Origin of the sequence: Enterobacter cloacae complex sp. CDL013 (assembly GCF_049238805.1) — a bacterium.
Lineage (GTDB): Bacteria > Pseudomonadota > Gammaproteobacteria > Enterobacterales > Enterobacteriaceae > Enterobacter > Enterobacter hormaechei_C.
Genome location: NZ_JBMKGT010000004.1, coordinates 57,672 through 472,227 on the forward strand (window position 1 = coordinate 57,672; position 414,556 = coordinate 472,227).

The window sequence follows — 414,556 nt, forward strand, 5'->3', positions numbered from 1 at the left end:
GCTCAGCCCTTTTTCCCGAATGCCATTCAGCATCGCCTGGTGTAACTCTTCCTCCGACGGCTTCGCCAGCGGTTTCGTCCCGAGCGTCAGTTTGCCAATCTGGCTACGACGGAACGCCTTCAGCGTGCCCTGGGTATCATCCCATTCCACGATGTCAGATTGCTGAAGCAGCTGCGGGCAGGCACGCGTCAGGAGGTCAATATCCACGGCAACCGCCTGTAAAATACGCGCGTCCGGGGAGTGGCTGCCCTGGAGTAAGAGCGGCGCGATCAGCCATTCATGACGCGTCTGGGCGTCATCGCTGTCCAGCATCGCGCCCATCCCATTTGCCAGCTGATAGCGACCATCCAGCCCGCGACGGCGCGCGATTCTGTCCGGGAAGGCCTGGGCCAGCAGAGGGATAACTTTATCGCTGTCAGGCGAACCGCCCCGGCAATTCAGGCGTTTACACAGCTGCTGCGCCCGCTGTTGCCAGTTTCCCTGATGGCGTGAAAAGGCCTGTCCCAGATCGCTGCCGCCACCGCGCGGCGGCTCCTCAAGAATAGCCGCCAGTTTTGCCGCCGTGGCAATTTCATCGTCGCCCTGTGCTGCTACCAGCATTGCCGCCAGACGTGGATCGTTGCCCAGCGCCGCCATTTTCTGGCCGCGCGCCGTCAGTCGCTCGCCTTCCAGCGCGCCAAGCTGGGTCAGCAGACTGCACGCGGCGGAAAGGTTGACGACAGGCGGAGGATTAAGCCAGGTGAGCTGGTCAGGGTCCGGACAGCCCCACTGCATCAGATCCATCACCAGTCCGGAGAGATCGCTTTGTAAAATCTCAGGCGTGCTCTGGAAAGCCGCACGCTCCGCCTGCTCGGCGCTGGTTAAATGCAGGCAAATACCCGGCTCAAGACGCCCTGCTCGCCCTGCGCGCTGCACCATTGAGGCCTGGCTGATGCGCTGCGTCAGCAGCCTGGTCAGCCCGGTACGCGGATCAAAACTGGCCACCCTCTCCAGCGTACTGTCCACCACCAGGCGAATGCCTTCGATGGTCAAACTGGTTTCCGCGATATTCGTTGCCAGCACCACTTTGCGCTGCCCCGCCGGTGCGGGAAGGATCGCCTTGCGCTGGTCAGCCAACGGCAGCGCGCCGTAGAGCGGGCACAGCATAACGTCACTGTTCACCCGGGATGCCAGCTGCTCCTGTACGCGCTGGATTTCGCCTACGCCGGGTAAAAACAGCAGCAGCGAGCCGGGCTCCTGGCGGAGCAATTCGGCGGTGGCGATGGCAACCGCTTCGTCAAAACGCTGATGGGCAGGCAGCGGCTGATAGCGGCGCTCGACCGGGAACGCACGCCCTTCAGAGGAGATCATCGGCGCGTCAGGGAGCGTCTGCCGGAGCCGCTCGTTATCCAGCGTCGCCGACATAATCAGCAGCCGAAGGTCGTCGCGCAGCCCCTGCTGAACGTCGAGCAGCAGCGCAAGGGCCAGATCGGCCTGGAGGCTGCGCTCGTGAAATTCATCAAGGATCACCAGCCCGACGCCGGTCAGCTCCGGATCGTTTTGCAACATACGGGTAAGAATACCTTCGGTGACCACTTCCAGCCGCGTGGATGGTCCAACGCAGGTTTCGGCGCGCATCCGGTACCCTACCGTCTCACCCGGTTTTTCATTCAGCAGTTCCGCCAGGCGCTGCGCCACATTGCGCGCCGCCAGCCTGCGCGGCTCCAGCAGGATAATTTTCCCGCTGATGTTCCCATCGCGCAGAATTTGCAGGGGCAGCCAGGTGGATTTACCCGCTCCGGTGGGCGCGCTGAGCAAAACCTGTGGCGCATGTTCTAAGGCTGCGAGAAGCTCAGGAAGGACGACGGCGACGGGCAAAGAGGACACTTACGGCTCCAGAGGGTTAACATTAATCGGCGTACATTGTAGCATCGGCGCATATCATTACCGAGTCTTGCGCATGTCTGAGTCTAAACGGCTATTCTTCGCCATTGAATTACCCACCACGCTTCAACGGCAGATTGTTCGCTGGCGCGCCAGCCACTTCCCCGCGGAAGCGGGCCGCCCCGTCGTCGCCGCCAATATGCACCTGACGTTAGCCTTTCTTGGTGAAGTAAGCGCTGAAAAGCAGCGCGCGTTAAGCGCAATGGCCGGACGCATTTCGCAGCCGGGGTTTACGCTGCATCTTGACGATGCCGGGCAATGGCTGCGCTCTCGGGTGGTCTGGCTGGGGACGCGGCAGCCCCCTCGCGGACTGCTACAGCTCGCCAACATGCTGCGGGCGCAGGCCGCGCGCAGCGGCTGTTATCAGAGCCCGCAGCCGTTTCATCCCCACATTACCCTGCTGCGCGATGCGGGTCAGGCCGTTGCCATCCCGCCACCGGGCTTTCACTGGTCCTTTCAGGTGAATGAATTTGCGCTGTACGAATCTGCCTTTGTACAAGGACGCACCCGCTATACTCCGCTCCAGCGCTGGACGCTGGGCGACACGTTAAGGAATCCTGATGAAGTTTAGTCCTGCACTCCAGCCCGCCACGCTGATCCAGCGTTACAAACGCTTTCTCGCTGATGTGATCACCCCTGCGGGCGAAACGCTCACGCTGCACTGCCCTAACACCGGCGCCATGACCGGTTGCGCCACGCCGGGTGACACGGTCTGGTATTCCACATCAGAAAATACTAAACGCAAATATCCCCATACCTGGGAAATGACCGAGACGCAAAGCGGGGCATTTATTTGCGTTAATACCCTGCGCGCAAATCAGCTGGTTAAGGAAGCTCTGACAAATGGAATGCTTCCTGAACTGGTGGGTTACGGCACGCAAAAAAGCGAAGTGAAATATGGCGATGAAGGCAGCAGAATTGATTTTATGTTACAGGCGGAAGACCGCCCTGAGTGCTATATTGAAGTGAAATCAGTGACGTTAGCGGAACAGGAAAACGGCTTCTTTCCGGATGCGGTAACGCTACGTGGCCAGAAGCATCTGCGAGAGCTAATGAGTGTAGCGGCGGCGGGCAAGCGCGCCGTGTTGCTGTTTGCGGTTCTGCATTCAGCCATTGAACGGTTTTCCCCGGCCCGTCATATTGATCCTAAATACGCGCAATTGTTGAATGAGGCACAAAAGCAGGGGGTAGAGATTTTCGCTTATAAAGCGGAACTTTCTGCCGATAATATGACTCTGAGATCCTCTCTTCCCATTGTCTTATAAGGGATTAGACGATTGACTAATAAGTGTTCTGGCCGCGTGCGCAAATACGCTTTTCCTCACAGGGTTGTCAAGTGTTACGTTTAGATAATTGCCATACGGAAAAGCATCTGCTATTTATAGCGACCTGATTTTTCCCCCAACACGGGGATCGATAGTGCGTGTTAAGGAGAAGCAACATGCAAGAAGGGCAAAACCGTAAAACATCGTCCCTGAGTATTCTCGCCATCGCTGGGGTGGAGCCGTATCAAGAGAAGCCGGGCGAAGAGTATATGAACGAAGCCCAGCTGTCGCACTTCAAGCGTATTCTTGAAGCATGGCGTAATCAACTCAGGGATGAAGTCGATCGCACCGTTACACATATGCAGGACGAAGCTGCTAACTTCCCGGACCCGGTCGACCGTGCCGCTCAGGAAGAAGAGTTCAGCCTCGAACTGCGTAACCGTGACCGCGAGCGCAAACTGATCAAAAAGATCGAAAAAACGCTGAAGAAGGTCGAGGACGAAGATTTTGGCTACTGCGAATCCTGCGGTGTTGAAATCGGTATTCGTCGCCTGGAAGCGCGTCCAACAGCCGATCTGTGCATCGACTGTAAAACGCTGGCAGAAATCCGCGAAAAACAGATGGCTGGCTAACGCCTGCCCTCTCACTACTCTGCTAAGGCGGGAGTCTCTCCCGCCTTGTTACCGTTGATATGTCTGAATCTCACTATATCGGGCGCTTTGCGCCATCTCCCTCCGGTGAATTACACTTCGGCTCATTAATTGCCGCGCTTGGCAGCTACCTACAGGCTCGCGCCCGTCAGGGTCAATGGCTGGTCCGCATTGAAGATATCGATCCTCCGCGTGAAGTTCCCGGTGCAGCAGAAACTATTCTGCGTCAGCTGGAACATTACGGTCTTCACTGGGACGGCGACGTACTCTGGCAGTCTCAACGCCATGATGCCTACCGTGAACGTCTGGCGTGGCTTGCTGAACAGGGCCTTTCCTATAACTGCACCTGCACGCGGGCGCGAATTCAAAGCGTGGGTGGCGTTTACGATGGCCACTGTCGTACGCGGCACAACGGTCCTGAGAATGCTGCCGTACGGCTGATACAGCGTTCTCCGGTGACGCAGTTTACCGACGTTCTCTCAGGAACCATTCAGGCGGATGAACGCCTGGCGCGTGAAGATTTTATTATTCACCGTCGTGATGGTTTGTTTGCCTATAACCTGGCGGTGGTTGTCGATGACCATTTCCAGGGCGTCACGGAAATCGTGCGCGGGGCGGATCTGGTTGAGCCTACCGTGCGGCAAATATCGCTTTACCAGCAGTTTGGCTGGACGGTGCCGGATTACATCCATCTGCCGCTGGCGGTCAATGAACAGGGAAATAAGCTGTCGAAACAGAATCATGCCCCGGCGCTGCCTGACTGCGATCCGCGCCCGGTTTTGATCGACGCGCTGCGATTTCTCAACCAGAATGTAACGCAGGAATGGCAGGATCTGAGTCTGGATGAATTGCTGAAAACGGCCATTGCTGACTGGGCGCTTATCGCCGTGCCAAAAATCCAGCATTCTCAAATGCGTTGCGCTGAGCTATGATTAGCCGCTTTTTTGATAACAAAACACACTACGAGGTGTACTATTTTTACCCGAGTCGCTAATTTTTGCCGTAAAGTGCTGAGCCGCGAAGAGAGCATGGCGAACGACGCTATTGCACAGCCACACATGTCGGTCATTCCGCGTGAGCAGCACAATATTTCCCGCAAAGATATCAGTGAAAATGCCCTCAAGGTGCTCTATCGTCTGAATAAAGCAGGCTACGAGGCCTATCTCGTCGGCGGCGGGGTGCGCGATTTACTGCTGGGCAAAAAACCAAAAGATTTCGACGTGACGACCAGCGCCACGCCTGAGCAGGTGCGTAAATTATTCCGCAACTGCCGTCTGGTTGGCCGCCGTTTCCGTCTGGCGCACGTGATGTTTGGACCAGAAATCATTGAAGTGGCGACCTTCCGCGGTCACCACGAAGCGGGCGTCAACGATCGCACGACTTCCCAGCGCGGCCAAAATGGCATGCTGCTGCGCGACAACATCTTCGGCTCTATTGAAGAAGATGCTCAGCGTCGCGATTTCACCATCAACAGCCTTTACTACAGCGTGGCGGATTTTACCGTGCGCGATTACGTCGGCGGTATGCAGGATCTGAAAGACGGCCTGATTCGCCTGATCGGCACGCCGGAAACGCGCTATCGCGAAGATCCGGTCCGAATGCTGCGCGCCGTGCGTTTCGCCGCCAAGCTGAACATGCGTATCAGTCCGGAAACCGCAGAGCCGATCCCGCGCCTGGCGACGCTGATTAACGACGTCCCCCCTGCCCGTCTGTTTGAGGAGTCGTTAAAGCTGCTCCAGGCAGGCTACGGGTTTGAAACCTACAATTTGCTGCGTGAATACAACCTGTTCCAGCCGCTGTTCCCGACCATTACCCGCTACTTCACCGAAAACGGTGACAGCGCAATGGAGCGGATGATTGCACAGGTGCTGAAGAACACGGATACCCGTATTCATAACGATATGCGCGTGAATCCGGCGTTCCTGTTCGCGGCCATGTTCTGGTATCCGCTGCTGGAAACGGCGCAGCGCATCACTCAGGAGAGTGGTCTCGCCTATTATGATGCGTTCGCGCTGGCGGCAAACGACGTGCTGGACGAAGGCTGTCGCACGCTGGCGATCCCGAAACGTATTACCACGCTGGTGCGTGATATCTGGCAGCTTCAGCTGCGTATGTCCCGCCGTCAGGGTAAACGCGCCTGGAAGCTGATGGAGCATCCTAAGTTCCGCGCCGCGTTCGATTTGCTCTCTCTGCGTGCTGAAGTCGAAAGAAACCAGGAGCTACAGCGTCTGGCGCAGTGGTGGGGAGAATTTCAGGTCTCTGCACCACCAGAGCAGAAAGATATGCTTACGGATCTGGATGACGAGCCGGCACCGCGCCGTCGTCACCGTCGCCCGCGCAAACGCGCACCGCGTCGTGAAGGCACGGCATGACCCTTGCGTATATCGCCATCGGCAGCAATCTGGCCTCTCCGCTGGAGCAGGTTAACGCTGCCGTGCAGGCGCTGGGGGAGATCCCGCAAAGCCGCATCGTCGCGCTGTCCTCATTTTACCGTACGCCGCCGCTCGGCCCGCAGGATCAGCCTGATTATCTGAACGCCGCCGTGGTGCTGGAAACGACCCTTGACGCAGAAACGCTGCTGGATAATACCCAGCGTATTGAGCTACAGCAGGGTCGCGTCCGCAAAGCCGAACGCTGGGGACCGCGCACCCTCGATCTCGATATTATGCTTTTCGGCCACGAGGTGATTAACACCGAACGCCTCACCGTTCCGCATTACGACATGAAAAACCGCGGGTTTATGCTCTGGCCGCTGTTTGAAGTCGCGCCCGATCTCACCTTCCCTGACGGCGCCTCGCTGCAAGCCGTTCTGCAAAATCTCAACGCGGATAAACCGGCCCGCTGGTAATCCCGCCTCTGAATCGATTAACCATTCCTTATTTGCGGTTAATCGATTGCCTAAAATCATTGTTCCCTCGAATGTTACTGTTAGAATGCGCAAAGATTCGCTATTGGGCCATCAGGAAACAGTATGAAACCAACCACCATCTCCTTATTGCAGAAATGCAAACAGGAAAAAAAACGCTTCGCCACTATCACCGCGTATGATTACAGCTTCGCAAAACTGTTTGCCGAAGAAGGGATCAACGTCATGCTGGTCGGGGACTCGTTAGGGATGACGGTACAAGGACATGATTCCACGCTGCCGGTCACGGTCGAGGATATTGCTTACCATACCCGCGCCGTGCGCCGGGGTGCGCCCGCCTGCCTGCTGCTTTCCGATCTGCCGTTTATGGCGTATGCCACCCCGGAACAGGCCTTTGAAAATGCGGCGACAGTGATGCGTGCTGGCGCCAATATGGTCAAAATCGAAGGCGGCGCCTGGCTGGTCGATACGGTAAAAATGCTTACCGAACGCGCCGTGCCGGTTTGTGGTCATTTGGGGCTAACGCCGCAGTCTGTCAACATCTTTGGCGGATATAAGGTGCAGGGCCGAGGCGATGCGGCGCAGACGCTGTTTGATGATGCCGTGGCGCTGGAAGCCGCGGGCGCACAGCTGCTGGTGCTGGAGTGTGTGCCGGTTGAGCTGGCTAAGCGTATCACTGAGGCGCTGTCGATTCCGGTGATCGGCATCGGCGCGGGCAACGTCACCGATGGCCAGATTCTGGTCATGCACGACGCCTTCGGGATCACCGGCGGCCACATTCCAAAATTTGCTAAAAATTTCCTGACAGAAGCAGGCGACATGCGTGCTGCTGTGCGGCAGTATATTGCCGAGGTTGAGTCCGGCGTTTATCCGGGCGAAGAACACAGTTTCCATTAAGGAGTCCAGGTGTGCTAATCATAGAAACTCTGCCGCTGCTGCGCCAGCATATCCGCCGTGCACGTCAGGAAGGTAAACGTATCGCCCTTGTTCCAACCATGGGCAACCTGCACGACGGCCATATGAAGCTGGTCGATGAAGCGAGAGCCCGTGCAGATATTGTGGTAGTCAGTATCTTCGTTAACCCGATGCAGTTCGATCGCGAAGACGATCTGGCGCGCTACCCACGTACCTTGCAGGAAGATTGCGAGAAGCTCAAAAAACGTCATGCGGATATCGTCTTCGCTCCGGCCCCCGCAGATGTATATCCCCAGGGCACCACTGAATCGACCTACGTCGATGTGCCGGGTATTTCGACCATGCTGGAGGGCGCCAGCCGCCCGGGCCATTTCCGTGGCGTTTCTACCATCGTCAGCAAGCTGTTTAACCTGGTGCAGCCGGACATCGCCTGTTTTGGCGAGAAAGATTTCCAGCAGCTGGCGCTGATCCGCAAAATGGTTGCCGATATGGGCTACGACATTGAGATAGTCGGCGTACCGATTGTGCGTGCGAAAGATGGCCTGGCGCTCAGCTCCCGTAACGGCTATCTGACCGCCGAACAGCGTAAAATTGCGCCGGGTTTAAGCAAAGTCATGAATACCATGGCAGAGCAACTGCTGGCAAAAGAGTTAACCGCAGAAGAAATTATCGCTCTGGCTGAACAGGCGCTGAACGAGAAAGGTCTTCGTGCTGACGACGTTCAAATTCGGGATGCCGATACGCTTCTGGCGCTTACAGAGACCAGCAAACGTGCGGTAATTCTGGTGGCGGCATGGCTCGGCCAGGCCCGCCTTATCGATAACAAAGTGGTTGAACTGGCGTAGTTTTACTACCCGGAAGTGAAAGGTAAACGTAATGATTCGCAAAATGCTACAAGGTAAGCTTCACCGTGTGAAAGTCACCCAGGCCGACCTGCACTATGAAGGCTCCTGCGCGATTGACCAGGATTTTCTCGACGCGGCGGGTATTCTCGAAAACGAAGCTATTGATATCTGGAACGTTAATAACGGCAAACGCTTTTCAACGTACGCGATTGCCGCTGAACGCGGATCTAAAATCATCTCCGTTAATGGGGCAGCAGCGCACTGCGCGGACGTAGGCGATATCGTCATTATTGCCAGCTTTGTGATGATGTCTGACGAAGAAGCACGTCGCTGGCAGCCTAAAGTGGCCTACTTTGAAGGCGATAATGAGATGAAACGTACCGCGAAGGCGATTCCGGTGCAGGTTGCCTAAGCCAATAGTACTGTTATAAATTACCCGGCAAAATAGGTTGGGTAATTTATACATAATTAAAATGAATAGCGTTCTTTTAATATATTTTTATTAATATATTAAAGTCACCCTGCCGAACACCTGATCATCAAAATGATGAACAATTATTATCACTCACTATTAAATAATCTCATTGGCTTAAAGATCGTTTAAGTATTTCTAACATCTAACGGCTTCTCACAACCATTACTCATCACTTAGAATCCTTTTCCCGAAGCATCTGTTCGGAACGAACATAAGCCTTGCTTATGTGCACTTTTCTAGCATTTAAATATGGATATAAAAAATGTCTTTTAATAAATTAGGTCTGGCAACTGTAGTAGCAATGGTTCTGAGTGCGGGTTCTGCAATGGCAGCTGATATTCCTTCAGATACAGGCACTATTACTTTCCACGGTATGGTTTCTAATAACACCTGTAAAGTATCCCTGGATCAGAAGATTGACCAGGATGGTAATGATTTTGACGTTAACCTGGATACCGTGTTTGTAAAAGACTTCGCTAATGCGCTGGGTACCACCAGCACCCTGGGAGAAAAGAAATTCTCCCTCACCCTGGCAGGTTGTGATTCTGCTACCGTCAAACAGGCATCCGCTCAGTTTGATTCCTGGGCGGGTTCTTCTTCAACTTCCGGCGGTCTGCTGGTTCCACCATCAAACACTCAAGGCGCCGCTAAAAACGTCAATCTGGTACTGTCAAACGATGGCAACTCCGCTACCGATCAGATCAAACTGGATCAGACCAACAATACCCAGAAAGCAACGATTGATACCACAGGCGCAGGCGCACTTTACTACCGTGTAGCGTATACCCAAGGTCAGAACTGGGATGCGGCCAACAACCCAGTGTCAGCTGGTGTGGTTCAGGCACAAGCTGCATTCACCATGATCTACGAGTAATTTTAAAAGCATAGATAAAATGCTCATATTATCCCCTGACGTACGTCAGGGGACTATTGATATCATTCCAACAGGAAGTGGAAAAATGTTAAGCACATCATTTTATAAAGGATTTAAAGCTGCCTGCTTTACAGTTGCTGCTGTCGCGTCATTCCAGGCAAGCGCAGATATCGTTATTTCGGGAACACGTATTGTTTATCAGCAGTCGCAAAAAGATGTCATCGTTTCTTTAGACAACCGTGGCAAAAAGCCACTATTAGTTCAATCATGGATCGATGACGGTCGCGATGACACCAATCCACAGGAATTAAAACTTCCTTTTATTATTACTCCACCAGTATCCCGAATTGATCCCCAAAAAGGTCAATCCGTTCGGATCTCGTACCTGGGTGGTTCATTGCCGCAAGATCGCGAATCCCTATTCTGGTTCAATGTGCTCGAGATTCCACCGAAGTCAAAAGTGAAAGACGGTGAAAATCCTAACCAGCTCCAGCTGGCATTCCGCACACGTATTAAACTCTTTTTCCGACCTGACGGCCTGAAAGGTACGCCAGGAAATGCAGCAGCCAGGGTAACGTGGTCGCAACAAAAACAAGGTAATACGCTAAACCTGATTGCACACAATGATTCCCCTTACAACGTTTCTATTTCAAATGTAAAGCTGAAATCAGCAAATAAAGAGTACCAGGTTGAGCATAAATCTATTTTACCGTTTAGTACTCAAATAATGCAGGTAAAAGGTTTAGGTAGTACTGCCACCGGCACTGTTGCTTACGAAACCATTAATGACAATGGCGGCTCTGATACTTTTGAAAGCAAAGTAAACTAATAACCGCATCACTGCCACATTATAAATATAATACGTATGAATGATTCATAGCATTCATACGACGACTTGTCTGGATGAAGCATGCTATTTCAACGATCAATTTTATGTCTCGCAATCTGTGCAGCATTTCCTCTGCATGCCAGCGAGACTGAAAAAAAAGCTGTAGACACCTCATCCGAAACAGAATCGGCCATTGAATTTAATGACCAGTTCCTTATCGATAATGGTGGAGGTATCAATGTCGATCGTTATGCTTATGGCAACCCAGTTCTGCCAGGTACTTACCGTGTAAAAGTGAATTTGAATGGCAATTCAAAATCCACGGTCGAGATGGCATTCATTGATAACAAAACGCCACGTGCCTCAGCATGTCTGACTAAACTCACGCTGACACAGGCAGGCGTTGATACCAGCATATTAGGCGATGATGTCAAAGACGACGAAACGTCTTGCGTAGATATCAAAAAATATTATCCCGGTGCTTCTGAAAATTTTGATAGTAGCAAGCAGGAAATGGATCTTAATTTCCCGCAAATCTACGTGCTTAAGCTTCCAGCAGGGTATGTCGATCCTTCATTATGGGATAATGGTGTTCCGGCCGGATTACTTTCATACGATCTTAATACCTGGCACAGCGAGTCAAACGGCACCAATTCAGATACCGCTTATGCGGGCTTGCATTATGGCCTGAACGTGGGGCCGTGGCGTTTACGTTCTCGCGGCAGTCTGAACTGGGACAGTGATAATGGCACACATTATTCCAGCCAGGATATATACCTCCAGCGAGACATCACACCACTTAACGCACAGATGGTAATGGGTGATTCCTACACACGCGGTGATGTCTTTGACTCGGTGAGCCTGCGTGGTGCGCGTATGTATAACGATGACCGCATGCTCCCGCAAGGCACCTCTGGCTACGCGCCAGTAATTCGTGGTGTGGCAAACAGTAACGCCAAAGTTAGCGTTATGCAAAGCGGCAATAAAATCTATGAAACCACCGTTCCACCCGGTGCTTTCGAGATCAATGACCTCAGTACAACAGGCTATGGTAATGATTTGATTGTCACTGTAGAGGAAGCCGATGGAAGTAAACGGACGTTTACCGTTCCGTTCTCCTCAGTTACACAAATGCTCCGCCCTGGCTCCAGCCGCTGGGATGTGGGTATAGGTGAGCTGAATGATGATTCATTGCATGATAAGCCAAACGTTGGCTACGCAACTTACGCGTATGGTCTGAATAATACCTTTACCGGTTACGTGGGTGCGCAATATACGGATATGGATTTCTACGCCGGCCTGCTTGGTCTGGCTATGAATACCCGTATTGGTGCATTCGCTTTAGATGTTACCGGGTCCTATGCCGATATCGACGGGCTGGACACGCTTAAAGGGCAGAGTTATCGGCTGACCTACAGCAAAATGCTTGAAGCCACTAACACATCTCTTAACGTGGCAGCTTATCGCTTCTCAACAGAAGATTATCTCAGCCTTAACGATGCCGCCTCATTGCAGGACAGTATTCACCACGAGGAATATGGCAATCGATCTTATGACAGCAATGCCGAGCTTTATGCTGATTATCAGCGTACCAAAAACCAGATACAGGTCAGCCTGAACCAGCCATTGAATGTTAACGGTGATGAATACGGCTCACTCTATATTAGCGGTACCTGGCAGGATTACTGGAATGATTCCAGCTCCACTTCCGACTACAGCGTGGGTTACAACAATAGTTTTGCTTACGGTAGCTATAGCGTTTCTGTGCAACGCACGTACAACGAAACAGGGGAAAAGGATGACAGCGTTTATTTAAACGTCAGTATTCCATTCAGCATATTCAATAAGGATAACGCGCAGTCAGGCGGATTTAATAACGTCAACATGAGCCTGCGCACTGATTTAAAAGGCGGTACCAGTTTTAACTCTACGGCAAGCGGCAACTCCAAAAACAGCGAAGTGAGCTATTCCGTTAGCGCCTCATCAAGCGGGGGAAACTACGGCAACCTGAACCAGGTCAGTGGCTATAGCTCATGGAACAGTCCTTACGGGCCGCTCGGTGTCTCGGCGTCCTTTGGCGATGACAATAGTAAACAGTATTCCGCGAGTTATAACGGCGGAATGGTTGTTCACTCGGGTGGCGTTGTATTTACATCAGGCAGTATCGGCGAAACGGATTCACTTGCGCTGGTAAAAGCAAGTGGCGCAACGGGTGCTCGGCTGGGTTACGGCCAAAGCCGCATTAACAGTTCCGGGTACGGGATTATGCCGTATATGTCAGCCTACAGAGAAAACCGAGTATCGCTCGATATCAGCACTCTCGAAGCAGACGTTGAAATCAAAAATACAAGCGCAGTTGCCGTACCTCGCAATGGCTCCGTTGTATTTGTGAATTTTGAAACGGATGAAGGCCGTTCGCTTGTTCTGGAATTACAACGTTCTGATAACGGCTTTATTCCGCTAGGTGCTGACGTTCTGAATGAGAAAAACGAATCTATCGGAACGGTAGGCCAGGCAGGACAAGCTTATGTACGCGGTGTGGAAAACAAAGGCGCTCTCCGGGTGTTATGGGGAAGCGATGGTTCCAGCTCCTGCACGGTGCATTATCAGATTCCTGAAAATGCGAAGAAAGCAGGCTTAACCACGATTCTGAGTAATCAACAGTGCCAAATGTAATGATGTTAAAACAGGGAATCACACCCATGGGAAATAATATGAAGAAAAATCATTGCGGTTATTCATTAATCGCATTAGCAATGTTAGCGATGTCAGGTTCTGCTGCGGCAGCCGATCTCAATGTTAACTTTACTGCCAATATCCGCGAAACCACCTGCGATATGAAACTGGTCGGCGATACGGGTTCAGATACGCAGCAAACGCTGACTATCGGTAATAACGGACAGGTACGTTTAGATGATGTCAAAGCCGGAACGGCAAATGCCAATTTCAAAATTGTGCTCGTTGAATGCCCGGCATCACTGACCTCATTGAAAACCAAAGTATCGGGAACAAGATCTGGATATTTGTACTCAGGCCTTATTAACCAAATACAAAAAATCGACGGAGGTGCAGACTACTCTGCTGTTGAGATTGCCAGAGCCAGCGCACCGGATGCCCCGTTTATCATTAACTCTGAGGACGATAACGAGCGCCTGGTCTGGAGTCCGACAGAAATCCAGAATAAGGAAGTTGCTCTGGTGGCCACCTTACGTGAAACACAGGAAAACAGGATGACCATAGGTGATTTTCAGGCCGTGGCGACCTTTGAATTTATCTACGAGTGATTAGTGCAGGAAAACGGAGCAACATTATGAAATTCAATTCTACTTTTATCGCCCTGTCCGTTTCTGCCCTTCTGTTCTCGGGAATGGCAAGCGCAGCTATTACAGGCACCCCTAGTGTCGAATTAACGATTAAATCAAAAATTGTATCAGGCACATGTACCGCAAAAGTACTTAACGATGCAGGCACAGCTTCCACTGAAATTGCGTTCGGCGACGTATACAAATCCGATCTGGTGAACAAAACCCGTGTCGAGCCGCTCAAGATTAGTTTCACCAACTGTTCTGGAGTAACCAGGGCAACGGTGTCCGCTGCGAAAGGCGCTGGTGGTGAATGCAGTGGCGTCAACAAGACGGGTGATTCTTACTCCGGCGGCTTAGCAACGGGCTTTGAGATCTGGTCGGGTGTTGTCGATACTGGCGAGCTTATGAGCTGCAACACGCCTCCGGCTGCTAAGGATGTCACCATTACTGATGGTACCGGTGAATTCCCGATGAATTCCCGTATCGTTATCGGACAAGGCCAAACCATTGCTGAAGTAGGCGCGGGGGCGGTTAATGCGCCAGTCACGTTTACTATCACTTATCCATAATACCAGGAACCAGCATGCAACAATCACCGTTTACTTTATACCAGCCCGGTCTTGTGTTGCTTATGGGCTTGGCTGGTGGCATCTTGCCTGGCGTAGGCCAGGCAAGCTCAGGATTAGACGTAAATATTACCGCTAACATTGTTAATAGCACTTGTAAGATGACCGTGGAAAATGACGGCGAAATTTATCTCCCCAATGTAATGCGCAGCTGGTTTTATAACCCGGATGGTAGCGATCGTTTTACTGCAACCGATGATGCAGGCGGTACGCCTTTTAAGATCCATGTAGATGATTGCTATGGAGACAGCAGTACGGCTAAAAAGCTGAGTTTTAGCTTTTCGCCGCAGTCGGGTTTCTGGCCAGGACAAAATCAGGTTTTCAAAAGTGATGATACCGCCGCAGGCGCGGCAAAAAATGTCGGCGTCGTCGTTTTCTCTGAAAAATATAAAAAGAATGTTTTAAACAACGACGGCACGTCAAAAATCACTTATGACGTAAGCGGTCAGGATACTGCATTTTTAACGGATTATCAGTTCTATGCCCGATATCAAAATATTGGCGTAGTGGCTGGTGGTGTCGTTACCAGTAAAGTATTAGTTGACGTCACTTACGAATAATAATCAGAACAGGAAAAAGGATGAGAATGTTCAACTTTATAAGACAGGGTTTCACCGTGAAAGGCACAATGGCGTTTGCCATGGCGAGCGTGTTATTGACCCTCAGCCACTCCTGCTGGGCAGCTGAGTGTCGCATGAATAATGGAAAAGGCGGCACAACCACGCTGATCAATTCCGAATACTCAGGTGGCACCGTACGTCTTCCCCCTCCGGGTAATTATGCCAGTACTCTTTTTAACGTTAACCTGACACCGGGCATTCAGGCCGAATGTGGTCCAGGGAACGATGGTTTTAACTTCGTCTCACAAACAAACTCGACCTTGCTAAAGGGGGGCAGTTATGGCAGGGCTATGTTTGAAACAAATATTCCGGGGATTTATTATTCCGTAAGGGTCCACACCGCAGAAAGCGATGGAGGCATGGGTGGCTATTTCGCTATGAATACTACTGACTGGACTACCGTTGCATCCTCCGGAAATTCTGATCCCTGGGATAATAAATGGATTAACACCTCAGTTCAAATTTATATTGATGAAGGTTATAGAGGCAACCCGAACAAAGAAACCTCAATCAGACCCAAACCCGGCACTCTGGGTAAAATGGCTATTGGTAATCCAAATGATTCTAACAACCAACCATGAACATTTGTGGTCAACGAAGACTCATTCCAGATCCCGATCGTTCTTCCAACCTGCGACATGGCCATGCTTTCAGATGGCACTAATGATGTTAACCTGGGAGAATATTATGTTTCAGACATTAAAAACAATCGGGTTAAGGATATCCCTTTTTCAATTAGCTTAAGCAATTGTACCAGTGTGGCAAATATCACAACCAAACTCACCACCTCAAAGCTAACCGGAAAAAATAATGATCTTCTTGGAAATACGCTTTCGTCCGGAGCTGAGGGCGCAGGCGTGAAAATTATGTATAACGGAACCTCTCAACTCCTGCCGAATAATCCTGACTCATCCTATGTCATAACGGATTACCAAACCCCGGAATCCAAGCAAATTAATTATGTTGCTCAACTGGTAGCAAACGGAAGCACAGTGAAACCGGGGGCGTTTAAAGCCACCGGCGTATTCACCCTTTCATACGACTAACCGCTATCCCTGCGGCTGATTACTGATCAGCCGCGACATCGTCTCCAGTGAGTCCGTTCTTAATATATACAAACGCTTCAGCAGGAACGGATTATCCCCCGGCTTCACCTTCCCTTTCACCGTGGTCACCGCCAGATGAAACCCCGCATCGTTCGCCGCTTTAATCGCTTTATTGTCATAGCCGCCAAACGGATACGACACATACAACACGCGCGGGTTGAACTGCGCCAGTGCACGACGTGATCGTTCAAAATCAAACAGGATCACGTGATAGCTACGGCTCAACAGGATGGGGTGTTTATAGCCATCCACGCGATGCAGGAAATGGGTGTGAGACTGAATGTCGAACACATCCTGGATGCCCTTGATTTCCTGAACGCTCATAAACTGTAGCGATTTTGGATCCCACTTCTGCGGATGGCCTTTGATACGTGATGAAATTATAAACGCCGTCGCGTTGAAGCCATATTCTTTCAGAACAGGGTACGCGTAGCGGCTCACCGATTTGAGACCATCATCAAAGGTGATCACCACTGCTTTCGCGGGTAGGTTCATCTTGTTACGCACGTACCCTTCAAGCTGGTACATCGTCAGCGTGGTATAGCCTTGATCGCGTAACCAGGCCATCTGATTATTAAACGCACGTACGCTGGTCGTCGTGGAGGTATGTCGAAAACGGGTGTTCTCTTCATCACGCAAAATATGATGGTAAGTCAGAACCGGTAGCCCGTTATCTTCCTGTGCATCGAGGCTGCTGATCCACGCCAGACGATTACCGATACGGATCTGAAACCATGTCTGGTTCAGGCGGTCTTTCAGCTTATTCAGAATCGGATAGCGAAGATTGGCGCTTAAGGTGCCAAAAGGCGCGCTTCCGCTGCTGGGGGCGTTATACACCGGCGTGTCTTTCCAGGTGATGAGGTTTTGATTACTGAGCGGCTTGTTCAAGTCACCCAGGCTATCCTCAACACGTTGTTTGCCCTGCACTTTTTCAAGGTGGTCTTTATCAATAAACCCCGTACCGAATCCGAAACGAAATTCATAGTAATCCGCCGCGGCCGGAAAGACAGCGAGGATCTGCCCGGCGCGAACATTCCCTACATTCACGACGGCATTTCCCACCTGCGCCCAGATGGCCGCATCTTCGGTGGTTTGCATATATTGGGCAGGAAGGCCTTGCTGACTGGTCAGGCTGGCAGACGCACCACCGGAAACCAGCAGCAGAAGGATAAAGATAACGCGCATGAGCATGGGATATAAATCGATACGGAAAATCAGTCGCCATTGTAGCAAAAGCGACATCAATACCAATGTTTAATGCTTATACAGATCGTGAAGCAGAACGAAAGGCGGGTTCTTCTGCTGCTGGTGCCACAGGCTGCTCACGCCCGGGGAGCCCTGCGCCACAATGGCGTGGCGAAACTCAGCGCTGCTCAACGTTGCGCGCAGCGGATACATCGCTTCGAGTAAAGGCAGGCTGATACCGGAGATCACTTCACAATTATCATGCTTATGGCTCATTAACGCCGCTGAACGGTAAGGCGCCGCGCCCGATTTGTCGGTGAGAAAAATCACGCCATCACCGGTGTCGGTTTCATGCAGCGCGTCGCACATCATCCGGCTGAGCATATTGGTGCTCAGCCCTCGCCAGTAATTTACCGCACGACATTGCGCCAGGGGACCAAACCGGGCCTCCAGCTTCAGCAGCATTTCCTGCGCCACTTCATCGTGGCAGGTGATCACCCATCCCAGCATAACGTCTCTCCTTAGCAGGCGAGTAGTTTACCGAAGTGAAGGTTAGTTTACGGTGATAACTGTCAAAGAAAGCGCCCGGCAGACGGTACGTCGCCGGGCAGAAGGCAGAGGATTAGCTGCGCAGCCCACGTCCACGCTGAATCAGATACCAGCACAGCAGGTAGAAGGCGATAATGAACACCACCAGCACCACCACCGTGGTAAACAGCGGGACATCGGTAATGCCGAGGAAACCAAAGCGGAAGCCGCTGATCATATAGACAATCGGGTTCAGGTGCGACAGCGCCTGCCAGAACGGCGGCAGCAGCGTCAGGGAGTAGAACACCCCGCCCAGATAGGTCAGCGGCGTCAGCACAAAGGTCGGGATCAGGCTGATGTCGTCAAAGGTTTTAGCGAACACCGCATTCAGCAAGCCGGCCAGTGAGAACAGAATCGCGGTGAGCAGCAGCGTCAGCGCCACGAAAAGCCAGGAGTGAACCTGAAACGGCACGAAGAACAGCGAAATGGCCGTTACCAGGATACCCACGCACAGCCCGCGCGCCACGCCGCCACCCACGTAACCGGCGATGATGACGTGCGTTGGCACCGGCGCCACCAGCAGCTCTTCAATGTTGCGCTGGAACTTGGCGCTGAAGAATGAGGATGCCACGTTCGCGTAGGCGTTGGTGATCACCGCCATCATGATCAGGCCCGGCACGATAAACTGCATATAGGTGAAGCCGTGCATCTCACCAATGCGGGAGCCAATAAGGTTGCCGAAAATGATGAAGTAGAGCGTCATGGTGATCACCGGCGGCACCAGGGTTTGCACCCAGATACGCATAAAGCGGTTAATCTCTTTCGCCCAGATGCTTTTCAGCGCGACCCAGTAAAGATGCGTCATGCCTTGTCTCCTTGTTTGTCGTGCACCAGAGAGACAAACAGCTCTTCCAGTCGGTTTGCTTTGTTACGCATGCTTAATACCTGAATGCCCTGCGCACTCAACTGTGAGAACACGCTGTTAATACCCTGCTCGCGCAGCACTTCTACCTCCAGCGTCGAGGTATCGACCAAGCGATAGTTGTAGCCCTCCAGTTTCGGCAGCGCGCTTTTCGCCGCCAGATCGAGGATAAAGGTCTCTGATTTGAGCTTGGAGAGCAGATTCTTCATTGAGGTGTTTTCCACCAGCTCACCGTGCTGAATGATGCCGATATTGCGGCACAGCATTTCCGCCTCTTCCAGGTAGTGCGTGGTCAGAATGATGGTGGTGCCTTTGTCGTTCAGATCTTTCAGGAAACCCCACATGGAGCGACGCAGCTCAATATCCACGCCAGCGGTCGGCTCATCAAGGATAAGCAGCTTTGGCTCGTGCATCAGCGCGCGGGCAATCATCAGGCGGCGCTTCATCCCTCCGGACAACATCCGCGCGCGCTCGTTACGTTTCTCCCACAGATCAAGCTGTTTCAGGTACTTTTCGCTGCGCTCAAGCGCCTCTTTGCGCTCCACGCCATAGTAACCCGCCTGGTTAACAACAATCTGCTGTACCGTCTCAAACGGGTTAAAGTTGAACTCCTGCGGCACCAGCCCCAACTGGCGCTTGGCGTTGACCACATCTTTTTGCAGATCGTAGCCAAACACGCTGACGCGGCCCGAGGTTTTATTGACCAGTGAACTGATGATCCCGATGGTGGTGGATTTCCCTGCCCCGTTCGGCCCCAGAAGCGCGTAGAAATCTCCCGCTTCGACTTTAAGATCTATCCCGCGCAGCGCCTGGACGCCCCCCGGGTAGGTTTTTTTGAGCTGTTCAAGCTCCAGTGCAATCGCCATGAATTCAACTTACCTTAAGTTCTGACACACGTTGTGTGGTTTCATTAAAAGTCGGGTTACCCTATAGTAGCGCAACGCAATCACTTGGTTACAGGTCGCTAACCTCCATGAACGACATAGATACACTCATCAGCAACAATGCACTATGGTCAAAAATGCTGGTGGAGGAAGACCCCGGATTTTTTGGAAAACTCGCGCAAGCGCAGAACCCGCGCTTTCTCTGGATTGGATGTTCTGACAGCCGCGTCCCCGCCGAACGTCTGACTGGTCTTGAACCTGGCGAACTGTTTGTTCACCGCAATGTGGCTAACCTGGTTATTCATACCGATCTCAACTGCCTTTCGGTTGTTCAGTATGCCGTCGACGTTCTTGAGGTTGAGCACATCATTATTTGTGGTCACTACGGCTGCGGCGGCGTGCAGGCGGCGGTCGAAAATACAGAGCTGGGGTTAATCGATAACTGGCTGCTGCACATTCGTGATATCTGGTTCAAACATAGCTCACTGCTGGGCGAAATGCCGCAGGAGCGCCGTCTCGACACGCTGTGTGAGCTGAACGTGATGGAGCAGGTGTATAACCTGGGCCATTCGACGATTATGCAGTCTGCCTGGAAACGCGGGCAGAAGGTCTCCATCCACGGCTGGGCGTACGGTATTCACGACGGCCTGCTGCGCAATCTGGAAGTGACCGCCACCAACCGCGAAACGCTGGAACAGCGTTACCGCTCGGGAATTGCCAACCTCAAGCTTAAGCACGTTAACCATAAATAACAAAGCCGGGGGTTTTCACCCTCTCCCTGTGGGAGAGGGCTGGGGTGAGGGCATCAGCCCGAAATTATTCGTCAAGAATCACCACTTTCCCAACATACGGCAGATGGCGATAACGCTGTGCGTAATCAATGCCGTAACCCACCACGAATTCGTCCGGGATGGAGAAACCAACGAACTCCACCGGCACCTGCACTTCACGGCGCTCAGGCTTATCCAGCAGGGTACAAATCGCCAGTGATTTTGGTTCGCGCAGGCTCAGGATCTCACGCACTTTAGAGAGCGTGTTGCCGGAGTCGATGATGTCCTCAACAATCAACACATCTTTGCCACGAATATCTTCATCCAGATCTTTCAGGATTTTCACATCACGGGTTGTGGACATGCCGCTGCCGTAACTGGAGGCGGTCATAAAATCGACCTCGTGCGGCACCTGCACTTCACGACACAGGTCTGCCATGAACATGAAAGAGCCACGCAACAAACCGACCAGCACCATTTCGCTGCCGCTGTCCTTGTAATGTTCGGTGATTTGACGACCCAGTTCGGCGATACGCGCTTTGATCTCGGCTTCCGGGATCATCACTTCAACAGTATGTTTCATATTACTAACCAAATGATTTTAGTGAAAATCTCTCAATGCGGATGACTCTCGCTCCGGCATCGATACGCAAGCCAGCCATTATACCAGTAAATGGATAAGCCTGGCGTATGAGTTATAAAAAGCAATATTTGTGATTCCGATCACAGTTGTTAATACCTATAATTAATTGCTAGCAAATAATTAACAAAACTGACGAGTACTTTTCTATGGCTGAAACAAAAACTAAACAGCCGCGTCTACTGGTGACATTAACAGCCGCGTTTGCCGCATTCTGCGCGCTGTATTTGTTAATCGGTGGCGTATGGCTGGTCGCGATTGGCGGCTCCTGGTACTACCCGATTGCGGGTCTGGTTATGGTTGGCGTAACCGTCCTGCTTTTACGCAGAAAACAATCTGCTCTGTGGTTGTACGCAGCGTTACTGCTCGCAACCATGATCTGGGGCGTCTGGGAAGTCGGGTTCGACTTCTGGGCGCTGACGCCGCGCAGCGACATTCTGGTCTTCTTCGGTATCTGGCTGATCCTGCCGTTTGTCTGGCGTCGTCTGATTGTCCCTTCCAGTGGCGCCGTGGCCGGTCTGGTCGTTGCTCTGCTGATTAGTGGCGGCATCCTGACCTGGGCCGGTTTTAACGACCCGCAGGAGATCAATGGCACGCTGAACGCGGAATCCACGCCGGCTGCGGCTATTTCGCAGGTGGCGGACGGTGACTGGCCTGCTTATGGTCGTAACCAGGAAGGTCAACGCTACTCCCCGCTGAAGCAGATCAACGCGGACAACGTGAAAAACCTGAAGGAAGCCTGGGTATTCCGTACCGGCGACCTGAAGATGCCAAACGATCCGGGTGAGCTGACCAACGAAGTGACCCCGATTAAAGTGGGCAACATGCTCTACCTGTGTACGGCGCACCAGCGCCTGTTCGCGCTCGACGCGGCCACCGGTAAAGAGAAATGGCACTTTGATCCACAGCTGAACTCCAACCCGTCGTTCCAGCACATCACCTGCCGCGGCGTCTCTTACCACGAAGCGCGCGCAGATAATGCCAGCCCGGAAGTCATTGCCGACTGTCCTCGCCGCATTATGCTGCCGGTGAACGATGGCCGCCTGTTTGCCATCAACGCTGAGACCGGTAAGCTGTGCGAAACTTTCGCTAACAAAGGCATTCTGAATCTTCAGACCAACATGCCGGACACTACGCCGGGTCTGTATGAGCCGACCTCCCCGCCAATCATCACTGATAAAACCATCGTGATTGCCGGTTCGGTAACGGATAACTTCTCTACCCGCGAAACCTCCGGCGTTATCCGTGGTTTCGACGTGAACACCGGTAAACTGCTGTGGGCCTTCGACCCGGGCGCGAAAGATCCTAACGCGATCCCATCCGATGAACACACCTTTACCTTTAACTCACCGAACTCCTGGGCACCGGCAGCGTATGACGCGAAGCTGGACCTGGTTTACCTGCCGATGGGCGTGACCACGCCGGATATCTGGGGCGGTAACCGCACGCCGGAGCAGGAACGTTACGCCAGCTCCATCGTGGCGCTGAACGCAACGACCGGTAAACTGGCATGGAGCTACCAGACCGTTCACCACGATCTGTGGGATATGGATATGCCGTCCCAGCCGACGCTGGCGGACATTACCGTTAACGGTAAAACCGTTCCGGTGATTTACGCCCCGGCCAAAACCGGCAACATCTTCGTGCTGGATCGCAGCAACGGTAAGCTGGTTGTTCCTGCGCCAGAAAAACCGGTTCCGCAGGGCGCGGCCAAAGGCGACTACGTCACCAAAACGCAGCCGTTCTCTGACCTGAGCTTCCGTCCGAAGAAAGATCTCAGCGGTGCAGACATGTGGGGTGCCACCATGTTTGACCAGCTGGTGTGCCGCGTGATGTTCCATCAACTGCGCTATGAAGGCATCTTCACGCCGCCTTCAGAGCAGGGCACGCTGGTCTTCCCGGGTAACCTGGGGATGTTCGAGTGGGGTGGGATCTCCGTTGACCCTAACCGTCAGGTCGCCATCGCTAACCCAATGGCGCTGCCGTTCGTTTCCCGTCTGATCCCACGCGGTCCGGGTAACCCAATGGAGCAGCCGAAAGATGCGAAAGGCAGCGGTACCGAAGCCGGTATCCAGCCGCAGTATGGCGTTCCTTATGGTGTGACTCTGAATCCGTTCCTTTCTCCGTTCGGTCTGCCGTGTAAACAGCCTGCCTGGGGTTATATCTCCGGTCTGGATCTGAAGACCAATAAGATCGTCTGGAAAAAACGTATTGGTACGCCACAGGACAGCATGCCGTTCCCGATGCCTGTTCCAGTGCCGTTCAATATGGGTATGCCAATGCTGGGTGGCCCAATCTCCACCGCCGGTAACGTGCTGTTTATCGCGGCAACCGCAGATAACTACCTGCGCGCGTACAACATGACCAACGGTGAAAAACTGTGGCAAGGCCGTCTGCCAGCCGGTGGACAGGCAACGCCGATGACCTATGAAGTGAATGGCAAACAGTATGTTGTCATCTCCGCGGGTGGTCACGGTTCGTTTGGCACGAAGATGGGCGACTATATTGTCGCGTATGCACTGCCTGACGACGCTAAGTAACGAAAAAGCCCGGTGGCGCTAACGCATACCGGGCCTACGGGTGCCCTATGTAGGCCGGGTAAGGCGAAGCCGCCACCCGGCTTTTTTTTATACGGTAAAACCGAGCATCATCCCCGTATCTTCATGCTCCAGCAGATGACAGTGGGCCATATAGGCAAACTCTTTCGGCGCCTCGTGGTCGAACTTCACCAGCACCTCGCTGACGCCGCCTTCCACCCTCACCGTATCTTTCCAGCCCGCGCGATGCGCCTCCGGTGCTTTACCATTTTCAGACAGAATACGGAACTGCGTGCCGTGGATATGGAACGGGTGCAGCATCATGTCGCCTTCGCCTGAAATCACCCAGCGTTCAAACTGCCTTTTGGTGGCGGCGAACATGGGCGTGTTCATATCGAACGCTTTGCCGTTGATGCGGTTGGCATTGTGGAAATCGAAACCATGGCCGCCGTGATTCATGCCGCCCATATTGCCGTGGTCCATATTCATATGGCCCATCATCTGGCCGTGATGCATTCCCGCCATGGCCTGATTGCCGTACTTCTTCATCAGCGCCTGCATGCCCATCATGTCGAGCATCGGGTCCATGGAGAGCTGAAGTTTACGCTGCGTAAGCCCGTCCAGCGACGGGAGTGCTGGCAGCGTGGTGAGGGTCTCCGGCAGCGTACCGGAGGCGGTGATCTGTAGCGGCTGAATGCGCAGGACCGGATGCGGCTTATCAAACGGCGCGACGGCCATCCCCATCTGGCTGACCGGCAGGGTCACCAGGTCAAACGCTTTGCCATCGCTGATATCCACCAACACCTCGAAGCGCTCGCCCATCAGCATCGGCAGCTCGCTCACCTTCACCGGCTCCGGCAGCAGGCCGCCGTCGCTTGCCACTACGTAAAGCGGGCGTTTATCGCTGGTGGCGAAGTTCAGCGAGCGGGCGTTACAGCCGTTAAGCAGACGTAAGCGCAGCCAGCCTTTTGGCGCGGCATGCTGCGGGTAGATCGCGCCGTTGGTCAGCAGCGTATCGCCAAACCAGCCTACCGCCGCGCTGATTACGTCCAGCTGATAGTCAATTTGCCCGTCAGCGCAGAATTTTTTATCCTGCACAATCACCGGGACATCGTCGATACCCCACTGTTTCGGCAGGCGCAGCAGGCGGCTTTCATCGTCTTCAATCAGCACCAGCCCGGCCAGCCCCATCGCCACCTGATGGCCCGTTTTGCCATGCTGATGCGGGTGGAACCAGCAGGTCGCCGCGCGTTGTTCCGAGGTAAAGGTTACGCTGCGTTTACCACCAGGCCTGATGACGCCCTGAGGCCCCCCATCCACTTCGCCCGGGACTTCCAGCCCGTGCCAGTGCAGCGTGGTCTCTTCCGCAAGCGTGTTATGAATGTCTACCGTCACCGCCTTCCCTTTGCGTAACTGCAACGCCGGGCCGAGCAGATTGCCGTTATAGCCCCACGTCGTGGCGGCGTGCTGACCGAACGTGGTTTTACCGGCCTGCACCACAAGCTGAATGCGGCTGCGGGCATCTGGGGCGAGTAATTCAGGAATGGGTAAAGCCGGTCTGTCGGCGGCAAAAACGGCGCGGCTCCAGAGAGGTATCGCGCTGGCAACCCCCAGCGCGGCAGAAAATTTTAAAAAATCACGACGTTGCATGTGCATTTCCTTATTTCCAGCAGGCGATCTTTTGAGCATAAACCCTCCCCTTACCGGAAGGTCAAGCACGGCGGCAATAATAAAGATCGTCGGCCTGGCATCAAGTATGCTAACGTTAATTTTCCGTGATGCAGTGGTAAAGGCAATGAAGACGTTTTTCAGAACAATTTTGTTCGCCAGCCTGATGGCGATGTGTGCGAACAGTTACGCGCTAAGTGAAAACGAAGCGGAAGATATGGCCGATCTGACGGCAGTTTTTGTTTTTCTGAAAAACGATTGTGGTTACCAGAATTTACCCAATGGGCAAATTCGCCGCGCACTGGTCTTTTTTGCCCAGCAGAATCAATGGGACCTCAGCAACTACGACAGCTTCGACATGAAGGCGCTCGGTGAAGACAGCTACCGTGATTTAAGCGGTATTGGCATTCCCACTGCTAAAAAATGCAAAGCGCTGGCTCGCGATTCACTCAGCCTGCTCGCCTACGTGAAGTAACCTTCCCGACGCCCCTTGTTGACCCGCTAACCGCCTCTCGGCGGTGTTGTGTTGCGCCCATCTGCCGGATGTAATGGATGTTAACGAAGGAGGTGCTCCCCATGACCGAAAAAACGGTATGGCAAGAAACGCTGCACGACCAGTTTGGTCAGTATTTTGCCGTGGATAACGTGCTCTATCATGAGAAAACCGATCATCAGGATTTGATAATATTCGAAAACGCCGCTTTTGGCCGCGTGATGGCGCTGGACGGCGTGGTGCAAACCACCGAGCGCGACGAGTTTATCTATCACGAAATGATGACCCACGTCCCGCTGCTGGCCCACGGCCACGCGAAGGACGTGCTGATTATCGGCGGCGGCGACGGCGCGATGCTGCGTGAAGTCTCTCGCCATCAGAATGTCGAAACCATCACCATGGTGGAAATCGACGCCGGGGTCGTGTCGTTCTGCCGCCAGTATCTGCCCAACCATAATGCCGGCAGCTATGACGATCCGCGGTTTAATCTGGTTATCGACGATGGCGTCAATTTTGTTAACCAGACCACGCAAACGTTTGATGTCATTATCTCTGACTGTACCGACCCTATCGGTCCGGGCGCGTCGCTGTTTACCTCGTCGTTTTACGAAGGCTGCAAGCGCTGCCTGAAGCCTGGCGGAATTTTTGTGGCGCAAAACGGCGTTTGCTTCCTGCAACAGGATGAAGCGCTTGATAGCCACCGTAAGCTGAGCACCTATTTTGCTGACGTCAGCTTCTACCAGGCGGCGATCCCCACTTACTACGGCGGGATCATGACCTTTGCCTGGGCGACGGATAACGACGTCCTGCGCCATCTCTCCACCGAAATTATCCAGGCCCGCTTCCATCAGGCCGGGCTCCAGTGCCGCTACTACAACCCGGCGATCCACACCGCAGCCTTTGCGTTGCCTCAATATCTGCAAGACGCGCTGTCCTCAAAGGAGGTGAACTAATTGAAAAAGCTTAAACTGCATGGCTTTAACAATCTGACCAAAAGCCTGAGTTTTTGTATTTACGATATCTGCTACGCCAAAACAGCAGAAGAGCGCGATGGTTACATCGCCTATATCGATGAACTCTACAACGCCAACCGTCTGACCGAGATCCTGACAGAGACCTGCTCGATTATCGGCGCGAACATCCTCAATATCGCGCGCCAGGATTATGAGCCTCAGGGAGCGAGCGTCACCATTCTGGTGAGTGAAGAGCCGGTTGACCCACAGCTTATCGACAAAACCGAACACCCCGGCCCGCTGCCGGAAGTGGTGGTTGCTCACCTGGATAAAAGCCACATCTGCGTGCACACCTACCCGGAAAGCCACCCGGAAGGCGGGCTGTGTACCTTCCGCGCGGATATTGAAGTGTCCACCTGCGGCGTGATTTCACCGCTGAATGCGTTGAATTATTTAATCCACCAGCTGGAATCGGACATCGTCACCATTGATTATCGCGTACGCGGTTTTACCCGTGATATCAACGGCATGAAGCACTTCATTGATCATGAGATCAACTCCATTCAGAACTTCATGTCCGAGGACATGAAGTCGCTGTACGACATGATGGATGTGAACGTCTATCAGGAGAATATCTTCCACACCAAAATGTTACTTAAGGAATTCGACCTTAAGCACTACATGTTCCACACGAAGCCGGAAGATTTAAGTGAAGAAGAGCGAAAGGTCATTACCGACCTGCTCTGGAAAGAGATGCGCGAAATTTACTACGGCCGTAACATTCCGACCGTGTAAACGTGACCCGGAGCAGGGACGCTTCGGGGAGTTACTTCTGTTTCATAAAGTCGCGGTAGGCGTTCACCACGCTCAGGAAATCTTCCACGCCGCACAGCGACAGGCTCTCTTCGTCGTAGTAGCTCATCCCCTCTTCAATTTCATCACCCGAGAACTCAAGCTGGTTGGCGCGCACCATCACCTCTTCGCCATCCATCCACAGCGTGTATTCGTGCCCGGCGCGTTGCCAGGAGCGTTCACTGCCTTTCACCGTTTCCGCCGCCTGTTCGACTTCATCCAGCAGCGCGAGGTTCTCTTTCACCTCTTCGTTAAACCAGTGTCCAACGGCTTCGTGCCCCATCGACATTCGCACTTTCACCACGCCGGTGATGTCGCGCAAAAATTCGTAATCCATAGCGTTTTCCTCTGCAAAGCCATTAGGGTAATTATCGCAGCAGAGAGGAAGAAAAAAAGCGGGAGAGGTGGGAGGAATGAAAATAAAAAGGTGAGAGCAAGACCCTGCGGCCTGATGCCCTCACTCCGTCCCTCTCCCACGGGAGAGGGTGCAAACACTAAAAACCGTCTCGTAGAGACGGTTTTGCTGTTTATACGGCCGTCTGGAAGATCACCCCGTCTGCCTTCTCGGTGTACTGAGAGAGCTGGTCGAAGTTCAGGTAGCGATAGGTATCCACCGCCGTCTTATCCACCTGAGCCACAAAGGTCTGGTACTCTTCCGGCGTTGGCAGTTTGCCAATCAGCGCCGCAACCGCCGCCAGCTCCGCAGAGGCCAGGAAGACGTTCGCACCGGTACCTAAACGGTTCGGGAAGTTACGGGTCGAGGTGGAGACCACCGTCGCGCCGTCGGCTACGCGCGCCTGGTTGCCCATACACAGGGAACAGCCAGGAATTTCGATACGCGCGCCGCTCTTACCAAACACGCTGTAGTAGCCCTCTTCGGTCAGCTGAGCCGCGTCCATACGGGTTGGCGGCGCCACCCACAGACGGGTTGGCAGCTGGCCTTTGTGGGTATCCAGCAGCTTGCCGGCTGCACGGAAGTGGCCGATGTTGGTCATGCACGAACCGATGAACACTTCGTCGATCTTCTCGCCCTGAACTTCGGACAGCGGACGCGCGTCGTCCGGATCGTTCGGTGCACACAGGATTGGCTCTTTGATATCCGCCAGATCGATGTCGATCACTGCCGCGTACTCTGCGTCAGCATCAGCTTCCAGCAGCTGCGGATCGGCCAGCCATTTTTCCATGCCCTGGATACGACGCTCCAGCGTACGACGGTCGCCGTAGCCTTCTGCAATCATCCACTTCAGCAGCACGATGTTAGAGTTCAGATACTCAATAATCGGCTCTTTGTTCAGCTTGATGGTACAGCCCGCAGCCGAACGCTCGGCGGAGGCATCGGTCAGCTCGAACGCCTGCTCAACTTTCAGATCCGGCAGACCTTCAATTTCCAGAATGCGGCCAGAGAAGATGTTTTTCTTCCCTTTTTTCTCAACGGTCAGCAGACCCTGTTTGATGGCATACAGCGGGATCGCGTGAACCAGGTCGCGCAGGGTAATACCCGGCTGCATTTTACCTTTGAAGCGCACCAGCACCGATTCCGGCATATCCAGCGGCATCACGCCGGTCGCGGCAGCAAACGCCACCAGACCGGAGCCCGCCGGGAAGGAGATACCGATTGGGAAACGGGTATGGGAGTCACCGCCGGTACCGACGGTATCCGGCAGCAGCATGCGGTTCAGCCAGGAGTGGATAACGCCGTCGCCCGGACGCAGAGACACGCCACCGCGGTTCATGATGAAATCTGGCAGCGTGTGGTGCGTGGTCACGTCAACCGGCTTCGGATACGCCGCAGTGTGGCAGAAGGACTGCATCACCAGATCGGAAGAGAAGCCCAGGCACGCCAGGTCTTTCAGCTCATCACGGGTCATTGGACCGGTGGTGTCCTGAGAGCCGACGGAGGTCATCTTCGGCTCGCAGTACGCGCCAGGACGAATACCAGCGACGCCGCAGGCGCGACCGACCATTTTTTGTGCCAGCGAGAAGCCGCGGTTGCTTTCCGCCACGTCTTTCGCCTGACGGAACACGTCGCTGTGCGGCAGACCCAGCGCTTCACGCGCTTTGGTGGTCAGGCCACGGCCGATGATCAGCGGAATGCGGCCACCAGCACGTACTTCGTCGATCAGCACGTCGGTTTTCAGCTCAAAGCTTGCCAGCAGCTCATTAGTTTCGTGATTACGCACTTCGCCTTTATACGGGTAAACGTCAATCACGTCGCCCATGTTCAGGTTAGAGACATCCACTTCGATCGGCAGCGCGCCAGCATCCTCCATGGTGTTGAAGAAGATTGGCGCAATTTTGCCGCCGAGGCACAGGCCGCCGCCGCGCTTGTTTGGCACGTGCGGAATGTCGTCGCCCATGAACCACAGGACGGAGTTGGTTGCGGACTTACGGGAAGAGCCGGTACCCACAACGTCACCGACGTAAGCCAGCGGGAAACCTTTTTGTTGCAGGGCTTCGATCTGTTTGATCGGGCCAACGCTGCCCGGCTGGTCCGGCTCAATGCCTTCACGGGCGTTTTTCAGCATCGCCAGGGCGTGCAGAGGGATATCAGGACGAGACCACGCGTCCGGTGCCGGGGAGAGGTCATCGGTGTTGGTTTCACCGGTCACTTTGAAGACGGTAACGGTAATTTTTTCAGCAAGCTGAGGGCGGTTCAGGAACCATTCGGCATCGGCCCAGGACTGCATCACCTGCTTCGCATAGACGTTGCCTGCTTTGGCTTTTTCTTCCACATCGTAGAAGTTATCGAACATCAGCAGCGTTGAAGAGAGCGCTTTAGCGGCAATCGGTGCCAGCTTGTCGTTATCCAGCGCGTCAATCAGCGGATGAATGTTATAGCCACCCTGCATGGTGCCGAGCAGTTCAATCGCTTTTTCAGGAGTAACCAGTGGGGAGGTGGCTTCGCCTTTGGCAACGGCGGCAAGGAATCCGGCTTTTACGTAGGCAGCTTCATCTACGCCAGGCGGTACACGGTTGATCAGCAGATCTAACAGGAATTCTTCTTCGCCCTCAGGCGGGTTCTTCAGCAGCTCGACGAGCGCGGCCATTTGGGTTGCATCTAACGGTTTGGGTACAATTCCCTCGGCGGCACGTTCTGCTACGTGCTTACGGTATTCTTCTAGCACGACGGTTCTCCTCGCTCTCATTGTCATATGCGGCGGGCGTTCTCTTCACGCTCCTGTGAGACAGCAGTTTGTAGGGTAAATGCCCGATACCGCGTCGGGCAGCATAGCAGGATTTCTGCACAGTGTTAATCTGTTTACAAAAAAGCAACATTAAAAAATTTGCTGAATCGTTAAGCATGATATAGCACCCCGTCACCGGGCCCGGAAGCAGTTCCGTAAGTCTGTCGTCCCCCCTCCGGCAACGCGCTGCTGGTCGCTCGCAAGAGCGGCCTTCTGAATTTCCGTCGCCTGCTCAGCCATCCGATATAATTGTGTAATAAATACTCACACTCTTTATCCGGATGCTTCAGAGTTTTTCCCAACAAAAGTCAAAACTGTAAAACACGGGTGAATGATACTCGCGGCAACAGCAACGCCTCACGGCACTGCACTCGTCTCGTTGGAGTCAATCTATGAAGTTGCCTTTTAAACCACATCTTCTTGTTCTGCTTTGCAGTGCGGGGCTGTTTGCCGCCTCGGGCGTCATGTTCGTTAAAAGCCGCGCAACGGAACCCGCTCCCGCACCTGCGCCGGTAGCCCCGCAGCTCCCCGACCCGGCAGCACAGCCTGCCCCGGTGGCCACCCCTGCCTATACCGCCGCGCAGATCGATCAGTGGACCGCGCCCATTGCGCTCTACCCCGACGCGCTGCTGTCGCAAATTCTGATGGCCTCAACCTATCCGGCGAGCGTGATTCAGGCCGCCCAGTGGTCAAAGGACAACCCTAAAATGCAGGGCGATGCCGCCATTCAGGCGGTCAGCGGGCAGCCATGGGATGCCAGCGTGAAATCGCTGGTCGCCTTTCCGCAGTTAATGTCGCTGATGGGGGAAAACCCGTCGTGGGTACAAAGCCTCGGCGACGCCTTTCTGGCCCAGCCAAAGGATGTGATGGATTCCGTGCAGCGTCTGCGCCTGCTGGCGAAGCAGACAGGCACATTGCAATCCACCCCGCAGCAGACCGTCACCACCGTGAAAAAATCTGCGCCAGCCTCCGCCAGTACAGCCGCGACGTCAACGTCGGCTAGTCCGACGGTGATTAAAATTGAGCCAGCCGATCCACAGGTGGTTTATGTCCCTACCTACAACCCTTCCACCGTTTACGGCACGTGGCCAAATGCCAGCTATCCGCCGGTGTATCTGCCTCCGTCTCCCGGCCAGCAGTTTACCAATAGTTTTGTCAGAGGCTTTGGCTATAGCCTCGGCGTAGCCACCACCTATGCGCTGTTCAGTAACATCGACTGGGACGATGACGACGATCATCATCACGATCATGATGACGATCACCACGGCGGTTATTCGCATAACGGCGATAACATTAATATTAATGTTAATAACTTCAATAAGATCACCGGCGAGCACCGTACCGATAATCACCAGGTCTGGCAGCATAATCCGGCCTACCGCAACGGCGTGCCCTACGCCAATAGCCAGCTTGCCAGCCGCTATCATCAGACTTCAGTGCCGGGCGGGTTGAGCGCTACCCGGCAGCAGCCGGTCAACCGCGATAGCCAGCGGCAGGCCGCGATGGCGCAGGTACAGCAGTCGACGGGCAAAACTCTCACACAGCTACAGCATGGCGACGCGCATTTCCCGCAACATTCAGCGTCCGCGCAGCAACTATCGCGGCTACGACAGCGCGCGGCCCCACGCACAACAGATGAATAATACTCTTGCGCAAACCAGACGCCCGACGCAGGTTCAGCATCAGCCGCTGCGGGCAAACGCCCTGAGCGGCAACGACAGCCGTTCGGCCAGCTGGCAGGCCCAGCACCAGCGCGGGCTGCAAAGCCGCCAGCACGCGTCGCTGAACAGTGAGCAGCGTGCCAGCTTCCGCCAGCAGCTGTCCGAACACCATACCGAACACCATGAATTCCACCGTCGTTAAGGGAGCCGCTATGAACATGAAACCGATCGGTGGAATGCTGTTGTTGATGGTATCCACCTTCGCCTTCGCCCAGCAATCTTTCTCCACACCTGAGCAGGCGGCCAATGCCCTGACGAAGGCCATCAGCGAGCAGAATGAGAGCGCGATGGCCGACCTGCTGGGGGATAACTGGCGCGACTATCTGCCACCTGAAGGGGTTGATCCGGAGGCGGTGGCTCGATTCCTGCGTGACTGGAAGATAAACCATCGTACCGAAATCAGCGGCGATATTGCCCATCTGTCAGTTGGCGATAACGGCTGGCAACTCCCCATACCGGTAGTGAAGAAAAAAGAGGGCTGGCAATTTGATATGCAGAAAGCGGCTGATGAGATCCTGACCCGCGAAATCGGCCGCAACGAACTCGCGGCTATCGAAGCGCTGCACGCCTACGTCGACGCACAGCGGAGCTACTACGCCATGAACCACCGCTATGCGCAGAAGATTGTCAGCACGCCAGGGCTAAAAGACGGCCTGTACTGGCCCATCTCGCCGGGCGAAGCGCCAAGCCCGCTGGGTCCCGCCTTTAGCCCGCCGGAGCCTGGTATGGGCTATCACGGCTATCGGTTCCGCATTCTGTCGGATAAAAATGGCTTTGCGATGGTTGCCTGGCCCGTAGGCTATGGTCAGACGGGGGTAATGAGCTTTGTCGTTAACCAGGAAGACAAGGTTTATCAGGCAAATCTCGGCAACGATTCGGCGCAGAAAGCGCAGGCGCTCGCTGCATACCACCCGGATAAAACCTGGCAGCCTGTCACCCCCTGAACGCAGTGCATAAAAAAAGCGGCCTGAGGCCGCTTTTTTCATCTGAAGAAACTTATTTCTTCTTCGCTTTCGCGTTTGGCAGGTCGGTGATGCTACCTTCAAACACTTCTGCCGCCAGGCCCACGGACTCGTGCAGAGTCGGGTGAGCGTGGATGGTCAGCGCGATGTCTTCCGCGTCACAGCCCATTTCGATAGCCAGACCGATTTCACCCAGCAGCTCGCCGCCGTTGGTACCGACAATCGCACCACCGATTACACGGTGAGTTTCTTTGTCGAAGATCAGTTTGGTCATACCGTCTGCGCAGTCGGACGCGATAGCACGGCCAGAAGCAGCCCACGGGAAGGTGGCGGTTTCGTAGCTGATGCCTTTCTCTTTCGCTTCTTTCTCAGTCAGACCAACCCATGCAACTTCTGGCTCGGTGTAGGCGATAGATGGGATCACTTTCGGATCGAAGTAGTGCTTCATGCCGGCGATAACTTCAGCGGCAACGTGACCTTCGTGAACACCTTTGTGCGCCAGCATTGGCTGACCGACGATATCGCCGATAGCAAAGATGTGCGGCACGTTGGTACGCAGCTGTTTGTCAACGCGGATGAAGCCACGGTCGTCCACTTCCACGCCAGCTTTGCCCGCGTCGAGGTTTTTACCGTTCGGCACACGGCCGATAGCCACCAGCACGGCGTCGTAACGCTGTGGTTCGGATGGGGCTTTTTTGCCTTCCATGGAAACGTAAATACCGTCTTCTTTCGCTTCAACGGCAGTCACTTTGGTTTCCAGCATCAGGTTGAATTTCTTACTGATGCGTTTGGTGAAGACTTTAACGATGTCTTTGTCGGCAGCCGGGATAACCTGGTCGAACATTTCAACCACGTCGATCTCTGAACCCAGCGCATGGTACACGGTACCCATTTCCAGACCGATGATACCGCCGCCCATAACCAGCAGACGCTTAGGAACGGTTTTCAGCTCCAGCGCATCGGTGGAATCCCACACGCGTGGATCTTCATGTGGAATGAATGGCAGTTCGATTGGGCGAGAGCCTGCCGCGATGATCGCGTTGTCGAAGTTAATCACGGTTTTACCGTTTTCACCTTCCACTTCCAGGGTGTTCGCACCGGTGAATTTACCCAGACCGTTTACCACTTTCACTTTACGGCCTTTGGCCATACCCGCCAGACCGCCGGTCAGCTGAGTGATAACTTTCTCTTTCCAGGTACGAATTTTGTCGATGTCGGTCTTCGGCTCGCCGAAGACGATACCGTGTTCAGCCAGCGCTTTGGCTTCTTCGATAACTTTCGCTACGTGCAGCAGCGCTTTAGAAGGGATACAGCCGACGTTCAGACAAACACCGCCGAGGGTGCTGTAACGTTCTACGATGACGGTTTCCAGACCTAAATCCGCGGCGCGAAATGCTGCGGAGTAACCTGCCGGGCCTGCCCCAAGTACTACGACCTGAGTTTTGATTTCTGTGCTCATCATGACCTCTTAATGTATACCCGTCGTCCACCGGGTCGTTCTATCCGCCCGTATTTTACAAAATTGTTAACAATTTTGAAACAACAAACGGCTCACGAATTATCGCTTTCACCAATAACCTCAAAAACCCCATGAGATTATCAGAAAAAAGCCGGCCGATTGGCCGGCTTTTCGATTACATCACCAGGCGGCGAATGTCGCTCAGCATGTTGTTAATGATGGTGATGAAACGCGCACCATCAGCCCCGTCGATCACGCGGTGGTCGAAGGACAGAGAGATTGGCATCATCAGACGCGGTACGAACTCTTTGCCATTCCACACCGGCTCCATCGCGGACTTGGACACACCGAGGATAGCCACTTCCGGCGCGTTCACAATCGGCGCGAAGTGGGTGGTACCCAGGCCGCCGATGCTGGAGATGGTGAAGCAGCCGCCCTGCATTTCGCCGGCAGTCAGCTTACCATCACGCGCTTTCTTGGAGATGGTGGTCAGTTCACGGGACAGCTCTGTGACGCTCTTCTTGTTCACGTCTTTGAAGACCGGAACAACCAGACCATTTGGCGTATCAACCGCAACACCGATGTTGATGTATTTCTTCAGCGTCAGCTTCTGGCCGTCTTCGGACAGGGAGCTGTTGAAGCGTGGCATCTGTTCCAGCGCCGCCGCAACCGCTTTCATGATGAAGACCACTGGGGTGAACTTCACGTCCAGCTTACGCTTCTCAGCTTCGGCGTTCTGCTGTTTACGGAACGCTTCCAGATCGGTGATATCGGTCTTATCGAAGTGGGTAACGTGCGGGATCATCACCCAGTTACGGCTCAGGTTAGCACCGGAGATTTTCTGGATACGGCCCAGTTCCACTTCTTCGATTTCGCCGAACTTGCTGAAGTCCACTTTCGGCCATGGCAGCATACCCGGGATACCGCCGCCAGCGGCTGCCGCAGGTGCAGCTTCGGCGCGTTTCACCGCGTCTTTCACGTAAGCCTGAACGTCTTCGCGCAGGATACGACCTTTACGGCCGGTGCCCTTCACTTTCGCCAGGTTCACGCCGAATTCGCGCGCCAGGCGACGGATCAGCGGAGTCGCGTGGACATAAGCGTCGTTTTCAGCGAACTCAGATTTTTCTGCTTTAGCAGCAGGGGCAGCAGCCGGTTTAGCAGCCTGAGCCGGTGCAGCAGCCGGTGCCGGAGCAGCCGCAGCAGCAGGAGCGGCGGCAGGTGCAGCGCCTTCCACTTCGAAGACCATGATCAGAGAGCCGGTAGAGACTTTGTCGCCGGTGCTGATTTTGATCTCTTTAACGGTACCCGCGAACGGCGCAGGCACTTCCATGGAAGCTTTGTCGCCTTCAACGGTGATCAGTGACTGTTCAGCGGCAACTTTGTCGCCCACTTTCACCATCACTTCGGTCACTTCAACTTCGTCACCGCCGATGTCTGGTACGTTAACGTCTTTCACGCCGCCAGCAGCCGCTGGTGCAGCAGCCGGAGCCGGAGCAGCTTCCGCTTTCGCTGGAGCCGCAGCGCCTTCAGAGCCCGCCACTTCGAAAATCATGATCAGGGAACCCGTAGACACTTTGTCACCGGTGTTGATCTTGATCTCTTTAACGGTACCGGCGAATGGCGCTGGTACTTCCATAGAGGCTTTATCGCCTTCTACGGTGATCAGTGACTGCTCAGCCGCAACGGTATCGCCCACTTTCACCAGGATTTCAGTGACTTCAACTTCGTCACCGCCGATGTCAGGCACGTTCACTTCTTTCGCTGCCGCGGCCGCCGCTGGAGCAGCAGCAGGAGCGGCTTCTTTCTTCTCTTCCTGCGCAGGTGCAGCAGCTGCTGCACCGTCGGCGGAATCGAAAATCATGATCAGTTTGCCAGTCTCGGTTTTATCGCCAACAGAGACTTTGATCTCTTTAACGATGCCAGCCTGAGGAGACGGGACTTCCATAGAAGCTTTGTCGCCTTCTACGGTGATCAGCGACTGTTCAGCTTCAACTTTGTCGCCCACTTTGACCAGGATCTCGGTGATTTCAACTTCATCAGCCCCGATGTCCGGTACATTGATTTCGATAGCCATTATTCTTTTACCTCTTACGCCAGACGCGGGTTAACTTTATCTGCATCGATGTTGAATTTAGTAATTGCGTCTGCAACCACTTTCTTATCGATTTCGCCACGTTTAGCCAGTTCGCCCAGTGCTGCTACAACCACGTAGGAAGCATCAACTTCGAAGTGGTGACGCAGGTTTTCGCGGCTGTCAGAACGACCGAAGCCGTCAGTACCCAGTACGCGATAATCATCAGCTGGAACGTAAGTACGAACCTGCTCAGCGAACAGTTTCATATAGTCAGTAGACGCCACCGCTGGCGCGTCGTTCATCACCTGAGCGATGTACGGAACGCGTGGGGTTTCCATTGGGTGCAGCATGTTCCAGCGCTCACAATCCTGGCCATCACGCGCCAGTTCAGTGAAGGAGGTAACAGAGTACACATCGGAACCCACACCGTAGTCTTTCGCCAGGATCTGCGCTGCTTCACGAACGTGACGCAGGATAGAACCGGAGCCCAGCAGCTGAACTTTACCTTTGCTACCTTCGATGGTTTCGAGTTTGTAGATACCTTTACGGATACCTTCCTCGGCGCCTGCTGGCATTGCCGGCATGTGGTAGTTTTCGTTCAGGGTGGTGATGTAGTAGTAAATATTCTCTTGCGCTTCACCGTACATGCGCTGCAAGCCGTCATGCATGATGACTGCCACTTCGTACGCGTAAGACGGATCGTAAGAGATACAGTTAGGGATAGTCAGTGACTGAATGTGGCTGTGACCATCTTCGTGCTGTAGACCTTCACCGTTCAGGGTCGTACGACCAGAAGTACCCCCGATCAGGAAGCCGCGAGCCTGCTGATCGCCTGCCTGCCAGCACAGGTCACCGATACGCTGGAACCCGAACATGGAGTAGTAGATGTAGAACGGGATCATCGGCAGGTTGTTGGTGCTGTAAGAGGTCGCAGCAGCCAGCCAGGATGCGCCTGCACCCAGTTCGTTGATACCTTCCTGAAGGATCTGGCCTTTCTCGTCTTCTTTGTAGTATGCAACCTGCTCACGGTCCTGCGGGGTGTACTGCTGGCCGTTCGGACTGTAGATACCGATCTGACGGAACAGACCTTCCATACCGAAAGTACGCGCTTCGTCGGCGATGATTGGAACCAGACGATCTTTGATCGACTTGTTCTTCAGCATCACGTTCAGGGCACGAACGAAAGCGATAGTGGTAGAGATCTCTTTGTTCTGCTCTTCCAGCAGCTGAGAGAAATCTTCCAGCGCTGGCAGTTCCAGCTTCTCGGTGAAGTTAGGCTGACGAGCAGGCAGGTAGCCTTTCAGCGCCTGACGACGTTCGTGCAGGTACTTGTGTTCTTCAGACCCTTCCGGGAAGGTGATGTAAGACAGTTTTTCTACCTGCTCATCGGTCACTGGAACGTTGAAACGGTCGCGGATATAACGCACGCCGTCCATGTTCATTTTCTTAACCTGGTGAGCGATGTTCTTACCTTCTGCGGTATCACCCATGCCGTAACCTTTGATGGTGTGGGCCAGGATCACAGTCGCTTTACCTTTGGTTTCACGCGCTTTTTTCAGTGCAGCGTAAACTTTCTTCGGATCGTGACCACCGCGGTTCAGCGCCCAGATCTGCTCGTCAGTCCAGTCTGCAACCAGGGCTGCGGTTTCAGGATATTTGCCGAAGAAGTGCTCACGAACGTAGGCACCGTCTTTGGATTTGAAGGTCTGGTAGTCGCCGTCAACGGTTTCGTTCATCAGCTGGATCAGTTTACCGCTGGTGTCTTTACGCAGCAGTTCATCCCAACGACCGCCCCACATCACTTTGATCACGTTCCAGCCAGCACCTGCGAAGATGCCTTCCAGTTCGTTGATGATCTTGCCGTTACCGGTTACCGGACCATCCAGACGTTGCAGGTTACAGTTGATGATGAAGCACAGGTTGTCCAGCTTCTCACGGGTCGCGATGGTGATCGCGCCTTTAGATTCTGGCTCATCCATTTCACCGTCGCCCAGGAAGGCGTAAACGGTCTGCTCAGAGGTGTCTTTCAGACCACGGTGTTCCAGGTACTTCAGGAATTTAGCCTGATAGATCGCACCGATTGGACCCAGACCCATAGATACGGTCGGGAACTGCCAGAACTCAGGCATCAGTTTAGGGTGCGGGTAAGAAGACAGACCCTTACCGTGAACTTCCTGACGGAAGTTGTTCATCTGCTCTTCAGTCAGACGACCTTCCAGGAAGGCACGTGCATAGATGCCCGGAGAGATGTGGCCCTGGAAGTACACCAGATCGCCGCCGTCTTTCTCGTTAGCTGCACGGAAGAAGTGGTTGAAGCACACTTCGTAAATGGTCGCAGAAGACTGGAAGGACGCCATGTGGCCACCCAGTTCCAGGTCTTTCTTGGATGCGCGCAGAACGGTCATGATGGCGTTCCAGCGGATAGCAGAACGGATACGGCGTTCCAGATCCAGATTGCCCGGGTATTCCGGTTCGTCTTCGACGGCAATCGTGTTTACGTAGTTGCTAGCCCCTGCACCTGAAGCCACTTTCACGCCGCCTTTGCGTGCTTCAGAAAGCAGCTGATCAATCAGATACTGAGCGCGCTCAACACCTTCTTCACGGATGACCGATTCGATCGCCTGTAGCCAGTCGCGAGTTTCGATCGGATCCACGTCATTTTGGAGACGTTCTGACATGGGGGTATTCCTTATCTATCTAATACGTTGATTTGTCTGGAACCTGTCCCATTGTATTTTCGCCAGAAAACACAATAAGACAGGTTCTGCGTTTAGTTGCCGCGCTCTAAAAGTACCTGGCGCTTAATCCTTTCGTTGCTGTATGCGGCGTAATGAACGTTCGCGACGCGATTGTTCACGGCTGCGGTCCAGCAAGATTTCCTCAATGAAAGCCAGATGGCGGTGCGACGCTTCGCGCGCCTGCTCCGGTTCCCCGGCCATTATCGCCTCGAATACTCGGGTGCGATGGTTGCTTACCAGCGGGAGCATCTCCCGACGGGCATACAACAATTCAAAATTCTGACGAACGTTCTGGGCCAGCATCGGCTCCATGCAGCGTAGCAGATGGAGGAGCACCACGTTGTGCGCCGCTTCGGTGACGGCAATTTGATACTGGACGACGGCGCTGGACTCGGCGTCTAAATCGCCGGACTGCTGTGCCCGTTCAATGGCCTGATGCAGCTCGCGAATACGTACGCGGTCTTCATCAGTGCTGCGAAGGGCGGCGTAATAGGCCGCGATACCTTCCAGCGCGTGACGGGTCTCAAGCAGATCAAACTGGGATTCTGGGTGGTCAGAGAGAAGTTCTACCAGCGGGTCGCTGAAGCTCTGCCACAGGCTGTTTTGCACAAAGGTTCCGCCACCCTGGCGACGGAGCAACAGGCCCTTTGCTTCGAGACGTTGAATCGCCTCACGCAGAGAGGGACGTGAAACGTCGAACTGTTTTGCCAGCTCGCGTTCTGGCGGGAGCTTCTCGCCCGGGCGCAGTGTCCCTTCGAGAATTAAAAACTCCAGCTGCTGCTCAATCACATCGGAAAGTTTTGGTTGGCGAATTTTGCTGTAGGCCATATTCCCTGTCTTACGCCTTTTTGCCCGGAGTCAATTGGTCTTACCAATTTCATGTTCGTATCGCTAAAGTAACAAAGTATTCACCTTCTGTCCATATTGGTTTTGATTGAAATCAGTAAACCCGGCACATTTTAACAACCTTACAGAACTAACGTTTCAGGAATGTAACTTTGCACAAATGAAATGGTTACTACCAAAGAGGCAGTTTTAACCATAATGAAACGAGGGTTTTTGCAATCTGAAGCGATTCAACAAGGCAAAAAATGAAAATTCGCCCTCTTATGATGAATTTCTATTCTATAGGTTGGGGTATGAGGGGTTAACGTACCGATTTACAATTGGTTTCTTTTTATTCAAGTCGTCATCGCCCCTTCATAAAGCAGGTGCATTCGCTGGCGCTTACCACTATTCTGGCGCTAACGGAAGCCATCTCCGCTTTTTTCGGTATCGTTAACCGTAAAGAAATAAATACAGAATATGGACTTTCATAATTACACACGCACAGCGTGAACATAACAACCACACACGAGGTTTCAAATGGAAGCTCAACAGCATGGCGATCAGCTAAAGCGCGGCCTTAAAAACCGCCATATACAGCTCATCGCCCTGGGCGGTGCTATTGGTACTGGCCTGTTTCTGGGCAGTGCATCGGTTATCCAGTCGGCCGGTCCGGGCATTATTTTGGGGTACGCGATAGCGGGTTTCATTGCATTTCTGATTATGCGTCAGTTAGGGGAAATGGTTGTTGAGGAGCCGGTCGCAGGCTCATTCAGCCACTTCGCCTATAAATACTGGGGCAGCTTCGCAGGTTTCGCCTCGGGCTGGAACTACTGGGTTCTGTACGTTCTGGTTGCCATGGCCGAGCTGACCGCCGTCGGGAAATACATTCAGTTCTGGTACCCGGAGATCCCTACCTGGGCGTCTGCGGCGGCCTTCTTCGTCCTGATTAACGCCATTAACCTCACCAACGTAAAAGTGTTCGGTGAGATGGAGTTCTGGTTTGCCATCATCAAAGTGATTGCCGTTGTAGCGATGATCATCTTCGGCGGCTGGCTGCTGTTCAGCGGCAACGGCGGCCCGCAGGCCACCGTGCGCAACCTTTGGGAGCAAGGCGGGTTCTTGCCTCACGGCATGACCGGCCTGGTGATGATGATGGCGATCATTATGTTCTCCTTCGGCGGTCTGGAGCTGGTGGGCATCACCGCCGCGGAAGCCGACAACCCGGAACAGAGCATCCCGAAAGCCACAAATCAGGTTATCTACCGCATCCTGATCTTCTATGTGGGCTCACTGGCGGTGCTGCTCTCGCTGCTGCCATGGACGCGCGTCACGGCGGATACCAGCCCGTTTGTGCTCATCTTCCACGAGCTGGGCGATACCTTCGTGGCGAACGCGCTCAACGTCGTGGTGCTGACCGCTGCGCTCTCCGTTTATAACAGCTGCGTTTACTGCAACAGCCGTATGCTGTTCGGCCTGGCGCAACAGGGCAACGCACCGAAAGCGCTGCTCACCGTTGATAAGCGTGGCGTACCGGTTAATACCATCATCGTGTCGGCGGTCGTGACGGCGCTGTGCGTGCTGATTAACTACCTGGCCCCGGAATCAGCCTTCGGTCTGCTGATGGCGCTGGTGGTTTCCGCCCTGGTGATTAACTGGGCAATGATTAGCCTCGCGCACATCAAGTTCCGCCGCGCCAAGCAGCAGCAGGGCGTAACCACGCGCTTCCCTGCCCTGCTCTATCCGCTGGGGAACTGGGTTTGCCTGCTGTTCATGGCAGCTGTACTGGTCATCATGCTCATCACCCCAGGCATGGCGATTTCCGTCTACCTGATCCCGGTCTGGATTGCGATCCTCGGCGTGGGTTATATGGTGAAACAGAAAAATGCCAAAACGGTGAAAGCGCACTAAATGTTTTCTCGCTGTACTCGCGGTTGCGGGTACAGCGTCTTGTTACCTTCCTCACAAATTCGCGCCAACAGCAAAATCCTCCATATCACCGCCTTTATATTGCAACGCATATATTCGTTTGCCAGCAAATAATTCTCTCCATACCGAAACCCGGAGAGCTGTCGATGAATAACAACAAACTGTCAGTAAAAGAAAAGATCGGCTATGGCATGGGTGACGCCGGATGCAACATTATCTTTGGCGCCATCATGTTATTTGTTAACTATTTTTATACGGATATTTTTGGTCTGGCTCCTGCACTGGTTGGCGTTTTACTCCTGTCCGTGCGCGTCATTGATGCCGTAACGGACCCGATCATGGGCGCGATTGCTGACCGTACCCGCAGCAAATATGGCCGGTTTCGTCCATGGCTGCTGTGGATTGCCTTCCCCTATGCGCTGTTCAGCATTCTGATGTTCACCACGCCAGAGTGGAGCTATAACAGCAAAGTTATCTATGCCTTTGTCACCTACTTCCTGCTGTCGCTGACCTATACCGCCATCAACATTCCGTACTGCTCGCTCGGCGGCGTGATCACCAACGACCCGAAAGAGCGCGTTGCCTGCCAGTCCTACCGTTTTGTTATGGTTGGTATCGCCACGCTGCTGCTGTCGCTAACGCTCCTGCCAATGGCCGACTGGTTCGGTGGGGATAACAAAGCCAAAGGCTACCAGATGGCGATGACCGTGCTGGCGCTGATTGGTACCTGCATGTTCCTGTTCTGCTTCGCCACGGTGCGCGAGCGCGTGCGTCCGGCGGTGCAAACCCATGACGAACTTAAAAACGACCTGAAAGACGTGTGGAAGAACGACCAGTGGGTGCGGATCCTGCTGTTAACCCTGTGCAACGTCTGCCCTGGCTTTATCCGCATGGCGGCCACCATGTATTACGTTACCTGGGTCATGGGGCAAAGCACCCATTTCGCCACGCTGTTTATCAGCCTGGGCGTGATCGGCATGATGTTCGGCAGTATGCTGGCGAAAGTGCTGACCGACCGCTGGTGCAAGCTGAAGGTCTTCTTCTGGACCAACATCGCGCTGGCGATTTTCTCCTGCGCCTTCTACTTCTTCGACCCGAAAGCGACGACAACCATTGTTGTGCTTTACGTCCTGCTGAACATCCTGCACCAGATCCCATCCCCGCTGCACTGGTCCCTGATGGCCGACGTGGACGACTACGGTGAATGGAAAACCGGGAAACGTATCACCGGGATCAGCTTCTCCGGCAACATCTTCTTCCTGAAACTGGGTCTGGCGATTGCCGGGGCAATGGTCGGTTTCCTGCTCTCCTGGTACGGCTACGATGCGGGCGCAAAAGCGCAGAGCGCGGATGCCATCAACGGGATCGTGCTGCTCTTTACCGTCATTCCTGGCATTGGATACTTAATTACCGCGGGCGTAGTACGTCTGCTGAAAGTGGACCGTGAGACCATGAAGCAGATCCAGTCCGATCTGGAAAAGCGTCGCACCAACTATCGCGAGCTGAACGATTATCAGGAACTCAAAGCCGCTGAGACTAAATAAGGAAAGCCGAATGCAAACCTGGCCAAACCCGTTTATTGAACAACGCGCCGACCCGTATATCCTGCGTCACGATGGGCAATATTACTTTATCGCCTCCGTACCGGAGTACGATCGGCTGGCGATCCGCCGCGCGGACTCGCTGGAAGGTTTACGCGATGCCGAAGAGGTGGTTGTCTGGCGCAAGCCCGACACCGGCCCGATGAGCCAGCTGATCTGGGCACCGGAACTGCATCATATCGACGGCAGTTGGTACATCTATTTTGCCGCCACGCATACCCAGGCGCTCGATCAGCTCGGGATGTTCCAGCATCGCATGTTTGCCATTGAATGCGCAGATCGCGATCCGCTCACCGGTACGTGGGTGGAAAAAGGGCAAATCAAAACCCCGTTTGACACCTTCGCGCTGGATGCCACCACCTTTGTTCATCAGGGTAAACGCTGGTATTTGTGGGCGCAAAAAGCCCCGGATATTTCCGGTAACTCGAATCTTTACCTGTGTGAAATGGAAAATCCGTGGACGCTGAAAGGCGAGCCGGTGATGCTCAGTAAACCGGAATATGACTGGGAGTGCCGCGGGTTCTGGGTCAATGAAGGCCCGGCGGTGCTGTTCCATGGCGATAAGCTGTTTATCAGCTATTCCGCCAGCGCCACCGACGAGAACTACTGCATGGGATTACTGTGGGCAGACCTGAATGCCGATCCGCAAAACCCGGCTAACTGGCATAAATCCCCGCGCCCGGTGTTCGTCACCAGCTACGAAAACCGTCAGTATGGGCCAGGCCATAACAGCTTTACGCAGACGCCGGAGGGCGAAGATGTGCTGGTCTACCACGCGCGAAACTACACTGAAATTGAAGGCGATCCGCTTTACGATCCCAATCGCCATACTCGCCTGAAACTCATCCGCTGGAACGAAAACGGGATGCCTGAATTCGGCATCCCGCCCGCAGATACACCGTAACGGCTTCGGCGCGCTGGCTTAAACCAGCGTGCCGTAAATCGTCAGCAGCGCCACAATCACCACCACCACAAACGACGTTTTCTTCGCCATCGAGACGGCAGCCTTTGGCGTTGCGACTTTGTCCGTGTGCGGCTCACGCGCCAGCGAGAACTGTGCCAGTCGGGTTAAAACCTGATACTGCGAGGTATGACGGTCAGCAAGGGAGACAAACCACGCGGGCAGCGCCTTTTCACCGTGACCGATGAGGGCATAGACCACGCCTACCAGACGCACCGGAAGCCAGTCGAGCACGTGCAGGATGGCATCAATGCCGGACTGTAGACGTTCATGCGGCGTAAGATAGCGGGCAAGCCAGGTCTGCCAGGCGCGCAGGAACGCGTAACCCATCAGCAGTACCGGCCCCCAGGGTCCGCCCACCACGAACCAGAACAGCGGCGCCAGGTAGTAACGGAAGTTAATCCACAGCAGCGCGTTTTGCAGCTCCCGCAGAAACTCGCGTTCATCGCAGTCCGGCGGTACGCCGTGGATCATCGTCAACTCGCTCGCCATCGCGCCGCGCGCGTGGGCATCATCCCGGGAAGCGGCTTTCAGATACGCGTGATAGTGCAAACGCACCTTGCCCGCGCCAATACACAACACACCGAGCAGGATCCACACCACCAGCAGCGGCACGTTGAAAAAGAGGCCGTAAAGCGAGCGCAGCAACAGGAACGTAATGGCCATCACGCCTGCCGCCATCAGCAGCGTGCGCAGCATGGAAAAATGCCTGATGCGGCGGAATAACACCTCCAGCCGATGATCCAGATGCCAGTGCTCGCCGAGCTTAAACAGGCGTTCAGCGATCATAACCAGCAGCATGGTAAACAACGTCATGTTATCTCCTTATCTGACGACGTGGTAAGCATGGCGTGAAACCGGGACCAGTCAAACGCCGGGCCGGGGTCGGTTTTTCTTTCGGGGGCGATGTCGCTGTGCCCTGTAATATTGTCTGCAATGGCGGGATAGCGCCCGATTAACGTTTGCGTTACAGCAACCAGTTTCTCATATTGCGCATCGGTGTAAGGCGTGGTGTCCGTTCCTTCCAGTTCAATTCCAATGGAGAAATCATTGCACCGCTCGCGCCCCTGATACTTCGACACGCCGGCATGCCAGGCACGCTTATCAAAAGGAACATACTGAACCACTTCGCCATCACGACGGATCAGACAGTGCGCCGATACGCGCAGATGCGCAATCTCAGCAAAGAAGGGGTGGGCATCGGGATCTATCGTTCCAGTGAATAACGCATCGATCCACGGACCGCCAAACTCACCCGGCGGGAGACTAATATTGTGAACCACCAGCAGTGTGGGCTTTTCATCCTCCGGGCGGCAGTCGTGGTGCGGCGACGGTACATGCCGCGCGTCCACCAGCCATCCGTTTTCTAACAACATGCTGGAACTTCTTATCTATGGTGCTGTTACTCGGTTCAGAGTAGCATGTTTCAATATTATGATTCGTTACCAATTTGGAGTTTTATCATGCCGCCTCGCCGCTATAACCCCGACCACCGACGTGACGCGCTTCTGGAACGTATTAATAGTGATATCCCGGCAAGCGTTGCCCATGCCCTGAGAGAAGACCTCGGCGGTGACGTCAGCGCCGATAACGATATTACCGCCCAATTGTTGCCAAAAGAGACACGCTCGCATGCGGTGATTATCACCCGTGAAGCAGGGGTTTTCTGCGGCAAACGCTGGGTTGAGGAGGTCTTTACCCAGCTGGCGGGCGACGAGGTGCAGGTAACATGGCACGTTGAGGACGGCGATGCGGTCACGGCGAATCAGCCACTGTTCGAACTGGACGGCCCGTCCCGCGTCTTGCTGACTGGTGAACGCACCGCGCTCAATTTTGTGCAAACGCTCTCTGGCGTTGCCAGTGAAGTACGCCGCTACGTTGACCTGCTGGCAGGCACCCGCACGCAGCTGCTGGATACCCGTAAAACCCTGCCGGGCCTGCGCACCGCGCTGAAATACGCGGTACTCTGCGGTGGCGGCGCCAACCATCGTCTGGGGCTATCCGATGCCTTCCTGATCAAAGAGAACCACATTATTGCCTCTGGCTCGGTGCGTCAGGCCGTGGAAAAAGCCTTCTGGCTGCATCCGGATGTGCCCGTCGAAGTGGAAGTGGAAACGCTGGAGGAGCTGGACGAGGCCATTAAAGCGGGGGCTGACATCATCATGCTCGATAACTTCGACACGGAGCAGATGCGTGAAGCGGTCAAACGCACAAACGGCCAGGCGCAGCTTGAGGTGTCCGGCAACGTGACGTTCGACACCATCCGCGAATTTGCTGAAACCGGCGTCGATTACATCTCCGTAGGCGCCCTGACCAAGCACGTCCGCGCCCTCGACCTCTCGATGCGCTTCAAATAAATTATCCCCCCTCTCCGCCCGGAGAGGGGAAATACGAAACCGCTCGCAATTACGCTGTCCTTCTCTGCAACACTGAATCATTTCCCTGAAAGCCCCTTCACGTTCACGCTTTTGCCCCTCGTTTCTGCGCGCAGTCACTGCCACAGTAGCGCCACTTAACATAAGGAGCAGACATGAACAGACAACAAGGTTTTACCCTGATTGAGCTAATGGTGGTCATTGGCATTATTGCCATCCTGAGCGCGATTGGCGTCCCGGCCTATCAGAACTACCTGCGAAAAGCGGCGCTCACCGATATGCTGCAAACGTTCATCCCCTACCGCACCGCCATTGAGCTTTGCGCCCTGGATCGTGGTGGTGTGGATCGCTGCGACGCAGGCACCAATGGCATCCCCTCCCCGACAACCACACGTTACGTTTCAGCGATGAGCGTGGCGAAGGGGATCGTATCGTTAACAGGGCAGGAAAGCCTTAACGGACTTGAAGTGCTCATGACACCGATCTGGAGCGACGGTAACGGTATGACGGGCTGGACGCGTGACTGCAAAATTGCGTCCGACACGGCGCTCAGACAAGCCTGTGAAGATGTTTTCCGCTTCGACAACAACTGACAGGAGTGGACAATGAATACCGAGCAGCTTATGACGCTCTGTCAGCGCCATCACGCACTGCTACTCGCAAGCGACACCGAGATGATCAGCATTGCGGTGGTGGGTAATCCTGCCTCTGAGCTGATGGAAGCGTTACGCTTCGCCACGCAGAAACGTATTGATATTGAGTGCTGGACGGCTGAACGGATGGAAAAACGGCTTCAGTCCCTCTCATCATCACACCTGCCGGGCATCGCGCCAAACTCAGCCGCTGACGTGCTCAGTACAACCTTGCAGCAGGCAGTAAACCAGCGGGCTTCTGACATCCATATTGAACCGACGGAGCACGGTTACCAGATCCGTTTGCGAATCGACGGTGTTCTCTACCCGCAACCGTCGATCTCTGCCGCCCTCGGGACGACGCTTGCCGCACGCCTGAAGGTGCTGGGTCAACTGGATATTGCGGAGCGCCGCCTGCCGCAGGACGGTCAGTTTACGGTGGAGCTGGCAAGCGTCCCCGTCTCTTTTCGTATCGCAACCCTTCCCTGTAGCGGTGGAGAAAAAATCGTGCTTCGTCTGCTTCACCAGGTACAGCAGGCTCTGGAGCTTGAACAGCTGGGGATGAGCGCAGACCAGCAGGCCCGTTTTGCCGGGGCGCTTAACAGCCCTCAGGGGTTGATTCTGGTCACCGGCCCGACCGGTAGCGGGAAAACGGTGACGCTGTACAGCGCGTTACAGGCGCGAAATACCCCTGACGTTAATATTTGCAGCGTGGAAGATCCCGTTGAAATCCCGCTTGCAGGCTTAAACCAGACGCAGATTAATCCGCGTGCGGGGCTGACCTTCCAGAGCGTGCTGCGCGCCCTGCTCAGGCAGGATCCTGACATCATTATTGTAGGTGAAATTCGTGACGGCGAAACGGCAGAAATTGCCATTAAGGCGGCACAAACCGGGCATCTGGTGCTGTCCACCCTCCATACTAATTCGACGACTGAAACGCTGGTACGGCTGCAACAGATGGGCGTCGCGCGCTGGATGATCTCTTCGGCGCTCTCGATGGTGATTGCCCAGCGGCTGGTGCGCCGTTTATGCCCGTACTGCCGACAGGAAGCCAGCCGCCACACCGAATTACCCCGCACGCTGTGGCCCCGACCGCTTCCTCGCTGGCAACCCACCAGCTGCGATCGCTGCTACCACGGTTTTTATGGTCGCGTAGCCATTTTTGAAGTGCTCGTCATCGACGACACGCTGCGGCAGGCCATCGCCAGCGGAGCAAGCACGGAGGTGATTGGGTCCAGCGCTCGTCAGGCGGGAATGACCTCTTTGTTTGAGCATGGCTGCATGGCCGTAGAGCAAGGGCTGACTACGCTCGAAGAGTTGTTGCGCGTCCTGGGAATGCCCGATGGCTGCTAATTCGCTCTGGCGCTGGCGTGCCCTGACCACCGAGGGGGAGGTGCAAACCGGCACCCTCTGGGCCATCGACCGTAACGCAGCTTACACGGCTCTGGTGCTTAAACAGCTGCACCCGCTGGCGCTAAAACGCTGCCAGCAGCGCCACCGATGGCAGGTGCAGCACTGCTACGATATTTTTCGCCAGCTCGCCACGCTGCTACAGGCCGGACTCACGCTGTCCCAAAGCCTGCACATGCTGGCGGAACAGCATCCTTTGCAGCACTGGCAGGCGCTGCTGCACAGTCTTGCTGATGACCTGAGCGAAGGTTTCGCTCTGTCAGAGGCCATGAAGAAATGGCCAGAGGTGTTTAGCCCCCTTTATGTCTCGATGGTGAAGACGGGTGAACTGACGGGTAAGCTCGAAGCCTGCTGCCGTCAGCTTGCGCAGCAACAAAAATCCCAGCAGCAGCTCAGTGCAAAGGTGAAGAAAGCGCTGCGCTATCCGCTGATCATCCTGACGCTGGCCGTTTTCGTGGTGCTGGCGATGGTCACGCTGGTTTTGCCTGAGTTTGCTGCAATCTACAAAACGTTCAACACCCCGCTCCCTTTGCTCACGCAGGCAGTCATGGGGCTGGCGGCCTTGGTTCAGGCGCATATCCTCACCCTTTTGGCCCTGCTCGTGGCAATGGTTGTCATCGCCTGTAAGCTGCGGCGGCATCCGCGCTGGCAGTATGTCTTGTTACATGTACCGGTGATGGGCACGCTGACGCGCGGGCAAAAACTGGGGCAAATTTTTACCGTGCTGTCATTAACCCAGCAGGCCGGAATTGCCTTTTTACAAGGACTGGAGAGTGTGGAGGAGACCGTTGAGTGTGGCTACTGGCAGGAGAAACTCCGTGAGATACGCAGCGATATCGAACAGGGGATGCCCGTGTGGTCCTCCTTCCAGAAGGCCTCTGTTTTTACGCCACTGTGTATTCAGCTCATTCGCACCGGAGAAGTGTCGGGTTCACTGGATGTCATGCTGATGAATCTGGCCCGCCATCATACGGAACAGACATTTCAGCAGGCAGACAATCTGGCGGCGCTTCTTGAGCCTTTGCTACTGGTCGTGACAGGTCTGATTATTGGCACGCTGGTGGTGGCAATGTATCTGCAGATTTTCCATCTGGGGGATGCAATGAGCGCGGGGTAACGCTGGCGCACGGACGCGCGCCAGCCGTAGCCGTCAGAGGCTATTGAAAACGCGGTTTTCCTGCTCCTGAACGCGGATAAACGTCGTGCGTTTAGTCAGCTCTTTCAGGCGGGAAGCCCCAACGTAGGTGCAGGCAGAACGCAGTCCGCCGAGGATATCGCGCGCCGTGTTTTCGACCGGACCACGCAGTGGTAGCTTAACGGTTTTGCCTTCCGCCGCACGGTATTTCGCGACACCACCCACGTGACGGGTCATCGCGGATTCAGAGCTCATTCCGTAGAATAGCATGAATTTCTCGCCGTTCTCTTCCACCACGGTACCGCCGCTCTCTTCGTGGCCTGCCAGCATGCCGCCGAGCATCACGAAATCCGCGCCGCCGCCGAAGGCTTTCGCGACATCGCCTGGCATGGTGCAGCCACCGTCGCTGATGATCTGGCCGCCCAGACCGTGCGCAGCGTCAGCGCATTCAATTACCGCAGACAGCTGCGGATAACCCACACCGGTTTTCACGCGCGTGGTGCAAACGGAGCCCGGGCCAATGCCCACTTTCACAATGTCGGCTCCGGAGAGGATCAGCTCTTCACACATTTCACCGGTCACCACGTTGCCCGCGATGATGGTTTTGGTTGGCCAGGCTTCACGCGCCTTGCTGACGAACTGGACGAAATGTTCGGAATAACCATTTGCCACGTCAATGCAGACAAAATTCAGCGCCGGATTGGCGTTCAGGATCTGTTTGGTTTTCTCGAAATCTGCATCAGACGTACCGGTCGAGACCATCACATGCTTCACCACGTCAGCCGAGGCGGAGGCGACAAACGCATCCCACTCTTCAGCGCTGTAGTGTTTGTGTACCGCAGTAAGGATGTCGAATTGCGCCAGTGCGGTCGCCATCTCGAAGGTCCCGACGGTGTCCATGTTGGCCGCGATAATCGGCACGCCAGACCACGTCTGACCGGAATGCTTAAAGGTGAATTGACGTTCGAGTTCAACGTCTGAGCGACTTTTCAGTGTAGAGCGTTTAGGGCGGATAAGAACGTCTTTGAAACCTAACTTCAGATCTTCTTCGATACGCATGTGCGGATTCCTGGGGTTAGAGGCAAATATATTAAAAGCACAACTCCAGTGACGCTATCATACGCACTAATACCTGCTCCGCAAGACTGCGAAATTCTCTTTTTTTACGCTACAATCCTATAAATTTACCTGGTAAAAAGCGGGTAAAGAGAGCTAAACATTGGCTGTTGTAAGTTTGAATTTTAAGCAACTGATTTTAAAACTGAATAATTCCCAGGATCTGATTTAATGGGGTATATCGTCGCATTAACCGGCGGCATCGGTAGTGGTAAAAGCACCGTTGCGCACGCGTTTGCTCGTCTCGGCATCACGATTATCGACGCCGATATCATTGCCCGTCATGTGGTAGAACCCAATACACCCGCCTTAAACGCCATCGAAGCGCATTTTGGTCGCCGTGTGATACAGGCTGACGGCACCCTGAATCGTCGGCAGCTGCGTGAGTACATATTTTCCGATCCAGCGGAAAAAGCCTGGCTTAATGCCCTGCTCCACCCCATTATCCACCAGGAAACTCAGCGTCAAATTGCCGCAGCCCGTTCGCCCTATGTGTTGTGGGTCGTCCCGTTACTAGTGGAAAATCAGCTTCAGAATAAAGCAGACAGAACGCTGGTGATTGACGTTTCCCGCGAAACGCAAATCCAGAGAACCATGGCGCGTGACCATGTTTCACGCGAACATGCTGAACAAATTCTTGCCGCACAGGCCACGCGCGAAGCGCGCCTCGCCGTTGCGGATGATGTTATTGATAATAACGGCGCACCAGATGCCATTGCATCGGATGTTGCTCGTCTGCACGCGCAGTATCTGACCTTCGCCGCGCAGGCCGTTGCACAGGAAAAACCATAATGTCGACTCATATCCTTTTTGAGCACCCGCTTAACGAAAAAATGCGTACCTGGCTACGCATAGAATTTCTTATTCAACAGCTTTCACAACATCTGCCTGTCAACGATCACGCCACCGCGCTGCATTTTTTCCGCAACGTGGGCGATCTGCTGGATGTGATTGAACGCGGTGACGTCCGCACTGAGCTGTTGAAAGAGCTGGAGCGCCAGCAGCGTAAATTACAGGCCTGGGCCGAAGTACCGGGCGTGGATCAAAGTCGAATTGACGCTTTACGCCAGCAGCTGAAAAACAGCAGCACGACGCTGATGGCCGCGCCGCGCGTTGGCCAGTTTTTACGAGAGGATCGTCTGATTGCGCTGGTGCGCCAGCGCCTGAGCATACCGGGCGGTTGCTGTAGCTTTGACCTGCCAACGCTGCATATGTGGTTGCACATGCCGCAGGAACAGCGCGATCGCCAGGTGAACAGCTGGCTGGGCAGCCTGGAGCCGATGAATCAGACGTTATCCTTGATCCTCGATCTTGTGCGTAACTCTGCCCCGTTCCGCAAACAAACCAGTCTCAACGGTTTCTATCAGGATAACGGCGACGACGCCGATCTTCTGCGCCTGAATCTGTCTCTTAACGAGCAGCTTTACCCGCAAATTTCCGGACATAAAAGCCGTTTCGCGATCCGCTTTATGCCGCTGGACAGTGAACATGGCACCGTGCCGGAACGCCTCGATTTTGAACTGGCCTGTTGTTAAGGAGTGCCGATGTCTGACGTAACCACCGTAAACTGCCCAACCTGTGGGAAAACTGTCGTCTGGGGAGAAGTGAGTCCATTTCGCCCATTCTGCTGCAAGCGCTGTCAGCTTATAGACCTGGGCGAATGGGCGGCGGAAGAGAAACGCATTCCGAGCGAAGGCGATCTCTCGGATAGCGATGACTGGAGCGAAAACCAGCAGTAACGTTCAAAGCCTGCTGGCGCTTCGCGTAGCAGGCCTACGGTTGTGCAACCAGCCGAAGGATCACAGGCTCATTGGCGGGCGGAAATTTTTCCGCATCGCTGGCCTGAAGCTCAATCCAGTTACCCGGCTGCCCCTCTTTACCCCACGGTTCACCTTCCCAGCTTTCCACCAGCCAGAACCACAGCGTGATGTGACGATCCGGAAACTGGTACTCCAGCTTATCGAACAGCGTTGCGCCATGCGGGGTGATCCCCACCTCTTCCTGAAGCTCACGCACCAGCGCCTGCTCCGGCGTTTCACCTGATTCGATTTTCCCGCCGGGGAATTCCCATTTGTTGGCCATGTGCGCATCGGCGGCACGTTGGGTAATGAAGATCTGGTTTTGCGGGTTGCGAATGATCCCGACAGCAATTTGCAGTGTTTTCATCATGTCACTTCCATAAAAAAGGCGCAGATATCTGCGCCTTTTCAGTTTGTTATGTTCTTAGCTCAGACGGCCGTGGCACGCCTTGTATTTTTTGCCGGAACCGCATGGGCACGGATCGTTACGACCAACTTTACGATCGCCCGTCTGCGCTGCGATTGCTGCTGCGGCTTCGCTCTCATCGGTCTGATGGCTCAACTGCTGCATCTGTGCCAGACGCTCAGCTTCTTCACGACGCTGCTGCTCCATCGCTTCCACTTCTTCCGGCATACGCACCTGAACTTTGCTCAGAGTGCTGATGACTTCATACTTCAGCGACTCCAGCATGGCGGCAAACATGGAGAAGGATTCACGCTTGTACTCCTGCTTCGGATCTTTCTGCGCATAACCTCGCAGGTGGATACCCTGACGCAGGTAGTCCATTGCCGCCAGGTGCTCTTTCCACAGGGAGTCCAGGGTCTGCAACATTACGCCTTTCTCGAAGTGACGCATCATCTCTGCGCCAACCACTTCTTCCTTACGCTTGTAGACGTCCAGCGCGGTTTCGTAGATACGCTCGCGCAGGGTCTCTTCGTGCAGCTCAGGCTCTTTGTCCAGCCACTCTTTGATTGGCAGTTCGAGATCGAAGTCGTTTTTCAGACGTTCCTGCAAGCCTTCGATATCCCACATTTCTTCCAGAGACTGCGGTGGAATATGAGCGTCGATAGTGGCTTTGAACACATCTTCGCGAATGCTGTTGATGGTTTCGCTCACGTCGGACACGTCCAGCAGTTCGTTACGCTGGGTGTAGATCGCACGACGCTGGTCGTTGGCAACGTCATCATATTCCAGCAGCTGCTTACGAATATCGAAGTTGCGGCTTTCCACTTTACGCTGGGCGTTGGCAATCGCTTTGGTAACCCACGGGTGCTCGATCGCTTCGCCAGGTTTCATGCCCAGTTTACGCATCATGCCGGACACACGGTCAGAGGCGAAAATACGCATCAGCGCATCTTCCATAGACAGATAGAAGCGGGAAGAACCGGCATCACCCTGACGACCCGCACGACCGCGCAGCTGGTTATCGATACGACGAGATTCGTGACGCTCGGTACCAATGATGTGCAGACCACCGGATGCCAGCACCGCGTCGTGACGCACTTGCCAGTCGGCTTTGATCTGCGCGATTTGCTCTGGGGTTGGGTTTTCCAGCTCCGCCACTTCGGCCTGCCAGCTACCGCCGAGCATAATATCGGTACCACGACCCGCCATGTTGGTGGCGATGGTTACGGCTGCCGGGTAACCCGCCTGCGCAACGATATCTGCTTCTTTAGCGTGGAACTTGGCGTTCAGAACGTTGTGTTTGATGCCTGCTTTAGTCAGCTCGTTAGACACCACTTCGGACTTCTCGATGGAGATGGTCCCCACCAGTACCGGCTGGCCCTTCGCGGTACGTTCGCGAATATCTTCGATGATCGCCTGAATTTTTTCCGCTTCAGTCATGTATACCAGGTCCGGCATATCCTTACGGATCATCGGACGGTTGGTAGGTACTACCACGGTATCCAGCTTATAGATGGAGCTAAACTCAAACGCTTCGGTATCTGCGGTACCGGTCATCCCCGCCAGCTTCTCGTACAGACGGAAGTAGTTCTGGAAGGTGATGGATGCCAGCGTCTGGTTTTCGTTCTGAATATCCACGCCTTCTTTGGCTTCCACGGCCTGGTGCAGGCCATCGGACCAGCGACGTCCCTGCATAGTACGGCCGGTGTGTTCATCGACGATGATGACTTCCCCGTCTTTAACGATGTAGTCAACGTCGCGGGTGAACAGCGCGTGCGCGCGCAGTGCAGCCGTTACGTGGTGCATCAGCATGATGTTGCTCGGGGAGTACAGAGACTCGCCCTCTTCCATAATGCCTTCAGCAACCAGCAGCTCTTCGATTTTCACCAGGCCGCGTTCGGTCAGGTTGACCTGACGCGCTTTTTCATCAACGGAGAAGTGACCTTCCCCCTGGAAGGTATCGGAGTCTTCTTTCTCCTGACGCAGCAGGTGAGGAATGATTTTGTCGACTTTACGGTACATCTCGGAGCTGTCTTCGGCAGGGCCGGAGATGATCAGCGGGGTACGCGCTTCATCGATCAGAATGGAGTCAACCTCATCCACCAGCGCATAGTGCAGTTTACGCTGGACGCGCTCTTCCGGGCTGAACGCCATGTTGTCACGCAGGTAGTCGAAGCCGTATTCGTTGTTGGTGCCGTAAGTGATGTCCGCGTTGTAGGCTTCACGCTTGGCAGGTGCCGGCAGGCCGGACATGTTAATGCCCACGGTCATGCCGAGGAATTCGAACAGTGGACGGTTGTTTTCGGCGTCGCGCTGCGCCAGATAGTCGTTGACGGTAACAACGTGAACACCCTTACCCGTCAGCGCATTCAGGTAAGCCGGCAGCGTTGCAGTCAGGGTTTTACCTTCACCGGTACGCATTTCCGCGATGCAGCGCTCGTTGAGCACCATCCCGCCCAGCAGCTGCACGTCGAAGTGACGCATGCCGAACACGCGTTTACTGGCCTCACGTACTACGGCAAAGGCTTCCGGGATCAGGCTTTCTAAGGTTTCGCCTTTCTCCAGACGCGCACGGAACTCCGCGGTTTTTGCTTTCAGTTCATCATCAGAGAGCTTCTCCATCGCCGGTTCCATACCGTTGATGACGTTTACCGCTTTGCGCATGCGGCGCAGGGTACGATCGTTACGACTACCAAAAACTTTGGTTAACAATTTGATTAGCATAATAAATTCTCAAACGCCCCAGTCGGGCAGATAAATTAAGGTATTGAAAAAGGTTAATTTAGCTGAGGAGTTGAGGCCCGGCACGGATGCCGTGAACCTGGCTAATCCATGTCGAAACAGAGAAGGATGCAGGGGAAACAAAATCCGTTTTCGCCGTCTGATTCACGGTCACTGGCGGCTGGTTGTCCTGCGTCAGAAGCGCATTAAGCGTATCGAGCAGGGCAAGATGCTGAGCCTGGACCGGCAGCGTTTCTTCCGCAACAGGCATCGTCTGCGGCGCCATCGCGAACGACAGATGGCGGATAACCGTGCGAATCGCGTGCTGCTGCCAGTAATCAACGGAGAAATTGGGACGACGGCTGGCTTCAAGCCATGCGAGATTAGTGAAGTTAACCCGTGTGGTGAGATCGTGTTTGGTCGTCGTGGAACGTGCTGGCGTTGCCGCGTCTGCGCTGTTGCTGAGCACAGGCAAGCCGAGACTCGCCGCGACCATCCCCAATAAGAGATGCGGCCAGAAGTAACGTCTGCCAAATTGTCGCCAGCGCGTCAGTATTCCGCTCACTTGCTCCACCACGTTCGCCCGCCAGTGCAGGCTGAGTTTAGTTATTCTTTTTTAGCGCCCAGATATTACCACTAAAGCCAATACACGGCAGCAGGAATGACACCTTGCAGCAGGTAAAAACGGTCAATAATGCAGCGAACACACCGTTATTCGGCACCCGACACAGGCCAGGGGTGAAAGGGACAAATTAAAGAAGGGCAGAAATAAAAACGACTGGCTTCCCTGGTCGGAGAGAGTACCAGGTGAACCAGTCGCTTTTCTTACGAAACGGGTTTAACCGTTACGCCAGGACCATAGTCGGTGCTTTGAACGCCAGCGGCAGTTCAGCTTCGTCTTCGAAGGTCACATATTCCCAGGCTTCCTGTTTTGCCAGGACTGCCTGCAACAGTTTGTTGTTCAGTGCATGACCGGATTTAAACGCGGTAAATGCACCAATGATGTTGTGACCACACATGAAGAGGTCGCCGATCGCGTCCAGCATTTTGTGACGAACAAATTCATCTTCAAAACGCAGGCCGTCTTCGTTCAGTACGCGATAATCGTCAACAACGATGGCACAATCGAAGCTGCCGCCCAGGCACAGGCCGCGGGATTGCAGATATTCGATATCACGCATAAAGCCGAAGGTACGTGCTCGGCTGATCTGGCGCATGAACGCATCCGCAGAGAAGTTCATCGCATAGCGCTGGGTGCTGGAGTCAATCGCCGGATGGTTAAAATCGATGGTGAAGTCCAACGAAAAACCATTGTACGGTTTGAATTCAGCCCATTTGTCGCCATCTTCGACGCGAACGGTCTCTTTAATGCGAACAAATTTCTTCGCGCAGTTCAGTTCTTCGATGCCGGCATCCAGCAACAAATAAACGAACGGAGCAGCACTCCCGTCCATGATCGGGATTTCTGGCGCATCGACTTCAACCATAATGTTGTCGATACCCAGACCCGCCAGGGCGGCGTTCAGGTGCTCTACGGTAGAAATCCGCACGTCATGCTCGTTCACCAGACAAGTACAGAGCATAGTATCACGCACAGATTTGGCATCGGCCGGAAAATCTACCGGTGGATTCAAGTCGGTGCGACGATAGATGACCCCGGTATTGGCCGGCGCAGGGCGTAACGTCAGTGTGACTTTCTTGCCGGTATGTAAACCGACACCCGTCGCCTGAACGATACGTTTAAGTGTCCTTTGTTTGATCATCGTATAATCTCGCCAAATTAACTATCCAACCGAGAGTGTATATCACTAACGGTGGGCCAGTTTAGCACAAAGAGCGCAAATCCCCAAATTCCAGCCAATTCTTAGTCAGCTTGCTTACGCAGGAACGCCGGGATATCCAGATAATCTGGCTCTTTTGCCGTTTGTGGAGTCGGGTCGTTCACCACTTTCGCAGCGGGTTTTTGCTCCTGAGTCAGAGGCGCCATACCGTGCTGCTGGTAACGATCCATAACCGGCTGCTGAGTCTGTTTGTTAGTCACCAGGGTGATCTCAGGACGCTTGTCCATACCGATACCGGTGGCCACAACGGTCACACGCAGTTCGTCGTTCATTTCCGGATCAAGGGAGGTACCGATAACGACGGTCGCGTTGTCAGAGGCGAATGCACGGATGGTGTTACCCACGGTTTCGAACTCATCCAGACGCAGGTCAAAGCCAGCGGTAATGTTGACCAGCACGCCGCGCGCGCCAGACAGATCGATATCTTCCAGCAGTGGAGAGGAGATCGCCATTTCAGCAGCTTCTTCCGCACGGTCTTCGCCGCTCGCCACGCCAGAGCCCATCATCGCGTAGCCCATCTCGGACATCACGGTACGAACGTCTGCAAAGTCGACGTTCATCAGGCCAGGACGGGTAATCAGTTCAGCAATACCCTGAACCGCGCCTTTCAGCACGTCGTTTGCCGCGCCAAAGGCGTCCAGCAGAGAGATACCGCGACCCAGCACTTTCAGCAGCTTGTCGTTCGGAATGGTAATCAGAGAGTCCACGTGCTTGGACAGCTCGGTGATACCCTGCTCCGCGAAAGCCATACGCTTCTTACCTTCAAAGTTGAAAGGCTTGGTCACGACAGCAACGGTCAGAATACCTAAATCTTTAGCGACTTCCGCCACAACGGGTGCTGCACCGGTACCTGTACCGCCGCCCATACCCGCTGCGATGAAGACCATGTCTGCACCGTCAAGTGCAGCGCGCAGCGCTTCACGATCTTCTTCAGCCGCGTTGCGGCCCACTTCCGGGTTAGCCCCTGCTCCCAGACCTTTGGTGATGCCACCACCGATCTGAATCGTCTGGCCAACAGCCGTTTTACGCAGCGCCTGCGCATCGGTGTTCACCGCGAAGAATTCAACACCTTCGATGCGCTCGCGCACCATGTGCTCTACGGCGTTACCGCCGCCGCCACCGACGCCGATGACTTTAATCACCGCGTCGTTGGTTAATTCCATAGGTTCAAACATAATCTCTCTCTCCGTTGTGCCTGTCGCCCGAGACCGCTAATTCTCTCCGGTCTCTTAAAAAAATTAAAATTCTTTTCGCAGCCAGGTGTTAAGTCGTTTGACCCACGACCCCACCGAGACGCGTTTTTCCACCTCTGCCTCACCACTTAAATGGGACTCTTTCCCGTAGTGCAGCAGGCCCACCGCCGTTGAATAGTACGGCTCCTGAGCATAATCCGTTAAACCGGTGATATTCAGCGGCGCACCAATACGCACCTGCGTATGGAACACGCGCTGAGCGCAGGCCGCAAGACCTTCAATTTGCGCTGCCCCGCCGGTTAATACAATCCCCGCCGCGAGATGATGTTTCACACCCTGCTGGCGAAGCTGTTCCTGTAACTGCAAAATCTCTTCGTTGACCAGGTTGAGCAGCTCGGTATAACGCGGCTCAATTACCTCTGCCAGCGTCTGGCGTTGCAGGCTGCGCGGCGGTCGACCGCCTACGCTCGGCACTTCAACGCTCTCGTCTTTGCCGACGATAGAGCCCAGCGCGCAACCATGGCGCACTTTAATCGCCTCTGCATCGCTCGGTGGCGTACCAAAGGCGTAAGCGATATCGCTGGTAACCACATTCCCGGCGTACGGGATCACTTTAGTGTGGCGTAACGCACCGCCGGTATAGACAGCCATGTCCATTGTACCACCACCAATATCGACCACACAGACGCCCAGTTCACGTTCGTCTTCGGTCAGCACGGAATAGCTCGCGGCAAGTCCGGCGAAAATGAGTTGGTCAACTTTCAGGCCACAACGTTCAACGGCTTTTACAATGTTCTTCGCCATATCGTTGTGACATGTGATCAGGTGCACTTTTGCCTGCATACGCACGCCCGACAGACCGACCGGATTCTTGATGCCTTCCTGGTAGTCGATCGCGTATTCCTGCGGGATCACATGCAGCACACGGTGCTCGTCGCGAACACGCACGGATTTCGCCGTGTGGACAACGTTCTCAACGTCTTCCTGCGTCACTTCTTCTTCGGAAATCGGCACCATACCGATTTCATTCTGGCAGCTGATATGCTTACCAGAAAGGGCCAGATAGACAGAGGAAATTTGGCAATCTGCCATCAATTCAGCCTGGTCGATGGCGCGCTGAACGCATTTCACCACCGACTCAAGGTCGTTTACCCCACCTTTATCCATACCACGGGAGGGGCAGCTGCCCACGCCAATGATATTGACCATACCGTCGGGCAGAACTTCCCCTACCAAAGCGGCAACCTTCGCGGTGCCAATCTCCAGTCCTACTACCAATTTTCTGTCCGTCGACTTGATCATTGTTGTTCTGCCTGTACCTGTGCCTGATTTTGTTGCTGATTAGGTTCCTCGACCGGAGCCGGCTCCCAACCGACTGCTGCGCCTGAGTCATAGCGCAAATCAACGTAGCTTATCCGTTTGCCATCCGTCTGCGCCTGCTGCTGTAAAACCGGGTAAAGTTCGACAAAACGCGCCAGACGTTTCATTGTATCGCCGCGGCCAAGGTTGAGCTTGATGCCATTCGTTAAGGTCAACTGCCAGGAACGGCGCGCCGTCATCGCAGCATCTTTTAACGTAAAGCGATCCTTAGCCAGCACCTGCCCCATCTCACGAAAACCCTGCAATACTTCGTTTTCGCTGCCTTCCGGCCCATACAACATCGGTAAATTCTGCTTGTTGACACGATCGCTCGGGACGCTGAACGAATTTCCGTCTACATCAACCATATGCTGATCATTCCAACGCGCAATCGGCACATATTCAACCAGATGAATCTTCAATTCATCAGGCCATTGCTTTCTGACACTTGCCTGTTTTATCCACGGCAGACGTTCAATCTGACTCTGAATAATGTTGACGTCCTGCGTCATAAAGGTGCCAGGCGACCCAAGCGCCAGAATCGACTGGCGAATATCATCGTTACGCGTGTAGTGTCGCTCCCCGGTCACCACCAGCTTTGAAAGCGGCAACCGCTGCGCATCTTCCATCCAGCCCAGCACCATCCAGCCGCTGATAAACACGGTGCACAGCACCCCGAGCAGGAAGATGATCCCTGCAAGACGCGTTCCATTACTCCGGCGCGAAGAGGAATATTCTTCTTCGTCATCGCGGTTGCGCGTGTTCAATGCAGCCTGAGACATATCAGCCCGCCTGGTCCAAAATACGTACAACTAATTGCGAGAAGCTCATTCCCGCCTGACGCGCCGCCATCGGCACAAGGCTATGGCTGGTCATACCCGGAGACGTGTTTGCTTCCAGCAGATAAAATTGCCCGTCACCGTCAAGCATTACGTCAATGCGTCCCCAGCCACGACATCCCAGAACATTCCACGCTTTAAGCACCAGAGACTGTAATTCGGCTTCACGCTCTGCTTCAAGACCCGCTGGGCAGAAATATTGCGTCTCATCAGAGAGATACTTCGCCTCATAATCATAGAAGACTCCGGCGGGTTGGATGCGAATTGACGGTAAAATTTCTTCGCCAAGCATCGCGACGGTAAATTCCGGCCCGCTAAGCCATTTTTCAATCAGAACTTCTTCATCATGTTGAAATGCCAGTGCTAAAGCGTCAGCCAAATCTACAGCTTTATCAACTTTGGACATTCCCACGCTCGACCCTTCACGGCTCGGCTTAACAATAACCGGTAAGCCCAGTGCCCCAATGCGTGTATTAACGCTGTCCGACAGACCCAATTCATATTCACGACGCGTCAGTGCAACCCATGGCGCAACGGGCAGGCCCGCGCCCTGCCACAGCAGTTTGCTGCGCAGTTTATCCATGGAGATGGCGGATGCCATCACGCCGCTGCCGGTGTACGGTATACCGATCAGCTCCAGCAGCCCCTGCAACGTGCCGTCTTCACCACCGCGGCCGTGCAACGCGATGAAGGCTTTATCGAAGCCCATCGCTTTCAGCTGCGTGACGTCCACCTCTTTCGGATCAACCGGATGCGCGTCCACGCCACCTTCACGCAGGCCCGCCAGCACGGCAGCGCCCGAATTCAGAGAAACCTCGCGTTCGGCGGAAGTGCCGCCAAACAGGACAGCAATCTTATCAGCCATGACGCTCGTCCTCCTGAGTTTGCGGCTTCAGTTTGATTTCAGCTAAGGTACGGGCGATTTTGCCGATATTTCCCGCGCCCTGAATCAGGATCAGATCGTTACCCGTCAGGACCGGGGCAAGCATTTCAGCCACCTGCGCCGGGTCGGGAACCAGAATAGGATCCACTTTACCGCGTCCACGGATGGTACGACATAAAGAACGACTGTCCGCACCCGGAATCGGCGTTTCACCCGCAGCATAAACATCCAGCATCAGCAGGGTATCAACCTGAGAAAGGACGTTGGCAAAATCGTCATACAGATCGCGGGTACGCGTGTAACGGTGCGGCTGGAAGATCATGACCAGATTCTTTTCCGGCCAACCCGCACGTGCCGCTTTGATGGTTGCGTCCACTTCCGTCGGATGGTGACCGTAGTCATCCACCAGCATCGCAGACCCTGGCTTACCGTTTACCGGCTCCAGTGGGAATTCACCGAGGAAGTCGAAACGACGGCCCGTCCCCTGGAAGCTCTCCAGTGCACGCAGGATCGCTTCATCGTCAATGCCTTCTTCTGTCGCAACAGCCACCGCCGCCGCCGCATTCAGGGCGTTGTGACGTCCCGGCGCGTTCAGGGTGACATGCAGCAGGTCTTTATCCTGACGCGCGAGGGTGAAATGCCCCTGCGCACCGATCTGCTTGTAATCTTCTACGCGTACATCCGCGTCTTCGCTGAAGCCGTAGGTCGTAATTTGACGCCCGACGCGCGGCAGCAGTTCGCGAATAACCGGATCGTCCACGCACATCACCGCACGGCCATAGAACGGCAGGTTGTGCAGGAAGTTAATAAAGGTCTGCTTTAAGTTCTCGAAGTCACCCTGGTAAGTGTCCATATGGTCAGCTTCGATGTTGGTGACGATCGCCACCATCGGCTGTAGATGCAGGAACGACGCGTCGCTCTCATCCGCTTCCGCAATCAGATAACGGCTATGGCCCAGACGCGCATGCACGCCAGCGGCTTTCACCAGACCACCGTTAACGAACGTCGGGTCGAGACCCGCTTCCGCATAAATGCTGGAGACCATCGCTGTTGTGGTGGTTTTACCGTGCGTGCCGGCCACCGCAATGCCGTGACGGAAACGCATCAGTTCCGCCAGCATTTCCGCGCGACGGATCACCGGAATGCGCGCCTCATGCGCCGCAACGATTTCCGGGTTATCCGCGGAGATAGCGCTGGACACCACAACCACGCTCGCATCGCTCACGTTTTCCGGGCGATGATTGAAATAGATAGTCGCCCCCAGCGACGCCAGCTGCTGCGTAACAGGGTTTGGCGCCAGGTCAGACCCGCTGATCTGATAGCCTTCGTTAGCTAACACTTCGGCAATACCGCCCATGCCAGCACCACCGATGCCGACAAAGTGAATGTGCCGGACGCGACGCATCTCGGGCACGATAGAACGCAGTTTTGCCAGTTGTTGTGTATTCATTCTCTAAACGCCATCGACTACTTCAAAAAAATCGTGCAGCGCAACACGCGCTGCGAGAATTATGCCTGGGCTGCCAGGCTCACTTCTTTTGCCACCCGTTCCGTTGCATCCGGGATAGCGGTCGCGCGTGCGCGTTGCGCCATCTCCAGTAATACATCCCGGTTCCAGCCCGCCAGGGTAGTGGCGACCGCATCAGCGGTAAATTGTGGCTGCTCAAAAATCTTCGCGGCACCCGCTTTTTCAAGCGGCAGTGCATTCCAGTACTGCTGTCGGTCTTTGTGCTGGAACGGCACAAACAGCGCCGGTAAACCGGCGGCGGCGATTTCGCTCACCGTCAGCGCGCCCGAGCGACAGACCACGACATCGGCCCATGCATAGGCTGCGGCCATATCATCAATAAATTCAGTTACTTTATGCTGCGGCTGACCTTCCTGCGCGTAGGCCTGCTCAACGGTCTGCTGAGCGCCCTTCCCGCTCTGGTGCCAGATGGTCACTGCATCACCCAGTTTTGCCGCAACCTGCGGCATCGTCTGGTTTAAAATACGCGCGCCCTGGGAACCGCCGACGACCAGCACCCGCACCGGCCCTTCACGACCCGCCAGACGCGTATCTGGCAGCGGCAGCGCCAGCACGTCCACACGTACCGGATTCCCTACGACATCCGCTTTCGGGAATGCCCCGGGGAAGGCCTGCATAACTTTGGTGGCGATTTTTGCCAGCCATTTGTTGGTCAAACCGGCAATACCGTTCTGCTCATGTAGAACAACGGGGATCCCTAATGACCACGCCGCCAGTCCGCCAGGGCCGGAAACGTAACCGCCCATGCCCAGAACGACGTCAGGCTTAAAGCGCTTCATGATGGCGCGCGCCTGACGCCAGGCATTGAAAATGCGCACCGGCGCCAGCAGCAGCGCCTTGATCCCTTTGCCACGAAGGCCGGAAATACGAATAAAGTCGATCTCGATACCGTGCTTAGGTACCAGGTCGGCTTCCATGCGGTCTGCGGTTCCCAGCCAGCGTACCTGCCAGCCCTGTTCCATTAAATGGTGCGCAACCGCCAGCCCCGGGAACACGTGTCCACCGGTACCGCCTGCCATCACCATTAACCGCTTAGGTTGATTCATCGTGAACCTCGTGTAAACGCCTGAGCTTTCTCCAGACGCGTTTCATAATCTATGCGTAACAAAAACATGATGGCCGTCGACATGATCAACAGACTCGAACCACCATAACTGATCAACGGTAACGTCAGACCTTTAGTCGGCAACATACCCGCTGCCGCCCCAACGTTTACCAGTGCCTGGAAGCTGAACCAGATACCAATTGAGCAGGCCAGGAAACCGGAGAAGCGGTGATCGATCTCCAGCGCTTTCCGGCCAATCGACATGGCGCGGAAAGCGACGAAGAATACCATTAATAGCGCCAATACCACACCGATATAACCCAGTTCTTCCCCAATAATGGAGAAGATGAAGTCGGTGTGCGCCTCCGGTAAATACTCCAGTTTTTGCACCGAGTTGCCCAGGCCTTGGCCCCAGACTTCGCCGCGGCCAAACGCCATCAGCGACTGCGTCAGCTGGTAACCGCTGCCGAACGGATCTTCCCATGGGTTCCAGAACGAGGTCACACGGCGGATACGGTAGGGTTCGGCGAGGATCAGCAGCACCACCGCCGAAATCCCCATCCCGATGATGGCAATGAACTGCCACAGTTTTGCGCCCGCCAGGAACAGCATCGCCAGCGTAGTGACAAACAGTACGACTACCGTACCGAGGTCGGGCTGCGCCAGCAGCAGGATCGCGAGGACCAGAATCACGCCCATCGGTTTTAAGAAGCCGCGAAGGTTGTTACGAACTTCGTCAACTTTACGCACCAGGTAGTTAGCCAGGTAGCAGAACAACGACAGTTTGGTGAACTCCGCCGGCTGAATACGCAGTGGGCCAAAGGCAATCCAGCGTGATGCCCCGTTAACGGAGCTCCCGACAACCAGCACGATCAACAGCATAATGATTGAGGCGATGAGCATGGCCGTACTGTGCCGCTGCCAGAACGACATCGGCAGGCGTAAGGTGATCATTGCCAGGCAGAACGCGAGAATGATGTACAGCCCGTCACGCTTGGCAAACAGGAAGGGGTCGTTTGCCAGACGCTGTCCGACAGGCATTGACGCCGAGGTGACCATAATAAAGCCGATCGCCGCCAGCCCCAGCGTGAGCCAGAACAGCGTGCGGTCGTACATGATCAGGCTGTCGGAATCTTTATCCCGTGAAGCCATCACCCAGCCTTTCAGCGCCGTAAACAGCCATACCAGGATACCAAATCCTGGCAGGCGCGGCATTTTCAGGCGAGGGAGAGATAAACGCATCAGCCTAACTCCTTCGCCAGGCGGGTAAAGACATCACCCCGCTGTTCGAAATTCTTGAATTGATCGAGGCTGGCACAGGCTGGTGAGAGCAGCACCATATCGCCGGGCTTCACGCGTGGGGCGATAAGACGCATCGCCTGCTCCATGGTCTCGGTTTGCTCGGCGACCTCAGGACGCAACGCCGCCAGCTCGCTACCATCGCGGCCAAAGCAATACAGGCGCACGTTATCACCGTTGAGGTACTGCTTCAGCGAGGAGAAGTCAGCCGATTTACCGTCGCCGCCCAGCAGCAGGTGCAGCGTGCCATCAACGTGCAGGCCGTTCAGTGCCGCCTCGGTGCTACCCACGTTGGTCGCTTTGGAATCGTTAATCCAGCGTACGCCGTTGTGCTCCAGCGCAAGCTGGAACCGGTGCGCCAGGCCGGTAAAGGTGGTCAGCGCCTTCAGGCTTGAAGATCGCGGCAGGCCAACGGCATCCGCCAGCGCCAGCGCCGCCAGGGCATTGGTGTAGTTATGCTGGCCGGAGAGCATCATCTCTTTCACGTTCAGCACCTTCTCACCTTTCACCCGCAGCCAGGTTTCGCCCTGCTGACGGTTAAGGTGATAGTCACCCATATTAATACCAAAGCTAATGCAGCGATCGTCTGCGCCGCGCACCGGCATGGTGAGTGCATCATCGGCATTCACCACGCAAACTTTGGCATTTTCATAAACGCGCAGTTTGGCCGCACGGTATTGCTGCAAGCCGAACGGGTATCTGTCCATATGATCTTCGGTGACGTTTAGGATCGTCGCCGCCGCCGCATGCAGGCTTGAAGTGGTTTCCAGCTGGAAGCTGGAAAGCTCAAGGACGAACAGCTCGCACCCTTTATCAAGCAGCATCAGAGCGGGCAGACCAATGTTACCGCCCACGCCGACATTTTTGCCCGCCGCCTTCGCCATTTCCCCCACCAGCGTGGTGACGGTGCTTTTACCGTTTGAACCGGTAATGGCGACGATCGGCGCCTGCGCCTCCCGGCAGAACAGTTCGATATCGCCGACAATCTCAACGCCTGCATCCGCGGCGGCGCTCAGGGAAGGATGCGCCAGCGCCATACCGGGGCTGGCAACAATCAGATCGGCGGCCAGCAGCCACTCATCATTCAGACCACCCAGGTGGCGTTCAACCTGCTCCGGCAGCTTGTCCAGACCCGGCGGAGAGACGCGCGTATCCATCACGCGCGGCGTCACGCCACGCGCAAGGAAAAAGTCCACGCAGGAGAGGCCGGTGAGGCCCAACCCGATGATAACGACTTTTTTGCCCTGGTAATCTGCCATGATTAACGTACCTTCAGCGTTGCCAGGCCAATCAGCACCAGCATCAGCGAAATAATCCAGAAGCGCACAATGACGCGCGGCTCCGGCCAGCCTTTCAGTTCATAGTGGTGGTGAATCGGTGCCATACGGAAGATGCGCTGACCGCGCAGCTTGAAGGAACCGACCTGCAAAATCACCGACAGCGTCTCAACCACAAACACACCGCCCATGATTACCAGCAGGAACTCCTGACGCAGCAGCACGGCGATAATCCCCAGTGCGCCGCCCAGCGCCAGTGAACCGACGTCGCCCATAAAGACCTGCGCCGGATAGGTGTTGAACCACAGGAAGCCCAGCCCCGCCCCGACAATCGCCGTACAGACGATCACCAGTTCCCCCGCGTGTCGCAGGTACGGAATGTGCAGGTAATTTGCAAAGTTCATGTTACCGGTCGCCCAGGCTACCAGCGCAAAACCGCCCGCGACAAACACGGTTGGCATGATGGCCAGGCCATCCAGACCATCGGTCAGGTTGACGGCGTTGCCGGTACCGACGATCACAAAGTAAGCCAGCAAAATGTAGAACAGCCCCAGCTGCGGCATCACGTCTTTGAAGAACGGCACCACCAGCTCGGTAGCCGGGGTGTCTTTTCCTGCCAGGTAAAGGGCAAAGGCCACGCCCAGCGCAATCACCGACATCCAGAAATACTTCCAGCGGGCGATCAAACCTTTGGTGTCTTTGCGTACGACTTTGCGGTAGTCATCAACAAAACCGATGATCCCGTAGCCAACCAGAACGGTCAGCACGCACCAGACGTAGGGGTTAGACGGATACGCCCACAGCAGCACGGACACCACAATCGCGGTCAGGATCATGATCCCGCCCATGGTCGGCGTACCCCGCTTGCTGAAGTGCGATTCCGGACCGTCGTTGCGCACAACCTGGCCGAAAGAGAGTTTTTGCAGACGGGCAATCATGCGCGGGCCCATCCACAGCGAGATGAACAGCGCAGTCAGCAGGCTGACGATGGCACGAAACGTCAGATAGGAAAAGACGTTAAAGCCTGAGTAATATTTGACCAAATGTTCGGCCAGCCAAACTAACATGTCCCGTTCTCCTGTAATGCGTGCACAACCTCTTCCATGGCGGCACTACGTGAACCTTTAACTAAAACAGTCACAATCTGTTTTTCTGTAATCAATGCCTTCAGGCGTTCGATCAGTGCAGATTTATCGGCAAAATGTTCGCCAACTTCACTGGCATCGGAAATGGCCTTGCTCAGCGGGCCTGCGCTCAATACGCGGTCAAGCCCGGCGGCTTTCGCCGCTTCACCCACCTGAACATGGCAGGCTTCGCTTTCATCACCCAGCTCGGCCATATCGCCCACAACCATCACGCGATAGCCCGGCATTTCAGACAAGACCTGCACGGCCGCCGTCATTGAGCCAACGTTAGCGTTGTAGGAGTCATCCAGCAGGAGTTTGTTTTCAGCCAGCTGGATCGGGAACAGACGCCCCGGCACGGCTTTTAAATTTGCCAGACCTGCTTTGATCGCCGCGTGTGAGGCACCTACCGCCATTGAGAGCGCTGCCGCAGCAAGCGCATTGGCGATGTTATGACGACCCGGCAGGGGCAGCAGCACGTCGATGTCGCCCGTTGGGGTTGTGAGGGTGAACTCGGTGCCGTGTGACGTCACATGAATGTTGGTCGCCGAAAAATCACTGTTTGCCGCATTCGGTGAGAAGCGCCAGGTTTTACGTGAACCAATGATGCTCTGCCAGTTCAGCCAGTCGTTGTTATCGGCGTTCATAATGGCGATGCCGTCATCCGGCAGGCCGGTATAAATTTCACCTTTCGCTTTCGCCACACCGGCCAGAGAACCAAAACCTTCAAGATGTGCCGCCGCCAGGTTATTCACCAGCGCCGCTTCCGGACGGGTCAGGCTCACGGTCCAGGCGATTTCGCCCTGATGGTTAGCCCCTAACTCAATCACCGCATATTCATGCTCGTGGGTCAGGCGCAGCAGCGTCATCGGCACACCGATGTCATTATTAAGGTTGCCCGCCGTATAAAGCGTGTTACCGCACTGGCTAAGGATCGCCGCGGTCATCTCTTTAACGGAGGTTTTGCCCGACGAGCCCGTCAGTGCCACGACGCGTGTTGGCACCTGCTGGCGAACCCATGCCGCCAGCTCGCCAAACGCCAGGCGCGTATCTTTCACCACAATCTGCGGCAAATCGATATCGAGCTTACGACTGACCAGCAGCGCGCCCGCGCCGTTATCTTTAGCCTGTTGCGCAAAATCGTGGGCGTCAAAACGTTCACCCTTCAGCGCCACAAACAGGCAGCCCGCCGTCACCTTACGGGTGTCGGTGGTTACAGCCTCGATGGTCAGATCCTGACCATGCAGCACCCCCTGCAATACCGCAGCAGCTTGGCTTAACGTAATGCTAATCATGCCACCACTCCCAGCAGACGCGCTGCCGTCACGCGGTCGGAGTAATCCAGACGACGATTGCCGACAATCTGATAATCTTCATGACCTTTACCGGCCAGCAGAACCACATCGTTCTCCTGCGCCTGCATAATGGCGTTAGTCACGGCCTCCGCACGGCCTTCGACCACGCGCGCACGTCCCGCATCCAGCATGCCCGCCAGAATGTCGTTGATAATGGCCCGCGGCTCTTCGGTACGCGGGTTGTCATCGGTTACCACGGGAATATCCGCGAACTGCTCAGCGATGGCGCCCATCAGCGGACGTTTGCCCTTGTCGCGATCGCCACCGCAGCCAAACACGCACCAGAGCTTGCCAGCGCAGTGCAGACGCGCCGCTTCCAGCGCTTTTTCCAGCGCATCCGGCGTGTGGGCGTAATCCACAACCACCGTCGGCTTGCCCGGCGCGCTAAACACTTCCATGCGGCCACAGACCGGTTGCAAACGCTCAGCCGTTTTCAGCAGATCCGCCATCGGGTAACCCAGCGCCAGCAGCGTCGCCAGCGCCAGCAGCAGGTTACTGACGTTAAAGGCCCCCATCAGGCGGCTTTCAATTTCACCCTCGCCCCAGATGGAAGCGAAGCGGATCGTCGCCCCACTATCGTGGTAGTTCACCTCGACCGCCTTCAGCCAGCGGCCGCGGCAGTTCGGATTAATGCGATCTTCCATCGACACCGCCACCGCATCTGGCAGTTTTTCCAGCCAGCGGCGACCGACTTCGTCGTCGGCGTTAATGATCGCCTGCCCGTGGTGGTGAGTGGAATAAAGCAGCCATTTCGCCGCTTCGTAGTGCTCCATATCACCATGATAATCAAGGTGATCGCGGCTCAGGTTAGTAAAGACAGAGGCAGCAAATTTCAGGGCCGCCACGCGATGTTGTACCAGACCATGGGAAGAGACTTCCATCGCAGCGAAGGTCGCCCCCTGCTCAGCGAGGCCCGCCAGCACACGCTGCACGTCAACCGCCGAGCCTGTAGTGTTTTCCGTCGGGCTTACTTTGCCCAGAAGACCGTTCCCCACCGTGCCCATGACGGCACCGGTTTCGCCCAGCAGCTGCGCCCACTGCGCCATCAGCTGAGTGGTGGTGGTTTTTCCGTTGGTTCCTGTCACGCCAACCAGCTTTAACTGGTCGGAAGGTTCGTTGTAAAAACGTCCTGCCAGCGCGGAGAGACGCTCATTCAGCTGGCTGAGATAGATGACCGGCACGCCGTGCATTTCACGGATCTCACCGTCTGTTGCCTCATCTTTGGCCTCAGCAATAATGGCAGCAACACCTTGCGCAATCGCCTGCGGGATATAACGACGCCCGTCCGCCTGATGACCCACCACTGCCACAAAAAGATCGCCAGAAGCCGCTACGCGGCTGTCCAGTACCATCTCTCGCAGTGCTCGCGCAGGTAGCATAGGCACCCACGGAGCAAGAAGGTCGCGCAAATTACGATCTGCCACCTGTTCCCTCGCCTTGATTAATTACAAATTCACTTTTTTCGCCCGTCGCCAGCGCATCCGGTTCAATGTTCATGGTGCGCAACACGCCGCCCATAATAGCCCCGAACACAGGAGCGGAGACGGCGCCGCCGTAGTATTTACCCGCCTGCGGATCGTTGATGACGACCACCAGTGCAAAACGCGGATTGCTTGCAGGCGCTACGCCTGCGGTATAGGCAATGTATTTGTTGATATAGCGGCCGTCCGGCCCCACTTTTTTCGCTGTACCGGTTTTAATGGCGATACGATAGCCCTTAATTGCGGCCTTCACGCCGCCACCGCCAGGTAACGCGACGCTTTCCATCATATGCACGACGGTACGAACGATAGATTCCGGGAAAACACGTTCCCCCGGAACCGGTGGATCAACTTTGGTGATCGACAGCGGACGATAAATGCCATAGCTGCCAATCGTTGCGTAGACTCGCGCTAACTGTAAGGGAGTTACCATTAGCCCGTAGCCGAAAGAGAAGGTGGCCCTCTCTATGTCAGACCACCGTTGTTTTTGAGGATATAAGCCACTGCGTTCTCCGACCAACCCCAAATTGGTCGCCTTTCCCAGCCCAAAACGTGAGTAAGTATCTACTAACGCTGAGGACGGCATCGCTAACGCCAGTTTTGACACACCGACGTTACTCGACTTCTGTAAGACCCCGGTCAGGGTCAGTTCGCTGTAACGTGCCACGTCTTTGATTTCGTGACCGTTAATTCGATAAGGGATCGTATTCAGAACGGTATTTTCGTTGACGATGCCTCGCTGTAGAGCCGTCATCACCACCATGGGTTTTACGGTCGAACCGGGTTCAAACACATCGGTGATGGAGCGGTTACGCATTGCATCTTTTGCTGTACCGGCAAAATTATTCGGGTTGTATGAGGGGCTACTGGCCATCGCCAGCACTTCGCCTGTTGCCACATCCACCAATACGGCGCTGCCCGATTCCGCCTTGTTAAACGCGACGGCGTTGTTCAGCTCACGATAGACCAGCGCCTGCAAGCGTTCATCAATACTCAGGGCCAGGTTGTGCGCGGCCTGGCTGTCTGTCGAGGAAATGTCTTCAATGACGCGACCATAGCGGTCTTTACGCACGATTCGCTCGCCAGGCTGGCCGGTAAGCCACTTGTCGAAGCTTTTTTCAACGCCCTCAATCCCCTGGCTATCCACGTTGGTAAAGCCAATCAGGTGCGCGGTGACTTCGCCGGAAGGATAGTAACGGCGGGATTCTTCCCGCAGATGAATGCCCGGCAGCTTCAGTTTCTTAATGTAGTCAGCCATGTCAGGGTTCACCTGACGAGCAAGATAGATGAAGCGCCCTTTCGGGTTGGCGTTAACGCGTGACGCCAGCTGATCCAGCGGCATTTTCAACGCGTCTGAGAGCGCCTTCCAGCGGTTATCAAGGGTGATCCCGCCTGCGTCGTGCAGCTCTTTCGGATCGGCCCAGATCGCCTTCACCGGCACGCTCACCGCCAGCGGGCGGCCGGAGCGGTCGGTGATCATCCCACGAGAGGTAGAAACTTCCTGCACGCGCAGAGAACGCATATCCCCCTGACGCACCAGCATGTCAGGCGCGATGATTTGTAGCCACGCCACGCGTCCCAGCAGGAAACCCAGCGCCAGTAAAATGCAGCCGCAAAGCAACGCAAAACGCCAACTGACAAAGTTGGCCTGTTCTTCCTGGCGTTTTGGTTTTAGCGTTTTTGCCGCTGCTTTCATGCGTCGCGTTTTCCCTTATTTTTGTACTACGATATTTTCCTGCGAAGGATCAACATGCTGTAATTGCAGTTTTTCCGTTGCGATCCGTTCAACCCGGCTGTGATCGCCGAGCGCGTTTTCTTCAAGGATCAGATTTCGCCATTCAATATCCAGCGCATCGCGTTCCAGTACCATCTGTTCGCGCTGCGCAGTTAATAAACGGGTATGGTGAGCGGTGGTGACCACCATGACTGCCGTCACAATGATGCAAATGAACAAGCAGAGTGGCAGCTTCCCAAACCGCAAAAGATCGTCGCCGATCACGCCAGGCAAGGCATGGCGCTCGTTGCTTCCTAACGATCCCTTAACTTTGCTTAGGGTCTCTGTCACTCTGCTGATCATGCGTTCGTCCTCTCTGCAATACGCAGCACTGAACTACGGGCACGTGGATTCTCTGCCACCTCTTCTTCGCCCGGCATCAACTTGCCTAATGCTCGCAACTGACGGCCGCCCAGCTTTCTGAGTTGTTCTTCCGTCATCGGCAGCCCAGCTGGAACCTGCGGACCGCGGCTCTGTTCACGCATAAAGCGTTTTACGATGCGATCTTCCAGCGAATGGAAACTGATGATGGATAACCGCCCACCCGGGGCCAGCACGTCGAGCGAGCTTTTTAGCGCCAGCTCTATTTCCTCCAGTTCACTGTTTACCCAGATACGAACCGCCTGGAAGGTACGGGTCGCAGGATGTTTGTGCTTGTCCTTCACCGGCGTTGCCGCCGCGATGACTTCTGCCAGTTCTTTGGTACGGGTCATTGGCTCAACGCGGTTGCGCTCCACGATGGCGCGGGCAATACGTTTGCCAAAGCGTTCTTCGCCGAAGGTTTTGATTACCCAGGCAATATCCGCTTCGTCAGCAGTTTGTAACCATTCAGCGGCAGATTGGCCGCGAGTAGGGTCCATACGCATATCCAGCGGTCCATCACGCATAAAGGAAAAACCGCGTTCTGCATCATCAAGCTGTGGTGAAGAGACGCCAAGATCGAGGAGAATCCCGTCGATCTTGCCGGTCAGGCCGCGCTCAGCGACATAATCCGCAAGCGCAGAGAAAGGTCCATGCACGATGGAAAAGCGAGGATCATCGATGGTTTGCGCAACGGCAATCGCCTGCGGATCGCGGTCAATTGCCAGCAGGCGTCCTTCCGCTCCAAGCTGAGAGAGGATCAAACGCGAGTGACCACCGCGACCAAAAGTGCCATCAATATAGATGCCGTCTGGACGAATATTCAGGCCGTTAACGGCCTCATCCAGCAGCACCGTTGTATGTTTATAATTTTCCATCATATTTATAGAGACAAGTCCCGCAGCCGTTCCGATAATGTTTCGGAATCAGACTGCTCAGCGTCGATATCTTCCTTGACCTGTTGATACCAGGTCGTTTCGTCCCACAGTTCAAACTTGTTGAACTGTCCGACCAGCATCACTTCTTTAGTCAGACCGGCATGTTGCCGCAACACAGGCGCAATCAATAATCGCCCGGCGCTATCCATCTGACATTCACTGGCATGTCCCAATAACAGCCGCTGTACGCGGCGTTCCTGCGGGTTCATGCTCGACAGTCGCGACAGCTTTTGCTCAATGATTTCCCATTCAGGCAAAGGGTAAAGCAGCAGGCAGGGGGAGTTGATGTCAATGGTGCAAACCAGTTGACCCGAAGCGTTCTCAATCAGCTGGTCGCGGTATCGGGTTGGTACCGATAAACGCCCTTTGCTGTCGAGATTGACTAACGTTGCTCCACGGAACATGCCAGTCTCACCCCTCCTCACCACTTTAACCCACAAATTCCCACCTGAAGGAGTTTACGGAGCGAGGGAAAAGCTTGTCAAGCCAGGACTCTCTCTATACCGGCGCGAAAGCACCGTATTTACAGAGCAAGCGTGACCTGGCTAATTACTACACAACTGGCGAGGCAAAATTAACGTTATGAATATTTGTAAGAAAAAAACAGAATATGCACACGAGCGTTAAGACTCACTCAATATCATCGCAGGGAAATATAAAGTGTCAGTTTGCGACGCGGGCAGCATTTTAAGGCATATCGCCGGGGGATAACAGCGCCAGATTAACCTCAAAGCCAGATGGATTCGTTCGTGTGCGTTGAGGTCTGAAGGGGGGAGTAAAAAATGGCTGAATATTCATCGGCTGGCACCTGTTTGTAACAAAACAATACAAAGAAATGCCCGTTAAAAATTATAATTGCACTTTTTAACGTCAAAATGGATTCAGAATAATAGCAGGCTATGAATCTTAGAGATAAATCCTAATTTTTATCCGGGAATTATTTCCCGCAATAAATGCGCTTCAAAAGGGGCAGTTTTACCGCCCCTGTGGAAATATTAATGGCGGCTCAAAATTCCGCGCCGATAGAGATTACGTTTGATACGCGTAAGCCCGGGTTTCGGTTTGCGGGGTTCATCCAGGCTTGCCAGAACAATCTCAAGCACGCGCTCGGCGACGTCGCGGTGACGCTGGGCCACGGCCAGCACCGGACATTGCAGGAAGTCGAGCAGTTCGTTATCGCCGAAGGTCGCAATCGCCAGATCGGATGGCAGTTTGCCATCGCGACGTAACGTCACATCCATCACCCCCTGCAACAGGGCAAACGAGGTGGTAAACAACGCCTGCGGCATCGGGTGCGTTTCCAGCCATTTCTCGAACAGCTGGGCAGCCGCTTCACGCTCATAGCTGTTGGCATACAGATAATGAACGTCACGCGGATCGTCTTTCCATGCCGTACGGAACCCTTGTTCACGCAGGAAGCTTACGGAAAGTTCAGGCAAAGCGCCAAGATACAGCACCGTTTCAGCTGGGAAGGTACGCAGCTCGGCAGCCAGCATTTCTGCATCGTCCTGATCGGCACCTACGACACTGGTGAAATGTTCACGATCCAGCGCACGATCCAGCGCCACAATCGGGAACGGATCGTTTGCCCAGCGCTGATAGAAAGGATGCTCTGGTGGTAAAGAGGTCGACACGATGATGGCGTCAACCTGACGTTGCAGCAGATGCTCAATGCAGCGCATCTCGTTGTCAGGCTGATCCTCGGAGCAGGCAATCAACAGCTGATAGCCCCGCTGACGAGCCTGACGTTCCAGATAGTTGGCGATGCGGGTATAGCTGGTATTTTCCAGGTCCGGGATAACCAGGCCAATCGAGCGGGTGCGCCCGGCACGTAAACCTGCGGCGACAGCATTCGGATGGTAATTATGCTCACGAACGACTGCCATCACTTTCTCAACGGTCTTATCGCTGACACGATACTGCTTTGCTTTACCGTTAATCACATAGCTGGCCGTGGTTCTCGACACGCCGGCGAGCCGGGCGATTTCATCCAGTTTCACAATTGCCCCTCAAAAAAAGAAAAAAGTCCATGGCCCTGTCAAGGTTATGGTTAAATATTTTAACATCTAAACGCAGAATAGCTTTCACGGCAACCGCTTTTGTCCGCGTTGTCGGTGGATTACGCAAAAAAAGCCCGGCTTTGGCTACCGGGCTGAAAGAGGCGAACCTTTTGCGCAACTAACGCATGATTTTATCGCCGCGCGAGAGGCCAACAACGCCAGAGCGCGCAACTTCAACAATTTTTGCTACATCCCTGACGGAGGCCAGGAACGCATCCAGCTTATCGCTCGTTCCGGCAAGCTGCACAGTATATATAGAAGGCGTGACGTCGATGATCTGCCCACGGAAGATATCCGTGTTGCGCTTGACCTCTTCACGACCGTAACCGCTGGCCTGAATTTTCACCAGCATCACTTCACGTTCGACGTAAGCCCCCTGCCCCAGCTCGCTGACGCGCAACACGTCCACCAGTTTGTGCAACTGTTTTTCGATCTGCTCAAGCACTTTCGCATCGCCGACAGTCTGGATCGTCATGCGGGAGAGCGTCGGGTCATCGGTCGGCGCAACGGTCAGGCTTTCAATGTTATAGCCGCGCTGCGCAAAAAGCCCAATGACGCGTGACAGTGCGCCCGACTCATTTTCCAGTAATACAGATAATATCCGGCGCATATCAGGTTCTCTCCGTTTTGCTTAACCACATTTCATCCATACCGCCGCCACGGATATGCATCGGATAAACATGCTCTGTGCCGTCGACGATGACGTCCATGAAGACGAGGCGATTGTTTTTAACGTGCTCAAGCGCTTCGCCGAGCTTCGCTTCCAGCTCTGACGGATCGGTTACCCGCATGCCAATATGACCATAGGCTTCAGCCAGGCGGACAAAGTCCGGAAGTGACTTCATATAAGACTGAGAGTGACGGCCAGAATAAATCATATCCTGCCACTGCTTTACCATACCGAGGTAACCGTTATTCAGGTTCAGCACCAGCACTGGCAACTCATATTGCAGCGCAGTAGAAAGCTCCTGAATATTCATCTGTATGCTGCCATCACCCGTCACGCAGATCACCGTTTCGTTTGGCAACGCCAGCTTCACCCCCAGCGCGGCGGGCAGACCAAAGCCCATCGTGCCGAGCCCGCCAGAGTTGATCCAGCGACGCGGTTTATCAAACGGGTAATACAGCGCAGCGAACATCTGATGTTGGCCCACGTCAGATGTGACATACGCATCGCCATTGGTCAGACGCCAGATCGTCTCGATCACCGCCTGCGGCTTGATGTTCTCACTTTGTGTGTCGTACTTAAGGCACTGACGGCCACGCCACTGTTCGATTTGCTGCCACCAGTCGCGGATCTCGTCCAGCGGTTGAGACGCGGTCTCCTGCGCCAGCAGATCCAACATTTGATCCAGCACCTGTCGTGCGTCCCCCACGATCGGCACATCCGCCGGCACCGTTTTAGAGATTGAAGTCGGATCGATATCAATGTGCAGCACCGTCGCATGCGGACAGTATTTCGCCAGATTATTGGTGGTGCGATCGTCAAAACGCACGCCGACGGCAAAAATCACATCAGAATGGTGCATCGTCATATTGGCTTCATAGGTGCCGTGCATACCCAGCATGCCCAGCGCCTGACGGTGGGTAGCCGGGAATGCCCCCAGCCCCATCAGCGATGACGCGACAGGAAGATTCAGCTTCTCAATCAGTTCGCGTAGTTGCGTTTCACAGGCTGCATTGACGGCGCCGCCCCCCACATAGACTACGGGCTTTTTCGCAGCCAGCAGCGTTTGCAGCGCACGCTTAATCTGGCCTTTGTGCCCCTGCGTCGTCGGATTATATGAACGCATGCTCACCGACTCAGGCCACAGATAAGGCAGTTTATTCGCGGGATTGAGAATATCTTTTGGCAGATCGACAACCACTGGCCCAGGACGACCGCTGGCGGCCAGCCAGAAGGCTTTTTTCAGTACGCCCGGGATGTCTTCCGTTTGTTTAACCAGAAAGCTGTGCTTCACCACGGGGCGTGAGATCCCCACCATGTCGCATTCCTGAAACGCATCATAGCCAATCAGTGACGTCGCCACCTGTCCGGAGAGAATGACCAGGGGAATGGAGTCCATATACGCAGTCGCAATGCCGGTAATGGCATTGGTCGCCCCCGGTCCGGAAGTGACGAGCACAACACCCACCTCGCCCGTGGCGCGGGCCAGGCCGTCAGCCATATGCACAGCAGCCTGTTCATGACGAATCAGAACATGATCAATACCGCCTACCGTGTGCAGCGCGTCATAAATATCAAGAACCGCACCTCCAGGATAGCCGAACACTTGCTTCACGCCCTGATCGATAAGCGATCGGACGACCATTTCCGCGCCAGACAACATCTCCATGCTTTGCCTCCAGGCTTTTGTTATAGACGGTCAACAGAATTCATTTCCGCGCCGTCTTCTGACAGGGTAAACCCATCTTATAATGTGCAGAGTGATGGATACCTTAACCGCTCGTTATGAGCCAGGCAATTAGCAAACGGAATGCGGGAATGGGCAATAAAAGCAGAAAAAACAGCTGTCAGACACGAATATGGTGAATTCATCTGCTATGAGGGGAGACGCTAATAATTCATCTCTTAAAAAGAGGATGGATCAGGAAATCATCTATTTTTAAGCCTCCCTGAGTGTCTGAAAAAATGCGCACAGAACAAAATATTGCTTGCATAAAAAACCACAGAATAAACCGCATGGCACCATGCGGTTTATTCATCCTGTCTTATCGACGACAAATATTGACCAGCAGCTCTTCCATCCATTGATGCCCTTTATCCCGCCCCGCCGCTTCATGCCAGGAAAGATAACAGGTACGGCTATTCAGTTTGAGCGGCAGAGGTAAAATTTGCAGGCTCAGCGAATCGGAGAACTCTTCAGCAAGCCAGCGCGGTGCAATAGCGACTAGCTGCGTCTGAGAAACGACATTCAATACGCTGACCATCGCCATTCCCTGATAGGCCACGCTGGCTTGTTTATCGGCAGTGTCATACCACGGCAGACTAAATGAGGCATATCTGTCCAGAGCAACCACGGCATGCTGCTCGCTGTAAACATCGCTTTCACGCAGCGGAGAATTCATACGGGGATGTTTTTTGCTGGCGACTAACACCATTTCATCTTTAAACAATGGAACACAGGCAAACTCTGGACGGCGAAACTCTTCATAGCCCAGAACGAACTCCGTTTCCTGATAACGAAGCTGGTGCTCAGTATTTTGATTTAATGATGATTTAAAAACGAGATGAATATTAGGAGCAATCTGTTCAACTTTATTATATATAACAGACGTCAAATAATTGTCTAACGGACTGCAAACACAGAGATGGAAAACCCGTTCACTGCTTAAGGGTTCAAAACCCGAGCCGGGAAGCTCATTTTGTACCAGCTGTAGCGCCTGACGAATCGAACCGAATAGCTGGAATGCACGCGCCGTGGGCTGGATACCTCTTCCATAGCGGACGAATAACTCGTCGTTAAACATCACCTTAAGTCTGGCTACGGCATTACTCACGGCAGGTTGAGACATTCCCAGAGATTGCGCTGCTCGCGTAATATTCTGCTCCTGCATAACTGCATCAAATACAGTTAACAGATTGAGATCCACTGTGCGCAACTGAGGCTTAACCCCATCATAAGTCTGTGGTTGGTTAATATTATTTTCTGGCATTTCTGACTCCACCGTCACGCTAAATTCCCTTTGCCAAGGTACAGTAATAACTTCGAAAAATATGATTTACCATGCATATACAACAAGCGAAAGGAAATTATTTAAAATTCGGAATATATAAAGAAACCCCATTCAACGAGCGACTTTACGCATCCCATAAATGAAGAGCTAAAAATCGTTCAAAAGATATCTCAAACTTTAATGTGGGCATGAAACCATAAATCAGACAAATGCACAATCAACGCACTCATTAATAATGACTTAAGTGTTATTAAACTATTAATGGCATACATCGCATTTTCATTAACAAAATGATATCAATTTTGATAACTTACTCACCCGCAAATCATTCATGTAATTTATAAATCAATGATATGAAACAGATTCCATTTCACAGCACATTGGTAAAAATAGTATGTTCAATTGCTACCAATTATATTCAAATTATTCCAGAGATGAATCGCCAGTCCAATAATAGACAATAAAATCGGTTAGACATGCAAAAACCAGCACAATTAGCTAATGTGTTTATCCTGTACTGAGTGGCCGTTTTGCCTGAGAGGGGTTGACATGAGTTGGCGTATCCAGTACCACTAAAAGCATATCGCATTCACCTGGAGCACGATTCATGATTCGCACCCTTCGTTTCACCGGTCTACTACTACTAAACGCATCCACTGTGCGCGGTAGACTGGCGGGCGAAATTCAGCGTTGAATCGTCTTCAGTAAAACTAAAAACCCGCGCCACTGCGCGGGTTTTTTTATGCTCGTAGCAAGGCGCCCTAAGACTGACAAGGACCTAACCCATGAGCCAGCAAGTCGTTATTTTCGATACTACTTTACGTGACGGTGAACAGGCATTACAGGCGAGCCTGAGTGTTAAAGAAAAACTGCAAATTGCTCTGGCCCTCGAACGCATGGGTGTAGACGTAATGGAAGTCGGCTTTCCCGTCTCCTCGCCAGGTGATTTCGAGTCAGTGCAGACCATCGCCCGCACCATCAAAAACAGCCGCGTGTGCGGTCTGGCTCGCTGCGTAGAGAAAGATATTGATGTGGCCGCGGAATCCCTGAAAGTTGCAGAAGCCTTCCGTATCCATACATTCATTGCCACCTCCCCCATGCACATTGCGACCAAGCTGCGCAGTACGCTGGATGAAGTGATTGAACGTGCGGTGTATATGGTCAAACGCGCGCGTAACTACACTGATGACGTCGAATTCTCCTGTGAAGATGCAGGCCGCACGCCGATTGACGATTTGGCCCGGGTAGTGGAAGCCGCGATTAATGCCGGAGCCAGAACTATCAACATCCCGGATACCGTCGGCTACACCATGCCGTTTGAGTTCTCCAACATCATCACCGGCCTGTACGATCGCGTGCCAAATATTGATAAAGCCATCATCTCCGTGCACACCCATGACGATTTGGGCCTGGCTGTGGGCAATGCCATCGCCGCCGTTCACGCCGGCGCGCGTCAGGTAGAAGGGGCAATGAACGGCATTGGTGAACGTGCCGGCAACTGCTCGCTGGAAGAAGTGATCATGGCGATCAAGGTGCGCAAAGACATTATGAACGTGCACACTCGCATCAATCACAACGAAATCTGGCGCACCAGCCAGACCGTGAGCCAGATTTGCAACATGCCGATCCCGGCGAACAAGGCGATTGTTGGGGCTGGCGCGTTCGCCCACTCCTCCGGTATTCACCAGGATGGCGTGCTGAAGAACCGTGAAAACTACGAAATCATGACTCCGGAATCCATCGGTCTGAACCAGGTTCAGCTGAACCTGACCTCGCGCTCTGGCCGCGCGGCGGTAAAACACCGTATGGAAGAGATGGGTTATAAGGACAGCGATTACAACATGAATCAGCTGTACGACGCATTCCTGAAGCTGGCTGACAAGAAAGGCCAGGTCTTCGATTACGACCTGGAAGCACTGGCATTCATCAATAAACAGCAGGAAGAGCCAGAACACTTCCGTCTGGACTACTTCACCGTTCAGTCAGGCTCAAGCGATATCGCTACCGCCTCCGTCAAGCTGGCCTGCGGCGATGAAATTAAAGCGGAAGCCGCCAACGGTAACGGCCCTGTGGATGCCATTTACCAGGCGATTAACCGCGTCACTGAGTACGACGTAGAGCTGGTGAAATACGACCTGACGGCAAAAGGGCACGGTAAAGACGCCCTGGGCCAGGTTGATATCGTCGTCAACTACAACGGTCGCCGCTTCCACGGTGTGGGTCTGGCGACAGATATCGTCGAATCCTCCGCGAAAGCGATGGTGCATGTCCTGAACAACATCTGGCGCGCCGCCGAAGTCGAAAAAGAGTTGCAACGCAAAGCTCAGAATAAAGAGAACAACAAGGAAACCGTGTGATGTCGAAGAATTACCATATTGCTGTGTTGCCGGGTGACGGTATTGGCCCGGAAGTGATGGCACAGGCGCTGAAAGTACTGGAAGCTGTTCGTTCGCGTTTTGCGATGAAAATTACCACCAGCCACTACGACGTGGGCGGTATTGCGATTGATAATCACGGTACTCCCCTGCCGAAAGGGACTGTAGAAGGCTGCGAAAATGCCGATGCCGTTCTTTTTGGCTCCGTGGGCGGCCCAAAATGGGAACACCTGCCGCCAGCAGAGCAGCCAGAGCGCGGTGCGCTGCTGCCGTTGCGCAAGCACTTCAAACTGTTCAGCAACCTGCGTCCGGCGAAACTGTATCCGGGGCTGGAAGAGTTTTGCCCGCTGCGCGCGGATATCGCGGCCAACGGTTTCGACATCCTGTGCGTGCGTGAGTTGACCGGCGGCATCTACTTCGGTCAGCCAAAAGGTCGCGAAGGCAGCGGTCAGCATGAGAAAGCGTTTGATACCGAGGTCTATCACCGTTTTGAAATCGAACGTATCGCCCATATCGCGTTTGAGTCAGCGCGCAAACGCCGCCGTAAAGTGACCTCTATTGATAAAGCAAACGTGCTCCAGTCGTCTATTTTGTGGCGCGAAATCGTCAGTGAAGTCGCTAAGCAGTACCCGGACGTTGCGCTGTCGCATATGTATATCGACAACGCAACGATGCAGCTGATCAAAGATCCGTCTCAGTTTGACGTGCTGCTGTGCTCCAACCTGTTCGGCGATATTCTCTCGGATGAATGCGCCATGATCACCGGCTCCATGGGTATGCTGCCCTCGGCCAGCCTGAACGAAGAAGGCTTTGGCCTGTACGAACCGGCGGGCGGCTCCGCGCCGGATATCGCAGGCAAAAACATCGCCAACCCGATTGCGCAGATCCTCTCCCTGGCTCTGCTGCTGCGCTATAGCCTGGATGCAGGCGATGCAGCAACCGCAATTGAAAACGCCATTAACCGGGCGTTAGAAGAAGGCGTTCGTACCGGTGATTTATCACGCGGCGCGGCGGCAGTCAGTACCGATGAAATGGGCGACATTATTGCCCGCTATGTCGCTGAAGGGGTGTAATCATGGCCAAAACGTTATACGAAAAATTGTTTGATGCGCACGTTGTCTACGAGGCACCAAACGAAACCCCACTGTTGTACATCGACCGTCATCTGGTACATGAAGTGACCTCTCCTCAGGCATTTGACGGCCTGCGCGCGCACAAGCGCCCGGTGCGTCAGCCGGGTAAAACCTTTGCCACGATGGATCACAACGTTTCCACCCAGACCAAAGACATCAATGCATCTGGCGAGATGGCGCGTATCCAGATGCAGGAGCTGATTAAGAACTGTAACGAGTTTGGCGTGGAGCTGTACGATCTGAACCACCCCTATCAGGGTATCGTCCACGTAATGGGGCCTGAGCAGGGGATTACCCTGCCAGGCATGACCATCGTCTGCGGCGACTCCCATACCGCAACCCACGGCGCATTTGGCGCGCTGGCGTTCGGGATTGGGACCTCTGAAGTTGAACACGTTCTGGCGACGCAGACCCTGAAGCAGGGCCGCGCCAAAACCATGAAGATTGAAGTGAAGGGGAAAGCCGCGCCGGGTATCACCGCGAAAGATATCGTGCTGGCGATTATCGGCAAAACCGGCAGTGCAGGCGGCACCGGTCACGTCGTTGAGTTCTGCGGAGATGCTATCCAGGCGCTGAGCATGGAAGGTCGTATGACCCTGTGCAACATGGCCATTGAGATGGGCGCCAAAGCAGGACTGGTGGCCCCAGACGAAACCACCTTCAACTATGTGAAGGGGCGTCTGCATGCGCCGAAAGGTCAGAATTTTGACGACGCGGTAGCGTACTGGAAAACCCTGAAAACGGACGAGGGGGCAATTTTTGATACCGTTGTGACGTTACAGGCGGAAGAGATCGCCCCGCAGGTCACCTGGGGCACCAACCCGGGCCAGGTGATTTCTGTCAACGACAGCATTCCTGACCCGGCTTCCTTCGCCGATCCGGTCGAGCGCGCCAGTGCGGAAAAGGCGCTGGCCTATATGGGGCTGAAACCCGGCGTACCGCTGACCGACGTGAGCATTGATAAAGTGTTCATCGGCTCCTGTACCAACTCCCGTATTGAAGATTTACGCGCTGCGGCAGAAATTGCTAAAGGCCGCAAAGTGGCGCCGGGCGTGCAGGCGCTGGTTGTGCCGGGCTCCGGTCCGGTGAAAGCCCAGGCGGAAGCGGAGGGTCTGGATAAGATCTTTATCGAAGCAGGCTTCGAATGGCGCCTGCCCGGCTGCTCCATGTGTCTGGCGATGAACAACGACCGCCTGAATCCGGGCGAGCGATGTGCCTCCACCAGCAACCGTAACTTTGAAGGCCGTCAGGGCCGCGGTGGCCGCACCCACCTGGTCAGCCCGGCAATGGCCGCCGCTGCGGCAGTCACCGGTCATTTCGCCGATATTCGCAGCCTGAAATAAGGAGACAATCATGGCAGAGAAATTTACCCAACATACGGGCCGTGTTGTCCCGCTGGATGCCGCTAACGTCGATACTGACGCTATCATTCCTAAGCAGTTTTTGCAGAAAGTGACGCGCACGGGTTTTGGTACGCATCTGTTCAACGACTGGCGCTTCCTCGACGATAAAGGCGAAGTGCCAAACCCGGAATTCGTCCTGAACTTTCCGGAATACAAAGGCGCCTCCATTTTGCTGGCGCGGGAAAACTTTGGCTGTGGATCGTCGCGTGAACATGCGCCATGGGCATTGACCGATTACGGCTTTAAGGTGGTTATTGCCCCCAGCTTCGCGGATATCTTTTACGGCAACAGCTTCAACAACCAGTTGCTGCCGGTGACGCTGAGCGACGAACAGGTCGATGAATTGTTCGCGCTGGTTAAGGCAAATCCGGGCATGTCGTTTGAAGTGGATCTGGAAGGGGAAGTGGTGAAAGCCGGGGATAAAACCTACAGCTTCAGCATTGATGCCTTCCGTCGCCACTGCATGCTGAACGGTCTGGACAGCATTGGTTTAACTCTCCAGCACGAAGACGCCATCTCAGCGTATGAGAAAAAACAGCCTGCGTTTATGGGCTAAAGACAATGGCCCGCAAAAAGCGGGCCATTGATTTGTTTCGTAAAGCCGCCTTCCAGAATCAGACATCCTTAACCCGGCAAGTCAGCCCAAGCGTAACCACCGAAATCGCGGCAATCACCCAGTAAACTGAGCCATGCCCGTAACTTTGCGCCAGCGCCCCCTGAATCACCCCCGCCAGGATCACTCCGGTCGAAATGCTGTTGGTAAAAAGCGTGGTCGCAGAGCCTGCGCGTCCGGGCATAAGATCCTGGAACCAGAGCATGCCGATCCCGGCAATGATGCCAATAAACACAGCATTAAACAGCTGAAGCGCCAGCAGCGCTTCGCGCGAATGGAATAAGATCAGCCCAAGATAAAACAACACCCCGGCTGCAACCGCAACCACCATCATTTTCCGTTTACCGAAACGTTTTACATAGTAACCCGCCAGAATCATCGCCGGAATTTCCAGCCCGGCAGCGGTGCCCATTAAGATCCCCGCGAGCTTGTCCGGTAAGCCCAGATCGCTGCTGATCCACAGCGGCATGTCGATGATGTACATGGTGTTGCAGGTCCACATCAGCGTCGAGGCAATAAACAGCATGCGGACGTTTTTGTCCTGCCAGCCGCTCACCTGGGTGAGCGGTTTATCCGCTGTCTGTTCGACGCGCGCCACGGACGGCAGTGCGAAGGCTATCAGCGCCAGGCTGATGACAAAAATCCCGGCTGCGATGGAAAACATCGCGGTAAAGCCGTAGTTCAGCGCCAGCATAAAGGCCAGCGGCGGACCAATGACCCACGCCAGCGAGAGCTGGGCGCGCATCACCGAGCTGAACATCACCACTTCCCGCGCCGAGCTATCCGCATATTCCCGGGCCAGCGCAAACAGCTGCGGCATGGCGGTGTTCGCAAGAGAGGCGAGCAGCACGCCGCAGGTAATGAGCGTCAGGTAATGACGATTGAAAGCAAAGAGCAGCGCGTTGCCCACGGCCATGGCGCAACAAAAGAGGATCAGCTTGCGGCGATCGCCCTGGCTGTCGGATCGTTTCGCCAGCCACAGGCTGACGAGGATCCCGGCAATGGCGTTGACGGTGTAGAACAGGCCCACCCAAAACGGCTGCGCCCCCACCTCGCGGCTGAGAAACAGGCTCAGCGTCGGCGCCTGTAGCGCGCCGGCTACGCCCATCATGAAGGCCACCAGCATAAAAGCGGCGTACACGCCATTCAGGCGTCGCCCCATCGTCATCAACCAGAGCATGCGCAAGTCCTTATGAAAGCGAATCGAAATTGGGTGAAATAGTAAACGAAAAAAGCCAGCAAAAAACATTTTGCTGGCGGGTGATTAGCACCAATACTCAGTCACACATGATCGAGGCGAGTTAGCGAGAAGAGGTCGGTTTCGTAACGTCCCACTGCATCAGATCTTCCAGTATTCTCAGCCGCTGCTCTGCGCACTGGCGGGCCAGCCAGGACACTCCCTTTGTCGCTGAAAAATAGTGCTGATAAAACTGACGTGCGGTAGACCTCTTCATAATTTACCTCCTCGCTTCATCGATAAGGATTATTGGCTTAATATAGGGATTAATAAATTGCTGATTTTTTGTCAGGAGTTCCCCTTTTATGCCTTCTGGTCGTCTGCAACAACAATTTATCCGCCTCTGGCAGTGCTGCGAGGGGCAATCGCAGGAGACCACGCTGAACGAGCTGGCTGAACTCCTCAACTGCTCCCGGCGTCATATGCGTACCCTCCTCAACACCATGCAGCAGCAGGGCTGGCTAAACTGGGAGGCTGAAGCCGGACGCGGCAAGCGCTCGCGCCTGACTTTCCTTTATACCGGCCTGGCGCTACAGCAACAGCGGGCGGAGGATCTGCTGGAGCAGGACCGCATCGATCAGCTGGTCCAGCTGGTGGGCGACAAAGCCGCCGTGCGCCAGATGCTGGTCTCGCATCTGGGACGCAGCTTTCGTCAGGGACGTCACATTCTGCGGGTGCTTTACTACCGCCCAATGAAAAATCTGTTGCCCGGTACGGCGTTACGTCGCTCTGAAACCCACATGGCCCGGCAGATATTCAGCGGCCTGACGCGGATAAATGAGGAAAACGGGGAACTGGAAGCGGATATTGCCCATCACTGGCAACAGGTGTCCCCGCTGCACTGGCGCTTCTTTCTACGCCCCGGCATTCATTTCCACCATGGACGCGAGCTGGAGATGCGCGACGTTATCGATTCCTTAGAGCGCGCCCGCACGCTGCCGCTCTATTCGCATATCTCGCGGATCCACTCCCCAACGGCCTGGACGCTGGATATTGAGCTATCGCAGCCGGACAAATGGCTTCCGTGGCTTCTGGGCTACGTCCCCTCAATGATCCTGCCTGCCGAGTGGCGCTCCCTGAACAATTTTTCCAGCCAGCCGATTGGTACGGGCCCCTACTCCGTTACACGAAACAACAGTAATCAGCTGAAGATCCGCGCCTTTGATGATTACTTTGGCTACAGGGCGTTGATCGACGAAGTGAACGTCTGGGTGTTACCGGATCTCAACGAAGAGCTGAGCGCAGGCCTGACCCTGGAAGGGCCAACAGCCGGTGAAAAGGCGTTCGAAAGCCGCCTGGAGGAGGGCTGCTACTACCTGCTCTTTGATAGCCGCAGCCATCGCGGGGCAAACCACGACGTACGCAGGTGGATCAGCCATATTCTTGCCCCTGCTAACCTGATTTATCACGCAGAGGAGCAATACCAGACCTGGTGGTTTCCGGCCTATGGCCTGCTTCCGCGCTGGCACCATGCGCAGCCAGTGCGCAGTGAAAAACCTGCCGGACTGGAGACCATCACCCTCAGCTACTATCGCGATCACATTGAGCACAGGTTTATCGCAAGGATCATGAGCACGCTGCTGGCAGCCGAAGGCGTGACTCTGGCGATACAGGAAGTCGATTATGATGAATGGCATCGCGGAGACGTTATCAGCGATATCTGGCTCAACAGCGCAAACTTTACGCTGCCGCTTGATTTCTCGCTCTTTTCTCACCTGTACGAAGTGCCCCTGATTCAGCACTGTATCAACCGGGACTGGCAGCAGGACGCCGCACGGTGGCGGGCAGGAGAAATGGATCTGGCCGCCTGGTGTCAGGAATTACTGGCCGGGCAGACGATCGTACCGTTGATTCACCACTGGCTGCTGATCCAGGGCCAGCGCAGCATGCGCGGCCTGCGGATGAACACCCTGGGCTGGTTTGATTTTAAATCCGCCTGGTTTGCGCCGCCGGAGCCATAACGCTTTCGTAATATTCACCAAATCATTACAATAGCGCCGTTCTCAACGGGGTGCTGCATCACTGATGTGCGCTGAGATAATACCCGTCGAACCTGATCCGGATAACGCCGGCGAAGGGATTTGAGGCTGTCTCTCAAAATCCTTTGCCACTCAACCCTGAGGTGCAAAGTGTTAAAAAACGTTCTTCCTCTGCTGGCGCTGTTTGCGCTGCCTGTTTTTGCTAAGCCTGTTCTGACGGTCTACACCTACGACTCCTTCTCCGCCGACTGGGGCCCTGGCCCGGTGGTAAAAAAAGCCTTTGAAGCGGACTGCAACTGCGAGCTGAAATTCGTGGCGCTGGAAGATGGCGTCTCGCTGCTTAACCGGCTGCGCATGGAAGGCAAAAACAGCAAAGCCGACGTGGTGCTCGGGCTGGATAACAACCTGCTGGAAGCCGCCACCCAAACCAGACTGTTCGCCAAAAGCGGCGTGGCGGCAGATGCCGTTAACGTACCGGGCGGCTGGAAAAACGACACCTTCGTTCCCTTTGATTACGGTTACTTTGCGTTTGTCTACGATAAAAACAAGCTGAAGAATCCGCCCAAAAGCCTGAAAGAGCTGGTCGAAAGTGACCAGAAATGGCGCGTGATTTACGAAGATCCGCGTACCAGCACGCCGGGTCTGGGGCTGCTGCTGTGGATGCAAAAAGTTTACGGGGATAAAACGCCGGAAGCGTGGCAGAAGCTGGCCGCGAAAACCGTTACCGTCACCAAAGGCTGGAGCGAAGCCTATGGCCTGTTCCTGAAAGGCGAAAGCGACCTGGTGCTGAGCTACACTACCTCTCCGGCCTACCACATTATCGCCGAGAAGAAAGACAACTACGCCGCCGCGAACTTTGCTGAAGGGCATTATTTGCAGGTGGAAGTGGCCGCCCGCACCGCCGCGAGCAAACAGCCGGAGCTTGCCGAAAAATTCCTGAAATTTATGATCTCCCCGGCATTTCAGAACGCTATTCCGACCGGCAACTGGATGTACCCGGTCACTGACGTTGCGCTGCCGGCAGGCTTTGAGCAGCTAAACAAGCCGCAAACCTCACTGGAATTTACGCCGCAGCAGGTTGCCGCCCAGCGCGCCGCATGGATTAGTGAATGGCAACGCGCCGTCAGCCGCTGATCCCCGGCTGGTTAGTTCCCGGGCTGCTCGCCGCCGTACTGATGGTCGTCGTCAGCCTGGGTGCATTCCTTGCGCTGTGGTTTAACGCGCCAGAGAGCGATCTGCTCGCCCTCTGGCACGACAGCTATCTCTGGCACGTCATCCGCTTCTCCTTCTGGCAGGCGTTTCTCTCCGCGCTGCTGTCGGCGATCCCGGCCATTTTCCTTGCACGCGCCCTCTATCGCAGACGTTTCCCCGGCAGGCTTGCCCTGCTGCGGCTGTGCGCGATGACGCTGATCCTGCCCGTGCTGGTGGCGGTGTTCGGCATTCTGAGCGTCTACGGTCGGCAGGGCTGGCTGGCATCCCTCTTCAACCTGCTTGGTCTGGAATGGACCTTCTCCCCTTACGGCCTGAAAGGCATTCTGCTGGCGCATATTTTTTTCAATATGCCGATGGCGACGCGCCTCTTTTTACAGGCGCTGGAAAACATTCCCGGTGAGCAGCGTCAGATTGCCGCCCAGCTTGGCATGCGCGGCTGGTCGTTCTTCCGCTTTGTCGAATGGCCGTGGCTGCGACGCCAGATTGCTCCGGTTGCCGCGCTAATCTTTATGCTCTGCTTCGCCAGCTTCGCGACCGTACTTTCTCTCGGCGGCGGGCCGCAGGCCACCACCATTGAGCTGGCGATCTATCAGGCCTTAAGTTACGACTACGATCCGGGCCGCGCCGCGCTGCTGGCGATCGTGCAGATGGTCTGCTGCCTGGCGCTGGTGTTACTCAGCCAGCGGCTAAGTAAAGCGATCCCCACAGGTAGCAATAACCTGACAGGCTGGCGCGATCCGCAGGACAGCCTGCACAGCCGCGTCGCGGATTTTATGCTAATCGCATTGGCACTCCTGCTTCTGCTGCCCCCGCTGCTGGCCGTTATTGTTGATGGCCTGAATCGCAATGTGTTGTCGGTACTGCAACAGCCTGTCCTGTGGCAAGCAACGTGGACCTCATTGCGCATCGCGCTGGCTGCCGGGCTACTGTGCGTGATCCTGACCATGATGCTGCTCTGGAGCAGCCGCGAACTGCACGCGCGTCATGCCCGTAAAGCCGGACACGCGCTGGAACTGACGGGTATGCTGATCCTGGCGATGCCGGGCATTGTGCTGGCGACCGGATTCTTTTTACTGTTTAACAGCACCATCGGCCTGCCGGAAAGCGCCGACGGCATCGTCATTTTTACCAACGCACTGATGGCCATCCCTTACGCGCTCAAGGTGCTGGAAAACCCGATGCGCGACGTCAATAGCCGCTACAGTTTGCTGTGTCAGTCGCTGGGCATGCAGGGCTGGCAGCGTCTGAAGGTGGTCGAACTGCGCGCGCTAAAGCGTCCGCTGGCCCAGGCGCTGGCGTTTGCCTGCGTGCTGTCGATTGGCGATTTTGGCGTTGTGGCCCTCTTCGGCAACGAGGATTTCCGCACGCTGCCGTTCTGGCTTTATCAGCAAATTGGCTCCTATCGTAGCCAGGACGGCGCCGTCACGGCGCTACTCCTGTTGCTGCTGTGCTTTGCGTTATTTACCGTTATCGAAAAACTTCCGGGGCGTGATGTTAAAACTGACTGATGTAACCTGGCTTTATGAGCACCTGCCAATGCGTTTTACCCTCTCCGTTCGTCAGGGAGAGCGAATCGCAGTGCTTGGCCCCAGCGGGGCCGGAAAAAGTACCCTGCTCAATCTGATTGCCGGTTTTTTACAGCCTGCCAGCGGGTCGATCGTCATTGATAATGGCGAGTATACCTACGCTCCGCCAGCTAAGCGCCCGGTGTCGATGCTGTTCCAGGAAAACAATCTGTTCAATCATCTTACGGTGTGGCAGAACATCGCGCTGGGTATGGATCCGGGGTTGAAGCTCAATGTTGCGCAGCGTCAGACGCTGGAGGCGATCGCCGAACAAATGGGCCTGGCTGCGTTTATCAACAGACTACCGGGTGAGCTTTCCGGCGGCCAGCGCCAGCGCGTGGCGCTGGCGCGCTGCCTGGTGCGCAAGCAGCCGCTGCTGCTGCTCGATGAACCCTTTTCGGCGCTCGACCCCGCTCTGCGTCAGGAAATGCTCTCGCTGGTTGAGGAGGTTTGCGAGCGCGAACAACTGACGATGCTGATGGTTTCGCATAGCATCGAAGATGCCGCACGCATCGCGCCGCGATCGGTGGTGATCGCGGAGGGACGTATTTTGTGGGATGGGGAAACAGAAGAACTTCTGAGTGGTAAGGCGGGGGCATCTTCACTTTTAGGTATTCGTGAGGTCTGATGCCCTCACCCTTGCCCTCTCCCACAGGGGAGAGGGATCACCAGTAATTTGAAAGCAAAAGCGATAACGTTGCCTTCAGAATAACTGAGGGCTTTCAGCGATGCCCTGGTCCGGCTGTAAATCGCTGAGGCGTTTCCTGTAGGCCGGGGCGAGGCGCAGGGATGCGCCGAGAGGGCGTGGCCTGCATGGATGCAGGCTCATGCCCGACCCGATAGCCTGAAGGAATAAGCCGAAGGTACCGCGAAGCGGCGATTTTCCGCCGGGAGCTCGGGTCGCCAAGGGTGGTGGCGACTGAGCCACCCTGGCACGTTCACCGGCCATGTCGTGACAGAGTAGCAAGGAACATATAGTGAACGGAATGACCACCAGAGCCGTATGTTCCCCCTCACCCCAGCCCTCTCCCTCAAGGGAGAGGGGGCCGTCTGTGCAGGCATTATTTTGTGGGGAACCCTCAGCCCACAGGGAGAGGGAAAACACCTTAACGGCTCACCACCTTTAACAGGATCTCGCCGTACACCGGCATCAGCGGGTGGCGGATCAGCGCGATCAGCGCCACCACGGCCACCCCCAACGTCAGCGGGGCCAGCCAGAGCAGGCGAGTGCGCGGAAGATAGCGCGTCAGACGATCAACACTGGCTTTCGCGCTGCGCCACAGGCGCCAGCAGAGCCAGACCGCCAGCCACAGCAGCACCGCCGTGCCCAGCAGCAGCCATTTAAACTCACCGCTTTGCATACCGTCAGGAATATCAATCGCCGCGCCCGCCAGGATACCCGGCAGGAAGTAGAACGGCGGCCAGAAGACGCAGCCGATGATATTCGGCACCACAAACTTCGCGACGGGCAGATCCAGCATCCCGGCCACCATCGGCACCAGCGGACGCGTTGGGCCAACGAAGCGCCCCACGAGGATGGTGAACATGCTGTGCTGGTGCAGCGCATGCTCGGTTTTATCCAGCAGCGCTTTGTTTTTTTTCATGAACGACCAGCGGTGCAGCGGCTTCTTAAAGCGCCAGCCCAGCCAGAAGGAGATCCAGTCCCCCAGCAAACAGCCGATAATACCGGCCATCCACGCCTGCCAGAAATTGACCTCGCCGCTGCCGATAAGCGCCCCAAGCCCCGCCATCATCACGGTGCCGGGCAGGATCAGCCCGACCAGCGCCAGCGACTCCAGAAATGCCACCAGCGCCACGGCGATGAGCGAATACATAACGGACTGGGTAATAAAATGTTCCAGCAATGCCTGCATAACTATTCCGGTCAGAAAACGAATCAGCGATTCTGCTTAGCGCCCTGCACCGCGTCAAGGCATCAATTGTCTGAATAGTTTACAAGATGCGCCTGAAGTTCACCTGAATGTTTACCGATTATTCACATCCCGCACGGAATTCGCTCGGGCTGGCACCGGTGCACTTCTTAAACACGCGAGAGAAATAGAGCTGATCTTCAAAGCCGACGTTACGCCCGACGGTGGCGATAGGCATTCGGGTGGTGCTGAGCAGCAGTTTCGCCTGGCTGATGCGCTGATCCTCGCGCCAGCTGAGTACGCTCACGCCAAGCTGCTGGCGGAACAGATGCGACAGCCGTGACGGCGACAGGCACACATGCTGGGCGACGCTGGCAATATCAAACTGGCTGTCGGCAAGGTGGTCGCTGATGTACTGGCAGGCGTCGCGGACGCGGTTGTCCAGCGGCGGATTAAGCGACTCGTTGATGGCCTCCATGCGGCGCAGCAGCACCTGTTCAAGCAGGTTGATGGCCAGCAGTTCGGCGTAGCGCCCGCCCGCCTGCCCTGCCTCAATAATCTGTGCGAACAGCTCACGGAACTGCGCCAGATGCGCCTCATCCGGGCGATATAAACCGGTATGGGCGAAAATGGCCGGCCACGAGAGCCACTCCTGCCAGTAGGCGCGCGGACGGAAATAGACCCACTGGTGATACCACTCTTTGGCATCCGGGTGGCGCCCGTAGTGATGGATCTCCCCCGGCGGGAACAGCAGCATATCACCGGGGCGGCAGATAAACTGTTGATCCCCATTTTTGACGACGCCTTCTCCGCGTACGGTCAGGTTCAGGATATATCCCTTCATGCCAAGAGGGCGATCGACGTAAAAATCGAGATATCCCTCGGCCTCAATTGGCGTCAGTCCCGCCACCAGATGGGCGTTAAATGAGTAGCCCGGCAGTAAGGGATCGTTTTGCGGTTCGGCCATAGATTCAGTTCTCCCAAGGGTCCTGAAGGAAACCAATTGTCCATATCGATAAAAGCAGTATAAAAATGGCCCGCGAAAAGATCCAAAAAGCATCACGCCTCTTTTACGTCCGCCATGTTTCAGCCTTTCCCGCTGATTTCTCCGCCAGCACGGGCGGATAAGCAGTAACAAAAGTGTCTATAAGTGCGGCAGAAATGTCCACATAGAATATTTGCACGGCGTCACACTTTGCGTGGCTACAGCAATTTAGTCCATAAGATTAGCGGATCCTGCCTGACGATTTTTGTCCCTAGTCTCTAATGTTCTTCCATACCTGTTTTTTGGATGGAGCAACACCATGGCAATTGCAATTGGCCTCGATTTTGGCAGCGACTCAGTTCGCGCGCTGGCAGTGGACTGTACGACTGGCCAGGAGATAGCAACCAGCGTTGAGTGGTATCCGCGCTGGCAAGAGGGGCGCTACTGCGATGCGCCAAACAACCAGTTCCGTCACCACCCGCGGGACTACATCGAGTCGATGGAAGCGGCGATCAAAACCGTTCTGGCGGAGTTGACCGACGCCCAGCGGGCCGATGTCGTGGGGATTGGCGTCGACAGCACCGGCTCAACGCCTGCCCCTGTCGATGCCGAAGGCCGCGTACTGGCGCTGCGACCGGAGTTTGCCGACAACCCGAACGCCATGTTTGTGCTGTGGAAAGACCATACCGCCGTGGAAGAGGCGGAAGCCATCACCCGCTTATGCCATCAGCCGGGCAAAACTGACTACTCCCGCTACATCGGCGGGATTTACTCCAGCGAGTGGTTCTGGGCCAAGATCCTGCACGTTACCCGCGCGGACGCGTCGGTCGCACAGGCAGCGGCGTCATGGATTGAGCTGTGCGACTGGGTTCCCGCCCTCCTCTCCGGCACCACGCGTCCGCAGGATATTCGCCGCGGCCGTTGCAGCGCCGGGCATAAATCGCTGTGGCATGAAAGCTGGGGTGGTCTGCCTCCGGCAGCGTTCTTCGATGAACTCGACCCGATCATCAACAAAAACCTGACATACCCGCTGTTCACCGACACCTTCACCGCCGATATCCCGGTCGGCACGCTCTGCGAAGAGTGGGCGAAACGCCTCGGTCTGCCGCAAAACGTGACCATTTCCGGCGGCGCGTTCGACTGCCATATGGGGGCCGTGGGCGCGGGTGCGCAGCCCAACACGCTGGTGAAAGTTATCGGCACCTCCACCTGTGACATTCTGACGGCAGATAAAGCCAGCGTCGGCGACCGCGCGGTGAAAGGCATCTGCGGCCAGGTTGACGGCAGCGTGGTGCCTGATTTTATCGGCCTTGAAGCGGGCCAGTCCGCCTTCGGTGATATCTATGCCTGGTTTGGCCGCGTGCTCGGCTGGCCGCTGGATCAGCTGGCTGCCGCGCATCCTGAACTGAAAACGCAGATTACGGCGAGCAAAAAACAGCTCCTGCCGCAGCTCACCGACGCCTGGGCAAAAAATCCGTCTCTCGACCACCTGCCGGTGGTGCTGGACTGGTTCAACGGCCGTCGTACGCCGTTTGCCAACCAGCGTCTGAAAGGAGTGATTACCGATCTCAACCTCGCGACCGACGCGCCCGCGCTGTTTGGCGGCCTGATCGCCGCCACCGCGTTCGGCGCGCGCGCCATCATGGAGTGCTTCATCGACCAGGGCATTGACGTGAACAACGTGATGGCGCTGGGCGGGATCGCCCGTAAAAATCCGGTGATTATGCAGGCCTGCTGCGACGTGCTGAACCGGCCGCTGCAAATTGTGGCCTCCGATCAGTGCTGTGCGCTGGGTGCCGCGATTTTCGCTGCCGTGGCCGCAGGCGTCCATGCGGATATCCCGACCGCGCAACAGCATATGGCGAGCGCCGTCGAAAATACGCTCCATCCGCAGACTCAGCAGGCACAACGCTTTGAACAGCTTTATCAGCGCTACCAGCAATGGGCAAAAAGCGCCGAACTTCACTATCTCCCTGTCGCCGCCCCGGCCAAAAGCACCGCGGACACTACGGCAACCCTGACACATTAAGGACACGATAATGACCATTTTTAATAATTATGAAGTGTGGTTTGTGATTGGCAGCCAGCATTTGTACGGACCGGAAGCGTTGCAGCAGGTGACGAAACACGCGGAGCACGTTGTGAATGCGCTGAACGCGGAAGCCAAACTGCCGTGCAAACTGGTGCTGAAGCCGCTGGGGACTACCCCGGACGAAATCACCAACATTTGCCGCGATGCCAATTACGATGACAAATGCGCTGGCCTGGTGGTGTGGCTGCACACCTTCTCACCAGCCAAAATGTGGATCAACGGCCTGGCTATCCTCAACAAACCGCTGTTGCAATTCCACACGCAGTTCAACGCCTCCCTGCCGTGGGACAGCATCGACATGGACTTCATGAACCTGAACCAGACCGCGCACGGCGGCCGCGAGTTCGGCTTCATCGGCGCGCGCATGCGTCAACAGCATGCCGTGGTGACCGGCCACTGGCAGGATGGCCAGGCACAAAAACGCATTGGCTCCTGGATGCGTCAGGCGGTATCTAAGCAGGATACCCGTCACCTGAAAGTGGTGCGTTTCGGCGACAACATGCGCGAAGTGGCGGTCACCGACGGTGATAAAGTGGCCGCGCAGATTAAATTTGGCTTTTCCGTCAACACCTGGGCGGTGGGCGACCTGGTGCAGGTGGTGAATGACATCAGCGATGGCGACGTTAACGCGCTGGTGGACGAGTACGAAAGCAGCTACCGTCTGACGCCTGCGGCACAAATCAACGGCGACAAGCGCCAGAATGTGCTGGACGCGGCGCGCATTGAGCTGGGCATGAAGCGCTTCCTGGAACAGGGCGGCTTCCACGCTTTTACCACCACCTTTGAAGATCTCCACGGCCTGAAACAGCTCCCGGGTCTGGCGGTACAACGTCTGATGCAGCAGGGCTACGGCTTTGCGGGCGAAGGCGACTGGAAAACTGCCGCTCTGCTTCGCATCATGAAGGTGATGTCAACCGGTCTACAGGGCGGCACCTCTTTTATGGAGGACTACACCTACCACTTCGAGAACGGCAACGATCTGGTGCTCGGCTCGCACATGCTGGAAGTGTGTCCATCCATCGCGGTTGAAGAGAAACCGATCCTCGACGTGCAGTACCTCGGCATTGGCGGCAAAGCGGATCCGGCCCGTCTGATCTTCAACACCCGTACCGGCCCGGCCATTAACGCCAGCCTGATCGACCTCGGCGACCGTTTCCGCCTGCTGGTGAACTGCGTCGATGCGGTGGAAACTCCGCATTCTCTGCCGAAACTGCCGGTCGCCAACGCCTTGTGGAAAGCGCAGCCTGACCTGCCAACCGCGTCGGAAGCCTGGATCCTGGCCGGCGGCGCGCACCACACCGTATTCAGCCACGCGCTTGACCTGAACGATATGCGTCAGTTTGCCGAGCTGCACGACATCGAACTGACCGTGATTGATAACGATACCCGTCTGCCAGCCTTTAAAGACGCGCTGCGCTGGAACGAAGTCTATTACGGTTCAAAACGCTAAGCCCTGAATGCCCGGTGGCACTTCGTTTACCGGGCCTACGCTCCTGTAGGCCGGATAAGCGCAGCGCCATCCGGCAGGAGACGACAATGTTAGAAGATCTCAAACGTCAGGTACTCGAAGCCAACCTGGCGCTGCCAAAACATAACCTCGTAACCCTGACCTGGGGCAACGTCAGCGCCGTTGACCGGGAAAAAGGGGTGTTCGTGATCAAGCCTTCCGGCGTGGATTACACGGTAATGACCGCAGAAGATATGGTGGTGGTCAGCATCGAAACGGGTGAAGTGGTTGAAGGCAATAAAAAGCCCTCCTCCGATACGCCAACCCATCGCCTGCTCTACCGCTCATTCCCAACCATCGGCGGGATTGTGCATACCCATTCGCGTCACGCGACCATCTGGGCGCAGGCGGGCCAGCCTATTCCGGCCACCGGCACCACCCACGCGGACTACTTCTACGGCACCATTCCCTGCACACGTCTGATGACCGATGCGGAGATCAACGGTGAGTACGAATGGGAAACAGGGAACGTGATTGTCGAAACCTTCGAAAAACAGGGAATCGACGCGGCGCAAATGCCCGGCGTGCTGGTGCACTCCCACGGCCCGTTTGCCTGGGGTAAAAACGCAGAGGACGCGGTGCACAACGCGATCGTGCTGGAGGAAGTCGCCTACATGGGGATCTTCTGCCGCCAGCTTGCGCCGCAGCTGCCGGATATGCAGCAAACCCTGCTGGATAAGCATTACCTGCGTAAGCACGGCGCGAAGGCGTATTACGGGCAATAGATTGTAGGCCGGATAAGCGCAGCGCCATCCGGCTAAACAGACACTGTATAAAACCCCAGCAAACACCCATCAACCAGGCTATAATCAGGCCTGGTTTTGTTTTATGGGATATCGGCGTGACGCAGGCGCAAGAAGGCTTTTTACTGACCAGACACTGGCGGGATACCCCTCAGGGTACTGAGGTTGAATTCTGGCTGGCAACGGACAACGGCCCGCTAAACGTTACGCTCCCGCCGCAGGAGTCCGTGGCCTTTATTCCTGAAGCTCACGTCGAGAAAGTGAAGCAACTGCTGCACGGCGAAAACAACTGGCGCCTTACGCCGCTTCAGCTGAAAGATTTCCACCGCCAGCCGGTTTACGGCCTCTATTGCCGCGCCCATCGCCAGTTAATGCGCTATGAAAAACTGCTCCGTGAAGCGGGCGTGACGCTTTACGAGGCCGACATTCGCCCGCCTGAACGCTTTCTGATGGAGCGGTTTATCACCGCCCCCGTCTGGGTAGATGGCACCGCGCAAAATGGCAGGATCGTTAACGCGCGTCTCAAGCCTAGCCCGAATTATCGCCCCCCGCTCAAGTGGGTCTCGCTGGATATCGAAACCACCCGCCACGGCGAACTGTACTGCATTGGTCTGGAAGGCTGTGGGCAGCGGGTTGTCTATATGCTCGGGCCGCCAAACGGCGATGCGTCCGCGCTGGATTTTAATCTGGAGTACGTCAACAGCCGCCCGCAGCTGCTGGAGAAGCTTAACAAGTGGTTTGCCGAGCACGATCCGGATGTTCTGATCGGCTGGAACGTAGTGCAGTTTGACCTGCGCGTGCTGCAAAAACATGCCGAGCGTTACCGTATCCCGCTGATGCTGGGGCGCGGCAACAGCGAGCTGGAGTGGCGTGAGCATGGTTTTAAGAACGGTGTTTTCTTCGCGCAGGCTAACGGTCGCCTGATTATCGACGGCATCGAGGCGCTGAAATCCGCCTTCTGGAACTTCTCTTCCTTCTCGCTGGAAGCGGTCGCCCAGGAACTGCTCGGCGAAGGTAAATCCATCGACAATCCCTGGGACCGAATGGACGAGATCGACCGGCGCTTTAATGAAGATAAACCCGCGCTCGCCACCTATAACCTGAAAGATTGCGAGCTGGTGACGCAGATCTTCCACAAAACCGAGATCATGCCCTTCCTGCTGGAGCGGGCGACGGTGAACGGCCTTGCGGTCGACAGGCACGGCGGCTCGGTAGCGGCCTTCAGCCACCTCTATTTCCCGCGGATGCACCGGGCGGGCTATGTCGCCCCTAACCTCGGCGACGTGCCGCCGCAGGCCAGCCCCGGCGGTTACGTGATGGATTCACGGCCCGGGCTGTATGACTCGGTGCTGGTGCTGGATTATAAAAGCCTGTATCCGTCCATTATCCGCACGTTTCTGATTGATCCGGTGGGGCTGGTGGAGGGGATGGCGCAGCCAGACGATGCGCACAGCACCGAAGGTTTTCTTGGAGCACGCTTCTCGCGGGAAAAACACTGCCTGCCCGAAATTGTGGGAAACATCTGGCACGGCCGCGATGAGGCCAAGCGCCACGGCAACAAGCCGCTCTCACAGGCGCTGAAAATCATTATGAACGCCTTTTACGGCGTGCTGGGTACCAGTGCCTGCCGCTTCTTTGATCCCCGTCTGGCGTCGTCCATCACCATGCGCGGGCACGAGATTATGCGCCAGACCAAAGCGCTGATTGAATCCCGGGGCTATGATGTGATTTATGGCGATACAGACTCCACCTTTGTCTGGCTGAAAGCCGCCCATTCGGAAGACGACGCCGCACAAATCGGCAAAGATCTGGTCGCCTTTGTGAACGACTGGTGGCGCGAAAGTTTGCAAAAAGAGCGGTTAACCAGCGCGTTAGAGCTGGAGTTTGAAACCCATTTTGCCCGCTTTTTAATGCCGACCATTCGCGGAACCGACCAGGGCAGCAAGAAGCGCTACGCCGGGCTGATTCAGGAAGGTGACACGCAGCGGATGGTGTTTAAAGGGCTGGAGACAGTGCGCACCGACTGGACGCCGCTGGCACAGCAGTTCCAGCAGACGCTCTACCTGCGGGTGTTCCGCAATGAGCCTTATCAGGATTATGTGCGCGACACCATCGCCAGCCTGATGGCGGGTGAACTGGATGACCAACTGGTGTATCGCAAGCGCCTGCGCCGCCCCCTGGCCGAATATCAACGTAACGTTCCTCCCCACGTACGCGCCGCGCGGCTGGCGGATGAAGAGAACGTTCGCCGGGGCCGTGCGCCGCAGTATCAGAACCGGGGAACGATCAAATACGTCTGGACCACTAACGGCCCGGAACCCGTTGATTACCAGCAGTCTCCGCTTGATTACGATCACTACCTGACCCGCCAGCTTCAGCCGGTTGCGGAGGGAATTTTACCGTTCATCAATGACGACTTTGCTACACTAGTGACAGGACAACTTGGGCTATTTTGACGCGTGACGAAACCGTTGCCATCCAGTACCATAGCGCCCTTTCCATTCCCGGACCCATTTTTCGATGACCGTCTTTTTTGACGGGGTCGAACTATTGCCTGCAATTAAAGATTAGAGCCGAACAACTATGCCTTTTACACTTGGTCAACGCTGGATCAGCGATACAGAAAGCGAACTTGGATTAGGAACCGTCGTTGCCGTCGATGCGCGCATGGTTACCCTCCTTTTCCCTGCTACCGGTGAAAACCGCCTGTACGCTCGCAATGACTCCCCTGTTACCCGCGTAATGTTCAATCCGGGCGACACCGTGACCAGCCACGAAGGCTGGCAGCTGAAGGTTGAAGACGTAAAAGAAGAGAATGGACTGCTCGCCTACATCGGTACGCGTCTTGATACCGACGAGACGAATGTTATCCTGCGTGAAGTGCTGCTCGACAGCAAACTGGTTTTCAGCAAGCCGCAGGACCGTCTGTTTGCCGGGCAAATCGACCGAATGGATCGCTTCTCTCTGCGCTACCGCGCGCGTAAGTTCCAGAGTGAACAGTACCGCATGCCGTGGAGCGGCCTGCGCGGTCAGCGTACCAGCCTTATTCCCCATCAGCTGAATATCGCCCATGACGTGGGCCGTCGCCATGCGCCTCGCGTGCTGCTGGCTGACGAAGTGGGCCTGGGTAAAACCATCGAAGCAGGCATGATCCTGCACCAGCAGCTGCTCTCTGGCGCTGCCGAGCGCGTGCTGATTGTGGTGCCGGAAACGCTGCAACATCAGTGGCTGGTCGAGATGCTGCGCCGCTTTAACCTGCGCTTCTCCCTGTTCGACGACGAGCGCTATGCTGAAGCCCAGCACGACGCGGAGAACCCGTTTGAAACCGAACAGTTGGTCATTTGTTCCCTGGACTTCGTGCGCCGCAGCAAGCAACGCCTGGAGCATCTGTGCGACGCTGAATGGGATCTGATGGTCGTCGACGAAGCACACCACCTCGTCTGGAGCGAGGACGCGCCAAGCCGCGAATACATGGCGATTGAGCAGCTTGCCGAGCGCGTACCGGGTGTTCTGCTTCTGACCGCCACCCCGGAGCAGCTGGGTCTTGAGAGCCACTTCGCCCGTCTGCGCCTGCTCGATCCGAACCGTTTCCACGATTTTGAGCAGTTTGTGGAAGAGCAGAAAAACTATCGTCCGGTGGCGGACGCCGTCGCGCTGCTGCTGGCCGGTAATCGTCTCTCTAATGATGAACTTAACACCCTCAGCGATCTTATCGGCGAGCAGGATATTGAGCCGCTGCTTCAGGCCGCGAACAGCGACAGCGATAATGCGGGATCTGCGCGTAAAGAGCTGATCGACATGCTGATGGACCGCCACGGCACCAGCCGCGTGCTGTTCCGTAACACCCGTAACGGTGTAAAAGGCTTCCCGAAACGCGAACTGCACACCATCAAACTGCCGCTGCCGACCCAGTACCAGACGGCGATCAAAGTCTCCGGCATTATGGGCACCCGTAAATCTGCGGAAGATCGCGCGCGCGACATGCTCTATCCGGAGCAGATTTATCAGGAATTTGAAGGCGACACTGGCACCTGGTGGAACTTCGATCCGCGCGTGGAGTGGTTGATGGGTTATCTGACCGCGCACCGTTCCCGGAAGGTGCTGGTGATCTGCGCCAAGGCAGCCACCGCCCTGCAACTTGAACAAGTGCTGCGCGAGCGCGAAGGTATTCGCGCCGCCGTGTTCCATGAAGGCATGTCTATTATCGAGCGCGACCGCGCTGCGGCGTGGTTTAGTGAAGAGGACAGCGGCGCGCAGGTTCTGCTGTGCTCCGAAATCGGTTCTGAAGGCCGTAACTTCCAGTTCGCCAGCAATCTGGTGATGTTCGATCTGCCGTTTAATCCGGATCTGCTTGAGCAGCGTATCGGCCGTCTGGATCGTATCGGTCAGGCGCACGATATTCAGATCCACGTTCCGTATCTGGAGAAAACCGCCCAGTCCGTTCTGGTTCGCTGGTACCACGAAGGCCTGGATGCGTTTGAACATACCTGCCCGACCGGCCGCACCATTTACGATCAGGTGCATGCAGACCTGATCGGTTACCTTGCGGCGCCGGAAAACACCGAGGGCTTTGATGAGCTGATCAAATCCTGTCGAGAGAAGCACGACGCGCTGAAAGCCCAGCTGGAGCAGGGGCGCGATCGCCTGCTGGAGATCCACTCCAACGGCGGTGAAAAAGCGCAGCAGCTGGCCGAAAGTATTGAAGAACAGGACGATGACACCAGCCTGATTAGCTTCTCCATGAACCTGTTCGACATCGTCGGCATTAACCAGGACGATCGCGGCGAGAACATGATCGTGCTGACCCCGTCCGATCATATGCTGGTGCCGGATTTCCCGGGCCTGCCGGAAGACGGCTGCACCATCACCTTTGAGCGTGATGTGGCGCTGTCCCGCGAAGACGCACAGTTCATCACCTGGGAGCACCCGCTCATCCGCAATGGCCTGGATCTGATCCTCTCAGGCGATACCGGCAGCAGCACCATCTCCCTGTTGAAGAACAAAGCCTTACCTGTGGGCACGCTGCTGGTGGAGCTGATCTACGTTGTGGAAGCGCAGGCGCCGAAACAGCTTCAGCTTAACCGCTTCCTGCCGCCAACCCCGGTGCGTCTGCTGCTGGATAAAAACGGTACGAACCTGGCCGGTCAGGTGGAGTTTGAAAGCTTCAACCGTCAGCTGAGCGCGGTGAACCGCCATACCGGCAGCAAGCTGGTGAATGCGGTGCAGCAGGACGTGCATGCCATTCTGCAACTGGGTGAAGCCCAGGCCGAAAAAGCGGCCAGAGAACTGATCGATGCGGCGCGTAGCGAAGCCGATGAGAAGCTTTCTGCCGAGCTGTCGCGCCTGGAAGCGTTGAAAGCGGTGAACCCGAACATTCGTGACGATGAGCTGGCCGCTATTGAGAGCAATCGCCAGCAGGTGCTGGAAAGCCTGAATCAGGCGGGGTGGCGTCTCGACGCCCTGCGTCTTATCGTTGTGACGCATCAGTAAGCGGAGCGCAAGATGGTAATGGAGCCCTACAATCCCCCGATGGATCCGTGGCTGGTCATTCTGTATCAGGATGAGCACATTATGGTGGTTAACAAGCCGAGCGGCTTGTTATCCGTGCCGGGGCGTCTGGAAGAGCATAAAGACAGCGTGATGACGCGTATCCAGCGTGATTATCCCCAGGCCGAGTCTGTCCATCGTCTGGATATGGCGACCAGCGGCGTGATTGTGGTGGCTCTGAATAAAGCGGCAGAACGCGAGCTGAAGCGTCAGTTCCGCGAGCGCGAGCCGAAGAAGCAGTATGTCGCGCGCGTCTGGGGTCATCCGGCGCAGGCGGAAGGGCTGGTGGATTTACCGCTGATTTGCGACTGGCCGAACCGGCCAAAGCAGAAGGTGTGTTATGAAACCGGCAAGGCCGCGCAAACCGAGTATGAAGTGCTGGAGTACGCGCCTGATAACACCGCGCGCGTCCTGCTAAAGCCGATTACCGGGCGCTCCCACCAGCTGCGTGTGCATATGCTTGCGATGGGTCACCCGATTCTGGGGGACAGATTCTATGCGCCGCCAGAAGCGCTGGCCTTAGCGCCGCGCCTGCAACTGCATGCGCAGACGCTCACCATTACCCACCCTGCTTTCGGCAACGCCATGACGTTCAAAGCCCCGGTGGACTTCTGAAAAAATGGCCCGACACTGTCGGGCCATTTTTTATTTAAAACCTTTCTGCTCTTTAATCAGCTCGTAGGCTTTCTGAATTTCCTGCGCTTTTTGCTTCGCCATCTCCATCATCTCTGGCGGCAGGCCTTTCGCCACCAGCTTATCCGGATGGTGCTCGCTCATCAGCTTACGATAGGCGCGTTTGATGGTCGTGACATCGTCAGACGGCTTCACGCCGAGGACGTTGCAGGCATCTTCAAGCGTAGGGCCACGCTGCGCCTGCTGCCAGCCGCCAGAGGAGTGCTGTTGCTGATAACCACCGCCAAACTGCGCGCCGCCCTGCATCATACGCAGGAACTGGTCGAACTGCGTGCGGGAAATGCCCAGCTCTTCGGCAATCACATATAAAACGTCCCGTTCATTCGGATGCAGAGAACCATCCGCGAAGGCGGCCTGGATTTGAATTTCCAGAAACATCCGAATTAAATCAAAACGCCCGAAACAGATGCTACGGAACTGCCGCATTTTTTCACGCAGCGGGTAGTTATCTGATTTACCAATCCGGAACGCATTCTGCGCTGCGATGCGGGATTCGCCGTGCAGATTCATGCGATCCATAAAGACGCTGGCCACCTGAATATCGGCCTCCGTTACGCGCCCTTTTGATTTGGTTAAGTGCCCCATCACCTCGAAGGTGGTGGAGAAAAAGAGTGACTGGCGCTCGCGCTGGTTGGCAAACCAGGCCATTTTGCGGCTGCGTGCTTTATCAAACATATGGCCGATAATGAGGCCAAGAACGACACCCCAGAATCCGGCACCCATAATAATTGCGAACGCAACGCCGATTATTTTACCCCAATACTGCATATACTCCCCGAATGGTCATGTTCCTGGCCGACGCAACGCCATCATTACAGTGGTCGCGCCACGGTCAATTGAGGGACATCGCCTATAATTTGCATTATCATACTCGTCATTCGATAGCGAGCCTAACACTCTGGCGCGCAAACGGGCAGGATTAACGCTGGTACTGCGCTGATGAGTAAGATAGTCTCTGAGCGTTTGTAAGCCGTAGCCACTGATGACGGAACAATAAAATACAACGTATGAAAAAACGTATCCCCACCCTTCTGGCCACAATGATTGGCACCGCCCTGTATAGCCAACAGGGGCTCGCAGCCGATCTCGCCTCGCAGTGTATGCTTGGCGTCCCAAGTTACAATCGCCCACTGGTGAAAGGCGATACGAATGACTTACCCGTCACCATTAATGCCGACAGCGCAAAAGGTAATTATCCTGACAATGCAACCTTTACGGGCAATGTCGATATTAACCAGGGCAACAGTCGCCTGCTTGCTGACGAAGTGCAATTGCACCAGAAGCAACCGGAAGGTGCTCAGGCGCCTGTCCGTACGGTGGATGCGCTGGGTAATGTGCACTATGACGACAATCAGGTCATCCTGAAAGGTCCGAAAGCCTGGTCGAATCTGAATACCAAAGACACCAACGTCTGGGAAGGTGATTACCAGATGGTCGGTCGTCAGGGGCGCGGTACCGCGGACCTGATGAAGCAGCGCGGCGAAAACCGCTACACCATTCTCGAAAACGGCACGTTTACCTCCTGTTTGCCAGGGTCAAATACCTGGAGCGTTGTGGGCAGTGAAGTGATCCACGACCGTGAAGAACAGGTTGCAGAGATCTGGAACGCTCGTTTTAAACTCGGCCCGGTGCCCATTTTCTATAGTCCTTACCTGCAACTGCCCGTGGGTGACAAACGTCGTTCAGGTTTCCTGATCCCGAACGCCAAGTACAGCACATCGAACTACTTTGAGTTCTACCTGCCGTACTACTGGAACATTGCGCCTAACATGGACGCCACGATCACGCCGCACTATATCCATAAGCGCGGCAACATCATGTGGGAGAACGAATTCCGCTATCTGACCAAGGCGGGCGCGGGTCTGATGGAATTTGATTATCTGCCATCAGATAAGGTCTTCCAGGACGAGCATCCGAGCGAAGGTGATAAGCACCGCTGGATGTACTACTGGAAGCACGCCGGGGTATTGGATCAGGTGTGGCGCTTCAACATCGACTACACCAAAGTCAGCGATCCGTATTACTTCAACGACTTTGATTCTAAATACGGCTCCAGTACCGACGGTTACGCCACGCAGAAATTCAGCGTGGGCTACGCCATTGAGAACTTTGACGCGACGGTGTCGACCAAACAGTTCCAGGTGTTTGATACGCAATCGCGTAGTACCTATGGTGCCGAGCCGCAGCTGGACGTGAACTGGTATCAGAACGATGTGGGTCCTTTCGACACGCGCGTTTACGCTCAGGCGGTCCATTTCGTCAACACCAACTCGGATATGCCGGAATCAACGCGTCTGCATATCGAGCCGACGATCAACCTGCCGTGGTCAAACGACTGGGCGAGTCTGAATACCGAAGCCAAAGTGATGGCCACCCACTACCAACAGAAGAATCTGGACTGGTATAACAAACGTTATGGCACCGATCTTGAAGAATCGGTAAACCGTACGCTTCCGCAATTCAAAATGGACGGGAAGCTGATTTTCGAACGTGATATGGCTCTTCTCGCGGATGGATACACCCAGACGCTTGAGCCACGTATGCAGTATCTTTATGTGCCTTATCGCGATCAGAGCAAAATTCAAAACTATGACTCGTCCTTCCTGCAATCAGACTACAGCGGCCTGTTCCGTGACCGTACCTACGGCGGCCTTGACCGTATTGCGTCTGCTAACCAGTTAACGACCGGCGTCACAACGCGCGTATATGATGATGCTGCCGTTGAACGTTTTAACGTTTCTGTTGGTCAAATCTACTATTTCACCGAGTCTCGCACCGGTGATGACGACATTAACTGGGAGAAAGACAACAAAACGGGCTCACTGGTATGGGCAGGCGACACCTACTGGCGCATGACGGATCGTTGGGGTCTGCGCGGTGGTGTTCAATACGATACACGACTGGACAATATCGCGACGGGCAGCGCTGCCATCGAATATCGTCGTGATGAAGACCGCATGTTGCAGTTAACGTACCGTTACGCCAGCCCGGAGTATATCCAGGCGACACTGCCAAACTATGCGAATACAGACCAATACAAAGACGGTATTTCACAGGTGGGTACCGCCGCGAGCTGGCCGATTGCCGATCGTTGGTCAGTCGTCGGGGCCTACTACTATGACACGAATGCACAAAAACCTGCTGACCAGATGCTGGGTCTGCAATATAACTCCTGCTGTTACGCAATACGTGTCGGTTACGAACGCAAACTTAACGGTTGGGATACGCAAAACAGTCAGGGTAAATACGATAACGTGATTGGCTTTAATATCGAGTTGCGCGGCCTGAGTTCTAACTACGGTCTGGGCACGCAGCAGATGCTGCGCTCGAACATTCTGCCGTATCGTAGTTCATTGTAATATGCTTGATTTACAACGTAATCCGCTTTGCGGTTAATTGAAATGGAAAAAGTATGAAGAACTGGAAAACGCTGCTACTCGGTGTCGCTATGGTTGCGAATACCAGCTTCGCGGCCCCACAGGTTGTCGATAAAGTCGCGGCTGTGGTTAACAACGGCGTCGTGCTTGAAAGTGACGTTGACGGTTTGATGAAATCTGTAAAGCTCAACTCGGGCCAGGCAGGTCAACAACTTCCGGATGACGCTACGCTGCGCCACCAGATCCTGGAACGTTTGATCATGGATCAGATTGTCCTGCAAATGGGCCAGAAAATGGGTGTGAAGATCTCTGACGAGCAGCTCGATCAGGCGATCGCCAACATTGCAAAGCAGAACAACATTACCCCGGACCAGATGCGTAGCCGCCTCGCCTATGACGGCATCAGCTACGCCACCTACCGCAATCAGATCCGTAAAGAGATGCTGATTTCAGAAGTGCGTAATAATGAAGTCCGTCGCCGCGTCACCATCCTGCCGCAGGAAGTGGATGCCCTGGCAAAACAGGTGGGGAATCAGAATGATGCCAGTACAGAGCTTAACCTGAGCCACATCCTGATCCCACTGCCGGAAAACCCAACCTCCGATCAGGCGGCAGAGGCGGAAAGCCAGGCGCGCGCTATCGTTGAGCAGGCGCGTAATGGCGATGACTTCGGCAAGCTGGCGATCACCTATTCCGCTGACCAGCAGGCGCTGAAAGGCGGCCAGATGGGCTGGGGGCGTATTCAGGAGCTGCCATCCCTGTTTGCCCAGGCGCTGAGCACCGCGAAGAAAGGCGATATCGTCGGTCCAATCCGTTCCGGTGTGGGCTTCCACATTCTGAAAGTGAACGACCTGCGCGGCCAGAGCCAGAACATTTCGGTTACTGAAGTTCACGCGCGTCATATCCTGCTTAAGCCGTCTCCGATCATGACTGACGATCAGGCCCGTGCGAAGCTGGAACAGATCGCCGCAGACATCAAGAGCGGTAAAACCACCTTCGATAAAGCAGCAAAAGAGTTCTCTCAGGATCCTGGCTCTGCAAACCAGGGCGGTGACCTGGGTTGGGCGGCCGCTGATATTTACGATCCGGCTTTCCGCGATGCGTTAATGAAGCTGAATAAAGGCCAGATGAGCGCGCCGGTACACTCCTCCTTCGGCTGGCATCTGATCCAGCTGATGGACACGCGCAACGTGGATAAAACCGACGCGGCGCAGAAAGACCGCGCGTATCGCATGCTGTTTAACCGTAAGTTCTCTGAAGAAGCCGCAACCTGGATGCAGGAACAACGCGCCAGCGCTTACGTGAAAGTGTTGAGCAACTGATGAAACCGCATCGTGTTGTGATCACCCCCGGCGAACCCGCCGGGATTGGGCCTGACCTGGTGGTTCAGCTCGCCCAGCGCAGCTGGCCGGTAGAGTTGGTTGTCTGTGCAGATGCAACACTGTTACAAGACCGGGCAGCTTTGCTCGGTCTGCCTTTAACGCTCCTCCCTTACGTTGAAGGCCAACAGCCCGCACCGCAGCAGTCTGGTACTCTCACCCTGCTTTCTGTTCCGCTCCGTGCGCCTGTTGTCCCCGGCGAGTTACACAACGAAAACGGCCACTACGTTGTCGAGACGCTGGCGCGCGCCTGTGACGGTTGCCTTCAGGGCGAATTTGCCGCCCTGATCACCGGTCCGGTGCATAAAGGCGTGATCAATGACGCGGGCATTCCGTTTACCGGGCATACCGAATTTTTCGAAGAGCGTTCGAACAGCCCGAAAGTGGTGATGATGCTGGCAACCGAAGCAATGCGCGTTGCGCTGGTAACAACGCACCTGCCGATCAAAGCCATTCCGGATGCCATTACGCCTGAACTCCTGCGTGAGATCATTGGCATTTTGCATCACGATCTGCAAACCAAATTCGGCATTCCGCAGCCGCATGTGCTGGTTTGCGGCCTGAATCCGCACGCGGGTGAAGGCGGACATATGGGCACTGAAGAGATCGACACCATCATTCCGGCGCTTGAGGAGATGCGGGCGAAGGGGATGAACCTCAGCGGGCCTCTGCCTGCCGACACCCTTTTCCAGCCCAAATACCTGGATAAAGCCGATGCCGTACTCGCGATGTACCACGATCAGGGTCTGCCCGTGCTAAAATACCAGGGCTTTGGCCGCGGGGTGAATATCACCCTCGGTTTACCCTTTATTCGAACGTCCGTTGACCACGGTACTGCGCTGGATCTGGCAGGCCAGGGAAAAGCGGATGTCGGCAGTTTTATTACGGCGCTTAATCTCGCCATCAAAATGATTGTTAATACTCAATGACTAATCGAGTCCATCAGGGCCACTTAGCCCGTAAACGCTTCGGGCAAAACTTCCTCAACGATCAATTTGTGATCGACAGTATCGTTTCTGCCATTAATCCGCAGAAAGGTCAGGCCATGGTCGAAATCGGCCCGGGTCTTGCCGCGCTGACCGAGCCGGTAGGCGAACGCCTCGACGAACTGACCGTTATCGAACTCGACCGCGATCTGGCCGCGCGTCTGCAAACGCACCCGTTCCTCGGGCCGAAGCTGACGATTTATCAGCAGGATGCGATGACCATGAACTTTGGCGAACTGTCAGAAAAAATGGGACAGCCGCTGCGCGTGTTCGGTAACCTGCCGTACAACATCTCCACCCCGCTGATGTTCCATCTGTTTAGCTATACTGATGCCATTGCCGACATGCACTTCATGTTGCAAAAAGAGGTCGTTAACCGTCTGGTTGCAGGGCCGAACAGTAAAGCGTATGGTCGTTTAAGCGTGATGGCGCAATATTACTGCAACGTGATCCCGGTATTAGAAGTACCGCCTTCCGCATTCACGCCACCGCCAAAGGTAGATTCTGCGGTTGTGCGCCTGGTGCCACATAAAACGATGCCGTACCCGGTCAAAGACCTGCGCGTGCTGAGCCGTATCACGACAGAAGCCTTTAACCAGCGCCGTAAAACGATTCGTAACAGCCTTGGCAATCTGTTTACCGTTGACGTATTAGCTGAGTTGGGCATCGACCCGGCAATGCGTGCGGAAAATATTTCCGTAGAGCAGTACTGCAAGCTGGCTAATTACATCAGCGACAATGCGCCGCCGAAGGAGAGCTAAGCCATGATTGATTCGCCCCGCGTCTGTGTTCAGGTTCAAAGCGTCTACATTGAGTCCCAATCCACACCGGATGAAGAACGTTTTGTCTTTGCTTATACCGTAACCATTCGCAATCTGGGGCGGATGCCTGTGCAACTGCTCGGGCGCTACTGGCTTATCACCAACGGCAATGGCCGTGAAATTGAAGTCCAGGGCGAAGGTGTGGTCGGTGAACAACCCCATATCGCCCCTGGCGAAGAGTATCAGTACACCAGCGGCGCGGTAATTGAAACGCCGCTGGGTACCATGCAGGGCCATTACGAAATGGTCGATGCCGACGGTAATGCTTTCCGCATTGCTATTCCCGTATTCCGTCTCGCCGTACCTACACTTATTCATTAATCTAATGTCTACATATCTGATTGGCGACGTTCACGGTTGCTACGATGAACTGATCGCATTATTAAAACAGGTCGACTTCACCCCCGGGCAGGATACGCTCTGGCTGACGGGCGACTTAGTGGCGCGCGGTCCCGGTTCTCTGGACGTCCTCCGCTATGTCAAATCGCTGGGCGACAGCGTGCGCATGGTGCTGGGCAACCACGATCTGCATCTGCTGGCCGTATACGCCGGGATCAGCCGTAATAAGCCGAAAGATCGCATTACCCCCCTGCTGGAAGCGCCGGATGCCGATGAGTTGCTCAACTGGCTGCGTCGCCAGCCACTGCTACAGATTGACGAAGAGAAAAAACTGGTGATGGCGCATGCCGGCATCACGCCTCAGTGGGATCTTGAGACGGCAAAAACCTGCGCGCGCGACACCGAAGCGGTGCTGGCGAGCGACTCCTACCCGTTCTTCCTTGATGCGATGTACGGCGACATGCCAAATAACTGGAGTGATGATCTCAGCGGCCTGGCGCGACTGCGTTTTATCACCAATGCCTTTACGCGCATGCGCTACTGCTTCCCGAACGGACAGCTGGATATGTATTGCAAAGATACGCCGGAAAATGCGCCTGCGCCGCTTAAGCCGTGGTTTGCCATTCCGGGCCCCGTGACAAACGAATATAGCGTGGTATTTGGGCACTGGGCATCGCTGGAAGGAAAAGGCACCCCGGAAAATATCTACGCGCTGGATACCGGATGCTGCTGGGGCGGGGATTTAACCTGCTTACGCTGGGAAGATAAGACCTACTTTGTGCAGCCATCCAACCGACAGCTGGACTTAGGCGAAGGTGAGGCGGTCGCCTCCTGAAGATGTTTATCCTCTCCCTTCGAGGAGAGGATAAAACCGTTAACGACGTTCCAGAATTTCGAAGCAGTAGCTGTGCGAGTTTTGCGCATCCGCATCGTGAAACTCACTGAATACAGACTCCCACTCGTCCGGATCGTAATCCGGGAAATGGGTATCCCCTTCCACTTCCGCATCAATGTGCGTCAGATACAGTTTCTGCGCTTTTGGCAGGAACTGCTCATACACACGCCCGCCGCCGATCACCATGATCTCTTCGGCATCGCCGCAGGCGGCAATGGCTTCATCAACGGACTTAACCCACTGCACGCGATCGTCAGTGCCCGGCTGGCTACTGATCACAATATTCTTACGACCCGGCAATGGACGACCAATCGACTCCCAGGTCAGGCGGCCCATCACTACCGGCTTGTTTAACGTAGTACGTTTAAACCATGCGAGATCGGCAGGCAGGTTCCACGGCATGGCGTTTTCCATGCCGATAACGCGGTCTACCGCCAGCGCTGCAATCAGACTGATCATTGAAAATTTCCCGGATGCAAAAAATTGCCGCCACTATACGGAAAGCTTAATCTTTCGTCGACTGGCGGCAGGGTAAAGAATTAGAAATTTTTTAATATTGCTGGCAACTCCACTTCACGCAGAGGGTTTACTCTCCGGTTCATCCTCAGGATCACCGGTATGCTTGCCCTCTTCCGTTCCTTGCCAGCCGTGGCGCTGAACCAGCGACAGGTGATTACGATCCTCGTTGATGATCTCCGTCAGCATGGTGCTGGTGCGTTTAAACACCGCAGCGCGTTCGGTTGCCGTACTGCTCGCCATCGCCACCATCTCTTCCACCATCTCATGGTTAAAACGGCGGAATAAATCGGCACGCTCACGCGCTTCATACGCGCCAAGTCCCAGGCTTTCCAGCGCCATGCGGCCAGATTTGAGCGCCCCTTCGAAGGTTTCACGTTCAGGGGCTGCCACACCCGCCTGACGCAGCTGGATGTAATGATCCACATCGCGCGCACGAGAGATAATGGTCAGATGCGGAAAATGCTCTTTGACCAGCTCAACCATCTGCATACTGGTCTCTGGATCGTCGATGGCGTTAATCAGTACCTCGGCCTTCGCCGCGCCGGCGGATTCCAGCAGATCAACCCGGGTCGCATCACCGTAAAATACTTTCATATCGAATTTACGCAGCGTATCCACATGGTCAGGATCGTGATCGAGGATAACCATTTTGACTCCGCTGGAGAGCAGTAAACGGCCGGTAATCTGCCCGAAGCGACCAAATCCGGCGATGATCACCCGCGGCTGCTCCTCGTCGATCTCATCGGCTTCTCGTTCCTGTTCGCTTCCCGTTTTTTCCAGACGCGTCAGCAACACCAGCAGGATCGGCGTTGCGGCCATCGACAGCGCAACCGCCAGCGTCAGCGCTTTTGCCCATTCCGGATCGAGTACATTTGCCATCTGCGCTGCGCCAAAGACCACGAAAGCAAACTCACTCCCCTGCCCCAGCAGCACGGCAAACCAGCGGCGCTGCGGTTTTGGCACGTTTAACGGGCGGGCGATCAGCCACAGCATCGCCATTTTAATGACCAGGAAACCCACCAGCAGAATGATGATGCGCAGCGGATGGGTCACCAGCGTCCCGAAGTCGATAGACATCCCGACGCCGATGAAAAATAGCCCCAGCAGCAATCCTTTAAACGGCTCGATATCGCTTTCCAGCGCGTGACGGTATTCGGAGCTAGCCAGTAAGACCCCCGCGAGGAAGGCGCCCATTGCCATCGACAGCCCGGCCTCTTCAAGCAGCAATCCAAAACCAAACACCAGGAATAACGCAACGGCGCTGAATACTTCGCGCAGGCCAGAGCGAGCAACAAAGCGCAGCAGCGGACGCGTTACGTAGCGACCAAGCAGAACAACCAGCGCCAGCGCACCAACAACCTTCAGCGCTGATAAGGCAAATGCCCCCAGCGTCGTTGATGCGCCGCTGGTTGCCAGCAGCGGGATCATCGCCACCAGCGGGATGGCAGCAATATCCTGGAACAACAGTACGGAGAAGGTGCTGCGCCCCATTTGCGACACCGTCAGGTTACGCTCGTTCATAGCCTGCATGGCAATAGCCGTCGAGGAGAGCGCCAGCGTCATGCCGATCAACTCCGCGACTTTCCACTCCATCCCGAGCAGAATGCAGAACCCGCCCAACAGCAGACCGCAGGCCAGCATTTGCAGAGCACCTCCGCCAAACACCGAGGCGCGCAGTTTCCACAGCCGCTGCGGATCCAACTCCAGGCCAATCACGAACAGCATAAGCACCACGCCGATCTCCGCAAAATGCAGGATCGACTCGGCATCCGTCACCAGCCGAAAACCCCAGGGGCCAATTACACACCCGGCAATCAGATAGCCGAGCACCGAGCCCAGCCCCAGACGAACCGCCACGGGCACAATTAATGCCGCCGCGCCGAGGTAAATCAGCGCCTGTATCAGCGTATGGCTATCCATTGTGCGTCTCCTGCCACTCAAGTAAGCGTTGTTTGTAGTGACGAGCCTGCGCCTGCAAGGTTTCATCGTCGCAGACAAAGGTACAGTGCATCGCAAAAGGCGGAAGCCAGTTCAGACCGCAGTAAAGGGCAGTAGCCTGGAGCGGCTGCGCCAGCACGTCAAATCCAGGGAAGGCGCCAATCTCAAAATGGCTTTCCCCCCCGCCGGTGGTAACAGCCCACATCAGGCTTTTGCCATGAAGCGCGTTGCCGTTGTGTCCGTATGCCCAACCGTGGGAGAAAACTTTGTCGATCCACAATTTCAGCAGCGGAGGGGTGCTGTACCACTGCATCGGATGCTGCCAGACGATCAGATCGGCACGAGAGAGCGCCTCCTGTTCGGCGGCGACATCGATATTAAAATCAGGATAGAGTTGATAGAGGGAACGTATCTCTACGTTTTCGAGCGTCCTTGCCTGCTCAAGCATCCGCTTATTCGCATGCGAATGCTGCGGATAGGGGTGCGCATAAATTATCAGAACCATGAATATGCCTGTCTTCTGCTTTTCTTGTAGCAATGAGTGTAGACAGTTCCCCCCCCAACTGAAAGAGGCTAACGACCGCTTCAAAGCAAATCGCAAGGATTGGCAACCTTTGTCGCCATACAAACGCGACTGACGCGAAAGAAGGAGCACCACGCTAGCGACGAATTAACCCTGCAAAATGATTATGCAGACTCATATTTTTAACGAATATTTTTAGATTATCTTAAGTCATATTTTAATAAATCAACCTGTACATAACTCATTGAAAAAATAATAATTTTATGCTTTTTTGTTTTGAGCTCAACCTTAAAGATAGTCAATATACGTTTTACACACGTTATCTGATGTTCCTTCTCACTCAAATGGATGTGTACATGAGCAAAAAATTCTTCAAATTAAATAATACAACCAAAACTCTAGGGAAGATATTTCCTGCTTTGTTGATATGCACCCCCGCGGTTGCATTTTCTGCAATCATTGATCAATCAACCTCAGTCCCTCAAGATTTTTCAGCCGATGCTGAATATGTTATTAATAAAGACGTGACGATATCCTCCGCGGGTAGTGAAGCGGCGGTGTCTGTCACTGGGTTTACTACCACTACTACCACTAATTATGGCAATATTTCTGGCACGGGAAATGGCCTGGATATTAATACAGGTGAACAGCGCATTTTAATTAATAACGACATCGGTGCAACCATTTCCTCCACCACCGCGAATGCTGTTAATATTCAGTCAATGCTCGGTGATTTTAATAACAGTGGAAATATTATCGGTGCGGAAAATGGCATGTTTGTCGGCGAAAACTCTTCCGCAGTAAACATTATCAATACCAGCACCGGAATGATAAAAGGAAAAACGGGTCTAAGTACTCGGTATGGTATTGGCATTAATAACAGTGGCGCAATTATCGGTACAAATGGTGATGCTATTACGGCAACTAATGGCAACACCAAGCTTACTAACAGTGCCCTTGTGCAGGGAACCGAGAACGGTATCAATGTAAAAGATACTGCAAAATTGGATATCAAGAATAGCGGAACGATTAGTGGTAATACAGCCGCTATAATGTTTGCCAGCAATAAAAATAACACGCTGGTGCTTGATACGGGTTCCGTCCTTGTCGGTGACGTTATTTCCACCAATTCCACGGGAAACACCCTCACTCTGATCGGCACCGGTACAGAAGACAGCAATTTTGTGGGTCTGAATGAAGGGGACGGTTTTGCCAGCGTCACAATGAACGGCGAAAACTGGGCGCTGTCGGGCGATATTGACATTATTGGCTCTGGCGACTCCTTGATGATAGACAAGGGCGCGTTAACCCTGGCGGGCGAAGTATCCAACACCGGTAATACGCGGGTGGCCAAACACGCCTCGCTGCAACTGGGCGATGGCGAAAAAACTGCGATGCTCAGCGGTGGGATCACCAACAACGGTACCGTCATTTTCAATCAGGGTAGCGATTTCACTTTCGCCACCGACATGACCGGTAGCGGTAACGTCGAAAAAGTAGACTCCAACACCCTGACCCTGACGGGCAAAAATAGCTACACAGGGGATACGGTTCTGCACGGCGGCACCACGCTGGTCTCCACCGGCGCAACGCTCGGCGTCAAGGGCAGTAACGCCACTGTTACCGTTGAAAATGGCGCGACCTTTGCCACCGCAGGCGAAGTGAACAACAACATCGCGGTTCTTAGCGGCGGTACGCTGGCGGCATGGAATGCCGTCCAGGGTAACTCCACGCTCAGCGCTTCCGGCGTCGATACCATCAACGGCAACGTGACTAATGGTGGTACGCTGTTACTCAGTGCGGCTGATAATAGCGTTGGCAATAATTTTACGATTAATGGCGACTACACCGGCTCTGACGGTAGCCAGATTGTGATGAACAGCACCCTGGGTGAAGATAATTCACCAACTGACCACCTCACTATTACGGGCAGCAGCTTCGGTCAGTCCGGCGTCAGCATTACCAACATTGGCGGCGCAGGCGCGCAAACCATTAACGGTATGGAAATTGTCAGCATCGGCGGCAGTTCCGAAGCCCAACTGACGCTGGCAAAACCGGTCGTCGCAGGCGCCTGGGAATATAACCTCTACCAGCACAGTGACGGCAACTGGTATCTGGAATCAAAGGCGACGCCTTCTGATGATCCTTCTGACGACACCGATGACGGTGGCAATACCGATGATGGCGGCAACACCGATAACGGCGGCAACACCGATAACGGCGGTAACACCGATAACGGCGGTAACACCGATAACGGCGGTAACACTGACAACGGCGGCAACACCGACAACGGCGGTAACACCGACAACGGCGGTAACACCGATAACGGCGGTAACACTGACAACGGCGGCAACACCGACAACGGCGGTAACACCGACAACGGCGGTAACACTGACAACGGCGGCAACACCGACAACGGTGGTAGCACTGACAACGGCGGTAACAATGCGCCGGAAGTCATGGCGCCTGAAGTGGGTGCGTACTTAGGCAACTACCTTGCCGCACAGGGCATGTTCCTGCATAAACGTGACGATCGCGACCAGATCACCTTCCGCAATGAAGACGACCTGAACACCTGGATGTACGTTAAGGGTCGCTATCACGAGAAGGATGCGGGTGGCGATAAAGTCAGCTATGACACCACCACGACCGTACTGCAAGTCGGCAGCGATTTCATGAGCAAGCCAATGGATAACGGTATCCTGCGTGCTGGCGGGATGTTCGGTGCAGGCCAGGCGAAGACCCACTCTGATGCGAAGCACAACGTGCGTGACGCTCAGGGTAAGGTTGATGGTTTCAATGTTGGGCTTTACGCCACCTGGCAGGAAGATCAGAAATTACGTCTGGGCAGCTACGTTGATACCTGGGCCGCATACAGCTGGTACAACAACAAAGTCACCAGCAACCGCAACGACGAAGACTACGATAGCGAAGGTTTCGCCGCGTCTGTTGAAGTCGGCCACGCGTGGGTTATCCAGTCAGAAAATGAACGTACCTGGAAGATCGAGCCGCAGGCGCAGGTGATCTACAGCTATCTCGATCAGGAAAATCATACCGATCGCGACGGCGTACGCGTCACTACCCTGGACAACGACAGCGTCTTTGGTCGTCTCGGCGTTAAAGCAAGCTACTTCCAGCAGAAGGACGTCAAGGCCTGGCAGCCGTACGTCGCGGTTAACTGGTTGAAAGGTGCTGGTCAAAACGATCTGGCATTCAACGACGAGACCGTCAGCAACGATACGCCGGAAGATCGTGGTCAGTTAGAGCTGGGCGTAACCGGCAACCTGAACGAAACCACGACAATCTCCCTGCGAGCCAGCGGCGAATGGGGTGAAAACAGCTATGCCGCATACGGCGGTCATATTTTGCTAAACCATCGGTGGTAATCGATCATTCTGAAGCAAAAAAGCAGTGGCATGTGCCACTGCTTTTTTTAGTTATCCAGCTCACCCATTGATTTAACCTGGTCGCGGTTAATCTGTTCAGTTTGACCGGTTTCGGCGTTTTTGTACGATACCAGACCGGTATCGTCATCCACCTGCGGTTTCCCGTCAGTAACAATCGTTTTGCCATCGGTGGTTTTTACGGCCTGATTGGACGAACAGCCCGCCACGGTGAACATTGCGGTGGCAGCCAGAACGGAAGCGATCAGTAATTTATTTTGCATGGTGTATTCCCCTGCTCTCAGTTGAATTTTCGTTATCGACCTAACTATTTTAGGCTAACTGACTGAAAGCGGATGAAAAACCAGAAGGTTCTTAAGATGGGAAAATTGCCCGGTAACCGAACGGTACCGGGCAATGGGGGTTACTTGCTAATCTGCGCGTGCATTTCCTGCACCGAAATCACCTTCTCGGTGGCATCCGCATTCAGCGCCATCGCTGTTGCGAAACCGCCGTTCAGGGTGGTGTCGTAGTGCACTTTGTATTGCAGCGCGCTGCGGCGAATCAGCTTGGAGTCTTCAATCGCCTGGCGTCCTGCGGTGGTGTTGATGATGTAGGTATATTCGCCATTCTTGATACGATCCTGAATGTGCGGACGACCTTCATGCACTTTGTTCACCAGACGCGGGTTGATACCCGCTTCACCCAACACAATCGCCGTACCGTGAGTGGCGTCCAGCTCGAAGCCCTGTTTCAGCAGCTTGGCGGCCAGGTCAACCACGCGCTCTTTATCGCCTTCGCGAACGGAGAGCAGCGCACGGCCAGATTTTCTCATGGTGGAGCTACTGCCCAGCTGCGCTTTCGCAAACGCTTCTGCGAAGGTGCGGCCCACGCCCATTACTTCCCCGGTAGAGCGCATCTCTGGCCCTAACAGCGGGTCAACGCCCGGGAATTTGTTGAACGGCAGCACCACCTCTTTCACCGAGTAGTACGGCGGGATGATTTCTTTCGTGACGCCCTGCTGAGCCAGCGTCTGGCCAGCCATCACGCGCGCCGCCACTTTCGCCAGCGGAATACCGGTCGCTTTAGAGACAAACGGTACGGTACGCGCCGCACGCGGGTTGACTTCAATCAGATAGACTTCGTTGTCTTTTACCGCGAACTGAACGTTCATCAGGCCGCGAACCTGAAGCTCGAAGGCCAGCTTCTGCACCTGCTGGCGCATCACGTCCTGAATCTCCTGGCTCAGGGTGTACGCTGGCAGAGAACAGGCGGAGTCACCCGAGTGCACGCCCGCCTGCTCGATGTGCTCCATGATGCCGCCAATCAGCACCATTTCGCCGTCGCAGATGGCATCCACGTCGACTTCAACCGCGTCGTCGAGGAAGCGGTCGAGCAGCACTGGCGCATCGTTGGAAACGCTCACCGCCGTCTGGAAGTAGCGACGCAGGTCCGCTTCGTCGTAGACGATTTCCATCGCGCGGCCGCCCAGTACGTAGGATGGACGCACCACCAGCGGGTAGCCGATCTCTTTCGCTTTCTCAACGGCCATTTCAATCGCGGTCACGGTGGCGTTCGCCGGCTGTTTCAGCTTGAGACGGTCAACCGCCTGCTGGAAACGCTCGCGGTCTTCCGCACGGTCAATCGCATCCGGGCTGGTGCCGATAACCGGTACACCTGCTGCTTCCAGCGCGCGCGCCAGCTTCAGCGGAGTCTGGCCGCCGTACTGCACGATCACGCCTTTTGGCTTCTCGATGCGCACGATTTCCAGCACGTCCTCCAGGGTAACCGGCTCGAAGTAGAGGCGGTCAGAGGTATCGTAGTCGGTCGAGACGGTTTCCGGGTTACAGTTGACCATGATGGTCTCGTAACCGTCTTCGCGCAGCGCCAGAGAGGCGTGTACGCAGCAGTAGTCAAACTCGATGCCCTGGCCGATACGGTTTGGACCGCCGCCCAGCACCATAATCTTGTCGCGGTCGACGGACGGGTTCGCTTCGCACTCGTCTTCATAGGTGGAGTACATGTACGCGGTATCGGTCGAGAACTCTGCCGCACAGGTGTCCACGCGCTTGTAAACCGGATGCAGGTCATACTGGTCGCGCAGCTTGCGGATCTCCGCTTCGCGCACGCCCGCCAGTTTAGCCAGACGCGCATCGGCGAAGCCTTTACGCTTCAGCATACGCAGGAAGTCAGCGTCCAGGCCGTTGATGCCCAGCTCCGCCACTTTCTCTTCCAGACGCACCAGCTCTTCAATCTGCACCAGGAACCAGCGGTCAATGTTAGTCAGGTTAAATACACCGTCGACGGACAGGCCCGCGCGGAAGGCATCGGCGATGTACCAGATACGCTCTGCGCCCGCGTCTTTCAGCTCACGGCGGATTTTGGTCAGCGCTTCCGGGTCGTCCAGGCTGACTTTCGGGTCAAAGCCGGTCGCGCCCACTTCCAGGCCACGCAGCGCTTTTTGCAGGGATTCCTGCTGCGTGCGGCCAATCGCCATGACTTCACCAACAGATTTCATCTGGGTGGTCAGACGGTCGTTGGCGCCGGCGAATTTCTCGAAGTTAAAGCGAGGAATTTTAGTCACAACGTAGTCGATGGACGGCTCGAAGGACGCAGGGGTGCGGCCACCGGTGATGTCGTTCATCAGCTCGTCAAGGGTGTAACCCACCGCCAGTTTCGCCGCCACCTTCGCAATCGGGAAGCCGGTGGCTTTGGAGGCCAGCGCGGAGGAACGGGACACGCGCGGGTTCATTTCGATAACAATCAGACGGCCGGTTTTCGGGTTCACCGAGAACTGCACGTTAGAGCCGCCGGTTTCCACGCCGATTTCACGCAGTACCGCCATCGAGGCGTTACGCATGATTTGGTACTCTTTGTCGGTCAGCGTCTGAGCTGGCGCAACGGTGATAGAGTCGCCGGTGTGGATCCCCATCGCGTCAAAGTTTTCGATGGAGCAGACGATGATGCAGTTGTCGTTTTTATCACGCACCACTTCCATCTCGTACTCTTTCCAGCCAATCAGCGATTCATCAATCAGCAGCTCTTTGGTTGGGGAGAGATCCAGGCCGCGCTCACAAATCTCTTCAAACTCTTCGCGGTTGTAGGCAATGCCGCCGCCGGTGCCGCCCATGGTGAACGATGGACGGATGATGCACGGATAGCCCACTTCAGCCGCAACGGCCAGCGCTTCTTCCATATTGTGCGCGATACCGGAACGCGCGGTATCAAGGCCAATTTTTTTCATTGCCACGTCGAAGCGGCGACGGTCTTCTGCTTTATCAATCGCGTCGGCGGTCGCACCGATCATGGTCACGCCGAACTCTTCCAGCACGCCCTGACGCTCCAGCTCCAGCGCACAGTTCAGCGCCGTCTGGCCGCCCATGGTCGGCAGCACCGCGTCCGGACGCTCTTTCTCGATAATTTTGCGTACCACTTCCCAGTGAATTGGCTCGATGTAGGTCGCATCCGCCATTTCCGGGTCGGTCATGATGGTGGCCGGGTTAGAGTTCACCAGAATGACGCGGTAACCCTCTTCACGCAGGGCTTTACACGCCTGCGCGCCAGAGTAGTCAAATTCACAGGCCTGGCCGATGACAATCGGGCCAGCGCCAAGGATCAGGATGCTTTTTATGTCTGTACGTTTTGGCATGGTCTTCTCAGCTCCTGATTATTTAGCGATCTTACGGTATTGCTCAATAAGTTCGATGAAGTGATCGAACAGCGGTGCGGCATCGTGTGGGCCCGGGCTGGCTTCAGGGTGGCCCTGGAAGCTGAACGCAGGCTTATCGGTACGATGGATACCCTGCAAGGTACCATCGAACAGTGATTTGTGCGTCACGCGCAGGTTAGCCGGCATCGTCGCTTCATCCACAGCGAAGCCGTGGTTCTGCGCGGTGATCATCACCGTGTTGTTGTCGATATCTTTCACCGGGTGGTTACCACCGTGGTGGCCGAACTTCATCTTGACGGTGTTCGCTCCGCTCGCCAGCGCCAGCAGCTGATGGCCGAGACAGATGCCGAATACCGGGATATCGGTTTCAAGGAAGGACTTGATGGCGTCGATAGCGTAGTCGCACGGCGCCGGGTCGCCAGGACCGTTAGAGAGGAAGATGCCGTCCGGGTTCATCTTCAGAACATCTTCCGCAGACGTTTGTGCCGGGACGACCGTCAGGCGGCAGCCACGGTCAACCAGCATACGCAGGATGTTGCGCTTGGCGCCAAAATCGTAGGCCACCACGTGGAACGGCAGCTCGCTTTCCGGTTTCGCTTCCGGCAGGTCGCCTTCCAGCGTCCAGCTACCCTGCGTCCAGCTGTAGGCTTCCGCCGTGGTCACTTCTTTCGCCAGGTCCATACCGTTCAGACCCGGGAAGGCTTTCGCTTTTTCCAGCGCCAGCGTCGCATCGAGGTTATCCCCTGCGATGATACAACCGTTTTGTGCGCCCTTCTCGCGCAGCAGACGCGTCAGCTTACGGGTATCGATATCGGCAATCGCCACAATGTTATGGCGCTTCAGGTAAGAAGAGAGGTCTTCGGTGTTGCGGAAGTTGCTGGCAATCAGCGGCAGGTCGCGAATGACCAGGCCTTGCGCATGTACCTGAGAGGATTCTTCGTCAGCCGCATTGGTGCCGACATTGCCGATATGAGGATAAGTAAGAGTAACGATTTGGCGAGAATAGGAAGGATCAGTGAGGATTTCTTGATAACCGGTCATTGAAGTATTGAAAACGACTTCCCCAACCGCCGAACCCGTTGCCCCTATGGCCCGACCGATAAACTGGGTTCCGTCTTCCAGAACCAATAGCGCTGACTTAATCAAAACACCCTCCAGAGAATATTCACTCACTTTATTTGCATATTAATTCATAACCATATCATGGATCAATGCAAATGTGTTGCCAGCGGATTTTTGGCAAACGGCGGCATTCTGGGGATTTGCCATGTAAAAGTCAACTTAAAACGGGAGTTTTGTTTATTCTTTTGCAAGCCTGGCATCTGGAATGGGATTTAATGGGCAAAAAGATCAGGTAAATCATCCCGGAAAACGCTTGCGCGGCAGGTTTGTTAGAATTTTAGGGAGGCGGGTGACAAAAAGTGGACCAGATGGTCAAAATTTACATATATTTCACAGAAAAATGGCACATCAATAAGCTTTATACCGCCTAAGCATTATTTTTTATCTAAAACTGATAAAATAAGAGGGCAATAAATTATTGCCCCATGCAATCAAGTAATTACGACTGCAATAACCACATCACGATGGGTAATATCGCTTACAAATTATTGAGATCAAGCACATCTCGCATATCAAAAAGACCCTTTTCCTTCGCGTTAAGCCACAAAGCGGCGCGAACTGCACCATTCGCAAACGTCATGCGGCTTGACGCTTTGTGGGTAATCTCAACACGTTCGCCAATATCGGCGAACATCGCCGTATGTTCACCGACGATATCGCCTGCACGAACGGTTGCGAAACCAATTGTCCCGGGCACGCGTTCGCCGGTATGTCCTTCACGGGTATAGACCGCGCACTCTTTTAAATCCCTATCAAGTGCATGAGCAATCGCTTCGCCCATCGCCAGCGCCGTGCCTGATGGAGCATCAACTTTATAGCGGTGGTGTGCTTCAACAATCTCAATGTCGGTATAATTGCCCATCACCTTCGCTGCCTTTTCCAGCAGTTTCAGCATGACGTTAACGCCGACGCTAAAGTTCGCAGCGAAGACAATCGCAATGTCGGTGGCTGCGTCCTGAATGGCCTGTTTACCGGCATCATCGAAACCAGTGGTACCAATCACCATCCCTTTACCGTGCTGACGGCAAAACGCCAGATGAGCCAGCGTGCCTTCCGGACGGGTAAAGTCGATGAACACATCAAAGTCTTCTTTCACTGCCTCAAGGCTGCTCTGTACGGTTACGCCTGTCTTGCCCGCGCCCGCCAGTTCGCCTGCATCGGCTCCCAGCAGGGATGAACCCTCACGCTCCAGCGCCGCGCCGAGTGCCACGCCATCCATCTGTAGTGCCGCCTGAATCAGCTGGCGACCCATACGTCCACCCGCGCCCGCAATAGCAACGCGGATCTGTGCATCATGCATAGTTATTCTCTTACGTTAAAATGATGTAAACCGTTTTCAGATTAACCAGCCTTGGCAAAGCCTGCCAACTGAAAACACCGATAATTAGAATTTAACGTGAAACCGACTTAAATATCAGTAAAAGACATGATTTTGTCGTCACGATAAAGTTTGGGGCAAAAAAAAAGCCAGCACAGGAGGTGCTGGCCTTTCATCAGATAAAGAACTATTCCACTTCTCGCGCGTCAATACGCAACTCTTTCGGCACTTCAAAGACAATGTTCTCTTCGCGGCCTTCCAGCGGCACCGCTTCGCCACCGCCCAGCTCTTGCAAGCGGGCAATGACGTTCTGCACCAGAATATCCGGCGCTGAAGCGCCTGCGGTAACACCGACGCAGACCGCGTTTTTCACCCACGCTTCCTGAATGTCCGTTGCGTCGTCGATTAAAAACGCCGCTTTCCCCATACGCTGCGCCAGTTCGGCCAGACGGTTAGAGTTAGAGGAGTTTTTCGAGCCGACCACCAGCACCACGTCCGCCTGTTCAGCCAGCGCGCGCACGGCTTCCTGACGGTTGGTGGTTGCGTAGCAGATATCATCTTTGCGCGGCCCGACGATTTTCGGGAAGCGCTGGCGCAGGGCGTCAATCACGTCTGAGGTGTCGTCCACGGAAAGCGTCGTCTGGGTCATAAACGACAGTCGGGCTTCGTTTTTCACATTCAGCGTAAAGACGTCTTCCGGTGACTCAACCAGATACATGCCCCCTTCCGGGTTGCTGTACTGGCCCATGGTGCCTTCCACTTCCGGGTGACCGGCGTGACCAATCAGAATTGACTCTTCACCGCGACGGCTGGCGCGCGCCACTTCCATATGCACTTTGGTCACCAGCGGACAGGTGGCATCGAAAACGGTCAGATCGCGGTTTTTCGCCTCGTTGCGTACCGCCTGCGAGACGCCGTGCGCGGAGAAGATGAGAATTGCGCCGTCCGGCACTTCGCTGATCTGCTCGATAAAAATCGCACCGCGCTCGCGCAGGCTGTCGACCACGTAGCGGTTGTGCACCACTTCGTGACGCACGTAAATCGGCGCGCCGTAAATCTCCAGCGCGTTTTCAACAATGCTGATAGCGCGGTCTACACCGGCGCAAAAACCGCGCGGGTTAGCCAACAGGATCTGCATTTCAGGCCTCCAGTGCCGGATCGATCTCCAGCACTTCTACATCAAAATGGACAGTGCGCCCGGCAAGCGGATGGTTGAAGTCAACGGTAATCGAGTCGCCGTTGATTTCGCGGATCACGCCAGGCATTTCGCTGCCGTCCATAGCGGTAAAGAGCATAATTGCCCCGATCTCCGGTTCACCCGCGTCCATAAACTCACGACGGGAGAAGTACTGGATCAGATCCGGGCTTGGCACGCCAAACGCGGCATCCGGCTCCAGCGAAAAGGCTTTTTTCTCACCCTCTTTCAGACCGAGAAGCTGCTGCTCAAGACCTTCAGACAGGGAGGTATCGCCAAGACGAAACAGGGCTGGTTTGCCGTTGTTGCGGGTGGATTCGGCCGTAGAGCCGTCATCCAGCTTCAGCGTAAAGTGAACGAGAACCGCGCTGTTGCTCTGTACGGATTTAGACATGCAAATTGCTCGCTTGTTTTGGGTCACCTGTTGCCCGGTGGCGCTACGCTTACCGGGCCTACGGGGGCCACAAATTCTGTAGGCCGGGATCGCTACGCGTCACCCGGCTGGTTTTGTTACGCCTGCTCTTTCGCTGCCGGTTTAGGCAAGAAGCCTTCCAGCACGATTAACGCCGCACCAACGCATATTGCGCTATCGGCGAGGTTAAAGGTCGCGAAGTGCCAGTCGCCGACGTAGAAGTCGATCATATCGACCACAAAGCCGTGCCACAGGCGGTCAAACAGGTTACCCAGCGCGCCGCCAATGATCAGCGCGTAGGCGATGTTATTCAGCTTTTGCGTGGCCTTCGAGCGGTACATCAGCACCGCCAGCACGACGCAGATACCGATAGCGATACCCGCGAAGAACCAGCGCTGCCAGCCACCGCTGTCGGCAAGGAAACTAAACGCCGCACCGTAGTTGCGGGCGTAGTGCAGGTTAAGCGACGGGAACAGCGGGACCGTATCCCCCAGAGCGAAATTCTGGAGGATCAGGAACTTGCTGCCCAAATCAATAATCAGCACCACTACCACCAGCCACAGCCAGCGCAGTCCTGTTGAACAGAGAGTTTTACTCATCAGGCAAACTTACGTTTTTCGCCGTCACCGGCGACGTTGCTTACACAGCGTCCGCAGATGTCTGCGTGTTCCGCCACCTGACCGACATCGGTAGTGTAATGCCAGCAACGCGGGCATTTCTCACCGTCGGCTTTGCTCAGTGCGACCTTCAGTCCTTTGAGCAGTTCGCTCTGCTGAGCATCAGCAGACGCCTCGGCATAATCCGCAACTTTCGCACCGGAGGTCAACAGGACAAATCGTAATTCATCGCCCAGCGCGGTCAGCTTCGCGGCCAGCTCAGGCTCCGCGTACAGGGTCACCGTCGCTTCCAGAGAGCCACCGACTTTCTTGTCAGCGCGCGCCTGCTCGATAACCTTGTTGACTTCGCCACGCACTTTCAGCAGCTCGTCCCAATAGGCATCGTTCATCGCTTCGGTGCTGGAGAGATCGAACAGACCTTCATACCACTCGCCGGTGAAGACATACTTCTCACGGTCGCCCGGCAGGTAACCCCAGATTTCATCCGCGGTGAAGGACATGATCGGCGCCATCCAGCGCACCAGCGCTTCTGCGATGTGGTACAGCGCAGACTGACAGCTGCGGCGCGCCACGCTGTCCGCTTTCGCGGTGTACTGACGGTCTTTAATGATGTCGAGGTAGAACGAGCCCATCTCGATGGAGCAAAAGCGCATCAGGCGCTGCACCACTTCGTGGAAATCGTAAGACTCATACGCTTTCAGGATATCTTCCTGCGCCGCTTTCGCGCAGCCTACCGCCCAGCGATCGAGCACGACCATCTCTTCCGGCTTCACCATATCTTTTACCGGATCGAACCCGTTCAGGTTCGCCAGCAGGAAGCGCGCGGTGTTACGGATACGACGATAGCTGTCGGCAGCACGCTTCAGGATCTCGTCAGACACCGCCATTTCGCCGGTGTAGTCGGTAGAGGCTACCCACAGACGCAGGATGTCCGCGCCCAGCTTGTTCATTACGTCCTGCGGCGAAACGGTGTTACCGATGGACTTGGACATCTTACGGCCCTGACCATCCACGGTGAAGCCGTGAGTCAGTACCTGACGGTAAGGTGCTTTGCCCTTCATGGCGGTGGAGATCATCAGGGATGACATGAACCAGCCGCGGTGTTGGTCGGAGCCTTCGAGATACATGTCGGCAGCGTGACCGGCGAACTCAGGGCGCACGTCAACCACAGAGGCATGGGTTGAACCGGAGTCGAACCACACGTCCAGGGTATCCGGCACTTTCTCGTAGTTGTCCGCGTCCGCGCCCAGGATGTCGCGGGCGTCGAGATCCCACCACGCCTGAATGCCGTCAACTTCAACGCGTTTCGCCACTTCTTCCATCAGTTCCAGGGTGTTCGGATGCAGTTCCTGCGTCTCTTTGTGCACGAACAGCGACATCGGCACGCCCCAGGTGCGCTGACGGGAGATACACCAGTCAGGACGGTTAGCCACCATGGATTCGATACGCGCCTGGCCCCAGTCCGGGATCCACTGCACGCCTTTGATCTCTTTCAGAGACTGCTCGCGCAGGCCCTTCTGATCCATGCTGACGAACCACTGCGGGGTCGCACGGAAGATGATTGGCGTCTTGTGACGCCAGCAGCACGGATAGCTGTGCTGCATTTTTTCAACGTGCAGCAGCGCGCCGCTGGTGCGCAGCATGTCGACAATAATGTCGTTCGCTTTGAAGACGTTGATGCCGTCCAGCGCCGGGTAGGTGCCAGGCAGGTAAGAGCCGTCCGGCCCAACCGGGTTGGCGATTTCCAGACCGTACTTCAGGCTGATGTTGTAGTCGTCAGGGCCGTGGCCACCGGCGGTATGTACCGCACCGGTACCCGCGTCCAGCGTTACGTGGTCGCCCAGAATCGCCGGAACGTCGAAGTCCAGGAACGGGTGTTTGAAGCGCATCAGTTCCAGCGCGTCGCCTTTTACGGTGCCCAGCACGGTGTAATCGGTGATGTTCGCGCGTTTCAGTACACTTTCGACCAGGTCTTTCGCCAGGATAACCGCACGGCCATCAATCTGCACCAGCGCATACTCAAACTCGCCAGAGAGGGAGATCGCGCGGTTAGCAGGCAGCGTCCACGGGGTGGTTGTCCAGATAACCAGCGAGACTGGACCGCTTACCCCAGGCAGACCAAATTTAGCTTTGATCGCATCCTGATCGACCGCTTCGAACGCCACGTCGATAGAAGGCGAGGTTTTGTCGTAATACTCTACTTCCGCTTCTGCCAGCGCAGAACGGCAGTCCACGCACCAGTGCACCGGCTTCGCGCCTTTGTGCAGGTGGCCGTTACCGATGATTTTGCCCAGCGCACGGATGATGTTGGCTTCGGTTTTGAAATCCATGGTCAGGTACGGATGCGACCAGTCGCCCAGCACGCCCAGACGGATAAAGTCAGCGCGCTGACCGTCAACCTGGGTGGCAGCGTATTCGCGGCACTTCGCGCGGAATTCTGCGGCGGTGAACTTCTCACCCGGCTTACCGTACTCTTGCTCCACTTTCAGCTCGATTGGCAGACCATGGCAGTCCCAGCCCGGAACGTAAGGCGAGTCATATCCCGCGAGTCCTTTGGACTTCACGATAATGTCTTTCAGAATCTTGTTTACAGAGTGACCAATATGAATGCTGCCATTCGCATATGGAGGGCCATCATGCAGAATGAAGGTTTTTTTGCCTTTTTTGGCTGCACGAATGATGCCGTACAGGTCATCATCGGTCCAACGCGCCAGCATTCCCGGTTCACGCTTGGCGAGATCGCCGCGCATCGGGAACCCTGTTTCCGGCAAATTCAGGGTTGATTTATAGTCACTCATCAGATTCTCGGTTCCGTATTTATCACGTAGGCAGTTAAGCCGGTTCTAAAGCCCAAAAAACTCGCGGGCCGTTAATTCATCTCGCGCGATTTGCGCCTTAAGTTCATCCAGCGAAGCGAATCGCTGTTCATTGCGTATTTTTTTACGCAGTATCACATCTATATGGCGACCATACAGGTCCATTACAACGTCCAGCAGGTGTACTTCTAACTGTTGACGCACACCGGCAACCGTTGGACGTGTGCCAATGTTGGCGACGCCGTAGAAAGGCTTCTCGCCCAGTCCTGCCACTTCCACCGCATAGACCCCTTTAACCGGGGAGACCTGACGACGCAGCGGTATATTCGCCGTCGGGAAACCTATCGTGCGGCCCAGCGCATCGCCATGGACCACGCGACCTGAAATCGTGAACGGGTGACCCAGCAGCGTTTCTGCCGTGTCCAGTTCATCGTTCGCCAGCGCCTGACGTACCGCCGTGCTGCTGACGCGCACGCCGCCCTCGCAGAAGGTCATTGTACTGGTGACGTCAAACCCGTACTCCAGGCCAGCCTTCTGTAATAACAAGAAATCGCCCTGACGACCAGCGCCAAAGCGGAAATCATCGCCCACGGCGAGAAACTGCACGCCAAGCTGCCTGACCAACAGGTCGCTGACAAAATTTTGTGCGGTCAGCGCGGCAAAACGACGGTCGAACCGTACACACAGGACGTAGTCCACCCCTGACTCCGCCAGGTAGCGTAACTTCTCACGCAGACGCGTCAGCCGCGCGGGGGATTTCTCGCCTGCAAACAGCTCCAGCGGCTGAGGCTCGAAAATCATCACCACGACGGGCAGGCCTCGCGCCTCGCCTTCTTTACGCAATCCCTGCAACAGCGCCTGATGCCCACGATGCACGCCGTCGAAATTACCAATGGTCAGCACGCACCCGTGCGGGGCTTGACTGAGATTATGTATGCCGCGTATCAGCTTCATGACTGGCTCAAAACAGTGAAAATCGCCAAAGTATACCTTGTACAGCGGTTAAGGTTAACCGGCGATTGTTCACGCTAAACAGAAAGCCGTATGATTTCATCACGCTGACCTTTCACAGCAAAAAAATCTGCCCGCCAACTGCGATTTTTACGCCGAAAAGCTGTATTCACGAACGACAAGCTGGTAGAATCCTGCGCCATCACTACGTAACGTAGCGTCGCCACATTAACGGCGCTTATTTGCACAAATCCATTGACAAAAGAAGGTATAGAGGGCATATTCCTCGGCCTTTGAATTGTCCACATAGATCATATTTGGGAGTTGGACCTTGGCTAATATCAAATCAGCTAAGAAACGTGCCGTTCAGTCTGAAAAGGCTCGTAAGCACAATGCAAGCCGTCGCTCTATGATGCGTACTTTCATCAAGAAAGTATACGCAGCAATCGAAGCTGGCGACAAAGCTGCAGCGCAGAACGCATTTAACGAAATGCAACCAATCGTGGATCGTCAGGCTGCTAAAGGTCTGATCCACAAAAACAAAGCAGCGCGTCATAAAGCAAACCTGACCGCGCAGATCAACAAACTGGCTTAATCGCCACTTGTTGTTGCTTGTTTGAAAGAACCCGCTTAACGCGGGTTTTTTTATGCCTTCAGATTGCCGGCGGCGTAAACAGCGCCGAGTAGTCCCGGTTGCAGATTCGCTGCACCGCCGGATGCTGAATCATCCTTTCGGCGAATATGGCGTGATACTCTTCCATCACGTTATCCACCCTGCCAATCTCGGTAATCTTGTCGTCTGAATAGAGATCGTGCGCATACAGCGTCGGGGCAACGAAGATAGCGTTGTGCGCCTCGCCAAAGGCTTTCATCAGCGCCGCATCGTCGAACTCACCGAGAATTTCTACGTTTAGCCCCTGCGAGTTAAACCAGTTCAGCAGCTTACGTCCGAGCATGGACCGCCTCCCCGGAACCAGCAAGCGGCGCTCTTCCAGGCAAGCCGGAAACGGTTTTTCCGGCGGTGGATTGATGCACCAGAAACTGACACCGCATTCGCCAATTTTCACCGAGAACAAGCCTTCCTGCTGCGTGGAATCGATAGGACAATCCGAAATAATCATATCCAGCTTATGCTGGCTCAGCTGTTCCAGCAGCATCTCGTGAGTGGACTCAAAGCAGCGTAAATGTATCTGTTCATCTTCCACCACCGCCGCATCCAGCACACCGCTTACCAGCCGTTTGGACAACGCATCCGCCACGCCCACGTCAAAGAGCAGGTTCGACTCTTTGCGATAGTTAACGATATCCAGCATCTCCTGGCTCAGGGTGAACATCTTGTCCGCATAGCGGAATACCAGTTCACCCAGCTCGCTCGGCTCAATGCCACGCCCTTTCCGCTTAAAAAGCTTTCCCTGCAAGCGCTCTTCCAGGGCTTTGATTTGCCCGGTGATAGTCTGTGGCGTCAGGTAGAGCGCCTCTGCGGCACCCACGACCGAGCCCTGCTTGTAGACATGCCAGAAGTAATAGAGATGGTTATAGTTCAAATGAGACATCACGTTTTCACTCCCTGATAGTTTATCGGGAGAAGGCTTCCCTTCTCCCGGTTTCCTGTTATGTCTGGACAGCCTGTCCGGACAACTTCACCTTCAACAAGGTGTAACCCATAACCGCGGCCAGGAACGACCCGATAAGAATGCCGAGTTTCGCCCAGACGATAAGCTCAGGCGCGCTTGCGCCAAACGCCAGCGTCGAGATAAAGATCGACATGGTGAATCCAATACCGCACAGCACGCCAACGGCCATAATCTGGCTAAAGGTGGTTCCGTTTGGCAATGACGCCAGCTTCAGCTTCAGCGCCAGCCAGCAGAACAGGCTGATGCCCAGCGGCTTACCAATAAACAGACCGGCGATGATACCCAGCGGCAGCACAGAGGTGAGTCCGTCCAGGGTAACCCCGGCCAGGGAAACACCCGCGTTGGCAAACGCAAACAGCGGCAGGATCATAAAACCCACCCACGGATGAAGCACATGCTCCAGCTGTCTGGCAGGCGATTTGCCGTCCTGTTCCTTCAGCGGAATAAAGAAGCCAACGATGACGCCCGCCAGCGTGGCATGCACGCCAGACTTCAGCACCGCCGTCCACAGCACCATCCCCACCAGAATATAAATCCCCGTGCGTCGGACGTTGAAGACGTTCAGCAACGCCAGCACCGCAATAGCCACGGCCGCCACGCTCAGCGACAGAACGGACAGATCGCTGGTGTAGAACAGCGCGATAATCACGATAGCGCCCAGATCATCGATAATCGCCAGCGCCATCAGGAAAATTTTCAGTGCTACCGGGACGCGGCTACCGAGCAAGGCTAAGACCCCGAGCGCAAACGCGATATCCGTTGCGGCCGGGATCGCCCAGCCGTCACGAACAACCGGATCCTGCCACGCAAATGCGAGAAAGAGCAACGCCGGAACGATCATCCCGCCAATCGCCGCGATCACCGGAAACGCCGCACGCTGACGGCTGGCAAGCGAACCGCTCACCAGCTCACGTTTAACCTCCAGGCCCACCAGCAGGAAGAACACCGCCATCAGCGCATCGTTGATCCACAGCAGCATGTTCTTGTTAATTTCCAGCGCCCCGACCTTCAGCTCGACGGGCGTTTCCAGAAATGCGTGATAGAGATCGCGTGTCATGCCCATATTGGCGAGCAGCATGGCGGCCGCAGCAGCAATAATCAGGATGACGCCGCCGGATGCCTCACTGCTAAAGAAACGGTGTAGTAATTTCACGTTTAAACTCTCTTTTACAACAATACCTCGGTAAAACCATAATATCAGCGCAAACAGATCGGTAAAAACAGATTAATATTGGTTATAGATTCAGTTTAACCGAGGTATAACGCTATAAAGCAAAAAGCCCGGAATCGCTTCCGGGCTTTAAATGATAGTAACCAGCTGGCGGGTTAGCGGGTTAAATCGTCGAAGAATTTTTTGACGCCATCGAAGAAGCTTTTGGAGCGCGGGCTGTTTTTCTCACCTGTCGGGCCACCAAAGCTTTCCTGAAGCTCTTTCAGCAGCTGTTTCTGCTTATCGTTCAGGCCGACCGGCGTTTCCACGACCACGCGGCATAACAGGTCACCCTGCGCGCCACCGCGAACGGATTTAACGCCTTTGCCGCGCATGCGGAACAGTTTCCCGGTCTGGGTTTCGCCAGGGATTTTCAGGTTAACGCGACCGTCCAGCGTCGGCACTTCGATTTCGCCGCCCAGCGCCGCCATCGCAAAGTTGATCGGCACTTCACAGTACAGGTTGTTACCTTCACGCTCGAAGATGGCGTGCTGCTTCACCTGAACCTGAACGTACAGATCGCCTGCCGGTGCGCCGTGCTCGCCGGCTTCACCCTCACCTGCCAGACGGATGCGGTCGCCCGTATCGACGCCTGCCGGGATCTTAACGGACAGCGTTTTGGTTTTCTCCACGCGACCGTGACCATGACATTTGGTGCACGGATCTTTAATCAGCGTACCGCGACCATGACAGTGCGGACAGGCCTGCTGCACCGCGAAGAAGCCCTGGCGCATCTGCACCTGACCGGAACCGTGACAGGTTGGGCAGGTCTGTGGCTGAGTCCCCGCTTTCGCACCGCTGCCGTGGCAAACGTCACACTCTTCCAGCGTCGGAATACGGATCTCTTTGGTGACGCCGCGAACCGCTTCTTCCAGCGTCAGGTCCATGTTGTAGCGCAGGTCTGCGCCGCGCGCCGCGCGCTGACGGCCACGCCCGCCACCGAAGATATCGCCAAATACATCACCAAAGATATCGCTGAAATCAGCGCCGCCGCCGAAGCCGCCGCCACCAAATCCACCGCCGCCCATGCCGCCCTGTTCAAAGGCCGCGTGACCATATTGATCATAGGCCGCACGTTTTTGTGCATCGGTCAGGACTTCGTAGGCTTCTTTAATCTCTTTAAATTTGGCTTCAGCCTCTTTGTCACCCTGATTACGGTCAGGGTGGAATTTCATGGCCAGGCGCTTATACGCCTTTTTGATTTCACGCTCTTCCGCAGTTTTCGGAACGCCTAAAATCTCGTAATAGTCTTGCTTTGCCATTGGTTTTTTTAAGCCCCTTAACATGCGAGCACGGGCGTGGAGAATTCTCCTACGCCCGTGCCGATTACTTACCCTGCATCAGGGCGATTATTTTTTGTCTTTCACTTCTTCGAACTCAGCGTCGACAACATCGTCGTCTTTCGCGTTGTTCGCCGAAGCATCAGCGCCCGCCTGCTGCTGTGCGTGCTGCTGCTGAGCGATTTCCATCAGCTTCTGAGAAACCTGTGCCAGCTCCTGCATCTTCGCTTCGATGTCCGCTTTGTCTTCGCCTTTCAGAGACGTTTCCAGCGCGCTCAGTGCAGTTTCGATTGCAGTTTTGTCTTCCGCTGGCAGTTTATCGCCCGCTTCTTCAACCTGCTTACGGGTGCTGTGCAGCAGATGGTCACCCTGGTTACGGGTCTGAACCAGCTCTTCAAACTTACGGTCGGATTCCGCGTTAGCTTCGGCATCACGAACCATTTTTTCGATTTCCGCTTCGTTCAGGCCAGAAGATGCCTTGATGGTAATCTTCTGCTCTTTACCGCTGTTTTTGTCTTTCGCAGACACGTGCAGGATACCGTCAGCATCGATGTCGAAGGTGACTTCGATCTGTGGCATGCCGCGTGGTGCCGGGTTAATACCGTCCAGGTTGAACTGACCCAGAGATTTGTTATCCGCCGCGCGCTTACGCTCACCCTGAATCACATGGATGGTTACCGCAGACTGGTTGTCTTCAGCGGTAGAGAACACCTGGCTGTGTTTCGTCGGGATAGTGGTGTTTTTGTTGATGAGCGGGGTCATCACGCCACCCATGGTTTCGATACCCAGAGACAGCGGGGTAACGTCCAGCAGCAGTACATCTTTCACTTCACCGGTCAGTACACCACCCTGAACCGCAGCACCGATAGCAACCGCTTCGTCCGGGTTCACGTCTTTACGTGGCTCTTTACCAAAGAATTCAGCAACTTTCTTCTGAACCATTGGCATACGAGTCTGACCACCTACCAGGATAACGTCCTGAATGTCAGACACGGACAGGCCAGCGTCCTGCAATGCAACTTTCAGTGGCTCGATAGAACGGTTCACCAGGTCTTCTACCAGGCTTTCCAGTTTCGCACGGGTCACTTTGATGTTCATGTGTTTTGGACCGGTCGCGTCTGCGGTGATGTACGGCAGGTTCACGTCGGTCTGCTGAGCGGAAGACAGCTCGATCTTCGCTTTCTCAGCGGCTTCTTTCAGGCGCTGCATAGCCAGCGGGTCGTTACGCAGGTCAATGCCCTGATCTTTCTTGAACTCGTCAACGAGGTAGTTGATCAGACGGGTATCGAAGTCTTCACCACCCAGGTGGGTATCACCGTTGGTTGCCAGAACTTCGAAGGTTTTTTCGCCGTCAACATCGTCGATTTCGATAATAGAAATATCGAAGGTACCACCACCCAGGTCGTAAACCGCGATAGTACGGTTGCCAACTTCTTTATCCAGACCGTAAGCCAGTGCTGCTGCGGTTGGTTCGTTGATGATACGTTTTACTTCCAGGCCTGCGATACGGCCAGCATCTTTGGTTGCCTGACGCTGAGCATCGTTGAAGTAAGCAGGTACGGTGATAACAGCTTCAGTTACCGGTTCACCCAGGTAATCTTCCGCAGTTTTCTTCATTTTCTTCAGCACTTCAGCAGAGATCTGCGGAGGTGCAGTTTTGGTGCCTTTCACATCAAGCCATGCATCGCCGTTATCGGCTGCGATGATTTTGTAAGGCATGATGGAAACGTCACGCTGAACTTCTTCGTCCTGGAAGCGGCGGCCAATCAGGCGTTTGATCGCAAACAGGGTGTTTTGCGGGTTTGTCACTGCCTGACGTTTAGCCGGCTGACCAACCAGAGTTTCACCATCCTGGGTATAAGCAATGATAGAAGGCGTGGTGCGATCGCCCTCGGCGTTCTCCAGCACACGTGCAGTAGTGCCATCCATAATCGCTACACAAGAGTTGGTAGTACCCAGGTCGATACCAATAATTTTACCCATCTAAACGTCTCCACTAAAAATTCAGTCAACATGTGGTTGTGTACCTGTAATAAGGGCAGAACGTGCTTTTTCAACTGCCCAGATTTGATTTTTTTCAGGTCCACACACTGCGGTTGCTTACAAGATGGGGTCACAACGGCATCCATCAAGGGGGAAGGATAAAAAATTTTTTAATTTCACCCCGATGAGATCATAGACGGCGTCGATGCCGCCCATTATGATGCCGCGCCCCGTCAGGGAGAACTGGCGCGGGTTTAACCATTTCACCATATTAATGATGATTTTTTGAGGACTTATGGGCAACACTAAGTTGGCTAATCCGGCTCCGCTGGGCCTGATGGGTTTTGGCATGACCACCATTCTGCTGAACCTGCACAATATCGGGATGTTCCCGATGGACGGCATTATCCTGGCGATGGGCATTTTTTACGGCGGTATCGCACAAATCTTTGCGGGCCTGCTGGAATATAAGAAAGGCAACACCTTCGGCTTAACCGCCTTTACCTCTTACGGTTCTTTCTGGCTGACTCTGGTCGCGATTCTGCTGATGCCTAAAATGGGCCTGGCGGAGGCGGCAAACGCCCATTTCCTGGGCGTGTACCTGGGACTGTGGGGCGTGTTCACCCTGTTCATGTTCTTTGGCACCCTCAAGGCGAACCGCGCGCTGCAATTCGTCTTCCTGAGCCTGACCGTCCTGTTCGCCCTGCTGGCCATCGGTCACCTGGCGGATAACGAAGGCATCGTTCACGTTGCCGGCTGGGTCGGTCTGGTTTGCGGCGCAAGCGCAATCTACCTGGCCATGGGTGAAGTGCTGAACGAGCAGTTCGACCGCACCATTCTACCGATTGGTGAAAAACACTGATCCCTCTGTCGTGCCCGCGTCGCGGGCACGACGTCCCTCTGACTGGCGAAGCCACATCCCCAATACCAGCCCCATCAGCGATAACGCCAGCACGTACCACGCAGGTGCAAGGGGCGACAGCCCCATCAACACCGTCACCACAATCGGGGTCAGCCCGCCGAAAATGGCATACGAGACGTTATAAGAGAAAGAGATTCCGGTGAAGCGAACCTCCGGCGGAAAGGCGCGGACCATCACGTACGGTACGGCGCCAACGACGCCCACACACAGCCCGACGACACCGTACAGCAGGAACAGCTGTTCAGGATGGGTGCCCGCAAGATGATAGAATGCCCAGCTCGACGCGGCCAGCAGCAGGCTGCCGACAATAAAGGTCACGCTGGCGCCGAAACGATCCGCCGCCAGCCCGGCGGCCAGACAGCCAAAGCAGAGCATAATTGTCGCGATACTGTTCGCCTGTAACGTCACGGCAGGCGCAAAACCGTACTGTTTTTGCAGCCAGACCGGCGACATCAAAATGACCACCACGATACCCGCAGACAGCAGCCAGGTCAGAAGCATCGACACGACTACCGCTTTTTTATGCCGCACTACTACGGTTTTCACCGGCAGTTCTTGCGCCAGCGCCTTCCGCTGCTGCATTTCCAGAAATATTGGCGTCTCCTGCAACCAGCGTCGCAGGCACATTGCCACCAGCCCAAACGCCCCGCCCAGCAGGAACGGTATACGCCAGCCCCAGTCGTGAACGGCCTGTTGCGTCATGCTGGTATTGATGATGGTTGCAACTACGGAGCCAAGCAGGATCCCGATCGTCAGCCCTGCGGTCAACGTTCCGCACGCAATGCCGATGCGGCGCACCGGGACGTGCTCAGCGACAAACACCCACGCGCCAGGCACTTCCCCGCCGATGGCCGCGCCCTGGAGAATACGCATCAGCAGCAGCAATAACGGGGCGATAATGCCCATCGACTCATAGGTAGGCAAAAGGCCAATCGCCAGCGTCGGCACGGCCATAAGCAGGATGCTGAGGGTAAACATCTTCTTGCGCCCAACCAGATCGCCAAAGTGCGCCATGACAATGCCGCCCAGCGGACGCGCCAGATAGCCGGCAGCGAAAATGCCGAAAGTTTGTACCTGACGCAGCCATTCAGGAATATCCGCCGGGAAAAACAGCGCCCCCACAACGGCGGCGAAGAAGACAAAGATGATGAAATCGTAAAACTCCAGCGCGCCGCCCAGGGCAGCGAGCGTGAGGGTTTTGTAGTCCTGTCGATTCAGAGGTCGGGTATTATGTGACATAGCGAACCATTGTGCATGTGTTGTGGATTATTTTTTACAGCAATCGTAAAGAAAAAATTACTATATCGTAAATCCATTTACACGCTACTGCGGCTGGCGCTTATGTCACATTTTAATCATTTTCAGGAGATTGTTTCGCGGCGAGCGCTTTTAGGGCGAAATGCTGCTACCACGTTGCCGTCAGTTTCCACGTACGGACCGTCAAGCAGTTGTATACAATACGGTACACTTGCAAAGATACCGTGAACGATAACGCTTCCGTCCTCGGCTTTTACCCCTTCCAGCGTCTCTTTTATCGACTTCGGCTGCCCCGGCAGGTTCAGGATCAGCGCCTGTTTGCGGATCACCCCGACCTGACGGGAAAGAATGGCCGTCGGGACAAAGTGTAGACTGATCTGGCGCATCTGTTCACCGAAGCCCGGCATTTCACGATCGGCGATAGCCAGCGTCGCGTCCGGCGTTACATCGCGGCGCGCGGGGCCGGTGCCGCCCGTCGTCAGCACAAGGTGGCAGCTCATTTCATCCACCAGCTCACACAGGGTTTGCTCAATGATCGGCTGCTCGTCCGGGATCAGGCGAGTCTGGATCTCAAACGGGGTAGTGAGCGCGCTGCCCAGCCACGCTTCCAGAGCAGGGATGCCTTTATCCTGATAAACACCGCTGGAGGCGCGGTCAGAAATCGACACTAAGCCGATGCGTAAGGTATTCATATCCATTCCATTCAAAAAGTACTGATTAAAGGGAATGATACACGCAGAGAGAAAATTCAGACAGAGGCGGGGGAAAGACGCGTGACCGGGAACCCGGTCACGCAGAATGATTACAGCAGGTCGCCGATCATTTTTTCCAGTTTTTCCTGGTCGATAGCAAACTTACGGATACCGTCCGCCAGTTTATCTACGGCCATTGGATCCTGGTTGTGCTGCCACAGGAACTCGGACTCGGTGATGCGCTCAGGACGCGCTTTCACTTCGCCAGTGTAAGACAGTTTACGCTCGATAGCACCTTCGCTTTCTGCCAGCTCTTTCAGCAGCGCAGGGGCGATGGTCAGGCGGTCACAGCCAGCCAGCTCGATGATTTCGCCGACGTTACGGAAGCTTGCGCCCATAACAACGGTCTCATAGCCGTGCTGTTTGTAGTATTCGTAGATTTCAGTCACAGAAATCACGCCTGGATCTTCAGACGCCGCGTACTCTTTCTTGTCGGTGTTGGCTTTGTACCAGTCCAGAATACGGCCCACGAACGGAGAAATCAGGTATACGCCAGCTTCGGCACATGCACGCGCCTGCGCGAAGGAGAACAGCAGAGTCAGGTTACAGTTGATCCCTTCTTTTTCCAGCTGCTCAGCAGCGCGGATGCCCTGCCAGGTAGAGGCCAGTTTGATCAGGATACGGTCGTTGCTGATGCCCGCATCGTTGTACAGTTTGATCAGGCGTTTTGCTTTGGCGATAGAGGCTTCGGTGTCGTAGGACAGGCGAGCATCAACTTCGGTAGAGATACGGCCAGGAACGAGCTTCAGGATTTCCAGACCGATGTTCACTGCCAGTTTGTCAGTGGCATCCACAACCTGCTGCGCGCGGTCATTGCTCTGTGCTTTTGCCCAGGTCACCGCCTCGTCGATCAGTTTGCGATACTCAGGGATCTGCGCGGCGTTAAGGATCAGAGAAGGGTTGGTTGTGGCATCCTGCGGCTGGTACAGCTTCATTGCCGCAATATCTCCGGTGTCAGCGACGACAGTGGTGAACTGACGAAGGGAGGTCAATTTATCCGTCATGATAGTGTTTCTCTTTTAACGTGCCCTGGATAATTCACACTACCGACAGCTTGCCAGCAGCGGAAAAATGACAGGTTTACTTGTTAGGGGGATGTAACCGGTCTGCCCTGATGATAACACGAGTGAGAGGCAGCGCAACCGCAGACAGTGCGCTTAGGCAGAGTATGATAAACTCAGAATATTAACAGGCTGCTAAGTAACAGCATGCACAATCAGTGGTAGCGCTTACATATTCACTTTGGCATCAACAAGAGGGACGTTAGTGCCTGATTTCTTTTTCTTTATTAACGAAGTCCTCTGGGGTTCGATCATGATATACCTGCTTTCAGGAGCAGGTATCTGGTTTACGTGGCGCAGCGGTCTGATTCAGTTTCGCTATATCCGCAAATTTGGCAGAAGTCTGAAAAACAGCGTCACCCCACAGCCGGGCGGCCTGACCTCGTTTCAGGCGCTCTGTACTAGCCTTGCCGCGCGCGTCGGCAGCGGTAACCTGGCCGGTGTCGCGCTGGCGATCGGCGCGGGCGGTCCGGGCGCGGTATTCTGGATGTGGGTGACGGCGATTATCGGTATGGCCACCTCCTTTGCTGAATGCTCGCTTGCGCAACTCTACAAAGAAAAAGACGGCAAAGGTCAGTTTCGCGGCGGTCCCGCCTGGTATATGGCTCGCGGGTTGGGAATGCGCTGGATGGGCGTTCTGTTCTCGATCTTTTTGCTGATTGCCTATGGCCTTATTTTCAATACCGTTCAGGCAAATTCCGTCGCCCACGCGCTGCGCTTTGCCTTTAATTGTCCGGAGTGGCTGACGGGCGGCGCGCTTGCCCTTCTCACCCTGCTGACCATTGTGACCGGGCTAAAAGGGGTTGCCCGCCTGATGCAGTGGCTGGTTCCGCTGATGGCGCTGCTGTGGGTGTCCACCAGCGTGATGGTATGCGCGATACATATTGACGAGGTGCCGAACGTCATCGTCACCATTTTCCAAAGCGCGTTCGGCTGGCGCGAAGCGGCTTCAGGCGCGTTGGGTTACACCCTTAGCCAGGCTCTCACTGCGGGTTTTCAGCGAGGTATGTTCTCCAACGAAGCGGGAATGGGCTCCACGCCGAATGCCGCCGCAGCGGCCGCATCCTGGCCCCCGCATCCCGCCGCGCAGGGCATTGTACAGATGATTGGCGTCTTCACAGACACCATTGTTATCTGCTCCGCCAGCGCGATGATCATGCTGCTGGCCGGTGCCGCTGAGCAACCGTCCGGTAGTACGGCAGGCATTCATTGGGTACAACAGGCGCTGGTCTCCCTCGTCGGCGGCTGGGGCGCGGGCCTTGTCGCACTTGTCGTGGGACTTTTTGCCTTTAGTTCCATTGCGGTGAACTATATCTATGCCGAAAACAACCTTATCTTCCTGAAAGTCAATTCGCGTCTGACCCGCAACGTCCTTCGCGCGGGTGTGCTGGGAATGGTTTTCGTCGGCTCCCTGCTCAGTATGCCGTTGGTCTGGCAAATAGCGGACGTCATTATGGCGCTGATGGCCATCACTAACCTGACGGCCATTTTGCTGCTTTCACCGGTTGTGGCGCTGATCGCGCGCGATTATCTGCGTCAACGCAAGCTCGGCGTACAGCCCGTCTTTGACGCCTCACGCTATCCCGAAATCGAGTCACAAATTGCCCCTGGCACCTGGGATGATTTGCCGCGGCAATAACAGCTATCGATCAATTCAGGGCGATTTTTTGTTAAAGTCGCTCTAAATTTCCTGCAAGGACTGGATATGCTGATTCTGATTTCACCTGCCAAAACGCTCGACTACCAGAGCCCGCTCGCCACTGAGCGTTATACCCAGCCGGAATTGCTGGACTACTCGCAACAGTTGATCCACGAGGCGCGTAAGCTTTCGGCTCCGCAAATCGCTTCGCTGATGAGCATCAGCGATAAACTCGCCGACCTGAACGCCACCCGTTTTCATGAGTGGCAGCCTGACTTCACGCCCGCCAACGCCCGCCAGGCGCTGTTGGCCTTCAAAGGTGACGTCTACACTGGCCTGCAAGCAGAAACGTTTAGCGAAGCCGATTTCGATTTTGCCCAGCAGCATCTGCGCATGTTATCCGGCCTGTACGGGGTGCTGCGCCCGCTGGATCTGATGCAGCCGTATCGTCTGGAGATGGGTATCCGCCTGGAAAACGCTAAAGGTAAAGATCTGTACCAGTTCTGGGGCGATGTCATTACCGACAAGCTTAACGCGGCGCTGCAAGCCCAGGGGGACAACGTGGTGATCAACCTGGCCTCCGATGAGTACTTCAAATCGGTGAAACCGAAAAAGCTGGATGCGGACATTATCAAGCCGGTATTCCTCGACGAGAAAAACGGCAAATTTAAAGTAATCAGCTTCTACGCCAAAAAAGCGCGCGGTCTGATGAGCCGCTTCATCATTCAAAACCGCCTGACGAAGCCAGAGCAGCTCACCGGCTTTAACAGTGAAGGGTATTTCTTCGACGAGGCATCGTCAGGAAAAAACGAGCTGGTGTTTAAGCGTCACGAGCAATAAAAGACAACCCCGCCAGCTGGCGGGGTTTATGTTAATGGTGCTTCCGGTCCGGGCCCGGGCGGCGCTCGTCATGACGGTGGTGATCGTCACGATCGCGATGTTCATCGTGCGGACGCCAGTGGTTATCGCGCCAGTCATAGTGTGCTTTCCACCAGTCATGGTCGCGCCAGCGGCCGCCATCCCAGTAGTGCCCGTTATTATCCCGATCGCCAATTTGCAGTTTTACCGCGGGCACGAGGGTGATCTCAGCTGCCTGCACCGCCATGGGAGCGACCAGCATCAGTGAAAGCGCGATAAGTGCAGGTTTCAGGGTAGACATAGGTGACTCCTTATTCTTCTTGCCCAACGTGGGCCGATGTAAGGAGAGTACGTGATGGGAACGGGGGATGTTATTCTCTGCAATCCTAAACGCTAAGTGACCGCATTTATTGGGAATTTCTGCTTTTTTCCTGCTGTTTTTCTCCTTAATTTCTCCATAAAAAAGCCGGGTGGCGCTGCGCTTACCCGGCCTACGTTCTGAGCCGTTGTAGGCCCGGTAAGGCGTAGCCGCCACCGGGCAACAAACTTACGCTCGGGTCATCATCAGCTTACGCAGCGCGGCAAAGTCTGCGGGCAGCTCATGAGACAGCAGCGGCAGGTCGGCACGCTCGGCCAGCTCTTTTGGCAGCGGCAGCGTTTCCCCCAGGATCGCTTCCACGCTCTCTTTGAACTTGGCCGGATGGGCGGTGCCGAGGAACAGGCCATACTCACCCGGTTGAAGCTGATCGCGCAGGGCACGATAGGCAATCGCCGCGTGCGGCTCAGAGGTATAGCCCACCGCTTTCAGCTCGCGCATGGTGGCTTTCGTGGTTTCGTCCGTCACCGCTGCGTAACCCAGATCGCCCAGACGCCAGACCTTACGGCGGAACAGCTCTTCCACACGCGGCCAGTTGTTAGGCTGTGACACATCCATCGCATTGGAGAGCGTGGCCTGAGTCGCGTTCGGCGCCCATTTTCCGTCCTTCAGGAAACGCGGCACGGTGTCGTTGGCGTTGGTGGCGGCGATAAAGCGCTTCACCGGCAGGCCGAGTGATTTCGCCAGCAGGCCTGCCGTCAGGTCGCCGAAGTTCCCGCTTGGCACGGAAACCACCAGCTGATTGCGCGCGTCCTGCGGCAACTGCGCCACCGCTTCGAAGTAGTAGCAGATCTGCGCCAGCAGACGGCTGATGTTGATGGAGTTGGCAGAGTTCAGCCCCAGCGCCGCCTTCAGCTCTTCGTCATCGAAGGCTTGCTTCACCAGCGCCTGACAGGCATCGAAATCGCCGTCGATCGCCACGGTTTCAATGTTGCCCCCAAGGGTGCAGAACAGTTTTTCCTGAAGCGGGCTGATTTTGCCTTTCGGATAGAGGATCACCACGCGGACGTTTTTCAGGCCGTAGAACGCATGGGCCACCGCCGCACCGGTATCGCCTGAAGTCGCGGTCAGAATGGTCACCGGTTTGTCGCCGCTGATGTGGGTCAGCATCTGCGCCATAAAACGACCGCCGAAATCTTTGAACGCCAGCGTCGGGCCGTGGAACAGCTCCAGACAGCCAACGTCAGGCTCCACCTGCTTCACCGGCGCCGGGAAAGCAAACGCCGCACGCACGCGCTCTTCCAGCAGCTCCTGTGGGATTTCGTCGCCGATAAACGCAGACAGAATTTTGGTACTGCGGGTGACAAAGTCCTGCTTCAGCAGTTCATCGATTTCGGTCAGCTGAAATTCCGGCAGGTCGTGGGGGAAGAACAGCCCCTGATTTTTGCCCAGCCCCTGCGTTACCGCCTGCGCAAAGCTGACCTGCTCGTTATGATCTTTAAGGTTGTAGAGTTTCATTCGTTATCCCAGTACTCGTGCGCCAGCCGTGTCCAGACGGCAAATATGAACAAAGCCTTCCTGATTTTGCAGGTAGTGTTTAGAGAGCCAGTCCGCCACGCGCTGCGCGGTGTCTGGCTTGTCGCATAAGGCGAACAGCGTCGGGCCGGAGCCGGAGATGCCGCACGCCTGTGCGCCGATATCCATGGATGCCTGTCGCGCTTCGTTAAAGCCCGGCAGCAGCTTCGTGCGATACGGCTCGGCAATAACGTCTTTCATCAGTTTCGCCGCCAGCTGCGGCTGGCGGGTGTAGCAGGCATGAATAAAGCCCGCCAGATGACGCCCGTGGGCGATACAGTCCTGACGACGATACTGCGCCGGCAGGATCGCACGCGCTTCGGCGGTAGACACTTTAATGCCTGGATAGGCCAGCACCCACAGCCACTCATCAAACCCTGGCACCTGCTGACTGATGATGCCATTTTCTTCAATCATCAGCTGCATGCCGCCAAGGAAGCACGGCGCCACGTTATCATAATGAATGCTGCCGGAGATGCGCCCTTCCAGCTCGCCCATCAGCGCCAGCAGACGGCTGTTGTTCAGCGGCTTGCCGCAGTGCTCATTCATCGCCACCAGCGCGGCGACCACCGAGCAGGCGCTCGAGCCCAGCCCCGAACCAATCGGCATGCTCTTTTCCAGCGTCATGGCGACCGGCACGTTTTTGCCAATCTCCTGACAGAAGCGTTCCCAGCACTGATAAACGATATTCTCGCGCGGTTCAGACGGCAGCTTACTGGCGAAACGGCCGATGTTATTCAGGCTGAAGCGCTCTGCCGCCTCAACCGTAACCGTATCGCCCAGCAGCGAACCGTCCACCGGCGTTACCGCCGCGCCCAGCACGTCAAATCCGACGCTCATATTGGCGCTGGAAGCCGGGGCATATACTTTAACCATCTTAAACTCCTAACTTCCATGACAGGGTACGCAGCAGATCGGCAAACACGCCTGCCGCCGTCACATCATTCCCTGCGCCATAGCCGCGAAGCACCAGCGGCAGTGGCTGATAATAATGGCTGTAGAACGCCAGAGCGTTCTCGCCGTTTTTCACCTTGTACAGCGGATCGTTGCCATCCACTTCGGCAATCTTCACCCGGCAGACGCCGTCTTCTTCAATGTTGCCAACATAGCGCAATACCTTACCTTCATCACGGGCTTTCGCAACGCGTGCGGCAAAGGCATCGTCAAGCTGAGGTAAATTCGCCATAAAGGCGCTGACGTCACCGCTGTCATCAAATTCTGCTGGCAGCACTGGCTCAATCACGATATCCGAAAGCTCCAGCTCGCGGCCGGTCTCGCGCACCAGGATCAGCAGCTTACGCGCCACGTCCATACCGGAGAGGTCGTCCCGCGGATCCGGCTCGGTGTAACCCAGCTCGCGCGCGGCGCGGGTGGCTTCCGACAGGCTCATCCCTTCGTCCAGCTTGCCGAAGATAAACGACAGGGAGCCGGAGAGGATGCCGGAGAAACGCTGTAGTTCGTCGCCCGCGTTCAGCAGGTTTTGCAGGTTCTCGATGACCGGCAGGCCCGCGCCCACGTTGGTGTCATACAGAAACTTGCGGCGCGACTTACTCGCCGCCAGACGCAGCTGGTGATAGTAATCCATTGACGAGGTGTTGGCCTTTTTGTTCGGCGTCACCACGTGGAAACCTTCGCGCAGGAAATCCGCGTACTGATCGGCCACCGCCTGGCTGGAGGTACAGTCAACGATCACCGGGTTAAGCAGGTGATATTCTTTCACCAGGCGGATCAGGCGGCCCAGGTTAAACGGCTCTTTCGCCTCTTCCAGCTCCGCCTGCCAGTTTTCCAGGTTCAGACCGTGGACGTTAGTCAGCAACGCTTTCGAGTTCGCAATGCCGCAGACGCGCAGATCGATATGTTTCTTCTTAAGCCACTCCTGCTGACGCTTTACCTGCTCCAGCAGCGCGCCGCCGACGCCGCCGACGCCCACCAGGAACAGCTCAATCACCTGGTCGGTGTTGAACAGCATCTGATGCACCACGCGCACGCCGGTAGTGGCGTCATCGTTATCCACGACAACGGAAATGGAACGCTCGGATGAGCCCTGGGCAATCGCCACGATATTGATATTGGCCCGCGCCAGCGCGGCAAAGAATTTGGCGGAGATACCGCGCAGGGTGCGCATACCGTCGCCGACCACCGAGATAATCGCCAGACGCTCCTGAATCGAGAGCGGCTCCAGCAGCTCTTCTTTCAGCTCCAGATAGAACTCTTCTTCCAGCGCGCGACGGGCGCGCAGGCAATCGCCCTGCGGAACGCAGAAGCTGATGCTGTATTCGGAAGAAGACTGTGTGATCAGCACCACGGAGATCCCGTTGCGGGACATAGCGGCAAAGACGCGTGCCGCCATGCCGACCATGCCCTTCATCCCCGGGCCGGAGACGCTGAACATCGCCATGTTATTGAGGTTAGAAATGCCTTTCACCGGCAGGTCATCTTCATCCGCGCTGGCGCCAATCAGCGTACCCGGCGCCTGCGGATTACCGGTATTCTTAATCAGGCAAGGGATCTGGAACTGGGCAATCGGGGAGATGGTACGCGGGTGAAGAACTTTAGCGCCGAAGTAGGAAAGCTCCATCGCTTCCTGGTACGACATCGACTTCAGCAGCCTGGCGTCCGGCACCTGGCGCGGATCGCAGGTATAAACGCCGTCGACATCAGTCCAGATCTCACAGCAGTCTGCGCGTAAACAGGCGGCCAGCACGGCGGCAGAGTAATCGGATCCGTTACGCCCCAGCACCACCAGTTCGCCCTTCTCGTTACCGGCGGTAAAGCCTGCCATCAGGATCATATGGTCAGACGGGATTTTGCTCGCCGCAATACGGCGTGTCGACTCGGCAATGTCGACGGTGGATTCGAGGTAGTGGCCCACAGCCAGCAGTTTTTCAACCGGATCGATGACCGTCACGTGGTGACCGCGCGCTTCCAGCACGCCTGCCATGATGGCGATAGAGAGTTTTTCACCCCGGCAAATCAGCGCCGCGTTGATGCTGTCCGGGCACTGGCCAAGCAGGCTGATACCGTGAAGAACGTGTTTAATCTGGGCAAATTCAAGTTCAACGGTGCTTTTCAGCTGCGCCAGCGGGAAACCAGGCTGGGCGTCGGCCAGCCCCTGAAGCAGATCGGCGAAGATACGCTCGGCGTCGCTGATGTTCGGCAGTGCATCCTGACCACCGATGGTTTTTTCAATCATCGCCACCAGGTGGTTAGTGATTTTGGCCGGGGCAGAGAGCACGGTGGCAACCTGCCCCTGCCTGGCGTTGCTTTCCAGGATATCGGCAACACGCAGAAAACGTTCTGCATTTGCCACTGACGTACCGCCGAACTTCAACACTCGCATGGTTCTACCTCATTTCCTTTAGCCGAAAAAAAAGCCCGCACTGTTCAGGTGCGGGCTTTTTTCTGTTTTTCCTGTACGCGTCAGCCCGCATCGTTACCTGTGGTAATGATGATGGTTGTAGTAATGGTGGTGATGCTGATGCGTTTCATGGATGTTGTGTACTCTATCATTATTATCTGTCTGTGCTCTATTCTTTTAGGGTTAAAGGATCGAGCCCCTTAAGTCAATGAATTTTTAATTCGATCACAATTCGGGACATTCTCACGTCCCGCTGCGGGCAGATTTATTTTCATCGGAATACCCCAGTTGCAACCCCAGACATCAGCAGGATCGGCCATAATAAAAACCTATGGCACTATTTTACTCCGCTAATTTTTTTTCAATATCATGAAGCAATCGGTGCAGCATTGCCGTGTCGCGCTGTTCAAGACGCCCCAGGCGCTGCTGTAACCAGTCCACCATTTTTTGATCGTCAGCGACGCCCAACTGCGCAAGAAGCTTATCTGCACGAACACGCAGTGCCGCCAGCTGGTTTTCATCCGAAACTGTCACCGGTGGCTGAGAAATTTGTATTAAGGATGCTAATTGATAGCAATAGACCATCACCGCCTGCCCCAGATTGAGTGACGGATAATCCGCCACCATCGGCGCGCCCGTCAGCACGTCAGCCAGCGCCAGCTCTTCGTTAGTCAGCCCGGAATCTTCTCGCCCAAACACCAGCGCGGCTTTCTCCAGCCACTGGCTTTTCTCTTCCAGCATCGGCACCAGTTCAGCAGGCGTGGCGTAATAGTGAAACTTCGCCCGGCTGCGCGCGGTCGTCGCGACGGTAAATGAAATATCGTGGAGTGCGTCGGCAAGCGTAGCGTAAGTGGTTATATTATCGAGAATATCACCCGAACCGTGCGCCACCCAGCGCGCAGCAGGCTCCAGATGCGCCGTGCTGTCCACAATACGCAAATCGGTAAAACCCATAGTCTTCATGGCACGCGCCGCAGCGCCAATATTTTCAGCTCTTGCTGGTGCCACCAGCACAATCGACAGATGCATTTACGCTCTCTTTTTAATCAGTTAGCAGGTAAAAATGTGATTCAGTTCAACATATTACGCAGCACGAATTTACATTTTTGCAACACAAATCACCGAAATAGCGTTTCATAACAATTAAAAAAAGCTAAACTATTTTGTGGCTGAACAATCAGTTAGAATGTTAACAGAAGACCATTATCCTTATGTTTTGTAATGATAATGACCATATGAATACTCTTTTCTGATTGGATTCGTACCGTTTATCAATCAATGTCCGCAACTAGTTGGTTTATTGAAAAATTGTGACAAAGGCTAGCATTCAGCTACGATGATTTCATCAAACTGTTAACGTGCTACAATTGAACTTGATATATGTCAACGAAGCGTAGTTTTATTGGGTGTCCGGTGTCACTTAGCCTGTTATGTTGCTGTTAAAATGGTTAGGATGACAGCCGTTTTTGACACTGTCGGGTCCAAAGGGAAAGTACCCACGACCAAGCTAATGATGTTGTTGACGTTGATGGAAAGTGCATCAAGAACGCAATTACGTACTTTAGTCACGTTAAGCCGATCATGTTAATTTGCGACATGCATCAGGCAGGTCAGGGACTTTTGTACTTCCTGTTTCGATTTAGTTGGCAATTTAGGTAGCAAACATGCAGACCCCGCACATTCTTATCGTTGAAGACGAGTTGGTAACACGCAACACGTTAAAGAGCATTTTCGAAGCAGAAGGCTACGATGTCTTTGAAGCGACCGATGGCGCAGAGATGCATCAGATCCTTTCTGAAAATGATATCAACCTGGTGATTATGGATATCAACCTGCCGGGCAAAAACGGGCTTCTTCTGGCGCGCGAACTGCGTGAACAGGCGAACGTCGCGTTGATGTTCCTGACAGGCCGTGACAACGAGGTTGATAAAATTCTTGGTCTGGAAATCGGCGCGGATGACTACATCACCAAGCCGTTCAACCCTCGCGAGTTAACCATTCGTGCACGCAACCTGCTGTCCCGCACCATGAATCTGGGTACGGTCAGTGAAGAGCGTCGTAGCGTCGACAGCTACAAATTCAACGGCTGGGAACTTGATATCAACAGCCGTTCGCTGATTAGCCCGAACGGTGAGCAGTACAAACTGCCGCGCAGTGAATTCCGCGCGATGCTGCACTTCTGCGAGAACCCGGGCAAGATTCAGTCTCGTGCAGAACTGCTTAAGAAAATGACCGGTCGTGAGTTGAAGCCACACGATCGTACCGTTGACGTAACCATCCGTCGTATTCGTAAACATTTCGAATCTACGCCTGATACGCCGGAAATCATCGCCACGATCCATGGTGAAGGCTATCGTTTCTGCGGTGACCTCCAGGAGTAATCCTCACGTCACGCAGTAAAAAACGGCGCATTTGCGCCGTTTTTTTTATCAATGCCACGGCATAATCGGCACCGCGCTAATCGCGTTTTTCGGTGAGCCTTCCACGACTTTGTCCGAGTAGGCCAGATAAGCCAGGGTGTTACGCTTCGCATCATAAAAACGGACCACCTGTAGCTTTTTGAACACCAGCGAGGTCCGTTTCTGGAATACAACGTCGCCCTGCGCTTTGCCGTTTTTAATTTTGTCACTCAATTCCACCGGTCCAACCTGCTGGCAGGAGATGGCCGCGTCAGACGTGTCTTCAGCCAGCCCCAGGCCGCCTTTAATCCCGCCGGTCTTCGCCCGGCTGACATAGCAGGTGACGTTTTTAACGTCCGGATCGTCAAACGCCTCCACCACAATTTTGTGGTCCGGCCCAAACATTTTAAACACGGTATCCACGGAGCCAATTTGCTCCGCCTGCGCCACGCGCCCTGCCATCAGCGCCAGTGCTGCAAAGACTAAAACCTTGTATTTCATATTGTTACCATTCATAAAAAATTACGCTGAGCGATTATTCAACAGGTTAGATAAAAATGTAGCAAGATCACAGGATTAGAATATATCCGCACATAAATCACCATAAAAAGCATTTATGCGCAAAAAAAACACTGAATGCTAAAACGTCAAAAAATGCTATTATCCGCTAACCTGTAAACAGGCACCTGCGGCAGTTTTAAGGATGAGGATAGTATATGGATCAGGCTGGAATTATTCGCGACCTGCTCACCTGGCTGGAAGGTCATCTCGACCAGCCATTGTCACTGGATAATGTGGCGGCAAAAGCAGGCTATTCCAAGTGGCATCTGCAAAGGATGTTCAAGGATGTCACCGGTCATGCTATCGGTGCCTATATTCGCGCACGTCGTTTATCAAAGTCTGCTGTTGCGTTGCGCCTGACCGCGCGACCAATCCTTGATATTGCCCTGCAATATCGTTTCGATTCACAGCAAACTTTCACCCGCGCCTTTAAAAAGCAGTTCTCGTTAACGCCAGCGCTTTATCGCCGCTCGCCGGACTGGAGCTCCTTTGGTATGCGTCCGCCGCTGCGTCTGGGCGAGTTTGCGATGCCAAAATATGAAATCATCACCCTGCCAGAAACGCACCTGGTCGGCACCACACAGAGCTACTCCTGTTCCCTTGAGCAGATCTCCGAGTTCCGCCATCAGATGCGCGTTCAGTTCTGGCGCGAATTTTTAAGCCATGCTCCGGCGATCCCGCCGATTCTGTATGGTTTGAACGAAACGCATCCAAGCCAGGAAAAAGATGACGAGCAGGAGGTGTTCTATACCACGGCGCTGACGCCTGATATGGCGAACGGTTACATTCATGGCTCGAAGCCTGTCGTGCTGGAAGGCGGCGAGTATGTGATGTTCTCATACGAAGGTTTAGGAACGGGCGTTCAGGAGTTCATCCTGACCGTTTACGGGACCTGCATGCCGATGCTGAATCTGAATCGCCGTAAAGGTCAGGACATTGAGCGCTACTATCCGGCGCAAGATGCTAAACCGGAAGAAGGCCCTATCAATCTGCGTATGGAATTCCTGATTCCGGTACGTCGTTAACGCTGCAATTCGTCCAGTGCAGGGGCATCAAGATGCGAAATGTCCCCTGCCATCTCAACCACCCACCCCGATGCCAGCCAGGCACTTTCCTGATAGTCGATACGGGAAATGGAACAGTTGCGCAGACGCAAACGGCGTTCGGCGTAAGCCGGCAGTCCCAGAATGGTGCTCACCAGACAACCCAGCGCGATACCGTGGCTCACCAGCAGCGGTCGGCTACCTGCCGGGAGTTTCAGGCACTCGGCCAGCGCGGCATGCATGCGCACGCTCAGCTCCTGCATGGATTCACCCTCAGGGATGCGACCATCTTCAGTGCCGTTCACCAGCGTGCGGCGCCAGCCTTCTTCGGTTTCCGTCAGCGTATCGATAGGACGTTTTTCCAGCACGCCCATATCCAGCTCGCGCAGACGCGGTTCGAGGGTCACGTCGCAGCCACAGGCATCGGCGATGATGCGTGCCGTCTGCTGTGTGCGGCCTAAATCACTGGAGATGACGTGAGTGATGCCCAGCGTTCTGGCGCGCTCCGCCACCTGCCACGCTTGCTGCACACCTTTGTCGGTGAGAGGACTGTCTGACTGGCCTTGAATACGTCGCTCGGCGTTCCACTGCGTTTCACCGTGGCGAACAAGGTATACCTGTAACATGCTTTTTTTCCGTTATACTGCGATGAATTTTTTAAATCGAGCTTAATTATGCACCATGTTGTCTCTGCTACCACCAATCCTGCCAAAATTCAGGCAATTCTAAGGGCATTTGACGAGATCTTCGGCGCAGGATCCTGCCATATTGAGGCCATCGGCGTCGAGAGTGGCGTTCCTGAACAGCCGTTTGGCAGCGAGGAAACGCGCGCTGGCGCACGAAATCGCGTGGCAAATGCCAGAGCTGCGGCCCCGGATGCGGACTTTTGGGTGGCGATTGAAGCCGGTATCGACGAAGGCGCAACCTTTAGCTGGGTGGTGATCGAAAGCCGCGAGCAGCGCGGCGAAGCGCGTTCTGCCACGCTGCCGCTGCCGGAGGTCATACTGGAGAAAGTCCGCGCGGGTGAAGCGCTTGGGCCGGTGATGTCGCAGTACACCGGCATTGATGAGATTGGCCGTAAAGAAGGGGCGATTGGCGTCTTTACCGCAGGCGCGCTGACGCGTTCAGGCGTTTATCATCAGGCAGTGATCCTGGCGTTAAGCCCGTTCCATAACGCGATCTATCGTTAGGCGTTTTTCAACAACACCGCTTCCAGCCACTGGCGCAGCTCAACGGGCGCCGACTTCAGGCTGTTCGATCCGCGGGTAATCGTCGCAATGCCCGCGCCGAGCTCATTTTTCAGCTCGCGCTGGCTCATCTCGCCGCGCAGCAGCTCTTCAATGATCCGCACGCGCGTGCCCAGCGCCTCACGCTCGTCTGGCGTGAGCATTAGCTGCATCAGGGGTAAATGCAAATCCTGCTCATAAGACTGGCGAAGCAGCTCCACAAAACGAAGCCACTCCTGATGACGTTGTTCGGCCATTGCCGAGGAATACGGGGAATGCTGGGTCATGTTATGCTGCCTCTTGTACTCTTTAGCGAGTACAGCATAACACAACCCACGCCGATCAGTAACGTCTCTGCCACTCGGCATCGCTCATCAGGATATCTTTCTGCCCCATGAAGTAGCGATAGTAGGCGTCATAGGCCAGCACGTTCTTCACATAGCCGCGCGTTTCCGAGAACGGAATGCTCTCGACAAACGCCACGGCGTCGATACGCCCTGCGCTGTTACCAAGCCATGTCCGCACGCGGCCTGGCCCGGCGTTGTACGCCGCTGACGCGAAGATACGGTTATTACCGAACTGCTGATAGACGTACTGCAAGTAGCTGGTACCGATGTTGATGTTGGTCTCCGGATCCAGCAGCTGGGACGGGCTGCTGTAGCCTGGAATATTAAACATCTTCACCGTGTGCGTCGCGGTGCCCGGCATAATCTGCATCAGGCCGCTGGCACCCACTGGTGAACGCACTTTCGGGTTCCAGGCGCTCTCCTGACGGGCAATGGCCATCGCGTAGCTTTGCGGAATATCTTTGCCGCTGGTGTAGCGATCGAACAGATCCTTATAAGCCAGCGGGAAACGCTCTTCGAGATGATCCCACAGTTTGCCGGCGATCGTCGCCTGCACGCTCAGATCCCACCAGCGATTATCAAACGCATAGCGGGCAAGCTGCGCTTTCTCTTCAGTGGTACGGCTGGTGACCAGATTCGCCCATTCGCTGCGCGCGGTATTATCCAGATTCCAGTACATCAGCTCGCGCACGCGCGCCATTTCCGGCCCCTGCGTCAGCGCCGGGTTCGCGTTGGCTGGCGCTTTGTCGATCTTCAGGGTGTACTCCTCGCCCAGACGCTGCGCCGCCGCCATCGGGTAGAATCCGCGCTGCTGCATCAGGGAGTGGAGGATCTCTTTGGCTTCATCGTCACGACCACGTTCCAGCAGCAGGTCTGCCTGCCAGTAACGCCATTCATCTTTCTCTTTGGCATCCATCGGCAGACGCGCCAGCCAGGTATTGAGGCCACGACGATCGCCCGTTCCCAGCGCCATGCGCACGCGACGCTCCACCAGCGAGACAGAGTTTGAACGCATCACCGCATCATCACGCCAGCGCGCCTGTTCGTCGGTGACATCTGTTCCCATCAGTCGCCATGCCACGATATCGCGCAGCTCCTGAGTTTGATCGTCATTAAGCTGCTGGGCCTGCACCAGCTGCGGGATCATCAGCCTGGCGTTTTCCACATCATCACGCGCCACGCTGGCAAAGGCCACCGCCGCCATCTGGCGGGTAAAATCGGTCGCGCCGGTGGTACGCGCAAACGTCAGGACAGTGTTCGGATCGTTTGCCAGGCCGATAACGGCAGAAGCAATGGTCTGATAATCCGCCGGCATTTGCCCCGCCAGCACGGTGACCAGCCGGGTGTTTCCGGCCTTCATCGCCAGGCGAATACGCTCCAGGTAAGAGAGCGGATCCTGCTTGCCCGAGGCGCGCCAGGCGCTGAACAGCGGGTCACAGGCGTTTGGCTGGCTTTTGCCCGTCAACCACAGCTCTTTCGCACCGACCCAGGCTTCCTCCTGCTGACCGGTCGCCCATTTCGCATAATAGTAATTACACTGCGCTTCCGTCGCGCCCGGCTTGTCCGGGCTGAAGGCCAGCAGGCCGCGCCAGTCTTCGCGACGGGCCAGCTCGTTCACAAACCGGGACTTCAGGGTGCGCGCAGGCGGCAGGGTCGGGTTCGCCTGAATGAAGTTGTTCACGGTGACGGTTGGTTGATTCATCAGATCGTCAGTAATCTGGCGATACTCCAGATACGGATACAGCGGATAATCCTTCAGCGTCGGCATCAGCGCCTGCACGGTATCCATCTGCCTGTTGTCCCATGCCTGCTTAATCTGGGCATAGCGGCTACGTTGTTCGTCCAGTGAATCGGCATGCACCGCCTGGCTTACCGCCATTACGCATACGCTGGCAGCCAGCAGACGCCAGACCACCCGTTTGGCTTTTTCCACAAGCTCTTCCTCATTGTTTTTCGTCAGTTGCAGCGTCTTGCCACGTCAAAGTTACATCAACTTATGCTAACCAGGCATCCCACAACGCGCCACGTCATGGACACTTTTTTACCTTTCTTGCGCGTTTTAACACTCCCGACGTTCCTGGCTGGGATTAGGGCGTGAAAAAGGCTACACTTCGAGGCTGAAATTCATTCTCATCACGATAAAAGAGGCGAAGTCCAACGTGGCTCAATTCGTTTATACCATGCATCGTGTCGGCAAAGTTGTCCCGCCGAAACGTCATATTCTTAAAAATATCTCGCTGAGCTTCTTCCCGGGCGCAAAAATCGGTGTTCTGGGTCTCAACGGTGCCGGTAAGTCCACCCTGCTGCGCATCATGGCCGGCATCGATACAGACATCGAAGGTGAAGCCCGTCCGCAGCCTGGCATTAAGATCGGCTACCTGCCGCAGGAACCTCAGCTGAACCCGGAGCACACCGTGCGTGAATCCGTTGAAGAAGCGGTATCCGAGGTGGTTAACGCCCTGAAAGGTCTGGATGAAGTGTATGCCAAATACGCCGAGCCGGATGCGGACTTCGACAAACTGGCCGCTCAGCAGGGCAAATATGAGGAAATTATCCAGGCGCACGATGGTCACAACCTGAACGTGCAGCTGGAGCGCGCGGCTGATGCCCTGCGTCTGCCAGACTGGGATGCGAAAATCGCTAACCTGTCCGGTGGTGAACGCCGCCGCGTGGCGCTGTGCCGCCTGCTGCTGGAAAAACCAGACATGCTGCTGCTCGACGAACCGACCAACCACCTGGATGCCGAATCCGTGGCGTGGCTGGAGCGCTTCCTGCATGACTTCGAAGGCACCGTGGTAGCGATTACCCACGACCGTTACTTCCTCGACAACGTTGCGGGCTGGATCCTGGAGCTGGACCGCGGCGAAGGTATTCCGTGGGAAGGCAACTACTCCTCCTGGCTGGAGCAGAAAGACCAGCGTCTGGCGCAGGAAGCGTCTCAGGAAGCCGCCCGCCGTAAGTCTATTGAGAAAGAGCTGGAGTGGGTGCGTCAGGGCGCGAAAGGCCGTCAGTCTAAGGGCAAAGCCCGTCTGGCACGCTTCGAAGAGCTGAACAACACCGAATACCAGAAACGTAACGAAACCAACGAACTGTTTATTCCACCTGGAGCTCGTCTGGGGGATAAAGTGGTTGAAGTGACTAACCTGCGTAAGTCCTACGGCGACCGCGTGCTGATCGACGATCTGACCTTCTCCGTTCCGAAAGGCGCTATCGTCGGCATCATCGGTCCGAACGGCGCGGGTAAATCCACCCTGTTCCGCATGATGTCTGGTCAGGAACAGCCTGACAGCGGCTCTATCACCCTGGGTGAGACCGTGAAGCTGGCCTCCGTTGACCAGTTCCGCGACGCGATGGACAACAGCAAAACCGTGTGGGAAGAAGTCTCCGGCGGTCTGGATATCATGCGTATCGGCAACACCGAGATGCCAAGCCGCGCCTATGTTGGCCGCTTTAACTTCAAGGGCACCGACCAGGGCAAACGCGTGGGCGAGCTGTCCGGCGGTGAGCGCGGTCGTCTGCACCTGGCAAAACTGCTCCAGGTTGGCGGCAACGTTCTGCTGCTCGATGAACCCACCAACGACCTGGACATCGAAACCCTGCGCGCACTGGAAAACGCCCTGCTGGAGTTCCCGGGCTGCGCGATGGTTATCTCGCACGACCGCTGGTTCCTGGACCGTATCGCGACCCACATCCTGGACTACCAGGACGAAGGTAAGGTGGAGTTCTTCGAAGGTAACTTCACCGAATACGAAGAGTACAAGAAACGCACGCTGGGCGCAGACGCGCTGGAGCCGAAGCGTATTAAGTACAAGCGTATTGCGAAATAAAAGCAAAACGGCAACTTCGGTTGCCGTTTTTTATGTTTGTTCCCTCTCCCCGTGGGAGAGGGCCAGGGTGAGGGCATCAGGCCGCACAAAATCACCCGCCCACGTAATACCGCTTCACCTCATCAAACTGCATCGCAAAGTCGATATAGCTCATCAGCGCAGGCGAATTGAGCTTACGACTCGGGTAGGCCAGCCAGAGATCGTTTCCCTCAACGCTCCACGCCGACAGCACCTTCACCAGCGCGCCCTTTTCGATCTTATCTTCCAGCAGGAATGCGGGTAACAGCGTGATCCCCGCCCCGGCAATGGCGCATTCCCTGGCGTACACCAGATTATCCGTCATATGAGCGTTATCCGGCAGGTAGCGGTAATCCTCATTCTCGCTTCGCAGAAGCCACTCCGACCATGCCCGGTGCGTAATGCAGCGATGCTCCACCAGCTGTCGGGGATGAATTAACGGCTCCCGGCGTGCCAGGTAGTCGGGCGAGGCCAGCATGTAGCGCGGACAGTGCCCAATCATGCGGCCAATCAGGGAAGAATCCTGCGGTTTGCCGGTGCGCAGCGCCACGTCAAAGCCAGACTCGACCAGATCCACCACGTCGTCTGAGATCGACACATCCAGTGACACGTCCGGATAGCGAAGCTGGAACTCGGCATTCATATGCGCCAGCAGCGTCGCGCCAATTCCTGCCGGACAGGTGATCCGCAGCCGCCCGCTGGGGTTTTCTCGCAGCCGCTGAATGGCATACTCCGCGCGCTCGCTGGCCGCCAGCATCTCGCGACAGTGCACCAGATAGTGCTCGCCCGCAAACGTCAGGCTTATTCTGCGCGTCGTGCGATTCAACAGACGGATCCCCACCTGCTGCTCCAGCTGGCTAATACGCTGGCTGACGCTGGATTTTGGCAGTTCCGCCTTCTGCGCCGCCGCGGTAAAGCTGCCCATCTCGGCCACCAGCGCAAACAGTGCCATATCCTGAAGCTGTTTAAACATGATTGTTCACTCTGTACGAACGCTGAGTTCTGGATTGTCCATCTTATCATGCGGCTGACCACTTAATAGACTAGCCTCAACAAAACGAATGCCATTGAGGAGCACACCATGTCAGTGAAAGCCATTGCCGTTAACCCAGAAAATCCCTCCACCTTCGTTGAAATCACCCCGCCGATGCCGCAGCCCGGCGAACACGATCTGCTGGTGGAGGTGAAAGCCGTCTCCGTAAACCCGGTGGACACCAAGGTACATGCAGGCATTGCTAAAAGCGGGCTGAAGGAGCCGCGCATTCTCGGGTGGGATGCCAGCGGGATCGTAAAAGCCGTTGGGGCTGGCGTCACCGGATTCAAACCGGGTGACGAAGTGTGGTACGCGGGGGATATCACCCGACCGGGCAGCAATACCACACATCAGCTGATCGATGCGCGCATTGTCGGGCACAAGCCTGCAAGCCTTGACTGGGCCGCCGCGGCTGCACTGCCGCTGACGGCGCTCACCGCGTGGGAAGGCCTGTTTGAACGGCTGAAGATTCAGGATGCCGACGCAGATAAAACGCTGCTGATTATTGGCGGCGCGGGCGGGGTGGGATCGCTGGCGATCCCGTTTGCGAAGCACAACAGCAAGGTAAAGGTGATCGCAACGGCGTCCCGTGAAGATTCCGCCCGGTGGTGCCGCGATCGCGGTGCAGATGTGGTGGTGAACTACCGCGATCTGAAAGGCGAACTGGCGAAGCACGGGCTGACCTTTGTGGATTACATTTTCATCCTCAACGACACCGACGGGCACTGGGATGCGGTCAGCGACCTGATTGCACCGCAGGGGCATATCTGTTCCATCGTTGAGAATGAACATCCGCTGAACCAGGACAAGCTGAAGTCCAAATCCGCCGCGCTGCACTGGGAATTTATGTACACCCGCAGCATGTATCAGACGGCGGATATGGCGCGTCAGGGAGAGATCCTGGACGAAGTCGCGAAGCTGGTGGATAACGGCGTAGTGGAAAGTTCGCTCAGCGAAACGCTGCACGGGCTAAGCGTGGAAAGCATTACCGAAGCGCACCGCAAGGTGCTGGAGGGGCATATGCGTGGGAAGGTGGTGGTTGAGTATTGATTGGACTGATTCCCTTACCCTGGCCCTCTCCTAAAGGGAGAGGGTGATTAAAGTCCCCTCTCCCTTTGGGAGAGGGTTAGGGTGAGGGGTAAATCTTTTACCCCTGCTCCCCCATCATCTCCTTCACCAGCTCGACGCAGCGCAGGAAACGGGTGTCGTAGTCCGACTCTTCCACATGGACAAACTCAACGTTGTTCTCGTTAAGCATCTCTACCAGCATGGTCTGGAACTCACGCCTGTCCACGGAGCTGCCCAGGCTGCGCATGCCGTCGGCCACCCATGGGGTGTTGTTTTCCAGCAGGATCACCAGGTCAAAGCGGTATTCGTCAATCAGCGCCTGCACAAACGGGTGCTCGCGCCCCTCGTACTTTTTGCAGAACGCCTGCGTGGTGACGAAATCGGTATCAATAAAGGCGACTTTATTGGCGTATTTCACCGCGAAATCAATGTACTGGGCATGACCGAGCGCGATTTTATCGTAGTCGGAATACTGCAACGCCATCTCGTCGCCGCCAAGGTGTGAAAAGACATAATCGCGGCCATACTCCCACGCGCTGGTGGTGTTGAAGATGTTCGCCAGCTTATTGACCAGCGTCGATTTCCCGCTCGACTCGCCGCCGAGGATCGCCACCGTACGCACGAAGAACGGCTTCACCTCGGTCGGGATGTAGTCCCAGTAACGGAACGGGTTCTCGCGAATCTGCGCCCCGCTGATGTTCATGAAGGTGCGTTTAGGATCGATCAGCACCGTCTCGATACCCAGATGCTCGCGGAACTGCGGCGCGTCGGACTCTTCAGAGGTGTAGATCCAGTTAGGCGCAATGCCCTTCTCTTCCATAAACGCTTTGATGCCGTTGCTCCACACGTCCCAGCCGTGCGGATACGGCTCCATGCCCTCTTCGTTAAAGGCATGAATACGAATATTTTTCTGATATTTAAAGGTCTGAAGCAGCCAGCGCAGGCGGTCCGGCACGGTGGGCTGCTGCGACATGGCGCTGTCTTCAAACAGCTGGCGATCGCGGGTTTCATCATAACCCATGATGATATGCAGCTCGTCGACCTGGCTACAGGCGCGCTGGATCAGATAGATATGCCCGGTATGCAGCGGGTAGAACTTACCGAACACCACGCCAATGTTCTTTTGCATCCGCGGAAATTCAAGCCCCAGAAAACGGTGCAGCGCTTCCAGCTTCTGCGCGCTGGGGCTTTTGATTTTGGCGTTCAGCAGTTGGCTCAGGTAGCCCTTGGTCATGCCGCTGGCGTCCGCCACCTGCTGCAACGTGCAGCCCTTCTGGCGGATAGCGGTCTTGATGTAGTCAAATGATGACATAAATTACGGTGCCTCCTGCAAAATCGAATACGTAATTATAAGTCGTCAAAGACATTTAACGCATCTGCGAGTTTTTTAACGCCGAAAACCTGCATCCCTTCCGGAATTTTTTTCGGCACGTTGGCGGCCGGAACAATCGCGCGGCGGAAGCCATGTTTTGCCGCTTCGGAGATACGCTCCTGACCGCTCGGCACCGGGCGGATCTCGCCGGCCAGCCCTACCTCACCAAATACCACCAGATCCTGCGGCAACGGTCTGTCGCGCAGGCTGGAGACCATTGCCAGCAGCAGCGCCAGGTCCGCGCTGGTTTCCGTAACCTTCACCCCACCAACCACGTTGACGAACACATCCTGATCCGCCATTTGCAGACCGCCGTGACGGTGCAGCACCGCCAGCAGGATCGCCAGGCGGTTCTGTTCCAGACCGACCGCCACGCGCCGCGGATTGCCCATCATCGAGTGATCCACCAGCGCCTGAATTTCAACCAGCAGCGGACGCGTTCCTTCCCACAGCACCATCACCGAACTCCCGGACGTGATCTCGTCGCCACGGCTCAGGAAGATGGCCGACGGGTTGCTGACTTCGCGAAGCCCCTGCTCGGTCATGGCAAACACGCCCAGCTCATTCACCGCGCCAAAGCGGTTTTTATGGCTGCGCAGGGTACGAAAACGGGAATCCGCATCGCCATCGAGCATCACCGAGCAGTCGATACAGTGTTCAAGCACTTTCGGTCCCGCCAGCGAGCCGTCTTTGGTCACATGACCAACCATCACAATCGCCACGCCGCGCGTTTTGGCAAAGCGCGTCAGGTAGGCCGCGGTTTCACGCACCTGCGCCACGCTTCCCGGTGACGACTGAATGTCAGCCATATGCATCACCTGAATGGAGTCGATCACCATCAGCTTCGGCTGCTCTTCTTCGGCGATCATGCAGATCTGCTCGATGCTGGTTTCCGACAGCATATTCAGATTGCCGGTCGGCAGGCCGAGGCGGTGCGCGCGCATCGCCACCTGCTGGAGTGATTCTTCCCCCGTGACGTACAGGGTTTTCATCTGTTCGGCGAGCTTGCAGAGCGTTTGCAGCAGCAGGGTCGATTTACCCGCGCCCGGGTTACCGCCGATCAGAATGGCGCTGCCCGGCACTACGCCACCGCCGAGCACGCGGTCAAATTCTTTGAATCCGGTTGAGAAGCGCGGCAGCGCCTCAAGGCTGATATCCGAAAGTTTTTGTACCTTCGACACGCCTGCATTGCCCGCATAGCCGCTCAGCCGTTCATTGCGGGCCACGCTCGGCGAAGCCGCCACACCACGCACTTCGGTGATGGTGTTCCAGGCATGACAGGCGCTGCATTGCCCCTGCCAGCGCGGATAATCCGCACCACATTCATTACAGACAAATGCGCGTTTTGGAGCTTTCGCCACGGTTTACCTCGTTATTTTTGATTAATGCTGCCGGAGAGAATACAGAACACCCCCATCAGATCAGCATGACGGATAGTGACTTCCGTCTTTTCATTCACTTTCGGTTTGGCATGGTAGGCAATACCCAGCCCGGCAACTTTGATCATCGGCAGATCGTTCGCGCCATCGCCGATGGCGACGGTCTGCTCGACCGGGATGGCATATTTCTCTGCCAGACGCGTCAGCGTATTGGCTTTGTACTGCGCATCCACGATGTCGCCGATGACCTGTCCGGTGAGTTTGCCGTCCATGATCTCCAGCTCGTTTGCCACCACGGTGGTCAGACGCAGCTTGTCACGCAGGTAGTCGGCAAAGAAGGTGAACCCGCCGGAGGCAATCGCCACTTTCCAGCCGAGCGTCTCCAGCTTGAGTACCAGCTGCGTAAGCCCAGGCATCAGGGGCAGTTCATCGCGCACCTGACGCAAAATGTTAGCATCGGCCCCCTTCAGGGTCGCTACGCGCTGTCTCAGGCTGGCGGTGAAATCCAGCTCGCCGCGCATCGCGCGCTCGGTGACTTCCGCCACCAGCTCTCCGCTGCCCGCCAGTTTAGCAATCTCGTCAATACACTCGATCTGAATGGCGGTGGAGTCCATGTCCATTACCAGCAGGCCGGGCGTTTTCAGGTGCGGAATTTTGCCGAGGGGAGCAACGTCCAGCCCGGCGTCGTGCGCCAGACGCGTGGCGCGCTGCGTCAGGGAACCCGCCAGGCGAATGACCTGATAATCTTCCACACACCAGGCCGCAACGATGACCATCGCTGCGCCCAGTTTGGTTTGATACTGGGTGAGGCGTTGCTTATCCAGGCCGCGTCCGTACAGCAGCCAGCCGCTACGGCCAGCGTGGTAATCGAGAGGCATCACCTCATCGCCACTTAAAGAGAGCGGCAATCCTGGCCATAAAGAGACATCCGTTGGCAGGTCGCACCAGGTAATGTTCGGCATTGAAGCTCCTGTAATTTCGTTCGCGCCGGAAGGTTCCAGAGGGAAAATAACGCATGAGGCTACCCTGTAACCATCACTTCTGGCAACATTAAGCCGTAAATTTTAAGCAGGTGGAATATGGCTCGCGCAAAACTGAAATTCCGGCTTCATCGCGCCGTGATTGTCCTGATCTGTCTCGCACTATTAGTGGCGCTGATGCAGGGGGCATCCTGGTTTAGCCAGAATCACCAACGACAGCGTAACCCGCAGTTTGAGGAGCTGGCCCGGACGCTGGCGCGCCAGGTGACGCTCAACGTTGCGCCGTCTATGCGCACCGAAACGCCGGATGATAAGCGAATAGCCCTGGTATTGCGCCAGCTTACGGAAAACAGCCGCATTCTGGATGCGGGCGTGTACGATGAACAGGGCGACCTGATTGCCCGCGCGGGTGAGCATGTCGACGTGCGCGACAGGCTGGCGCTGGATGGCAAAAAAGCCGGTGGTTATTTCAACCAACAAATCGTCGAACCCATTCAGGGCAAAAATGGTCCGCTCGGCTATTTACGTCTGACACTCGACACCCACACCCTGCCAACCGAAGCCAAACAGGTAGATAACACCACCAATATTTTGCGCCTGATGCTGCTGCTCTCACTGGCGATTGGCGTGGTACTGGCACGTACGTTGCTCCAGGGCAAGCGCACCCGCTGGCAGCAGTCGCCGTTCCTGTTAACCGCCAGCAAGTCGGTTCCCGAAGAGGAAGAGAGCGAGAAGAAAGAATAGTGATAAAGTAGGCGGATGATTCGGAAAAGGAACTCTGCCATGTCGACGTTACGCCTGCTAATCTCTGACTCTTACGATCCCTGGTTTAACCTGGCGGTAGAAGAGTGCATCTTCCGCCAGATGCCTGCCACCCAGCGCGTCCTGTTTCTCTGGCGCAACGCTGATACGGTCGTTATTGGCCGCGCGCAAAATCCGTGGAAAGAGTGTAACACCCGCCGTATGGAAGAGGACAACGTCCGCCTGGCGCGCCGCAGCAGCGGCGGCGGTGCGGTATTCCACGATCTGGGCAATACCTGCTTTACCTTTATGGCGGGCAAGCCGGAATACGACAAAACCATCTCGACCTCCATTGTGCTTAATGCGCTCAATTCGCTCGGCGTGACGGCTGAAGCCTCGGGACGTAACGATCTGGTGGTCAAAACGCCCGATGGCGACCGCAAGGTATCCGGCTCTGCCTATCGCGAAACGATGGATCGGGGATTCCACCACGGCACATTATTGCTGAATGCCGATCTGAGCCGTCTGGCTAACTACCTTAATCCAGATAAGAAAAAGTTACAGGCTAAGGGTATTACCTCCGTGCGCGGGCGCGTGGCGAATCTGGTGGAACTGCTGCCCGGGATTACTCATGAGCAGATTTGCGATGCGATCCGTGAAGCCTTCTTCGAACATTACGGTGAGCGGGTAGAAGCTGAAGTGATCTCCCCTGACAAAACACCGGACCTGCCCAACTTCGCGGAAACCTTTGCGCGCCAGAGCAGCTGGGAGTGGAACTTCGGCCAGGCACCGGCCTTTTCACACCTGCTGGACGAACGGTTTACCTGGGGCGGCGTGGAACTGCACTTTGACGTGGAGAAGGGCCATATTACCCGCACGCAGGTCTTTACGGATAGTCTCAATCCTGCACCGCTGGAGGCGCTGGCCGCACGTTTACAGGGCTGTCTGTACCATGCAGACAGTCTGCAACAGGCGTGCGAAGCGCTGTGGGTGGATTTCCCGGACCACGAGCGGGAGCTACGGGATCTCTCCCAATGGATCGCTGGCGCGGTGCGTTAATAAAAACAAATAAGGGAAGTGAATACGCTTCCCTTATTCCTGAAAATTAACACACGTATATAAATAAACAGGGAACATACACAAAATATATATTTATAGCTTATATATTAAGGGGAATTACATTCAAAAATTAACACTCCTTAATGTAAAGTTAACTTTTCCTCTAGAATAATAGACAGCAAGAAATAGTTTTTCTATTTCTTCTCCACACGTCTGTTTCGAACGTTAAGGATTAACGATGAAAAAAATCATTATTGCAACCGCTGTTGCAATGACCCTCTCTGCGACTGCACATGCCGACTCTACTGCGGTATTAAAATTAAAAGGCGTATTAACCAACAACGCCTGTACCCCAACGCTGAGCGATGGCGCTGTCGTTGATTTCGGCACTAAATATATCAGCTCGCTCTCCGCAACGGCAGATAACCAGCTGGGTTATAAAGATATTTCTCTGACTATCAACTGCTCTGCCGCAACGAAAGTAGCGTGGTCCATTACCGATGATCACGCAGATTCAATGAAGAAAATGACCATCGATAACGCCACTTTCGCGGGCGATCAGGCATGGAGTTCAACTAACCAGTACGGCGTAGGTAAAACGGCTGGCGGCGTCAATATCGGCGCTTACTCCGTGGGTATGAATTCGAATGTAACCGTAGATGGAAACGTCAAAGCATTAGGTTATTCTGCGATAGCAGATGATCCAATGTGGTTACTTGCGAATACGGGTTCGCAGCTCGTCACTCATAGTGACGGTTCTATCCAGTATAGCGCACTAAATAGCAGTGATCGGACGTTGGTTCCCTTTATGAATGCCGTATTCCCGCTGCGCGTTGCGCTGGCGGTGCAGAAAACTGACACCCTGGCAATTACCGACGATACCCCGATCGACGGCCAGGCCACCATCACTTTGCATTATCTGTAACTGGCTCATTTCGCTTGTGAACTGAGCGTGATGGCCTGCATTTGTTAAGGAACAACAATGAAAAAGATTTTAGTTGCCACTGCCGTTGCGCTGGCCCTCTCCGCGACTGCCGCTAACGCCGCCTCTACCGCCGTACTGAAAGTGACCGGTTTACTCTCCGTTGCCGCCTGCACCCCGCAGTTAAGCGGCGGCGGCGAGGTGGATTATGGTCTTATCCACCTGGCGGATCTCTCCGCGACCAGCGTTAACCAGTTGGGTCAGAAAGATATCTCCCTGACCATCACCTGCCCGGTAGCCACTAAAGCTGGCTGGACCATCAGCGATGACCGCGCAGACACCCATCCGGGTGCTTCTGTGATCACCATTAACACCGCAGACGCGGCGGGCGGCAACGTTTCCGACACCACCCAGTCCTACGGCGTGGGCAAAACCGCGGGCGGCGTGAAAATTGGCGCTTACTCCATCTTTGCTGATGTGGCGAACGTCACCGCCGACGGCGTGAAATCAGACGTTATCTCCGGTACCGTGGACAGCCCGTCCTGGCAGAAAACCGCTACCGGTATCATCAAAAACGCCAACATGGAAATGATGACCGTGGCCGCTTCCGGCACCACTGCGCCGCTGCCTTTCACGACCGCAGTATTTCCGCTGAAAACCTCCCTGGCGATTCAGAATACCGCGGCCCTCGCGATTACCGATGATACCAACCTGGATGGTCAGGCCACGATTACCGTTAAATATCTCTGATTATCAACCCGATAAAGTGTGAACTATGCCTCCTCTTAACAGAGGAGGTATTTTGTCAGGTTAAAGGATTAATCTTGATGTCAGTTGAATCCACGATCGCTCAGTGCGCCATTGCCGCACCGTTATTATTCTCTGCTCTCTTTGCTCAGGCGTATGCCGCCGGAATGGTGCCAGAAACCACGCTGCTGGTTATTGAAGAGTCGACTCACAGCGGCACCATGAACGTAAAAAATACCGACACCTTCCCGGCCCTGATCTATACCATCATTGTCGATCTTCCTGACGATACAGGCGTGACGTTAAACGCGTGACCCTTGAGGGTATCCCGCCGAAAAACACCGATAAACATATATCGGCTTTAACCTGAGTCAGGATCTGCCCAACGGCATCAAGAACATTTCTGTCGCCCATACAGCCTTCAGGGAGCTGGATTTCAAAGTACTGAATACCCGTCGCGTAATGCTCGAAGTGAAACGTGCAGACGGCTCGTGACTGTCAAAAGGGACCAGTATCGTGGATGAGAAAAACAACTACCTGGTCAGCGCGGTGGACAGCGGGCGCGTTTTTGTCACTGATATGTCCAATAGCCCGGCACTTTATGCCGTTGACAATAATATGCAGCGCATCTGCCGCATCGATTAATCCCTGAGTGAGACTCAGGACAAAGAATCGTTTTATGAAACTGCTAAAGGAGTCTGTAAATGAAACACTGGGTAAACATTTACTGATGACTTTTTCGCTAATGGCTACGCTTTTTACGCCTGCCTCGTGGTCCGCCGATGAGTGCCTGCTCACCCTCACACCGGTGCTGAGTGACCGCCAGTTTAATCACGTAGGTGATACGGTGACGCTGGAAAGCAATTTGATGTGGGAAGTGTTGACGAAGTAAGCACCATAGGGGGCAAACCTGCCCCCCTGAAGAAAACGAAATTACTCTTTATCGCCCAGCAGAACGGATTCCAGCGCGATTTTGATCATGTCGTTGAAGGTGGTCTGACGCTCGGCAGCGGTGGTCTGCTCGTGGGTACGGATGTGGTCAGACACGGTGCAGATGGTCAGCGCTTTCGCACCAAACTCAGCCGCCACGCCGTAGATACCGGCCGCTTCCATTTCCACACCCAGAATGCCGTATTTTTCCATCACGTCGAACATGTCGCCTTCTGGCGAGTAGAACAGATCGGCAGAGAACAGGTTGCCCACGCGCGCGTCAACGCCCAGCGCTTTTGCCGCGTCAACCGCGTTACGCACCATGTCGAAGTCGGCGATTGCCGCAAAATCGTGATCCTTAAAGCGGATGCGGTTAACTTTAGAGTCGGTGCACGCGCCCATGCCGATCACCACGTCACGCAGCTTAACGTCCATGCGAACCGCGCCGCAGGAGCCGACACGGATGATTTTCTTCACGCCGAAATCGGTGATCAGCTCTTTGGTGTAGATGGAGCAGGATGGGATACCCATGCCGTGACCCATCACGGAGATTTTGCGGCCTTTATAGGTACCGGTGAAGCCCAGCATGCCGCGCACGTTGTTCACTTCACGCACGTCTTCGAGGAAGGTTTCTGCAATGTGCTTCGCGCGCAGCGGGTCGCCCGGCATCAATACGACGTCAGCGAAATCACCCATTTCTGCATTAATGTGAGGAGTTGCCATCTTCAGTTCCTTTTACATTGTTGTTTTTTCCGGGTGGCGGCTGCGCCTTACCCGGCCTACATTCTGTTTTCCCTCTCCCTGTGGGAGAGGGTCGGGGTGAGGGCATCAGGCCTCACCCAATCCGTTTAGAACATAGCCTTGCCATATTCCATGTCAGACGTACCAAAGTATTTCGCAATCGTCTGGCCGATGTCCGCGAAGGTTTCACGGTGACCCAGCGAGCCCGGTTTGACTTTCGGGCCGTACACCAGCACCGGAATGTGCTCACGGGTGTGGTCGGTACCGGTCCAGGTCGGGTCACAGCCATGGTCAGCGGTCAGGATCAGAATGTCATCTTCTCCCACCAGCTCCATCAGCTCTGGCAGACGGCGGTCAAACAGCTCCAGACCCGCAGCATAACCGGCGACGTCGCGACGGTGGCCCCAGGAGGAGTCGAAGTCCACGAAGTTGGTGAAGACAATGGTCTTATCGCCCGCTTCTTTCATCTCTTTGATGGTGGCGTCGAACAGCGCATCCAGACCGGTCGCTTTGACCTTTTTGGTAATGCCGCAGTTGGCGTAAATGTCCGCGATTTTACCCACGGAAACCACGTGACCGTCTTTCTCGTCGACGAGTTTTTGCAGCACGGTCGGCGCCGGTGGCTCCACAGCCAGATCGTGACGGTTGCCGGTACGCTGGAAGTTACCCGCTTTGTCGCCGATAAACGGACGCGCGATAACGCGGCCAATGTTGTAGCCGCCTTCGGTCAGCTCTTCACGGGCGATTTCGCACAACTCGTACAGTTTATCCAGGCCAAACGTCTCTTCATGGCAGGCGATCTGGAACACGGAGTCAGCAGAGGTATAGAAAATCGGCTTGCCGGTTTTCATGTGCTCTTCGCCGAGCTGGTCCAGAATCACGGTACCGGAAGAGTGGCAGTTACCGAGGTAGCCCGGCAGGTTGGCGCGCTTCACCAGCTTATCAAGCAGCTCTTGCGGGAAGCTGTTCTCGTGATCGGAGAAGTAACCCCAGTCGAACAGCACCGGCACGCCGGCGATTTCCCAGTGGCCGGACGGAGTATCTTTACCGGAAGAGAGCTCGTGCGCCCACGCGTAGGCGCCCACCACTTCCGCGTTACCGTCCATACCGGCTGCGATCTTACCGGTAGAGCCTTCATGCGCTTTTACCAGCCCCAGACGGGTCAGGTTTGGCAGGTTCAGAGGGCCTTTACGACCGTTGTCCGCTTCGCCTTTTGCACAGGCTTCCGCGATGTGACCCAGGGTATCGGAACCCACGTCACCAAATCGTTCTGCATCTTCGGTTGCGCCGATGCCGAATGAGTCCAGCACCATAATAAATGCACGTTTCATAATTGTTCTCCGTACTTAGTGCTTCATAAAAATGCGATCAGATCAGTATACCGCTATTCAGTGATACGACGATAGACCGTCGGTGTGGTTTCCGGTGCTTTATCGTCAAGAGATATTGCCGCCTTCACCGCTTTCGCCGCGTCCTGCCAGCTGGCTTCATCTTTCGCGTGGATCACCGCCAGCGGACGTTGGCCGTCAACGCAGTCACCCAGACGGGCCATATCGGTAAAGCCGACGCTGTAATCAATGGTGTCCGATGCCTGACGACGACCGCCGCCCATAGACACGACAGCCATGCCGAGCGCGCGGGTATCCATAGCCGAGACAAAGCCTTCGCTATCCGCATAGACCGCTTTGCTGAGCATCGCGGTGGGCAGGTATTTCGCGTAGTTTTCCACGAAGTCGGTCGGGCCTTTCTGCGCCGCCACCATCCGACCAAAGATCTCCGCCGCTTTGCCGTTGTCCAGCACCGCCTGAAGCTTCGCGCGCGCGTCAGCGTCGTCTTTGGCCAGCTTGCCGGAGATTAACATCTCAACGCACAGCGCCATGGTGACATCGAACAGGCGCGGGTTACGGTATTCGCCTGTGAGGAACTGCACAGCCTCGCGGACTTCAACCGCGTTCCCGGCGCTGGAGGCCAGCACCTGGTTCATGTCCGTCAGCAGTGCGGTGGTGCGCACGCCCGCGCCGTTGGAAACGCCAACGATCGCTTCGGCCAGCGCCTCAGAGAGTTCATAGGTTGGCATAAACGCGCCGCTGCCCACTTTCACATCCATCACCAGCGCATCCAGACCTTCCGCCAGTTTTTTGGCAAGGATAGAGGCGGTGATCAGCGGGATGGAGTCTACAGTCGCGGTAATGTCACGCGTCGCGTAGAAACGCTTGTCAGCCGGAGCAAGAGAGCTGGTCTGGCCGATAATCGCCACGCCAACGTCTTTAATAATGTCGCGGAAGCGGTTGTCATCCGGGAAGATATCGAAGCCCGGAATGGCTTCCAGTTTGTCGAGCGTACCGCCGGTGTGGCCCAGGCCGCGCCCGGAAATCATCGGGATGTAACCGCCGCAGGCTGCCACCATCGGGCCAAGCATCAGGGAGGTCACGTCGCCCACGCCGCCGGTGGAGTGTTTGTCCACAATCGGGCCGTTGAGGTTGAGGCTTTTCCAGTCCAGAACGGTTCCTGAATCTCGCATCGCCATGGTCAGCGACACGCGCTCAGGCATCGACATATCGTGGAAGAAAATGGTCATCGCCAGAGCCGCAATCTGCCCTTCAGAGATGGTGTTATCACGAATGCCATTGATAAAGAAGCGGATTTCTTCGTCGCTTAATGCATGACCATCACGTTTTTTACGAATAATTTCTTGTGCGAGAAACACGGTAACCTCCATGCGGAATCGGGTGAATGGCGGCGGGTATGTTGACCCGCCCCACGATCCTGTAGGCCGGGTTAGCGTAGCGCCACCCGGCAATTCAAACTTAGTAGCTGCTTGCGCTCTTACCGTCACCGTGACCCAGCGCTTTCAGCAGGCTGGCCAGCAGGCTGGACGCGCCGAAGCGGTAGTGGCGGGAGTCCGCCCAGTCGGCGCCGAACAGCTCGTCGGCAATCGCCAGGAACTGCTGCGCATCTTCTGCGGTACGCACGCCGCCTGCCGGTTTGAAGCCAACGGTTTTGGACACGCCCATATCACGGATGACTTCCATCATGATGCGTGCGCTTTCCGGGGTAGCGTTGACCGGCACTTTACCGGTAGAGGTTTTAATGAAATCCGCGCCCGCTTTGATGGAGATTTCAGACGCCTTACGAATCAGCGCCTCTTCTTTCAGCTCGCCGGTTTCAATGATCACTTTAAGCAGCACGTTTGCCGCCGCACACGCGTCTTTACAGGCTTTCACCAGGTCAAAACCGACCTGCTCGTTGCCGGCGATCAGCGCGCGGTACGGGAATACCACGTCAACTTCGTCTGCGCCGTACGCAATCGCTGCGCGGGTTTCTGCCAGAGCGATCTCGATATCGTCATTGCCGTGCGGGAAGTTAGTTACGGTGGCAATGCGCACTTCCGGCGTGCCCTGCTCTTTCAGCGTTTTGCGGGCAATCGGGATGAAGCGCGGATAGATACAGACGGCGGCGGTGTTACCCACTGGCGTTTTCGCCTGATGGCACAGGGCGATGACTTTTTCATTGGTGTCGTCATCGTTCAGGGTGGTCAGGTCCATCAGTTTCAACGCGCGCAGGCTGCTTGCAGTTAAATCGGTCATAACATTCTCCAACGGCAGTGCCGTATAAATTTTACCTTGCGGGTCTGTGAGTATTCTAACATTCACCCGCATCCACACTTCGACATTCATCACAGTTAATGAAAACTGTGTGCAAATTTGCATTACTGTAATGAGATCTGCTTCAAATTTTAGTGCGTTAATTGCTGACTAAATCGGCGATATCCCCTTTCTGATCAAAAGCGCCACCAGGCTGGCTTCCTACAATTCGTTCACTATCCGCAGAACAACCAAGGAAGTGAACATGCCCGACGCCCTGCAACAACGTTGCCAGCACATTGTGACCAGCCCGGTGTTAACCCCAGAACAAAAACGTCATTTTCTGGCGCTGGAAGCGGAGAACAATCTGCCCTATCCCGCTCTGCCAGAGGCGGCCCGCGCCGCACTGGACGAGGGATTCATCTGCGACATGTTCGAAGGCCATGCGCCTTACAAACCGCGCTACGTGCTGCCGGACTACGCTAAATTTCTGGCTAACGGCTCAGAATGGCTGGAGCTGGAAGGGGCGAAAGATCTGGATGATGCCCTCTCGCTGCTCACTATCCTTTATCACCATGTTCCGTCCGTCACATCGATGCCGGTCTATCTGGGCCAGCTCGATGAAATACTCAGCCCCTATGTTAAAATTCTAACACAGGATGAAATCGATAGCCGAATAAAACGTTTCTGGCGTTACCTGGACAGAACGCTGCCCGATGCGTTTATGCATGCCAATATCGGCCCGGCGGATACGCCTGTCACCCGAGCCATCCTTCGCGCGGATGCAGAACTAAAGCAGGTTGCGCCGAACCTGACCTTTATCTACGACCCGGATGTAACCCCCAGCGATCTGCTGCTGAGCGTGGCGAAAAACATTTGTGAATGTAGTAAGCCGCATATTTCTAATGGCCCGGTGAATGATAAAATTTTCACAAAAGGTCGCTATGGCGTGGTGAGCTGTTACAACTCCCTGCCGCTGGCGGGCGGCGGCAGCACGCTGGTGCGCCTAAACCTGAAAGCGATTGCGGAACACAGCCGCTCACCGGAAGACTTTTTCACCCGTACCCTTCCCCACTACTGCCAGCAACAAATCGCGATCATTAATGCGCGCTGCGATTTTTTATATGAACAATCCGGCTTCTTTGAGAATAGCTTCCTGGTAAAAGAGGGGCTGATTGATGCCGATCGCTTTGTGCCGATGTTTGGCATGTACGGTCTGGCCGAAGCGGTGAACGTGCTGTGCCAGAAAGCAGGCATTACGGGACGTTACGGTAAGAACGAACAGGCCAATGCGCTGGGCTACCGCATCAGTGAACAGCTTGCGGCGTTTGTCGAAAACACGCCGGTGAAACACGGCTGGAAGCAGCGCGCGATGCTTCATGCGCAGTCGGGGATCAGCTCTGACTCGGGCACCACGCCGGGCGCGCGCCTGCCCTACGGCGACGAGCCGGATCCCATCAGCCACCTGCTGGCCGTTGCGCCGCACCACAAGCACTACGCTTCCGGGATCAGCGACATTCTGACGCTGGATGAAACGGTAAAACGTAACCCGCAGGCAGTGGTCCAGCTCTGTCTCGGCGCGTTCAGGGCGGGGATGCGCGAGTTTACCGCCAACGTTGCGGGTAACGATCTCGTGCGCGTTACCGGCTATATGGTGCGGCTCTCCGATCTGGAGAAATACCGGGAGGCCGGCTCGCGCACCAACACCACCTGGCTCGGCGAGGAGGCCGCGCGCAATACCCGTATTCTGGAACGTCAGCCGCGCGTGATAAGTCATGAACAGCAGATGCGCTTTAGTTAGTCAGGTCATACCCTTCTCCTGCGTGGACGGGCCGGGCAGCCGCCTGGCGTTGTTCCTCCAGGGCTGTAACCTGCGCTGCAAAACCTGCCACAACCCGTGGACGATAGGGCGCTGCAACGACTGCGGCGACTGTGTACCCCACTGTCCGCATGATGCGCTGACGATTCAGGCCGGGCGCATCTGGTGGCAGGAGAGTCACTGTCAGCAGTGCGACACCTGCCTGCACCTGTGTCAGAAGCAGGCGACGCCGATGGCGCAGCGATATAGCGTCGAGGAGATCCTCTCCCGGGTTCTCACGTGCGCGCCGTTTATTGAGGGCGTGACCGTCAGCGGGGGTGAGGCCACCACGCAGCTGCCGTTTTTGGTTGCGCTTTTCACCGCAATCAAAACCGATCCGTCCCTGCGCCATCTGACGTGCCTGGTGGACAGCAACGGCCTGTTAAGCGAAACCGGCTGGCAAAAGCTGTTTCCGGTGTTTGACGGCGCGATGGTGGATCTGAAAGCCTGGGGCAATGAACATCACCGTTTTCTGACCGGGCGCGAAAACACGCTGATCAAGCAGAGCATCCGCTGGCTGGCCGATCGTCATCGCCTGACGGAGCTGCGCCTGCTGGTGATCCCCGATCGGTGTGATTATCTGCAACATCTGCCATCGCTGACCGCTTTTATCCACACGTTGGGGAACGTTCCGGTGCGGATCAACGCGTTTCATGCCCATGGGGTTTACGGGGAGGCGGCGAGATGGCGGAGCGCCACGCCGGAGGACATCGAGCCGCTGGCGCAGGCCCTGGAACGGCAGCAGATCACGGTGATCCGCCCGGCCCTTTATCTATAGCGTGATGCCGAAGACCGCTCGGGTATTTTCCAGCAGTGCGCTGGCAATCACATCTTCAGGCTCCTGACGCAACTCACACAGCACATCAAAAACGCGCGCCGCCTGCTCCGGGCGGTTAGGCTGGCCCTGAAAACCATTCAGCGGCATGTCAGGCGCATCCGTTTCCAGCAGGAGCGAGGTCAGCGGGAGCTGTGCCATCACATCACGGGTTTTGCTGGCACGCGGATAGGTAATGGTGCCACCGACGCCAATTTTATAGCCCAGCTCGATAAAACGCTGCGCCTGCTGAAGGCTTCCAGCGAAACCATGGACCACGCCCCTGCGCGGCACGTCGATGCGCTTCAGGTGCATCGCCAGTTTGTCATGGGTACGTCTGGAGTGGAGGATCACCGGCAGATCGTGGCGCTTTGCCAACCGGAGCTGCGCGTCCAGAATCGTCTGCTGGCGTTCAAACTGCGGATCTTCACGATAGAGATCGAGGCCGATCTCACCGATGGCAACCAGCTTCGTATCCGCGTTTTGCAGCGTGGCATCCAGCCTGTCGAGATGGTCATCAAGATGGTGCTCAATAACGATCGGATGCAGACCCAACGCGGCATACAGCGCATCGTGCCCCCGGGCAAGCGCCAGAACTTTCTCGAATCTCGCCGCTTCAATAGCGGGCACAATAATGGCTCTCACACCGGCCTCAGCCGCACGCGCAAGACTGGATGTTTCCTCCCCGCTAAACGGCGGGAAATCAAAGTGGCAATGGGTATCGATAAAGCAGTGCGTCACGCCAGATCCTCGTTATCGAGTAAGCCATCGTTGGCCTGCGGCGCGTCCACCAGCGGCATCGCCACCGCGTCATTGGCCACAACGGCAGGCGGCAAAATAATGCTTTTATGCCGATGAAGAGGCGGTTGCTCGGCCAGCATTTTCCCGACGGTCGCCAGGAAGTAACGCCCGCACAGCCGCCCCGTTTTGTAATCCATACGCAACGCAGGCAACCGACTGCCCAGCGCCATGCTCAACAGCGGCTTCGGCGGATAAATTTCAAAGATGCGCAGCTTGCCCGGTGGTTTTTCAATAAAACGCTGCATCGCGCCGTAGGTGGTTTCATGCTGCTTCGCAATATTCACCAGCGGTTGCAGGCTGCTGTCGCCCAGCCAGCGTTCCATCCGCTTAAACCACTGTGGGGTGTAATACATCTGCGAAGGCACCGTACGGATCACCACAATGGTTTTTGCCCCGCGCCGCGCCGCCTCCTGTACCGGCACCGCGTCGCTGATACCACCGTCAAGATAGCTTATCCCCTCCAGCAACGCGCCGGTGCGGTAGAATCCCGGGATCGCGCTGGACGCGCGGATGATATCCAGCCAGTTCTCTTTCTGCGGCGAAAAGTAACCCGGCGAATAGTCATCGCCACGGCTGGCGCACATCCAGAACTCTTTGCCGGTATCGAACAGTCGTGACGCGGTATCCATGGCCAGCGGCATCTGGCTGGAGGTGGCATCCAGTAACCAGTCGAGATCGATCAGGTTCCCGCCGCGCACGAAGCGTACCGGATTGAAGAATTCTTTCGAGGTGGTATAGCGCATAATCACTTTGCGCGCATAGCCGGGCTGGTTGCAGACATAGGCGGAGAGGTTCTGCGCCCCGGCAGAGGTGCCGAAATAGAGATCGAACGGGTTGAATTGCGCGCGCATAAATTCGTCGAGCACGCCGGCGGTAAAAATACCGCGCTGCCCGCCCCCTTCACAGACCAGCGCAAGCTGGCCTGCATGAAACGGTTTTAACGTCAGCGGCGCAATATTGCCGAGCGTAACGGGAATTCGTTGCCCCACCTCTGCCTTCCTGTTTTCATTATTGTGATGAGACACAGTAACGCACTTCCCCGATGGTTCTCAAACGAGAAAAAGCCAGTCACGAGGACTGGCTTGAGTTTGTTTAGTAAATATTGCGTTTGCTACGGGCGACGTCGACCCGTAAACAGGCTGACCAGGAACAGAATAATACCGACGACGAAGACAATTTTCGCTGCCCATGCCGCGGTACCCGCCAGTCCACCAAAGCCCAATGCGGCGGCAATTAACGCGATAACCAGAAATATAATGCCCCAACGAAACATAAGCCTCTCCTTTACCATAGTTAATGTCGGCCGCTAAACGTGAGCGCTCAGGTCACTCACCGGCTTTTCCAGAATCGTTTTTATTTCGCCCGCGGTTTTCAGCCTGACGGGCGAATGGTACTGCTTTACTTCGTTTTCAGATCGTTTTTGACGCTTTTCACACCATCAATCGCTTTCGCAATTGACTCGGCACGATCGCTTTGTGCCTGATTCTCAACCGTACCGGACAGCTGGACCACACCATCGGTGGTTTCAACTTTCACCATACGGGATGGCACGATGTCGTCAGCTAACAGTTTAGCTTTGATTTCGCTGGTAGTTGCTGCATCTCCGGCATAGCCCTTCACGGACGATTCTTTGCTGTCACGTACGTGCAGTTTGTCGCTGACGGAGCTTACGCCCTCAACGCCTTTCGCCACTTTAACGGCTTCTTCGGCCTGGGTCTGGCTTTCAACGAAACCGCTCAGGGTAACAACCTTGTTGTCGGTTTTTACAGAAATATCGGTGCTCTTAATGGAGTCGTGATCCACCAATGCGGCTTTCACTTTTGCTGTGATTGAGCTGTCATCCATGAAATTACCGACTTTATTCATAGAGCTATCGATTTTTTCCCCTGCAGTATTGGCGGAACTTTGCGCTTTATCCATAGTGCTGGATTCCGCCAGAGCAGAACCGCTTACCAGGACACTACCCAACGTTACAGCCAGCAGAGTTTTAGAAATCTTCAGTCTTGTCATATTCATCGATTTATTCCTGTGTTTTGCCCGTTATTTGGGCGACATACTTCCCTAAATCTTGGTTTTATATATTGCGAATTAACACCGGGGCAAAATGGAGAACCAATGGACATGCATTGAACAGTTAATTCATCCACGCCCGGTGCTAAACACTGAGTTAAATATAGATCACAATCAGAGGGGTGCATTCAGAATTGGGGAAAAAACGAACGAATAGCGAAAAATTGCGGTGAATTAAGAACATTCCGCAAGGGTTTAATAACACAGGAATTAAAGAAGAGCACGGCGGCTGCCGTGCTCTGAGAGGGAATTAATGCTCGCGCGTTTTGCGGAACTGAACATCAGGATAACGTTCCTGCGTCAGGTTCAGGTTAACCATGGTCGGGGCGATATAGGTCAGGTTATCGCCACCGTCCAGCGCCAGCTGAACTTCGTTCTTACGTTTAAATTCTTCGAATTTCTTCACGTCTGAACATTCAACCCAGCGGGCGGTCGCCACGTTCACCGATTCGTAAATCGCTTCCACGTTGTACTCGCTCTTAAGACGGGCAACCACCACGTCAAACTGGAGCACACCCACCGCGCCCACGATCAGATCGTTGTTAGCAATAGGGCGGAACACCTGTACAGCCCCCTCTTCGGAAAGCTGGACCAGGCCTTTCAGCAGTTGCTTCTGCTTCAGCGGATCGCGCAGGCGAATGCGGCGGAACAGTTCTGGCGCGAAGTTCGGGATACCGGTGAACTTCATCATCTCGCCCTGCGTGAAGGTATCGCCAATCTGAATGGTACCGTGGTTGTGTAAACCAATGATGTCACCCGGATAGGCTTCTTCTACATGCGAACGGTCGCCCGCCATGAAGGTCAGCGCGTCGGAGATCACCACGTCTTTACCGATACGGACCTGACGCAGCTTCATGCCCTTCTCGTACTTACCGGAGACCACGCGCATAAAGGCAACGCGGTCGCGGTGTTTCGGGTCCATGTTGGCCTGAATTTTAAAGACGAAGCCGGAGAACTTCTCTTCCTTTGCTTCTACTTCGCGGGTGTCGGTTTTACGCGGCATTGGCTGCGGGGCCCACTCCACCAGACCGTCGAGCATATGGTCAACGCCGAAGTTGCCGAGGGCGGTACCGAAGAAGACCGGGGTAATTTCACCGCTCAGGAACAGCTCTCGGTCGAACTCGTGCGACGCGCCTTTAACCAGCTCCAGCTCATCGCGCAGCTGCGCGGCCAGCTCTTCACCAACCGCTGCGTCCAGATCCGGGTTGTCCAGACCTTTAACGATGCGCACTTCCTGAATGGTGTGACCCTTACCGGTCTGGTACAGGTAGGTTTCGTCTTTATAGAGGTGGTAAACCCCTTTGAACAGCTTGCCGCAGCCAATCGGCCAGGTGATTGGCGCGCAGGCAATCTTCAGCTCGTTTTCCACTTCATCCATCAGCTCCATCGGATCACGGATGTCACGGTCGAGTTTGTTCATAAAGGTGAGGATCGGCGTATCGCGCAGACGGGTGACTTCCATCAGCTTGCGGGTACGATCTTCAACACCTTTCGCGGCGTCGATCACCATCAGGCAGCAGTCCACCGCCGTCAGGGTACGGTAGGTATCTTCGGAGAAGTCTTCGTGCCCCGGGGTGTCCAGCAGGTTCACCAGACAGTCGTGATACGGGAACTGCATCACGGAGGTGGTAATCGAAATACCACGCTGCTTTTCCATCTCCATCCAGTCGGATTTAGCATGCTGGCTGGAGCCACGGCCTTTAACGGTACCCGCGGTCTGGATCGCCTGTCCGAACAGCAACACCTTCTCGGTGATGGTCGTTTTACCGGCATCCGGGTGCGAGATAATGGCAAAAGTGCGGCGTTTGGCCACCTCTTGCAGATAAGGAGACAACGTCATAATCAATTCTTCTTAGGTAAGCGCGGCAGCAGGCCGCGCATCATGGAATACGAAAAATGCGGCTATTTTACCCATCAACAGGGGGCAGGCAATCATTGTTTACACAGGAGCTGCTCCAGTTCGTTCAATGACGTAACGGTCCAGGTCGGCTCGATGCCTTCCGGCAGCATGCGGTCATGCGCATTCAGCCAGACGGTCGACAGGCCCGATCTCATACCTCCCAGAATATCAGATTCTGCCGTATCCCCCACCATCAGCACGCGATCGCGGTCAGGATTGCCCGCTTGCGCCAGCGCATAATCGAAAATACGCGGATCCGGCTTCGGTACGCCCACCTCTTCGGAAATCACCAGCGCGTCGAAATGATCGCGCAGGCCGGTGCGTTCAAGGCGAATCTGCTGAAGCGCGGTAAAGCCGTTGGTAATGATCCCAAGCTTCACCTTCCCTTTCAGCGAATCCAGCAAAGAAACGGCGCCGGGCAGCGGCGCGCAGATATCCGCCATCGCATTCAGGAAGGCCTCGTTCAGCACCCCAGGACTCACGTTTAACCGTTCAGCCCACACGTCAAAACGCTGATGCTGAAGCTGTAACGCGGTGATGGCTCCGTTCTGGTAATCCACCCACAGCGGTTTGTTCACCGCCTGATAGTCCTGAAAATCTTCCGCGGTGAACGTCACGCTATAGTCGAGAAACATCCGCTGTAGGCCGCCGAACGAGTCAAACGTAAACAGCGTTTCGTCGGCATCAAAGAAAATCCAGTCCCATTTCATCGTTACAACCTTATTTTCGTTATCCAATCGGCAGAGCCATGATAATGGCGTCTTCACGTCCCTCTGCGGTGGGGTAGTAGTTACGGCGGATAGTCGCCTCGTTGAAGCCTAAGCTTTCATAGAGCGCGATGGCGGCGACATTGGACGCGCGCACCTCCAGCCACAGGGTGAAAACGTCACGGGTTTCCAGCTCACGAATGAGGTGCTCAAGCAGTTCCCTGCCCAGCCCGCGGCGCTGGTATGCGGGATCGACCGCGATATTAAACAGCGTCGCCTCGTCCAGAACGACCTGCGTGATGGCGAACGCAGCCATCGCACCGTCAACGTCCAGGCGGAGATTTAAATAGCGTTCGCCCTGATTGCTGGCAAACGTCTTTTCGCTCCACGGAAAGGCATGGGCGCGGGTTTCAATCGCGAACGCGGGGGTCAGGTCAGCCGTCGTGAGGGAAGAAATCGTGTTCATATTCGCAAATTTGTTGCCATAGCGCGCTACGCGCTTTTGGGTTGGCTTTCAGTTCGTCCAGCGCTGGCGAGCTGATCTGGCTTCCTTCAAGGGGTAGCTCATCCACCGCCCCGATTCGCCAGCTGTTACAGCGGCTGTCAGGGGGAAGCATCGCGACGCTTTCGGGCGCCAGCTGTAATACCTGATCGTGGGTCACCTTCAGGCTGCGAAGGACATCCTCAATCAGGGGCTCGTTCAGGGCAGGCGGCGCTTCTGCCACCATCACCAGGCGGACATGCGCAGGGATGGAGATGGCTATTTCGCCCCGCAACGCCGTCGGGCGACGCAAAGCCCACTGGGTGATACCCAGTTGCTGCAACTGCCAGTCTCGTCGGGATGTCATAGCGAAAACTCCTGTCTCTCAGGCGCGCAAATATAGCAAATGTGTCGAAACTGCGCCATCTACCTACTATAATCCCCGCCTGAGTTTATTGAGGAACAATTCATGTCTGCATTTACCCCGGCAAGTGAAGTCTTGCTGCGTCACAGTGATGATTTCGAAGAAAGCCGTATTCTGTTTGCCGGAGATATGCAGGATGACCTGCCCGCACGTTTCGACTGTGCTGAAAGCCGTGCCCACACCCAGTACTATCACCACTGGCAAGTGCTGAGCCGTCAGATGGGCGAGCGCGCGCGCTTTAGCCTGGCGGCGGAGCAGAGCGATATTGCTGACTGCGATACGCTCATTTACTACTGGCCGAAAAACAAGCCGGAAGCCCAGTTCCAGCTGATGAACCTGCTTTCTCTGCTGCCGGTCGGCTGCGATATTTTTGTTGTCGGTGAAAACCGCAGCGGGGTGCGTAGCGCAGAGCAGATGCTCGAAGCCTGGGCGCCGCTGACGAAAATCGACAGCGCCCGTCGCTGCGGCCTGTACCATGGTCGTCTGGAAAAACAGACCACCTTCGATGCCGACGCCTTCTGGGACGAGTACCAGCTTGAAGGCCTGACCATTAAAACCCTGCCGGGCGTGTTCAGCCGTGATGCGCTCGATACGGGCAGTAAGCTGCTGCTGTCCACCCTGACGCCTCATACCAAGGGCAAAGTGCTGGACGTCGGCTGTGGCGCGGGCGTGCTGTCAACGGTTCTCGCCAGTCACTCACCAAAAGTGCGTTTAACCCTGTGTGACGTGAGCGCTCCGGCGGTAGAAGCCAGCCGCGCCACGCTTGCTGCGAATGGCATTGAAGGCGACGTGATTGCCAGCAACGTCTTCTCCGACGTGACCGGTCGCTTTGACATGATCATCTCTAACCCGCCGTTCCACGACGGAATGGAGACCAGCCTTGAAGCGGCGCAAACGCTGATCCGTGGCGCAACCCGTCACCTCAACAGCGGCGGTGAGCTGCGTATCGTAGCGAACGCCTTCCTCGCGTACCCGAAAGTGCTGGATGAAACCTTTGGCTTCCACGAAGTGATCGCCCAGACGGGCCGCTTTAAGGTCTATCGCACCGTGATGACGCGCCAGGCGAAAAAGTAACCCCCCGGTCCGGCGATGGCTGACGCTGCCATCGCCCAATTTTGCAGCAATCAAAACAACGTGCGCAATTTTCTGTTGACGTAAAGCTGAAAACATCTAGAATGCGCCTCCGTGGTTACGATACTTTTACAGTGTCGATGGTATGCGAAGGTGGCGGAATTGGTAGACGCGCTAGCTTCAGGTGTTAGTGTCCTTACGGACGTGGGGGTTCAAGTCCCCCCCCTCGCACCATAAATCACGTTGATATTGCTCGCACTGGGCGAAGGTGGCGGAATTGGTAGACGCGCTAGCTTCAGGTGTTAGTGTCCTTAGGATGTGGGGGTTCGAGTCCCCCCCCTCGCACCAACGAGGCGATATCAAACCAGTAAGATGACTGTGCGAAGGTGGCGGAATTGGTAGACGCGCTAGCTTCAGGTGTTAGTGTCCTTACGGACGTGGGGGTTCAAGTCCCCCCCCTCGCACCAATTATCTTACATCCTCTCAGCAGTGCCTCTTCTTTTTCCCTTTTATTTCAAACTCATCAGAATCACCAGCAGTCCACTGATTAGCGCCACGCATGAAGGCAGCAGGACATAATGCCGTAACTGTTTGTGCCAGATCATCGCGGATGTCACCAGCAAGCCTGAAACAATCATTGCTTTCCAGACATCAATGGGGAGATCGGTAAACATCAGCCCACCGATAATGGAACCAGGCAGTAATATTCCCCACCCACTTCCCAGCGCTTTGCTCAACATGGTTTCACCTCTCGCACTGATAATGATAACCAGTATCATATGATAGTAATTATCACTTGTCAGCAGGCGACGTAAGAAATTGCGCCAGCAATTGCTTTCCCATAATGACAGAGAATGTGTAAGGTGATAAATTGCCCACCTGTTAAATTCCGATAAAGTTTTTCTGATAATAAAAATTCAATTTTGTAGCGACCAATATTACACAACAACACCTTGCTCATTGTTTTAATTGAGTTTTAATAAAAACGCACGCATATGACATCACAATCCTGGCTGTCTTTAGTCAACAAGAAATATCAGCTATCTTTACGTTTGTTTTTATTTCTGAACGCCGCATCAGCATTGTTCTCGGTAACAAATCCTCTCTATTCCGTACGTGTGTTATCAGTCCCGCTCTTTGCCGTACTGACTATCAGCACAGGCTTACTTATCTGGCACTGGAAAAACAGCACGCGAAAAATAAATATCCCTGTTGTTTCAGCTATTTTTGGTCTTTTATGGGCCTGGCAGATCGTCTCTAAATTTCTGTTAATCACGTACGATCACGCGACCTATTTAATGATGGCGCTATTAACAGTGCTTTTTATAGGGTCTCTGGCGTTCGCGAGTAATATTAAAGCCTTTACGTTACATTCATTTCCCGCATTTATATCCTGCCTGTGGCTTAGCCCGTCCGAAAACTGGCTGAGAATGGCCTATTTTTTCGCGCTGCCGGTGGTCGCCATTGGTATCCATCATGTTCTTCAGCGGCGCAATGACCGTTTCGCCCAGGAGCTGCTTTCCGAACTGCTGGAGGAGCGCGAAACCCTGACCGATCTCAGCATGATGGACCCGCTCACCGGCCTGTATAACCGTCGCGGGCTGCAAAGCCGGCTGGAGAACCTTCCCAGGCCTGACGCTGGCGAGCACTTCGTGCTGCTGATGGATATCGACCACTTCAAAGCCTACAACGACCATTACGGCCATATGATGGGCGATCAGGCCTTGAGCAGGGTCTCGGCTGCGATACGCGACGCCGTGCGCTCACGCGATGTTGTCGCCCGGTTTGGCGGGGAAGAATTTATGGTGCTGTTGAGTAACATCCCGCTGGAGCAAGCGCGCCAGACGGCTGAACGCATACGTCAGAAGGTTTACGATCTTAAAATCCCCCATATGTTTAACGAAAGCGTCGCCACTAACGTGACCATCAGCATCGGCATCGCCATGTTCGAAGGTGAAGACGTTGAGGGCGCGCTGGCGAAAGCGGATAAAGCCCTCTATGAAGCCAAGCATATGGGACGTAACAGCATTCTGCTGAGCGAAGAGCTTCATACTGCCTGAAACTGCCTTCACAGCGCCAGGATAAAACGCTTGCGCTCGGTTTTATCTATAGTTAGGATTGGCAATCATTATCATTTAGATTTGTAATCCACACTATGGCGACTCGTACCGCACACATCGTTGAGCCCCTGCTCTGGCGAGCTCCACTCTCCGCTGGGGAAACGACGCTTGCGGATGCCATTCGGGAAAAAATTGCCGTAACGCGCGCCCATCTGCTGGATTTCATCAAACTGGATGAAGCACCGCCGCATCATGCGCTGACGCTGACTGAGTGGCAACGTCCTGCCGAGCTGCGGTCGCTGCTGGCAACCTATTCCGACCATATTTATCGTAACCAACCTACCCTGACGCGGGAAAATAAACCGCTGTTATCCCTCTGGGCACAGTGGTATATCGGGCTGATGGTGCCGCCTGTCATGCTAGCCCTGCTGACCCAGGAAACGATGCTCGATCTCTCGTCGGAACATTTTCATGTTGAATTTCATGAAACCGGGCGCGCTGCCTGTTTCTGGATTGATGTACATGAAGATCCGAGCGCGAGACACCTGTCAGCGCAGGCGCGTATGGAACGGTTGATTACAAGAGCGCTGGTTCCGGTCATTGATGCGCTGGAAGCGACGGGAGAGATTAACGGCAAACTGATCTGGAGTAATACCGGGTATCTTATCCACTGGTATTTAACGGAAATGAAGCCGCTGCTCGGCGACGAGAAAGTGGATGCACTGCGTCAGAGCTGTTTCTTTGCCAGACAGCTGTCGGATGGACGGGATAACCCTCTTTACCGCACCGTGGTTCCGCGTGAGGGACTTCTGGTACGTCGTACCTGCTGTCAGCGCTACCGTCTGCCGGACGTCCAGCAGTGCGGCGATTGCACGCTTAAGTAGTCTGGCCCGGCCTGATACCCGCAGAGAGAGGGAACAAACACTAAAAACGGCAACCTGCGTTGCCGTTTTGCTTTTACCTAAGCGACCTGCTCATTTTCCTCTTCTCCATTACGCTGTGCTTCTTCCGCTTCCTGCTGAAGCAACTGTTTCTCGTACACCTTGAAGAACGGGAAATAGATAATCGCGGAAACGCAGGCCAAAACCAGCACCAGAATGGCTGCACGGAAATCCCAGCCCAGCGCCCAGGCGGCACCAACCGGAGCCGGTGCCGTCCACGGCACGACGGAAATCACGCGGCCAATCAGATCAAACTTCATCGCTGCCCATGCCAGCACGGCATTAACCATCGGCGCCAGCAGGAAAGGAATAAAGAACACCGGGTTCATCACAATCGGCGTACCGAAAATCACCGGCTCATTGATATTGAAAATGCTTGGCACCACGCTCAGACGTCCAATAGAGCGCAGGTGCGCGGAGCGGCTACGCAGATAGCAGAACACCAGACCCATCGTCGCCCCCGATCCGCCGATAACGATAAAGAACGTCCAGAAGGCTTCCATAAAGATGTGTGGCAAAGGCTGGCTTGCCGCCAGCGCGGTCTGGTTCGCCCCCAGGTTCGTCAGCCAGAACATTTGCAGCATCCCGGAGACAATCGCCGCGCCGTGGATCCCGGCAAACCACAGCAGGTGGCCAATCAGCACCGCCAGCAGGATCGCAGGCAGCGAGTCAGCCGCAGAGACCAGCGGTTTGAATATCGACATGATGGCCTGTGGGATCAGCATACCGAACTGCGACTGGATCAGCAGACTCAGCGGATAGAGCGTCAGCACCACCACCAGCACCGGGATCAGCAGATCAAACGAGTTTTTGATCATCGGCGGAACCTGGTCTGGCAGGCGGATCCCGATATTGTGTGCTTTCAGGAAACGCATCATCTCAACGCAATAGATCGCCACCAGAATCGCGGTGAAAATACCGGTCCCTCCCAGGCTATCGACCGGCAAAGCGCCTTTGGTTTTAGGGGCGGCGACCAGCAGGAACGCCATCAGCGACAGCATCGCGCACATGAACGGATCCAGCTGATGGGTTTTAACGTAATGTTTGCCCAGGTTGTAGGCAATAGCCGCACAGATATAAAGGGACATCACCCCCATTGTCATATCAAACGGCGTCAGAATTTGGCCTTCAAACTGCTTCGCCATATCCAGCCAGGCGCGAGCAAAACCCCAGGTGGTATCAGGCGAAAAAGGTGGGTAAGCGAACACTAACAGAAACGAGCCCACAATCATAAACGGCATCGCTGAGATAAACCCGTCACGAATAGCCATAACGTGACGCTGGGAAGAGATGCGCCCGGCAATAGGGCTAACATAATTTTCAACGAAGCGGAAAATCAGATTAAATGCAGCATGGTTGGCAGACATAGCAGATCTCCTGTCATACGTTCGTTTCGGACGTTCTCACGTCACACGTTGTTCCATACATCAGCGTCACAACCTTGCCGGATCGTGTACCTGCGGTACTGCTCAAACGGAATGGTTTCATAATTAGCTCTTATTATTAGATACAGGGGAAGTTACACACTCAGTATTAATCTCTGCATCACGCTCTGCAACCGGTTACTGTAACCGGTTTCTGTGAATGTGAAGGCGATCCAGAAATCGCCCCTGACGGATATTTGTTACTTAAGGGATATTTACAGCGACTAAATTCTTATGACAGATTACGCAGGATATTTGTCAGGAGGAATCAATGAGTTTGCAGTCTGTACAACAGTTTTTTGCCGAACACGCTCCGGATATAGAGATCATTGAGCTTAACCAAAGCACAGCGACTGTTGCCCTTGCTGCTGCCGCGCACAACGTTGAACCCGGCCAAATTGCCAAAACGCTGTCACTAAAAATTAAAAATGACGTGATTCTGGTGGTTGCAAAAGGCGATGCGCGTCTGGATAACAAAAAGCTTAAAGAGACATTCGGCGCAAAAGCCCGCATGCTCAGCAGCGATGAGGTAGTCACCCTGACAGGTCATCCTGTTGGCGGCGTCTGCCCTTTCGGACTGGAAAACCCGCTTTCTGTTTACTGTGACATCACATTAAAACAATACGCGGAAGTGTTACCCGCAGCGGGCGCCATCCACAGTGCGGTGCGTATATCGCCCGACAGAATGGCGGAACTGACCGCAGCAAAATGGGTGGATGTGTGCATTTGAACGATGCGCCAGAAGCACTCTGGCGCATCATTTAACGCTAAGAGAATGAAGGAACGGTGAGAGCGGAACGACGAACTTCCCGGGCAGGGAGATGCGCCAGGATATCCGCCGCATCCAGTAATCCCACGTCAGAATTGACGCCCAGCTTTACCATGGCGTTAAACTTATGCGCCCGGATAGTTTTAATATTGCGTTCAAGCTGTGCTGCAATTTCAGGGATCGAAAAACCCGATGACATATAACGCAGAATCGCCCTCTCGGTTGGGCTTAACATACGATTGCTAACACACCAGTGATTGTACATGTTGTCGTTCACCTGATGCGTTTCGCTGAGTAATGTCTTCAGGCCCTCCATTAGCTGCTTTAGCGGAACCGATTTACTGATGATTCCATGCAAGCGAGAAGGCGAAAGATGGCTGACCAGCCTCGCCTCCATTTCGTCAGAGGCCAGCACAATACGCTGGACGTCGCTGTGGGTGAAGGTGAGATCCCGTAAACAGGCAAGACAGTTTCTCCGCTCCTCACGCTCATCAGACAGTGAATAGATAACCGCATAGAATGAGATATCCGAGAGCGCCGCTTTAAAGCTGGCGAATCTGCTAAACAGGTGCACCTGGTAATGGCTCAGGCTGGGCATCGCAAAGAGATGCTTCAACCCCACAGCGCTCATTGAGCAGCTTTCGATGACGGCGATATGTCTTGTTGCAGTGGTCTTTTCCATTCCTCAAACTCTCCATAAGCCGACATTAAACTGAGTTCTCGCATTCCCTGGGTACTGCTTATCCACGCGTACATATCGGCATTACTGCGAAGTGATAAGCGACGCATTGCACTGTTTTTCTGTGCGCTGATCGTTTTATTACTTTTATTCAGTAGTGTGGCAATTTGGTTGATTCCCCAACCTTTACCGAGTAAACGCAACACCTTGCGTTCAGAGTGAGTGAGTGCAATCATTTGCTCACTCTCCTCTTCAATATCGGGCGTTTCCGGTATTAATAACGTCTGGCTTATTCGCTCGGCACGTTCACTGCCCGCGCGAATAGCGTTAATGACGCCTTCAATAGGCTCCATATCTGAAAGCAGCGTGCTTTCCGGACGCATAAGAAGCTCTACTGCAAGCGGATAAAGAGGACGCGAGACAAGGAATATCCAGTGAATATCCCGATACTGATTCATTAATCCATAATACTGCTCAAGCGTGCCGCGAGGATTACGATACTCACCCGAAATATCGGCAATAACGACCCCGGCGCGACGCAACTGAAGTAGCGTCAACTCCTGCATCGAACGGCAGTACGTTATCTCAAAATCGGGAAAATGACGCGACATGACGCCACCTAACCCATTTTGCATAACCGGCACTCTGCTAATCACAACTCCGTGTTTACCATTCAATGGCAACATAGACCCTCCATGTCATGAATTCATTATTTAAGAACGAACTAACCCTACGAGGTTAAACACGTTTGTATTCCTTAGTACAAAACGGCTTAATATTCGTAAACCAGAAGAAATGTCACATGGGTTATGAAACGCCCAATACAGTCTTAATATCGCATAAAGACTACAAGAATTTAATTCTGGTTGTGTGAAAAGATCGAAAATATGAAATTAGAAATACTTAATATATTTTTTTTATAAATTCTCGTCACATATTCATTAAATAAATAAAGATACGGCCTCTTCGCCATGCTGGACACGCAACTGATCGCACAAATGTTGATCTGGCCCAGCGCAAAGGGCCCTGCCCTTTGTGTTAAAAGTAAGCAATCTCTCTTCTCTTCAGGGCGTTTCATGCAGGCAGATCGGTCTACGCAACGTGCTACCACGCGGCTATGTATTCAGTGCGGACTTTTTCTTTTACAACACGGGGCAGAAAGCGCCCTCGTCGAAGAACTTTCCACACGCCTTGGTCTGGCGCTGGGGATGGACAGCGTTGAGAGCTCCATCTCGTCAAATGCCATTGTACTGACCACCATTAAAGACGGACAGTGCCTCACCTCCACTCGTAAAAATCATGACCGCGGCATTAACATGCACGTCGTGACGGAAGTGCAGCACATTGTGATCCTTGCTGAACACAGGCTGCTCGATCTGCGGGAAATAGAGAAACGCTTCAACCAGATCAAACCTCTCCGGTATCCACGCTGGCTGGTTGTGCTGATGGTGGGACTCTCCTGCGCCTGCTTCTGCAAGCTCAACGCGGGCGGATGGGACGGCGCTGTCGTGACATTCTTTGCCAGCAGCATCGCGATGTATGTCCGCCAGTTGTTGACGCACAGGCAACTGCATCCGCAAATAAACTTCTGCATCACGGCATTTGTGGCGACAACCGTATCCGGCCTGCTTTTGCGCCAGCCTTACTTCGCCAGCACGCCTACTGTTGCGATGGCCGCCAGCGTATTGCTGCTGGTGCCGGGTTTTCCCTTAATCAATGCCGTCGCTGATATGTTCAAAGGCCACATCAACACCGGTCTGGCGCGCTGGGCGATAGCCAGCCTGCTGACGCTGGCGACCTGTATCGGGGTGGTAATGGCCATGACACTCTGGGGGTTACGCGGATGGGCGTGATCGATTTTCTGCTCGCACTGGCGCAGGACATGCTCCTGGCAGCCCTTCCCGCCGTTGGCTTTGCGATGGTGTTTAACGTCCCGCAGCGTGCATTACCCTGGTGTGCGCTGCTGGGTGCCATTGGCCACGGCTCACGTATGATCATGATGACCGCGGGCTTTAATATCGAATGGTCGACGTTTATCGCCTCCATGCTGGTCGGCAGCATCGGTATTCAGTGGTCCCGCTGGTATCTGGCGCATCCGAAGGTGTTCACCGTGGCGGCAGTCATTCCTATGTTCCCGGGTATTTCAGCCTATACGGCGATGATTTCCGCTGTCAAAATCAGCCACTTTGGCTACAGCGAACCGCAGATGATCCTGCTTCTGAGCAACTTCCTTAAAGCCTCGTCGATTGTGGGCGCGCTCTCCATCGGCCTGTCGATCCCCGGCTTATGGCTTTACCGCAAACGTCCACGCGTATAATAAAATAGCTTGCAATTGTATCGCGCACTATCTATATTCATTTCATGGATGCAAAAATGAACGACACCACTAACGCGCTTCTGCTGGATAACCAGCTCTGTTTTGCCCTCTATTCGGCAAATCTGGCGCTTAACAAGCTCTACCGGCAACTGCTGGCGCCGCTTAACCTGACCTACCCGCAATACCTGGTGATGCTGGTGCTGTGGGAGCAGGATGATATTACGGTATCAGACATTGGCGAGCGGCTGTTCCTGGATTCCGCCACGCTGACGCCCCTGCTGAAACGCCTGGAAAGTGCAGGATTAATCTTCCGCCAGCGTTCCCGTCAGGATGAGCGTCAGGTCGCCGTCACCCTGAGCGACGCGGGTCGGGCGCTGCAACAGCAGGCCGTGACGATACCCCACGCCGTGGGCTGTGCAGCGCAGTGTGATACCGACACCATGCTGGCGCTCAAGCACCAGCTCGAACTTTTGCGCCAACAGCTTCATCGCGCGTAAGGCTATACTTTACGCGCCTGATTTTAACTTAATACATCGCGCGCTATTTAATAGTGCATATAAACGTAAGATGAGGAACCTGCCATGTCTTTAGAAAAAGTTGTTTACACTGCCAAAGCCAAAGCAACCGGAGGCCGTGATGGCCGCGCAACGTCTTCCGATGGCGTTCTGGATGTCAAACTGGGTGTCCCCAAAGAGATGGGTGGCATGGGGGGTGAAGTAACCAACCCTGAACAGCTGTTCGCTGCGGGCTACTCCGCCTGCTTCCTGGGCGCAATGAAATTCGTTGCGGCACGCGACAAATTCGCTCTGCCAAAAGATGCCTTTATTGAAGGCGAAGTGGGGATTGGCCCGCTGCCAACCGGTTTTGGTATCGAAGCGAAGCTGAACATCCACGTTGAAGGGATGGACGCAGCGGAAGCCAAAAAACTGGTGGATGCGGCGCATATCGTCTGTCCGTACTCTAACGCGACGCGCGGCAATATCGACGTGACGCTGAACATCATCGCGTAATCAGCTCCTGTGATTTTAGCCCCGGTAAGCGTAACGCCGCCGGGGAAATCCTCTCCTTTCCTCTCCTCTCTCTGTGCTACCATAACCCTCAATCACGCCCGTAGTAATCAGTTGAGAAAGTGTTATGTCCTCCAGAATCCTGACCACCAGCATTGCTGGCATTGATGCCTTTATGCGCGATCCTCGCGGTGTGTTGACGCACGCCGAAGGCGGCACGCTCGCGGTATTTGCCGACAACGCCCCGGCGTTTTATGCGGTCACGCCGGAACGTCTGGCGCAGCTTCTGGAAATTGAAGCGAAGCTGTCGCGCCCGGCGAGCGATGTCATGCTGGATAATCAGTTTTTTGACGAACCCGCCAGCGCTCCGGTGGCCGTTCCAATGGGGAAATTTCCCATGTACGCCGGTTGGCAGCCGGACGCCGATTTTCAGCGGCAGGCGGCCTTATGGGGAATAGCCCTCGCGCAGCCCGCGACGCCAGAAGAGCTGGCGGCCTTTACCGCTTACTGGCAGGCTGAAGGAAAAGTCTTCCACCATGTTCAGTGGCAGCAAAAGTTCGCGCGCAGTCTTCAAATCAACCGCGCCAGCAACAATGGCCAGCCAAAACGTGATATCAATGCCTTTTCAGAACCGGACAAAAAAATCCCTGATGGATTCCGAGGTGCGAAATGAAAAACGTCGGCGACCTGATGAAACGTTTGCAGAAGATGATGCCCACCAACGTGAAGCCCGCCTTCACCACGGGTGAAGAGCTGCTGGCGTGGCAAAAAGAGCAGGGTAAAATTCGCGCGGCTGCCCTCGCCCGCGAAAACCGCGCGATGAAAATGCAGCGCACCTTTAACCGCTCTGGCATTCGCCCTCTGCACCAGAACTGCTCCTTCGAGAATTATAAGGTCGAGTCGCAGGGGCAGATGAACGCCCTCAACCAGGCGCGCCAGTATGTGGATGAATTTGACGGCAACATTGCCAGCTTCATCTTTAGCGGAAAACCCGGCACGGGGAAAAATCACCTTGCGGCCGCTATCTGCAACGAGCTGCTGCTGCGCGGGAAGTCAGTGCTGATTATCACCGTGGCCGATATTATGTCCGCCATGAAGGACACCTTCAGCAACCGCGAAACCAGCGAAGAACAGCTGCTGAATGATTTAAGTAACGTGGATTTGCTGGTCATCGACGAGATCGGCGTCCAGACGGAGTCCCGCTACGAAAAAGTGATCATCAACCAGATTGTCGATCGCCGTTCGTCGTCAAAACGCCCAACCGGTATGCTGACGAACCACAATATCGACGAGATGACCCGACTTCTTGGCGAGCGGGTGATGGATCGCATGAAGCTGGGTAACAGCCTGTACGTCATCTTCGACTGGGACAGCTACCGCAGCCGCGTCACCGGCAAAGAGTATTAAGATATTTCCAGGGAGCGCCGGAAGAGCAGAGGTATATACTGAACCCACTTCTGGCCCAAAACGGACCTTGTAGAGTAAATCATTATGAAAAAACAGTTTCTTATCAGCATCCTTACTGGCGCCCTGCTGGTGACTGGCGCAGCGCAGGCCGCATCATGGCAGGAGTCGCTCTCCAGCGCAGCAAGTGAGTTAACCAAAGAGAGCGGCACGTCCCAGGGCGGGCTGTCAGCCTCGTCCCTCACCGGCCTGCTGAGTAACAGCTCCCAAAGCCTGAGCGCCGGCACGATGAACAATGCGGCGGGCATTCTGGAATACTGCGCGAAGCAGAAACTGGCTTCCGTCACCGATACCGAAAACATCAAAAACCAGGTGCTGGGTAAACTGGGTCTGGACACCCAGGAGCAGAAAGCGGACACCAACTATATGGACGGTATTCAGGGCCTGCTGAACGCGCAAAATGGCCAGCAGCTGAACCTCAGCACCCTTGGAAATTCATCTCTGGCGAAACAGGTGAAAACGAAAGCCTGCGATCTGGTGCTGAAACAAGGCGTTAATTTCCTCTCCTGATCGTCTCCCATTTTCTGCCACAACACGCCGGGTTTATTACGTTAGTCTTACACCGCGGCGTGAAGTGCGTTTTTTTATCCCCTGCCACCACCTCAGCCTCCGTATACCACGATGCGACTGTATTCAAAAATCCGATTTTATAAACCAAATCCTAACAACAGCACACTTTCGTGACACTAAAATTGCAGCTAAGCGACATCGCAATTACATTGTATTACCCAAAAAATAAGCAATTAGCCGGCTAAGCGTCCGGCATGATGAGGATCTGCTGTTGTCAGAGTTAATGTCCCTTGTCCTTTTCCTGGCTTCCATCGGCGTTTATGCCTGGAAAGCTGGTCGTCACACCTGGTGGTTTGTGGCCACCCTGGTGGTGCTCGGCATTTTTATTGTTTTAAACATTACGTTATATGCCAGCGATTATTTTACCGGCGACGGTATTAACGACGCGGTGCTCTACACGTTGACCAACAGCCTGACCGGCGCTGGTGTAGGTAAGTATATCCTTCCGGGTCTGGGGCTGGTGGTCGCCCTGGTGGGCATCTTCGCCGCGCTGGCCTGGGTTCTGCGCCGTCGCCGTCACCGTCCGCATCATCATGGCTACAGCCTGCTGGCGCTGTGCCTGGCGCTGGCCTCCGTGGATGCCAGCCCCGCATTCCATCAAATTACCGAGCTGGTAAAATCCCAGTCGCGCGATGGCGACCCGGACTTTGCGGCCTATTACAAAGAACCCTCGAAGAAGATCGACAATCCAAGACTCAACCTGGTCTATATCTACGGCGAAAGTCTGGAGCGCACCTATTTTGATAACGATGCTTTCCCGAACCTGACGCCAGAGCTTGGCGCGCTGAAAAACCAGGGCCTCGACTTCAGCCACACCATGCAGCTCCCTGGCACGGATTACACCATCGCCGGGATGGTGGCCTCCCAGTGCGGCATTCCGCTGTTCGCTCCGTTTGAAGGCAACGCCTCCGCCTCGATGTCGAGCTTCTTCCCGCAGAACATTTGCCTCGGCGATATCCTGAAAAACTCGGGCTATGAAAACTACTTTATGCAGGGCGCTAACCTGCGCTTTGCCGGGAAAGATGTGTTCCTGAAATCCCACGGTTTCGATCACTTGTATGGTTCCGAAGAGCTGAAAACCACGGTGGCCGATCCGGCCTACCGCAACGACTGGGGCTTTTACGACGATACCGTTCTGGATGAAACCTGGAAGAAATTCGAGGAGCTTTCCCGCGCCGGTAAACGCTTCTCGCTGTTTGCGTTGACCGTCGACACGCATCATCCGGATGGTTTTGTCTCACGCACCTGTAAACGTCAGGGCTACGACATTGACGGTAAAAACAACAAGTCGTTCAGCGCCGTGACCTGTAGCCAGGAGCATATCGCGGCGTTAATCGAGAAAATCAAAGCGTCGCCGTATTTCAAAAATACGGTCATCGTCGTCTCATCTGACCATCTGGCGATGAAAAACAGCGCCTGGGATGAGCTGAATAAGCTGGATCGCAGCAACCTGTTCTTTGTGCTGCGCGGCGATAAACCGCAGCAGGAGATCATTGCCGCTAAACGTAACTCGATGGATAACGGCGCTACCGTGCTGGATATTCTGGGTGGCGATAACTTCATTGGACTGGGCCGCAGTACGCTGTCGGGCCAGTCCCTGTCGGAAATCTTCCTCAACATGAAGGAAAAAATCCTCGCCTGGAAGCCGGATATCATTCGTCTGTGGAACTTCCCGAAAGAGATAAAAGACTTCACCATCGATCAGGATAAAAAAATGATCGCGTTCTCCGGCAGCCATTTCCGCCTGCCACTGCTGCTGCGCGTGTCGGATAACCGCGTCGAGCCGCTGCCGGAAAGCGAATACTCCGCGCCACTGCGCTTCCAGCTGGCGGAATTCGCCCCGCGCGATAATTTCGTCTGGGTCGACAAATGCTACAAAATGGGCCAGCTCTGGTCGCAACAGCTGTCGCTGTCCACCGACTGGTGCGTCTCTCAGGGGCAACTCGGCGGCGAGCAGACCGTGCAACACGTTGACAAACCGCAGTGGCAGGGAAAAACCGCGTTTAAAGATACGGTTATTGATACCGCACGCTATCAGCGCAACGTAGACCTGCTGAAAATCGTCGACAACGACATTCGTTATAAAGCAGACAGCTTCATCTTTAATGTTGCCGGCGCGCCGGAAGAGGTGAAGCAGTTCAGCGGTATTTCGCGGCCGGAATCATGGGGGCGCTGGTCTAACGCCCAGTTAGGCGATGAGGTGAAAATTGAATATACCCATCCGCTGCCGGAGAAATTCGATCTGGTGATCACCGCCAGGGCATTTGGTCCCAACGCAAACCGTCCTATACCGGTGCGCGTCGGCGATAAAGAACAGACGCTGACGCTGAGCAATGATGTCACCACCAGCACGCTGCACTTCGATAACCCAACGCGCAGCAATACGCTGGTCATTGTGCCGCCCGATCCGCAGTCCACTAACGAAGGGAATATTCTCGGTCACGCTCCGCGCAAGCTGGGGATCGGCATGGTGGAGATTAAAATTGTGAGCAGCGCTGGCTGATGACGGCGTTCACCCTTCGCCCGACGCGCATCGACGACGTCGCTGCCCTGCCCGCCATCGAACGTGCGGCGGGGCAGCGGTTTCGCGACGTTCCTGAGCTGGCCTGGCTGGCAGACAATGAGGTTATTTGTGTTGAAGATCACCTCGGTTACGCCGGACGCGGATTGAGCTGGCTGGCGCTGACTGACGACAGGCCTGTGGGCTTTATTCTCGCCGAAGCTCATCCATCGTCGCTGTTTATTGTGGAACTGTCGGTTCACCTGGACTGGCAGGGACGAGGTCTCGGACGCCAGTTAATCGCCCGTGCCGCCGCGCATGCCCGCAGTCTGGGGCTGAACTCGCTGACGTTAACGACGTTTCGTGATGTCCCGTGGAATGCGCCCTTCTACAGGCGATTAGGGTTTGAAATGCTGACGACGCTGACGCCGGAACTGCGCCAGAAACGCGAGGAAGAGACGGCGCACGGTTTAGCGTATGGTTCCCGCTGCGCCATGCGCCTGCCTCTGTAAGATCGCCCGGTGGCGTTGCGCTTACCGGGCCTACAAAACCCAATTCCGCAGGCCGGGTAAGGCGAAGCCATCCGGCAAATTGCACAATCCGTAGGCCGGGTAAGGCGCAGCCGCCACCCGGCAAAACGCACAGCGTCAGAACGTTTCCCAGTTATCGCCCGCATCTGCGGTCGCCGGTTTACGCGCCACTACCGGAGCGGTAACGCTTTTCGCGGAGGCGAACTCGCGCGCCTTCATCTGTTCCTGCTGAATACGGAACACCGCAACGGCCTGCGTCAGACGGCTCGCCTGCTCTTCCAGTGCCGCGGCCGCCGCCGCAGACTCTTCCACCAGCGAGGCGTTCTGCTGGGTCACGCGATCCATCTCAGCCACCGCCAGCCCAACCTGGTCGATACCGCGGCTCTGCTCGTCAGACGCAGACGCGATTTCGCCCATGATGTCCGTCACGCGCGTTACCGCATTCACGATCTCACCCATGGTTTCACCCGCGCTTTCCACCAGCGTTGAACCAATTTCCACGCGCCCCACGGAGTCTTCAATCAGGCTCTTGATCTCACGGGCCGCCTGGGCGCTGCGCTGCGCCAGGTTTCGGACTTCACCTGCAACCACCGCAAAGCCGCGGCCCTGCTCGCCCGCACGCGCCGCTTCTACCGCCGCGTTCAGCGCCAGAATATTGGTCTGGAAGGCAATCCCGTCGATCACGCTGATGATATCGGCGATTTTCTGCGAACTGCCGGCGATATCGCGCATGGTCTGCACCACGTTATCCACCACCTTGCCGCCTTTCTGCGCGGTTTCAGACGCGCTCAGGGCCAGGTTGCTCGCCTGACGGGCGTTCTCGGCGTTCTGCTTCACGGTGGCAGTCAGCTGTTCCATGCTGGCGGCGGTCTCTTCCAGAGAGGCAGCCTGCTGTTCGGTACGGGATGAGAGATCGTTATTACCCATCGAGATTTCGCTCGCACCGCTGTAAATGGCGTTTGCGCCGTTACGCACGTCACCCACGGTACGCACCAGCTCGCCCTGCATGTGGCGCAGGGAGTCAGCCAGTTCCCCCATCTCGTTGGAGCCTTCCACGTCGATGCGCTTCACCAGGTCGCCGCTGGCGATATGACGAATGCTGTCAATCAGACGGTTCAGCGGCGAAATCAGCGCCTGACGAATACCCAGCCAGACGGCAACAATCACCACCAGCACCGCAGCCAGCACGCTAATCAGCACCCAGATAGCCTGGCGGTAAGAACTGTTGCTGTCTTCAACCGCGGTCTGATACAGCGCGTCGTTCTGTTGCAGATAGGTGACGTACTGCTTCTCAAAGCCATCCTGATAGCTCTGGGTCGGCTGGTCGAAGAACTCATTGATCTTGCCCGCCCCCAGCAGCTGGATCAGCTCGGCCAGCGCGCCGTGGTAGATATCGTAATTACGTTTGATTTCCAGTGCCGCAGCGTCGCTCTGACGCGGGTCGCGCGGCAGCGCTTCGTAATCCGCCCAGTTTTTTTCCGCCTGTTTCAGAGACGCAGAGGCAATCTGCATCAGCTCGGCGACGGTTGAGCCGCTACCGATATTGTTCTGATCCATCATATAGCGGATACCCGCGCGGTTCAGAGTGTTACGGGTTTGCAGCAGCGCCACCCAGCTACCGTTCAGGGTGGATTGTTGCTGGCGAATGGTTTGCAGGATGGTGAAATTCTCTTTGTCATGCTTCAGGGCATTGAAGAAAAGACCACCGGATGTGAGTTGTAAAAGGCCAAATATCGCTAAAACCAGCAGTAAGCTGGTGACAATCTTGATACGATTTAACATGTTTTCTCTTTCCTCAGACAGATACAGAATTTTCGGCCTGGAAAGGGAAAACTTTACGAAAATCATCCTGGAATTTAGGGTTTTTACTCTTCGTCCCGCGCGGCAATATGTCGGTTTCCAAGTTCAATAAATTCTTCCAGCAGCGCCGTGAGCTGCGTCATCTTCTCCGGGGTATATTCCGCCTCAATCTGCTGGTACGCCTCTTCCACCTGAGCCTGAGCACGCTGGTACAGCGCGTTGCCTTCTTTCGTCAGCGATACGTACAGCTTGCGCTGGTCATTCACCGGCTTTAAGCGCAGCACCAGGCCGTCGCGCTCCATCCGCGTCAGAATGCCGGTCAGGCTTGGGCGCAAAATGCAGGTGCGGAACGCCAGATCGTGAAAATCCATGGAGGGATGCTCGGCCAGCACGCGGACGATACGCCACTGCTGCTCGGTCAGATTATGCCGCTTCACTATCGGGCGGAAGTAGCCCATCGCCGCTTCACGCGCCTGCAACAGCGCGATGGTTAATGAGTCATGCATCACCTTCCCCTTACATCATTAACAAGTAAACAATTTAAAACAGATGCTTTTATAGACAACACGTTGTAACCCAAAAAGTCTAACAGAAACAACGAAATTTTTTTAATCCATTGAATTAAAAGATAATTAACTCATTTATGTAAATTTATTGTTATTCATATCACAAATTATTCACTTCTGATTGCGAAACGAACAGCAAAAGCATAAAACCAGATCATTAACATATTAATGAAATCAAAACCGGACAGCCGGTTTGAGGAGTATGGGAATGAAAGGTACTGTTTTTGCCGTAGCGCTAAACCACCAAAGCCAGCGTGCAGCCTGGGCTGAGGCGTTTGAAAAAGCCCCCTATAACGCGCCGCCAAAAACGGCGGTGTGGTTTATCAAGCCACATAACACCGTTATTCGCGCAGGCGAGCCGATTCCCTTCCCACAGGGAGAAACCGTGTTAAGCGGCGCAACGGTGGCGCTGGTGGTGGGCAAAACCGCCAGCAAAGTCCGCGTTGAAGAGGCGGCGGCGTACATCGCTGGCTACGCGCTGGCCAACGAAATCAGCCTGCCGGAAGAGAGCTTCTACCGTCCGGCGATCAAGGCCAAATGTCGGGATGGATTTTGCCCGCTCGGCGAACCTGTCGCCGTTGATAACGTGGACAACCTGACCATCATCACCGAGATCAACGGTCGCGAAGCGGACCACTGGAACACGGCCGATCTGCACCGCAACGCCGCCGAACTGCTGAGCGCGCTGAGCGAATTTGCCACCCTGAACCCCGGCGATGCGATATTGCTCGGTACCCCACAAAGCCGTGTCGAAATTCGCCCGGGCGATCGGGTACGCATTCTGGCAGAGGGATTTCCGCCGCTGGAAAACCCGGTGGTAGTGGAACGCGACGTTACCATTGCTTCGCGCACGCCGCCGCACGCCACGCTGTTCGCACTCGGCCTGAACTACGCCGATCACGCCAGCGAGCTGGACTTCAAACCGCCTACCGAGCCGCTGGTGTTTATCAAAGCGCCGAACACCTTTAATGGCGACAACCAGACCTCGGTGCGCCCAAACAACATTGAATACATGCATTACGAAGCCGAGCTGGTGGTGGTCATCGGTAAAACCGCGCGTAAGGTCAGCGAAGCCGAGGCGATGGACTATGTTGCGGGCTACACGGTGTGCAACGACTACGCCATCCGCGATTATCTCGAAAACTACTATCGCCCAAACCTGCGGGTGAAAAGCCGCGACGGGCTGACCCCCATCAGCCCGAACGTGGTGCCAAAAGAAGCCATCCCTGACCCGCACAACCTTCGTCTTCGCACCTACGTTAACGGTGAACTGCGTCAGGAAGGCACCACCGCCGATCTCATTTTCAGCATCCCATTCCTGATTGCGTATCTGAGCGATTTCATGACCCTGCAACCGGGCGACATGATTGCCACCGGCACGCCGAAGGGGCTGTCCGACGTGGTACCGGGCGATGAAGTGGTGGTGGAAGTGGAGGGCGTAGGCCGTCTGGTAAACCGAATTGTCAGTGAGGAGACTGCAAAATGAAAAAGATTAACCACTGGATCAACGGGAAAAACGTCGCCGGAAGTGAGTACTTCCAAACCACTAACCCGGCCTCCGGCGAGGTGCTGGCTGAAGTAGCCTCCGGGGGCGAAGCCGAAATCCATCAGGCCGTTGCCGCCGCCAAAGAGGCGTTCCCGAAATGGGCCAACCTGCCGATGAAGGAGCGTGCGCGCCTGATGCGTCGCCTGGGGGATCTGATTGACCAGAACGTGCCGGACATTGCCGCGATGGAGACCGCCGACACCGGCCTGCCGATCCACCAGACCAAAAACGTGCTCATTCCGCGCGCCTCGCACAACTTCGAGTTCTTCGCCGAGGTGTGCCAGCAGATGAACGGCAAAACCTACCCGGTCGACGACAAGATGCTCAACTACACCCTGGTGCAGCCGGTGGGTGTCTGCGCGCTGGTGTCGCCGTGGAACGTGCCGTTTATGACCGCCACCTGGAAGGTCGCGCCCTGTCTCGCGCTGGGTAACACCGCGGTGCTGAAGATGTCTGAACTCTCCCCGCTGACCGCCGACCGTCTGGGCGAGCTGGCCCTCGAAGCGGGCATTCCGGCGGGCGTGCTCAACGTGGTGCAGGGCTATGGCGCCACGGCGGGCGACGCGCTGGTGCGTCATCATGACGTGCGCGCCGTCTCCTTCACCGGCGGCACCGCCACCGGGCGTAACATCATGAAAAACGCCGGGCTGAAGAAGTATTCTATGGAGCTGGGCGGCAAATCTCCGGTGCTGATTTTTGAAGACGCGGACATCGAGCGCGCGCTGGACGCCGCCCTGTTCACCATTTTCTCCATCAACGGCGAACGCTGCACCGCCGGCTCGCGCATCTTCATCCAGCAGAGCATCTACCCGGAGTTCGTCAAACGCTTTGCCGAGCGCGCCAACCGCCTGCGCGTGGGCGACCCGACCGATCCGAACACCCAGATTGGCGCGCTCATCAGCCAGCAGCACTGGGAAAAAGTCTCCGGCTATATCCGCCTCGGCATTGAAGAGGGGGCAACCCTGCTGGCGGGCGGCCCGGACAAACCGACCGATCTGCCTGCGCACCTGAAAGGCGGCAACTTCCTGCGCCCGACCGTGCTGGCGGATGTCGATAACCGCATGCGCGTGGCGCAGGAAGAGATCTTCGGGCCGGTGGCCTGCCTGCTGCCGTTTAAGGACGAAGCGGAAGGCCTGCGCCTGGCGAACGACGTGGAGTATGGCCTGGCGTCGTACATCTGGACCCAGGACGTCAGCAAAGTGCTGCGTCTGGCGCGCAACATCGAAGCGGGCATGGTGTTCGTCAACACCCAGAACGTGCGCGACCTGCGCCAGCCGTTTGGCGGCGTGAAGGCCTCCGGCACCGGGCGCGAAGGCGGCGAGTACAGCTTCGAGGTATTCGCGGAGATGAAGAACGTGTGCATCTCCATGGGCGACCATCCGATTCCAAAGTGGGGGATCTGATCATGGGAAAATTAGCGTTAGCGGCAAAAATCACCCACGTGCCGTCAATGTATCTCTCTGAACTGCCGGGCAAAAACCACGGCTGCCGCCAGTCGGCCATCGACGGGCATAAAGAGATCAGCAAGCGCTGCCGCGAGCTGGGCGTGGATACCATTATCGTCTTCGACACCCACTGGCTGGTGAACAGCGCGTATCACATCAACTGCGCGGACCATTTCTCAGGCGTCTACACCAGCAACGAGCTGCCGCATTTTATTCGCGACATGACCTACGACTACGACGGCAACCCGGAACTCGGCCAGCTGATTGCCGACGAAGCGGTGAAGCTTGGCGTTCGCGCCAAGGCGCACAACATCCCGAGCCTCAAGCTGGAGTACGGCACGCTGGTGCCGATGCGCTACATGAACGCGGATAAGCACTTCAAAGTGGTCTCCATCTCGGCGTTCTGCACGGTTCACGACTTCGCCGACAGCCGCAGGCTGGGCGAGGCCATCATCAGCGCCATCGAAAAATACGACGGCACCGTGGCGGTGCTCGCCAGCGGCTCGCTGTCGCACCGCTTTATCGACGACCAGCGCGCGGAGGAAGGGATGAACAGCTACACCCGCGAGTTTGATCGCCAGATGGACGAGCGCGTGGTGAAGCTGTGGCGCGAGGGGCAGTTCAAGGAGTTTTGCAGCATGCTGCCGGAGTACGCCGACTACTGCTACGGCGAGGGCAACATGCACGACACGGTGATGCTGCTGGGGATGCTCGGCTGGGACAAATACGACGGTAAGGTGGAGTTTCTCACCGAGCTGTTCGCCAGCTCCGGCACCGGCCAGGTCAACGCCGTTTTCCCGCTGCCCGCCTAAGGAGTCGTTATGCCGCACTTTATTGCTGAATGTACCAACAACATCCGCGAGCAAGCCGACCTGCCGGGTCTGTTCGCCAAAGTGAACGAGGCGCTCGCCGCCACGGGGATCTTCCCGCTCGGCGGTATCCGCAGCCGCGCCCACTGGCTGGATACCTGGCAGATGGCCGACGGTAAGCACGATTACGCCTTTGTGCATATGACGCTGAAGATCGGCGCGGGGCGCAGCCTGGAAAGCCGGGAAGAGGTCGGTGAAATGCTGTTTGCGCTGATCAAAACGCACTTCGCAGAGCTAATGGCGGGCCGATATCTGGCGCTCTCGTTCGAGCTGGACGAGCTGCACCCGACGCTTAATTACAAGCAAAACAACGTGCACGCGTTGTTTAAATAACACCGCACGGTCTGTCCCCTCTCCCACAGGGAGAGGGAGAAAACAAATAAAAACAGGATATCGCCATGCTCGACAAACACACCCATACCCTGATCGCCCACCGTCTGCATCAGGCGGAACAATCCCGGGAGCAGATCCGCGCGATCTCGCTGGAGTACCCGGAGATCACCATTGAAGACGCCTACGCCGTCCAGCGCGAATGGGTGAGCCTGAAAATTGCCGAAGGCCGCGTGCTGAAAGGCCACAAGATCGGCCTTACCTCCAAAGCGATGCAGGCCAGCTCGCAGATCAGCGAGCCGGACTACGGCGCGCTGCTGGACGATATGTTCTTCCACGACGGCAGCGACATCCCCGTGGATCGCTTTATCGTCCCGCGCATCGAAGTGGAGCTGGCCTTCGTGCTGGCAAAACCGCTGCGCGGCCCGAACTGCACGATCTTCGACGTCTACAACGCCACGGATTACATCATCCCCGCCCTGGAGCTGATCGACGCCCGCTGCCATAACGTTGACCCGGAAACCCAGCGCCCGCGCAAGGTGTTCGACACCATCTCCGATAACGCCGCCAACGCGGGCGTGATCCTCGGCGGCCGCCCGATTAAACCCGACGAGCTGGATCTGCGCTGGATCTCCGCCCTGCTTTACCGCAACGGCGTGATCGAAGAGACCGGGGTCGCCGCAGGCGTGCTTAACCACCCGGCGAACGGCGTGGCGTGGCTGGCGAACAAACTCGCGCCATACGACGTGCAGCTTGAGCCAGGGCAAATCATCCTCGGCGGCTCGTTTACCCGCCCGGTTGCCGCCAGCAGAGGCGACACCTTCCACGTCGACTACGGCAACATGGGCTCGATTAGCTGCCGCTTTGTGTAAGGAGATGACCATGCAAAACGCATTCAAAGCGGCGCTGAAGGCGGGCCGTCCGCAAATCGGGTTATGGCTGGGGCTGACCAGCAGCTACAGCGCTGAGCTACTGGCCGGGGCCGGTTTTGACTGGCTGCTGATCGACGGAGAGCACGCGCCGAACAGCGTGCAAACCATCCTGACTCAGCTACAGGCCATCGCCCCTTATCCCAGCCAGCCGGTGGTGCGCCCGTCGTGGAACGATCCGGTGCAGATCAAGCAGCTGCTGGACGTGGGGGCGCAAACCCTGCTGGTGCCGATGGTGCAAAACGCCGACGAAGCCCGTCTGGCTGTCAGCGCCACCCGCTACCCGCCTGCCGGTATTCGCGGCGTCGGCAGCGCGCTGGCGCGGGCGTCGCGCTGGAACCGCATCCCGGAGTATCTGCATCAGGCTAACGACGCCATGTGCGTGCTGGTGCAAATCGAAACTCGCGAGGCGCTGAAAAACCTGCCGCAGATCCTGGACGTGGAAGGGGTGGACGGCGTGTTTATCGGCCCTGCGGATCTGAGCGCCGACATGGGCTTCGCTGGCAATCCGCAGCACCCGGAGGTGCAGGCCGCCATAGAGCAGGCGATCGCCCAAATCCTCAGCGCGGGTAAAGCCCCCGGCATCCTGATGGCGAACGAGCAACTGGCAAAACGTTATCTTGAACTCGGCGCGCTGTTTGTCGCAGTCGGCGTGGATACCACCCTGCTCGCCCGCAGCGCCGAAGCGCTGGCGGCCCGCTTTACCGACGTCACCACAGCAGTTGATAACAATAAATCCGTCTACTAAACGTACGATGTGGAGCGCACCATGACGACCTCAACCCTGCATAATAAAGCTGTTGAACATCGCGTTATTAATAAGCTGTTCCGTCGTTTGATCGTGTTTCTTTTTATCCTGTTTGTCTTCTCGTTTCTCGATCGCATCAACATCGGCTTTGCCGGGCTGACGATGGGCAAAGATCTGGGCCTCACGTCGACCATGTTTGGCCTGGCCGCGACGCTTTTTTACGTGACCTACGTACTGTGCGGGATCCCCAGCAACATCATGCTGGCGAAGATCGGCGCCCGCCGCTGGATCGCCGGGATCATGGTGGTGTGGGGCATCGCCTCTACCTGCACCATGTTCGCCACCAGCCCCGAAACGCTCTACGTCCTGCGCATGCTGGTGGGCATTGCCGAAGCCGGTTTCCTGCCGGGCATTCTGGTCTATCTCACCTGGTGGTTCCCGGCCTATCACCGCGCCCGCGCCAACGCGCTGTTTATGATCGCCATGCCGGTGACCATGATGCTCGGTTCGATCCTCTCCGGGTACATTCTGGCGATGGACGGACTGTGGAACCTTAAGGGCTGGCAGTGGCTGTTCCTGCTGGAGGGGCTACCGTCGGTGGTGCTCGGCGTGGTGACCTGGTTCTACCTTAACGACACCCCGGATCAGGCCACCTGGCTGGATGATGACGAAAAGCAGGCACTCAAAACGATGATCGCCCGCGAGCAGGAGCTGGCCATTGCGCATGCCGCCACGCCGCGATCGACGCTGCGCGAGGTGCTGACCCCCGCCGTGCTGCTCTACACGCTGGCCTACTTCTGCCTGACGAATACGCTGAGCGCGATCAACATCTGGACGCCGCAGATCCTGCAAAGCTTCAACACCGGCAGCAGCAATATCGTGATTGGCCTGCTGGCGGCGATCCCGCAGTTTTGCACCATCCTCGGGATGATCTGGTGGAGCCGCCGCTCCGACAGGCTGAAAGAGCGAAAAAAGCACACCATCCTGCCGTATCTGTTTGCAGCGGCGGGATGGATGCTGGCCTCGGCGACCGATCACAGTCTGATCCAGCTGCTTGGCATCATCATGGCCTCAACCGGATCGTTTACCGCCATGGCGATATTCTGGACCACGCCGGATCAGGTTATTAGCCTGCAATCCCGCGCGGTGGCGCTGGCGGTGATCAACGCCATCGGCAACGTCGGGTCTGCCGTCAGCCCATTGCTGATAGGTATTTTGCGCGACGCGACCGGCAGCTTCAGCTCGGGACTGTGGTTCGTGGCAGGTCTGCTGGTGGTGGGCGCGCTGGTGCTGACGCGCATTCCGATGACGCGCCGGGAAAGCCTTGAGCGTGAGCCGGACATCGCGGCGCAAAAGATCCACTGAGGAGCCGCTATGTGTCAGAGCCCCATCACCAACATCGATATCAGCAAGGAGTACGACGAAAGTCTGGGCACCGACGATGTGCACTACCAGTCGTTCGCCCGCATGGCGGCCTTTTTTGGCCGCGACATGCAGGCGCACCGCCACGACCAGTATTTTCAGATGCATTTTCTCGACACCGGGCAGATTGAGCTCCAGCTCGACGACCACCGTTACTCGGTGCAGGCGCCGCTGTTTGTGCTGACGCCGCCGTCGGTACCGCATGCGTTTATCACCGAATCCGACAGCGACGGCCACGTGCTGACGGTGCGCGAGGATCTCATCTGGCCGCTGTTAGAAGTACTCTACCCCGGTACGCGGGAAGCGTTCGGCCTGCCGGGGATCTGCCTGTCGCTTGCCGACAAGCCTGATGAGCTGGCGGCGCTGAAGCACTACTGGCAGCTGATTGCCCGGGAATCCACGGAACAGCTGCCCGGTCGCGAGCATACGCTGGTCCTGCTGGCGCAGGCCGTTTTTACCCTGCTGCTGCGCAACGCGAAGCTCGACGACCACGCGTCAGGCGGCATGCGAGGTGAGCTGAAGCTGTTTCAGCGCTTTAACCAGCTGACAGATGCTCATTACCACGAGCACTGGACGGTGCCGGAATACGCCAGCGAACTGCATCTCACCGAATCCCGCCTGACCGATATCTGTCGCCGCTTCGCCAACCGCTCGCCGAAACGGCTGATCTTCGACCGCCAGCTGCGGGAAGCCAGACGCCTGCTGCTGTTTTCCGACAGCACAGTGAGCGAAATTGCCTGGCAGCTGGGTTTTAAAGATCCGGCCTATTTCGCCCGTTTTTTTAACCGACTGACGGGGTGCTCACCCAGCGCGTACCGGGCGCAGAAAGTACCGGTGTCGCCTGTTCCCCTCACCCCTGCCCTCTCCCAGAGGGAGTAACCGTCCCCTCTCCCAGAGGGAGAGGGTGAGGGAAATCACACTCTGTGATCTCTCGCGAAAAGTACCTGCCGTTGTCCCAATCGTCCCTTCACGTTCCGCCCCTCTCACGCTTCAATTAAACAACAAAAACAAAACATAAATTTAACAACCATCTTCCGATACGAGGTCCCTATGAAGCCTGAAGATTTCCGCGCTGATGCCAAACGTCCGTTAACCGGTGAAGAGTATTTAAAAAGCCTGCAAGATGGCCGTGAGATTTATATCTACGGCGAGCGCGTTAAGGACGTCACTACCCACCCGGCATTTCGCAATGCGGCGGCGTCCATCGCCCAGATGTACGATGCCCTGCACAAGCCAGACATGCAGGATACCCTCTGCTGGGGCACGGACACCGGCAGCGGCGGCTACACCCATAAATTCTTCCGCGTGGCAAAAAGCGCCGACGATCTGCGCCAGCAGCGTGACGCCATCGCCGAGTGGTCGCGCCTGAGCTACGGCTGGATGGGGCGTACGCCGGACTACAAAGCCGCGTTCGGCTGCGCGCTGGGGGCGAACCCTGCCTTCTACGGTCAGTTCGAGCAGAACGCCCGCAACTGGTACACACGTATTCAGGAAACCGGCCTGTACTTTAACCACGCCATCGTCAACCCGCCGATCGACCGCCATAAACCGGCAGACGAGGTGAAAGACGTTTACATCAAGCTGGAGAAAGAGACCGACGCCGGGATCATCGTCAGCGGCGCGAAAGTGGTGGCCACCAACTCCGCCCTGACCCATTACAACATGATCGGCTTCGGCTCTGCGCAGGTGATGGGCGAAAACCCGGACTTCGCGCTGATGTTCGTCGCGCCGATGGATGCCGAAGGGGTGAAGCTGATCTCCCGCGCCTCTTACGAGATGGTGGCAGGGGCGACCGGTTCCCCGTACGACTACCCGCTCTCCAGCCGTTTTGACGAGAACGACGCCATTCTGGTGATGGATCATGTGCTGATCCCGTGGGAAAACGTGCTGATCTACCGCGATTTCGACCGCTGCCGTCGCTGGACGATGGAAGGTGGCTTCGCCCGCATGTACCCGCTTCAGGCCTGCGTGCGTCTGGCTGTGAAGCTCGACTTCATCACCGCTCTGCTGAAGAAGTCGCTGGAGTGTACCGGCACCCTCGAGTTCCGCGGCGTGCAGGCGGATCTCGGCGAAGTGGTGGCGTGGCGCAACATGTTCTGGGCGCTAAGCGACTCCATGTGCTCCGAAGCCACGCCGTGGGTAAACGGCGCGTATCTGCCTGACCACGCGGCGTTACAGACCTACCGCGTGATGGCGCCAATGGCCTATGCGAAGATCAAGAACATCATCGAACGTAACGTGACCTCCGGGCTGATCTACCTGCCGTCCAGCGCGCGGGACCTGAACAACCCGCAGATCGACCAGTATCTGGCGAAGTACGTGCGCGGCTCCAACGGGATGGATCATGTCGAACGCATCAAGATTCTGAAACTGATGTGGGATGCCATCGGCAGCGAGTTTGGCGGACGTCACGAACTGTACGAAATCAACTACTCCGGTAGCCAGGATGAGATCCGCCTGCAATGCCTGCGTCAGGCGCAAAGCTCCGGCAACATGGACAAGATGATGGCGATGGTTGACCGCTGCATGTCCGAGTACGACCAGCACGGCTGGACCGTACCGCACCTGCACAACAACACTGATATCAACATGCTGGATAAGCTGCTGAAATAACGCAGCGGGAGGTTTCAATGCAATCTGAAGAACGCCTGCGTTTTCGCGACGCGATGGCCAGCCTGTCGGCGGCGGTGAATGTGGTCACCACCGAGGGCGATGCGGGTCGCTGCGGCATTACCGCCACCGCCGTCTGTTCGGTCACGGACACCCCGCCTTCGGTCATGGTCTGCATCAACGCCAACAGCGCCATGAACCCGGTCTTCCAGGGCAACGGCAAACTGTGTGTCAACGTGCTGAACCACGAGCAGGAGATCATGGCCCGCCACTTTGCCGGGATGACCGGCATGGCAATGGAGGAGCGCTTTGCTCTCTCCTGCTGGCAGAAAGGACCGCTGGCGCAGCCGGTGCTGAAAGGCGCTCTGGCAAGCCTGGAAGGCGAGATAACCCAGGTGCAAACCATCGGTACCCATCTGGTCTACCTTGTGGAGATTAAGAACATCATCCTCAGCAGCGAGGGGCACGGCCTGATCTACTTCAAACGCCGTTTCCACCCGGTGATGATGGAGATGGAAGCCGCGGTTTGATCCCGTTGCACAAAAAAACGCTAAGGTTTCCGCAAAGGTGCGCCGTTAACTATCCATAAGATAAATTTTCCGGGGCGGCTGGCGACGTCGTCAGGCGCCCCCTTAACGCTGGAAAGTCTTATGGCCCCTTCACCCCGAAGCCGCTCGGCTGAACGTCTGGTTGACATCATTATTGCCCTGCACCGCAACGGAAGCGTTAATCGCCGCGATCTGATGCAAAAATTTGGCATTACCGAACGTACGGTGTACCGCGATTTGCAGGCGCTTTCCCCGATTATTGAACACGACGGCAAAGGGCGCTATCAGCTGCTGCCTGCGTATCAGACCTGCCGCTGCGTGCACTGCCCTGAAGCGAACGACGAAACCCCGCAGGGGTAGATTATTCTCAGTGATCTCAATCACATATTTTCTTCCACCGTGGGTGAGCCTTAACCACTCACCCTCGCTTTTGACCGCTCACGCATCGCTTTCAACCACTCACCTATTTACCGTGCTTTATACGCGCGAGGATCTGGCACGATCGCTCCAGCATTAATCAATACCTCCTCACAACGAACCCTGACCCTTTTTTCTTTACATAAAAAACCAGGTCTTACTATGGATACTAAAAAACTACTTAAGCACGTGCCCTGGGCCTTACTCGGGATCCTCGGTGCTTTCTGTCTGGCGGTTGTCGCATTACGCCGGGGCGAACACGTCAGCGCCCTGTGGATCGTGGTCGCGTCGGTTTCCGTCTACCTTGTGGCTTATCGCTACTACAGCTTATACATCGCGCAGAAGGTCATGAAGCTCGACCCGACGCGTGCCACCCCGGCGGTCATTAACAATGACGGCCTGAACTACGTGCCAACCAACCGTTACGTGCTGTTTGGTCACCACTTCGCCGCCATTGCAGGCGCGGGTCCGCTGGTCGGCCCGGTACTGGCCGCGCAGATGGGCTACCTGCCGGGTACGCTCTGGCTGCTGGCGGGCGTGGTGCTGGCGGGAGCGGTGCAGGACTTTATGGTGCTGTTTATCTCCTCGCGCCGTAACGGTTCGTCGCTGGGTGAGATGATCAAAGAAGAGATGGGCCGCGTGCCGGGCACCATCGCCCTCTTTGGCTGCTTCCTGATCATGATCATCATCCTCGCGGTGCTGGCGCTGATCGTGGTGAAAGCGCTGGCCGAAAGTCCGTGGGGCGTCTTCACCGTCTGCTCTACCGTACCGATTGCGCTGTTCATGGGCATCTACATGCGCTTCCTGCGCCCTGGCCGCGTTGGCGAGGTGTCGGTCATCGGTATCGTGCTGCTGGTCGCCTCCATCTACTTCGGCGGCGTGATTGCGCACGACCCGTACTGGGGCCCGGCGCTGACCTTTAAAGACACCACCATCACCTTCGCGCTGATCGGTTACGCGTTCATCTCAGCGCTGTTGCCGGTGTGGCTGATTCTGGCTCCGCGCGACTACCTGGCGACCTTCCTGAAAATCGGCGTGATCGTCGGGCTGGCAATCGGGATTGTGATCATCAATCCTGAGCTGAAAATGCCAGCGGTGACACAGTACATTGACGGTACCGGTCCGCTGTGGAAAGGCGCTCTGTTCCCGTTCCTGTTTATCACCATCGCCTGCGGTGCCGTGTCTGGCTTCCACGCGCTGATCGCCTCGGGCACCACGCCGAAGCTGATGGCCAACGAAACCGACGCGCGCTTCATCGGTTACGGCGCGATGCTGATGGAGTCCTTCGTGGCGATCATGGCGCTGGTTGCAGCGTCGATTATCGAGCCAGGTCTGTACTTTGCGATGAACACCCCACCAGCGGGTCTCGGCATCACCATGCCAAACCTGCATGAGATGGGCGGCGAAAATACCGCGCTGATCCTGGCGCAGCTGAAAGACGCCAGCGCACACGCGGCGGCGACCGTCAGCTCCTGGGGCTTCGTAATTTCGCCTGAGCAGATCATGCAGACCGCGAAAGACATCGGCGAACCGTCCGTGCTGAACCGCGCAGGTGGCGCGCCAACGCTGGCGGTGGGTATCGCACACGTGTTCCACAAAGTGCTGCCGTGGGCGGACATGGGCTTCTGGTACCACTTCGGTATTCTGTTTGAAGCGCTATTCATCCTCACCGCGCTGGATGCCGGTACGCGTGCAGGCCGCTTCATGTTGCAGGATCTGCTGGGTAACTTCGTGCCATTCCTGAAGAAAACCGACTCTCTGGTGGCCGGTGTTCTGGGTACCGCGGGCTGCGTAGGCCTGTGGGGTTATCTGCTGTATCAGGGCGTTGTTGACCCGCTGGGCGGCGTTAAGAGCCTGTGGCCGCTGTTCGGCATCTCTAACCAGATGCTGGCGGCTGTGGCCCTGGTGCTGGGTACCGTTGTCCTGGTGAAGATGAAACGCACCAAATACATCTGGGTCACCGTGGTGCCTGCGCTGTGGCTGCTGCTCTGCACTACCTGGGCGCTGGGTCTGAAACTGTTCAGCACCAACCCGCAGCTGGAAGGCTTCTTCTTCATGGCTAACCAGTACAAAGAGAAGATTGCCGCAGGCGGCGCGGATCTGACCGCGCAGCAGATTGCCAACATGAACCATATCGTGGTGAACAACTACACCAACGCGGGTCTGAGCATTCTGTTCCTGGTGGTGGTGTACAGCATCATCTTCTACGGCATCAAAACCTGGATGAAAGTGCGTAACGTTGAGGGCCGTACGGACAAAGAAACCCCGTACGTGCCGGTGCCGGAAGGCGGCGTGAAGACCTCCTCACACCATTAATTAAGCATGTTACTGTAGGCCCGGATCGCTGCGCGCCTCCGGGCTTCTTCTATCTGGAACCCTCAATGTTTGGTAACTTAGGCGAAGCAAAAAAATACCTCGGTCAGGCGGCGAAAATGCTGATTGGCATTCCGGACTATGACAACTACGTTGAGCATATGAAGACCAACCATCCGGATAAGCCGTACATGACTTACACTGAATTCTTCCGCGAGCGTCAGGAAGCGCGCTACGGCGGAAGTGGAGAAGGCGGCGTCCGCTGCTGCTAAAGGAGAAACCATGACCCCGATTGCCGTTACCCTGCTGACCGGTTTTCTCGGCGCCGGTAAAACCACCCTGCTGCGCCACATTCTGAACGAGCAGCACGGCTTCAAAATCGCCGTCATCGAAAACGAATTTGGCGAAGTCTCCGTTGACGATCAGCTGATTGGCGACCGCGCCACCCAGATCAAAACCCTGACCAACGGCTGCATCTGCTGCACCCGCTCTAACGAATTAGAAGACGCCCTGCTGGACCTGCTCGACAGCCGCGATCGCGGTGACATCGTCTTCGACCGTCTGGTGATCGAGTGCACCGGCATGGCCGACCCCGGCCCGATTATTCAGACCTTTTTCTCCCACGAGATCCTCTGCCAGCGCTACCTGCTGGACGGCGTTATCGCTCTGGTGGATGCGGTACACGCCGACGAGCAGATGAACCAGTTCACCATCGCCCAGTCTCAGGTGGGCTACGCCGACCGCATCCTGCTGACCAAAACCGACGTGGCAGGTGAAAGCGAAAAACTGCGCGAGCGCCTGACGCGCATCAACTCGCGTGCGCCCATTTATACGGTGACGCACGGCGATATCGATCTCGCTCAGCTGTTCAACACCAACGGCTTTATGCTGGAAGAGAACGTTACCGCGAAACCGCGCTTTCACTTTATGTCCGACAAGCAAAACGACGTGGCGTCGATTGTGGTGGAGCTGGACTACCCGGTAGACATCAGCGAGGTCTCCCGCGTGATGGAAAATCTGCTGCTGTCGTTTGCCGACAAGCTGCTGCGCTATAAAGGGATGCTGTGGATCGACGGCGAGCCGAACCGCCTGCTGTTCCAGGGGGTGCAGCGCCTGTACAGCGCCGACTGGGATCGCCCGTGGGGCGATGAAACGCCGCACAGCGTGATGGTGTTTATTGGAATACAGCTGCCGGAAGAAGAAATTCGGGCAGCGTTTGCGGGGCTGAAAAAGTAAATCGCACCGATCATCCCCTCTCCCCCGCGGGGAGAGGGTTAGGGTGAGGGGGAAACTTATTTCAACGCCTCCGGCAGCGTCACAATCCACAGCTCGCTGTCGGACTCCGGCTTCTTCAGCGGCTTCACGCTGAGCGTGGTTTCCACCGGTTTATCATCCAGCGTCAGCTTGCCTTCCGCGTTCACCCGGTAATCCTTAAGCTTCTTGCCCTCGACCGGGTTTTGCATCGCTACCTTCACGCCAAAATCGTTATCGTTGGCTACCGCCAGCGTTTTGCTGTCAATCAGCGCCAGCCCTTCGGCCTTTTCCTGCTGCCAGCCCAGCGCACGCAGATCGACCACCTGCGTTTTTTCCGCAAGGGTGATGCCGCGCTGCGCCAGCGTTTTCTCATCATCAAATTCCGGGTATTCGCCCGGCTTGTCGAAGGCGGCCAGATCGCTCGCCTTGCTCAGATCCACCCTGTAGATGAGGTTACGCATTGCGTCATTTTTATCCTCACCCTGTTCAATCAGCAGGATGGTGTGGTTATCCAGCCCCACTATGTCGCCGATTTTGGCGTCGCTGTTTTTGCTGTAGGCCGCGCTGTCGACAGGGTAGCCGTATATCGCGGTTTTCCCGGTCGCCGGATCGAAGCTCACCAGACGGGTAAACAGCGCCTGTTTTTTGCTCTTCCCGTCGATATCCAGTGTGCTTTGCACGGCGGCAATAATCCGTCCGTCCGGCATGCGGGTCAGGCCTTCAAAGCCCCGGTTTGCCTGACGCCATTTGATAACGTTTGGCAGACCGCCCGCGATGGACTTCTCCCCTTGCGTCGCCTGCGGACCGTGGATCGCGAGGATTTTCCCTTTACTGTCGACGTTAATCAGGAACGGGCCATACTCATCGCACAGCCAGTAGCCGCCCTTCCCGTCCGGCGTGATGCCTTCCGTATCCAGCCCGCGGTTATCGCCTTTCAGTACTTTTAAGGTGTCGCTTAGCGCGACTTCATTGGTGGAACCAATCACACCGCTTTGCAGTGGCAGGCCGTTGATCTCGCCTTTATCGTCATGCAGCGGTCGCGCGTCCACGGCCTCCGCTTTACCGTTTTGCACGCGGATCGTCATCAGCAGCGGGGCGAAATCCGGGGTAACAAAGATTTTGGCATCGTTTTTCCCCATTTTTGGCGAATCCGCGTTAGGACCGCGATCGGTCACGGTCGCAAACGTCAGCGCATCGCCCTGCTTGCCCGTAAACAGCAGGCCAGAACCCATCCCCACCGGGAGCCCGTTCGGGAACGCATCGGCAAACGCGCCGCTGTATTTCACATGGGAGCCGTCAGGGAAGCTGACGATATAGCGCTCAGCGGTAGGCTGCGCAGCCAGTCCAGAGAAAGAGAGCGCACAACCGATAAGCACAGGAATAATTTTTCTTTTCATATTGTTAGCATCCAGTAAGTGAAGCCAACAACGTAATGAAGAAACGTGTCAGAAAAATGACATGAAAAGACAGCGGATCGGCAAAGAAATACGTATAGCAATCACCAGAAATGTAAACCTCTGTCTTGATCTGTGACAGCCGAAATACTTTTGGAAATTATTAGAAACTTAATTAATTCACCTCAAACGGCTTTCTTCGCCTCGTTCATTAAACGTTTAGCCAAAAATATAAACTTTCCCTAAACACGAATGGATTGAGGATTGACGATCTGCCATAAAAACAACTCATCAACATTTAAGATTAAAAAACCCAACAAAAACAGCATAAAACTGCGATACCCATCACATTTGCAGTCATAAACATCCCTTGTTAAGGTGCCCTCAGATTAATTTGATGACGAGGAAACACGCATGAAAAAGCTTAACGTTCTCATCCTTTCTGCTCTCACCGCCGTATCGGGCTCCGCACTGGCAATGGGCGGCAGCATTGAGCAGGGTAAAAACTTTACCAATCTGAATGTGGAAATGGGCAAATCAACTTCCGGTCTGTACACCGAAGGTAATTGGCTGAAAAACACCGACGACGGCACCACGACCGGTGGCGTGGGCGCAGGCTACAATTTCGAAGTCGGCCCGGTAATGCTGAACGCAGGCGCTAAGGCCCTCTACGTTGGCCCGAAGAAAGGCGATAACGGCGTGGCGTTCCCGGTCGGCGGCGGTGTGAACGTTGCCCTGACCGACAGCATCAGGGTATTCGGTGAAGGCTACGTTGCGCCAGACGGACTGAACAACAGCGTGAAGAACTACGTTGAAGCTAACGGCGGCGTAAGCTGGACCCCGGTCAAACCGGTTACGCTGAAAGTGGGCTACCGCCACGTGAGCGTTGATGGCAAAGACGGTCGTCCAAACCACACGCTGGTAGACGGCGCTTACTTCGGCGGCGGCGTGAGCTTCTAAGCCACCTGATAGATAAAAAAACCTGCCCTTCGGCAGGTTTTTTATTACTACGTCACTTACGCACCACCACCAGCTTCTGGTTCACAAACTCTTTGATCCCCAGATCCGACAGCTCGCGTCCGTAACCCGAACGTTTTACGCCGCCGAACGGCAGTTCTGCCGCCGTATCGGTGAGCCAGTTGATGTACACCATCCCGGTCTCAATGCGCGACGCCATTTTCTTCGCGCGCTCGATGTTCTGGCTGAACACCGCTCCGCCCAGACCGTAGTGGGAGTCGTTCGCCAGGGCAACCGCCTCGTCGTCGTTTTTCACCACATAAATCTGCGCTACCGGACCAAAGAACTCTTCGAAATACGCCGGGTTATCGCGCGAGATATTCGTCAGGATGGTCGGCTCGAAGAAGCTCCCCTCACGCTGCACCGGCTTGCCGCCATGGTGCAGCTTCGCGCCGTTTTTCACCGCCTCGTTAACCTGTTTAGTTAGCGTCTCCAGCGCGTCTTTGGATGACAAAGGCCCCAGCGTGGTACTTTCGTCCAGCGGATCGCCAATCTTCACCTGCTTAAACGCCTCGGTGAATTTGTTCAGGAAGGCGTCTGCAATCTTTTCATGCAGGATAAAGCGCTTCGCCGCGGTACAGACCTGCCCGGCGTTATTAAGCCGCGCGTTAACGCCGATCTTCACGGCTTTCTCCAGATCCGCATCGTCCAGCACCACGAAGACGTCGTTCCCGCCCAGTTCAAGGGTCGATTTTTTGATGTGTTTCGCAGCCTGTGCCGCAACCACGCTACCCGCTTTTTCTGAACCGGTCAGCGCCGCCCCCTGTACGCGATCGTCGGCGATGATGTTCGCCACCTGTTCGGACGAGATAAACAGGTTGGTCCACGCCCCTTCCGGCGCGCCCGCTTCACGTACCAGCTGTGCAAATGTTTCTGCACAGTGCGGCACGATACTGGCATGCTTGGCGATCACCGGGTTGCCCGCTGCCAGGTTTGGCGCCAGAACGCGCATCAGCTGATAGTATGGGAAGTTCCATGGTTCGACGGCCATCAGCACGCCGATGGGGTGATGTTCAACCCATGCTTCCCCGAGTTCAGAGTCATACTTCACCGGGGCCAGGAACTGCTTCGCGTTGTCAGCATAGTAGCGGGCGATTTGCGCGCATAGCTTCACTTCACCGCGGCTTTGTTCGATGAGCTTACCCATCTCCTGACTGGCGATTTTCGCCAGATCCTCCGCGCGTTCGTCGATCAGGTCCGCCAGCTTATGCAGCACCGGCAGGCGCTGGCTTATGTCACCTTTCGCCCAGTCGGAGTGATAGAGCGCATCGGCTGCCTTCAGCGCCGCTTCAACGTCTGCGTCAGTGTGAGAGGGATATTCTTTGATGAGCTGGTTCGTGGCAGGATTTACTGTCTGGTAAGCCATATCGAATCTCCTTGTTTTACCGCTTAGGGTATTAAGGGTAGTCAATGTGACTGGCTATGAAGGTAAAGTTGGGTATATACGGAAGGTTCTTAATGAAGCGCTGCCAGACGGTTCGCTGACGTGGTATAAAAAACGTCCAGAAGGAGTTCATATGACCGATACCCGACACATCCGGCAGACTTTTCACCGCGCCTCAGGCCTTGAACTACGCAGCACGTGGCAGAGCATGCAGGCGTACAAACGCCATTGCCACCCTCAGCTCTCCATCGGCGCAATTGTGGAAGGCCAGACATGCTGCGTGTGTAATGGCAGAGAATACATCCTCCAGCCCGGAGACCTGATTGTGATCCCGGCTTATGTCCCACACAGCTGCAACCCTGTTGCCGGGCAGCCGCGTAGTTATCATATGCTTTATATTGATACGGATCTTCCCCTTGCGGTTCAGGTGATTCGCAACGCTACGCTGTTTATGTATTACCGGGAAGTTGTTGAGAGGATGTCCCCTGCGTCCGTGGACAGGCTGCTTACTGCCCTTCCCCATTGCATGGATGAGGGAGAAAAGCCTGGATCAACCAGCCAGCAGGTTCAGCAGGCATTTCTTTCCAATCTTTCCAGCCCGCCTTCCCTCGACGCACTTGCGCAACGATTCTCGCTGCGAAAGGAGACGCTGATCCGTACCTTCAAGAAGGACACCGGCCTGACGCCGGTCAGCTTTCTCAACGTCTCCCGCGTGGAGTACGCCAAAGCGCGGCTGCGTGCCGGAGACGACATTGCCGACGTCGGCTACCAGAGCGGGTTTGCCGACCAGAGCCATTTTCATAAGACCTTTGTGCGCTACACCGCCGCCACACCGCGCCAGTACGCTACGGGCCGATCAATAACAGACAATAAATAGGTTCTGTGTTTTCGTAGTCTGGCCCCAGTTTTGCATTCTGAGGTCGCTATGGAACTATTCTTCCCTTCCGCTTTTCTCGCCCTGGCGCTGGCGCATTTTGTTGCCCTGTTAAGCCCTGGCCCGGATTTCTTCCTGCTGATGGGCTACGCCGCCCGCTACCGACTGCGCGGCAGCGCCGGATTGTGCATCGGGATAGCGGCAGGAAACGGGCTTTACATTTTGCTGGTCATTGTAGGATGGAGCGCGCTGCGTCAGTTCGCGTGGCTGTTCACGTTGATTGAATTATCCGGTGCACTGTATTTGCTCTGGATCGGCTCGCATCTTGTACGCAGCCGACCGCAGACGCTGGCGCTAAATGAAACAGATGAGCGCTGCCCTTCGCTGCGTAAGCAGATCCTGCTGGGGCTGGGTTCGGCGTTGTTAAATCCCAAAAACGCGTTGTTCTACCTGGCGCTAATGACGGCGTTACTCGGGCCGCACGTCACGCTGCTTCAGCAGGCGACCTGCGGCGTCTGGATGGTGATGGTAGTACTGGTATGGGATTTTGCGCTGGTATCGCTGATGGGGTTACCGGCGGTTCAGCGAAAGCTCAGCCGTTCGCTCTGGCTGATAGAGCGCACGGCGGGGGTGGTATTGATGGGGTTTGGTGGGTGGGTGCTGTGGCGGTTTTTGCACTTTTCCCCCGTATCCCTCTATCCTTAACCCATGGAAAAGCATACCGAACTCAAACGCGCCAAGCTTCTCGCGCTGTCGCTGCTGCTGATTGCCGTCGCAGCGTTTATCACCACCCTGTTCATGCCGCAAACCTTCTGGGTGCGCGGCGTAAAGGCCATTGCCGAGGCGGCGATGGTTGGCGCGCTGGCGGACTGGTTTGCCATTGTCGCGCTGTTCCGCCGGGTGCCCATTCCCTTTATCTCGCGCCATACGGCGATTATCCCGCGCAATAAAGACCGCATCGGCGACAATCTCGGCCAGTTCGTGCAGGAAAAGTTTCTCGATACGCAATCCCTTGTCGATCTTATCCGTCGCTACGAGCCCGCACAGATGATTGGGACCTGGTTCAGCCAGCCCGATAACGCCCGGCGCGTGGGGCAGCATCTGGTGCAGGTGATGGGCGGTTTTCTGGAACTTACCGACGATGGGCGCATCCAGCGCCTGCTCAAACGCGCGGTGCATAAGGCTATCGACAAGGTCGATTTAACCGAGACCAGCGCCGTCATGCTGGAAAGCATGACCAAAAACAACCGTCACCAGGTGCTGCTGGACGCCATCATAAACCGCCTGATTACCCTGATTCAGCGGGAAAGCACGCGGGAATTTATTGCTGACCAGATCGTTCACTGGCTTAAGACCGAGCATCCGCGCAAGGCCATGGTGCTGCCCACCGAGTGGCTGGGCGATCAAAGCGCGGAGATGGTGTCGAACGCGGTGAACACGCTGCTGGACGATATCAGCCACGACCGTACGCACCAGATCCGTCAGGCGTTTGACCGCGCCACGATCAAGTTCATCGACAATCTGAAAAACGATCCGGAGATGACGGCGAAAGCCGAGAATATCAAACACTACCTCAAGAATGATGAGGCCTTTAACCGCTATCTGGGGGAAATGTGGGCTGACCTGCGCCAGTGGCTGAAAAATGACATGCAGAGCGATGATTCCCGCGTGAAGCAGCGTATCGCCAACGCCGGGCTGTGGTTTGGCGAAACGCTGACCAACGACGCCAGCCTGCGGGCGTCGCTGAATGAGCATCTGGAGCAGGCCGCGCACCGCTTGGCGCCGGATTTCGCCGCGTTCCTGACGCGCCATATCAGCGACACGGTGAAAAGCTGGGATGCCAAAGACATGTCACGCCAGATAGAACTCAATATCGGTAAAGATCTTCAGTTCATTCGCGTTAACGGTACCCTGGTGGGCGGTACGATTGGCCTGATCCTGTTTCTGCTCTCGCAGCTACCCGCCGTGCTGGGGCATTAATCCGCTTTTGGCGGCGCGATAACGTAGCGCGTCGCCTCGAAGCGATTCAGGATCAGGTGCACCAGAAAGACCATCGTCAGCGTGACCACCAGCGCGAAGGTAACGGAGGTGATGCGGTACAGATCGCTGAACACCAGGTCGCTGTCCGGGTGCATGTTCTGCCCGAACATAATGCCGATGGTGGTGATACTGGCGAAGCCTACCCCGGCGCCGACCTTCTCCATTACGTGCAGACGCGCGCCAAACGCCAGGCCAAGGCCAATCAGCGGCATCATCAGCAGCATATGGCTGCTGTGATCGTAGAGGATAAGCTGGACGACAAGGATATAGAGGCACCCCAGCACCACGCCAACCACGCGCCAGATGGAGCTGATAACCGAGCCGCGATAGTGCATCGGGAACAGGATCAAAATCCCCGCCATCAGCGCCGAAAGCGAATCGCTTAAGTCGCTAATCTGGAACACGACGAAAATCAGCGTCGCCACGGTGCCGGATAGCAGCGACTCGTGGCGCACGCGGGCGTCGTCTTTCTCAATCAGCGGCGGCGGCTTACGCGGCTCCACGTCTGGCAGCAGGTAGTTCATCAGCGCGCTCAGGCACACCGCCATCACGCTCGCTTCGATGTTAGAGAATAAAAGCGTGTGCCAGTTGGTGGTGGGGTAGCTCATAAAGTTGAGCATCACGCTCTGGCAAACCACGCCCATCGAGCCGAACAGGAACAGCGGCCCCTTACTCATAAAGCGAAAACGCATCACGTACAGGGCAAACACCACCAGCGTCATGATGACCGGCCACTGCGACAGATAGCCGATAATCAACACCATTTCGACGCAGTTCAGCGAGGCGCTGAAGATAAACTGCTTCGCCACGTGGCGATTAAACACTGGTACCAGAGACAGCAGCATGATCGGGTAGACCACAAAAAACACGCCGTAGCTGGTGTTGTAGAAACTCGAAATGCTGAGCGCAATCATCCCGGCAAAGACGATACGCAGGGTCTGGCGAAAGTCGTTTGCCGTATAGACGATGTTGCCGTGCGGGGTAAATACCCGTGCCAGGGTGCTAATAGACATAGTGAAGCAGGCTCACCAGATGGATTTGCATCCCGGAGAAGAATCGCGCAAACGGCCCTTCGCTGTTGTAGAGCTGCACGGTGGCGCGCGCGCCGGTCGGCAGCGGCTTCGGTAAGGCTTCGTCCAGCGCTACGTGAATGCGCATACGCTGGGCATCACGCACCCAGCGGTTGGAGGTTTCCGGTTCAGAAAGTTGACCGTTTACGGCCTCCTGTCCGGCGAGGATCCCCGCGTCGCTGCTGGTAACGTGGGCACGGAAAACGTGCCCCGGGAAGGCGTCAAACACCACGGCAGCGTCGGTCCCCTGAAGGGTATGACGCAGGCTCTTCTCGCGGAAATCCGCCACGATATCGATCCGGGTGTTCACCAGCGCCAGCGCAGCCGAACCGGATGAGGCGTAAAAACCGGGGCTTAATTGCAGGTTACTGACCGTGCCGTCCGCCTCGGCGTAGACCTTCGTCCAGCCAAGATTCAGCTCCGCTTCATCCAGCGCGTTACGGTATTTTTGCAGCGTCACGTTACGGTGCTCATCCCGCTCGCCGCGCTGAATGCGCAGGTTATGAATATTCGCCTGGATCGAGCTGACGGACTGCTCGCTGCTCTGCCAGGTGGTACGGACCTTATCCAGATCCGCCTGCGATACGTTCTGCAAGGTGCTCAGTTTCTGGTAGCGGTCGAATGTCACTTTGTCGTTACGCGCGGTCAGCACGGCGGTTTTCAGGCTGGCCTGCGCTGCGGCAATCTGCGCATCCAGCTGATCGTTAGACAGACGCGCCTGTTCCAGCGCGATCTGCGCCGCCTCGACCTTATTGCGAAACGGCGTGGCGTCGAGCTCAAACAGCAGATCGCCTTTCTTAACCTGGCTATTGTTATGGACATGTACCGCCGCCACATACCCGGAGACGCGGGCAGACACCGGGGTCACCACGCGCATCACGGTGGAGTCCGGCGTCAGCGGGATCCAGATATCCGCGACGATAAAGTAAACAAACATCAGCAGGAAAGAGGCAATACTCACCCTTACCCAGCGGGCAAACTTTTGTTCAGGAGTCATTATTTTTCGGTCTTATTATCTTCTTCGCGGATTGTCCGCAAATTGCAGGCGATTTGATTGAGAGTAGCGCTGAAAATATCGATATGTTCCGGCGCGATGTTTTGCGATACGCGCGCCTGGAACGTCTCAATCACCTGAGAGAGCCTTTCAAGAATGGCTTTTCCCTCAGGCGTCAGCGTCAGCAGCCGGATACGCTTGTCATACGGCGAGACGGTGCGCAGCAGGTAGCCCTGCTTTTCCAGCTGTGTCAGCGTGCGCATTAGGGGAGGCAGTTCAATGCCCTGCACTTCCGCCAGCTCGCTGACCGAGACGTTATCCCCGAGTTGATGAAGCTGCATCATCACCGTCCAGCTCGACTGGGTTAACCCGGTGTCGAGAATGGCGTCGTCGATGACTGCGCGCCACTGACGCACGATCATCGCCATCCGCATGCCCATCGGCCTGCGGCTAAACAGATCTTCTTCACTCATGGGGAGCCCTCTCGTAGTACGCCATCACGATAATAGTTATCAGGATAAGTATCAAGAAACGAGAAGTTAAAGCGCAGGAATTGCGAAACGATGTTCTCCCTCTCCCTGTGGGAGAGGGTCGGGGTGAGGGCATCAGCCCGCAGCGGCGTTTAGCGGCTAAAATGCTTCCTGACGGCACTTTTCCCCGAAGCCGTCACCACCACCTCCCGATAACCCGCCACCCGCTGGATCCAGCCTTTGCTTTCCATGTGGATAAGCAGCGCAGCGCCCGCCTCACCGCCAAGATGAAACCGCCGCTCGCTCCAGTCCAGGCAGGCGCAGCAGGCCTTCCGACGCGGATGAGCGCTTAACGGAATACCGAGCGCCAGGAACTGCTCCCGACCATACAGGGTCAATGCGGAACCGTCAGCCTCCAGCCAGCCTTCCGCCTGCATGAAATCATAGATCTGCACCGCCACCGCGCCTGCGAGATGGTCGTAGCAGGTCCGGGCTTCACGCATGGCTTTCGGCGCGCTGGTTTCCGGCGGGGTAATGCGGCTCCACGAAAGCCCCATCATCTGTTCCACCAGCGCCGCCACGTCGTGCCCGGCAAGACGATAATAACGATGCCGCCCTTGCGACAGGCAGGTAATTAGCTGCCCTTCAACCAGCCGGGCAAGATGCCCGCTGGCGGTCGACGGCGCAACGTCTGCCGCCGTACTCAGTTCAGTGGCCGTCCACGCACGCCCGTCCATTAGCGCACAAAGCATCTTCACGCGCGACGGATCGGCCATTGCAGCCGCCACCGCGGCAATCGCCTTTTCCAGCATCGCGCTGTTATCAGAGGGTAAGCTCGTCTTTAACATTCGTCGCCCAGGGTGTGGTGATCTCAGCGGCCAGCTTATCATCATCCGTCAGCAGAATAAGGTGATTCGCATGGTCGCTGTACTGAGTCAGGATAGACACGCCGCGTGCCGCCAGCGCCGCCGCTATCTCGCCCAGCTCGCCAGGACGCTCCTGCTTAAGCTTTCTGATCACCGGCTTTCGCAGCGCCTGCACGGTAAACCCGGCGTCGAGCAGCACACGGCGGGCTTTTTCCCCGTCCTCCACCAGGAAATGGGCATCGGTACCGAATACGCCGCCACCCTCAAGCCCCACGCCGTTGCGCCCCAACAGCTGTCCAAAGCGCGCCAGCTCGCCGGGCCCGTCGCGGAAAATCACGTGAACGTCATACATCCGCGTGCCCTCCGGTTTCGGAACTGTATTCCCGCACCAGCTGCGCCACGCGAATACGGTAGAAAGAGAAAATCGACGCCCGTCCTTCGGCCTGCGCCGCCTGATGAAAGACGTTCTGCTTCCAGCGGCGGACGGCCTCTTCATCCCGCCACCAGGAAAGGGAGAGGATTTTGCCGTCGGTCGTCAGGCTCTGGAACCGTTCGATATCGATAAAGCCGTCGATGTCGGCCAGCAAAGGCTTAAGCTCTGCGGCAAGTTGGAGGTAGCGCGCCTGATGGGCAGGCGCGGCTTTGGCTTCGAAAAGGACTGCGATCATGATGGTCTCTCCGCTGTGATGTTGAGGAGAGAATGCAGGATGGAAAAGCACAATGCTTCGGTAAAGAGCGAAGCTTTAGCCCAGAACCGACCTCGGCTCCATAAACGCGCGGATCCCCCACTCGCCCATCTCGCGCCCCACGCCGGAGTGCTTAAACCCGCCAAACGGCGCTTTCGGTTCATGAGCCAGGGTGTTCACCAGCACGCGACCGGAAACAATCTGCTGTGCCACGCGTCGCGCGCGGTCCACATCGCCGCCCAGCACCATCGCGCTCAGGCCGTACTCGGTATCGTTGGCAATGGCAATCGCCTCCGCCTCGTCCTGATAAGGGATTACGCACAGCACCGGGCCGAAAATCTCGTCGCGGGCAATGGTCATCCGATTGTTCACGCCGGCAAACAGCGTCGGACGCACAAACCAGCCGTCCCGCGTGCCTTCCGGTCGCCCTTCGCCGCCCGCCAACAGGCGCGCCCCTTCTTCGATTCCTTTGCGGATATAGCCCTGCACCCGCAGCCACTGCTTTTCGCTGACCATCGGGCCGACGTCTGTCGTGCTGTTGCGCGGGTCGCCGGATTTCATCGCCGCCACGGCCTGCGCCAGCGCGGTTTCGATCTCCGCTTTGCGCGAGTAAGGCACCAGAATGCGCGTCCCGGCCACGCACGCCTGCCCGCTGTTCATAAACCCGGCCTGGATCACCAGCGGGATCGCCTGCGCCAGATCCACATCATCCAGCAGGATCGTCGGTGATTTACCGCCCAACTCCAGCGTCACGCGCTTAAAGCTTTCCGCCGCGTTGCGCAGGATCGCCTTGCCGGTATTCGTGGAACCGGTGAACGAGATTTTCGCGACGTCCGGATGGCGGCTGATTGTGTCACCGACCGTCTCACCCCGTCCGGTGACGATGTTAAACACGCCCGGCGGTAGCGCAGCGTCGCGCAGCGCTTCGGTGACAATCTGCGTTTGCAGTGCGCTCATTTCACTCGGCTTGATGACCGCCGTGCAGCCCGCCGCCAGCGCGGCCGCCAGTTTGCCGCAGATAAACCCCGCATCGCTGTTCCACGGCGTAATCAGCCCGGCCACGCCGAGCGGCGTCATCTGCACCGTTGCGGCACCTGCGGAGGTGACAAACTCAAATGCCTCCAGCGCCTCGATGGCCTGAGCAATCACCTCTGCCGGATAGCTTGCCATCCACGCCGAGCGCGAGGCGGGCGCGCCGTACTCTTCAATGACCGCTTCCAGCAGAGCGTCGTGACGAGCGGCCACGGCGGCGTGCATGCGCTTCAGCGCGGCGATGCGTTCCTGCTTTGTGGTCTGCGACCACGCCGGAAACGCCGCTTTCGCCGCCGCGATAGCGCGTTCAGCGTCAACCTCATCCGCCAGGCGAACCTGGCCGATGACCTGCGCCGTCGCCGGATTGTACAAATCAAACCACTCGGTACCGTGCGGGGTAACAAACTCGCCGTTAATAAAGATCTGTTCGATGGTGTGCATATAAACCTCCTCAGGCTGTGTGAGCCCAGTCTGTCACGGCTTCTCCGTTGCGATAATCCACGCTATGCTGCAAGGGTTGTTTCGATTTTCAGGATAATCTATGCATCGTTCAGGTCTGACAGAGCTGGAAGTGGTGATGGCGGTGGTGCGGCGCGGCAGCTTTCGCGGCGCGGCGCAGGAACTGGGGATGTCCGCCACGGCGGTCAGCAACGCCATCGCCGGGCTGGAGAGCCGCCTTGAGACGCGGCTTTTCAACCGCACCACCCGCAGCGTGGCGCTCACCGACGCCGGACAGCGCTACGTGGCGCGTATCGGCCCGGCGCTACAGGAGATCCGCCTCGCCGGGGAGGAGATCCACAGCGACACCGGGGAACCCGCCGGAACGCTGCGCCTCAACGTGCCGAACCATATCGGCACCCTGTTTCTGGACCAGCTGCTGATCGATTTCATGATCCGCTACCCGAAAATGCGCGTGGAAACGGTGAGCGAAGCGAGGATGATCGACATCGTAGCGGAAGGCTATGACGCGGGGATCCGCCTCGAAGAGTCCGTTCCGCAGGACATGATCGCCGTGCCGCTGACCGGTGAGATCCGCCAGCTCGTCACCGCCACGCCGGACTATTTCGCCCGTCACGGCATACCCGAGACGCCGGACGATCTGCTTTCGCATCAGGGGATCGGCATGCGTATGGCCCACGGCGGGATCTACCGCTGGGAGCTGGCCCGTCGGGGGGAAACGTACGCCCTTGCCGTGCCGCCGCGCTTTGCGACGTCCGATCTTTTTGCCTCGATCCGCGCCGTAAAAGCGGGGTTAGGGGTGGGATTTTTACCGGAAATCTATATTCAGGACGAACTGAAAAGCGGGGAGCTGGTGAGCGTCTTAAACGACTGGGCGCAGCCGTTTGCCGGGCTGCGCCTGTACTACCCCGGCCATCGCCACGTCCCGCCGGGGTTGCGGGCGCTGGTGGCGATGATCCGCGAGCGCGGGATTATTCCAGGTTAGCCTTGTTCAGCGCGTACGCCGCATCCAGCGAGCCCGGCTCCATGCGGGAGGTAATGCCCAGGCGGTTCCAGGCGTTGATCGCCACGATGGCGAAGTTCAGCTCTGAAATCTCCACGTCCGAGAAGTGCTCCGCCACGCTGCGGTACAGCGCATCGCTCACGCCGTGAACGCCGATTTGGGTCAGCGCTTCGGTGAAGGCCAGCGCCGCTTTTTCACGGGCGCTGAACAGCGGGGACTCGCGCCAGGCCGCCAGATGGTACAGGCGCAGCTCGCGCTCGCCGGCAATTTTCGCCTCTTTTGAGTGCATATCGAGACAGAACGTACAGCCGTTCAGCTGCGACACGCGAATGTCGATCAGGTGCTTCAGCGCCGGATCAATAGAGGTTTTCGCCACTTCCATGCTCAGGGCGGAAAGCGCGTTGGTGAGTGCAGGGGTGGCTTTGTGGTGGTTTACGCGAGTGCTCATTGTCTTTCCTCTTTTTTGTGCGGCATGTGTCATGCGATGAAGCAAATCTACGCCGTTCATGACATAGTAAAAAGATACAAAAAGCGTGAAATGAGGTAGGACATGAAGCCGGGCTATCACGAGATTTATTCCCGCTATCGCGACAACATCATGCGCGGCGTGCTGAAGCCGGGCGACAAGGTACCTGCCATCCGCGTGCTGGCGGAAGAGCTGAAGGTGGCGCGCAAAACCGTCGAGACGGCGTATGCCATTCTGACGGGCGAAGGGTATCTGGTGAGCCAGGGCGCGCGCGGGACGCGGGTGAATCCGGATCTTCTGCTGCCCGCGCAAAACGCCCCCACAGAACAAGCGACCGGCACGCTGCCGGCGTCGTTGATTAGCCAACGCGAACGAGCCGGTTTTCTGCGCCCCGGCATTCCCGCGCTCGACAGCTTCCCCTATAAAAAATGGCTGCTGCTGGCGGGCCAGGCGACGCGCGCCATGCGTCAGGATGAAATGCTCAACCCGCCCGTTCTGGGCTGGTATCCGCTGCGCGAGGCGATAGCCCGCTATCTCAATATCTCGCGCGGGTTATCCTGCACTGCGGAACAGGTAATGATCACCAGCGGCTACAGCGGCAGCCTGCGCCTGATCCTCGACACGCTCGCCAGCCGCAGCGATAAGGTGGTATTTGAGGATCCAGGCTACTTTATGGGCCAGCAGTTGCTCAAGCGCATTGTGCCCCGCCTGCACACCGTGCCGGTCGATCGCGCAGGGATGGATACGGACTACCTGCTGCGTAATCACCACGATGCCCGCTTCGCCATCGTTACTCCGTCTCACCAGAGCCCGCTGGCGGTGACGCTCTCCCTGCCGCGCAAGCAGCAGTTGCTCGACTGGGCGTCACAAAACGAGGCGTGGATTATCGAAGATGATTATGACGGCGAATTTCACTACACCCGCAAAGTGCTGCCGTCGCTGAAAAGCCTCGACCAGCATGACAGGGTGATCTTTATGGGCACCTTCAGCAAAACCATCATGCCATCGCTGCGCATGGGCTACGTGGTGATGCCCGCCAGCACCGTCGGCGCGTTTACCGACAGCGCGGACATCCTCACCAGCGGCCAGCCGGTGCTGACGCAAAAGATCCTCACCGCGTTTCTCAACGAAGGGCATTTTTTCCGTCATCTGAAAAAGATGCGCGCGCTCTATCAGACCCGCCGCGACTGGATGATTGCCGCCCTGCGTGAGGTCTATGGCGATCTGTTTTTCACCGAGCAAAACGACGGCGGGATGCATATTGTCGCGTTCCTCGCAAAGGGAAGCGCTGACCGGGAGATCGCCCGCTGCTGGCAGGAACAGCAATTGCAGGTCAATGCGCTTTCGGCGTGGTATCAAGGATCAGGAAAACGCTACGGGCTGGTGATGGGCTATAACAACGTGCGGTCGTATCAGGAGGCGCTGGATTTGCTGGAAAGGCCGAAACGGCAGACGCTGGAACTGTTGAGCTGAAAACCACCGGGTGGCGGCTGCGCCTTCCCCGGCCTACGGTCTCCTGTAGGCCCGGTAAGCGTGGCGCCACCGGGCAACCCTATGCTCACACATCATATCGCGATAACCCGACGTCCTTGAGCTGCTCGTCGCTCATCTGGCTCAGAATACGGCGGGTACGGTTGATGCGATACCAGTTACGCAGCGTTTTCGCTACCCAGACAAACGCGATAAACGGACGTTTTGAACAATTCTCGTAGAATTCCATGATGCTCTCCTCGCTGTGCCAGTGGGGTTATCATCCTGGAAATCGACCTGCGTAATACAGATGCAAAAACAACTTTTGTTTAACATACAGATCCGCTAAAACGGTATCTGCATGGTGGTTTATTCATCCATCTGTACTGGTTTAATGCTCTGTATGGTGAAAACAAAGGATACAGCATGACGCGCTATCAACATCTGGCCAACCTCCTGGCGGAACGCATTGAACAAGGGCTGTATCGCAGCGGCGAACGTCTGCCGTCGGTACGCACGCTGAGCCAGGAGCACGGCGTGAGCATCAGCACCATACAGCAGGCCTACCAGATCCTCGAAAACCTCCAGCTGATCACGCCTCAGCCGCGCTCCGGCTATTTCGTCTCGAAACGCAAAGCCCAGCCGCCCGTACCGGCAATGACCCGCCCGGTGCAGCGCCCTGTGGACGTCACTCAGTGGGATGAGGTGATGATGCTGCTGGACGCCCGCGCCGACAAAGAGATGATCTCCTTTGGCGGCGGCTCGCCGGACATTAACCAGCCGAGCCTGAAGCCCCTGTGGCGCGAGATGAGCCGCATCGCGCAGCATAACCCCGGCGAGATGCTGAGCTATGATGTGCTCGACGGGCGCCTGGAGCTGCGCGAGCAAATCGCCCGCCTGATGCTGGACGGCGGCTCCACCGTCGCGGCAAACGAAATTGTCATTACCAACGGCTGCCACGGCGCGCTGTCGATCGCCCTGCTCTCGGTGTGCAAGCCGGGTGACATCGTGGCAGTCGAGTCACCATCGTTTCACGGCACCATGCAGATGCTGCGCGGCTTTGACATCAAGGCCATTGAAATTCCCACCGATCCCGAGACCGGGATCAGCATCGAGGCGTTGGAGCTGGCGCTGGAGCAGTGGCCGATCAAGGCGGTGATCCTGGTGCCGAACTGCAATAACCCGCTCGGGTTTATCATGCCGGAGGCGCGGAAGAAGCAGGTCTTAGCCCTGGCACAGCGGCACGATATCGTGATTGTTGAGGATGATATCTACGGCGAGCTGGCGGCGGAGTATCCGCGTCCGCGCACCATTCATTCTATGGATATTGATGGTCGCGTGCTGTTATGCAGTTCGTTTACCAAGACCGTGGCGCCGGGCCTGCGCGTCGGCTGGATTGTGCCGGGGCGCTATTACGATCGGGTGATGCACATGAAGTACGCCGCGGGCGGGTTTAACGTGCCGGGCACGCAGATGGCGGTGGCGGCGTTTATCCGCGACGGCCATTACCATCGCCACGTGCGGCGTATGCGCCAGATTTATCAGCAGAATATGGAGACCTACACCTGCTGGGTGCGGCAGTATTTTCCGGCAGAGATATGCGTCACCCGCCCGCAGGGCAGCTTCCTGCTGTGGGTTGAGCTGCCGGAGACGGTCGATATGGTGTGCGTCAGCAAGCAGCTGTGCCGGCTGAAGATCCAGGCCGCGGCCGGGTCGCTGTTTTCCGCCTCCGGGAAGTACCGCAACTGCCTGCGGATCAACGTAGCGCTGCCGCCGACAGACAAAAATCGCGAGGCATTAAAAAAGATGGGTGAAGCGATTGTGATTGCGATGGAGGAGTAGTGCGGCATTTTGCCCTCACCCCGCCCCTCTCCCACAGGGAGAGGGAGAAAACCGCTCCCGCCACCCGGCAAGATCAACAACTCAGAACTTCCACGAAACGCTGCCCACAATGCTGCGTTCTGCACCGAAGTAGCAGTAAGAGAGAGAGTTACAGGCCGCGACGTAGCTTCTGTCCGTCAGGTTATTGACGTTCAACTGCGCGCTCACGCCCGTGAGCCCCACTTTTGACAGGTCATACCCCACGGTCATATCCACCAGCGTGTACGACGGAAGCGTATGGGTGTTCTGGCGATCGCTGGCGATCCCGTTGACATAGCGCACGCCGGAGCCGACGATCAGGCCGTCCAGCAGGCCGGTTTTGACGTCGTAGCTCAGCCAGGCGCTGGCCATGTTACGCGGGGCATAAACGGCGCGCTTGCCCTCCTCTTCCGGGCTGCTCTTCTTGTAGCGAATATCCGTGTAGGTGTACGCCGCCTGCATACGCAGGCTGTCGGTCAGCTGACCAATCGCCTCCAGCTCAACGCCTTCGGATTCGATTTCACCAATGGAACGGTACGGATCGGTCGGCTCCTCTTTAGTGGCAATGTTCTTCTGGTTGATGCGGAACACCGAGGCGCTGAACTGGCTGTTCATCCCCTCTGGCTCATACTTCACGCCCGCTTCCCACTGCTTGCCCTTCATCGGATCCAAAATGTTGCCCTGCTCGTCGGCAAAGCTGGTCGGCGTAAAGGCGGTAGAGTAGCTGACGTACGGCGCGACGCCGTTATCAAACAGATACAGCAGCGCCGCGCGGCTGCTGAAGTTGTTTTTATCCAGATCGCTGCGGGTGTGGTTAAAGTTGTCGACGTTCGACACGCTCACCTGGTCGTAACGCCCGCCGAGCGTCAGGCGCCAGCGGTCAACGGACATCTGATCCTGTAGGTAGTAACCGGTCTGGCGAAGCTTATGCTTTTCCCTGCTGTACTGGGTGATGTAGTCCGGCTTCGCACCGTAAACAGGATGGAAAGCGTCAATCGGCGGGAAGCCGCCGTAGTAGCCGGTGACGTTGTTGGTGCGGTCCTGGTAGTCCATGCCGATCAGCACGCGGTGGTTCACCGCCCCGGTGTCGAAGCTGCCGTCGACCTGGTTATCCAGGGTGATGGCGTTCATCTTCTCGTCAGAGCCGGAATAGCCGCGATTCAGCTCGGTGTCATTCAGCCAGCCTGCGGCATACACCTGGTTCAGCTCGACTTTGGTGTGCAGGTAGCGCAGCTTCTGGCGCACAGACCAGCCGCTGTCAAACAGGTGCTCGATGTTATAGCCGACCATGTTTTCCCGACGATCGTACTTGTCGTAATCGTCCTCGCCCTCGAAGAAGGTGTTGGAGATTTTCTTACCGCTGTGCGGTACAACGGTGCCCTCATATGGCAGGCCGGAGTGGCTACCGCCTTCCGGATCGCGGTGCAGGTAGGCCATCAGATCCAGACGGGTGCTGTCGGTGATACGCCAGGTCAGGCTCGGCATCAGGGCGTAACGCTCTTCTTTGAGCGGATCGAACTGGGAATCAGCATAGCGGGTCATCCCGCTGAGGCGCACCGCCACGCGGTCGTTATCATCAACCGGGCCGGTCACGTCGAACATCGCCCCACGCTGGTTATTGTTACCGGCGAAGAGCTTAATCTCCCCGCCAGGATCGAACGATGGCTTACGGGAGGTGAGCGCCACAATTCCGCCCGGCGATGAGCGGCCATAGAGCACGGAGGCTGGACCGCGCACGACTTCGATACTGTCCAGGAACCACGGGTCAACCACCAGCGAGCTGTGGGAATTGGTGTCGCCCATCATCTTCAGGCCGTCGAGGTAGACGTTGTCCAGACTGCCGTCCGAGAAGCCGCGCAGCACCATGTAGTCAAAGCGGTTTGACGCCCCGATCTGGTTGCTGTAGACCCCCGGCGTGTAGCTTACGGCCTGACGCACGCTGGTTGCGCCCTGCTCTTCGAACTGCTCGCGCGTGACGATAGAGACCGACTGCGGGGTTTCAATATCCGGTGTTTCAAGCTTGGTGGCCGCAGACTGCATCTGCGAGGTCACCACCACGGTGTCAGTTTTTTGGGCATCCTGCGCCAGTAAAGGAAAAGCGACGCTACCGGTAACCCATCCCACCAGCAGTGCCAGACGCGATTTAGCAAACATAACCCTCTCCAGAGATATTTCTTATTGTTAATAAGAATTATTACCTTTTTGAGAGTGCAAACGGCTATGCGTACAGCCAGGTTACGTATGCGCGATGCTAAACCGCACGGGATGCATTCGCGCGACAGGAGAAATTACGTTAGCGGAGTTTGCGCACGTCACCCGGTGAAATCCCGTAATGACGACGAAACGCGGTGGCGAAGTTGGTGGCATGCTGATACCCGCACATCCACGCCGCCTGCTGCACGCTGTGGCCTTCCAGCAGATAGCGGCGCGCCAGCGCAAGGCGACAGTTGCGGAGATAGTCGAAGAGGGTGCAGCCATAGCGCTGACGGAACTTGCTACGCAGGCTGCTTGGGCTCATTGCAGCCAGGGCTGCCAGCTGCGCGAGAGTATGCTCCCGTTCAGGAGACTGTTCCAGCAGGTTCCGCACGCGTTCAAGACGCGCATGCTCAGGGCGGCTTGGGCAAGGCTGCTGGCGCTGGTTGAGGCCATGGCCGAGCAGCTGATACATCAGCCCCTCAAGCAAAAGCTTGCGTGAGAGCACGCTTCCCCCCTGCCGCTGCGCATGCAGAATACCTGACATCACAAACTCGGGAACCTGCCAGACAAACGTGGGTGCATTCAGGCTTTGCCATTCCAGAAGCAATGACTCAAGCAAGGCTTCACGTCCGGCATCGTGCGGGTACACGCCAAACGAGAGCGTTTTCAGCGTGCTGTCGGCATCGTGACGCGCGCTCATTACCTGATCTTCACTCAGACGTGAGCTGAACGCCATGCCCGGGCGGACGGGATAATTGATACCATTGAGCGTGAGCGTCACGCACCCTTCCAGCACCACCAGCATATAGAGCGGGCTGCTGTGGCGAGAGGTGGTTTCATAGGGCTGTAATACACGTACGTCGGAATGGGTCAGCGAAATGCCGGACGAGAGCATCATCTCTTCAACATTCCCCTGCAACACGGGGCTACCGCTGACCTGCGCCTCTTTTAACTGGGGGAAACGGTAGTCGATGCCATAGCGCTCGCCGAATACCTGAAAATCTTCAACAAAAAATATGCGTTTCGCTGATTTATTTTCACTCTGGAGCATCATTCGGGGCCTGCATCGGGAAAGGACAGGCAAAACAGTACCATCCATTTGCAATGGCAGCAATCACCGGGCGCAGACACTATTACGCTCCGGACGAAGCCGGAGCGAAGGCATATATTTCCTTGCGAGAGATATATTTATGCTTCCTGCCACTCAGCAAAAACCTCTTTATGGTTTTTGGTCAGGACAACTTTATTATCTTCGACTTTATCAACCCAGCCGAGAGGAATAAAATGGTGCTTGCCGCCCGATTCCGGATCGCTCTTCGCAAGCTTGATACGCTCACCATCAAGATGGTCCACAACCCCGACGTGCGTTCCGCAGCTGGCGACAACCTGAGTGTGATCCTTAATTGCGCTTTTATCTACCATAATTATTCTCCTGTTTCGGTTATTTGCCTGTTGCACGAAATTAACTGTAGCGCATAAATTAAGGCTTAAACGCCCTATTAGCATTTTGAAACATCATTGACAGAACCGAATATTCATTCTACTTAACGCCGAAATGAAAAAATAAGAATGAGATGAATTATTACTGACTGATTATTTCCCGTTCATAATTAACTTATCGCAACCAACGAGGAGGTATTTATGACGATTCGCAACAATCGGACAGAAATTTCGCTGGCTCTTGGTGAAGCGGTTTTAGACATCGTGCAAAAAGGCCATGAGTTATCGCGAGAGAATCTCGCCCAGGCGATGAAAATCAAAGCGGAGAAAGAGCGCGACGACGAGCGGCTTTTGAACTACTGGAAGGCGTGTAATATGCTGGTTTGAACGTAGCGGCGTTTAGGCTGACTAAACGCCGCCTCATGTTACTCGTCGAAGTACCAGTACCCCTGGTTAATCAGCCCGGTGAGTTCGTCCACAAACGCCGGATTATTCAGTGCGTCACCCAGCTCGGCCTGGCCGAGCTCGGTGTAGCGGCACAGCGCGTCTGCCCCGTTCACATCCGCCGTTTCCAGCTGTTCACTGTTGATAAAGAAGCTGCCGTTAACGTTCAGCACGCGCAGGCCGCTCAGGCGCGACAGCGTTTCGCCGCCCTGAAGCGCGTCCAGCACCTCTTCTGCGGAATACGGCGGCTCGGCGGCGGCAATATCCAGCTCGTGACGTGGCGTGGAGACGAAGCTGCCAAACCATTTCGTGAAATCATCCGGCTTGCTAATCATGTGGATCATCATCTCGCGAATGCGATCAAGCTCGTACTGCTCCACGCGACCCGGGTGTTCGCGGCAGGTCAGATCCGGATCGCTGTAGTGTTCGCCGCCCAGATCGTTCTCCAGCGCATAGTCGGCAAAGCTGCTGATCAGATCGCGACCGTTCGGCCCGCGAAAACCGACAGAGTAGTTGAGCGCGGTTTCATGGGTGAAGCCGTCATGCGGGAATCCAGGCGGAATGTAGAGGATATCGCCCGGCGCCAGATCTTCGTCGATGATCGGCTCAAACGGATCGACATGTAGCAGAGCCGGATGCGGGCAGAACTGACGCATCGGCAGCTTGTCACCCACGCGCCAGCGGCGGCTGCCCATCCCCTGGATGATAAACACATCGTACTGATCGATATGCGGCCCAACGCCGCCGCCCGGGACAGAAAAGGAGATCATCAGGTCATCGAGACGCCAGTCCGGCAGGACGCGGAACGGACGCACCAGCTCTGCGGCGGGCATATGCCAGTGGTTCACCGCCTGCGCCAGCAGGGACCAGCCGGTTTCACCGAGGTTATCGAAATGCTCAAACGGGCCATTGCTCGCCTGCCACTTGCCGTTAGCATGGCTTACCAGGCGGCTATCGACTTCCGGCTCCATCGCCAGACCCGCCAGTTCATCAGGGGTAATGGGGTCGACAAAATTCGGGAAGGCATTTTTCAGTACAACGGGTTGTTTTTGCCAGTATTTTTCAAGAAATTCCGGCCAGTTCAGGTTCAGTTGATACGCCATGGTTAGCACCAGTGAGAGGGTAAACAGGCGCGATTATAGGTAAGAAAGCAGAGGGGGAACTTGTCATGGGTCAATCGAGCGCGTGTAGGTCGGGTAAGGCGAAGCCGTCACCCGACGCACACGCAGGCTAAAACTTAATCCAGGTTCAGCTCGTCATAATGGGTGATCAGTTTGCCCACGATGCCGTAGTCCAGCGCTTCCGCCGGTGACATCCAGAAGTTACGGTCGGTGTCTTTCTTCACTTTCTCCAGCGGCTGGCCGGTGGCGTCGGCAATCAGCTTGTTCACGCGTTCCAGCATGCGGATGATCTCCCGCGCTTCGATCTCAATATCCGTTGCCTGACCGCGCACGCCGCCCAGCGGCTGGTGGATCATAAAGCGGGTATTTGGCAGCGAGTAGCGGTGCTCTTTTTTCGCCGCCAGGAAGATGGTGATCCCGGCGCTTGCCACCCAGCCGGTGCCAATAACGTGTACTTCCGGACGGATAAACTTAATGAAGTCGTGGATGGTATCGCCCGCTTCTACATGGCCGCCCTGGCTGTTGATGTACAGCTTGATCGGATCGTTACTGACGCTTTGCAGCAGGATCATCTGAGTGATGACTTTCTGGGCCAGCTCCTGGTTGATTTCACCGGAGATGACAATCGAACGGGATTCCAGCAGTTTTTGCTGTAGAGCGCCCGCGCCGTTTGTTCCTTCCGCTTTTTCTTTATCGTCACTGCTTTTCAGTGTGTAGTGCATCGTTATGTCCTCAGCTTGTCGCGCTCAAAAATCAGAGTGTAGCCTGTTTTACCCGTCGGCGTCCTCACACAAAACATCGCGTGTCGTGCGCTGGCTCCGCCCCCGGAAAGGTCACTAAAAACAGCGCTCCACTCCTAACTAATTCGCCACATTTTTATTACACTTTCATATCATCTTCATATTGGTAAATGATAATAATAATTAATGTGTTAGTATGAATGAGGATAGCAAACAGTCGCTTACGTTCAAAAAGGCGCTATTTTATTGTCGATGATTTACTGATCACACACCGGGGCGGTGAATGGAACACATTGTTTATGTGGTTGATGACGATGACACAGTCAGACAGTCCGTTGTCAGGCTGCTGGAATCCGCGGATATGCACGCCCTTGGCTTTTCCTCAGCAGAAGCCTTTCTCAGCCATCCCTTTGAGGATCTGCCCTCCTGCGTGATCCTCGATATGCAGATGCCCACGATAACCGGATTTGATGTCGCAGATGCGCTGAAAGCCAGCGGGCGGGAAATACCGATCATCTTTCTCACCGGTCACGGCACCATCCCTATGTCCGTCCGGGCGATCAAAGGCGGAGCCTACGAATTTCTCACTAAGCCCGTTGAATCCAGCGCGCTCATCGGCTCCATCGAATCCGCGCTCAGACTGGCACAGCACAACGCCGCCCGCGTCAAAGAGCACTACGCCCTGAAGCAGCGCCACATGTCCCTCACGCCGCGCGAGCATGAGGTGCTTGAGCTGGCCATCAGCGGCAAGCTCAACAAGCAGATCGCCGCCGAGCTGGGCGTCAGTGAGATCACGGTGAAAGTGCACCGCCGCCGGGTAATGGAGAAAATGCAGGTCCGCTCCGTGGCCGAACTGGTCAGGGCCGTCGAGCGCCTGACCAAACATCAACCAGTGGAATAACCGTTACTCCTCCTGTCCGGCAAGCGGCAACGCGAAGGTAAATACCGTGCCGTACGGCTCTCTGCGGCGCGCGCTCAGTTTCCCCCGGTGCCGTTCAATGATGCTGGCGCTGATGGTCAGCCCCATCCCCATTCCCTGCGCTTTGGTCGAATAGAACGAGTCAAAGATCCGCTCGGTGAGCTCCGGCTCAATGCCGCTGCCGGTATCGGCGATCTCAAAGATCACCTTCCCCTCGCCGCAGTTCGCGGTGGAGATCGTGATGCTGCACGGGCGATCCGTCACTTCCGCCATCGCTTCCATCGCATTCATCACCAGGTTAAGCAGCACCTGCTGGATCTGCACGCTGTCGCCGATGATAAAGCTGTCGTCAGCGTTCAGAAGATAATCAACGCTTATGTGTCGCAGCTCAAGTTCGCTGCGTGAAAGCATAATGATGTGGTGGATCAGGAAGTGCAGATCAATACGCGTAAACGTGGGGTCCTGCTTGCGCGTCAGAGACTGAATGCTGCGAATGATCTCCCCTGCCCGCTCGCCCTCGGCGGCGATCTCCTCCAGCCCCTCGCGCACTTTGTCCAGCCGCGCCGGATCGCGGTTGAGCCAGCGCAGGCTCGCGCCGGCGTTCGAGACAATCGACATCAGCGGCTGGTTGATCTCGTGCGCGATCGAGGAGGTCAGTTGCCCGACGGTGGTGGCCCGTGAGACTCGCGCCAGATCCGCCTGCGCCACCCGCATCGCATCTTCCGCCGCCCGCTGGCTGGTGATGTCGGTAATGATGCCGTAATACTCATTCACTTCGCTGCCGACGCCGACCGGATCGCCAATCCCGAGGATGTAGCGAACGGAGCCGTCGGTGCGGATAATGCGAAACTCCGCGCGCATCGACAGCCCGTCGCGCACGCTCTGGTTAACGAGGGTGCTGATCCGGCCATAATCGTCCTCATGCACGAAGGTTAAAAACTCCGCCATTGAGATCATCTTTTGCTGCTCCGGCAGGCCAAGGATACGGGCGTACTCTTCAGACATAAACATCAGATCCTGCACCAGCTCCCAGCGCCAGCTGCCGGTATGGCTGATCTGCTCGCCCAGCATCAGTGAGGTCTGGCTGGCGCGCAGCTCTTTCTCCACCCGTCGGCGCTGGATGTTTTCCGCCAGCAGCTCGGCGTAAAGCCGCGCCGTCTCCAGCGAAACCGCCGCCTGCGCGCCCAGCAGGCTGACCACGCGCGAATGTTCGGCGGTAAACACTTCCGGCATCAGGCGGTTTTCCAGATACAGCACCCCCACCAGCCGCGCCTGTTTGAACATCGGGACACACATCACGGCGGCGCCGGACGTCACCAGATACGGATCCTGGCTGAACGGGTGGAACTCCTCCGGTTTGCCGGTGCGGATCTCCTGCCCGGTGCGGATCACTGCGGCCAGCACCGACAGCGGCATGTCCGTCGCCATCGGTGACGCCTTCAGGATGCGCACCCGCACCCCGTCGGTACTGGTCCAGGCACTGGCCTCGATCTCCGGGATGTGATTATCGCTAACGCGCAGCAGCAGGCCACGCTGCGCCCCGGCCCGTTCAAGCAGCAGCGTCATCAGGTTTTCAATTAAACGCTCGAGGTTAATTTCTTCGGACAAGGCGCGTGAGGCTTTGATGACGCTCTGTAAATCGCGGATCACCTCGTTCTGGGCGAAGGCCGCCGTGTCATACGCGCGGCTCTGCCCGGAGGCCAGCAGATGCGGGAAATCCTGCTCCAGCTGGCGCACCTTGGCCTGCGCCCCGGCGCGCCCCCAGGCGGCAATCGCGCCGCGGAAATGGGCGTCGGAGGCGGTCGGGTAGCCGCAGGCCAGCGAGAAACGCCCTGCCAGCTCGTGCGCCAGGGCATTGATCGGGTTAAAGCCGCCCTCCCGCGAGAGCCGCACCGCTTTTTCATACTGCTCCAGCGCGATGCTGTTCATGCCGTCCAGACGGACGATTTCGGCGTAAATCAGCGCTTCTTTATCGGCAAACGTGCCCGAATTGATCCGCGCCCAGAGGGCAATTTTGTCGTAATGGTGATGAATACTGCGGCGATAATCCGCCGAGAAGGTCTCCGGCGTGAGCTGACGGGAGAGCGCCAGCGCGCTGTAAAAATGGTAATCCAGCAGATGAATATGACCCGGCGCGGACCACGCATACCAGCCCGCCCTCTCTAAATCCGCCTGCGCGTCGGCGTATTCGCCGCAGGAAAAGTGCGCCATCCCGCGATAGAGCCAGTACCAGAACAGCATAGTCGAGGTCTGCTCGGGCGCCTGCTCCGGCGGCGCGGGCAGCAGATCGTCAGGCAGCGCCTGGGCGGCGCTCCATGGGCCCGTCACCGGCGTGCGTAAAAACTCCACGTAGCGGCGCTGAATGTGCAGAACGGTTTCAATGTCCTGATAATCCGTTTTGCGTACAAAGGCCAGACCGCGATCGATGCTGGTCAGCACGCCATCCAGATGATCGCCCCGGGAGAGGAAGTTAATGATCTGATGACAGGCCGCGAAACAGGCCATCGTCATGTCGCCGTGGGTCACCGCCGAGGTAAAGCAGGCCTTTGCGCACTCGATAGTGTACGACAGCGGCTGGGTCCAGACGCTGAGCTGATCGAGCGGCAGCAGAGTTTTGGCTTCATAGGCATCATAGCCGTGGCGGTTCACCAGCTCACGAGCCAGCGTGCCGTACTCAAATCCGAGACGGTATTCGGCGTAGCGGTGACCAATCAGCACGCCAAACCAGGCCATCGCCGTGGTGGAGGCGCCGGTGATGCCGTGATCGAGCGTGAGGTGCATCATCCGGCACAGGAGTAAAAAGTGCAGGCGCGGGCAGGTAAAACTGGCGAAAATACTGGCGCTGTAAAGCAGGTTCATCACCGCTTCGGTCTCTGCGTTCTCCATCAGCTTAAGCTGAGAAAACGGGTTCAGCGGCGCGTCGGCGGTGCGTTGACAGAACTGCTGCCAGGCCTCGTCACATTCGGCATTTTCCGGGTAGCGGCTGATCTGGATCCCGAACACGCCCAGCCAGCATAACGACGCCTCCAGTGCCAGTCGGATCTCCGACTGGCGCATATACACTTCCGCCAGCAGGTTGGCGGCCAGCGCTTTCTCCGTCAGCCCGCCCGGTGAACCGAGGATCGCATCGCACAGCGCACGCGTACGCTCCAGGTGCCCGAGCGCAAACTCACAGCCCGCCTCTTCGATATCCAGCATAAAGTCCGAGACCGGGCCCGCATTCCCCAGCGCTCTGGCGGTCTGGATATAGCTTAAGGCGGAAAGGTAATCGCCGGTACGCTTCGCACGCCGCGCGGCCTGAAGGCTCAGCTCCCGGAATCGCTGCCGCTGGGGTGCAGGCTGGATGCAGTCCAGCGCGGCGCTGACGTGGTGAACCGCGCGGAACAGCAGTTCGTTGCCCGCCGTCTGCCGTGCGGCATCCGCCAGCAGGCTGGCGGTGGTCAGGTGCAGATGGCTTTTCTCGCCCTCATCCAGCAGGGCAAAGGCGGCTTCCTGCACCCGATCGTGAGTAAAAGCGTACTCTTTCTCCGTCAGCACAATCAGCTGAGCAGTAACCGCCGGGTGAAGCGCGTAGCGGATTTCCGCCGCCGACCGCCCCACCACGCGGCACAGCATCTCCAGCTCGCCCGTGCAGCCGAGGCAGGCGATGCTGCCCAGCAGGCGGCGCGTCTCGTCGGGCATCTCCTTGAGCTGTTCAAGTACCAGCGTCACCACGTTTTCGGTGTAGTGCCGGGCGCGGATGGCCTGGAGATCGTAATGCCATTTCCCCTGATATTTGTTGTGCACCACCAGTCCGTCATCGACGATGCGACGGAAAAACTCCTGCACGAACAGCGGGTTGCCGCCGGTTTTTTCATGGATCAGCGTGGCAAGATCGGCGGTGCCGCTACTGCGGGCATGAAAAATTCCCCCGAGCCAGCGCGCCACGGCCTTCACCGACAGCGGCTGCGGCACAATCGTCGTGGCGTATTGCGCCGCCTCCGGCAGGCTCGCCAGCGCGGTCTGCAAGGTGGGATCAGAAAGCGAACTGAGATCGCGGTGCGCCACCACCACCAGCAGCGGGATGGCGCCGCAGGCGCGCAGCAGGTGATCGAGCGTTTGCAGGCTGGCGGCGTCGATCCACTGCACATCATCCAGCAGCAGCACCAGCGGCGCGCCCTGGGTGGCGAAGGTTTTCACCAGCGCCAGCACCATATGGCTGAAGCGCGCCCGCGCGTCGATGGAAAAGGTATCCGCGGAGAAACGCGGTTTGTTCTCAAGGAGTAAATTCAGCTCCGGCACCAGGCTGACGGCCAGCTCTTCATAGCCTTCCAGCGCGCGCGACAGACGGATTTTCCACGTCGCCACCTCCCCGGCTGGCAGCCCGAGCAGGTGCAGCGTGAGCGTCCGAAACGCCGAACTCAGCACGCCGTAGGGCAGCGTGGGGGAATATTGATCGACCTTGCCCACCGCCAGCAGCACCTTGCGCTGTTGCAGCGATTTCAGCGTGGTGGCGATCACGGAAGATTTGCCGATCCCCGAAGGTCCCCCAATCGTCACCAGTTCCGGCGCACCGCTCTGGCTGACCCGCTCAAACGCGGCGATGACGTCGCTGGCCTGCGGATGCGCAGAGAAAAGCGAATCGGCCAGATGGATCGCCGGAGAGCGATCCTGCTGTCCGGGAATAAAGTCGACAATTTCGCCTTCAACGGTCAGCGTCGCCTGGCAGCGCCTGAGGTCGGCAATCAGCCCGTCGACAGTCTGATAGCGATTCTCCGGATTCTTCTCCAGCAGCTTAAGGATAATGGTCGACAACATGCCGGGTACGTCCGGGCGCACCCGACCCGGCGCAAGCGGTTCAGAGGCAATGTGATAATGCGCCCAGTTGGTCTGGTCATCAGCGCTCAGTTCAAACGGCAATCGCCCGGTCAGAAGTTCATAAAGCACGATCCCCAGACTGTAGAGATCGCTCCGGCTGTCAACGGCACGCCGGGTACGCGTGGTGTGTTCCGGTGACATGTAGGCGGGCGTGCCGCCAGACGCGGCAAGCCGGGACTGGGAGAAGGCGTCGGAGGTGTCGCAGGAAAGACCGAAGCTGCACAGACGGCAGGTGGCGTCGTGATGAACGAAGATCGCCCCGGGTTTGATATCGCCGTGGATCAGGTTGTGCTGATGCATCTGGCGCAGGGGACCGCAGATGCGGATCGCCATCTCGATAAAGCGGGCGATCCCGGAAATCGCCTTACCTGCCCGGCACGCCAGCAGTTCAAAGCAGAACGGCGCGTAGACCAGCGCAAAACGTCCGCGGTACTGGGTTGAAGCGACGGGCCGGATAGCCCAGCCGTCATGAAGGCGATCGCGCAGGGCAAACTCGTTTTTCAGCAGCCGCGTTGCCCGCTCCTCTTCTTCATCGCTGACCGCGGTGGCAATAATAAACGAACCGCCGGACTGGGGATGCCGCCCGTTCATCCAGGAGATGCCGCCCTCCTGCGCCAGCACGGTAAAAATGACATCCTCTTTCAGAACAAAAGCCCGCCCTTCATGGAGACATCCCCGGGCGGGCCAAAATGCAGGCGACGTATGTTCGTTCATCCGCGATCCTTATTGTCGGCGGGTCAGCTCCCGCTGAATATGATCCAGCAGAATATCGATGTTAATCGGCTTACGCAAAAATGCAGCGGCGCCCAGACTGAGTGCATACCGCTGCATATTTTCATCAGCATGGCCGGAGATAAACAGTATTGGCGGCGGCGGCGCGGCCAGCAACCGCAGCTTCTCAAACAGCTCGATGCCGTTCATGCCGCGTAGCTTGATGTCGGCGATCACCAGCGACGCGCCTGACAGGGCGAGAGGGTGGCTCAAGAACACCTCTGCCGAATCGAAGGTATCGGTAGCATACCCTTCCGATTGCAGCAGATTACTGAGCCCGCTGCGAACAGAGCGTTCGTCATCGATGATGGCAATGCGCCACGGCAGCGTCATGCTGTCTTTCCTCAAACAAATCGTTACGCGTCGCGGCTTTCCTTCGCGGGCGCGGGGGGCGCAGTACCGCTGATTTTCGGTACGCATTCATGACGAAACCAGGCCAGGGTCAGCGGTTCGCGGCTCACCAGACGACGCCCGATGGGGATCAGCTGTTCACCCACCAGCATGCCGAACAGGCCTAGCAGCGCGACGACCGGCGGCGCCGGGGAATGTACGTCGAGCAGGGCGTAAAGTACCCCAGCCGCGGCCCCGCACACCAGCGAAATAATCCAGGCCTTCATGATGACGCTCCGGTCGGGTGTTGAACGTGGGGAACCGTCACCTGCACGGCAGCCGGATTATCGCGGGATAAAAGATGACGCATCGCCTGTTCACCCGCCAGCATCCCCAGCAGGCCAATCAGCGCCAGCGCGGGCGGCGCGGGGGAGCGCACCTTCAGCACGGCATACATCAGGCCAATCAACACGCCTGCCGCAAGGGATATCAGCCCAGTACTCATTGTGAACTCCAGAGAAAGAGGCAGCGGCGAGCCGGATGAGGGACCAGCCCGCCGACGGGACTTAGCGAGCCGGAACCGGCGCTAAGGTGCGGTGCTCGCTCTTCTGGCGAGATGGCGCTTTGTGCACCATGGTGTAGGCGTAATCCACTCCCATGCCGTAGGCGCCGGAGTGCTCGCGCACGATATCCATCACCGCGGTGTAGGTCTCTTTGCGCGCCCAGTCACGCTGCCACTCCAGCATCACCTGCTGCCAGGTCACCGGGATCACGCCCGCCTGGATCATGCGCTGCATCGCGAAGTCGTGGGCTTCTTTGGAGGTGCCGCCGGAGGCGTCTGCCACCATATAAATTTCGTAGTCGCCTTCCAGCATCGCGCACAGGGCAAAGCTGTTGTTGCACACTTCGGTCCACAGACCGGCGACAACCACTTTCTTCTTGCCGTTGGCCTTCAGCGCGTCACGCACTTTCTGGTCGTCCCAGGAGTTCATGGAGGTACGCTCCAGAATGTCCTGGCCCGGGAACACGTCCATCAGTTCCGGATAGGTATTGCCGGAGAAGCTTTCAGTCTCAACGGTGGTGATGATGGTTGGGATGTTGAACACCTTAGCCGCTTTCGCCAGCGCCACGGTGTTGTTTTTCAGCACCTGGCGGTCAATAGACTGCACGCCGAACGCCATCTGCGGCTGGTGGTCGATGAAAATGATCTGACAGTTGGCAGGGGTTAAGACTTCGAGCTTAGAAGTGGTCATAAGATTATCCAGTGAGGTTAAAGGTTAAAATCGCCGCGAACAGCACGCCGATAAAATCGCGTTCATCCTATGACCCACAGCGCTGTGGTGTAATTATCTCTTCGTATAGTTAACCTTAGGTATAGTTATACTTTGGTATACCTATCCTATTGTATAACTGGATCTTTGCCGAAACCGGTTCCCATAATCCTGACCATTCCCCTCTTAGTCTGGAGCTCTTATGGTTACCCTCGGTAAAGCCGATCTCATTCTGGTTAACGGCCAGTTTCACACCGTCGATCGCGAGAATCCTCTCGCAGAAGCCGTTGCCGTGCGCGACGGAAAATTTCTGGAAGTGGGTACCGTCGCCGAGGTGATGCAGCACCACGGCGACGGCACTAAGGTGGTCGACTTAAAAGGCCACACCGCCATCCCCGGCCTGAACGACTCGCACCTGCACCTGATCCGCGGCGGGCTGAACTACAACCTCGAGCTGCGCTGGGAAGGCGTGCCGTCGCTCGCCGACGCCCTGCGGATGCTGAAAGAGCAGGCCCTGCGCACGCCGTCGCCCCAGTGGGTGCGCGTGGTGGGCGGCTGGAGCGAGTTCCAGTTTGCCGAGCGCCGCATGCCGACGCTGGATGAGATTAACGACGCCGCGCCGGACACCCCGGTCTTCATTCTGCACCTGTACGACCGCGCTCTGCTCAACCGCGCCGCGCTGAAGGTGGTCGGCTACACCAAAGAGACGCCAAACCCGCCGGGCGGCGAGATCCAGCGCGACGCCAACGGCAACCCGACCGGGATGCTGATTGCCCGTCCGAACGCCATGATCCTCTACGCCACGCTGGCGAAAGGGCCGAAGCTGCCGCTGGAGCAGCAGGTTAACTCCACCCGCCAGTTCATGCGCGAGCTGAACCGTCTGGGGCTGACCAGCGCCATCGACGCGGGCGGCGGCTTCCAGAACTACCCGGAAGATTACGAGGTGATCGCCGAGCTGCACGAGAAAAAGCAGATGACCATCCGCATCGCCTACAACCTCTTTACCCAGCGTCCGGGCCACGAGCTGGAAGACTTTGAAAAATGGACCGACATGCTCACGCCGGGCCAGGGCAGCGATTTCTTCCGCCACAACGGCGCGGGCGAGATGCTGGTCTTCTCCGCCGCCGATTTTGAAGACTTCCTCGAGCCGCGCCCGGACCTTGCGCCGGGCATGGAGGACGAGCTGGAGCGCGTGGTACGCCATCTGGTGGAGCACCGCTGGCCGTTCCGCCTGCACGCCACCTATAACGAATCCATCAGCCGCATGCTGGACGTGTTCGAGAAGGTGAACCGCGACATTCCGTTCAACGGCCTGCACTGGTTCTTCGACCATGCGGAAACCGTTACCCAGGCCAACATCGACCGCATCAAAGAACTGGGCGGCGGCATTGCCGTCCAGCACCGCATGGCCTTCCAGGGCGAATACTTTGCCGAGCGCTACGGCATCGAAGCCACCCGCCACACGCCGCCGGTGGCGAAAATGCTCGAGACCGGCGTGCCGGTGGGCTTAGGGACGGACGCCACCCGCGTGGCGAGCTACAACCCGTGGACCGCGCTCTACTGGCTGGTCTCCGGCCGCACCGTCGGCGGGATGCAGATGTACGACCACAGCGCCCGACTGGATCGCGATACCGCCCTGATGCTCTGGACCCAGGGCAGCGCGTGGTTCTCCAGCGAGCAGAACCAGAAGGGGCAGATCAAGGTCGGCCAGCTCGCCGACCTGGCGGTGCTCAGCAAAGATTACTTCCGCGTGCCGGAGGAGGAGATCAAGGGCATCGAGTCCGTCCTCACCGTGGTGAACGGCGATATCGTCTATGCCGCAGGCACCTTTGGCCCGCTCGCGCCGCCGGCCATTCCGGTCCTGCCCGAGTGGTCCCCGGTGGTCAAGGTACCGGGCCACTACCGCAGCGCGCCGCCGCAGGCCGCACGCGTGGGCATGAGTGTGGTTCACCACTGTAGCGGCCCGTGCGGGGTTCACAGCCACCAGCACGATTTCGCCCGCACGTCAGCGATGCCGGTATCCGACGATAACGCTTTCTGGGGGGCGCTGGGTTGCAGCTGCTTTGCATTCTGATGAAACAAAATGACGCTTCGTCCCGGATCGATCCGGGGCTGTTCTTTCTGCGCCTGACCGGCAGCCTGCTGCTGCTTTACGTGCACGGCCTGCCGAAGGTGCTGCACTTCAGCGAAGAGCTGACGCGTATCGAAGATCCGTTTGGTTTCGGGCCGTATGCCAGTCTGATCCCGGCGATCGTCGCCGAGGTGATCTGCCCGCTGTTGATCATTGCGGGGGTTTACACCCGCCTGGCGTGCCTGCCGATTATCGCCGTGCTGCTGGTGGCGATGCTGGCGGTTCATCCGAACTGGTCGATTGCCGAAGGGCAGTTTGGCTGGCTGCTGCTGATTATCTTCACCACCCTTGCCCTCACCGGGCCGGGCCAGTGGCGAGTGCAGCGTAAAACAACGGAGAGGTTCGCATGACCCAGGTAAACGACGTTCGCGACGCACACGTCGAGACGACGCCCGCCCCGGCGGTTTCACCCTGGCAGCCGCTGAGCCAGCCGGTGTTCCGCATGCTGTGGATCGCCACGGTGGTCTCTAACGTCGGCTCATGGATGAGCGACGTCGGCATCAACTGGAGCATGCTGACGCTCAGCGCCGATCCGCTGGATATCGCGCTGGTGCAGGCGGCGAGCAGCCTGCCGATGTTCCTTTTCGCCCTGCCGTCCGGGGTGATGGCGGACATCGTTGACCGACGTAAATACCTGCTCTTCTCCCAGCTGTGGGTGTTCATCGCCGCCGCCGGGCTGACGCTGCTCTCTTTTACCGGACACGTCACCCCTACCGTTCTGCTGGTGGCGACGTTCCTGCTGAGCGTGGGCGCGGCGATGAGCTCGCCGCCGTTCCAGGCCGTGGTGCCCGATCTGGTGAGCAAGCCGGAGCTGGGCGCCGCCGTGGCGCTGAACTCGCTCGGGGTGAACATCAGCCGGGCGATTGGCCCTGCGCTGGGCGGTTTTCTGCTCTCGCTCGCCGGGCCGTGGATGGTGTTTGCCCTGAACGCGCTCTCCGTGGTCGGCGTGGCGTGGGTGCTGTGGCGCTGGCGTCCGGCGCCGTCCGTGCAGCGTTTGCCACCAGAGCACTTCTTCTCCGCGGTGCGCTCCGGCATTCGCTACGTGCACGCCGCGCCGGTGCTGCGCAACGTGCTGGTGCGCACCGTGGCGTTCTTCGTTTTCGGCAGCGCGGGCTGGGCATTACTGCCGCTGGTAGCGCGCCGCGAGCTGGGCTTAGGCCCGGCGGGCTACGGCGTGATGCTGGCGTGCATTGGCCTGGGGGCGATTGCCGGGGCCATCCTGCTGCCGCGCCTGCGCCAGCGGCTGAATGCCGACCGTCTGATGGTAGCCGCGAGCCTGTTCTTTGCCCTCACCATGCTGGCGCTGGCGTTTGTGCGCCACGTCTGGCTGCTCAACCTGTTTGAGTTTTTTACCGGCTTCGCGTGGATTGCGGTGCTCTCGACCCTCAACCTCGGCGCGCAGCGCAGCGCCGCCCGCTGGGTGAAGGCCCGCGCACTGGCGGTCTACCTGACGGTGTTCTTCGGCTCGATGACCGCAGGCAGCGCCATCTGGGGGCAGATTGCCTCTCAGTTCGGCACCCCTACCTCGCTGGTGGTCGCCACGCTGGGGATGGTGCTGGCAAGCGCGACGGTATTCCGCTGGAAGCTGGAGAAAGATCCTGATTTAAACCTCGACCTGAGCGGCCAGCCGCTGGACGGCGTGGAGATCGAACTGCCGAACGAGCGCGGCCCGGTGCTGGTGTCGCACGAGTACATCATCGACCCGCACAACGCGAAAGCGTTTTTGCAGGCCGTGCACGAGCTGCGCCGGGTGCGCCGCCGCGCCGGGGCGATGAGCTGGGCGGTATACGAAGATATTGAGCGCCCCGGCCTGTTTATCGAGACCTTCCTGATGGGCTCCTGGATTGAGCATCTGCGCCAGCAGGAGCGCCACACCATGAATGACCTCCTGTTGCAGAGCCGCGTTCTGGCTTTTCATCAGGGCACAACATCACCGGCAATTCGCTATCTGGTCGCGCCGGTATAACCCTAACCATCACCTGTACAGGAACACACTATGGCAACGTTTAAGGCAAAAGACGGCACGCAGATTTACTACAAAGATTGCGGCGCGGGCAAACCGGTTCTCTTCAGCCACGGCTGGCCGCTGGACGGGGATATGTGGGACAGCCAGCTGAACTTCCTGGCCGAGCGCGGCTACCGCACCATCGCCTTTGACCGTCGCGGGTTTGGACGTTCGGATCAGCCGTGGAACGGCTATGACTACGATACTTTTGCGTCCGACATTAACGACCTGATCACCACGCTGGATCTGCGCGACGTGACGCTGGTGGGCTTCTCCATGGGCGGCGGCGACGTGACGCGCTACATCAACAACTACGGCAGCGAACGCGTGGCCGGTCTTGCCCTGCTGGGCGCGGTAACGCCCATTTTCGGCAAATCCGAAAGCTACCCGGAAGGGGTCGATCAGAGCGTGTTCAGCGGGATTCGCGACGGACTGCGTAAAGATCGCGCCCAGTTCATCAGCGACTTCGCCACCCCGTTCTACGGCACCAACGCAGGGCAGACCGTTTCTGCCGGTGCCCTGACGCAGACGCTGAACATCGCCCTGCTGGCGTCCCTGAAGGGCACCATCGACTGCGTAACCGCCTTCGCCGAGACCGATTTCCGCCCGGATATGGCGAAAATCGACGTGCCGACGCTGGTGATCCACGGCAGCAACGACCAGATCGTGCCGTTTGAAACGACCGGCAAGCTGGCGGCGGAGATGATCAAAAACGCCACGCTGAAAGTGTACGACAACGCGCCGCACGGCTTCGCGCTGACCCACCAGGACCAGCTCAACGAAGATCTGCTGGCGTTTGTGAAGTCGCTGTAAGTCATTACGCGAAGCCTGATGGCGCTTCGCTTATCAGGCCTACAAGGGCTGGTCCTGTAGGCCGGGTAAGGCGCAGCCGCCACCCGGCGCTTTCGCAGACGCATTCCGCTCCGCCAGCAGCCGACAAACCTCCGCATGCTTCTCCTCGGTAAAGGTGAAGCGCGACATAAACCCCATTCGAATCAGCGAGCCTATCGCCGGTAACAAACAAATCCCGAAGAACAGCCCCGCCAGTACGCTGTCGCTCTGTGACTGCGCCTGCGGCACATAGTCGATCATTGTCAGAAACACGCCGATGAGCCCGCCGCCCACCGCCACCGACATCTTGCCGGTAAAGGTCTGCCCGGAGAAGGTGATCGCCGCGCAGCGCTTGTGGGTGTGGTATTCCGCGTACTCGATGGTGTCGGCAATCATCGACGAGGTGAGAATGTTGGTCATCATTACGAACAGCGTGCTCAGGCCGAGCAGGATAAACAGCAGCGCCGTGTGCTGATAGCCCGTGAACCACATCACCACGCGCACCGCCACGTCCAGCCCGCAGAGGATCATAAACAGCTTCCGCTTCTGCATCCGGCGCGTCAGCATCGGGGCAACCAGACACAGCACTGCCGCCACGATCCCCATCACGCCAATCGCCATTTGCAGGCTGCCGTCGCCCAGGTTGTTGATAAAGAAGTAGATATACAGCCCGCCCGCCACGTTGTGGAACACGCAGAAAAAGAACGACAGCAGGACGATAAACAGCGGCTTGTTCTGGCGCAGGTTGTGGAAGGTGTCGCGGATGGTCACCTTTTCCGGGCTCGGCGGCACACGCTCTTTGATCTGCATAAAACCGTTGAGCATCAGCGGCAGCCCCACCAGCATCATCACCAGCGCCGCCATAAAGTAGCCTTTATCGTTGCTGTACTGGGCGAAGAACGCCGCCAGCTTCGGGAAGAAGATGTTGGCGCAAGCGATCCCGGCGTTCACCCCGAGCATTGCCGCCGTCACCGCGCGGGTGCGCTGGGCGGAGTCGTTGGTCATTACCGACGACATCGACCAGAACGGGATATCGGAGATGGCATACAGCGTCCCCCACAGGATGTAGGTCACCCCGGCGTAGAGGATTTTGGTGGTCATGTCCGCTTCGATTTTATAGAACGACAGCAGCGTGACGCCGGTGATCAGCAGCGGAGCGATCAGTAAAAAGTGGCGAAACTTGCCGAACCGGCTGTTAATGGTGTCCATAATGCTGGCAAACAGCGGATCGTGAACTGCGTCCCACGCGCGGGCAATCAGGAAGATGGTGCTCGCCGCCAGCGCCGAGATCCCCAGCACGTCGGTGTAAAAATAGTTAATAAACGAACCCACTAAACCAAAGCTAAAACACTGACCTAAACCATAGCCAAAGTAGGACCATAACTCGCGAGACGGTATTTTCATTGTCGTTGCCATAGTGCGTACCTGGTTGCCCGGCGACAGCGCGCCGGGTCGTTATTATTAGCCCTGCGGATCCGGGGCGATTTTGCGCAGCTTCTTCATCAGCGCGATTTCAGCGCGTGAAAACGGGATACCGTTCTCCTCGAACACGTCGTGGAACCAGAGGCGGCAGTAGTCCGTGGACTCCTTCATCACCACCGGCCACGGCAGCCACGTCTGGGTTTTGCCGCGCACCAGCCCCCACTGGTACGGCGCGACCTTCGCCGCGTACATCAGCGGAAGCTGCTCTTCGATGGTGCTGCCCACGTGCCGCGCCAGCCATTCGGTGCAGAAGATTGGGCGGCCCAGCGCCTGAAGTTGCTGGATAATCGCCGTCATGCGCCCGGTATTGGTGTAGGCGTGATAGCTCACCACGTCCGAGAGCGCCAGCGCGGTCTGGTCCAGCGGATGCTGGAAGAACGTCTCGCCCTCCTCTTCCGGCGGCAGGCGCCACGCGCAGACGGTGAGCGGCTGGGTCGGGTCTTCCTCACGCACCCAGCGGAACGCCAGCTTCATCAACTCGTGCGCGCAGGACTCCAGCTTCGCGTCGTACTGCACCTCCTGCGTGCCCGTCGCGAAAATGCCGCGGTTGCCCGGCTCGTTATACAGATCCCAGAGCAGCACGCGCTTATCGTCGCGGAACTGGCGGACAACGTCGCGGATATAGCGCTCAATCTGCGGCCAGCAGTCGGGATCGCACACCTTGTCGCGCCCCGGGCTCGCCGCCGCCTGGCTGTTGTGTTTGCCCGGTACGGGCGGCTTTTGCGGGCCGAGGTACGGTTCGTCGCCGGAGAAGCCGCAGTCGTCCATCAGGGTCAGCATGGTGCTGAAGCCGTGACCGTCGGCAATCGTCAAAAAGCGGTCGATGCGCGCCATCAGCCCGTCGCGGTCATGCCCCCAGACGATAAACGGCAGGTTGATGCGCAGGGTGTTATAGCCCGCCTCCGCCGCCCAGCCCAGCTCGCGCTCGATGGTTTCGGCATCGAAGGTCTCTGCCTGCCAGATATCGGTCCAGTTCACCGCCGTCGACGGCAGATAGTTAAACCCGCACAGCCAGCCTTTTTGCTGATACCACGCCTGTGCCTGCTCCCTGCTCCACTGCTCTTTCATTACGCGTCCTCTTACTGATAATATTTAGCTAATAAATATTAGTTGCAGGATAAATGCGCAAATCACGGCGTTTAGAAAAGCGATGCCCCTCACAAAGTTCACGCTTCGATGAATGAGAAACGTGATCGACGGCGCTAAAGCGTGCGGTTAGGGTATGATGCGAAATCGCGAAAGGGAGAGGACGGATGAAGCGAAAAACGAAAGTGACGATGAACGATATTGCGCGGGCGGCAGGGGTGTCGCAGGCGACGGTATCGCTGGTGCTTAACCAGTCCCGCAACATCAAGCTCAGCGACGACACCCGCCAGCGGGTGATTAACGTCGCTACCGAGCTTGGCTACGACCGCCTCCCCGCCGTTCACGCCCCGCGCAACCAGGAAGAGATCGCCCTGCTGGTGAGCTCCATGCAGAGCTTCGACCCGTTTATCGACGCCATCAGCCAGGCGCGGGAAGCGGCGTGGCGCAACGAGACTCTGCTCACCGTCTACGACTACGGCGACGACATTGAGCTGGCGCTGAACATCATCCGCCAGCTGGAGAAGCGCAACTGCATCGGGATTGTCCTCGCCTCACCGGTCACCACGCTGGTGGACATGACGGCCTTCCAGGACTGCACCCGCATCCCGCTGGTGCTGCTCAACCAGCGCGACCCTGGCTCGCCGCTGCTGCCGTCGTTTATCCCGGACGACTACGCCAACGCCTTCCAGGTGACTAAACACCTCATCGCCTGCGGGGCCACGCGCATCGCCCACATTACCGGCGAGAGCTGGATGGAGGCATCCCGCCAGCGTCTGGCGGGCTACCAGGCCGCGCTGCAGCAGGCCGGACTCGCGTGCGACGACGGCCTGGTGCGCCAGACCAACTGGCAGTTCAGCGAGTCCTTTACCGCGACAGCTTCGCTGCTGGAGCTGACCGAGCGCCCGGACGCCATCTTCTGCGCCAGCGACTGGCTGGCGATTGGCTGCTATCAGGCGCTGGCGGTGAACGGCGTGCGCATCCCGCAGGACATGCTGCTGGCGGGCTACGACGACCAGAAGATCTCCGAGCAGCTCACCCCGCCGCTGACCAGTATCCAGCTGCCCTACAGCGAGCTGGGACGGCTGGCGGTGGAGTACCTGTGCAATCAGGAAGATGCCGCCACGCACGTGACGCTGGCGGGCAGGCTGAAGGTGCGCGCCTCAAGCCTCGTCTGAGGTAAACACCATGCCCGAATAGGGCTTCTCGCGACACGCCGCCAGCCGCGCGGCGAGGCTGCCCACGTGCAGCTCCAGCTTGTGGCCGTCCGGGTCGAGAAAATAGAACGACGCCCCCTCGCTTTTGTTCTGCTTCCAGACGGTGACGCCCGCCTGCTCCAGCCTGTGCGAGAACGGTTCAAAATCTTCTTCCGTGACGGTAAACGCGTAGTGGGTGTAGTCGCTCTCCTGCGGCGGCACGTACTGGCGCGCCTCGTCGAACGACAGGCAGACCCACAGATCGCCGCAGGTGAGATAGGCCCCGGTATTCCAGCGGGCGTGCAGGGGCAGCCCCAGCAGCTCGTGCCAGAAGGTGACGCTTTTTTGCAGGTCGCTGACCGCGAGGGTCAGGTGGTTGAGAGATTGCAGCATGACGAGCCCTTTTGTTTTTCGCGCCGGACGTGGTACGGTAAAGAGATGAACATAAACCACGCCGTGCTCACCGTAAACCGCTGGTGGCTGCCTTCTTAAAGGCGGCACGGAGTAGTTTTCCCCATTTTCAGATAGCCGCCGAAAGGCGGCTTTCTCACATCTCAGACCCCTTTCGGCAACTGCACATTAAGGAGTCTTTATGAACACGCAAACCATCCTCACCGGCGACCGCCCAACCGGCCCGCTGCACCTCGGCCACTTCGTCGGATCGCTGCGCCAGCGCGTGGCGCTCCAGCACACGCACAACCAGTTTGTGCTAATTGCCGACCTGCAGGGGCTGACCGACAACGGCAGCAACCCGCAGAAGATCCGCGATAACATCCCCGAAGTGCTGGCCGACTACCTCGCCGCCGGCATCGACCCGAGCCTGACCACGATCTGCCTGCAGTCCGCCCTGCCCGCCCTCGCCGAGCTGACGATGCTGTATATGAACATCGTCACCGTCGCCCGCGTGGAGCGTAACCCGACGGTGAAAAACGAGATTGTGCAGAAAGGCTTCGCCCGCTCGCTGCCGGTCGGGTTTATGGCCTACCCCATCAGCCAGGCGGCGGATATCACCGCGTTTAAGGCCGAGTGTGTGCCCGTCGGCGACGACCAGCTGCCGATGATTGAGCAGACCAACGAGATTGTGCACAAGATGAACAGCCTGCTGCCCGCCCCGGTGCTGCGCCACTGCAAGGCGATGCTGAGCGACACCAGCCGCCTGCCCGGCATCGACGGCAGCGCCAAGATGTCGAAATCTCTCGGCAACACGCTGCATCTTTCGGCCAGCGAAGAGACCATTCATCGCGCGGTCAGCGCCATGTACACCGACCCGCACCACCTGAAGGTGAGCGACCCGGGGGAGATTGAGGGGAACGTGGTGTTTACGTATCTCGATGCGTTTCATCCGGACAAGGCCAAAGTGGCGGCAATGAAGGCGCACTATCAGGCGGGTGGGCTGGGAGACCGGGCGTGTAAGAACGAACTGGAGGGTTGTTTGCAGGAGCTGATTGCGCCGATGCGGGAGCGGAGGGCGATGTATATGCGGGATAAGGGGGAGCTGATGGCGATGCTGAAGCGCGGGACCGAACGGGCGCAAGGGGTGACGCTGGAGACGCTGAGGGAGGTGAAGGTTGGGCTGGGGGTGCCGGTGTTTAGTTAAAGCAGGTTTAGCGGTGGAGTGCGGGGGATTAGCATGAAGCCGCTAACTTGATTATTGCGGAAATAAGCAAGGCGCAAAAATTCTTAAATACATTATTAGCCATTGTTGTTTGTCATTCTGTTAAGAGCGCTATATTCATAGACTTTTTATTTTTTAACCGTCTCGGCAAATGCTATGGGCAAGTTTATTATTTCCATGCTGAATACGTTACTTTGTGTATTTGTGATTGTGCTATGCCTCATATGCGTGGGCGTCACTGATAACTGGAAAGAATGCACTATAGCTATAATCATCACTTTAGGATGCGCACATTTCATGGCCGTTTTACTGAATCGTGTATTGCCTCATAAGTTATCTATCTTAGAAGGAATACTGGAATTATTGGGAGGGCCGCTATTAGTTATAGGCGCAATGGTGTGCTTTGATGTATTCGAACCCTGGCCGCTAAAAATCATTGGGATGTTTGCGTGGATTGTTTTGATTTTCTTTGTACCTTCAATAATAAGCCACAGGCGTTAACTCGGTCTATTAATCAATGTCTACGTCATTTCTTCACCCACGGAATCCAACATAATGTACCCCACTCTTTCGCAGGTCATTGAGGTTGTACGTCAGTCCTCGGGACATCATCGCAAGCACACTGATGAGAACACCCTAATCGAAGCCGACCTTGATATATGCGGCATGGATGGCGATGCCCTGATTGATGACTGCGAGGCAGCGTTTGGCGTTACGCTTGTCACTGAAGAAGATGGCTATGAGAAAACTTTTTCCCTCGCTGAAAACGAGTTTCTTTTTAGCACCGAGGGCATAGATTACTTTGGTATCTGCCGCTTGATTCGCAGGATACGTGGCATACCTGAACCTGTGATACGCGATTTAACCGTTGGCGAACTCCATGCTGTACTGGTTAAGGCTGTCAGAGAACAAAGACATGATGTTTGAGTTATTTTTAGCGTAGTGCGGGCATGTCCTCACATGCCCGTGCAGACTGGCTTGAAGTTTAAACAGCCTTCCCACTCCCACGCTTAATCACCGGCATATCACCCGTATCATTCAGCGCTCCCGGAAACGTCTTCAACCACTGCGCGACTTTCTGTTTATTGATATTCACCACACTCATACCTTCCAGGCATCCCCATAATTCTCTTGTATGTTGTGGCGTAATCACAATGCAGTCTTTCATTGCGCGGATTTTTACCGGCATGCCGTCGATAAAGCCCGCACGGGTTAACCACTCGCCGCCCAGAAGAAGGTATTTAATATCTATGCGGGAATAAAGTTCGCAGCAGGCGGCACTGTCCTGCGGCGTCTCCGCGCGGGGATGGACGGGGGCCGCGTTGAGCTGGTTGCCGTGTAAACGGCGGGCGCTGTTTTTGCGTACCAGCTCGCGGTTTTCAATCACGCCGGTGAAAGCGTCTGATTCTGTTTTGCAAACAGTAAACTCTGGCTTAAAATTCGTCGCAGCCATTTTCAACTCCTTTTCAGTTGCTGGTGGTTAGCGGTATGGGGGTGTTGCAGCACCTTCATATCGCGAATTCTTCTTTATATATTCTTTGATACTTCCTTTGCCGTTCGGCGTAATTTCTGGTGACCATTATACAGGGCTGAATATAAATACAGCGGTTTTGGGTGGGGGAAATTTGGAATTTGCGAGGGGGATTCAGGAAATCGCGTAGTGTGCGGTAAGGTCATGTTTTTGTTAGTTGCGGGTTGATTGGTCTGAGTTTTGCGAGCATCATCGCAATTATTTACCTTCTTCCGTAACGCGATGGCTTCCAGCAAAACTCTCGAACAGGCAATTGCCGACATCACCATCTGGCGCAAAGGCGAACAACGCGCGCCGCATAAGCCTTTATTGCTTCTGTACGTGCTGGCGAACTATCAGCAGGGGCATGCGCGACTGTTTGATTACGGAACCGAGGTCCACGAGCAGTTGCTTAGCCTATTAGAACGCTTTGGCCCACAGAGGAAGGCGCATTATCCGAATATGCCCTTCTGGCGGCTCAGAGGGGATGGATTTTGGGATCTGAAGAATACTGAGTTCTGTTCAACTACTGGCAATAAGCAACCGCCTGTTAAAGAACTTGTGGAACATAATGTCGCAGGTGGGTTTGATGAAGAACACTTTGCATTGCTGAGTAAGAACAAAAACCTGATCGGCTCGCTGGCGCAGCAGATCCTTGAAGCGCACTTTCCTGAAAGCATTCAGGAAGAGATCGCGGATGAGATGGGCTTTAATATTCAGCAGATCCGTAAGGTTCGCGATCCGCTTTTCCGCAAGCAAGTGTTGCGGGCTTATAACTATGAGTGCGCAATCTGCGGGTTTAACATGCGACATGATAACGCCTCTGTAGGACTTGAAGCCGCGCATATAAAATGGAAGCAGTTTGGCGGGCCATGCGAGATCCCGAACGGACTGGCGCTATGTGCGATTCATCATAAGGCGTTTGATAAGGGATCGATTGGACTAGATGAGAGTATGCGGGTACTGGTGTCTGAGGCGGTGAATGGGGGCGGGATTGTTGGGCGGCTGTTCTGGGATTTTGCAGGGAAGCAGATTGCTTTGCCGATGGTCAAAGGGAATTATCCAAGGGAGGGGTTTGTGGAGTGGCATTGGAGGGAGGTGTTTAGAGGATGAGTGCGAAGGCCGGACTCGAACCGGCACGTATTTCTACGGTCGTTCGCTTGTCTGGCAAGCTCCTGTAATGCTTTGAATCAACTGCAAAAACAGGGAAGACTTCGACATTTCACACTATTAAATATCAAGTGCAAAAGCCCTGACAAAATAGCCGGGGTAAATATGATTTACAAGAGAGATCGTTACTTAGTTTTAGATCCTTGCGGAAACTATCTGGTGAGGATCGCCATACCGAAGTACATGCGTCATCTGTTCGGAGGACGACATAACTACGTGAAGAGCACAGGCACACGCGATGTGCGCGAAGCCCGTCTCTTTCGTGATGCGGTTGCTCTGGAGTGGTTTAAGATTCGTAACCTGATAAAGCCACAGCGCGATCGAGGCTCGAAGGTAGAGCAAATCCTCAATGAACTACGTCAAGTTGGTACGTATGCACATGAAGCACCGGAGCCATTAAGCGCCCCTGTAATGAGTTGCCCTTCACTCTTGAGGATGCGGGATCAGTATATTCTCCAGTTCAGCGAGAAGCGCAAGCTCACCACCCTATCGAAGACAAACAAAGCCGTAGAAGTGCTCTTAGAACATCTTAAAAAACGCGATGTTCAGCTTCATGACATTAACCGAACCACTGTTACAGGCTGGCTTGATAAGCTCAAGACGGAGAAAGCACCCCAGACGATACAAAACTACGTCAGTGCATTGGCTCAAATATGGGATCTGGCTCGTAACCGCTATCACGATGCGCCACAGGAAAACATCTGGCGTGGTCATGCACTGGAAGCCAAAAGTAGCAAGGTGAGTTATGAAGTGTTTAAACCTGGCGAACTGGCGAAAGTATTCGCGGAAATGGTAGATGATGAAGAGATGCAGAACGTAACACTGATTGGTATGTATAGCGGGATGAGATTAAATGAGATTTGTTCTTTGCAGGTTGGAAACATCCGCGAGATTGAGGGAGTGCTCTGCTTTGAGGTTTTAGTGGGTAAGAGTAAAGCAGCCGCCCGTATTATTCCGGTGCATAGCCTGATCATTCCATTAGTGTTGTCTCTACGTGAGAAGCCCTACAACGGTTTTTTATTCTATCGTGCGTCAATCACTGACCGTGCAGACGGAAAGCGCTCTACGTGGCATTCACAGCGTTTTACCAGGGCTAAACGCAAGGCATTAGGCGAAGCGGGATCAGAGCTTAAAGTTTTCCACAGCTTACGCCACCAAGTGGCGCAAATGCTGGACAGGGGCGGCATTTGCAAAGGGAAGTTAAAGCCTGTTCCAGAAGATCGCATTGCCTTGCTACTTGGCCATGAGCGCGGCTCTACAGAAAGTTTCAAGACGTACAGCAAGAATGCAGCCTCTCCGGTGGAGCTAAGACAATATATCGAGTTGTTACGTTATCCAGAGATTGAGAACCAATGAAAAAGGGGTATGCATTCGGGATAATAATCGCATGATAAAATCGGATAAATATCATACTATTTGACCAGTTAAAAACTCCAAATAGAAATACAAATCACCAAAGTTACAGCATAAAAAACCGCACAAATAATCAAAAATGAAGTGATCAAGTGAAGTTGCTACAACATCTTGTCAAGCGAAGCGGAGATAGTTAGCATAACACTATATATAGTGCCAAAAAGGAAAATAACCACTATATATTTCACCTAAACTGCCCAGAAGGACTAAAGTCATGGCTAAAAACCCAAAGCAAACGTCAAGGAATGTTGGTTCTCTCGCTGGTCAAACTCTGTCCGATCCAAACGCCTCGAAACTACAAAAGCGCTTGGCAGCCTCCGCACTTTCTCAGCGAGCCCCCTCCAGCCATACCAGCCAAACTATGGAAACGGTTGCAGCTAAGGCTCTCGATAATCCGCGCTCAAGCGAAAAAACCAAACGGCTTGCAGCAACGGTGTTAGCTCAGTCAACAAAATAAGAAACAAAAAAGGGGCATTAGCCCCTTTGCTGTATCAATCACCACCTCAAATATCCCGAGATTCGATTTTGCGTTCTGTTTTTTTACGTTTTTCAAAGGTGCGGATTACATCCCAGATAAACAGGAACAGCAGATACCAGTAAAGTGCGGTGATCATACGCAAACCTCTTGGTTCCAATAGCTTCGAACTGTTCTCAGAGACACACCCATCGCTTCAACCGTTTCCTTCGGTGTTAGCCCTTGAGCCTTATGTTCCAGAACCTTCAAACGCGTTTCATGCTGCTTTCCAGCTTTCTTGATTCCAAGGCATTCGATGGTTGAGCCTGGGAAGTAATGGGTTTTGAGATATTCCGCTGCCGCCATGTCGGGAACGACAAACACGAGAGGGTGATCGGTATCGGTGTTGCGAATGGATGTCCGGCTAAGAAACTGATAGCAACGTTCAAAATACATTGCCTGACGCTTCTTCTCCATCACCGTTTCAAAATCCCAACCGATACGCTCGCAATAGTCTGCCCATCTCTTACGATCTTTATCACTCAGATTTGCACATCCGAGGAACACAGCACAGTGAATGTCCTGGTAGTTATTCATTCCGTAGCTGGACATCGAAACTGCTTCACCTCCCATACGATCGCCGAGCTCAGCGAGTCCAATAGTCTGGAAGTCGCAGATGGGTTTATCGTTGTTAGTGGCGAAGATAAACTTCTTACCAACAATCTGCTTTATCTCGTTCAGGTGATTGCTAAAGACATTGGCGAGTTCTGACTGCCCCGCTCTTTTGATATCTTCCGAGAGAACAACCACAATTTTGATAGGCACGTTCTTATGCTTGCGTCTCTCAGGTTCTGGCTGAAGGTGTTCCCCGGCTTCCTGTACTGCGATTTGAGCAACGTTCTCAGCTATCCATACAAACCCACTGCGATCTACACCAGCGCCGAGCACAGTGAAACTCTTCGCCCATGTTGCGGCCTTCAGGATCGGAGTATAAGTGTATGCAAAGAAACTGTATGAAGAATCACACTCGGTATGCATCACGCCACCACCGTCAAGCGCCACGTAAAGCACTTTCTTCAGGCTGTCGCTGTTAGCATGCTTCTCATGATAATAATGGTACAACTTGTCGTATTTCTCCTCACGCAGATACAGCAGCCCGTTTCGCTCTTCCAGACAATCCAGGAATGGGAAGTTTTCTGCCGTCCTGTCAGCATGGCGAATCGTCGCTTCAGCCCCAAACCAACCATCAGGGATCTCATCTACCACCACGTTGTGTTCTGCCAGTAGAGAACGCATCTCAGGATTGAACGTTGCGAGATGGCAGTAGTTGATAAAACATTCGTGAGTGGTTATCACCACATTTATTTGAAAGTTATCAGCCAGGGTGCTTTTCAGGTTGAGGGTCGCCCCTTCAACGAAAATGTGATGGTTTGGGATTCTCAAACGATTTAGATCTTGCTTGAACTGCTCGGCTAAAGCGTGGGTTGGTACTACGATTAAGAACTTTTCTGGGACAGCTTCGCGATTGAAGCTGAGAATGTACTCTTTCAGACGGTGACTCTTTCCTGAGCCGCAAATCGCATTAACAAAGTTTACTACTGGTTTCTTTTCGGTCATTCGGTTCCTCTCGGTTTAGGACTGCTGTTATTAATTCACTCACCAGCGCGGCGGCTGATTTGTCTTCACGGTTGGCACGTTCAATCAGTGCCTTGTGGATGTCATCAGTGAATCGGATATTCATTTTGTTTTTTCCTTTCGGTATTCATCAAATCGAGCGAGTGCATCAGCAAACAGTTTCTCACGTTCCGCGTATTTGCGTTTTCTGGCTACGTTCATAGATGCATATATCACTTCACGAGTGACTTCGCCATTGACCAGTTCATTAAAAACCTGGTCACTGCTAAAATATTTCAAAGTAATGTTCCTCCTGCTTAGCAACTCATCGGGAATGAGTATTGTATATATATCAGACATGACAAAACCCCCACACCGATTACCCGGAGGAGGCATGAAGATAAAGTCATTGGATTGGGCATTTGTTAGAAAAGTGAAGATATTCCTCACTTAATACCATCTTACCATGAAACGAACGTTTTGTCAAGTTATTTATTAACTATCAACAAGATACCATCAAGGATGGTATGGGAAAGTTACGCTCTCCACTTACATCATGGATGTACGGTAGCTTCACTGACTCGACTACCATCTTATCAATGTCATTAACAATGAAATTTCCGGCTTAATATGCAAGTAAGCCGATCTTATGGCTACGCCATTTGCACAAGTAAACTGATACAGAGGATGCAGAAAAGTCTAAAGGTACTTTAGAGTTATTTGCATCTTCGGTAAAAGTGGAGGCTTACAATGGAACACTGAAAGTGTGCAATGGTGCATAAACTCATTTTCACAAGCGTAACTTGCACAATGGATTCATGGACGAGGTGTACGAGTACATAAAACAGGAAATAATGAATACTTACTGTTTAAATAGTAGTTAATGGTTTTTCATTAATGTTCATTATGTGAGCAGTGCGAGCATAGCAGATTTTCTTTACAGGAAAATAGCTTCTGAGTAATAACATCAGGTACGAAGGTTACTTTCCTGTAATCGATCTCTTTCATGCTCCGCATTACATGCTACTCATGCAGCATACTTTTCATGGTCGCAGTGCTCCGCATGAAACAACACTCCAGAAAGCCGGAAAACTCCTCATGGTCAATAAGATATAAATAATCGATAAACAATAACATTTAATAGGTATAACCTATCATAATTCCTCCCTTATTAGTCATCTTCTAACACCTTTACGAAACTTTTATCCTTTCATCAACTTTCCACAAAGCCTTATTCCATGCGGCTTACAGCTAAATCAATGACGCATAAATCAGGGCTAATACTAAGCAACCGTTCTTTCTTTCGAAGTTAAAATAATCAGCGATTTTTATACCCACTTTTACTCCGAACTACTGGTGTTGAAAGTCTTTGCATACGGGCACTGTCCTTTAGTGACGTAGGTGAAAACATACTGGCTGTTCTCATAGGTGCAAAGCGTCTTACCGTTCTCCGTCTTTTCCTGCTGCGGATCTGTCATTGTGATTTGCCCTGCTGCCGCCAACTGGGAAAACAGTAGTCCCGATACCACCAATATTGATTTCTTCATAAGCCTCACTCCAGTTGACTGTTATCGCCGAATGTCCCAGTGCTCAGTATTTGTACAATAGCATTGTATCACCCACATCGATCGATTTTACTGATCTATATGATCGATTTAATTAATGAAAGTGGTAAGATAAGGTAATGCGTTAACAGCGCCTTGCCACCAAATCAAACAAGAAAAGGAAGACCATGAAAAGATTGATTCTCGCGTCACTGATCGCTCTCCCCTTCGCCTCAAGTGCAACCACATTTAGCTGTAAGGCGATCCAGGAAGGGCAGATCGATTCTGGTAGCCAAAAATCTTCTGTCGAAACTCGCCTTGATGTGCAGGACAAAAGTATGAAGGTGAGCATGGGTGGTAAAACCTGGCGGCTCGGTTTCTTGGGTAAGAAAAGCATTGCGAAGATGTACGCCACGCCAGACGGAGGGATTGCCGTCACATACATCGACAATGGGAGTGAGCCTATTTTCGTTATGCGCCCCACAAACAATGATGGACAGACTGCTGTCTACACGCTCAGCCTATGCTCTGAGATGTAAACAAAGGCGTGAGTAATCACGCCCTATATATTTGCTCGACCCCAACAATCAAACCGCAACGAGCATTTGAGCCCATCACCAGCTTCGCGATTATCATTTCCACATACATTTGCTCTCAATCCCGAGTCCTAAACCTCTATTATCCAGTCTCAAAACAATCTCCTTTTAAGACCACACCGACGCAACGACAGAATGCGGCTTCAACTTGTATCAAAAGGTTGATCTTTAATTTTGAGACAGCTATTATTTTGATACTACCTTTTGAGACTTTGAGGGCATCATGACTACTGTGATCGGATATGTGCGAGTTTCCACCAGCGACCAAAACGTTGAAAACCAGAAGCAGCAGATAGCCGATGCTGGTTATAGTGTTAACCGCTGGTTCAGTGATGAAGCTGTGAGTGGTGCAGTAAAGGCATCAGAACGTCCAGGATTCGGTGAGTTACTCAGTTATGTACGAGAAGGCGATACGCTGATTGTGATTGCTATAGACCGCCTGGGACGTAACACCATTGATGTATTGTCCACAGTTGAAATGTTGCAAACGAAAGGCGTGAAGGTTGTCAGCTTGCGAGAAGGATTTGACCTGTCAACACCAGTTGGCAAAGCAATGCTTACCATGATGGCAGGACTTGCCAGCTTGGAAAAAGATCTGATAGCAGAGCGCAGAACGGCAGGTATCAAGCGTGCTCAGTCTGAAGGAAAACATTGCGGCAGACCGATTAAAGCAACCGCTGAACAGGTGAGAGAGTTATTAGATCAAGGTTGCTCTCCAGCAATGGTGCAGGATAGGCTGGCTATCAGCAAAGCCACCTTCTACCGACTAAAGACCTTCTGAACCATCTTACTGATATTTGAGGATTCTGCCAGTTACAAGCGGGAGCCTTCGATCAGGTTGTTAAGCGGCTTCAGCAAGCGTGATAGACAATATGCATTAAGAGATATAAACGCATTAAATGCTTACTTGATCACGTACGTGCGTTGAAATGAATATAAAGGGGCAGTTTGCCCCCTATTCTTTAGGGTAAGAAAGTTCAGCGGTGACTAAATGTGATTCTGACTTATCAGATTGGACGTCATACGCGAAGTTATACCGCTCGCCAGACGTAAACTTAAATCCAAATACAGGAAGACACTCCCCCTTCGGTACATAAACAGGCTTGTCATCGAAAATCTTGTGAAGAGAGTCGCTATTATCGCTTTTGATTTGAATAGCAGTGATCCGTTCCTGCTGCTCCAGTGGTGACAACACACAAACTTGATTATCTTTGATCAATGCCGTTGTAGATTCACGATCTACCATTCGATCACTTGGCCCAGGGCATCCCGTTAAGAGGAATACAACACTCAGCAGCATTTTGTTTTTCATGTTTAACGCCCCTTCCCTGTTACGATTTTCTGGTAAAGCGAAGGGACATCCTGCAACAAATCTACACCCCTGTACATCCCCATGCGCCCTGGTTTCTGATAGTAAGACCACTTACTGATCCCATAAATCAGCAGTAACCAGTAATCAGCTAAAATAGAGGCTTGCTGTTCAAGAGAGTAATCAGTGAGCTTTTCTACCTTATTCTGAACAAGACAGTTAGTATGACTTTTATGGCGTTGGAGCCGCAGAAATCGCAGTCAAGGATAAAACTCGCCGTCTAAAATCTTCATATTGTTCTCCTTCTCTAAGAGACAAATCAGTTATTGAATAAAATCGATTCGTAGAAGGAGATTCTTTCCGAGCCTTGTCCATATCTAAACGGGATACATTAACCACCGTCCAACATTCCGTATATCCATGGCCTCGTGCTTTTTGATGGCTTTTCTCAGCTTCACCAATACGATTATGAATATTCGAAACATCAGTACCACTTTTAACTTCGATTGCAACCACATTTCGATAGTTATCGAGGGACATCTCTTCCCGAATGATGATATCTGGATCTGGAGCAAACTCGATTAGAACATTTCGGCCTGTCGCACTATTAACCTCAATAGCGTTCTCCCTAACCTCAGCCACTGCATGCGAAACAATTTCTTTAATTATTTCAAACACTAATACGATACCATCAGCTCCGCGCTGATTATTGGCGCCCCCGCGAAGTTGTGGACCAACGGTGAGAAGTGTCAAGTCATCAAGAAGCTCCCGACTAACCCTCAGCGGCCCAACTCCTTGCAAAAGAGAAGATGCCACTGAGCAAAAAGCATGACAAAGTTCAGATATTTTAGGTTTTGCAACTTTGCCAATATTCCCTTTCACTTCCATGGATTTGAAGCAACCAGCATTGAAGCCTTTATCCTTCCCATAAAACTCTTTCTGGCTGTATCCCATTAAAAGACGATAGTAGCCTAAAAGATAAGGATTGGTCTCCAATAAAACAGGTACAGGGAAGAGAAGCTCTGCACGTAAACCGTATGTTGCGAGAGTTGCCAGATCTGCTTTATTAACATACTCGGCAAGCTGGGTATCAAGCGCTACGATATCCATATCACGAACTGTTTCAAGCAGTGCATTCTGGAGATAGATACCACGAAATCGTTTTAAGGAAAAAGCAAAATCAACTTGCTGCTTTGGTTCAGGGAAAACTATTTTATTAGTCATGCTGCCGCGATCCTTATCACATTTGTATCCTCACCCTGCAAACGATTTACAGCTATATCAACATATTCTGGATTGAGTTCAATACCAACATACTGGCGGTCTTCCTGCTGGCATACAACGCCAACAGTACCAGAGCCGAAGAATGGATCTAATACGTAATCACCAGGTTTCGTGGATGCCAAGATGCATGGACGAATTAGCTCCGTTGGGAATGTTGCGAAATGAGCCCCTGCAAAAGGTTTCGTATTTACATTCCATACTGTGCGTCGATTTCTGAAACCTCCGCTATCTTTTTCTTCTCTCACCGCTTCCCAATCGTAATAATATTTCTCTGATTTGGTCAGCATAAAAAGGAACTCATGAGAACGGGTAGGCCGGTCTTTTACACTTTCAGGCATCGCGTTAGGTTTATTCCAAACAATGTCGCTTCGTAGATACCACCCATCTTCTTGCAAAGCGAACGCTAACCGCCAAGGAATCCCAATCAGATCCTTCGGTTTTAGTCCTTCTGGCGTATCCGGGCGAACAGCCATAGCTCGTGCCGGATTTTTCTTATCAGGAGCCCTATACCCGCGATTTCCGCTTGTATATCCATCACCAATGTTAACCCATAGCGTCCCGTCGTCAGTCAATACACGTTTCGCCTCAGAAAAGATCGTAACAAGACGATTTAAAAACTGAGTCATGCTACTTTCTAAACCGATTTGTTCATCTATGCCGTAATCACGTAGCCCCCAGTATGGCGGAGAAGTGACGATGCACCGAACTGAGCCGCTCGGAAGTCTCCTCAATACTGACAGAGCATCACCTTCAAAAAGCGTAGCTCCGTTCAACTCCAAGGGCTCAGAACGATGAAGTTTCTCAACACTCAGCGGCGAACTACTCTTTTTACTTGGCATAAATATTCCTCACGCACAATGCAGACATGCAACAGCCTACAACTTTTAAATCTATCTGGGCCAGTAGTGTAAACTGCATCAGATACTCCAACAACAGCCTTACCGAACATAAAAGCAGACAATAGCGACCGTTTAGCGCCGTTTTGGGCATACCAACAAAAGCGCCGGGGCGTATCATCAGATTGTCCGTTAACCGCTCTCTTATCGAGTACCGATCGTTTATGGCTCGGTGAACACCACGACAGAGCCAGACCCTTTCCCGGTCTGGTTAGGCTTCCCAACATTTGTTCGTTTATCCGTGGCGTTTCATCACTACAGGCTGCAACGGGACACCGCGCTAAGTGTGGAACGGTCAAAAGAGTTTTGTATAGGTTTAGAGGCGGCGGCACGTCGTCCGGCTTCAAAGGGGGCATACTGGAGTATTCAGTACAAGGTTGAGCCTGGTAACTACTTGCCACTGCGTGCTAACATACCAAAGCCATTAACAATCACAGTGGCTTTTGTACTTGATAGGAAACTGACATTTCTTATATGCAAATGAGGCAGATTTTTCACGCTAACTCATTGTTTTTAAAGGAATTTAATGACTTGGTGCCGAAGGCCGGACTCGAACCGGCACGTATTTCTACGGTTGATTTTGAATCAACTGCGTCTACCGATTTCGCCACTTCGGCACTGAAGGGGATGCGGAAACGTTGTGGATTATACCTGTCGCGCGCCGCCATGCAAGCGACGACGCGCTAAACCCGCGCTAAGTGCCCAAAAAACCAGCGCTACCGTCAGTCCAGCTCAGACACCGCCAGCCGAATCACCCTCGCTGCCTTCTGCTCCGGCAGCGCCAGCACCTTGGCCCACATCTCCTGCACCATATCGCAGGAGAGCTTCTCTTTGCCCGCTGCCTTCTCCGGCATCTGCAGCAACTGGATGTCCTCGCCGTACTTATCGGCAAGCGCCTTCATAATCGGCCGCACATCCTCGACAGCCGCCTCGCGTTCTCCCGGTGTCACGGTGTGGCGGTTTTTGCCGTAGGCCGCGCGCATCATGTCGGCGTCGGCCTGCATGCGCCGCGTCATCAGGTCTTTATCCAGCATGCGCATCGGGTTCACGCCGCCCTTCACCATCGGGTAGAGGAAGCGGAAGCAGGCGTCGTCGCTCACCTTCTGGATGGCGGCAGTCTGCTCCATGTTGATGGTCATGTAGTTCACCACGTTGGCGTCCGGGGCGTTTTGCAGGCGCGACATCTGCAGATGCAGGATCTGCGGCTGGATGGTGTCGATAATCTGCTGCTCCGGCTCGCCCGCTTTTTGCAGGGCGGCCATCTGGTCGAGGATGCGCTGATGCAGCGCGGGCTCCTGCTCCTTAATCACCTGCCAGGCGGGCATCGCGTTAAGGGCGTTATCCATCTGCCGTTCCGGGGCGCGCTGCCTGTCGAAAAACACCCAGAACGCCACGGCGGCAGCCGCAATGACGACAATCACAATACGGGTCCACGTTTTATTCATCTCGCATCCTTATCCTTTCGCTATGCCGGTTTACACCGGCACGCCGCTGTGGAAGCGAAACTCGTTGTCCGGTGTCGAGATAAGTGTGGCTTCAATTTCGCCAAAAAGCTGTATGCGCGGTGAGATATCGTCGTCGCTCACCTGCTGGGCTAGCGTCAGGTAGTCCTGATAATGGCGTGCTTCCGAGCGCAGCAGCGAGAGATAGAACTTCTGCAGGTCGTCGTCGAGGAACGGGGCCAGCGCGGCGAAGCGTTCGCAGGAGCGGGCCTCGATGTAGGCGCCGCAGATAAGCTTGTCGATCAGCGTCAGCGGTTCGTGGGTGCGCACTTCTTTCAGCATCCCTTTGGCGTAGCGGCTGGCGGTGATTTTGACGTACGGAATGTCGCGGGCCAGCATCGCCTCGCGCACCTGCCAGAAGTGGTGCAACTCCTCTTTAATCAGCAGCACCATGCTGTCGATGAGCGCCTGGCCCCACGGGTCGTCGGTTTTGGGCATCACGCTTTTGCCAATCTGCCTGTGCAGGGCGATGAAGTCCGGCTCCGGGCCGTCGCGGAAGGTGAACTGTTCGTAGGGTTTGAGCCAGTCGAGCAGCGCGTCGGCACCGCTTTCGTCGGCGACGTATTTACGCACGAGTAACAGCGCGGTCTGGGCGGCCTTGAGCTCGCACACCATGTGGTCGGTGAGCAGCAGCGGCAGGTTCGCCGGGTCGCGGGCTTTATCAATCCATGCTTGCGGGGTCGGGCACTGGAGGAAGTTGAGTACGGGGGCGAGTATCTGCGGGTAATCCATGGTTCTGCCTTGAAAAAGCGGTGGCGCGCGCCACCGCCTGAAACGCTTAGTGACGCACGCCGTCGTCGTCTTCGTCGACGTAATCTTCGTCGTCGCCTTCTTCGCCGTCTTCACCGTTCGGATCTTCGAAGTAGGTTCCCCAGCCGTCGTATTCCACGTCAAACTTCTCGGCCAGGTTCATCAGCTGTTCAACCTGCGCGTCGATCAGCTCCGCCTTCAGCGCGCCTTCGCTCAGGATGTCGCAGCAGATGACGGTGTCGCCCTCTTCCACTTCCAGCTCTTCCGGCTCGGTCACTTCGTAACCCAGCTTGAAGGCTTCCACGGCCATTTTTTCCAGCGCGTCGAAATCATCCGCAGAGAAATGGTGCTCGATGGTGTACAGCGCGTCCGGATCGCTACCGTCTTCCAGCAGCTCTTCAATAATCAGACGCGTCTCTTCGCGTTGCTCTTCCAGTAATTCCGGGTTTGCCATGGCTCAATCCTCTTTAAAGTGCGGCAGATACTTCTATTTTCACACACGGACGGGTTTGCCTCCACCTTTGTTGGAAAGATTTGTGAAACGGGGTTGCAAATGAATAATTACACATATAAAGTGAATTTTAATTCAATAAGTGGCGTTCGCCATGTGAGGATAAAATGTCTGATCTGTACAAGAAACACTTTCTGAAATTGCTCGACTTTACCCCTGCACAGTTCACTTCTCTGCTGACCCTTGCCGCACAGCTCAAAGCCGATAAAAAAAAGGGCAAGGAAGTACAAAAGCTTACCGGTAAAAACATCGCGCTCATCTTCGAAAAAGACTCGACCCGTACCCGTTGCTCTTTCGAAGTTGCCGCATTTGACCAGGGCGCTCGCGTCACGTATTTAGGGCCGAGCGGCAGCCAGATTGGGCATAAAGAATCAATTAAGGACACCGCGCGCGTGCTCGGGCGGATGTACGACGGCATTCAGTATCGCGGTCACGGCCAGGAAGTGGTCGAAACGCTGGCGCAGTATGCGGGCGTTCCGGTGTGGAACGGGCTGACCAACGAGTTCCACCCGACGCAGCTGCTGGCGGACCTGCTGACCATGCAGGAGCACCTGCCGGGCAAGGCGTTCAACGAGATGACGCTGGTCTACGCGGGCGACGCGCGCAACAACATGGGCAACTCGATGCTGGAAGCGGCGGCGCTGACCGGGCTGGATCTGCGCCTGGTGGCCCCGAAAGCCTGCTGGCCGGAAGAGAGCCTGGTGGCAGAGTGCAGCGCGCTGGCGGAAAAGCACGGCGGGAAAATCACGCTGACGGAAGACGTGGCGGCAGGCGTGAAGGGAGCGGACTTTATCTATACCGACGTGTGGGTGTCGATGGGCGAAGCCAAAGAGAAGTGGGCGGAGCGGATTGCGCTGCTGCGCGGGTATCAGGTGAACGCGCAGATGATGGCGCTCACCGGCAATCCGGACGTGAAGCTCCTGCACTGTCTGCCGGCGTTCCATGACGATCAGACCACGCTCGGCAAGCAGATGGCGAAGGAGTTCGATCTGCACGGCGGGATGGAAGTGACGGACGAGGTGTTTGAGTCGGCGGCGAGCATCGTGTTCGACCAGGCGGAAAACCGGATGCATACGATTAAGGCGGTGATGGTGGCGACGCTTGGGGAGTGATTGGGTCCTCTGCGCGCTGGTGCCCTCACCCCGGCCCTCTCCCACAGGGAGAGGGAGAAAACACTAAAAAACGACAACCTTGTTGTCGTTTTTGCTTTTACCTCCATTTCATTGATTTTTCACCCCGAAAAAGGTACGTTTTCGCCTTCATTCCAGCGTGGACATGCCAGCATTATGCCGATTATTCAGTCTGTTGAACGTGCGTTGCAGATCCTCGACCTGTTCAACGAGCAGGCCACCGAGCTTAAGATCACCGACATCAGCAAACTGATGGGGCTGAGCAAGAGTACCCTCCACTCGCTGCTGAAAACACTCCAGCTTCACGGCTATATCGATCAGAACCCGGAGAACGGCAAATATCGCCTCGGCATGAAGCTGGTCGAGCGCGGGCATTTTGTCGTGGGCTCCATCGATATTCGCCAGAAGGCGAAAGGCTGGCTGACGGAGCTGTCCCGGCGGACCGGGCAGACCACGCATCTGGGGATCCTGGACGGGCGTGAAGGGGTTTATATCGAGAAGATTGAAGGCAAGCTGGCCGCCATCGCCTATTCGCGCATCGGCCGCCGCCTGCCGGTTCACGCCACCGCCATCGGCAAGGTGTTGATTGCCTGGCTGGGCGAGGCCGAGCTGAACACCCTGCTTGAGAGCTATCAGTACACCACCTTTACGCCCGCTACTCTCTCCTCTCGCGAAGCCTTAATGAGCGCCCTGGCGCAGACCCGCGAGCAGGGCTATGCCCTGGATAGCGAAGAGAACGAGCAGGGCGTGCGCTGCGTGGCGGTGCCGGTGTGGAACCACGAATCCCGCGTCATCGCCGCCCTGAGCCTGTCGACGTTGACCTCGCGCGTGGACGACGCAGAGCTGGCTGATTTCCGCGAGCAGCTTCAGCAGGCCGGGCTCGCGCTGTCACGCGCGCTGGGCTACCCGGCCTGAGCCGTTAAACCGGCTCGTAGGTGAAGTAGTCGAAGTCCGCGTGGCAGCCGTCGCCGCTGATGTCCTCGCAGTGCAGCCCCACAAACGCACCGGTGAAGAAGCCGCGCCCGCCGATATAGTCATCCGACAGCTTCCACGCCTCATACGCTACCGGCACGGCGTGCCACGTCTCGCCGTCAAACGAGTAGCTGTAGCGGTAGACCTGCGTATCCACGTCCACGCGCAGCCAGACGCTCTCCGCACTCTCCGGCACGGGAATCGGCTGCTCGTGCAGCGGCCATGACGGCACGTTGTGGTCAAGCTGGATCACCTTAATCGTTCTGCCCTGCCCCTCCTCGTAATCCACAAAGCAGTAGCTCCAGTTTTTGCTGTTGTAGTAGCAGGTCAGCCCCGCGCTCTGCTGGAAGTGAACCGGCGAGAACTGCATCCGCGTCTCCGCCCGGAAGGTGAAGTGCTGCCAGCGGCGCGCCACGGTCGACTGTGTAAAGGTCGAGTTGAGCGAGTCGTTGCCGTACAACCGTAAATAGCCGGGGCGCGCGGTGAGCGAGCCGAGGGTGTCGTCGAACGGAATGCGCAGGGTCTGCAATTCAGGGTCAAGCGTGCTGCCGTCAAAGTCCTCCCGCCAGTTGCCTTGAATGGATACAGGCTGTTCCGCCATCTGCGGGCCTTTCACGGTCAGCTGCGCGTGCTTGCCGCCTTCCACGTACGGCCAGCCGTCGCGCCATTCAATGCGGGCGATGCCGGTCTCGCGCCCCAGCGGGCAGTAGCCGCGCCCGCCGGAGGCCAGCAGCGGCACGCCGGGCAGACGCAGCGGGCGGCTGGTGAGGTAGGCCATGTACCACTCCCCCGTGTGGGTCTGCAGCAGCGAGCCGTGGCCGCTCTTCTGCAGCGGGTTATCCGGCAGGTGCCAGCTCGTCATCATCGTCACGTCCGGGTGCAGCTCGTACGGCCCGTCGATGGTTTTTGAACGCAGCACCACGACGGCGTGCTCGTAGCTGGTGCCGCCTTCGGCCACCATCAGGTAGTACCATCCCGCGTGGCGATACAGGTGCGCGCCCTCGGTGTAGCAGAGCGGCGTGCCGGTAAACAGGGTTTTGCGCTCGGGCGAGAGCGTGCCGGTCTGCGGGTCAAACGCCTGCAACACGATGGTGTTGTGCGGGTTGCTGTGGTGGCGCGGCCCCCACGGGCGGTAGAGGTAGTACTTGCGGCCATCGTCGTCGTGGAACAGGGACGGATCAAACCCGCCGTTGCCCATCGGGATCGGCTCGCTCCACGGTCCCTCAATGGACGGCGCGGTGACGAGGAAGTTGCGGCCATTTTTCCACGGCGAGTCGACAATCTTCACGTCGGTATAGAGCAGCCAGAATTTGCCGTCGGCGTAGCTCAGGCACGGAGCCCAGATACCACCGGAGTCCGGGTTGCCCTTCATGTCCAGCATCGACACGCGGTCCAGCGGGGTGCTGACCAGCGACCAGTTTTTCAGGTCGCGAGAGTGGTAGATGCGCACGCCGGGGAACCACTCGAAGGTCGAGGTGGCGATGTAGTAGTCCTCGCACTGACGGCACAGGGACGGGTCCGGGTTGAAGCCGGTCAGAATAGGGTTAGTGATTTCCATATTGCCTCCGGTTAATGGGATGCGGCTGTCGCGGCGTCGGGAACGGCCTCGCCCTGCGCCGCGCGGTGCTTGATCAGCTGCTGGCTGATGGCCTCCACGCGGGCGTCGGTGAGCTTGTAGAACGACAGCATGATGAACATGCCCGCGTAGAGCACCACCGGCACCACGCAGAACAAAATTTTGATGGTGGTGAGCACCTCGACCGGCTGCACGCTGCTGCTGGCGGAATAGTTCACGTACGCCAGGATCCAGCCCACCACCGCCCCGCCAATCGCCAGGCCAATCTTCAGGCTGAACAGGTAGGTGGAGAACACCAGCCCGTCGAGGCGGCGTCCGCTGCGGCTCTCCTCGTAATCCACCACGTCAGAGGCCATCAGCCACTGTAGCGGCGTGGTGGTGTTAAAGACGAACAGGAACAGGATGTTGAGGGCGAAAATCAGGGCAATATGCTCCGCCGGCGTGAAGAAGATCAGCAGGCTAATCAGAGAGTAAGCGACGATGATCCACTTAAAGGCGGTGACGCGGTCGAAGCGGCCCAGCAGACGAGACGAGCAGAGCGAGCCGAACATGGTGGCGAGGCTGCCGTAGAGTAAAAACTGCGTCGCCATCTCCGGGTGATCCATCACGTATTTCACGAAGTAGAGCGTCGCCCCGCCGCGCACCACGTTGGAGCAGGTCGCCATCATCTTGAACGCGCACATGATGCGCCACTGGCCGTTGCCCAGCAGCAGCTTAAGGTCTTTCGCCACTGACGAGCCCGGCTGAACCTCAAAGGTGTAACGCTCTTTGGTGGTAAAGAAGCAGACGTAGAGCAGCACCACGCCGGTCAGTCCCAGCACGCACATGGCGCCGAAATAGCCCACCTGCTCATTCCCCTTGCCGATGATGCTCACCAGCGGCAGGGCAATGCCGCTGATGGCGAGCGAGCCCGCCGCCGCCAGGAAGAAGCGCCAGGACTGCAGGGCGTGACGCTCTTTCGGGTCGGCGGTGATCACCCCCGGCATGGCGCAGTACGGGACGTTAACGAAGGTGTAAACCAGGGTCAGGAGAATGTAGGTCGCGCAGGCGTAGATGATTTTGCCCTGCGCGGAGAAGTCCGGCGTGTAGAATGTCAGCATGCATACGATGCCAAACGGGATGGCGCCCCACAGCAGGAACGGGCGGAACTGGCCGTGCCGCGTGCGGGTGCGGTCGACCAGCAGCCCCATCAGCGGGTCGGTCACGGCGTCGAGCACGCGGGAGACCAAAAACAGCGTACCCATAATGCCCGCCGACAGGCCGAAGACGTCGGTGTAGAAATAGGCCAGCAGGAACATCGTGGCCTGCCAGACAAAGCCGCAGGCGGTGTCACCCAGCCCGTAGCCAATTTTGTCTTTCATGGTTAATTGCGTCATCAGAATTACACCCTTATGTAGTGTGCTGAATTACAACATCGTGTTAATGGAGTGTAATGAGCTGTTCAATTAACCAGCAATGGTCATATCTTATTTCTGAATTACGTTATTTTGCTTTTGTGACGCCAGCGATATATCGCAACGTATTGTTTAAATTGATAAAATAAAGACACGCAAAAACCGCCCGCGGAATATTTCCCGCAGACGGTTTTATCTAATGAAATAATTAAATGCCGAGCGCTTTTTTACCGGCGTTAATTACCTCGATAATTTTATCGGTGTCATAAATACAGCCTTTCCAGGTGCCGCCGCTCACGGACTGCAATGCCGCCCACAGCCGGGTGTCGTCCGGCAAAAAGTCGTGGGCGTGCAGGTCCGGGTGCGTCTGCCGCATTGCCAGCTCGCGCGCGCCCTCCTCCGGCGTCAGCGGATTGTCCGCGGTGCCGATGAAGTTCACGCTGCCCGTGAGGGTCAGCCGGTCGACGGCAATCTCGATGATGTCGTTATCGCGCAGCTTGCCAATCGGCCCGCCCGCCAGCGCCTCCGGCGATACGTGGCCGAAGCAGGCCCCCGTCGACACGCCCGAGAAGCGCGCATCGGTGATGAGCGATACCGTCTTGCCCCACGAGATATGCTTCAGCGCGGAGGTAAGCTGGTAGGTCTCTTCCATGCCGGTGCCGGACGGCCCGCCGCCGATCACCACCATGATATCGCCCTGCTTGATCTCTTCCCGCTTGATGGCCTTGATTGCCTGCGCTTCCGAGACAAACACCCGCGCCCGGCCGATGTGGCGGTAAACGCCATCTTCACCGACGACCGACGGGTCGATCGCCGTGGCCTTGATCACCGATCCTTCCGGCGCAATGTTCCCCGTCGGGAAGCAAACCGTTGAGGTCAGCCCTTTCGCTTTTGCCTTCTCAGGCGGCAGGATCACGTCATCCGGATCCACGCCGTCCTGCTCGCGCAGGCACTGGCGGAAGCGCGCCCGGCGTTCGGACGTCTGCCACCAGTCGAGGTTCTCGCCCACCGTCTGGCCGGTGACGGTCATGGCGTCCAGGTGCAGCAGACCGAGATCGCGCAGGTGGAGCATCACCTCCGGCACGCCGCCCGCGAGGAAGGCGCGCACGGTCGGGTGATAGTCCGGGCCGTTGGGCAGCACGCTGACCAGGCGCGGCACCCTGCGGTTGACGCGCGTCCAGTGCTCTACGTCCGGGATCGTGCAGCCCGCCGCGTGGGCGATGGCCGGGATGTGCAGCAGTAAATTGGTCGAGCCGCCGAACGCCGCGTGGATCACCATGGCGTTTTCGATGGCTTTATCGGTGAGGATATCGCGCGTGGTGATGCCGCGGTTATCCAGCTCGCTCACCGCCCGCGCCGACTGGCGGGCAATTTCCAGCCACACCGCCTGCCCGGACGGCGCCAGCGCGGAGTGCGGCAGCGCCAGCCCCAGCGCTTCGGCCACCACCTGCGAGGTGCCCGCCGTGCCGAGGAACTGACACCCGCCGCCCGGCGAGGCGCAGGCGCGACAGCCCAGCTCGGCGGCCTCCTGCAGGGAGAGTTCGTGGTTGGCAAAGCGCGCGCCGATGGTCTGGACCTTGCCCGCGTCTTCCCCCACGGTTGGCGGCAGCGTCGCCCCGCCCGGCACCAGAATGGTCGGCAGGTCGTGCATCGCGGCCAGGGCAATCATGGTGGCGGGCAGCCCTTTATCGCAGGTTGCCACGCCAATCACCGCCCGGCGCGTCGGCAGGGAACGGATCAGGCGGCGAAACACGATCGCCGCGTCGTTGCGGTACGGCAGGGAGTCGAACATGCCGTGCGTGCCCTGAGAGCGCCCGTCGCACGGATCGCTGACGAAGGCCGCAAACGGAATCCCGCCGTTGCGGGTAATCTCCTTCGCCGCCGCCTGCATCTGCATGCCGATCTCCCAGTGCCCGGTGTGGTAGCCCAGCGCAACCGGGCGTCCGTCCCCGGCGCGAATGCCGCCCTGGGTGCCAATAATCAGCACCTCTTTGCCGGTCAGCTTGTTGGCATCCCAGCCCATCCCGGCGTTCTGCGTCATGCCGAACAGGTTGCCGCTGGGGGATTCCATCAGCATCTGCGGGGTCAGCGGCAGCGCGCCCTGCGGCCCCGCCGCGTGGGTGATCACCGCATAAAACGCATCGTCCTGTGGGGTGAAAATTTTCTCGATGGTCATGGTTATCGTCCGGCTCAGCAGAGCTTGAGCTGTTGTAACAGGGTTTTCAGCTGCGCCTTGCGCGGCTCGTCCAGCGGCGAGGCTGGCGGCAGGACGTGCGTAGAAATCGGACGACCGCAGAGCACGATCGCCTCTTTAATGACGTTCACAAACGGCGTATCCAGCTGATACATCTGCGGGATTTGCAGCAGGGTCTGATGATACTCAGCCGCTTTCGCCACGTCTTTATCCCGCCAGGCTTTCAGAAGATTCACCGACACCTGCGGGGCAAAGTTGCCGCTGGCCGAGATCGCCCCGTCGCCGCCGAGCAGCAGGGTATTAAACAGATGATCGTCGTAGCCGCAGAGCACGGTGAAGTGCGGATGGGCGGCTTTGACGGTGTGGATCATGCTGCGCAGGTGGGCAACGGAGTCGATGGTGTCTTTGATGCCGACGATGTTGCTGCGCGAGTCGGCCAGGGTTTTGACCAGCGCCGGGGTCAGATCCTGCCCGGTCAGCGCCGGGAAGTTATAGAGCATCACCGGCAGCGTGACGCTGTCCGCCACCTGCTCGAAATAGCGGATCAGGTTCGCTTCCGACACTTTCCAGTAGTAAGGGTTGATCACCACGATACCGTCCGCGCCTGCCTGCTGCGCGTGCTGGCTCAGCTCAATGGTTTCCCGGGCGTTGGTGCCGCCGGTGCCGATCAGGACCGGCACGCGACGATCGACATGATCGATCGCAAATTGGGCAATGGTTTTACGCTCTTCGGCGCCGAGCTGGGAGAACTCGCCGCCGCTGCCCAGGAAGAACAGGCCGTCAACGCCTGCTTTGATGAGATCGTCGATCAGCGCGGCGGTGCCCTGCTTATCGAGCTGGCCATCGGCAGTAAAAATGGTGGAGACAGGGGGAATGATACCCGTGAACAACGCGGACTGCGGCATGAGATCTCCTTGCTGAATCATTTTGTTCTACATTATAGAACGGTGTTCGTTAAATTAACGATCATACTATGACGCAGGAAAAGCGCAGGTAAATGAGAGATGGAGAGGGAGTGCGGGAAATTTAAGCTGGATCACATTATGCGTGGGTGCGGTCTGGTGCCCTCACCCCGGCCCTCTCCCACGGGGAGAGGGTGTAAAAGTTCCCTCTCCCCGTGGGAGAGGGTTAGGGTGAGGGAAAATTACTCCACCAGCATTTTAACAACCACTTTCCTGACCTGAGCAGGTGCTCCCGCCGCGCACAGCGGCTTATGCACCTCACCCGGCCAGAACACCACAAAATCCCCTTCGCTCAGCACCACGGTTTTCTCCTGCTCGCCTTCCGGCAGGAACGCGATGTCTTTGTCCGCCAGCCAGTCGGTGTCCGGCGTACCGTGCGGCAGGGTACTGAAGGTCATCCCTTCCTGACCCTTCAGCACAATCTGAATATCCAGATAGCGTGCATGGTATTCAGCACGACGCTCGGCGAACGGCTGGGTCATGTCCTCCGAAACCAGATAAAACAGGCTGTTGCCGTTGATGTCGTGCTTGCCGGTCGGCGTCGCGTCGGTGACGTGGGCCTTAACGTGCTCAATGGCCTGACGCAGCTCTTCTGGCAGCCAGGACTGGAGATGATGAATATTGCCAATAATCATGATACAACCCTCAGATTAAAACATTGTTTCATTTTCATGTTTTATACGAGAATTGCTTCTTCCATACCAGCCCTTTTTTGACAAGATTTGCGTCAGCGCATGTTTATCGGGAAATGTGTTAATCCACTGTTAATTGCACACAGGCATTTATGCAGTGGTTATGCATAACCTCATTTCATGCACTTTGCACATAGGGCCTAACTCACTGAATTTTAAAAGTAACTCACAAAACCTGTTGACATATCACACTTTATCACTTTGGTTTTTTCCTTTAAAAGTCCATAATTATTTATTGATTTCTCTTAAGTGAAAAATAGTTAACTGTCATTATTGCATAGCTATTCCCAAATCAACATTTTATCCATTAAAATCAACCATATAACTAAATATTTCAAAGCGTGTAATTCTACAAAATAATAACAAACTCAAATATTGCCACCCGTTCCTGCTTAGCTATTCATCCCGTAATAATATGAAATTAATCATTATCTGATACGAATCATGCAATTGAAAACAAACTCATCAATATCGGTTTTCGCGTGAGCAATGTCACAATAACCATTATTTAAGCGCCTACTATAACTCACGAAATCTATTGAGCTTAGCCGTCATGAAATTAAACACCTCACATGGCGCATGCCCTTTTTATTCTGAAAAAAGTTAAAGGAATAATTATGGAAAAGCATTACGTCGGTTCTGAAATTGGTCAATTGCGTAGCGTTATGCTGCACCGTCCTAATTTAAGTCTGAAACGGTTAACCCCCTCAAACTGTCAGGAGCTGTTATTTGATGACGTGCTCTCGGTTGAACGGGCGGGTGAAGAGCATGACATCTTCGCAAACACGCTGCGCGAGCAGGGTGTGGAAGTCCTCCTGTTGACCGACCTTCTTACGCAAACGCTTGATATTGCGGAAGCAAAAGCCTGGCTTCTTGAAACACAAATCTCCGACTATCGCCTGGGGCCAACCTTCGCCGCCGACGTACGCGGCTGGCTGGCGGATATGCCGCACCGCGAACTGGCGCGCAGGTTAAGCGGCGGATTAACCTACGGTGAAATTCCGGCGGCCATTAAAAATATGGTGGTCGATACCCACACGGCAAATGATTTTATTATGAAGCCGCTGCCGAACCACTTATTTACCCGCGATACCTCCTGCTGGATATATAACGGCGTCTCCATTAATCCGATGGCGAAACCCGCCCGCCAGCGTGAAACGAATAACCTGCGGGCAATATATCGCTGGCATCCCGCATTTGCCGACGGCGAGTTTATTAAGTATTTCGGCGACGAGAATATTAATTACGACCACGCCACTTTAGAAGGCGGCGACGTATTAGTCATTGGTCGCGGGGCGGTATTGATCGGCATGTCCGAACGCACCACCCCGCAGGGCGTGGAGTTCCTCGCTAACAGCCTGTTTAAACACCGCCAGGCCGAGCGCGTGATTGCCGTTGAGCTGCCAAAACACCGCTCCTGCATGCACCTCGACACCGTCATGACCCACATCGACGTGGATACCTTCTCCGTCTACCCGGAAGTGGTGCGCAAAGACGCCCAGTGCTGGACGCTCACCCCGGACGGCCGCGGCGGCCTGCTGCGCACCCAGGAAACCGACCTGCTGCACGCCATCGAGAAAGCGCTCGGCATTAACCAGGTACGTCTGATCACCACCGGCGGCGATGCCTTTGAAGCCGAACGCGAGCAGTGGAACGACGCTAACAACGTCCTGACCATCCGCCCGGGCGTGGTGATCGGCTACGAGCGCAACGTCTGGACCAACGAGAAGTACGACAAGGCGGGCATCACCGTGCTGCCGATCCCGGGCGACGAGCTGGGACGCGGTCGCGGCGGCGCACGCTGCATGAGCTGCCCACTGGAACGCGACGGAATTTAAAGGAGCCATCATGGAACGAAAACCCACTCTGGTTGTGGCCCTTGGCGGCAACGCGCTGCTCAAGCGCGGCGAACCGCTTGAAGCGGACATCCAGCGCCAGAACATCGAGCAGGCCGCCCGCACCATCGCCGGCTTAACGGAGCAGTGGCGCGTGGTGCTGGTGCACGGCAACGGCCCGCAGGTCGGACTGCTGGCGCTGCAAAACAGCGCCTACGACAAAGTCACGCCCTACCCGCTGGACGTTCTCGGCGCCGAAAGCCAGGGGATGATCGGCTACATGCTCCAGCAGGCGCTGAAAAACAATCTGCCCCAGCGCGAGGTCAGCGTCCTGCTCACGCAGGTGGAAGTGGACGCCGCCGACCCGGCCTTCAGTAACCCGACCAAGTACATCGGCCCGGTCTACAGCGAAGCCCAGGCAAAAACGCTGGCCGCGGAGAAAGGCTGGGTGTTTAAGGCCGACGGCAGCTACTTCCGCCGCGTGGTGCCCTCTCCGCAGCCGAAGCGCATTGTCGAGAGCGACGCCATCACGGCGCTTATCCAGCGCGACCATCTGGTGATCTGCAACGGCGGCGGCGGCGTGCCGGTGGTGGAAAACGCCAACGGCTATCGCGGCATTGAGGCGGTGATCGACAAAGACCTCTCCGCCGCCCTGCTGGCGCGCCAGATCGAGGCCGACGCCCTGCTGATCCTCACCGATGCCGACGCGGTGTACCTCGACTGGGGCAAGCCAACCCAACGTCCGCTGGCGCAGGTGACGCCGGAGCTGCTCAGAGGCATGCAGTTCGACGCCGGATCGATGGGGCCGAAAGTAGCCGCCTGCCGCGAGTTTGTTGAGGCCTGCGGCGGCATTGCCGGGATCGGCGCGCTGAATGACGGCGCGGAGATCCTGGCGGGCGAGAAAGGCACGTTGATTCGTAACTAAACCCCTCCCCTCACCCTAACCCTCTCCCGGAGGGAGAGGGAATGTAAGCCCCCCTCTCCCCGTGGGAGAGGGCCGGGGTGAGGGCATCAGACAGCTAACAATTTAAAAAGGATTTCCCCATGACCATTAACCTGAAAAACCGCAACTTCCTGAAACTGCTGGACTACACCCCGGCGGAGATCCAGTACCTGATTGACCTCGCCATCGAGCTCAAGGCCGCCAAAAAAGCCGGGCGCGAGAAGCAAACCCTGGTCGGGAAAAACATCGCCCTGATCTTTGAAAAAACCTCCACCCGCACCCGCTGCGCCTTCGAAGTGGGCGCGTTCGACCAGGGCGCGCAGGTCACCTATCTCGGCCCAAGCGGCTCGCAGATTGGCCATAAAGAGTCGATGAAAGACACCGCCCGCGTGCTGGGCCGCATGTATGACGGCATCGAATATCGCGGCTACGGCCAGGCCATCGTTGAAGAGCTGGGCGAGTACGCGGGGGTGCCGGTGTGGAACGGCCTAACCGACGAGTTCCACCCAACGCAAATTCTCGCCGATCTGATGACCATGCTGGAACACTCTCCAGGCAAAACCCTGCCGGAGCTGAGCTTTGCCTATCTCGGCGACGCGCGCAACAACATGGGCAACTCCCTGATGGTCGGCGCGGCCAAGATGGGGATGGATATCCGCCTCGTTGCGCCGAAATCCTTCTGGCCGGAGGCAGGCCTGGTTGAGCAGTGCCGCGCCATTGCGAAAGAGACGGGCGCGCGCATCACCCTCACCGACGACGTGGAAGAAGGCGTGCAGGGGACCGATTTCCTCTACACCGACGTGTGGGTCTCCATGGGCGAGCCGAAGGAGGCCTGGGCCGAGCGCCTCAGCCTGATGAAGCCGTATCAGATAAACGCGCAGGTGATGAAGGCCACCGGTAACCCGAACGTCAAGTTCATGCACTGCCTGCCGGCGTTCCACAACGAGCACACCAAAGTGGGCCGCGAAATCGAGATGGCGTACGGCCTGAAGGGGCTGGAGGTGACGGAAGAGGTCTTCGAATCACCGAACTCCATCGTCTTCGACGAAGCAGAGAACCGCATGCACACCATTAAAGCGGTCATGGTGGCGACACTCGGCGACTAATCACCGCCCGGCGCGCCGCGGGGTGCGCCGGGTTCAGGAGAACATCATGGGCAAGTTCAAGTTTCCCTCCGCTTACACCATTCTCTTTTTTCTGATTGCCGTGGTTGCCGTGCTGACGTGGATTGTCCCGGCCGGGCAGTACCATATGGCAATGAACGAGGTGCTCGGTAAAGAAGTGCCGGTTGCTGGCACCTACGCGCACGTGGCAGCGCACCCGCAAGGTCTGGTCTCCGTGCTGATGGCGCCGATTGCCGGGCTGTACGATCCGGAATCCGGCCAGGCCGGAGCCATCGACGTGGCGCTGTTTATTCTGATCATCGGCGGATTCCTCGGGATCGTTACCAAAACCGGGGCGATAGACGCCGGGATCGAGCGCGTCACCACCCGGCTGCGCGGCCGCGAAGAGTGGATGATCCCGATCCTGATGGCGCTGTTTGCCGCGGGCGGCACGATTTACGGCATGGCAGAAGAGTCGCTGCCCTTCTATACCTTACTGGTGCCGGTGATGCTGGCGGCGCGGTTCGATCCGGTGGTTGCGGCCTCTACCGTGCTGCTCGGCGCGGGGATCGGCACCCTCGGCTCCACCATCAACCCGTTCGCCACGGTGATCGCCGCCAACGCCGCCGGGATCCCCTTCACCAACGGCATCATGTTGCGCATCGCGCTGCTGGTGATCGGCTGGATCATCTGCGTGGCGTGGGTAATGCGTTACGCCCGTAAGGTGCGCAAGGATCCGTCGCTGTCGATCGTGGCGGATAAGCAGGAAGAGAACCGCGCCCACTTCCTCGGCAACAAGGGCGAGCAGTCGCTGGAGTTTACCCCGGTGCGCAAACTCATCCTGGTGATCTTCGCCCTCGCCTTCGCGGTGATGATCTACGGCGTGGCGGTGCTGGGCTGGTGGATGGCGGAGATCTCGGCGGTGTTCCTCGCCAGCGCCATTATCGTCGGGCTGATCGCCCGCATGAGCGAAGAGGAGCTGACCTCAACCTTTATCAACGGCGCGCGAGATTTGCTGGGCGTCGCGCTGATTATCGGCATCGCGCGCGGTATCGTAGTGATCATGGATAAGGGCATGATTACCCACACCATTTTGCACAGCGCCGAGGGAATGGTCACCGGATTGTCGACGGTGGCGTTCATCAACGTGATGTACTGGCTGGAAGTGGTGCTGTCGTTTCTTGTGCCTTCTTCGTCCGGCCTGGCCGTTCTGACGATGCCGATCATGGCGCCCCTTGCCGATTTCGCTAACGTCAACCGCGACCTGGTGGTTACGGCTTACCAGTCGGCGTCCGGCATCGTTAACCTGATCACTCCCACCTCTGCCGTCGTGATGGGCGGGCTGGCTATCGCCCGCGTGCCCTACGTGCGTTATCTGAAATGGGTCGCGCCGCTGCTGGGGATTTTAACGGTGGTGATTATGGTGGCGTTAAGCCTGGGCGCTTTGTTGTGATTTGCCGGATGGCGCTGCGCTTATCCGGCCTACGGATCGGTGCGGTGCCACCGGTTATTTCGGGAACTGATATGGGAACTATGATGGATTACGAAGAGTACTCTCCCAAAGAGCAACTACAGCTAACGGTCTGCCAGCGTCTGATCGCGGAAAAGAGCTATCTCTCCCAGGAAGAGATCCGCCGCGACTTACAGGAGCGGGGTTTTGAGACCATCAGCCAGTCCACCGTTTCACGTCTGCTCAAGTTGCTTGGTGTCATAAAAATTCGCAATGCCAAAGGGCTAAAGATTTATTCGCTGAATCCCCAGCTACGCCCGGCCCCCGATGCGGCGCGTACCGTCTCTGAAATGGTGGTGAGCGTGGAGCACAACAGCGAATTTATCCTTATCCATACCGTCGCCGGATATGGCCGCGCGGTGGCGCGTATTCTGGATTATCACCAGTTACCGGAAATTTTAGGCGTGGTGGCCGGAAGCAGTATTGTCTGGGTCGCGCCCCGCATAGTGAAGCGCACCGCGCTGGTGCATAAGCAAATTAATTATTTACTCAGAACGCATTAATATTCATAAAGAACCGTTTGCATTGAGTAAAGCGTGCATTAAATCGCTTGATCCCAAAAGCGAGCTGCGTATAATGCCCGACAATTTGCCGGGAGGAAGCATGGTCAAGCGTGTACGACATAACGTCTTACCGCGTCTGAAATCAGACGCTGGCCTGCCGTTTTTCTTCCCGTTGCTAAACCTATTCCCAGAGCCCCTCATTTGAGGGGCTTTTTTTTGCCCGGCGTCAGGAGATAAACATGAATCCGCTTTATCAAAAACACATCATTTCCATAAACGACCTCAGCCGCGAAGAGCTGGAACTGGTTCTGGAAACCGCGGCAAAACTGAAGGCCAATCCGCAACCGGAGCTGCTGAAGCACAAGGTGATTGCGAGCTGCTTCTTTGAAGCCTCGACCCGCACCCGCCTCTCCTTTGAGACCTCCATGCACCGCTTGGGCGCGAGCGTGGTGGGCTTCTCTGACAGCAGCAACACGTCGCTGGGTAAAAAAGGCGAGACCCTGGCGGATACCATTTCGGTTATCAGTACCTACGTCGACGCGATTGTGATGCGCCACCCGCAGGAGGGCGCGGCGCGCCTGGCGACCGAGTTCTCCGGCGGCATTCCGGTGCTGAACGCCGGTGACGGTGCCAACCAGCACCCAACGCAGACGCTGCTGGATCTGTTCACCATTCAGGAGACGCAGGGCAAGCTTGAGAACCTGAATATCGCCATGGTTGGCGACCTGAAGTATGGCCGCACCGTCCACTCCCTGACCCAGGCGCTGGCGAAATTTAACGGCAACCGCTTCTACTTCATCGCCCCGGAGGCGCTGGCGATGCCGCAGTACATTCTCGACATGCTGGACGAGAAAGGCATTGCGTGGAGCCTGCATGCCAGCATCGAAGAGGTGATGAGCCACGTGGATATTCTCTACATGACCCGCGTGCAAAAAGAGCGTCTTGACCCATCCGAGTACGCCAACGTGAAGGCGCAGTTCGTACTGCGCGCCAGCGACCTCGAGGGCGCGCGCGACAACATGAAGGTGCTGCACCCGCTGCCGCGCATCGATGAGATCACCACAGACGTGGATAAAACGCCGCACGCCTGGTACTTCCAGCAGGCCGGGAACGGCATCTTCGCCCGCCAGGCGTTACTGGCACTGGTTCTGAATCGCGAATTAGCTCTGTAAGGGGAGACGACCATGACATACGATAACAAACTCCAGGTTGAAGCCATCAAGCGTGGCACCGTGATTGACCACATCCCTGCGCAGGTGGGCTTTAAGCTGCTGACGCTGTTCAAACTGACCGAAACCGACCAGCGCATCACCATCGGCCTGAACCTGCCGTCGGGCGAGATGGGCCGCAAAGACCTGATCAAGATCGAGAACACTTTCCTGACCGACGAGCAGGTTAACCAGCTGTCGCTGTACGCGCCGGACGCCACGGTTAACCGCATCGACGATTACGACGTGGTGGGCAAATCCCGCCCAAGCCTGCCGGATCGCATCGAAAGCGTGCTGGTCTGCCCGAACAGCAACTGCATCAGTCATGCTGAGCCGGTTTCCTCCAGCTTTGCAGTGAAAAAGCGCGCCAATGACATCGCACTCAAATGCAAATACTGCGAAAAAGAGTTTTCTCATTATGTGGTGCTGGCCAACTAATTGAGGTTGGTAATGAAATCCCGGCTGTTATAATGGCCGGGAACATTCTTAACGCTGTAATTCTGGAGAAAAAATGAGCAAAGTACTCGCGACGGAAAATGCACCAGCGGCTATCGGCCCATACGTTCAGGGCGTTGATCTGGGCAGCATGATCATCACTTCTGGCCAGATCCCGGTGAACCCAAAAACCGGTGAAGTACCCGCCGACGTAGCGGCGCAGGCGCGTCAGTCGCTGGAAAACGTGCAGGCGATCGTCGAATCTGCCGGTCTGAAAGTGGGCGATATCGTCAAAACCACCGTGTTCGTGAAAGATCTGAATGATTTTGCGACCGTTAACGCCACTTACGAAGCGTTCTTCACCGAGCACAACGCCACCTTCCCGGCGCGCTCCTGCGTGGAAGTGGCGCGTCTGCCAAAAGACGTGAAAATTGAAATTGAAGCGATTGCCGTACGTCGCTAATTTATTTCAAGAAAGAGAAGGCAGCTCTGGCTGCCTTTTTTTATTTCGACCATTTTTACTCTCTCCGGAAAATGACGCATCCGCCACTCCATTAATAGACTGACGCTGCCTTGCTCTATTCTAATTAATGGATGATGAATGAAACTCTCTAAAATTGCGCTGGCGGTAACCACATTAACGGTTGCGTCTTCCGCACTTGCACACGGATATATAGAATCCCCTGCCAGCCGCGCCTATATGTGTAAGCTCGGCCAGAATACTGACTGTGGCTCTGTACAATATGAACCGCAGAGCGTAGAAAAGACCTCCGGCTTCCCGACGGGTGCGATGCCGCCTGACGGCCAGCTTGCCAGCGCCGGTATTGCCAGCTACTCCCAGCTTGATAAGCAGAGCCTGAACGCCTGGACCAAAAATCCCATGACGGCAGGCCCGCATGAATTTGTCTGGCACCATACCGCGCCGCATAAAACCACTAACTGGCGTTATTACATTACCAAACAAAACTGGGACCCCAATAAACCGCTGACCCGTGACCAGTTCGAATTAACGCCGTTCTGTACTATTAACGGAAATGGTCAGGCACCGGCGATGACTAAATCCATGACCTGTAATGTCCCGGAACGTACGGGCTACCAGGTTATTTATGGCGTGTGGGAAATTGCGGATACCGCAAACAGTTTCTATCAGGCCATTGACGTTGATTTCGGTAACGGCGGCAACGTCACGCCGGACGACACCCCAGCGGTGATATCCCAGTGGAGTAAAACCCTGAGCGGACAGATTGCCGGGAATAACCTGAACACGGGCGATAAAGTGATTGCACGCTTCTTCGACGCCAACGGGGAAGTTGCCGCCCTGCGTACCGAGCTGACCATCGGCTCCGTTGCCCAGGGGGATGCGAACCAGTGGTCCTACGATCTGGCGCAGAAGATCAACGCCGCGTACAGCGATGTGCGTGTCGGGGTGAAGGATGAAGCGGGCGAAATTAGCCCGGTTCACGGCGCGAACAGCGTCTTCGTCAAAGACGGCAGCGCCCTCCAGTCCGTTGCGATTTCGTACGAAGAGCAGAAGGCGGAAGTGAATGAAACCATCGCTGTATCTAACCTGCACTACAGCAAAATCGAGAATGGCAAGGCATCCGTCACCTTCCACGTGAACACCAAAGGCGACGTGAACGTTGAAGCGCACGTGATGAACCACAGCGGTGCGGAAAAGGGCTATCTGAAGCAGGAGATGAATAACGCCAGCCAGGACGTGACCATGACCCTGACTGACGTCACGGCGGGGCACCATATGCTGAAATACTACGCCACCAACAAAGACGGCACCCTGTTCGCGCAGGACGTGCTGGATCTGATGCTGGAAAGCGACGCGGCGGACAGCAACGGCCCGCATGACTTTATCTTCCCGGATAACGTCGCGTCCTACAAAGCGGGCACCGTAGTGCTACAGCCGAAAGACGGTAAGACCTACGAATGCAGGCCTGTCCCGTTCAGCGGCTACTGCGTGCAGTACAGCCCAACCGCAAACCAGTTTGAACCAGGCGTGGGCGCGCACTGGAGAGAGGCGTGGGTGCTGAAGAACTGAGTGATCTGATTCCCTCACCCTAACCCTCTCCCAAAGGGAGAGGGAATTTATACACCCTCTCCCTTTGGGAGAGGGCTGGGGTGAGGGTTCTTTACTACTGATTCCGCGTCGCGCGCAGCAGCGTCTCCAGCGGATATACCGCCGCAATCACCACCTCGTCCTGAACCTTCGCCGCGTTATCCAGTTCGCTCTGAATCGACGCAATCTCTTTATCATCCAGCGTGCCCTGGCGCGCCACCAGATCCGTCAGCCGCAGGCCAATCGACGAAAGCTTGTCGACTTCCTGAATCACCGGCTTGATCGCCTTCAGCTGATAGCTGTTTTCGCTTAGCGCCAGCGCGTCGCTGGTGTTGCTCTGCCAGCGGTTAAAGACGTGGCGCAGCGCGTCGGCGCTTTCCGTGTCTTCCGCGTCGCTCACCAGACGGTCCGCCCATTTATTCATCTGACGCACGGTCGCACTTTCCGCGTTTAGCGCATCAGCGAGCCGGTTGAGCGGCTCAAACTGATGATAGTTTCCAGCCTGGAACTTAAGATGCTGGCGGGTGTAATACTGCGCCGGTTCAAGCGCCTGGGTGAGAATTTGCAGCGGAAGGGTATCCGCATTGTTGGCGAGGCGCGTGAACTGCACCTGCTGCTGGGTATGCTGCTGTAGTCCAACCGACACCGTCGACCAGCTGTCCATTGCCTGGAGCCGGGTATACATGTTGTCGATGTCGTTGACGTCCTTCGCCGACCATAGCCGCTCCGCCACCGCAAAGGCGCGCGGCCACAGACGGATATCCAGCACCGGCGCGACCACGTTTTCCGCCCACAGCGCGGCTTCACCGCCGAGCAGACTGGCCTCGTTCGCCGGGTCCGGCACCACCGGCGGTATGCCTTTTGGGACCGCGTCCAGACGCGTGCCGCTAATCGGGTAGCGGGCGTTACCCACCAGGAAATAGCCGCTGAGCTTATCGTTCTCAACAGAAACGACCGGACGCGTTTCACCCATCCAGGTATCAACGGTAAACGTTACCTGATTGTCGTCCCGCCATTGAATGTTATCCACCGCCCGACGCGATTTCCCGGCAAAATCAATAAATCCGCGCCAGCCAGCATCGCCTTTCACCAGCGTAAAGCTACCTTCCACCGGCTTGCCCTTCAGGCGCGGCATGGAGAAAGCCCAGCTCTGGACGCTGTCGGTGTCCGCTATCACATCCACGCCGTTCAGCCCCTGCGGCACAATTTCATTGCGGTAGTGGTAGGCGGTGGATTGCGGCTGATCGAGGTAGAAACCGGTTGAGAGAATGCCCTTATAGCCGTTCTGCGCCACCTGCCCCAGCGCGTCCTGTCCCTGCCAGGACTGGATCAGAATGCTTTTCGGCAGATCGGGATGGTAGATCTCATCCCAGCCAACCATCTGCCGGTGGTGCTTCTCAAGGATCGTCTCCAGCTTGCGGTTGAAATACGCCTGCAACGCGTGGCTGTCCGCCAGTTTATTGTCGCGCATGAATCTCTGGATCGCAGCGTTCGCTTTCCACTGGCTGTCGTCAACCTCATCGCCGCCAATATGCAGATATGGATCCGGGAAGATCGCCGCCAGTTCGCTGACCATCGCGTCGGCAAAGGTATAAGTTGCCTCTTTGGTGGGATCCAGCACTGGCTTCAGCACGCCCCAGTGGCGCTCCATGGCGTACGGCCCCGGCGCGCTCATCAGCTCCGGGTAGGCGACGGCAATCGCCGAGGCGTGGCCCGGCATATCAATTTCCGGCACCACGCGTATGCCGCGCTCGGCAGCGTAACGCACAATCTCGCGCATCTGCTCAGGGGTGTAGAACAGCCCGTCGCTGGCAAGCTGGGTCAGCTTAGGGTAGCGCTTTGAGCTGAAGCGCCAGCCCTGATCGTCGGTCAAATGCCAGTGCAGCACGTTGAGCTTCGCCGCGGCCATGCCGTCGATCTGGCGTTTAATATCCGGAATCGGGAGGAAGTGGCGCGCCGAATCGAGCAGCAGCCCGCGCCACGGGAAGCGCGGCGAATCTTCAATGGTCACCCACGGGATCGAGGTGTTTTCGGCGCCGTTCTGCATCAGCTGAAGCAAGGTTTCCATGGCGCGCAGCGCGCCGAAGCGGGTATTGGCGGAGATATTTACGCCGCTGGCGTCCACCGTGAGTTTATAGCTCTCATCGCTGTCCGGCAGCGGCTGCGGCTTCACCTTTTTGGCGATGGCGATGCGGATGGTCGGCTTGTCAGGTTTTTCGGCCTGCGGCTGTAGCGTCCAGCCGGTTTGAAGGGCGATGCGCTGGCGCAGGCGGTTGACCGCATCCCCCAGATCGTCGCCACTTACGCTCACGGTGAGTTGATTGTTAAGCTCCAGCGCGCCCTGAGTGGTCGGGCGTTCAACCTTCGCAGGCCAGGGCATTAAGGGAAGGTCGCCTGCCGGTGCGGCAAAGGCGGAGGCGCCGAGCATGAGCCCGGCGGTTAAGAGACTGTACCGTAACATGAATGTTCCTTATCTGACGGGCCAAATACAGGCAAAACATTCTGTTAACATGCGCTCAAATTGTCGTCAAGCGAATGCGCCGACGGAGATCACAGGTTGTTGAATTTGGGAGGAAAGCCAGCTGCCGGGTGGCGGCTTCGCCTTACCCGGCCTACGTTCGGATCGTAGGCCCGGTAAGCGCAGCGCCACCGGGCTTGCCGTTACTGCCACCCATACCGACGGCTATAGAACCCCTTCACCATCTGCGTCAGCACCATGTAACCCGCGAGGATCGCCACCAGCCATGGGAAGTAGCTCAGCGGTAGCGCCTGGAGTTGCAGGTAGCTTGCCAGCGGCGAGAACGGCAGCGCGATCCCGAGCGCCATCACAATGCCCGTCATCACAATCAGCGGCCACGCGGCGCGGCTCTGGATGAACGGAATGCGGCGGGTGCGGATCATGTGCACAATCAGCGTCTGAGACAGCAGTCCCACCACGAACCAGCCGGACTGGAACAGCGTCTGGTGTTCTGGCGTATTCGCATGGAACACAAACCACATCAGGCAGAAAGTCAGAATGTCGAAGATAGAGCTGATCGGCCCAAAGAACAGCATAAAGCGCCCCAGATCGGCGGGGTTCCAGCGCTGCGGCTTCTGGATCTGCTCGTCGTCCACGTTATCAAACGGGATGGCGACCTGAGAGACATCGTACATCAGGTTCTGGATCAGCAGATGCAGCGGCAGCATCGGCAGAAACGGCAGAAACGCGCTCGCCACCAGCACGCTGAAGACGTTGCCGAAGTTCGAGCTGGCGGTCATTTTGATGTATTTGAGCATATTGGCGAAGGTGCGACGCCCTTCGATGACGCCCTCCTCCAGCACCATCAGGCTCTTTTCCAGCAGAATGATATCCGCCGCTTCGCGGGCAATATCCACCGCGCCGTCTACGGAGATACCGATATCCGCCGCACGCAGGGCTGGCGCATCGTTGATGCCGTCGCCCATAAAGCCCACTACATGCCCTTCGAGACGCAGCAGAGTGACGATGCGTTCTTTATGCATCGGCGTCAGGCGGGCAAACAGCGTGGTGCGTTGGGCAAGGTCGGCCAGCTCATCGTCAGACAGGAGCTCAATGTCGCTCCCCACGACGACGTCGCCCGCGTCCAGGCCGACTTCGTGGCACACTTTGGCCGCCACCAGCTCGCTGTCGCCGGTGAGAATTTTGACGGTGATACCGCTCGCTTTCAGCGCTTTCAGCGCAGGTGCGGTGGTCTCTTTCGGCGGATCGAGGAATGCGATGTAACCCTCGAGGATCAAATCAGATTCATCGATACGCTGGTAGTCCCCTTCCCGCGCGGGCAGGAACTTGCTGGCTACCGCCACCACGCGCAGCCCCTGGCGGTTCAGGTTATCGGTGACGCGTTTGATGCGGCGCAGCATGGTCTCATCCAGCGGCACGATCTCGCCGTTATGGCGCACCTGCGTGGAAACATTCAGGATCTCCTGCAATGCCCCTTTGCAGATCAGCTGATGCACGTCCGGCTGCTCGCTGACCACCACCGACATGCGGCGTCGTTCAAAGTCGAACGGAATTTCGTCCACCTTCTGCCAGCGCCCGGAGAGCATGCGGGCAGACTCTTCATCCACACCTTCCAGCACCGCCACGTCGAGCAGGTTTTTCAGCCCGGTCTGGTAGTGGCTGTTCAGCCACGCGCTGTACAGCACCCGTTCGCTGGTCTTTCCGGCGATATCGGTGTGGTTCTCCAGCACGATTTTGTCCTGGGTGAGGGTGCCGGTTTTATCGGTGCAAAGAATGTCCATCGCGCCAAAGTTCTGGATGGCGTCGAGGTGTTTAACAATCACCTTTTGTTTAGAGAGTTTGACCGCCCCGCGCGCCAGCGTGGAGGTGACAATCATCGGCAGCATTTCCGGCGTTAAGCCCACAGCCACGGAGAGCGCGAACAGCGCCGCTTCCCACCAGTCGCCTTTGGTGTAGCCGTTGATCAGCAGGACAATCGGCGTCATGACCATCATAAAGCGGATCAGCAGCATGCTGACGCGGCCAATGCCTTTCTGGAACGCATTTGGCTCGCTCTCCTGCTCGCTGACGCGTCCGGCAAGCTGTCCAAACCAGGTATTGCCGCCGGTGGCGGTGACAATCGCCTGCGCGGTGCCACTAACCACCGTGGTGCCCATAAAGCACAGGGTGTCGCACTCCAGCGGGTTCATCTGCTGCGGATCGCGGGTCCGCGCCACCTTCTCTACGGGCAGGGATTCACCGGTGAGTGACGCCTGTGCGACAAACAGATCCCGCGCCTGGATGATACGTAAATCCGCCGGGATCATGTCCCCCGCCGCCAGCTTCACCAGATCGCCCGGCACCAGCTGGTCAATGGGAAGCTCAATCCAGGCGTTTTCGCCGAGGTCGTTAATCACGCGCGACACGGTGGCGGTGTTGCTGACCATCGCTTTCAGCGCATCCGCCGCTTTGGTGGAGCGCGCTTCCTGAATAAAGTTCAGCAGCGTGGAGATCCCTACCATCAGCGCAATCACGCCTGCGGCAAACAGATCTTCAGTGGCGTAAGAGATAATCCCGAGCACCGTCAGCAGCAGGTTGAACGGATTGCGGTAGCAGAGCCACAGGTGGACCCACCAGGGAGAGGGTTTCTGCGCCGGGATCTGGTTATCGCCATGTTCCGCGCGGATTTTTGACACTTCTTGCGCGTTCAGCCCTTCCGGGTGGCCGCCAAAGGCGCGCCAGACTTCGTTTTCATCCATCGCCGCCACGTTCAGGCAGCGCTCGGTCAGGGAAGCGGGGATTGCCGCTCCCGCCATGGTGTTGGCATTTGGCAGCGGATCGCGCGCAATCAGGCGATGTGGCAGGTGACGGCTCAGCAGCGCTTGCAGCTGCCGGGTGATATTTTTCAGCATAGTCATTCCCCCGCATCCGCAAAGGCGGACGCAGTCTTTCCCGCAGGCGTGGCAAAGCCGTACCTGTCAGGCACTTAATTTATCAAGCAGGAACGTATGAACGTTGCTGCCTCACGCCGGTGAGACAGCAAAAAGCTGGCTTACCGGTAAGAAGGTTTTCTCCGGGTCAGGAGAGGTGTGGGATCGGGATCCATGTGGCCTCCGGTAAGTAAAAAGTTGGGTATCGGCGCGCAGTATAGAGATTTATCCATACCGTTTGTGACTAATCGGGCGGTATTATAACGCCCTGCAAATAAACCGAACGTAAACCAGACTTTGCCCATAGCGAATTCGCAGGATAGCATTAGGCTCAATTGATTATTTTATCGTTGTTACAGGGAATACAGCATGCAGAACCGCCTTACGATTAAAGACATCGCGCGTTTAAGCGGCGTGGGGAAATCGACTGTCTCACGCGTGCTGAACAACGAAAGCGGTGTCAGCGAGCGCACACGCGAGCGCGTCGAGGCGGTGATGAATCAGCACGGTTTTTCCCCTTCCCGCTCCGCGCGCGCCATGCGCGGGCAGAGCGATAAAGTGGTCGCCATTATCGTCTCGCGTCTGGATTCCCTCTCCGAAAACCTCGCCGTACAGACGATGCTGCCCGCGTTCTACGAGCAGGGCTACGATCCGATCATGATGGAGAGCAAGTTCTCCGCGCAAATGGTGGAGGAGCATCTCGGTATGCTTCAGCGCCGTAATATTGATGGGGTGGTGCTGTTCGGATTTACCGGCCTAAAAGAGGACGTGCTTAAACCCTGGCAGCCGTCACTGGTGCTGCTGGCGCGCGACGCAAGCGGGTTTGCCTCTGTCTGTTACGATGACGAAGGGGCGATCGTGATCCTGATGCAGCGCCTGTATGAACAGGGCCATCGGCATATTAGCTATCTCGGCGTGCCGCATGCCGACATCACCACCGGCAAGCGTCGCCATGAAGCGTACCTGGCGTTTTGTAAAAAACACAATCTCCCCGCCGTGGCCGCGCTGCCCGGTCTGGGTATGAAACAGGGATATGAACAGGTCGCCAGCGTGCTGACGCCACAAACCACCGCCCTGGTATGCGCCACGGATACCCTTGCATTGGGTGCGAGCAAATATTTGCAGGAGCAGCGCATCGGGGAGCTGCAATTAGCGAGCGTGGGAAGCACGCCGCTGATGAAGTTCTTACACCCGGAGATTATCAGCGTTGATCCGGGTTACGCCGAATCTGGCCGGCAGGCTGCCGCGCAGCTGATCGAGCAAATTACCGGGCGTACCGAGCCCCGTCAGATCGTTATCCCAGCCCATCTCTCATAATTCTTTTGAATAGATTATTGTGATCTTCGCCCGATTTCGGGAACGTTCCCATTTTCGCCGTCACGTTGAAGGAGTAGGCTTGCGCACAGGTCATAACCCCTATCACCATCTGTCATGAGGTTTCATGATGAGTAAAGTCAAACAAACAGATATCGATCAGCTGATCGTCCTGGTCGGCGGACGCGACAACATCGCCACCGTCAGCCATTGCATTACCCGCCTGCGCTTCGTGCTGAACGATCCGGCCAAAGCCAACCCGAAGGCCATTGAAGAGCTTTCCATGGTTAAAGGCTGCTTCACCAATGCCGGGCAGTTCCAGGTGGTGATTGGTACCGAAGTGGGCGATTACTATCAGGCTCTGCTGGCGACTACCGGGCACTCTTCCGCAGATAAAGAGCAGGCGAAGAAGGCCGCGCGTCAGAATATGAAATGGCATGAGCAGCTGATTTCCCATTTTGCGGAGATCTTCTTCCCGCTGCTGCCAGCGCTGATCAGCGGGGGCTTAATTCTGGGCTTCCGTAACGTCATCGGCGATGTGCCAATGAGCGACGGCAAAACCCTGGCGCAGATGTACCCGGCGCTGCAAAGTATCTATGACTTCCTGTGGCTGATTGGCGAAGCGATCTTCTTCTATCTGCCGGTCGGGATCTGCTGGTCCGCGGTGCGCAAGATGGGCGGAACGCCAATTCTCGGTATCGTGCTCGGCGTGACGCTGGTCTCTCCGCAGTTAATGAACGCTTACTTACTTGGTCAGCAAACGCCAGAGGTGTGGAACTTCGGCCTGTTTACCATCGCCAAAGTGGGCTATCAGGCGCAGGTGATCCCGGCATTGCTGGCGGGTCTGGCGCTGGGCTTTATTGAGACGCGCCTGAAGCGCATCGTGCCGGATTACCTGTATCTGGTGGTGGTCCCGGTCTGCTCGCTGATCCTGGCGGTGTTCCTGGCGCACGCCTTTATCGGTCCGTTTGGCCGCATGATTGGCGACGGCGTGGCCTTCGCGGTCCGTCACCTGATGACCGGCAGCTTCGCGCCAATCGGTGCCGCGCTGTTTGGCTTCCTCTACGCTCCGCTGGTGATCACCGGCGTGCACCAGACCACGCTGGCGATCGATATGCAAATGATCCAGAGCCTCGGCGGTACGCCTGTCTGGCCGATCATCGCCCTGTCTAACATTGCGCAGGCCTCGGCGGTAACCGGCATCATCATCGTCAGCCGTAAGCACAACGAGCGTGAGATCTCCGTTCCGGCTGCCATCTCCGCTTACCTCGGCGTCACTGAACCGGCGATGTACGGTATCAACCTCAAATACCGCTTCCCGATGCTTTGCGCGATGATCGGCTCCGGTCTGGCGGGCTTGCTGTGCGGCCTGAACGGCGTGATGGCGAACGGGATTGGCGTCGGCGGCCTGCCGGGGATCCTCTCCATTCAACCCGCTTTCTGGCAGGTATTTGCGCTGGCGATGGCGGTGGCGATTATCATCCCAATGGCGCTGACTACCGTGGTTTATCAGCGTAAGTTCCGTCAGGGCACGTTGCAGATTGTTTAATTCTCTCTTTCGGGGCGCAGTTGCGCCCCTTCGCATTTGCAGGAACGCACTATGAATACCCTTCCTCACTGGTGGCAGAACGGCGTCATCTATCAGATTTACCCAAAGAGTTTCCAGGATACCACCGGCAGCGGCACGGGCGATCTACGCGGCGTAACGCAGCGCCTGGACTACCTGAAAACCCTCGGCATTGACGCTATCTGGCTGACGCCGTTTTATATCTCGCCGCAGGTGGATAACGGTTACGACGTGGCGAACTACACTGCCATTGACCCGACCTACGGCACGCTGGACGACTTTGACGAACTGGTTGCCCGGGCGCATGAACACGGTATCCGCATCGTGCTGGATATGGTCTTTAACCACACGTCCACGCAGCACGCCTGGTTCCGCGAGTCGCTGGATAAAGCGAGTCCGTACCGCCAGTTCTATATCTGGCGCGACGGTACGCCGGATACGCTTCCCAACAACTGGCGCTCCAAATTTGGCGGCAACGCCTGGCGCTGGCATGCCGAAAGCGAACAGTATTATCTGCACCTGTTCGCACCGGAGCAGGCGGATCTCAACTGGGAAAACCCGGCGGTGCGCGCCGAGCTGAAAAAAGTGTGCGAGTTCTGGGCCGATCGCGGCGTGGACGGCTTACGTCTGGACGTCATCAACCTGGTTTCAAAAGATCAGGATTTCCCGGACGATACCCTCGGCGACGGTCGCCGCTTCTACACTGACGGGCCGCGCATCCACGAATATCTTCAGGAGATGAGCCGGGACGTCTTTACCCCGCGTAACCTGATGACGGTGGGCGAGATGTCCTCCACCTCGCTGGAGAACTGCCAGCAGTACGCGTCTCTTGATGGCCGCGAGCTGTCGATGACCTTTAACTTCCACCACCTCAAGGTGGACTACCCCGGCGGCGAAAAATGGACGAAGGCAAAGCCGGACTTCGTGGCGCTGAAAACCCTTTTCCGCCACTGGCAGCAGGGGATGCACAATAAAGCCTGGAACGCGCTGTTCTGGTGTAACCATGACCAGCCGCGCATCGTGTCGCGCTTTGGTGACGAAGGGGAACACCGCGTGGCGGCGGCGAAAATGCTCGGCATGGTGCTGCACGGGATGCAGGGCACGCCGTATATCTACCAGGGTGAAGAGCTGGGTATGACCAACCCGCATTTCAGCCGTATCACCGACTACCGCGACGTGGAAAGTCTGAACATGTTCGCCGAACAGCGGGCTAACGGACGCGATACCGATGAACTACTGGCGATTCTGGCGAGTAAGTCACGCGATAATGGCCGCACGCCGATGCAGTGGGACGCCTCGCATAATGCGGGCTTTACCGAGGCCGAGCCGTGGATTGGCGTTTGCGACAACTACGAAACCGTGAATGTCCGCGCGGCGCTGGACGACCCCGATTCGGTGTTCTACACCTACCAGTCGCTGATTCGCCTGCGCAAAACCCTGCCGGTACTGACGTGGGGGGATTATGAGGATCTCCTGCCTGACCACCCTTCCCTGTGGTGCTATCGCCGCCAGTGGCAGGGGCAAACGCTGATGGTGGTGGCGAACCTGAGCCATTTGCCTCAGGAATGGCAAGCGGACGCTCTCAGCGGCGAGTCGCAGGTGGTGATAAGCAACTACCCCGCCCCTCACACCTCAATGCTTCGTCCGTTTGAAGCCGTGTGGTGGCTAAAGCAGTAATTCCTCCGCCGGGCACGATGCCGTGTCCGGCTTACTTTGCTGTTTTTGTTGAATAATTAATCAGATTTTTCCTTCGCGTCTTTACAATTGCCCCAGCGCCCGCCGTTTGTACTCTCGTCTTTTTACTTTGTCCTGCATCAAAAAAATCGCAAACATGTTTGATGCAAATCACTATATGTAGCACTTAAAATGCACGCCGACCCAACATCTTGTATTTATCGTCTACTATTCCAACAACAAGACGGCGCTTACGCTGGCCGGAATTGTGGATAACACGGGCTGGGCACGCGGGAAGTCTTTGCCGCGGCGAGGAATACGCCCGGTGAATACTTCTCCACCTCTGTGGATAACCTGTTTTTAAAATGGAGTGATCATGACACCGCATGTGATGAAACGTGATGGCTGTAAAGTGCCGTTTAAATCAGAGCGCATCAAAGAAGCCATTCTGCGTGCAGCTAAAGCAGCGGGAGTCGATGACGCAGATTACTGCGCCACCGTCGCAGAAGTCGTTAGCAGCCAGATGCATGAACGCAGCCAGGTGGATATCAACGAGATCCAGACCGCGGTTGAAAACCAGCTGATGTCTGGTCCGTACAAGCAGCTGGCGCGCGCCTACATTGAGTATCGTCACGACCGTGACGTCCAGCGTGAGAAACGGGGTCGCCTTAACCAGGAGATCCGCGGCCTGGTAGAGCAAACCAACTCGTCGCTGCTCAATGAAAATGCCAATAAAGACAGCAAAGTGATCCCGACCCAGCGCGACCTGCTGGCCGGTATCGTCGCCAAGCACTATGCCCGTCAGCATCTGCTGCCGCGCGATGTAGTCTCGGCGCACGAGCGCGGTGAGATCCACTATCACGATCTCGACTACTCGCCGTTCTTCCCGATGTTTAACTGCATGCTGATCGACCTGAAAGGCATGCTGACCCACGGTTTTAAAATGGGTAACGCCGAGATTGAGCCGCCGAAATCCATCTCCACCGCGACGGCGGTCACGGCGCAGATCATCGCCCAGGTGGCGAGCCACATCTATGGCGGCACCACCATTAACCGCATTGATGAAGTGCTGGCCCCGTTCGTGACCGAGAGCTTCAACAAACACCGTAAAACGGCGGAAGAGTGGCAGATCCCGAATGCTGACGGTTACGCCCGTTCCCGCACCGAGAAAGAGTGCTACGACGCCTTCCAGTCGCTGGAATATGAGGTAAACACGCTGCACACCGCCAACGGCCAGACGCCGTTTGTGACCTTCGGGTTTGGCCTCGGCACCAGCTGGGAATCACGCCTGATCCAGCAGTCTATTCTGCGCAACCGTATCTCCGGCCTCGGTAAAAACCGTAAAACGGCGGTGTTCCCGAAACTGGTGTTCGCCATCCGCGACGGCCTGAACCACAAGTTTGGCGATCCGAACTACGACATCAAACAGCTGGCGCTGGAGTGTGCGAGCAAGCGTATGTACCCGGATATCCTCAACTACGACCAGGTGGTAAAAGTCACGGGTTCGTTTAAAACGCCAATGGGCTGCCGCAGCTTCCTCGGCGTGTACGAAGATGAGAACGGCGAGCAGATCCACGACGGGCGTAACAACCTGGGCGTCATCAGCCTGAACCTGCCGCGCATCGCGCTGGAAGCCAAAGGGAATGAAGCGGCCTTCTGGACGCTGCTGGATGAACGTTTACAGCTGGCACGTAAGGCGCTGATGACCCGCATCGCCCGTCTTGAAGGGGTGAAAGCCCGCGTCGCGCCAATTCTCTATATGGAAGGAGCCTGCGGCGTGCGCCTGAAAGCGGACGATGATGTGTCGGAGATCTTCAAAAACGGTCGCGCGTCGATCTCTCTTGGCTATATCGGCATTCACGAAACGATTAACGCGCTGTTTGGCGACAAGCATATCTATGACAACGACGCCCTGCGTGAGAAGGGTATCGCGATTGTGCAGCGCCTGCGCGATGCGGTAGACCAGTGGAAAGAGGAAACTGGTTACGGTTTCAGCCTGTACAGCACGCCGAGTGAAAACCTCTGCGATCGCTTCTGCCGTCTGGACACCGCCGAATTCGGCATCGTGGAAGGCGTGACCGACAAAGGTTACTACACCAACAGCTTCCACCTCGATGTGGAGAAGAAGGTGAACCCGTACGACAAGATCGACTTCGAAGCGGCTTATCCGCCCATCGCGAACGGCGGTTTTATCTGCTATGGCGAGTACCCGAACATTCAGCACAACCTGAAGGCGCTGGAAGACGTGTGGGATTACAGCTATCAGCACGTGCCGTACTACGGAACCAACACGCCAATTGACGAGTGCTACGAGTGCGGCTTTACCGGTGAGTTCGAGTGCACCAGCAAAGGCTTCACCTGTCCGAAATGCGGTAACCACGATGCAGCCCGCGTCTCCGTGACCCGCCGCGTGTGCGGCTACCTCGGCAGCCCGGATGCCCGTCCGTTTAACGCCGGTAAGCAGGAAGAGGTGAAGCGCAGGGTGAAACATCTGGGGAATGGGCAGATCGGGTAAGTTCTGCGCAGGGTGTCCCCCCCACCCTACCCCTCTCCCTCAAGGGAGAGGGAACCGATCGAGCACATTGTTATTCCGGCCACCGGTTTTCTCCCTCTCCCTGTGGGAGAGGGCCGGGGTGAGGGCATCAGGTTAACGCTATGAATTATCACCAGTACTACCCCGTCGACATCGTCAACGGCCCCGGCACCCGCTGTACCCTGTTTGTATCAGGCTGCGTTCACGAGTGCCCCGGCTGCTACAACAAAAGCACCTGGCGCCTGAACTCGGGTATGCCGTTTACCGCTGAGATGGAAGACCGCATCATCAACGACCTGAACGACACGCGCATCAAACGCCAGGGGATCTCGCTCTCCGGCGGCGACCCGCTCCATCCGCAAAACGTGCCGGAGATCCTGAAGCTGGTAAAACGCATCCACCACGAGTGCGCGGGAAAAGACATCTGGGTCTGGACGGGCTATAAGCTGGATGAACTGAATGCGCAGCAGATGGAAGTGGTGGATCTAATTAACGTCCTGGTCGACGGCAAGTTCATGCAGGATCTAAAAGATCCTATGCTTATCTGGCGCGGCAGCAGCAACCAGGTTGTGCATCATCTGCGTTGAATGAAGGCGGATATCCTCTGTCCGCCTGAACGTCAAAACCGACTCAAACTCTCCATCGCCACAGCCTTAAACGCCGCAAAATTCTCGCACTGGCACAGGCGCGCCATCGCGCGTTCACGCAGGAAAGTGACAAAGATGTCGTAAATCGCCATTGCCTCTTCGTACTCGCTTTTGCTGATGGCGAGCAGGAAGATGACATGGGCGGTTTCATCTCCCCACTGAATGCCCTGCGGCGCCAGCACGGTGTAGACCACCGTTTTTTGCGCCAGCAGGCCGAGGGAGTGCGGCAGCGCAATGCCGTCGCCGAGCATGGTGCTGACGATGGCTTCACGCTCGATAACCGAATCCAGAAACTCCGCACCGACAAAGCCCTCTGCTTCAAGCTGTTCACACAGCTCGCGGAACAGCGTTTGCTGGTCGACAGGCTTGTCGATAATGCGGAAATGGGCCGCGTCGAAGTATTTTTCCAGCATCCACGGCCGGGTGCGGTCCACCAGCACCAGCTTGCCGATCTGCTCTAACTGATAATCGGTCGGGAACGGGGCGATCATCACCACCGGTTTGGATTTTTCGCTCACGCGGGCGGTGGAGATCACAAAGTCTTCGCCAATGGCATCGGCAAGCTCGTACTCGCGAAGGGTGAGCGTGCGCGTCACCTCAATCTGCGGGTATTTACGCTGAAGTACCGCCTCGATCATGCGCACCATCGCGTTACCTGCGTCGCATACCAGCAGCACCCGCGGCTGGCGCTGATAGCCGATGTTGTAGTGGCGCTCCAGCCCGACGCCGATATGCAGCACCAGAAAACCAATTTCGTTTTCGCTGATCACATACGGGGTGTATTTGCCCCAGCTAGACACCGCCGCGAGGGTCATATCCCACGCCATCGGGTAGTGCTGCTTGATGTTATCCAGCAACGGATTGGGGATCATGATTTGATACCGCACGCGGGTAATCATGGTTTTGATGTGCGTGAGCAGATCTGCATGCAGTTGCTCGTCGCTCAACAGGTTGTAGTTATAGTGGGTGTTGATGTAGCGCAGAATGTAGTTGACCAGGGCTTCGTCGTCGTCAGCATTAATGGCGCTCGGGGCGATTTCCTGGATCTGCCGCGCCGCAATGTGCACGCACAGCCAGCTCTCTTCTGACGGCGACAGCGCTTTGCCCGCCAGCTCCTGGATAGCCACCGCGATATCTTTCGCCGCCTCATGCACGTTCTCTTCCACGTCTTCCGCGTGGAATTCCGGCAGCGGATACCCTTCGCTGATGCGCCGCACCGACACCGCGCAGTACAGGCGCAGGAACAGCTCGCCTTCGTCGGTCAGGCGAATGTGATGGCGCGTCAGCGCATCGTGCAGCACCGGCACCATCTTTTCCGCCACGCCCGCGTTCAGCGCCACGTCGGTCACCAGCGGGTTCAGGCTGTCCTGCTGCGCCAGCTCCCACAGGAGGTCGGTCAGGCAGGCGCGGATCGCCATCTCGCTGCCAAACAGCTTCATGCCGTGGCGAGGGCGGGTTTCCAGCGTCAGGTTGTAACGGTGAAACCACTCGCGCACTTCCACCATGTCGCTCTGCAACGTGGCCCGGCTGACGAACCACTCATCGGCCAGATCCTCCAGCTTGATGGAAAAGGCTGACGTCAGAAAACGCACCACCAGATAGTGCACGCGCTCAGGTCCGGTTCGCGGAATACGCAGCGCGCGCGGGTGGGACGCCTGCAATTGCTGATAGCGCGCCACATCATTAATTTTGAGCTGATAGCCGTTGCCCCGGCTCAAAATGAACTGCGCGCCGTGGCTGGCCAGCAGCGCGTTCAGGGCGGTGATATCCGCCCGGACGGTTCGCGTGGAAACCGACAGCCGCTGCGCCAGCTCGTCCTGCGGCAGCGTCTCGTTTTGCAACAGATCGAAAAGTTGCGCTAAACGTTGGTTCGGAAATCGCACGTCGTTGTCCTCTTACGGCTTAAGGTGAAATGACCATCTGGGATGGGCTGCCGACCGGGGTATAGTCTGGCTCGGCGCTCAGCTTGCCGTCCGGTGCCACGCGGAAACGGGTAATGTTGTCGCTGCGCTGGTTCATGACGTACAGCCAGCGACCCTGCTTATCGAGCGTCAGGGTGCGCGGATAGTCGCCGCGCGTCCAGACATCATCCTGATGCGTCAGCGTACCCTCTGCCGTTACGGTAAAGTGCCCGATGCTGTTATGCAAACGGTTAGCGACATACAGCTGTTTCCCGTCGGCACTTAGCGCCAGCCCGGCAGCAAAACTGGTGCCTTTATAACCGTCCGGCAGGGCTGAAACCGTTTTACCCTCTTTCAGCCTGCCATTACTGTCCAGCGCATAATGGGTGAGCGTAGACGCCTCTTCGTTAATCAGCCACAGGGCATCACCTTTCGGCGTAAAGACGAAGTGGCGCGGCCCGGCCCCTTTTGAGGAGGCGCTGATAAACGGCGGATCGTTCGGAGTCAGCTTCCCGGTTTGATCGTCAAAACGGTACTGATAGATGCGATCCAGCCCCAGATCGGTGGAAAAAACGTATTTCCCGCTCGGATCGGCGGCGATCATGTGCGCATGCGGGCCGTTATGATCGCTGATGGCGAAACTGCCCTCGACGGCAGCTTCCGGCTTCGCCGCGCCCGGTTCGCCTTTGTCCTGATGGGTGTCCGTAGCATCGCTCAGGCTGCCGTCTGCGTTAACGGGCAGCACCGCGACAGTTCCGCTGATGTAGTTTGCCACCAGCAGATGTTTACCGTTCGGCGTCAGGGAAAGATATACCGGCCCCGCGCCGCCGGAGGCCACCTGATTCAGCTCGCTCAGCGTGCCGTTATCGCCGATGCGCAGCGCCTGCACCACGCCCTGCTCCACTTCGCTTGCCAGATAGAGCGTTTTGCCGTCGTGTGAGACGGTTAACTGCGCGGCGTTCGGCAGCTTGCTCACCAGCGTTTTATCGTTCAGCGCACCGGTTTGCGGGTCGACGGTAAAGCGGTACAGCCCTTCGCCGTTCGGATTATAGGTACCCACCCAGGCGTATTGCGTCTGGGCGACAGCGGCGGTGGCGAGCATTGAGAGTGAAGCGACAAGCAGGGTTCGGGTGTGCATGGTGGCTCCTTCGGGTGTGTGCGGTTTGTTTCCCCTCACCCTAACCCTCTCCCCAAAGGGGAGAGGGGACGATTACACCCTCTCCCCTTTGGGGAGAGGGCTGGGGTGAGGGGCAGGTTTTACTTCACCAGCTTCTTCGTCATCGCCAGCAGCGTGCGCACATCTTCTGGGCGCGTATCACCGCTGGCCTTGTCGATAATCGAGCTGTAGATATGCGGGATGATTTTGCTCACGCCCGCATCCAGGGCGATCTGCAAGATCGCCTCGAAGTTCTCCAGATCGATTCCCCCGGTCGGCTCCAGCCAGAAGTCGTGACGGGCGCAGGCTTCCGCCACCGCCTGGTATTCGTCACGGCACTTCAGGCCGCCCATCGGGAAATATTTGATGGAGCTGCCGCCGAAATCTTTCAGCAGGGCGATGGCGGTTTCAACCGGCACAATGCCGTCCGGCGCGTTGCTGCTCAGCGGGCCGGTGGAGATTTTCACCATCCCGACGGTACCGGTCGGAGAGACCAGACCGTTGACCACGGAGTCATTTTGCCCCAGCAGCGCGCGGCTGGTGGCCACGCCGGTAAAGACCTGGTTAACGTGCTGCGGCTGCACCTGGCGGGATATTTCACTCACCATCGCCGACTGGTTCGGATCGCCCGCGCCCAGGCCAACGGAGAGCGCGTTATCAATCAGCTTCGCGTACTCACGCATATCCGCGACCGCGCTCGCCACGTCCGGGTAATTTTTGGAGAGCACGCCCACCAGCACGTGGCCTTCCGCCGCCTCATAGATGGCGCTGGCGTTGGCCTTTGAGCCTGCCAGCACGTTCAGGCAGACGCGGTCACGGTAAAAGTTGGGGGTCAGTTTCATGCGTTTTTCTCCTGTCCTAATACTTCGCTAATGCGACGGTACACGATGTTCAGCTGGTCAGCATTTACGCTGCGCACGTCCGCCTCAATAATCCCTTCGTTGGCCTTGTAGCCACGGAAATAGATGGCGTATTCGCCCTGCTTCAGCGCGTTCACCAGGTCACCCGTGCCGACGCCCGTGGTGGCTTCGTCGAACTTAATTTCGGTGCGGGCGATGTCGCGTCCGGCGCTGTCCCAGACCACGCGCGCGGTCACACCGTTCAGGGTGTTGAGCGCCTCGATAAACGGCGTCATTTTCGCCACCATCTCGGCGCCGCTCTCTTTGGTGGCCGTCAGGTAGTGTTCGATGGCGCAGGTCAGGCCAAGAATGCCCTCTTTGCCCACCTTCATCGCGCGGCCAATGCCCGCCGTCTGGCGCTTCACCCACTCAACGTACTGGGTTTTGCCAATCACCAGGCCGCTGGTTGGGCCTTCGATCGCCTTCGCGCCGCTGTAGATCACCAGATCGGCGCCGGATCGGTAATAGGTATGCAGATCTTCTTCCGCCGCGGCATCAACGATCAGCGGCAAGTCGTGTTTACGCGCGACAACCGCCGCCTGCTCGACGCTTAGCATGCTTTTCTGCACGCAGTGGTGCGATTTAATGTAGAGGATAGCCGCCGTGCGCGGGGTGATCGCCGCCGCCAGCTGATCGGCGGAACATTCGTTGGCGTAGCCCGCTTCCACCAGCTTGCCGCCGCCAAGCGCCACCATGGTGCCCACCGGCGCGCCAAAATTCACGTTGTGGCCTTTCGGCAGGACGATCTCGTTATTTTCAATCGGTGTGACGTGCAGGTTTTCCAGCAGCCAGTCGCTGTCTTTCACCAGCACAGCCGCCACGGACTGGGCAATGCCCGCCGACGCGCAGGAGACCACCGTCGCCCCTTCCACCTCCAGCAGCTTCGCGATGTATTCCCCGGTTTTATTGACCAGCTCCTTCATCTCGAAATAGTGATTCATGCCGTTCATCGCCGCCTGCACCACTTCCGGGCGCGGCGTGGAGACGCCCAGCGCCGTCATGCGGCCAGAGGTGTTGATAACCTGCTTTAAGTTGTACTTCTCATAAATCGAAGGCATGTTCCGTGCTCCCTTGTTCGGTCATGTAGCCCTTGCCCGCGCGGATCGCGGCAAGCGGCACCAGAATGTGTTCAGCCTGTAGGCTGTCGTTTTCGGCATCCGTCAGCACCGTCGGCTGGCGCTTGAGGGTAAACAGCGTCAGATCGGCGTCGAGGCCAGGCTGAATGCGGCCTTTGCGCGTCAGGCGCAGGCCGTCGGCGGCGTTGGCGGTGACGCAGTCAATCACCTGCGGCAATGACATGCCGATGGCGAGGAATTTCGACATCACGCTTGCCAGCGAGCCGACCGGGCCGTTGATGCGGTTGCGGCAGTAAATATCCGAGCTGATGGTGTGCGGCAGAATGCCCATCGCAATAGCGCGCTTCGCCACTTCAAAGCTGAAGCTCGCCGTACCGTGGCCAACGTCCAGACGCACGCCGCGCTTCAGGGCGGAGGTAATGGAGGCACGCAGCTCGCCGGAGGGCGTCAGGATGCGGTTTGGCTTGCCGTTGTAGCAGTGGGTAATGATGTCGCCGGAGCTCAGCAGCTCGGCGATTTCGTCGAGGTTCGGCGGGTTGTTGCCAATGTGCACCATCAGCGGCAGGTCGCCGTTCTCTTTCTGGATCGCTTTCGCGCGCGCCAGCGGGGTGATGCCGTTTTCACCGACCACGCTGCTGCTCATGCGCGCCTTCAGGCCGACGATAAAATCAGGATGGCGTTTCACCGCCTCTTTCACCGCGTCGGCGTCAATATTGGCCATATTGGCCAGCTCGTTCTGGGCGATCAGCCCCACGCGGGAGATGTTCAGCAGGGCAAACACCTCGGTGGAGGCTTTGCGGGTGATGGCGTAGAAATCGTCCACGTCGTCGGCCCCGGTGCTGCCCGCGTCCACCACGGTGGTGACGCCGGTGGCAATGCCCACGCTGTCCGGCTCGTCGTGGTAAATCGGGGAGTTCGGGTAGCAGTGGACGTGGGAGTCAATCCAGCCCGCGCTGACGAACACATCACCGTTAAGCTCAACCGTTTTGCGGGCGGGAGCGTTAATGTCGCCTGTCGCGGCGATCTTCCCGTCCTGAATGGCGATATCGGTCAGGGTATCGTCGGCGAGGCGCGCACGGCGCAGGAGTAAATCAAACATGGGGTTCTCCTGATAGGGCGGGCGCCGGAGCGCCCGCGGGTATTAAAGGGCGACCGGGGACAGCCAGCCCAAAATCATTGCGCCGAGGATGGCGCCACCGGTTATCGGCTTCTGCCAGATGTAGAACAGCAACGCGCCTACCAGGGAACCGACGCCGATTGGAATGGAGGCGGTCATGGCGCTGAGGATAATCAGCGGCCCGAGGAAGCGGCCGGAGGCGTTACCCGCGCCCATCATCACGTCTGCGCCGTAGGTGGAGTTGCTCTGGTTGATGGTGAACTTACGCGCCAGGATGATGACGTAGCCAATCGCCAGACCAATCACCAGGCCGGTAATCAGCGAGGCAATGAAGTTGGTCACCGGGAACATGATCCCCGCGCCCAGCAGCAGCGCCGGTACGCCGAGGCCCACGCCGGTCTGGATCGCCCCGCCGATATCAAGAATACCTACCAGCGACCCTTCGATAATTCGGGCGAACAGGAAGCTCGCGCCAAATGCCGCCACCGCGCCGTAAACGCCGGTATCAATGCCCGCTTTCAGCATCGCCACGAAGGCCACTTCGTTAAACGCGCCGATGCCGTAGAGGTAGTACATGTGCGTCCCGGCAAACACGCCGGAGGAGAGCAGGCCAACGAAGATCGGGAACGACCAGTCGGCATACCAAAAACCTTTATTCTGTTCCATTTAGAGGCTCCTGTTATTTACCGCTGAGCGAGTTGTGGATCATGTCGAGCCAGTTCGGCACGGTCAGATGGAAGGATTCGATCATCTTCATGTCGAAGCCGCGGAAGAAGCCGCTCAGCACGAAGAGCAGAACGATCGCCGCCATCATCACTTTGGTGACGTGGTTCCAGCCGCTCTCCTCCACGCCTTTACCGATCAGAATACCCAGTACCAGACCCGGTACGGCGTTACCCATGATCAGCTGTGCCGCGCCGCCAAAGATGGTGGCCCAGAAGCCCGATTTTTTACCCGCGTCGATGGCCGCCAGCCAGAAGATTACCGGCATCACGGTGTTGACCAGCAGGTTCGCGGCAGGCACCAGCACCTTCACGGCGGTGACCTGAAGCGCTGCGGGCACGGAGGAGGCGGTCAGGTTAAGGAAGGTCACGACAATCATGCCGATGATGCCGCAGGCAATCGCCATTTTGCGCGGGTCATGCAGCGTTTCACCGACGTTACGGTTTTTGATCATCAGCGCGGCAGCACCCCAGTTTGGGATGATGCGGTGGTCAACGTCCTGTGTGAAGGCACCTGCGGCCACGGAAGAGGCCCAGGCGTTAAAGAAGAAACCTAACCCAAAGGAGAAGTGGGACGCCGGATCCCCTTCGCAGGAGTTCAGTTCCCCCAACGTACGAAACGCGCCCATACCCTGAGTGGTAGGCGCATGAAACATGCGTGCAGCCCCGGCCCCGACACCGACGCCTACCAGGCCGCCGATGATGAGCGATTTTATTAATATAATTAAGAACATCAGTCTGCCCTTTTATGAATAATCAGCGTTGCGTGACGAAATCCACCTGGTCGAGATTGATGGCTGTCACGTTGACGGTCACATCCAGCTCCACGCTGTAGGTGCGTCTTTCCCGGCGCAGAAAGAAGAACAGAAACGCTTCTTTTCGCACCGCTTCTTGCGCCTGAACGACCTGCACATCCTGTGGCTCAATACGCAGTAAGATATGCGGTGAGGCTTTCATCACCGCGGCCTGAACGTGGTTGAGCGCGTCGGCAAAGGCGCGCGCTTTGGCGTCGCCCTTCCCCTTCACTCTCACCGTGGTTGTGAACTGTTCTTTCATGCTTACGCGCCGTATTTCTTCTGCCACGCCTGTACCAGACGCTCGCCCAGCTCTTCTTTATCCATAAAGCCAAAGCCCAGCACGTTGCAGCCTTCGTTGATGGCGGTCACACCCTCATCCACGGAGCGCATCCCGTATTTGGCCTTGTAGCCATATTTGGTCTGAGCGGTGATGGCGCCCGCGCCGCCGCTGCCGCAGAAGGAGATCCCGAAGGTGGCGTTTTCTGCTTTCATCACGTCACCGAGCTTCATATCCGCTGCCATGCCCGGTACGACAACCGCGCGTCCGCCGGCTTTTTCCACACCCGCAGCCACTTTCTGCCCTTTACCCAGGCGATCGCCAATCACGACTGTAATCTGTTCCATGTGTTGCTCCTTAAAGGTTGTCTTTCGCGACTTCGAAGTGAACGGAGAGCAGCCAGGCCTCTTCATCAGGAAGGTTGCCGAACTGCGCTACCACTTCACGGGCAAGTTGCATTGAATCTGGTGAAATTTCGTCGAACAGCTCTGCTTCAACCTCCGGCAGCGGCTCGCCGGTCACGGACCGGTGCGCCATTGCGCGAACGTGGGAGGTCAGCATCTGCTCCTGTACCGCGTTGGGGATGATGTTGTGCCGGGCCAGCAGGGCGTAGACCTGCTGAAGCATGGTGTTCGCGAGCTGTTCTGTTTGCACCGCCTGTTCCCCAACGTCGTTCATTACCGCTCCGTTAATCACTCGTCTTACCCCGTTAATGGCTCTGGAATAAAACTAACGTCGAGGGGGAATTGTTTGTAGCGAGTTGTTTTCCACTTCGAAGTGGAAAGGCGAGCAGCGGCAGTGATCTGTGCCACATAAATGCGGTGAATCTGTATAAATCGCTGGATTTACGTGATGAATATCACGCTATTACGCGGTATTAGACTGATAAGCGGAGTGGAAAAGATTACGAGCAGGCTCGTAGAAATGTGACGTGGATAAGGTTTTCTTATGGAGATTCGCTAGAGTGGCGGCGGGTGCTTGAGACTGACCGTCTCAGGCATGGGACGGAAAGTGGAAAGCCCCGCCTGATAAAAAATCAGGGCGGGGGCTCGAAACGACACGTCACACCGTGGAGTTCGCTACCTCGCCCGCTTTAAAGCAAGGAGGCATCCATGAAACGCAGAAACCCAAGTATCGGGGTTTTGATGATTATTTCTTTGACAATAATCATCTTAACGCTGGTAACGAGGAAAACACTGTGCGAGATCCGTTTTCGTAATGGCTCGCTTGAAGTGACAGCGCGGATGGATTGTCGCTCCGGCAAGTAGGGAGCAACGATGCGGGGGCGCATCATGCGCCTCCGCATACGGAGAGAGGACGTACAGCTCAGGCACCCAATTAACGATACTTCTTGTGATACGCGTTGCGGGTCGCCGCAAACTGGTCGGCTGCCGCCTGGGCTTCCTTCACTTTGCCTTCGTTCGCCAGCTTCAGCGCGCCGTCAATCTGGCCGACCAGCACGTCAAAGCCGTGGCGGTAGTCTTTCATCTCGGCGCTGTCTGCCGCTTTGCTTTCCAGCTTCGGCGGCGTCGCTTTTTGCGCATCCAGCGCAGCTTCACGCATCTTCGTCAGTGCGTCTTTCATTTCCGCCGCATTGTCGGTTTTCTGCACCACCTTCAGATTTTGACTGAGGATGTCCATGTTGTCTTCGAGATCGGCAGCAAACGCAGATGAGCCAAGAACCAGCGTTGAAGCCGCGACGATCGCTAACAGGTGTTTACGCATTGCTCACTTCCTTTTTTATTATTAATCACGCTTTTAAGGGGATTATTGCCCGGCGATTTTCATCTCCGGCAGTAATACAGAACCACACTGAATATTGCTGCGTGTTTCAATATCGTTACCGACCGTAACAATATTGCGCCACATGTCCTTGAGGTTGCCGGCGATGGTGATTTCGCTCACCGGATACTGAATTTCACCGTTTTCGACCCAGAAGCCCGCTGCACCGCGAGAGTAATCGCCGGTGATACCGCTCACGCCCTGCCCCATCAACTCGGTGACCACCAGGCCGGTGCCCATCTCTTTCAGCATCTGTTCAAAATTCAGGCCCTGTCCGGCAATGCGCCAGTTGTGGATGCCACCCGCGTGCCCGGTGCTTTTCAGCCCCAGCTTACGCGCAGAGTAGTTGGTCAGCAGCCACTGGGTCAGAATGCCGTCTTTCACGATATCCCGGCGTTCCGTGCGTACGCCTTCGCTGTCGAACGGCGTGGAGGCCAGCCCTTTCAGCAGGTGTGGGTGCTCTTCGATGGTCAGCCATTCCGGCAGGATCTGCTTGCCCAGCGAGTCGAGCAGGAAGGTCGATTTACGGTACACCGAACCGCCCGCGATAGCGCCTACCAGATGGCCAAACAGACCGGTCGCCACTTCGTTGGCAAAAATCACCGGGGCTTTCATGGTGGAGAGCTTGCGCGGCGACAGGCGAGACAGCGTGCGTTCGGCGCACGCTTTACCCACCCACTCCGGAGACTGCAAATCCCCCAGCGCGCGGCCAATGGTATAGGCGTAATCGCGCTCCATGTCGCCGTTTTCTTCGGCGATGACGCAACTGGAAAGCGAGTGGCGGGTTGAGCAGTACCCCTGCAACATTCCATGGGAGTTACCAAACACTTTAATGCCGTAGTGGCTGTTAAAGCTGCCGCCTTCGGTATTGGTGATGCGTTTGTCAGCCTGCAAAGAAGCCTGCTCGGCTCGCGCGGCCAGCTCAATGGCTTCGTCCGGCGTCACTTCCGCGGGATGGAACAGATCGAGATCCGGCGCGTCAAACGCCAGCAGCTCTTTATCGGCCACGCCAGCGTAAGGATCCGGGGAGGTGTAACGCGCGATATCCAGCGCCGCCTGCACCGTTCGGGCGATGGCATCCGGGCTGAGATCGGTAGACGACGCGCTGCCTTTGCGATTCTGGTGATACACGGTGATCCCCAGCGCGCCATCGCTATTAAATTCTACATTCTCCACTTCGCCATAGCGGGTGCTCACGCTAATGCCGGTGGTTTTGCTGACCGCCACTTCGGCGCCATCTGATTTACCTGAAGCGAGCGTCAGCGCGGTGGAGACGGCTTCTTCCAGAATCTTACGCTGCGCTTCAACTTGTGAGGTTACTTTCATCGCAAATGCCATACTGTAAGAGAGAGTTAAGTGAAGTCTAACAGAGAACCGTTTTTCAGTGCGCGTCTTAACTGGTAACATTAGCCTCTTTTTTTAAGGAGCCTGACATGACTAAGCAGCCCGAAGACTGGCTCGACGACGTTCCCGGTGATGACATCGAAGACGAAGATGATGAGATCATCTGGGTCAGTAAAAGTGAAATTAAACGTGACGCCGAAGAGTTAAAACAGCTTGGCGCAGAAATGGTAGAACTGGGTAAAAACGCGCTGGATAAGATCCCGCTCGACCAGGATCTGCGTGATGCCATTGAACTGGCACAGAAAATCAAGAAAGAAGGGCGTCGCCGCCAGCTTCAGCTTATCGGGAAACTGCTGCGTCAGCGCGACGTGGAGCCGATCCGTCAGGCGCTGGACAAACTGAAAAACCGCCACAACCAGCAGGTTGCGCTGTTCCATAAGCTGGAGCAGATCCGCGATCGTTTGATCGAGCAAGGTGATGACGCGGTACCTGAAGTGCTGAACCTGTGGCCGAATGCCGACCGCCAGCAGCTGCGTTCTTTGATCCGTAACGCGAAGAAAGAGAAAGAAGGGAATAAGCCGCCGAAGTCAGCGCGTCTGATTTTCCAGTATCTGCGCGAGCTGTCTGAGAACGAAGAGTAAACCCCTCACCCCAGCCCTCTCTCCAAAGGGGAGAGGGAGAAGAGATAATGTAGGCCCGGTAAGCGCTAGCGCCACCGGGTCTTTTTTTACTCTGCGGCCGCGGCTTTCTTCGCCAGACCGTCCAGCAGCTTCTGATGGATCCCGCCAAACCCGCCGTTGCTCATCACCAGAATGTGATCGCCAGGCTGTGCGGCTTTCACCACCATATCCGCTAAGACATCCACGTCCGCACTCCAGTGCGCCGGCTGAATGCAGGCGTCGGCCACTTCGGCCACCTGCCACGGAATATGCTGCGGTTGCAGCAGGAAGACTTCGTCGGCACGCCCTAAGGACGGCGCGAGATCGTCTTTGCAGATGCCCATTTTCATGGTGTTCGAACGCGGTTCCAGTACGGCCAGAATGCGCGCGGTGCCGCCAACTTTGCCACGCAATGCGGCAAGCGTCGCCAGAATGGCCGTTGGGTGGTGCGCGAAATCGTCATACACCGTCACACCGTGGGCTTCGCCACGCAGCTCCAGACGGCGACGGGCGTTGATAAACGTGCCCAGCGCATTGGCGGCATCCGCAGGCAGTACGCCAACGTGACGCGCCGCGGCGATCGCCATCAGGCCGTTGTGCATGTTGTGCTCGCCCACCAGGCCCCACTTCACCTCGCCCACTTTCTCACCGTCGAGCAGCACTTCCCATTCGGAGGCATCCGCGTTGAGCTTTTTCGCCTGCCAGTGCCCCTGCTCGCCCACCAGCTCCTGCTCGCTCCAGCACCCCATCGCCATAGTCTGCTTCAGGTTGATGTCGTTCTCCGGCAGGATAATGCGGCCCTGACCCGGAACAATGCGCACCAGATGGTGGAACTGTTTCTGAATCGCTTTCAGGTCGTCAAAGATATCCGCGTGATCGAACTCAAGGTTGTTGAGGATCAGCGTGCGTGGGCAGTAATGCACGAACTTGGAGCGCTTGTCGAAGAACGCGCAGTCGTATTCATCCGCTTCAATCACAAAGAACGGGCTGTCGCCCAGACGTGCGGAGACGTCGAAATTGCCCGGCACGCCGCCGATCACAAAGCCCGGCTTGTAGCCGCAGGCTTCGAGGATCCAGGTCGCCATACCGGCGGTGGTGGTTTTGCCATGCGTCCCGGCAACGGCGACAACCCAGCGGTCGCGCAGGACAAAATCATGCAGCCACTGCGGGCCAGACATGTACGGGATATTGCGCTCCAGCACCGCTTCAACGCATGGATTCCCACGGGTCATGGCGTTACCCACGATCACCAGATCCGGCTGCGGCTCCAGCTGGCTGGCGTCGTATCCCTGAATCAGAGAAATTCCCTGCTTCTCGAGCAGCGTGCTCATCGGCGGATACACATTGGCGTCCGAACCTGTCACTTCATGGCCCAGCGAGCGCGCCAGCATTGCCAGTCCGCCCATGAAAGTGCCACAAATCCCCAATATATGAATGCGCATACGTCACTATCCTTCTTCAATGTGGCGCACATTTTACTCACATGTCAGCGGCTGTGAAACGCATTTCAGGTAAATCCGTATTTTGCTGGCGCGATTCACCTCTGCGCTAATATTTGAATGTTTGTTAAGATTGTTGGACATCAACCGCTTTACTCAACATAAGATGCAGGGAAAGTGTTATGAAAACGTTAGGTGAATTTATTGTCGAAAAGCAGCACGAGTTCTCTCATGCTACGGGTGAGCTCACTGCTTTGCTGTCGGCAATAAAGCTGGGCGCTAAGATCATCCACCGCGATATCAACAAGGCCGGTCTGGTCGATATCCTGGGTGCCAGCGGTGCCGAGAACGTTCAGGGTGAGGTTCAGCAGAAACTCGACCTGTTCGCCAATGAAAAACTGAAAGCAGCACTGCGCGCGCGCGACATCGTTGCGGGTATCGCCTCTGAAGAAGAAGATGAGATCGTCGTATTCGAAGGGTGTGAACACGCGAAATACGTTGTTCTGATGGATCCGCTGGACGGCTCCTCCAACATCGACGTTAACGTTTCTGTCGGTACCATTTTCTCCATCTACCGTCGCGTCACGCCGGTTGGCACGCCGGTGACGGAAGAAGACTTCCTGCAACCGGGCAGTAAACAGGTTGCTGCCGGTTATGTGGTGTATGGCTCGTCCACCATGCTGGTGTACACCACCGGTTGCGGCGTACACGCCTTTACCTACGATCCGTCCCTGGGCGTATTCTGCCTGTGCCAGGAGCGTATGCGCTTCCCGGAGAAGGGCAACACCTACTCCATCAACGAAGGCAACTACATCAAATTCCCGAACGGCGTGAAGAAGTACATCAAATTCTGCCAGGAAGAGGATAAAGCCACCCAGCGCCCGTACACCTCACGCTATATCGGCTCGCTGGTGGCGGATTTCCACCGTAACCTGCTGAAGGGCGGTATTTACCTCTACCCAAGCACCGCCAGCCACCCGGACGGAAAACTGCGTCTGCTGTACGAGTGCAACCCAATGGCGTTCCTGGCCGAACAGGCAGGCGGCAAGGCGAGCGACGGTAAAGAGCGTATTCTGGATATCGTGCCAGAAAGCCTGCACCAGCGCCGTTCCTTCTTCGTCGGCAACCGCCATATGGTGAATGACGTTGAACGCATGATCCGCGAATTCCCGGACGCGTAACGCACGAAAAGGGGAGCCCGTCAGGCTCCCCTTTTTTTCGTCATGCCGTTTGCGTCGTCAATTTGAAGGAGGCCATCGCTTCCATCAGCTCGCGAGACTGCTCCTCCAGGGAACGTGTTGCCGCAGATGATTGCTGGACCAGCGCCGCATTTTGCTGCGCCGTTTCATCCATCTGATTGACAGCGATATTCACCTGCTCAATACCGCGGCTTTGCTCCTGAGAGGCCGTCGCAATTTCACGCATCAGTTTGGTCATACGCAGTACTTCGGTGGCGATCTCGTCCATCGTCTCACCGGCCTGCTGCGCCAGCTCGCTGCCCTCGTTCACGTGGGTTTGCGAATCGCTGATAAGCGAGCGGATCTCTTTCGCCGCATCAGCACTGCGGCTGGCGAGATTACGCACCTCACCCGCCACGACCGCAAAACCTCGCCCCTGCTCACCCGCACGCGCCGCTTCAACGGAGGCATTCAGCGCCAGAATATTGGTCTGGAAGGCAATGCCGTCGATGACGCTCAGGATATCGGCGATGCGTGCCGAGCTGCCGGAGATGTCGCGCATCTTCTCAATGACATAGCAGACCATTTCGCTGCCGTGATCGGCGGTATCGGAGACCGACTTCGCCAGCTGGTGCGCCTGCTCGGCGTTATCGGCGTTAAGTTTCACCGTGGCGGTGACCTCTTCCATGCTGGCGGCCGTCTGCTCCAGCGAGGTGGCGGTGGATTCCGTGCGCTGAGCCAGGTTCATATTCCCGGCCGTCAGCTCGCGGCTGCCGGTATCAATCTGCGAGCTGGCGTCACGCACCCGCAGAACGGAGTCCATCAGCGACTGGCGCATCCCTTCGATCGCCGCGTTAAGGCGATTAAATTCCTGGCTCGCCGGCGCGTTCAGGGTATGGGTTAAATCCCCGGCCGCCACATGTTCCAGCTGGGCAATCGAGGCTGAAAGCGGCTCGAGCAGCATATGGCGCAGAACCAGCCAGGCCAGCACGATAATGCCAGCCGTCAGCAGCGCCGCGACGATAATCAGGATCAGCACGCGGGTTTTACTCGCCTGCACGGCGCTCACCTCCGCTTTGCCGCGCGCCTCGCTCCATGCCTGGAACGCCTGCATATCGTTATCAAACTGCTTCGCCACCGGGACCAGCTTGTTTTCCAGCAGATCGTAATAGCTGTCCGCGCTTTGCTCGTTCAGGGCTTTCAGCATCGGGCTGATACCCTGCTGGTTGTACACCGCCAGGCTCGCGGCGACGTTATCCAGCAGCTTTTGCCCCTGCTCATCCGCCACGCCGCTGCCGATCACGTCCTTCAGCGTTTTCTGTGCCAGCGCCACTTCCTGGTTAATGGTTTTGACCGCCCTGGCCGCATCGTCCAGCAGGCCGACCTCCATCATGCGAACGGCCTGCCCCGCTTCGTTACGCGCGCGCAGGATCAGCGTATAGCCGGCATTCAGCTGCACCATCTGTTCACCCTGAAGATGATTGATGCGCTGGAGAGAAGCGGAACTTTGTGTAAGGGCATAAATGCCGATGCCGCTGACAATCAGCAGCAGAAGGGTCATAACGGCCAGTAAAGAGAGCAAGCCGGTACGAATCGATAGCGTTTTAAGCATGATGTTATTTCCGGTAGCGAGATATTTCTGGGCATAAAAAAAGAGTATCGGCCGCTACCGGAAAATGTTTAGAGTTTAAGCAATTTCAGCATGTTATCGCCCTGTTACAGAGGTATTCACCCGGGTAACAGGCGAGCTCTGGCGGTTCTCCCACAGCACCGTCAGGCCGCGCTGGAGCGCGATAAAAATAAATAGCAGAATGCCGATGGCGATTTTGGTCCACCAGGAGCTGAGCGTGCCGTCGAAGTTGATATAGGTCTGAATCAGCCCCTGGATCGCCACGCCAAACAGCGTGCCGAGGACTGTCCCCACTCCGCCGCTGAGCAGCGTACCGCCAATCACTACCGAGGCAATGGCGTCCAGCTCAACGCCCACCCCCGCCAGGGCATAGCCTGCCTGGGTATAAACTGAGAATACAATCCCCGCGAGGGTGGCCAGCCCGGTCGAAAGCATGTAGATGCGGATAGTCGTGCTGCGCGTGGAAATTCCCATCAGGTTCGCGGACGTGGCGCTGCCGCCAATGGCATAAACCTGGTTACCAAACCGGGTACGGTGGGCGAGGAAGATCCCGATCACCACCACGCCCAGCATCAGCAGCCCCATTGCGCTCAGGCGCCCCCCGCCGGGGATTTTCCACGCCAGGCTGGAGAGCGTGTCGTAGATCGGGTGGTTAATGGGAATTGACTCCTCCGACACCAGATAGCTCACGCCGCGCAGGAAGAACATCCCGGCGAGGGTGATAATAAAGGCCGGGATTTTCAGCGCATCGATCAAAAGCCCCATAAAGGCGCCGAACGCGCAGCCCATGACCAGCACCAGCGGAAAAGCCAGCAGCGGCGAAATGCCCCAAAAGCCAATCGCCTTGGCAAGGAACACGCCAGTAAAGGCGATCACCGACCCAACGGAGAGATCGATCCCGCCGGAGAGGATCACAAACGTCATGCCGACGGCGATAATGCCTAAAAAGGCATTGTCGGTCAGGATGTTGCAAATCACCCGCGTGGAGGCGAAGCCCGGGAACTGGGTCAGGCAGTAAAGGTATCCCAGCACGAACACGCCCAGCGTGATCATTAACGGCAAATTACGTTTTATCATGACCGCGGAACCTCTTAATGAGAGTGATAAAGCGCGGCGACTGCACGATAAGCACGATAAGCACCACGACCGCTTTGACGACCTGATTCAGCTCCGGCTGGAACCCGGAGAGCAAAATACCGGTATTCATACCCTGAATAATCAACGCCCCCACCACCGAGAGCAGCAGATTAAAACGTCCGCCCATCAGCGATCCACCGCCGATAACCACCGCAAGGATTGCATCCAGCTCGAGCCAGAGTCCGGCGTTATTGGCATCCGCTCCGCGAATATCGGCGGCCACGATCACCCCGGCAATCGCAGCACAGACGCCACTCAGCACGTAAGTCAGCATCACCATCAGCCGCGTATTTACCCCGGCGTTTTTCGCGGCCCGAATGTTAATCCCCACCGCTTCGATGAACATCCCGAGCGCCGTTTTGCGGGTGAAAAGCCAGAACACCACCAGCGTCACCAACGCGACGATCACCGGCGTCGGGAAGAACAGAAAATTACCGCTGCCGATCCACGCCAGGCTCGGGGAGTTAAAGGTGACGATTTGACCGGAGGTAATAAGCTGCGCCACACCGCGCCCGGCCACCATCAAAATCAACGTCGCGACAAACGGCTGGATCTTGAGCACCGCGACCAGAATGCCGTTCCATAGCCCGGCTAGCACGCCGGAGCCCAGCGCGGCCAGCAGAACCACCGGCAGGCTGTGCCCGGCGACGGTCATCGAGGCGGCGGTGGCGCCCGCAATCGCCATTACCGCACCGACGGAGAGGTCGATCCCGCCGGTGGCAATGACCAGCGTCATACCAATCGCCAGCAGCGCCACGGGCGCGGCACGGTTTAAGATGTCGATCGGGCTACCAAACAGGCGGCCATCCTGCACGACGATCTGGAAAAAATGCGGAGCCACCAGGCTATCCACCAGCAGCACCAGCAGCAGCGCCACGATTTGCGGCGTGCCGGTCGGCCAGGTGAAGCGGCGCTTCGCTTCGCCAGTTTGCGAAAGAGAACGGGACATCACATTTGACTCCTTACGCCGCGATGGCATTCATGATCGCCGGAACCGACAGTTTATCCAGCGGAATCTCTGCCACCTGCCTGCGATCGCGCATGATGATGACGCGATCGGCATAGCCAACCAGCTCCTCCAGCTCGGACGAGATCACCAGCAGCGCCAGACCGTCGGCGCAGAGCGTTTCGATAAGCCGGATGATTTCGGCGTGCGCGCCCACGTCGATACCGCGCGTGGGCTCGTCGAGGATCAGGAATTGCGGTTTGGTCAGCAGCCAGCGCGAGAGGAGAACCTTCTGCTGGTTACCGCCCGAGAGGAACTCGATGGGCTGTTCCGCGCTCGGGGTACGTATACCGAGCTGGCGGATGAAGCGCTCGGCAATCGCGTTCTGCTCGCGCTTAGGGATCGGACGCAGCCAGCCGCGCTGGGCCTGTAGCGCCAGAATGATGTTTTCCCGCACCGAGGCGGCGGCAATAATACCGTCCGTTTTCCTGTCCTCCGGGCAGAAGCCCACGCCGAGGCACGACGCCTGATGCGGTGAACGTAGCGTTTGTGGTTTGCCTTTGATCAGCGCCGTTCCGCTGTCGGCAGGTTTGATCCCGAAGATGACTTCGGCGGTTTCGGTGCGCCCGGAGCCTAACAGACCCGCCAGTCCCACAATTTCACCGGGGCGTACCTCGAGGTTAAACGGCGCGATGGTCCCTTTTCTGCCGTAATCGTGAAACGCGGCGATCGGTTTTTCGCTCAGCAGCGTACGGCCCGCGCGCTGAAGCGCGTTGGTCTCCAGCTCGCGGCCCAGCATCATTTTGACCAATTCTATCTGCGGCAGCTCGCGGGTTTCCCGGCAGCCGACAAAGCTGCCGTTGCGCAGCACCGTAATACGGTCGCTCACCTCGTAAACCTGATCGAGGAAATGCGTCACGAAAATCAGGCTAACGCCCTGATTACGCAGCTGGCGCATCAGGGTAAAAAGCATCTCCACTTCCTGGGTATCGAGGCTGGCGGTGGGTTCATCGAGGATCAGCACTTTCGCCGAGAGATCGATAGCGCGACAGATCGCCACGATCTGCTGCATCGCCACAGAAAAACGGTTCAGCGGTTCGCGCACGTCGAGAGAGAAGCCATACGATTCCATCAGCTTCGCGGCGCGCGCTTCCATCTCTTTGCGGCGCAGCATGCCAAAACGTCTGGGCTCGCGGCCAATAAACAGGTTATCCGCTACCGACATGTTTGGCAGCAGGTTTACTTCCTGGTAGACCGTGCCGATCCCCAGTTGCTGCGCATGCGCGGTGTTTTTGGGCGAAATGGCGTTACCTTCCAGCCAGATAGCGCCGCGATCGGCGTGATAGACCCCGGTCAGGGTTTTAATCAGCGTCGACTTCCCCGCCCCGTTTTCGCCGAGCAACGCCATGATCTCCCCCCGCCGCAGGCTGAAATCAACGTTATCCAGCGCCTTAACGCCAGGGAAAAATTTACTCAGGCCCTCTGTGCGAAGGATTTCCTGGTGTTGTTCGGTGGTCATGGTTTTCCCCTCACCCTGACCCTCTCCCCGGAGGGGAGAGGGGACTATGTCGTGCCCATCTTTAATTTTCTGCCCAACCCGCCCTTTTCCCTCTCCCCTCCGGGAAGAGGGCTAGGGTGAGGGGGCGAGGGCTTAGTAGCCCATATTTTTCTTCTTCTCTAACTCTTCTTTCGCCGTGTCCGGCAGGTAGAGCGTGGATTTGGTGATGGTCAACTTCTCAGGCTGGGTGCCGTCTTTCTTGAATTTCTCCAGCGCATCGAATGCCGGGCCCGCCATATTTGGCGTCAGCTCCACGCTGGCGTTCGCTTCGCCGTCAATCATTGCTTTGTAGATGTCCGGTACGCCGTCGATCGAGCCGGTGAGGATATCTTTGCCCGGCTTCAGGCCCGCTTCTTTGATGGCCTGGATGGCGCCGATCACCATGTCGTCGTTGTGGGCGTAAACCATGCAAATATTTTTGCCGTTATTTTCTGCCTTGATGAAGCTTTCCATGACCTCTTTACCCTTGCTGCGGGTGAAGTCGCCGGACTGAGAACGGATGATTTTGATGTTTGGTGCTTTGGCGATGGCCTCCGCGAAACCTTTCTTACGGTCGATAGCCACGCTCGCTCCGACGGTGCCCTGCAACTCAACCACGTTACACGGCTTGCCATCCACCTGCTTCACCAGCCAGTCACCAATCAGTTTGCCTTCCAGCACGTTATCGGCGGTGACGGTGGTCATATAGAGAGATTTGTCTTTTACGTCGATGGAACGGTCGAGCAGGAAGACCGGAATTTCAGCATCTTTGGCTTCCTTCAGCACCGGCTCCCAGCCCGTAGCGACAACCGGGGCAATAAAGATGGCATCCACGCCCTGAGCGATAAACGAGCGCACCGCTTTAATCTGGTTCTCTTGCTTTTGCTGACCATCGGCGATTTTCAGCGTAATACCGCGCTTTTCGGCCTCACTTTTCGCCACATTCGTTTCAGCGGCGCGCCAGCCGGATTCAGATCCGACTTGCGAAAATCCCACGGTTAAAGGTGCGGCCATCGCCATAGACGACATGGCTGCCGAAACTGCTGTAACAAGAAGTAAGCGCTTCCACATATGAACGTCCTCGTAGGGTAGGTTATTGTTGGTTAAAAGATGTTCCGCGGATGAACTATAGCCAATGGAATATGTTACGGATTGCGTTACATCACACTTCAGAAAAGTGAATAAAACGTTAATCACAAGTTTGTAATCGCTTTCATTTCAACATTTAAAATGCGGCTGAGTTTATGGATTATCCTGTCATGGAAACGGTCTGAAAAGTGAAGGCGCGAGGGAGAGAAGTCGAAAACAGGCGGAGACTTTCAGCGCCAGTTGGCTATAATACCTGCCACTTGTTTACCATCCATTTTAAAGGACACCGACATGAGCTTACTCAACGTCCCTGCGGGTAAAGAACTGCCAGAAGACATCTACGTTGTGATCGAAATCCCGGCCAACGCAGATCCAATCAAATACGAAATCGACAAAGACACCGGTGCGCTGTTCGTTGACCGTTTCATGTCTACCGCCATGTTCTATCCGTGCAACTACGGCTACATCAACCACACTCTGTCTCTGGACGGTGACCCGGTTGACGTACTGGTCCCGACGCCATACCCATTGCAGCCAGGCTCCGTCATTCGCTGCCGTCCTGTTGGCGTGCTGAAAATGACTGACGAAGCGGGTGAAGATGCGAAACTGGTTGCCGTACCGCACACCAAGCTGAGCAAAGAGTACGATCACATTAAAGATGTGAACGACCTGCCAGAGCTGCTGAAAGCGCAGATCGCCCACTTCTTCGAGCACTACAAAGATCTCGAAAAAGGCAAATGGGTTAAAGTTGAAGGCTGGGATAACGCAGAAGCGGCGAAAGCAGAAATCATCGCCTCTTTCGAGCGTGCTGCTAAGAAGTAATTCTTACTGCTGATACTAAGCCCCGCGCGTCGGGGCTTTTTTGTGCCTTTCGATCCCGGTAACCCGTGCGAATGGGCGCAAAAAAACAACGCCACCTTACGGTGGCGTTGTCGTTTTTCAGAACTGGTCTCTGTCTAACCAGTTACCGCTTTCAATCAGCGTTAACCCGTCGACCGAACGTTGGTACACGTACATCCATGCACTGCCGTAAGGTGTCTGGATCAACTGGCGAGCGTATTCACCGCCCCTGGTGCGCAAGGCATCAAGTTCGGCCAGCGTGGCATTATCAATACGATAAACCTCACCCTGTACCGTTCCGTTCCCCGGAACTGCGCCTGGATAGTGGCCCAGACTGTACAACTGGTAGTTTTCGATTGTGTAATTTCCCAGCAACTGGGCGTTGGTCATCCAGTGGCTGTTGCCTTGCCTGGTTCGTAAACTGCCGTAAACAAATATTCGCATTGCTAAAACTCAAACTGATAGAGCAGATCAAGTGCCTGGTCTACGCCGGACACTGCTTCCAGATATAGCTTAGGCATCAGGCGATAACGTAACGTGAGTGTAGCCAGTGAGTCAAAGATCCCCACGCCATATTTTACCTGTAGACCCGGCAGTACATAGCCGCTGACCACTACCTGCGAAGAGTCACCCACGCCCTGAGTGTCCAGCGCCAGATTGCTTACGCCAAACGTCTCGCCGATTTTACCCACAACCTGACCACTTTGTGCAACCCCCAGACCGACTAATATTGATGTCATTGCCGCACCATCGCCCTGTTGGCTATCCAGACCCTGGCCGCGCAGCAGGTAAGAGAGCGCTTCCTGTTGCGACATGGCCGGGTCAGAGAAGATCTCTGCCTTAGGTTCATCGGCGGAGCCCGTCACGCGCACGCCCGCAATCACATCATCTTCGGTGGCTTCCGGGTTACGTATCGCTTCGATATTGAGTACCGGCTGATCCGGTGGACCGGAGAACAGCAGCTCGCCTTTACGCACAATCAAATCCTGACCGTAGGCATGGAAGCGCCCTTCAGGAATATTGATTTGTCCATTGAGGCCAAGCCCCTGTTGATCCTGCGCCACTTTCAGGTCACCCGTGAGTCTCGCCTTCAGCCCAAACGCGTCCAAACGCACGTTATTCCCCACGTGCACGATAAGATTACTATTGATCGGTATGCCAGCGCTCTTCTGTTCAACAGGTTTCAGATTTTCATTGAGCATAACTTCATCACTGGAGACGCCAACCGCGCTTTCCGGCACTTCGTGAACCACGATGCGCGCCCACGGTACGTCAACACGGCCGTCCAGGGTGAAGAGACTCGGCGTTGCCTCAAAGACCACGTCTGGCGACACGTCCAGGCGCACCATCGGCGGTACCGTGATACGCACCCTGCTGCCCTTGGCCGCAATACGGGCGCGCCAGTTGTCGAGCTGGCTCCAGTCTGCGTCACCGCTCAGGTTGATTTGTCCCTGCTGCGTCAGCACTGAGCCACTGAGGGTTGAGCTTTGGCCGTTAAAGTTCATCGTCAGCTGGCTTGGCTGCATATCGAACGGCATAAAGTTACCGTCAATGTCCACGCCGTTTAACCGCATCTGGCCAAACAGCTGCGGGCTTTGCGCATCCCCCGCCAGACGCAGGTTGGCGCTGAGCATCCCCGCCGCCTTTTCTCCCCGCGAGAAGATCGGATTCACCATCGCCAGGTTGAAGTTGCGAATATTGACGTTGCCGCCGAGATTGCGCCGCCCTTGCGGATCGGTAATTTGCACCTGTCCATCAAACTGACCGTTGTTGGTCAGGCGGATCAGCCATCCCAGTTCCGCACGATTGTTACGCAGGTCAGCGTTCACATTCAGGGTGTCGAACGCTACCGGCAGCGGCGCGTCATTGACCTCCTGCGTCACCTTCACGTTACGCCCGGAGAGCGTAACGCTGCCCTGCGGCAGCCCCTCTTTGGTGGTGTCCCACGCGACGTCCGCTTTACCGCTGAAGACCCCGCTGGCCTGGGTGGTTTCCGGCATAAACGGTTTCAGCATCGCCAGGTCGAAACGGTTGAGGTTGATCTGCGCGCGTCCTTCCGCGCCCGCATCAATGGTCTGCGGCACGCACAGCTCAGCATTCGGGTTGGTCCAGCAGTGTGGCCCAATGCTTAACTTTTGCTCCGCATTGCGGTAGTCCAGCGCGATGGATCGGGACAGCACCAGCGGGCCGACCGGCGTGCTGAAGCGGGTGTTATCCAGTACGCCCTTCCAGCGCGTTGCCTGGCGATCAAAACTGCCCGTCAGGTGCAGCTGCCCGGAGACCGGCTCGCCCTGCACGCGCAGCTGGAGATCGTGCTGCTTTTCGTTACCTTTTGCCGCCAGCGTGACCAGACTGATGTTCACGTCCGGCTGGGAGATACGCTCCACGCGCAGGTCCAGGTTTCCGCCGATCTGATCGGTGGATTTCACGTCCCCTTCGACGCGCACGCGGGCAATGGAAAGTTCCTGCCAGCGCAGGTTATTAGCAGTGATGTCCGCCAGCAGCTGCGGCGCCTCCACCGTACCGCGAACCTTCACTAACCCCTTCGCCGTGCCGCCAAGACCCGGCAGGGCGTTATCGAGATTTGGCGCGTCGATGGTGGCATCCAGATCGAGATCTTTCACCCCCAGCTCGCCTTTGATATCTGCCGTGTTGCGGCCCAGCGCCACGTGCAGGCCCGGGATCACCCACTGGAGATAGCTGTTGCCCTTAAGCGAGCCCTCTACGTTGACTTTGTTCTGCTTCACGTTGCCGGTGAGCTTGAGTTCCGGCACGTCCATCTGCCAGGTGCCACCGTACAGGCTACCGCGGGTTTTGATCAGGCCATCCAGTTTTGACGGCCAGTCCGGGACCTCTTTAGCGGTGTTGATCCCGGTCAGCTTCAGCTCGCCGCGCCAGCTGATCGCCTGCTGCCAGTCGAGCAGCGCGGTCAGCTCGGTTTTTCCTTCCAGCGCCGCCACGGTCAGCTTGTCGAGGTTAACCTGCAACTCGTTACCCTTCGCATCCAGGGTGATATCGGCGGGCGGTACCCCCTGCCCCTTCACTGCCGTGCGGAACGACAGCGTGTAGTCGGTCATTTTGCCACTCAGCTTCAGCTTCAGATCGTCAGCCTGGAACTGTTTTTCGCCGGTGAACGGCCAGTAAAGCTGCTTGCTGACAACCTCAAGGTTGAGCGGTAAACCGGCCTCTGCCAGCTGGGTTTGCCCGCGCAGCACCATATCCACCGGTCCGGAAAGGTTCACGCCGAACTCCAGCTTCTCACGCAGCGCGCCGCCGACCTTCACCTTCACCTTTTCGCCCTTCAGCGGATCGATGTTCAGGGCGCTGTTCAGCGTAATATCCACCGGCCAGTTGTCGCGCAGCAGCGCATTGCCTGAGGCGTTCACCGAGCCCTGACTGGAGTCGATATCCAGCGCGTCGAGCTTCATGTTGCCGTCGATACTGCTGACTTTAAGCAGCATGTTGTAGACCGTCAGATCGGTATCACCCGTCAGACGCAGCTGCTCGCCCTTAAACTCTTCGATATTGAGGTTCAGCGGCAGATGCACGTCGGTCATCTCCGGCAGAACCGGTTTCGAGAAGAGATCTTTCAGCGTTTCGCCCAGCGGTTTTTCTTCCGGCTGCGGGTTCTGGATCTTCGGCTCGACGATCTCTTCCTGCGCCACGTCGGCCACCTTCGGCAGCGCAATCAGCAGCCCTTGCAGGGAGGTTGGGGTCAGGGTGAGGTTTTTCTCCTGCCAGCGCAGACCGGAGGTGAAATCCATCACGGATACCGTCGTATCGTCGATTTTGATATTGACGTTATCCAGCGCAACCCGGTAGAGCGCAATCGGGTACGGCGTGGAGAGATTCAGCGGGCCGCTGTCCTCTTCTTCGACAGGCTCAGACTTCGGCATTTTTTTGGAATCTATCGCCACGTTAACGTCTTTTAGCGACAGATCGTTTACGCACAGCTGGCTGTCACGCAGGCAGCCGAGCTTGACCGCCAGATGAAACTCGCCCGCGTTCACCGCCACGCCGGGCTGTTCGTAACGGATATTTTTCAGGCGCAGATCGCGCCAGCCGCCCGTCACCTGGCCGATTTCCAGCCCCGGCACCCAGCGGTTCGCGGCGTTAAACAGCAGATGCAGGCCCGTGGTGGTGCCCACCAGAAACGCCACCGTACCGAGCAGTAATACGATAAAAATCAGCACCCCGAGGCTTATCTTCTTCCATAAACTCATAATTCAGGCCCCAGACCGATGTAAAACTGTAAACCGTGTTCGTCTTTGTCGCCCACCGGAACGGCGAAATCGAGCTTGATGGGCCCGACCGATGACTGCCAGCGCACGCCTACGCCCGCGCCGGTTTTGAAATCGCTGCGGCGGATATCGTTCACCGCTTCACCGCCGTCAACGAACATCGCCCCCCACCACTTGCCGCTGACGTTGTACTGGTACTCCAGCGAGCCGGTCGCCAGTTTTGACGCCCCGGTCAACTGGCCTTTGTCGTTTTCAGGTGAGATCGATTTGTACTTATACCCGCGAATGCTGCGGTCGCCCCCGGCGAAGAAGCGCAGATCCGGCGGGACGCGTTCGAAATCACCGGTTTCGATCCAGCCGAGATTACCGCGCATCACAAAGCGGTGTTTGTCGTACAGCGTGCGGATCCAGACGTTTTGCGCCTGAAAGACGGAGAAGTCTACGTCGGAGCCCCACGCAGTGTTGGAGTAATCGATGGAGTAGCGCTGAGAGTCGCCCCAGGTCGGCATCAGGCCACCGCGCGAGCGGGTACGGCTGATCATCACGCCCGGATAAAGCAGCATGGTGGTGTTGGTAACGTTTGCCTGGGTAAAGTGGTCGAGGCTCCAGCGCAGGTTAATGGCGCGCTGCCAGCCGCTGGAGAGATCCCAGAAGCGTGATACCGCAAGCGTCGTCGAGTCCTGCTCGGTATCGTTCAAATCGGTACGTTTAAAGCCGCCCTGCACGAGGTAGTATTGCTCAAGCGGATTTTTCAGCAGCGGCATTTTATAGCTGAAGTCCAGCTGCTGTTCAGGCGCAGACAGGCTGACGCTGGTGGTCAGGCTGTGGCCGTAGGAGTTCATCCACGGTTTTTTCCACGAGGCTTTCACGCGCGGGCCGACGTCCGTGGAGTAGCCGACGCCGGTCTCAATGGTGTTCTCGGTGCGCGGAGAGACCACGCCATGCAGCGGTAACACTTTCGTTTTACGGGATTTATCAAATTCCGGCGCCACCACCACGGAGTTAAACCAGCCCGTCGCGGACAAACGACGGTTCAGCTCGCCCAGGTCGCTGGACTGGTAGTAGTCGCCCTTTTTAAACGGCACCAGATTTTGCAGATACTCGTCACGGATTTGCGATCCTTCGAAGGTCACATCGCCAAACCGGTAGCGCTCGCCGCTGTCGTAATCGATATCCCAGAATGCCTGACGTCGCTCAAGCGCAACGCCCAGCTGGCTTTTGTTGAACTGGCTGTCAAAGTAGCCTTTGCGCAGCGAAACGCTGGTTAAGGATTTTTTAAAGCGATCGTAATCCCCGTGATTGAGCACGGTGCCCACTTTCGGACGGGTGCTGAGCAGATCCAGGTAGTCACGATCGGTGCGCGCACCGCCGCGCAGCACCACGTTCGTGCCGCCAATCAGGACGGGTTCGCCCGGCGAGACGCGGGCAATCAACACCTGGCGTCCTTTCGCCGGCGGCGGGCGTAAATCGAAATCGATGGTGGGTTCGTAGTACCCCAACGCCTTTAAGCCTTCGCGAATGGCGTCATCCACGCGCGCGCGAAAACGCCGATCCGGCGTGACCTCATCGCTCTGGATAGTAGAAAGCTGCGCACGCACGTTTTTTTCCAGCGCCCCGGATAACCCCTCAACCTGCAAACGGACATTCGCCGCGCTGGCAATCCCGCTGGTCAGCAGTAAGCTGACTAAACATAACTGGCGGATCTTTGTCACGTTTTCTCCTGAATATCCCTGTTTCCACCCTGGAAGCAAATGCAGTGCCGCTCCGCGGCAAAATACGGCCTGAAAGCCAAAAACCCAAATTACGGGTTGAAAAAGGGTGTAACACCCAAATATTTCTTATGATTAAATCTAGACTCATTCATCGCATTTATTGTGTTCAATTAAACGCTTCGTGACAACCTTAACCGAAACAACGCTACCCCGGAGGCCCCACCGTGAGTTTATTTGATAAAAAGCATCTGGTATCACAAGCCGATGCGTTACCGGGACGCAACACCCCTATGCCAGTGGCGACATTACACGCCGTAAACAACCATTCAATGACAAACGTTCCTGATGGAATGGAGATCGCCCTGTTTGCCATGGGCTGCTTCTGGGGCGTAGAACGCCTGTTCTGGCAGCTGCCGGGCGTGTACAGCACCGCTGCGGGCTACACCGGAGGATATACGCCTAACCCAACCTACCGCGAAGTCTGTTCCGGTGAGACCGGTCATGCTGAAGCGGTGCGTGTGGTGTATGACCCGAGCGTCATTAGCTATGAACAACTGCTCCAGGTGTTCTGGGAAAACCATGACCCGGCGCAGGGCATGCGTCAGGGTAACGATCATGGCACCCAATACCGTTCGGCCATCTACCCGCTCACCCCAGAGCAGGAAACCGCCGCCCACGCCAGCCTGACGCGTTTCCAGGAAGCGATGCAGGCGGCCGGTGATAAACGTCAGGTCACGACGGAAATCGCTACCGCGAAACCGTTCTACTATGCCGAAGACGACCACCAGCAGTACCTGCATAAAAATCCGTACGGCTACTGCGGCATTGGCGGCATCGGCGTCTGTCTGCCTCCACAACAGGACTGATTACGGCTTCAGCGCCACGCGAGCCGCGTGGCGCACAGCCTCTCCCTCCGGCCACTTTTTGCCGAAAACGTGACCTCTGGCAGGTTTACACGTCTTTACGCTATACTACCGCTGAAATAATCGGCTCAACGCTACGAGCTGACTTCAATGTGTCTTCACACGAATGGTATCAACTCCCCTTCTGAGGATCTGGCGAGAAGCCGGATAAACTATGTTAAACAGTATTTTAGTAATACTTTGTCTTATTGCCGTCAGTGCATTTTTCTCGATATCGGAGATCTCGCTGGCTGCCTCCCGTAAAATCAAACTGAAGCTGCTTGCCGACGAGGGCAACATCAACGCATCACGCATTCTGAAAATGCAGGAAAACCCCGGCATGTTCTTTACCGTGGTGCAGATTGGCCTGAACGCGGTCGCCATTCTTGGCGGTATCGTGGGTGATGCAGCGTTTTCTCCGGCGTTTTATGGCCTCTTTGTTAAGTACATGTCCGTAGAGCTGGCCGAGCAGTTGAGCTTCATCCTCTCCTTCTCCCTGGTGACCGGCTTGTTCATTTTATTCGCGGACCTGACCCCGAAACGCATCGGTATGATTGCGCCAGAAGCTGTGGCTTTGCGTATCATCAACCCGATGCGCTTCTGCCTTTATGTCTTCCGTCCGCTGGTGTGGTTCTTTAACGGCCTGGCGAACGTCATTTTCCGCATCTTCAAGCTGCCGATGGTGCGTAAAGACGACATCACCTCCGATGATATTTATGCCGTGGTGGAAGCCGGGGCGCTGGCAGGCGTGCTGCGCAAGCAGGAGCACGAGCTGATTGAGAACGTTTTCGAACTGGAATCCCGTACCGTGCCGTCCTCCATGACCGGCCGTGAAAACATCATCTGGTTCGATCTGCATGAAGACGAGCAGAGCCTGAAGACCAAAGTGGCGCAGCATCCACATTCCAAGTTCCTGGTCTGTAACGAAGATATCGACCATATCATCGGCTATGTGGACTCCAAAGACCTGCTGAACCGCGTGCTGGCAAACCAGAGCCTGGCGCTGAACAGCGGCGTGCAGATCCGCAACACCCTGATTGTGCCGGACACCCTGACGCTCTCCGAAGCGCTGGAAAGTTTCAAAACCGCCGGGGAAGACTTCGCGGTGATCATGAACGAATACGCGCTGGTGGTGGGCATTATCACCCTCAACGACGTTATGACGACCCTGATGGGCGACCTGGTCGGCCAGGGGCTGGAAGAGCAGATTGTTCAGCGTGACGAAAATTCATGGCTCATCGATGGCGGTACGCCGATTGAAGACGTCATGCGCGTGCTCGACATCGACGAGTTCCCGCAGTCCGGAAACTACGAGACCATCGGCGGCTTTATGATGTTTATGCTGCGTAAAATCCCGAAACGTACCGACTCGGTGAAGTTCTCCGGCTTCAAGTTTGAAGTGGTGGATATCGATAACTACCGCATCGATCAGCTGCTGGTAACGCGTATTGATAGCAAACCGACCGTGCTGGTGCCGAAACTGCCGGATGCGGAAGAGAAGGTGTCGGCGTAATCCTTTGTATGCCCCACAAACATCAACGGCTCCCGTCGGGAGCCGTCTTTTTAACAACTACTGCATAGCACGTTGGTTAAGCCATCTCTGTTTGCAGACGCATAACCTGACGGTTGACTTCGGACATCACAGACAAGTGCTGTTTGTCCTTCACTTTCGGAATAAGGATTTTTCCCTTATCGAACTCAAAAGCGCCAACATCCTTGATGTACAACCGTCCACGGAACAGGATCTTCACGTACTTCGCCACCTGAAGCGGGTTGTAGCGTTGGAAAATTTTCATTCTTGTATCTCCTGCGAATCATACGCTCTTGCGGTGCCACAATCGGCCCGACTGTCCTGAGCGCAAATTTTGATGCCCAATGACTATAGACCAGAACCTCGTACTTACCCAGTGTGCATAAGTTTATTTACCGTTTGATTACAATTATTCAGAATAATCTTTGCAAAGCGTGATACAGCGCAGTATATGCCGTCGTTTTTGCATAGATATGTGCGTTCGCCCGCAAACTGGCATCGGGATTGCGGGAAAAGCCTATTGATCGCACTTATGATTAAAAGCGCATGACCAAGTGGTCGGATCACCTGCTAACAATAAGGAAACACCATGACCCTACGTAACCTCCTGGCAGCAGCTTGCCTGTTGCTGCCGCTGATGGCTTCCGCACACAACATTGAAAAAGGACAACGTGTCCCGCCGGTCGGGATTGCTGACCGGGGAGAATTGATTCTCGACAATGATAAGTTTAGCTATAAAGCCTGGAATAGCGCGCAGCTTGCGGGCAAAGTGAGAGTTGTACAACATATTGCCGGACGTACATCCGCTAAAGAGAAAAACGCTACCCTCGTGGAGGCGATCAAGGCCGCAAAACTCCCGCACGATCGCTACCAGACCACCACCATCGTGAACACCGACGACGCCATTCCCGGCTCCGGCATGTTTGTGCGCTCAAGCCTTGAGAGCAACAAGAAGCTCTATCCCTGGTCGCAGTTTATTGTCGACAGCAACGGCGTGACGCGTAAGGCGTGGCAGCTGGAAGAGGAGAGTTCAGCGATTGTCGTGCTGGACAAAAACGGTCGCGTAGAGTGGGTTAAAGACGGCGCGCTGACGCAGGATGAGGTGCAGCAGGTGGTTGCCCTGCTGCATAAGCTGCTGACTCAGTAAAGTGACACCCGGAAGCCCGGATTCAGGAATGACTCGCGCGGGGTGTAGTCCAGTGGCTTACCCTGCCAGTCATGCACATGCGCGCCAGCGGCCGCCGCCACCGCATGCCCTGCCGCCGTATCCCAGACGTTCGTCGGCCCGAAACGGGGGTACAGCTGCGCCTGCCCTTCCGCCACCAGACAGAACTTCAGCGACGAGCCAATCGACGTCGTCTGGTGTTCACCCAGCTGTTGCAGATACTCCTCCAGCTCGCTGTCACTGTGCGAGCGGCTGATCACCACCAGCGGAGGACGGGCATCACGCACCTGGATCTGCTTACGCACGCCGCACTCTTCCTTCCAGGCTTTACCTTCCGCCGCGCTGTACATCACCTTCATCACCGGGGCATAAACCACGCCCAGTACCGCTTTCCCTTTTTCAATCAGAGCGATGTTGACGGTGAATTCACCGTTACGCTTGATAAACTCTTTCGTGCCGTCCAGCGGGTCGACAAGCCAGTAACGCTGCCAGTGCTGACGTTCATCCCAGCTCTGGGGCGCTTCTTCAGAAAGGACCGGAATATCCGGCGTCAGGGCCTGCAAACCTTTCAGGATCACCGCATGCGCCGCGATATCCGCCGCCGTCACCGGGGAGTCATCCGCTTTGCTGACAACATCCATCGGTTTCGCACCGTCGTACACCTGCATAATGGCATCACCCGCATCCCGTGCGAGCTGACAAATTTTATCTAACATTCTCCACCTCTTCGTTAACGCAGTGGGCATAACTTATTGTTTTAGTTATATCGTAATGTGAACAATTCCGCTATCTGTGAAGCAATTCTGGTTTCAGCGCCCTTTTTTCTGGCAGCATTCACACTTCTGTAAGCAACAAATACTACATACATATTCTTTTGTGGCTTGGATCGAAAAAAGGACTCCTCAGATGATTAAGTTTAGCGCAACGCTCCTGGCAACGCTGATTGCGGCAAGCGTTCAGGCAGCGACGGTGGATCTCCGTATTCTGGAAACCACCGATCTGCACAGCAATATGATGGACTTCGATTACTACAAAGATACCCCTACGGAAAAATTCGGACTGGTACGCACGGCAAGTTTGATCAACGCCGCCCGCGGTGAAGTGAAAAACAGCGTGCTGGTTGATAACGGGGACTTAATTCAGGGCAGCCCGCTCGGCGACTACATGGCGGCGAAGGGGCTGAAAAAAGGCGAGATCCACCCTGTCTATAAAGCGATGAACACCCTGGATTATGCGGTTGGCAACCTGGGCAACCACGAATTTAACTACGGCCTGAAATACCTGCACGACGCGCTGGCAGGGGCAAAATTCCCGTACGTTAACGCCAATATCATCGACGTTAAGACGAAGAAGCCGCGCTTCACCCCTTATCTGATTAAAGAGACCGAGGTTGTCGACCAGGACGGTAAAAAACAGACGCTGAAAATCGGCTATATCGGTTTTGTACCGCCGCAGATCATGACGTGGGATAAAGCCAACCTCGACGGGAAAGTAACCGTCAACGACATTACCGAAACCGCGCGCAAATACGTGCCGGAGATGCGGGCGAAAGGGGCGGATGTGGTGGTCGTCGTGGCCCACTCCGGCCTCTCGGCCGACCCGTATCAGGTGATGGCTGAGAACTCCGTGTACTATCTCAGCCAGGTGCCGGGCGTGGATGCGATCCTGTTTGGTCACGCCCATGCCGTCTTCCCGGGCAAAGATTTCGCTGATATCAAAGGCGCGGACATCGAAAAAGGGACGCTCAACGGTGTGCCATCGGTGATGCCGGGCATGTGGGGTGACCACCTTGGCGTGGTGGATCTGGTGCTGAATAACGACAGCGGAAGCTGGAAAGTCACGCAGTCGAAAGCGGAAGCGCGTCCGATCTACGACGCAGCGGCCAAAAAATCTCTGGAAGGGGAAGATAAAAAGCTGGTCGACGTCCTGAAGCATGACCACGACGCGACGCGTGAATTTGTCAGCAAGCCGATCGGTAAATCGGCTGATAACATGTACAGCTTCCTCGCGCTGGTACAGGATGATCCGACCGTGCAGGTAGTCAACATGGCGCAGAAAGCCTATGCGGAGCACTATATTCAGGGCGATCCGGATCTGGCAAATCTGCCGGTACTGTCTGCCGCGGCGCCATTCAAAGTGGGCGGACGTAAGAACGATCCGGCCAGCTACGTTGAGGTGGAAAAAGGCCAGCTGACCTTCCGTAATGCCGCCGATCTCTACCTCTATCCCAACACACTCGTGGTGGTGAAAGCCACCGGGAAAGAGGTGAAGGAGTGGCTGGAGTGCTCTGCCGGACAGTTCAACCAGATCGATCCGCACAGCAGCAAACCGCAGTCGCTGATTAACTGGGACGGTTTCCGCACCTACAACTTCGACGTGATCGACGGCGTGGATTATCAGATTGACGTTACCCAGCCCGCGAAATATGACGGCGAATGTCAGGCCATTAATCCGCAGGCAGAACGCATCAAAAACCTGACCTTCAACGGCAAAGCGATTGATCCTAATGCCACTTTCCTGGTGGTGACCAACAACTACCGCGCCTATGGCGGTAAGTTTGCCGGTACGGGTGACAGCCATATCGCCTTTGCCTCACCGGATGAGAACCGTTCGGTGCTGGCGGCGTGGATCAGCGCGGAGTCGAAAAAGGCGGGTGAAATTCATCCGGCGGTGGATAACAACTGGCGACTTGCGCCGATCCACAGCGACACTAAGCTGGATATTCGCTTTGAGACATCTCCGTCCGATAAAGCAGCCGCGTTTATCAAGGATAAGGCGCAGTATCCGATGCAAAAGGTCGCGACGGATGATATTGGGTTCGCGATTTATCAGGTGGATTTGAGCAGGTAGCGATGATTGTGCCGGGTGGCGGCTTCGCCTTACTCGGCCTACCCGCAATCCTCGATCCCGTAGGCCGGGTAAGCGCAAGCGCCACCCGGCATTTCATGCCGCACGCTCGTCCCTATTCGCCATCACCTGCGGCGTATTGACCTCAATCCAGTCGGCCAGCGCGGCCACCTTCTCGCTTACCTCCCGCCCCAGCGGCGTCAGGCTATACTCCACATGCGGCGGCACGACCGGATACGACACGCGATCGACAAACCCGTCATGTTCCAGCGCCTGTAAAGACTGAGCCAGCATCTTCTCGCTGACGCCGCCCATCTTGCGGCGCAGATCGCTGAAGCGATGCGTCCCCTGACGTAACGCCACCAGGATCAGCACGCCCCAGCGGCTGGTTACGTGTTTGAGCACCTCCCGTGACGGGCACTGTTCCGCAAAGAGGTTGCCATCGCGCATTTGCTCGCTGAGCGTTGGTATTGTTGTTTTCATACTTACCTTTTTGTACGTACTTACTAAAAGTTAGTTATGGTGATAGTGTGCCACAACACCAGACAAACACGAAGGAGATTCATCATGATCGCGATTACCGGCGCAACCGGCCAGCTTGGCCAACACGTTATTGAAGAACTGCTGAAAACCGTTCCGGCCAGCCAGATCGTGGCTATTGTGCGTAACCTGGCGAAAGCCGAAGCGTTGCGTCAGCAAGGGGTCGTTGTGCGTCAGGCGGATTACACCGATGAAGCCGCATTTACCACCGCGCTGAACGGCGTGGATAAACTACTGCTCATCTCCTCCAGCGAAGTGGGCCAGCGCGCCGTACAGCACCAGAACGTGATAAACGCCGCCAAAGCCGCCGGGGTGAAATTCATCGCCTATACCAGCCTGCTGCATGCTGACAAATCCCCGCTGGGTCTGCACGTTGAGCACGTCGAAACCGAAAATGCCCTGGCGGCCTCCGGCGTGCCTTACGCCCTGCTGCGCAACGGCTGGTACACCGAAAACTACCTGGCAAGCGCGCCGCCAGCGCTGGAACACGGCGTGTTTATGGGGGCCGCAGGCGAAGGCAAAATTGCCTCTGCGACCCGTGCGGATTACGCGGCGGCGGCAGCGAAAGTGATTTCTGAAGAGGGTCATGCCGGCAAGGTGTATGAACTGGCGGGTGATAATGCCTGGACGCTGAGCGAACTGGCTGCGGAACTGAGCAAGCAGAGCGGTAAGCCGGTAACGTATCAGAACCTCAGCGAAGCCGATTTCGCCGCTGCGCTGAAGGGCGTTGGTCTGCCTGCCGGGCTGGCGGAAATGCTGGCGGACTCCGACACCGGCGCGTCCAAAGGCGGCCTGTTCGACGACAGCCATACCCTGAGCAAGCTCATTGGCCGCCCATCCACACCGCTGGCGGAAAGCGTCAAAGCCATCCTGTAGTTGTTAAAAATTGGTTATTTTTTGTGGCGTCCCCTCGGGTCATCTCTGATAATGAAGCGATGACCCACAAGGAGGCTCACCGTGCAAGGCGTACCGGAACAGTTCACTGATGAGAGAGACAGCGCGCGCTTTCGCCATCTGGCGCAGCTGCCGGGCCTGGAGCTTTATCACGCCCATATCTCTGACTACGCCTTCGAGCCGCACACTCATGAAGCCTTCGGTATCGGCACCATCGAAACCGGTGCCGAACGCTTCCGCTATCGCGGTACCCAGCATCTTGCCGCGGAAAAATCCGTCGTGACCATGAACCCGGACGAGATCCACACCGGGGAATCCGCCACTGAAGGCGGCTGGCGCTACCGGATGGTCTACATCGAACCCGACCTGCTGGAAGAGGTCACTGGCCTGCGTCACTGGTGGTTTAGCGACGTCACGCGTCACGATCCGCTGCGCTCGCAACAGATAGGCCAGTTGATTTATGGCCTGTGGCACACGGACGATCCGCTGGCGCAGAAGGGGCTGCTACTGGATTTGATTCAGACTTTTCAGCCGCTGGCCCACCATGCGCCGGCGGTGCAGGAGGCCACGCACCGCTTCGAACGCGTTCGCGACTACCTGCACGACAACTATATGCGCTCGCTGACCCTGGACGAGCTGGCTAACGTTGTCTCGCTCAGCCCGTACCATTTTCAGCGCCAGTTCAAAGCCCATTTCCACGTTACGCCCCACCAGATGCTGATGGCCATCCGGCTGTGGCGCGCCAAAGCATTCCTCACCCATGGCATGCCTGCCGCCGAGGTGGCCGCCGCGACCGGGCTGACCGATCAGTCGCACCTGACCCGCGCCTTCACCCGTCGCTACGGCATCACACCCGTGCGCTACCAGAAACAGGTTATGCCGCGCTAATGCGCAACTTCATACAATACGCGCCCGTTTTGCCCTCCTACACTGAGCGCAAAGTGAATCAAGATGGATGGAAAAATGATTAGCGGCGTGTTGTATGCCCTGCTTGCGGGTTTGATGTGGGGGCTGATTTTTGTCGGCCCGCTGATTGTGCCGGAGTACCCGGCAATATTGCAGTCGACCGGACGTTACCTGGCGCTGGGGCTGATTGCCGTGCCGCTGGCGTGGCTGGGGCGCACGCGTCTGCGTCAGCTGGGCCGCCAGGACTGGCTCACCGCGCTGGCGCTGACCATGATGGGTAATCTGATCTACTACGTCTGTCTGGCGAGCGCCATTCAGCGCACCGGTGCGCCGGTGTCGACCATGATTATCGGCACGCTGCCGGTGGTCATCCCGGTTTTCGCGAACCTGCTTTACAGCCAGCGTGACGGCAAACTGGCGTGGTCAAAAATGGCGCCGGCGCTGGTCTGCATTGCCGTGGGGCTGGCTTGCGTGAATATTGCCGAGCTTCGCCATGGTCTGGAAAATTTCAGCGTGTGGCGTTACGGTTCAGGGATCTTTCTGGCGTTTATTTCGGTTGTCTGTTGGGCCTGGTATGCCCTGCGCAACGCACGCTGGCTGCGGGAAAACCCGGATAAGCATCCGATGATGTGGGCCACGGCGCAGGCGCTGGTCACCCTCCCTGTCTCGTTGCTGGGCTATGTGGGCGCGTGTGTCTGGCTGGGTAGCCAGCAACCGGCATTTACCCTGCCCTTCGGACCGCGCCCGTGGGTATTCGTCGGGTTAATGGTCGCCATTGCCGTGCTCTGTTCGTGGGTGGGCGCGCTGTGCTGGAACATTGCCAGCCAGAAGCTGCCGACGGTGATATTAGGGCCGCTGATTGTCTTTGAGACACTGGCCGGGCTGCTCTATACCTTCCTGATGCGCCAGAGCGTGCCGCCGTTACTAACGGCCTGCGGGATCGCGCTGCTGGTCGTTGGGGTGGTGATTGCGGTGAGAGCGAAGCCGGAAAAACCGATGGTCGTTCCGGCGTCGGAGGGGTGAGCTTTTCGCCCGGCGGCGCTTCGCTTGCAGGGCCTACAAAACCGTAGGCCGGGTAAGCGTCAGCGCCACCCGGCACAGTATCAGAACGTTTCCCAGTTCGCTTCAGACGCCGCCGCGACGGGCTGCGCTTTAGGTGCATAGGTCTTTACCGGCGCGGCTTTCACCGCCTGATTGCGGGTGATCTTAAACACCGCCACCGCGTCGTTCAGGCGTGCAGCCTGATCTTCCAGCGCCGCCGCTGCCGCCGCAGACTCTTCCACCAGCGAGGCGTTCTGCTGGGTGACGCGATCCATCTCCGCCACCGCCTGACCCACCTGGTCGATACCGCGGCTCTGTTCGTCGGAGGCCGACGCAATCTCCCCCATGATGTCCGTCACGCGCGTAACCGCATTGACGATCTCCGCCATCGTCGCGCCCGCCTCATTCACCAGCTGAGAACCCGCGTTGACGCGTTCGCCGGAATCATCGATCAGCGCTTTGATCTCTTTCGCCGCCTGCGCACTGCGCTGGGCAAGGGTACGCACCTCGCCCGCGACAACCGCGAAGCCACGTCCCTGCTCGCCCGCGCGCGCCGCTTCTACCGCCGCGTTCAGCGCCAGAATATTGGTCTGGAAAGCAATGCCGTCGATCACGTTAGTAATTTGCGCGATTTTGCTGGAACTGGTGGCGATTTCGTCCATCGTCCGCACCACGCCTTCCACCACGTTACCGCCCTTCTTCGCGGTGGAGGAGGCGTCCAGCGCCAGGCGTGACGCCTGACGCGCGTTATCGGCGTTTTGCTTCACGGTAGCGGTTAACTGTTCCATGCTGGCTGCCGTCTCTTCCAGAGAAGCGGCCTGCTGTTCGGTACGGGAGGAGAGATCGTTGCTGCCCGCCGAGATTTCACCCGCGCCAGTGTAGATGGTATCTGCGCCTTCACGCACCACGCCCACCGTGTTGGCCAGCGCAGTCTGCATCTCCTGAACGTTGCGCGCCAGGATCGCCATTTCATTTTTACCCTCAGCCTGAATCGGCTGGGTTAAATCCCCTGCGGCAATGGCGCGGATATGGTTGATCACCTCTTCCAGCGGCAGCAGCAGCACGCGGCGCATCGCAATCCAGCTGGAAATAATCACCGCGATCACCAGCAGCATCACCGCAGAAAGGATCCACAGAATGCGTTTGTAGTCGCTTTCATTGTCCTGGATACCTTTGGCGGTCAGCGCGGCCTGCGCCTCACGCCACTCGCGATAAACCTTTTGCATCGCGGTCTGCTTCTGTTCGGCATTTTGTTTGAACATATCTTCCAGATTGCCCTGCCCCAGCAGAACGTTCATTTGCGTCAGCGTGGCGGAGTAGACGCGGTACTGCTCTTCCAGGCGATCGGCCAGGTGCTCGTCCATACCCGGCGTTTCCGGCAGCGCATAGTATTTATCGTAATGGGTCTGGGCATCGGCCAGCAGGTTTTTCGCGGTATTGACCAGCTCGTTCAGCTGCCCGCCGTTAATCTGCGACGCCATGCTGCTTTGCAGGCGCAGCATGCCGCGGTTGAGGGTGACGCGCGCCTGGTTCAGGCTGATCCAGGCGTCGGTAAACTCCGCGACGTTCTGGCTGGAAAGCTGAGAAACGGTGAAGTTCTCTTTATCGTTATTGAGTGCATTAATGAAAATGCCAGCGGAGATCAGCTGCATGATGCCGAGCACAAGCAGCACCGAAATCAAAAGAGTAATGACTTTTATACGTTTAAACATGCGTTGCCTTATTTATATACAGGTATTGTCTGACCTGTATCTATCGGCACGCGCGGCAGGTTGTTTACTGTTTCTCCACCTTTAAAAACTTTCGAAAGCCCTTTTCTGCATTCAATCAGCAAGTTAAAAGCATGCTTTTTTTGTGATCCCTTTCTCGTTTTCACCCTTGCCTCTAAAGGGTTATAGTATCCACTTAAAGATGCATTTAAAATGCATCTTATATTTCTGATGATGAGGTAACTGCTATGGCCTTCCGCGACCAACCCTTAGGCGAGCTGGCGCTCTCCATCCCTCGCGCTTCTGCGCTGTTCCGTAAATATGATATGGATTACTGCTGCGGTGGTAAGCAAACGCTGGCGCGCGCAGCGTCGCGTAAAGAGCTGGATGTAGAGGCTATCGAAGCGGAGCTGGCTCAGCTGGCTGAACAGCCCGTCGACAAAGACTGGCGCACTGCGCCGCTGGCTGAAATCATCGACCATATCATTGTGCGTTACCACGATCGTCACCGCGAGCAGCTGCCGGAGCTGATTTTACAGGCGACCAAAGTTGAACGCGTTCATGCCGATAAACCTTCCGTACCGCGCGGCCTGGCGAAATACCTGACCATGCTGCACGAAGAACTTTCCAGCCACATGATGAAAGAGGAGCAGATCCTCTTCCCGATGATCAAACAGGGCATGGGCAGCCAGGCCATGGGGCCCATCAGCGTGATGGAAAGCGAACATGATGACGCCGGCGAACTGCTGGAAGTGATTAAACACACCACCGACAACGTCACACCGCCGCCAGAGGCGTGCACCACCTGGAAAGCCATGTACAACGGCATTAACGAGATGATCGACGATCTGATGGAACACATCAGTCTTGAGAATAACGTTCTGTTCCCGCGTGCATTAGCGGGGGAATAAAAAAGCCCGGCGGCGCTAGCGCTTACCGGGCCTACAACGTCCGCGAACGTAGGCCGGGTAAGCGTCAGCGCCACCCGGCAACATGCTTAACGCATGCTCGCCATACGTTTCTTACCGATAAACAGCCAGCCCAGCCCCAGCGCAATAAACCACAGCGGCGTGACGATCAGCGCCTGGCGGGTATCTTCTTCCAGCGTCAGCAGCACCAGCACGAAGACGAAGAACGCCATGCACACCCAGCACATCAGCTTGCCCAGCGGCATCTTGTAGATCGACTTCTCATGCAGGTGTGGACGCTGTTTGCGGTACACCAGGTATGAGCAGAGGATAATGGTCCAGACGAACATGAACAGGATCGCCGACACCGTAGTGATCATGGTGAACGCGCCGATTACGCTCGGGTTGACGTAGAGCATCACCACACCGCCCAGCAGACAGATGCAGGAGAAGGTCAGCCCTTTCGCCGGTACCGCGCGTTTAGACAGTTTGGCAAACGCGCTCGGAGCAACGCCCTCCTGCGCCAGACCGAACAGCATACGGCTGGTGGAGAAGACGCCGCTGTTCGCGGAAGAGGCCGCAGAGGTCAGCACCACGAAGTTAATCAGGCTCGCGGCAGCAGGCAGTCCCACCAGCACGAACAGCTCGACGAACGGGCTCTTGGTTGGCACCACCGAACTCCATGGCGTCACAGACATAATGACGATCAGCGCGAACACGTAGAACATGATGATACGCAGCGGAATGGAGTTGATCGCGCGCGGCAGGGATTTCTCCGGATCTTTGGTTTCCGCCGCCGTGGTACCGACCAGCTCAATCCCGACAAACGCGAACACCGCAATCTGGAAGCCGGCAAAGAAGCCGCTGATCCCTTTCGGGAACCAGCCGCCGTCATTCCACAGATGGGCAAAAGACGCCTGTACGCCGGTTGGCGACTGGAAGTGCGTCAGCACCATCACCAGCCCGACGACAATCAGCGCGATGATGGCGACGATTTTGATCATCGCGAACCAGAACTCCATCTCACCGAACATTTTAACGGTGGCGAGGTTCAGGCTCAGCAGCAGGACAATCACCGCCAGCGAAGCCACCCAGTCCGATAGCCCTGGGAACCAGAATTGCGCGTACGCCGTGATGGCCACAACGTCAGCCATGCCAGTGACCACCCAGCAGAACCAGTAGGTCCAGCCGGTAAAATAGCCCGCCCACGGGCCGAGCAGGTCTGACGCGAAGTCGCTGAAGGATTTGTATTCAAGATTCGAGAGCAGCAATTCACCCATTGCACGCATCACGAAAAAGAGCATAAAACCGATGATCATATAAACGAAGATGATCGACGGGCCGGCAAGACTGATGGTTTTGCCCGAGCCCATAAACAGCCCTGTGCCGATGGCTCCGCCAATGGCAATAAGCTGAATGTGACGGTTCGTGAGATTTCGCCGTAGCGACTGTTCAGACGTCGCCTCTTCTGCGGCGGCGACTTTGACCTGATCTACCATGTGATATTTTCCTGTTTATGCCTGTCTGTGTTGTTAAGGCTCTTCTGGCCTTTATTTACGCCAAATAAATGACGGCCCCTGTGTAAGGACTAATCGATAGTAGGTAAGAATCGGCGGGATGAATACTATGATTTGAATATTATGTTAATAATATGTTGAAAGTGAGTGTCATATCACTCATACAGCGCGAAACAGCTCACAAAAATACACGTAACAGTTTCGTTTGCAATACAAAATGTTGATTCCGTCGTAACTCCGGGTTTTATCGCTATTTTCCTCTCCCCGATCGGAGAGAGGAAAATAAGAAAAACCGATTACAGGATTTCCAGCAGCTCGACTTCAAACACCAGGGTGCTGAATGGCGGAATGGACGCGCCAGCGCCACGCTCGCCGTAAGCCAGGTTGTGCGGGATAGTCAGTTCCCATTTGGAACCTACTGGCATCAGGGTCAGGGCTTCGATCCAGCCTGCGATAACGCCGTTGACCGGGAACTCAGCCGGTTCGCCACGCGCGACGGAGCTGTCGAAGACGGTACCGTCGATCAGCTTACCGGTGTAGTGTACGCGAACGTGATCGGTACGCGCCGGGATTGCGCCATCACCCTGATTGATTACGCGGAACTGCAAGCCGGACTCGGTGCTGTTCACGCCTTCACGCTCACGGTTCTCTTCCAGATATTTCACGCCTTCTGCCGCCATCTCTTCGAAACGCGCGCGACGCACGGCGTCAGCACGTTCGTGGATTTCACGCAGCGCACGGTGCACAACGTCAACCGGCACAGCGGGCTGCTTGCCTTCCAGCGCGTCAGCGATACCCGCCACCAGCGCTTCCGGTAACAGACCTTCCAGGCCGGATTCGCTCAGCTGCTGTCCTACCTGCAAGCCGATGCCGTAGCTTGCCTGCGCTTCGATAGTGTCAAAAGTCGGGGTGGTCATGGGTTTTCCTTCCATCACATTTAAAGTAGCGGGCAGCATATCAGCCATGCCCTTATGGGTAAAACTTTGTCTTAAGTAAAGGTGACAAACTGCGACGAAACGGAAACAATAGTAGCCGTCAGGATTTTCCCTAATATATGTCACGAAAGCTGGCTTTGTTACGCCCATCAGGCAGTTAGCAAACTACACTTCTCAGGACAGGATAAAAAGACGCGGAGCAGGAGGAGAGCCATGCCCGGGCGATTTGAACTGAAACCTACCCTGGCGAAAATCTGGCATGCGCCGGATAACTTTCGCATCATGGACCCGCTGCCGCCTTTGCATCGCAGAGGCATTATCATCGGCGCGTTGCTGATCGTCATCGGCTTCCTGCTTCCTTCCGGCAGTGACAACGTTGATACCGCGCCGGTCAGCCGGAATGCTGAGCTGGATATCCAGTCGCAAAGCCAGCCGCAGCCTGGTTCACAGCCGATGCAGACGCAGCTGGTCACACCGTCTAACGATCCGGGCCAGGTTGCGCCGGTTGAACCTGAACCTGTTCAGGAAGATCAGGAGCAGGCCGCCGCCCCTTCAGAGCCACAGGCGCAACAGCCCACCGGCATTGAGCAGCAGTGGCGTTCGTATCGCGTAGAGCCTGGGAAAACTCTTGCCCAGCTGTTCCGCGACCACAATTTGCCAGCAACGGATGTGTATGCCATGGCGCAAGTCGAGGGGGCAGGCAAGCCGCTCAGCAACCTGCAAAATGGTCAGATGGTGCAGATCCGTCAGAACGCCAGCGGCGTGGTGACCGGGTTAACGATCGATACCGGAAACGGGCAGCAGGTACTGTTTACCCGCCAGCCGGACGGCAGTTTCATCAGAGCACGTTAATGGCCCAGGCCGGGTAAGGCGATGCCGCCACCCGGCACTTTTGTTCTCAGGCACGCCGTTTATTCACCCACCAGATCCCCGAGCAGACCAGCACCAGCGCAATCGCGTATTTGATGTCCAGAATGTTTTCGCCGAGGAAGATGGCGGAGAGCACCGTCCCTGCTACAGGTATGACAAAGTTGAACGGGGCAATCATACTCACGCGGTTTACTTTCAGCAGCGCGCTCCACAGGGCGAACGCCACGGATGAGAGCAGCGTCAGATACCCCAGCACGGCGACGGCTTTCATGCTGTGCACCTCCAGCGTCCCGCCCGTGGCATAGCCTCCCGCAACCAGTGCCGCCCCGCCTATCCCCAGCTGCCATCCCGTCATCACCGTCGGGTCAACGGTCTGGGAAATGCGTTTCCCGTAAAGCGTGGCCGCAGAGAGAATAAAGGCGGCCAGCACCACAAATCCGTCACCTTTCCACACAAACTGGAACTCACTTAACCCGCTGAGGAAGTTCACCAGCATCACCCCGGCAAAGCCCAGAACACACCCCAGCGTTTTGTTATAGCTGAGTTTGTCGTTGTGGTAGATAAAGTGCGCCAGCAGCACGCTGAAGAAGGTCCCGGTGGCATTCATGATGGAGCCGTTCACCCCGGTCGTGTAGGCCAGGCCGATATAAAAGAAGGTGTACTGGAGGGAGGTCTGGGTCAGTCCGAGGATCGTGAGCTGGCCAAACTGCGTGGGCGTGAGCCTGCCAATCGGTTTTCGCTGGGCCAGGGCAAAAAGCAGCAGCAACGCGCCGGCAAACAGAAAACGGTATCCGGCAAAGACGACTTTGGAGGGGATATCATCGGTCGCGATCTGAAAGAGTTCGTAGCCACTTTTAATGGCCGGGTACGAGCTTCCCCAAAGCAGACAGCAGAGCGTGGCGCAGGCATAGGCCACATTTCGACGGGCAAAGACGGGCGTGGGCAGAGCAGTATCCATGACAAATCTCATAAATAAAATTGCGTTTCAATTTATTATCAGAGAATGCGTCAGGAATAGCGACCTTACAAGAGCAAAAGATGACGCAGGGTCACGCTAAAAAGCAAAACGCCGGCACAAGGCCGGCGCTTCGACGCGAGCAGAGTAAAAAATTACTCAGCTACTACGTTAACAACCAGTTTAGCGAACACTTCGCTGTGAACCTGGAAGTCAACTTCGTGCTCACCAGTGGTACGCAGAACGCCGTTCGGCAGACGAACTTCGCTCTTAGCCACTTTAACGCCTGCCGCAGTAACTGCATCAGCGATATCGCGGGTACCGATGGAACCGAACAGTTTACCTTCGTCGCCAGCTTTGGACGCGATGGTAACGGTGCCCAGTGCGTTGATTGCTTCAGCGCGAGCGTTAGCAGCCGCCAGAACGTCAGCCAGTTTGGCTTCCAGTTCAGCACGACGTGCTTCGAAAAACTCTACGTTTTTCTTAGTAGCTGGAACAGCTTTACCCTGTGGAACCAGGAAGTTACGAGCGTAACCCGCTTTAACGTTTACCTGATCACCCAGGCTGCCCAGGTTTGCTACTTTATCAAGCAGAATAACTTGCATTACCTTATCCTCTTAAAGTCGTATTAATGGACCGTGCCCGATTACTGATGACGATCAGTGTACGGCAGCAGAGACAGGTAGCGAGCGCGTTTGATAGCGCGAGCCAGCTGACGCTGATATTTTGCACGAGTACCGGTGATACGGCTTGGGACAATCTTACCGCTTTCGGTGATGTAGTTTTTCAGCGTTGCGATATCTTTATAGTCGATCTCTTGAACGCCTTCCGCGGTGAAACGGCAGAACTTGCGACGACGGAAATAACGTGCCATATGGCTAGTCTCCAGAATCTATCAAATCAATCTGCTCGGCATGCAGAACCATTTTGCTCAGGCCGTTCTTTGCCTTGTGGCAAGAAATGAACCCCTGAACGATTACTGCGCTACCGACCGTTAAACTGTGAGTAATGGCCTGGTTTTCGTGTCCGCTAATAATTACGGGCATTTGGCACCACGCCTGCCGGTGAAACCCGGCTTCCTCTTGCACAGAACGATGCTCAAGCACGAACTGGCAATGCGGAATTCCTGATGGGCTGACCTTTCGAAGGGGGGTCCTGCACACGGTGCCGGACAACACCAGACGGTTGGTCATCAGAAATTACTCTTCAGAATCCCCAGCATCAGAATCATCTGCGGTTTCGTTTGCGAAATCATCGCGACGCTCACGGCGCTCGTCTTTCGCTTTAACCATCGGAGATGCTTCGGTCACTGCGTGTTTGGTACGCATAACCATGCTGCGGATAACGGCATCGTTGAAGCGGAAGGTAGTTTCCAGCTCATCGATCACTTCCTGCGGAGCTTCAACGTTCATCAGAACGTAGTGTGCTTTGTGCAGTTTGTTGATCGGGTAAGCCAGCTGACGGCGGCCCCAGTCTTCCAGACGGTGGATCGTGCCTTCTGCACCAGTGATGGCAGCAGAGTAACGCTCGATCATGCCCGGAACCTGTTCGCTCTGGTCAGGGTGGACCATAAAAACGATTTCGTAATGACGCATCGAATTGCTCCTTACGGATTATTCAGCCTCCTGTCTGGGTCAGCCGAGGCCCGGGGAGGCAAGGAACGTGTTAAAGGTCGGCTGAAAAATTGACGCGTCATAATACTTGCGCCCCCCAGGAAACTCAAGCTGATTGCACAAATAATTCGCACAAAGGGTAAAGCTGTTCTAAGTGGGTGATTTAAAATCGCACTCATCAGAAGCGCTGTTTTTTTGAACAACATCATCAGAAATGGTCACCCATCCCAACCCGGGTAGCGATTACACTTTAATCAGAAACCCTGAACAGAGAAGGAGAGCATTCCCCCGTATCACAGCACGCAGTCGTGGAGCGCATATCATGAAAAGAATCGCAATCGCCATTTTGGCTGCGCTTTTGCTCAGTGCAAACGCGATGGCAGCCATCAGAATAGACAGCCAACAGGCCAGAAACATGGATGATGTGCAGAGCTTAGGCGTTATTTACATCAATCATAACTTCGCCACTGAAAGTGAAGCAGATCAGGCGCTTAATGAAGAAACCGATGCGCAGGGCGCAAAATACTATCACGTCATGCTGACACGTGAGCCCGGCAGCAACGGTAATATGCACGCCAGTGCAGATATTTACCAGTAACGCTTTATCGCTAGCACCAGGAAAGCAAAAGAAAATCAAAGCCATATATAATTTGCCCCCTGCCCGGGGGCTTTTTTATGAATGGCTCCGGAATACCACCGGTTACAACTGTTTCGGTATTCCAGAGCACTTATTCACTTCTGCCCGTAATAAGCATTCGGGCCGTGCTTACGCATGAAATGCTTGTTCATCAGATAATCATCAATGCCCTGAAGCTGTGGGTTAATGCCGCGCGCAATCCACGCCATTCTGGCCACCTCTTCCATCACCACCGCGTTATGCACGGCGTCATGCGCATCTTTACCCCAGGAGAATGGACCATGCTGGTACACCACAATACCCGGCGTATGCAGTGGTTCCGTCTCACCCAGCGTTTCGATAATGACCCTGCCGGTGTTAAGTTCGTACTCGCCTTCGACCTCAGTCTGCGTTAACGCCCGCGTGCAGGGAATATCACCGAAGAAGTAGTCCGCGTGCGTTGTACCCAAAGCAGGGATCGCCAGCCCGGCCTGTGCCCAGGCGGTGGCGTGCGTGGAATGGGTATGTACAATCCCCCCCAAGGACGGGTAACGCTGGTACAGCGCCAGATGGGTTGCCGTATCAGAAGAAGGACGCCATTTGCCTTCAACGACCAGTCCTTCCAGGTCAACCACCACCATATCGTCCGCTTTCATGGCGTCATAGGCCACGCCGCTCGGCTTAATCACCACCAGCCCCTGCTCGCGATCGATGGCGCTTACGTTGCCCCACGTAAACGTCACCAGTCCATAGCGCGGGAGATCCATATTGGCTTCAAAGACCTGCTGTTTCAGCTTAAGCATGTTCCGCCTCCATCAGTCCTGCCCGCGCCATGCGCTCGCACACCCAGTCCCGGGCTTTCGCCACTTCTGCCGCCGGATCGTCCGCGGTTTCGCTCCACATCTCAATCAGGTAAGGCCCGCAATAACCTGTCTGTTTGAGCGTCTGGAAGCACCGTTCGAAATCCACCACCCCGGTGCCGAACGGTACGTTTTTAAACACGCCGGGACGGGTATCTTTAACGTGCACCGCCACGATATGCCCGATGCCCGCCTGAAGCTCCATCTGTACGTCGTTATCCCATGCCGACAGGTTGCCGATATCCGGATAAAGCTGGAACCACGGGTTATTCAGATAGTGCGCGTAGCCCAGCGCCTTGCTGATGGAGTTTATCAACGGATAATCCATGATCTCCATCGCCAGCGTCACCTGCGCACGGCTTGCCATCTCAACGCTCTCTTTCAGGCCGTCACGGAAACGACGGCGCGTTTCATCATTGGCTTCCTGATAGTAAACATCATAACCCGCCAGTTGGATCACGCGGATGCCGACATCCTGTGCGAAGCGAATAGCTTTACGCATGATCTCCAGCCCTTCGGCGCGTACGGCATCATCTTCGCTGCCAAGCGGAAAACGACGATGAGCGCTCAGGCACATGGATGGCACGCGCACGCCGGTTTCGGCAATGGCGCTCACCAGCGCCAGACGCTGGTCGCGGCTCCAGTCCAGGCGAGCAAGACGCTCGTCCGTCTCATCCACCGACATTTCGACAAAATCGAAACCCAGCTGCTTCGCCAGCTGTAACCGCTCCAGCCAGCACTCCCCCGCAGGGAGTGCCTTTTCATAGATGCCAAGCGGGACCTGTTTTGACAACATACCCGCTCCTTAACCCCAAAGCTGAGCGATTGAGCGTTTAAACTGACGCGCAGCTTCCACCGGAGATTCCGCATCGCGAATGCTACGACCGGCAATAAAGACGTGAATTGGAATCCCCTTGAACAGCGGCAGATCTTCCAGCGCCAGGCCACCGGTTACGGTCACTTTGAAGCCCATATCGGCCAGACGTTTGATCGCGCTGATATCGGCTTCACCCCACGCCACGCCTGCGGCCTGCGCATCACGGCTGCGGTGATAAACCACCTGCTGGATACCTGCTTCGCGCCACTCCTGCGCCTGCTCCCAGGTCCAGAAACCGGTCAGTTCAATCTGCACGTCGCCATTGAACTCCTTCGCCACGTCCAGCGCGCCTTTCGCAGTGTTGATATCCGCACAGCAGATCACGGTGACCCAGTCGGCGTTGGCTTCAAAGCACATGCGAGAAAGAATTTTGCCCGCATCGGCGATTTTGGCATCCGCCAGCACGATTTTATGCGGATAGAGCGCCTTCAGGTCACGAACCGCACGAACGCCTTCGCCCACGCACAGAATGGTGCCGACTTCGATGATGTCCACTTCTTCCGCAATCAGACGGGTGGTTTCGTAAGCGTGAGACAGAGTCTGGTTATCCAGCGCGACCTGCAACATTGGTAATGACATTTTAAATTCCTCTTAAACGGCCGCCGCAGTGGCGTTATCAATTAAATCCAGCACGTCCTGCGCGGTACGGCAGGCGCGTAAACGGTCAAAATTAGCTTCATCATCAAACAGATTGACGATCTGCATGATGCCCACCTCCTGGTGGGTATTGGCATCGACAGCCGCCATAGTGATAAGGATGTCGACCGGGTCGTTATCTTCGTGGTTAAACACCAGCGGCGTTTTCAACGTCACCAGCGCGAAGCCGGTTTTCTTGACGCCCTCTTCCGGGCGGCCATGCGGCATCGCCAGGCCTGGCGCAATCACAAAGTAAGGGCCATGCTGCGCCACGCCATCCAGAATCGCCTGGTAGTAACGCGGCTCGACAACGTCAGCCTTAACCAGCAGATCCACGCTCAGCTTCACCGCTTCCTGCCAGGTGCTGGCTTCGGCCTGTAAAAGGATGGAGTTATTCTCTGCCAGCGAATCACGTAGTTTCATGTGGCATCCTTACTTCACGTCTTGTGGGAAGTGTTCTTTGATCACTTCCAGCAGCTTTGGTCCGAAATCCGCAGGCGACAGCATGTTGCGTACGCCTACCACGTATTTGTTGCCCGACACGCTAATCTCGCCGGCAATGTGCGTTGAGGCGATGATGATGTCCGCGCCGTTCAGTTCACTTTTGTATTCACCCACTGCGCAGCTGTTCACCGTGTGGTCAATGTTTGACTGGGTTAAAAACTGGTCCACTTTCATTTTCATGATCATGGAGCTACCTTGCCCATTGCCACACACAGCCAGGATACGTACGGTCATAATCGAAACTCCTTAATGAGCAGACACTTCTGCTGTTTGTTTTTCCGCATCTTCTTCAGCCCGCAGCGAACGGCCAGCGAAGAACATATAAGCCAGGGCAATCAGGATGATGACGGCCATAAAGACCAGCCCGACGGACGCAAAGCCCTGCATCATCGGCGGCGCCAGAATTGACCAGTCCGCCATGCCCATCCAGGCGCTCATGCCGGTGAGCTTGACCGCCCACACGCACCCGAAGATTTCAACCATGCCCATCACCAGGCAGATCTTGAGCGCTGCGCGCCATCCGCCGAAGTGGTTAGCAAACACGCCGATAGTGGCGTTGGAAAAGAACATCGGGATAAAGCCAGGAATAATCAGGATTGAGGAGCCACAGCCCACCAGAATGCCGACCGCAATCAGCTGGCCGATGGTGCCCCACATAAAGCCCCAGACAACGGCGTTTGGCGCAAAGCTATAGATAGCCGCACAGTCAATCGCCAGCACCGCGCCAGGGATCAGGCGCTGGGAGATGCCATTAAACGCTTCCGACAGTTCGGCGACGAACATACGCACGCCCTGGGTGATGATGAAAATGGCCACGGCGAAGGAGAAACCGGTTTGAAGGATATAGACCGTCCAGTGGGTTTTACCCGCCATCGCCTGCACCACGTCAATGCCAAAGGAGAGCAGGATGGCGCCGAAGAAGATGGTCATCACAATTGCCGTGGAGACGATGTTGTCGTGGAAGATATTCAGCCAGCCAGGCAATTTGAGATCTTCAACACTCTCCTCTTTTTTGCCCAGGTACGGCGCGACTTTGTAAGCAATCCAGGAGGCGAACTGCTGCTGGTGACCGATGGAGAAACCGCAGCCGTCCGTAACGTCCTGCGTTGGCTTATACATCATGTTGGAGGTGATGCCCCAGTAAAGTGAGACCAGCACTGCCGTGCAGATGACCGTGGTCCACATTGGGTAGCCGAAGATATAGAGAGAAACGGCAATCAGACCCGCCTGCTGGAACATGATGTGCCCGGTGAGCATGATGGTGCGAATACCGGTGATACGGCGCAGGAGCACGTAAATGATGTTCAGCGCCAGCGCGAGCAGTACCGCATACCCAACCCAGCTGTATGCATCTCCCATGCGATCGATGGTGGCCATCATGGACGCGTAAGTGTCAGAGATGGCGCCGTTAATGCCGTACACCTCTGACATTTTGGCAACAACCGGCTTAAACGTGCTGGTCAGAATGCCAGACCCCGCCTGCAACAGCATAAAACCAATGATGGTTTTGATGGTGCCTTTGATAATCACGCTGACGCTTTTGCGCAGCAGGATGTACCCCAGGCACGTCACGATACCCAGCAACAGCGGGGCGTTGGTCATTACCTGATTAAAGAAAACGGTAAAGACGTTGTAGAGGATCTCCATAACTCTCTCCAGAAAATGAGAACACGAGGGGCAATCCCTGTGTGGTTGGTGTCATCACTCTATTAATCACAAATAATCATCACAAGATTGCATTTGATTATTTGTGACGGATCACGCAATTTATTTCCATGGCGTTAGTAATGATTTTCACTACCAAACCAATCCAATAAATAAATTCTTAATTTTCAGTATCTTAATCATTTATAGCGGTTATCTTATCAACGTCATGATGTTTTTTCTGTGATGTGGCGAGGGGAATTTTCCGTAAATAAGCCATTGCAAATCGGTTTAAACAGTGCCAGCATTAATCACAACAAGTCACAGTATGATTACTTTTGATTAAAACCAGGAGTCAAACGATGAGTAAAGTGAAAACCATCACCCGTGAATCATGGATTCTGAGTACCTTTCCGGAGTGGGGTAGCTGGCTGAACGAAGAGATCGAGCAGGAACAGGTTGCTCCTGGCACATTTGCGATGTGGTGGCTGGGCTGCACCGGGATCTGGCTGAAATCAGAAGGCGGCGCCAACATTTGTGTTGATTTCTGGTGCGGCACCGGCAAACAGAGCCACGGCAATCCACTGATGAAAAAAGGCCACCAGATGCAGCGTATGGCCGGCGTTGAAAAGCTCCAGCCGAACCTGCGCACCACGCCTTTTGTGCTTGATCCTTTTGCCATTCGCCAGATCGACGCCGTTCTCTCTACCCACGATCACAACGATCATATCGACGTGAACGTGGCGGCAGCGGTAATGCAAAACTGCGCGGACGACGTACCGTTTATCGGGCCGCAGACCTGCGTGGATTTGTGGATTGGCTGGGGCGTGCCAAAAGAGCGCTGCATCGTGATGAAGCCGGGCGACGTGGTGAAAATCAAAGACATTGAGATTCACGCGCTGGATGCCTTTGACCGCACCGCGCTGATCACCCTGCCTGCCGATCAGAAAGCCGCAGGCGTACTGCCAGACGGGATGGACGAGCGCGCAGTGAACTATCTGTTCAAAACGCCTGGCGGTTCCCTGTATCACAGCGGTGACTCCCACTACTCCAACTACTACGCGAAGCACGGTAACGAGCACCAGATTGACGTGGCGCTTGGCTCTTACGGTGAAAACCCGCGCGGGATCACCGACAAAATGACCAGCGCGGATATGCTGCGTATGGCCGAAGCGCTGAACACCAAAGTGGTGATCCCGTTCCACCATGATATCTGGTCAAACTTCCAGGCCGATCCGCAAGAGATCCGCGTCCTGTGGGAGATGAAAAAAGACCGCCTCAAGTATGGCTTCAAGCCGTTCATCTGGCAGGTTGGCGGCAAGTTCACCTGGCCGCTGGATAAAGACAATCTTGAGTATCACTACCCGCGTGGTTTCGATGATTGCTTTACGATTGAACCCGATCTGCCGTTCAAGTCCTTCCTCTGATACCGAGGCCCAATCGCCAGACCCTGCGTCTGGCGATGTCATTTTTATTTTAGTAATTTCACGCTATTTCAAATATCATCTTTTCAAATCAATTCTTATCGGAATAGCTCATGACGGAAGCGCAACGGCATCAAATTTTACTGGAACTCCTGGCGCAAACAGGGTTTATCACCGTCGAGAAAGTGATCGAACGTTTAGGGATCTCCCCCGCTACCGCGCGACGGGATATCAACAAGCTGGATGAGAGCGGCAAGCTGAAAAAAGTCCGCAATGGCGCAGAGGCCATCAGCCAGCAGCGTCCACGCTGGACGCCGATGAACATCCACCAGGCGCAGAATCACGATGAAAAGGTGCGGATTGCCAGAGCGGCGTCACAGCTGGTGAATCCCGGGGAGAGCGTGGTGATCAACTGCGGTTCGACGGCGTTTCTGCTGGGCCGTGAAATGTGCGGCAAGCCGGTGCAAATCATTACCAACTATCTGCCGCTGGCCAATTATCTCATTGACCAGGAACATGAAAGCGTGGTGATCATGGGCGGCCAGTATAACAAGAGCCAGTCCATCACCCTGAGCCCGCAGGACAGTGAAAACAGCCTCTACGCCGGGCACTGGATGTTTACCAGCGGCAAAGGCCTGACGGCGGATGGACTGTATAAAACCGATATGCTCACCGCAATGGCAGAGCAGAACATGCTTAACGTGGTGGGCAAGCTGGTGGTGCTGGTCGACAGCAGCAAGGTCGGTGAACGCGCCGGCATGCTTTTCAGCCGCGCCGAGCAAATCAGCATGGTGATCACCGGCAAAAACGCCAACCCCGAGATCCTCAGCAAGCTGGAGGATCAGGGTGTCACGGTGCTGCGCGTTTAAAGGTGCTGGCGGAAGAATTCCACGGTTGCTTCCAGCGCGGCCGGGGTAATACGGTGCCGGACACCCGCTCCCCACAGGCAGGTCAGATTGCTGTCCAGCCCTTCGCGCTGTAGCGCCTGTTGCAGGCGGAACGTTTCACCGGGCGGTACGACGTCGTCGGCATCCCCATGCCACAGCAGCAGCGGACGATCGGCCAGCTGCGAAAGCGCATGGCTGACGTCCCATTCAGACAACAGGGTCTCAATCTCCTGAGGGGCCTGCGGCGGGAATAGCGTCTTTGCCAGCGACGTAAAGTAGCCCGATCCCATCAGGCAAGCCACGGACGTCACCTCCGGATGCCTGGCCATGATCCCCAACGCCGTCATTCCACCCATTGATGCGCCTGCGACCGCCAGCCGTTTCCCCTCCACCAGCCCGGCCTGCAAGAGCGCGTCACGCAGCCCGGCGAACTCGGTCAGATTGCCGTGCAGCGTTTGCCAGAACAGCCCCAGCCGCGCCTGCTCATCGCCCGTAAAGCGTGCCCCATGATTCGGCGCATCAGGCATGACCACCCGGAAACCGGCCTGCGCCAGCGCGACGGCAAAATAGCTGTAGACCAGCTTCGAGGAGAGAAAGCCATGATAGAAAACTACCGTCGGCAGCGGCTGTTCACCTTTACCAGCCGGAAAAGCATGGATGATTTCATGCTCACTCAGCTGGCGAGTTTCAATTTCAATCATTGTCGATCCTGTGCTGATGAATGATTCATAATGTTGAGAGCTGGATTACGGTTTCACGATATTTTCATTCGAAATCTACGTCCCAGATAACACTTCGGGAACATTCCCCCAAAACTAAATTCGCAGACAACTACACTATGGCTATCAGGAAAAGAGACAGGTTTATGCGCAGGCTTACCGCTTTATTGCTGGTCTCGCTGCTCAGCGGATGTTCCGTATTGCAGGGTACGCCAGAACCGGCGCCGCCGGTTACCGATCATCCTCAGGAAATTCGTCGTAATCAGACGGAAGGATTACAACGCCTGGGTACCGTATCCGCGATGGTTCGTGGTTCCCCGGATGATGCAGAAGACGCAATTGAAGCGCAGGCCGTTGCCGCAAAAGCAGATTATTACGTCATCACGATGATTGATGAAACCATTATTACGGGACAGTGGTACGCCCAGGGCATTTTGTACCGTAAGTAAGCATCATCATTTGAACGACTTTTACACTGCTTTGCGTCCGTAGACATTTTCCTGTCCACAATAAACTCCATGCCAGCAACAATGGAAATGAGTTTATTCGCGAAGGATTGCCCGGCGGATACCGGAGACACGTGAAAAGGAGCTGACGATGAAACGAACCCTTGCTTTAACGACGCTATTGCTTTCAGCGGGCCTGCTGAGCACCACGGCGCAGTCGGCCGAATTTGCCAGCGCGGATTGCGTCACGGGCCTGAACGAGATTGGTCAGATCTCCGTCAATAATATCACGGGGAGTCCGCAAGACGTTGAACGTGTCGTCGCTCTGAAGGCCGATGAACAGGGCGCATCCTGGTATCGCATCGTCCAGATGCAGGAAGATCACCATGTTAATCACTGGCGCGTGCAGGCCATTCTTTATGCCTAATCCCTTGCGATAAAAGCCACTTAATTTTAGTGGCTTTTCACTTTTGCAAATTTTTTATCTCCCCAAAAACCTAACGAAAACAAAAATGTAACATTAAGTTACATTAAAAAGGTAAACGTTATCTCTGCTCTGCCGTTGAACAGCCATCACTTTTCAATAATGAGCAATTTATGATCACCTTTTTCCGCCGGGCAGGTCTGGGCACGAAGCTATCGCTGCTAACAGGTGCCAGTGTCGCCACGCTTTTTTTGCTGTTCACTTTTCTGTTGAGCCACAACGCCAGCCAGCAGCTTGAAGATCTTGCGGTTGAAGACCTGCATAACCAGTCTACCGGCATGGTGGATATGGTAGAGATGTTCAACACCAGCCTGAGCGAAGAGGTCGAGAGCTATACCCGCCTGTTCACCACCTTTTTGCCACAGCCATTGAACAGCGACAGCAGCCAGAGCCGGACCATTAACGGCCTTACCGTTCCTCTGCTGAAGGGCGGTGAAACGGAGTTGCATGAAAACAATACGCTTTCTGATGACTTCCTGAGCCGAACGGGGGCCATCTCGACGCTGTTTGTCCGCAGCGGTAACGATTTTATCCGCGTGGCCACGTCGCTGCGCAAAGAGAATGGCGACCGCGCCATCGGAACCGTTCTTGATACCACCAGCCCGGCATTTGCGGCTGTCACCAAAGGGGAGGTCTATCGCGGCCTCGCGCTGCTGTTCGGCAAGCGCTATATCACGCAGTACCAGCCTGTTAAAAATGCGGAAGGCCAGGTTATCGGGATTATCTTTGTTGGCGTCGACATCACCCATTCCTGGAACGTCATGCGCGAGAAAATCCTTAACCGTCGTCTGGGCAAGAGCGGTCACTTCTTTGTACTGGATCGCAGCAGCGGTAAAACGCGCGGACAGTATCTGTTCCATGCCAGCGAAGAGGGCAAACTGCCCAACTGGGACACGGCGACACAGCAGCAGCTTCTGAGTGATAAAGCCGGCACGCTGGAACGCGTGAGCGCGGATGGCCGTACGCTCAAAGTCGCCTACACGCCGCTGCCGGGCTGGAACTGGACCATCGTGGGTGAAGTGGATAAAGCCGTACTGCTTTCAAGCGTCACCACGCTGCGCGATCGCTTCCTGATGGCGGGCGTGGTGCTATCCGCGCTCTTCGCGGGCCTGTTCGTTATCCTCATTCGCCGGATGCTAACCCGCCCACTGCGCGCAGTGATCGCGCTTGCCCGGCAGTATGCCGCAGGCGATCTTCGCGCCAGCCTGCCGGTAACCCGCCAGGATGAAGTCGGCCAGCTGATTGATGCCATCAACGGGATCGGGGGCGGCCTGCAAAAAATTGTGTTGCAGGTCCGCGAGGCCGCAAGCGAAATCCATCTGGGGACTAACGCGCTGGCTTCAGATACCGGCGAGATCTCTGAACAAATCAACAAACAGGCCAGCAGCGTTGAGGAGACCTCCGCCAGCATGGAGCAATTAGCCGCCACCGTGCAGCAAAATGCCGCCAACATGGAGCAAACTCAGCAGCTGGTGGGGGAAACCTCGCGCGCGGTGCATCAGGGTGGAGAGACGGTGACCCACGCAGTTTCCACCATGGATGATATTCGTGATGCATCGAAACGCATTGAAGACATCACCCGCGTGATTGAGTCCATCGCTTTCCAGACCAATATCCTGGCGCTCAATGCGGCGGTTGAAGCGGCGCGGGCGGGCGAGCACGGGAAAGGTTTCGCAGTGGTGGCGCAAGAGGTGCGCGCCCTGGCCGCACGCAGCGCCAACGCGGTAAAAGAGATTGAGCAGCTGATTGGCGACACGCTGAACAAGGTGAGCGAAGGCCATGCGCTTTCTGAGCAGACGCGTCTGGCGATGGATGCCATCATTGTTCATATCGATAACATCAGCCAGCTTGTTACCGAGATCAACCACGCCTCCCGCGAGCAGTCTGCGGGGATTGGTCAGGTGAATCTGGCGATGACGCACATCGGTGAGGCATCGCACATCAATGCCGATCGTATCTCACGCAGCGAGCAGACGGCGCAGACGCTGCGCGAGAAGGGTTCACATCTCACCCGGCTGGTGAGCCTGTTCCAGCTTAAAGCTTAACCGACCCGGCCCGTGGCGCGCAGCAGCAGGTCGTTTTGCACCTGTTCGCTCATCAGCGTGCCGCCCCGGGTATCCAGCATCATGCGGCACCACGCCTGCGCCACGGGCGGCGTTGCGTGCCGCAGCATCTGGCTTCCGGCCCCGAGTAAAAAGAGCTGCCGCGCGATCTCCCTGCCCTGCGCTTCCTGCGGTTTACGCAGCTTCTGCTGTAGCTGCCGCCAGCTGCGATCGAAGTGCCTGTCCTGGCCTTTTACCTGCGCGAAATCATCGGCGAGCAGGTCGACAATGCCCGACTGCTTCGCCAGTACGCGCAGTACATCCAGGCACATTATATTGCCAGAGCCTTCCCAGATGCTGTTGACGGGCATTTCACGGTACAACCGCGGAAGCTCACTCTCTTCGCAATAGCCTGCGCCGCCCAGCACCTCCATTGCCTCTGCCACAAACGGTATGCCCGCTTTGCAGACGCTGTATTTTGCCGCCGGAGTGAATAGCCGCGCCCATGCGGCTTCCTGCGGGTCGGTGCGGTTATCCCACGCCCGGGCGAGTCGGAACAGCAGTGCCGTGTGTCCCTCCAGCACCAGCGCCATACGGCTTAGCACGTCGCGCATTAACGGCTGGTCGATAAGATTTTTGCCGAAGGTCTGCCGCTGATGGGCATGATAAAGCGCCACTGAGAGCGCACGGCGCATCAGTCCGTGGCTGCCAAGCGCACAGTCAAAGCGCGTCAGCCCGCCCATCTTCAGAATTTGCCGGACACCTTCACCCTCTTCGCCCAGCAGCCAGCCGTAAGCATCAAGGAACTCAGCCTCACTGCTGGCATTTGAACGGTTACCGAGCTTGTCCTTCAGACGCTCAAGGCGCACGGCATTGCGTTGCCCGTCGGGTAAGAAACGCGGGACAAAAAAGCAGGACAACCCGCCCTTCGCCTGCGCGAGCACCAGATGCGCATCGCTCTGCGGCACGGAGAAAAACCATTTGTGCCCCACCAGCCGGTAACTGCCATCACTGCATTTCTCTGCTTTGGTGGTATTACTGAGTACGTCCGAACCGCCCTGCTTTTCCGTCATCCCCATGCCGATCAGCAGGCCGCGCTTTTGCGCCCCCGGTGCGAGATGGGGATCGTAGCGATCGCTCATCAGCGGCGTTAACCAGTCGTGAAACGGTTTGGGTAGCGACTGTAGCAACAGCGGCGTGGCCGCAAAGGTCATGGTCACCGGGCATAGCGTTCCCGCCTCCACCTGAGCATGCAGCACAAAACGCGCGGCCCTGGCGACGAACGATCCTTTCCGCGCCTCCTCCTCCCACGCCAGGTTGTGCACCCGGTTGGCGCAAAGCCCCTGCATCAGAAGATGCCATGCCGGATGAAAGCGGACGTCGTCCAGCCGCTCTCCCGTGGCGTCATAACGCAGCAGCTCCGGCGGATTAACGTTCGCCAGCCTGCCCAGCTCCAGCGACTCCGCCGTACCCAACTGCTGTCCGATGCTGGCAAGAAGATCCACATCCCACTCAGCCCCTTCGCGCGCTACCGCATCGCGCAGGGCGCAATCAGAGAGAAAAAGGTTGCTGTTCGATAGCGGTGCAGGTTGATTAAAAACGGTATGAGTCTGCCAGTGCATGCTGTCTCCCTCCTTTCATTGGCAATAAAGGTAAGTATGGACAGAGGGCATGCACGCTGCATGGGAGGGGGGTCACACGATGACAATCGTGTTGATATCATTCGTGAAATAGCTCACAGAACATAAGAATAAACTATTTCATTACTTCACTAATGCTGAATAATTTATTCTTACCCTGTTTTTGTGAGGATCGTTATGCAACAGGATGCGCACAAGCGTGCATTAATTGCAGGCTCCATCGGTAATTTCATCGAGTGGTATGAATTTGCGGTCTACGGTTTTCTGGCAACGGTGATTGCCAGAAACTTCTTCCAGCTTGAGGGGGAAGCGGAGCTCACCAGCCTGATCCTTACCTGGGCCTCGTTCGCCATCGCTTTCTTCTTCCGTCCGCTGGGTGCGGTGGTCTTTGGCCGCATTGGCGACAGGATTGGCCGCAAACCGACGCTGATTATCGTGCTGGTATTGATGACGCTTGCCACCGCTGCCATCGGTATTGTGCCGGTCTACGCCAGTATCGGGATTGCCGCGCCGCTGATCGTTACACTCCTGCGTATTCTGCAAGGACTGTTCGCGGGCGGTGAGTATGGCGGTGCGGTCTCATTGATGACGGAGTTCGCCCCGCGCGGCAAGCGCGGTCTTTACGGGGCATGGCAGTCCTTCACCGTGGCGCTCGGGCTGTTAGCGGGCGCAGGCATTGTCGCGTTGCTCTCTGCCCTGCTCTCCCCTGAAGCCTTGCACGACTGGGGCTGGCGCATTCCGTTCTTCCTGGCGTTGCCGATGGGTGCGGTCGCGCTATGGCTGCGGGTGAGCATGGAAGAGACGCCGAGCTTTGTGCAGCAACGGGAAAAACCGGTTGTTACTCAGGCCACCACCGCCGCCACGTTCAAAACCATCCTGATGGGCATTGGCCGCGTGATGGTCTGGTCTGCGGCGGGCTATACCTATCTGGTGATTATGCCGACCTATCTGCAATCTGCGCTGCACACCGGTTTTAACCAGGCGCTGCTGATTGCGGTGATTTCTAACATTGGATTTGCGCTCACGATCATTCCGTCGGGCATGCTTAGCGACAGGATCGGGCGGCGGACGGTGATGATTATCTCCACCGTGCTCCTGCTGATCCTCGCCCTGCCGCTGCTGAAAATTTTGCAGGCGGAAACCAGTACGCTGGCGGTCAAAGCGATTGTGGTGCTGATTGCGGGAGGTCTGGTTGGGATGCTGGCAGGGCCGGGGCCGGCAATGCTGTCTGAGATGTTCCCGACGCGCGTGCGTTATACCGGGCTGGGGCTGGCCTATTCTCTGTCGAATGCGATCTTCTCGGGCTGCGCGGGGCTGATCATTACCGGGCTGATTAAAGAGACGGGCAATCTGGATATTCCGGCGTACTACGTGATGGCAACGGCGGTGGTGAGTATTTTCGCGCTGATGACGCTGAGGAAGGATGACCATTTACGGTCGTTAGAGGAGTGAGATTGTTGCCCGGTGGCGCTGCGCTTAGCGGGCCTACGTTACCATGCTTTTGTAGGCCGGGTGAGGCGAAGCCGCCACCCGGCACAACAGGCTACCCGCGCTGACGCACCGCTTCGAACAGGCAGATACCCGTCGCAACAGAAACGTTCAGGGACGACACGCTGCCTGCCATCGGGATGCTGATCAGCTCGTCGCAGTGCTCGCGCGTCAGACGACGCATGCCTTCACCTTCTGCCCCCATCACCAGCGCCATGCGGCCGGTCATTTTGCTCTGATACAGGGTGTGATCCGCTTCACCGGCTGTGCCGACGATCCAGATATTCTCTTCCTGCAACAGACGCATGGTGCGCGCCAGGTTAGTCACGCGGATCAGCGGAACGTTTTCCGCCGCGCCGCAGGCAACTTTTTTAGCGGTAGCGTTAAGCTGCGCGGAACGATCTCTTGGCACAATCACCGCATGCACGCCTGCTGCATCGGCGCTACGCAGGCACGCGCCCAGGTTATGCGGGTCGGTTACGCCATCAAGGATCAGGAAGAACGGGTTATCCAGCTCAGCGATCAGATCCGGCAGATCGTTCTCCTGATACTGACGGCCTGGCTTCACGCGCGCGATAATGCCCTGGTGTACAGCTCCTTCGCTTTTCTCATCCAGATACTGGCGGTTCGCCAGTTGGATCACTACGCCCTGCGCTTCCAGCGCGTGGATCAGCGGCATCAGACGTTTATCTTCTCGCCCTTTCAGAATAAAAACTTCCTGAAAACGCTCCGGCGCGCGCTCCAGCAGGGCCTGCACCGCGTGGATGCCGTAAATCATTTCACTCATTGATGGTTCTCGTAATAAATATTTTCCCTCTCCCGTTGGGGAGAGGGTCAGGGTGAGGGGAAATTACTCCGCCTGCTGTTTCTTCGCCGCGCGCTTCGCTTTGGTCGCGGCCGCTATTTTTTGGGTCTTGGTCGACGGTTTTTTCGCTTTACGAGCGTCTTTTTTTTCCGCCTTGGGCTTCTGTTTCTTCTCGCCACGGAAAGCGCTGTCTGGCTCAAAGTTTACTCTTTTACCTGCCTGACGTCGCTTGCCGCCCGCTTTACCGTTGCCACCTTTTTTCGCTTTCTCACGCTCGGTTTTCCCGACGTTACGCGGAGCACGCTCGCTGGAGATGAGGCTGAAGTCGATTTTACGGTCGTCCATATTCACGGCTTCAACCTTCACTTCCACCCGATCTCCCAGACGGTAGGTCTGGCCGCCGGATTCGCCGATCAGACGTTGTCCGACCTGGTCGAAGCGGTAGTAATCGTTATCGAGGCTGGAAACGTGCACCAGACCGTCGATAAACAGCTCATCCAGACGCACGAAGAAGCCAAAGCCGGTGACGCTGGCAATCACGCCTTTAAAGATATTACCCACCTGATCCAGCATAAAGTCACACTTCAGCCAGTCCGCCACGTCGCGCGTTGCTTCATCCGCACGACGCTCGGTCATGGAACAGTGCTGGCCCAGTTGCAGCATCTCCTCCATGGAGTAGTGATACCCTCCGGTTTCGGTCGTATTGCCTTTATGACCCTGCTCGTGCGCCAGCAGATACTTGATCGCACGGTGCAGGGACAGATCCGGATAACGGCGGATCGGCGAAGTGAAGTGCGCGTACGACTGTAAAGCCAGACCAAAGTGGCCCCGGTTTTCCGGATCGTAAATCGCCTGCTTCATGGAGCGCAGCAGCATGGTTTGCAGCATTTCCGCGTCAGGACGATCGCTGATGGATTCCAGCAGCTCGGCGTAATCGCGTGGCTCAGGCTTATTACCGCCAGGCAGCTCCAGACCGAGTTCAGCCAGCACGGAGCGGAACGAGGTTACGGCTTCCGTGGTTGGCTTGTCGTGAATACGGAACAGCGCAGGCTCTTTGGCTTTCTCAACGAAACGTGCCGCCGAGATGTTTGCCAGGATCATACACTCTTCAATCAGCTTGTGCGCATCGTTACGCTGGGTCTGCTCGATACGCTCGATACGACGCTCAGCGTTAAAGATAAACTTCGCCTCTTCACTCTCAAACGAGATCCCACCGCGCTCTTCGCGCGCCTGATCCAGCGTTTTGTAGAGGTTGTGCAGCTCTTCGATGTGTTTGACCAGCGGCGCGTACTGTTCGCGCAGATCCTGATCGCCCTGCAACATATGCCAGACCTTGGTATAGGTCAGGCGCGCATGGGAACTCATCACTGCTTCGTAGAACTTATAGCCCGTCAGACGTCCCTTGCTGGAGATGGTCATTTCGCAGACCATACACAGGCGGTCCACCTGCGGGTTGAGGGAACACAGGCCGTTGGAGAGCACTTCTGGCAGCATCGGTACAACCTGAGACGGGAAGTAGACCGACGTACCGCGGCTGCGCGCTTCGTTATCCAGCGGCGTGTGTGGACGCACGTAGTAGCTCACATCCGCGATAGCCACCCACAGACGCCAGCCACCACCACGTTTTTTCTCACAGTACACGGCATCATCGAAGTCACGGGCGTCTTCACCATCAATGGTGACCAGCGGCAGATCGCGCAGATCCACGCGGCCTGCTTTGGACTCTTCCGGCACTTCTTCACGCAGGTTTTCGATCTGGTCTTCAACCGCTTTCGGCCAGACGTACGGAATTTCATGGGTGCGCAGCGCCATATCAACGGCCATGCCGGTGCCCATGTTATCGCCCAGCACTTCAACGATTTTACCCACCGCTTTGGTACGGCGGGTCGGGCGCTGGGTGAGTTCAACCACCACCACAAAGCCCATGCGTGCGCCCATCACCTCTTCAGGCGGGATGAGAATGTCGAAGCTCAGACGGCTGTCGTCCGGCACCACAAAGCCTACGCCCGCATCGGTAAAGTAACGGCCAACGATCTGGCTGGTTTTCGGCACCAGCACGCGGACCACGCGCGCTTCGCGGCGGCCTTTACGGTCTGCACCCAGCGGCTGCGCCAGGATCTGGTCGCCGTGAATACACATCTTCATCTGTTCAGATGAGAGGTACAGGTCGTCTTTACGGCCTTCCACGCGCAGGAAGCCGAAGCCATCGCGGTGACCAATAACGGTGCCTTTCAGCAGGTCGAGGCGTTCTGGCAGCGCGTAGCACTGGCGACGAGTAAAGACCAGCTGCCCGTCACGCTCCATGGCGCGCAGGCGGCGGCGAAGGGCTTCAATTTGCTCTTCACCTTCAATGTTTAATTCAACGGCAAGTTCTTCACGATTGGCGGGTTTTTCGCGTTTTGTTAAGTGTTCAATGATGAACTCGCGGCTGGGGATAGGATTCGCGTATTTTTCGGCTTCGCGTTCCTGGAAAGGATCTTGTGACATGTCGGTTCCTCCGTTGTCAGCTCCGGTGGAAATTTTCTTCATTCCACCAGCAATAATTTATAAAGCGGTTGATTCTCTTCAACCAAATCGGCCAGCGTGTAGTTATCCAGTTCCTTGAGAAAACTTTGCACGGCCTTTGAAAGCGCCTGTTTCAGGCGGCAAGCGGGCGTAATGTGGCAGAACGCGCTGCTACAGTTCACCAGAGAGAGCGGCTCCAGTTCACGTACCACATCGCCAATACGGATACTCTGTGCCGGTTTACCGAGACGGATCCCTCCATTCTTCCCGCGGACGGCAGCAACGTATCCGGCACGACTAAGTTGATTGATTATTTTGACCATATGATTACGGGACACACCGTACACCTCTGTGACTTCAGAGATGCTGGTCATCTTCCCATCGGGTAACGACGCCATGTAAATCAGCGCGCGTAAGCCGTAATCGGTGAAACTTGTTAACTGCACATCAACCTCAGGAAAAAGGGAAAACGCGGTTAAACCGCAGAGATATTCATTAATGATGATAAACCAGCCAGATAGTTAGCGGCTAATTTATTTGACAGACGGGGCGAAAAAGCGGAGATCCAGGAGCGGTCGCCGGATGGCGCTGCGCTTATCCGGCCTACGGGTTTCCCCGCAGGCCAGCAGTCACGAAGATTATGCGTCGAACGGGTCGCGCAGGATCATCGTTTCAGTACGATCCGGGCCGGTAGAAATAATATCGATCGGCACTTCGGTCAGTTCTTCAATGCGCTTGATGTAGTCCAGCGCGGCTTTTGGCAGGCCACTACGCTCTTTCACACCGAAGGTGGTCTCAGACCAGCCCGGCATGGTTTCGTAGATTGGCTCAATGCCTTCCCAGTCGTCAGCAGCCAGCGGAGTGGTGGTCACTTCGCGGCCATCTGGCATGCGGTAGCCAACGCAGATTTTCACTTCTTTCAGGCCGTCCAGTACGTCCAGCTTGGTCAGGCAGAAGCCAGACAGGGAGTTGATCTGCACTGCGCGACGTACGGCAACGGCGTCCAGCCAGCCGGTACGACGACGACGACCGGTGGTCGCGCCAAACTCGTTACCCTGCTTGCACAGGAACTCGCCGGTTTCATCAAACAGTTCGGTCGGGAATGGACCCGCACCCACGCGAGTGGAGTACGCTTTGATGATGCCCAGAACGTAATCCACATAACGTGGACCCAGGCCAGAGCCGGTCGCCACGCCACCCGCGGTGGTGTTAGAGGACGTAACGTACGGATAGGTACCGTGGTCGATGTCCAGCAGCGTACCCTGCGCACCTTCGAACATGACGAAATCGCCACGCTTGCGCGCCTGGTCCAGCAGATCGGACACATCAACAACCATACCGGTCAGAATGTCTGCAATCGCCATGACGTCATCCAGCACTTTCTGGTAGTCAACAGCGTCAGCTTTGTAGAAGTTCACCAGCTGGAAGTTGTGATATTCCATCACTTCTTTCAGTTTTTCAGCGAAGGTCGCTTTGTCGAAGAGGTCACCGACGCGCAGACCGCGACGAGCCACTTTATCTTCGTATGCCGGGCCGATGCCACGACCGGTAGTGCCGATCGCTTTCGCGCCACGCGCTTTTTCACGCGCCACGTCCAGCGCCACGTGATAGTCCAGGATCAGCGGGCAGGCTTCGGAGAGCAGCAGACGCTCACGAACAGGGATACCACGGTCTTCCAGACCTTTCATCTCTTTCATCAGCGCAGCAGGAGACAGCACAACGCCGTTACCGATGATGCTGGTGACGTTTTCGCGAAGAATGCCTGATGGAATAAGATGGAGGACGGTTTTTTCACCGTTGATTACGAGAGTATGGCCTGCGTTGTGACCGCCCTGGTAGCGTACAACATATTTAGCCCGTTCAGTCAGAAGATCAACAATCTTCCCTTTACCTTCGTCACCCCATTGGGTGCCCAGTACGACGACGTTGTTACCCATTTTTTTCAAAATCACCGTTTGCTTAAAAATGGATTCTACCATCGCTTTTTCAGATATACAGCACTTTTTGACCCTAAAATATGCCAATTGCGGTTAGTTTTTGATCAGCCAATCGTTTTCCTCAACATGTAGTAGATAACGATACCAGCAACCACAAGACCACCGCCAAAACGACGCAAAATATTATCCGGCAGTTGGCTCATGGTGGCGATCATCCGGCGCCATGCGCGCGGATAAAGCATCGGGCCGAGGCCTTCCAGCACCAAAACCAGGGCCAGCGCGAGCCAGATCGTTGAATTCATTTTTGTTCCTTATAAAAGAAAACCACCGCTCCGTGAAGAGCGGTGGTTTGAATACTCAAACGAGCCTGAGTTTATCGCGTTGCGTTGGTCGGCGTCTTCATATAACGGAAGAAATCGCTGTCCGGGCTGAGCACCATCACATCCTGGTTGCTCTTGAAGCTATTCTCGTAAGCGCGCAGGCTACGAATGAAGGCATAGAAGTCCGGATCCTGGCTGAATGCATCAGCAAACAGTTTCGCGGCTTCGGCATCACCTTCACCGCGCAGGATACGACCCTGGCGCTCAGATTCCGCCAGCGTCTTGGTGACTTCATAGTCCGCTGCCGCGCGCAGTTTTTCCGCTTCTTCCTGACCCTGTGAACGGTGACGACGGGCTACCGCTTCACGCTCGGCGCGCATACGGTTGTAGATCGCCTCGGACACTTCCGCTGGCAGGTTGATCTGCTTGATGCGCACATCAACCACTTCGATGCCCAGCGCCGCCATACTGTTCGGGTTGATCACCGGCACTTTACCGTTGGTTTCAGCCTGAACACGTTCAGCCGCTTTGGCAATCGCATCGTCTGCCGCCGGGGTTTCAACTTCATCCTCGGTGCCCGCAGAGCCGGAGTTCAGCGCATCACGCACTTCCAGCGTCAGACGACCACGGGAGTCGGTCACAATGTCTTTCACATCCAGACGACCAATTTCAGAACGCAGACGGTCAGAGAACTTACGTTTCAGCAGCACTTCTGCCTGAGAAACGTCGCCACCCCCGGTTGCCAGGAAGTAGCGGCTGAAATCGCTGATGCGCCATTTGATATAGGAATCAACGATCAGGTCTTTCTTCTCTTTGGTCACGAAACGATCGGCCTGGTTATCCATGGTCTGGATACGCGCATCGAGCGTTTTCACTGACTGAATGAACGGGATCTTAAAGTGCAGACCCGGCTCATAAATCACCGGACGCTTGTCGCCGTCACGCACGACGCTGCTGAACTGGAACTTGATCCCACGCTCGCCCTCTTTCACCACAAAGATGGAGGTGTAGAGCACGACCAGTACAATGATGATGATCGCAATAACTGACTTACGCATCCTTATTCCCCCTGACGCTGGTAGTCGTTACGCTGCGCGTTGGCACGGCGTTGGTCCATAATGTCACCATCGTTCGAAGAAGGCGTTGTGTTCGCGCTGGCGCTGCCAGACGAGGCCGGTGGCAGACGCAGCAGGTTGTTCGCACCGCTGTTGTCTTTTGCTGCCGGTGCAGAACCGCCTTTCAGCATCTGATCCAGCGGCAGGACCATCAGGTTTCCGCCTTTGTTGTCGTTAACCAGCACTTTACGCGTATGGCTCAGCACTTTTTCCATGGTCTCGATATAGAGACGCTCACGGGTAATTTCCGGCGCGGCTTTATATTCCGGCAGGATCTTCGCGAAGCGAGCCACTTCACCCTGTGCTTCCAGGATGGTCTGGGTCTTATACGCACGCGCTTCTTCCAGAATACGCTGCGCCTGACCGTTTGCACGCGGCTGAACTTCGTTGGTGTACGCTTCCGCTTCACGGATGTACTGCTGTTCGTTTTCACGCGCGGCAATCGCATCGTCAAAGGCGGCTTTCACCTCTTCCGGCGGACGTGCAGCCTGGAAGTTGACGTCCAGCAGGGTGATACCCATGTTGTACGGACGGATGGTCTCTTCCAGCTCACGCTGGGTATCGCTACGAATAACGGTACGACCTTCGGTCAGGATACGGTCCATGGTGTATTTACCGATCACGCCACGCAGGGCGCTGTCGGTCGCCTGACGCAGGCTGTCATCGGCGCTGGTCACGCTAAACAGATAACGTTCCGGATCGGTCACGCGGTACTGTACGTTCATCTCAACGCGCACCACGTTCTCGTCAGAGGTCAACATCACGCCAGAGGCGGCCAGTTCGCGAACGGACTCCACGTTAACCGCGGTCACGTCATCAATGAAGGTCGGCTTCCAGTTCAGGCCCGGTTCAACCAGATGGCTGAACTTACCGAAACGGGTGACCACACCGCGTTCTGCTTCTTTAATGGTGTAGAACCCGCTGGCTGCCCAGATGATTACTACCGCAGCGGCGACAATGCCCACCACGCGGCCACCCATTGGCGGGCGCGGACTCTGAGTGGAATTGCCACCCGAGCCAGAACCTTTTCCTCCGCCAAGGCCACCAAGCTTTTTGCTCAGTTTGCGGAAGATATCATCCAGATCCGGCGGCCCCTGCTCGCGACCACCTTTGTTGCCATTTCCCCCAGAGTTGCCGCCTTGATTATTGCTGCTTCCCCACGGGTCGCGGTCTTGTCCGTTATTACCGGGCTGATTCCACGCCATGTATATGCTCCATATTTGTTATGCAAGGGCGAATTTTTCAGGCTTCCCCTTTCTGATCAGACGATATAGTCCGCCAGCGCAGGTTCTTGTTTACAGAGGCGACGCCAGTCAACGATCGGCATACGCACCTGCATCCCCACGCTGCCGTCATCCTCCATCCACTCTTTTTCTATCGCCTGAAGCTGATAAAACCGGCTGCGCAGCCTGCCTTCCTGTGGCGGCAGTCGCAGCGTGTGCTGAGCTACCTCACCGGAAAGACGTTCTGTCAAAGCCTGGAAAAGCAGTGGCACACCAATCCCGGCCTGAGCAGACAGCCAGACCCGAATCGGTTTGTTCTCTTCGTCTCGGTCAATACGCGGTTCAAAATCGTCCAGCATATCGATCTTGTTCATCACCAACAGGGTGGGAATTTCGTGGGCGTCGATCTCTTCGAGCACCACGTTCACCGCGTCGATGTTCTCCTGCACGCGTACGTCAGCCGCATCAATCACATGCAGTAGCAGGGTCGCCTGACGCGTCTCCTGCAACGTCGCTTTAAACGCCGCGACCAGATCGTGCGGCAGATGGCGAATAAACCCTACGGTATCCGCCAGCACAGTTTCACCCACGTCTGCGACGTCAATACGGCGCAGGGTTGGGTCCAGGGTCGCAAACAGCTGGTCTGCGGCATATACCTGGGCCTCGGTTATCTGGTTAAACAGAGTGGATTTACCGGCGTTGGTATAGCCCACCAGCGACACCGTTGGGATGTCAGCTTTCGTTCGCGCCCGACGCCCCTGTTCGCGCTGTTTCTCTACACGTTCCAGACGTGAAAGGATCTGGGTAATACGCCCACGCAGTAAACGGCGGTCGGTTTCGAGCTGGGTTTCACCCGGGCCGCGCAAACCAATCCCGCCTTTTTGTCTTTCAAGGTGTGTCCAGCCACGCACCAGACGCGTCGCCAGATGGCGCAACTGCGCCAGCTCAACCTGCAACTTACCCTCGTGGGTACGCGCACGCTGAGCAAAAATATCTAAGATCAACCCCGTGCGATCGATAACACGGCATTCGCAGAGAGCTTCCAGGTTACGTTCCTGAGCCGGAGACAGCGCATGATCAAACAGCACAACAGATGCGCCGGTTGCTTTTACGGCATCCGCAATTTCTACTGCTTTACCTTCACCTACAAAATACTTCGGGTGCGGCGCTTTACGGCTACCGGTAATCACCTGCATTGCTTCGACACCGGCGGAAGAGACCAGAGATTCAAACTCCTGGAGGTCTTCCATATCTTTGTCTTGCGAAAAATAGATGTGTACCAGCACCGCCTGCTCACCGGCGTCATAACGGTCAAACAAGCGTAAACCTCTCTAAAAAGATCAGCGGGGAACGCAGGATCCCTGGCTCCCCGTGTGGATAACAGCCCAAAACCTTATTCGGTTTCTTCGCTGTCCTGCGCTGGTGTTGAAGAACCCTGCGCGTTGCTGCCGTGATGGTAGTTACTGCCAGTGCCGCCGCCAGCGTTATTGCTGTGATGAGATACCGGACGGGACGGAACAACAGTAGAAATCGCGTGCTTATAGACCATCTGGCTGACCGTGTTTTTCAACAGGATCACGAACTGATCGAAAGACTCAATCTGACCTTGCAGCTTAATACCATTCACCAAATAAATAGAAACTGGAACACGCTCCCGACGCAATGCGTTCAGGAACGGATCTTGTAAAGATTGCCCCTTAGCCATTCTATCTTTTCCTTATATGCTTGTTTTGTACTTAGAACCTTGCGATTCTGAAAAATTGCGCACGATACGGCTTAATTGTACACATTCAGTCAGCGATATCACCAATAACCTCAATCACTTCGTTTAACGCCTGTTGTGGTTTTTCACTGTCTAACCAGTGAACCCCCTTCCAACCGCGTAACCAGGTGATCTGGCGCTTCGCTAACTGTCTCGTGGCGCAAACACCTCGATAAACCATTTCATCGTATGAAATCTCGCCTTCAAGATACGACCACATCTGGCGGTACCCCACACAACGAATGGAAGGCATGTCCGTATGCAAATCTCCACGGGCAAAAAGCGCCCGCACTTCTGCTTCAAAATCTGAAGCCAACATCTGATGAAAACGCTGCTCAATTCGTTGATGGAGCAGTTCACGGCTCGCCGGGGCGATGGCGAACTGATGCACCTGATACGGCAGAGCGTCTCCTGACGTTTGCGTCAGTTCCGTTAAAGTTTTACCCGAAATGAAAAAAACTTCCAGTGCCCGGGAAAGCCTTTGCGGATCGTTTGGGTGGATCCGCGCTGCGGCAACCGGGTCAATCTCTTCCAGTTGCCTGTGCAAAACGTCCCACCCCTGCTCTGCCGCCTGCCGCTCAATCTTCGCTCTCACTTCCGGATCGGCCGATGGCAGAGGCGATAACCCCTCCAGCAGCGCCTTAAAGTAGAGCATCGTGCCGCCAACTAACAGCGGTATGCGTCCCGCGGCGGTAATCTCGGCCATCTCGGCTAAGGCGTCGCGGCGAAAATCTGCCGCGGAGTAAGCCTGTGCCGGGTCGAGAATATCCAGTAAACGGTGCGGTGCCGCACGCAGTTCGTCTGCGTTGGGCTTCGCCGTGCCGATGTCCATCCCTCGGTAGATGAGGGCTGAATCAACGCTAATCAACTCTACTGGCAAAACTTTACGTAACTCAATGGCTAACGCCGTTTTGCCGGAGGCCGTTGGCCCCATTAGAAAAATCGCCTTTGGCAGGCTCGCCTTACTTACATCAGTCATGTTTCAGGGCGGTCATCGCCGTTTGTAAATCAACAGGTTGTAACAAACCACCTGGAGGCGCTTTCACCAGCTGTGGACAGAGGCGCTCCACCTCCGCCAGAACGGTAATCGCCTGCGCCATACTCCACGGTGCATGCTCGCTGGCCAGATGGCGGGCGATCCACTGCGCGGTATCGGCGGCATCAAACGTCGTTTGCTGCGCCAGGTAGCCTATCAGTTCAGGAATCAAGTTTTGTAAATTTTGTTGGCGTAAGGGTAAAGGCACTGCGCGAATTGTCACATGCTGCGCGTCCAGTACGATTTCAATCCCCATTTCGGCCAGTTGCGTCTGCACGCGCCGCAAAACCCCTGTTTCTTCAGGGGATATTTTCAGGCGAACGGGGATCAACAGCGGCTGCGCGCAGGCGGCATTCACCCCCGGGGTTAACTGCGCCTGTTTGAGCCAGCGCTCCGCCACGGAAAGCGCCAGCAACAGCAGTTTACCTTCGCGTTCAAGCAACGCCATGTCGGGAGCAATAATGGTCAATACCCGACCAAAACTCTGGCTATGCCCATCCAGAGAGGGGGTTGAAACCGTGATGTGCTCTTTATGCTCCACCGCCGGCGTATCCAGCAGTTTGCGGTACAGCGCCCCCTGCTGTTTGTGGTAGCCCGGCTGAGCGTTGGGATAGTTGGCACCGGTTGGTCGCGGCGCGTTGCCCGCCGGGGATAAACGTGGAGCAGCCGGCTCGCGCGCGACCGCCGGTTCGGCAAAATGGTTACGCCCGGCCGCCACGCGGTTTTCCGGCAGTGGGCGCGGCGCGGGCGCTTCTTTTGCCAGCGGCAACTCTGGCTCTGCCTGCTGCTGCAATACAGCGGCAACGCCCTGGTAGATGAAATCATGCACCAGGCGCGACTGGTGGAAACGCACCTCGTGCTTGGCGGGGTGCACGTTAACGTCAACCTGGTGCGGGTCGATCTCCAGATAAAGCACAAAGGCGGGCTGTTGATCGGCGCCGAGCTTATCTTCGCAGGCCTGTCGAATAGCGTGGTTAATCAGGCGGTCGCGCATCATGCGGCCGTTGACGTAGCAATACTGAATTTCTGCGAACGCGGCGCTGATGGCGTTCGGATCGGCAACCCAGCCACGCAGGGCCAGATCGCCATGCTGCCACTCAATGGCCAGCGCCTTTTCCAGAAACGGTGTGCCGCAGATGGCGCCCAACCGACGCTCCTTTTGTCCACCCTCCGCCACCGCGCGATACTGGCGCATCACCTTACCGTTATGGCTGAGGTTGAGGGTGACATCAAAGCGCGCCAGCGCGATGCGGCGGATGATCTCGTCGATATGTCCGAATTCGGTCTTCTCGGTTCGCATAAACTTGCGCCGGGCGGGCGTGTTATAGAAGAGATCCAGCACTTCAAGCGTGGTGCCTACCGGGTGCGCCGCAGGTTTAACCGTGACGTCCATATCGCGCCCTTCGGCGTAGGCCTGCCAGGCTTCCTGCTGGTCGGCCGTGCGGGAGGTCAACGTTAAGCGGGAAACGGAGCTGATACTGGCCAGCGCTTCGCCGCGAAAACCCAGGCTGATTATCGCTTCCAGATCGTCAAGTGAGGCAATTTTACTGGTGGCATGACGCGCCAGCGCCAGCGCCAGTTCGTCCTTTTTGATGCCACAGCCGTTATCACGAATGCGAATAAGCTTTGCGCCCCCGCGTTCGATATCGATATCAATGCGGGTCGCCCCTGCATCGAGGCTGTTTTCCACCAGTTCCTTCACCACCGACGCAGGGCGTTCCACCACCTCACCGGCGGCGATTTGGTTCGCGAGCTGCGGCGGTAGAACCTGAATCGGCATGAACTCTCCTTAATTAGTCGCGGTCATTTCACCCGGCAGCGCGGCGCTTGCCGTCTGGGCTGCCCCGCCCTGCGGCGCAGACTGAAGCGGATGCGCGTCAAAGTATTTACGCAGACCGTTATAAATCGCTTCGGCAATTTGCTGCTGATAGCTGTCGCTTCCCAGTAAACGCTCTTCACCATGGTTACTGATAAAGCCCGTCTCTACCAGAATCGACGGGATATCCGGCGAACGCAGGACACCAAGGCTTGCATGCTCCGGGCGACGCTTATGCAGCGATCCAATGCTTTGCAGCTGGCTCAGTACGTTAGTGGCGACATCATACCCGACGCGCTGAGAATGACCGAACTGTAAATCCAGTACCGCCTGGCTGAGATACGGATCGGCCTGGCTGTTTGCCAGCACATCGCCTGCCCCACCTAACAGTTCAGATTGCTTCTCGTGCTCTTCAAGCCAGTTCGCCATTTCACTGTTGGCTCGACGGTTCGACAGCACCCATACCGACGCGCCGGTGGCGTTACGGTTCGGCGCAGCATCCGCGTGAATCGACACCAGGAAGTTGGCGTTTTGCTTACGCGCCACATCCGAGCGTCCCATCACTGAAATAAAGTAATCTCCGTCGCGGGTCATGACCCCTTTAAACATCGGATCGTCATTCAGAAGCGCACGCAGCTTACGGGCAATGGCGATAGTGACGTTTTTCTCCCGCGTGCCGCCCGGGCCAATCGCGCCAGGATCTTGCCCGCCGTGTCCGGCGTCGATGGCGATAATCACTTTGTCGCCACTGACCGGTGTTCGCCGCGCGCTGACCGCCGGACGCGTCACCGTGTTGCTGCTGGTCACGGCGGTAAGTCGGTCATTTTGTGATTTAAACGGATTACGGGCTGGCTCAGACGGCCTTGGGGTATAAACCGGCGCTTCCACGCGTTTTGCTACAACAGGTGCAGGCGGTGGCGGCGGCGGAACATCAGCATTAATGGTAAAGACCACCGTATAATTGGCGCCGTTTTGCTGCTTAACCGCCTTCGTTTTGCCCTTTTCGGTGAGATCGACCACCAGACGCAGAGACTGCGTATCCTTCGGCGTTCCCGAACGGATGCTTTTCACCAGATTGTTGCCGCTGAACTGGAGCGGCAGCCCCTGGATCACCCCGGTCTGTTTAATATCGAGCGCCACGCTGCGGCTGTCGATTTGTGAGAAAGCATATTCAGGATCGCCCATAAAGCTGAACGTAATGCGGGCCTGGCTATCGCCATTCGACACCTGAATATCCGAGAGGCTGGCCGCCCCGACCTGCGCGCACAGCAGGACCGTGGCAGCCAGCACCCAACCTTTAACGCGATTAATCATCCCGTTATCCCTACGCTCAACCGGCTAAACGCGCCAGTAAGGAACAGCCTGATGAGGAAACCGCACTGATGCGTGCCTCACGCCCTTGTGCCTGGTAATCTAAGTGAATTTCGACATCCGGGTCAGGCAGCACACCCGCACCTTGTTGCGGCCACTCCACCAGGCAGATGGCGTCGTTGGCAAAGTAATCGCGGATCCCCATAAATTCCAGCTCCTCCGGGTCCGCAAGACGATATAAATCAAAGTGGTACACCATGATATTTTCAAGCGTGTACGGTTCCACCAGCGTGTAGGTCGGGCTTTTTACGTTCCCGTTATGGCCTAACGCCTGCAAAAAGCCACGGCTGAAGGTTGTTTTACCCGCGCCTAAATCACCATACAGATAAATGACGGTCGCCCCCTGACAGGCCTGCGCCACGCGCTTGCCGAGATCTAAAGTGGCTTGTTCATCAGGTAAAGGAATCGCTCGATTAGTCATTTTCTACGTCAATCACATCCGGGTTAACAACACGCCGCAGCGTGCAAAAAAGATCGGTGGCCAGCATACCGCGCGTTCCGTAACGAGCAGCCAGCCTGTCAGCCGCCGCACCGTGGGCCACGCAGCCCGCACAGGCTGCATCATAAGGGGGAAGTTTCTGTCCGAGCAATGCGCCAATGATGCCGGAGAGCACATCGCCCATGCCGCCGCTCGCCATGCCTGCATTACCGGCATCAACGATGCCCATCGCATCATCGCTGGCGATAACGGTTCCCGCCCCTTTCAAAACGGCAACACCTCCGTAACGTTTTACCAGACGTTGGGCTGAAAGTAAGCGATCGCTTTCAATTTCTGCCACGCTACAGTTAAGCAGCCGTGCGGCTTCGCCGGGGTGCGGCGTCAGAATGCGATTGTGACGCTTATCCGGGTTTATTGCCAGAAGGTTAAGCGCGTCGGCATCCCAGAGCATCGGTTTACGAAAATTCTCGGCCTTTTGCAGGGCCTGTTTACCCCACTCCTGCTGACCCAGGCCCGGACCAATGACCACCACGTCCGCCCACTCAAGACCCTCTTCAATCGCCTGCGGGGTAAGCTCGTGGACCATCAGCTCCGGCCGCGCGGTAATAATGGGCGGAATGTTTTCGCTGCGGGTCAGCACGCGTATTAATCCGCCGCCGCTGCGCAACGCGGCCTCTCCGGTCATTCGAATCGCACCTGCCGTGCCATGATCGCCACCAATAATCAGCAGTCGGCCATGGTCACCCTTATGGGAGGTGGGACGACGCGGCGGTAGCCACTGTGCAAGCTGGGAGGCATCAAAGCGGGTGATGTGGGTATCCTGTCCGATCAGCCAGTTTTCCAGCCCCAGGGCGTTGTGGTGTAACGTGCCCACGACATCCCGCGCTTTCCCGGTAAGCAGCCCCGGCTTCAGGGCGATAAAGGTCACGGTGTGCGCCGCCTCAATCGACACGCCCGGCGTCGCGCCGGTTTGTGCCATCAGGCCGGAGGGAATATCCAGCGCTACCACCGGGGCGGGGTGCGCATTAGCGCGCGTAATCAGCGCGGCGACGTCATCGCGAGGCGCGCGCATCAGTCCCGTCCCCAGCAGACCATCAACAATCACGTCGACATCCTCGGGCCAGATAATATCAGGCGCATGAATAATGCCCCCCGCATTCAGCCAGGCTTCTCTCGCCATGCCAGCCTCTTCCGGTAGCGGCTTGTCGCTCTCCAGCGTCATCAGGGTGACGCGCAGCCCCGCCGCCACCGCAAGACGAGCCACCACATAGCCATCGCCACCGTTATTGCCGTGCCCGCACAGGATCAGATAGTGCGAGGCATCAGGATAAGCCGTGCGCGCCACGTTAAACGCCGCCTCGCCCGCGCGCTGCATCAGTTCGTAAAGGGTAATGCCGAGGCTATCTGCGGCCTCTTTCTCGGCCCGACGGAGGTCATCCGCATGCCAGATGGAATGTGGTATACTTGCGGGGTTTTTCTTCACAGTATGGTCCGTCATGTCACAGCCCCTCGATCTCAATGAATTAGCGCAAAAAATAAAACAGTGGGGTGCTGAACTGGGCTTCCAGAAGGTCGGTATTACTGACACCGACCTCTCTGCCAGTGAGCCTAAGCTCCAGGCATGGCTGGATAAACAATACCACGGCGAGATGGAGTGGATGGCGCGTCACGGTATGATGCGTGCCCGCCCCCACGAGCTGTTGCCGGGTACGCTGCGCGTTATTAGCGTACGCATGAACTATCTGCCCGCTAACGCGGCCTTTGCGCGCACGCTAAAAAATCCCTCTCTGGGTTACGTCAGCCGATACGCGCTGGGGCGTGATTACCACAAACTTCTGCGCAACCGTCTAAAAAAGCTCGGGGAAACCATTCAGCAGCACTGTGTTTCGCTGAATTTTAGACCCTTTGTCGATTCTGCGCCTATTCTTGAGCGCCCGATCGCCGAAAAAGCCGGGCTCGGCTGGACAGGTAAGCACTCACTTATCTTAAGCCGCGACGCGGGCTCATTCTTTTTCCTGGGTGAACTACTGATTGATTTACCTCTTCCGGTAGACAGTCCGGTGGAAGAAGGTTGTGGCCGCTGTGTGGCCTGTATGACCATCTGCCCGACGGGCGCGATTGTCGAACCGTATACCGTTGATGCGCGCCGCTGTATCTCTTATCTCACTATCGAGCTGGAAGGCGCTATTCCAGAGGAGTTTCGTCCGCTTATTGGCAACCGCATCTACGGCTGTGATGACTGTCAGCTGATTTGTCCGTGGAACCGTTATTCACAGTTGACGGACGAAGAAGACTTCAGTCCGCGCAAGGCGTTACATGCCCCGCAGTTGATCGAACTGTTCGCCTGGAGCGAAGCCTGGTTCCTGAAGGTGACGGAGGGTTCCGCCATACGTCGTATCGGCCACCTGCGCTGGCTGCGTAATGTGGCCGTTGCGCTGGGGAATGCCCCGTGGGATGAGGCAAATCTTCAGGCGCTCGAAAGCCGCAGAGGTGAGCACCCACTTCTTGATGAGCACATAGAATGGGCGATTGCGCAGCAAATTGAGAAGCGAAATGCAGGCATAGTTGAAGTGCAGTTACCGAAGAAACAGCGTCTGGTCAGGGTGATTGAAAAAGGGCTGCCGCGGGATGTGTGATATATTCACAGGCTGTGAGTAAAAATAAGAATTCAGGCGCCATCAGCTCTGGCAAACAGGTCAAGTGATCTCAATAACATTTTGAAATCAAATTTTCTTCATAAATTACAGGGAATTACGAAGATATTATTCACCCTGCTAACATTTCGTACAGACTGATTTTATCACGGTTTCTGTGGATAACTCTGTTCACAAGAGTATTTCAGATACAACAGAAAACGTCCCCAACGAAGCACTTCGCTGTGGATAATCTGGAGATGAAGAAGAATTTGGAGCGGGAAACGAGACTCGAACTCGCGACCCCGACCTTGGCAAGGTCGTGCTCTACCAACTGAGCTATTCCCGCTTGGGTGTTCTGGTGCTATGCGTATCTTGCGATACTTTCAAATTTTGGAGCGGGAAACGAGACTCGAACTCGCGACCCCGACCTTGGCAAGGTCGTGCTCTACCAACTGAGCTATTCCCGCTTGGGTGTTCTGGTGCTGGCGTATCTTGCGATACTTTTCAAATTTTGGAGCGGGAAACGAGACTCGAACTCGCGACCCCGACCTTGGCAAGGTCGTGCTCTACCAACTGAGCTATTCCCGCAAATCTGTACTGCTTTTGTTGCTGTCGTAACGTGTAATTCTCTGTCGTTACGGGAGGCGCATTATACGAGAAATCCGTTTAGCTGCAACCCCCCTCAAAGCGATTTTTTTGAAATTCAGTTCAAGTGCTTATTTAATCGGCAAGCTGAACAATTTAGCGACAAAAACCCGGCCACGCAAGGCGCCGGATCGCAAAATCAGAGCTTAATAAAGTTTTCGCGATAGTACGCCAGCTCCGCAACAGACTCACGGATGTCATCCATCGCCTGGTGCGTCCCCTGCTTTGTGAAGCCGTCGAGAATTTCCGGTTTCCAGCGGCGGGCCAGCTCTTTCAGGGTGCTCACATCCAGATAGCGGTAGTGGAAGTAGGACTCCAGCTCCGGCATGTACTTAAACAGGAAACGACGATCCTGACCAATGCTGTTGCCACAGATAGGCGATTTTCCTGCCGGCACCCACTGCTTCAGAAATTCAAGCGTCGCCAGCTCCGCTTCGCGGTCGCCCAGGGTGCTGGCCTTCACGCGTTCCACCAGCCCGCTGCCGGTATGGGTACGCACGTTCCACTCATCCATCAGCGCAAGCTGGTCATCGGACTGGTGCACGGCAATCGTTGGGCCTTCCGCCAGAATATTGAGGTTGGCATCGGTGACCAGTGTGGCGATCTCAATAATGCGATCGCGCTCGGGATCAAGGCCGGTCATCTCCAGATCGATCCAAATCAGGTTGTTTTCGTCCGCGCTCATGTTATTTTCCACCCTTCTCGCATAACCGGCAGTAGCAGGTTAACTAGTATTAATTAGAGTGTATCATAGAGGTTTTGCCCGCTACGGGCGACCAGGAGCCAGCGCGATTGAGTAAAAATAAACTCTCCAAAGGGCAGCAGCGCCGCGTGAATGCAAATCACCAGCGCCGTCTTAAAACCACTACGGAGAAGCCCGATTACGACGACAACCTGTTTGGCGAAGCGACAGAAGGCGTTGTGATTAGCCGCTTCGGCATGCACGCCGATGTCGAATCTGCCGACGGGGATATCCACCGTTGCAATATCCGTCGCACCATCCGTTCCCTGGTGACCGGTGACCGCGTGGTCTGGCGTCCAGGCAAAGAGGCGGCAGAAGGGGTAACGGTTAAAGGTATCGTTGAAGCCGTGCATGAACGCACGTCGGTTCTGACCCGTCCGGATTTCTACGACGGCGTGAAGCCCATTGCCGCCAACATTAACCAGATCGTGATCGTTTCGGCGATTTTGCCTGAGCTTTCACTCAACATTATTGACCGTTATCTGGTGGCCTGCGAAACGCTACAGGTTGAACCGCTTATTGTGCTGAATAAAATCGATCTGCTGGATGACGAGGCCATGGCCTTTGTCAATGAGCAGATGGATATTTACCGCAACATTGGCTATCGCGTGTTGATGGTTTCCAGCCGCACCAAAGACGGCCTGAAGCCGCTGGAAGATGCGCTAACCGACCGCATCAGCATCTTTGCAGGGCAGTCCGGCGTGGGGAAATCGAGCCTGCTTAACAATTTGCTCGGTCTTCAGCAGGAGATCCTGACCAACGATGTGTCTGACGTCTCCGGGCTGGGCCAGCACACCACCACCGCCTCACGTCTCTATCACTTCCCGCACGGCGGCGATGTGATTGACTCCCCGGGCGTGCGTGAATTTGGTCTCTGGCACCTCGAGCCGGAACAAATCTTTAACGGATTTGTCGAATTCCATGACTATTTAGGCGCTTGCAAATACCGCGACTGTAAACATGACAACGATCCGGGCTGCGCCATCCGCGAAGCGGTGGAGAACGGTGAAATTGCGGAAACCCGTTTCGAAAATTACCACCGCATTCTCGAAAGCATGGATCAGGTAAAAACGCGTAAAAACTTTTCTGATTCTGATAACTGACAACTAAGCTAAGCGTCGCTAAAATCGTCCCCTTTTTTTCAGGTTCCGGCAGCGTAATGCCGGATCAGGAACGACAAAACAATGGCCTGGAGGCTACCTTGTTAAACTCATTTAAACTTTCGCTTCAATACATTCTGCCGAAACTGTGGCTCACTCGCCTGGCGGGCTGGGGCGCGAGCAAACGAGCGGGCTGGCTGACCAAACTGGTCATCGACCTGTTCGTGAAATACTACAAGGTCGACATGAAAGAAGCGCAGAAGCCGGATACGGCAAGCTATCGTACCTTCAACGAATTTTTTGTGCGTCCGCTGCGCGACGAAGTGCGTCCGCTGAATACCGACCCGAACGTGCTGGTGATGCCAGCGGACGGCGTGATCAGCCAGCTGGGTAAAATTGAAAACGACAAAATTTTGCAGGCGAAAGGCCATAACTACAGCCTGGAAGCGCTGCTGGCCGGTAACTACATAATGGCCGATCTGTTCCGTAACGGGACTTTCGCGACCACCTATCTCTCCCCGCGCGATTACCACCGCGTGCATATGCCGTGTAACGGTATTCTGCGCGAGATGATCTACGTGCCGGGGGATCTGTTCTCCGTCAATCACCTGACGGCGCAAAACGTTCCTAACCTGTTTGCCCGTAACGAGCGCGTCATCTGCCTGTTTGATACTGAATTTGGCCCAATGGCGCAGATTCTGGTGGGTGCTACCATTGTAGGCAGCATCGAAACCGTCTGGGCGGGCACCATTACTCCGCCACGCGAAGGCGTGATCAAGCGCTGGACCTGGCCTGCCGGCGAAGAAGAAGGTTCTGTGGCCCTGCTGAAAGGTCAGGAAATGGGCCGCTTCAAGCTGGGCTCAACGGTCATCAACCTGTTCGCTCCGGGCAAAGTTAACCTGGTCGACGAGCTGGAAAGCCTGTCCGTGACCAAACTCGGCCAGCCTCTGGCAGTATCGACGGAGGTCTTTGCAACACCAGACGTTGCGCCAGCCCCGTTGCCGGAAGATGAGATCAAAGCCGAGCACGACGCCAGCCCGCTGGTTGACGACAAAAAAGACGAAGGCTAACAACAGAAGGATCGCTGACGTGCGCCCGATTATCGTATTACTGATGGCCTGGTGCCTCAGCATGGGGGCGTACGCAGCGACGGCCCCCGACGCCAAACAGATAACCCAGGAGCTGGAGCAGGCAAAAGCGGCAAAACCCGCTCAGCCGGAGACCGTTGAGTCACTCCAGTCTGCACTGAACGCGCTTGAGGAACGAAAGGGTTCCCTTGAGCGCGCGCAGCAGTATCAACAGGTTATCGACAATTTCCCCAAACTCTCTCAGACCCTGCGCTCGCAGCTAAACAACCTGCGCGATGAACCACGCCAGGTCCCCGCGGGGATGACGTCCGAGGCGCTGAATCAGGAGATCCTGCAAGTCAGCAGCCAGCTGCTGGAAAAAAGCCGTCTGGCGCAGCAGGAGCAGGAACGGGCGCGTGAAATTGCCGATTCCCTCAGTCAGCTTCCACAGCAGCAAACCGATGCCCGCCGTCAGTTAAATGAGGTGGAACGCCGCATCGGGACGCAGACAGGCAGCACACCGCAGAATCAGGCGCAAAATCTTGGGTTGCAGGCGGAATCCGCCAGACTAAAAGCCCTGGTTGATGAACTGGAGCTGGCGCAGCTTTCCGCTAACAACCGCCAGGAGCTGTCGCGGATGCGTTCCGAGCTGGCGCAGAAGCAGAGCCAGCAGCTGGATGCGTATCTCCAGGCGCTGAGAAATCAACTCAACAGCCAGCGTCAGCGTGAAGCTGAACGTGCTCTGGAAAGCACAGAGTTACTGGCCGAAAACAGCGCTAACCTGCCCGACAGCATCGTCGCCCAGTTTAAGGTTAACCGCGAGCTTTCTGCTGCGCTGAATCAGCAGGCGCAGCGCATGGATTTGGTGGCCTCGCAGCAGCGTCAGGCTACCAATCAAACCCTTCAGGTTCGTCAGGCACTCAACACGCTGCGTGAACAGTCCCAGTGGCTTGGCTCGTCTAACCTGTTGGGCGAAGCGTTACGCGCGCAGGTGGCCCGTCTGCCAGAGATGCCAAAACCACAGCAGCTTGATACGGAGATGGCGCAGCTGCGTGTTCAGCGTCTTCATTATGAAGATCTCCTCAACAAGCAGCCGCAAATCCGCCAGATCCGTCAGGCTGACGGACAGCCGCTCACCGGCGAGCAAAGTCGTATTCTGGAAGCGCAGCTGCGCACCCAACGCGAACTGCTCAATTCCCTGTTGCAGGGGGGCGATACGCTGATCCTTGAGCTGACCAAGCTGAAAGTCTCGAATAGCCAGCTGGAGGATGCGCTGAAAGAGGTCAACGAAGCCACGCACCGTTACCTTTTCTGGACGTCCGACGTGCGGCCGATGACCTTCGCCTGGCCGATTGAGATCGTGCAGGATCTGCGCCGCCTCATTTCGCTGGACACCTTTAGCCAGCTGGGCCTCGCCAGCGTAATGATGATAACCAGTAAGGAGACTATCTTCCCGTTGCTGGGGGCGCTGATTCTGGTGGGCTTCAGTATTTATTCCCGTCGTCACTTTACCCGTTTCCTTGAGCGCTCCAGCGCCCGAGTGGGAAAAGTAACCCAGGATCACTTCTGGCTGACGTTGCGTACGGTGTTCTGGTCAATTCTGGTCGCGTCTCCGCTGCCGGTGCTGTGGATGACGCTCGGATACGGACTGCGTGAAGCCTGGCCCTACCCGCTTGCCGTCGCGATTGGCGATGGCGTGACCGCCACCGTCCCGCTGCTGTGGGTGGTGATGATTTGCGCCACGTTTGCGCGGCCAAATGGTCTGTTCATCGCTCACTTTGGCTGGCCGCGTAATCGCGTTGCGCGGGCGATGCGTTACTACCTGATGAGTATCGGGCTGATTGTGCCGCTGATTATGGCGTTGATCATGTTCGATAATCTCAATGACCGGGAGTTCTCCGGCTCGTTGGGACGGCTGTGCTTTATGCTGATCTGCGGGGCGTTAGCGGTAGTGACGCTCAGCCTGAAACGCGCCGGGATCCCGCTCTATCTCGACAAGACCGGCAGCGGCGATAACATGTTAAACCGTCTGCTGTGGAACCTGCTGCTCAGCGCGCCGCTGGCGGCGATGCTGGCGGCAGCGGTCGGTTATCTCGCCACGTCGCAGGCGCTGCTCGCCCGACTGGAAACGTCGGTGGCCATCTGGTTCCTGCTGCTGGTGGTCTACCATGTTATCCGCCGCGGCATGCTGATCCAGCGTCGTCGTCTGGCGTTTGACCGTGCTAAACATCGTCGTGCAGAAATTCTGGCCCAGCGCGCGCGGGGTGAGGAAGAGCCAAACCACGTCAACAGCACCGAAGGGACTACAGACGCTGATGACGTCGAACTGGATCTGGATGCGATAAGTACCCAGTCCCTGCGGCTGGTACGCTCAATTCTGATGCTGGTTGCCCTGCTGTCGGTGATCTACCTGTGGTCAGAAATCCACTCCGCGTTTGGCTTCCTGGAGAACATCTCTTTATGGGATGTGACATCCACGGTGCAGGGAGTCGAAAGCCTGGAGCCCATCACCTTAGGGGCCGTGCTGATTGCGATTCTGGTGCTGATCATCACCACCCAGCTGATACGTAACTTCCCTGCCTTGCTGGAGCTGGCGCTGTTGCAGCATCTGGATTTAACCCCAGGCACAGGCTATGCCATCACCACCATCACCAAGTATTTAATCATGCTGTTTGGTGGGCTGGTCGGCTTCTCGATGATTGGTATCGAATGGTCAAAACTGCAATGGCTGGTTGCCGCCCTGACCGTAGGCCTGGGCTTTGGTTTACAGGAGATTTTTGCCAACTTCGTTTCTGGTCTGATCATTCTGTTTGAAAAGCCGATTCGAATTGGTGATACGGTGACCATCCGCGATCTCACCGGCAGCGTCACCAGGATCAACACCCGTGCCACCACCATCAGCGACTGGGACCGTAAAGAGATCATCGTCCCGAACAAGGCATTTATCACCGAGCAGTTTATCAACTGGTCGCTGTCCGACTCCGTCACGCGTGTGGTGCTGACCGTACCCGCTCCGTCGGATGCCAACAGCGAAGAGGTGACGCAGATCCTGTATACGGCTGCTGAACGCTGTTCGCTGGTAATCGACAACCCACCGCCGGAAGTCTTCCTGGTTGATTTGCAGCAGGGGATCCAGATTTTCGAGCTGCGTATCTACGCCGCCGAGATGGGACACCGTATGCCGCTGCGCCATGAGATCCACCAGCTGATTCTGGCTGGCTTCCGCGAGCACGGAATTGATATGCCGTTCCCACCGTTCCAGATGCGTCTGGAAACGCTGGACGGACGTAAGACGGGAAGAACGTTGACGTCAGCGGCGCGTACGCGCCCGGCGGGAAGTTTGTAATCCTTTCCCCCTCCCCATCGGGAGGGGGTCAATCCTTTATGCCACTTCTGCTACACAGGCCGTCGAGCGACGACGGTAATGCTCATAAATCCCCATTGCCAGCAGCGAGAAGAAGATCGGTCCGCCAACCATCCACAGCGTGCTGTTCCAGTCATTTGCCTCAACAACGGGCTGAATGACGGTAAAAATGTTGGCGAACGCGACGACCAGCACCACAACAGTGGTCGCCAGCAGCGTCGCCGCACGGGTTTTGAAGATCACAAACGGTCGTTCCAGATCCTGCTTCGCCTTAAAGAACGGGAACGCCAGGGTCAGGAACAGATACGGAAGCGTCATCGATACGTTTGCCATCAGGGTCAGCTTGTTATAGAACGCCGACGCGGTATCACCGCCGAAGGACACCAGCAGAATGAACACGCACACCAGCATGCACTGCATCCACATCGCGTTGGCAGGCATACCGGAAGCGTTCAGCTGAGTCATACGTGCAGGCCACAGCGCCTTTGGCGTCCCCTGAATAATCGCTTTCAGCGGCGAGTAGATCAGCGTGAAGAACGCGCCAGTATAGGCGAGGAACATCGACAAACCGGTAATCCGCGCAAACCAGATCCCCAGGGTGGCCGACGTTTCCGGCGCGAGATCCATGGCGTTGCCCAGCGTCACCCCCAGGCTTTTCATCAACACGTAGGTAATGTTGCCGAGGTTGGTAGTGTTATTGCTCAGTACCTGCTGCCAGTTGGTGCTGACGCCCCAGAGGAAAATCGCCAGTGAGTAGCCAATGGATATGACGATGGCGGCAAAGATAATGCCTTTGGCGAAGTTCTTTTCCGGATTTTCGGTTTTGTCGACCAGGCCGCCCACGGCTTCAATTCCACCGTAAGCAAAGATGGCAAACACCACGAAGGAGAGCATGGCCAGTCCGGACTGGTAACCCGGATTAGGCGATGAAACGAAGTTGACTTCCTGTGCGAAATGCCCGCCGTTCAGGCACAGAATGGCGATGCTGACCAGCAGCAGCACCAGGTTCAGGCACATCACGGAAATACCGCCAACGGCAGTGATACGGGCAATTTTGTTGATGCCTTTCGAGGCCACCAGCGTGACCACCACCATCCAGCACACCGCCAGAATACCGACCACCTGCGTGGAGCTCAGCCCCGCCAGAGACCAGACCTGCGTTTTATCCGCACCGAAGAGAAACGTTGAGAACGGCACCCAGACCTTGGCCGCCGTGCTGACCATCCAGACGACGTAGGATGAAAACCACATGAACGTACCGATAAACGCATAACGCGGACCGACGCTGTTGTTCATCCACGAATAGATGCCACCCTCTTCTTTCCGGTACGCCGAGCCCATCTCCGCCATCATCAGCGCAAACGGGATAAAGAAGAACAGAGCGGAAACGATATAAAACGGCGTCGCGCTGTAGCCCATCAGATAAAACGCGGACGGGCTATTGGCAAAGCCAAAGACTGACGTAAAAATCATCAGAATGAGCCCGGTAAGGGTCATTTTTTTGAGTGAGTGAGACATATAACCATCCGAAACGGAATTAAACTGCGCGGATGGTAGCAGATGACCAGACAAATATTGTGGCTATCCGAGGCAATTTAAGAAAAAGACCCGTGTATAGCGAAAAGAGCAGTTTTTAATGTGGCAGTGTTAAATGACCGAGTAGGCCGGGTAAGCGACAGCGCCACCCGGCATTTTTTCAGGCGCGATCGACCGTAAAGGCAATCACATCGCCCAGCTGCTCGGCACCCAGCGCCAGCATGACCAGACGATCCACACCCAGCGCCACGCCGGAGCAGTCCGGCAAACCGGCCTTAAGCGCTTCCAGCAGGTTGGTGTCAATCGGCTGCTGCGGCAGACCGCGCGCGTTGCGCTTGCGGTTATCCTGCTCGAAACGCTGCTGCTGTTCGCGCGCGTCGGTCAGCTCGTGGAAACCGTTCGCCAGCTCAATGCCTTTGAAGTACACCTCAAACCGTTCCGCCACGCGGTGATCTTCGGTGCTGATCTGCGCCAGCGAGGCCTGGCTGGCCGGGAAGTGATAGACAAACGTCGGACGATCTTTACCAATTTGCGGTTCAACGCCAAAGGTGAACAGCAGTTGCAGCAGCGTGTCGCGATCCTCTTCGTTATCCGCCACGTTGCTCAGATCCAGTTTTGCCGCCACTTCACGCAGCTGTGTTTTATCAGCCGACAGCGGATCAATTTCCAGATGACGCTGGAAGGCCTGCTGATAGGAGAGCGTTTCAGCTTCCGCGCAATCCAGCACCTGTTGCAGCAGATCGTCGACTTCGTTCATCAGACGATACATGTCGTAGTGCGGGCGGTACCACTCCAGCATGGTGAATTCCGGATTATGGTGTCGGCCCATCTCTTCATTACGGAAGCTACGGCACAGCTGATAGACCGGACCACACCCGGCCGCCAGCAGACGCTTCATATGGTATTCCGGGCTGGTCATCAGATACAGATTCATGCCCTGAGAGTGGCCTGGGCCAACAAAACGGGTTTCAAACGGGACCAGATGAATATCCGTGACCGTCGCCTGACTCATGCACGGCGTTTCCACCTCCAGGACGCCGCGGTCGGCAAAGAAACGGCGGATCTCCGCCATAATTGCTGCGCGCTTTAGCAGGTTTGGAATGGATGCGCTCGGCTGCCAGGTGGCCGTTTCGCTCATGAGTTATTTCTCCGTTTTCAGACAAGGGCACGAAGTCTACTCGCAAGCCGGGGCAGAGACAAATTTTGCACAGTAAAAGTCCCTTTTCATTGCACAGAGAAATACTGTGACGCCATTCATTAATCACGATGATAAATCACCGCACAGAACAGCAAAAAAATCGAACACGTCAAATTTCCCTCACTTCTACGCGGTTATACTGTTTTACCCATAAAGGAGCAGTGGAATCGCTTCCGCAATCGCCCGTTCGGGCAGGTGAACGTCCTTTAGCTCATCGCGTTGCGGGAAAACAAAAATCTGGAGGAATGTCGTGCAAACTTTTCAAGCCGATCTTGCCGTAATAGGCGCTGGCGGGGCTGGATTACGCGCTGCAATTGCTGCGGCACAAGCCAATCCGAACGCTAAAATCGCATTGATTTCAAAAGTCTATCCGATGCGCAGCCACACGGTAGCCGCAGAAGGAGGATCCGCTGCCGTCGCGCAGGATCATGACAGCTTCGAATACCATTTCCACGACACGGTTGCAGGGGGCGACTGGCTTTGCGAACAGGATGTCGTTGATTACTTCGTGCACCATTGCCCAACGGAGATGACCCAGCTGGAACAGTGGGGATGCCCGTGGAGCCGCCGTCCGGACGGGAGCGTCAACGTCCGCCGCTTCGGTGGCATGAAGATCGAACGCACCTGGTTTGCCGCCGATAAGACCGGCTTCCACATGCTGCACACCCTGTTCCAGACCTCCCTCCAGTTCCCACAAATCCAGCGCTTTGACGAACATTTCGTTCTCGACATTCTGGTCGACGACGGTCATGCGCGCGGACTGGTGGCGATGAACATGATGGAAGGCACGCTTGTCCAGATCCGCGCTAATGCGGTGGTGATGGCAACGGGCGGCGCGGGCCGCGTATACCGCTACAACACCAACGGCGGCATCGTCACCGGTGACGGTATGGGCATGGCGCTCAGCCACGGCGTCCCGCTGCGTGATATGGAGTTCGTCCAGTATCACCCAACCGGCCTACCGGGCTCCGGCATACTGATGACGGAAGGCTGCCGCGGCGAAGGCGGAATTCTGGTCAACAAAAACGGCTATCGCTATTTGCAGGATTACGGCATGGGTCCGGAAACCCCACTTGGCGAGCCGAAAAACAAATACATGGAACTCGGCCCTCGCGACAAAGTCTCTCAGGCTTTCTGGCACGAGTGGCGCAAAGGCAACACCATCTCAACGCCGCGCGGCGACGTGGTGCATCTCGACCTGCGTCATCTCGGCGAGAAGAAACTGCTGGAGCGTCTGCCGTTTATCTGCGAGCTGGCGAAAGCGTATGTGGGCGTCGATCCGGTGAAAGAACCGATCCCGGTGCGTCCAACCGCGCACTACACCATGGGCGGCATCGAAACCGATCAGCAGTGCGAAACCCGCATCAAAGGGCTGTTTGCGGTGGGCGAGTGTTCCTCCGTCGGTCTGCACGGCGCAAACCGTCTGGGCTCGAACTCGCTGGCTGAGCTGGTGGTCTTTGGTCGCATGGCGGGCGAACGTGCGGTGGAGCGTGCCGCAACGGCAGGTGAAGCTAACAGCGCGGCGCTGGATGCGCAGGTTGTAGACGTCGAAAAACGCCTGAAAGACCTGGTGAACCAGGAAGGTAACGAAAACTGGTCGAAGATCCGCGACGAAATGGGGCTGTCGATGGAAGAAGGCTGCGGGATCTACCGTACGCCAGAGCTGATGCAGAAAACCGTCGATAAGCTGGCGGAGTTGCAGGAGCGCTTCAAGCGCGTGCGTATCACCGACACTTCCAGCGTATTCAATACCGAACTGCTTTATACCATTGAACTGGGCCACGGCCTGAACGTCGCAGAATGTATGGCCCATTCCGCCCTGGCGCGTAAAGAGTCCCGCGGCGCGCACCAGCGTCTGGATGAGGGCTGCACTGAACGTGACGACGTCAATTTCCTTAAACACACTCTCGCCTGGCGCGATGCGGATGGCACCACCCGTCTGGACTACAGCGACGTGAAAATCACCACGCTGCCACCGGCGAAACGCGTGTACGGTGCAGAAGCAGAAGCCGCCGATAAGAAGGAGAAGGCGAATGGCTGAGATGCAAAAACTGAAAGTTGAAGTGGTGCGCTACAATCCGGAAGTGGACGCCGCGCCGCATAGCGCTTTCTATGAAGTCCCTTACGACGAGCAAACCTCCCTGCTGGATGCGCTCGGCTATATCAAAGATAACCTGGCCCCAGACCTGAGCTACCGCTGGTCCTGCCGCATGGCAATTTGCGGCTCCTGCGGCATGATGGTCAACAAGGTGCCAAAGCTGGCGTGTAAAACCTTCCTGCGTGATTACACCAAAGGCATCAAGGTTGAAGCGCTGGGCAATTTCCCGATTGAGCGCGATCTGGTGGTCGACATGACCCACTTTATCGAAAGCCTCGAAGCGATTAAGCCGTACATCATCGGCAACCCGCGCACACCGGATCAGGGGCCAAACACTCAGACGCCCGCGCAGATGGCGAAATACCATCAGTTCTCCGGCTGCATCAACTGCGGCCTGTGCTACGCCGCCTGTCCACAGTTTGGCCTGAACCCTGAGTTTATCGGCCCGGCCGCCATTACCCTGGCGCACCGCTATAACGAAGACAGCCGCGACCACGGCAAAAAAGAACGTATGGCCCAGTTGAACAGCCAGAACGGGGTCTGGACCTGCACGTTTGTCGGTTACTGCTCCGAAGTCTGTCCGAAGCATGTCGACCCGGCCGCCGCCATTCAGCAGGGTAAGGTGGAAAGCTCGAAAGACTTTCTTATCGCTACCCTGAAACCACGCTAAGGAGTGCATGATGACGACTAAACGCAAAGCCTACGTGCGACCAATGCCGTCCACCTGGTGGAAAAAACTGCCGTTTTATCGCTTCTATATGCTGCGTGAAGGCACGGCAGTTCCCGCGGTCTGGTTCAGCCTCGAACTGATGTACGGGGTGTATGCCCTCAAGCACGGCCCGGAAGCCTGGGCCAGTTTTGTGGGCTTCCTGCAAAACCCAATCATCGTAGTACTGAACCTGATTGTGCTCGCCGCCGCGCTGCTTCATACCAAAACCTGGTTTGAACTGGCGCCAAAAGCAGCGAACATCATTGTAAAAGGCGAAAAAATGGGGCCAGAGCCGGTCATTAAAGGGCTCTGGGCAGTGACAGCAGTTGTCTCTGTGGTCATTCTGTTTGTCGCACTGTTCTGGTAAGGAGACTACTGTGATCAATCCAAATCCAAAACGTTCAGACGAGCCGGTTTTCTGGGGGCTGTTTGGCGCAGGCGGCATGTGGAGCGCCATTATTGCCCCGGTCATTATCCTGCTGGTCGGGATCATGCTGCCGCTGGGGTTGTTCCCGGGCGATGCGCTGAGCTATGAGCGCGTACTGGCCTTTGCGAGCAGCTTTATTGGCCGCGTGTTCATCTTCCTGATGATCGTCCTGCCGCTGTGGTGTGGTCTGCACCGTATCCACCATGCGATGCACGATCTGAAAATCCATGTGCCAAGCGGTAAATGGGTCTTCTACGGTCTGGCGACCATTCTGACGGTCGTCACGTTGATTGCCGTGGTCACCATCTGACTGAACAGGCCCGCCATCCGGCGGGCTTTTTACTTTTTCATCTTCTCCACCAGCCACCGGGAAAATTCGCGCATGGCTGGCGTTTCTGCCCGGGACTGCAATCGGGTCAGCCAGTAACTGCCGAGCTCAATCTGCGTCGCAAAGGGCTGTACAATGCGCTCGCTGGCTAACAGATGGGTAAACATATCGACAGGCGCAATGGCAATGCCCACCCCTGCCTGAGCGGCCTCCAGCATGGTCACGGACGAATCAAATACCATCACGCGGTGCGTTGGCGAAGGGGGATGCTCGCCGGCCGCCTGCATCCACGCGGTCCATTCATCGCGTCGGTAAGAGCGCAGCAGCGTAAACCTGAGGATGTCGGCCGGACTGTGCAGACTGGCGGCGATATCGGGCGTACACAGCGGCGCGAGCGGCGCATGACAAAGGAATTCAGCCTCGGTGCCGTGCCACGCCCCGCCACCGTAGCGGATCGTATAGTCAAGCCCTTCGGCAACCGGATCAACGCGGTTGTTATGGGTGGAAAGCTGAAGATCGATGTGCGGATAGCCACGGCGAAAATCCTCCAGCTGCGAGAATAAAACCCCGGTGGCAAATGTACCCACCACGCCGATTTTCAGCTTCTCCTGCGCACGATGGTTAGCGAAGCGATCCAGCATTCCGGCTATACGATCGAAAGAATCATTCAGCACCGGCAGTAAATTTTCACCCTCGGTAGTCAACATCAGCCCGCGCGACACGCGAACGAACAGCTGACAGTTCAGGTGCTGCTCCAGCGTTTTCACATGCTGGCTAATGGCTGAATGGGTCACGTTCAGCTCAATGGCCGCATGCGTAAAGCTGAGATGTCTCGCGGCGGCTTCAAAAGCCCGAAGCGAATTGAGGGGGAGATAGCTTCGCGTCATGGTCTCTTCCGTTAGAAAAATTAACAGCTAATGCTAAATTTAACCGTTTGTCAGACACAGTCAAATCTAACAGACTACGCCTGTCTGACGGGCCCGGACATCCCCTTGACTCGCTATTACGGAAGATTACTGATGATGAAAAAATCCCTTTGCTGCGCCCTGCTGCTCGGCCTCTCTTGCTCTGCTCTCGCCGCGCCAGTATCAGAAAAACAGCTGGCGGAGGTGGTCGCGAATACGGTTACCCCGCTGATGAAAGCCCAGTCTGTTCCAGGCATGGCGGTGGCCGTTATTTATCAGGGAAAATCGCACTATTACACGTTTGGCAAGGCCGATATCGCGGCGAATAAACCCGTTACGCCTCAGACCCTGTTCGAGCTGGGTTCTATAAGTAAAACCTTCACCGGCGTTTTAGGTGGGGATGCCATTGCTCGCGGTGAAATTTCGCTGGACGATCCGGTGACCAGATACTGGCCACAGCTGACGGGCAAGCAGTGGCAGGGTATTCGTATGCTGGATCTCGCCACCTACACCGCTGGCGGCCTGCCGCTACAGGTACCGGATGAGGTCACGGATAACGCCTCCCTGCTGCGCTTTTATCAAAACTGGCAGCCGCAGTGGAAGCCTGGCACAACGCGTCTTTACGCCAACGCCAGCATCGGTCTTTTTGGTGCGCTGGCGGTCAAACCTTCCGGCATGCCCTATGAGCAGGCCATGACGACGCGGGTCCTTAAGCCGCTCAAGCTGGACCATACCTGGATTAACGTTCCGAAAGCGGAAGAGGCGCATTACGCCTGGGGCTATCGTGACGGTAAAGCGGTGCGCGTTTCGCCGGGAATGCTGGATGCACAAGCCTATGGCGTGAAAACCAACGTGCAGGATATGGCGAACTGGGTCATGGCAAACATGGCGCCGGAGAAGGTTGCCGATGCCTCACTTAAGCAGGGCATCGCGCTGGCGCAGTCGCGCTACTGGCGTATCGGGTCAATGTATCAGGGTCTGGGCTGGGAGATGCTCAACTGGCCCGTGGAGGCCAACACGGTGGTCGAAGGCAGCGACAGTAAGGTAGCGCTGGCGCCGTTACCCGTGGCAGAAGTGAATCCACCGGCTCCCCCGGTCAAAGCGTCCTGGGTCCATAAAACGGGTTCTACTGGCGGGTTTGGCAGCTACGTGGCCTTTATTCCTGAAAAGCAGGTCGGTATTGTAATGCTCGCGAATAAAAGCTATCCGAACCCGGCACGCGTTGAGGCGGCATACCATATCCTCGAGGCGCTACAGTAAAACATTGCCGGGTGGCGCTGCGCTTACCCGGCCTACACAACGCGTGAACTTTGTAGGCCGGGTAAGGCGAAGCCGCCACCCGGCAAAACCCCCTACACAATCTCCCGCATTTTCCCTGCTGTCATCTACACTTAACAAAAAACAGTAAGGAAACTCCTATGCGCATTCTGCCTGTTATTGCCGCAGTAACAGCCGCGTTTTTAGTGGTTGCTTGCAGTTCCCCTACTCCTCCGCCTGGCGTCACGGTAGTCAGTAATTTCGACGCACAGCGCTTCCTCGGCACCTGGTATGAAATCGCCCGAATGGACCATCAGTTCGAACGGGGCTTAGAAAAAGTCACGGTCAACTACAGCGCGATGGATGACGGCGGGATCCGGGTCATTAACCGCGGCTATAACCCGGATCGCCAGATGTGGCAGCAGTCAGTTGGTCAGGCCTATTTCACCGGCGCGTCTAACCGCGCGGCCATGAAAGTCTCTTTCATCGGCCCATTCTACGGCGGGTATAACGTCATTGCGCTGGACAGAGAGTACCGCCATGCGCTGGTGTGTGGGCCGGATCGCAACTATCTGTGGATCCTCTCCCGCACGCCAACGATCCCGGCGGAAATGAAACTGCAGATGCTGGACATAGCGACCCGGCAAGGGTTTGACGTGACGAAATTACTCTGGGTAAAACAGCCGCATTAGTGGGTACTGAGTTTTAACCCGATGATACCCGCGACGATTAACGCGAGGCTGGCGATGCGCGCCAGGCTCGCAGACTCCCCCAGCAGCAGAATACCGGTAATGGCAGCCCCTACCGCGCCAATTCCCGTCCAGACAGCGTAAGCCGTTCCGACTGGCAAGCTTCGCATCGCCCATGACAACATGACGATACTGACAATCATTGCGGCGATAGTGATGACGCTGGGCGTCAGGCGGGTAAAACCATGGGTATATTTCAGGCCAATTGCCCATACCACTTCGAGCAAACCGGCAATAACAAGAACGATCCAGGACATATCAGGCTCCTTAACTTAACGACAAGTTGGGGCCGTCCCCGATGAATGAAGCGCTTACGGGTCGTCCCGCAAGGCTGAGGTTGCGCCTTATATTTTGGTTAGCATGGAATTTTTTTTCAAACTTTTTCTGCTGAACATGTTAAGGCAAGAAATAGCCTCAGTAAGACACGGAGTTCAGGCATTTATGACTCATCCGACTTCTCTATGATGATAGGCTTTCTGATGGCAGGAAGCCAAACCACTAGCCGACTGCGAAAATTTTATGTTTAAAATTCTTTTGATTGACCGTTGTCACTTCACCCGCACGGGATTTGAAGCCTGGGTCAATCATTCAGACCTGTTTTCGGGTCATTTCGTCGTAACCGGGGTAAATAATCTTTTCCTCGCCAGAGAGCATATCCTGCAATGGAAACCTGCGCTGGTCATCGCTGATTTATCTGGCTTCCGGCAGGATTTACACCATTTTCAGCAGCTATCCTCCCTGCTGATTGCCAGCGAAACATTGCCTTTTATTATGCTGCAATCAGGCCAGGAGCAAGAGATGACAGATTATCTGGCGCAGTTCCCGATATGGTCTTCTCTTTCCAAAAATACCGATCTGGAAAAACTAGCGGCGGTGATAAATGACGCGCTAACGTCATGCGCAAGCGCGGAGCTTCCGGAGATGGCGGCACCGTTACTGACGCGTCAGGAAGAGAGAGTTCTTAGCCTGTGGATGGATGGCGCGAGCAACCAGAAAATTGCCAGCAATCTGCGCATTAACGGAAAAACGGTGTACACGTACAAACGCAATATCCGCATGAAGCTACATATGGATACGCGCTACTCCCCGTTTTTATCGCTACAGGAAGTGGAGAATTGACGGTACGGTGAAATGACCTGCCGTACCGTCGCTTTCATTAGTTCTGAGCTTTGGTTGCTGCGCCAGAAATCGCGTTACCACCGTCGGAGATATCTTCCCCTACGCCACGGGTGGTGTTACATGCAGTCAGTACCGAAGAAAGCACCAGAACAGAAAAGATCGCTGCAATTGTTTTCTTAACCATAATATCTTCCTTTTATAGCCAAAGTTATTTTGTGTATAGCAACTTAAGAATAGACAAGATCTTGTCGTTTGACGGAAAAGGAAGAATTTTTAGGAAAATTAGACGGAATTAGCTGGCCGCATGGGAAATGATATGGCCGAGATCCTGGATATCTTCACCCATGCCACGCGCGGTGTTGCAACCGGAGAGAATTGCGCTGGAGAGCGCTAACAGAAGCAGAATTTTAACGGTACGTTTCATCTTCCCTGCCTGCAAAATCAGGCGCAGCGGGCGCTGCGCCTTACATCACGACGTAAATTACTTCACGCGGGATACGTATTCGCCGGAGCGGGTATCCACTTTGATCACTTCACCGATCTGTACGAACAGTGGCACTTTCACCACAGCGCCGGTAGACAGGGTGGCAGGCTTGCCGCCAGTACCTGCGGTATCACCTTTCAGACCTGGATCGGTTTCAACGATTTCCAGCTCAACGAAGTTCGGAGGCGTAACCGCGATAGGCTGACCGTTCCACAGGGTCACGATGCACTCAGCCTGATCCAGCAGCCACTTGGCGTTGTCACCAATCGCTTTTGCGTCCGCAGACAGCTGCTCGAAGGTTTCGTTGTTCATGAAGTGCCAGAACTCACCGTCGTTGTACAGGTAAGTCAGGTTCATATCGACAACATCAGCGCCTTCAGCGGAGTCAGTAGATTTGAAGGTTTTCTCAACACGGGTACCGGTCAGCAGGCGGCGCAGCTTTACGCGTGCGAATGCCTGGCCTTTACCTGGTTTAACGAATTCGCTGGCTTCAACCGCGTACGGTTCGCCGTCCATCATGATTTTAAGACCAGCACGAAAATCGTTGCTATAGTACGTTGCCATAAGGCCCTCTAAATTTGTTAACTGGTAGCTAAGCCACAAAATGGCGCATATTGTAACCCTAAACACCCCGTCCAGAGAAGATTGGTTATCGCAACTTGCCGATGTAATCACCAGTCCTGATGAATTGCTGCGTCTTTTAGACCTCGAACAGCACGAAGCGTTGCGTGCAGGTCGTGAGGCGAAACGCCTTTTCGCCCTGCGCGTTCCCCGCGCGTTTGTTGCCCGAATGGAAAAGGGCAATCCTGATGATCCGTTATTAAAACAAACGCTTACCTCTCAGGATGAGTTTATTACCGCCCCCGGCTACAGCACCGATCCGCTGCAAGAGCAGAACAGTGTCGTACCGGGTTTGCTGCATAAATACCGCAATCGTGCCCTGCTGCTGGTTAAGGGTGGTTGCGCGGTAAATTGCCGCTATTGCTTCCGTCGCCACTTCCCGTACGCCGAAAACCAGGGCAATAAGCGCAACTGGCAGGTGGCGCTGGACTACATCACGGCGCACCCGGAACTGGATGAAATCATTTTTTCCGGCGGCGACCCGCTGATGGCAAAAGATCATGAGCTGGACTGGCTGCTGACTCAGCTTGAGACCATCCCGCACATTAAGCGTCTGCGCATTCACAGCCGTTTACCGATCGTCATCCCGGCGCGTATCACCGACGCCCTGGTCACGCGCCTGGAGCAGTCCCGTTTGCAGGTGCTGCTGGTAAACCATATCAACCACGCGAATGAAATTGACGCGGACTTTCGTGCGGCAATGGCGCGTATGCGAAAGGCAGGCGTGACGCTGCTCAACCAGAGCGTATTACTGCGCGGCGTGAACGACAGCGCCCGCGTGCTGGCCGATCTCAGCAATGCCTTATTTGATGCGGGCGTTATGCCCTATTACCTGCATGTTCTGGATCGCGTCCAGGGCGCGGCGCACTTCATGGTGACAGATGAAGAGGCCCGGAAGATTATGCGCGAGCTGTTAACGCTGGTTTCAGGTTATATGGTGCCGAAGCTGGCACGTGAGATTGGCGGAGAGCCGAGTAAGACGCCGCTGGATTTGCAGCTGCGTCAGCAGTAAAAAGGCAGGTGGCGCTACGCTTACCTGCCCTGGAGATAAAGCGGCAGCGCCATCAAACGGTTATATCAGTTCGGGCACTTATAGACCTGGCCGTTCATCTGGCTGGCGGTTGGCACAAAGCTGGACAGCATCCCCTGCGTCGGGCTGCTTACCCCGTAAATCACGTTGCCGCCCATTGCCGCAGCCTGATTACGCAGGGCATTGGCCGCACCGCGCATAGAGCCGCCCTCTTCGCCGTGCTGCCCCGACATCCAGTTGCTTTGCTCGCCAGTGGCGGTGCCTAACAGCTGGCATTCGCTGCCCGGCTTATCTTCCACAAAGCGAACGCTCTGGCCCGCTGCCGTCAGCTCATTGCTGGTGCTACAACCCGCCAGCAGCAATGCTGCACCTACAATCCCTGCACAGACTTTTATGCGCATGTTATTCCTCGTTTTCAATAAGCTGGACAGTAGTTGTCCGCGTGTAAACCTTATACTAAAAAGATGACCAAAAGAAAAATGCTGAGCATTTCTGCGAGCCAGATTCCGCTGGCACTCCTCCGACATCTTAAATGAATTCTGATAATAACCTTTGGGATATCGTGTTTTAGCCCCCGATCGTTTTTAGTGATGCGACGTACAACTTTTGTACGCGACTCAAAAAAGGGGGTTTCATGAGTGCATCATCCTCAGGAGAGGAAAAAGTAACCTGGGTGGGCTATCTGGCGTTCGTGCTCACCATCGTATTTTTCTCAGGTTTTTTCGCCAAAAGTACCGAATGGTGGCGCGTGCTGGATTTTACCGTCCTGAACGGCAGCTTTGGACCGGTGAACGGTGCGCTGACGTTTCGCGGCGAGGGCGGCACGGGAGCGAAAGATGGTTTTTTGTTTGCCCTTGAACTGGCGCCCTCGGTCATTTTATCGCTCGGGATCATTGCCGTTACCGAGGGGCTGGGCGGGCTGCGCGCCGCACAACAGCTTATGACGCCCATTCTGCGCCCGCTGCTCGGCGTGCCGGGCATTTGCTCTCTGGCGCTTATCGCCAACCTGCAAAATACTGATGCTGCCGCAGGGATGACCAAAGAGTTGACCAACGAAGGGGCGATTACTGACCATGAGCGCGCCATTTTCGCCACCTTCCAGACCAGCGGTAGCGCCATTATTACCAACTATTTTTCTTACGGCGCTGCACTCTTTACCTTTATTACCGTCCCGGTAATCACGCCGCTTGCCGTCATTCTGGTGTTCAAATTTGTTGGCGCGAACTTTCTGCGACTGTGGATCGCCCACATGGAAGTTCGCTGCGCTCAGGAGGAAAAATGATCGCCCAGTCGCGTAAAAATATCATGGACTTGTTTATCGATGGCGCCCGCCGCGGCTTTACCATCGCCACCACCAGCCTGCTGCCGAACGTGGTCATGGCGTTTGTTATCATTCAGGCGCTCAAGGTAACCGGCCTGCTGGATATTGTCGGCAGGGTATGCGAGCCCATCATGGCTCTGTGGGGACTTCCGGGTGCGGCGGCAACGGTTCTTCTGGCCTCGGTGATGAGCATGGGGGGCGGTGTGGGGGTCTGCGCCAGTCTGGTCGCTGCCGGCACGCTCAACGGTCACGATGCCACCATCCTGCTGCCCGCCATCTATCTGATGGGTAATCCGGTGCAAAACACGGGCCGTTGCCTTGGCACCGCAGGCGTCAACCCGAAGTATTATCCGCACATCATCGCTGTCTGCGTCATTAACGCCCTGCTCTCAATGTGGGTGATGCAACTACTCTTCTGAGGAGATAAAAATGGATTTTTCAGTGCTGGAACCGCACCTTTTCCGCAATGCGCAGCTTTACGCTCCCGAGGATCTTGGGCATTGCGATCTGCTGATTGCCGGAGGAAAAATCGTCGCAGTCGAAAAAGCTGGCCACGCCACAATGAGGCCAGACTGTCCTGAAAGCGATCTCGCCGGAGCGGTGGTTTGCCCGGGGTTTATCGATCAGCATGTACACCTGATTGGCGGCGGCGGTGAAGCCGGTCCCCACACCCGGACGCCAGAGGTACGATTGTCTGCGCTGGTGGCGGCTGGCATCACCTCCGTTGTAGGCCTGCTGGGCACCGACGGCGTGACCCGCCATCCCGAGTCGCTGCTGGCGAAAACGCGGGCACTTGAGCATGAAGGGATCAGCGCATGGATGCTGACAGGCGCGTATGGCCTGCCTTCTCCGACGATCACTGGCAGTATCGAAAAGGATGTGGCGCTAATTGATAAAATCATTGGCGTGAAATGCGCGATTTCTGACCATCGCTCTTCCGCACCGGCAGATGACCAGCTCGCGAATATGGCCGCCCAGTCGCGCGTCGGCGGGCTGCTGGGCGCCAAAGCGGGGATATCCGTATTTAACCTCGGCAACAGCCCTAAACTGCTGGAGCCACTGCTTAACATCCTGAATAACGCCGACGTGCCTCGCACGAAGCTGCTGCCAACCCACGTCAACCGCGCCCAGGCACTGTTCCACGCCGCACTGGACTATGCCCGCGAAGGGGGGTACATCGACATCACCACCAGCATCAGTGAGCCCATTGATGCCGCTACCGCCATCGCGACGGCCCGTGACGCGCAGGTGCCGTTTAACCGGCTCACGCTCAGCTCGGATGGCAACGGCAGCCAGCCGAATTTTGACGCAAACGGTAATCTTGTTGGCATTGGCGTGGCGGGTTTTGAGTCCCTGCTTGATACGCTACAGCAGCTGGTCGGCCGGTATCACCTGCCTCTGGAGGAGGCACTTCTGCCATTTACGCGTAACGTGGCGGAGTTTCTCGGTCTGGAGCATAAAGGGCGGATCGCGCCCGGATGCGATGCCGATTTCCTGGTGCTGACGGATGACCTGAAGATCCGTGAGGTCTGGGCGAAAGGCCGCCAGATGGTGCGTGAAGGCGTGGTGTGCGTGAAAGGCACGTTTGAGTAGAAGATAATAAAAAACCCCGGGCATTGCTGCCCGGGGCTCGTTCTGAGAGGTTCAGAACAGCATGATTACATCATGCCGCCCATGCCACCCATGCCGCCCATACCACCAGCAGCACCTAAGTCAGGCGCGTCGCCTTTAGGCAGGTCGGTCACCATGCACTCGGTCGTGATCATCAGGCCAGCTACAGATGCCGCGTATTGCAGAGCAGAACGGGTCACTTTAGTTGGATCCAGGATACCGAAGTCGATCATGTTGCCGTATTCTTCAGTTGCCGCGTTGTAACCGTAGTTACCTTCACCCGCTTTCACCTTGTTCGCAACCACAGACGGCTCTTCACCGGCGTTGGACACGATCTGACGCAACGGAGCTTCCATTGCGCGCAGCGCAACTTTGATACCCACGTTCTGGTCTTCGTTCTGAGCAGTCAGGCCAGCCAGTTTAGCGGCTACACGCACCAGCGCGACACCACCACCAGCAACCACGCCTTCTTCTACCGCAGCACGGGTCGCGTGCAGGGCGTCGTCAACGCGTGCTTTCTTCTCTTTCATTTCAACTTCGGTAGCCGCACCGACTTTGATTACCGCTACGCCACCTGCCAGTTTCGCTACGCGCTCCTGGAGTTTTTCACGGTCGTAATCGGAAGTTGCTTCTTCGATCTGCTTACGGATCTGACCAACACGGCCCTGAATAGCGGCTTCTTCACCCACACCGTCGATGATGGTGGTGGTGTCTTTGTTGATCACAACGCGTTTCGCCTGGCCCAGGTCTTCCAGAGTCGCTTTTTCCAGCTCCATACCGATCTCTTCGGAGATCACGGTACCGCCGGTCAGGGTAGCGATATCCTGGAGCATCGCCTTACGACGATCGCCGAAGCCAGGTGCTTTAACCGCTGCCACTTTCACGATGCCACGCATGGTGTTAACCACCAGGGTCGCCAGCGCTTCGCCTTCAACGTCTTCAGCAATGATTACCAGCGGCTTGCCTGCTTTCGCAACGGCTTCCAGCACTGGCAGCATTTCGCGGATGTTGGAGATTTTCTTGTCAGCCAGCAGGATGAACGGGCTTTCCAGCTCAACAGCGCCAGTTTCTGGCTTGTTGATGAAGTATGGGGACAGGTAACCGCGGTCGAACTGCATACCTTCAACCACGTCCAGTTCGTCTTCCAGACCAGTACCGTCTTCAACGGTGATCACGCCTTCTTTACCGACTTTATCCATCGCTTCAGCGATCAGTTTACCTACGGTTTCGTCGGAGTTAGCGGAGATAGTACCAACCTGAGCAATGGCTTTAGAGTCAGAGCACGGTACGGACAGCGCTTTCAGTTCTTCAACAGCGGAAGCGACGGCTTTGTCGATACCACGTTTCAGATCCATTGGGTTCATGCCCGCAGCAACGGCTTTCAGGCCTTCGGTGATGATCGCCTGCGCCAGTACGGTCGCGGTGGTGGTACCGTCACCGGCAGCGTCGTTCGCTTTAGAGGCAACTTCTTTCACCATCTGTGCGCCCATGTTTTCGAACTTGTCTTCCAGCTCGATTTCACGTGCAACAGAAACACCATCTTTGGTGATGGTTGGCGCGCCGAAGGATTTGTCCAGCACTACGTTACGGCCTTTCGGGCCCAGAGTGACTTTCACTGCGTCTGCCAGTACGTTTACGCCGCGGAGCATTTTTACACGAGCGTCGTTACCGAATTTTACGTCTTTAGCTGCCATGTTCTTATTTCCTCAAATTCGTACAGTTTTCGTGCGTTAATTACGCTTCAACAATTGCCAGAATGTCGCTCTCGGACATGATCAACACTTCTTCATTGTCGATCTTCTCGGATTTTACGCCGTAGCCATCGTTGAAAATGACGATGTCACCAACTTTAACGTCCAGTGGCTGCACAGTTCCGTTTTCCAGGATGCGGCCCTTACCGACAGCGATGATTTCGCCACGCGTTGATTTTGCTGCTGCTGAACCGGTCAGAACGATGCCGCCAGCAGACTTGGTTTCAACTTCTTTACGTTTGACGATCACACGATCATGTAACGGACGAATACTCATTGATAGCTCTCCTTTGAGAAAGTCATTATCAGTTATGGATGACGCCGGTCCGCATGCGGTTTTCCGGCTAGTGCCCTGAGAGATGGGGATAGCTTTTTACCCCTTCAAGGGGTAATCGAAAAAAAATTTGCGAAAGTGTTACCATCCACTCTCTTTTGATGGTGGCGGGACGAGGTAAATGAGTGGACTCAGGCAGGAGTTGGGGCTGGCGCAGGGCATTGGCTTACTCTCAACGTCTTTATTAGGCACGGGGGTATTTGCGGTTCCCGCGCTGGCGGCGTTGGTTGCCGGCAATAACAGTCTTTGGGCATGGCCGGTGCTGATCGTGCTGGTGTTTCCGGTGGCGATTGTCTTTGCCATACTCGGGCGGCACTTCCCGAGCGCAGGCGGCGTAGCGCATTTTGTCGGCATGGCGTTTGGGCCGCGAATGGAGCGTGTCACCGGCTGGCTATTTTTGTCGGTGATACCCGTTGGCCTTCCGGCAGCCCTGCATATCGCAACCGGCTTCGGACAGGCGCTGTTTGGCTGGCACGATGAACAACTGCTGCTGGCTGAAATCGGTACGCTGGCGATTGTCTGGTGGGTTGGCTCGCGAGGGGCCAGTTCCAGCGCCAATCTGCAAACGCTGGTCGCCGTGTTAATTGTCGCGCTGATCGTCGCCCTCTGGTTTGCGGGTGACATTACGGTGGCGGATATTCCTTTCCCCGCGATTAACGACATCGACCACGCACAGCTTTTCGCTGCACTATCCGTCATGTTCTGGTGTTTCGTCGGTCTGGAGGCGTTCGCTCATCTGGCATCCGAGTTTAAACAGCCCGAGCGTGACTTTCCCCGCGCTCTGATGATTGGCCTGATGCTGGCGGGCACAGTGTATTGGGCCTGTACCGTACTGGTGCTGCACTTCAACGCGTTCAGTGAAGAGAAAGCCGCCGCCGCGTCGCTGCCGGGCATCGTGGTGCAGCTGTTTGGTGTTAAAGCCCTGTGGGTAGCCTGCGTGATTGGCTATCTCGCCTGCTTTGCCAGCCTCAACATTTATATTCAGAGCTTCGCCCGGCTGGTGTGGTCTCAGGCACTTTATAAACCGGATAGCCCCCTCTCACGCCTGTCAAAGCGTCAGCTTCCGGTGAATGCGCTGAATACCGTACTGGGCTGCTGCGTGGTGAGTTCCCTGGCCATTTATCTCCTCGACATCAACCTTGACGCGCTGATTGTCTACGCCAACGGTATTTTCATCATGATCTACCTGCTGTGCATGCTGGCGGGCTGTCGGCTACTGAAAGGACGCTTTAAGGCGCTGGCGGCTGTCGGGTGTGTCCTGTGCCTGATGCTGCTGGCGATGGTGGGATGGAAGAGTGTGTACGCCATCGTCATGCTGGCGGGACTGTGGGTGTTTTTACCGAAGCGGCAAGCTCCGCAGGCCCGGTGAGCGAGCGCCACCGGGCCAGAAACTCACCGATCGTCTTTATGATCTAACCGGTCGCGCTGCTCATCCTTACGCTGGTATTCCCCTTCAAAGGTATCCCCCGGGCCGGTGCTGAAACCACCGCCTGGCATACGGCTGAAACGCAGATGCGGCAGCAGCTTCATGGTCAGGTGCTTCTGCACCGGCGGCAACAGCAACAGCAGGCCGAGGAAGTCTGTAAAGAAGCCCGGCAGGATCAGCAGCAAACCAGCAATAATCAGCGACACGCTTTTGATCATCTCGGCGGCCGGGCTTTCGCCTGCGGCCATCTTCTGCTGCATTAACAGGAAATTTTTGAAACCCTGATTGCGCACCAGCGACATGCCGATGACGGAGGTGAAGATCACCAGAATCAGCGTCAGCAGGACGCCCAGCACATGGGCAACCTGGATGAAAATCGAAATTTCAATGTAAACATAAAGAAAGAAAGCAATAAATGGTATCCAGCGCACTGGCATCTCCTGTGTGGCAGGCGCCTTCAGGCCCCTGACTGAATGTGTTCGCGAAGCGCGTAGATAAGAGATGGCGACGGTTAGCCAAATTTCAATCGGTTTGCACGGATATTTTTTCTGGAAATATTAAAGCGGTGACATATTTCACAGATTAATAATTATCATGAAATCGGGTCGATAATAAGTGATCCAGCTTACGGCAATTCGCTATCATCAGCATATGATCTCGAACATCTGGCCGATTGAGGGAATAATCGTCGGTCATAAAATATTCAAAACCACATATATACTGTGTGTTTAGTACAATCCATCGGCAGCTTGAAAAGAAGGTTCACATGTTAAACAACATTCGTATCGAAGAAGATTTGTTGGGTACCAGGGAAGTTCCAGCGGATGCCTACTATGGTGTTCACACTCTGAGAGCGATTGAAAACTTCTACATCAGCAACAGCAAAATCAGCGACATCCCTGAATTTGTGCGTGGCATGGTGATGGTAAAAAAAGCCGCGGCTCTGGCGAACAAAGAGCTGCAAACCATTCCTAAAAGCGCTGCAAATGCGATTATCGCCGCGTGCGATGAGGTGCTGAACAACGGCAAATGCATGGATCAGTTCCCGGTCGACGTCTATCAGGGCGGCGCGGGCACCTCTGTCAACATGAACACCAACGAAGTGCTGGCAAACATCGGCCTGGAGCTGATGGGTCATCAGAAAGGTGAATACCAGTACCTGAATCCTAACGACCACGTTAACAAATGTCAGTCCACCAACGACGCCTACCCAACCGGCTTCCGCATCGCGGTGTATGCCTCTGTCGTTAAACTGGTCGACGCGATTAATCAGTTGGGCGATGGCTTCCAGCGTAAAGCCGTTGAGTTCCAGGACATTCTGAAAATGGGCCGTACCCAGTTGCAGGACGCGGTGCCAATGACCCTCGGACAGGAATTCCACGCGTTTAACGTGCTGCTGAACGAAGAGACGAAAAACCTGCTGCGTACGTCCGAACTGCTGCTGGAAGTGAACCTGGGCGCAACCGCCATCGGTACACGCCTGAACACGCCAGATGGCTATCAGCAACTGGCGGTACAGAAGCTGGCTGAAGTGTCCAACCTGCCGGTTGTGCCTGCGGAAGACCTGATTGAAGCTACCTCAGACTGCGGCGCCTACGTGATGGTGCACAGCGCCCTGAAACGTCTGGCGGTGAAACTGTCCAAAATCTGTAACGACCTGCGCCTGCTCTCCTCCGGTCCGCGCGCTGGCCTGAATGAAATCAACCTGCCAGAGTTGCAGGCGGGTTCATCCATCATGCCAGCTAAAGTGAACCCGGTGGTGCCAGAAGTGGTGAACCAGGTTTGCTTCAAGGTTATTGGTAACGATACGACCGTCACCATGGCCTCCGAAGCCGGTCAGCTCCAGCTGAACGTGATGGAGCCGGTGATTGGCCAGGCGATGTTTGAATCTATCCATATTCTGACCAACGCCTGCTACAACCTGCTGGAAAAATGCATTAACGGCATCACCGCGAATAAAGAAGTGTGTGAAGGCTACGTCTATAACTCCATCGGCATCGTCACCTACCTCAACCCCTTCATCGGCCACCACAACGGCGATATCGTCGGGAAGATTTGTGCCGAAACCGGTAAGAGCGTACGTGAGGTGGTTCTCGAGCGAGGATTGTTGACCGAAGCCGAACTGGACGATATCTTCTCCGCCCAGAACCTGATGCACCCGGCATATAAAGCGAAACGATATACCGATGAAAGCGAACAGTAACCGTTCAGGCTAAGCTTCCGAAAGGCACGTCACTTGTGACGTGCCTTTTTTCTTTATGGGCGTTACCAAAACACAACAATTCAATATCAACTTGTTAATGAGCAAGGCAGGTCTTTATGTTTGGAGCAGAACTCGTCATCGTCCTGTTGGCGATTTATTTGGGCGCACGACTCGGGGGAATCGGCATCGGTTTTGCTGGCGGTCTCGGAGTGCTTGTACTTACCCTGATCTTTCAGATTAAACCCGGCGCAATCCCTTTTGACGTTATCGAAATCATCATGGCGGTTATTGCTGCTATCGCGGCCATGCAGGTCGCTGGCGGTATGGACTACCTGGTGAGCCTGGCGGAGCGTATGCTGCGTCGCCATCCGAAATACATCACCTTCCTTGCCCCGCTGGTGACCTGGTTTATGACCATTCTCGCCGGTACTGGCCATACTGCCTTCTCCACGCTGCCGGTCATCACCGAAGTGGCGAAAGAGCAGGGTATTCGCCCGTCTCGCCCTCTTTCTATTGCCGTGGTCGCCTCCCAGATTGCGATTACCGCCTCGCCTATTTCCGCGGCGGTGGTCTTCTTCGCGGGCATCCTTGAGCCAATGGGCGTAAGTTACCTGACGCTGCTGGCAATCTGTATTCCGGTCACGCTGATTGCGGTAATGATCACTGCCGTGCTGTGTAACTTCCTCGGTGCCGAGCTGAAAGACGATCCGGTTTACCAGGAGCGTCTGGCAAAAGGTGAAGTGAGCCTGCGCGGTAGCCAGGTCTTCGAGCTGAAGCCGCATGCAAAACGCTCCGTGCTGCTGTTTCTGATTGGTATCGTCGCCGTGATGTTCTACGCGACCGCCATCAGCGACACGGTAGGTCTGATCCAGAACCCGGTTCTGCCGCGTAACGAAGCCATTGTGGTGTTTATGCTGACCATCGCGACGCTGATCAGCATCACCTGTAAAATCGACACCAGCGAAGTGCTGAACGCCAGCACCTTCAAATCCGGTATGAGCGCCTGCGTGTGCGTGCTGGGCGTGGCGTGGCTCGGTGATACCTTTGTGAAAGCGCACATCAGCGATATCCAGACCGTTGCAGGCGACCTGCTGCACAACTATCCGTGGCTGCTGGCAGTAGTGCTGTTCTTTGCCGCGACGCTGCTGTACTCCCAGGCTGCGACCACCAAAGCGCTGATGCCTGCGGCACTGATGCTGGGCGTGACGCCGCTGACGGCGATTGCCTCTTTTGCAGCGGTTTCCGCCCTGTTCGTGCTGCCAACCTACCCAACCCTGCTGGCCGCAGTTGAGATGGATGACACCGGCTCAACCCGTATTGGTAAGTACGTGTTTAACCACGCGTTCCTCATCCCGGGCGTGGTGGCGATTACGCTCTGCGTGATCCTCGGCTTTATCATCGGCGGCATTGTGCTGTAAACGATTAGCCGTTGTAAAAATAGTTAAAAACGGGCCGCTCTGCGGCCCGTTTCATTAATGACCAACCGCCTTGCGTGATATAGTGAAGACTTTCGTGATGAGGAGGTCGACTTGTGAACACGCCTGATGCTGTTGTTGTACTGTGCACCGCCCCTGATGAAGCTTCTGCCCAGGATCTGGCCGCCAAAGTGCTGGCCGAAAAACTGGCTGCCTGTGTCACGCTTCTTCCCGGCGCCACCTCCCTTTATTACTGGGAAGGCAAGCTGGAGCAAGAGTACGAAGTCCAGATGTTGCTCAAAACCAACCTGACAAACCAGCAGGCGCTCCTCGACTGCCTCAAGTCTCATCATCCATACCAAACCCCGGAGCTGCTGGTGCTGCCAGTGGTCCACGGCGATAACGATTATCTCTCATGGCTCAACGCTTCATTACGCTGATCCTGCTGCTGTGCAGCACGTCAGTTTTTGCCGGGTTGTTTGACGCACCCGGCCGTTCGAACTTTATTCCTGCCGACCAGGCATTCGTTTTCGACTTTCAGCAAAACCAGCACGATCTCAGTCTCACCTGGCAGGTGAAAGAGGGTTACTACCTCTATCGCAAGCAGGTCAGCATCACGCCGACAAAGGCGAACGTCGGCGCATTGCAGATGCCCGCTGGCGTGTGGCACGAGGACGAGTTCTACGGTAAGAGTGAAATTTATCGCCAGCGCTTAAGCGTGCCCGTCACGGTGAACCATGCCGATAAAGGTGCCACATTAACTGTCACCTATCAGGGCTGCGCAGACGCCGGATTCTGTTACCCACCTGAAACAAAGGTCGTTCCGCTTAGCGAAGTGAAAGCCGCTGCCTCCCCTTTCCCCTCAGGGGAGAGGGCCAGGATGAAGGGTGAAGGCGCAGGCGAAGCCACTTCAGACCTTCCGTTCTCAGCAGTTTGGGCGTTATTGATTGGTATCGGCATCGCCTTTACGCCCTGCGTACTGCCTATGTACCCGCTTATCTCTGGCATCGTGCTGGGCGGTAAACAACGCCTTTCCACCGCCCGTGCACTGTTGCTGGCCTTTATCTATGTACAGGGCATGGCGTTAACCTATACGGCGCTCGGCCTCGTGGTCGCCGCTGCCGGGTTGCAGTTCCAGGCCGCCCTTCAGCATCCTTATGTGCTTATCGGACTGTCAGCGGTGTTTATTCTGCTGGCGCTGTCGATGTTTGGCCTGTTCACCCTGCAACTGCCCTCTTCCCTGCAAACCCGTCTGACGCTGATGAGCAACCGTCAGCAGGGTGGCTCTGCGGGCGGCGTGTTCGCCATGGGTGCCATCGCCGGGCTGATTTGCTCCCCCTGCACCACTGCGCCGTTGAGCGCCATCCTGTTATACATTGCTCAGAGCGGCAACCTGTGGCTCGGCGGCGGCACGCTGTACCTCTACGCGCTCGGCATGGGCCTGCCGCTGATCATGGTGACGGTGTTTGGCAATCGTCTGCTGCCGAAAAGCGGTCCGTGGATGGAGACGGTGAAAACCGCGTTTGGTTTTGTCATTCTGGCGCTGCCGGTATTTCTGCTGGAGCGCATCATCGGTGATGTGTGGGGTACACGTCTTTGGGCGATGCTCGGCGTGGCCTTCTTCAGCTGGGCGTTTATCGTGAGTCTGGGGGCGAAGAAACCGTGGATGCGCCTGCTACAGATCCTTCTGCTGGCGGCCGCGCTGGTGAGCGTCCGTCCGCTACAGGACTGGGCGTTTGGCACCCCGGCAGGTCAAACACAGGCTCATCTGAATTTTATACAGATTAAAAACGTGGATGACCTTAACCACGCCCTGGCGCAGGCGAAAGGCAAACCGGTCATGCTCGATCTCTATGCCGACTGGTGCGTGGCCTGCAAAGAGTTTGAAAAATACACCTTCAGCGATCCGCAGGTACAACATGCGCTGAGCGATACCGTTCTGCTCCAGGCGAACGTTACCGCCAACAGCACGCAGGATAAGGCTCTGCTGAAGCAACTTAACGTGCTCGGGTTGCCTACCATCCTGTTCTTCAATGAACAGGGGGAAGAACAGCCGACGCAGCGTGTAACCGGGTTTATGGACGCGACGGCATTCAACGCGCATTTGCGCAATCGCCAACCGTAAACAACACTTTAGACGGGACAAACCGTTGGGAATAGCGGAGGAGATAACCGTGCAACGCGAAGACGTACTGGGACAAGCCCTGCAATTGCTTGAGATTCAAGGGATCGCCAGCACCACGCTTGAGATGGTCGCCGACCGTATCGATTACCCTCTGGATGAACTTAGGCGCTTCTGGCCGGATAAAGAGGCGCTGCTGTACGATGCCCTGCGCTATCTCAGCCAGCAGGTGGATATCTGGCGCAGGCAGCTGATGCTGAATGAAGAACTGACCACCGAGCAAAAGCTGCTGGCGCGCTATACCGCACTGACGGAGTGTGTTACCAACAACCGTTACCCAGGTTGTCTGTTTATCGCCGCCTGCACCTACTATCCGGATCCTGGGCACCCCATCCATCAACTGGCAGATCAGCAAAAACGAGCCGCGCACGAGTTCACACATGAGCTGCTGACCACACTTGAAGTGGATGATCCGGCAATGGTCGCGAAGCAGATGGAGCTGGTGCTGGAAGGTTGCCTGAGCCGCATGCTGGTGAACCGTAGCCAGGCGGATGTGGATACGGCGCACCGTCTGGCGGAAGATATTTTGCGGTTCGCGCAGTGTCGTATGGGTGGTGCACTGACCTAAGCCAGCATTCCCATCCAGGCGGAAATAAACAAACACAGCGCCATCGCGCGCTGAAATCGCACCATCGCCACGGTGGTGCGGAAAATCCGGTTCACCGCCTTCCCCAGCCACGCCCAGCACAACAAACAGACCACGGAGATCGCCAGAAACCATAGCGCCATCAGCGTAATATCCCGTAATGCATGGTCGCTTGCCGGAGCAAACAGGCTGACAACTGCCAGCGCCATCATCCATGTTTTTGGGTTTACAACCTGTAGTAACGCCGCCGCCCGCGCGGTAAATCGGACGTGACTTCTGGAGGAGAGATTCGCGGCCGGGGCGCTAAACAGCTGCCAGCTCATCCAGGAAAGCCACAGCACACCCGCCCAGCTCATTACCTGACGTATCAATGGATACTGGCGTAACACTTCTCCTGCCCCAGCGCCTGAAACCAGAACAATAGCGCTGGCGGCAATACACCCGCCCAGGATCGCAGGAACCGTATTTTTTACGCCAAAGTGCTGACTGTTAGCCAGTACCAGAATGTTGGTTGGCCCCGGTGTAATCGAGGCGACAAATGCAAACAGCAGGAAGGGTAATAAATTCACAGGTGACTCCTTTTTTATTAGAGCCACGAATGTGCCGTTATTTTCTGGAAACGTCTGGAAGGTTTGTGCACAACCGGCGGTAGTGTGCCGGAGAAATACGGTATGCACGCTGGAACCAGCGACCAAGATGGCTTTGATCGGCAAAACCCACTGCCGTCGCAACATCAACAGGCAGTTCCCCACACGCCAGCATCTGTCGGGCCTTTGCCAGTCGCAGCTGGATAAGCCAGGCGTGCGGTGCCAGGTGAAATTCGCGTTTAAAACAGCGGGTGAGGGTAAAGCGATCCGTACCCGTCTCGCGGGCAAGGTCTGATAGCCCCACGTTCTCGCCGATATGCGCATAGAGATAGTCGCGGGCACGATGCGCCACAGCGGAGCTTTGTAATTGCGACGGGAGTTTCTTACGCCAGTGGCAGTGGGTAGTTATCTGAGAGAGCAGGTTATCCATTGTGCTCTGTTGGACGATCTTCATCTCATCGTTATGCAACGAGGCAAATGTATCACCGATAGCGCGCACCAACTGAGGCTCTCGCGTCAGCGTTTGGGCAAAGTGGAGAGTGTAACTCCCGGGAGTAGAGTCATACAGGCCTTGAAGCGTATGGGTGAGCCAGTGTTCATCCAGATAAAAGGTCAGATAAGTAAAGCCGCCCTCTACCGGCGCATCACCGTCATGGATCTCCCCGGGCTCAAGTAAAAAAGCATCGCCCGGCTGGCTACGGTGGCGTTCACGGCGACAGTGGAACTGCTGCGTACCGGAAAGGGTTATTCCGACCAGATAGCTATCATGCCAGTGGGGATCAAAGGCATGTCCTTCGAAATGCGCCTTAATTGTCTCAATACCTGTTTCTGCATGCTGACGCAGCTCAAGCCAGTCGTTTGCCATACTGTCCTCCTCTTACCGTCAGCATTGTCACATCTTGCCTGAACTGTCTGGAAGATTAGTGCAATTCCAGGGCACAAACGGACAGATTGCCGCAAACTTAAGCAGTTGAACAGCTTTTCCCGAAATAATGTTGACGATCGCGCGCGATTGCGGTTTAATGCGCTCCGTTGCCCGGATAGCTCAGTCGGTAGAGCAGGGGATTGAAAATCCCCGTGTCCTTGGTTCGATTCCGAGTCCGGGCACCACTATTTAAAGAACCCAGCCTATGGCTGGGTTTTTGCTTTTCTGTCCCCGCTACGCATTGAATTTTCCCTTCTGTCAGGTAATAGTGATTTTTTTTCCTGACAATGAAAATGATATGACCTTATCTGCTTTAAAAGCCGGGTCACTGCTCCTGCTGATGATCCTGTTTTATACCGGCCTGTTCACGAGCGATCGCGTCACCTGGTTGATGGAGGTGACGCCCGTCATTATCATCATCCCACTTCTGCTTGCCACACACCGGCGATACCCTTTGACTCCCCTTCTCTATACTCTGGTTTTCTTCCACGCCATCATTCTGATGGTTGGTGGAATGTACACCTACGCAAAGGTTCCGGTTGGTTTTGAGGTTCAGGAGATGCTCGGGCTTAGCCGAAATCCGTATGACAAGCTCGGTCACTTCTTCCAGGGGCTGGTTCCCGCACTGGCAGCGCGAGAAATTCTGCTGCGCGGTGGGTATGTTCGTGGACATAAGATGACGGGGTTTCTGGTGTGCTGTGTTGCTCTGGCCATTAGCGCCACCTATGAACTCATTGAGTGGTGGGCTGCTTTGGCGATGGGACAGGGTGCGGATGATTTTCTGGGGACGCAGGGCGATCCATGGGATACCCAGTCTGATATGTTTTGCGCGCTGCTTGGTGCGTTAACGACGGTGCTGATCCTTGGGCGTTTCCATCAGCGGCAATTGCGTCGTTTGAATGTGGATAGTGCGCTCTGAGTTGCCGGATGGCGGCTTCGCCTTACGGCCTGCCGTTTTTCAGCAAACCAACGCAAAAAGGCCATCCTTGCGGATGGCCTCTTCACTTGTTTGATGCCTGGCAGTTCCCTACTCTCACA

Annotated in this window: 384 protein-coding genes, 8 tRNA genes, 5 pseudogenes, 1 riboswitch and 1 other annotated feature (1 of these 399 running past the window's edge); of the genes and pseudogenes, 186 read left to right on the top strand and 211 right to left on the bottom strand. The window is 56.0% G+C overall.

From position 1 onward, the window contains the following. A protein-coding gene (hrpB, locus tag ACOTXD_RS08630) for an ATP-dependent helicase HrpB (protein WP_063944549.1) crosses the window boundary here: on the bottom strand, positions 1-1,866 show its 5' portion. 564 nt of this gene lie to the left of the window's left edge; 1,866 of the gene's 2,430 nt are visible here — the first part of the coding sequence; its start codon is at positions 1,864-1,866; its stop codon lies off the left edge, out of view. Positions 1,867-1,939: 73 nt separating this feature from the next. Here hrpB and thpR point away from each other — a divergent pair, with 73 nt between their 5' ends. The 17 genes from thpR to ACOTXD_RS08715 all read left to right on the top strand — a co-directional run bounded on the left by thpR (position 1,940) and on the right by ACOTXD_RS08715 (position 16,239). Continuing rightward, positions 1,940-2,494: an RNA 2',3'-cyclic phosphodiesterase gene (gene thpR, locus ACOTXD_RS08635; RefSeq protein ID WP_003856249.1), complete on the top strand. Its 555-nt coding sequence runs from the start codon at positions 1,940-1,942 to the stop codon at positions 2,492-2,494. Then, a complete protein-coding gene (gene sfsA, locus ACOTXD_RS08640; protein WP_003856251.1) occupies positions 2,484-3,188 on the top strand; it encodes a DNA/RNA nuclease SfsA in 705 nt (234 codons plus the stop codon). The genes thpR and sfsA overlap by 11 nt, the downstream gene beginning before the upstream one ends. 176 nt (positions 3,189-3,364) lie before the next feature. Then, the gene (gene dksA / locus ACOTXD_RS08645) at positions 3,365-3,820 is read left to right on the top strand and encodes an RNA polymerase-binding protein DksA (RefSeq protein WP_001155232.1); all 456 of its coding nucleotides are present in this window, start codon (positions 3,365-3,367) and stop codon (positions 3,818-3,820) included. A gap of 59 nt (positions 3,821-3,879) precedes the next feature. Further along, complete coding sequence (gluQRS, locus tag ACOTXD_RS08650) at positions 3,880-4,770, top strand: tRNA glutamyl-Q(34) synthetase GluQRS (protein WP_023315425.1); 891 nt, start codon at positions 3,880-3,882, stop codon at positions 4,768-4,770. Between the two features lie 42 nt (positions 4,771-4,812). After that, positions 4,813-6,210, top strand: a complete 1,398-nt coding sequence (gene pcnB, locus ACOTXD_RS08655) for a polynucleotide adenylyltransferase PcnB (RefSeq protein WP_071785222.1) — start codon at positions 4,813-4,815, stop codon at positions 6,208-6,210. Continuing rightward, complete coding sequence (gene folK, locus ACOTXD_RS08660; protein WP_023315424.1) at positions 6,207-6,686, top strand: 2-amino-4-hydroxy-6-hydroxymethyldihydropteridine diphosphokinase; 480 nt, start codon at positions 6,207-6,209, stop codon at positions 6,684-6,686. Before pcnB ends, folK begins: the two co-directional genes overlap by 4 nt. A 123-nt stretch (positions 6,687-6,809) precedes the next feature. Continuing rightward, positions 6,810-7,601, top strand: a complete 792-nt coding sequence (gene panB, locus ACOTXD_RS08665; RefSeq protein WP_003856280.1) for a 3-methyl-2-oxobutanoate hydroxymethyltransferase — start codon at positions 6,810-6,812, stop codon at positions 7,599-7,601. An 11-nt stretch (positions 7,602-7,612) separates the two neighbouring features. After that, positions 7,613-8,464, top strand: a complete 852-nt coding sequence (gene panC, locus ACOTXD_RS08670; RefSeq protein WP_003856282.1) for a pantoate--beta-alanine ligase — start codon at positions 7,613-7,615, stop codon at positions 8,462-8,464. Between the two features lie 31 nt (positions 8,465-8,495). Continuing rightward, complete coding sequence (panD, locus tag ACOTXD_RS08675; protein WP_003856284.1) at positions 8,496-8,876, top strand: aspartate 1-decarboxylase; 381 nt, start codon at positions 8,496-8,498, stop codon at positions 8,874-8,876. Positions 8,877-9,201: 325 nt separating this feature from the next. Beyond that, entirely contained in the window at positions 9,202-9,813 is a 612-nt protein-coding gene (locus ACOTXD_RS08680) for a fimbrial protein (protein ID WP_061856034.1), read from the top strand. Between the two features lie 85 nt (positions 9,814-9,898). Further along, a complete protein-coding gene (locus tag ACOTXD_RS08685; RefSeq protein ID WP_032608525.1) occupies positions 9,899-10,642 on the top strand; it encodes a fimbrial chaperone in 744 nt (247 codons plus the stop codon). 81 nt (positions 10,643-10,723) lie between these two features. Then, positions 10,724-13,318: an outer membrane usher protein gene (locus tag ACOTXD_RS08690; protein WP_061856033.1), complete on the top strand. Its 2,595-nt coding sequence runs from the start codon at positions 10,724-10,726 to the stop codon at positions 13,316-13,318. A 38-nt stretch (positions 13,319-13,356) separates the two neighbouring features. After that, entirely contained in the window at positions 13,357-13,926 is a 570-nt protein-coding gene (locus ACOTXD_RS08695) for a fimbrial protein (RefSeq protein WP_032610176.1), read from the top strand. Between the two features lie 26 nt (positions 13,927-13,952). After that, positions 13,953-14,516: a fimbrial protein gene (locus ACOTXD_RS08700; protein ID WP_058659264.1), complete on the top strand. Its 564-nt coding sequence runs from the start codon at positions 13,953-13,955 to the stop codon at positions 14,514-14,516. Positions 14,517-14,530: 14 nt separating this feature from the next. Then, on the top strand, positions 14,531-15,133 hold the full coding sequence (locus ACOTXD_RS08705) for a fimbrial-like protein (protein ID WP_023324164.1): 603 nt from the start codon (positions 14,531-14,533) through the stop codon (positions 15,131-15,133). Positions 15,134-15,153: 20 nt separating this feature from the next. After that, on the top strand, positions 15,154-15,774 hold the full coding sequence (locus tag ACOTXD_RS08710; RefSeq protein ID WP_421766401.1) for a hypothetical protein: 621 nt from the start codon (positions 15,154-15,156) through the stop codon (positions 15,772-15,774). A 6-nt stretch (positions 15,775-15,780) separates the two neighbouring features. Continuing rightward, a complete protein-coding gene (locus ACOTXD_RS08715) occupies positions 15,781-16,239 on the top strand; it encodes a fimbrial protein (RefSeq protein WP_421766402.1) in 459 nt (152 codons plus the stop codon). 3 nt (positions 16,240-16,242) lie between these two features. Here ACOTXD_RS08715 and ACOTXD_RS08720 read toward each other — a convergent pair whose 3' ends face one another. The 4 genes from ACOTXD_RS08720 to ACOTXD_RS08735 all read right to left on the bottom strand — a co-directional run bounded on the left by ACOTXD_RS08720 (position 16,243) and on the right by ACOTXD_RS08735 (position 19,800). Beyond that, the gene (locus ACOTXD_RS08720) at positions 16,243-17,490 is read right to left on the bottom strand and encodes a polysaccharide deacetylase family protein (RefSeq protein WP_003856293.1); all 1,248 of its coding nucleotides are present in this window, start codon (positions 17,488-17,490) and stop codon (positions 16,243-16,245) included. A gap of 63 nt (positions 17,491-17,553) precedes the next feature. Then, on the bottom strand, positions 17,554-17,994 hold the full coding sequence (locus ACOTXD_RS08725) for a PTS sugar transporter subunit IIA (RefSeq protein ID WP_003856295.1): 441 nt from the start codon (positions 17,992-17,994) through the stop codon (positions 17,554-17,556). 112 nt (positions 17,995-18,106) lie between these two features. After that, positions 18,107-18,877, bottom strand: coding sequence for an ABC transporter permease (locus ACOTXD_RS08730; protein ID WP_023324161.1), 771 nt, complete (start codon positions 18,875-18,877; stop codon positions 18,107-18,109). Continuing rightward, a complete protein-coding gene (locus tag ACOTXD_RS08735; RefSeq protein WP_003856300.1) occupies positions 18,874-19,800 on the bottom strand; it encodes an ABC transporter ATP-binding protein in 927 nt (308 codons plus the stop codon). The genes ACOTXD_RS08730 and ACOTXD_RS08735 overlap by 4 nt, the downstream gene beginning before the upstream one ends. Positions 19,801-19,907: 107 nt before the next feature. Between ACOTXD_RS08735 and can the strand changes: the two genes are divergently transcribed. After that, a complete protein-coding gene (gene can, locus ACOTXD_RS08740) occupies positions 19,908-20,570 on the top strand; it encodes a carbonate dehydratase (RefSeq protein ID WP_003856301.1) in 663 nt (220 codons plus the stop codon). Between the two features lie 64 nt (positions 20,571-20,634). Here can and hpt read toward each other — a convergent pair whose 3' ends face one another. Next, positions 20,635-21,171 (bottom strand): hypoxanthine phosphoribosyltransferase, encoded by a 537-nt coding sequence (gene hpt / locus ACOTXD_RS08745; protein ID WP_003856303.1) that lies wholly within the window; start codon positions 21,169-21,171, stop codon positions 20,635-20,637. Between the two features lie 206 nt (positions 21,172-21,377). Here hpt and ACOTXD_RS08750 point away from each other — a divergent pair, with 206 nt between their 5' ends. Continuing rightward, positions 21,378-23,768: a glucose/quinate/shikimate family membrane-bound PQQ-dependent dehydrogenase gene (locus tag ACOTXD_RS08750; RefSeq protein ID WP_003856304.1), complete on the top strand. Its 2,391-nt coding sequence runs from the start codon at positions 21,378-21,380 to the stop codon at positions 23,766-23,768. A gap of 87 nt (positions 23,769-23,855) precedes the next feature. On the opposite strand, the gene cueO is transcribed toward ACOTXD_RS08750, so the two are convergent. Then, on the bottom strand, positions 23,856-25,415 hold the full coding sequence (cueO, locus tag ACOTXD_RS08755) for a multicopper oxidase CueO (RefSeq protein WP_421766403.1): 1,560 nt from the start codon (positions 25,413-25,415) through the stop codon (positions 23,856-23,858). 145 nt (positions 25,416-25,560) lie between these two features. Between cueO and ACOTXD_RS08760 the strand changes: the two genes are divergently transcribed. The 3 genes from ACOTXD_RS08760 to speD all read left to right on the top strand — a co-directional run bounded on the left by ACOTXD_RS08760 (position 25,561) and on the right by speD (position 27,674). Further along, a complete protein-coding gene (locus tag ACOTXD_RS08760; RefSeq protein WP_003856306.1) occupies positions 25,561-25,908 on the top strand; it encodes a YacC family pilotin-like protein in 348 nt (115 codons plus the stop codon). A 101-nt stretch (positions 25,909-26,009) separates the two neighbouring features. Continuing rightward, positions 26,010-26,879 carry a polyamine aminopropyltransferase gene (gene speE, locus ACOTXD_RS08765; RefSeq protein WP_003856307.1) on the top strand — a complete coding sequence of 290 codons (870 nt, stop codon included), beginning with the start codon at positions 26,010-26,012 and terminating at the stop codon, positions 26,877-26,879. Continuing rightward, positions 26,880-27,674, top strand: coding sequence for an adenosylmethionine decarboxylase (gene speD / locus ACOTXD_RS08770; protein ID WP_003856308.1), 795 nt, complete (start codon positions 26,880-26,882; stop codon positions 27,672-27,674). It abuts the gene before it with no gap. A 31-nt stretch (positions 27,675-27,705) separates the two neighbouring features. Here speD and yacL read toward each other — a convergent pair whose 3' ends face one another. Both yacL and acnB read right to left on the bottom strand, forming a co-directional pair. Then, the gene (gene yacL / locus ACOTXD_RS08775; protein WP_032608514.1) at positions 27,706-28,068 is read right to left on the bottom strand and encodes a protein YacL; all 363 of its coding nucleotides are present in this window, start codon (positions 28,066-28,068) and stop codon (positions 27,706-27,708) included. A 190-nt stretch (positions 28,069-28,258) separates the two neighbouring features. Continuing rightward, positions 28,259-30,856, bottom strand: a complete 2,598-nt coding sequence (acnB, locus tag ACOTXD_RS08780) for a bifunctional aconitate hydratase 2/2-methylisocitrate dehydratase (RefSeq protein ID WP_023315407.1) — start codon at positions 30,854-30,856, stop codon at positions 28,259-28,261. 452 nt (positions 30,857-31,308) lie between these two features. Here acnB and ACOTXD_RS08785 point away from each other — a divergent pair. Together ACOTXD_RS08785 and ACOTXD_RS08790 are read left to right on the top strand one after the other, a co-directional pair. Continuing rightward, positions 31,309-32,779 (top strand): annotated as a pseudogene (locus ACOTXD_RS08785) (DUF3300 domain-containing protein). A 10-nt stretch (positions 32,780-32,789) separates the two neighbouring features. Continuing rightward, positions 32,790-33,581 (top strand): DUF2950 family protein, encoded by a 792-nt coding sequence (locus ACOTXD_RS08790; protein WP_061856030.1) that lies wholly within the window; start codon positions 32,790-32,792, stop codon positions 33,579-33,581. 52 nt (positions 33,582-33,633) lie between these two features. Here ACOTXD_RS08790 and lpdA read toward each other — a convergent pair whose 3' ends face one another. From lpdA to pdhR, 4 genes are all read right to left on the bottom strand, one after another. After that, the gene (gene lpdA, locus ACOTXD_RS08795; RefSeq protein ID WP_003856313.1) at positions 33,634-35,058 is read right to left on the bottom strand and encodes a dihydrolipoyl dehydrogenase; all 1,425 of its coding nucleotides are present in this window, start codon (positions 35,056-35,058) and stop codon (positions 33,634-33,636) included. A gap of 175 nt (positions 35,059-35,233) precedes the next feature. Further along, complete coding sequence (gene aceF / locus ACOTXD_RS08800) at positions 35,234-37,132, bottom strand: pyruvate dehydrogenase complex dihydrolipoyllysine-residue acetyltransferase (RefSeq protein ID WP_023315404.1); 1,899 nt, start codon at positions 37,130-37,132, stop codon at positions 35,234-35,236. A 14-nt stretch (positions 37,133-37,146) separates the two neighbouring features. Then, positions 37,147-39,810 (bottom strand): pyruvate dehydrogenase (acetyl-transferring), homodimeric type, encoded by a 2,664-nt coding sequence (aceE, locus tag ACOTXD_RS08805; protein ID WP_003856315.1) that lies wholly within the window; start codon positions 39,808-39,810, stop codon positions 37,147-37,149. Between the two features lie 123 nt (positions 39,811-39,933). Further along, entirely contained in the window at positions 39,934-40,698 is a 765-nt protein-coding gene (pdhR, locus tag ACOTXD_RS08810) for a pyruvate dehydrogenase complex transcriptional repressor PdhR (RefSeq protein WP_006173806.1), read from the bottom strand. Positions 40,699-41,235: 537 nt separating this feature from the next. Between pdhR and aroP the strand changes: the two genes are divergently transcribed. The 3 genes from aroP to ACOTXD_RS08825 all read left to right on the top strand — a co-directional run bounded on the left by aroP (position 41,236) and on the right by ACOTXD_RS08825 (position 45,129). Then, positions 41,236-42,606: an aromatic amino acid transporter AroP gene (gene aroP / locus ACOTXD_RS08815; RefSeq protein WP_003856317.1), complete on the top strand. Its 1,371-nt coding sequence runs from the start codon at positions 41,236-41,238 to the stop codon at positions 42,604-42,606. A gap of 164 nt (positions 42,607-42,770) precedes the next feature. After that, complete coding sequence (locus ACOTXD_RS08820; protein WP_023315402.1) at positions 42,771-44,168, top strand: glycoside-pentoside-hexuronide (GPH):cation symporter; 1,398 nt, start codon at positions 42,771-42,773, stop codon at positions 44,166-44,168. 10 nt (positions 44,169-44,178) lie between these two features. Continuing rightward, positions 44,179-45,129 carry a family 43 glycosylhydrolase gene (locus tag ACOTXD_RS08825; protein ID WP_045330958.1) on the top strand — a complete coding sequence of 317 codons (951 nt, stop codon included), beginning with the start codon at positions 44,179-44,181 and terminating at the stop codon, positions 45,127-45,129. An 18-nt stretch (positions 45,130-45,147) separates the two neighbouring features. On the opposite strand, the gene ampE is transcribed toward ACOTXD_RS08825, so the two are convergent. Continuing rightward, the gene (gene ampE, locus ACOTXD_RS08830; RefSeq protein WP_003856320.1) at positions 45,148-46,002 is read right to left on the bottom strand and encodes a beta-lactamase regulator AmpE; all 855 of its coding nucleotides are present in this window, start codon (positions 46,000-46,002) and stop codon (positions 45,148-45,150) included. Then, the gene (gene ampD / locus ACOTXD_RS08835) at positions 45,999-46,562 is read right to left on the bottom strand and encodes a 1,6-anhydro-N-acetylmuramyl-L-alanine amidase AmpD (RefSeq protein ID WP_003856321.1); all 564 of its coding nucleotides are present in this window, start codon (positions 46,560-46,562) and stop codon (positions 45,999-46,001) included. The genes ampE and ampD overlap by 4 nt, the downstream gene beginning before the upstream one ends. Positions 46,563-46,649: 87 nt before the next feature. Here ampD and nadC point away from each other — a divergent pair, with 87 nt between their 5' ends. The 4 genes from nadC (at position 46,650) to hofC (ending at position 50,720) form a co-directional block, all read left to right on the top strand. Next, positions 46,650-47,543, top strand: coding sequence for a carboxylating nicotinate-nucleotide diphosphorylase (nadC, locus tag ACOTXD_RS08840; RefSeq protein WP_048243506.1), 894 nt, complete (start codon positions 46,650-46,652; stop codon positions 47,541-47,543). 173 nt (positions 47,544-47,716) lie between these two features. Further along, positions 47,717-48,154, top strand: a complete 438-nt coding sequence (gene ppdD / locus ACOTXD_RS08845) for a prepilin peptidase-dependent pilin (RefSeq protein ID WP_023315399.1) — start codon at positions 47,717-47,719, stop codon at positions 48,152-48,154. 12 nt (positions 48,155-48,166) lie between these two features. Next, on the top strand, positions 48,167-49,546 hold the full coding sequence (gene gspE, locus ACOTXD_RS08850; protein ID WP_061856029.1) for a type II secretion system protein GspE: 1,380 nt from the start codon (positions 48,167-48,169) through the stop codon (positions 49,544-49,546). Continuing rightward, the gene (gene hofC, locus ACOTXD_RS08855) at positions 49,536-50,720 is read left to right on the top strand and encodes a protein transport protein HofC (RefSeq protein WP_126501110.1); all 1,185 of its coding nucleotides are present in this window, start codon (positions 49,536-49,538) and stop codon (positions 50,718-50,720) included. The genes gspE and hofC overlap by 11 nt, the downstream gene beginning before the upstream one ends. 33 nt (positions 50,721-50,753) lie before the next feature. Here hofC and ACOTXD_RS08860 read toward each other — a convergent pair whose 3' ends face one another. Further along, a complete protein-coding gene (locus ACOTXD_RS08860; RefSeq protein ID WP_017383777.1) occupies positions 50,754-51,797 on the bottom strand; it encodes a GMP reductase in 1,044 nt (347 codons plus the stop codon). Between the two features lie 228 nt (positions 51,798-52,025). Between ACOTXD_RS08860 and coaE the strand changes: the two genes are divergently transcribed. From coaE to yacG, 3 genes are read left to right on the top strand one after another with little or no spacing between them, the layout of a single operon-like run. Continuing rightward, complete coding sequence (gene coaE / locus ACOTXD_RS08865; RefSeq protein ID WP_045350414.1) at positions 52,026-52,646, top strand: dephospho-CoA kinase; 621 nt, start codon at positions 52,026-52,028, stop codon at positions 52,644-52,646. Further along, positions 52,646-53,389, top strand: a complete 744-nt coding sequence (zapD, locus tag ACOTXD_RS08870) for a cell division protein ZapD (protein WP_061856027.1) — start codon at positions 52,646-52,648, stop codon at positions 53,387-53,389. The genes coaE and zapD overlap by 1 nt, the downstream gene beginning before the upstream one ends. A 9-nt stretch (positions 53,390-53,398) precedes the next feature. Further along, on the top strand, positions 53,399-53,593 hold the full coding sequence (yacG, locus tag ACOTXD_RS08875; RefSeq protein ID WP_003856332.1) for a DNA gyrase inhibitor YacG: 195 nt from the start codon (positions 53,399-53,401) through the stop codon (positions 53,591-53,593). Between the two features lie 34 nt (positions 53,594-53,627). Here yacG and mutT read toward each other — a convergent pair whose 3' ends face one another. The 23 genes from mutT to leuO form a co-directional block, all read right to left on the bottom strand. Further along, positions 53,628-54,020 (bottom strand): 8-oxo-dGTP diphosphatase MutT, encoded by a 393-nt coding sequence (gene mutT / locus ACOTXD_RS08880; protein ID WP_032610174.1) that lies wholly within the window; start codon positions 54,018-54,020, stop codon positions 53,628-53,630. Positions 54,021-54,077: 57 nt separating this feature from the next. Further along, positions 54,078-56,783, bottom strand: coding sequence for a preprotein translocase subunit SecA (gene secA, locus ACOTXD_RS08885; protein WP_003856335.1), 2,706 nt, complete (start codon positions 56,781-56,783; stop codon positions 54,078-54,080). Between the two features lie 58 nt (positions 56,784-56,841). After that, on the bottom strand, positions 56,842-57,345 hold the full coding sequence (gene secM / locus ACOTXD_RS08890; protein ID WP_073970432.1) for a secA translation cis-regulator SecM: 504 nt from the start codon (positions 57,343-57,345) through the stop codon (positions 56,842-56,844). Positions 57,346-57,625: 280 nt separating this feature from the next. After that, positions 57,626-58,543 carry a UDP-3-O-acyl-N-acetylglucosamine deacetylase gene (gene lpxC, locus ACOTXD_RS08895; RefSeq protein WP_003856337.1) on the bottom strand — a complete coding sequence of 306 codons (918 nt, stop codon included), beginning with the start codon at positions 58,541-58,543 and terminating at the stop codon, positions 57,626-57,628. A gap of 101 nt (positions 58,544-58,644) precedes the next feature. After that, positions 58,645-59,796, bottom strand: coding sequence for a cell division protein FtsZ (gene ftsZ / locus ACOTXD_RS08900; protein WP_003856338.1), 1,152 nt, complete (start codon positions 59,794-59,796; stop codon positions 58,645-58,647). Between the two features lie 63 nt (positions 59,797-59,859). Next, a complete protein-coding gene (gene ftsA / locus ACOTXD_RS08905; protein WP_003856340.1) occupies positions 59,860-61,116 on the bottom strand; it encodes a cell division protein FtsA in 1,257 nt (418 codons plus the stop codon). Further along, entirely contained in the window at positions 61,113-61,955 is an 843-nt protein-coding gene (ftsQ, locus tag ACOTXD_RS08910) for a cell division protein FtsQ (protein ID WP_003856342.1), read from the bottom strand. Before ftsQ ends, ftsA begins: the two co-directional genes overlap by 4 nt. A 1-nt stretch (position 61,956) precedes the next feature. Next, entirely contained in the window at positions 61,957-62,877 is a 921-nt protein-coding gene (locus tag ACOTXD_RS08915) for a D-alanine--D-alanine ligase (RefSeq protein WP_061856026.1), read from the bottom strand. Continuing rightward, complete coding sequence (gene murC, locus ACOTXD_RS08920; RefSeq protein WP_003856345.1) at positions 62,870-64,345, bottom strand: UDP-N-acetylmuramate--L-alanine ligase; 1,476 nt, start codon at positions 64,343-64,345, stop codon at positions 62,870-62,872. Before murC ends, ACOTXD_RS08915 begins: the two co-directional genes overlap by 8 nt. 59 nt (positions 64,346-64,404) lie before the next feature. Beyond that, a complete protein-coding gene (gene murG / locus ACOTXD_RS08925) occupies positions 64,405-65,469 on the bottom strand; it encodes an undecaprenyldiphospho-muramoylpentapeptide beta-N-acetylglucosaminyltransferase (RefSeq protein ID WP_022650395.1) in 1,065 nt (354 codons plus the stop codon). Further along, complete coding sequence (gene ftsW, locus ACOTXD_RS08930) at positions 65,466-66,710, bottom strand: cell division protein FtsW (protein WP_006810115.1); 1,245 nt, start codon at positions 66,708-66,710, stop codon at positions 65,466-65,468. The genes murG and ftsW overlap by 4 nt, the downstream gene beginning before the upstream one ends. Beyond that, positions 66,710-68,026 carry a UDP-N-acetylmuramoyl-L-alanine--D-glutamate ligase gene (gene murD, locus ACOTXD_RS08935; protein ID WP_023315390.1) on the bottom strand — a complete coding sequence of 439 codons (1,317 nt, stop codon included), beginning with the start codon at positions 68,024-68,026 and terminating at the stop codon, positions 66,710-66,712. Before murD ends, ftsW begins: the two co-directional genes overlap by 1 nt. Before the next feature lie 2 nt (positions 68,027-68,028). Further along, positions 68,029-69,111 (bottom strand): phospho-N-acetylmuramoyl-pentapeptide-transferase, encoded by a 1,083-nt coding sequence (gene mraY / locus ACOTXD_RS08940; protein WP_003856353.1) that lies wholly within the window; start codon positions 69,109-69,111, stop codon positions 68,029-68,031. Further along, positions 69,105-70,463 (bottom strand): UDP-N-acetylmuramoyl-tripeptide--D-alanyl-D-alanine ligase, encoded by a 1,359-nt coding sequence (gene murF, locus ACOTXD_RS08945; protein ID WP_023315389.1) that lies wholly within the window; start codon positions 70,461-70,463, stop codon positions 69,105-69,107. Before murF ends, mraY begins: the two co-directional genes overlap by 7 nt. Then, positions 70,460-71,947, bottom strand: coding sequence for a UDP-N-acetylmuramoyl-L-alanyl-D-glutamate--2,6-diaminopimelate ligase (gene murE / locus ACOTXD_RS08950; protein ID WP_023315388.1), 1,488 nt, complete (start codon positions 71,945-71,947; stop codon positions 70,460-70,462). Before murE ends, murF begins: the two co-directional genes overlap by 4 nt. After that, positions 71,934-73,700, bottom strand: a complete 1,767-nt coding sequence (gene ftsI, locus ACOTXD_RS08955; protein WP_003856361.1) for a peptidoglycan glycosyltransferase FtsI — start codon at positions 73,698-73,700, stop codon at positions 71,934-71,936. Before ftsI ends, murE begins: the two co-directional genes overlap by 14 nt. Before the next feature lie 15 nt (positions 73,701-73,715). Continuing rightward, positions 73,716-74,081 (bottom strand): cell division protein FtsL, encoded by a 366-nt coding sequence (gene ftsL / locus ACOTXD_RS08960; protein ID WP_003856363.1) that lies wholly within the window; start codon positions 74,079-74,081, stop codon positions 73,716-73,718. Beyond that, on the bottom strand, positions 74,078-75,019 hold the full coding sequence (rsmH, locus tag ACOTXD_RS08965; RefSeq protein WP_003856366.1) for a 16S rRNA (cytosine(1402)-N(4))-methyltransferase RsmH: 942 nt from the start codon (positions 75,017-75,019) through the stop codon (positions 74,078-74,080). Before rsmH ends, ftsL begins: the two co-directional genes overlap by 4 nt. A gap of 2 nt (positions 75,020-75,021) precedes the next feature. Further along, on the bottom strand, positions 75,022-75,480 hold the full coding sequence (gene mraZ, locus ACOTXD_RS08970) for a division/cell wall cluster transcriptional repressor MraZ (RefSeq protein WP_003856368.1): 459 nt from the start codon (positions 75,478-75,480) through the stop codon (positions 75,022-75,024). Between the two features lie 591 nt (positions 75,481-76,071). Continuing rightward, complete coding sequence (gene cra, locus ACOTXD_RS08975) at positions 76,072-77,076, bottom strand: catabolite repressor/activator (RefSeq protein WP_003856369.1); 1,005 nt, start codon at positions 77,074-77,076, stop codon at positions 76,072-76,074. A 178-nt stretch (positions 77,077-77,254) separates the two neighbouring features. After that, positions 77,255-77,746, bottom strand: coding sequence for an acetolactate synthase small subunit (gene ilvN / locus ACOTXD_RS08980; protein ID WP_003856371.1), 492 nt, complete (start codon positions 77,744-77,746; stop codon positions 77,255-77,257). Position 77,747: 1 nt separating this feature from the next. Next, a complete protein-coding gene (ilvI, locus tag ACOTXD_RS08985; protein WP_061856025.1) occupies positions 77,748-79,472 on the bottom strand; it encodes an acetolactate synthase 3 large subunit in 1,725 nt (574 codons plus the stop codon). Positions 79,473-79,848: 376 nt separating this feature from the next. Continuing rightward, positions 79,849-80,793 (bottom strand): transcriptional regulator LeuO, encoded by a 945-nt coding sequence (leuO, locus tag ACOTXD_RS08990; protein WP_023324151.1) that lies wholly within the window; start codon positions 80,791-80,793, stop codon positions 79,849-79,851. A gap of 628 nt (positions 80,794-81,421) precedes the next feature. Between leuO and leuL the strand changes: the two genes are divergently transcribed. The 5 genes from leuL to leuD all read left to right on the top strand — a co-directional run bounded on the left by leuL (position 81,422) and on the right by leuD (position 86,281). Beyond that, the gene (leuL, locus tag ACOTXD_RS08995) at positions 81,422-81,508 is read left to right on the top strand and encodes a leu operon leader peptide (RefSeq protein WP_057979999.1); all 87 of its coding nucleotides are present in this window, start codon (positions 81,422-81,424) and stop codon (positions 81,506-81,508) included. Positions 81,509-81,599: 91 nt separating this feature from the next. Then, entirely contained in the window at positions 81,600-83,171 is a 1,572-nt protein-coding gene (leuA, locus tag ACOTXD_RS09000; RefSeq protein ID WP_061856024.1) for a 2-isopropylmalate synthase, read from the top strand. After that, positions 83,171-84,262 (top strand): 3-isopropylmalate dehydrogenase, encoded by a 1,092-nt coding sequence (gene leuB / locus ACOTXD_RS09005; protein ID WP_061856023.1) that lies wholly within the window; start codon positions 83,171-83,173, stop codon positions 84,260-84,262. Before leuA ends, leuB begins: the two co-directional genes overlap by 1 nt. Positions 84,263-84,264: 2 nt before the next feature. Beyond that, complete coding sequence (gene leuC / locus ACOTXD_RS09010) at positions 84,265-85,665, top strand: 3-isopropylmalate dehydratase large subunit (protein ID WP_003856382.1); 1,401 nt, start codon at positions 84,265-84,267, stop codon at positions 85,663-85,665. Between the two features lie 10 nt (positions 85,666-85,675). Continuing rightward, positions 85,676-86,281: a 3-isopropylmalate dehydratase small subunit gene (gene leuD, locus ACOTXD_RS09015; protein WP_045342605.1), complete on the top strand. Its 606-nt coding sequence runs from the start codon at positions 85,676-85,678 to the stop codon at positions 86,279-86,281. 58 nt (positions 86,282-86,339) lie between these two features. Here leuD and ACOTXD_RS09020 read toward each other — a convergent pair whose 3' ends face one another. Together ACOTXD_RS09020 and sgrT are read right to left on the bottom strand one after the other, a co-directional pair. Further along, positions 86,340-87,518, bottom strand: a complete 1,179-nt coding sequence (locus ACOTXD_RS09020) for a sugar efflux transporter (protein WP_045342604.1) — start codon at positions 87,516-87,518, stop codon at positions 86,340-86,342. A gap of 121 nt (positions 87,519-87,639) precedes the next feature. Then, positions 87,640-87,792 carry a glucose uptake inhibitor SgrT gene (gene sgrT, locus ACOTXD_RS09025; protein ID WP_003856388.1) on the bottom strand — a complete coding sequence of 51 codons (153 nt, stop codon included), beginning with the start codon at positions 87,790-87,792 and terminating at the stop codon, positions 87,640-87,642. An 88-nt stretch (positions 87,793-87,880) separates the two neighbouring features. On the opposite strand from sgrT, the gene sgrR reads away from it, so the two are divergent. The 4 genes from sgrR (at position 87,881) to thiQ (ending at position 92,959) form a co-directional block, all read left to right on the top strand. Next, the gene (gene sgrR, locus ACOTXD_RS09030; protein WP_003856389.1) at positions 87,881-89,536 is read left to right on the top strand and encodes an HTH-type transcriptional regulator SgrR; all 1,656 of its coding nucleotides are present in this window, start codon (positions 87,881-87,883) and stop codon (positions 89,534-89,536) included. Between the two features lie 36 nt (positions 89,537-89,572). Further along, positions 89,573-89,673, top strand: a riboswitch (TPP riboswitch). Positions 89,674-89,704: 31 nt separating this feature from the next. Next, positions 89,705-90,688 (top strand): thiamine ABC transporter substrate binding subunit, encoded by a 984-nt coding sequence (thiB, locus tag ACOTXD_RS09035; protein ID WP_003856391.1) that lies wholly within the window; start codon positions 89,705-89,707, stop codon positions 90,686-90,688. Further along, on the top strand, positions 90,664-92,274 hold the full coding sequence (gene thiP / locus ACOTXD_RS09040; protein WP_003856395.1) for a thiamine/thiamine pyrophosphate ABC transporter permease ThiP: 1,611 nt from the start codon (positions 90,664-90,666) through the stop codon (positions 92,272-92,274). The genes thiB and thiP overlap by 25 nt, the downstream gene beginning before the upstream one ends. Continuing rightward, positions 92,258-92,959 (top strand): thiamine ABC transporter ATP-binding protein ThiQ, encoded by a 702-nt coding sequence (gene thiQ, locus ACOTXD_RS09045; RefSeq protein ID WP_032608486.1) that lies wholly within the window; start codon positions 92,258-92,260, stop codon positions 92,957-92,959. The genes thiP and thiQ overlap by 17 nt, the downstream gene beginning before the upstream one ends. Positions 92,960-93,437: 478 nt before the next feature. Here the strand turns inward: thiQ and ACOTXD_RS09050 are convergent, their stop codons facing one another. Next, positions 93,438-94,205 carry a DedA family protein gene (locus tag ACOTXD_RS09050; protein ID WP_023324146.1) on the bottom strand — a complete coding sequence of 256 codons (768 nt, stop codon included), beginning with the start codon at positions 94,203-94,205 and terminating at the stop codon, positions 93,438-93,440. A gap of 118 nt (positions 94,206-94,323) precedes the next feature. Further along, entirely contained in the window at positions 94,324-95,169 is an 846-nt protein-coding gene (gene araC, locus ACOTXD_RS09055) for an arabinose operon transcriptional regulator AraC (protein ID WP_003856402.1), read from the bottom strand. Positions 95,170-95,506: 337 nt separating this feature from the next. Between araC and araB the strand changes: the two genes are divergently transcribed. The 6 genes from araB to rluA all read left to right on the top strand — a co-directional run bounded on the left by araB (position 95,507) and on the right by rluA (position 105,691). Then, positions 95,507-97,216, top strand: a complete 1,710-nt coding sequence (araB, locus tag ACOTXD_RS09060; RefSeq protein ID WP_022650387.1) for a ribulokinase — start codon at positions 95,507-95,509, stop codon at positions 97,214-97,216. Positions 97,217-97,226: 10 nt separating this feature from the next. Then, complete coding sequence (araA, locus tag ACOTXD_RS09065) at positions 97,227-98,729, top strand: L-arabinose isomerase (RefSeq protein WP_003856405.1); 1,503 nt, start codon at positions 97,227-97,229, stop codon at positions 98,727-98,729. An 86-nt stretch (positions 98,730-98,815) separates the two neighbouring features. Further along, a complete protein-coding gene (gene araD / locus ACOTXD_RS09070; RefSeq protein WP_061856021.1) occupies positions 98,816-99,511 on the top strand; it encodes an L-ribulose-5-phosphate 4-epimerase in 696 nt (231 codons plus the stop codon). Positions 99,512-99,627: 116 nt separating this feature from the next. Continuing rightward, entirely contained in the window at positions 99,628-101,985 is a 2,358-nt protein-coding gene (gene polB, locus ACOTXD_RS09075) for a DNA polymerase II (RefSeq protein ID WP_061856020.1), read from the top strand. Positions 101,986-102,112: 127 nt separating this feature from the next. Then, a complete protein-coding gene (gene rapA, locus ACOTXD_RS09080) occupies positions 102,113-105,019 on the top strand; it encodes an RNA polymerase-associated protein RapA (protein ID WP_032608482.1) in 2,907 nt (968 codons plus the stop codon). A gap of 12 nt (positions 105,020-105,031) precedes the next feature. Then, entirely contained in the window at positions 105,032-105,691 is a 660-nt protein-coding gene (gene rluA / locus ACOTXD_RS09085; protein WP_003856412.1) for a bifunctional tRNA pseudouridine(32) synthase/23S rRNA pseudouridine(746) synthase RluA, read from the top strand. 30 nt (positions 105,692-105,721) lie between these two features. Here the strand turns inward: rluA and djlA are convergent, their stop codons facing one another. Further along, positions 105,722-106,537: a co-chaperone DjlA gene (djlA, locus tag ACOTXD_RS09090; RefSeq protein WP_045342594.1), complete on the bottom strand. Its 816-nt coding sequence runs from the start codon at positions 106,535-106,537 to the stop codon at positions 105,722-105,724. A gap of 239 nt (positions 106,538-106,776) precedes the next feature. Here djlA and lptD point away from each other — a divergent pair, with 239 nt between their 5' ends. From lptD to apaH, 6 genes are read left to right on the top strand one after another with little or no spacing between them, the layout of a single operon-like run. Next, positions 106,777-109,128, top strand: coding sequence for an LPS assembly protein LptD (gene lptD / locus ACOTXD_RS09095; RefSeq protein WP_006810140.1), 2,352 nt, complete (start codon positions 106,777-106,779; stop codon positions 109,126-109,128). A 53-nt stretch (positions 109,129-109,181) separates the two neighbouring features. Then, complete coding sequence (gene surA / locus ACOTXD_RS09100; protein WP_003856417.1) at positions 109,182-110,468, top strand: peptidylprolyl isomerase SurA; 1,287 nt, start codon at positions 109,182-109,184, stop codon at positions 110,466-110,468. Next, entirely contained in the window at positions 110,468-111,454 is a 987-nt protein-coding gene (pdxA, locus tag ACOTXD_RS09105; protein WP_061856019.1) for a 4-hydroxythreonine-4-phosphate dehydrogenase PdxA, read from the top strand. Before surA ends, pdxA begins: the two co-directional genes overlap by 1 nt. Then, positions 111,451-112,272 carry a 16S rRNA (adenine(1518)-N(6)/adenine(1519)-N(6))-dimethyltransferase RsmA gene (gene rsmA / locus ACOTXD_RS09110; protein ID WP_003856423.1) on the top strand — a complete coding sequence of 274 codons (822 nt, stop codon included), beginning with the start codon at positions 111,451-111,453 and terminating at the stop codon, positions 112,270-112,272. The genes pdxA and rsmA overlap by 4 nt, the downstream gene beginning before the upstream one ends. 3 nt (positions 112,273-112,275) lie before the next feature. After that, a complete protein-coding gene (apaG, locus tag ACOTXD_RS09115; protein WP_003856425.1) occupies positions 112,276-112,653 on the top strand; it encodes a Co2+/Mg2+ efflux protein ApaG in 378 nt (125 codons plus the stop codon). Between the two features lie 4 nt (positions 112,654-112,657). After that, positions 112,658-113,506, top strand: coding sequence for a bis(5'-nucleosyl)-tetraphosphatase (symmetrical) ApaH (apaH, locus tag ACOTXD_RS09120; RefSeq protein ID WP_023324139.1), 849 nt, complete (start codon positions 112,658-112,660; stop codon positions 113,504-113,506). Between the two features lie 39 nt (positions 113,507-113,545). Here the strand turns inward: apaH and folA are convergent, their stop codons facing one another. The 3 genes from folA to kefF form a co-directional block, all read right to left on the bottom strand. Beyond that, on the bottom strand, positions 113,546-114,025 hold the full coding sequence (gene folA, locus ACOTXD_RS09125) for a type 3 dihydrofolate reductase (RefSeq protein WP_003856431.1): 480 nt from the start codon (positions 114,023-114,025) through the stop codon (positions 113,546-113,548). A gap of 114 nt (positions 114,026-114,139) precedes the next feature. Continuing rightward, positions 114,140-116,005: a glutathione-regulated potassium-efflux system protein KefC gene (gene kefC / locus ACOTXD_RS09130; RefSeq protein ID WP_003856433.1), complete on the bottom strand. Its 1,866-nt coding sequence runs from the start codon at positions 116,003-116,005 to the stop codon at positions 114,140-114,142. Then, a complete protein-coding gene (gene kefF / locus ACOTXD_RS09135; RefSeq protein WP_003856435.1) occupies positions 115,998-116,528 on the bottom strand; it encodes a glutathione-regulated potassium-efflux system oxidoreductase KefF in 531 nt (176 codons plus the stop codon). The genes kefC and kefF overlap by 8 nt, the downstream gene beginning before the upstream one ends. Positions 116,529-116,902: 374 nt before the next feature. On the opposite strand from kefF, the gene ACOTXD_RS09140 reads away from it, so the two are divergent. Further along, positions 116,903-119,932 (top strand): autotransporter outer membrane beta-barrel domain-containing protein, encoded by a 3,030-nt coding sequence (locus ACOTXD_RS09140; protein WP_126501109.1) that lies wholly within the window; start codon positions 116,903-116,905, stop codon positions 119,930-119,932. A gap of 47 nt (positions 119,933-119,979) precedes the next feature. On the opposite strand, the gene ACOTXD_RS09145 is transcribed toward ACOTXD_RS09140, so the two are convergent. The 10 genes and pseudogenes from ACOTXD_RS09145 to ACOTXD_RS09190 form a co-directional block, all read right to left on the bottom strand. Further along, positions 119,980-120,213 carry a YgdI/YgdR family lipoprotein gene (locus tag ACOTXD_RS09145; RefSeq protein ID WP_003856439.1) on the bottom strand — a complete coding sequence of 78 codons (234 nt, stop codon included), beginning with the start codon at positions 120,211-120,213 and terminating at the stop codon, positions 119,980-119,982. 140 nt (positions 120,214-120,353) lie between these two features. Beyond that, positions 120,354-123,578 (bottom strand): carbamoyl-phosphate synthase large subunit, encoded by a 3,225-nt coding sequence (gene carB / locus ACOTXD_RS09150; protein ID WP_023315370.1) that lies wholly within the window; start codon positions 123,576-123,578, stop codon positions 120,354-120,356. Positions 123,579-123,596: 18 nt separating this feature from the next. Continuing rightward, complete coding sequence (gene carA / locus ACOTXD_RS09155) at positions 123,597-124,745, bottom strand: glutamine-hydrolyzing carbamoyl-phosphate synthase small subunit (RefSeq protein WP_032608475.1); 1,149 nt, start codon at positions 124,743-124,745, stop codon at positions 123,597-123,599. A 454-nt stretch (positions 124,746-125,199) separates the two neighbouring features. Next, positions 125,200-126,021, bottom strand: a complete 822-nt coding sequence (gene dapB / locus ACOTXD_RS09160; protein ID WP_022650385.1) for a 4-hydroxy-tetrahydrodipicolinate reductase — start codon at positions 126,019-126,021, stop codon at positions 125,200-125,202. Between the two features lie 205 nt (positions 126,022-126,226). Continuing rightward, positions 126,227-127,177 (bottom strand): 4-hydroxy-3-methylbut-2-enyl diphosphate reductase, encoded by a 951-nt coding sequence (gene ispH, locus ACOTXD_RS09165; RefSeq protein ID WP_003856448.1) that lies wholly within the window; start codon positions 127,175-127,177, stop codon positions 126,227-126,229. A gap of 1 nt (position 127,178) precedes the next feature. Then, positions 127,179-127,628 carry an FKBP-type peptidyl-prolyl cis-trans isomerase gene (gene fkpB / locus ACOTXD_RS09170; RefSeq protein ID WP_003856450.1) on the bottom strand — a complete coding sequence of 150 codons (450 nt, stop codon included), beginning with the start codon at positions 127,626-127,628 and terminating at the stop codon, positions 127,179-127,181. Between the two features lie 116 nt (positions 127,629-127,744). Then, entirely contained in the window at positions 127,745-128,245 is a 501-nt protein-coding gene (gene lspA, locus ACOTXD_RS09175) for a signal peptidase II (protein ID WP_003856452.1), read from the bottom strand. Continuing rightward, positions 128,245-131,061, bottom strand: coding sequence for an isoleucine--tRNA ligase (gene ileS, locus ACOTXD_RS09180; protein ID WP_039268722.1), 2,817 nt, complete (start codon positions 131,059-131,061; stop codon positions 128,245-128,247). The genes lspA and ileS overlap by 1 nt, the downstream gene beginning before the upstream one ends. 45 nt (positions 131,062-131,106) lie before the next feature. Then, complete coding sequence (ribF, locus tag ACOTXD_RS09185) at positions 131,107-132,033, bottom strand: bifunctional riboflavin kinase/FAD synthetase (protein ID WP_003856456.1); 927 nt, start codon at positions 132,031-132,033, stop codon at positions 131,107-131,109. 7 nt (positions 132,034-132,040) lie between these two features. Then, positions 132,041-132,246 (bottom strand): annotated as a pseudogene (locus tag ACOTXD_RS09190) (DUF2575 domain-containing protein); the annotation flags it as partial. A gap of 115 nt (positions 132,247-132,361) precedes the next feature. On the opposite strand from ACOTXD_RS09190, the gene rpsT reads away from it, so the two are divergent. Then, positions 132,362-132,625, top strand: a complete 264-nt coding sequence (gene rpsT, locus ACOTXD_RS09195; protein ID WP_003856458.1) for a 30S ribosomal protein S20 — start codon at positions 132,362-132,364, stop codon at positions 132,623-132,625. A 58-nt stretch (positions 132,626-132,683) separates the two neighbouring features. Here rpsT and nhaR read toward each other — a convergent pair whose 3' ends face one another. The 4 genes from nhaR to dnaK form a co-directional block, all read right to left on the bottom strand. After that, entirely contained in the window at positions 132,684-133,583 is a 900-nt protein-coding gene (gene nhaR, locus ACOTXD_RS09200; RefSeq protein WP_003856462.1) for a transcriptional activator NhaR, read from the bottom strand. A 58-nt stretch (positions 133,584-133,641) separates the two neighbouring features. Beyond that, positions 133,642-134,817 carry a Na+/H+ antiporter NhaA gene (gene nhaA, locus ACOTXD_RS09205; protein WP_061856017.1) on the bottom strand — a complete coding sequence of 392 codons (1,176 nt, stop codon included), beginning with the start codon at positions 134,815-134,817 and terminating at the stop codon, positions 133,642-133,644. A gap of 173 nt (positions 134,818-134,990) precedes the next feature. Continuing rightward, positions 134,991-136,136, bottom strand: a complete 1,146-nt coding sequence (gene dnaJ / locus ACOTXD_RS09210) for a molecular chaperone DnaJ (protein WP_008502040.1) — start codon at positions 136,134-136,136, stop codon at positions 134,991-134,993. A gap of 87 nt (positions 136,137-136,223) precedes the next feature. Beyond that, positions 136,224-138,137 carry a molecular chaperone DnaK gene (dnaK, locus tag ACOTXD_RS09215; protein WP_003856470.1) on the bottom strand — a complete coding sequence of 638 codons (1,914 nt, stop codon included), beginning with the start codon at positions 138,135-138,137 and terminating at the stop codon, positions 136,224-136,226. Between the two features lie 295 nt (positions 138,138-138,432). On the opposite strand from dnaK, the gene satP reads away from it, so the two are divergent. After that, entirely contained in the window at positions 138,433-138,999 is a 567-nt protein-coding gene (satP, locus tag ACOTXD_RS09220) for an acetate uptake transporter (protein ID WP_003856474.1), read from the top strand. Here the strand turns inward: satP and ACOTXD_RS09225 are convergent. The 3 genes from ACOTXD_RS09225 to tal all read right to left on the bottom strand — a co-directional run bounded on the left by ACOTXD_RS09225 (position 138,976) and on the right by tal (position 142,072). Beyond that, the gene (locus ACOTXD_RS09225) at positions 138,976-140,298 is read right to left on the bottom strand and encodes an MFS transporter (protein ID WP_045342589.1); all 1,323 of its coding nucleotides are present in this window, start codon (positions 140,296-140,298) and stop codon (positions 138,976-138,978) included. The genes satP and ACOTXD_RS09225 overlap by 24 nt on opposite strands. A gap of 122 nt (positions 140,299-140,420) precedes the next feature. Then, complete coding sequence (gene mog / locus ACOTXD_RS09230; protein WP_003856479.1) at positions 140,421-141,008, bottom strand: molybdopterin adenylyltransferase; 588 nt, start codon at positions 141,006-141,008, stop codon at positions 140,421-140,423. A 110-nt stretch (positions 141,009-141,118) separates the two neighbouring features. After that, positions 141,119-142,072, bottom strand: coding sequence for a transaldolase (gene tal / locus ACOTXD_RS09235; RefSeq protein WP_003856481.1), 954 nt, complete (start codon positions 142,070-142,072; stop codon positions 141,119-141,121). Between the two features lie 262 nt (positions 142,073-142,334). On the opposite strand from tal, the gene ACOTXD_RS09240 reads away from it, so the two are divergent. Together ACOTXD_RS09240 and yaaA are read left to right on the top strand one after the other, a co-directional pair. Beyond that, positions 142,335-143,768 (top strand): alanine/glycine:cation symporter family protein, encoded by a 1,434-nt coding sequence (locus ACOTXD_RS09240; RefSeq protein ID WP_022650382.1) that lies wholly within the window; start codon positions 142,335-142,337, stop codon positions 143,766-143,768. Positions 143,769-143,834: 66 nt separating this feature from the next. After that, positions 143,835-144,608: a peroxide stress protein YaaA gene (gene yaaA, locus ACOTXD_RS09245; protein WP_022650381.1), complete on the top strand. Its 774-nt coding sequence runs from the start codon at positions 143,835-143,837 to the stop codon at positions 144,606-144,608. 31 nt (positions 144,609-144,639) lie between these two features. Here the strand turns inward: yaaA and ACOTXD_RS09250 are convergent, their stop codons facing one another. The 7 genes from ACOTXD_RS09250 to yjjY all read right to left on the bottom strand — a co-directional run bounded on the left by ACOTXD_RS09250 (position 144,640) and on the right by yjjY (position 151,444). Continuing rightward, on the bottom strand, positions 144,640-144,927 hold the full coding sequence (locus tag ACOTXD_RS09250; RefSeq protein ID WP_003856489.1) for a DUF2502 domain-containing protein: 288 nt from the start codon (positions 144,925-144,927) through the stop codon (positions 144,640-144,642). Between the two features lie 246 nt (positions 144,928-145,173). Further along, positions 145,174-146,460, bottom strand: a complete 1,287-nt coding sequence (gene thrC, locus ACOTXD_RS09255) for a threonine synthase (protein ID WP_003856490.1) — start codon at positions 146,458-146,460, stop codon at positions 145,174-145,176. 3 nt (positions 146,461-146,463) lie between these two features. After that, the gene (gene thrB / locus ACOTXD_RS09260; protein ID WP_022650380.1) at positions 146,464-147,393 is read right to left on the bottom strand and encodes a homoserine kinase; all 930 of its coding nucleotides are present in this window, start codon (positions 147,391-147,393) and stop codon (positions 146,464-146,466) included. A gap of 1 nt (position 147,394) precedes the next feature. Next, positions 147,395-149,857, bottom strand: coding sequence for a bifunctional aspartate kinase/homoserine dehydrogenase I (gene thrA / locus ACOTXD_RS09265; RefSeq protein ID WP_003856494.1), 2,463 nt, complete (start codon positions 149,855-149,857; stop codon positions 147,395-147,397). Positions 149,858-149,881: 24 nt separating this feature from the next. After that, positions 149,882-149,999: a sequence feature (Thr leader region), on the bottom strand. Continuing rightward, the gene (gene thrL, locus ACOTXD_RS09270) at positions 149,938-150,006 is read right to left on the bottom strand and encodes a thr operon leader peptide (RefSeq protein WP_015572623.1); all 69 of its coding nucleotides are present in this window, start codon (positions 150,004-150,006) and stop codon (positions 149,938-149,940) included. It overlaps the preceding feature by 62 nt. A 211-nt stretch (positions 150,007-150,217) precedes the next feature. Continuing rightward, a complete protein-coding gene (locus ACOTXD_RS09275) occupies positions 150,218-150,904 on the bottom strand; it encodes a tRNA/rRNA methyltransferase (RefSeq protein ID WP_003856496.1) in 687 nt (228 codons plus the stop codon). A 399-nt stretch (positions 150,905-151,303) separates the two neighbouring features. After that, positions 151,304-151,444, bottom strand: coding sequence for a protein YjjY (yjjY, locus tag ACOTXD_RS09280; RefSeq protein WP_001541509.1), 141 nt, complete (start codon positions 151,442-151,444; stop codon positions 151,304-151,306). A gap of 95 nt (positions 151,445-151,539) precedes the next feature. On the opposite strand from yjjY, the gene arcA (ACOTXD_RS09285) reads away from it, so the two are divergent. Then, on the top strand, positions 151,540-152,256 hold the full coding sequence (gene arcA, locus ACOTXD_RS09285) for a two-component system response regulator ArcA (RefSeq protein ID WP_003856501.1): 717 nt from the start codon (positions 151,540-151,542) through the stop codon (positions 152,254-152,256). 48 nt (positions 152,257-152,304) lie between these two features. On the opposite strand, the gene creA is transcribed toward arcA (ACOTXD_RS09285), so the two are convergent. After that, positions 152,305-152,775 (bottom strand): protein CreA, encoded by a 471-nt coding sequence (gene creA, locus ACOTXD_RS09290; protein WP_003856503.1) that lies wholly within the window; start codon positions 152,773-152,775, stop codon positions 152,305-152,307. A gap of 215 nt (positions 152,776-152,990) precedes the next feature. On the opposite strand from creA, the gene robA reads away from it, so the two are divergent. Continuing rightward, entirely contained in the window at positions 152,991-153,860 is an 870-nt protein-coding gene (gene robA, locus ACOTXD_RS09295; RefSeq protein WP_003856504.1) for an MDR efflux pump AcrAB transcriptional activator RobA, read from the top strand. Here the strand turns inward: robA and gpmB are convergent. Next, positions 153,857-154,504 (bottom strand): 2,3-diphosphoglycerate-dependent phosphoglycerate mutase GpmB, encoded by a 648-nt coding sequence (gene gpmB / locus ACOTXD_RS09300; protein ID WP_006810187.1) that lies wholly within the window; start codon positions 154,502-154,504, stop codon positions 153,857-153,859. The genes robA and gpmB overlap by 4 nt on opposite strands. A gap of 48 nt (positions 154,505-154,552) precedes the next feature. Here gpmB and yjjX point away from each other — a divergent pair, with 48 nt between their 5' ends. After that, positions 154,553-155,068, top strand: coding sequence for an inosine/xanthosine triphosphatase (gene yjjX / locus ACOTXD_RS09305; RefSeq protein WP_010427103.1), 516 nt, complete (start codon positions 154,553-154,555; stop codon positions 155,066-155,068). Here the strand turns inward: yjjX and trpR are convergent. Then, positions 155,065-155,391, bottom strand: a complete 327-nt coding sequence (gene trpR / locus ACOTXD_RS09310; RefSeq protein ID WP_021240574.1) for a trp operon repressor — start codon at positions 155,389-155,391, stop codon at positions 155,065-155,067. The genes yjjX and trpR overlap by 4 nt on opposite strands. Positions 155,392-155,446: 55 nt before the next feature. Continuing rightward, the gene (gene sltY / locus ACOTXD_RS09315; protein WP_126501106.1) at positions 155,447-157,384 is read right to left on the bottom strand and encodes a murein transglycosylase; all 1,938 of its coding nucleotides are present in this window, start codon (positions 157,382-157,384) and stop codon (positions 155,447-155,449) included. Positions 157,385-157,610: 226 nt separating this feature from the next. Between sltY and ettA the strand changes: the two genes are divergently transcribed. Beyond that, on the top strand, positions 157,611-159,278 hold the full coding sequence (ettA, locus tag ACOTXD_RS09320) for an energy-dependent translational throttle protein EttA (protein WP_003856515.1): 1,668 nt from the start codon (positions 157,611-157,613) through the stop codon (positions 159,276-159,278). A 91-nt stretch (positions 159,279-159,369) separates the two neighbouring features. Here the strand turns inward: ettA and ACOTXD_RS09325 are convergent, their stop codons facing one another. Continuing rightward, positions 159,370-160,269, bottom strand: a complete 900-nt coding sequence (locus ACOTXD_RS09325) for a LysR family transcriptional regulator (RefSeq protein WP_022650376.1) — start codon at positions 160,267-160,269, stop codon at positions 159,370-159,372. 108 nt (positions 160,270-160,377) lie between these two features. Between ACOTXD_RS09325 and ACOTXD_RS09330 the strand changes: the two genes are divergently transcribed. Further along, the gene (locus tag ACOTXD_RS09330; RefSeq protein ID WP_022650375.1) at positions 160,378-161,379 is read left to right on the top strand and encodes a zinc-binding alcohol dehydrogenase family protein; all 1,002 of its coding nucleotides are present in this window, start codon (positions 160,378-160,380) and stop codon (positions 161,377-161,379) included. A gap of 97 nt (positions 161,380-161,476) precedes the next feature. Here the strand turns inward: ACOTXD_RS09330 and nadR are convergent, their stop codons facing one another. From nadR to serB, 3 genes are read right to left on the bottom strand one after another with little or no spacing between them, the layout of a single operon-like run. Continuing rightward, positions 161,477-162,709: a multifunctional transcriptional regulator/nicotinamide-nucleotide adenylyltransferase/ribosylnicotinamide kinase NadR gene (gene nadR, locus ACOTXD_RS09335; protein WP_003856522.1), complete on the bottom strand. Its 1,233-nt coding sequence runs from the start codon at positions 162,707-162,709 to the stop codon at positions 161,477-161,479. Between the two features lie 35 nt (positions 162,710-162,744). Next, a complete protein-coding gene (radA, locus tag ACOTXD_RS09340; RefSeq protein WP_003856523.1) occupies positions 162,745-164,130 on the bottom strand; it encodes a DNA repair protein RadA in 1,386 nt (461 codons plus the stop codon). A gap of 11 nt (positions 164,131-164,141) precedes the next feature. Further along, entirely contained in the window at positions 164,142-165,110 is a 969-nt protein-coding gene (gene serB / locus ACOTXD_RS09345; protein WP_003856524.1) for a phosphoserine phosphatase, read from the bottom strand. A 117-nt stretch (positions 165,111-165,227) separates the two neighbouring features. Between serB and ACOTXD_RS09350 the strand changes: the two genes are divergently transcribed. From ACOTXD_RS09350 to ACOTXD_RS09380, 7 genes and pseudogenes are all read left to right on the top strand, one after another. Further along, positions 165,228-165,872 carry a YtjB family periplasmic protein gene (locus ACOTXD_RS09350; protein WP_003856526.1) on the top strand — a complete coding sequence of 215 codons (645 nt, stop codon included), beginning with the start codon at positions 165,228-165,230 and terminating at the stop codon, positions 165,870-165,872. A gap of 39 nt (positions 165,873-165,911) precedes the next feature. Beyond that, the gene (gene lplA / locus ACOTXD_RS09355; RefSeq protein WP_023324128.1) at positions 165,912-166,928 is read left to right on the top strand and encodes a lipoate--protein ligase LplA; all 1,017 of its coding nucleotides are present in this window, start codon (positions 165,912-165,914) and stop codon (positions 166,926-166,928) included. Positions 166,929-167,166: 238 nt separating this feature from the next. Continuing rightward, positions 167,167-167,853, top strand: a complete 687-nt coding sequence (locus ACOTXD_RS09360; protein WP_022650372.1) for a DUF1120 domain-containing protein — start codon at positions 167,167-167,169, stop codon at positions 167,851-167,853. Between the two features lie 57 nt (positions 167,854-167,910). Continuing rightward, positions 167,911-168,600 carry a DUF1120 domain-containing protein gene (locus tag ACOTXD_RS09365; protein WP_003856531.1) on the top strand — a complete coding sequence of 230 codons (690 nt, stop codon included), beginning with the start codon at positions 167,911-167,913 and terminating at the stop codon, positions 168,598-168,600. Between the two features lie 77 nt (positions 168,601-168,677). Next, positions 168,678-168,911 carry a hypothetical protein gene (locus tag ACOTXD_RS09370; protein WP_022650371.1) on the top strand — a complete coding sequence of 78 codons (234 nt, stop codon included), beginning with the start codon at positions 168,678-168,680 and terminating at the stop codon, positions 168,909-168,911. 55 nt (positions 168,912-168,966) lie between these two features. Further along, positions 168,967-169,305, top strand: a pseudogene (locus ACOTXD_RS09375) (FimD/PapC C-terminal domain-containing protein); the annotation flags it as partial. An 85-nt stretch (positions 169,306-169,390) separates the two neighbouring features. Further along, positions 169,391-169,489 (top strand): annotated as a pseudogene (locus ACOTXD_RS09380) (hypothetical protein); the annotation flags it as partial. Positions 169,490-169,530: 41 nt separating this feature from the next. Here ACOTXD_RS09380 and deoD read toward each other — a convergent pair. The 4 genes from deoD to deoC all read right to left on the bottom strand — a co-directional run bounded on the left by deoD (position 169,531) and on the right by deoC (position 173,855). Then, positions 169,531-170,250, bottom strand: coding sequence for a purine-nucleoside phosphorylase (gene deoD, locus ACOTXD_RS09385; RefSeq protein WP_003856538.1), 720 nt, complete (start codon positions 170,248-170,250; stop codon positions 169,531-169,533). Between the two features lie 125 nt (positions 170,251-170,375). Continuing rightward, on the bottom strand, positions 170,376-171,599 hold the full coding sequence (gene deoB, locus ACOTXD_RS09390; RefSeq protein WP_003856540.1) for a phosphopentomutase: 1,224 nt from the start codon (positions 171,597-171,599) through the stop codon (positions 170,376-170,378). Between the two features lie 53 nt (positions 171,600-171,652). Next, positions 171,653-172,975, bottom strand: coding sequence for a thymidine phosphorylase (gene deoA / locus ACOTXD_RS09395; protein ID WP_045335566.1), 1,323 nt, complete (start codon positions 172,973-172,975; stop codon positions 171,653-171,655). Positions 172,976-173,075: 100 nt separating this feature from the next. Further along, positions 173,076-173,855 carry a deoxyribose-phosphate aldolase gene (gene deoC / locus ACOTXD_RS09400; protein WP_032645921.1) on the bottom strand — a complete coding sequence of 260 codons (780 nt, stop codon included), beginning with the start codon at positions 173,853-173,855 and terminating at the stop codon, positions 173,076-173,078. A 262-nt stretch (positions 173,856-174,117) separates the two neighbouring features. Here deoC and ACOTXD_RS09405 point away from each other — a divergent pair, with 262 nt between their 5' ends. Both ACOTXD_RS09405 and ACOTXD_RS09410 read left to right on the top strand, forming a co-directional pair. Beyond that, positions 174,118-175,653 carry a YjjI family glycine radical enzyme gene (locus ACOTXD_RS09405; RefSeq protein WP_022650366.1) on the top strand — a complete coding sequence of 512 codons (1,536 nt, stop codon included), beginning with the start codon at positions 174,118-174,120 and terminating at the stop codon, positions 175,651-175,653. Beyond that, positions 175,628-176,488, top strand: coding sequence for a YjjW family glycine radical enzyme activase (locus ACOTXD_RS09410; protein ID WP_061856013.1), 861 nt, complete (start codon positions 175,628-175,630; stop codon positions 176,486-176,488). The genes ACOTXD_RS09405 and ACOTXD_RS09410 overlap by 26 nt, the downstream gene beginning before the upstream one ends. Here the strand turns inward: ACOTXD_RS09410 and ACOTXD_RS09415 are convergent. The 8 genes from ACOTXD_RS09415 to ACOTXD_RS09450 all read right to left on the bottom strand — a co-directional run bounded on the left by ACOTXD_RS09415 (position 176,483) and on the right by ACOTXD_RS09450 (position 182,850). Beyond that, on the bottom strand, positions 176,483-177,265 hold the full coding sequence (locus ACOTXD_RS09415) for a TatD family hydrolase (RefSeq protein ID WP_045342575.1): 783 nt from the start codon (positions 177,263-177,265) through the stop codon (positions 176,483-176,485). The two genes, ACOTXD_RS09410 and ACOTXD_RS09415, sit on opposite strands and share 6 nt — an antisense overlap. Beyond that, positions 177,262-178,314, bottom strand: coding sequence for a patatin-like phospholipase family protein (locus ACOTXD_RS09420; RefSeq protein ID WP_003856550.1), 1,053 nt, complete (start codon positions 178,312-178,314; stop codon positions 177,262-177,264). The genes ACOTXD_RS09415 and ACOTXD_RS09420 overlap by 4 nt, the downstream gene beginning before the upstream one ends. A gap of 122 nt (positions 178,315-178,436) precedes the next feature. Further along, the gene (locus ACOTXD_RS09425; protein WP_003856556.1) at positions 178,437-178,598 is read right to left on the bottom strand and encodes a DUF1328 domain-containing protein; all 162 of its coding nucleotides are present in this window, start codon (positions 178,596-178,598) and stop codon (positions 178,437-178,439) included. A 125-nt stretch (positions 178,599-178,723) separates the two neighbouring features. Next, positions 178,724-179,341: a molecular chaperone OsmY gene (gene osmY / locus ACOTXD_RS09430; RefSeq protein ID WP_003856559.1), complete on the bottom strand. Its 618-nt coding sequence runs from the start codon at positions 179,339-179,341 to the stop codon at positions 178,724-178,726. Between the two features lie 304 nt (positions 179,342-179,645). Continuing rightward, complete coding sequence (prfC, locus tag ACOTXD_RS09435) at positions 179,646-181,235, bottom strand: peptide chain release factor 3 (RefSeq protein WP_003856562.1); 1,590 nt, start codon at positions 181,233-181,235, stop codon at positions 179,646-179,648. 92 nt (positions 181,236-181,327) lie between these two features. Continuing rightward, positions 181,328-182,005 carry a pyrimidine 5'-nucleotidase gene (yjjG, locus tag ACOTXD_RS09440; RefSeq protein ID WP_045342573.1) on the bottom strand — a complete coding sequence of 226 codons (678 nt, stop codon included), beginning with the start codon at positions 182,003-182,005 and terminating at the stop codon, positions 181,328-181,330. Positions 182,006-182,024: 19 nt separating this feature from the next. Next, complete coding sequence (rimI, locus tag ACOTXD_RS09445; protein ID WP_045331757.1) at positions 182,025-182,468, bottom strand: ribosomal protein S18-alanine N-acetyltransferase; 444 nt, start codon at positions 182,466-182,468, stop codon at positions 182,025-182,027. After that, on the bottom strand, positions 182,437-182,850 hold the full coding sequence (locus tag ACOTXD_RS09450; RefSeq protein ID WP_047052526.1) for a DNA polymerase III subunit psi: 414 nt from the start codon (positions 182,848-182,850) through the stop codon (positions 182,437-182,439). Before ACOTXD_RS09450 ends, rimI begins: the two co-directional genes overlap by 32 nt. Before the next feature lie 102 nt (positions 182,851-182,952). Here ACOTXD_RS09450 and rsmC point away from each other — a divergent pair, with 102 nt between their 5' ends. The 4 genes from rsmC (at position 182,953) to ACOTXD_RS09470 (ending at position 184,445) form a co-directional block, all read left to right on the top strand. Continuing rightward, a complete protein-coding gene (gene rsmC, locus ACOTXD_RS09455; RefSeq protein WP_023324121.1) occupies positions 182,953-183,981 on the top strand; it encodes a 16S rRNA (guanine(1207)-N(2))-methyltransferase RsmC in 1,029 nt (342 codons plus the stop codon). Positions 183,982-184,125: 144 nt separating this feature from the next. Continuing rightward, positions 184,126-184,212, top strand: a tRNA-Leu gene (locus ACOTXD_RS09460). A gap of 28 nt (positions 184,213-184,240) precedes the next feature. Continuing rightward, positions 184,241-184,326 (top strand) — tRNA-Leu (locus ACOTXD_RS09465). Between the two features lie 32 nt (positions 184,327-184,358). After that, a tRNA-Leu gene (locus ACOTXD_RS09470) sits at positions 184,359-184,445 on the top strand. A 42-nt stretch (positions 184,446-184,487) separates the two neighbouring features. Here the strand turns inward: ACOTXD_RS09470 and ACOTXD_RS09475 are convergent. Next, positions 184,488-184,757, bottom strand: a complete 270-nt coding sequence (locus ACOTXD_RS09475; RefSeq protein WP_032628028.1) for a DUF1435 domain-containing protein — start codon at positions 184,755-184,757, stop codon at positions 184,488-184,490. Between the two features lie 216 nt (positions 184,758-184,973). On the opposite strand from ACOTXD_RS09475, the gene ACOTXD_RS09480 reads away from it, so the two are divergent. Together ACOTXD_RS09480 and fhuF are read left to right on the top strand one after the other, a co-directional pair. Further along, positions 184,974-186,038, top strand: a complete 1,065-nt coding sequence (locus tag ACOTXD_RS09480) for a GGDEF domain-containing protein (protein ID WP_061856012.1) — start codon at positions 184,974-184,976, stop codon at positions 186,036-186,038. A 95-nt stretch (positions 186,039-186,133) separates the two neighbouring features. Beyond that, the gene (fhuF, locus tag ACOTXD_RS09485; protein ID WP_003856570.1) at positions 186,134-186,922 is read left to right on the top strand and encodes a siderophore-iron reductase FhuF; all 789 of its coding nucleotides are present in this window, start codon (positions 186,134-186,136) and stop codon (positions 186,920-186,922) included. 77 nt (positions 186,923-186,999) lie between these two features. Here the strand turns inward: fhuF and ACOTXD_RS09490 are convergent, their stop codons facing one another. Continuing rightward, complete coding sequence (locus ACOTXD_RS09490) at positions 187,000-188,346, bottom strand: PTS sugar transporter subunit IIC (RefSeq protein WP_023324119.1); 1,347 nt, start codon at positions 188,344-188,346, stop codon at positions 187,000-187,002. 328 nt (positions 188,347-188,674) lie between these two features. On the opposite strand from ACOTXD_RS09490, the gene ACOTXD_RS09495 reads away from it, so the two are divergent. Next, positions 188,675-189,133, top strand: a complete 459-nt coding sequence (locus ACOTXD_RS09495) for a YbaK/EbsC family protein (RefSeq protein WP_003856572.1) — start codon at positions 188,675-188,677, stop codon at positions 189,131-189,133. A gap of 37 nt (positions 189,134-189,170) precedes the next feature. Here the strand turns inward: ACOTXD_RS09495 and bglJ are convergent, their stop codons facing one another. Continuing rightward, complete coding sequence (gene bglJ / locus ACOTXD_RS09500) at positions 189,171-189,803, bottom strand: DNA-binding transcriptional activator BglJ (RefSeq protein ID WP_003856573.1); 633 nt, start codon at positions 189,801-189,803, stop codon at positions 189,171-189,173. Next, positions 189,800-190,537 carry a helix-turn-helix transcriptional regulator gene (locus ACOTXD_RS09505; protein ID WP_003856574.1) on the bottom strand — a complete coding sequence of 246 codons (738 nt, stop codon included), beginning with the start codon at positions 190,535-190,537 and terminating at the stop codon, positions 189,800-189,802. Before ACOTXD_RS09505 ends, bglJ begins: the two co-directional genes overlap by 4 nt. 390 nt (positions 190,538-190,927) lie before the next feature. On the opposite strand from ACOTXD_RS09505, the gene ACOTXD_RS09510 reads away from it, so the two are divergent. The 9 genes from ACOTXD_RS09510 to ACOTXD_RS09550 all read left to right on the top strand — a co-directional run bounded on the left by ACOTXD_RS09510 (position 190,928) and on the right by ACOTXD_RS09550 (position 198,221). Further along, positions 190,928-191,704, top strand: a complete 777-nt coding sequence (locus tag ACOTXD_RS09510; RefSeq protein WP_003856575.1) for a threonine/serine ThrE exporter family protein — start codon at positions 190,928-190,930, stop codon at positions 191,702-191,704. Next, the gene (locus tag ACOTXD_RS09515) at positions 191,695-192,168 is read left to right on the top strand and encodes a threonine/serine exporter (RefSeq protein ID WP_003856576.1); all 474 of its coding nucleotides are present in this window, start codon (positions 191,695-191,697) and stop codon (positions 192,166-192,168) included. The genes ACOTXD_RS09510 and ACOTXD_RS09515 overlap by 10 nt, the downstream gene beginning before the upstream one ends. Positions 192,169-192,212: 44 nt before the next feature. Continuing rightward, positions 192,213-192,665, top strand: coding sequence for a MarR family winged helix-turn-helix transcriptional regulator (locus tag ACOTXD_RS09520; RefSeq protein ID WP_032608457.1), 453 nt, complete (start codon positions 192,213-192,215; stop codon positions 192,663-192,665). An 84-nt stretch (positions 192,666-192,749) separates the two neighbouring features. Continuing rightward, positions 192,750-193,178 (top strand): organic hydroperoxide resistance protein, encoded by a 429-nt coding sequence (locus ACOTXD_RS09525; protein ID WP_003856578.1) that lies wholly within the window; start codon positions 192,750-192,752, stop codon positions 193,176-193,178. Between the two features lie 124 nt (positions 193,179-193,302). After that, entirely contained in the window at positions 193,303-193,848 is a 546-nt protein-coding gene (gene dnaT / locus ACOTXD_RS09530; protein ID WP_003856579.1) for a primosomal protein DnaT, read from the top strand. Then, positions 193,845-194,582: a DNA replication protein DnaC gene (gene dnaC / locus ACOTXD_RS09535; protein WP_061856011.1), complete on the top strand. Its 738-nt coding sequence runs from the start codon at positions 193,845-193,847 to the stop codon at positions 194,580-194,582. Before dnaT ends, dnaC begins: the two co-directional genes overlap by 4 nt. 84 nt (positions 194,583-194,666) lie before the next feature. Further along, positions 194,667-195,149 (top strand): DUF2501 domain-containing protein, encoded by a 483-nt coding sequence (locus ACOTXD_RS09540; RefSeq protein ID WP_015572603.1) that lies wholly within the window; start codon positions 194,667-194,669, stop codon positions 195,147-195,149. A 271-nt stretch (positions 195,150-195,420) separates the two neighbouring features. Continuing rightward, the gene (gene opgB / locus ACOTXD_RS09545; protein WP_022650356.1) at positions 195,421-197,712 is read left to right on the top strand and encodes a phosphatidylglycerol--membrane-oligosaccharide glycerophosphotransferase; all 2,292 of its coding nucleotides are present in this window, start codon (positions 195,421-195,423) and stop codon (positions 197,710-197,712) included. Further along, on the top strand, positions 197,712-198,221 hold the full coding sequence (locus tag ACOTXD_RS09550; RefSeq protein ID WP_050871255.1) for a GNAT family N-acetyltransferase: 510 nt from the start codon (positions 197,712-197,714) through the stop codon (positions 198,219-198,221). Before opgB ends, ACOTXD_RS09550 begins: the two co-directional genes overlap by 1 nt. 135 nt (positions 198,222-198,356) lie before the next feature. Here the strand turns inward: ACOTXD_RS09550 and tsr are convergent, their stop codons facing one another. Both tsr and hpaR read right to left on the bottom strand, forming a co-directional pair. Next, a complete protein-coding gene (gene tsr, locus ACOTXD_RS09555; RefSeq protein WP_050871254.1) occupies positions 198,357-200,021 on the bottom strand; it encodes a methyl-accepting chemotaxis protein in 1,665 nt (554 codons plus the stop codon). Between the two features lie 83 nt (positions 200,022-200,104). After that, on the bottom strand, positions 200,105-200,545 hold the full coding sequence (gene hpaR / locus ACOTXD_RS09560; protein WP_003856591.1) for a homoprotocatechuate degradation operon regulator HpaR: 441 nt from the start codon (positions 200,543-200,545) through the stop codon (positions 200,105-200,107). Positions 200,546-200,813: 268 nt separating this feature from the next. On the opposite strand from hpaR, the gene hpaG reads away from it, so the two are divergent. The 14 genes from hpaG (at position 200,814) to yjiA (ending at position 215,018) form a co-directional block, all read left to right on the top strand. Continuing rightward, positions 200,814-202,091, top strand: coding sequence for a 4-hydroxyphenylacetate degradation bifunctional isomerase/decarboxylase (gene hpaG, locus ACOTXD_RS09565; RefSeq protein ID WP_045331739.1), 1,278 nt, complete (start codon positions 200,814-200,816; stop codon positions 202,089-202,091). Beyond that, positions 202,088-203,554, top strand: a complete 1,467-nt coding sequence (hpaE, locus tag ACOTXD_RS09570; RefSeq protein WP_003856594.1) for a 5-carboxymethyl-2-hydroxymuconate semialdehyde dehydrogenase — start codon at positions 202,088-202,090, stop codon at positions 203,552-203,554. Before hpaG ends, hpaE begins: the two co-directional genes overlap by 4 nt. Before the next feature lie 2 nt (positions 203,555-203,556). Further along, a complete protein-coding gene (gene hpaD / locus ACOTXD_RS09575) occupies positions 203,557-204,408 on the top strand; it encodes a 3,4-dihydroxyphenylacetate 2,3-dioxygenase (protein ID WP_032661486.1) in 852 nt (283 codons plus the stop codon). 9 nt (positions 204,409-204,417) lie between these two features. Further along, positions 204,418-204,798, top strand: coding sequence for a 5-carboxymethyl-2-hydroxymuconate Delta-isomerase (locus ACOTXD_RS09580; RefSeq protein WP_003856599.1), 381 nt, complete (start codon positions 204,418-204,420; stop codon positions 204,796-204,798). A gap of 65 nt (positions 204,799-204,863) precedes the next feature. Beyond that, positions 204,864-205,667, top strand: coding sequence for a 2-oxo-hept-4-ene-1,7-dioate hydratase (gene hpaH / locus ACOTXD_RS09585; protein ID WP_003856601.1), 804 nt, complete (start codon positions 204,864-204,866; stop codon positions 205,665-205,667). Between the two features lie 10 nt (positions 205,668-205,677). Continuing rightward, positions 205,678-206,472, top strand: a complete 795-nt coding sequence (gene hpaI / locus ACOTXD_RS09590; RefSeq protein ID WP_022650349.1) for a 4-hydroxy-2-oxoheptanedioate aldolase — start codon at positions 205,678-205,680, stop codon at positions 206,470-206,472. Positions 206,473-206,493: 21 nt separating this feature from the next. Then, positions 206,494-207,837 (top strand): 4-hydroxyphenylacetate permease, encoded by a 1,344-nt coding sequence (gene hpaX / locus ACOTXD_RS09595; RefSeq protein ID WP_003856603.1) that lies wholly within the window; start codon positions 206,494-206,496, stop codon positions 207,835-207,837. 9 nt (positions 207,838-207,846) lie between these two features. Continuing rightward, complete coding sequence (gene hpaA, locus ACOTXD_RS09600; RefSeq protein WP_023315338.1) at positions 207,847-208,773, top strand: 4-hydroxyphenylacetate catabolism regulatory protein HpaA; 927 nt, start codon at positions 207,847-207,849, stop codon at positions 208,771-208,773. 171 nt (positions 208,774-208,944) lie between these two features. Further along, positions 208,945-210,507 carry a 4-hydroxyphenylacetate 3-monooxygenase, oxygenase component gene (gene hpaB, locus ACOTXD_RS09605; RefSeq protein WP_010427196.1) on the top strand — a complete coding sequence of 521 codons (1,563 nt, stop codon included), beginning with the start codon at positions 208,945-208,947 and terminating at the stop codon, positions 210,505-210,507. Positions 210,508-210,524: 17 nt separating this feature from the next. Continuing rightward, entirely contained in the window at positions 210,525-211,034 is a 510-nt protein-coding gene (locus tag ACOTXD_RS09610) for a 4-hydroxyphenylacetate 3-monooxygenase reductase subunit (RefSeq protein WP_003856606.1), read from the top strand. 120 nt (positions 211,035-211,154) lie between these two features. Beyond that, positions 211,155-211,412, top strand: coding sequence for an HTH domain-containing protein (locus ACOTXD_RS09615; RefSeq protein ID WP_003856607.1), 258 nt, complete (start codon positions 211,155-211,157; stop codon positions 211,410-211,412). A gap of 219 nt (positions 211,413-211,631) precedes the next feature. Beyond that, positions 211,632-213,785 carry a carbon starvation CstA family protein gene (locus ACOTXD_RS09620; RefSeq protein ID WP_023315335.1) on the top strand — a complete coding sequence of 718 codons (2,154 nt, stop codon included), beginning with the start codon at positions 211,632-211,634 and terminating at the stop codon, positions 213,783-213,785. A 65-nt stretch (positions 213,786-213,850) separates the two neighbouring features. Continuing rightward, the gene (locus ACOTXD_RS09625; RefSeq protein WP_003856610.1) at positions 213,851-214,054 is read left to right on the top strand and encodes a YbdD/YjiX family protein; all 204 of its coding nucleotides are present in this window, start codon (positions 213,851-213,853) and stop codon (positions 214,052-214,054) included. 10 nt (positions 214,055-214,064) lie between these two features. After that, on the top strand, positions 214,065-215,018 hold the full coding sequence (gene yjiA / locus ACOTXD_RS09630) for a GTPase (protein ID WP_022650345.1): 954 nt from the start codon (positions 214,065-214,067) through the stop codon (positions 215,016-215,018). Between the two features lie 56 nt (positions 215,019-215,074). On the opposite strand, the gene ACOTXD_RS09635 is transcribed toward yjiA, so the two are convergent. Beyond that, positions 215,075-216,433, bottom strand: a complete 1,359-nt coding sequence (locus tag ACOTXD_RS09635) for an esterase-like activity of phytase family protein (RefSeq protein WP_061856010.1) — start codon at positions 216,431-216,433, stop codon at positions 215,075-215,077. Positions 216,434-216,844: 411 nt separating this feature from the next. Between ACOTXD_RS09635 and ACOTXD_RS09640 the strand changes: the two genes are divergently transcribed. After that, positions 216,845-217,390, top strand: coding sequence for a YfaZ family outer membrane protein (locus tag ACOTXD_RS09640; RefSeq protein WP_003856615.1), 546 nt, complete (start codon positions 216,845-216,847; stop codon positions 217,388-217,390). 52 nt (positions 217,391-217,442) lie between these two features. Here the strand turns inward: ACOTXD_RS09640 and ACOTXD_RS09645 are convergent, their stop codons facing one another. After that, on the bottom strand, positions 217,443-218,813 hold the full coding sequence (locus tag ACOTXD_RS09645; RefSeq protein ID WP_061856009.1) for an NAD-dependent succinate-semialdehyde dehydrogenase: 1,371 nt from the start codon (positions 218,811-218,813) through the stop codon (positions 217,443-217,445). A 151-nt stretch (positions 218,814-218,964) separates the two neighbouring features. Between ACOTXD_RS09645 and ACOTXD_RS09650 the strand changes: the two genes are divergently transcribed. From ACOTXD_RS09650 to ACOTXD_RS09660, 3 genes are read left to right on the top strand one after another with little or no spacing between them, the layout of a single operon-like run. Then, positions 218,965-219,708, top strand: a complete 744-nt coding sequence (locus ACOTXD_RS09650; protein ID WP_045342558.1) for an AraC family transcriptional regulator — start codon at positions 218,965-218,967, stop codon at positions 219,706-219,708. 48 nt (positions 219,709-219,756) lie between these two features. Beyond that, positions 219,757-220,410 carry a LysE family translocator gene (locus ACOTXD_RS09655; protein ID WP_061856008.1) on the top strand — a complete coding sequence of 218 codons (654 nt, stop codon included), beginning with the start codon at positions 219,757-219,759 and terminating at the stop codon, positions 220,408-220,410. 3 nt (positions 220,411-220,413) lie between these two features. Beyond that, a complete protein-coding gene (locus ACOTXD_RS09660) occupies positions 220,414-221,685 on the top strand; it encodes a DUF445 domain-containing protein (RefSeq protein ID WP_061856007.1) in 1,272 nt (423 codons plus the stop codon). Here the strand turns inward: ACOTXD_RS09660 and ACOTXD_RS09665 are convergent. From ACOTXD_RS09665 to ACOTXD_RS09695, 7 genes are all read right to left on the bottom strand, one after another. After that, positions 221,682-222,758, bottom strand: coding sequence for a DUF2955 domain-containing protein (locus ACOTXD_RS09665; RefSeq protein ID WP_003863094.1), 1,077 nt, complete (start codon positions 222,756-222,758; stop codon positions 221,682-221,684). The two genes, ACOTXD_RS09660 and ACOTXD_RS09665, sit on opposite strands and share 4 nt — an antisense overlap. Beyond that, a complete protein-coding gene (locus ACOTXD_RS09670; RefSeq protein ID WP_126501102.1) occupies positions 222,748-223,815 on the bottom strand; it encodes an HlyD family secretion protein in 1,068 nt (355 codons plus the stop codon). Before ACOTXD_RS09670 ends, ACOTXD_RS09665 begins: the two co-directional genes overlap by 11 nt. Beyond that, entirely contained in the window at positions 223,812-224,282 is a 471-nt protein-coding gene (locus ACOTXD_RS09675; RefSeq protein ID WP_003863089.1) for a MarR family winged helix-turn-helix transcriptional regulator, read from the bottom strand. The genes ACOTXD_RS09670 and ACOTXD_RS09675 overlap by 4 nt, the downstream gene beginning before the upstream one ends. A 149-nt stretch (positions 224,283-224,431) precedes the next feature. Continuing rightward, on the bottom strand, positions 224,432-225,127 hold the full coding sequence (locus ACOTXD_RS09680) for an ArsR/SmtB family transcription factor (protein ID WP_126501101.1): 696 nt from the start codon (positions 225,125-225,127) through the stop codon (positions 224,432-224,434). Next, positions 225,102-225,497, bottom strand: a complete 396-nt coding sequence (locus ACOTXD_RS09685) for an amino acid-binding ACT protein (RefSeq protein ID WP_022650340.1) — start codon at positions 225,495-225,497, stop codon at positions 225,102-225,104. Before ACOTXD_RS09685 ends, ACOTXD_RS09680 begins: the two co-directional genes overlap by 26 nt. Then, on the bottom strand, positions 225,490-225,813 hold the full coding sequence (locus ACOTXD_RS09690; RefSeq protein WP_003863082.1) for an antibiotic biosynthesis monooxygenase family protein: 324 nt from the start codon (positions 225,811-225,813) through the stop codon (positions 225,490-225,492). Before ACOTXD_RS09690 ends, ACOTXD_RS09685 begins: the two co-directional genes overlap by 8 nt. Before the next feature lie 75 nt (positions 225,814-225,888). Then, positions 225,889-227,304: an aldehyde dehydrogenase family protein gene (locus tag ACOTXD_RS09695; RefSeq protein ID WP_061856004.1), complete on the bottom strand. Its 1,416-nt coding sequence runs from the start codon at positions 227,302-227,304 to the stop codon at positions 225,889-225,891. Between the two features lie 100 nt (positions 227,305-227,404). Here ACOTXD_RS09695 and ACOTXD_RS09700 point away from each other — a divergent pair, with 100 nt between their 5' ends. Further along, complete coding sequence (locus tag ACOTXD_RS09700; protein ID WP_003863079.1) at positions 227,405-228,307, top strand: LysR family transcriptional regulator; 903 nt, start codon at positions 227,405-227,407, stop codon at positions 228,305-228,307. Here ACOTXD_RS09700 and ACOTXD_RS09705 read toward each other — a convergent pair. Further along, positions 228,294-228,773, bottom strand: coding sequence for a carboxymuconolactone decarboxylase family protein (locus ACOTXD_RS09705; protein ID WP_061856003.1), 480 nt, complete (start codon positions 228,771-228,773; stop codon positions 228,294-228,296). The two genes, ACOTXD_RS09700 and ACOTXD_RS09705, sit on opposite strands and share 14 nt — an antisense overlap. Positions 228,774-228,875: 102 nt before the next feature. Here ACOTXD_RS09705 and ACOTXD_RS09710 point away from each other — a divergent pair, with 102 nt between their 5' ends. Continuing rightward, complete coding sequence (locus ACOTXD_RS09710; RefSeq protein WP_061856002.1) at positions 228,876-230,264, top strand: PLP-dependent aminotransferase family protein; 1,389 nt, start codon at positions 228,876-228,878, stop codon at positions 230,262-230,264. An 85-nt stretch (positions 230,265-230,349) separates the two neighbouring features. Here the strand turns inward: ACOTXD_RS09710 and ACOTXD_RS09715 are convergent, their stop codons facing one another. Next, on the bottom strand, positions 230,350-230,511 hold the full coding sequence (locus ACOTXD_RS09715) for a DUF1127 domain-containing protein (protein WP_045350441.1): 162 nt from the start codon (positions 230,509-230,511) through the stop codon (positions 230,350-230,352). Between the two features lie 176 nt (positions 230,512-230,687). Here ACOTXD_RS09715 and ACOTXD_RS09720 point away from each other — a divergent pair, with 176 nt between their 5' ends. Continuing rightward, a complete protein-coding gene (locus tag ACOTXD_RS09720; RefSeq protein ID WP_003863072.1) occupies positions 230,688-232,103 on the top strand; it encodes a PLP-dependent aminotransferase family protein in 1,416 nt (471 codons plus the stop codon). A gap of 81 nt (positions 232,104-232,184) precedes the next feature. On the opposite strand, the gene foxA is transcribed toward ACOTXD_RS09720, so the two are convergent. From foxA to ACOTXD_RS09735, 3 genes are all read right to left on the bottom strand, one after another. After that, the gene (gene foxA / locus ACOTXD_RS09725) at positions 232,185-234,293 is read right to left on the bottom strand and encodes a ferrioxamine B receptor FoxA (protein ID WP_126501100.1); all 2,109 of its coding nucleotides are present in this window, start codon (positions 234,291-234,293) and stop codon (positions 232,185-232,187) included. A 121-nt stretch (positions 234,294-234,414) separates the two neighbouring features. Beyond that, positions 234,415-235,371, bottom strand: coding sequence for a helix-turn-helix domain-containing protein (locus ACOTXD_RS09730; protein ID WP_061856000.1), 957 nt, complete (start codon positions 235,369-235,371; stop codon positions 234,415-234,417). 134 nt (positions 235,372-235,505) lie between these two features. Continuing rightward, complete coding sequence (locus ACOTXD_RS09735) at positions 235,506-235,739, bottom strand: DUF2171 domain-containing protein (RefSeq protein WP_003863067.1); 234 nt, start codon at positions 235,737-235,739, stop codon at positions 235,506-235,508. Between the two features lie 219 nt (positions 235,740-235,958). Here ACOTXD_RS09735 and ACOTXD_RS09740 point away from each other — a divergent pair, with 219 nt between their 5' ends. Then, positions 235,959-236,144, top strand: coding sequence for a hypothetical protein (locus ACOTXD_RS09740; RefSeq protein WP_003863066.1), 186 nt, complete (start codon positions 235,959-235,961; stop codon positions 236,142-236,144). A 38-nt stretch (positions 236,145-236,182) separates the two neighbouring features. Here the strand turns inward: ACOTXD_RS09740 and ACOTXD_RS09745 are convergent, their stop codons facing one another. Together ACOTXD_RS09745 and ACOTXD_RS09750 are read right to left on the bottom strand one after the other, a co-directional pair. Further along, a complete protein-coding gene (locus ACOTXD_RS09745; RefSeq protein ID WP_061855999.1) occupies positions 236,183-237,304 on the bottom strand; it encodes a cupin domain-containing protein in 1,122 nt (373 codons plus the stop codon). A 134-nt stretch (positions 237,305-237,438) separates the two neighbouring features. Continuing rightward, positions 237,439-238,044, bottom strand: coding sequence for an ATP-dependent Clp protease proteolytic subunit (locus tag ACOTXD_RS09750; protein WP_003863062.1), 606 nt, complete (start codon positions 238,042-238,044; stop codon positions 237,439-237,441). A gap of 301 nt (positions 238,045-238,345) precedes the next feature. On the opposite strand from ACOTXD_RS09750, the gene ACOTXD_RS09755 reads away from it, so the two are divergent. After that, entirely contained in the window at positions 238,346-238,963 is a 618-nt protein-coding gene (locus tag ACOTXD_RS09755; protein WP_003863061.1) for a response regulator transcription factor, read from the top strand. 3 nt (positions 238,964-238,966) lie between these two features. Here ACOTXD_RS09755 and ACOTXD_RS09760 read toward each other — a convergent pair whose 3' ends face one another. The 5 genes from ACOTXD_RS09760 to ACOTXD_RS09780 all read right to left on the bottom strand — a co-directional run bounded on the left by ACOTXD_RS09760 (position 238,967) and on the right by ACOTXD_RS09780 (position 246,192). Then, positions 238,967-244,552 (bottom strand): trifunctional serine/threonine-protein kinase/ATP-binding protein/sensor histidine kinase, encoded by a 5,586-nt coding sequence (locus ACOTXD_RS09760; protein WP_061855997.1) that lies wholly within the window; start codon positions 244,550-244,552, stop codon positions 238,967-238,969. 9 nt (positions 244,553-244,561) lie between these two features. Beyond that, positions 244,562-244,942, bottom strand: coding sequence for a response regulator transcription factor (locus ACOTXD_RS09765; protein ID WP_045894247.1), 381 nt, complete (start codon positions 244,940-244,942; stop codon positions 244,562-244,564). Positions 244,943-244,965: 23 nt separating this feature from the next. Beyond that, positions 244,966-245,226 carry a XapX domain-containing protein gene (locus tag ACOTXD_RS09770; RefSeq protein ID WP_023324098.1) on the bottom strand — a complete coding sequence of 87 codons (261 nt, stop codon included), beginning with the start codon at positions 245,224-245,226 and terminating at the stop codon, positions 244,966-244,968. After that, positions 245,223-245,444: a DUF1427 family protein gene (locus ACOTXD_RS09775; protein ID WP_003863054.1), complete on the bottom strand. Its 222-nt coding sequence runs from the start codon at positions 245,442-245,444 to the stop codon at positions 245,223-245,225. The genes ACOTXD_RS09770 and ACOTXD_RS09775 overlap by 4 nt, the downstream gene beginning before the upstream one ends. Positions 245,445-245,505: 61 nt before the next feature. After that, positions 245,506-246,192, bottom strand: coding sequence for a hydrolase (locus ACOTXD_RS09780; RefSeq protein WP_421766404.1), 687 nt, complete (start codon positions 246,190-246,192; stop codon positions 245,506-245,508). Positions 246,193-246,412: 220 nt separating this feature from the next. Here ACOTXD_RS09780 and ACOTXD_RS09785 point away from each other — a divergent pair, with 220 nt between their 5' ends. From ACOTXD_RS09785 to ACOTXD_RS09800, 4 genes are read left to right on the top strand one after another with little or no spacing between them, the layout of a single operon-like run. Then, positions 246,413-248,284 (top strand): amidohydrolase, encoded by a 1,872-nt coding sequence (locus ACOTXD_RS09785; RefSeq protein WP_061855996.1) that lies wholly within the window; start codon positions 246,413-246,415, stop codon positions 248,282-248,284. Next, positions 248,284-248,691: a DoxX family protein gene (locus ACOTXD_RS09790; RefSeq protein WP_061855995.1), complete on the top strand. Its 408-nt coding sequence runs from the start codon at positions 248,284-248,286 to the stop codon at positions 248,689-248,691. Before ACOTXD_RS09785 ends, ACOTXD_RS09790 begins: the two co-directional genes overlap by 1 nt. Next, on the top strand, positions 248,688-250,307 hold the full coding sequence (locus ACOTXD_RS09795) for an MFS transporter (protein WP_061855994.1): 1,620 nt from the start codon (positions 248,688-248,690) through the stop codon (positions 250,305-250,307). Before ACOTXD_RS09790 ends, ACOTXD_RS09795 begins: the two co-directional genes overlap by 4 nt. Positions 250,308-250,337: 30 nt before the next feature. Continuing rightward, positions 250,338-251,159 carry an alpha/beta fold hydrolase gene (locus tag ACOTXD_RS09800; protein ID WP_015572558.1) on the top strand — a complete coding sequence of 274 codons (822 nt, stop codon included), beginning with the start codon at positions 250,338-250,340 and terminating at the stop codon, positions 251,157-251,159. A gap of 39 nt (positions 251,160-251,198) precedes the next feature. Here the strand turns inward: ACOTXD_RS09800 and ACOTXD_RS09805 are convergent, their stop codons facing one another. Together ACOTXD_RS09805 and ACOTXD_RS09810 are read right to left on the bottom strand one after the other, a co-directional pair. Further along, positions 251,199-252,593, bottom strand: a complete 1,395-nt coding sequence (locus tag ACOTXD_RS09805; protein ID WP_061855993.1) for an MFS transporter — start codon at positions 252,591-252,593, stop codon at positions 251,199-251,201. Between the two features lie 45 nt (positions 252,594-252,638). Then, the gene (locus ACOTXD_RS09810; protein ID WP_126501098.1) at positions 252,639-253,727 is read right to left on the bottom strand and encodes a cellulase family glycosylhydrolase; all 1,089 of its coding nucleotides are present in this window, start codon (positions 253,725-253,727) and stop codon (positions 252,639-252,641) included. A gap of 185 nt (positions 253,728-253,912) precedes the next feature. On the opposite strand from ACOTXD_RS09810, the gene ACOTXD_RS09815 reads away from it, so the two are divergent. Further along, positions 253,913-254,920, top strand: a complete 1,008-nt coding sequence (locus ACOTXD_RS09815) for a LacI family DNA-binding transcriptional regulator (RefSeq protein ID WP_045345964.1) — start codon at positions 253,913-253,915, stop codon at positions 254,918-254,920. Here the strand turns inward: ACOTXD_RS09815 and fosA are convergent. Beyond that, the gene (fosA, locus tag ACOTXD_RS09820) at positions 254,906-255,331 is read right to left on the bottom strand and encodes a FosA/FosA2 family fosfomycin resistance glutathione transferase (RefSeq protein ID WP_045345962.1); all 426 of its coding nucleotides are present in this window, start codon (positions 255,329-255,331) and stop codon (positions 254,906-254,908) included. The genes ACOTXD_RS09815 and fosA overlap by 15 nt on opposite strands. A gap of 199 nt (positions 255,332-255,530) precedes the next feature. Here fosA and trpS point away from each other — a divergent pair, with 199 nt between their 5' ends. Continuing rightward, positions 255,531-256,535: a tryptophan--tRNA ligase gene (gene trpS / locus ACOTXD_RS09825; RefSeq protein WP_045345959.1), complete on the top strand. Its 1,005-nt coding sequence runs from the start codon at positions 255,531-255,533 to the stop codon at positions 256,533-256,535. Between the two features lie 573 nt (positions 256,536-257,108). Continuing rightward, positions 257,109-257,480, top strand: a complete 372-nt coding sequence (locus ACOTXD_RS09830; protein WP_061855991.1) for a hypothetical protein — start codon at positions 257,109-257,111, stop codon at positions 257,478-257,480. Positions 257,481-257,538: 58 nt separating this feature from the next. Here the strand turns inward: ACOTXD_RS09830 and ACOTXD_RS09835 are convergent, their stop codons facing one another. Next, positions 257,539-258,006, bottom strand: coding sequence for a SymE family type I addiction module toxin (locus ACOTXD_RS09835; protein WP_073970427.1), 468 nt, complete (start codon positions 258,004-258,006; stop codon positions 257,539-257,541). A gap of 300 nt (positions 258,007-258,306) precedes the next feature. On the opposite strand from ACOTXD_RS09835, the gene ACOTXD_RS09840 reads away from it, so the two are divergent. From ACOTXD_RS09840 to ACOTXD_RS09850, 3 genes are all read left to right on the top strand, one after another. Continuing rightward, positions 258,307-259,176, top strand: a complete 870-nt coding sequence (locus ACOTXD_RS09840; protein WP_063855377.1) for a phosphorothioated DNA-binding restriction endonuclease — start codon at positions 258,307-258,309, stop codon at positions 259,174-259,176. Between the two features lie 162 nt (positions 259,177-259,338). Next, positions 259,339-260,589: a tyrosine-type recombinase/integrase gene (locus ACOTXD_RS09845; RefSeq protein ID WP_421766405.1), complete on the top strand. Its 1,251-nt coding sequence runs from the start codon at positions 259,339-259,341 to the stop codon at positions 260,587-260,589. A 271-nt stretch (positions 260,590-260,860) separates the two neighbouring features. Beyond that, on the top strand, positions 260,861-261,103 hold the full coding sequence (locus tag ACOTXD_RS09850) for a hypothetical protein (protein ID WP_196348970.1): 243 nt from the start codon (positions 260,861-260,863) through the stop codon (positions 261,101-261,103). 153 nt (positions 261,104-261,256) lie between these two features. Here the strand turns inward: ACOTXD_RS09850 and ACOTXD_RS09855 are convergent, their stop codons facing one another. The 3 genes from ACOTXD_RS09855 to ACOTXD_RS09865 form a co-directional block, all read right to left on the bottom strand. Continuing rightward, positions 261,257-262,717, bottom strand: coding sequence for a DEAD/DEAH box helicase (locus ACOTXD_RS09855; protein WP_250181799.1), 1,461 nt, complete (start codon positions 262,715-262,717; stop codon positions 261,257-261,259). 120 nt (positions 262,718-262,837) lie between these two features. Beyond that, positions 262,838-263,074, bottom strand: coding sequence for a hypothetical protein (locus ACOTXD_RS09860; RefSeq protein WP_176261010.1), 237 nt, complete (start codon positions 263,072-263,074; stop codon positions 262,838-262,840). 980 nt (positions 263,075-264,054) lie between these two features. Continuing rightward, the gene (locus ACOTXD_RS09865) at positions 264,055-264,261 is read right to left on the bottom strand and encodes a hypothetical protein (RefSeq protein ID WP_250181800.1); all 207 of its coding nucleotides are present in this window, start codon (positions 264,259-264,261) and stop codon (positions 264,055-264,057) included. Positions 264,262-264,446: 185 nt separating this feature from the next. Here ACOTXD_RS09865 and ACOTXD_RS09870 point away from each other — a divergent pair, with 185 nt between their 5' ends. Continuing rightward, entirely contained in the window at positions 264,447-264,797 is a 351-nt protein-coding gene (locus ACOTXD_RS09870) for a hypothetical protein (RefSeq protein WP_176261012.1), read from the top strand. A gap of 280 nt (positions 264,798-265,077) precedes the next feature. After that, the gene (locus tag ACOTXD_RS09875; protein ID WP_250181801.1) at positions 265,078-265,635 is read left to right on the top strand and encodes a recombinase family protein; all 558 of its coding nucleotides are present in this window, start codon (positions 265,078-265,080) and stop codon (positions 265,633-265,635) included. Between the two features lie 174 nt (positions 265,636-265,809). Here the strand turns inward: ACOTXD_RS09875 and ACOTXD_RS09880 are convergent, their stop codons facing one another. The 7 genes from ACOTXD_RS09880 to rraB all read right to left on the bottom strand — a co-directional run bounded on the left by ACOTXD_RS09880 (position 265,810) and on the right by rraB (position 271,049). Further along, positions 265,810-266,166 carry a putative T6SS immunity periplasmic lipoprotein gene (locus ACOTXD_RS09880; protein ID WP_048285512.1) on the bottom strand — a complete coding sequence of 119 codons (357 nt, stop codon included), beginning with the start codon at positions 266,164-266,166 and terminating at the stop codon, positions 265,810-265,812. 228 nt (positions 266,167-266,394) lie between these two features. Next, on the bottom strand, positions 266,395-267,387 hold the full coding sequence (locus tag ACOTXD_RS09885) for an XcyI family restriction endonuclease (RefSeq protein WP_421766406.1): 993 nt from the start codon (positions 267,385-267,387) through the stop codon (positions 266,395-266,397). Beyond that, on the bottom strand, positions 267,384-268,220 hold the full coding sequence (locus ACOTXD_RS09890) for a DNA-methyltransferase (protein ID WP_370552493.1): 837 nt from the start codon (positions 268,218-268,220) through the stop codon (positions 267,384-267,386). The genes ACOTXD_RS09885 and ACOTXD_RS09890 overlap by 4 nt, the downstream gene beginning before the upstream one ends. A gap of 655 nt (positions 268,221-268,875) precedes the next feature. Next, positions 268,876-268,960, bottom strand: a tRNA-Leu gene (locus ACOTXD_RS09895). Positions 268,961-269,065: 105 nt separating this feature from the next. Beyond that, the gene (locus ACOTXD_RS09900) at positions 269,066-269,788 is read right to left on the bottom strand and encodes a hypothetical protein (protein ID WP_061856206.1); all 723 of its coding nucleotides are present in this window, start codon (positions 269,786-269,788) and stop codon (positions 269,066-269,068) included. A gap of 30 nt (positions 269,789-269,818) precedes the next feature. Beyond that, a complete protein-coding gene (gene miaE, locus ACOTXD_RS09905; RefSeq protein WP_023324078.1) occupies positions 269,819-270,577 on the bottom strand; it encodes a tRNA isopentenyl-2-thiomethyl-A-37 hydroxylase MiaE in 759 nt (252 codons plus the stop codon). 46 nt (positions 270,578-270,623) lie between these two features. Next, a complete protein-coding gene (gene rraB / locus ACOTXD_RS09910) occupies positions 270,624-271,049 on the bottom strand; it encodes a ribonuclease E inhibitor RraB (RefSeq protein ID WP_008501374.1) in 426 nt (141 codons plus the stop codon). A gap of 99 nt (positions 271,050-271,148) precedes the next feature. Here rraB and argL point away from each other — a divergent pair, with 99 nt between their 5' ends. The 3 genes from argL to xynR all read left to right on the top strand — a co-directional run bounded on the left by argL (position 271,149) and on the right by xynR (position 273,151). After that, positions 271,149-271,244: a putative translational regulatory protein ArgL gene (gene argL / locus ACOTXD_RS09915; protein ID WP_213014347.1), complete on the top strand. Its 96-nt coding sequence runs from the start codon at positions 271,149-271,151 to the stop codon at positions 271,242-271,244. Beyond that, complete coding sequence (gene argF, locus ACOTXD_RS09920) at positions 271,214-272,218, top strand: ornithine carbamoyltransferase (protein WP_126501095.1); 1,005 nt, start codon at positions 271,214-271,216, stop codon at positions 272,216-272,218. Before argL ends, argF (ACOTXD_RS09920) begins: the two co-directional genes overlap by 31 nt. 174 nt (positions 272,219-272,392) lie before the next feature. Beyond that, the gene (gene xynR / locus ACOTXD_RS09925) at positions 272,393-273,151 is read left to right on the top strand and encodes a DNA-binding transcriptional repressor XynR (RefSeq protein ID WP_045894205.1); all 759 of its coding nucleotides are present in this window, start codon (positions 272,393-272,395) and stop codon (positions 273,149-273,151) included. Between the two features lie 4 nt (positions 273,152-273,155). Here xynR and ACOTXD_RS09930 read toward each other — a convergent pair whose 3' ends face one another. The 5 genes from ACOTXD_RS09930 to ACOTXD_RS09950 form a co-directional block, all read right to left on the bottom strand. After that, positions 273,156-274,766 carry a glycoside hydrolase family 43 protein gene (locus ACOTXD_RS09930; RefSeq protein ID WP_061856204.1) on the bottom strand — a complete coding sequence of 537 codons (1,611 nt, stop codon included), beginning with the start codon at positions 274,764-274,766 and terminating at the stop codon, positions 273,156-273,158. A gap of 11 nt (positions 274,767-274,777) precedes the next feature. Beyond that, a complete protein-coding gene (locus tag ACOTXD_RS09935) occupies positions 274,778-276,160 on the bottom strand; it encodes an MFS transporter (protein WP_058658799.1) in 1,383 nt (460 codons plus the stop codon). A 226-nt stretch (positions 276,161-276,386) separates the two neighbouring features. Further along, positions 276,387-278,354 carry a xylonate dehydratase YagF gene (gene yagF / locus ACOTXD_RS09940; RefSeq protein ID WP_061856203.1) on the bottom strand — a complete coding sequence of 656 codons (1,968 nt, stop codon included), beginning with the start codon at positions 278,352-278,354 and terminating at the stop codon, positions 276,387-276,389. A gap of 14 nt (positions 278,355-278,368) precedes the next feature. Next, complete coding sequence (yagE, locus tag ACOTXD_RS09945; RefSeq protein WP_045345907.1) at positions 278,369-279,277, bottom strand: 2-keto-3-deoxygluconate aldolase; 909 nt, start codon at positions 279,275-279,277, stop codon at positions 278,369-278,371. A 239-nt stretch (positions 279,278-279,516) separates the two neighbouring features. After that, positions 279,517-279,969, bottom strand: coding sequence for a YhcH/YjgK/YiaL family protein (locus ACOTXD_RS09950; protein ID WP_015572526.1), 453 nt, complete (start codon positions 279,967-279,969; stop codon positions 279,517-279,519). 674 nt (positions 279,970-280,643) lie between these two features. Here ACOTXD_RS09950 and arcA (ACOTXD_RS09955) point away from each other — a divergent pair. The 5 genes from arcA (ACOTXD_RS09955) (at position 280,644) to ACOTXD_RS09975 (ending at position 285,920) form a co-directional block, all read left to right on the top strand. After that, entirely contained in the window at positions 280,644-281,864 is a 1,221-nt protein-coding gene (arcA, locus tag ACOTXD_RS09955) for an arginine deiminase (protein WP_023305333.1), read from the top strand. A gap of 10 nt (positions 281,865-281,874) precedes the next feature. Next, a complete protein-coding gene (locus ACOTXD_RS09960; protein ID WP_003862918.1) occupies positions 281,875-282,786 on the top strand; it encodes a carbamate kinase in 912 nt (303 codons plus the stop codon). A gap of 119 nt (positions 282,787-282,905) precedes the next feature. Continuing rightward, positions 282,906-283,910 carry an ornithine carbamoyltransferase gene (gene argF, locus ACOTXD_RS09965; protein WP_045894198.1) on the top strand — a complete coding sequence of 335 codons (1,005 nt, stop codon included), beginning with the start codon at positions 282,906-282,908 and terminating at the stop codon, positions 283,908-283,910. Positions 283,911-283,956: 46 nt separating this feature from the next. Then, entirely contained in the window at positions 283,957-285,360 is a 1,404-nt protein-coding gene (locus tag ACOTXD_RS09970) for a YfcC family protein (protein ID WP_045342507.1), read from the top strand. A gap of 80 nt (positions 285,361-285,440) precedes the next feature. Then, positions 285,441-285,920, top strand: a complete 480-nt coding sequence (locus tag ACOTXD_RS09975) for an arginine repressor (protein ID WP_032608385.1) — start codon at positions 285,441-285,443, stop codon at positions 285,918-285,920. A gap of 3 nt (positions 285,921-285,923) precedes the next feature. Here the strand turns inward: ACOTXD_RS09975 and ACOTXD_RS09980 are convergent. After that, positions 285,924-286,041: pseudogene (locus tag ACOTXD_RS09980) on the bottom strand (hypothetical protein). Between ACOTXD_RS09980 and ACOTXD_RS09985 the strand changes: the two are divergent. The 5 genes from ACOTXD_RS09985 to gbpA all read left to right on the top strand — a co-directional run bounded on the left by ACOTXD_RS09985 (position 286,021) and on the right by gbpA (position 289,613). Beyond that, positions 286,021-286,125: a pyrBI operon leader peptide gene (locus ACOTXD_RS09985; protein WP_022646880.1), complete on the top strand. Its 105-nt coding sequence runs from the start codon at positions 286,021-286,023 to the stop codon at positions 286,123-286,125. The pseudogene ACOTXD_RS09980 and the gene ACOTXD_RS09985 overlap by 21 nt on opposite strands. Positions 286,126-286,159: 34 nt before the next feature. Further along, on the top strand, positions 286,160-287,092 hold the full coding sequence (gene pyrB, locus ACOTXD_RS09990; RefSeq protein ID WP_008501389.1) for an aspartate carbamoyltransferase: 933 nt from the start codon (positions 286,160-286,162) through the stop codon (positions 287,090-287,092). Positions 287,093-287,104: 12 nt separating this feature from the next. Then, positions 287,105-287,566: an aspartate carbamoyltransferase regulatory subunit gene (gene pyrI, locus ACOTXD_RS09995; protein ID WP_061856202.1), complete on the top strand. Its 462-nt coding sequence runs from the start codon at positions 287,105-287,107 to the stop codon at positions 287,564-287,566. A gap of 73 nt (positions 287,567-287,639) precedes the next feature. Next, positions 287,640-288,026: a 2-iminobutanoate/2-iminopropanoate deaminase gene (gene ridA / locus ACOTXD_RS10000; protein WP_003863373.1), complete on the top strand. Its 387-nt coding sequence runs from the start codon at positions 287,640-287,642 to the stop codon at positions 288,024-288,026. Between the two features lie 138 nt (positions 288,027-288,164). Then, on the top strand, positions 288,165-289,613 hold the full coding sequence (gbpA, locus tag ACOTXD_RS10005) for an N-acetylglucosamine-binding protein GbpA (protein ID WP_058658803.1): 1,449 nt from the start codon (positions 288,165-288,167) through the stop codon (positions 289,611-289,613). A gap of 94 nt (positions 289,614-289,707) precedes the next feature. On the opposite strand, the gene ACOTXD_RS10010 is transcribed toward gbpA, so the two are convergent. Together ACOTXD_RS10010 and mgtA are read right to left on the bottom strand one after the other, a co-directional pair. After that, positions 289,708-292,092, bottom strand: a complete 2,385-nt coding sequence (locus ACOTXD_RS10010; RefSeq protein ID WP_421766407.1) for a beta-N-acetylhexosaminidase — start codon at positions 292,090-292,092, stop codon at positions 289,708-289,710. 200 nt (positions 292,093-292,292) lie between these two features. Continuing rightward, on the bottom strand, positions 292,293-295,001 hold the full coding sequence (gene mgtA, locus ACOTXD_RS10015) for a magnesium-translocating P-type ATPase (RefSeq protein ID WP_059294454.1): 2,709 nt from the start codon (positions 294,999-295,001) through the stop codon (positions 292,293-292,295). Positions 295,002-295,388: 387 nt separating this feature from the next. On the opposite strand from mgtA, the gene treR reads away from it, so the two are divergent. The 5 genes from treR (at position 295,389) to nrdG (ending at position 302,694) form a co-directional block, all read left to right on the top strand. Further along, positions 295,389-296,336 carry a trehalose operon repressor TreR gene (gene treR, locus ACOTXD_RS10020; RefSeq protein WP_015572520.1) on the top strand — a complete coding sequence of 316 codons (948 nt, stop codon included), beginning with the start codon at positions 295,389-295,391 and terminating at the stop codon, positions 296,334-296,336. Positions 296,337-296,463: 127 nt separating this feature from the next. Then, entirely contained in the window at positions 296,464-297,882 is a 1,419-nt protein-coding gene (gene treB / locus ACOTXD_RS10025) for a PTS trehalose transporter subunit IIBC (protein ID WP_003863402.1), read from the top strand. A 51-nt stretch (positions 297,883-297,933) separates the two neighbouring features. Then, positions 297,934-299,577, top strand: coding sequence for an alpha,alpha-phosphotrehalase (gene treC / locus ACOTXD_RS10030; RefSeq protein ID WP_058659316.1), 1,644 nt, complete (start codon positions 297,934-297,936; stop codon positions 299,575-299,577). A gap of 373 nt (positions 299,578-299,950) precedes the next feature. Further along, positions 299,951-302,089, top strand: a complete 2,139-nt coding sequence (gene nrdD, locus ACOTXD_RS10035; RefSeq protein WP_003863406.1) for an anaerobic ribonucleoside-triphosphate reductase — start codon at positions 299,951-299,953, stop codon at positions 302,087-302,089. A 140-nt stretch (positions 302,090-302,229) separates the two neighbouring features. Further along, entirely contained in the window at positions 302,230-302,694 is a 465-nt protein-coding gene (nrdG, locus tag ACOTXD_RS10040) for an anaerobic ribonucleoside-triphosphate reductase-activating protein (RefSeq protein WP_003856093.1), read from the top strand. A 32-nt stretch (positions 302,695-302,726) separates the two neighbouring features. Here the strand turns inward: nrdG and ACOTXD_RS10045 are convergent, their stop codons facing one another. The 10 genes from ACOTXD_RS10045 to ACOTXD_RS10090 form a co-directional block, all read right to left on the bottom strand. Next, complete coding sequence (locus ACOTXD_RS10045; RefSeq protein WP_032608374.1) at positions 302,727-304,637, bottom strand: BglG family transcription antiterminator; 1,911 nt, start codon at positions 304,635-304,637, stop codon at positions 302,727-302,729. Between the two features lie 19 nt (positions 304,638-304,656). Continuing rightward, positions 304,657-305,793, bottom strand: a complete 1,137-nt coding sequence (locus ACOTXD_RS10050) for a lactonase family protein (RefSeq protein WP_023315285.1) — start codon at positions 305,791-305,793, stop codon at positions 304,657-304,659. Positions 305,794-305,912: 119 nt separating this feature from the next. Further along, positions 305,913-306,653 (bottom strand): 2-dehydro-3-deoxy-phosphogluconate aldolase, encoded by a 741-nt coding sequence (gene dagF, locus ACOTXD_RS10055; protein WP_023315284.1) that lies wholly within the window; start codon positions 306,651-306,653, stop codon positions 305,913-305,915. Continuing rightward, positions 306,650-307,768, bottom strand: coding sequence for a DgaE family pyridoxal phosphate-dependent ammonia lyase (locus tag ACOTXD_RS10060; protein ID WP_023315283.1), 1,119 nt, complete (start codon positions 307,766-307,768; stop codon positions 306,650-306,652). Before ACOTXD_RS10060 ends, dagF begins: the two co-directional genes overlap by 4 nt. After that, positions 307,752-308,885, bottom strand: coding sequence for an amidohydrolase/deacetylase family metallohydrolase (locus ACOTXD_RS10065; protein WP_022650282.1), 1,134 nt, complete (start codon positions 308,883-308,885; stop codon positions 307,752-307,754). The genes ACOTXD_RS10060 and ACOTXD_RS10065 overlap by 17 nt, the downstream gene beginning before the upstream one ends. A gap of 42 nt (positions 308,886-308,927) precedes the next feature. Next, entirely contained in the window at positions 308,928-309,569 is a 642-nt protein-coding gene (locus tag ACOTXD_RS10070; RefSeq protein WP_061856200.1) for a DUF4310 family protein, read from the bottom strand. A 13-nt stretch (positions 309,570-309,582) separates the two neighbouring features. Then, positions 309,583-310,359 (bottom strand): DUF4311 domain-containing protein, encoded by a 777-nt coding sequence (locus ACOTXD_RS10075; protein WP_006810337.1) that lies wholly within the window; start codon positions 310,357-310,359, stop codon positions 309,583-309,585. 22 nt (positions 310,360-310,381) lie between these two features. Continuing rightward, complete coding sequence (locus ACOTXD_RS10080; RefSeq protein WP_006810338.1) at positions 310,382-310,681, bottom strand: DUF4312 family protein; 300 nt, start codon at positions 310,679-310,681, stop codon at positions 310,382-310,384. A gap of 2 nt (positions 310,682-310,683) precedes the next feature. Then, complete coding sequence (locus tag ACOTXD_RS10085) at positions 310,684-311,046, bottom strand: SFCGS family glycine-rich protein (RefSeq protein ID WP_006810339.1); 363 nt, start codon at positions 311,044-311,046, stop codon at positions 310,684-310,686. A gap of 10 nt (positions 311,047-311,056) precedes the next feature. Next, the gene (locus tag ACOTXD_RS10090) at positions 311,057-311,395 is read right to left on the bottom strand and encodes a PRD domain-containing protein (protein ID WP_026080657.1); all 339 of its coding nucleotides are present in this window, start codon (positions 311,393-311,395) and stop codon (positions 311,057-311,059) included. 449 nt (positions 311,396-311,844) lie between these two features. Here ACOTXD_RS10090 and ACOTXD_RS10095 point away from each other — a divergent pair, with 449 nt between their 5' ends. Beyond that, positions 311,845-311,967 carry a Hok/Gef family protein gene (locus ACOTXD_RS10095; RefSeq protein ID WP_227011084.1) on the top strand — a complete coding sequence of 41 codons (123 nt, stop codon included), beginning with the start codon at positions 311,845-311,847 and terminating at the stop codon, positions 311,965-311,967. A 70-nt stretch (positions 311,968-312,037) separates the two neighbouring features. On the opposite strand, the gene cybC is transcribed toward ACOTXD_RS10095, so the two are convergent. Next, entirely contained in the window at positions 312,038-312,424 is a 387-nt protein-coding gene (gene cybC / locus ACOTXD_RS10100; RefSeq protein ID WP_022650280.1) for a cytochrome b562, read from the bottom strand. A gap of 42 nt (positions 312,425-312,466) precedes the next feature. After that, entirely contained in the window at positions 312,467-313,819 is a 1,353-nt protein-coding gene (gene pmbA, locus ACOTXD_RS10105) for a metalloprotease PmbA (protein ID WP_015572506.1), read from the bottom strand. A 95-nt stretch (positions 313,820-313,914) separates the two neighbouring features. Here pmbA and yjgA point away from each other — a divergent pair, with 95 nt between their 5' ends. Continuing rightward, entirely contained in the window at positions 313,915-314,466 is a 552-nt protein-coding gene (yjgA, locus tag ACOTXD_RS10110; RefSeq protein ID WP_003856072.1) for a ribosome biogenesis factor YjgA, read from the top strand. Between the two features lie 86 nt (positions 314,467-314,552). Here yjgA and mpl read toward each other — a convergent pair whose 3' ends face one another. Beyond that, positions 314,553-315,926 (bottom strand): UDP-N-acetylmuramate:L-alanyl-gamma-D-glutamyl-meso-diaminopimelate ligase, encoded by a 1,374-nt coding sequence (gene mpl, locus ACOTXD_RS10115; RefSeq protein ID WP_032608369.1) that lies wholly within the window; start codon positions 315,924-315,926, stop codon positions 314,553-314,555. 179 nt (positions 315,927-316,105) lie between these two features. On the opposite strand from mpl, the gene fbp reads away from it, so the two are divergent. Continuing rightward, positions 316,106-317,104, top strand: a complete 999-nt coding sequence (fbp, locus tag ACOTXD_RS10120) for a class 1 fructose-bisphosphatase (protein WP_126501093.1) — start codon at positions 316,106-316,108, stop codon at positions 317,102-317,104. Positions 317,105-317,144: 40 nt separating this feature from the next. Here the strand turns inward: fbp and ACOTXD_RS10125 are convergent, their stop codons facing one another. The 5 genes from ACOTXD_RS10125 to ytfQ form a co-directional block, all read right to left on the bottom strand. Beyond that, positions 317,145-318,713 (bottom strand): methyl-accepting chemotaxis protein, encoded by a 1,569-nt coding sequence (locus ACOTXD_RS10125; RefSeq protein ID WP_061856196.1) that lies wholly within the window; start codon positions 318,711-318,713, stop codon positions 317,145-317,147. Positions 318,714-318,806: 93 nt separating this feature from the next. Further along, positions 318,807-319,808, bottom strand: a complete 1,002-nt coding sequence (yjfF, locus tag ACOTXD_RS10130; RefSeq protein ID WP_023302976.1) for a galactofuranose ABC transporter, permease protein YjfF — start codon at positions 319,806-319,808, stop codon at positions 318,807-318,809. Continuing rightward, on the bottom strand, positions 319,795-320,820 hold the full coding sequence (gene ytfT, locus ACOTXD_RS10135; protein ID WP_162270440.1) for a galactofuranose ABC transporter, ATP-binding protein YtfT: 1,026 nt from the start codon (positions 320,818-320,820) through the stop codon (positions 319,795-319,797). Before ytfT ends, yjfF begins: the two co-directional genes overlap by 14 nt. 10 nt (positions 320,821-320,830) lie before the next feature. Then, positions 320,831-322,333, bottom strand: a complete 1,503-nt coding sequence (gene ytfR / locus ACOTXD_RS10140) for a galactofuranose ABC transporter, ATP-binding protein YtfR (protein WP_032661303.1) — start codon at positions 322,331-322,333, stop codon at positions 320,831-320,833. Between the two features lie 132 nt (positions 322,334-322,465). Next, on the bottom strand, positions 322,466-323,422 hold the full coding sequence (gene ytfQ, locus ACOTXD_RS10145; protein WP_017383924.1) for a galactofuranose ABC transporter substrate-binding protein YtfQ: 957 nt from the start codon (positions 323,420-323,422) through the stop codon (positions 322,466-322,468). A gap of 309 nt (positions 323,423-323,731) precedes the next feature. Here ytfQ and ppa point away from each other — a divergent pair, with 309 nt between their 5' ends. Beyond that, positions 323,732-324,262 (top strand): inorganic diphosphatase, encoded by a 531-nt coding sequence (gene ppa, locus ACOTXD_RS10150; RefSeq protein ID WP_006810347.1) that lies wholly within the window; start codon positions 323,732-323,734, stop codon positions 324,260-324,262. A 117-nt stretch (positions 324,263-324,379) separates the two neighbouring features. Here ppa and ACOTXD_RS10155 read toward each other — a convergent pair whose 3' ends face one another. The 3 genes from ACOTXD_RS10155 to tamA are packed head-to-tail and all read right to left on the bottom strand — an operon-like array spanning position 324,380 to position 330,233. Beyond that, positions 324,380-324,724, bottom strand: coding sequence for a gamma-glutamylcyclotransferase family protein (locus ACOTXD_RS10155; protein WP_017383925.1), 345 nt, complete (start codon positions 324,722-324,724; stop codon positions 324,380-324,382). Between the two features lie 2 nt (positions 324,725-324,726). Then, positions 324,727-328,503 (bottom strand): autotransporter assembly complex protein TamB, encoded by a 3,777-nt coding sequence (gene tamB, locus ACOTXD_RS10160; protein ID WP_126501092.1) that lies wholly within the window; start codon positions 328,501-328,503, stop codon positions 324,727-324,729. Then, positions 328,500-330,233, bottom strand: a complete 1,734-nt coding sequence (tamA, locus tag ACOTXD_RS10165; protein ID WP_421766408.1) for an autotransporter assembly complex protein TamA — start codon at positions 330,231-330,233, stop codon at positions 328,500-328,502. The genes tamB and tamA overlap by 4 nt, the downstream gene beginning before the upstream one ends. A 224-nt stretch (positions 330,234-330,457) precedes the next feature. Here tamA and msrA point away from each other — a divergent pair, with 224 nt between their 5' ends. Together msrA and ACOTXD_RS10175 are read left to right on the top strand one after the other, a co-directional pair. Further along, complete coding sequence (msrA, locus tag ACOTXD_RS10170) at positions 330,458-331,099, top strand: peptide-methionine (S)-S-oxide reductase MsrA (RefSeq protein ID WP_061856194.1); 642 nt, start codon at positions 330,458-330,460, stop codon at positions 331,097-331,099. A gap of 211 nt (positions 331,100-331,310) precedes the next feature. Then, complete coding sequence (locus tag ACOTXD_RS10175) at positions 331,311-332,648, top strand: hemolysin family protein (protein ID WP_022650272.1); 1,338 nt, start codon at positions 331,311-331,313, stop codon at positions 332,646-332,648. Between the two features lie 76 nt (positions 332,649-332,724). On the opposite strand, the gene ACOTXD_RS10180 is transcribed toward ACOTXD_RS10175, so the two are convergent. Beyond that, positions 332,725-332,931: a DUF1107 domain-containing protein gene (locus tag ACOTXD_RS10180; protein ID WP_003856054.1), complete on the bottom strand. Its 207-nt coding sequence runs from the start codon at positions 332,929-332,931 to the stop codon at positions 332,725-332,727. 324 nt (positions 332,932-333,255) lie between these two features. Here ACOTXD_RS10180 and ACOTXD_RS10185 point away from each other — a divergent pair, with 324 nt between their 5' ends. Continuing rightward, on the top strand, positions 333,256-333,813 hold the full coding sequence (locus ACOTXD_RS10185) for a YtfJ family protein (RefSeq protein WP_022650270.1): 558 nt from the start codon (positions 333,256-333,258) through the stop codon (positions 333,811-333,813). Here the strand turns inward: ACOTXD_RS10185 and cysQ are convergent. Then, complete coding sequence (gene cysQ / locus ACOTXD_RS10190; RefSeq protein WP_015572488.1) at positions 333,807-334,547, bottom strand: 3'(2'),5'-bisphosphate nucleotidase CysQ; 741 nt, start codon at positions 334,545-334,547, stop codon at positions 333,807-333,809. The genes ACOTXD_RS10185 and cysQ overlap by 7 nt on opposite strands. Before the next feature lie 190 nt (positions 334,548-334,737). Between cysQ and ACOTXD_RS10195 the strand changes: the two genes are divergently transcribed. After that, positions 334,738-336,681 (top strand): bifunctional 2',3'-cyclic-nucleotide 2'-phosphodiesterase/3'-nucleotidase, encoded by a 1,944-nt coding sequence (locus tag ACOTXD_RS10195; RefSeq protein ID WP_126501090.1) that lies wholly within the window; start codon positions 334,738-334,740, stop codon positions 336,679-336,681. 93 nt (positions 336,682-336,774) lie between these two features. Here the strand turns inward: ACOTXD_RS10195 and ACOTXD_RS10200 are convergent, their stop codons facing one another. Further along, positions 336,775-337,161 (bottom strand): winged helix-turn-helix transcriptional regulator, encoded by a 387-nt coding sequence (locus ACOTXD_RS10200; protein ID WP_022650268.1) that lies wholly within the window; start codon positions 337,159-337,161, stop codon positions 336,775-336,777. Between the two features lie 84 nt (positions 337,162-337,245). Between ACOTXD_RS10200 and ACOTXD_RS10205 the strand changes: the two genes are divergently transcribed. The 3 genes from ACOTXD_RS10205 (at position 337,246) to ACOTXD_RS10215 (ending at position 340,041) form a co-directional block, all read left to right on the top strand. After that, entirely contained in the window at positions 337,246-338,094 is an 849-nt protein-coding gene (locus ACOTXD_RS10205) for an SDR family oxidoreductase (protein ID WP_126501089.1), read from the top strand. 81 nt (positions 338,095-338,175) lie between these two features. Next, entirely contained in the window at positions 338,176-339,000 is an 825-nt protein-coding gene (locus ACOTXD_RS10210) for an AraC family transcriptional regulator (protein ID WP_061856191.1), read from the top strand. A gap of 75 nt (positions 339,001-339,075) precedes the next feature. Beyond that, positions 339,076-340,041, top strand: coding sequence for a DMT family transporter (locus tag ACOTXD_RS10215; RefSeq protein WP_061856190.1), 966 nt, complete (start codon positions 339,076-339,078; stop codon positions 340,039-340,041). 80 nt (positions 340,042-340,121) lie between these two features. Here the strand turns inward: ACOTXD_RS10215 and ACOTXD_RS10220 are convergent, their stop codons facing one another. Then, positions 340,122-341,771 carry a methyl-accepting chemotaxis protein gene (locus tag ACOTXD_RS10220; RefSeq protein ID WP_003856047.1) on the bottom strand — a complete coding sequence of 550 codons (1,650 nt, stop codon included), beginning with the start codon at positions 341,769-341,771 and terminating at the stop codon, positions 340,122-340,124. A 245-nt stretch (positions 341,772-342,016) separates the two neighbouring features. On the opposite strand from ACOTXD_RS10220, the gene ytfE reads away from it, so the two are divergent. Then, on the top strand, positions 342,017-342,679 hold the full coding sequence (gene ytfE / locus ACOTXD_RS10225) for an iron-sulfur cluster repair protein YtfE (RefSeq protein ID WP_003856046.1): 663 nt from the start codon (positions 342,017-342,019) through the stop codon (positions 342,677-342,679). Between the two features lie 86 nt (positions 342,680-342,765). On the opposite strand, the gene cycA is transcribed toward ytfE, so the two are convergent. After that, complete coding sequence (cycA, locus tag ACOTXD_RS10230) at positions 342,766-344,175, bottom strand: D-serine/D-alanine/glycine transporter (RefSeq protein WP_003856045.1); 1,410 nt, start codon at positions 344,173-344,175, stop codon at positions 342,766-342,768. A gap of 314 nt (positions 344,176-344,489) precedes the next feature. Further along, complete coding sequence (gene fklB, locus ACOTXD_RS10235; protein WP_008502892.1) at positions 344,490-345,110, bottom strand: FKBP-type peptidyl-prolyl cis-trans isomerase; 621 nt, start codon at positions 345,108-345,110, stop codon at positions 344,490-344,492. A gap of 231 nt (positions 345,111-345,341) precedes the next feature. Here fklB and ACOTXD_RS10240 point away from each other — a divergent pair, with 231 nt between their 5' ends. Further along, complete coding sequence (locus ACOTXD_RS10240; RefSeq protein WP_045330822.1) at positions 345,342-345,980, top strand: OapA family protein; 639 nt, start codon at positions 345,342-345,344, stop codon at positions 345,978-345,980. Positions 345,981-346,026: 46 nt separating this feature from the next. Here the strand turns inward: ACOTXD_RS10240 and ACOTXD_RS10245 are convergent, their stop codons facing one another. The 5 genes from ACOTXD_RS10245 to rpsF form a co-directional block, all read right to left on the bottom strand. Next, positions 346,027-346,956: a DMT family transporter gene (locus ACOTXD_RS10245; RefSeq protein WP_061856189.1), complete on the bottom strand. Its 930-nt coding sequence runs from the start codon at positions 346,954-346,956 to the stop codon at positions 346,027-346,029. 152 nt (positions 346,957-347,108) lie between these two features. Further along, complete coding sequence (gene rplI, locus ACOTXD_RS10250; protein WP_003856039.1) at positions 347,109-347,558, bottom strand: 50S ribosomal protein L9; 450 nt, start codon at positions 347,556-347,558, stop codon at positions 347,109-347,111. A gap of 41 nt (positions 347,559-347,599) precedes the next feature. Next, on the bottom strand, positions 347,600-347,827 hold the full coding sequence (gene rpsR, locus ACOTXD_RS10255; RefSeq protein ID WP_000135199.1) for a 30S ribosomal protein S18: 228 nt from the start codon (positions 347,825-347,827) through the stop codon (positions 347,600-347,602). Positions 347,828-347,831: 4 nt separating this feature from the next. Next, positions 347,832-348,146: a primosomal replication protein N gene (gene priB, locus ACOTXD_RS10260; protein ID WP_003856035.1), complete on the bottom strand. Its 315-nt coding sequence runs from the start codon at positions 348,144-348,146 to the stop codon at positions 347,832-347,834. 6 nt (positions 348,147-348,152) lie between these two features. Next, complete coding sequence (gene rpsF / locus ACOTXD_RS10265) at positions 348,153-348,548, bottom strand: 30S ribosomal protein S6 (protein ID WP_003856034.1); 396 nt, start codon at positions 348,546-348,548, stop codon at positions 348,153-348,155. A 340-nt stretch (positions 348,549-348,888) separates the two neighbouring features. Here rpsF and yjfY point away from each other — a divergent pair, with 340 nt between their 5' ends. Beyond that, positions 348,889-349,164, top strand: coding sequence for a DUF1471 family protein YjfY (yjfY, locus tag ACOTXD_RS10270; RefSeq protein WP_017383944.1), 276 nt, complete (start codon positions 348,889-348,891; stop codon positions 349,162-349,164). Positions 349,165-349,298: 134 nt separating this feature from the next. On the opposite strand, the gene ACOTXD_RS10275 is transcribed toward yjfY, so the two are convergent. Genes ACOTXD_RS10275 through ulaA form a run of 6 tightly spaced genes read right to left on the bottom strand, consistent with a single transcriptional unit; the run spans position 349,299 to position 353,706 of the window. After that, positions 349,299-349,985 carry an L-ribulose-5-phosphate 4-epimerase gene (locus tag ACOTXD_RS10275; protein WP_003856029.1) on the bottom strand — a complete coding sequence of 229 codons (687 nt, stop codon included), beginning with the start codon at positions 349,983-349,985 and terminating at the stop codon, positions 349,299-349,301. Next, positions 349,978-350,838 (bottom strand): L-ribulose-5-phosphate 3-epimerase, encoded by an 861-nt coding sequence (locus tag ACOTXD_RS10280; protein WP_061856188.1) that lies wholly within the window; start codon positions 350,836-350,838, stop codon positions 349,978-349,980. Before ACOTXD_RS10280 ends, ACOTXD_RS10275 begins: the two co-directional genes overlap by 8 nt. 9 nt (positions 350,839-350,847) lie before the next feature. Beyond that, complete coding sequence (ulaD, locus tag ACOTXD_RS10285; RefSeq protein ID WP_003856025.1) at positions 350,848-351,498, bottom strand: 3-keto-L-gulonate-6-phosphate decarboxylase UlaD; 651 nt, start codon at positions 351,496-351,498, stop codon at positions 350,848-350,850. Between the two features lie 12 nt (positions 351,499-351,510). After that, a complete protein-coding gene (gene ulaC, locus ACOTXD_RS10290) occupies positions 351,511-351,978 on the bottom strand; it encodes a PTS ascorbate transporter subunit IIA (RefSeq protein ID WP_003856024.1) in 468 nt (155 codons plus the stop codon). 9 nt (positions 351,979-351,987) lie between these two features. Next, positions 351,988-352,293: a PTS ascorbate transporter subunit IIB gene (gene ulaB, locus ACOTXD_RS10295; RefSeq protein ID WP_003856022.1), complete on the bottom strand. Its 306-nt coding sequence runs from the start codon at positions 352,291-352,293 to the stop codon at positions 351,988-351,990. Positions 352,294-352,305: 12 nt separating this feature from the next. Further along, a complete protein-coding gene (gene ulaA, locus ACOTXD_RS10300; RefSeq protein WP_003856019.1) occupies positions 352,306-353,706 on the bottom strand; it encodes a PTS ascorbate transporter subunit IIC in 1,401 nt (466 codons plus the stop codon). 359 nt (positions 353,707-354,065) lie between these two features. Between ulaA and ulaG the strand changes: the two genes are divergently transcribed. After that, positions 354,066-355,130: an L-ascorbate 6-phosphate lactonase gene (ulaG, locus tag ACOTXD_RS10305; protein WP_006810379.1), complete on the top strand. Its 1,065-nt coding sequence runs from the start codon at positions 354,066-354,068 to the stop codon at positions 355,128-355,130. Between the two features lie 110 nt (positions 355,131-355,240). Beyond that, positions 355,241-355,996: an HTH-type transcriptional regulator UlaR gene (ulaR, locus tag ACOTXD_RS10310; protein WP_003856014.1), complete on the top strand. Its 756-nt coding sequence runs from the start codon at positions 355,241-355,243 to the stop codon at positions 355,994-355,996. Here ulaR and yjfP read toward each other — a convergent pair. Next, the gene (gene yjfP, locus ACOTXD_RS10315; RefSeq protein ID WP_023315265.1) at positions 355,993-356,715 is read right to left on the bottom strand and encodes an esterase; all 723 of its coding nucleotides are present in this window, start codon (positions 356,713-356,715) and stop codon (positions 355,993-355,995) included. The genes ulaR and yjfP overlap by 4 nt on opposite strands. Before the next feature lie 137 nt (positions 356,716-356,852). Between yjfP and bsmA the strand changes: the two genes are divergently transcribed. From bsmA to ACOTXD_RS10330, 3 genes are all read left to right on the top strand, one after another. Then, a complete protein-coding gene (gene bsmA, locus ACOTXD_RS10320; protein WP_003856011.1) occupies positions 356,853-357,182 on the top strand; it encodes a biofilm peroxide resistance protein BsmA in 330 nt (109 codons plus the stop codon). 148 nt (positions 357,183-357,330) lie between these two features. Beyond that, a complete protein-coding gene (gene yjfN / locus ACOTXD_RS10325; protein ID WP_003856009.1) occupies positions 357,331-357,606 on the top strand; it encodes a DUF1471 family protease activator YjfN in 276 nt (91 codons plus the stop codon). A 170-nt stretch (positions 357,607-357,776) separates the two neighbouring features. Beyond that, the gene (locus ACOTXD_RS10330; protein ID WP_003856007.1) at positions 357,777-359,708 is read left to right on the top strand and encodes a methyl-accepting chemotaxis protein; all 1,932 of its coding nucleotides are present in this window, start codon (positions 357,777-357,779) and stop codon (positions 359,706-359,708) included. Here the strand turns inward: ACOTXD_RS10330 and ACOTXD_RS10335 are convergent. After that, positions 359,705-361,327 (bottom strand): isovaleryl-CoA dehydrogenase, encoded by a 1,623-nt coding sequence (locus ACOTXD_RS10335; protein ID WP_061856186.1) that lies wholly within the window; start codon positions 361,325-361,327, stop codon positions 359,705-359,707. The two genes, ACOTXD_RS10330 and ACOTXD_RS10335, sit on opposite strands and share 4 nt — an antisense overlap. A gap of 195 nt (positions 361,328-361,522) precedes the next feature. Between ACOTXD_RS10335 and ACOTXD_RS10340 the strand changes: the two genes are divergently transcribed. After that, positions 361,523-362,797 carry an MFS transporter gene (locus tag ACOTXD_RS10340; protein ID WP_023315262.1) on the top strand — a complete coding sequence of 425 codons (1,275 nt, stop codon included), beginning with the start codon at positions 361,523-361,525 and terminating at the stop codon, positions 362,795-362,797. 91 nt (positions 362,798-362,888) lie between these two features. On the opposite strand, the gene rlmB is transcribed toward ACOTXD_RS10340, so the two are convergent. The 14 genes from rlmB to nnr all read right to left on the bottom strand — a co-directional run bounded on the left by rlmB (position 362,889) and on the right by nnr (position 378,660). Beyond that, positions 362,889-363,620, bottom strand: coding sequence for a 23S rRNA (guanosine(2251)-2'-O)-methyltransferase RlmB (gene rlmB / locus ACOTXD_RS10345; RefSeq protein ID WP_003856001.1), 732 nt, complete (start codon positions 363,618-363,620; stop codon positions 362,889-362,891). 63 nt (positions 363,621-363,683) lie between these two features. Next, complete coding sequence (gene rnr, locus ACOTXD_RS10350; RefSeq protein ID WP_126501087.1) at positions 363,684-366,125, bottom strand: ribonuclease R; 2,442 nt, start codon at positions 366,123-366,125, stop codon at positions 363,684-363,686. Positions 366,126-366,163: 38 nt separating this feature from the next. Next, a complete protein-coding gene (gene nsrR / locus ACOTXD_RS10355; RefSeq protein ID WP_003855998.1) occupies positions 366,164-366,589 on the bottom strand; it encodes a nitric oxide-sensing transcriptional repressor NsrR in 426 nt (141 codons plus the stop codon). A gap of 192 nt (positions 366,590-366,781) precedes the next feature. Beyond that, positions 366,782-368,080, bottom strand: coding sequence for an adenylosuccinate synthase (locus ACOTXD_RS10360; protein WP_032628076.1), 1,299 nt, complete (start codon positions 368,078-368,080; stop codon positions 366,782-366,784). A gap of 104 nt (positions 368,081-368,184) precedes the next feature. Beyond that, positions 368,185-368,382, bottom strand: coding sequence for a DUF2065 domain-containing protein (locus ACOTXD_RS10365; protein ID WP_003855996.1), 198 nt, complete (start codon positions 368,380-368,382; stop codon positions 368,185-368,187). 71 nt (positions 368,383-368,453) lie between these two features. Further along, complete coding sequence (gene hflC / locus ACOTXD_RS10370; protein ID WP_003855994.1) at positions 368,454-369,458, bottom strand: protease modulator HflC; 1,005 nt, start codon at positions 369,456-369,458, stop codon at positions 368,454-368,456. A gap of 2 nt (positions 369,459-369,460) precedes the next feature. Next, positions 369,461-370,720, bottom strand: a complete 1,260-nt coding sequence (hflK, locus tag ACOTXD_RS10375) for an FtsH protease activity modulator HflK (RefSeq protein ID WP_003855992.1) — start codon at positions 370,718-370,720, stop codon at positions 369,461-369,463. 56 nt (positions 370,721-370,776) lie between these two features. Continuing rightward, positions 370,777-372,057 carry a ribosome rescue GTPase HflX gene (hflX, locus tag ACOTXD_RS10380; RefSeq protein WP_003855991.1) on the bottom strand — a complete coding sequence of 427 codons (1,281 nt, stop codon included), beginning with the start codon at positions 372,055-372,057 and terminating at the stop codon, positions 370,777-370,779. Positions 372,058-372,131: 74 nt separating this feature from the next. After that, on the bottom strand, positions 372,132-372,443 hold the full coding sequence (gene hfq, locus ACOTXD_RS10385) for an RNA chaperone Hfq (RefSeq protein ID WP_003855990.1): 312 nt from the start codon (positions 372,441-372,443) through the stop codon (positions 372,132-372,134). A gap of 85 nt (positions 372,444-372,528) precedes the next feature. Further along, the gene (gene miaA / locus ACOTXD_RS10390; RefSeq protein ID WP_003855989.1) at positions 372,529-373,479 is read right to left on the bottom strand and encodes a tRNA (adenosine(37)-N6)-dimethylallyltransferase MiaA; all 951 of its coding nucleotides are present in this window, start codon (positions 373,477-373,479) and stop codon (positions 372,529-372,531) included. Further along, positions 373,472-375,316 (bottom strand): DNA mismatch repair endonuclease MutL, encoded by a 1,845-nt coding sequence (gene mutL / locus ACOTXD_RS10395; RefSeq protein WP_061856184.1) that lies wholly within the window; start codon positions 375,314-375,316, stop codon positions 373,472-373,474. The genes miaA and mutL overlap by 8 nt, the downstream gene beginning before the upstream one ends. A 9-nt stretch (positions 375,317-375,325) precedes the next feature. Then, positions 375,326-376,666, bottom strand: coding sequence for an N-acetylmuramoyl-L-alanine amidase AmiB (gene amiB, locus ACOTXD_RS10400; RefSeq protein ID WP_003855985.1), 1,341 nt, complete (start codon positions 376,664-376,666; stop codon positions 375,326-375,328). A 16-nt stretch (positions 376,667-376,682) separates the two neighbouring features. Next, positions 376,683-377,144: a tRNA (adenosine(37)-N6)-threonylcarbamoyltransferase complex ATPase subunit type 1 TsaE gene (tsaE, locus tag ACOTXD_RS10405; protein WP_003855970.1), complete on the bottom strand. Its 462-nt coding sequence runs from the start codon at positions 377,142-377,144 to the stop codon at positions 376,683-376,685. Next, positions 377,137-378,660, bottom strand: coding sequence for a bifunctional ADP-dependent NAD(P)H-hydrate dehydratase/NAD(P)H-hydrate epimerase (nnr, locus tag ACOTXD_RS10410; protein WP_032608353.1), 1,524 nt, complete (start codon positions 378,658-378,660; stop codon positions 377,137-377,139). The genes tsaE and nnr overlap by 8 nt, the downstream gene beginning before the upstream one ends. On the opposite strand from nnr, the gene queG reads away from it, so the two are divergent. Further along, entirely contained in the window at positions 378,659-379,798 is a 1,140-nt protein-coding gene (gene queG, locus ACOTXD_RS10415) for a tRNA epoxyqueuosine(34) reductase QueG (RefSeq protein WP_023324039.1), read from the top strand. The two genes, nnr and queG, sit on opposite strands and share 2 nt — an antisense overlap. Before the next feature lie 270 nt (positions 379,799-380,068). Here the strand turns inward: queG and ACOTXD_RS10420 are convergent. From ACOTXD_RS10420 to orn, 4 genes are all read right to left on the bottom strand, one after another. Next, positions 380,069-380,144 (bottom strand) — tRNA-Gly (locus ACOTXD_RS10420). A gap of 45 nt (positions 380,145-380,189) precedes the next feature. Continuing rightward, positions 380,190-380,265, bottom strand: a tRNA-Gly gene (locus ACOTXD_RS10425). A 45-nt stretch (positions 380,266-380,310) separates the two neighbouring features. Next, a tRNA-Gly gene (locus ACOTXD_RS10430) sits at positions 380,311-380,386 on the bottom strand. A 196-nt stretch (positions 380,387-380,582) separates the two neighbouring features. Next, on the bottom strand, positions 380,583-381,128 hold the full coding sequence (gene orn, locus ACOTXD_RS10435) for an oligoribonuclease (protein WP_003855965.1): 546 nt from the start codon (positions 381,126-381,128) through the stop codon (positions 380,583-380,585). Between the two features lie 107 nt (positions 381,129-381,235). Between orn and rsgA the strand changes: the two genes are divergently transcribed. From rsgA to mscM, 3 genes are all read left to right on the top strand, one after another. Next, positions 381,236-382,288, top strand: coding sequence for a small ribosomal subunit biogenesis GTPase RsgA (rsgA, locus tag ACOTXD_RS10440; protein ID WP_003855964.1), 1,053 nt, complete (start codon positions 381,236-381,238; stop codon positions 382,286-382,288). 98 nt (positions 382,289-382,386) lie between these two features. Continuing rightward, positions 382,387-383,355 (top strand): archaetidylserine decarboxylase, encoded by a 969-nt coding sequence (asd, locus tag ACOTXD_RS10445; RefSeq protein ID WP_003855963.1) that lies wholly within the window; start codon positions 382,387-382,389, stop codon positions 383,353-383,355. A 19-nt stretch (positions 383,356-383,374) separates the two neighbouring features. Beyond that, positions 383,375-386,698 carry a miniconductance mechanosensitive channel MscM gene (gene mscM, locus ACOTXD_RS10450; RefSeq protein ID WP_003855962.1) on the top strand — a complete coding sequence of 1,108 codons (3,324 nt, stop codon included), beginning with the start codon at positions 383,375-383,377 and terminating at the stop codon, positions 386,696-386,698. 36 nt (positions 386,699-386,734) lie between these two features. Here the strand turns inward: mscM and yjeM are convergent, their stop codons facing one another. Both yjeM and epmA read right to left on the bottom strand, forming a co-directional pair. After that, entirely contained in the window at positions 386,735-388,234 is a 1,500-nt protein-coding gene (gene yjeM, locus ACOTXD_RS10455) for a glutamate/gamma-aminobutyrate family transporter YjeM (RefSeq protein ID WP_061856182.1), read from the bottom strand. A gap of 178 nt (positions 388,235-388,412) precedes the next feature. Continuing rightward, positions 388,413-389,390 carry an elongation factor P--(R)-beta-lysine ligase gene (gene epmA, locus ACOTXD_RS10460; RefSeq protein ID WP_003855960.1) on the bottom strand — a complete coding sequence of 326 codons (978 nt, stop codon included), beginning with the start codon at positions 389,388-389,390 and terminating at the stop codon, positions 388,413-388,415. Positions 389,391-389,700: 310 nt separating this feature from the next. On the opposite strand from epmA, the gene frdA reads away from it, so the two are divergent. From frdA to frdD, 4 genes are read left to right on the top strand one after another with little or no spacing between them, the layout of a single operon-like run. Beyond that, entirely contained in the window at positions 389,701-391,491 is a 1,791-nt protein-coding gene (gene frdA / locus ACOTXD_RS10465) for a fumarate reductase (quinol) flavoprotein subunit (RefSeq protein WP_023324036.1), read from the top strand. After that, positions 391,484-392,218, top strand: coding sequence for a succinate dehydrogenase/fumarate reductase iron-sulfur subunit (locus ACOTXD_RS10470; protein WP_003855955.1), 735 nt, complete (start codon positions 391,484-391,486; stop codon positions 392,216-392,218). The genes frdA and ACOTXD_RS10470 overlap by 8 nt, the downstream gene beginning before the upstream one ends. A 10-nt stretch (positions 392,219-392,228) precedes the next feature. Further along, the gene (frdC, locus tag ACOTXD_RS10475; RefSeq protein ID WP_003855953.1) at positions 392,229-392,624 is read left to right on the top strand and encodes a fumarate reductase subunit FrdC; all 396 of its coding nucleotides are present in this window, start codon (positions 392,229-392,231) and stop codon (positions 392,622-392,624) included. A gap of 10 nt (positions 392,625-392,634) precedes the next feature. After that, positions 392,635-392,994, top strand: coding sequence for a fumarate reductase subunit FrdD (gene frdD / locus ACOTXD_RS10480; protein WP_000609653.1), 360 nt, complete (start codon positions 392,635-392,637; stop codon positions 392,992-392,994). A gap of 29 nt (positions 392,995-393,023) precedes the next feature. Here frdD and ampR read toward each other — a convergent pair whose 3' ends face one another. Further along, positions 393,024-393,899, bottom strand: a complete 876-nt coding sequence (gene ampR, locus ACOTXD_RS10485) for a LysR family transcriptional regulator AmpR (RefSeq protein ID WP_047054051.1) — start codon at positions 393,897-393,899, stop codon at positions 393,024-393,026. A gap of 132 nt (positions 393,900-394,031) precedes the next feature. Here ampR and ACOTXD_RS10490 point away from each other — a divergent pair, with 132 nt between their 5' ends. Both ACOTXD_RS10490 and ACOTXD_RS10495 read left to right on the top strand, forming a co-directional pair. Next, entirely contained in the window at positions 394,032-395,177 is a 1,146-nt protein-coding gene (locus ACOTXD_RS10490) for a cephalosporin-hydrolyzing class C beta-lactamase ACT-69 (protein ID WP_048209719.1), read from the top strand. Positions 395,178-395,335: 158 nt separating this feature from the next. Then, positions 395,336-395,866: a lipocalin family protein gene (locus ACOTXD_RS10495; protein WP_048209718.1), complete on the top strand. Its 531-nt coding sequence runs from the start codon at positions 395,336-395,338 to the stop codon at positions 395,864-395,866. On the opposite strand, the gene sugE is transcribed toward ACOTXD_RS10495, so the two are convergent. Beyond that, positions 395,863-396,180 carry a quaternary ammonium compound efflux SMR transporter SugE gene (gene sugE / locus ACOTXD_RS10500; protein WP_003855944.1) on the bottom strand — a complete coding sequence of 106 codons (318 nt, stop codon included), beginning with the start codon at positions 396,178-396,180 and terminating at the stop codon, positions 395,863-395,865. The genes ACOTXD_RS10495 and sugE overlap by 4 nt on opposite strands. A gap of 262 nt (positions 396,181-396,442) precedes the next feature. Between sugE and ACOTXD_RS10505 the strand changes: the two genes are divergently transcribed. Then, complete coding sequence (locus ACOTXD_RS10505) at positions 396,443-397,042, top strand: helix-turn-helix transcriptional regulator (protein WP_022650247.1); 600 nt, start codon at positions 396,443-396,445, stop codon at positions 397,040-397,042. Between the two features lie 37 nt (positions 397,043-397,079). Here the strand turns inward: ACOTXD_RS10505 and ecnB are convergent, their stop codons facing one another. From ecnB to efp, 3 genes are all read right to left on the bottom strand, one after another. Beyond that, positions 397,080-397,226, bottom strand: coding sequence for a lipoprotein toxin entericidin B (gene ecnB, locus ACOTXD_RS10510; protein ID WP_003855942.1), 147 nt, complete (start codon positions 397,224-397,226; stop codon positions 397,080-397,082). 108 nt (positions 397,227-397,334) lie between these two features. Continuing rightward, a complete protein-coding gene (locus ACOTXD_RS10515) occupies positions 397,335-397,466 on the bottom strand; it encodes an entericidin A/B family lipoprotein (protein WP_003855941.1) in 132 nt (43 codons plus the stop codon). Between the two features lie 57 nt (positions 397,467-397,523). After that, positions 397,524-398,090 (bottom strand): elongation factor P, encoded by a 567-nt coding sequence (efp, locus tag ACOTXD_RS10520; RefSeq protein ID WP_003855940.1) that lies wholly within the window; start codon positions 398,088-398,090, stop codon positions 397,524-397,526. Positions 398,091-398,130: 40 nt separating this feature from the next. Here efp and epmB point away from each other — a divergent pair, with 40 nt between their 5' ends. Next, positions 398,131-399,159: an EF-P beta-lysylation protein EpmB gene (gene epmB, locus ACOTXD_RS10525; protein ID WP_003855939.1), complete on the top strand. Its 1,029-nt coding sequence runs from the start codon at positions 398,131-398,133 to the stop codon at positions 399,157-399,159. 65 nt (positions 399,160-399,224) lie between these two features. On the opposite strand, the gene ACOTXD_RS10530 is transcribed toward epmB, so the two are convergent. Beyond that, the gene (locus ACOTXD_RS10530; protein ID WP_003855938.1) at positions 399,225-399,578 is read right to left on the bottom strand and encodes a DUF4156 domain-containing protein; all 354 of its coding nucleotides are present in this window, start codon (positions 399,576-399,578) and stop codon (positions 399,225-399,227) included. 233 nt (positions 399,579-399,811) lie between these two features. Here ACOTXD_RS10530 and ACOTXD_RS10535 point away from each other — a divergent pair, with 233 nt between their 5' ends. Genes ACOTXD_RS10535 through iadA form a run of 3 tightly spaced genes read left to right on the top strand, consistent with a single transcriptional unit; the run spans position 399,812 to position 402,091 of the window. Next, on the top strand, positions 399,812-400,459 hold the full coding sequence (locus ACOTXD_RS10535) for a nucleoside recognition domain-containing protein (RefSeq protein WP_126501086.1): 648 nt from the start codon (positions 399,812-399,814) through the stop codon (positions 400,457-400,459). Next, positions 400,456-400,917 (top strand): YjiG family protein, encoded by a 462-nt coding sequence (locus ACOTXD_RS10540; RefSeq protein WP_032661233.1) that lies wholly within the window; start codon positions 400,456-400,458, stop codon positions 400,915-400,917. Before ACOTXD_RS10535 ends, ACOTXD_RS10540 begins: the two co-directional genes overlap by 4 nt. Positions 400,918-400,927: 10 nt before the next feature. Then, positions 400,928-402,091: a beta-aspartyl-peptidase gene (gene iadA / locus ACOTXD_RS10545; RefSeq protein WP_421766409.1), complete on the top strand. Its 1,164-nt coding sequence runs from the start codon at positions 400,928-400,930 to the stop codon at positions 402,089-402,091. A 65-nt stretch (positions 402,092-402,156) separates the two neighbouring features. Here the strand turns inward: iadA and groL are convergent, their stop codons facing one another. Together groL and ACOTXD_RS10555 are read right to left on the bottom strand one after the other, a co-directional pair. Next, positions 402,157-403,803 (bottom strand): chaperonin GroEL, encoded by a 1,647-nt coding sequence (gene groL, locus ACOTXD_RS10550; RefSeq protein ID WP_003855930.1) that lies wholly within the window; start codon positions 403,801-403,803, stop codon positions 402,157-402,159. Positions 403,804-403,843: 40 nt separating this feature from the next. Beyond that, positions 403,844-404,137 (bottom strand): co-chaperone GroES, encoded by a 294-nt coding sequence (locus ACOTXD_RS10555; protein ID WP_003855929.1) that lies wholly within the window; start codon positions 404,135-404,137, stop codon positions 403,844-403,846. A 178-nt stretch (positions 404,138-404,315) separates the two neighbouring features. Between ACOTXD_RS10555 and yjeH the strand changes: the two genes are divergently transcribed. Beyond that, the gene (gene yjeH, locus ACOTXD_RS10560; RefSeq protein ID WP_058691871.1) at positions 404,316-405,563 is read left to right on the top strand and encodes an L-methionine/branched-chain amino acid transporter; all 1,248 of its coding nucleotides are present in this window, start codon (positions 404,316-404,318) and stop codon (positions 405,561-405,563) included. A gap of 23 nt (positions 405,564-405,586) precedes the next feature. Here yjeH and ACOTXD_RS10565 read toward each other — a convergent pair whose 3' ends face one another. After that, positions 405,587-406,051 (bottom strand): FxsA family protein, encoded by a 465-nt coding sequence (locus ACOTXD_RS10565; RefSeq protein WP_003855925.1) that lies wholly within the window; start codon positions 406,049-406,051, stop codon positions 405,587-405,589. A gap of 335 nt (positions 406,052-406,386) precedes the next feature. On the opposite strand from ACOTXD_RS10565, the gene aspA reads away from it, so the two are divergent. The 5 genes from aspA to ACOTXD_RS10590 all read left to right on the top strand — a co-directional run bounded on the left by aspA (position 406,387) and on the right by ACOTXD_RS10590 (position 411,988). After that, on the top strand, positions 406,387-407,823 hold the full coding sequence (gene aspA, locus ACOTXD_RS10570; RefSeq protein ID WP_003855923.1) for an aspartate ammonia-lyase: 1,437 nt from the start codon (positions 406,387-406,389) through the stop codon (positions 407,821-407,823). 116 nt (positions 407,824-407,939) lie between these two features. Continuing rightward, positions 407,940-409,241 (top strand): anaerobic C4-dicarboxylate transporter, encoded by a 1,302-nt coding sequence (locus tag ACOTXD_RS10575; protein ID WP_003855921.1) that lies wholly within the window; start codon positions 407,940-407,942, stop codon positions 409,239-409,241. A 113-nt stretch (positions 409,242-409,354) separates the two neighbouring features. Next, on the top strand, positions 409,355-409,678 hold the full coding sequence (cutA, locus tag ACOTXD_RS10580) for a divalent cation tolerance protein CutA (protein WP_003855908.1): 324 nt from the start codon (positions 409,355-409,357) through the stop codon (positions 409,676-409,678). Further along, complete coding sequence (locus tag ACOTXD_RS10585; protein ID WP_032661210.1) at positions 409,654-411,363, top strand: protein-disulfide reductase DsbD; 1,710 nt, start codon at positions 409,654-409,656, stop codon at positions 411,361-411,363. The genes cutA and ACOTXD_RS10585 overlap by 25 nt, the downstream gene beginning before the upstream one ends. 49 nt (positions 411,364-411,412) lie before the next feature. Continuing rightward, on the top strand, positions 411,413-411,988 hold the full coding sequence (locus tag ACOTXD_RS10590) for a transcriptional regulator (protein WP_003855905.1): 576 nt from the start codon (positions 411,413-411,415) through the stop codon (positions 411,986-411,988). On the opposite strand, the gene ACOTXD_RS10595 is transcribed toward ACOTXD_RS10590, so the two are convergent. Continuing rightward, on the bottom strand, positions 411,985-412,575 hold the full coding sequence (locus tag ACOTXD_RS10595; RefSeq protein ID WP_003855903.1) for a LysE family translocator: 591 nt from the start codon (positions 412,573-412,575) through the stop codon (positions 411,985-411,987). The genes ACOTXD_RS10590 and ACOTXD_RS10595 overlap by 4 nt on opposite strands. A 37-nt stretch (positions 412,576-412,612) precedes the next feature. Then, positions 412,613-413,458: an AraC family transcriptional regulator gene (locus ACOTXD_RS10600; RefSeq protein WP_003855901.1), complete on the bottom strand. Its 846-nt coding sequence runs from the start codon at positions 413,456-413,458 to the stop codon at positions 412,613-412,615. A gap of 169 nt (positions 413,459-413,627) precedes the next feature. Between ACOTXD_RS10600 and ACOTXD_RS10605 the strand changes: the two genes are divergently transcribed. Continuing rightward, positions 413,628-413,703, top strand: a tRNA-Phe gene (locus ACOTXD_RS10605). A gap of 113 nt (positions 413,704-413,816) precedes the next feature. Then, positions 413,817-414,437: a DUF2238 domain-containing protein gene (locus tag ACOTXD_RS10610; protein ID WP_032608268.1), complete on the top strand. Its 621-nt coding sequence runs from the start codon at positions 413,817-413,819 to the stop codon at positions 414,435-414,437. Positions 414,438-414,556: the final 119 nt, after the last annotated feature.

Bases quoted from the DNA above. Each gene is read 5' to 3' on its own strand.
- hpaR (WP_003856591.1), bottom strand. From the start codon at position 200,545: ATGCATGACTCATTAACCATCGCGCTGTTGCAGGCGCGTGAAGCGGCG.
- thrC (WP_003856490.1), bottom strand. From the start codon at position 146,460: ATGAAACTCTACAACCTTAAAGATCATAACGAGCAGGTCAGCTTTGCG.
- zapD (WP_061856027.1), top strand. From the start codon at position 52,646: ATGTCGACTCATATCCTTTTTGAGCACCCGCTTAACGAAAAAATGCGT.
- mraZ (WP_003856368.1), bottom strand. From the start codon at position 75,480: ATGTTCCGTGGAGCAACGTTAGTCAATCTCGACAGCAAAGGGCGTTTA.
- leuA (WP_061856024.1), top strand. From the start codon at position 81,600: ATGAGCCAGCAAGTCGTTATTTTCGATACTACTTTACGTGACGGTGAA.
- ACOTXD_RS08825 (WP_045330958.1), top strand. From the start codon at position 44,179: ATGCAAACCTGGCCAAACCCGTTTATTGAACAACGCGCCGACCCGTAT.
- thpR (WP_003856249.1), top strand. From the start codon at position 1,940: ATGTCTGAGTCTAAACGGCTATTCTTCGCCATTGAATTACCCACCACG.
- aroP (WP_003856317.1), top strand. From the start codon at position 41,236: ATGGAAGCTCAACAGCATGGCGATCAGCTAAAGCGCGGCCTTAAAAAC.
- ulaC (WP_003856024.1), bottom strand. From the start codon at position 351,978: ATGAAACTACGTGATTCGCTGGCAGAGAATAACTCCATCCTTTTACAG.
- sugE (WP_003855944.1), bottom strand. From the start codon at position 396,180: ATGTCCTGGATCGTTCTTGTTATTGCCGGTTTGCTCGAAGTGGTATGG.
- ACOTXD_RS10490 (WP_048209719.1), top strand. From the start codon at position 394,032: ATGATGAAAAAATCCCTTTGCTGCGCCCTGCTGCTCGGCCTCTCTTGC.
- mutL (WP_061856184.1), bottom strand. From the start codon at position 375,316: ATGCCGATTCAGGTTCTACCGCCGCAGCTCGCGAACCAAATCGCCGCC.
- ACOTXD_RS08710 (WP_421766401.1), top strand. From the start codon at position 15,154: ATGAGAATGTTCAACTTTATAAGACAGGGTTTCACCGTGAAAGGCACA.
- kefF (WP_003856435.1), bottom strand. From the start codon at position 116,528: ATGGTTCTGATAATTTATGCGCACCCCTATCCGCAGCATTCGCATGCG.
- ftsQ (WP_003856342.1), bottom strand. From the start codon at position 61,955: ATGTCTCAGGCTGCATTGAACACGCGCAACCGCGATGACGAAGAAGAA.
- ACOTXD_RS10515 (WP_003855941.1), bottom strand. From the start codon at position 397,466: ATGAAACGTACCGTTAAAATTCTGCTTCTGTTAGCGCTCTCCAGCGCA.
- folA (WP_003856431.1), bottom strand. From the start codon at position 114,025: ATGATCAGTCTGATTGCAGCGCTGGCGGTAGACCGCGTTATCGGCATG.
- ACOTXD_RS10280 (WP_061856188.1), bottom strand. From the start codon at position 350,838: ATGTTGTCAAAACAGGTCCCGCTTGGCATCTATGAAAAGGCACTCCCT.
- ACOTXD_RS10220 (WP_003856047.1), bottom strand. From the start codon at position 341,771: ATGTTTAAACGTATAAAAGTCATTACTCTTTTGATTTCGGTGCTGCTT.
- ACOTXD_RS09145 (WP_003856439.1), bottom strand. From the start codon at position 120,213: ATGCAAAATAAATTACTGATCGCTTCCGTTCTGGCTGCCACCGCAATG.
- folK (WP_023315424.1), top strand. From the start codon at position 6,207: ATGACCCTTGCGTATATCGCCATCGGCAGCAATCTGGCCTCTCCGCTG.
- murG (WP_022650395.1), bottom strand. From the start codon at position 65,469: ATGAATCAACCTAAGCGGTTAATGGTGATGGCAGGCGGTACCGGTGGA.
- ACOTXD_RS10540 (WP_032661233.1), top strand. From the start codon at position 400,456: ATGATCGCCCAGTCGCGTAAAAATATCATGGACTTGTTTATCGATGGC.
- ACOTXD_RS09140 (WP_126501109.1), top strand. From the start codon at position 116,903: ATGAGCAAAAAATTCTTCAAATTAAATAATACAACCAAAACTCTAGGG.
- ACOTXD_RS09540 (WP_015572603.1), top strand. From the start codon at position 194,667: ATGAAAAAACAGTTTCTTATCAGCATCCTTACTGGCGCCCTGCTGGTG.
- ACOTXD_RS09650 (WP_045342558.1), top strand. From the start codon at position 218,965: ATGACCGATACCCGACACATCCGGCAGACTTTTCACCGCGCCTCAGGC.
- aceF (WP_023315404.1), bottom strand. From the start codon at position 37,132: ATGGCTATCGAAATCAATGTACCGGACATCGGGGCTGATGAAGTTGAA.
- ACOTXD_RS09780 (WP_421766404.1), bottom strand. From the start codon at position 246,192: ATGACCACTTCTAAGCTCGAAGTCTTAACCCCTGCCAACTGTCAGATC.
- fklB (WP_008502892.1), bottom strand. From the start codon at position 345,110: ATGACCACCCCGACTTTTGACACTATCGAAGCGCAGGCAAGCTACGGC.
- ACOTXD_RS09865 (WP_250181800.1), bottom strand. From the start codon at position 264,261: ATGAAGAAATCAATATTGGTGGTATCGGGACTACTGTTTTCCCAGTTG.
- ytfR (WP_032661303.1), bottom strand. From the start codon at position 322,333: ATGACCACCGAACAACACCAGGAAATCCTTCGCACAGAGGGCCTGAGT.
- nrdG (WP_003856093.1), top strand. From the start codon at position 302,230: ATGAATTATCACCAGTACTACCCCGTCGACATCGTCAACGGCCCCGGC.
- ACOTXD_RS09775 (WP_003863054.1), bottom strand. From the start codon at position 245,444: ATGAGTACTGGGCTGATATCCCTTGCGGCAGGCGTGTTGATTGGCCTG.
- leuO (WP_023324151.1), bottom strand. From the start codon at position 80,793: ATGCCAGAAAATAATATTAACCAACCACAGACTTATGATGGGGTTAAG.
- rsmC (WP_023324121.1), top strand. From the start codon at position 182,953: ATGTCTGCATTTACCCCGGCAAGTGAAGTCTTGCTGCGTCACAGTGAT.
- treR (WP_015572520.1), top strand. From the start codon at position 295,389: ATGCAGAACCGCCTTACGATTAAAGACATCGCGCGTTTAAGCGGCGTG.
- deoD (WP_003856538.1), bottom strand. From the start codon at position 170,250: ATGGCAACTCCTCACATTAATGCAGAAATGGGTGATTTCGCTGACGTC.
- ACOTXD_RS10330 (WP_003856007.1), top strand. From the start codon at position 357,777: ATGATCACCTTTTTCCGCCGGGCAGGTCTGGGCACGAAGCTATCGCTG.
- ACOTXD_RS09800 (WP_015572558.1), top strand. From the start codon at position 250,338: ATGGCAACGTTTAAGGCAAAAGACGGCACGCAGATTTACTACAAAGAT.
- ACOTXD_RS09770 (WP_023324098.1), bottom strand. From the start codon at position 245,226: ATGAAGGCCTGGATTATTTCGCTGGTGTGCGGGGCCGCGGCTGGGGTA.
- ispH (WP_003856448.1), bottom strand. From the start codon at position 127,177: ATGCAGATCCTGTTGGCTAACCCGCGCGGTTTTTGCGCCGGTGTAGAC.
- ACOTXD_RS09970 (WP_045342507.1), top strand. From the start codon at position 283,957: ATGGGCAAGTTCAAGTTTCCCTCCGCTTACACCATTCTCTTTTTTCTG.
- ACOTXD_RS09475 (WP_032628028.1), bottom strand. From the start codon at position 184,757: ATGATACTGGTTATCATTATCAGTGCGAGAGGTGAAACCATGTTGAGC.
- ACOTXD_RS09860 (WP_176261010.1), bottom strand. From the start codon at position 263,074: ATGTCTGATATATATACAATACTCATTCCCGATGAGTTGCTAAGCAGG.
- ilvN (WP_003856371.1), bottom strand. From the start codon at position 77,746: ATGCGCCGGATATTATCTGTATTACTGGAAAATGAGTCGGGCGCACTG.
- can (WP_003856301.1), top strand. From the start codon at position 19,908: ATGAACGACATAGATACACTCATCAGCAACAATGCACTATGGTCAAAA.
- thrA (WP_003856494.1), bottom strand. From the start codon at position 149,857: ATGCGAGTGTTGAAGTTCGGCGGTACGTCAGTGGCAAATGCAGAACGT.
- nnr (WP_032608353.1), bottom strand. From the start codon at position 378,660: ATGACGGACCATACTGTGAAGAAAAACCCCGCAAGTATACCACATTCC.
- ACOTXD_RS09405 (WP_022650366.1), top strand. From the start codon at position 174,118: ATGCCCGACGCCCTGCAACAACGTTGCCAGCACATTGTGACCAGCCCG.
- gluQRS (WP_023315425.1), top strand. From the start codon at position 3,880: ATGTCTGAATCTCACTATATCGGGCGCTTTGCGCCATCTCCCTCCGGT.
- ACOTXD_RS09705 (WP_061856003.1), bottom strand. From the start codon at position 228,773: ATGAGCACTCGCGTAAACCACCACAAAGCCACCCCTGCACTCACCAAC.
- ACOTXD_RS10470 (WP_003855955.1), top strand. From the start codon at position 391,484: ATGGCTGAGATGCAAAAACTGAAAGTTGAAGTGGTGCGCTACAATCCG.
- rsmH (WP_003856366.1), bottom strand. From the start codon at position 75,019: ATGATGGAAAATTATAAACATACAACGGTGCTGCTGGATGAGGCCGTT.
- ACOTXD_RS08860 (WP_017383777.1), bottom strand. From the start codon at position 51,797: ATGCGTATCGAAGAAGATCTGAAGTTAGGTTTCAAAGACGTTCTTATC.
- apaG (WP_003856425.1), top strand. From the start codon at position 112,276: ATGATTGATTCGCCCCGCGTCTGTGTTCAGGTTCAAAGCGTCTACATT.
- ACOTXD_RS08750 (WP_003856304.1), top strand. From the start codon at position 21,378: ATGGCTGAAACAAAAACTAAACAGCCGCGTCTACTGGTGACATTAACA.
- ACOTXD_RS10215 (WP_061856190.1), top strand. From the start codon at position 339,076: ATGATTAGCGGCGTGTTGTATGCCCTGCTTGCGGGTTTGATGTGGGGG.
- dnaK (WP_003856470.1), bottom strand. From the start codon at position 138,137: ATGGGTAAAATTATTGGTATCGACCTGGGTACTACCAACTCTTGTGTA.
- ACOTXD_RS10340 (WP_023315262.1), top strand. From the start codon at position 361,523: ATGCAACAGGATGCGCACAAGCGTGCATTAATTGCAGGCTCCATCGGT.
- apaH (WP_023324139.1), top strand. From the start codon at position 112,658: ATGTCTACATATCTGATTGGCGACGTTCACGGTTGCTACGATGAACTG.
- kefC (WP_003856433.1), bottom strand. From the start codon at position 116,005: ATGGATAGCCATACGCTGATACAGGCGCTGATTTACCTCGGCGCGGCG.
- miaE (WP_023324078.1), bottom strand. From the start codon at position 270,577: ATGGATTACCCGCAGATACTCGCCCCCGTACTCAACTTCCTCCAGTGC.
- pdxA (WP_061856019.1), top strand. From the start codon at position 110,468: ATGAAACCGCATCGTGTTGTGATCACCCCCGGCGAACCCGCCGGGATT.
- ACOTXD_RS09950 (WP_015572526.1), bottom strand. From the start codon at position 279,969: ATGATTATTGGCAATATTCATCATCTCCAGTCCTGGCTGCCAGAAGAG.
- ACOTXD_RS09810 (WP_126501098.1), bottom strand. From the start codon at position 253,727: ATGAAAGAGCAGTGGAGCAGGGAGCAGGCACAGGCGTGGTATCAGCAA.
- nadC (WP_048243506.1), top strand. From the start codon at position 46,650: ATGCCGCCTCGCCGCTATAACCCCGACCACCGACGTGACGCGCTTCTG.
- ftsW (WP_006810115.1), bottom strand. From the start codon at position 66,710: ATGCGTTTATCTCTCCCTCGCCTGAAAATGCCGCGCCTGCCAGGATTT.
- ACOTXD_RS09505 (WP_003856574.1), bottom strand. From the start codon at position 190,537: ATGTTGCCATTGAATGGTAAACACGGAGTTGTGATTAGCAGAGTGCCG.
- rsmA (WP_003856423.1), top strand. From the start codon at position 111,451: ATGACTAATCGAGTCCATCAGGGCCACTTAGCCCGTAAACGCTTCGGG.
- hpaE (WP_003856594.1), top strand. From the start codon at position 202,088: ATGAAAAAGATTAACCACTGGATCAACGGGAAAAACGTCGCCGGAAGT.
- ACOTXD_RS09665 (WP_003863094.1), bottom strand. From the start codon at position 222,758: ATGTCTATTAGCACCCTGGCACGGGTATTTACCCCGCACGGCAACATC.
- ACOTXD_RS10505 (WP_022650247.1), top strand. From the start codon at position 396,443: ATGTTTAAAATTCTTTTGATTGACCGTTGTCACTTCACCCGCACGGGA.
- ACOTXD_RS09490 (WP_023324119.1), bottom strand. From the start codon at position 188,346: ATGTCTGCCAACCATGCTGCATTTAATCTGATTTTCCGCTTCGTTGAA.
- ACOTXD_RS09875 (WP_250181801.1), top strand. From the start codon at position 265,078: ATGACTACTGTGATCGGATATGTGCGAGTTTCCACCAGCGACCAAAAC.
- trpR (WP_021240574.1), bottom strand. From the start codon at position 155,391: ATGACCCAGCATTCCCCGTATTCCTCGGCAATGGCCGAACAACGTCAT.
- ACOTXD_RS10095 (WP_227011084.1), top strand. From the start codon at position 311,845: ATGATTATTTCTTTGACAATAATCATCTTAACGCTGGTAACGAGGAAA.
- ACOTXD_RS09680 (WP_126501101.1), bottom strand. From the start codon at position 225,127: ATGTTAAAGACGAGCTTACCCTCTGATAACAGCGCGATGCTGGAAAAG.
- ACOTXD_RS09550 (WP_050871255.1), top strand. From the start codon at position 197,712: ATGACGGCGTTCACCCTTCGCCCGACGCGCATCGACGACGTCGCTGCC.
- ACOTXD_RS10070 (WP_061856200.1), bottom strand. From the start codon at position 309,569: ATGGAACAGAATAAAGGTTTTTGGTATGCCGACTGGTCGTTCCCGATC.
- gbpA (WP_058658803.1), top strand. From the start codon at position 288,165: ATGAAACTCTCTAAAATTGCGCTGGCGGTAACCACATTAACGGTTGCG.
- ampR (WP_047054051.1), bottom strand. From the start codon at position 393,899: ATGACGCGAAGCTATCTCCCCCTCAATTCGCTTCGGGCTTTTGAAGCC.
- ACOTXD_RS09350 (WP_003856526.1), top strand. From the start codon at position 165,228: ATGGCTCGCGCAAAACTGAAATTCCGGCTTCATCGCGCCGTGATTGTC.
- yjfP (WP_023315265.1), bottom strand. From the start codon at position 356,715: ATGATTGAAATTGAAACTCGCCAGCTGAGTGAGCATGAAATCATCCAT.
- hflK (WP_003855992.1), bottom strand. From the start codon at position 370,720: ATGGCGTGGAATCAGCCCGGTAATAACGGACAAGACCGCGACCCGTGG.
- miaA (WP_003855989.1), bottom strand. From the start codon at position 373,479: ATGACTGATGTAAGTAAGGCGAGCCTGCCAAAGGCGATTTTTCTAATG.
- ACOTXD_RS09620 (WP_023315335.1), top strand. From the start codon at position 211,632: ATGGATACTAAAAAACTACTTAAGCACGTGCCCTGGGCCTTACTCGGG.
- ACOTXD_RS09870 (WP_176261012.1), top strand. From the start codon at position 264,447: ATGAAAAGATTGATTCTCGCGTCACTGATCGCTCTCCCCTTCGCCTCA.
- ACOTXD_RS09765 (WP_045894247.1), bottom strand. From the start codon at position 244,942: ATGACGCTGCCGTGGCGCATTGCCATCATCGATGACGAACGCTCTGTT.
- ACOTXD_RS09365 (WP_003856531.1), top strand. From the start codon at position 167,911: ATGAAAAAGATTTTAGTTGCCACTGCCGTTGCGCTGGCCCTCTCCGCG.
- ACOTXD_RS09520 (WP_032608457.1), top strand. From the start codon at position 192,213: ATGGATGCAAAAATGAACGACACCACTAACGCGCTTCTGCTGGATAAC.
- orn (WP_003855965.1), bottom strand. From the start codon at position 381,128: ATGAGCGCGGACGAAAACAACCTGATTTGGATCGATCTGGAGATGACC.
- pyrB (WP_008501389.1), top strand. From the start codon at position 286,160: ATGAATCCGCTTTATCAAAAACACATCATTTCCATAAACGACCTCAGC.
- rpsF (WP_003856034.1), bottom strand. From the start codon at position 348,548: ATGCGTCATTACGAAATCGTTTTTATGGTCCACCCTGACCAGAGCGAA.
- pmbA (WP_015572506.1), bottom strand. From the start codon at position 313,819: ATGGCATTTGCGATGAAAGTAACCTCACAAGTTGAAGCGCAGCGTAAG.
- ACOTXD_RS09495 (WP_003856572.1), top strand. From the start codon at position 188,675: ATGAGTTTGCAGTCTGTACAACAGTTTTTTGCCGAACACGCTCCGGAT.
- araD (WP_061856021.1), top strand. From the start codon at position 98,816: ATGTTAGAAGATCTCAAACGTCAGGTACTCGAAGCCAACCTGGCGCTG.
- ACOTXD_RS08705 (WP_023324164.1), top strand. From the start codon at position 14,531: ATGCAACAATCACCGTTTACTTTATACCAGCCCGGTCTTGTGTTGCTT.
- ACOTXD_RS10600 (WP_003855901.1), bottom strand. From the start codon at position 413,458: ATGGCAAACGACTGGCTTGAGCTGCGTCAGCATGCAGAAACAGGTATT.
- ACOTXD_RS09880 (WP_048285512.1), bottom strand. From the start codon at position 266,166: ATGAAAAACAAAATGCTGCTGAGTGTTGTATTCCTCTTAACGGGATGC.
- ACOTXD_RS10610 (WP_032608268.1), top strand. From the start codon at position 413,817: ATGACCTTATCTGCTTTAAAAGCCGGGTCACTGCTCCTGCTGATGATC.
- ACOTXD_RS08720 (WP_003856293.1), bottom strand. From the start codon at position 17,490: ATGCTCATGCGCGTTATCTTTATCCTTCTGCTGCTGGTTTCCGGTGGT.
- ACOTXD_RS08695 (WP_032610176.1), top strand. From the start codon at position 13,357: ATGAAGAAAAATCATTGCGGTTATTCATTAATCGCATTAGCAATGTTA.
- ftsA (WP_003856340.1), bottom strand. From the start codon at position 61,116: ATGATCAAGTCGACGGACAGAAAATTGGTAGTAGGACTGGAGATTGGC.
- pyrI (WP_061856202.1), top strand. From the start codon at position 287,105: ATGACATACGATAACAAACTCCAGGTTGAAGCCATCAAGCGTGGCACC.
- tsr (WP_050871254.1), bottom strand. From the start codon at position 200,021: ATGTTAAATCGTATCAAGATTGTCACCAGCTTACTGCTGGTTTTAGCG.
- ACOTXD_RS09845 (WP_421766405.1), top strand. From the start codon at position 259,339: ATGATTTACAAGAGAGATCGTTACTTAGTTTTAGATCCTTGCGGAAAC.
- frdC (WP_003855953.1), top strand. From the start codon at position 392,229: ATGACGACTAAACGCAAAGCCTACGTGCGACCAATGCCGTCCACCTGG.
- hpaG (WP_045331739.1), top strand. From the start codon at position 200,814: ATGAAAGGTACTGTTTTTGCCGTAGCGCTAAACCACCAAAGCCAGCGT.
- sgrR (WP_003856389.1), top strand. From the start codon at position 87,881: ATGCCTTCTGGTCGTCTGCAACAACAATTTATCCGCCTCTGGCAGTGC.
- dksA (WP_001155232.1), top strand. From the start codon at position 3,365: ATGCAAGAAGGGCAAAACCGTAAAACATCGTCCCTGAGTATTCTCGCC.
- hofC (WP_126501110.1), top strand. From the start codon at position 49,536: ATGGCTGCTAATTCGCTCTGGCGCTGGCGTGCCCTGACCACCGAGGGG.
- lptD (WP_006810140.1), top strand. From the start codon at position 106,777: ATGAAAAAACGTATCCCCACCCTTCTGGCCACAATGATTGGCACCGCC.
- ACOTXD_RS09885 (WP_421766406.1), bottom strand. From the start codon at position 267,387: ATGACTAATAAAATAGTTTTCCCTGAACCAAAGCAGCAAGTTGATTTT.
- ACOTXD_RS10200 (WP_022650268.1), bottom strand. From the start codon at position 337,161: ATGAAAACAACAATACCAACGCTCAGCGAGCAAATGCGCGATGGCAAC.
- panB (WP_003856280.1), top strand. From the start codon at position 6,810: ATGAAACCAACCACCATCTCCTTATTGCAGAAATGCAAACAGGAAAAA.
- treB (WP_003863402.1), top strand. From the start codon at position 296,464: ATGAGTAAAGTCAAACAAACAGATATCGATCAGCTGATCGTCCTGGTC.
- ACOTXD_RS10530 (WP_003855938.1), bottom strand. From the start codon at position 399,578: ATGCGCATAAAAGTCTGTGCAGGGATTGTAGGTGCAGCATTGCTGCTG.
- murD (WP_023315390.1), bottom strand. From the start codon at position 68,026: ATGGCAGATTACCAGGGCAAAAAAGTCGTTATCATCGGGTTGGGCCTC.
- dagF (WP_023315284.1), bottom strand. From the start codon at position 306,653: ATGAAACTGACCCCCAACTTTTACCGTGACCGCGTCTGCCTGAACGTG.
- ACOTXD_RS10050 (WP_023315285.1), bottom strand. From the start codon at position 305,793: ATGCACACCCGAACCCTGCTTGTCGCTTCACTCTCAATGCTCGCCACC.
- ACOTXD_RS08790 (WP_061856030.1), top strand. From the start codon at position 32,790: ATGAACATGAAACCGATCGGTGGAATGCTGTTGTTGATGGTATCCACC.
- coaE (WP_045350414.1), top strand. From the start codon at position 52,026: ATGGGGTATATCGTCGCATTAACCGGCGGCATCGGTAGTGGTAAAAGC.
- panD (WP_003856284.1), top strand. From the start codon at position 8,496: ATGATTCGCAAAATGCTACAAGGTAAGCTTCACCGTGTGAAAGTCACC.
- ACOTXD_RS09655 (WP_061856008.1), top strand. From the start codon at position 219,757: ATGGAACTATTCTTCCCTTCCGCTTTTCTCGCCCTGGCGCTGGCGCAT.
- ampD (WP_003856321.1), bottom strand. From the start codon at position 46,562: ATGTTGTTAGAAAACGGATGGCTGGTGGACGCGCGGCATGTACCGTCG.
- ulaR (WP_003856014.1), top strand. From the start codon at position 355,241: ATGACGGAAGCGCAACGGCATCAAATTTTACTGGAACTCCTGGCGCAA.
- ACOTXD_RS09745 (WP_061855999.1), bottom strand. From the start codon at position 237,304: ATGGCGTATCAACTGAACCTGAACTGGCCGGAATTTCTTGAAAAATAC.
- ACOTXD_RS09805 (WP_061855993.1), bottom strand. From the start codon at position 252,593: ATGGCAACGACAATGAAAATACCGTCTCGCGAGTTATGGTCCTACTTT.
- ACOTXD_RS10185 (WP_022650270.1), top strand. From the start codon at position 333,256: ATGACCCTACGTAACCTCCTGGCAGCAGCTTGCCTGTTGCTGCCGCTG.
- rapA (WP_032608482.1), top strand. From the start codon at position 102,113: ATGCCTTTTACACTTGGTCAACGCTGGATCAGCGATACAGAAAGCGAA.
- ACOTXD_RS09740 (WP_003863066.1), top strand. From the start codon at position 235,959: ATGACGATTCGCAACAATCGGACAGAAATTTCGCTGGCTCTTGGTGAA.
- ACOTXD_RS10360 (WP_032628076.1), bottom strand. From the start codon at position 368,080: ATGGGTAACAACGTCGTCGTACTGGGCACCCAATGGGGTGACGAAGGT.
- ACOTXD_RS09635 (WP_061856010.1), bottom strand. From the start codon at position 216,433: ATGAAAAGAAAAATTATTCCTGTGCTTATCGGTTGTGCGCTCTCTTTC.
- carB (WP_023315370.1), bottom strand. From the start codon at position 123,578: ATGCCAAAACGTACAGACATAAAAAGCATCCTGATCCTTGGCGCTGGC.
- ACOTXD_RS10075 (WP_006810337.1), bottom strand. From the start codon at position 310,359: ATGTTCTTAATTATATTAATAAAATCGCTCATCATCGGCGGCCTGGTA.
- ACOTXD_RS09425 (WP_003856556.1), bottom strand. From the start codon at position 178,598: ATGTTTCGTTGGGGCATTATATTTCTGGTTATCGCGTTAATTGCCGCC.
- ACOTXD_RS09790 (WP_061855995.1), top strand. From the start codon at position 248,284: ATGAAACAAAATGACGCTTCGTCCCGGATCGATCCGGGGCTGTTCTTT.
- argF (WP_045894198.1), top strand. From the start codon at position 282,906: ATGACCATTAACCTGAAAAACCGCAACTTCCTGAAACTGCTGGACTAC.
- queG (WP_023324039.1), top strand. From the start codon at position 378,659: ATGTCACAGCCCCTCGATCTCAATGAATTAGCGCAAAAAATAAAACAG.
- serB (WP_003856524.1), bottom strand. From the start codon at position 165,110: ATGCCGAACATTACCTGGTGCGACCTGCCAACGGATGTCTCTTTATGG.
- ytfE (WP_003856046.1), top strand. From the start codon at position 342,017: ATGGCCTTCCGCGACCAACCCTTAGGCGAGCTGGCGCTCTCCATCCCT.
- ACOTXD_RS10080 (WP_006810338.1), bottom strand. From the start codon at position 310,681: ATGAAAGAACAGTTCACAACCACGGTGAGAGTGAAGGGGAAGGGCGAC.
- araA (WP_003856405.1), top strand. From the start codon at position 97,227: ATGACCATTTTTAATAATTATGAAGTGTGGTTTGTGATTGGCAGCCAG.
- ulaB (WP_003856022.1), bottom strand. From the start codon at position 352,293: ATGACCGTACGTATCCTGGCTGTGTGTGGCAATGGGCAAGGTAGCTCC.
- ACOTXD_RS09580 (WP_003856599.1), top strand. From the start codon at position 204,418: ATGCCGCACTTTATTGCTGAATGTACCAACAACATCCGCGAGCAAGCC.
- ACOTXD_RS09330 (WP_022650375.1), top strand. From the start codon at position 160,378: ATGTCAGTGAAAGCCATTGCCGTTAACCCAGAAAATCCCTCCACCTTC.
- argL (WP_213014347.1), top strand. From the start codon at position 271,149: ATGAATAATTACACATATAAAGTGAATTTTAATTCAATAAGTGGCGTT.
- ACOTXD_RS10335 (WP_061856186.1), bottom strand. From the start codon at position 361,327: ATGCACTGGCAGACTCATACCGTTTTTAATCAACCTGCACCGCTATCG.
- ACOTXD_RS09730 (WP_061856000.1), bottom strand. From the start codon at position 235,371: ATGATGCTCCAGAGTGAAAATAAATCAGCGAAACGCATATTTTTTGTT.
- yjfN (WP_003856009.1), top strand. From the start codon at position 357,331: ATGAAACGAACCCTTGCTTTAACGACGCTATTGCTTTCAGCGGGCCTG.
- murC (WP_003856345.1), bottom strand. From the start codon at position 64,345: ATGAATACACAACAACTGGCAAAACTGCGTTCTATCGTGCCCGAGATG.
- araC (WP_003856402.1), bottom strand. From the start codon at position 95,169: ATGGCCGAACCGCAAAACGATCCCTTACTGCCGGGCTACTCATTTAAC.
- ACOTXD_RS09750 (WP_003863062.1), bottom strand. From the start codon at position 238,044: ATGCACTACACACTGAAAAGCAGTGACGATAAAGAAAAAGCGGAAGGA.
- lspA (WP_003856452.1), bottom strand. From the start codon at position 128,245: ATGAGTAAAACTCTCTGTTCAACAGGACTGCGCTGGCTGTGGCTGGTG.
- thiQ (WP_032608486.1), top strand. From the start codon at position 92,258: ATGTTAAAACTGACTGATGTAACCTGGCTTTATGAGCACCTGCCAATG.
- yjfY (WP_017383944.1), top strand. From the start codon at position 348,889: ATGAAAAGAATCGCAATCGCCATTTTGGCTGCGCTTTTGCTCAGTGCA.
- lpdA (WP_003856313.1), bottom strand. From the start codon at position 35,058: ATGAGCACAGAAATCAAAACTCAGGTCGTAGTACTTGGGGCAGGCCCG.
- ACOTXD_RS09360 (WP_022650372.1), top strand. From the start codon at position 167,167: ATGAAAAAAATCATTATTGCAACCGCTGTTGCAATGACCCTCTCTGCG.
- yjiA (WP_022650345.1), top strand. From the start codon at position 214,065: ATGACCCCGATTGCCGTTACCCTGCTGACCGGTTTTCTCGGCGCCGGT.
- ACOTXD_RS09735 (WP_003863067.1), bottom strand. From the start codon at position 235,739: ATGGTAGATAAAAGCGCAATTAAGGATCACACTCAGGTTGTCGCCAGC.
- epmA (WP_003855960.1), bottom strand. From the start codon at position 389,390: ATGAGCGAAACGGCCACCTGGCAGCCGAGCGCATCCATTCCAAACCTG.
- satP (WP_003856474.1), top strand. From the start codon at position 138,433: ATGGGCAACACTAAGTTGGCTAATCCGGCTCCGCTGGGCCTGATGGGT.
- ampE (WP_003856320.1), bottom strand. From the start codon at position 46,002: ATGACGTTGTTTACCATGCTGCTGGTTATGATCGCTGAACGCCTGTTT.
- rlmB (WP_003856001.1), bottom strand. From the start codon at position 363,620: ATGAGTGAAATGATTTACGGCATCCACGCGGTGCAGGCCCTGCTGGAG.
- hfq (WP_003855990.1), bottom strand. From the start codon at position 372,443: ATGGCTAAGGGGCAATCTTTACAAGATCCGTTCCTGAACGCATTGCGT.
- thrB (WP_022650380.1), bottom strand. From the start codon at position 147,393: ATGGTTAAAGTATATGCCCCGGCTTCCAGCGCCAATATGAGCGTCGGA.
- murF (WP_023315389.1), bottom strand. From the start codon at position 70,463: ATGATTAGCATTACGTTAAGCCAAGCTGCTGCGGTATTGCAGGGGGTG.
- leuL (WP_057979999.1), top strand. From the start codon at position 81,422: ATGATTCGCACCCTTCGTTTCACCGGTCTACTACTACTAAACGCATCC.
- ACOTXD_RS09935 (WP_058658799.1), bottom strand. From the start codon at position 276,160: ATGACGCAATTAACCATGAAAGACAAAATTGGCTACGGGCTGGGTGAC.
- mraY (WP_003856353.1), bottom strand. From the start codon at position 69,111: ATGTTAGTTTGGCTGGCCGAACATTTGGTCAAATATTACTCAGGCTTT.
- ACOTXD_RS10195 (WP_126501090.1), top strand. From the start codon at position 334,738: ATGATTAAGTTTAGCGCAACGCTCCTGGCAACGCTGATTGCGGCAAGC.
- ACOTXD_RS09660 (WP_061856007.1), top strand. From the start codon at position 220,414: ATGGAAAAGCATACCGAACTCAAACGCGCCAAGCTTCTCGCGCTGTCG.
- yjeM (WP_061856182.1), bottom strand. From the start codon at position 388,234: ATGTCTCACTCACTCAAAAAAATGACCCTTACCGGGCTCATTCTGATG.
- ACOTXD_RS08915 (WP_061856026.1), bottom strand. From the start codon at position 62,877: ATGGCTGATAAGATTGCTGTCCTGTTTGGCGGCACTTCCGCCGAACGC.
- cybC (WP_022650280.1), bottom strand. From the start codon at position 312,424: ATGCGTAAACACCTGTTAGCGATCGTCGCGGCTTCAACGCTGGTTCTT.
- hpaH (WP_003856601.1), top strand. From the start codon at position 204,864: ATGCTCGACAAACACACCCATACCCTGATCGCCCACCGTCTGCATCAG.
- ACOTXD_RS10175 (WP_022650272.1), top strand. From the start codon at position 331,311: ATGTTAAACAGTATTTTAGTAATACTTTGTCTTATTGCCGTCAGTGCA.
- ACOTXD_RS09275 (WP_003856496.1), bottom strand. From the start codon at position 150,904: ATGCATCTGTCGATTGTGCTGGTGGCACCAGCAAGAGCTGAAAATATT.
- sfsA (WP_003856251.1), top strand. From the start codon at position 2,484: ATGAAGTTTAGTCCTGCACTCCAGCCCGCCACGCTGATCCAGCGTTAC.
- dnaC (WP_061856011.1), top strand. From the start codon at position 193,845: ATGAAAAACGTCGGCGACCTGATGAAACGTTTGCAGAAGATGATGCCC.
- ACOTXD_RS09685 (WP_022650340.1), bottom strand. From the start codon at position 225,497: ATGTATGACGTTCACGTGATTTTCCGCGACGGGCCCGGCGAGCTGGCG.
- aspA (WP_003855923.1), top strand. From the start codon at position 406,387: ATGTTAAACAACATTCGTATCGAAGAAGATTTGTTGGGTACCAGGGAA.
- ACOTXD_RS09710 (WP_061856002.1), top strand. From the start codon at position 228,876: ATGAAGCCGGGCTATCACGAGATTTATTCCCGCTATCGCGACAACATC.
- tal (WP_003856481.1), bottom strand. From the start codon at position 142,072: ATGACGGATAAATTGACCTCCCTTCGTCAGTTCACCACTGTCGTCGCT.
- dnaJ (WP_008502040.1), bottom strand. From the start codon at position 136,136: ATGGCAAAGCAAGACTATTACGAGATTTTAGGCGTTCCGAAAACTGCG.
- amiB (WP_003855985.1), bottom strand. From the start codon at position 376,666: ATGATTAATCGCGTTAAAGGTTGGGTGCTGGCTGCCACGGTCCTGCTG.
- ACOTXD_RS09760 (WP_061855997.1), bottom strand. From the start codon at position 244,552: ATGAACGAACATACGTCGCCTGCATTTTGGCCCGCCCGGGGATGTCTC.
- ACOTXD_RS09480 (WP_061856012.1), top strand. From the start codon at position 184,974: ATGACATCACAATCCTGGCTGTCTTTAGTCAACAAGAAATATCAGCTA.
- ACOTXD_RS10535 (WP_126501086.1), top strand. From the start codon at position 399,812: ATGAGTGCATCATCCTCAGGAGAGGAAAAAGTAACCTGGGTGGGCTAT.
- nrdD (WP_003863406.1), top strand. From the start codon at position 299,951: ATGACACCGCATGTGATGAAACGTGATGGCTGTAAAGTGCCGTTTAAA.
- rraB (WP_008501374.1), bottom strand. From the start codon at position 271,049: ATGGCAAACCCGGAATTACTGGAAGAGCAACGCGAAGAGACGCGTCTG.
- fbp (WP_126501093.1), top strand. From the start codon at position 316,106: ATGAAAACGTTAGGTGAATTTATTGTCGAAAAGCAGCACGAGTTCTCT.
- leuB (WP_061856023.1), top strand. From the start codon at position 83,171: ATGTCGAAGAATTACCATATTGCTGTGTTGCCGGGTGACGGTATTGGC.
- ulaD (WP_003856025.1), bottom strand. From the start codon at position 351,498: ATGTCATTACCAATGTTGCAGGTCGCGCTGGATAACCAGACTCTGTCT.
- priB (WP_003856035.1), bottom strand. From the start codon at position 348,146: ATGACCAACCGTCTGGTGTTGTCCGGCACCGTGTGCAGGACCCCCCTT.
- fkpB (WP_003856450.1), bottom strand. From the start codon at position 127,628: ATGTCTAAATCCGTACAGAGCAACAGCGCGGTTCTCGTTCACTTTACG.
- yacL (WP_032608514.1), bottom strand. From the start codon at position 28,068: ATGGATTACGAATTTTTGCGCGACATCACCGGCGTGGTGAAAGTGCGA.
- surA (WP_003856417.1), top strand. From the start codon at position 109,182: ATGAAGAACTGGAAAACGCTGCTACTCGGTGTCGCTATGGTTGCGAAT.
- ACOTXD_RS09450 (WP_047052526.1), bottom strand. From the start codon at position 182,850: ATGACATCCCGACGAGACTGGCAGTTGCAGCAACTGGGTATCACCCAG.
- epmB (WP_003855939.1), top strand. From the start codon at position 398,131: ATGGCGCATATTGTAACCCTAAACACCCCGTCCAGAGAAGATTGGTTA.
- ACOTXD_RS09960 (WP_003862918.1), top strand. From the start codon at position 281,875: ATGGAACGAAAACCCACTCTGGTTGTGGCCCTTGGCGGCAACGCGCTG.
- rpsR (WP_000135199.1), bottom strand. From the start codon at position 347,827: ATGGCACGTTATTTCCGTCGTCGCAAGTTCTGCCGTTTCACCGCGGAA.
- nhaR (WP_003856462.1), bottom strand. From the start codon at position 133,583: ATGTCTCATTTGAACTATAACCATCTCTATTACTTCTGGCATGTCTAC.
- ACOTXD_RS09020 (WP_045342604.1), bottom strand. From the start codon at position 87,518: ATGCTCTGGTTGATGACGATGGGGCGACGCCTGAATGGCGTGTACGCC.
- ACOTXD_RS10575 (WP_003855921.1), top strand. From the start codon at position 407,940: ATGTTTGGAGCAGAACTCGTCATCGTCCTGTTGGCGATTTATTTGGGC.
- yjjG (WP_045342573.1), bottom strand. From the start codon at position 182,005: ATGAAATGGGACTGGATTTTCTTTGATGCCGACGAAACGCTGTTTACG.
- ACOTXD_RS08700 (WP_058659264.1), top strand. From the start codon at position 13,953: ATGAAATTCAATTCTACTTTTATCGCCCTGTCCGTTTCTGCCCTTCTG.
- yjjX (WP_010427103.1), top strand. From the start codon at position 154,553: ATGCACCATGTTGTCTCTGCTACCACCAATCCTGCCAAAATTCAGGCA.
- ACOTXD_RS09900 (WP_061856206.1), bottom strand. From the start codon at position 269,788: ATGAATAAAACGTGGACCCGTATTGTGATTGTCGTCATTGCGGCTGCC.
- ACOTXD_RS09250 (WP_003856489.1), bottom strand. From the start codon at position 144,927: ATGTCTACCCTGAAACCTGCACTTATCGCGCTTTCACTGATGCTGGTC.
- deoC (WP_032645921.1), bottom strand. From the start codon at position 173,855: ATGACCGATTTAACTGCAAGCAGCCTGCGCGCGTTGAAACTGATGGAC.
- mutT (WP_032610174.1), bottom strand. From the start codon at position 54,020: ATGAAAACACTGCAAATTGCTGTCGGGATCATTCGCAACCCGCAAAAC.
- iadA (WP_421766409.1), top strand. From the start codon at position 400,928: ATGGATTTTTCAGTGCTGGAACCGCACCTTTTCCGCAATGCGCAGCTT.
- yacG (WP_003856332.1), top strand. From the start codon at position 53,399: ATGTCTGACGTAACCACCGTAAACTGCCCAACCTGTGGGAAAACTGTC.
- ACOTXD_RS08820 (WP_023315402.1), top strand. From the start codon at position 42,771: ATGAATAACAACAAACTGTCAGTAAAAGAAAAGATCGGCTATGGCATG.
- ACOTXD_RS08735 (WP_003856300.1), bottom strand. From the start codon at position 19,800: ATGGCGATTGCACTGGAGCTTGAACAGCTCAAAAAAACCTACCCGGGG.
- yagE (WP_045345907.1), bottom strand. From the start codon at position 279,277: ATGCCGCAGTCCGCGTTGTTCACGGGTATCATTCCCCCTGTCTCCACC.
- dnaT (WP_003856579.1), top strand. From the start codon at position 193,303: ATGTCCTCCAGAATCCTGACCACCAGCATTGCTGGCATTGATGCCTTT.
- ACOTXD_RS09815 (WP_045345964.1), top strand. From the start codon at position 253,913: ATGAAGCGAAAAACGAAAGTGACGATGAACGATATTGCGCGGGCGGCA.
- ppa (WP_006810347.1), top strand. From the start codon at position 323,732: ATGAGCTTACTCAACGTCCCTGCGGGTAAAGAACTGCCAGAAGACATC.
- ACOTXD_RS09840 (WP_063855377.1), top strand. From the start codon at position 258,307: ATGGCTTCCAGCAAAACTCTCGAACAGGCAATTGCCGACATCACCATC.
- ACOTXD_RS09700 (WP_003863079.1), top strand. From the start codon at position 227,405: ATGCATCGTTCAGGTCTGACAGAGCTGGAAGTGGTGATGGCGGTGGTG.
- secA (WP_003856335.1), bottom strand. From the start codon at position 56,783: ATGCTAATCAAATTGTTAACCAAAGTTTTTGGTAGTCGTAACGATCGT.
- sgrT (WP_003856388.1), bottom strand. From the start codon at position 87,792: ATGAAGAGGTCTACCGCACGTCAGTTTTATCAGCACTATTTTTCAGCG.
- ACOTXD_RS10245 (WP_061856189.1), bottom strand. From the start codon at position 346,956: ATGGATACTGCTCTGCCCACGCCCGTCTTTGCCCGTCGAAATGTGGCC.
- ACOTXD_RS09225 (WP_045342589.1), bottom strand. From the start codon at position 140,298: ATGTCACATAATACCCGACCTCTGAATCGACAGGACTACAAAACCCTC.
- ACOTXD_RS09640 (WP_003856615.1), top strand. From the start codon at position 216,845: ATGAAAAAGCTTAACGTTCTCATCCTTTCTGCTCTCACCGCCGTATCG.
- gspE (WP_061856029.1), top strand. From the start codon at position 48,167: ATGAATACCGAGCAGCTTATGACGCTCTGTCAGCGCCATCACGCACTG.
- deoB (WP_003856540.1), bottom strand. From the start codon at position 171,599: ATGAAACGTGCATTTATTATGGTGCTGGACTCATTCGGCATCGGCGCA.
- arcA (WP_023305333.1), top strand. From the start codon at position 280,644: ATGGAAAAGCATTACGTCGGTTCTGAAATTGGTCAATTGCGTAGCGTT.
- tamB (WP_126501092.1), bottom strand. From the start codon at position 328,503: ATGAGTTTATGGAAGAAGATAAGCCTCGGGGTGCTGATTTTTATCGTA.
- ACOTXD_RS10060 (WP_023315283.1), bottom strand. From the start codon at position 307,768: ATGCCTTCGATTTATGAGAAGTACAACTTAAAGCAGGTTATCAACACC.
- robA (WP_003856504.1), top strand. From the start codon at position 152,991: ATGGATCAGGCTGGAATTATTCGCGACCTGCTCACCTGGCTGGAAGGT.
- cysQ (WP_015572488.1), bottom strand. From the start codon at position 334,547: ATGTTAGATAAAATTTGTCAGCTCGCACGGGATGCGGGTGATGCCATT.
- ACOTXD_RS09930 (WP_061856204.1), bottom strand. From the start codon at position 274,766: ATGGAAATCACTAACCCTATTCTGACCGGCTTCAACCCGGACCCGTCC.
- ilvI (WP_061856025.1), bottom strand. From the start codon at position 79,472: ATGGAGATGTTGTCTGGCGCGGAAATGGTCGTCCGATCGCTTATCGAT.
- rnr (WP_126501087.1), bottom strand. From the start codon at position 366,125: ATGTCACAAGATCCTTTCCAGGAACGCGAAGCCGAAAAATACGCGAAT.
- ribF (WP_003856456.1), bottom strand. From the start codon at position 132,033: ATGAAGCTGATACGCGGCATACATAATCTCAGTCAAGCCCCGCACGGG.
- ACOTXD_RS10085 (WP_006810339.1), bottom strand. From the start codon at position 311,046: ATGGAACAGATTACAGTCGTGATTGGCGATCGCCTGGGTAAAGGGCAG.
- lplA (WP_023324128.1), top strand. From the start codon at position 165,912: ATGTCGACGTTACGCCTGCTAATCTCTGACTCTTACGATCCCTGGTTT.
- ACOTXD_RS09720 (WP_003863072.1), top strand. From the start codon at position 230,688: ATGACGCGCTATCAACATCTGGCCAACCTCCTGGCGGAACGCATTGAA.
- ileS (WP_039268722.1), bottom strand. From the start codon at position 131,061: ATGAGTGACTATAAATCAACCCTGAATTTGCCGGAAACAGGGTTCCCG.
- arcA (WP_003856501.1), top strand. From the start codon at position 151,540: ATGCAGACCCCGCACATTCTTATCGTTGAAGACGAGTTGGTAACACGC.
- ACOTXD_RS10205 (WP_126501089.1), top strand. From the start codon at position 337,246: ATGATCGCGATTACCGGCGCAACCGGCCAGCTTGGCCAACACGTTATT.
- cueO (WP_421766403.1), bottom strand. From the start codon at position 25,415: ATGCAACGTCGTGATTTTTTAAAATTTTCTGCCGCGCTGGGGGTTGCC.
- yjfF (WP_023302976.1), bottom strand. From the start codon at position 319,808: ATGATAAAACGTAATTTGCCGTTAATGATCACGCTGGGCGTGTTCGTG.
- ACOTXD_RS08685 (WP_032608525.1), top strand. From the start codon at position 9,899: ATGTTAAGCACATCATTTTATAAAGGATTTAAAGCTGCCTGCTTTACA.
- bsmA (WP_003856011.1), top strand. From the start codon at position 356,853: ATGGCTATCAGGAAAAGAGACAGGTTTATGCGCAGGCTTACCGCTTTA.
- ACOTXD_RS09755 (WP_003863061.1), top strand. From the start codon at position 238,346: ATGGAACACATTGTTTATGTGGTTGATGACGATGACACAGTCAGACAG.
- tsaE (WP_003855970.1), bottom strand. From the start codon at position 377,144: ATGACTAATCGAGCGATTCCTTTACCTGATGAACAAGCCACTTTAGAT.
- ftsL (WP_003856363.1), bottom strand. From the start codon at position 74,081: ATGATCAGCAGAGTGACAGAGACCCTAAGCAAAGTTAAGGGATCGTTA.
- efp (WP_003855940.1), bottom strand. From the start codon at position 398,090: ATGGCAACGTACTATAGCAACGATTTTCGTGCTGGTCTTAAAATCATG.
- hpt (WP_003856303.1), bottom strand. From the start codon at position 21,171: ATGAAACATACTGTTGAAGTGATGATCCCGGAAGCCGAGATCAAAGCG.
- ACOTXD_RS10365 (WP_003855996.1), bottom strand. From the start codon at position 368,382: ATGAATTCAACGATCTGGCTCGCGCTGGCCCTGGTTTTGGTGCTGGAA.
- fhuF (WP_003856570.1), top strand. From the start codon at position 186,134: ATGGCGACTCGTACCGCACACATCGTTGAGCCCCTGCTCTGGCGAGCT.
- aceE (WP_003856315.1), bottom strand. From the start codon at position 39,810: ATGTCAGAACGTCTCCAAAATGACGTGGATCCGATCGAAACTCGCGAC.
- ulaA (WP_003856019.1), bottom strand. From the start codon at position 353,706: ATGGAGATCCTCTACAACGTCTTTACCGTTTTCTTTAATCAGGTAATG.
- gpmB (WP_006810187.1), bottom strand. From the start codon at position 154,504: ATGTTACAGGTATACCTTGTTCGCCACGGTGAAACGCAGTGGAACGCC.
- leuC (WP_003856382.1), top strand. From the start codon at position 84,265: ATGGCCAAAACGTTATACGAAAAATTGTTTGATGCGCACGTTGTCTAC.
- ACOTXD_RS09645 (WP_061856009.1), bottom strand. From the start codon at position 218,813: ATGGCTTACCAGACAGTAAATCCTGCCACGAACCAGCTCATCAAAGAA.
- ridA (WP_003863373.1), top strand. From the start codon at position 287,640: ATGAGCAAAGTACTCGCGACGGAAAATGCACCAGCGGCTATCGGCCCA.
- lpxC (WP_003856337.1), bottom strand. From the start codon at position 58,543: ATGATCAAACAAAGGACACTTAAACGTATCGTTCAGGCGACGGGTGTC.
- treC (WP_058659316.1), top strand. From the start codon at position 297,934: ATGAATACCCTTCCTCACTGGTGGCAGAACGGCGTCATCTATCAGATT.
- ACOTXD_RS08690 (WP_061856033.1), top strand. From the start codon at position 10,724: ATGCTATTTCAACGATCAATTTTATGTCTCGCAATCTGTGCAGCATTT.
- ACOTXD_RS10125 (WP_061856196.1), bottom strand. From the start codon at position 318,713: ATGCTTAAAACGCTATCGATTCGTACCGGCTTGCTCTCTTTACTGGCC.
- hpaD (WP_032661486.1), top strand. From the start codon at position 203,557: ATGGGAAAATTAGCGTTAGCGGCAAAAATCACCCACGTGCCGTCAATG.
- ecnB (WP_003855942.1), bottom strand. From the start codon at position 397,226: ATGGTTAAGAAAACAATTGCAGCGATCTTTTCTGTTCTGGTGCTTTCT.
- djlA (WP_045342594.1), bottom strand. From the start codon at position 106,537: ATGCAGTATTGGGGTAAAATAATCGGCGTTGCGTTCGCAATTATTATG.
- ulaG (WP_006810379.1), top strand. From the start codon at position 354,066: ATGAGTAAAGTGAAAACCATCACCCGTGAATCATGGATTCTGAGTACC.
- ftsZ (WP_003856338.1), bottom strand. From the start codon at position 59,796: ATGTTTGAACCTATGGAATTAACCAACGACGCGGTGATTAAAGTCATC.
- ACOTXD_RS09975 (WP_032608385.1), top strand. From the start codon at position 285,441: ATGATGGATTACGAAGAGTACTCTCCCAAAGAGCAACTACAGCTAACG.
- ACOTXD_RS09855 (WP_250181799.1), bottom strand. From the start codon at position 262,717: ATGACCGAAAAGAAACCAGTAGTAAACTTTGTTAATGCGATTTGCGGC.
- ytfQ (WP_017383924.1), bottom strand. From the start codon at position 323,422: ATGTGGAAGCGCTTACTTCTTGTTACAGCAGTTTCGGCAGCCATGTCG.
- nadR (WP_003856522.1), bottom strand. From the start codon at position 162,709: ATGTCATCATTTGACTACATCAAGACCGCTATCCGCCAGAAGGGCTGC.
- rplI (WP_003856039.1), bottom strand. From the start codon at position 347,558: ATGCAAGTTATTCTGCTTGATAAAGTAGCAAACCTGGGCAGCCTGGGT.
- bglJ (WP_003856573.1), bottom strand. From the start codon at position 189,803: ATGAGCGCTGTGGGGTTGAAGCATCTCTTTGCGATGCCCAGCCTGAGC.
- mpl (WP_032608369.1), bottom strand. From the start codon at position 315,926: ATGCGCATTCATATATTGGGGATTTGTGGCACTTTCATGGGCGGACTG.
- hflC (WP_003855994.1), bottom strand. From the start codon at position 369,458: ATGCGTAAGTCAGTTATTGCGATCATCATCATTGTACTGGTCGTGCTC.
- yagF (WP_061856203.1), bottom strand. From the start codon at position 278,354: ATGACCATCGAGAAAATTTTCACCCCACAGGACGATGCGTTTTATGCG.
- ACOTXD_RS09675 (WP_003863089.1), bottom strand. From the start codon at position 224,282: ATGAGTGAAGAAGATCTGTTTAGCCGCAGGCCGATGGGCATGCGGATG.
- ACOTXD_RS09695 (WP_061856004.1), bottom strand. From the start codon at position 227,304: ATGCACACCATCGAACAGATCTTTATTAACGGCGAGTTTGTTACCCCG.
- ACOTXD_RS10275 (WP_003856029.1), bottom strand. From the start codon at position 349,985: ATGCTTAAGCTGAAACAGCAGGTCTTTGAAGCCAATATGGATCTCCCG.
- mgtA (WP_059294454.1), bottom strand. From the start codon at position 295,001: ATGCTGAAAAATATCACCCGGCAGCTGCAAGCGCTGCTGAGCCGTCAC.
- ACOTXD_RS09525 (WP_003856578.1), top strand. From the start codon at position 192,750: ATGTCTTTAGAAAAAGTTGTTTACACTGCCAAAGCCAAAGCAACCGGA.
- yjgA (WP_003856072.1), top strand. From the start codon at position 313,915: ATGACTAAGCAGCCCGAAGACTGGCTCGACGACGTTCCCGGTGATGAC.
- ACOTXD_RS10180 (WP_003856054.1), bottom strand. From the start codon at position 332,931: ATGAAAATTTTCCAACGCTACAACCCGCTTCAGGTGGCGAAGTACGTG.
- rimI (WP_045331757.1), bottom strand. From the start codon at position 182,468: ATGAACACGATTTCTTCCCTCACGACGGCTGACCTGACCCCCGCGTTC.
- ACOTXD_RS09690 (WP_003863082.1), bottom strand. From the start codon at position 225,813: ATGATCGCAGTCCTTTTCGAAGCCAAAGCCGCGCCTGCCCATCAGGCG.
- ACOTXD_RS10240 (WP_045330822.1), top strand. From the start codon at position 345,342: ATGCCCGGGCGATTTGAACTGAAACCTACCCTGGCGAAAATCTGGCAT.
- hpaX (WP_003856603.1), top strand. From the start codon at position 206,494: ATGACGACCTCAACCCTGCATAATAAAGCTGTTGAACATCGCGTTATT.
- ACOTXD_RS09325 (WP_022650376.1), bottom strand. From the start codon at position 160,269: ATGTTTAAACAGCTTCAGGATATGGCACTGTTTGCGCTGGTGGCCGAG.
- creA (WP_003856503.1), bottom strand. From the start codon at position 152,775: ATGAAATACAAGGTTTTAGTCTTTGCAGCACTGGCGCTGATGGCAGGG.
- ACOTXD_RS09625 (WP_003856610.1), top strand. From the start codon at position 213,851: ATGTTTGGTAACTTAGGCGAAGCAAAAAAATACCTCGGTCAGGCGGCG.
- trpS (WP_045345959.1), top strand. From the start codon at position 255,531: ATGAACACGCAAACCATCCTCACCGGCGACCGCCCAACCGGCCCGCTG.
- ACOTXD_RS10155 (WP_017383925.1), bottom strand. From the start codon at position 324,724: ATGCGAATATTTGTTTACGGCAGTTTACGAACCAGGCAAGGCAACAGC.
- ACOTXD_RS09785 (WP_061855996.1), top strand. From the start codon at position 246,413: ATGGTTACCCTCGGTAAAGCCGATCTCATTCTGGTTAACGGCCAGTTT.
- ACOTXD_RS08725 (WP_003856295.1), bottom strand. From the start codon at position 17,994: ATGCTGGGATGGGTGATCACCTGCCACGATGAAGTGGCGCAGGAAATG.
- xynR (WP_045894205.1), top strand. From the start codon at position 272,393: ATGCCGATTATTCAGTCTGTTGAACGTGCGTTGCAGATCCTCGACCTG.
- fosA (WP_045345962.1), bottom strand. From the start codon at position 255,331: ATGCTGCAATCTCTCAACCACCTGACCCTCGCGGTCAGCGACCTGCAA.
- ACOTXD_RS09510 (WP_003856575.1), top strand. From the start codon at position 190,928: ATGCAGGCAGATCGGTCTACGCAACGTGCTACCACGCGGCTATGTATT.
- ACOTXD_RS10495 (WP_048209718.1), top strand. From the start codon at position 395,336: ATGCGCATTCTGCCTGTTATTGCCGCAGTAACAGCCGCGTTTTTAGTG.
- rluA (WP_003856412.1), top strand. From the start codon at position 105,032: ATGGTAATGGAGCCCTACAATCCCCCGATGGATCCGTGGCTGGTCATT.
- yjeH (WP_058691871.1), top strand. From the start codon at position 404,316: ATGAGTGGACTCAGGCAGGAGTTGGGGCTGGCGCAGGGCATTGGCTTA.
- hpaI (WP_022650349.1), top strand. From the start codon at position 205,678: ATGCAAAACGCATTCAAAGCGGCGCTGAAGGCGGGCCGTCCGCAAATC.
- hpaA (WP_023315338.1), top strand. From the start codon at position 207,847: ATGTGTCAGAGCCCCATCACCAACATCGATATCAGCAAGGAGTACGAC.
- ACOTXD_RS09410 (WP_061856013.1), top strand. From the start codon at position 175,628: ATGAACAGCAGATGCGCTTTAGTTAGTCAGGTCATACCCTTCTCCTGC.
- ACOTXD_RS10585 (WP_032661210.1), top strand. From the start codon at position 409,654: ATGGCTCAACGCTTCATTACGCTGATCCTGCTGCTGTGCAGCACGTCA.
- ftsI (WP_003856361.1), bottom strand. From the start codon at position 73,700: ATGAAAGCAGCGGCAAAAACGCTAAAACCAAAACGCCAGGAAGAACAG.
- ACOTXD_RS10555 (WP_003855929.1), bottom strand. From the start codon at position 404,137: ATGAGTATTCGTCCGTTACATGATCGTGTGATCGTCAAACGTAAAGAA.
- osmY (WP_003856559.1), bottom strand. From the start codon at position 179,341: ATGAATATGACAAGACTGAAGATTTCTAAAACTCTGCTGGCTGTAACG.
- ACOTXD_RS09985 (WP_022646880.1), top strand. From the start codon at position 286,021: ATGGTCAAGCGTGTACGACATAACGTCTTACCGCGTCTGAAATCAGAC.
- ACOTXD_RS08680 (WP_061856034.1), top strand. From the start codon at position 9,202: ATGTCTTTTAATAAATTAGGTCTGGCAACTGTAGTAGCAATGGTTCTG.
- ACOTXD_RS09515 (WP_003856576.1), top strand. From the start codon at position 191,695: ATGGGCGTGATCGATTTTCTGCTCGCACTGGCGCAGGACATGCTCCTG.
- ACOTXD_RS09715 (WP_045350441.1), bottom strand. From the start codon at position 230,511: ATGGAATTCTACGAGAATTGTTCAAAACGTCCGTTTATCGCGTTTGTC.
- cycA (WP_003856045.1), bottom strand. From the start codon at position 344,175: ATGGTAGATCAGGTCAAAGTCGCCGCCGCAGAAGAGGCGACGTCTGAA.
- yaaA (WP_022650381.1), top strand. From the start codon at position 143,835: ATGCTGATTCTGATTTCACCTGCCAAAACGCTCGACTACCAGAGCCCG.
- ACOTXD_RS09370 (WP_022650371.1), top strand. From the start codon at position 168,678: ATGTCAGTTGAATCCACGATCGCTCAGTGCGCCATTGCCGCACCGTTA.
- ACOTXD_RS09830 (WP_061855991.1), top strand. From the start codon at position 257,109: ATGTACCCCACTCTTTCGCAGGTCATTGAGGTTGTACGTCAGTCCTCG.
- hpaB (WP_010427196.1), top strand. From the start codon at position 208,945: ATGAAGCCTGAAGATTTCCGCGCTGATGCCAAACGTCCGTTAACCGGT.
- dapB (WP_022650385.1), bottom strand. From the start codon at position 126,021: ATGCATGATGCACAGATCCGCGTTGCTATTGCGGGCGCGGGTGGACGT.
- pdhR (WP_006173806.1), bottom strand. From the start codon at position 40,698: ATGGCCTACAGCAAAATTCGCCAACCAAAACTTTCCGATGTGATTGAG.
- ACOTXD_RS09835 (WP_073970427.1), bottom strand. From the start codon at position 258,006: ATGGCTGCGACGAATTTTAAGCCAGAGTTTACTGTTTGCAAAACAGAA.
- ACOTXD_RS09615 (WP_003856607.1), top strand. From the start codon at position 211,155: ATGGCCCCTTCACCCCGAAGCCGCTCGGCTGAACGTCTGGTTGACATC.
- leuD (WP_045342605.1), top strand. From the start codon at position 85,676: ATGGCAGAGAAATTTACCCAACATACGGGCCGTGTTGTCCCGCTGGAT.
- groL (WP_003855930.1), bottom strand. From the start codon at position 403,803: ATGGCAGCTAAAGACGTAAAATTCGGTAACGACGCTCGTGTAAAAATG.
- argF (WP_126501095.1), top strand. From the start codon at position 271,214: ATGTCTGATCTGTACAAGAAACACTTTCTGAAATTGCTCGACTTTACC.
- ACOTXD_RS09050 (WP_023324146.1), bottom strand. From the start codon at position 94,205: ATGCAGGCATTGCTGGAACATTTTATTACCCAGTCCGTTATGTATTCG.
- ACOTXD_RS09850 (WP_196348970.1), top strand. From the start codon at position 260,861: ATGGCTAAAAACCCAAAGCAAACGTCAAGGAATGTTGGTTCTCTCGCT.
- ACOTXD_RS08730 (WP_023324161.1), bottom strand. From the start codon at position 18,877: ATGACGCATCTTTACTGGGTCGCGCTGAAAAGCATCTGGGCGAAAGAG.
- thiP (WP_003856395.1), top strand. From the start codon at position 90,664: ATGGCAACGCGCCGTCAGCCGCTGATCCCCGGCTGGTTAGTTCCCGGG.
- ACOTXD_RS09795 (WP_061855994.1), top strand. From the start codon at position 248,688: ATGACCCAGGTAAACGACGTTCGCGACGCACACGTCGAGACGACGCCC.
- ACOTXD_RS10065 (WP_022650282.1), bottom strand. From the start codon at position 308,885: ATGTTTGATTTACTCCTGCGCCGTGCGCGCCTCGCCGACGATACCCTG.
- ACOTXD_RS10010 (WP_421766407.1), bottom strand. From the start codon at position 292,092: ATGTTACGGTACAGTCTCTTAACCGCCGGGCTCATGCTCGGCGCCTCC.
- ACOTXD_RS09610 (WP_003856606.1), top strand. From the start codon at position 210,525: ATGCAATCTGAAGAACGCCTGCGTTTTCGCGACGCGATGGCCAGCCTG.
- prfC (WP_003856562.1), bottom strand. From the start codon at position 181,235: ATGACGTTGTCTCCTTATCTGCAAGAGGTGGCCAAACGCCGCACTTTT.
- mog (WP_003856479.1), bottom strand. From the start codon at position 141,008: ATGAATACCTTACGCATCGGCTTAGTGTCGATTTCTGACCGCGCCTCC.
- ACOTXD_RS08760 (WP_003856306.1), top strand. From the start codon at position 25,561: ATGAAGACGTTTTTCAGAACAATTTTGTTCGCCAGCCTGATGGCGATG.
- araB (WP_022650387.1), top strand. From the start codon at position 95,507: ATGGCAATTGCAATTGGCCTCGATTTTGGCAGCGACTCAGTTCGCGCG.
- speE (WP_003856307.1), top strand. From the start codon at position 26,010: ATGACCGAAAAAACGGTATGGCAAGAAACGCTGCACGACCAGTTTGGT.
- ppdD (WP_023315399.1), top strand. From the start codon at position 47,717: ATGAACAGACAACAAGGTTTTACCCTGATTGAGCTAATGGTGGTCATT.